The following is a 461,373-nucleotide window of genomic DNA, read 5'->3' as shown; positions in this document are numbered from 1 at the left end:
CTCTCGAGGACTCTTCGAAAGTGTGTCTCCAGATGGCGACATCCCTGGCGACACGATCTCCCATCTCAAAGCGGACCTCGAGGAGTATCGTCCGGATATTGCGATTCACGTCATGACGCCCGATCAGGTGCGCGCGGGGAAGGACGATTTCGCGACGGTCGAAACGCTGCGAAGGGAACTGCCGGGTGTCTTTCCACCTGTCGTATACTGTCTCAACAAGGTGGACACCTATCTGGCTCCTGGTGGTGACTGGCCGCCAGAATCGAACCCGTCGCTGGCCGGTGATATCAAGCACACGCTCGAGTTCGTGGCGAAGATCCTGAACGAGGAAGAAACGACGCCGTTCGACGAGAGCCAGCCGCTCCACGGCTACGAGTTCGAATCGGACGATCACGTCGGCGTCGTCCCAGTGTACCTGAAGGAAGAACCGTACTGGAACGTCGATACGCTCGCCTGGTTGGTGGGAGATTTTTTGCCGGTTGATGCTCGCCTGCAGTTCATCCAGGCCCAACAGCGAGAGGAACTGATGCAGGAGTTATCTCGAGACGTGACGAAACGGTTCTCGGGCATCGCGGGTGGTATCGGGAGTGCACCGACGCCAGGGGCAGACTTTCCGGTGTTAACCGGATTACAGCTGTTTCTGGTGGGCCTGATCGGGAGTTTTTCTTGTCGCGAACTCGAGCGCGGGACCGTCGAGGAGTATCTGACGGCGATGGGCGGAACCACGGTTGCCGGGCTGGCCGCTCGAGGGGTGGCTCGGTCACTGGCACAACTCGTCCCGGGTGTCGGACAGGTGGTCTCCGGGACGGTCGCGAGTGCAACGACCTACGCCGTCGGCCGATCAGCAGAGGAGTACTTCTTCAACGATGCTGTCGTCAAACCGTCGGCGTTCGTCAAAAAGGGAAAGGATCGATTACAGCGCTGAGGATCAGCCCGTAGTCCGGACTCGATGTCCATCACATCGTCGACAACCCAAAAACCACTACCCCCTCGAGTCCAATCTCTCGGCATGCACGTTTCTATCGTCGGCAGCGGCTACGTCGGCACGACGATTGCCGCCTGTCTCGCCGATCTGGGCCACGAGGTCACGAATATCGAGATCGATGAAACGATCGTCGAGAAGATCAACGCCGGTGAGGCTCCGATCCACGAAGCCGGTCTCGAGGAACGAATCGCCGAGCACGCCGGTACACGTCTTCGTGCGACGACAGACTACGATGCCGTGTGTGATACGGATCTCACCTTTCTCTGCCTGCCGACACCCCAACACGACGACGGCAGCCTCGATCTCTCCATCATGCAGGCAGCGAGCGAATCGCTGGGCGACGCGTTAGCTGGCAAGGCGGGGTCCCACCTTGTCGTCGTCAAAAGCACCGTTCTTCCAGGAACCACTGAGGACGTCATCGGCCCAGTCGTCGCCGAGCGCTCGGAGAAAGCAATCGGTGCTCCCGACGGCCTCGAGTTAGCGATGAACCCCGAGTTTCTCCGGATGGGGACGGCTGTCGAGGACTTCCTCGAGCCCGAAAAGATCGTGGTGGGCGCGACCAGCGAGGATGCTGCCACAACGATGGGCACGCTGTACGAGCCCATGGTCGAAACCGGCGCTTCCTTCGTCGAAACCGGGGTTCGCGAAGCGGAACTGATCAAGTACGCCAACAACGCGTTCCTGGCTTCGAAGGTGTCGCTCGTGAACGAACTGGGGAACATCGCGAAGGCCTACGGTGTCGACGCTTACGAGGTGCTCGAGGCAGTCGGCCTCGACGACCGAATCAGTGAGCGCTTCATGCGCTCGGGACTCGGCTGGGGTGGGTCGTGTTTCCCAAAAGACGTCAACGCGCTCCGGGCCGGAGCCCGACAGCAGGGATACGAACCGGCGCTCCTCGATGCCGTCGTGCAGGTCAACGACGGGCAACCGCGCCGATTGGTCCACTTGCTCGCCCATCACGTCGATCTCGAGGGGAGTCAGATTGCGGTCCTCGGGTTGTCGTTCAAGCCTGGCACCGACGACGTGCGTGAATCGCGTGCTCTCGTGGTGATCGACTCGTTGCTCGAGTGCGGCGCGAGCGTCGTCGCGTACGACCCGGTCGCCAGAGATGCGCTGGATCGACAGTATCCGCGTTACACCGACCTCGCGGGACTCACGTTTGTCGACGAGGTGGAGGACGCACTCGAGGGTGCCGATGGCGCTATCGTCGCGACGGACTGGCCGGAGTTCGACGATATGGACGCGTCGGTGTTCGAAAAGATGGCTACCAGGGTACTCGTCGACGGGCGTCGAATCGACATCGATCCCGAGAGAACGAATCTCGAGGTTTATGAGGGTCTGACCTGGTGAGCCAGCCAGAACGAACCACTCGTCGGAAACGTCAGCGTTAGTACCCTCGCGAGTCGAAATCGTCTATGGACGTGCCGTGTGTTCGGGTGCCCCCCGACGAGGGGGAAGCGACGAGGAGTCGGCTGGCAGACGCCGATCTGATCGACGACGAGTACGAGATCACCGTCGAGGATGGCTGTCTATACATTCCAGTCGTCGACGAAGAGGCAGCAGCGACAGCCCTCAAGTCCACCTCGGAGGCGAACCACGATCTCGTGCCGTTTGACCCACCCACACGACACACGCAGACGACTCCCGAGGACATTCTGGGCTGGGAACCCTCGTACGAACGCCTCGGTGAGGCGGCGTTACTCGAGGAAGAGGACGACGAGCGAGCGGCCGAGATTGCGCGTGCAATCGTCGAGTCGGATCTTCCACTCGAGACGGTTCTCAACAAGGCCTCGAAAATCAAAGGTGAGACGCGCGTTCGCGACTGGGACGTGCTTGAGGGCGACGGAACGACGGTCGTTCACCGGGAGTACGGCTGTACGTTCGAACTCGATCTCGCGGCCATGTACTTCTCGCCGCGACTCGCCACCGAGCGCCATCGCGTCGCCGAGCAGGTCGAACCCGGCGAGCATGCCTTCGACATGTTCGCGGGTGTCGGCCCGTTCGTTATTCCGTTCGCCAAACGTGGCGCGGAGTGCGTCGGCGTCGACATTAACGAGGCTGCAATCGAATATCTGGAACGCAACGCGACCACAAACGGTGTGGCTGATCGCGTTACCGCCCACTGTGCGGATGTCCGAGAAATCGCTCCTGAATACGAGGGCTGGGCCGACCGAATCGTGATGAACCTCCCACACAGCGCTGACGAGTTCCTCGAGTCGGCGGTTACGATTGCAGGTGACAGCTGTACGCTGCACTACTACGACATCCAGCACGAAGACGATCCGTTCGGCCCGGGCGAACGCGCCATTCGAGAGGCCGCAGCGCCAGAGTACGAGGTCGTAGTCGAGACCCGTCGAACCGTCCGGTCGTACGCTCCGCACGAACTCAACGTCTGTCTCGACGTCGTGCTCGAGCGCCGCAACTCGTGATCGGTCGAGAAACGGTGCTCCCTAAACCGACCACTGCGAGGGCCACACACGGACCGATTCGATTCGCAATCCTTATGCCGGCTATCGAACGTACGTAGAAGTGGACGCGAGATCCGCGCCGGTGTAGCTCAGACTGGCAGAGCGAATCCTTCGTAAGGATTAGGTCGAGGGTTCAAATCCCTCCACCGGCTCTTTCTGTTCGAACGCAAGTGAGAGTAAAGGAGCGACTGGAGGGATTTGAATCAGGGAGGAGCTTTGCTCCGACCGTGGTTCAAATCCCCGTCTGCTTTTCTTTTGCGACCAGCATCACGTATTGGAAGCACTCGTGGTCACAACCTCCAGCACGCTATGTGTGAATCACGACTGCCTCTCGAGAGGGGTGAAAGGCGAGCACATGCAGAACAAAGGTGCTCGAGAGCGACGCTATATCTTCGAAAGGTAGCCGGCCAGATCGGTCGTCGAGATGATACCGACGACGCTGCCGTCTTTATCCGTCACGGGCATGTGGTGGAAGCCGTGCTCGAGCATCGCGTCGGCAACCTCGAGAATCGGCTGTTGGGGCGAAGCGGTTTCGACTTCGGTAGACATGTAGCGTGAGACGGTCGTCTGTGCTTTCGGGAAGCTTTCGGCGACGATGGTGACGAAGTCGGTCGTCGTCAAGATTCCCTCGAGGTGGCCGTCATCGTCGACGACGATGAGCGAGCCGATACCGTTCTCGAGCATGGTCTGTCCGGCGTCTTCGACGAGCGTGTCGGCACTGATCGTCACTGGCTCCGAGGTCATCAGTCGGGCAACGAAAATGTCGTCCATACGTGGAGGTGACGGCGATTCCCTATAAACATTGGTGACGTCGAGTGGTTCTGTGTGTCCCGTTCGTTGCAGTACTCGAGGAACGACCCGAAAGGGAAGCGCCCCTCGAGCGACGTTGTGAGTGAAAATACGAGGACGATAACTTTAGTGCTGCTCGAGGGAGGTCACCCATGACCGATGGGGATTCGAGTGACGCGTCGGATCGGTCGGAGTCCGACGCTGGCTCCTCGGCAAACAGCGGTGTGGCCCCGCGTGTCGAGAACACGAGCGGATATGGCGTCGCGATGACCTTCGTCGCGGGCATCTTACTCGCGTTGGCTTACTACGGGTGGCTGAGCATTCGTGGGCCACGGATGCTCGGACAGGCCTTGCCGGAGCCGTTTTACCTGCTCGCCCTGGCTTTTCTGTTCGTCATCGAACTCTTGAACAGTCGTCGGGCCGGGTTGGCTATCGCCGTCGCTCGAGGGATCGCCGTCGCTGCAGTGTACGGCGCATTGTTTATTCTGGCAGTCGAAGGCGGTGCATACATCTGGGACCAGCCGGAGGTGTTCCTCGATAACTTCGTCGGCGTCACCGTCGTTGCACTGTCACTGGTGGTTGCAGCAGTCGTCTACGTAGCCTATCTCACGGTGCTCGAGGCGTCGTGAATCCTATCCGGGCTTTCTCCGGCATGGGGATTATCGACAGCGGTGTTTGGTCGAACGACCGCATCTCCTCATTATTGAATCGGTCACAGTAACGATACGTTCGCTGAATAACACGCTCGAGCGCTCAGAGACGGACCTCGATACAGAACCCTCAAACGGATATCGGTCCCTCACATGGAGTGAACGAAGCGACAGCTGTCGGTAGCACGTCCATGGTATACGAAGTGATGATGATTCTCGGGTAGGTACATCTTTAAATATCATCCTGCCACTATTCGGTGTCATACCCGATGTCCCCACCAGGTTCCTCCGCATCCACACTCGAGGGGACACTCATTGCCCTCGAGTATCCTCGTACCGACGTCCTCGAGTGTGTAGCCGAAGCATACACCCGGCTGGCGGCGGCCCACGGGGCGAAAAACGTGCTCGTGGTGAAACGCCATCCGGCCGGACTCGAGGAACTCGAGCGAACCCTCGCCAGCGCAAGTCGCGATGCGGGCTTGGTGCCAGCGCCGAACGTCGAATCGCTCCCCGAACACGCCTCCAAAGTCATCGAAGCGTTCGACCCGACCATCGACCGCCTCGAGTACGAAGAGCGAATCGAACTGATCTCGCTCGTCATCGCCGGTGCCAAACGCGATATCCCACCCTATCTCGAGCGGGCACGCGAGCACGAGAGCTTCGCTCGTGACGTCGGACAGTTGTTGCTCGAGGTCACCAGACAGCGACACACCCACTCGACAGCTGGGAACGGTGACGACATGCATCCCTGCCTCGAGTTCCTCTACGCGATGAACGATCGGTTCCACGCCGAACTTGACGCTCGAGGGTTCATCGAACGCGCAGACGTTATTCCACGCGCAGTCGACGTACTCGAGGACAATGCAGACGGTGTCCGTGACCGTATCACGGCGGGCGTCGATGCCGTCCTCACGGTCCAGTTCGAGGAGTTTCGCGAACTCGACCGCCGGTATCTCGCGGCGTTAACGGGTGACACTGAGCTGGTCTGTGTCGGCCAGCGCCACGCCAGCGTCGAGCGGACGCGGGTCGAACCTGGTTCGCTCGAGACGATAGCCGACTCACTCGAACACCGCCACCCAGCACGTTCTGCCCCGTCCGGAGTACGCCATCGGCCGATCATCAACTGGCTCGCGACCGGTTCCGTTGACGACGCGCACAGTGACTGCCACCGGTCGGTGCAAGCTGCTGACACAAGCTCGGGAAAATCCGGGACAGGGGTGCAGCCACACGCGTTCCGTATTCGCACCGAAACCGCTCGCGAACAGACGCGGCTGGTGGCCACGGAAATCGGCTCACTCCGTGATCGTCACGACTGGTCGTTCGACGAGTTCGTCGTCGGTGTGTCTCGGGCCGAACGCGTTCCCTGGGCTCGACGGCGACTCCGGGAAGCCGGCGTTCCAACTGCGACTATTGGCACACCGTCGTTAGCCACGGACCCTGCAGTGTCCGAGCTGTACGCCGTCATCCGAGCCCAACAGACCCTCGAGCACGAGGCTACCGAAATCGGTGCAGAGACACCGACCGACGCTATCGACTGGGACGAGGCTGTTCTCCGACGTCTGGAGGCACGCGTCGATTCGTTCAGTCCGGAGTTACTGGTCGAGTGTCGAGACCACGCCGTCCACACGACGCTCGATCGCTGGATCGAACGAACGGCTCTCAAGGGGCGAATCGCGGACGGAGAATCGTGGGTCGATGCTCGCGAGCAGTTCGACAGCGTCGAACGAATACGTGAGATCGCACGTTTCGTCGAACGGACGGATCTCGTTTCACCCGACTGGGACGGGCTCCAGCGCATGGTTGCGCGAACGATCGAGTACGACGCTCCCCACGTCCACACGATCGACTCGAGCACGGCCGAGGGTGGTGTCACCGTCTGTCCCGTCGACGAACTCGCCTACGCCACGGCCAACGCGGTGTTCGTCCTCGATTGCAACGACACCGTCTATCCCGGCTCACAGTTTTTGACGTCGCTGTTCCCGACCGCGTGGGTTCGATCGATGGATGCGTTTCCGGCAGTCACCGACCCCACCATTGGGGAACTCGAGGAGACGTTCGAGACGGTCACCGATCCCGAAAGCGTCAGTGACCGGTTCGAAACCTATCACGTCGAGCGAGGCCGACGACGGCTCGCACTGGCTTCGAGGGCCGCGACTGACCGGCTGTATTTTTGCTCCTACGAACGCGAGACGGATGGATTGCGTCGAACCCACGACGAATCACGATATGTGCGAGAACTCAAGGCTTCGAGTTCGATCAGGATCGCAGACGTCGAGTCAACCACACAGGACGGCCGGGTCTATGGCCCACAGCGTACCCTCGAGTCGTTGCTTGGTGAGCCGTGGGGCGAACTCGAGCGCGTTCGCCGACGGGCCTCGATGGGTGAACCGGTCGACCTGGCCGAAACCGAGTCACACTTCCAGGAGATGGCCCTGTTGCTCGAAGACGATGGGCTCGATCCGACGCTGCGGGAAGCGATCCGCACGCAGTTCGAGTTCGCCGCAGGCGAGGTGCGTCGATGACTGAATCGCCCCGATCCGACGCTTCGGGGGGTGAGCAGCCAGCGCACCCCCAGGACACCGGACAACCCACGCTGACCGTCGAGGGTCTGGGTGCGTATCTCGAGTGCCCACGCAAATTCCAGTTCGCACACGAGCGATCGCTCAGGTCACCACCCGACGACACTGCCGTCGACCGACTCGAGTTACTCCGAACCGCGATCTGTGATGGATTTCGCTGGGCGGCAACCACGGATGATGGAGCTACCGACGACCCAGAGCAGTTGATTCGTCACATCCAAAATCGATTCCGAACGCTGTGGGAAGGACACACCGAACGGTTTCACTCTGCTGTCCAGCGTCGTCACGAACATCGCGTGATGGAGGCGACACTCGAGGCCTACGTCGACCACTGTGGAGCCGAGCATCTCGAGGGGATCGCGTCCTTGTCTACCCAATCGACCGCCAGGGAACTCATCGGTCCGACGTTGCCAGTGGCCACGACGGTACAGATTGGGCACAACCTGCCAGAGGAGGCATCCGAGGAGGAATCGGCGCTAGACCAGCATTCGACGGCTCGACTCACGGCCGAGATCGATTACGCCACGGTCGAGGGATCAACGCTCGTCGGAGTCAAACTCGTGCCGACCCCGGCGCACCTCGGCTTGCTTCGGTATCGAAACCGATGGGACGGCGACGTCGAACAGGCTTTTCTCGATCATTTCGATTCGGAAACCGAAACGTTCGACCCCGGACTGGTCTCGAGTCTTTTCGAGATTTCGGTGGTGCTCGGCGGGCTACGAACCCTCCGCGACCAGGCCAATCTCGACTCGGTTCGAACCTGCCGATACGTGCAGGTTCCGCTGGTGGACCGCCAGAATCGAACGATCAACCGGTTTCGAGATCAGATTTCTGTCGAGCTCGAATCGATAGACCTCACCGACCGATATCTCGACCATCACACGTTTGGACTGACACACGAACACCGGAACCGAACGGTCGACGATCGACTGCAAACCGTCGCTCGTCGCGCTATCGACGACGAGTACGAACCCGTTCCCTGGGAGCTAATTCGACGGGAATCCTGTTCGGAGTGCCCGTACACCGTCTGCTGTAGCGACTACATCGAAGCGGAGGTGCGATTCGATGGCAGATAAGGAGGGCGAACCCAGCGTTCCCCGTGGCAATCAGCCGGCGGTCATCGACAGCGATGCCGCGTGTATCTCCGTCGATGCCGGTGCCGGTACGGGGAAAACGACGACGATGCTCATGCGACTCGAGCGAACGCTCGCTGACGAAGGTACTGATCCCAGCGATATTCTCGTGTTAACGTTCGCTAACGAAGCGGCCTCGAACATCCGGTCGTCGATAGCGAACCGACTCGACCCTGCGATCGCTGCCGAAATCGACGTCTACACCTATCATTCGTTCTGTCACCGACTGGTTCGTGAGTATGCCTACTATCTCGGGTTGTCTCCATCGTTCGATATCGTCACCGAGCGAGATCGGTATCGACTGGTCAGACGACTGCTCACCGAGCGTGATTACGCATTCGTCGACGAAACCGCGGGCTCGAGCGAAGGCGCCACCCCTGAGACGCTGGCCGACGCGGTCGACGAATTTATCGCCGTAATGAGCCGAGACGATATCGACCCAGACACGCTCGAGGGTCACCTCCCCGATGCACGGACGATCGATCTTCTCGACGAACTGCTGTTGTGGCTTCGCCAGGAAGCAGCCAGTGGGCTGTCGTTTGACAACGAGGCGTTTCGATTTTTCAATCGAGACGAACACCTCGAGGATGCCCGTGGCGCACTGGTCGAGTACGGGAAGTTGCTGACGTTCTGCCGGGAGAAAATCGCCGAAGCGCCGGCAGATTTTCGAGAGGATGGGGTCGTCCGAGACGTCGAACGGTATCTTCGCTCGCTCCAATCCTGTGTGACGAACGTCCACGAATCGCTCACGCTCGATGACCCGACGACGAAGCATCTCGCCCCAGTGTTGTTTCGAAATCAACTCTGGCGAGAACAGACGGCTACCATCGAGCAAACCCCGATCGGTCGACTCGAACACTACATTGGCGTCCTGCGCGAGGCGAGACAGTACACGGCTATCTATCGCGATTACCGGGAACTGCAGGCCGAGGAAGGAACGCTCGATTTCGACGAACTCGTCCGGACAGCGACCCGCCTGCTTTCTGACGAGACGGTCGCCGACGAAATCGCGGCCGAGTATACGCACGTATACTGTGACGAATTTCAGGATACCGACCGAACCCAGTACCAGTTGGTGTCGGAACTGACGACGGGTCCAGACCGACCCGAACTCCTCGCTATCGGTGATACTGACCAAGCGATATACGGATGGCGCGGCACCGATCCGCACGGACTCGAGCGGTTGGGTGATGCCTACACTGATCACGAGTCTGTCGAACTCGGCCTCAACTACCGTTCGAAACAGGAAATACTCGATCTGACGAACTACTGTGACTACGGCGGTCACTCGTCGAAAACGCTCCGCGAGTACGGACGGAAACCTGACGGATCGACGGCACCGGTCTCGAGCAAAGACACCGATTCCACCCGACACGTCGTCAAAGTCGATAGCGACGAACTGGGTTGGTCTACGCCGGAGCAAGTTGGGATGACGGTTGCTCGCCTGTTGACCGACGAGTTCGACGGCGTTGCAAAGCGCCGACTCGAGGATATCGCCGTCATCGTTCGGACGAACGCCCAGGCGAGTGCAGTCGCGGACGAACTCGAGGCGCGCCAGATCCCGTACGAACAGTCGGGTTCACCCGCCGGCACCGTCTCGCCGGGAGTCCAGACCCTCCTGTCGTATCTCCGGGTGATCGCCGAGCCGTCAGAGAACGATACCCACCTCCGTCGCGTCTTGTTGCTTCGGTATCGATTGTCCGAAACGGACCTCGAACGCCTTCACGAACTCGATACCGATGGGTTGTATAGCGCGTTGCTTGAGACCGATCCTGAACGGGTTGATGAACCGGAACGTATCGAGCGGGCCAGGATCCACTTACGGTCGCTCGTTGCAGACAGAGACGCCTACCCACTCTCGCCATTTCTCGAGCGGTTCGAAGAACGGACGCGTATGAAGTGGTTTCTGGGCCCGGACGATGACCGGGCACTCGATCGGTTACATCGTTTTGTCGACGCCTACGATGGCGGTGACGTTCTCGGCTCGCTTTCGCCGCGAGTCGTCGATGCACTCGAGAGCGTATTGCGTTCGGGGTCGAGTGACCGACAGCAGGGGACCACCTCGACTGATTCGGTCGACATTATGACCGTCCATCAGGCCAAAGGCCTGCAGTTCGATACGGTCCTGGTGCCGTTTCTCTCCGACGAGCACTGGTGTGTCCGTGGCGATTACGCCTACAGTTCCAGACATCGGCTGTTGAGCGCCGCGCTCGATCCCGCGATTGACACACCGCTGGCAAGCGATCTGGCGACCGAGCCACTCGCCGAAGCCTGGCGCGTGCTTCACGTCGCATTGACTCGAGCAGAAGATCATCTGTTCGTCTTCGGATCTGAGTACGATTACGAAGGAGATGAGAACGCACTCGGCCGCAGTGTCGTCGAGGCATGTCTGGCAGCGGATCTCGAGTGGTCGGTCGCTGGCGAGCGAATGGACCTCTGGCCAGCCCTCACCGCGAGTTTCGAACGTCTCGAGGCCGAATACCCAGAAAGCGTCGTCGACGCGACCGCCGAACTCGCAGAGGCCGATGCGTCGGTTGGTGGAATGGTCTCCTACGATGACGGGGAGACGATGGTATCGACCCCTGAAGCGCTGGAGACGATAACTACCCTTGGGGCCCACCTTCGGTCCCGTCGGTTGCTCCCAGCGGCGGACGCCGCGCCATACACCGAAGCCTTCGACGTGCCGAAAACGAGACGCCTCGGTGCCACTGTCGATGCCGCCACTCGCTTCTCGGTCACTGACGTCAGTTCACTTGGCGATTCGACGATCCCCGGCGCACTCAGACACAGTTACAGCGCACTCGAGACCCACGCGGAGTGTCCGCGAAAGCACTATCTCGACCACGTGGTGGGGGCCTTCGACGACTCGGTAGCAGGCGTACAGGCACAGGCGAATGGTGGTGAAGCTGACACGGCTCCCCCTCCATCACGGGCCGATGGAAATGCCCGTCTGGTCGGGACGGTCTTTCACGCGGTCGCCGAAGCGGCCTTTTATCGCAACGAGAATACTCCCGAAGCGTGGCACGAGGCAGCCACCAGGGAACTCACGGCTCGAGGTGAGCGAGGGCACGAAGAAGCCGTCCAACGCTGTATCGACCGTTACTTCGAGGCCACGACACCTGCGTTCGACGTCCCGTTTCACGAGTGGGACGAACTGGCCGCCGAGTTGGCGTTCGAAGTCGACGACGTTCCCGGTATCGACGGCGCTGTCATCGGCTACATCGACACCGTGCGGCGACTTCCCGACGGCCGACTCGGCGTCTTCGATTACAAGACGGTTGGCGAGCGAATCGAGCCCGCGATGGCAACCCAGTTATCGCTGTACGCTCGAGCCTGTGCGCGACAGTTCGACGAGCCGGTCGATGCCGTCGGATACGTCTACGTTGGAGATGTCGATTCGACACGGGTCGATCACGTTTCGCTCGAGGAGATCCCCTCGTGGGAATCGGTCCTGGACACGCTCGAGGCGGTCGACGATCCGAGATACGACGAGACCAATCCGGGGCATGCCTGTCGGTTTTGTACCCATCACTCACTTGGCTGTGCGGAACTCCCCGATGAACAGACGGGTGGGTAATCGTTGCTCGAGGGAAACAAGAACGGAGGCTGACGGGAGAGAAGACAGTATACCGTCTCAGTCGTCGCTGGCCGCGTAGCCGGTCGACTCGGGTTGGACTGGCGTTTCTGGCGTTTCTGGCAGCTCAGCGCGGACGTCGTCACGACCGTCTTCGGTGATCGCCTGGTGGTAGGCGTCGGGCATGACCTTCACGAACGCCTCGAGTGCGCCATCCCAGTCTTCGAGCAGGGCCTGGCCGCGTTCGGAGCCGGTGTAGGCGACGTGGTTCTCGATGAGTCGCTCGAGGATGGCCTCGTCGGATTCGTCCAGTTCGTCGTAGAGCGACACCATGCCGGTGTTGGCTTTGGCTGCGAGTTCCGATTCCGGATCGAACACGTAGGCCACACCGCCGGACATACCGGCGGCGAAGTTCTTGCCAGTTTCACCGAGTACGGCGACGACCCCGCCAGTCATGTACTCACAGCCGTGGTCACCGACGCCTTCGACGACGGCCTTCGCGGCGGAGTTACGGACGGCGAACCGTTCGCCGGCAACGCCGTTGATGTAGGCTTCACCACCAGTGGCGCCGTACAGAGCAACGTTGCCGATGGCGACGTTCTCCAGTGGGTCGTACGTCGCCGTTTCGGGAGTCCGAACGGTTACCTTGCCGCCGGAGAGTCCCTTGCCGACGTAGTCGTTGGCACTTCCCTCGAGGTGGAGGGAGACGCCGTTGGCGAGGAACGCGCCGAAACTCTGCCCGGCCGTGCCTTCGAGGTCGATCGTGAGCGTATCCTCGGGGAGCCCGGGTTCGCCATAGCGACTCGTAACCCGGTTCGAGAGCATGGCTCCGACGGCGCGGTCGACGTTCGAAATCGACGTCGAGAGCGTGGTGGGCTCCTGGGTATCGATCGCATCGCGTGCCTGATCGATGAGCGTCCGGTCGAGTTGGTCCTCGAGTTCGTGGTCCTGTTCGCTGATCTTGGTTCTGACGTCGCCTTCCGGGGTGGCGAGGACACCGGAGAGGTCGACGCGTCGTGCTTTCGGATGCGCAACATCCTCGCGCTGTGAGAGAACCTCGACGTGACCGATCATCTCCTCGACGGTTTGGAAGCCGAGTTCGGCCATGATCTCGCGCAGTTCCTGGGCGATGAACGTCATGTAGTTGATCACGTTGTCGGGTTCGCCCGGGAAGCGCTTCCGGAGGTCGCCACGCTGGGTCGCGATGCCGACCGGGCAGGTGTTTTTGTGGCACTGACGGGCCATCACACATCCCTCCGCGACGAGACTGGCGGTCCCGAAGATGTACTCCTCTGCGCCGAGCAGGGCGGCAACAGCGACGTCACGGCCCGTTTTCATCCCGCCGTCGGTGGAGACGCGGATTCGATCACGTAGCCCGGTTGCACAGAGCATCTGGTTGGCTTCGGCCAATCCGAGTTCCCACGGGAGGCCGGCGTGTTTGATCGAGGTGCGCGGCGACGCCCCGGTGCCGCCCGAGTGACCGGAGATGTGGACGACGTCTGCGTTCGCTTTGGCGACGCCCGCTGCGATGGTCCCAATGCCCGCTTCGGAAACCAGTTTGACGTTGATATCTGCGTCCTCGTTTGCGGTTTTGAGGTCGTGAATCAGCTGTTTGAGGTCCTCGATAGAGTAGATGTCGTGCAAGGGCGGCGGAGAAATGAGGCCAACGCCTGGAGTCGATTTCCTGACGTGAGCGATCATCTCGTTGACCTTCGAACCGGGGAGGTGGCCACCTTCGCCGGGTTTCGAGCCCTGTGCCATCTTGATCTGTAGCTCGTCGGCACTCGAGAGGTACGTACTCGTGACGCCGAATCGTCCTGAGGCGACCTGCTTGACGTTACACTCGCGTTCGGTGCCGAATCGTTCCGGCGGCTCGCCACCTTCGCCGGAGTTGGACTTACCGCCGATTCGGTTCATCGCGACCGAGTTGTTCTCGTGAGCCTCCGGTGAGAGGCTGCCAAGGCTCATTGCGGCCGTCGAGAATCGTTCGACGATATCAGTCACCGGTTCGACTTCCTCGATCGGAATCGGGTCTCGGTCGGAGTCGAATTCGAGCAGGCCCCGAAGCGTCTGTAACTCCGTCGACTGGTCGTTGATCAGTTCGGCGAACTCCTGGTAGCGCTCGTAATCGCCCGACCGGACGGCTTGCTGGAGCGTACCGACGGTCTGTGGGTTCCACTGATGTTTGATGCCGTCCGTTCGGTGTTCGAATTCGCCCTGGCGCTCGAGTTTGGTTTCGTCGACGTCGAACGCTGCGTCGTGACGCTCGAGGAGGTCAGCCTCGATTTCGGCTAGTCCGATACCTTCGGTCCGGTTCTCCGTGCCTTCGAAGTATTCGTCCACGAGACTCGAGTCGAGGCCGACGGCTTCGAAAATCTGGGCACCCTGGTAGCTCTCGATGGTCGAGATGCCCATCTTGGCCATCGTCTTGAGGATGCCGTCTTCGAGTGCGCCCACGTAGGCGTCGATGGCCACCTCGATGTCTGCGCCGTCAGGCCCTGCAGTGATGTCTTCGATTGTCTGGTAGGCGAGGTACGGGTTTATCGCGTCCGCCCCGTAGCCGACGAGCGTCGCGAACTGGTGGACCGTTCGTGGATCTGCGGATTCGACGACGATACCGGCGTGGTTTCGGAGGCCGTTCCGAACGAGGTGGTGGTGGACGGCTCCGGTCGCGAGCAAGCTCGGGACCGCGACCCGGTCCGCGTCGACGCCACGGTCTGAGAGAACGACGACGTCGTGTCCGGCTTCGATTGCTTCGACGGCGTCGGCTCTGGCGCGTTCTATTGCGGCCTCGAGCGCTTTGCCGGTCACACCGTCTTCGGTGTCGATGTCAGCTCGCTCGTACGTGATGTCGACCGTCGCAGCCGTGATGTCGTTTCGATCGCAGTCGCAGAGGGCTTCGAACTGGGTGTCCGTCAGCACCGGCGAATCGACGACCAGTTGGCGGGCGTGCTCGGACGATTCTGCGAGTAGGTTACGCTGGTGACCGATACGCGATTCCATCGAAGTGACGAGTTCCTCCCGGATGTAATCGAGCGGCGGATTCGTCACCTGGGCGAACAGCTGCTTGAAGTACGAGAACAGCGGTCGGTTGAACTCCGTCAGTACCGAAAGCGGCGTGTCATCGCCCATCGACCCGACTGGGTCTTTCCCTTTCTGGGTCATCGGCTCGATCATATTCTCGAGTTCGTCGTAGGTGTAGCCGAAGGCGGCCTGGTGTGGCCGAAGCGCTGGAACTGCTTTTTGGGGCGCTCGCTCACTCGAGCCGGTGATTTCGTCGATGTGTACCTGTTGATCGTGAACCCACTCGCCGTAGCGGTCGTCGACGAGGTCCTCGAACACTTCGTCGTCCGGAATCACGCGACCTTCCGCTGGATCGGCCAGGAAGAGCTGTCCCGGCTGGAGTCGACCACGCGACTCGATCTGTTCGGGTGGGGTCTCGAGTGCGCCCGCTTCACTGGCGACGATCAGTGTGTTGTCCGTCGTGATGTCGTACCGACAGGGGCGAAGTCCGTTGCGGTCGAGGACGGCACCGACGCGCTCGCCGTCCGTTGCGGCGACCAGTGCAGGGCCGTCCCAGGGCTCGATGAGCGAGGCGTGGAAGTCGTACCAGTCTTTGCGTGCCCGGTCCATCGAGTCGTCACCGCGCCACGCCTCCGGAACGAGCATCCGCAGGGCGTGTGCCAGGTCACGGCCGTCTTGCATGAGCAACTCGAGGGCGTTGTCAACGCTTGCCGTGTCCGACTGGTCCGGATCGTTGATTATGGGTTTGACGGCCTCGAGATCGTCGATAACCTCGCTCTCGAGATCGGTTTCTCGTGCGCGCATCCAGTTGACGTTCCCCTGAATGGTGTTGAACTCACCGTTGTGGACGACGTTCCGGTATGGGTGGGCCAGGTGCCAGGCTCCGAGCGTGTTCGTCGAGAATCGCTCGTGAACCATGGCAAACGTCGACGCGAATCGGTCATCGGAGAGGTCGGGATAGTACGTCGGGACCTGTTCGCCCTTGAGCAGGCCTTTGTAGACGAGCGTTTTCGAATCGAGCGAGCAGATGTAGAACCGTTCGCTGTTGTCGATTTCGCTCGCTTCGATGCGATTTTCCACTGCTCGACGGGCGACGTACAGGCGGCGGTCGAACGTTTCGCGGTCGATTGTATCATCGGGTACAACCACCACTTGCCAGACGTCAGGTTCCGACTCGAGAGCCGTCTTTCCCAGGCCGTCGTTGTTCGTCGGGACGTCACGCCAGGTTAGCACATCGAGACCGTACTCCTCGAACACTGTTTCCACGATCGGGACGATGGCTTCTCGAGCGGCATCATCAGACGGAAGAAACAGTGAACCGACAGCATACAGATCAGGGAGGTCGATATCGAGAACGTGCTGGAAAAACGCGTCCGGGGTCTGTACCATGATTCCGGCCCCGTCGCCGGTGTCTTTCTCCGCCCCCGTAGTGCCGCGATGTTCGAGATTGATGAGCAAGTCGAGTGCGTCTGAGACGGTTTCGTGACTCGACCCGCCATCGAGATCCATGATGACCCCGACGCCGCAGTTCGAGCGGTCGTCCTGGGGATCGGCGAGACCCTGGGACGTATCGTCGGATATGTGTGGCTGTGGCATACAAACTACTGGCCAATCCTGGGATAAGACGTTACTCCATAATGGCTAAGGGTATTAATAACACATATAAGCGTGTATAAGGTGTATGGGTATCGGACGAACGTACAGCAAAGATTCACTCGAGTGTGGATAAACAGCTCTCCCTGGGACGGGGGTGGTAGTTTCGTCACATTCGACATTCCGCATTATTTATGTCAACCATTGTGTGGAGATGGTTGAGAAATATTTATTGGCTGATAGGAAACGTGGCATAGTCGTCAAAACCCACACGAGATCATATCGTGTTGTTCTCACTACAGGCTCATCGCTCGAGTCTACTACACCCACGCAGAAAGTGTCAGAGGCACGTAGTGTCCACCCATTGGATGAACACCACGTTTGAAAGAGTGAGTTAGGACCTTATCCATTATGGGGCTAAAGAATTAGGGTCGGTGATTATTTCACGAGAATGGGTAGCAAACTTGCTCTCGATTCTGTCTGGTGAACTACTCCTGCCTACTCTGCCGCTTACACGGCTTCCTTGAGGCAGGAGCTTCCTGTTTCAACGACACGACTTGCAGACACAGAACGAGCGTCCACAGCGTCCACGAGAACTCCGTTCTCGTGCGGCCCATCAGAACCGACGGTTCTGAGGACGGTCGCAGTCTTCACAGGCGTACCTTTGGAGTGAACCACTCCTAGTTTCTCCAGACCACGCGATTTCACGTTCAATGCGGCGTTCCAATCTCTATCCAACTCGAACCCACACGATGGGCACGAGTGTTCGCGAACCCACAGCGGCTTCGCAGTCTCTACCCCACAACACGCACATTCTTTCGTCGTGCCGCGAGCAGTCACTTCCACGTAGTGTGTGCCGTGCTTGTCACAGTGGTGTTCAAGAATCGAACGGAAATCGCTCCATCCGACCTCGGATTTGTTCCGAGCGTTCCCCTCGGATTCGAGCATCGACTTCACGTCGAGGTTCTCAACGAACACAGCGTCGTACGCTGTCGCGTAAAAGTGCGCGAGCTTGTGCTTGTAATCGCGCTTCTTGTTCGACATTCGAGCGTGAACCTCGGCCACTCGACGGCGTTGTTTCTCCCAGTTGTTCGACTCATATTGCTTGCGAGAGAGCGAGCGTTGCTCGTGTTCGAGTCGCTCTCGCTCATCTGATAAGTCGAGTCGCCCAATGGAAAGCCCGTCAGAATCGTGAACGAAGTTGAGCACACCGAGGTCGAGACCAACCGTGTCCTCTGCATCGATGGCTTCTGGGTCTGGTTTCTCTGGTTCCTCAGTACTGATGCAGAACGAGACGTACCACGCGCCAGTCGGCTCTTTCTTCACCGTGACCTCTTTGATAGCGTCGTGCTTTGGGAGGTTTCGGTGGAGTCGGATTGGTATTTCGAGGGTTTCACCGCGAACCTTTTTGAGTCTCAGAATTGCTCGGTCTCTCGGGCCACTCTTGGTGTCGAGTTCGAAGCCCGATTGCCGATACGTGAAACTCCGGTACTCACGTGGTTTCTTCCAGTTCAACGAGCCAACGCTGTATCCTTTGGCTTTCAGTTTGCCGAGGTTGTTGATGTTGGTTCGGATGCGTTCGACGGCTTTCTGTAACACGGTGGAGTAGACTTGTTTCAGGTCGTTCCACTGTTGTTTGAGTCTGGGTAGGTCGTCTCGGACTTGCCAGACACGCTGTCGAAGCGTTCCGTCGTCTTCTGGTATCTTGTTGAATTCGTGGAGTGCGTGGTTGTAGAGTTGTCGCACGGTGTTACGAGTCCAGTCGAGTCTCTCCCGCTGTTCGCTCGTCGGGAAGAGTCGATATTTTGGACTGTACTTCATGCGACTTGCTTTCGTCTTTGGATTATAGTTAGTTAACTGCTCTGATTAGAGTGGTTGTGAGTCGGGCGGGCACTGTATCCCCTCCCTGCTCACTCGCCTTCGGCTCGTTCCCTGAGGAAGGGGGCTTAGCGCCCTCTACTTCAGCTAACCCATACCTTCGAATAGCCTAATCGAGCGCGTTAGTAGGTGCGCGCGAAATAGGCAACCTGATCTGCAGACTCCCCGCAGATCGTACAGCAGGCGTCGTCGTCCTCGGGTGCTACCGGCGTTCCGTCAGTTTCCGGGCTCTCTTCAGCCAGGGGCTGGAGGACGATTTCGGCGGCCACTTTCTCTTTGATCACTTCTTCACACGCCTGATCGCCACACCACGGGACTTTGACGTAGCCGCCGTGTCGTCCGATCGTTCCCATAATGTCTTCGGGGCTGTCTGCGGTCCGGACGTTTGCCTCGAGGGTTTCTTCGGCCGCCGTGTAGAGTTTGTCGTAGACCGTCTCGAGGTGGTCGTCGACGGTTTCGGCGACGCCCTTGCGACTCTCGACGACTTTCTCGTTATCCGGACGGTGAACGAGCGTTACCTCGCCGTCTGTAGCCTCGTTCGGGCCGATCTCAATCCGCAGCGGGACCCCCTCGAGTTCGTGTTCGTTGAACTTGAAGCCGGGATTGCGCTCGTCGCGGTCGTCGAGTTCGACGCGGATACCTGCTTCCTCGAGTTCTTCGGCAACCTCATTTGCGTACGCGAGCACTTCGTCTTCGTTGTCAGCTTGCCAGATTGGGACGATGACGACCTGCGTGGGTGCGATGGTTGGTGGCAACACGAGGCCCTGATCGTCCGAGTGGGTCATAATGAGTGCCCCGAGTGCCCGCCAGGACAGTCCCCAGGAGGTGGTGTAGGCGGTTTGTTCGGTTTCGTCTTCGTCGGCGAACGTGATGTCGAACGCGTCGGCAAAGCTCTGCCCGAGGTGATGACTCGTCCCGCCCTGGACCGATTTGCCGTCGGGCATCAGACACTCGACGGTCGTCGTCGTATCCGCGCCGGGGAACTTGTCGTGTTCGGGCTTTTTCCCTTTCAAGACAGGAATCGCGAGATGCTCTTCGTAGAGGTCGGCGTACTGCTCGAGTCGAGTCCAGACCTCGTCCCAGGCCTCCTGGTCGGTCTCGTGGGCGGTGTGGCCTTCCTGCCAGAGGAACTCCTTGGTGCGGAAGAAGGGTTTGGTGTCCGTCGCCTCCCACCGAACCACCGAGCACCACTGGTTGAGTCGCATCGGCAGGTCGCGGTGGCTCCGCGTCCACTGAGACATAAACGGTGCGATGATGGACTCGCTCGTCGGGCGCACAGCGAGTCGTTCCTCGAGTTCGTTGTGCCCACCCTGGGTGACCCAGGCAACCTCGGGGTCGAATCCTTCGACGATGTCTTTCTCCCGCTCGAGGTAGCTTTCGGGGATGAACAGGGGGAAGTACGCGTTCGTGACGCCGGTGTCTTTGAACCAGCCGTCGAGCGTGTCCTGAATCGATTCCCAGAGGGCGTAGCCACGAGGTTTCGTGACGATAAATCCGCCCATGGGCGCGTAGTCGGCCAGGTCTGCCTTTTGAACGACCTCGGCGTACCACTCACCGGGTCGATGATTCTTGGACTCGGTAATGCCGAGTTCCTGAGATTCGTTGCTCATACTTCGTCAGTCTGCCAGCGTGCTCTTAAACCATGCGAAGGTGTGTGGACGATTTGCGTCTCACGGCACCGGCCCCTGACCACGACCAGCATTCTACACCTGAGCCGATGCGTGCAACCGATTGCAAGTATTCGTTCCACGCATCGCTCGACGTTTGGAAAGGTAGCAGGGAAAATGTGTTTCAACGTCTGCTGTGCTCGAGCGTCGTGAAAACGAAAGTAAAGTCACCACAGTTCGATCATTCTGGTATTTCAACCGCTGGGTGAATCGCCAATCCAGTCGATACGACACTACCGCCATCACAATCGACCCCGACTGCGGGTACCGAACCGGTTTATCGGCAGCATCTGATGGAAAACGTTATGAAATAGTACCTCCCAATTGAATTACGTCGTATGTGTGCAAGGGAGCGTCGCGATATCACGAACTCGAGTGCGCCGACCCGTCGAGAATTTATCGGATACACTGCAGGTGGACTCGCCGGGTTCGGTGCGATCAGTGGGCTTCTCTCTGCGATGGGTGCCCCACACGGGTCCGACACGAGTGTCAGGGCCGACGAACGAGTGGGCTATCAGTATTTTCACACCCCGTGGAACGAGATAGAAGCCGATATCGAGCGGGTTGCTGACGCTGGGATCGACCTGCTCTGGGTACCACAGCCAGCACAATCGAAACTCCGCTGGGAAGATCAGGCGACCGCTGACCAGGAGGGGTTTTACGAGAGCGAACACCCACATTACGGGCATCTCGAGCCCCATCCCCCACTTGGCTATCAGCCGATTGACCTGCGGGATTTCGACTCCGAGTACGGCACCCGCGAGGAACTCGAGTCGATGATCGAAACGGCTCACGATCACGGTATCGAGGTCGTCCTCGACACCGTGTTGAATCATATGGCCAATTCGCCGGGTCCACTCGGACCGGTCGAATTTCCGCAGTTCGAAGACGAGCACTTCCACGACTACGGCACGCTGGGCGGTGACTGCCAACTGGACCAGCCAGCAGCCGAATACGAGTGTGACCTGCTTGGATTACCAACCCTAGATGTCGAACACCCCGAGGTCCAGGCCGCCCATCGCGACTACCTGAGAACCCTGGCGGCAACCGGTGCGGATGGACTCCGCTACGATGCGGCCAAGCACATCTGGCCGTGGTACTTCGATGAGGAGATCAACCCCTTAGCGGCCGATCTCGGACTCTGGCGGGTCGGTGAGGTCTGGTCTGACGACGTCGACGAACTGCTCGAGTTCGCCGATACCGGGATGACGGTCTTCGATTTCCCGTTACACAGCGCTATCGTCTCTGCATTCGATGGGGGTCGAATGGAACAGCTTTCGAAATCCAATGGACAAGGTGTCGTGCACCACCGGCCAGACGTTGCCGTCACGTTCGCTCAGAATCACGATATCAACGGCCCCGGTGTCGGCCCGGATTCGCCGGAGGGAATCGAAATCGAACTGGCTCATGCGTACCTCCTCTCCTATCCAGGGCTTCCGATGTTGTTCCGCGCTGACCTGGACGACGACGGCCTGCAGGACCTCATTTGGGTCAAACAGCAACTGGCGGAAGGGGAAGCGATAGACCGACATCTCGATGCCGATTCGTACGTCTTCGAGCGGGATGGTAACCTCTTGGCCGGAATCAATACCGGAACCGAACCGCTCGAGGTCACCGTCGAAACGAGCTGGCGTGACCAGCGCCTCACGGACTATACTAACCACGGGCCGGACCGCAATGTCGACTCGGACGGAACCGTCTCACTCGAGGTGGGGGCACAGGAATGGGTCATGTACGCGCCCCCTGGACAACGATAGGCGGCGGGACGACGTTGGTGGCGGGAAATTGGGAGGTCGACGACGATATCCTCGAAGACGATCGATTACGCGAACAACCCAACAGTACACCGGTTTTCTCCGGTTCTCTGTTCTTTATGAGCGTCGAAACCACACCGTATAGATAGGTTTCAGTATGTCTCCAATGGACGCAATCGAAGTCGGCTCCTACGGTGATAGCGACGTGCTCGAGGTCGTCGAACGCGATATTCCAGAGCCCGGACCTGGGGAAGTGCGTATCGAGGTCGAGGCGGCGGGAATCAACTTTGCAGACATAATGCAGCGTCGGGGACTGTACCCCGGTGGACCAGAACCAGCCTACGTGCCAGGCATGGAGGCCGCCGGAACCGTTCACGCGACGGGTGATGGTGTCGGATTGAGCGAAGGCGACCGAGTCGTCGGAATGCTCAACGGGGGCGGCTACGCCGAGTACGTGACGGCAAACGCACAGATGCTCTTGCCCATCCCCGACGGGATGAGTTTCGAGGAAGCCGCCGGCTTCCCCGTTCAGTTTCTGACGGCCCACTCCTGTCTGTTCGAGTGGGGCGGCCTCGAGGAAGGCGAATCCGTCCTCATCCAGGCCGCTGCCGGTGGCGTTGGCACGGCTGCGGTCCAGTTGGCCTCGAGAGCGGGCGCGACAGTGTTTGGGACGGCCAGCACGGAGCAGAAACTCGAGCTTGCGGCAGACCTCGGCTGCGATCACCCGATCCAGTACACGGAGACGGACTTCCGTGACGTCGTAGACGCCGAAACGGATGGCGTGGGTGTCGACCTGGTTCTCGAGAGCGTGGGCGACGACGTGTTCGATCACAGCCTCGATGCACTCGCCCACTTCGGTCGACTCGTCACCTACGGGGTTGCCAGCGGCGTCCCCGCGAGTGCACAGAACCAGCGATTGTTGTTCGAGAACAAATCCGTAATCGGATTCCATCTCGGTCAAGCCTCGCGCCACGATCCAAACCGGATCATGAAGGCGATTCCAGACCTGACACAGGGGCTCAGCGACGGCGAACTCGAGGTCATCGTCGGCGAAACCTTCGCCCTCGAGGAGGCGGCCGAGGCGCACCAGTTCATCGAGGACCGAAAGAGTACGGGGAAAGTCGTCCTCGTCCCGTAGAGGATTCGAGCCGGTGCGTTCCGGTTACACCTCGAAATCGACTCCAAACTCGAGGTCCTGTGCGACGAGATCTGCTTCGTCCAGCGGTGCACCCCCTTCGAATTCGAACGTGGCTTCGACGGTATCTCCCTCGAGAACCTCTGGGAGCCAGTATCTGTCATCGTCCCACATCTGGTCGTAGGGAACGTCTTCGAACGGGACCCACTCGGGGTACGCCTCGGGTGTCGTTTGCGGTGTTCCGGCGTACTCCCACGTGCGAAACACGTGGGTCTCGATGTGATCCTCGCCGTCGAGCGTGAACGTCAGGTGCCCCGCTTTTTCTACACTCTCGAGTGGGACCTCGAGTCCGACTTCCTCTTTAACTTCTCGCACGGCGCACTCGCGAGGCGTCTCGCCGTTCTCGAGTTTACCGCCGGGACCGTTGTACCACCCTTCACCCAGGCCACGACGCTTTTCGATCAACAGGACCTGTTCGTCCTCGAGGACGAAACAGAGCGTGGATTCGATCATACTCCTGCCTTCGGGTGAGTTGAGAAAACTGGTTTGGTCTCTGGTTGGGTCCCGTGGGCGCCTACTGTTCTTTCGCAAGTGCTTTGATTACGAACACCAACATGATCAAGCTACAGAGGATCATCGCCCCCTGGGCCGCGATTGCGACGGGTGCATCGACACTCCCACCCGTTGCGAGCTCGAGCATGTCCGGTACACCTCGAAGACTGCCCGCTATCGCGAGTGCGGAGAGGCCACCAAGGGCGTAGAGTGCTGGTTTCACGCCAACGGTTTTGTCACCCAGAGCACCGATGGCGACAAACACGGCGCCAAAGAAGGCGGGGATGAGCGCAGTTATACTGGCGAAATCAGTTATCACGTACGCGAGGATACCGAGCAGGACCAGAACACCGCCAATCGCCATCCCGACCGTCAGTGCTTGTTTCGTGGAATCGCTCATAACAGATACTGAGCGTGTGGGCCACAAAAAACGATTGGTGCACGACTCGAATCAATCGGTCCAGACTCGACTCTCGAGTCCGGGGTGTCGGTACAACTGCTGGTGAACGACTAGGGGTCGGGCTCGTGGAATTCTCGCTGATACATAGTGCGAGCGCATACCCGCGTCTTCAGGCGCGGGAGGATGTCAATGCTTTAGGCCTCGGCCTCGGCTTCGGCTGCCGGTTCCGTCTCGAAGCGGTCGAACATACGGTCGAGGCCGAGTGCCAGCGCGACCGACAACGCGCTACCGGCGAGGGCGAAACTCGAGATAACGACGAAGAAAGCGGTCACGCTCAACTCCCCGAGGACGAAGCCACCGATGGCGATGCTGGCGGCACCGAGTCCGAACTCGCCGAGGTAGGTGTAGCCGTAAGAGAGCCCGCGCGTATCAGGCGGGGTGTAGACGGCGACTGCGTTCTGATAGAACGGTTGAATCGCAAATAGGAAAAATCCCAGTACAGCACAGAGGATGAGCAGCGGACCCAGTCCGAGATTGGAGACGGGAACGAACGCTAACGCGAGTACGGCAAGGATGGCGAACATGCCAGCCAGTCCACGGGCAGCCGGGATCGTATCGGTCAGTTTCCCGCCAGCGTACTGTCCACCCATACCGACGACGAGCAAGCCGACGTAAATGTAGAACTCTGGCTCGATATCGTAGGCCTCGAGGGCGTCCGGAACGACCAGTCCCTCGATAGCAGGTAGCCCGTGCATGATCTCGGGAAGGTAGGTGAGCACACCACGGTAGAACAGGCCTTCGAAGGTGACGATGACGAACACGATGGCGAAGGCGCTGGCGAAGAGAGCCCGGGAATTCGTGACGAGATCCGAGAGCGAGAGCGCCTCGTCAGGACCGGCGTCGACATCGTCTGCGACCGCTGCGGTCGAATCGAACTGGGCCGCCAATCCGTATACGACGGCCAGTATGCCGGGAATCGCGAGCAAGGCGGCGACGACGGGCCACTCGAGGAAAATCAACAGCGTCGCGGCGACGAAGGGACCGAGCGCGATGCCGACGTTGCCGGCGATGCCGTGCCAGGCGAAGACAGTGCCCCGCTCTTCGACGCCCGTACTGATCAGGGCGAGACCGGCGGGATGGTAGATACTGGCGGCGATTCCCCACAGAAGCAACCCGACGGCGATGGCGTAAATCGACTCGAGCAGGGAAGCGGCGGCAAGCACCCCGAAAGCGAGGCTCATCCCGGCGAGACAGAGGACGATGAGTCGTTTCGGCCCGTATCGGTCGGCAAGGATGCCGCCCGGAAGGGCGCCGAGACCGAACGGGGCATAGCCGAGCGCAACGATGAGGCCGATCAGAACGACCGAGACGTCGAACTCGGCCAACCAGACGACCAGAAAGATGGGGATTGCGGTTTCGAACCAGTGAACCAGCGCGTGCCCGGCCATCGTGAAGCCGGCAATCGATCGATCGTTCGAATTGAGTGACATACGGGCGTGTATTCTATCCCAACGGCTGGCGCCAGACTACTTAGCGGTGTGGAAATCGGCATCGTCACTCGGGTTAGCTGAAAGAGAGGGCGCTAAGCCCCCTTCCTCAAGGAGCGAACGGTAGAGAGGGAGTAGGGAGGGGATACAGCGCCCGTACGGTTCACAGACACGCCAATCCGCATTATTAATACACCGCACTTCGTACGGATTGACACGTCGTATGATGTACAGTCCCCGCTACCGCTTGCTCCCCACCACGGAGCAACGCGAAGCGATGGACTGGCAACGAAACACCGTGCGACAACTGTACAACCACGCTCTCAACGAGTTTGCCCAGATACCCGAAGACGCGGGCACGCTCCGCCAGCGTGTCTGGATGGTCAGAGACACGCTCCCCGCGATGAAAGAATGGTGGACAGACCTGAAACAGGTCTACTCCACTGTTCTCCAGAAGGCTGTTGAGCGTATCCGCGACAACATCCAGAACCTCGGAAAGCTCAAAGCCAAAGGATACGACGTGGGGTCGTTGAACTGGAAGAAACCGCGAGAGTACAGGAGTTTCACGTACCGACAATCAGGCTTCGAACTCGACAAGAAGAGTGGCCCGACTGGTCGCGGACTCCTCACACTCAAGAAACTCAAGGGAGAAACCCGCGAGATTCCAATCCGTCTCCATCGTGACCTTCCAGACCACGAGCAAATCAAAGAAGTCACGCTCAAGAAAGAACCCACGGGGGCGTGGTACGTCTCATTCTGTATCAAGACCAAAGAACCCGAGAAACCGGATGCTGAAGGCATCGACGCCGAGAATACTGTGGGACTCGACCTCGGCGTACTTCACTTCATTCACGACTCTGACGGACGTTCGATAGGACGACTTGACCTCTCGGCTGACCGAGAACGGCTCGAACGCGAGCAACGCTCGCTCTCCCGCAAGGAGTACGAGTCCAACAACTGGGAGAGACAACGGCGTCGCGTTGCGGAGATCCACGCGCGAATGTCGAACATGAAACGCGATTACAAACACAAGCTCGCACACTTCTACACCACTGAGTACGATGCCGTGATCGTCGAGAACCTCAACGTCAAGGGGATGCTCGAATCTCAGGAGAATGCGCGGAACAAGGCCGAAGTTGGCTGGCGAGACTTTATCACCATCCTCGAACACCACGGCGACAAGAACGGATGTCACGTCGTGTCCGTTAATCCTCGTGGGACGACTAAGGAATGCGCGTCGTGCGGCATGGAGACGCGGAAACCGTTGTGGGTTCGTGAACATTCGTGCCCGACGTGTGGGTTCGAACTCGATAGGGATTGGAATGCGGCTCTGAACGTCCTCTCACGAGGACTCTCGAAACTAGGAGTGGTTCACTCCGAAGAAACGTCTGTGGAGACTGCGACCGCTGTGTCTACTGACGGTGGCGAGTATTCGTCCATCGTTGTAGATGCAAGTCGCGTCACAGAAGCAGGAAGCCCCGCCCTCAAGGAAGCAACGCGAAGCGTTGCTGAGTAGGGCGGGGTAGTTCACTCTGTTGAGATGATTGTGGCCGCCGCTCAGTACCTCCCAACCGTCGACCCATGCGTGAAACCGGACAACAGCAAACGGTTTCACGCACCCGTGCAGGTTTGGGAGGCCACTCAGTTCCACAGCAGAATAGCTGGGAATGCCGGTCATCAAATACAAAAACGGGGTTTACTCGTCCTCGAGGTCGCCCTCGTTGACGCCGACGGCTTTCGAGACGTCGACGTCTTCGGGTTCGTCCTGACCGCCAACGATCAACTCGCCGTCGGGACCTTCGACGTACGCGTCGTCGGCGAAGCCGCCTTCTGCGTGTGGGTGGACGGGATTCTCGAGTTTCTCGGGCGTCGAGGGTGCAAACGGCAGGCCGCCGTCCGGTTTGAACTCACCGAGGGGTTCGGCGATGGTGATTCCCCAGGTGTCGAAAAAGTCATGATAGCGATCGTAGTGCGCCTCGAGTTCGTCGGCTGGGAACTCCATCATTTCGGTCCAGCCGTGGTTGTAGAAGTCGAAGTTCGCCTGAATGTGGGTGATCTCACGCGCTTCGGCCTCTGAGTACCCCGCCCGGAGTGCCTCGAGGTAGGTGTCCATCGTCGCTTCGAACAGCCCATCGAGGTGGTCTTTTCGTTCTTCGGCGTGTTCCGGATCGGCCTTTTTCGAGAAAACCGACGTATGGAGGCGGACGAGTCCGGACACGGCAACTGATCGGATAACTGGCGTCTCGAGGGCTTTTCTCGAGGCGAAATGGCGTGCGTTTTGGCGGAGCTTCATATGCCCACTATGTATCGAACACTATTGAGCGATGTGGAGTGGGAAAGCCAGGAATTTGACTCGTTTGAGACGAAAGCCGGTCACGAGGAATCAGTATACATAAAGCGTAATTCACGTCGCCTTTGGTTAGGTAATCATAGTAAAATACACAAATAATGAAAGTAAGTGTGCGCCGCCCGGACCAGAGCAGACATTAGGAGGACAACCCGACCAGGCAGGTATCCGTCTCTCGATCCCTTTGTGCGGTATAAAGTGGCAATATGTACACGAAATCAGTACTCGAAACGATGAATCAGATAGCAACCCACTTTAACCCCCATTGCAAAGATTCCGGGTATGACCGAGTACGTCATCATCGGGGACGGTATCTCTGGCAGCTCGGCTGCAGAGACACTTCGGGAGGAGGACCCGGAGTCTTCGATAACCGTCATTACCGATGAGGGTGAGCCACTGTACAATCGCATTCTGATCAAAGAACACGCAAAGGGCAAACTGCCGGAGGCGCCGATCTCGATCCACGACGAGGAGTGGTACGAAGAGCGCGATATCGAGCTTTCATTGAACACTCACGTCGTGACCGTCGATACGGACGAACACATCGTTCGGACCCACGAAAAAGACGACATCCCCTACGACAAACTCCTGATCGCGACGGGTGGGACGCCGACGCAGTTGCCCGTCGAGAACAGTGACGCCGAGGGCATTCACCACTTCTGGACGTTCCAGGATGCCCGCAAAATCCGCGAGAGCGCCGAAGCAGCCGATGACGCCGTTATCGTCGGTGCCGGACTGCTCGGCATCGATTTCGCTGCCGTCTGTGGCTCCCAGGACGTCGACGGCAAATACATCATGCGCGGTGACCGCTGGTGGCGCTATGCACTCTCTGCCGACGGTGCCGAAATTATGCACGAAGGGATGCGTGACGTCGGCGTCGAACCGGTTTTCGACAGCGGCGTCAGCGAGTTCGAAGTCGACGACGAAGGCCACGTCGAGGCGGCTATCGACGCCAACGGAGAGCACTATCCGTGTGACTTTGCCGGCGTCGCTATCGGGTTGACGTTCAACACAGAGTTCCTTCGGGATACCGACATCGAACAGGACAACGGCATCGTCGTCGACGAGTTCATGCAAACGAACGTCGAGGACGTGTACGCAGCCGGCGATCTCACCCGGTTTTACGACGTTCTGGTTGGTGACCAGGCCCAGAACGGATCGTGGGGCTCGGCCAAAGAACAGGGTCGTGTCGCGGGCACCAACATGGCTGCAGACGACGAAGCGGAAGCCTTCGAATGGGTCTCCTCGTACTCGATCACACACTTTGACTTCCCATTCCTCTCGTTTGGTCACCCGACCATCGGTGACGACCACGCAGAACGGCGGTACTCCGATACCGAGTGGCGGCGTATCGCGTTCAAAGACGGCAAAGTGGTCGGCGGCGTCCTCATCGGTGACCTGTCTGCCCAGAGTAAACTCAAGCAACTGATGCGCGAGCAACGCGTCGTCGCCGATCAGGCGGACGTCCTCCTCGAGAAACAGGTCGATCTCGACAATCTCGCGCCGACCCAGGGACAGTAACGCTCTTTTCTCTTCGTTCGTGTCACCGGCCGAGAGGCGAACATTTATGCATCGCCAGAACCATTGCTAACAATGAACATGGCTACGAGTGACACGAATCACGATCAGGGATCAGTTCGTCTCCATCAGACGAATGCGGGAACTCCCACACCGCGCGTTCGTCACATCGACCAGCTCCCGGACGAGACGCTGACGACCGTTCTGGCCCTCCTCGAGGGGAAATCGATGATCGACCCGGGTGATCACGACCTTATCGAGGGAGAAACCATCGTGTACACCGAGTATTACACCGTCGCTGGTTTATAAGACACAATCACGCGTGCGAGTGGTGGCCACAAATACGCGTTCGAGTGGTGTATCGAAGCGGTTTTGCCGGGTGAGCGACACCGCTCGAGTATGAACGGCGGCAGCGATATGACACTCGCGTTCGAACTCGAGGCCCTGAAAGCACTCGCTTCCCCCGAAGCGGTGTTCGACGATGCACGTGGCTGGAGCAAATACGTCGGCGTCGTTTCCGAGGAACCGACGTACGTCGTCACGAACTTCACGCGAAAGAATCGGGTTCGACAGGATTTCTTCTCGGGACCGCGGGGCAAAGCCGAAAGCCTCGAGAGCGTCAAAGGCCAGTTCGACACCGAGCGCCACGTATTCGTGGGCGTCGACGAAGACGACGAAGCGCTGGCGGATGAAGTCGACTGGGAATTCTTGCACGTCGAAGATGCGGCCGAAGCCGCCGAGTGGACCCTCACGGAGGAGTCAAGCGCAGGGGAGAGAGCAGACGAAGACGTCCGAGACGACTGGCCATAGGGATGGCACCGCTATCGGTTCTCGAAGCGATTGACGACGGCTTTTCGCGACTCAGCACCCGCGAGGCCCTGGTCGGTCTCGGCGCACTGTTTGCAGTGCAGTTACTCATGCTCGTCGGACTCCAGAGCCAGCTTGCAGCCCAGCGAGAGCTCCTCGAGGAAACCGAACTGCCACTGGGTGAGGAAGTCGCTCCGGAGGTGTTACCGATGGCGCTCGACATTCCGCTCGGATTGTCGATGGTGCTCTGGCTGGTGATGCTCGTCGGTGGGGTTACCGTCTCGATGGTGTTCTTCCGTGTGCTGGCAGAGTCACCCTCCATGGACGGCCGTGAAGATGGCAGTACGGATGGTCGAAAACAAGGACCCAACGATGGTCACGAAGGCGGTGAACCCACCTCGAGTGAGGAGCCACGTCCAGCTGAGCAAGCACACCAGCCGGCTGATTCGACCGCATCCTCGTCGACATCCAGCGAAGTCCTTTCAGACTGGGATTCACCAGCACCGAACGACTGGGAAACCCAATCTAAGGCTGCCAACCCATTTGAGGAACGAGCGTCGAAGCCGTTGGCAGAGCAGGACGGTAGCCTGACGTGGAACGCGTCGATCGGTCGAACCACACTGGTAGGTGTCGGTGCTGCGATCGTCGGTGCCTTCATCGTGGGTGTTGGGCTCGCACTTTTCATCCTTCCCGGGCTCTTCCTGGCGACGGCGTTCGCGTTCACCCACCCCTATCTGGCGACCGAACGTATCGGAGTCCTCGAAGCGATGAAACGGAGCTTCGAGACGACGCGTGAATCCTGGCTCCGAACGTTCGCACTGGTGGCAGCCATCGTCCTGAGTTACGTCACCATCAGCTCCGTGGGCGCGATGTTCGTCCTCGCTCTCGAGGCCTATCCTGTTGTGGGTGAACTGATCAACGTCGCCTTCGGCGCACTCGCGTGGGGCTACGCGCTGGCATTGCTCTCGAGCGGCTTCGATCAGGTTCGTCGATACCGAGCGACGCAGGCGGAGAAGTGGGACGGTATCGACGACGAGTTGCTCCCGTGAATTGCCTCGGGCTCGAGTGGCTCGAGACGCGGAGCGTCTCGTTTCAAGCGAAACCATCGGTTTCGCGGACATCGTGAATCTTTGCTTCGCTCAGTCACGGAAGATCCTCCGAACGGTCCCGAGGCACTCGCCTTGTTCCCCTGTAGATCGGCTGTGTTGTCCACTCCGTTGTCGTGCAGTCGTCGGGCTTATGAGGAACGCGGCCAAAATCACCCTAATGGCCGAACCCCGCGTCCCAGGTGGCGATACCACCCGTCTCGAGTTGCCCTGTGGAGAGACGCTCGACCCACACGATATCGACCTGGGGATGCGCGAGTACAGTTGCACCTGTGGCGAACGACACGCCGTGGTGACAGACGTCCATCCACCGTCTCGATTCGTCCCGGAGTCCCTCGTTTCGATCTTGCGAGAGACCGTCGAGACAGCAGACGACTTCGACGAGTTCGGCACGCCACACATCATGGGCATCGTCATGGAAGAATTCCCCGACGACGTCGTCGTTCACGACGCTGCAGAAGATGGGGCAGTCGGCTACACCTTGTTGTGGGTCACCGACTTTCGAGCCCGACGAGTACACGTCATCATCGTCGAGTTGCTCGTCGAGTTGATGGAGCATGCGGTGAGCCACGCCGAAGACGACACCACGACTTCGGAGTTCGAACAACAGATGCGGGAGTTCGACGTCGAGGCATTCGTCGACCAGTATCGCGACATGCGTGATTTCTCAGACGAGTTCGACACCCCGGTCTAGAATCGGGGAGTTCGATAGGTCGTATCCGTCAACCGTCGATATCCTTCCTCAACAGCCGTGCTCTGAGGGGCCGTCTCTCGAGCCGACCTCCTCAAGTCGGGAATGATCGGTAACGATATACACCACAACGGGGGAGATCAGTCGTCACCGGCTCGTCGATCCGAGTGACGCCCTTCGACGTCGATATCGAACCGGGCACCGCCGGCGTCGCTGTTCGCAATCGAAATCGACCAGTCGTGTGCGTCGACGACTTCAGAAACGATGGCGAGCCCAAAGCCGGTTCCTTCTGGATGGGTCGTATAGCCGGACTCGAGGACCTTTTCGCGTTCGTTTTCGGGAATGCCGGGTCCATCGTCAGCCACGTAAAACCCATCGGAGGTGGGACCGACAGTAACCGTGACCGCCTCGCCGCCGTGTTCGATACTGTTTCGGAACAGGTTTTCGAACAGGACGAGCAGCCGGTTTCTATCGGCCTGTATCGTTGGTAACGAGTCATCGATCGACACGGCAAGGTCCGGATCGACCGTCCGCGCGGCTTCGGTTGTCACCGATTTCAGATCGACCGCTTCGGTCTCGGACAACTCCTTTCCGCTTCTGGCCAGCGCGAGCACGTCGTCGATCAGGTCGTTCATCCGACCGAGCGCCCAGTCGACTTCCTCGAGGTGTCCTTCGATGGGGTCGTCGGCCGCCTCGAGGGCTAGCTCGAGGTGTCCCGTGGCGAGCGTTATCGGGTTCCTGAGATCGTGTGAGACCGTTCCGGCGAACGATTCGAGGCGGTTGTTCTGTCGCTCAAGTTCGGCCCGACGAGCCTCGAGTTCGCCTTCGCGTTCGGCTCGCTCCATTGCGGCTTCGATGTTTGCGGCGAGAATATTTGCGAGGGCCAGTGATTCACGGTCGAAGTCGTTGCGTTCGGTGGACGCCACGACGAGGACACCATACTCTCCGAGTGGCAAGTGTGCCTCGCTCTTGACCGAGGTCTCCGGGTTGCGTACGCCGTCACGGAATCGAACGTCGCCGTGAGCCATCGGTTCACCTGCTTCGAAGGCGTCCCAGGCGAGCCCTTCGTTCCGATTGATGACCGGTGGCTCACCGAGCACGTCGCTTACGTGTTCTGAGACGGCAACCGGAACGAGCGCGTCACGTTCTTCGTCGTACCAGTGAACGCCGTTTATTTTGTAATCGAGTACTTCGGTCGCGATCGAACAGCCAACGTGGGCCACTTCTTCGGCGTCCGCTGCAGCCATCAATTGTCGCGTTCCATCGTGAAGGGCACGGATACGGCGTTCGCGTCGTTTTCTGTCGCCGATATCCCGAAACACGCCCACACTGCCAACCATCTCACCATCGTCGGTGATCGGGGCGACGTTCGCCTCGACGACCCGGGGTTCGCTGTCAGCGGTCATGAACTCGAGCTCGAAGGTTCCCCATTCTTGCTCGTCGTCTGTCAGAATCTCGGAGAGGGTTTTGATCGCTTCTTCGACAGACTCCTCCGGCAAGAACTGTGAGACGTGCTGTCCGACCACGTCTCGCCGACTGACGCCGAGTGCATCCACCATAGCATCGTTCACGACATCGATGGTCCCCTCGGGACCGAGAATATACATCGGGTCACCAACCGTTTCGACGAGCGTATGATACTGTTCGAGCTCACGCTCCCGTTGTTTTCGTTCGGTAATGTCAGTATATATGGCGTACTCGTGGATGGTGTCCTCGAGTTCGATTGCAAACCCGTGGCCGAGGAATTCTCGAGGCCCGTTTGCCGTGAGCCTCGTTACTTCTCGAGTGATGAGCGAATCGAGACCTGCAGTTTCGTAGATATCGACGGGGTCGTCGTCGTCCGGAACGATCATCGAATCGAGTGAGTTACCGAGTAAGGCCTCTCGGTCGAAGCCGAACATGGATTCGAACGCCGGGTTGACATCGACGATGGTATTATTGCCAACCTCTCCGGTAAATACCACGCCGTCGGGTACGTTCTCGAATAGTGCGGCGAAACGGTCTCGCTCACGGCGAACCGCTCGTTCGGATCGAATCCGCGAGATGGCGGCGGAGACGTGGGCGGCGAGCAGTTCGGCGAGCGTCATATCGCGCTCGCTAAACGCCCCCGGCGTAGAGGAGACTGCCTGTAAGACGCCGATGGTGCCAACTGGAATGCTGATGCCGGCCCGAATGGTGTCGTCTATCGGTTTCGCTTCCTCGCCGTGGTCGTGTTCGATGTTATTGGCGATGGAAGACTCGTGGTGTTGATACGTCCGACCGACCACGCCTTCGTCGAGTCCATAGGGTTCGGACTCCTCGGCAATGTCGCCGGAGACTGCAGACGGCCACAACAGCCCGTCTCGTTCGATGTACAGGGCACTTGCATCACTCTCGAGGACGTGCACCATGGCGTCGACTGCCAGTTGATACGCCCCCTCTTCGGTGTTGCAGGTTTCGAATTCGATGGCGACGTCGTGCATCGCGTCGACGTCTCGAAATCGGTCTTCTGCGTACTGATCGAGAACCGTCGAAACTTTTGCAGAGAGGGTCTCGAGTCGGCTTCCCGATTCCGTACCGTCGAGTGTAGTTGTTGACGGAACGTAGGCACTAACCCCCGCCTCGATTGCCTCACTCGCCAGTGTTTCACTTCCCTCGAGTGGGGCAAAAATGATCGGTAACTGTGGGAAGCGACGGCGGACGGCTCGAACGAGCGAGAGACCATCACCATCGGAGGATTTCTCTGTCGTTATCAGGCACTCGAATTCGTGTTCCTCGAGAATAGACAGCACCGTATTCACATCGGTCGCGGCTTCGACGACGACATCGAGGTCGGCTTCCAGCCGTTCACCCGTCTCAACGGCGCGGTTCGTCTCAGTGTCGACGTAGACGAGGCTGGTCGTTTCACGGGATACCCTGCATCGGTCATCGACACTGACCATTTAGCTGTCCATATCTTATTGGGAAGTGGTATAAGATATTCGGCCATCGACACTCTCTGTGAAGCGTCCCACGGATCGACCGTCTCTGTGAAGCGTCCTACGGTCATGCCCTATTGGACGCGTCACGCATGTCTCCGGTGTACTCGCGCCCGATATACGAATTTCGAAACTCCATTTCGAGATTCGCACTATTTCGTGGTGCTTATTACGATGTGCACACTTCGGAAGGACAACGACCAATGAGTACGGAGACCCAAACGGAGGCAGACGGGCGCACCATCCTGTTGATCGGCAGTGGACCGATCCAGATCGGACAGGCCGCAGAGTTCGATTACTCGGGAGCACAGGCGTGTCGTGCACTGCAAGAAGAAGGCGCACGCGTCGTGCTGGTCAACTCGAATCCGGCGACGATCATGACCGATCCCGAGATGGCCGACCGCGTCTACATCGAACCGATTACCACCGAGGCGATTGCCGAAATTATCCGGAAGGAACGTCCGGACGGGGTTATCGCCGGTCTCGGCGGCCAGACCGGGCTCAACGTGACCGCCGAACTCGCTGAGGAAGGGGTCCTCGAGGAGTACGACGTCGACATTATGGGCACGCCGTTGGACACCATTTACGCGACTGAGGACCGCGACCTGTTCAGACAGCGGATGGAGAAAATCGGCCAGCCGGTGCCGCGCTCGACGACGATTTCGCTCGAGGAAGGCGAATCCGTGATCGAGTTGAGCGAAGACGACCTCAAAGAGCGGGTTGAAGCCGCCGTCGACGAGGTCGGCGGCCTGCCGGTTATCGCCCGAACGACCTACACGCTGGGTGGCTCCGGTTCGGGCGTCGTCGAGGAGATGGACGAACTCCTCGTCCGCGTGCGCAAAGGACTCCGTCTCTCGCGAAACAACGAAGTGCTCATTACCGAATCCATCGCCGGCTGGGTCGAACTCGAGTACGAGGTCATGCGCGACGCCGACGACTCGTGTATCATCATCTGCAATATGGAGAACATCGACCCGATGGGCATCCACACCGGGGAGTCGACGGTCGTCACGCCCTCACAGGTTATCCCTGACGACGGTCACCAGGAGATGCGCACCGCTGCACTCGACGTCATCCGTGAACTCGGCATCCAGGGCGGCTGTAACATCCAGTTCGCCTGGCACGACGATGGCACGCCAGGGGGTGAATACCGCGTCGTCGAGGTCAACCCTCGGGTCTCCCGTTCGTCGGCGCTGGCCTCGAAAGCGACCGGCTACCCCATCGCCCGCGTGACCGCGAAGGTCGCGCTCGGCAAGCGACTCCACGAAATCGAAAACGAGATCACCGGTCAGACGACAGCCGCCTTCGAGCCGGCTATCGACTACGTCGTCACCAAGGTTCCACGCTGGCCCAAGGACAAGTTCGAAGACGTCGACTTCGAACTCGGTACTGCGATGAAATCGACCGGCGAGGCGATGGCCATCGGTCGAACCTTCGAAGAATCCATGCTGAAAGCGCTGCGCTCGAGCGAGTACGACCCGAGCGTCGACTGGGCCGATGTCCCCGACGACGAACTCGAGGCCGACTACCTCGAGACGCCCACTCCGGACCGCCCGTACGCCATCTTCGAGGCGTTCGAACGCGGCTACACCGTCGACGACATCTGTGCGCTTACCGGTATCTACGAGTGGTACGTGGAGCGTTTCGAAAAGATAGCCGATGCGGCAGTCGCCGCTGCCGACGGGAATTTCGAGGAAGCCGCGGAACTCGGCTACACCAACCAGCAGGTAGCCGCTCAGGCCGGCGCTGACGTGGGTGCGGTCGAATCGGTCGCTCCCGAGCGGACGTTCAAACAGGTCGACACCTGTGCCGGCGAGTTCGCCGCCTCGACACCGTATTATTACTCCGCTCGAGACGCCCTCGAGTCAGGTCCCTCGCCAATCGCCCACGATGAAGTGCAGGTCGACACCGACGTCGAAAGCGTCGTCGTCGTCGGTGGCGGCCCGATCCGTATCGGTCAGGGTGTCGAATTCGACTACTGTGCCGTCCACGCCGTCCGCGCGCTGCGCGAGATGGGCATCGACGCCCACGTTGTGAACAACAATCCCGAAACCGTCTCGACGGATTACGACACCTCCGACGGCCTCTTCTTCGAGCCGATCACTGCCGAAGAGGTTGCCGACGTGGTCGAAGCTACCGGGGCCGACGGTGTCATGGTCCAGTTCGGCGGCCAGACCTCCGTGGACATCGGGGAACCCCTCGAGGACGAACTCGAGCGCCGTGGCCTCGCGTGTACGGTCATGGGAACGAGCGTCGAGGCGATGGACCTCGCCGAGGACCGCGACCGCTTCAACCAGTTGATGGACGAACTCGGTATCGCCCAGCCCGAAGGCGGGGCTGCCTACAGCCGCGAGGAAGCGTTCGACCTCGCACACGACCTGGGATACCCCGTGCTCGTTCGCCCGTCGTACGTCCTCGGTGGTCGCGCCATGCGCGTGGTCTACGACGACGACGAACTCGAGACCTACATCGAGGAAGCCGTCCGCGTCAGCCCGGACAAACCAATCCTGGTCGACCAGTTCCTCGAAGGTGCAGTCGAACTGGACGTCGACGCCGTCTCCGACGGAGAGGACGTCCTCATCGGCGGTATTATGGAACACGTCGAGAGCGCCGGCGTCCACTCCGGCGACTCGGCCTGTATGATTCCGCCCCGTTCGCTCGATGCTGACGCACTGGCCCGCGTTCGCGAGGTTACCGAAGACATCGCGACGGCCCTCGAGACCGTCGGCTTGCTGAACGTCCAGCTGGCAGTGACAGGACTCGAGGACGGCGACGTCGAGGTGTACGTGCTCGAGGCCAATCCGCGCTCCTCGCGTACCGTCCCATTCGTCTCGAAGGCGACGGGCGTCCCGATCGCCAAACTGGCAGCGAAGGTCATGGCCGGTGAGTCGCTTGCCGACCTCGGTGTCGAAGAACAGATTCCAGAGCACACCTCGATCAAGGAGGTCGTCCTGCCGTTCGACCGCTTGCCGGGCAGTGACCCACGGCTTGGCCCAGAGATGAAATCGACCGGCGAAGTGATGGGGACGGCCAGCACGTTCGGCATCGCCTACTGGAAAGGACAGCAGGCGGCGTACAACGACGTCACCGGCGGCACGGCCGTCATCGACCTCGACGTCGACGGCTTCGAGGAGTTCTTCGATATCGCCGAGTTCGACGATGTCCCCGCCGCTATCAGGAAAGGCGAGGTCGATTTCGTCGTCAGCCACGACCGCGACACCCTCGAGATGGCCGTCGAAGAGGACATTCCGTACCTGTCGACGGAAGCTAGTGCCCGCGCGTACCTGGAGGGTCTGCAGGCGTACGTCGGGGACGGAACGAGCAGTGCCGATTTCGAGGTCGCCGCCGTGAGCGACCGCCCACACCGCGTGGCTGAGTGGGGTCAGTAAGGACGCTCGTCACCGTCCAACTGTCGACCCTTGCGTGAAACCGGACGCCCGGGATCGTTTTCACAACATCGGTGCAGATGTGGGAAGTCTCTACCGAGATAACAAAAAATACGCTTATTGTATCGAGTACCGTTACTGAATCTGTTAACTATGGTGTCGATAGTAATATGACACAGACACATGGACGTGTCGACTCAGGTTCGACACCCTAAAGCGGCCCGCCTCAGAGAATCCAGTATGGAGTACCACGAGGCGGCGGAGTTCCTCTTCTCACTTCGTCGATTTCGGCCCAGTCCCGGCACCGAATCGACCCGGGCGTTTCTCGAGTCCCTCGAGAATCCCCACGAGGACGTCTCGTTCGTGCAAGTCGCCGGCTCGAACGGAAAAGGGAGCACCGCCCGGATGCTCGAGTCGACGTTACGAGAACACGGACTGACCGTCGGCCTGTTCACCTCACCACATCTCGAGGACCTGCGGGAGCGAATTCGTGTCGACGGACGCAAGATTTCGAAAGCCGCCGTGCGGGAGTTCGTCGACACCACACACGAGTACGTGACCCGACAGGCCGCAGACGGCCAGTCACCAACCTTCTTCGAGGCGATTACCACGCTCGCGCTCTGGCAATTCGGCCGTGCCGACGTCGACGTGGCCGTTCTCGAGGTGGGTATCGGCGGTCGCTACGATGCGACCAGCGTCGTCGACCCAGTCGCCAGCGCCGTCACGAGCGTGAGCCTCGAGCACACGAGCGTCATCGGCGACACCGTCGAGGAAATCGCGGCGGACAAAGCGCAGGTCGCCTCGACCGAGAACCCGCTGGTTACCGGGACGACGGGGGCCGCCCTCGAGACGATTCGGGCGGAAGTCGGTGATATCGTCACCGTTGGGAAAGCGAATCGAGAGGGCGAGCGTCCCGACGTCGGCGTTACGTACCACGGGCCGACCAATCACGCAGAAGCCGCCGTTTCACTCGCCGGGCCTGAGTGGTCGGTCGAGACGCGCATTCCCGTGATCGGTGCCCACCAGGCCGAAAACGCTGGGATCGCGGCGACGCTCGCGGGACAGGTCACTGACGTCTCCCAGCGTGACCTCGAGCGCGGATTGCGAAACGCTCACTGGCCCGGCCGCTTCGAAGTGATGAACACCGCACCGTTGACCGTTCTCGACGGGGCGCACAACCCGGGGGCCTGTGAACGGCTCGCAGAAACCCTCGAGTCGTTCGAGTACGACGACCTCCATCTCGTGTTCGGTGCGATGCACGATAAGGACCACCGCGAGATGGTCGACGCGCTGCCGACGCCGAGTGGTGCAATCGTCTGTGAACCCGAACTCGACCGTGCGGCAGACGGCAACGTCCTCGCGACCGTGCTCGAGGATTCGGGCGTCGAAACCGTCCGCTCGATTCCGTCGGTGAGCGGTGCCGTTGCACACGCACTCGAGCGAGCAGGGCCGGACGATTGTGTGCTCGTAACCGGGTCGCTGTTCGCCGTGGCCGAAGCCCGACGTCACTGGACCAGAACGGCGACGCCCCACGATATCGAAACGCTGGAGGATGAACGAGCAATCCTCGAGCGAACCAACGTAGACGGGAGCAGAGCCACACGAGTAGCCGGGAGCGGCGTCCACCGAGTCATCACCATCGGGCTCCCCGCTCGGCAGGCAGCCATCGTCGAGCGCGAACTGGTTCGCCTTGGCGGTAACGGAATCACCTCGAGCGTTCGCGTCACCGACGAACCCGTCGAAACGGTGTTGATGGGCACGCTCGCGCAGTTCGATAGTCTCGTCGACCGCCTCACCGCCCGTGACGACGGGCTGGTCGAAGTCGGGACCCATCTTCGAGACACGCTCGACCTCGAGCGAGCCGACACCGAACCACGGTATCCCTGGCAAGCCGGCCCCTGTGTGATGGGGATTTTGAACGTCACGCCCGATAGCTTCCACGACGGTGGCGAGTACGAGCGCCTGGAGGATGCACTCGAGCGAGCCAGCGCGATGGTCGACGCCGGCGCAACGATCATCGACGTTGGCGGCGAGTCGACACGACCCGGCGCGGACCCCGTTTCCACCCAAGACGAAATCGACCGCGTCGTCCCGGTAATCGAGCGGTTGAGCGCTGGCGATCTCGAGGCACTGGTCTCGGTCGATACCCGGAAAGCCGCGGTCGCCGAGGCGGCACTCGAGGCCGGCGCCGACATCATCAACGACGTCACCGGACTGGGTGACCCGGAAATGCGGTTCGTGGCTGCCGATCACGACGTCCCCATCGTGCTCATGCACAGCATCGACGCGCCGGTCGTGCCCGACCGCGATATCGAGTACGACGACGTCGTCGACGACGTGATCGATCAGCTGACCGAACGCGTCCTGCTGGCGGAGAAGGCTGGGCTGGATCGCGAACAGATCGTTATCGATCCAGGTCTCGGGTTCGGCAAGACTGCACCAGAGAGTTTCGAACTACTCGGGCGACTCCAGGAACTGCAGGCGCTCGGCTGTCCACTGCTAGTCGGTCACTCACACAAATCGATGTTCGCCCACGTGGACCGCGAGCACGGCCATCGCCTCGAGCCCACGATTGCGGCGACGGCCCTGGCAGTCGACCGCGGAGCCGACATCGTTCGCGTCCACGACGTCGACGAAAACGTCGCCGCACTCGAGACCGCTCGAGCGCTCCGAAACGCGAAATAATCGAGAGAGGCCTTGTTGAAATCCTCAATCAGTGATAGGTTTCAGCAACTGTGCTGACTATACAGCGCGAATGTCGCACATCATCTGGCCCGATTTGCGAAAGGTAGTGGCCGGTCAGTACAGGGTATATAGATACCAGACGTCGATAGGTAAACTGACTTTTTGAGCTTAGCGAACGAATTTAAGTTGTGAGTGAAATAAATCGAGTCGTCGTGCTGCACCCATTCTCTGTATGCAGCAGGCTTCTCTTATCAGGTAGTGAGAGTGTAAATCACTTCTTGTGGCCTGAGAGCTACGGGACTCTCTTCGTTCCGAGGGTACGGTAGTCATTCCGAATTGTGGGTCAAAGCGTTCACTGCCAGCCGAGAACTACAGCAGTCCGTTCGATTCCTGTAGTTCCTCGTATAACTCGAGGTACCGGTCGATCACCTTCGACCGACCCAGATGAGCATACGAGTCGTCGATAGTCAGGTGGTCGAGGCCCCCCGCCTCCAAAATGGCGTCGGCGAGTTCCTGTTCGCTGGTCGTTCGAAAACCGCGTTCACGTCCTTCGACGAGTTCGTGGGCCGCAGAGTCGGTGTGGTACTCGACGATGCCGATACAGCCAGCACCGAGCGCCCAGGCCAGTTCCGTCGGGTACACGCATTCGGTTGCCGTCTGGACGAAGACGTGTGCGCTTCGGTAGGCCGCGATTCGCTCCTCGAGCGTGATGTCGCCGACGAACGTCACCCGGTCGTCGATACGCAGGTCTCGCGTCAACGATTCGTAATTTTCCCGGTGTGGACCATCACCCAGTATCGAGGCGTTCCAGTTTCGGTCTCTGAGTTCGGCCAGGCCGAGTAACAGGCTCTCGAGGTTCGCGCCCTCGTCCAGGCGTCGGGCGTAGACGACGTCGACGTTCGCTCCAGGCGGGGTGTCGCTGATTCGCTCGAGGTCGATGGGGTTCGGCAGGATCGCGACCTGTCCGTTCGTCGCGCCGCGTTCGCGCACCCAGGTGCCGACCATTCGTGACGGAGCGATCACACGGTCGGGTTTGGTAATCGCACCGTCGTACCATCGTCCGGTCGGAATTCCGACGGTCGTCGGTTCGTCTGGAGGGTCGATTTCGCCGTACCACTCAGTCAGCAACGGGGCTCGAGCGAGCGAAGCGCCCCAGCTTGCGGCGTGTACCTGGCCCGGTGGCTCACTGGCCGTGTGAACGATGTCGGGGCCAATCGACCAGAGGGTGAACGGTAATCGAAGCATGAAGGTGCGACCGGACTCGAGGCTGTCGGCGACACCGTGATAGACGATACCGTCTTTTTCGAACGTGTCGAGATTCGAATCCCAGAAGGCAACACAGCAGACGTGGACCTCGTGACCTCGCTCGTGAAGCAACTCCAGTACCGTCTGCAGGCGACGGTTCGTCTCGTTGTCGCGGTGAAAAACCGTTTCGTAAGAGACGAACGCCAGACGCATATGACCGAGGGGACGCACCCCCACGTTAAAAAATCACAGCTTTTTCACGTCGCCCTCGAGTGGTACGCCACCTCGAGCCGAAACGATTACCATTTCGAATCGATACAGTTGTCGTATGGCAACGTACGACATCGAACGCTATCTCAACATTCGGAGTGCGTATGGGGCATCTCTCGGTCCCGACGGTGACCGACTCTCGTTCTTGATGAATACGACGGGCACGCCGCAGGTCTGGACACTCGAAGGTGCACAGTCCTGGCCGGAACAGCGCACGTTCTACGACGAACGCGTGACGTTCGCGACCTGGTCGCCCGAGCGTCACGAACTGGCCTTTGGGATGGACGAAGGCGGGAACGAACGCGCCCAATTGTTCCGTCTCGATGCGGCTACGGGTGAAATAATGAACCTGACGGCACTGCCCGACGCGAAACACCGGTGGGGTGGCTGGAGTCACGATGGAGAGCGTTTCGCTTTCACCTCGAACCGACGCGATGAGTCCGTGTTCGACGTCTACGTCCAGGACCGTGACGCCGTCGGCGACGAGGCCGAACTCGTCCACGAGGGCGACGGCTGGCTCACGCTGAGTGGCTGGCATCCGGATGACACGCACCTGCTCGTCTCACAGGCGTACTCGAACTTCGACCAGGACCTCTACACGCTCGAGATCGAAACCGGTGATATTACCCATCTCACACCCCACGAGGGCGACGTTCGCTATCAGAGCGCCGCCTGGGCACCGGACGGTAACGGCGTCTATCTCGTCACCGACGACGGGGCCGACACCCTGTATCTGGCTTACCTCGACCTCGAGTCACGGGAGCTCACCGTCGTCGAGGATGGCGGCGAGTGGAACATCGACGGCATCGCCCTCGACGACGACACTGGCCGCTTCGTCTACTCACGGAACGTCGACGGGTACACGGAACTCTGCGTGGGTGAACTCACCGGAGACGATCCAACTGCGTTCGAGACGTTCCCAGCCCCATCACTCCCGGGAGGCATCTCCGGTGGCGTGTCCTTCGGTCCCGATGGGTCGACGTTTGCCTGCTCGACGACGGGCGATGCCGTCAACACCAACGTGTTCCTCGTGGACGTCGAAACCGGCGAGGCCCAACAGTGGACGCTCGCCCCGACGGCGGGTATCCCATCGGAAACCTTTCAGTCGTCCGAACTCGTCCACGTGGAGAGTTTCGACGGCCTCGAGGTCCCTGGCTTTCTGACCCTTCCCGACGATCAGCCATCCTCGACAGACGGCGGGCTTCCCGTCATCGTCGACATACACGGCGGTCCCGAAAGCCAGCGACGACCGTCGTTCTCCAGCATCAAACAGTACTTCCTGAATCGGGGCTACGCGTACTTCGAACCGAACGTGCGCGGTTCCTCCGGCTACGGGAGCGAGTACGCGAGCCTGGACGACGTGGAAAAGCGGATGGACTCCGTGCGAGACATCGCGGCCTGTGTCGCCTGGCTCGGCGATCACGACGCAATCGATCCCGACCGTATCGTCGCGATGGGCGGTTCTTACGGCGGCTTCATGGTCCTCGCCTCCCTGACCGAGTATCCCGACCTGTGGGCTGCCGGTATCGATATCGTCGGGATCGCCAACTTCGTGACGTTCCTCGAGAACACCGGCGACTGGCGACGCGAACTCAGAGAAGCCGAGTACGGCAACCTCGAGGACGACCGGGAGTTCCTCGAGTCAATCTCCCCGATCAACACCATCGAGGCGATCGAGGCGCCGTTGTTCGTCCTTCACGGGGAGAACGATCCGCGGGTTCCGGTCGGGGAAGCCGAACAAGTCGTCGAGGCGGCCCGTGAACAGGGTGTGCCGGTCCGCAAACTCATCTTCGAGGACGAAGGCCACGGGTTCTCGAAACTCGAGAACCGTATCGAAGCCTACAGCGAGATTGCGGCGTTCCTGGACGAATACGTCTAGTGGCTTCCCAAACCTGCAGCTGTGAGTGAAATCGAACCGCACTGCATGATCTCACTCACCGGTCGACGTTTGTGAAGGTACTGGAGCGGTTACTGGAACTTTGTAACGGTGATTGCCGTCACGATTTCCTCGAGCAGCGTTGAGACGCTTCGATATGCCGTATCAGACTCCCTCGAGCGCGTAATAGACTGTTCCCAGGAGCGCTCCGTAAACGGCGTGTCCGACCAGGCTCATCGGATTGATGTCTGGAACTGGTGGATTCATCGGCCCCATCGCACCCACCCATGCCGGCATCACGATCCACGCGAGCACGATCGTCAACACGATCCCGTAGGCGATTCCAGCACCGACCAGCTTTTGTGCGGAAGCTCCCTCGAGGCCACCGAAACCGACGATTGCGGCGAAGACGACGCCCAGAATCGCCGCGTGAGCCATGTGGATGACCCAGCCGAGGGCTCCGGCTGGGCCTTCGATCCCGTACATTACGGGGATTGCCATCTCCATGATATTGGTCATCATCATCGTCATCATCACCCCGAAGGCGATACCACCTACGATGCCGCCAACGAGGCCGGCTTTCCAGTTACCCGGGAGCGATTCGTCTTCGATTTCCGCCGATGTTGTCGTTTCTGTAGACATGCGGTTGGTATTCCATGCAAAGAGGATATTGTCCCTCGCCCGTTGTGTGTCACAGACTCACAACTGCCTGTGCCCTGAAACGAACACGCACCGTTTATCGCGCTCCCACCCTCTCTACCAGCTATGCGCCGACGACAGACGCTCGTGGGACTCGCGATTGCACTCGCGCTCGTCGGCTTGCTCGTGTACGGTGTCGGGTGGCAGGAGGTCCTGGCCCTCCTCAGTGAAGCAAAACCTCAGTACGTTGCGGGAGCCGTTCTCGCCGGTGGCGGAATCTTGCTCGTTCGTGGGCTCGTCCTCGAGCGGTTGCTCCGTCCCGTCGCAGGCGCTCCCCGAGGGGTGGCGTTCGCCGTGCCGTTCCTCGCTGGATACTTCGCCAGGAGCGTCCTCCCATGGGGTCGATCGACGGGAGCGCCCGTAATGGCCTTTCTCCTGGCGGCGAACAGCGACGCCGAACCAGAAGACACCCTGGCAGCGATTAGCCTCGCGGAGGTGTTTGCCTTTCTGGCCAGCATCATCATCGCTCTGGCTGGTGGCTTGCTCTACCTCGATATCGACCTTCTCCGAACCGAAGAAACGGCATCGACTGTCGTATACAGCCTGTCTGTCGGAATCCTGGCTGGATTGATCGTCGCCGGAACGGTCGTCGGATTGACTCGAGACGGATACGTCCGACGGCTGATGACTCGAGGGGCTCGTGGACTCGATTCCTTGCTCCACGGCCGACCCCGCGTTCGGACACCTGACCCGGTTTCTCGCCGCCTCGAGAATTTCCTTCGAACGCTCGGGACCGTGGGCGCGGCCAGACGAACACTCGTGGTTGCGTTCGCACTCGCGCTCTCGAGCTGGTTCATCAACGTGCTCCCGCTGTATTTCGCGTTTCTCGCACTCGGCATCGAGGGAGGATTCGTTCTCGCACTCCTCTGTGCACCGCTCGCATCGTTCGGTGGGATTCTCCCACTGCCCGGCGGAACAGGCGGAATCGAAACCGTCCTCGTCTCGTTGTTGGTTACCGTTGGTGGACTCTCCCTCGAGAGTGCAACGGCGAGTGCACTTCTCTTTCGCCTGAGCACCTACTGGTTGCACGTCACTGTCTGTGGTGCCGGCGCGTGGTATCTCTCGATTCGTGGCAAACGGACGATTACCGTGTGATCCCCACCGCTACGAGATGACACCGGTTTTTCGCGCGACTTCTCGAGCGGCGTGTTCGTCCATCCCATCACCCAGTATCGTGTACCGATCACGGATTTCGTGACAGGTCGTCAGCGCTTCGATGACCACCTCGTCGTCGATACCCAACTCGGCGGCCGTCGTCGGCGCGTCGATGCTCGAGAGTGCAGACCGAATCTCCGTCCAGAAGCCGCGCTCGCCGCCGTGGAGATAGGCGGTCATGATCGAGCCGACGCCGACCTGATGGCCGTGTAAGGCTGCGCCGGGGACCAATCGGTCCAGCTGGTGTGAAAACAGGTGCTCGGCACCGCTGGCCGGGCGCGAGGACCCTGCAATCGACATTGCCACGCCGGAGGAGACGAGCGCTTTCGTGACGATCCAGGCCGAATCCTCGAGCCCTGGGCGAATCATATCCGCGTTTCCGACCAGGATTTCGGCCGTCATCTCGGCCAGTGCAGCCGCGTACTCGGAGTACTGGACGTTTTTCAGCCGGTGAGCGAGTCGCCAGTCCATCACGGCCGTATAGTTCGAGATGATGTCGGCACACCCCGCAGTCGTCAACTCCCACGGGGCGTTCGCCAGAATCGTCGTATCGGCGACGACGGCAAGCGGCGGTTCGGCAGCCACGCTGTGGCGCGTGTTGCCGTCCGGAACCGAACCACGGTTGCTCACGATACCGTCGTGGCTCGCGGCCGTGGGGACGGAGAGAAAGCCAGCGTTGAGGTGGTCGGTTGCCATCTTCGCGATGTCGATCGCTTTCCCACCACCGACGCCGATGAGATAGGAGACGTCCTCGCGTTCGGCCGCCTCGAGTACGGCCTCGACCGCATCGAACGTCGCCTCTTCGATGGTAACTATAGCCGGGTCGATTCCGCGCTCCTCGAAGTCGGCCGCGATCGGTTCGGCAGCCAGCTTTCGCGGCGTTGGACTCGTCACCAGCAGCGGCCGGCCCTCGAGATGCAGATCGTCGACGACGTCGACGGTCTGTGAGAGGACTCCGTGGCCGACGACGACGTTTCGCGGCAGTCGGATCCACGTCGACTTTTCGAACATACTGGTCATCAGGTTACCGACATTATAAAAGGCGTTCCCTGTCCGACGGCTATCGACCCTCTGGCCGGGTGACGACAACAATCCCTATATCACTTCGAGCCAACCCCGGAGATATGACAGCTTCGCCGACTCCGTGGCGACTCGGGGTCGATGTTGGCGGCACGTTTACCGACGTGGTTACCGTTTCGGATGGTGCGATCGACGTCATCAAGACACCGTCATCGCCTCAGGACCCATCGCGTGCCGTTCTCCGCGGTACCGAAGAAGCGCAAGTGGAAACGACTGGTGACACCCCGTACGCAGCCCTCGAAACCGTTGCTCACGGGACGACTGTTGCCACGAACGCCGTTCTCGAGCGTGACTGGGCCGATACTGCCTTGATTACGACCGAGGGGTTCCGAGACGTCCTCGAGATCGGGCGACAGGCGCGACCCGCGATGTACGACCTGGCTACGAGCAAACCGGACCCGATCGTCGGCCGCGACCGGCGCTACGAAGTGTCCGAGCGACTGGACGAACGAGGCACCGTCGAGACACCGCTATCAATCGAAAGCGTCGAAGCCGTCGCGGAGGCGCTCGAAACCACCGACGTCGACAGCATCGCCATCGCACTCCTCTTTTCGTTCGAAAACGACGACCACGAACGACTGGTCAAAACCGTTCTCGAGCGATCAGGTATCGACGCCTCGTTTTCGCTTTCCTGTGACGTCCACCCCGAGATCAGAGAGTACGAACGCACGCTACTCACCGCACTAAACGCGGCCCTCAAGCCGCGGGTCGACTCCTATATCGGGAACCTCGAGAAGGGACTGGATTCGCTCGGTATCACTGCTCCATTGCAGATCATGCAATCGAACGGCGGCGTTCTCGAGGCCACGCAGGTACGCGAACAACCCGTTCGAACGCTGCTTTCGGGCCCAGCAGCGGGCGTGCAGGCGGCCGCGCACATTGCGGCGAGCCACGGCTTCGACACCGCTCTCACGATGGACATGGGTGGCACCTCCTGTGACGTCTCACTCGTTCGTGACGGGACGCCCGTTCGAGCGACCGATCTCGAGATCGGCGAGTATCCGATCGCGCTGCCGATGATCTCGATTCACACTATCGGCGCTGGCGGTGGCTCCGTCGGCTGGATCGACGACGGCGGCGCGCTTCGCGTCGGACCAGAGTCTGCAGGTGCGGTGCCCGGCCCCATCTGTTACGGACGTGGCGGGACCGACCCGACGGTCAGTGATGCCCACGCCATCCTCGGTCGCCTCGACCCCGACTCGTTCGAAACTGGCGAGCGGGACGTTACACAAGCGCACATCGAAGCTCAGGTTGCCGACAAACTGGCCGACCCCCTCGAGATGGAGGTCGAAGCCGCTGCGGCAGGCATACTCGAGGTCGCGAACGCATCGATGGAACGCGCGCTTCGCGTGATGAGCGTCGAACGGGGTTACGACCCGCGGTCGTTCGCCCTGGTCGCCTTCGGCGGTGCGGGTCCGCTCCATGCCACCGTGCTCGCCGAGTCACTCGAAATACCGACCGTCGTGGTCCCGCACAGTGCGGGCGTTCTCTCCGCACTCGGCCTACTCGTGACCGACAGAATCACCGAGCAAAGCGCTTCGATGGTCCGGCGACTTGAGGAAATCGAGCCGTCGGATCTCGACGCTCGCTTCGAGCGCTTCGAACGGGAAAGTCGCGAGAAACTGGGTACCGACGTCGATACGGAGCGCCTCACGTTCGAACGAGCGCTCGACCTTCGGTACGTCGGCCAGTCGTTCGATCTCACCATCGAGTTGCCCGACGACCCCCTCACGTCTGCGGTCCTCGAAACGGTTACCGATCGGTTTCACCGTACACACGAACGGCGCTACGGACACGCCGCTCCCGAGGAACCGCTCGAGATCGTCACGCTCCGAACCCGAACCCGTGAAGACGTCGACCCGCCGGCATTGACGGATCGAACGGGGGAATCGAGTGCGGCGGATGCAGTCACCGACGAGCGCTCCGTACTGTTCGAAGACACTAGCTACGAAACGCCCGTGTATGATCGAACCGCGCTCGCAGCGGACGTTACCGTGAGCGGTCCCGGTATCTTCGAGGGGGCGGGCAGTACGACCGTGTTACGGCCGGGGCAGAGGGCCCGTGTCGAGGACGACGGGACCCTCATCATCGAGGTGAACGAGTGATGGCTGACTCGAGTCAGAACGTCGACCCCGTGACGCTCGAGGTGGTTCGCAACGCGTCTCGAGCGCTCGCCGAGGAGATGAACGCGACGCTGGTTCGAACGAGTTACTCGCCGAACATCAAGGAACGACGTGATTGTTCCTGTGCCGTTTTCGATTCGAACGGCGAGATGTGCAGCCAGGCCGAGACCATGCCGGTGCACCTCGGCGCGATGCCGTTTTCGGTTCGTTCGGCGCTCGAGCGATTTCCACCGTCAACGCTCGAACCCGGTGACGCCATCCTCGTCAACGATCCGTTCCACGGCGGGGCTCACCTGCCGGACTTGACGCTCGTCACGCCGGTATTTCTCGACGCTGATGACGACGAAAAAGACCGTCCAATCGGGTTCACGGCGAATCGGGCCCACCACGCGGACGTCGGCGGGGCGAGAGCCGGGAGCGTCGCCGCCGATTCGACTGAAATCTACCAGGAGGGACTACGCCTCCCGCCTGTGAAACTGTACGAAGGCGGAACACTGGTCGAGGACGTTATGGAGATTATCCTCGCAAACGTCCGGACCCCCGACGAGCGCCGCGGCGATCTCCGCGCCCAGCAGGCCGCGAACGAAACCGGTCGAAACAGGATGCAAGCACTTGCGAAACGATACGGACTCGAGACGTTCGAAACCGCCGTGGCCGCAATACAGACGTATGCCGAACGGCGAATGCGTCACGAACTCGAGGCCCTGCCCGATGGGACCTACGAATTCGCCGACCGACTGGACGACGACGGGCAGGGGAACGAAAACGTAGCTATCGAGGCCACTGTCACTATCGACGGCGACACTGTTTCGGTCGATTTCTCGGGGTCTGCCCCACAGACACCCAGTGCGATCAACGCCGTCTTTGCCGTGACGGCTTCGGCCACGTACTACGCGATTCGGTGTCTAACAGACCCCGAAATTCCGCTTAACGCCGGTGCCTACCGCCCGATCGAAATTTCGGCGCCGGCAGGAACGGTCGTCAACGCCGAGCCTCCAGCAGCCGTCGTCGGCGGGAACCTCGAGGTCTCTCAACGTGTAACTGACGTCATCCTCGGCGCACTGGCACCGGTCGTCCCCGAACGAGCCGTCGCCGCTGGTCAGGGGACCATGAACAACGTCACCCTCGGCGGAACGGACCCCCGAGATGGGAGACCGTACACGTTCTACGAAACGCAGGCTGGCGGGTTCGGAGCCAGCGCAAGCGGCGACGGTATGGATGGCGTGCACGTCCACATGAGCAACACGCTCAACACGCCCGCAGAAGTCCTCCAGACCGTGTATCCACTCTCGGTCGAGCGATACGAATACCGGCCCGATACCGGTGGGGCGGGTACCCATCGCGGTGGCCTGGGACTCCGTCGCGACATCAAGGTTCGAGGCCACGAGGCGACCTGTAGCCTCATCGGCGAGCGACGGCGACACCATCCGTACGGCATCCAGGGTGGCCAACCTGGTTCTCGAGGAAGCGATCACCTGTTTCGGGATGGGGCTGAACGCGCTCTCGAGGCAAAGTCATCACTGACGCTGGAACCGGGCGACGTCCTCAGCATCCGCACGCCCGGAGGTGGTGGCTACGGAGATCCTGCTGAACGACCACGGTCGAAGATCGAACGCGATATCGAGCTCGAGAAGGTCAGCCTCGAGATGGCACGCGAGGCGTACGGCCACGAACTCGAGGACTCACGGCCTCAGAACGCTTCGAACCCCGAGTGAATAGCGAACTGGTGACCGGCCTCGAGCACTGCTACGATCTGTTGTCTTCTGTACCCGTGCGAGGTCAAACGAGAGACAGGGCTCACTGGCAATCGGTTACAACAATCCCTATGACGTGTTGGTCACACGACCGCTGCCCCGTCACAGGATCACTAGTCAGGACATGGCGGGCGCTTGCTTCGGTATCTGCTATCTTTCTGCGAGGAGAGAATCCCGCCGTTTACGGCGGGAGTGAATCCGGCCACTTCCACACAGTCCACCGCCGATGGCAGGCTGGATATTCAACGTCAATCCGAACCATTAAGTAGGTTTGTTTACATAGCCTATGTATGGCGATTCAGGTCACTCGTACCTACGTTGCTTCCATCAGGAATCAGCAACAGGTCAAGAGTGATTTGGATTCGCTCGGGTTCGCCGCCTCGAAACTCTGGAACATTGCACGCTGGACGTGCGACCGAATCTGGAGTGAAACAGGGACAATCCCCGAGGATGGACCGCTCAAAGCGTACCTAAAAAACCACGAACGCTACGCCGACCTCAATTCTCAGTCGAGTCAGCGAGTCATAGAAGAACTCGCTGAAGCGTTCAAAGGGTGGTACGCCAAGCGCCGAAACGGGGACGACCGCGCAAACCCACCGAAGTACCGAAAACACAACGGCGACCACCCACGCTCCACGGTCACGTTCAAAGAAGACGGTTTTAAACACGACTCGAAGAACAACCGGATTCGCCTCTCCAAAGGTCGAAATCTGAAAGAACACTGGTCGGACTTCATCCTCTGTGAAATCGAAACCCGACCAGACGTTGTTGTTGAGAATGTTCGCCAAGTTCGAGCCGTCTGGAATGGCGACGAATGGGAACTCCACCTCGTGTGCAAGCACGAAATTGAGGCCGACTCTCCCGGCAACGAAACCGCTGGTATCGACCTCGGCATCAAGAACTTCGCCGCCGTCTCGTACTCCACGGGCGACCACGAGTTGTATCCGGGGAACGCTCTCAAGACTGACGAACGGTACTTCGCCAAGGAGATAGCGAAGTGCAACTCATCTCGGTCGAACAAGGCACTCCGAATCCGCCGAAAGCGTTCCGAGCGTCGGTCGCACTACCTCCACGCCGTCACCAGACACATCGTCACAGAGTGCGTCGAACGAGGTGTCGGAACGATTGCTGTCGGCAACCTCGAAGGCGTCCGTGAAGACGACGAAACTGGCGAGGTTCGAAACTGGGGCGACCGTGGGAACGAAGGCTTGCACGGCTGGGCGTTCGACCGCTTCACGAACTTGCTCACGTACAAGGCGAAAGCCGAAGGCATTGCCGTAGTCATAGTGAGTGAACGAGATACGTCGAAGACGTGTTCGTGCTGTGGACAGAAGCGGAAGGCAAATCGTGTAGAACGCGGATTGTACGTTTGTCGTGGGTGTAACGCCGTGATGAATGCCGACTCGAATGGTGCAGAAAACATTCGGCGTCGGTTAGACCAAGCAGAAAAGGTAACTCTGAATCCCCGGTCTTCCGGGGATAGGAGTAGCGGGCGTGTGGCACGTCCTGCGGTCAACCTGTTCCGTCGTGGAGAACACGACCCGAGTAGTGGACAGGGGACGTTCGCTGAACAAGCGAGCATCTGCAAACCGTAAATATCCCAACGCGGTACGGGAAGCCCCGCCGTTCACCGCGGGGAGGATGTCACAAATATGCGGAAGGACTCGAGCGTCGAACTACAGCGTGTCGAGGATACCGAGCACCCGCTCTTCTCGCTCACGGCCGGGGTCGTGGTCGCTCCCGTCACGGTCACTCTCGCGATGTCCTTCGACGGTTCGGGCCATCGCCTCCTCGAGCGGCGTCGATTCCCAGCCGAGGGCGGCAAGTTTGGCGGTCGAAAGCACGTGTGGGTACTCCCGATAGAGGATGTAGTCCTCACTCGAGAGGCCACCGGCCTCGAGTTCTCGCGGGCCCGCGTGGACTACTTCGACTGCTGTGTCGGCAGCGTCTGCGATGAGGTTGATCATCTCCTCGAGGGTGACGAGTCGACGGTCACCCACGTTGTAGAACTCTCCAGGAGTACCACGCTCGGCGACGATTCGAAGGGCGCTGGCGACGTCTTCGACGTAGGCTCGGTGCCAGATGTTGGTGCCGTCACCGGGAACGACGAGGCGGTCGTGCTCGAGCACGCGGTCGATCCAGAAATCGAGTCGCTCGGTGTAATCGTAGGGGCCGTAGACGATACAGGGACGGACGGACATCGCGTTGACGCCCCGTTCGGCGGCTTCGACCACCGCACGGTCACCTTCCGCCTTTCGATTGCCGTACGTGTCGCCCGACTCGTCCGTTGCCTGTTCGCTCGTACACGGGCGCATCGGCGTTTCGTCTTCCCGCTTGGGGATTTCTTCGCGGCCGTAGGCGTCACCACTCGAGATGTAGACGTAGGCCTCGGCGTCTGCGAACACCTCGGTCGCGACGCGGACGTCACGCGGATAGTAAGCGACACAGTCGAAAACGGCGTCGGGGTCGACCGTCTCTGCGGCCGCCTCGAGTGCCGAATCGTTCGTCCGGTCGCCTTCGATAGCGTCGACCCGGTCTTCGTCGGCGAAGGGGTTGTCGTGGTTGCCACGGTTGAAAATCGTCACGTCGTACTCGTGCTCGAGGAGGTCCTCGACGAGATGGCGGCCGATGAAACGGGTTCCGCCGATAACGAATGCGCTTTGCATACCGGTTCCTTGGTGGTGGCCTGCAAAACGGTGACGAAATTCGGGGCGGTTGTTGGTTTAACTCCTAAAAATCTATCAAGACACTATTATATATGTATCAATAGCGGCCTGCTATAATGGATGAATGCACCTTCGGCCCGAGTCGGTAGCTTTTGGTCGATCCACTCGAGACCGAGCGTATGCAAATTGGAACCGCGACTGCAGAGCGTGGGGAACTCGAGCACGGGTATCTCGAGGTGACGGACTTGCCAACTGGCGGGAGCGAACGACTGCCAGTGACCATCGCGCGTGGCGAGCAATCGGGGCCGACGCTGTGGGTGACCGGTGGCGTCCACGGAAACGAATCGACGGGTATCGCCGCCGTGCAGGATGTACTCGGCTCGAGCGTCCCCGAGGGGCTTTCCGGAACGGTCGTCTGTATGCCAATGTGTAACCCGGCCGGGATTCGACGGACGAACCGACACTCGTACTATCACGACGACGACCCAAACCGGTTCTTTCCAGCGACCGATGCCGGCGACACCACCGGCCGTCGGGTGCAGGAACTGATCGACGAACGACTGTACGAGACGATCGTCGAGTCCGCCGACGCCTTGCTCGACCTGCACACCGCCCAGGTTGGGTCGGAACCGTTCGTCATTCGAGACCGCGTTCTCTACGGGGAGGCCCGCACGGAGTCTGAAGCAACGGCGCTCGCAGCGAGACTCGAGGCCCTGGCTCGAGCGACGGCCCTTCCGCTCGTGAACGAGTATCCCGCGACAGAGTACGCCGACCGCAACTTACACCGATCGAACGCCGGTGCGGTGTTGAACGAGGCAGGGATTCCCGCGCTGACGTTCGAACTCGGGAGCCACCACGCGATCGAAGACCCCTATCGAGCAGCGGGGGTAGCTGGCGTGTATCATGCGATGGTTCATCTCGAGATGCTCCCCGAGATGCCGGACATGAAAGGTGAGACACCGACACTCGAGTCGCCCGTGTCGTATCCAGTTCGTCGATTCGTGGGTCCACGGGCTTCCGTAGCTGGCTTCTGCCGGCCACGTGTGGAGACGGGGGTGCCGTTCGAGGCGGGTGACGTGCTCGCCGACGTCGTCTCCCCCCACGGGACGGTACGCGAGACGCTCGAGGCCCCGCACGACGGGTACGTCCTCGGCTGGCGTGCACCCACGACCTACGAAAACGATGCGGTGGCGAGCCTGGCAGTTCGAGACGAGGGCGACCTCGTCGCACCGCGATCCTAATCGAGAAACGACACGCTTAAACGACCGACCGGCCTCGATGCAAATGCGGGACCGTGGGGTAGTGGTATCCTCTGCGGATGGGGTCCGTAGGACTCGAGTTCGACTCTCGGCGGTCCCACTTCATTCACTCGTTACACTCGTTCATTCGTGAGACCGCCGTACATCGCAAACCCGTTGGGTTTGCTCAATCTCGGCGGTCCCATTTTCACTTCTCGCTCGCTACAGTCGCTTCGCTCCTTCGCTTGCTTCGTCGTGAAAATGGGAGCAGGGAGCAGCCTTGCTGCGACCGTGGTCCCACTTCATTCACTCGTTACATCCGAGTCAGCCCGCGAAATCACGAGTGTTTTGACTCGAGCGAACCGACGCCTAACCATGACTGTTGTCCTCGCAGGAATCGGTTCTGATACGACCAACGTTGGGGCGCTTGGGCCGATGTACGCGGATGGGACGTTCGAATACGTGCCCATCCCGGAAAAAACGCGAGCAACGATGGAGACGCAGACGCTTGGCACCTGGGCCTTTCGCTATCGCGACGACTGTGCGGCCTCGCTGACGAACCGGATTCACCCGCAACCCGTGCAAGACGGTGACGTCACCATATCGGGCGAGGAACTCGAGGATTGGCCACTGCACCACGACCCGAATTTCGACGCACTCACCTACGGCGAACATCGAACGAGCGGCTACGTATCACGACTTCGCACACTCGAGGCTGGGGACGTCGTCGGGTTCTATGCCGGGCTCCGTCGTGAGGACGACCCGGAGGCACGAGCCCATCGGTACCTGATCGGGTACATGACCGTGAACCGGGTCGACGTCGTGACGCCGGACCTGTCGGCCGACGACGTGACGGCGATTCTCGAGGCCCACCCCGAAAACGCACACACGAAACGGGCTGGGGACGGGGAACTCTATCTGTCCGACAAATCAGTCGTGCTGATCGACGGGCGGGAACCTGGCGGGCTCTTCGACGCCGACCCGATTCGTATGAGCGAGTACCGCGTGAAGCCGGGTAACGAACGAGCACAGTATTATTTGCGCGAGGAACTCCGCGACGACTGGGCTATCGAAGCCGGCGGGACGAATATGATGTACAAACCGGCGTACAGATGCGCGCTCGAGGGAGAATCGTTCGTCGAAAGCGTTGGTGTGCCCGGGCAGCGATAGTCGACGCCCCGACTGTCACAGAACACGGCAAAATTTACTGTTCCGACTCGAGCAAACACCCCGATTTGAGCGCGTGTGCCGCTGCACACCAGCGTGAAAATCGAGCCCTGAAAACTCCTCACAAGTTTTGCCTACATCTACGTTAAAACCCCATATTCGCCAGGTAGAGAGTCTGAAACCCGCAAACTTTTAGCTATCGAGTTCTCAGACTGAGACAGGAATGAAGCAAACAACTCGACGCTCGTTTCTAGCCGGCACAGCTGGGGCAACCCTGACTGCGGCCGCCGGCTGTCTCGGCAGCGACGATGCGGATGGCACAAGCTACGAAGTATGGGCACTCGATCAGGGGACCGACCAGATCTACATCTACGAACCGGACGGTGACGACGAATTCGAAGCAGTAGCCGAAATCGACGTCAACGAGGACGTCGACGAGTTCGGCCAGGTTCCACACATGGTCGACTTCAGCGCTGATTACGAGTACGCCGCCGTCGCCTGTACGGCCGGTGCCAAAACGCTGGTCTACCGAACCGAAGACCGAGAACTCGTGGCGAATCTCGATACCGGTGCCGGCTCACACTTCGCCGGGTTCACGCCCGACGACGAGTACATCCAGGTCGACGCCATCGGCGAGGGCGCAATCGTTCGTGTCGACGCCGACCTCGAGGACGAATCGTTCGACATCGTCGACGAAATCGTTATCGACGACGCACCCGCATTCGCCGACCGCGCCGAAGAGTTCCCAGCTGACGGCGACGGCGTCCGCGGTCGACCGATCTGTCACGATTACGCGAACGGACACTCCTATCACACGCTCGGTCCGTCCGTCGACTTCGCAGGTGTTGTGGTCGTCGACTACGATGCCTTCGAGATCGAACAGGTGTTCAGCCCGGGAGAGATTCGGTCGAACTGTGGCACGATGGCTAGCCCCGACGAGGAGACCTTCTACTTCACTGCAGGCGCGCCCAGCAACCACGAAGAGACGGGCGGCGTCGGTGAGTGGTACGCACTCGACACCGAGACGAACCTGCCGCTCGATCCCGAGACGAACGAGCCGGTCGATGACTTTTCAGCCGAAGACGTGGCTCGAGACACTGACGGCTACGACGCACACGGTTTCTGGTTCACTGCCGGTGGCGAGGAGCTCTGGATTCTCAACCGAGAGACCGACAACGGACTCGTCGTCGACCCGGAAACCAACGAGGTTATCGACGAGATCGAGGACTACGGTCCAGCACCGGACATCATGTGGGGATCGCCGGACGACGAGTACATGTTCGTCACCCTCCGCGGACCGGACCCGCTCTCCGGCGACCCACACGCTGCTGAGGGCGAAACGCCGGGGTTCTCCGTTCTGAGTGTCGAAGACCGCGAAATCGTCACAGTTATCGAACCCGACGAGGGCAACGAGGACAGCGACTTCCACGGGATCGGCGTTCGCGTCACGGAATAACGACCCTCTGTCCTTTTCGCGTCACAGAATAACGACTCACTGTTATTTTCACGTCGCTGCTTCCTCGAGTGCCAGCTTCGAATCTGCGAAAGTGTCGCGAAAACGCAGCGGTTTTGGAAAACACAGAGATTCGGGAAAAGAGAGTGGATCGAGAAAACGTCAATCTCGAGTCAGCCGCGGGTTCGTCACGGCACCGTTAGCTGCCGAATCGAAGTCCCGACAGTATTTGGCCAGTACGCCGCCGTCGTAGACTGGTTCGGGTTGTTCCCAGGCCTCACGTCGGGCCGTCAGTTCGTCGGCATCAACGTCCACCTCGAGCGTTCGCTCCGGAATGTCTACGGTGACGGTGTCGCCTTCCTCGAGCAATCCGATCGGACCGCCGACGAACGCTTCTGGAGCGACGTGACCGATCATCGGGCCGCGAGTGCCCCCGGAGAAGCGCCCGTCGGTGATCAGCGCGACGTCCTCTTCGTGGCCCGCTCCGACGACGGCGGCGGTGACGCCGAGCATTTCACGCATTCCGGGGCCGCCTTTTGGCCCCTCGTTGCGGATGACGATCACGTCGCCACTCTCGATGTGCCCTTCCTGGACGTAGGCCATGGCGTTCTCTTCGTCTTCGAAAATTCGGGCGGGTCCTTCGTGGTAGAAGGCATCGTCCCCGGTAACTTTGAGCACGGCTCCGTCGGGTGCCAGGTTCCCCTCGAGTATCTTGATGGCCCCTTCTTTCTCCTTGGGGTCGTCCACCGAATAGAGGAAGTCGGCCTCGAGGTCCTCGTCGTCGTGGAGTTCCCCACTGGCTTCGAGGTGGGCCAGTTCTTCGGCGATGGTTCGACCGGTGACGGTTTCGGCGTCGCCGTGGAACAGTCCTGCCTCGAGCAGACGGCGGATGACGACGGGAACGCCGCCCAGTTCGTGGAGATCGTTCATCACGCGGGTGCCACCGGGCTGCAGGTCAGCGATTTTCGGCGTTCGTTTCGAAATCTCGTCGAAGTCCTCGATCTCGAGGTCGACGTCGGCTTCGCGGGCGAGCGCGAGCAAGTGGAGGACGCCGTTGGTCGAACCGCCGATTGCCGTCTGGAGGGCGATCGCGTTCTCGAAGGATTTTCGGGAGAGGATATCGGATGGTCGGCGGTCTTCCTCGACGCACTCGAGGGCGAGTTCGCCAGCACGCCGGGCGACTTCGTAGCGACCTTCGTCTTCGGCTGGTGGTGAGGCGCTCCCCAGGGGGGCCATGCCGAGTGCCTCCGATATCGAGGCCATGGTGTTGGCCGTGAACATGCCGCCACAGGAACCGGCTCCGGGACAGGCGTGGCGCTCGAGGTCGTCGAGTTCGTCGGCGTCCATCTCGCCCGTGGCGTAGGAGCCAACGCCTTCGAACACCTGGACGATGGTAACGTCTCGGCCCTCGTGCTGGCCGGGCATGATCGAGCCACCGTAGAGAAATACGCTCGGGAGGTCGGTGCGGATGGCGGCCATCATCATCCCCGGGAGATTCTTGTCACAGCCAGCGACGGTAACCAGGCCGTCCATCCGTTCGCCAAAACTCACGAGTTCGACGCTGTCGGCGATCAGCTCTCGCGAGATCAACGACGCTTTCATTCCCTCGGTCCCCATCGAGATGGCGTCGGAGATGGTAATCGTCCCGAACTCGATCGGCATGCCGCCAGCGTCGTCGACACCCTCGAGGGCGGCATCAGCGACGTCATCCAGGTGCACGTTACAGGGAGTGATGTCGGCTGCGGGATTCGGTACGCCGATCATCGGCGAACCGAGGTCTTCGTCGTCAAAGCCCATGGCGCGGAACATCGCTCTGTGTGGCGCCCGTTCTGCACCCTCTGTCACGTCGCGACTCTGCAGTCGCTCGTCTTTCCCGTGGTCGAACACGTCGTCACTGCTCATGCTCGGACCTTGACTCGAGTATGCATAAGTCACCCCACTTTGTCAAGCGTTGCAGGTTCGTCAGTTGCTGATAGCCGTCGTTATCATCACGTGCCGGCCATCGCCCGCTTCGAAGTTAGATTACGACAGTATATCGTCACACCGTCCCCCATGAGTCGGCTTCGGTCAGCCCTGCGACAGACGCCCGTCAGACAGCTATCAATCCACTTTCACACTGATTTAATACACCGGTTGGTGGCATCGGTAGATATGAGCACGCAGGGGGACATCGTCTTTGAGATCGTCGACGAAATCGCTAAACGAGAAGGCAGTGATACGCGGACGCTCAGCCCACCACTTGCAAACGTTATCGATACTGATGCACTCGAAACACTCTGTGAGTCAACCACTGCAGAGACGGACGTTACAGTCTCGTTCACCTACCGATCATACAGAGTCGACGTTCAGTGTCCCGACACGGTCGAAATCAGTCCGCTCGAGTCGGGTCGTGAAGTAATATGCCAAGATAGATCGAACTGATCGCACAGACGATTCCGAGACCAAAGACCAGCGTAAATACGGAGTCGGTGGCAAACGCGGTCGTTTCGGTCGTCAGAAAGCCAAGAAACCCAACCGGTACCAGAACGAACGCCGCTGTTCGGAGAACCAGAGGCACTCGCTCGAGTAGCGTCGAACCCGTCTCATCGGGTGTGTCGCTGTCAGTTTCCGGATCCGAATTATCACGCATTCAGTGTCGAAGAAGGGAGCCAGAGCGGCCTAAACGTATCGACTGATAGTGTCCCCTGTAACTCTTTATCGGCGATTAGCGACCCGGTCACCAAGAGACGACAGTGGAACGCCATGTACGCTCGTGTGCCGATAGGTCAAAACACAGTGATTTTTGTGATCCACCGTCTCACGCTTTCGTATGGACGAACAACAACGTGTCGCCGACTTTCTCGAGCGACACGACCTGCACACTGACCCGGCATATCGAACCCTCGACCTCGTTTCGGAGGTTGGCGAAGTAACCAAGGAGATCAACGAGTCGACGGGGTATGGATCGGACCCCGGGGACGTTGCGGTCGCCCGTGACGAACTGGGAGACGTTTTCTTCGCTCTGCTCTCGCTCTGTGTGGAATTAAACGTCGACGCCTCGAGCGTCCTCGAAGAGTCACTCTCGAAGTACGAACGGCGCCTCGAGACGCAGGATACGCCGGGTTCTGCGGAGTCGAATCCGAAGCAGTGACCACCGAGTACCGACCAGTGAGGGTTCGATCGTATCGAAGGCTCGAGGTGTGACGGATCGGTATAAAGGACACCGCTAGCTGGGAATCAATGTTCGAGAACAGCAATCCGGCCATATTGGTCGATTTCTTCCATCTCAGCCCTTCTGAAGGACATTCACTTCGCCACCCATGCTACCCAAACCCATGGGTAATGGTTTCGAATCGAAACCGGTTGTGCCTGCCGCCTCGAGAAGTGCTTTTACCCGTGGTTGATTAGAAGCCGCCAGTTCTCGTGGACTCTCGCTTCCCGAACCCGTTTCGGCTCCTGATCCTCTGGATCGGCTACGCGCTGGCTCGAGCGGGGCTTATCGACCGGGAGCGCGCACGGCGGACGACCGATTTGGCGTGGCCTCGTATCGTCACCGGGATCGCACGCATGTCGAAAAGTGCGGTCGACGTCGCACTGGTCGGGATTGCACTTGGCTCGGCTGCTATCGCAGGGGTGGGATATGCAGGCCCGTTCTGGGGACTCGCCTTCTCGGTCGGCGGTGGCGTTGCAGGCGGCACGATTGCGCTGGTCTCACAACGGTACGGTGCCGAGGCCTACGAACAGCTCGGCCAGGCGGTTCGCTCGAGCGTTGTCCTCGTTATCGTCGCCTCAGCGCCGCTCGTGGCTACGTTCTGGTTCCATGCCGAATGGTTCATTTCACTGATTACGAACAACCCGGCCGTCATCGAGTTCGGTGCAGACTACTTACAAATCGTCGCCCTCGGCATTCCGTTTGCGGGGCTGAACCTGATCGGGAGCAGGGTCTTCGTCGGCATGGACGATGCCTGGACACCGATGGTCGTCCGTGCCGGCGGTGCCGTCATGAACATCGGGCTCAGCATCGTATTGATTTTCGGGCTCAACTACGGTGTCGTCGGGGCAGCTATGGGTACCGTCCTGTCGAACGTCGCGGTCACTGTCGTGTTCGCTATCGGCTTGGTTGCGGGTCGCCTGCCGGGGGCCAAAACCTTCCCCGTGACCGTCGATCCGTTCGGCACCTATTTCCACCGAGAGACGCTGACCGATCTCATTACCATCGGCCTGCCCGTCTTCGGGACCAACCTCGTCTGGACGGTTGCGGAACTACCGATGCTCTCCATCGTCGATATCTTCGGCGAGAACACGGCAGCAGCGTACGTGATCGCCCGTCGTATCTGGGGAATCATGAACACCCCTGGCTGGGGATTCAGCCTGGCCTCCTCGAGTCTCGTCGGTCAAGAACTCGGGACGGGTGACGAGCGGACGGCCGAACAGTACGGCCGGGAAATCATCCGATTCGCTGTCGCCGTCTATGCCGTCTCCGCGCTCCTCGTGTTCGTCTTCGCCGAACCCATCACGATGTTGTTCACAGACGATCCGAACGATCCGTCGGTACCGATCGCCGTCTCACTCGTGTATGCCGCCTGCCTGGCCGTCGTCCTTCGGGGCGTGTCCGGCGGCGCGGCTGGCCCGCTGAACGCCAGCGGCGACACCCGCTGGCCGTTTTACAGCCAGTTAGTTGGAATGTTCGGCTGCTCGATTCCGCTGGCCTATCTCGGTGCCCGTGGCCTCGAGGTCCCGACACTCGAGTGGACCGTTCCCCTGATCGACCTCACAATGACGGTGCCCGGGATCTCGATTCCGGCCCTTGGTCTCTGGGGGTTGTACCTGGCATTTATCGCCGAAACAGCCGTCCCAGCGGGCATCAACTACTATCGCTTTACCACTGGCAAGTGGAAGCAGATCAGCCGGTCGTATCGCCCGGATACGCCGACGGCGGACGATTGATAGCTGTTGGTTGTACACACTCGCTGTACCTTTGCGACCGAGATCGAGCAATCAACTGAGGACGGGTCACGGCGTTTCTCCGGCGGCAATACTTTCTTTCTGTTGAGTCGTGACCGCAAAGCAAATTTATCCGGGGGGAGTACCGTTGGGTAGATGACGTACGACTGCGTTCGGGAAACTGACTCTTTTGGACCCGATGGGTCGTTCGTCCCTCGAGTCAGGGGTGCACACCAAAAGAACTGTCGCATAACACAGCGGGTGAGGGGGCTGTGACGGACCATCACCCCACCGACAACGTCGATATCGACGTCCGCGTCGGAGACGCCGTCGACGCCTACCTGCAGCGAAAATCCGTCGGCAACCCCGACGGACCTGGTGCTGGCACGTACGCCGCTAACGCAGAATCGATTCTCCGACGATGGGTCGAGTGGCTCGAGCGCGAACACCAGACCGGATCACTGTTCGACCTACAGGAACCACACATGCGCGCTTACGCGGAGGAACTCGCCAGACGAACCGACAGTGGCGAGTATACGGCCTCGACTGCGGGGACGTACTTCGCCGTCGTTCGAGCGTTTCTCTCGTGGTGCGTTCGTGGCGGCATCCTCGAGTCCAATCCCGCGACCTCGTCCGACGTCGAATCGGCGTTACCGACGCCGGAACCCAAATCCGGGTCCGACAATTTCTGGACGCCGGCTCAGCGCGAGCGCCTCGAATCCTACGTCAGGGACCGGGCCGATGCCGCCGAGGACGCATCACGGGACGAGCGCCTCGCCAGACTCAGAGAGCACGCGATGGTTGTGGTGTTAGCTCACTCGGGCGTTCGCGGGTCGGAGCTGTTTCGAGTGCCCGAAGACGACCGTCGGACCGGTGCCACCTGGGAGGACGTCGACTTCTACTCGGGCACCATCCGCGTGCTGGGCAAATCCCAACGACTCGAGGACGTTCCCCTTCCGGCAGCGGCACGGAAACCGCTGCGTCGCTATCGGGTCGTCCAGGACCCGCCGACTAACGAGTGGCCGTTGTTTCCGACTCGACACGCCCCGTCGGTTGCCAAACGTGTCCGGACCGTCCTCGGCGAGCGCGGATTTAGCGAGGACGAGATCGAAGCGCTGTCCAATGCACATACCGCCGCGGAACTCTCTCGGCGGTATGCGATTGCCCCACCGGCAATCACGACCGAAGGCGCACGGTCGATTCTCAAACGATTGTGTGACGCTGCGGAGATCGACGTCGGTGGTGACTATTTGACGCCTCGTGGGGCGCGTCCCGGCCTGGGTGAACGGACCTACCCGACCGAGCAGGCAACAGCCGAAACCGCCCTTCGCGAGCAACCCCTCGAGCAATCAATCGCCGTGATCGAAGACCTTTCGTCGCTTGACGCATCGGACGCGAACAGTTCCGATACGGACACCTAGTTCCCTCCAAACGTCGATCCCTGGTCGAAACTGGATAACGGTTACCAGTGCAGACTGTGGAAGCCACTTCTATAGTAGCCAGTGAAACGATTGACACACCTACCGCGACGTCCGCTTGCGAGAGGGTGTGCACTGACTGTCACTGGCTACTATATTTGTACTCGAGTACACCCCTGAATCGGAGACGACGAACTCCCACGACGTCAGACGGAAATCATCACACGGCTGTGAAGTGCCTCGGGGGTCAAGCCCCGCGGCGTTCGCCTTGTAATTCTGTAAAGACGCAAAAATCGATGGAGTACCGGTCAGCGACCACCCCGGACCGAACGTCCACCGCCACGACGAAACCTATCAGTCGTCCATCGCTGTGATATCTATCAGTCGTCCATCGCCGTGATATCGGGCTGTGTCGGCTGTGTGGAGGGCGACGGTTCCCCTTCTGGCGGCGCTTTCGTTTGCGTTCGCTCGAGTGCCGAATACGTCCGGGCACCACCTTGGGCACAGAGGAGCTCCGTAACGTACGCGGTGACGTCGATTTTCTCCTCGAACAGGCGTTCACGACGGCTCCGCCAGCGTTCGGGTGTTCGGTCGTCGGCGACGATTTCGCGAACCAGTTCGATCCCCTCGGTTTCGTCGGCCGTCGACCGTAGCAGGTCGTAGGTCTCCTCGAGTTCGATGAAGTTGGTCATGTCTGTCCCTCGTGCGGCGAAGGACTGGATGCGAACGGTCGGCGTACCCAGCAAGGCCGCCTCAGTTGCCATCGTCGCCGAGTCACCAGCATAGCAGTCAGCGTAATACAAGAGGTCGTGGATGTGCGTCGGGGAAACCGGTAACGCGTATTGCTCGAGGTCCTCGGGCAGGGGGTCCGTGCTCGTTATGTAGACGGTACCGTGTTCGGCCAGTACCGACACCAGCGTTCGCTTGCCCTCGAGTGAGAGGCCTGCTTCACCGACGTCGTGTAAAGCGTCCCACTTCCGAAACCGGAGTACGAAATACCGTTCGTCGGGGTCGACGCCGGCTGCTCGTAACCGCTCGGGGTCGGGTTCGAAATACGCCGGATCGAGATAGGCCAGCTCGTGGAACCCATCGTATCTGACGTGATTGGAGCCGTACTCGACATCGTGATTTCGAGGGGTCGCGACCACGTGGGCAAACGGGGTCGTCACTCGATGTGAACTGGTGCCTTCGTTGTCGATGAACACCACGCTTCGGGCGCCGACCAGTGGTGCGACGTGGGAGACCGCCACGCCACCGATAGCGGTCATGACGTCCGGGTTGATTCGGCGAGTTCGCTCGAGTAAACGGAGTTCGTAGCACAGTTGCACCTGCACGAGTTCCGAAAGGGAGTTTTGTGGGCCAGCCAGCACCTCGTGTGGGATCCCGTAGGCGTTGAGTAAGGGGATTGCAAGGTCGTTCTCGCGGGCGAAGACGTACACGTCGTGCCCGCGGGCCTCGAGTTCGTCGATGACGTACTTGTAGAAGTGGACGTGTGCTGGGTGCTGGATAGTGACGACGACTTTCATCGGACCCTCACCACGCTGCCGTCGTTATACTCACGGTCGTACACCATCGCAACGGCGAGACAGATCGACGCTAGAAACCCATACAACACGCTATTGGATCGCCCGCTCTCGTCGTCGGTGCGTCGAGCAATGGCCCGGGTGACGCCTGCCGTGGCGAGCAGCCACCCGACGATACCGAGTCCGTACAGACAGACCATCGGATGGAACTCCCGGACCACGTAGCGACGGCGCAACCGTCGGAAGAACCCGAACAGTAACAGGGAGGACAACCGTGGGACGAACGTTCGATACTCGATGTGGCTGTGTTCGTCGCCGTACACTGCTGGCATCGAGACGTCGGCAATGTGGTAGCCTGCGGTGTTGAGTTCGACGAGCAAGTCGTTTGCAAACCCGTACTCCTCGTACAGCCCCTCGAGATCGACCGTCTCCAAAACCGAGGTCGACAGTGCCGTATAGCCGTTCTGTGGATCCATCATCTCCCAGTAGCCGCTGGCGATTTTCGTCAAGATTGTCAACAGGACGTTGCCAAAGAGCCGCCAGCTCGACATCGAGGCGTGTTCCTCACTTCGGCCGAGTCGATTGCCTTTGGCATATGCGGCTTCCCCGTCGACGATGGGGTCCAGGAGTCGGTGTAACTGTTCGGGGTCCATCTGCCCGTCCCCGGCCATCACTGCAACGATGTCGATCTCGTCCTCGAGTGCGTGTTCGTATCCCGTCTTGATTGCACCACCGACCCCGCGATTGACTTCGTGTCGTATCGGGATGATGCGTGGAACAGTCGTGGTTTCCACAGTGTCAGCTTCGGTCGACGCTTCGGGTGTCGGTTCAGCGGCGGACTCGGTCGAAGCCATCTCGGTGGCGGACTCACCAGTGTTCACAGCAGCTGACGATCCCTGGGCCGACGTCGAATCAGTGGCCACATCTTTCGTGCCCGAATCGTCCTCTGTCACCTCAGAGACCGTCTTACTCGATGGGGGCCGCTCACCTGCCCCGTCTCGCTCGTCCGAGGAAACCGTTGTCGCCGACCCACCATCGGTTACGGCACCCGTAACTGGTGATTCTGCCGGACGATTTGTCGTTGTCGCTCCGTCGATAGGGTCATCCATCTCCTGGTCGACAACCGACAAAATCTCTCGCCAGGTTCCATCCGTCGAGCGGTCGTCGACCACGTAGACGCGGTCGACGAAATCGGGCATCGTCTCGAGTACCTCCCCGACGAATCCGGCCTCGTTGTACGCTGGAACCACCACCCCCACAGTGTGTTCTCGGTACACGACGGTCACCCCCTCACGCTCGGGCGTGTCGACTGAACGCCGTCACCTGCCTCGAGCGGGCGAAACGTCGGTTGTTCACATTCGGTAGCCGTGTGTCTCATCTAGGACTTTCAAGCGCTCGTTCGGACATTGTTATGCGACCCATGCACTCGGTGTAGGTCACGATTAGCGTACTGTCTCCCGACACGATGAGAAAACAAGACACTCCTGGCAGTTCGGATTCGCTCACGGGAACCCTGGTGTCTCGAACGAACCGGGTTATTGGATCCATTGTCGCATCCTGATCACGAGGGTAGGGTCGCCGACCGCTATTCAGTTACAACAATCTCTTCATACGGTCTGCTGTAACTTTTTACCGGTGAATACCCATACGGGGTCGGTAAGAGACGACAGTAAACCGTATCAGAGCACGAGCAAGAGCATGCTCGTTAACACCACCGTGACCATCAAGACGGTCATCCCGATAGTGGCCCGCAAGGACAGTGTCGAGGGAGATTTCCCGTCACGGGCTTCGAACACATCGCTCTCGAGCACGCTATCGGGTACACGATTCACAACGGCCCCGACAGCGCGTACGGGATTGTTTCCGGCCCAGTAGCACGTCCGTACCAGTCCGACAGCGGCTCGGTCGACGGCAGCGAAGAGTTCGGTAACGCCGAGCATCGACCACCGTCCAAGTCTGTAGCCGACAGGGTTGACGTACGTCGCCGGATCACGGAAATCGAGCTTCGAGAGCGGTTTCCGGATGATCGGGAACGCGATTGCCGAGATACCGAGCAAGAGCGCAGCGTCCTGCAGGTGGCCCATACTGTAGGGGTTGAGCGTCTCGAGCCCCTCCGGGCCGGTGAACTGGGTACCGTCGATGACCGGGAGGAGGTCGGTGAAGATTGGCCAGCCGACGGCTGGCAGCCCGAGGACGACACAGGCGCCACCGACAGAGAGCATGGCGGTCGTCTGTCCGGTTTTGGCATCTCTGACCTCCCGGTCACTTTCCCCGTGGAAGAAGACGTAGAATCCCAGTTTGATGAACGAGAGGAACGTTCCGATGCCGCCGATGAACAACAGCACGAACAGCGGCCAGTGCTCGGTCCCACCGAAGTAACCGGTTGCTGCATCGAACACCATCCCCTTGCTGATAAAGCCGCTGAACCCAGGTACGGCGGTAATCGAGAGCGCGCCGATGAAGAAGGCGAGTGCCGTCAGTGGCATCTCTCGCCAGAGGCCGCCGAGTTTGTACAGGTCGTTCTCTCGCGTTCGATAGATGACGACCCCGACGGCCATGAACAGCAGGCTCTTGTAGAGTACGTTGTTGAAGAGGTGTCCCATCGCGCCGGCAATCCCAATGGCCGATCCGATGCCGATACCGGCGACCATGTACCCCAGCTGGGCCTGAATGTGATAGGAAAGCAGGGCGCGCATATCGTGCTGGAGGAGCGCGAAACCAGCGCCGTAAACGGCCATCAACCCGCCCATGTACGCGAGCCAGATGTGCCCGTCAGGGAACGCACGCAACAGGACGTATGCGCTCGTCTTTGTCGTGAACGCGGCGAGGAACACCGACGCGGCCAGGTGTGGTCGGGGGTAGGTATCCGGCAGCCAGGTGTGAAAGCCGATGAAGGCCACGTTGACGCCGATACCCAGGACGGCAAGCAGAGCGGGAATACCCGTCGCGATACCGCCAGTGATGAACGTCTGCTCGAGGCCCACGCCCTGTCCGTAGAGGAACGTCCCCGCCTGGGCGTAGTGAGCGATGACCCCGAACAGGACGAGGCTGCCACCGATCCCGTGAGCCAGCGCGTAGCGATAGCCCGCGCGGACAGCGTCGCCCCCGAAGTGCCAGACGAGCAGCGTGCTCGTCACGGCCATGATTTCCCACATGAACACGAGGACGAGCCAGTCGCCGGCGAAGACGGCCCCGAGCGCACTGGCGACGTACGCGAGTGCGAACGCAGCCATCCCTCGAGACGCCTCGCTCGAGTACGCGTAGACGACGGCGAAGGTACCGAGGAAGCCGAGTCCGATGGCGACGAATCGGGTGTACTCGTCGACGAGATACGGCTGGACGTCGAATCCGAGGAACGTCATCGCCATGTGCCCGCCTTCGGGGGCAACGTACGCGATGACGGTCACGGTAGCCAGACTCACCGCACCGAGGGCAAAACCGAGGATTCGGGGGATAACCAGTACCAACAGTGCCGTCGCGAAGACCAGTAGTGGCGGATAAATAGCCGTCACCGCATCGACTTCGGTCATAGTACCCCCTCCCCGGTAACCCCGGCAACGATAGTATCAGCCAGCTCGAGGAAGACCGCGTAATCGGGGAGAATCCCGAGGGTAACGGCCCCGGTGACGATGATGGTAATCGGCATCAACATGAGCCAGGTACTTTCGCTAAAGGTGAGTGCGGAGCGTCGTTCCCAACCACCTTGCGGTGCGCCGCCGTGGTGATGGTCGTCGTGGTGACCGTCGTCGTGAATTTCGTGGGGTTCGTTCATCGCACTATCGTGGTGGTCGTTCCCATTGTCTTCGTGCCCAGTTTCATCGTGATTGGCAGCGACAGGAGTTTCGCCGGCAGCCGTCGAACCGCCCGAACCTGGCCCGAACGGCACGTCTGCGTCACTCGGGTTTTCGTCGACTGCGTAGCGGTCTTTCCGGACATCGTCGTCCGGACCGCCGTCGGGGGCCACGTCGTGATCCCGTTCGCCCTCGAGGACGCCGTAGGATTTCCGTTCGCCGCCTGCGGGGAACTCGAACACTGGTTTGGCGTCGTGTCGATCCTCGCTCTCGAAGAACGCGGTGTAGACGACGGGCCAGAGGTACGCGATGTTGAGCACGCCGGAGACGATGAGCGAGGCCGCGAAAATCCACAGCCAGGTCGCCTCGAGGCCGTACACCGCGACCTCAGCACCGCTTGCAGCACCGATGAGCAGATAGAACTTGCTGACGAAGCCGGCGAGCAGCGGGATGCCCGCCATGCTCGCGGCGCCGAGCGTGAACGCCGACATCGTGAGTGGCATTCGTTTGCCGATACCCGCCATCTCGCTAACGTAGTCGGTGTGGGTTTCGACGTGGATCGCACCGGCACAGAAGAACAGCGTGAGTTTCCCGAACGCGTGTGCGGGAATGTGCAGTAAGGCACCGAGAACGCCGATGGGATGCAGCATCGAGAGCCCCAGCACGATGTACGAGAGCTGTGCGGTCGTCGAGTACGCTAACCGTCGTTTGAGGTGGTCCTTTCGCAACGCGATGATGCTCGCCGCCGTCAACGTGAAGGCAGCCAGTATCGCCACTGGAATGTTCAGTGGCACGTCGCCGACCACCGGGACCGAAAGTGGATACGCCGTCGGGAACTCGAGGCCGAACACGTCCAGATAGACGCGGGCAACCCCGAAGGCCCCGGACTTGACGACCGCCACGGCGTGGAGGAGTCCGGACACGGGGGTCGGCGCAACCATCGCGTCTGCGAGCCAGGAGTGTAGCGGCATGACCGCTGCTTTGACACCAAAGCCGGCAATCAGCAGGTAAAACGCGGCCTGAGCGATTGCCGGGTCAGCCGCTGCGGCCTCCGTGAGGAGTTCGATCCCACCAGCCTGGAACTCGAGGGTGGCCGTGTCCGTCCCACTGGCCGAGCTTGTCAGCCAGTAGACGAGGACGGTTCCGGCGAGTAAGAACACCCCGCCGCCGAAGAACGTGTAGGTGAGGTATTTCCGACCGGCAATCCGTGCCTCGCTATCTTCGTTGTGGGCAACGAGCGGGTAGGTCACCAGCGAGAGCAGTTCGTAGAAGATGAAGATGGTGACGAGATTCGAGGCGAAGGCGATGCCGACGGCCGTCGAGAGACTGGCGGCGAACGCGGCGAAAAACCGGGTCTGGGCGTGTTCGTCGAGTCCGCGCATGTAGCCTGCCGCATAAAACGAGGTGAAGATCCAGAGGAAACTCGCGAGCAAGGCAAAGAGCATTCCGAGCGGGTCCGCCCGGAGGGCGAAGTCGACGCCTGCGACGAAATCGAGGCCGGTTGCCTCGGCGAAACTCCATTTATACACGGTGCCGTTCATCACGCCGGGTAACATGCTGGCGACGATGGCGAATTTGGCCAGTGCAGCCAGAACCGACCACCCCTCACGAACGTTCGGGTAGCGATACGACGCGACGATGAAGACCACGGCGATTGCCGAGACGAGTACGGCAGCCAGCGGTCGCAGGTCAGTAACGACGGTTTCAGACATCAGGGAGACACCTCCAGGTCAGCAGATTCGACGAACGGTTCGAGCAACGCGAAGAACGCGTCCCCGGCAAAGCCGAGGAACACCGCGAGCGCCGCGACGAAAATAACGATGGCGAGCATCCCGATCGTGACTCGAGTACCCCTCACCGTTGCGGTTCCCCCATCGGTGACGGCGTGGCCAACTGTCGCGGTGTCTTCGTGGCCAGCCTCGAGCGCTGAGGCAGGAGTAAAGTACATCCGCTCGAGCAGACGGGCGACGTAGGCGAGCGTCAACATGGTGCTGAGGAAGATGACGCCTGCCACGAGCCAGGACTGGGCCTCGATGGCACCCACGGCGATGTACCACTTGCCGATGAAGCCGATCGATGGCGGGATTCCGACCAAGGCGATGAGGAGTACGGCCATCGAACCTGCCACGAACGGGCGCTCGCCGGCGAGACCGGCGTATGCATCGACCGTCCGAGCACCGTAGCCGATCGCGATGATTCCAACGGCGATGAACAGGCCGGCTTTCATCAGCCCGTGGCCGATGAGGTGGATGAGCGCGCCGACAAGTGCCGTCTCGGTGAGCAGACCGTAGGCAGCCACGATCAGACCAAACTGTGAGACCGAAGAGTACGCGAGCATCCGTTTCACGTCGGTCTGAATCACGGCGAGGGTGCTGCCGGCGACGACGCTGACGGCACCCACTGTGACGATTATTTCGCTCGCATAGGGGGTCGAAGCGATGAACTCAGCGCCGAACACGGTGAACAGCAGGCGTGCGAGCGCATACGCCGACACCGTCGAGACCAGGGCCGCAATCAGCGGCGTCACGCCATCAGGGGCGTGCTGATAGGCATCCGGTTGCCAGCTGTGTAGCGGCCACTGGGCCACTTTGATCGCGAAGCCGACGAAGATGAACGCGAACGCCGCTCGAGCGAGCTGGAGATTCTGTCCCTCGAGTGTGGGGACCGTAGCCGCCAGGTCGAGCATATTCAGCGACCCCGTCGCCATGAACAGGAAGCCAACACCGATCAGGTAGATCGACGCGCCGACGGTACCGATAATCAGGTACTTGAGGGCGGCAACGGCCGCTTCCGGACCTCTCCCGCTCGAGATCAGGGCGTAACTGCCGAGGCCGACGATCTCGAGGAAGACGAACATGTTGAACACGTCGCCGGTCATGGTCAGTCCGAGCAGGCCGCCGACGAGCAACAGATAGCCACTGTAAAACGTGTTTCCACGCGGGCCGCCAACGCGGGTGAACGCGAGGACACCGAGTGCCGTTCCGGTGACCAACAAGGCGATCATCGTCGACAGCGTGTCCGCAACGAGTTCGATGCCCATCGGTGCGGTGAAGCCACCGAGTTCATGGATGACGGCGACTTCCTGGTTCGTTCCCGACCCGCCGTAGACGACCGTCGCGAGGTAGACAGTCCCAGCGAACAGGCCAACCGTTGTCGCAAGCGTGACAGACCAGCCGGTCCGATCGTAACGCAGTCCGAGCGCGATAGGCACCGTCGCCAGGAGGATCGGAACCACGACTAGCAACGCCGGCAGCAGTTCGACGCTACTCATCGGCACGCACCTCCCGGAGGGTGTCTTCTCGAAGCGTTCCGTACTCCGAGTAGATACGGACGATCAACGCCAGTCCAACCGCCGTGAGCGCAATCCCGACGACAATCGCGGTCAGAACGATTACGTGTGGCAACGGACTGGCGAGGATCAGGTCGCTCGAGGCAGGGTTTTCGGTGGCTGGAACGACCGGTGATCCACCCGGTTCACCATCAACTTCGACGTAGGCGACGGCGACGAAGAACAGGAAAATCGCCGTCTGGAACAGGTTGACGCCGATCAGTTTCTTTACGAGGTTCTGGCTGGCGATGGTCATGTAGAGACCGACACCTAGCAGAACGAACATCAACAGATACGCATAGCGAGTGGCAAGCAACTCAATCATCGGAAATCACCTCGTCGTCCGAGTCGGTCGAATCCGGTCTGTAGCTCCGTCCCTCGGGAGTGAAGCCTGCGGCCGTCGCGAAAAACAGCGTGATGACCACGCCGGCGACGATGAGGGCGATACCGCCAACCTCGATGGCTTCCATCCCCCACTTGGTGCCGTCTGGAATCCCGAGTTCGGTGTCGAACAGTTCGTACTGGAGGAAGTTGCCACCGAGTGCCATCGTCGCGAGCCCAACGCCGACGAAGATGGCAACGCCGCCGGCAACCAGTGAGACGATGACGCTATTTTTGAGCCACTGGCGCGTCGGTTCGATGCCGAAGGCGAACGCCAACATGAGTATCGTGACGCCGATTATCGCACCACCCTGGAAGCTTCCGCCAGGGGTGTCGGCTCCGTGAAGCGTCATAAACATCCCGTAGGTCAGCGTGAAGGGAGCGATAATCTTCACCGCCGTCAGGATGACCTGGCTCTCGGTATAGGTGTCTTCGTACCCGGTCGTCCGTTTATCGGCCATCAGGCGAACACCTCCCGTTTCAATACGAGTAGGGTTGCGATACCAGCGGCGAAGACGACGACCGCCTCGCCGAAGGTGTCGAACCCTCGATACGCCGCGAGTACGGCGGTCACGGCGTTTTGTACACCCGTGTCACGATAGGTTTGCTCGAGGTAGGCCTGGGTGACCTCGGGGTTCGACCAGACCGGGGCGTTAGGGTCACCGACGGCATACATCTCTGGGAGCAACTGCGTGACCAGAACGATGACGAACGCGGTCACGACGAACAGTGCGGGCACGTTGATCGGCTCGAACAGCCGTTCCGTACTCGGCCTGGTCGTTCGTGCGATCGTCAATAGGAGCAGTATCGTCGTGACGCCGGCCCCGATTGCCGCCTCGGTCATGGCGACGTCAGGAGCGAGCAACAGCGTATACAGAATCGCCATCCCCAGGCTGTAGGCCCCGAAGACGACGATTGCCGAGAGTACGTCGCGGAACAGCGCGGTCGCCACGGCAGTGACGAGAATAAACGCGACGAGCGTATAGGCGACGAGGCTCATCGGGTATCACCCCCGTTGTGGCCGTCTGCTGAATCCTCGAGTGACGATCCGCCATCCGCTTCGAGGTTGGCTCCGGCCTCGTCATCCCCGCTGTCTGCGGTCCAGGGCTGGATGTCCATCTCGGCTGCAGAGCGGGCGATTGCGTGTGCTGCCGTGGGGTTCGTGATGAACACGAAGAACAACAACAGCACGGTGTAGACCGTCGCGTGTTGCCACCCGAGTGCGAGCGCGACGGCGGCGAGAGCGAGTCCCGCGCCGAGCGTGTCGGTCTGAGATGCGGTGTGAGCGCGGGCGTACACGTCCGGCAACCGGAGTACGCCGACTGCGGAGACGAACGTGAAGAAGACACCCAGTGCGAGCAAGACGATAATGGCCCAGAAGCGGACGGTTTCGATCACAGGACCCCACCTCGTTCGACGGTGAACTTCGAGATGGCAACCGCCATGAGGAAGTTAAGCAAGGCGTAAATCAGGGCGATATCGAGGAACCATGGCTGATCGAGCCCCGCGGCGAGGAGTGCCAGAATAACGACCGTGTTCGTCCCCAGTACGTTCACCGCGAGGAGTCGGTCCTGGGTCGTCGGTCCCGCCACCGCCCGATAGAACATCGCGATGGCGATGAGGACGAAAATCGCGGCAGCGAACACAAATATTTCGTTGATGTCGGTCGGGATCACTCTTCAGCACCCCCGTTGAGCACTTCCGTATCGCCGCGTTCTCGAGGCGTCGGGATCCTCGCCGACTCGCGGCCGTGGAACACGAACCTGATGGCACGTTCCAGACCGCCATCGAACAGGTCCTCTCGAGCGTCGTCGATCAACGTATGGACCAGCAGTCGCTGGTCGTTAGCCCGAACGGTGAGCGTGCCGGGCGTGAGGGTGATACTGTTCGCGAGCGCAAGGAGCGGGAGCCCGCTTCGAACGCGGGCGTTCACCTGGGTCATTCGGGGATTGATCGGCATCGATGGCCGCAAGATGACCAGCGAGATGAGGATGTTCGCTTTGATGATCTCGAAGATGAGATAGGGCACGTAGACGACTAATCTGAGGACCCGCATCGGCGATTGCGGAAACGTCGGAGCCGTCGAGAACGTCACGTGTGAAAGGGTGAGGGCGACGATCAAACCGACGGCCGTTCCCGTCACGAGGTCGAACCAGTACGTTGGATCGCCCAGAATAAGATAAAATGCAAACGAGATGCCGAACAGCGAGAGAAAACGGCTCCAGCTCGCCGTACCAGTCAGGCGCTCGTGCTGTGCCGGCCGTTCGACCGGCGCTTCGGTAAACGGCAACGGGCAGCGTGCCAACTCTCGCTCGAGTGGTTGTAAGATCGGTGCAGTTGCACCTGGCTGGTACTCCGGGTCGAGGACGAGTCGGTCGATATCGTGTTCGTCGGCGTACGCCTGGAACGTTCTGGCGTAGTCTTTCGGACCGAACAGGTACTCCCCACCCCCGAGGACAGCCGTTTCACACTCGACTGTCGTCTCGGACCCTTCGGCGTCCTCGTTGATCCAGTTGACCGCTCGCTCGAGTAAGGCGCGCGCTTCCTCGAGAGCTGCCTGTTCTTCTGGCACGTCAGCCTCGTAGGGCACGGCGACGACGAGGTGACACGACAGTGTTTCGGGCGACGACTCGAGCCCGGACTGGACGGCGTAGGCCACTGTTTGGCGGACAGTTGCCGAGCGAGAAAGCGGGATGAGCAGTCGCTCAACCCCCACAGAAGATCCCTCCACTCGGCGGAAATACGTTACTCATGGCTCTGTTGTCTGGTAGTCGACTCATGCGGGAGTCGTAGGAAAACTATTTCGTTATCTTCCGAACACAGGCGTCTGGACCGACGCTTGTTTCGGATTCCGAACGAACATTCATGTACCTATTCAGCACTCCGGTATCACTCGAGGAGATATCCACCGTCACAATATTGATTTAGCTGTCATGCACGCTGGTCTCGGTCCGATTCTTTTAGGTACGTCCACGAACCAGTTCAGCCAATGACTTGCTACTCTCGCCTTCGGCCCCTGGCGTTTCGACTCCCGCCAGAGTTGGCTCATACCCTTGGGAAGCGATTGCTTCGGTTGGGGCAGTCCACCTGGCCGACGCGCAAAGCCCTTCGCTCGGTCTATCAGTACGAAGACCCCGCGCTGGAACTCGAGCGATTTGGCACCCAGTTTCCGAATCCGGTCGGCGTCGCCGCTGGGTTCGACAAAAACGCTGAGTGTACCCACGCACTCGAGGCACTGGGATTCGGCTTCGTCGAAATCGGCACGGTCACGCCGTACTCCCAGACGGGTAACGAAAAGCCCCGATTGTTCCGTCTACAGGAAGACGAAGCGATGATCAATCGCATGGGATTCAACGGGGACGGCATGGAAGCGGTCAAAGAGCGCCTCCTCGCAGACTCTACGCCAGGTGTCCCACTCGGCGTCAACATCGGCAAAATGAACCCCTCGACCGAACGGGAAGCAATCGAGGATTACCGACGTGTCTTTTCTCGACTCAGCCCGTTCGCCGATTACGTCGTCGTGAACGTCTCCTGTCCGAACACGCCCGATACGTTCGACGAGAGTTCGCCCGAACACCTCGAGGCGATTTTCGAAACCATCGAGGCTGAAAACGACCTCGAGGTCCCGATCCTCGTCAAGATCGGCCCCGACTCACCCGACGACTCGATCCTCGAGTTACTCGACATCGTCGAATCACACGGTGTCGACGGACTGATCGCGACGAATACCTCGACCAGTCGAGAAGGACTGCAAGCCCCTGAACGCGACGAATGGGGTGGTATGAGTGGTGCACCCCTCCGCGAGCAGTCGACGCACGTCATCGAGTTGCTAGCTTCGAACACCGACTTGCCGATCATCGGCGTCGGCGGCATCGACTCGGCCGAAACCGCCTACGAGAAGATCAGGGCTGGTGCGTCGCTGGTCCAGTTGTACACCGGTTTCGTCTACAACGGCCCATCGACCGCCCGCGAGATCAACAAAGGGCTGGTCGAACTGCTCGAGCGAGACGGGTTTGCCTCGATTGAGACAGCGATTGGAGCGGATCTCGAGGAGTAAACCGACTTACGATCCGATCAGACGTCGACTCGAGTGCCGAATCCGGACTCGCCGACGACCGAACCGTCCTGATAAACGACCTCGCCTCGAACCACCGTCGTCGTCGCTTTTCCGGTGAAGGTCTCGCCTTCGAACGGTGTCACGCAATTTTTCGAGTGGAGTGTGTGCCGGTCCTCGAGTGTCCACTCGTGTTCGGGGTCGACGATGGTGAAGTCGGCGTCGGTACCGACCTGTAGCGAGCCTTTTTGAGGATACATTCCCCAGACCTGTGCAGGACGGGTGGCGTGGTGATAGACCCACTCCTCGAGCGTCAGTCTCCCCTGGTCGACGAAAGTCAACAGCGCCGGGACCTCGGTCTCGAGGCCGACGAATCCCGAGATTGCGTCCCAGGTGTTGCCGAATGGGTCGTCGACCAGTTTCTCTTCGTCAGTGTGTGGTGCGTGGTCAGTCGCGATACAATCGATCGCGCCCGACTGGAGGGCTGTCCAGAGACGGTCTCGCTGGTCGGCATCGCGAATCGGTGGTTGAATGCGAGCCACATTGCCTTTCTCTCGCAACACGTCCTCGGTAAACCAGAGGTAGTGCGGACAGGTTTCGGCCGTGACGTCGATTCCACGGTCTTTCCCGCGGGCGACGGCTTCCGCACCTGATCCGGAGGAGACGTGATACATATGTACCTTGGCGCCGGTTTCCTCGGCGAAGGTGAGCATCCGTTCGATAGCCTCCCGTTCGGCAATCACTGGCCGCGAGTGGGCAAAATCGATCGGTTCGTTTTTTCCAGCCGCCTTGAACTGGGTCGTGTAATGGTCGACAATTTCGCCGTTTTCTTCGTGGAAACCGAGGCGCTTGCCCGTCCCCTCGATCAGTTCCATCGCCTCGAGAATCTCGCCATCGGTCGGCGGTGGCACATCACCGACGGTCGAGCCGAGGAAGATTTTGTACCCCAGCGCGCCAGCCTCGTCGAGGTCGGGAATCAACGAGAGGTTGTCGCTGGTAACCACCACGTAACTCTGGAAATCGACGTGAGCCGACGCCTCACCACGATCGAATTTCAGTTGCAGGTGTTCGGGTCGGTCGATGATGGGATCCGTGTTTGGCATACCGACTACCGTGGTGACTCCACCTGCAGCGGCCGCTCGCGTTGCTGACTCCCAGTCTTCTTTGTACTCGAGACCGGGTTCGCGATTGTGAATGTGACAATCGACTATTCCCGGAACGATGACGTTCCCCTCGGCGTCGATTTCGCGGTCTGCTGTGGGTAGCTGGTCGCTTTGCCCGACAGCGACGATGGTCTCCCCGTCGATAGCGATGCCTGCGTCCGCGCTTCGGCCGGCCGGTGTGACGACCGTTCCATTGCGGACGACGAGATCAACTGTCATTGTGCACCCTTCCGAAGGACCGATCAAATAGCTTCTGTTGGCTTCTCACCGGCCACCAAAGTGGGAGATCTGACAGCAATGGTGCCATAAGTCTTGCAGTTCGAGGAGCTTCGGTCGGTACGTCCTTCATACTAAACCGCCGCCCCCCAGTTGCCAGCGTCAATGAAACCCGAGAGGAACGTTGGATCGGCCCACGAAGCCGACTCACTCCAGGGAAAACGAATTCTCGTCACCGGCGGCGGTGGTTTTATTGGCAGCCACCTGGTCGACACGCTCGTTTCGGACAACGACGTTCGTGTACTCGACCGGTTTTCGACCGGCACTCGAGACCACGTCCACGAGGACGCAACCCTCATCGAGGGTGATATTCGAGACGAAATTGCGCTCCAGCGAGCGGCTAGAGACGTCGACGTCATCTTTCACCACGCTGCCATCGTGAGCGTCGAACAGAGTATCGACGAGCCACGGGCGAGTCACGCCGTCAACATAGAGGCGACCCACTCGGTGCTCGAACAGGCCAGAATCGAAGACGCGCGAGTCGTGCTGGCCTCGAGTGCGGCCGTCTACGGCCATCCGACGAACGTACCGATTGCTGAAGGAGATTCGTTGCGACCGACGTCACCATACGGCGTCCAGAAACTGGCGCTCGATCAGTACGCTCGTGTCTATCGGGAGTGCTACGACCTCGAGGCCGTCGCACTCAGGTATTTTAACGTCTATGGACCCAGACAGCAAGGCCCCTACAGCGGGGTCATCTCGACTTTTCTCGAGCAGGCACGGTCTGGTGAACCGATTACGATAGAAGGCGACGGTGAGCAAACCCGCGATTTCGTTCACGTCGACGACGTCGTCACGGCAACCGTTCGTGCGGCGAGCATCGATGTCGACGCACCGTCGCTGAACGTTGGGTCGGGGACTGCTACCTCGATTCTCGAGCTGGCGTCGAAGATTTCGGCTGTAACCGGTTCCGACTCCCCGATCGTACACAAACCTCCCCGGCCGGGTGATATCCGCCACAGCGTTGCATCGACGACCCGCTGTAAACGCGAACTCGACTTCGAGGCTCGCATCGACCTCGAGACGGGATTAGAGCGGATGGAGTACAGGCGACGAACCGACGGTGAGTCCGAACAGTCTCCGCCGGCCGGCGATGAGTATACCTCGGCAGGAACTGGCCGGTCAGACGATTGAAACGGTCTGCTGTATCTTTTTCGCGGTGCGGTTGTCCGTGGTCGGGCAAGTTGTCGTAGCCAACAAAACGATTTAGACCGCTCCGGCGATGCCGTCTTGCGATAGCGTATTCAATGACTTTGACTGGCTACTATATGCTTCCTCGAGTAGGAGGTCATTAGTTACTGTCAACGATCACAGAACGCGGGGTATGCTGAACAGCATCATCGTCTTCGTCGTTAGCCTCTTGATCGGCGCACTCGGTATCTACGTCGGCGCTCGAGCCATCGTCGACACGACGGATTACACCTACGCTATCGTCACGGCGTTATTCGGTGCGCTCGTCTGGGGTGTCGTCGGCTTCTTTTTCGGCCGGATACCATTTCTGGGCCCGATACTCGTGTTCCTGGCGTATTTATCGGTGATCAATGCTCGATATCCTGGGGGATGGATTCGGGCGCTCCTCATCACGCTGGTCGCCTGGCTCAGCGTGCTGATCGTGTTGACGCTCCTGGCGGTTGTCGGTGTTACAACGTTCGACGCCGTCGGTGTTCCAACCTGAAACGAGAGCGGAGATGATCACCCTGCCATTCGTGAAGTACCTCGGGGGCAAGTGGTTGAAAAAACCTCGAGTCTTTCGTCATCGAGCCAAACCATCGGTTTCGCGGCCATCGCGAAGCTTTGCGTCGCTCAGTCACGGAAGATCAAGATCAGCCGAACGACCCCGAGGCACTCGCCTTCTGTAGATGCGTGTTTGCCATTGAATCGTTCCAAATGGCGGATATAGATGGGCTTAAAACGGTTTACACACCTAACGCGACGCCCGCTTGCGATAGGGTGTACACTGACTTTCACTGGCTACGATAGCTACTACGATGGCCATTCGAAAGGTGTTAACTCGAGTTGCCGCGACGACCTCTGATAACCAACTGTCGACCGTGAGTTTCCCGCTATTTCCACTTTCACTTTCCGAGTACAACCTGCCTCCCTTATAAAAATGATTTAGGTGCCACGTGTCGTTTGATGCTGACGAACTGTCACTCGAGCACCGTCCACTATTCAGTTTCCATGAATTCCATACAGATTGCCGGTGTATTCCTCCTCGAAACCGCGTGGGTCTGGACCGACGTTACCGGGGTCTTTGCCCTGCCCAGCGAGTTCATTTTACAGACCGATCGTCGATCCCATTTGGCAGCCCTGGTCGGGATTGTAGCCCTGGCCGTGCTGGGTGGTTCGTTGCACGTGAAAAAACGACTCTCACGAGCAAAAAGCGAGACCGGCAGCCACACGGATCAGCAACCCGTCAAGACGGACAGGGAACTGGTTTGTTCACTCATCCGGGATAACGGTGGGCGGATGAAACAGTCTGCTATCGTCGACTCTGTCGACTGGTCGAAAGCGAAAGTGAGCCGTCTCCTGAGCGAACTGGAGAAGGACGGCCAGGTCACGAAATTACGACTCGGGCGTGAGAACCTCGTCTGTATTCGTGGCCACGAACCGCAACTCTCTCGATCCAGTGATTCTTCGACCTCGAGTGAAATGAAGCGGACGGACTGATACGGTTTACCTGGAAAAGATACAACAGACCGTATGATTCGGACTGTCGGTACTGTTCATGACTCGCCGAGCGCTTGCAACCTGTCGGCCATCGACGCTACATTGTGAGTCGTCGTCCAGAGAAACACAGCAACAGCAACCGGACCCGTCGATGGCACTGAAAGCAACGCTCGAGTGACTCTCATCCCAATGAGGCTTTTCGATACTGTTCGGAGGGTGAACGAGCCACTGTACAGTCCAGTATTTCGTTACCGGCCGGAAGGGATTGCCCGCTTTATACTATATTTCGTCTATTCTCCGACGCCTTACAGGCACGAGATACATGAGCACACGGAAACAACTCGTCGTTGCATTCGTCGCGCTGATGGTACTGTGTAGCGGGGTCGCCATGGTGGCGGGGGCCGCAGTAGCATCACCGACGACTGTTTCGGCACAGGACGATTCGAACGACGACGATGAACCGGACGATACAGATACAGACGAGGATGACGATGCGGTCGCAGAGCCGGCCGCAAGTGTCACGTTTAGCGACCAAACCACTGATGGGACAACAGTTGTCGTCGACGAAGTCACCATGGACGAGGGTGGCTTCGTCACGATTCACGACAGTTCGTTGCTCGTTGGGAACGTGATCGAGAGCGTCATCGGCGTCTCCGAATATCTCGAGGCAGGCACCCACGAAAACGTCGAAATCGAACTCGACGAGCCACTCGAGGAGAGTGAGACGTTGATCGCGATGCCGCACCTGGATACCAACGATAACCAGGAATACGACTTCGTCGAAACCGAAGGTGAGGAAGACGGTCCATACGTGGACGAAGACGGCGAACCGGTGACTGACGACGCAGTCGTTACACTCGAGGAAGACGAAGCACCTGAAGAGGACGAGCCTGAAGAGGACGAGCCTGAGGTAGACGAGCCCGAGGAAGAAGAACCCGAAGATGATGAGACGGTCATCATGGAGCCGGATCATGACGCCGTCGAGGACGGTGTCGCAATCGTTCAACCGCAGGCAACCTTCGTCATCATCGAGAATCTAACGATCGAAGAACTGGTCATCGAAAACGCTGAGGTCTACGTACTCGTTATCGGTGACGATGCGGACCTCGACCGTCTCGAGGAAATCCTCGACGGGGAAGTCGATGTCGACGAACCCGAGGAAGACGAGCCTGAGGAAGACGAGCCTGAGGAAGACGAACCTGAGGAAGACGAACCTGAGGAAGACGAGCCTGAGGAAGACGAACCTGAGGAAGACGAACCTGAGGAAGACGAGCCTGAGGAAGACGAACCTGAGGAAGACGAGCCTGAGGAAGACGAACCTGAGGAAGACGAGCCTGAGGAAGACGAACCTGAGGAAGACGAGCCCGAGGAGGACGAACCTGAGGAGGACGAACCTGAAGAGGACGAACCTGAAGAGGACGAGCCTGAAGAGGACGAGCCCGAGGAAGACGAACCCGAGGAGGACGAGCCTGAAGAGGACGTCGAAGAAACGGAGTCGTTCACCGTAGATGACCTCGAGGCACCCGAAAATGCGACTGTTGGCGACGTCATTACGGTGACTGCAACCATCACCAACCCGACTGATGAGGAAGCGACCCAGGACGTTCAGTTCAGACTCGAAGGGAACCTCGTCGAATCACAATCACTCACACTCGGACCTGAGGAAAGTGAAACGGTGACCTTCGAAGTAGATACGGCTGATATCGAGCCAGGTGAGTACGTCCACATGGTTCTGACCGACGAGTTCGGTCAGGTGGCGTTCATCACACTCGAGGCAGCTGAAGACGAAGAAGCTGATGACGACATGGACGAAAACGACAACGGCGAAGCGGACCGACTCGTTCCGATCGGCGCACTGTCACCCCTGTGAACGTCAGCTGATCGGGTGACGTCCTTCGCTATTTCTTTGGCAGAAACGTGGTGGAGGCCACCTATAGTAGCCAGTGAAACGATTTACACACCTACCGCGACGCCCGCTTGCGATAGGGTGTGCACTGACGTTCACTGGCTACTATAGTGGCACGTCGAAAAGAAATTGCAGTCTGAATTGGTATATGGTGCGGGCGCATGCCCATGTCTTCAGACGCGTGTGAAGGTTAATACCATGCCACTCGACGGTGAGTACCCGTCTTCTCCCAAACGTTGCGTCCTGAGCGGCACCGGACGTGCACAGTCGAGTCTACTCGGAGGTGCAGGTTCGGGATCTCCTACAGTGGCCATTGAAAATGACGTCCACACACTCTCACAAGACGGCGCCGTGATAGGTATGTGAACCGTTCCAGTAGCTACGAGAGAACACACCGATTACGTTAACAGTCGATACAAACTACTCGCACCGACCAGCAAGAACAGTAGTACGCTCGAGAGCACCGGATCGATACTGAAGGGGAGAGAGAAGCCCGCGAGCACGATCACGACCAGGCCGAGAACACTGAGGGAGAGATGGGAGAGCATGAGCTGTTTGTCGTTTGTGTGCTCTCCGTCAACGTATTGATACACGGCGTCGAACTGTTCTCCCCGTCGAAGCGTTTTCGCCGACGAATCGTACGAGATGACGTCGTCTTCCTCGAGTTGCGGGAGATGGGTTTGTTGCAGCGAGACGTAGACGCTCTTGTACAGATTGTTCGGTACCGTCTCGCTCTCGTTACTCGAGACGTCTTCCCCAACTTCCTGGGACGCAATCGCCGTGGCCACTGCTGACACGTCAACCTGCCCGGGTTCAGACGCGAGTAGTTGGACGATCGCTCGACGTCGATCGTTCCCGAGAATATGGAAAATTTCGCTTTCGGCCAGCGTATCAGAACGGCGTTGCTGTAGTGACATATCTTAGCAACTCTCTGTCCCACAGCAGCTATCGAACAGTCCACCACCTACCATCGTAACACTCTGATACTCAACTACAGCCCATTTGAAGCTGATGTAAGATGTTCTATGTGCTTGTGGCTGACTTAATCCTGGATGGATAGAATGAAAAGCCAGAATAGCGGATTCGAATCTGGCGTAGCACTCACGAATACTGTGACCAGTGAAACGATTTACACACCTAACGTGACGCCCATTTGCGATAGGGTGTGCACTGACTGTCACTGGCGACTATAGGTTATCAAAATGTAAATCCTGGTACGATTTCAGGACGATGTCTCCGCGACGTCGTTAGCGTGTTGGCAAGTGGCCACCCGATTGCATTTCCCGATACGTCGTACACGATGGGCAACCGTGGACGACATCGCCGTTATCACCAAACACGCGAGCAAACTGCTGGGTGACGTGTGTGCCACAGTTGCGACAGCGTGTTCCCGTCGATTTCGATTCAGTTGGCGTCCAGGTGTGTTTTGGTGAGTTCATGTGTAGAGATATCCATTGGTCACGTGTACTCGAGTGCCGCCGGGTGGCTGGCCCCGAGCAGTATGAAATCGAGGCAGCCAGATCTGAATAAAGGCGAACGTTTGTTCACTCGAGTCTGTCCCGGAAGCGCGTAGTAACATCGCACTTGCAGGTGTTTGGATTCGATTACACCCGGACACTCCGGTGTCTCCGGACGGAAACTTGGAAATTCATCTCACTGAATTCACCTGCTTTTTCTCCAGTTCACGGTATAAGCACCCAATAGGGCGTGACGAAATCAGTAATTACTCGTTCGAAATCGGCGGTTTCTGGGAGTAATGATCAGCATTCCACTCTGTAAGGATGTCCGTTATAAAATACCCATACGGCCTACGAGGCAGGTGACTGGAACATACTGAGGCCAACTCACGGCCGCAGGCTCGTTCCACATACTGCGCCCAACCGTTTCAGAGGGTGATTCAATCCATGTCAACGCACGCAAACAACGTCACAGCAGAATCGACCGTCGATACCATGGCCAAACTCAACGTACTGGGGGACGAATGCGCACGTACCATTCTGATTGCAACCAGTGACGGCCCACAAACAGCCAAAGAGCTTACCGAGATTGCAGACTGTTCCTCAGCAACGGTCTATCGCCGAATCAACAATCTGCTCGAGAGTGAACTACTGGCGGAGTGTATACGGTTCGAGGAAAACGGAACGCATACGACCGCCTACGAGGCAACCGTCGATCACGTCCAGGTTACAATCGGCCAAAACGGTATCGACGTGTCGACCGTTGCTGGTGAATGAGTATCGATACGGTTGTCATTACGCCCAAGGGTGGCCGCCGAGTTGGGGGAGTACGGATCTTTTGCGCACAGCGACAACTGAACGATCGAAGACGCTGGAGAGGCCTCGGAGCGACTTCCGTGATTAATCCGGTCGATCGTTCCGTCAATGGTAGTCAGGTGTAGTGATGTGAAACTGCTCACATCGCTTTTCAAAATCGATCGGTACACGGCTGTATGATGCGGATAACAAATATCCATTCAACGGAACGGTCCATGTGATTGAGCAATGCACGATCTGACCGGATTCCAGCGTGACCTGTTGTACGTAATTGCCGGGGCGGACCGACCGTCTGGCCAGAATGTCAAAGAAGAGGTCGAAGGATACTACAGCTCCGAGATTAATCACGGGCGACTGTATCCGAATCTCGATACACTCGTCAACAAAGAACTCGTCGAGAAGGGGCAACTCGACCGTCGGACGAATTATTACGCTATTACCGATGAGGGCCTGGCACGAATCGACGAGCGTCGCGAGTGGGAAGAACAGTACGTCGACGTGTAGGGCCAGGTTTTCGATTGGAGCCGTAGCCCATCAAGTATTGGTTACGGTATGGCTCCCAAACAGGGACAGATATACCGGCTCGCCATCCCTTCGACGTCCGCAGAGCGCTAGTAGCCAGTGACAGTCAGTGCACACCCTATCGCAGGACGGCGTCGTGATCGGTGGGGGTTCGTTTCACTGGCTACTATCGGTCGTTCTGTTTCGTTTACTGATAATTCGGCCGAAATACCCATAGCACTCGAGTGAGCACTCACCGACAGAGTCGAATCGAGATATTGAAGTTATAAGGTATCCCACGAAAACGTCTACATAGACGACACCCGCTTGCCCCTGACCCCGATTTCCATGACCGATGATTTTGACTTCTACGACCTTCTCGACGTTGCCGATGACGCGTCCCAAGATGAGATCAAGACGGCGTTTCGAGAACAGGTTCGTGTCTACCATCCCGACCTCAACGACGATGATAGAGCGCAAGCGCAGTTTACCGCGGTAAAAAAGGCATACGATATCCTGGGAGACCCCGTCGAGCGACGGGCGTACGACCGACTCGGACACGAAGACTACGTTGCAAAACGGACCTCTGGATTGCCCTCCCCGGACCTCTGGAAACGTCCTGATGACACATCGAGTAGTACCTCCAGCGAGATCGGTGGAACGAGCGGGGGATCGCAATCACGGACGACTACCTCGAGCGCGTCCCGGAGTACATCACGGTCGAGAACGACGGGCACTGACTCCGGTTCACGAGACGGGCAAACGACGTCAGGCAGCAGTGGTCGCTCGAGTTCGAGTGCCACCAGCAGTGAATCCAGGGCATCGTCATCCACGAGTTCGACCACAGGGAGCAGTGCCACAGGTGCAAACACATCGACGGCAGCATCCTCGACGACCGGAACGAGTGCGAATCGAACGGGTTCGACGACAACGGGGCAAACCGAAACACCAAATGGTGATGCACAAACGAACGGTGGGTTTGCGCAGTCGGGTCGGTCCACAGCGGGTTCACGACCCGGCCGAGTGACTGACAACGCGATTGTCCGGTGGTGGCGAAACCAGAACTTCGCCTGGCCGCTCATTTATGCGGCAACGCTCATCTACCTCGCCGGTCTTGCCCATTTTGGACGCGCCCACGAAGCAACACTCACGGCACTCGTAACTGAGGTGCAAAGTCATGGAAGTGATATTGGGGCCATCTGGGCGGCGATATCGACCAGCCGCCACGGCGTTCCGACACCGTTACAGTTCGTCTCGAGTGTCGAACTCGTTTCCCCACCACTTGAAGCACTAGAATGGTATGGTCTCTTGGCTGGAATCGTCGTCCTTTCGCTACTACTGGTTGTCATCGGCCGGATTCGGTGGCGAAGTGAAACCTGGGGCCCCGTATCGATAGACGAAACCATAGTCGTGGCGATTGCACTGACGGCCGTGACGATGGTAATCGGTGGGCCCCTTCTTACGGGTACCGTCCTGATGCCGCTGTTGTTCGGCGTCATCGTCCATCGAACACACCAGCTTCCTGGCTGGTCACCATCGTATCTGTACGTGGGGTGTGTGTTGGCACCCGCAATCGGTTTCGGCGTGATCCTCGCCGGGTACAGCACGTTAGCACTCGAGATAGCGCTGTTCGGTGTTTTCCCGCTCCTCGGTGCTTTTGGGTTGCCCCTGCGGGCCAGTATCAGAAAACGGTTCGGTCGCTGACACGGATCGTTGGACCCCCGGCCGCCGAACGACCTATCCAATGCGAGTCGCCACGCCCTTCGTCTGGCGATAATCCGACTCGAGTATTGCCTCGAGTCTGGCTCGTAGTCGTTCCCGATCCGTGTCTTCCCATTCGCCCGGCTCGCGAACGGGGACGATCAAAAACCCGCGTCCACGAATCTCCGTGGCGTGGAGTCGTGGCATTGCCAGCTCGATTCGATGGCGCTGTGTCGTGTACTCCCGTAGAACGTGGTCCGTAGCGTGTTCCCCAACAGGCAAGAGGATGTGTGCATTTATCGCTCGCAGTTCAGCATCGAAGTAGCGTTCGAGTTCGTCGTATTCGGCCACCGTGGGATCTCGTCCGTTCGGCAGACTACACATGTGAACGTAATTGGCGAACAGATTCGAAAGCAGTGGCTGATTACGGTCGCCGCTGACGAATCCGAGTTCACGAAACACCTCTAGGAGGATGTCGCCCGTGCGGGTACCGGTAAACGGGATGCCAGTTCGCTCGCCGCCGTGGATACCGGGGTGATCACCGATGAGATGAAAGTCGGCGTTTGCGTCACCATATCCGAAAACGGCCACGTGACTACCAGGGTCCTGTCGTTCGAAAGGCGGTCGCATCCCGAATGGGTTACTCGTTCGCTCGGTAACGTTCTCCACGAACTACCAGATGTCGTCACGATAAATAACGGTGCTGAACCCGTATCGGAGGGCGAAGACGCGGAAAGGCTCACCGTAATCGGGATTTTGACGGGCCACTCGAGTGGGCGCCCATCTCCACGAGTTCCGAACGATGCAAAATCGCTCTCCGCTTGCTCGAGGTGGGTGCCTTCAGGAGGGGCCAACAATCGATCGGTCACAGCCCCCCAATCTCTTACTGTTGGGTGATAATGGACTACTGGCTCCGATTGCGAGGGGCCATATGTGAACGATATCAGGCAGATTCGCTCAGGCTGGTGTATCTATCTTCGAAGGTTGCCTGGCAGGTCGGACAGCAAAAGTGATACCGGGTATCGTCGATAACGGTCGAAACCCCGTCACTCGACACGGTGTTCGAACACTCATCACACGCAAGTGCCAGATCGGTCGACCCGACGGTCGGCGTCCACTGCCGATCGGTCAGGAGTTGGACGGTGTACGAACGAACGAGTTCCAGATCGACGGCTTCCGTGATGAGGTCACGAACACGGTCCTGAGACACGGTCGCCAAAACGAGTAATCGACAGTCTGCCGTCGTGAACACGTGCTCGACGTGTTCGATTGCGCCAAACCGGTCTGCAACGCGGTTATCGATCGTCGGATCGAGTTCGATATCAATGAGTAATTCGGTGCCACTCGAGACAGTTGTGCGATCGATATCGACACTGAACCCCTGAATAACTCCCAGCTCTTGCAGTCTATCGATTCGGTCCGAAACCGTCGGTGGCGAAACTCCGACCTGTTCAGCAATATCGCTGTACGGTCGTCGAGCATCTTCGACGAGCAGTCGCAGTATCTCGAGGTCCGTTTCATCCAGCGTTCGCATACGCACAAATTGGTCTGTACCCCTTTACAATTTTCGTCTCTAACGTGTGTCGAATTTTCCTCTCCGTTGGTCAGTTCATCGATATTGGTTCGACTCACACGACGACTCGAGGGAATATCAAGCAAATATTGTGTCGCTGCGCCGTTCGAGAATGCTCGGCCGGTTCTGCTCGGTGGACGTGAGGTCGTCGATAACGGATGTCAACGCAAAGATTCGGTAGACGGCATACTTCTCGCGGTCATCAGCGGTATCGAGGAACTGATGCAGTTCGTCGGTGTCGAACCTGGCTTCCAGTGTGTCGATACGGTCGACCTGGTCTCGAATGCACTCGAGCGTCGCCGGGTCGAGTGTCGCTTCGGTGTCGAGGTCGTTGACGGACTTGATTATCGGCTTGAGCGTCTCGAGGACGGACGGATACCGTGACAGGATATCGTCGGCCAGCGCCCCAGCTGCGTGTCGGTAGGAGTTGACTGGCGCACCATAGAGCGCATGCGTACAGTTCGCAGCAGTTGGTGAGAGTGACTGGAGGAAGGAACGATACAGTTTGTATCTCGTCTTCTGTTCTGGGGGACAGTTCATCGCATAGCGGAAAAACGGGAGCGAGTAAAACGGTGTTTCACTCCAGAAGAAGAGCCGATTTCGGTCCTCTCCCTCAAACAGGAAGTTTGCGGCCCGTTCGTACAGCAGGAAGTGTATGTAGGTCCCATCGACGGTCGTCTCGGGATAGGTACGGACGTGTTCGCGAACGCTCTGGCGAATCGCCGCCGTCGACACACCCGTTATTCGAGCCACCTGATCGATGTCGAGGATGCTGTTTTCGGCGATGATGTAGTCGGGGAGATCTCCCCTTTCGACCGACCGGGACGGTGTCAGGTCGGGGAGCGCTTTGTCGCCACCGTCACCCGTAATATAAGCCATCGAGTGGCCGTGGTCGGCCTCGAGTTGGCGTAAAAATGTCAGCACGAACGAAGTCATGAGACCGATTTGACCGTTTTTCGTTTTGATAAGCGTATCGAGGTCTGCGCCGGACGGATGGCCGACGTCGTACGATTGCCACTCGACATCGAACGCGTCAGCCAACTCTTCGGCGAGTTCGACGTCCGAAATGGGAACGTATTCCGCTGACTCCATAGTCGCCGCTTTGATCTGTCGGCCGGCGGCGTGATAGCCGGCGAGTACCGAGCGCGAATCGAGCCCACCACTCAGCGAGATGAGATCCGTCTCGAACGAACCAGCGCGACGGTCACAGGCGGATACGAATCGGGTCGCCAACTCCCTGGCGTTCTGTGATCGAGTCCGGGTTGTGTGTTTCGGGTCGTCGAACGAGAAGGTATGGACGTCGATGATCTCCAGGTCGAGCGGATCGGCCCTGATACGAACCAGCGTTCCCGGTCGCAGCCGCTCGACTCCATCGATCAGCGTACGCGTGCCCAACGAGTACCCAAAGAGCAAACACTGGGCGGCCCCGAGTCGGTCGAATTCGGGTGGAACCGACTCGAGCAGGTATCGAAGTTCTCGAGAGAACAGAACACGATCCGAATCGGCGTAGTAATACGTTGGCAACCGGCCCAATACGTCGTTGAACAACACGAGTTCACCGGTTTCCTTCTCGAGAATCGCACAGAGAAAGGTGCCATCGACGTCGAGTAGCCACTCCCGGAATTCCTCGAGTTGAGCGTCCGTCGTCGAATTTCCTTTGTCGTCAGTCCTCTGTCCGGTTTCGAACAGGAGCGAGGCGATAGACTGCAGTTCATCTGCGAGCGACGCATCCGGGACGTCGTACAGTATGCCCTCGAGACAGAACAGGTACTCCTCGGTTTCGAAACGTTCGATCGGATACGAAGGGTAGGCAGTGTATCCAACCTGGAAGCGGTGTGACTCTGCGTTTCCTCTGCCGTCATAGATGACGGAACTCGACAATCGATCGGTGTGTAGCAGCCCCTCGAGCGAGGCCTCAAACGACGCTGCCTCGCTTCGAGATGCCTCGACCGGTGATCCGATACGGCCAGTGAGTCCAACCATGAACGGGGAGACCGGAATCAGAAGTATCGTTATTCGTTCAGTGGCGATTGGTAGGAATTCGTTACTCTCTGGAGAACACGGGAGTCTTCGGCGTCAATATGATTGCTGAACTATAGATGTGGCGGCCGGTCAACGAACGCAGTGTGCAGGACGGTTGTGGGGAGAGAGTTTCGTTTGGATTCCTACATGATGTAACACGACGGGACGCTCCGGCTTCGCTCCCAACAGTCGGTATCCCTCGATCTGCTATCGAGGGGACTTAAGCGGACCCTACACAATACTCGAGGTATGCAGGTTGACAGTGCCGATGGCGTGCTCGAGATCACGTTCGACCGACCAGGTGTGATGAACGCGTTTACGCCGGAGACGGCCGAGGAACTGGCGGATGCGATCGAAGATGCCACGGTATCCGAGTACCACGCGGTCGTCCTTACCGGCCAGGGGCCGGCATTTAGCGCCGGGGGCGACATCGAGGCGATGGCGGAACGTCGGGAAGGACCGCAGGAGGCGTTCGACCGGATTTCGGAGACGTTCGGTCGCGTCGTCGAAGCGATGCTCGAGTGTCCCGTGCCGATCGTCGCAAAGATCAACGGTGACGCTGTCGGCGCTGGGTTGGCAATCGCCGCCCTTTCGGATTTCGCCTATGCGAGCGAGGACGCAACGTTCTCGTGTGCGTTCGTCCGCGTCGGACTCATCCCGGATACGGGTGGAACCTTCCTCTTGCCCAAACTGGTCGGCCTTCGCACGGCCAAACAACTCGCGTTCACCGGTGAGTTCTTCGACGCCGACCGGGCAGCAAATCTCGATTTGATCAACGAAGCCGTTCCGGCTGCGAACCTCGAGGAACGAGTGACCGAAACCGTCGAGCGATTGGGCCGGCGTCCGACGTCGACTATCGGGCTGATGAAACGAGGAATGCACGAAAACCTCGGTCGACACTGGGGAGAGGCACTCGAGTACGAAAACTTGCTGCAGGTGCAGGCATACACGTCGGACGCACACGAAGAAGGCGTGTCCGCGTTCCTCGAGGGGCGAAAACCGGATTTCGACTGAGTCCTCCGTCAAGTGTCCCGTGTGAACCAAACGCCTCACACGTTCAGGCGTGACAAACCACTGCACCCAACGTTTCCACGAAATCGTTTCACGGGATTCACAACCGTCTTCGAGAACCGAGACTCGTCTCTGCCTGCTGATGCAGGCACTACCATCATCCCCGTCCCTGGTGCGTGCTTGAATGCTATGGGCCACGAAGTAACTGAGAGCGACATCGGGAAAACGGTCGTGAACGCAAACGGCGAGCCAATCGGTATGGTTTCGGCGATCCAACACGGGACGGCACACGTCCAGCCGGACCCGGGGATGACAGACACCATCAAGGCGAAACTCGGCTGGGGCGATACCAGCGAAGACACCTATCCCCTACAGGTATCATCCATCGACCGGGTGACCGACGACGAGATACATCTCAAGACCAATCTGGACGATGACGATTCGGGGCAGGCACAACGTCTCTAGTGGCTTCCCAAACTTGAACTGGCGGAGTAAATCATTCGTCATCGGTTGATTTATTCCACCAGTCGGCGTTTGGGATGGTACGTGGGTAGCTACGCTCGAGCCATCCCTGTGACACTCTCTCGAGCGTTCTCGAGAGCAGATGACGAAGCAGTCCTCTTGCTGGCCAGTTCCTGCGTCACTCGATCGAAACCGTCTGTAAGTCCTCGGCAAACCGAACGTCACCATCGTAGTGGCGAGCGATCGAGTCGCGCATCTCGGTGTGGCGTCCCTCCGTGTGTGGATACAGGTGGGTCAGATAGACGCGACCGATGTCTTTGCCCGCGAGAACTTTTCCAAGGGCGTCCGGCGTCGGGTGATTCGAGACGTCCACATCGTCTGGGAACGAACAGTCGTGGACCAGAATCCCGGAGCCATCGGCGAAGTTCGCCAGGCCAGCGAACGCCTCGCTGTCACCGCTTACCGTCAGGTAATCGTCGAAACGATAGGCCAGACACGGCAACGAGTGTCTGGTTTCATACCCCCTAACGTCGAATCCGGCGACCGTAAAGTCGTCGGCGACCACTTCGCGAACCTGTAACTCGAGCCGATCTTGCATATACTCGTGGACCGAGAGTAACCCGTCGACGAGCGCCTTTGTACCCTGTGGACCGACAATTTCGAGAGACTCCTCACCCGCGAGCCAACGCGCCTTCATCAGCGGTAAAAGGTCGGCGACGTGATCGAGATGATGGTGGGTGAGGAGGACACTCGAGATGGCTTCGAATCCAACCCCTGATTGCTGGAGGCGCTGGAGGGAGCCACTGCCACAGTCGACGAGCAACGAGTGGCCATCCTCCTGAACGAGGATACTCGACTGGTATCGATCGCCGGTGGGAATCGCACTGCCGGTGCCGAGAAACGTGACGCGCATACCAGACTCTGTGCCGTGATCGCGTAAAAGGATTTGGAGCCAAACGCATTTGAGGGGGCGGCCCTGAGAATCCGCTAATGAACGTCGATACCCTGCCAGTGCCGGCAGGAGAGTTGCCGTTCGATCCCGAAACGGTCGCTATCGACGACGGTGACGTCTTCGAAGCTCTCGAGCCAGCCGTCAGGCAATGGTGGCTCGAGGAATTTGGCGAGTACGTCCCCGAAAACGGCGGATTTTTCACCCCGCCACAGAAGGGTGCGATCCCCAGAATTCAGTCGCGGACGAACACCCTCATCTGTGCACCGACGGGCTCCGGGAAGACCCTCGCCTCGTTTACGGCGATCATCAACGAACTGTATCGACGCAGTCGTGAGACGGCGGGGCTCGAGAATTCGGTCTACTGTCTGTATATTTCGCCGTTGAAATCGCTCGCCAACGACATTCACCGGAATCTCGAGGTGCCGCTCGAAGGTATTACTTCAATAGCAAATAGATCCAGCTCCAATAACAATACGGCAGATGACGAGGGAAACGCAGACAGCATCGACGAGATACGCCATGCGATCCGTCACGGCGACACCAGCTCGAGCGAGCGCCAGGCCATGCTTGAGACGACGCCACACATTCTCAATACGACCCCAGAGACCCTCGCTATCCTCCTCAACTCGCCGAAATTCCGGAACAAACTGCGAACCGTGGAGTACGTCATCGTCGATGAAATCCACTCGCTGGCGGCGAACAAACGCGGAACACACCTGTCGGTCAGCCTCGAGCGACTGACCTCGCTGGTCGACCACGACGAGGAAATAACGCGCATCGGCTGCTCGGCGACTATCGACCCACTGTCGACCGTCGCGGAGTTCCTGGTTGGTAGCGAACATCGTGACGGGAAGCATGAGGACGCGGATAGCCGGGGAAGCGATGCGGTTGCGGACGATCGGGAAGGCGACGGAAACGGAAACGTTTCACCGCTCTTACCCACTCTCGAGCCCCGAGACTACGAAATCGTCGACGCTCGATTCGCTCGCGAGTTCGACATCGAACTCGAGTGTCCCGTCGACGATTTGATTAACACCCGCCGTGACGTCGTCCAGGAAAAGTTCTACACGCTACTGCACGAGCACATCCAATCACACACGAACACCCTCGTGTTCACGAACACGCGCTCAGGAGCCGAGCGCGTGTTACACGGCCTCAGGGAGCGTTTCGACGCGTACGACGAGGAAAACTCCGGCTGTCACCACGGGAGTCTCTCTAAAGACGTTCGCCAGCGTATCGAGCGCTCGTTGAAAACCGGCGACCTCGACGTCGTCACCACTTCGACCAGCCTCGAGTTAGGCATCGACATGCCACACGTCGACCTCGTGGTCCAGATCGGGTCGCCGAAATCGGTCGCCTCGCTCTTACAGCGAGTGGGGCGGGCGGGCCATCGAGTCGGCCAGACCGTGACCGGCCGGGTCATCGCACTCGACCGAGACGAACTGCTCGAGTGCGCAGTCATGTGTAAACGCGCAGACGAGGGCTTCGTCGACTCCGTTTCCATACCCAGAAACGCGCAGGACGTCGCCGCCCAGCACGTGTACGGCATGGCGATCGCTGAAATCCGACCCGAGCGGGAAATCCGGGAGATCCTGACTCGAGCCTATCCGTATCGAACCTACGGGGACCACGAGTGGGAAGCGCTGATGCGGTACCTGACCGCCGAATACGCTGGGATGGAAGACCGAAACGTCTACGCGAAAGTCTGGCGCGACGAAAACGACCCACCTGACGGCACGCATCACTACGAGGAGTATGCTGTCGGCCAGCCGCTTATGGGCAAACGCGGTCGCCTCGCTCGCGTCATCTACATGACTAACATCGGGACGATACCGGACTCGTTTAGCTGTGATGTCCACACCCGGAGCGACAGTACCTGGGTCGGCCAACTCGACGAAAACTACCTCGACACGCTCGAGAAAGGCGACGTGTTCGTACTCGGTGGCGAGCACTTCGAGTATCGCTACAGACGCGGCTCGAAGGTGTACGTCGACCGCACGAGCGCCCGGCCGACGGTCCCCTCCTGGTTCGCCGAACGCCTCCCGCTCTCGACCGATATGGGGCGTGAAATTCTCGCGTTCCAGCGCGACCTCCTCGAGCACCATCGGGCGGGTGGCGCCTCGAGAGTTCGGGCCTGGCTTCGCGAATTCCCGTTAGACGACTCGAGCGTGCGAGCCATCGCGCGACTGTTCGAGTATCAGTTGCAATACGCGGGGCCAGAGAGCGTGAGCACCGACACTCGGCTGGCAATCGAAGTCGAACGCGACCGCCAGGAGTACGAGCGCCACTATTACGTCCACTCGTGTTACGGTCGACAGGTAAACGACGGGCTCTCCCGACTGGTCGCGTACCGATGTGCACAGCAAGCCACCGCCGACGTGAAAGTCGCCGTGGCCGACAACGGATTCGTGTTGACGATGCCATTGAATCGGAAAGTGGACCTCGAGGGGATTATCGAGGGCCTCACCGCCGAGGCCGTTCGTGGAGAGCTTCGGAATGCATTACAGGGAACCGACCTGTTACAGCGATATTTCCGCATCAATGCCACCCGGGCGCTGATGATTCTCAAACGCTACAAGGGCTACGAGAAATCGGCCAGCGAACAGCAGGTCTCGAGTGAGATGTTACTCGGTTTCGCCGAAGACCTCGAGGACTTTGCCGTCATGGACGAAACGTATCGCGAAATCCTCGAGGACAAACTCGCCGTCTCCGAAATCGAACGGATCGTCGAGCAACTCGAAACTGGCGAGATTTACCTCTCGAGACAGCTCGTCGAGTCACCGACACCTCGAGCGTTCGGATTGGCCACGCTGTCGGCGAGCGACGTCGTTCTGGCTGAAGACGAGAGCGCCGTTTTACAGGCATTTCACGAGCACGTCCTCGAGGAAATCGGCGAGAAATCCGGTCGTACCCGCTAGTAGTGTAGCAGCTATTGTTTGTCGAAGCATTCGACGGCGAACGTCACTTTCACGTCGTGGCCCGCCTCGAGCACATCGACCAGTTCACGATCGAATCCTTCGGCAGCGTGCTCGGCCTCGAGCATGACCGTTCTGTCGTCGACGTACTCGCTCGTTCGACCGACAGCACTCCGTTCGTTGGTAAACTCGAGTGCGGGGTCGCCCCGTCCGGCGACGCTGTCGCTGTGTCCACCAGCCTCGATCGTGACCCTGATCGTCGCCGTCTTCGATTGGCAGGCCTCGATAAATTCGGGAGCAAAATCCGCAGGGGTGCGGTCGGCCTCGATAGCGAGGATACAATCGCCGGCAGGCGTCAGAAAGTCGTCCGAGGTGATTTCGAACGTGCTCGAGTGTCGGGCCGAAACGTGTTCGTGTCCCCGGGCGTGTATCACTTCAGTCAGCGGTGACTCGAGGGCGTCCTCTTCCTGTGTACGCTGGTCCGTCGCGTCGTCCATACTCGAGCCAACGGTCACCGGGTGAAAACGGAATCGGATTCGCTCGAGAGCGACTTATATCAGACTAGACTCGCTCCGTCGAACGCCGACCGCTTGAAATCGACATCCATCAACCCGAGCAACGTTGGTGCGATGTCGTACAGGTCGGCGTCTTCGATCTCGGCGTCCGGGTCGTCGATGATCAGCGTGGTGTCGTCGAAACTGTGCATTCCGTTTCGTGGCCCAACGTCGAACACCTCGTTGTCGGCTTTGAAGCCGGATTTGAAGTCGAAGCCGTTGGTTGGAATTGCGACCAGATCGGGTGCGATGGCGTCGTGTTCGCCGCGGAAAGCCGTCTCCTTGTCGACGACACGTTCGACGACGGGGTTGCCGTCCGGCCCTTCGAGTGACTCGAGCATGGCTCTGAGTTCGTCTCGCACCTCGTCGTAGTCAGCTTCCGCGACGGAACCGCGTGGCTCTCGCCCCTCGAGATTGAGATAGAAGCGCCCAGGGATAAACGAGTAGGCACGTGTCTCGTCGGCGATATCCGCGAGTTCCTGCGGTGAATCGGTGTCGAACGAGAGCCACCCCTCCTGACGGAGCCACTCGTTGAAGTGCACTTCGTACTCGAGGCTGGTGAATCCGTGGTCTGAGGCGACGACGAGCGTGACGTCGTCTGGAAGCAGGTCCCGAATCTGGCCGATGCAGTCGTCCAGTTTCTCGTAAAACTCGAGGAATTCATCGTGGTACTCACCGTCCTGTTCATAATCTTTGAACAGGAAGTGATTCACGCGGTCGGTCGTCATGAAGACGCCGAAAAACAGGTCCCAGTCGTCTTCCTCGAGGTAGTGACGGAACGCTTCGAACCGGGCATCGAGGGTTTCGTGGGCGTCCTCGATGAAGGCAGTTTTATCCGCTTCGTGCCCCAGTTTGGGGTTCACGTCGATTCGGTAGTCGAGCGATTCTAGCTGCTGGCGGACGTCGTCGGGGAAGGCAGCCTTCTCGAGGCCCGGTGAGAGAAAACCAGAGACCATTCGCTGGATATCTCGCTGTGGCGGAAACGTGACGGGAACGTTGAACACGGTGGCGTTTCGATTGGCGTCTGTCACTCGGTTCCAGAGGCGAGTGGCCTGGACCTCTCGCCCCATGGGAACATAGGTCTCGTACGTACCGATCTCACGGTCCTGAAAGCCATAGACACCGGTCTCGCCAGGGTTGACGCCGGTCGTCAGCGCCGGCCAGCACGCACTCGATTCCGGCGGTACGATACTCGAGATCTCGGCGGCAGTGCCCTCCTTCGCGAGGGCGTCGAAGGTAGGAAAGCGGTCACGGTTATCTGCCAATAAACTGTACGGCACGCCATCGATGCCGATGAACGCGACGCGCGGATTTCCATCGCCGCGCAATCGGTCGAACAAACCCATGGAAGACCGTAGTCCGACTGGCTACAAGAAGGTTCGTCTCGAGACACTGTTTTCGAGAATGACGGACAGTGGGCACGTGTTGCCCCAGTACAGTGGTACGATCCCGTCGATTGTATAACAGAACGTTCTCAGCCTCCCTTCCGAGCGGTCACTCGAGGGAGACAACGGACAGGTCGTCAACGGCGTCGCCTTCGACCACGGTGACGTCGAAGCCGTCGATTTCGAGCCCACCGATAACCGGCGTGGTCTCGCTAGCGGGCCGAATCCGATACCGGTCACTGGAAAAGTTCGTGACCCACGTGTAGCCATCGCGAGCGCCCACGCGAACGCCGTCTGGGAGTCGGGAGCTGTAGTCGACGGCGGCCCGCTCGAGTATCGGTTCGACGAGAGCGTCTGCGAGGTCGGCTTCGGGCCAGACGCCACAGTAAGTGACGGTGCCGTCGCGTTCGTCGTTGACCACGGCAGCCGGTCGCCCGCACGCAACGCCACCGGTCGTTCCATCGTACTCGAGAAGTGGTGATGCGGTCGTCGGCTCGAGCCATTCGCCCCAGGTTCGGTATTCGTAGTTCGTGCCCGTCTCGAGGTGGGTAACGCAGCTCTCGAGGTGTGGTGGCAGCGACTCGTGTTGGTCGATACGTGCGCCAACCAGGTCCGTGAGCGGCCCGGGCTGGAGTCGTGGCTGCAGCTTGTTGTAGGCGTCTTTGACGCCCGATCGAGGACCGAACAGCACCTCGCCACCCGTTTCGACGAAGTCGGTCAGTCTGGCAGCCAACGCATCAGTTACCAGATGTAGTGCGGGCGCGGCCACGATGTCGTATCCTGAGAGGTCACTGGAGGGATGGACCACGTCGACTTGCACGCCGCGTGCACGGAACGCGCTGTAGAAGGCGTCTAGCAGGTTCCAGTATTCGAAATCCGGCGCGTGTGGCTGTTCGGACAGCGCCCAGAGGTTGTCGTAATCGTGCAAGACGGCGACGGGTGCGTCGACGTGGTCCAGGCCGTCCGCGAGGACGTTCTCGAACTCCGAGGCGGTCTGCGTCGCGTCCTCGTAGCCCCGGTCCGGCGAGCCGTCCTGTTTTCGGAGCCCCGCGTGATACTGTTCTTGACCTTCGACAGCTCGTCGCCAACGAAAATACAGGACGGCATCGGCCCCGTGGGCGACCGCGTGGTGGGCCCAGAGTCGCATCGCACCGTCACCCGGCTGTGGGCAGTGGGGTGGCCAGTTGACGTCACCAGGCTGTTGTTCCATGACCCAGAACGGACGGTCGAGTGCGCTTCGATAGATGTCGTGATCCATGCCGACCTGGTCTGGGTCGCCTGCCCGTAGCTGGTCCGGCGTGGGTTGGTGCCCATCCTCGAGGCGGTCCTGGACGAAGCCGGTCGGATACGAGTCCCAGGAGACGAGGTCGAGGTCCTCGCTGACCGAGTAGGCGTCGAGCGAGTCGAACCGACCCATGAAATTGTGGGTGATGAACCAGTCGTCGTTGCGTTCGCGAAGCAGGTCCGCCTGGAGCCGATTGTACTCGACCACCGAATCGTTCGCGAATCGATAGTACTCGAGCAATCTCGAGGGATGGTGTTCGGCTGCAGTGTGACGCGGCGGGTCGACGGCCTCGAAGTCGTTGTAGCGTTGGCTCCAGAAGGTGTTCCCCCAGGCAGTGTTGAGTTCCTCGACGTGTTCGTACCGTTCGGCGAGCCACTCGCTAAAGGCCCTCGAACAGTCATCACAGTAACACCGAACCGTGTCGTGACAGCCGAACTCGTTGTCGGTTTGCCAGCCAGCAACGTGGGGGTTATCGGCGTAGTGGTCGGCGAGTTTCTCGACGATTCGGCGCGTCTCTTCGCGGTAGGCGTCGGAGTTGAAACAGTAATGTCGCCGACTGCCGAACGCTCGAGGCGTTCCGTCGGGTTCCGCTTGCAAAATCTCCGGCCGTTCGTCGACGAGCCACTTCGGCGGGGTTGCAGTCGGCGTACACAAAACGGCCTCCATCCCGTGTTCGCCGATTAGTTCGACGGCTCTGTCGAGCCACTCGAAATCGAAGTCGCCGCGCTCTGGTTCGAGGACGGCCCAGGAGAATTCGGCCATGCGAACGTACTCGAGGCCCGCCTCAGCCATCGCCTCGACGTCGGTTTCCCACCGCTCTCGAGGCCACTGTTCCGGAAAGTAACAGACGCCAACTGACATACCCAAACCGTTCGCCGACGGCTACCTAAGCCTTGTCATAGCAGGGTATTTGTGACGGCAGTTCGATGCTCGTCCATGCACAACCGAACGGCAAACGGAACATCGGTCGGCTACGATGACGAACACTCGAGGATAGTCATCGGCCGGAGCGACGACGAAAGTTCTATGCTCGACGGCTCGCTCGAGGTTCGCCCACTGGGTCCGGAACCGTCCGACGCGTCCGCTACTACGCTCGAAAATGATGTCTCCCTCGAAACGGACGTTTCGCTCGAGACGACTGCTGGCGGCGTCGCCGTATCGGTGACGATTACCAACACCGGCGAACGGCCACGTTCGCTCGAGAGTCTCGTCTTCGATCTCGAGACATCTGACGATTCCTCACTCTTTGGCCCCAACAGTCGGATCTACCGCCACGGCTATCAGTCCTGGTCGCCCACGGCGACGCTCCCAGCCGGTGAGCGCTTCCCCGAAGAATCGTCCGACAATGCTCCGATGATGCTCGACCTCGAGGCACCGACGAACAGGCGGACGAGCAGTTACCTCACCGGGTTCGTGGACGAGTCGGGGCAGGCGGTGACGATGGGGTTTCTCGAGCACGACCGTTTTTGCACCCGTTTCGACGTCCGTGATGACGAGCGGGGTATCCACGAGGTTGCTGCCGTCTGCCCGTTCGATGGACTCACGCTCCAACCGGGTGACAGCCTCGAGAGTGCGACGCTCTGGATCGACACGGCTCGCTCGTTGGAAGACGGCCTCGTGACGATTGCCGATCTCGTCGCTGATGAGATGGATGCCAGAGTACCTGAAACCGTACCAACCGGCTGGTGTTCGTGGTATCATTACTTCACCGACGTCACCGAAGCCGACGTCAGGGAAAATCTCGACGAACTCCAGTCGTGGGGTATCCCCGTCGATATCGTCCAGCTCGACGACGGGTACATGAACGCCTTTGGCGACTGGCGAACGATCGACGACGACTTCGATTCGATGGCCGGATTGGCAGGAGCTATCGAGAACGAGGGGTTCACGCCGGGCCTCTGGCTGGCCCCGTTTTACGTGGAAGCCGGCTCACACCTCTTTCAGGACCATCCGGAGTGGTTCATCACCGACCCCGAAACCGACGAACCCGTAGATGGTGGCTTTCGCGCTGGTGATCATCTGCACGGACTCGATACGACCCATCCGGAGGTACAGTCGTGGCTCCGAGAAACCCTCGAGACGGCCGTCGAGGAGTGGGGCTTCCAGTACCTCAAGCTCGACTTCCTCTTCGCTGCCGCGCTTCCCGGGTCGCGCTACGACGACGTCACGCGTATCGAGGCCTATCGAACGGGGATGGAGATAATCGACGAAACCGTCGGTGACGACGTCACGGTGCTCGGCTGTGGTGCACCGCTTGCACCGAGCGTGGGTCTCGTCGATGCGATGCGAATCGGTCCGGACACCGACCCGGTCTGGGAAACGGTGGGTGAATCGGCCAGTCAGCCGGCGCTCAAAAACGCCGTCAGAAACACCCTCACACGGCAGTTCCTGCACCGGCGCTGGTGGCTCAACGATCCCGACTGCCAACTCGTCAGGGAAACGAGCGACCTCACGACGGCCGAACGGGAAGCGTTTGCCGCACTCGTCGCGACCACGGGTGGCGTGAACGTCTTCTCCGACCGTATTGCCGAAATCGACCCCACTGGACGCCGTCTCCTCGAGCGAAGCCTACCGCCGGTCGAAACTGGCGTCGTCGAAGGAGTTGCTGACCGGGAGTTCCCGTCCCGTGTTACCTGCGAACGAACGGGAGATGGGGCGAGAACGGTGGCATTGTTCAACTGGAGCGACGAACAAACGACCGTTTCGTTCGACCCGCAGCGCTATCTCGAGGGAACCGCCGTCACTGACGAGGCGCCGATCGTGTGGGATGGCTTCGCTGGCGAACCGCTCGAGAGCGATGGGAGGATCGAACGAGCGCTCGCGCCACATGGTGCGGCCGTTTTCACTATCGGCGACGAAACGATTCTGGAAGAAAGCTCACCTGACTCACTCACCGGTGGACAGTAGCCACTCGCTCAGACTCGAGTTCCTTCGGCCAGACATCGAGGACCATACGGCAGGAACCCGACGGCGTAACCGACGACTTTTGAAGATGGCACTCCAGGGTACTGTGTATGTCTACTGACCCGCCCTTGATTCTCGATATCGATGGGACGCTGACCCGTCCGGACCGCTGGGGTATCGACCCACGCGTGTTCGATCCGTTATGGAACTGGAACGGCCCCGTCGTATTCGCCACGGGGAAAGCGTTCCCATACCCTATCGCTCTCTGTCACTTTATTGGAATTCCACAGCTTGTCGTCGCGGAAAACGGTGGCGTCGTATACACCGACGATTCGGTGACGATTACCGCTGATCGGAGTGGGACACAGGCAGTTGTCGATGCGTACCTCGAGGCGGGCTACACCCTCGGTTGGGGTCCGGAAGACACCGTCAATCGGTGGCGAGAAACCGAGGTCGCCATCAGTCGCGAGCAACCAGCGGAGCCACTGCGCGAAATTGCAGCCGAACTCGGTCTCGAGGTACTCGACACCGGCTACGCCTACCACGTCATCGATCCAAACACGTCGAAAGGCAACGGCGTCCGCCTCGTCGCCGAAACCGAAGGATTCGACCTCACCAACGCGGTCGCCGTCGGCGATTCGATCAACGACGTCTCAACGTTCGAAGTCGTCGGCCGGAGCTTTGCCGTCGCTAACGCCGATACCCACGCGAAAGCAGCCGCCGACGAGGTCCTCGAGGCTGAACACGCCGATGGGACGTTGGACGTGCTCGAGCGCGTTCGCGGCACGGGGACGTAGCGGTTTCCACCCTCGCTAGCACGATATCGACACCACACGACTTTTACTCGCGGCCGTCCAACCGCTTTCCAACATGAGTGACGCCGAATCGGGGGCGCTCGAGGCTGCCGAGACCCAGGCCGTCGACGGTGGCGAGCCCAAGCGAGAGGAACGTAGTGGGACAGATGAAGAGTCAGGATCGTCAAACGGCGATGATGGACCGATGCAGGTCGATTCGCCGAATTATCACAACGAGAATCACACGGCAGCCCAGACCTGTGGCTGGACGGCAAACGCATTGCGCGGCGAGGGTAAATGCTACAAAAACATCTGGTACGGAATCGAGTCACACCGCTGTATTCAGATGACGCCCGTGGTTCGATGTAACGAGCGCTGTGTCTTTTGCTGGCGCGATCACAACGGCCACGCGTACGAACTCGACGGCGTCGAGTGGGACGATCCCGAAGCGGTCGTTGACGCCTCGATTCGCTTACAAAAGAAGTTACTCTCGGGCTTTGGCGGAAACGACAAAGTTCCCCGCTCGGCGTTCGACGAGGCCATGGAACCGCGCCACGTCGCGATCAGTCTCGACGGTGAGCCGTCACTGTACCCGTATCTCCCGGAACTCATCGAGGCGTTTCACGACCGCGATATCACGACGTTTCTGGTATCAAACGGAACTCGACCAGCAGTCCTCCGGGAGTGTGATCCGACCCAGTTGTACGTCAGCGTCGACGCGCCGGAGCGATGGACGTTCGATCAGGTCGTCAAAGCGATGGAAGACGACGCCTGGGAGAAACTCGTCGAAACCATGGACGTCCTCGCAGCAAAAGACGAGACACGAACCGTGCTTCGAACGACGCTCATCGACGGTGAGAACATGCGAGACCCCGACTGGTACGCCGCGTTCTATCAGCGGGCGGACCCCGATTTCGTCGAACTCAAAGCGTACATGCACGTGGGACACTCTCGAGGACGTCTCGACCGATCGTCGATGCCCGAACACGAGGATGTCATGGAGTTTGCGAACGCCGTCGCCACCCACATGCCCGAGTTCACTGAAGTAAAAGGTGTGCCACCTTCGAGAGTTGCGCTGCTCTCGAAGACGGAGGATACGTGGGTCCCGAAATTGAAAAAGGACAGCGAGTTCTGGGAACGCGATCCAGTCGCGAGCGATTGAGACGGCTCCCTGTCACACGTTGCCTTCCGACTGTCCACTCATGCACAGCAGAAATGGCAAGAATATTTATGGCGATATTCGCCCATTAACGAGGTGTGAGTACGGTGTCGCTGCGTTCATTTATCGATGAGACTGCCTCTAGCTCGCGCCAACTCGCTGTCTTCGACGGGAGCGTGGATGGTCCCCTCGAGTCGATGTTAGCGGAAACGTTCGAAGAACAGCCGCTCGATTTGACAATCGACGAAGCTGCTAATTCGACACCTTCCATCGAAGCCGATACGAAAGTCGTGTTGATCGAAGACGATCGAGTCGTCGCTGAATCTTCCTTGATGGAGCTGTACGATGCACTGTTGGCCATCAATTCCGATCTGTTCATCACTGGGGCGCGTGAACTCGGCGAAATCGAATTACCCGACGTCCTTGCAAACCTGGATAACCAGGAGTTCAGACTCCGAGGGTATCCGCTTGCACACAAAGAGAAGTTTTTACTGATCGTCATCTCACGGTATATCGAACAGTTAGCCTGGGAAACGGGGCGCGGGACGCTTCGGAGCTCGTTCCAGAACCTTTCCCGCGTGACCGACGAAGTGGGAACGCACAACGTCTACAAATCGATGGGGGAAACGGGTGTCGACGTGCACCTGTACGGGTACGAATCCGCGGAGTCGGATATCGATGATCTTCAATCGGGCCTCGAGGTTAGCGTCCACGCGGGCGATTCAGCCGAACACCACAACGCCTGGTTCGTCGTCTTCCGCCCTGACGAGTGGACCGAACAGAAAAAGGGGGCAGCACTCGTCTGTCTGGAGATGGAGCCGCGAATCTGGGATGGATTCTGGACGTACGACCGAGAGCGCGTCGTAGCGATCGATGAATACATTGCAGCGACGCTCTAACGAGTACATAATTGGACAGTCAATCGTAAACGGCCTCCAACAGCTTTCCAGTTTTGTTATGCATGCCACATTCGGTATGCTTATGTCGTGACGACCCAAACTGTCGATCATGCACGAGACTGTTCAATCTACCGTCGGGTACGACGAACTCGCCGTACTCAAGCTACTCGCGCTGGACGGTGGATTGGCGGGCGAGCGGAAAATCTCCTGTTCAGTCCTGGCAGAGCAGTTGGACGCGTCGAATCAGACCGCATCCAGACGCCTCCAGCGACTCGAGAGCGAGGGGTATCTCGAACGTGACACAGTCGCCGACGGACAGTGGATCACGATAACCGATGCTGGGACTAGCGCCCTTCGCTCGGAGTACGAGGCGTACAGGCGTATTTTCGAGAACAATGCGACGATCGAACTCGAGGGAACCGTCACGAGCGGGATGGGCGAAGGCCGTCACTACATTTCACTTTCGGGGTACAAACGACAGTTCGAAGACCGCCTGGGATACGAACCGTTTCTCGGGACACTCAACGTCGAACTCACCGACGACAGCATTCGACGACGAAGTGCGATGTCCTCACTCGAGTCGATCCCGATCGATGGCTGGGAAGACGAGGAACGCACCTACGGCCCAGCCGCCTGCCATCCTGCCACGGTCGAATTGAGCGATGGCACTCGCTACGAGACAGCCCACACGATCGCCCCCGAACGAACCCACCACGACGAAGATCAACTCGAATTGATCGCACCGGACAAACTGCGTGACGAATTCGATCTCACGGACGACAGCCACGTAACGATAATCGTCGGAGATCACTGATACATATGAACGGACCAGATACGAGCACGAACCATCGGAGTGAACAGTTATCAACCAGTACCACACCGGGGAGCACTGGTGCCCAGCGCACCGCCGGTTCGACGGTTGACGATGCAATCGAGGCCCTCGAGAACGGAGAACCGATTCTCGTTCACGATGCCGCCGACCGGGAGGGTGAGACCGACCTGATTTACCACGCCGATGCGGTCACGCCGGATGCCGTTTCTCGCCTCCGAAACGACGCTGGCGGGCTGATCTGTGTCGCACTCGGTGATTCAGTTGCTGAATCGTTTGGCCTCCCCTTTTACACCGACGTCGTCGATCATCCAGCGACCACCGATCACGACCTTGGCTACGACGAACGTTCTTCGTTTTCACTGACAGTCAACCACCGGGAGACGTACACCGGCATCACCGACGCGGACCGATCATTGACAATTCGATCACTCGGACGTGCGGCCAATAACCCCGACGAAACCGTGTTCGAGGAGACGTTCAGAGTACCCGGACACGTCCATCTCCTACGGGCCGCACCGGACCTGCTTGCACAACGGGAAGGGCATACGGAACTCGGCGTTGCCCTGGCTGTAGAAGGCGACCTTCCGCCAGCGGTTGTCGTCTGTGAGATGCTCGACGACACCTCCGGACAGGCGTTGACTCCCGAGGATGCACAGTCGTATGCCGAGCGTCACGACTTCGTGTACCTCGAGGGGCGTGACGTCCTCGAGAGTTTCTATAGTAGCCAGTGAACGTCAGTGCACACACCTATTCCAGGCGTGCGTCGCGGTCGGTTGAACATCGTTTTACTAGCTACTAAGGTACTCTATCAGGCATCGACGATTTCCACACAATCGGTCCCGCAGCTACACCCTCGAGTGTGGGATCGGTGATCGGTGACATCCTCCAGGTGGTGAGATAGCGGCGGTTAATCGCGAACGTTCATTACGGAGGGCTTCCTCTGCCCGGGTATGGGATTCGACGAGATGGACGTCGACACGATCTGGATGGATGGCGAGTTCGTCGACTGGGATGACGCGCAGGTCCACGTTCTCACACACGCAATGCACTATGGAACCGGCGTGTTTGAGGGTGCACGGTGTTACGATACTGAAAACGGACCAGCGATCTTTCGCTGGGAGGAGCACGTCGATCGACTCTTCGACTCCTGTCTTCCATACGAGATGGAAATCGACCACTCCCCTGCGGAATTGACCGAGGCCACGAAAGAACTCATCAACCGGCAGGATCTGGCCTCGTGTTACATTCGCCCGCTGGTCTACTACGGCTACAATAGCCTTGGCGTCAGTCCGAGTGACTGCCCCACCCGAACGATGATCGCCGTCTGGCCGTGGGGGGCCTATCTCGGTGAAGACGCCCTCGAGAACGGTATCGACGTGATGGTTTCGTCCTGGCGAAAGCACGCCTCGAGTCAGATTCCAACCAACGTGAAGACCACGGGGCTCTACGTCAACAGCCTTCTCGCAGGAGAAGAAGCGCGGCGAAACGGCTGTGCCGAAGCGATCGTTCTTAACAAGGAGGGCAACGTCGCCGAAGGCCCGGGCGAGAACATCTTCCTCGTGCGCGATGGCGAGATTTTCACACCCGGACTCTCCGAATCGATTCTGGATGGGATCACGCGAAACTCGGTCACTCGCATCGCTCGAGATCTCGGCTACACGGTCAACGATGCGGTTTCGATTTCCCGTGGCGAACTCTATACGGCCGACGAACTGTTCTTTACCGGTTCGGCTGCCGAAGTGACGCCGATCAAGCAAGTCGACAACGTTGCCATCGGTGACGGGTCTCGAGGCCCGATTACCGAGGAAATCCAGCAGAAATTCTTCGACGTCGTCGAACGACGAACCGACAAGTACGAAGAGTGGTTCGAATACGTCTAGGACGATTCAAATTCGCCAAGGAAGGCGTCGAAAAGGGGTTCCGTTCGATCGGGAACCGCTGTCTCCGAACCGTACGTGTAAAAATAGCCGTTCTGGTCTTCTGTGATTCGCGCTTCGAGATAGGACTGTGCCGCCCGCCGCGAGAGAACACCCATCTCGACGATATCTGCGAGTGCGGTCTTTGTTGCGCGAAACCACGTCTGTACCTGCAAATCCCGATCTCCTGGTTCGACGTCGATGAGGGCGCCACGGCCCTGTTCCCGACCGTCGTGCCACTCGAGCCAGCAGACGCGATAGGCCTGGATTTCGAAGTCTTGAGACACCAGATACAGGGCCTCGTACCCGCCGGGATCGAGATAATCCGTGAGAACACTATCCAGCGCAACAGCATCGGCGAGCAGTTCGGCGTCGATACGGCCGTGAGCCAGTGGTGAGTCCGGGCCCAGATACTCGAACAACTCGAGTTCGTCACCACCCCAGTGGCTGTACCGTAGATCGTACAACCGGTCTGGTCGGCGATAGGCGAGAAGCGCTCTATGTCCCATTACCGTCGTTGGCCGCGTGTTCGTATATGAACTCTCGGCGAAGCGGTGAACGCTCGAGAACGTTGGGTCTCGAGGGGTAATGAGGGTCGAGGGTGTCACTCGCCGGGCGATTCCGAAGACCGCGTGAAGGCCCATTTTCCCGGCGACAAAAGACCAATACGATGGCGTTGCGTACAGCCGTCTAATGGAGTACGACGCAGTCATCTTCGATAACGACGGCGTGTTGACGACCTTGACCGATCACGAAAAACTCAGACGGGCGTCGGCATACGCGTTCGAAACACACGGAGTCGAAGATCCAACGAGAGATGACCTCGAGACGTTGTTTTCGCCAACGGTCGAGGGAGTTCACGATATCGCAAACCGCTACGATATCGACGCTGATTCACTGTGGGCAGCACGCGAACGCGCGGCAATCGAGGAACAGCGGGAGGCGATTGTCTCCGGGGAGAAAACCCTCTATGGAGACGTGACGACGATAACCGACCTCGAGGTCCCTCGTGCAATCGTGAGCAACAATCAGCACGAAACGATCGAAACCATCGTCGACTATTTCGACCTCGAGGGATTCGATCCCTACTACGGTCGAGAACCGACTATCGCCGGTATCGAACGGAAAAAGCCAACCCCCTACTACCTGGAGAACGCCATCGACGACATGGGCTGTTCGAACCCGTTGTACGTCGGCGATAGCTGGGTCGACGTCGCCGTCTCCGAAACCATCGGAATCGACTCCGTCTTCCTTCGACGGTCACACCGTGAGGCCTACCAGTTTTCACAGTACGGGTTCGACGGCGAGCCAACCTACGAAATAGCGGGACTGGATGGGCTCCCTGCTATTCTTGACTGATAGCTGTCTTCTCACTCGAGCTCGGTTAAAAGATCGCTTCCACTGGTGCTTGCTGATCGAAAGCCCACCGTTGTGTCCACCATAACCCCCATTAACGCGCGGCCCCGAAAGACGTGTATGGAACGGTCCTCGCGTACACTCTCGCGCCGGGCATTCGTCCGCAGCGCAGTCGCTATCGGTGGTGCGAGTGCCCTCGCCGCATGTCTCGACCGAGAGTCGGAGACGGATATCTCACGAGGCCTCGAACCCGACGAACTCGAGACGCTGCCCCAGCGCCAACACGCCTGGGTCGACTACGAACGAACGGACGAGCACGGTAATTCGATACCACCAGAACACCACGTCGCGCTGCATCTCGAGTACGTGGGTGGCGGTCCCGAGACGATGAGCGAGGAGCGAGAAACTGTCGAATCGGCCTTCGAAACACTCGATCGAGCGTACGCTCGAGGGAGTGACGGACTCCTGTTCACCGTCGGCTACGGCCCGACGTACTTCGGTCGGTTCGATGAGTCGCTTCCGGACCCCGTCGACGTACCGGAACCGGAATCGCTTTCGCCGATCGAGGATCCCGAACTCGACAGCTACGACGTGATGATTCACCTCGCGAGCGACCACGGCAGCGCCGTTCTGAGCGCCGAGGAAGCACTGCGTGGCGACCTCGAGACGCTCAACGGTGTCGACGTCGGGAGCTCGCTCGAGGGAATTTTCGAGGTTGCTGAACGCCGAACGGGATTTATTGGGGAGGGACTCCCGGCGGACAACCAGTCGGGTATCGATGGCATTCCCGACAGCGAACCAGTCCCCGATGACGCCCCGCTTTTCATGGGATTTAAGTCAGGTTTCAAGAAGAGTCAGGCGACAGAAGACCGCGTCACGATTCAGGAGGGCCCCTTCGCCGATGGTACCACGACGCACCTCTCGCTCATCCGACTGCATCTCAACCAGTGGTACGAACAGGACAGCCGAGAGATCCGCGAACGGAAGATGTTCTGTCCTGCACACGCGGAAGAAAATCGCATCGAAGGCGCAGGACACAACCTCGGCGATTCGTCCCAGGTCGGTGGCTGTGCCGAGCGCACCCTCGAGGACGCCAAAGAGCACGGAATGGTTGGCCACGCCCAGAAATCTGCCCGTGCTCGAGAGGATGGGCGGCCGATTATTCTCCGTCGCGATTTCAACTCGACGGACAACGACGAAGCAGGCCTTCACTTTCTGTGCCATCAGCGATCGATCGACGATTTCGTCGCGACCAGGGCAGCCATGACGGGGTCAGATATCGCGGATGAGTCTGCGATTACGGCCCGCATGAACAACGGTATTCTGCAGTATATGACTGTCCGGCGACGGGCGAATTATCTCGTCCCGCCGCGTCGACATCGCTCGCTTCCACTGCCGAATCCTCGGTGATCACCGACCGTTCTCGGAACCGTCGTTTTCCCCTGCCGTCGTTTTTCCCTCGAGCGAGTCCGCTGCGGACACCTCGTCGCCCGATTCATCGCTTTCGATTGTGTCCGACTCGATGTCCTCGTACGCTTCGAGACCCGGCGCACGTCGCCTGATCGCGATCAGGAGGAGTATAATCAGTATCGCGGGGACCACGAACATCACCACGAAAATAAAGAGGATGACACCCAGTTCAGGACCGCCGGGAATACTGGCGGCGGAACCAGTCATCAGCAGAGATGAGTCGGTTCCAGAGAGCAACGCAGAAGCCGACCATGCCACAGACCAGTGCATACGGTACGTAGCTATTCAGATCAAATACAGGTTGCGGACCGTAACGAGGGAGTGTTCTGCGGAAGCGACGAACGATTCACCCTCACTCGAAAGCAGATAGATTGGATTGCAATCCGGCAGCCAGCGTCGATTTTCGCCGAAGCCGGCCGAGTGAAATTGGTAGGCGTTGGGTCACCGTCGACACCGCGTCGTGGAACGTTTCGGCCGTCCCGTACTCACCATCGAAGGCGTTTCTGACGCTCTCTCTAACCTGCCAGACGCCGACGGGTGCCCAGTAGTCGTCGCTGACCTCTCGTAAGACGAGACAGGTCGCTTGCCGGCCGATCGACTCGAGATGTTCGAGAACACCGAGTCGTGCAGCATAGTATGCCCCGGCAGTTTCCTCGACGTAACTCGAGCGACCCTCGTACCCTTCAGCAGCACTGGCCATCCAGACGTTGCCCTCCGGTGCAGGATTCCAAATACTGCCGGGAGATTTCATTTCGACGAGTTCGAACTCCCAGGTCCCGGGGGCGAGGATGACCCAGTAGCGGTTCCCCATGTATTCGTTAGCCCAGACCTGAACCTCGTCTATACTGGGGGCGTTCTTGATCCGGCCACGGAGATACTGTCCGATCGTATCGTCGACGGCCGTAATCGACCAGCGTGTCGGAACGAGGCGGCGCTGGGCCGCTTCGCCGAGTGCGCCCGCCGAGAGAATCGAGTTGATTTCGTAGACGTCGAAGCCGCGTCGGTAAAGGTACGTCATCGCGCCCTGGGCCTGCCAGTCGTCGTCTTCGAGGGTCTTTTTCACCGGACGGGGAACGTGTGGATTTTCGGTCAGGTCGGCCGACCGTGCGGTCGCCCGCGGGCCACGAGGGGTTGCCACGTCGGTTCCGGCGTCGAGGCCGAGGTCAGGGGTGCCGTCGAGCCCGATTTCGAGGTCAACTGGCCGATCCGCTATGGCGACCTCCCGCTGGACGCCCACGAACCCGTCCCAGACGTCTTGCACTGAGGGGGCGAGCCGACTCGCGATACCCGGCGAATCCACGTTCGTGCGTTTGCTCGAGTTCAACAACCCGGTTCGTCGTTGCAAGACGTCGTCGATAGCATACCCCTGCTGGTACCACTTTCCGTCCGTGACGTACTCTTCGGCCTGGGCCTCGTCGCCAACCGGGGAGAGGACGCCCACGGGTATGTCCGGATAATTCGACCGCCCGACGAATATAGAGGGGGCAGACGAGCCGACGAGGGTGTCACCCGACAGCGCTTGCTCGAAGTTTCGTTCGAACCGCTCGAGGTGGTCGGTGATGGCGTACGATTTTTCTTTTGCGAGTCGCCGACGCTCGGCTTCTTCGTCGGGTTCTAACTCCTCGATGTAGTCGCCGAGACGCATTCGATTACTCTTCGGCACGCCGACCAAATCAATGTTGTCTCCCGAACCTACCGCGAGAGTCCATGTCGTCCCCTTCGCGTCGAATCGGTGTGGGATGTTCTGAGACAGAAAAACCGGACCCCTTTTGATATCTGTCCGAGAACAACCCCTCAGTTGTGAGTGAGGACGCAGATATTTCGGAACTACTCGCCCTTCTCGATGACGAGTATGCCCGCGCGATCCTCACCGAAACGAGCGTCGAACCCATGTCCGCCAGCACCTTGAGCGACCGCTGTGAGGCGTCCCTTCCAACCGTCTACCGCCGCCTCGAGCGGCTACAGAAGTGTGACCTGATCAGTGAACAGACGACACTTGCACCGGACGGTAACCACTACAGCGTGTACGAAGCCCGACTCGAAGGTCTCGAGGTGACACTCGACGACGGCGAACTCACACTCGAGGTGCGCCGTCGGGACGAAGACGTTGCCGACAAATTCACCCGGCTGTGGGAGGGGATGCGATGACCGGTGACGTCGTCCGCCTAGATCAGGCACCACCGTTCGAACTCTTGACGGTCCTGAGTTTACTACTCGTCGCCATCGTCGGGACGCTCATCGCCATCCAGGCGTACCGAGGCTACCGGCGCAACGACAGCGAACCGATGTTGTATCTCGCTCTCGGATTGCTATTGTTGACACTCGGTCCCTTCGTGCTGAACGTAACGGTGACGACACTGACCGGAGCCGACCAGACCGTGACAGTATTTCTCGAGAATGTGAGCCGATTGGCTGGCCTGGTCGCGATCACGTATTCGCTGTACGGAACGCGCTGATAACACCCACGGGAATGCTCGAGGAGTGTTTTCTCCTTCTGAATACGCCCTGATCTTTTTATATTATCTCCCGTTTTTGTCGAAGATGCAGGTCGCCAGTGACGTGAACCGATGCGGAATGGTATCACCAGTCCGTATAAGGCCCTCCACAAATCCACTCACCCGTCGGTCGTGCCTCTGACATCTCGATCCGATGGCTGCCATCCGGCTCACGTCTCCAGGCGTACTCTTCCTGCACAACATAGGGGGCCCAGGGTGGCGCTCGATTCGTCCTGAAAACACTAACACTTAGTACAATCGAGCGAACAATCTCTCAAAATGGAACGCGGTCGTGTACTCACCCTCGCCGTTGCCCTCCTCGTAGTTGTCGTACTCGCTGGGTGTACGACATTCGTGTCTGGCGATACGGAGCCCGATCCAGAACTCCTTCTCGAGGATGCTCTTACCGGCTCAGAGGCACCTGATTTGGTCGGTGAACGAACGGTCGCCTTCGAAGACAGCGCCAGAAATTACACCACCACGGAGCGAGTCTGGATACGGCCGCCCGCAGAGCAGCGAACTGAGTTGCTCGAGAGCCAGGGGATCAACGGGGCCACACCAGGCGATGTGACGATACAAAATTCGACCACATTCTGGCGGATATTCGACGATGGCGAAGAGATTGAACGCTACGATCTCGAGCCATCCGATGAGTCGACGGCTGAGAACCAGACGGATGTTGCGACGGGACTCGAGGGGTATACGGTTAGTTACGAGGGTACGGACACGATAGCCAACCGCTCGGTCCACGTGGTCGAGTACGAGCCGAAAGACGAAACGGTCGAAACCGGTATTGGCTTCCTCGTCGGCGATACGCAGTACGTCTATCCCCTCGAAACGGCAGAGACACCGGAAACCGACTTCCAGGGTGGGACCCTCTGGATCGATACGGAAAAACGTTATCCGCTGAAAGCACAGGAGCGGTACACTGACCCAGATGGGACGACGCTCGAGGTAACCTCGACGTTCGAATCAGTTACGTTCGGCGTCGACATCGAGGACGAACTATTCGAGCCGCCAGCGACGGAAACCCAACCGGACGAACCCACACCGCCCGCTGAAGACGAACCAGCGATTACGGGGTACGTCGAGTTCGATGACCGAGCAGACGCAGAAGAACAACTTCCGTTTACGTTACCCGAGGCAACCTTCCCGGATTTCGAACGCGTCGACCTCGCCGCTGATGGATTCGATGGTGTCGTTACTGCACACAAAACCTACGAATCCGACGAACACCTGCTGTGGTTCAGTGTATCAGATGGAGATTTGCGCGGCGATGACGCCGACGAGGAGGAAGTCGGACCGATGAACGCGACCGTCGAAAGCGCCTACGACCTCACGCTCGTCACCTGGGACTGTGGCGAGCTTACCTATCAGCTGAGTAGTGAACTCGAGGAGGAGATCCTGCTCGAGTTTGCTGAAAACGTGGGCTGTCAGTAATCGATTGGTTGGACGTTTCGGACAGCCGACGTGTACGTGTCGGAGATGGCCATTGCTCGAGAACAATTGCAGTGAATACGTCCAGAATATGTCCACCGAAAGTGAGTCCTGTGACCGGACCGATCCCGGTCAAACGACTCCGCGAAAAACGGTGGTGGACCTTACCCGTGGATGCCCATCGCTTCGATTTGCTCTTGATACCGATTTCGAATCGTCACCTCAGTCACCTGGGCGACATCAGCGACCTCTCGCTGGGTCTTTTTCTCGTTACAGAGCAGTGACGCCGCATAGATCGCTGCTGCGGCGTATCCGGTCGGCGATTTCCCCGAGAGCAGTCCTTCCTCAGCCGTCTTTTCGATGATTTCGTTGGCCTTGCTCTGGACTTCTTCGGAGAGTTTGAGTTCGGAGCAAAAGCGAGGGACGTATTTTTTCGGGTCGACGGGTCGCATCTCGAGGCCGAGTTCTTGTGAGATGTACCGATACGTTCGACCGATCTCTTTACGTTCGACGCGGGATACCTCGGAAATCTCTTCGAGGCTGCGGGGAATCCCTTCCTTTCGACAGGCAGCGTACAGCGCGGACGTGGCGACGCCTTCGATCGAACGCCCTCTGATGAGGTCTTCTTTGAGCGCTCGTCGGTAGATCACGGAGGCCACTTCTCGGACTGACCGGGGGACACCGAGCGCCGAGGCCATCCGGTCGATTTCGGACAGGGCAAACTGCAGGTTGCGTTCGCCGGCGTCTTTGGTTCGGATGCGTTCTTGCCACTTGCGCAGCCGGTGCATCTGACTGCGCTTTTTCGAGGAAATCGATCGACCGTAGGCGTCTTTGTCCTTCCAGTCGATGGTCGTCGTCAGTCCCTTGTCGTGCATCGTTTGAGTCGTCGGTGCGCCGACGCGGGATTTGTTCTGGCGTTCCTGGTGGTTGAACGCCCGCCATTCAGGCCCAGGATCTATTTTTTCTTCCTCGACGACGAGCCCACAGTCTTCACAGATGAGCTCACCCCGATCAGAATCCTTAACGAGATTTTCCGATTCGCATTCGGGGCAGGCACGTACCCCTTCCTGGTCTTCGGTCTCGTCCGTCTCGCGCATTCGCTCCCGCTGGCGGGTGGACCGTGTCATCGCACTTTTATAGTAGCATCATAGGTGTATATAAACCTTTGGTCGATGTTTTTTACGTATGAGACTCGTTTGCCGAATTCACCGGTTTCACCCACATGTTTGTACAGATTTACGAAAAGAATCACAAAGACTTTACTCGGTCTCTCGCGACCCCCAGAGCGTATGCCGGTTATCGAATGCGATGTCGATGTAGCCAGAAAGCGCCTCGAGGACCAGGGGGTAACAGTCGAACCCGGAAACACCGAACACGAACGATGGCGGGCGTCTCAGGGGGATGCAACGGCCGTTGCATACGAGAACAAGGTCGTCATTCAGGGGGCAAATCCCCGCAGGCTCGAGGCGCTGTTACGAGAAGAAGGAGGCCGAGCACACGTGTACTTCGACGGTGGCGCGCGCGGCAACCCAGGTCCCGCCGGCATCGGCTGGGTTATCGTCACGAGCGACGGAATCGTCGCGGAAGGAAGCGAGACCATCGGACGTGCCACCAACAACCAGGCCGAGTATGAAGCACTGATTGCCGCCCTGGAGGCCGCTCGAGATTACGGATACGACGAATTGCACGTCAGGGGCGATTCAGAACTAATCGTCAAACAGGTCCGTGGCGAGTACAACACGAACGATCCCGAACTGCGTGAAAAACGGGTCACTGTCCACGAACTGCTTCGGCACTTCGACGAGTGGACCCTCGAGCACGTTCCGCGCGAAGTCAATAGCCGAGCAGACGAACTGGCAAACGAAGCGATGGACCAGGGGTAAGAAGCGCTGCCAGCGAAAACGGACGACACAAGTCCTTCGAGACCCAGCTATCGAGTGAATGTCTGAGCACGAGGAATCCCGCTCGACCGACGTCGATGAGGCGTTCCCGGAGCAGGAAACGGACGACTTGCCTTCTGACGTCGTCGACGAAGCCGAACGCTTGCGTCGACTCGAGCGCAATGCAGTCGACGATGGGGAGGCTGACGCATATGCAGACCGACGGGAAACGATTCTCGACAGGTATGACTACACGGACCACATCCGGACCGACGATGGTAACGAAGTGCTGGTTTTACACCCCGCGGAGTGGCAAGACGAAGAGGTGATCCGGACAGATCGTATCGACGACCTCTCACGGGCTGTCGAACTCCCACTGGATGGAGCCGGTGACCCTGACGAATGGGAAGCCGTCGACGAGCAAAACCGGGCACTGGCGGCTGCAGTCCGCGAGGACCACGGTGACGTGCACGGGGATACTGCTGCTGCACTGGCAGATTATATGAGTAATCACTACGCGAAACCCATTACCTCGGCCTCCAGAGACGAGTTACTCGAGTTTCGTAACGAATATTTCGTGCGGAACGCCTGGCCGTCTTCCGAACAAAGGGCAGTCGTCGATGACTCTCTCGAGTTGGTGTTCGAGACGGCTGAAAAGCCGTGTCCCGACGTTCGGTCGGAGCCGTCTCAGTAGTTCGATGCGCTCTTTTTCGAACCGTTAGTAGCTGTCTTCGACGATATCGTTGATCTCGTCCGCGCGGTCGTCGTTGGTGACGACGTTCGACAGGGTCCACTGAATGCCATCGAGGACGGCATCGTATCCGTCGTCAGTCAGGGCGTACTGGTTCGTGCGTTTGTCCAGTTCGCTCTTTTCGACCAGGCCCAGGTCGACGAGTTCGTCGAGGTTGGGGTAGAGTCGGCCGTGGTTGACTTCAGTGCCGTAGTACGACTCGAGTTCGCGTTTGATCGCCAATCCGTACATTGGCTCGTTTGCGAGGATGACGAGAATATTGTTCTGAAACGCGGTAAGTTCGCGCGCGATGCTCTGTTCGCCGGTGATTGATTGTGCCTCTGACATAGGTTTGTAAATGTCACCGAGATATTTAAGACTTACCAACCATTTGGTTCGCCTTACCGTTCGGTTAGTGACAGCTTTTGTATATTTGATCGAGGGATAGGTTCCCTGCCAACTGTCGTCGGCCAGCGACCGCGGTGACGTGCTTTTGAGCGAGTCGCTGTCAGACGACAGTGGACTGATAGCCGTCATTGACAGGTCAGTCACGATTACGAAAGTACTTTTTGGTCGACCACCGAGGTGAGCCTGTATGGTAAATCTCTGGGAAGACCTCGAAACTGGACCAAACGCACCGGAAACGATCTATGCCGTTATCGAGTGCCTCAAAGGCGAGCGCAACAAATACGAATACGACAAGGACGTCCCCGGCGTCGTGCTCGACCGAGTCCTTCACTCGAACGTCCACTACCCTTCTGATTACGGCTTTATTCCGCAAAGCTACTACGACGATGAGGACCCGTTCGACGTGCTCGTTCTCGTCGAGGACCAGACGTTCCCCGGCTGTGTAATCGAAGCCCGTCCGGTCGCACTTATGAAGATGGACGACGACGGCGAACAGGACGACAAAGTCATCGCCGTTCCCGAAGAGGACCCGCGATACGATCACATCCAGGACCTCGAGGACATCCCAGAACAACAGCGTGACGAAATTGACGAGTTCTTTGCGACCTACAAGAACCTCGAGGCTGGGAAAGAAGTTGAGACGCTCGGGTGGGAAGACAAACAGGCGGCCCACGATGCCATCGAACACGCTCAAGACCTGTACGAAGAACACTTCGGCTAGTGCTGTCACAGCCCCACACGGGTCATCGACCCACGACTAAATCGTGGGCTTCCTCCTTGCATTTCTGTGAACCGAACCGATAACGGTTGTCGGGCCGACTTCCACCTCGGCCCTTGGGGACCCGTATTTTACGACCGTCGACAGCAGATTTGCACTCGAGACTCGCTATCGAAACACAGGCGCGCTTTCGTGTGGTTTTCGAACGTCCGATACTCGAGAGTAATGTGTCTCTCACCTCGCATGCATTATGAGCATGGGTAATTTTATGCGTGCTGTTCGCGTACATCTGAACGAGATGGCAACCAACCAGTACACGACCCACGAGATTCCCGCGGACGAAGACGAGCCAAAGGCCGGGACGGGAATGGCTCATTTAACGGTCGTGCCAACGAATTTCGAACCAGAGAACGGTCGCGACCGGAAGTGACGGCTTCGAAATTCGTCCGTGTCGATTGTTCCGGCCGTTTGAGCAGGCCTCTCGCCAAATTTCCCCCAGTCTGTATAGTTACCGGCGCAGGCACCGCCAGTTTCTTTCCGCAAACTGACAGTGATTTCGAACGCTCGAGATACTCGAGCGAGCCCGTCGCAACTCGAGTGTCTCATGACTCCCGCGGATCGTCTTGACGCACCTCCTGATTTCTAACGTAACGTGCGTCTCCTAACACAACTCATTGTAAAGCCACACTGCCCCGATACAGGGTAATTCGTCCATAACAAAGCACCGAACACTCGAGTGAGCTACTGATTCGAGAATGTCCGTTTCAGTAGCAATCCCTCGGCTGTCGATGGCGGGGCAACGATGAGTCTGGCGGCGAAGACACAACACACTGTGGGGGCGGTTGCTCGCTACCCGTCGGATCTCGCCCTCGTCTCTTTGGTCGCGGCTGGTAGCTGGTGGTTGATTCCATCTCTGGCGGAGGGGAGCGCTATCCGCCTCGTGTTGACGCTGGCACTCGTCGCATTCGTTCCTGGATACGCACTGATATCAGTGCTGTTTCCTGCACGAGCGCGAGCGCGTTCGACAGACACCGAATCGCCACCAGGAAATCGTCGCCCGGGTGGAATTGACGCCGTCGAACGGCTTGCGCTGGGCCTCGGAACGTCACTCGCATTGACGCCGATGGTCGTCCTCGCACTCCCGTTCACACAGTGGGGCCTCGAGTTGAACGCCATCGTGGGTGCCCTCGCAGCCCTCGCAATCGTGTTTGCCCAGTTTGGTGTTATCCGTCGACTGCGACTGCCAGCTAACCAGCGATACACTGTTTCGTTCTCAGATGTACTCGAGCGAGCCTCACTCGCGGCTGGAACAGGAAAATCGAGGGCATCGGCTATCGTTCTCGCTATTGCCGTTGTTCTTGCCGTCGGTGTCCTGCTCTATGCATTCGCGACGCCGATGGCAGCAGGTGGGTTCACGCAACTCGGTATTTACACGGCAACCGACGATGGCGAACTCAGAGCGACGATGCCGGACGTCGCCGCTCCAGGCGAAGAGATCCCGATCACGTTCCAGATACACAACCACGAACGCCAGTCCATGGAGTACACCCTCGTTATTCAAGAGCAAGTCGTCGAAGACGGTGAGGTGCTCGAGCGAATCACCCATCGCGAAGTCCGGGCGATCAGCGAGTCCGACGACGGGGGACGTATCACCGCCGAGCGAACCGTGACGCCGGAAGCGGAGGACGGCGAGACGGTTCGAATCGCCGTAATGTTGTTCGAGGGCGATGCGCCAGCGACGCCGACGATGGATGATTCACTCGAGTATACGTATTTCTGGGTCACCATCGAGACGCCCCCAGCGGCACCGGGATCCGGTGGCGAAGACGATGGGGAGGAACCGGCAGAGTCCGATTCGGACGATGGTGATGGAACGGTTGATTCCAACGACACGGTTGGTGAAGACGAGGTCGATTCATCAGACGACGCAGATGATACTGACGATACGGACGACACAGACGACTCCGACGATGCGGACGACACAGACGATGCGGACGACACCGACGATGCGGACGACACCGACGACACAGACGACACCGACGATGCGGACGACACAGACGACACCGACGACTCCGACGACTCCGACGACACCGACGACTCCGACGACACCGACGACACCGACGACACCGACGACACCGACGATACAGACGACTCCGACGATTCCGACGATGCGGACGACACAGACGATTCCGACGATGCGGACGACACAGACGATTCCGACGATACGGACGACACAGACGATTCCGACGATACGGACGACACAGACGATTCCGACGATACGGACGACACAGACGATTCCGACGATACGGACGACACAGACGATTCCGACGATACGGACGACACAGACGATACAGACGACACAGACGATACAGACGACACAGACGATACAGACGACACAGATGACTAAGTTCGAGAGGGCGCCAGCCACTCTCTCGAGTGCGTGCTGCGTGGCTTCCCAATTCTAAAGGAAACAGCGAGAGTTCCACGGGTCACCTGACCCGTGGGTGAATCACGTACGCTCGCCTAATGTTCCGTCTCCTCTATTCTCGAGCGCCGAGCACATGCCCTTTCGTTGGGCAACAGGAAGTCGAAGGATCCACTGAGAACTGCTAGCTCCGATTGATGCACCCTCGGAACGAAACTGGAAGACAGGCCAACGGTACTTTCAACGCCCGAGACCGAACGGCAGCGTGTGTGCTGGCTGTCTGGAAACGTACTGCGTAAGGGCGATCGCCGCGATGACGAAACATACCCCAAGGGCGATCAAGGGTGCTATCGAGGGTGAAACGACGCCAATAGAAAGCAGTGCCAGCACGAAAAGGAGCCCACCCACGAGCGTCACTGACGCATAGAAAAGATGCCAGGAACGCTGTTCGTTCAGCTGCCTGTCAAGATACGGCTCGAAGGTGTCCTCGCTGGGAAGTAACTCGATACGGTGGGCGTCAGGATCCCAGTCGACGATGCCGTGCTCCTCGAGCATAGGAAGATGGGTCTGATACAGCGAAATGTACACTCGTCGTCGTTGCGTTCTGGTCACTGCCTCCGTTTCCGTATCGTTCTCCCAGGCTGCTACCTGCTCGACCAGCGGCGCCAGGTCACAGGTTCCCTGGTGGCGCTTGAGGTATCTGACCGTTTGCCGCCGTCTGGCGTTGCTAAAGACATCGAACAGCTCGGCCTGTGTCAGCTCCTCACTCATAGCGCCCCTCACGAGAGATCCTTCCAAACACCAGAGTGTACATCATCGGTTGACTCACAGCCCTGAGTGCCACCGATTGCCACTTTACTATCATCGGGCTACCGAACCGAAATCGGGTTGTACCGATCGATTCCGATGACTGACGTAAAACTCGATACGTTCACACGGTTGTACTCGCTCTCGCGTGGGTCACTACCAGTACCAACCGTAGACGGACGCCGCGGGATGCGTCGGCAGCGCACGTAACTGACCGGTTCTGGAGGCCTGAGACAGTTGTATTTGACAGGGTGGTATGTTCGTACGGGACCGATGTAATCTGGGGTAAACCGAGTGTGCATCTCCCGAAAAGTGGAGAGCACGATGGTGCCTCGAACACGGAGTCAGACCAGACACGCTATCGGCATGTTTCTCGGCTGTAACAGGACGTAAGACGCCACTACTCGAGCGTCAGGTTCGGGATAACAAAGCCCGGTTACCGGAAGGTCCTACGTGATTACCGTGACTGTGCCTGCAGTGTACACCTGTGGCGATGACTGTACAATTGATGAGGGGGTGACGATCGGGTACGGTGACTCGTTCGGTCCCACCTCGATCGGAGATGGGGCGACGATCCGGCAAGGGTCGATCATCTACGGTGACGTCGCCATCGGCGACGAGTTCACGACGGGTCATCGAGTCCTCGTCCGTGAGGAGACCACAATTGAGGACGACGTGCTCGTCGGGACGAACACCGTCATCGACGGCCGGACCGACATCGGTTCACACGTCAGCCTGCAGTCTGCCGTCTACATCCCAACGGGGACGACCATCGGCGACAACGTGTTCATCGGTCCCGGTGCCGTCCTGACGAACGACCCGTATCCGATTCGGACTGACGTCGAACTCGAGGGGCCGACCATCGAGGACGGCGCCTCAATCGGTGCCAACGCCACGTTGCTCCCGGGCGTCACCGTCGGCGAAAACGCCTTCGTCGCCGCGGGGGCGCTGATTACCCGTGACGTCCCGTCCAACACGCTTGCCGTCGGTGTCCCGGCAACCGAACGACCACTCCCTGCGGGTCTCGAGGGCCCGAATCAGCTCGCATGACGGGGATTTCGATCGCGAACCCCGACATCGGTCCGGACGCGTACGACCGAGTCCATGCGATTCTCGAGAGCGGGCAACTCGCCGACGGGCCAGAGGTCCGGCAGTTCGAATCGGCCTTCGCGCGCTACTGCGGTGCGGACCACGGCGTTGCGACGACGAACGGAACGACAGCGCTCGTAACGGCACTGAAGGCCCTGGATATCGGTGACGGTGACGCGGTCATCACGACGCCGTTTTCGTTCGTTGCGAGTGCGAACGCGATCCGGTTGGCCGGGGCAACGCCGGTGTTCGCCGACATCGACCCGGACACCTACACTCTCGACCCTGATTCGGTCGAACGCATCGTACGCCGACGGTCAGACGTCGTGGGTCTCCTTCCGGTCCACCTCTATGGCTTGCCTGCGGATATGGATCGCTTGCTCGAGATTTCGGCGGCACACGACCTGATCGTCGTCGAAGACGCCTGTCAGGCCCACGGAGCCGCTATCGACGGGCAACCGGTCGGGAGCCTCGGTGACGCCGGTTGCTTTTCTTTTTATCCGACAAAAAATATGACAACCGGCGAAGGTGGCATTATCACCACGACTCGAGAGGACATCGCCGACCGAGCGGCCAGCCACATCAACCACGGTCGCGACGTCTCGGGCGACCGTGGCTACGACCACGTACGACTCGGAAACAATCATCGATTGACGAGTCTCGCCGCCGCTATCGGCCGATCACAACTCGATCGATTACCCGAGTTTACCCACGCGAGACAGGCGAACGCTGAGAGGTACGACGAGGAGTTGTCCGGTCTCCCTCTCGAGACCCCCGCGGTTCCCGATGGCATGGAACACGTCTACCATCAGTACACGATTTCGACGGACGAACGGGACGCACTCGCATCCTGGCTGGCAGACCGTGATATCGGGACGGGGATCTATTATCCGACGCCAATCCATCAACAGCCGGCATACGAGTCGGTAAGCACGGCTGCCTCGAGCCACCCACATGCCGAGGCAGCAGCCAGACGAGTGCTGTCGCTGCCAGTGCATCCGAACCTGAGCGACGACGAGCTGGAGACAGTCATCGAAGCGATCACCGCATTTTACGATCACCAATGACAGGACACCGTAGCGAAGCAGTTGTAAACGACGGAGAAGAGCCATCGAAACTTCGAGCAGGCGTCATCGGCGTCGGGGCCATGGGTGCCAACCACGCCCGGGTTTACAGCGAGTGTCGAGACATCGACCTCGTCGGTGTCGTCGATCTCGACCACGAACTCGCCATGGATGTGGCCAAGCAGTATGGAACCACCGCCGTCCAGTTGGCGGACCTGCTCGAGGCCTGTGATCTCGTCAGCGTTGCCGTGCCAACGTTCGCTCACGCCGATACTGTTCGAACGTTCCTCGAGGCCGGGATACACGTGCTGGTCGAAAAGCCACTGACAGAATCACTCGAGGAAGGGCGAACCCTCTGTCGGCAGGCGAACGAATCTGAAGCGATGTTGCAAGTCGGCCACGTCGAACGGTTCAACCCTGCCGTCGAAACGGCAGCCGCGATCATCGATGATCTCGACGTGATAGCAATCGATGCCCAACGGCTCGGACCGCCAGTCGATCGACCGGATCTCGACGGCGTCGTCCTCGATTTGATGATCCACGATATCGACGTCATCGGCTCCCTGTTGGGATCGAAGCCCACGAAAATTGCAGCCCAGGGGACCGACGACGGCCAGTATGCAACGGCGACGATGCACTACGACGACGTGATCGCGTCCGTGACGGCCAGCAGACGGACCCAGAAGAAAGTCCGGACGCTCACCATCACGACCAGCGAGTGTCTGATCGAAGTCGACTACCTCGAGCAGTCCGTGCTGATCCACCGGGATTCCTACCCGGAGTACGTTACTAACGATGGAACCAACCGATATCGCCACGAGTCCGTCATCGAACGGCCACGCGTCCACAATGGTGAACCGCTCAAACGGGAGATCAGGTCGTTTATCGAGGCCATCAGAACGGGGAGCGAGCCAGCTGTCACCGCCACTGACGGGTTGGAAGCGCTCGAGATCGTCACCGAAATCGAACGGCTGATCGACGACGGGGAACAGGAGGTCATCGTCCGATGACGAACGCAGACTCGCGTTCGAAGCCGAGTCTGTACGGGGCCGTGGGTGCTGGTGTCGTCGAACCCGAGGAGGCACTCGGAGCCGATACAGCATGTCGAGATGCGCTCAGAAACGGTGAGGTGCCGGTAGCAGTCTATGGGCTCGGTAAAATGGGACTTCCGCTGGCGGCCGTCTTCGCCGAGGTAACCGGTGCCGTCACCGGCGTCGACGTCGATCGGGCCGTCGTCGAGACGGTCAACGATGGATCGAGTCACGTATGTGGAGAGCCCGGGCTCGAGGAACTGGTCGCCGAGCAGGTCGAACGGAATCGATTAGCGGCGACCACCGATGGATACGGAGCCGCGGCGGATGCGCGCATTCACGTCGTCATCGTCCCGTCAGAGATTTCCGAGGAGGAGACGGGGAGCGAGAGTCAATCCGACCGTTCGAGGACCGCTGCCCATTCGAGTACCACTGACCGCTCGAGTTTCAAACCGGACCTCTCGACCGTTCAGGCGGTCCTCGAGGTCATCGCGGCCGGCCTCGAGCCCGGCGACCTCGTGATCGTCGAATCGACCCTTCCTCCGGGAACCTGTCGAGACGTAATCCATCCGTATCTCCTCGAGGAAAGCGGCCTCGAGACGGGGTCGTTCGGCCTCGCGTTCTGTCCCGAACGAACGGCGTCGGGAACAGCGATCCGGGACATTCGAGGCGCCTACCCGAAAGTGGTCGGTGGCGTCGACGCCGAGAGCGGGCACGCAGCGGCGCTGTTGTACGACGAACTGTCGAGCAACGCCGTGCATCTGGTTTCGGACGCGACGACAGCTGAGGCCGTCAAGGTGTTCGAGGGTGTGTATCGTGACGTCAATATCGCACTGGCAAACCAGCTCGCTGGGACGGCTGCCGATCTCGATATCTCCGTTCGAGAGGCTATCGAAACGGCAAATCACATTCCGATGTGCCACCTTCACGATCCGGGACCGGGAGTCGGTGGCCACTGTATTCCGTACTATCCGCACTTCCTCCTCTCTCAGGTCGAAACGCCCCTCTCGCTGGTCGAACTCGCCCGGTCGGTCAACCGGGAAATGCCAGCAACCGTCGTCTCGATGATCGAGGCCGAACTGGAATCGATAGGGACCCGACTCGAGGATGCAACCGTCCTCGTTCTCGGTTTCACGTACAGGCCGGGCGTCGAGGAAACCAGGTCGTCGCCAGCGATTGACGTGGTCGAAACGTTGCTCGAGGGCGGGGCAACGGTCTGGGGCTGTGATCCCCTGGTCGATCCGAGCGAGTTCGGCGCCCGGGCCGTTACGGTCGACGAGTTGCCGGACCACGCCTTCGACGCGGCCGTGCTCGTTACCCCGCAAGACGCGTTCGACCGCATTCGGTGGGACGCCATGGATCCGATGACCGTCCTCGATGGCCGTGACGTGCTCTCCCTCGAGAATACCGACCACCGGGTCGTGACTCTCGGCGGTGCACGTGGACGGCAACCGGTCGTCATCGATAGCGGGACGAGCACCGAGACGGGAACCTCGACGATCGGGAGGCCAGCAGCGTTCGACGCAGAAAACTAAGTACTCCGTCACGCGTTGACGTGTAGGCCGAATCCGACAACCGATATTGGTTCGGCTTACATGTTCAGGCGTGACGAACCACTAAGTTGCACCAGCTCGAGCCCCGTGAAGCTCACATCACGTCCGGGAAACAGCAATCAACACCGGAAATACCCGATTAACGATACCGGTGAGCAGCGTCTCCGTACTCGATGCGATCATGGGCCGGTGACACAGCCAGTCGATTCTGCTCGACACCGGTGGCCACGTCGCGAATAGCACGGAGGGCCTGACAATGCAGACGCTTATGTTTGCGTTCGATGGCCTCGATCACGAGTGCCTCGAGCGATATTCGGACGTACTGCCCACGATCAGTCGACTGCGGCGAACGGGGACGATCGCTGCGCTCGATCCACCGGTTCCACAGTCGATCATTAGCGCCTGGACGACCGTCGCAACCGGCACCGAACCACACGAGCACGGGATTTTCGACAGTCACACGCGAGATGGCTATCCAGGGTCCGAACGGCCGGTCAGGCCAGCTGACCGAAACCGTCCATACGTATGGGAGTATCTGGCGAGCCAGGGTGCACGGGCGGTCGTGTGCGGGCTTCCAGTGTTGAACGAGGAGCAGTCGTTCGAAAGCTCACTCTCTCATCAGCAGATGCAAAATACGACACTGATACCCGGGCGAAACACACGTCCGACGACAACCACACCAGCCAGCCGTCCGTGGACGACTGCGGACGTACACTCGAGTCGCGACCTCGAGGTACTGCTCGAGCGCCGACGACGCGTCTGTCGAGACTGCCTGGAAAACGAGCCCTGGGAGCTAGCCATCATCCACGTACCGATTCTCACGCCAGGGTTACTCGCCCGAGTCACGAACGGAGATGGATCCAACCCGGAAACGGTTCGTCGACGAGCACTGCAGATCGCGGACGGGCTGGTCGAGGCGATAATCGAGTCGGTTCCCGACACCACGACAGTCATAGGCTGTTCACCGGCCGGGGTCCGGCACATCGACGGCTACGTGGTCCACCTCAACGAACTCCTCACTGGTGCCGGACTGCTCGAGCGAACTGACGCCGCGAAACAAACAGGGTTTACGAAAGCACTGAGGCGACTCACTGCTCCGTTCCGCGACATCGCACCCTCGGGTACCGTTTCGAATGGGGAAGACGGCCCCTACAGGGCACACGATGGGACAGCAACGTGGACCGTCTACGATTGGGAGCACTCGCGGGCGTTCTGTCCGAGTCCCACGGGCGGTGGAATCAGACTGAACGTAGCGGGGCGAGAACCCAACGGAACGGTCACCAACTCCATATATCGGGAGACACAGGAAGCCGTCATCGACGTGCTGGCAGACTGTCTCGATCCGGACGGAAATCCGGCGTTCGAGTTCGTCTGTCGACGCGACCACCTGTATCCGGGCCGTCCCCCGAGAGATGTCCCCGATGTGGTCGTATCGACTGCAGGGACGAACTGTACGATTTCGGGGGCGCCCAACCGGACACCTGTGAGCCGCTTTCGCGGTTTCGTTCGCTCGAGTCCCGGCCACTGTTTCCTTACCGGCCCCGCGGTTTGTGGAACCACGACACGTCGACTCACTGGAGCGGATATCGCTCCGATGGTGATGGCCTCGCTTGGTCGACCCGTTCCAGAGCGGATGACTGGTCTCGTTCCAGCAGCGCTGTTTCGGGATCGGGCGATTCGAGGATGCTATCGGCACGTCGGCGAAGGTCTCGGTTCCCTTCGGGAGCCCTCGATCACCGGGGACGAGGACTTTCGATTGTGATTGGCAGGTATCAGTGCGTGGCGTACAGAACCGGTCGGACGTCGCCTGAGAGGGGTAGTCGTCCTGGTCAGCGACCGTCCCGGTCCGTCACAAACCGCTAAACAGTCTCCCTATGAAACGCCTCGAGATCCGCTTCGCCCTCACGGGAGAGCAACGTCACGAGATCGTCGGATCTGATGGCCGTCCCGCCTCGAGGCGTCAAAACCGCATCGTCACGTTCGATGGCGACGACGAGGACGTCATTGGCGAGCAGACCGTTTCGGCCGGCCTCTTCGAGCGTGAGCCCTTCGATCGGTGCGCCCTTTGGAACCGTTACCTCGACGATTTCGGCACCGCCGGTCAGGCTAATATAATCTGAGAGGGGCTGGGGCTTCTCCTCGTCCGGACCGAAAGGCTGGTACGCCTGGTAGTGTTCGGCCTGGAGCAGGTCCTCGTCTTCGATGTCGATGCCGAGTGCGGCTATTTCCCGGGCGATTCGACGCAGGTCGCCAGTATCGGTGCCGACCGCGAGTACGTGGAGATTTCGGCGGCCAGTCATCAGTTCGCGGACGTTGATCACGCCGGGTACCAGTCGGACTTTGTGTGCAAGCCGTTCGCGGTCTTCGACCGGGGCGTTACAGAGATACAGATTTCGGAGTCGCCCGTCTCCACGTTCGAAGTCGACGTTCGCGTGGTAGCCCTCGATCACGCCCGCATCCTCGAGTTGTCCGATACGGTTTCGGATCGTTGCCGGAGAGACACCGACTTCATCGGCGATCATGGGTGCCGACGTCGACCTGGCGTCGTGCATCAGCGCGTGGATGATGCGCTTGTTGACCTCGTCGAGACGAATGTCCATACGATGCGTTTCGAGACCAGTAACAGGTTCTTTTCGTTTTACTCGATGGGGTAGTCGACGATATCGTCGTCCCCACAGTTGGGACAGGTCTTCGCCTCGGGAGTGACGGTAGTGCCACACTGGCGACACTCGTAGATGACAGCCCCGTTCTGGCTCGTTCCCTCCCCCGGTTGACTCGACGTGTCACTCGGCGACTCGTCGCCTTTCGACCCAGAAAAGAGAGTAGTAACGAATTCAGAAAGCGACATTGGTAGTTCCCCGTTCAGGACTTTCCGGAATAAGTATTTCGCCGTCAACGTTCGGTACACTTCTACAAGGTGCCGTTGAAACCGATTATAGACCCGCTTTCTTCATCAAGTTTCCATTCGGCGTCCGCTCGCTGACGACACCGCCAGACCAGTGATCGGTACTCGTTTGCCGATAGTAGCCATTGAAACGATTTACACCGTATCACGACGCAGTCTTACGAAAAGGTGTGCGATGATTTTCAATGGCTACTGCACCATCTCGAGTCGCGTTTGTATCGACGCTCGAGGAAGCGCAGACGCCGCGAGCGATGCTAACGGCACGTCGTAATCAAAATCGACGAACCGGGACCGAAAGGGCGCTCCTCGCCCCCTCACAAACGTCGACCGATGCGTGAACACGGGTTCCCGAAATCGGTTTCACGCATCCGTGCAGGTTGGGGAATCCACCAGAGGGTTCTCAGAAAGGCATCCGTAACAAAGCCCATCGCCAACCCAGGTGGACGGAGAGACGAATGGACGTTCTCACCCTCACCAACGCTCCCGAGGCCCCGTTTTTACAACAACAACTCGAGGCGCTCGAGGAACGGGGTGTGTCAGTGACGGTTCGAGCTGTCGGCGGCGACCCAACGACGCCCCAGTCTCGAGGCCCGGTGCCCTATCTTCGATTCTTCCGAACCGTCAGAGCGGAGCCCCTAGCCGAATACGATCTGATTCACGCCCACTACGGACTCACCGCACCGATGGCACTCGCCCAACGACAGCTCCCGGTGGTGCTCTCGCTGTGGGGATCCGACGTGCACGGCCCTGTCAAGCCAATCAGTCGTCTGTGTGCACCACGCTGTGACGAGGTGATCGTCATGTCACAGGCGATGGCCGATGCCATCGACAGGCCGTGTCGAGTGATTCCCGATGGTGTCGACATCGGAATGTTCGAACCCCAACCACGGGAGGCAGCACTCGAGGCGGTAGGCTGGTCAAAAAACGTGGCGAACGTCCTGTTTCCCTACGCGCCTGATCGGTCGGTGAAGAACTACCCGCGTGCCCGTCGTATTGTGAACGTCGTCAGGGAACGCCTCGAGAAACCGGTCCAACTACGAACCGTCTCGGGCGTCGACCACGAAGCGATGGTCACGTACATGAACGCAGCTGATTCCCTGCTGTTGACCTCACACAGCGAGGGCTCACCCAACTCGGTCAAAGAAGCGATGGCCTGTAACCTGCCGGTCGTCGCAGCCGACGTGGGCGACGTTCGTGAACGCCTCGAGGGAGTCGAGCCATCGACGGTGGCGACGAGCGACGAGGAACTGATCGACGGTCTCACGGAGACACTCGAGCGTGGGGTTCGATCGAACGGCCGAGACGCGGTCCGGGAGGTAAGCCTCGAGGCGACCACCGATTCGCTGTTGGAGGTGTACGAGGCAGTCGTCCGTGACGGGAACGACGATGACGCGGACGATCACCCGTCACAACACAGGGAAAATCCACCTCGAGCGTAGGACGCTCGCTGGCCGCCTCGGAATCCGAACGGGACACCGTGCTATCAGCCTCTGGGACAATTCATTTTTCGAAGGGTTACCGCATCGTTTCCGCTCCTCCATTATAACTACCAAAATCCTACTATCTTGGTGCGATAATACGATTAAAGGCAGATGGTCAGTCATCGGGCTATGACGGTGGCCGAGTCGCTCGAGTCACGAGACGGGTGACGTCAATGAGGGTCGCTTCCCGGCACACCGTTCGGCAACTTCGGCCATCGTCTCGACGCGAAGGTCGGTTTCCCGTCGTCGCTGCTCGAGGTACGCGAGAATAGCCTCCATCCGTTCGTCGTCCCGGGAGCCGGTCAGATTGTTCGGGTGTAACCAGAGATGACACACCTGGTCGTCGTCCCCATCGACGGCCTGGTCGATCCCGCGGCAGGCCGTTCGCACCATCGGGTCGCCCCAGATCGACTCGAAGAGACGGCGGTAACGGCCTTCGAAGCCGAACAGAAACAGCGACGCAGGGATGTCGACCAGCCCATATTCGTCGATACTCGGTCGCACCAGCAACGAGCGGTCGACGACCGCAGCCTCGAGGATTCGGTACACCCCTTCGGGGTGTGGATTGCGGCCGCGATAGGTCCGAAAGCCGTGTTCTGCGAGCGCCTCCCGGTGGCCAACGTCGTTTCGCGGGTAAACGAACGACGTCAGTTCGAGTCCCCAGTCGTCTGCCAGTTCGACCGCCCGCTCGAGTTCGGCGTCAGCGAGCGTTCGCGTGGTCCGTGGATCACCGAAGAGCACGTGCGAAAACGAGTGGCTAGCCAGTTCGTGGTCGACCCGCGACTCGAGCACGGCTTCGATCAATTCGGGGCCAAATCGAAGGTCGTGCCGGTCGGCCCATGTCGTCCGCTCGCGTTCGAACCACCCCGGTGGGGCAGGGTGTTCGGCGTGCTCGCCGTCGCAATCGGTAAGCATGAGGTGACCGACGACGGCCCACGTCGCCGGCACCGAATGTCGATCGAGTAGGTCCAAGAGCGTGGTCCAGCCACGGCGGGCGCTCTCGACGCGGTCAGTCGGCGGAGACTCGAGGTCGTGAAAGCCCCAGCCAAGTTCGGCGTCGATCGAGAGCACGACACTACCCACCGTGCTCACCGACGAATCGCGTGTCCATACACGGACCACATATCGTTAGTGAGGTTTGTTAATGAGCGCCTGATTGGTGCCTACTATCTCGATGCCCCATCGAACACCAGGACAGATCAGACGGCTGCGCCGACACGCTCGAGGAAGCCAGAGTGCATCGTTCGGAACCACGACAGGCGTGTCACGGTGACCGCAGAGAGCAGTGACTCCGAACAAACGGGCCCTGCAAACCGGCCGCCATCGGTCCGAACGAACTATCGAAAATCGTCGATTCGGCCAATCTCATACAGTCTGTTGTAATTTCACCAGCCAGGGACGAACCGGGGTGCTCGATGACCGGTAACCGGTAATAACACTCTCTCTCAGATATCGTCGAATCCGAGAGAGTGAATCGTTCGTGGTCGTTTCCACGCTGCAGTGACTGGATAACAAAGACTGCCGTGGGCTATCACCACGATAGCAGGCGTTTCACGCCTCGAGTGTTATCATGAGCGGATCTACACCGACGAAACCGTCGTCCGCTGCCGAGAGTGCGTTTGTCCTCGGGCTGGACGGCATACCCTGGGAGTTGATCGATCGCTGGACCGAAGACGGAGCGCTGCCAAATTTCGCCCGAATGCGAAACGAAGGGGCTTCCGGCCCCCTCGATAGTACGCGCCCCGCGACGACACCGCTAGCCTGGCCTGCCATTTCCACCGGTGTCTGGCCAGACAAACACGGTATTTACGGTTTTCAGAAGCTCTCGTCGTCGTACTCACAGCGGATGTACACGAGCCAGGACTGCACGCAGCCCCCTCTCTGGGAGCAACTCGATTCGGTGGCCGTCGGCAACGTACCGATGACGTATCCGGCGAACGAGGTCGATGGCGAACTCGTCACCGGCATGATTACGCCGTCGGTCGATCACGAGTTTACCCATCCGCCGGAGCTCGCCGACACGATCAAAGATCGAATTCCGGACTACAAGATCAGCCTCAACTATCCGGACTACGCGAATCGGCTGGATGACTTCGAAGACGCGGTGTCGGATATTTTATCAAATCGACGGGACCTCATGCGGCTCTTGCTCGAGCGAGCGAACGAACCCGAGCTCGTCTTTTTCGTTTACACCGCCCCCGACCGGTTCCAGCATCTCGTCTGGGACGAAGACCGCATCCTCGAGCACTACAAAGACCTCGATGACATCCTCGGCGAGGTCATCGAGTACACCGACGAACAGGGCGCGGACCTCTACGTCGTCTCCGACCACGGCTTCGGGCCTATCGAACGCCTGGCATATCCAAACCACATCCTCGAGCGAGAGGGATATCTCTTTCAGGAAGAGGACGACGGCACTCGTGGGGCACTTGCCAGCCTCGGCATCTCCCGCGACCGGGTTACGGGGGCCCTGAACCGAATCGGCATCTCGGAGAAGTTTCTTCTATCGGCGCTTCCTCGGCGTCTCGTCGACTCCGTAGCTGAACAGATACCCGGCCAACACGCCCTCTACGACGTCGATTACGAGCGCACCATGGCATTCGTTCACGATACGGGAACGCTCTACATAAATGACACCGACAGATTCGAAGACGGCGTGGTCGCTGCGGACCGACGTCCTGCACTGAGAACAGAGTTGCGAGAGCTTTTCGAGTCGATAACCGATGAAGACGGAGAGCGGGTGTTCGTCGTGTACGACGGTGCAGAACTGTTCCAGACCGACCCAAACGCACCGGACCTCGTGATCAACGGGACGGACAAATACGAGGCACGAAATGCTATCACGGAGACGGTCTTTGGCGATCCAAGTCCGACCGCTGCGAGCCACCGTGCCGAGGGAATCATGCTCTGTCGCGGCCCGTCTATCGAACCTGGCGGTACCATTCGCGGCGCTCGAGTCGTCGACGTGGCCCCGACACTGCTTCACGGCATCGGGAAACCCGTTCCATCGAACGCGGATGGCCGTGTGCTGTTCGACGCGTACCATCCCGAAGCCGAGCCAAGCGGGAGTAAAGTCAGACGCACGGAGATGGCCGAGAAGAGAGACGAACGAACTGTCGACGAGGATTTCTCCGGCGTCGAAGATCGGCTGAAAGGGCTCGGATACATGGAATAATCCTGGCATCGATATCCATTGTACGTAATCCCGGCGGCGAAATTCACTGTGGACACCAATCTCGAGTGAATTCCTGCCGGTGACATCGTCGTTACCCGGTGACACCGATGTTCGCAAACCGATATAATGGTTCGAATACGTACCTGGTAACGTAATGAAACCAGAGATTACAACAGCGGAAATTCGTCCGATAAACGCCACGAAATCGAATCATCCCACCACCCTCGAGGTAACAAACTAATGTTCGAAGCTGCCGGGGCTGACGTCGCGTTCTTGCTCGCTCGAGTGCTGTTCGGCGGGATTCTCGCGTTTATGGGGCTAAATCACTTTCTGAACCTCGAGTCGATGGCAGGCTACGCGGAATTCAAGGGTCTCCCCGCACCGAAACTCTCGGTCCTCGCAAGCGGTGGATTGCTAATTTTCGGTGGATTCTCCGTGATTGCAGGCGTTCTGCCAGCGATCGGAGCCGGAGCCCTCGCTCTGTTCTTGCTCGTCTCCGCCGTGAAGATGCACGACTTCTGGAACGCCGAGGGCGAAGACGCCCAGAACGAGATGACCAGTTTCCTCAAGAACGTTTACGGTGCGGGTGCCGCCCTCGCGTTTCTCGCAGTGAGTAACGCGAGTTGGCCGTACGCGTTGAATATCGGCCTCTAACCCGTTTTTGTTCAGCCGGTTCGGAGAGAGATCACACTCATTCGTCTCACTTCATCGACTCGAGGTGAGACGACGATACCCCGTTTTGGCGACGTTCCACGCCGGATACAACGTCGTGTAGACGGAGTGTGGGGCAGTTCTTGCGCCCGCGCGAAGCAGTCGATGATGGATTGGGGAGCCCGAGTTGTCCACGATTTCCGTGAGGTCGGCCCCCTCGAGCCATCGGAAGAATTCGCGTTCGGCCGGCGAGTTTGGCTCGGTTTCGCTGGCTCGGTTGCGGATGTCTTCCCACATATACCGTTCGTCTTCCCCGAGTATCCAGCGGCCCGTCTCGAGGCCATCGCGCATGGCGGCATACGACGACTCGTCGAACGGATAGCCGTGCTCGCTCGGCTCGAGGCCGGAGAGGCGAAGGCCCACGGCTGTTCGATAACACTTCTCGCAGTCGCCACAGTTCCCGTCCATGCGCACGTTACACGTTTGGAGTGCCAGCTCGGGGCACTCGGTTTCGACGTACTCGGCGATTACGTCCAGTCGTTCCTGGCGAGTCAGTTCGTAGCCGTCGTGATGACAACGGGTCCCAGCCCACCGAACGTGGTCGTCGATGTCGGGACGAGATCCCCATTCGAGGTCGATTCCCTCCCAGTGAGTGGCCGCCATGTAGATGTCCTCGAGACTACGGCTGAACGCAAGCGGGGCACACAGTCCGAGCAATCCGAGTCCGTGACCGACCGAACTGTACCACCCGCCATCGACGTAGCGTTTGAAATGCGCTAACAGCATGGGATGGTCGAGAAACGAGAGCATGTTGGCCGCTATGAACGCCGTCTCGAGGTCGCGTTCGGCGGCAAACCCACTCGTTCGCGTGCGGAGGTGTTCCCACTGGTGGTCGTCTGCGGAGTCTGGAGTAATCGTCCACCCTCGAACGCTGATCAACGTCGGCGCTTCGTCACGGTGTCGAACGTACGAGCACGTTGAGTCGACACCCCCGGTAAACAACAGACCGGCACTGGGTCGCGCTGGTTCATTGGACGAGTCGTTGGTCACTACAGACTGGTCTCCATCCGTCTCGTTCACTTGCCCCCTGTCGACTACCTCCTGTGCGTAGAGGTTTCCCCCCTCGAGAAACGGGTACATCTCGAGCATGTTCGCTTTGACGTCCTCGAGTCCTCGGACGAACGTCGCGTCGACCGATTCGACGTAGATGTCGGCCCCGGTGGCCCACGCAACGGGTGCAATTTGAGAGAGTGCCGGCAGACAGCGAATCGACTCCGGGACTGCCTCGAGCGAGGTACCTTCGTACGTGACCTCGAGTGGCGACCCGCTGAAAAACTGGGTCACCTCCCTCGAGGGACGAACTGTCGTTCGGAGGGTCGAACCGTCGACTGTTGACCTGTCGATATGTATCCGTGCCATCGTTCGTTGTGCCCGCCACCACAGGGGTTGCCATAAATACTGACAATGGTTGAACCGTCACGACATCTGGAAGGGGTGGCCTATAGTAGCTATTGAAAGTCATTGCACACCCTATCGCAAGCTTGCGTCGCCATAGGTGTGTACATCGTTTCAATTGCTACCATAGAAGCACGCAAGCCCGGCAAAACGAAGACTACGATGCACTGGTACTGAATATTTCTCGAGGAATATACGCTCCGAAGAGGAGTTTGAATAGCAAAAGTGCCCAAACTGTATAAAACACCGAAATCTGAACGACTCTCCCGGGAGTTTGCGGACTGAAACCGCTAAACGGAAGAACGATCGTTGCAAGAGCGGTGATTACGATTGCGCCCACTAACGCTAAACTGATTTTGGCTATTACGAGAAGCATCTCTTTTGGGTCTCGTGAGGTCATATCTATAGTTAGTAGATTGGTAGTAGATGGCCTGTATTAAATTTGAGTTCGATCGTGCGGATAGACGGACTGCTGGACACCACAATCAGACAGACGGAAACCACGGACCCTCTCCCGGGTTTCACGGGCAGGCCCAGTCTATACGACCAACCTTCCTCGGAGGTAGGACGGGTATAACAAACCCCGTCCGTTGCAACGCCAACTCCAATGGAGTATGCAGGTTCGCCAGTGATTCGAAAAGCCTCGAGCGGGAAGCAACGTCGACGACCGAGTGACTTTCGCCGTTCGCTACAGCTATGAACCGGACGATACTCAATACCGTCCTCGCGGTGGGTTTCCTCGCTCTGGCGCTCGCGATTGGCGTCGCTCGGCGGTCGCCGCCGTCGGGGTACGAGCCGTCGATTTATACTGCCACACCGACGCTCACCTGGCTGGGCGTCGGTCTCGCCCTGGCAATCGCGATTGGGCTGACGATCGGGACGCGAGGGCCATATCAGGTCGGGGCAATGGCACTCGGGGGGCTGACGGTAACGACCGTCGTGAGCATCCCAGTGATTCGTAACTATCACTTCCAGGGGATGGGCGACGCCCTCACGCACCTCGGCTGGGTTCGGGATTTCACGCAGGGTACGATGACACCCCACGAACTGTTCTATCCGGGGCTGCACTCGATCGCTACTACCGTCCACATAGCGGGTGGAATTTCGATGGAGCGAGCGGTGATTATGTCCGTTATTCTTCTGTTCGTTCCGTTCGTCGTCTTCGTTCCGCTCATTGCTCGAGCGATTACCGGAACCGCCGGTGCGGCCGGATTCGCGGCTATCGTCTCCTGGATGGTTCTACCGGTTAACAACGTCGCGACCCACATGGGACCGCATACGAACTCGAACGCGCTGTTCCTCGTTCCAGTGGCGCTGTTCGCGCTAGTTGCGTATCTGGGTCGGCGAGGTGGCCTCGAGCGGTTGCCCTTTGGCATCTCGCCGTTTACGTTTCTGCTCATCTTCGTGGGAGCGGGGATTCTGCTGGTACACCCACAGCAGATGGTCAACGTCGTCGTCGTGTTCGCAGCACTCGCCGGCGTCCAGATGCTCGCGAGCCTTCGTTCCGCGAACCATCCAATCTCGACGCATCCACGAATGCACACGCCCGCTGCGCTTCTGGGCGTGCTCTTCGTCCTGTGGGCTGCCGCGAACGAGCGTTTCCGAAGGGCGTTTTCCGGGCTGGTATATGGCCTTTTCGTGCAGGATATCGGTACCGGTTCCGAGGTCGGACAACGGGGTGGGTCGCTAACTGAAATCGGTGGCAGCCTCGTCGAGCTGTTCGTCCTTATGTTTCTCGTGGCAGCGATTATCGGTACCATAGCCGCCCTGTTCGTCCTTTCAAACTGGCTCGGACGAACGCAACTCGATAGCGATGCTCGGGCGTACATTACGTACCTGGCACTGGCAACCGTGCCGCTTTTCGCCATGTTCATCGTGTATTTCTTCGGGACGCCGACGATGGCGTTCAGACAGGTGGGCTTCATTTACGTCCTCCTGACGATACTCGGCGGCATCGCGCTGGCACACCTGTTCGGCTGGCTTTCCGGCTTCCTGACGACCCCGGGTTCGAACGCACTCGCCGCCATCTTCGTCTCGGCGTGTCTCGTCCTCACACTCATGACGCTGTTTGCGTCACCGACGATCTATCAGCCGACCCAGCACGTCACCGAACAACAGCAGTTCGGCTACGACACGGCTCTCGAGACCCGAGCAGACGAACGACTCTTCGCCGGGTTCGGCTACGGAATCAGCCGGTATGGAGACGCCTACCACGGAACTGAGGCAGGGACCGAGATCAACTATGACGGTGGTGCAGGTGGACAGGTCCTAGTCGAGGAGTTCGAAGCCGGCAATTACAGTGGTGCCTATCACGGGACAGACTACTACTTCACCGTGAGCGCCTACGACGAGACGCGTGAACTCGAGGTGTATCAGGAACTTCATCACTCCCGTGAAGCCCTCGAGTCCATCGAACAGGACCCCGGTGTCAATCGACTCGTCTCGAACAACGAATTCAGGATGTACGAAGTTGAAGGAGAGTAGACGACACCATATCCAGGGAGAATACGTCGGGCCGTCCTCGTCATCGTATAGCGATCGACATCCTCTTTGCTCCTCCTTTGCCAAGCAAAATGGGAGTTCGACGGAGTACTCAGCTACACGCTTGTATGAGGAAAAGCGACCCCGACCTCTCTACAACTATTTACAGGCGGAGCAAACCGGAGCGGTTCACGAGTCCGAATCGACGAGTTCGGCATTTGCAGCACACGCCTGGTCGATGGACGGAAACGCAGTCAACATCTCGATGGCGTGATTTTCGTCGAACCCACCGGTAATGAAAAGGTACTCCCCGACGATGACGTAGGCGAGTTTCTCCGCGTGGGACGAATCGGCGTAGAGTATATTTCGCGAGAGCTGATTTTGTTGAAACGGCGGTTCTTCTACGCGTCCAACGACTGTGTTCACGTCCGTCGAGCCACCCTCCCTGAACGTTCTGCTCACCCGTTCGACGCCGACATCCGTTCCACTTCCACTTCCAGCGTTCGAGAGGCCATCGACGTCCGCTTCGGTTGGCAGCAAAGCCTCGAGATCGTCCGTGTCGGGCGCACTACAATCTTCGAAGCCCTCGAGACGGTACCCTTCGTCGCCGTTTTCCGAGTCACCGGCATCCCCCGAATCCTCGTCATCACTGGTGGCGTCGTCAGAAGCATCATCGCCGAATAGCGCGCCATCGTCACCGGTTGACTCGTCGCTAGCGTCATCATCACTACTCAAACAACCACTGATAGTGACCGTCGAGAGACCGGTCGCAGCAAGAAGCGTTCGCCGTTTCATAGCAGATATTTGAAAGTTAGTATCATAAACCTATCCATACATCACTTCAAACGGCCACACCGCTCCGTAACCCATGCTTATTTCGCCGACACCCTGGGTTCGACGAAAGTAATGATTGCTGTACAATAATGCTATTATTTTGTGAATACAGCGTATGTTTCTAATGATTTTCTGTAAAATCATTGCCTTTGATACGGAAAGGTTTATGTGCGAAAGCCCAGGTTACGCAAATGCATGGCGCAGAATTCTCGCACTACCGATGTCGAACCACAGATTACTGCTCGTAACGAGCGATTATCCCGCCGTTCGTACCTTCGCGCTGCGGGTTCGCTCGCTGCGGCAACCGGCCTGGCCCTCGGTGCAGTTGGCACGGCTGCTGGTGACGACGGCGACTACGAGACCATCACCCTCGACAGCGGTGAGGATCGGTTAGTGTCCCTCGAGGACGGCGAAACCCTCGAGAACGTCTTATTCGACTGTACGGCAGCCGGTGCGCGCGTGACGATCGCGGCTCACGCTACCGACTGGACGATCCGAAACGTCGGTATCAAAGGTGAGTTCGATGTCGGTGCACCGGATGCAGCGTTCGGTATTTCTGATCTCGACGGCGGTGAAAGTACGATCGAAAACGTCTACATCGCCGACGGTGCCGTACACGGCTCACAGGCAACGGGTGAGACGGCGTTCTGGGTCAGCCCTGAGCACAACGGACACATCGATTTCCGCCACGTGAACGTGCAGAACTTCCCAGATAACGGAATCTACGCTTCTGCGCCCGGTGGAAACGGTGGCGGTACCGTACACATCGACGAGTGCTACGCCGCGAACAACTACGTCTCGAACTTCCGAATCGGTTCGGCCGGGAGCGCTGTCACGAACTCGAGCGTCCACGTCGACCGCGACGGATACGGTGGCCGCGGTATCTGGGTCTGGTCGCCCGGCACCTGCGAAATCGATAACTGCCAACTCGATATGAACGGGCATAACTACGCGATCGACGTGGGTGCGAACGGAAACGGGACCTCCCTGACGGTGACCGAGACGGATTACAGCTCGGACTTCCACGGCGGTCTCAACGAGAAATTTGGCTCGAGCATCGAAATCGATGACAGCGTCGGCACGAATCCGGAGCCGGAGATTCCTGACGGCGTCCCAGAGACTCCTGAAGCAGCTGCCAGTGGGGACGAAGGTACCTCAAGTGCGGACACTGGTCCATCGTTTACCTGGTTCGGGTTCTGAATCCACCACCCACTCGGCAACTCGCGAACGACGCAACACGGCCTCCGCTGACGACACCCTCCACTTGAACCCTCGGTGACCGGTCTCCGCTGACAACATCCCACTGGACGCACGGACCTCCACCAGCTCTCCGGACTCTCTGGGTCCGCGTATCATTTGCAATTTATTATCAAAACCTTCCTGATAGCGCTTGCTTTCCCCTCACATTGTGACCTCGTTGATGAGAAGGTGACCAGGCTCGAGCGGGCTTTTGCGGTAATACACTGTTACCGCCCCTATTTCCATGCCCTAATGGTCATATCTGTATGAATGTATAGAGATATTGTTATTGCCTGTCGTTCCGACTATATCGAGTGTCTGTAAATTTAATTCATTAGTTTAAAGAAAGATTTATGCCGGTATCCTCAAATTACCTGATTGCATGGCACGCGACGTTTCGGTATCGGATGATAGTGATACGAGCGGTAATCGACCTGAAACGACTGAAATCGACGGTAATAGCGGATTACTCAACCGACGGGGGTACCTCAAGCTCGCCTCCGCGAGCGCGCTGACCGGTGCGGTCACAACGGCCGCTGCCGGTCGCGCCAGTGCGTCCGGGTATGACGAGATTACCGTCGGCGCAGGTGAACGACGCGTGATTCGCGTCGGCTCGAACGAGACGCTCGAGAACCTGTTGATCGATTGTACCGCTGACGAGGCCAAGGTTGTGATCGCCGCACACGGGACCAACTGGACGATCCGAAATGTGGGTATCCAGGGTCGCGTCGGGCAACACGACGCCGTCTTTGGCCTCTCCGACCGCCGTGGAAATACATCGACGATGGAGAACGTCTATCTCGGTGACGGGGCAGTCCACGGCCACCGAATGGGTGTTGGCATCTGGGTTGCCCCACAGCATACCGGTCACATCAACATCGACCGCGTGAATATACAGGAGATGGGTGACAACTCGTTTTATTGTTCGGCGCCGATGCACAACGGCAGCGGTGGGACCGTCGATATTAGTAACTGCTACTCGCGAGACTCGTGGGTATCTCATTACCGTCTGGGCGAAGGCTCAATTACGAACTGTACGGCGGTCAATACGAGCAGATACAAAAACGGACGTGGCGTCTGGGCGTGGGCACCCGGAACCGTCCACGTCGACAACTGTCACCTTGCGATGGGTGGCCGTCACTACTCCGTCGTCGTCGGTGCAAACGGGAGGTCTTCCGCCGTTCGAATGACCAACACCCAGTACGACACCGGCTTCAATGGCGGATTCAGACGTCCGGGCGGGTCGATCAATATGGCCGGTGGCAACGGGACGTCACCACGTAACGTCGTTCCTGACGGTTGTCCGACGTCAGCTGTGGAGGCCGCCTCGGGAAATTCGAACGACGCGTCGGCGGAACCCGAAACCACGAGGCTATCAAACGTTATCGTGGTCGACGGGCGTGAATCAGACACCGACACCACTGAGTACGCGTTCACGACGACAGGCGATATCGAACCCAGCACAGACGAAAACGCGACTATCGACGCCGAAGCAACCGTCGACGGAAACTACGCGGAAGGCGTCGTCGCCAACTATCTCGACGCGTTCCGATTCGACGGCGAAATCGAGACGCTAACGGTCGATGGCGGCGCGGCCGTCCGCGTCAACGGCGTCGAAATCGACCCTGACGATATCGACGACGTCCTCGAGAACTTGCTCCTGGTCGAAGGCGCAGATGCAGATGTCAGCCGGTACGAGTTCGTCGTCGATGGACACGTCGAAAGCTCGAACGCCCAGGGTGCGACGATCGACGACGGCCTCGAAATCGAGGACGGACACGTCCAGGGCACCGTCGCGAACTGGCGCGATGCGTTCCGGTTTTCCGGTTCACTCGAGCAGGTAACGGTCGACGGACCGGCGACGATGTCGGTAAACGGCGACGTGATCGACCCAGCCGACTACGGAGCGGACCATCCACACGTCCTCGAGATCGAGGGAACGGGTGAACCCGCGAGTTTCGAGATCACGGTCGACGGCGACCTCGTCTACGACGGGGACGATCCGGCCGAGAACGTCACGATGGTCTCTGGCACCACAGCTCAGAGTTCCGTGACGGACAGCACCCAGCGATTCCGGTTTTCGGGCGCGCTAACTGACGTTTCCTTCACCGACGGTGAAGCGAACGTGACACTCGATGGCGAACCGCTCGAGATCGAAGACGCAGGCGACCACGAACTCCTCCCACACGCCATCGTCATCGACGGAACGAACGCGTCCGGACCGGCGGTATACTCGTTCCGGGCGAGCGGCGCAGTCGTCAAATCCGACTACCGGAACGCCTCGATCAACGAGGAAGACATCATCGATGGCAGAACCGTTCGCGGCGCGGTCGGCAACTGGCTCGACGCCTACTGGTTTGCCGGCGATCTCGAGGATTTCAAGCTGTTAGGCGACGCCGCAGTCGACGTGATCTACAACGCTCGAGAGCAGTAACGCGTCCTCACCGGCGGTAACGTGCGACGAACGAGTGTAAAAGCGAGAGGAGAAATACCACGAGGGCGAAAAATAGCAACGTTTTCACCGATCCGGCGAGCACTCGAGTGCATGAACTTCTTCGACCGGTTGCACGACCGGATCGTCACCGTCGATAGCGTCGTGAGCGTCGGCCTCGACCCAGATCTGTCTCGGATTCCCGATCACCTACTCGACTACGACCTCCCGCGCTGGGCGTTCAACCGCCGTATCATCGACGCCACCCACGAACACGCCGCCGTGTTCAAACCGAACGCCGCCTTCTACGAGGATCCCGACGGGTGGGCCGCCCTCGAAGAGACCATCGCCTACGCACACGGAAAAGGTGTCCCTGTCTTGCTCGACGCAAAGCGCGCCGATATCGGCAATACGACCCGAAAATACGCCGAAATCCTCGAGCGAGTCGACGCGATAACCGTCAACCCCTACATGGGCCGTGACTCACTCCAGCCGTTCCTGGCGAACGAAGAGGCCGGAGTGTTCGTCCTCTGTCGCACCTCCAACCCCGGCGGCGCTGATCTACAGGACCTCGAACTCGAAACCGGCGAACCACTTTACGAACGCGTTGCCGCGCTTGCCGACCTCTGGAACGAAAACGACAACGTCGGCCTCGTAGTGGGGGCAACGAAGCCCGAAGAACTCGAGGAACTCCGCGAACAGGTACCCGAGCTGCCGTTTCTCGTCCCCGGCGTTGGAGCCCAGGGCGGAGATGCAGAGGCGGCCGTCGAATACGGACTCGCGGGTGGCGTTGGGTTAATCAACTCCTCTCGCGGAATCATCTTCGCCGGCGAAAATGCCGGTGAAGACTTCGCAAAGGTGTCTGGACAGGCGGCCAAACGGCTGCAAGACCGGCTCAACGAGCATCGACATTAGTCCCCTCCCAAACGACGAACCGCCTTCAGGCTTCAGGCTCCTGGCAGTGATCCGAAGCGACACGGCCAACGACTGCACCGTCAACGACCGGTCCAACGACTTCCACTTCGATCGGTCCCGCCGGGGGAATCTCCTCGAGTGCATCGAGGTTTTCCGTCACGGCAATCGGCACTGGAGTCGCTGGATACGGATGGGCGGCGAGTAATCGTCTATTACCTCGTGCCTGTGCGTCCGCCGTTGGCTCGAGTTCAACCTCGAGACAGAACTGTTCACCCACACCGAGCGAGCCACTGACGAGATCACGTATCGAGGTCATAGCCGATGAATGTCCACGTCAGTGTTGCTATCGGGCTTCGCAGTTTTCACACAGGTCGTACACAGCCCGTGAGACTGGTCGAAGTGGGCCGTACAGGCCAGCGTCCCGCAGTTCGAGCACTGGTATTCGGCCGGTCGCGATTCACAGATCTGACAGAGGCCGGTGATGCTCATACCCGACGTACGGACTCTAGGTGTATCAATCAGGTGGGGAATCGACAGGAATGCCGAAACGTCCCCAGTGCTCTTCGGGAACTCCGATGTCGAAGCCGGCAATCGCACCCATCGCCGTACCCTTTAGGAGCCTCGAGCCACTATAATCCCTGTGCGTCAGTCTCCAGTCGTCTTGCTCATGGCCGCCTCGTTTGCAGCCATGACGGCACTGCTCGCCATTGGAGCCGTCGTCTCCGGTTCACCCGTCGCGTTTTTCGTGGCGGTTCCGCTCGGAGTGACCGCCTACTTCATGTACTATCACGGCAGCGGCAAACTACTCGAGCGACTGCACCGTCGAGAGGAGCGCCGGCAAGCGGCTGACCAGCGGCGCCGCCAACAGCGCGCGACCGGTCAACGTGGCGGGTTTGGGGCCGGTCCACGCCAGCGTCGTGGCCCGCGAACCCGTGGCGAACGTGAAGCGCGTTTTGGCTCACAGGGCCGAGTAGGATTCGGGGCACACGACCGCTACGACTCCCGTGATAGAGCGCCCTCGACGTCGGACGGCCCCACTCGAGCGGAAGCACGAACGGTGCTGGGTGTCGATCCGACAGCCGATCAATCGTCGATAAAACAGGCCTACCGCGAGCGCGTCAAAGACACCCATCCGGACCGTGGGGGCGACGAAGACGAGTTCAAGCGAGTGACGGCCGCCTACGAACGACTGCGAGCGAAGTAATGAGTGGTAGCTCCCCTCGCCGACTGTGCTATTTTGTGACATTCGACGCGAAAGCTTTTGCCGTGTGAGTCGCTACCAGCGTCTATGAGCCGTGACCGGGCTCTCCTCGAGCGAGCCCTGGAACGTGGCGAACAGGACGGTGGAAACGTCGAGTTCAAAGAACGTCTCCTGCAGTCGATTCACCTCGAGGGGGGTCGACGCGAGAGTCTCGCCGCACAGCTTCGACACCGCGTACTGTCGGGCGACGGCGAGGCGACCTACGTCGTTGGTGTGACCGACGATGGCGGCCTCGCTGGAATCGACCCCGATACCTTTTCGGAGTCCATGGACGTTCTCTCGTTGCTCGCCGAAGAAGCCGACTGCCACATCGAAGACGTACAGACCTGGGGTGTCAAAGACGGTCTCGTCGGTATCGCTCAGATACGCGAAGGCGCCGTCCTCGAGACGGACGACAAACACATCGTCATCGGGACAGCCGGCCACGTCGACCACGGCAAGAGCACGCTGGTTGGCTCGCTCGTAACCGGCAGACCGGACGACGGGGATGGGGCCACTCGAGCGTTCCTCGATGTCCAGCCACACGAAGTCGAACGTGGTCTCTCCGCGGATCTTTCGTATGCCGTCTACGGGTTCGACGACGACGGCCCCGTACACGTCAGAAATCCCAACCGAAAAGACGACCGGGCACAGATCGTCGAGGAGGCCGACCGACTGGTTTCCTTCGTCGACACGGTTGGCCACGAACCCTGGTTGCGGACGACTATTCGCGGTCTCGTCGGGCAGAAACTCGATTACGGCTTGCTCGTCGTCGCCGCCGACGACGGGCCGACCCGAACCACCCGCGAACACCTCGGTGTCTTGCTCGCGACCGACCTTCCAACGATGGTCGTTCTCACGAAAACGGATATCGCCAGCGAGGAACAGATCGAATCGGTCGTTCTCGAGATCGAGCGACTCCTTCGAGAGGTCGGAAAGTCGCCGTTGCGAATCGCCCGCCACGGCGTCGACGCCGCCGTCGATGAAATCGGCGATACCGTCGTTCCCATCGCTGAAACCAGCGCAATCACGATGGACGGGCTTGACGTACTCGACGAACTGTTCGAGCGCCTCCCCAAAACGACCCGTGACGAAGGCGAATTCCGCATGTACATCGACCGGAGTTACGCCGTTACTGGCGTCGGCGCCGTTGCCTCGGGAACGGTCATGCGCGGATCGGTCGAAGCCGGTGACAAACTCCTGTTGGGACCCATGCCTGACGGAACCTTCCGCGAGGTCGAAGTGCGATCCATCGAAATGCACTACCACCGCGTGGACCAGGCCCAGGCCGGTCGAATCGTCGGTATCGCCCTGAAAGGCGTCAAAGAACCCGAGATCGAACGCGGCATGGTATTACTCCCAGCCGACGCAGACCCCGTGCCGGTTCGGGAGTTCGACGCCGAAGTCATGGTCCTCAACCATCCAACCAGGATCGGTGACGGCTACGAACCCGTCGTCCACCTCGAGACGATCGGCGAAGCAGCCGCGTTTTCCCCTGAGAACGGCCGCCTCCTCCCCGGTGACAGCGGCATCGCACGCGTCCGCTTCAAATTCAGGCCGTATCTGGTCGAACCCGGCCAGAAGTTCGTCTTCAGAGAAGGGCGGAGTAAAGGTGTCGGAACGGTAACCGACGTCTATCCAGCCAATTGATCATCCCCTTCCCGAGTTACATCGAAAGCACCGGCACTGACTCGAGTGCTGCCAACGAGGACACCCTAAAGGTTGGTTCAGGCCCGGATACCCTCGTCGTCTCTCCGCCCCGACCATCAACGGGGACCCACACTGACGGGACACCTGCAGCTTTGGCTCCGGCCACGTCACTCGTGAGCGAATTGCCGACGTAGAGCGCCTTCTCCGGCGTGATATCGAGGGCCTCGAGTGCAACCTCGAACGGTTCCGGGTCCGGCTTCGGGGCAGTCTCGTATCCCGCACAGACCACCGGTTCGAAGGTCTCAGTCAATCCCAGCGCAGCCAACTTCTCTGCTTGCATCGCCGGGTCACCGTTCGTGATCAGACCAAGTCGATACGACGCCTCGAGGGTATCGAACACGTCCGGGACGCCAGCCAGTGGGTCGACCGCTCGCTGATCCCGTTCTTCGTTGAACGCCTCGGCGACGGCGATTCCAACTTCTCGATCTACACCCGCCTCCACAGCGAGATCGCCGAAACACTGCCGATGGAGATCACCGATACTCGAACTCGAGGCGAGATAGTCTCCGTACCGTTCGGGATACGCAGCGGGGTCGAAGACGGGATCGACGCCAACGCGTTCGAACGCACACTCGAGGACCGTCTCTGCGGACCGCCGATATCGGCAGATCGTATCGTCGAGATCGAAAAGAATCGCTTCAGGCGGATGTGACATACTCTCGAATGCGGGGAGATAGTGTAAAAGCCGTTCGAACGCAAGTGATACCAGTTCGCGTACGGCCTCGGCCCTCGGGCAGAACCTGACCCCACGCCGCCACTGCTACTGGTTCGGCCTCGAGTCAGCGACGGTGTATCCGGCAGACTCCACTACAGCCAGATCGAACAACACAGCCCAGTCGAGGATTCGTGCGACCCGTTCACCCCAGATCTCACGTAGTCGATTTCGATGTTTGTGCTGTTCGTACTGCGGTATCGATTCGCGAAATCGATCGAAAACCGCGTCAGCCGACAACGGTTCATTGGCCGCCTCGAGGAGTTCGAGAATCCGTTCGACGCCGTATACTCGGCTCACAAACGATTCGCGCAGACGCGAACGCTCCGCCGGATTGCTCGGTGCTGGTCGCCCACGGACGCGATGGAATCCCGTCGGCCCCTCCGTTGCCAACTCGAGCGCTCGCAGGAAGGTCAGCCACGTTCGAGCCTCATCACGCGGTGAAATCTCCGTCTGGCGCATGATCCGGGCACAGCAGTCGTCCTCCGTCCCCGGAACTAACGGGACGGCAGCCTGCACCGTCTCGAGGTAGTCGACCGATTCAGGTGCTTCGGGAACCAGTTTGAACTGCATAGGCTCAAGCAGGATTTTCATCGAGTCCGAACGATTCGACGAGGATATCCTCGCGTGTTTCACCGTACACGTAGGTGCCACCGCCGAGTACGTCAACGGTGACTTTTGCCGGCCCGAAGAGGTCGGCCGCAGTCTCCTCGAACGACCAGTCCCGGTCGTCGAAGATTTCGACGAACGGCCTCCCATATTCGTCTCCTGCCGTCGAAAGCAGTTGCTCGAAGCCGTCGAACGGCTCCCGGACGACCAGATGTGCCGTCCCGCCGTATGCAATCGCATCGTTCGTCCGGCCAATTGCCGTCTCCTCGTCGTCGGCAACCGGCGGAACCGGCGCTCGGCCCGTCACGGAAACGATATCGAGCGGATCGTAGCCCAGTTCGGAGAGGTTGAACGTCACCAGTTCACCGACTCGAGCCGCGTTTGTCACGCTGCCGACGACGCTCGCCGTCGGATACGCGAGTAAAAAGACACCGCTCGACTCGATTTCTGCCCGCGAGGCAACCGCCTCGGCTGCGGCCGCCGTCGGCATCTGGGTCGTCTCGAGTGTCAGTGCCGTCAGGTCGAACGCATCTGTGTACTGAAGCTGTCGGAACTCCTGTTCCTCGGCCACCAGCGCTCGAGCCGGGCCGCTTCCAAGTCCTTCGAAATCATCGGTCTGCAGTTCCCAGCCAGCCTTTTGTGAACCCAGATATGCCAGCCCTGGCTGGTCCGTCGACAGTTCGATATACGGTATGGGCGCACCACCCAGTTCTCCGAGATCACGCCCCGGTGTCGCCAATCCTGCGGTTTGAATCTCCGTACACAGTAGTCCCGCTTCGATTCCACCATCGAACTCGAGGCCGAAATCGAGTACCGTCGCCTCGTTCTCGAGTTCGTACGCCCCCACATTCAGCTCCTCGGCGAACTCGAGGGCCTCGTCGACCAGTTCGATCGCCATTCGGTTGAGACTCTCCATGCCACGGGTTACAGCCTCCCCCTTCAAACAGTTTATCTAATAGGGATCGATGACACCCTGGAAAAAGACAGTCATCACAGAATTGTTTCTGTCCTTATTCCTCAGCAGCTTTCGACTCTTTGATGTCCTGCAGTTGCCCCAGCAAATCGTCCGTCGACGCACCAGTTTCGACCGTCATCTCCCCCTCGTGGGCGTTTTCGTGAACGTTCACCGCTTTCTCCTCTCCGTCGTCCTCATCCCGATTCTGGTGTCGCTGTTCGGATTCATCGTAGCTTCCAAAACCCATACTCAGTATCGAGTACTTACCCACTTGAATCCGGCGATGGCCGCCGCTTCCTGGCATTTTGTTTGACAGTCCCGGTCCGAATACTGTTCTCGATACCGAACGGGACGGCACACTCACCTCGAGTCGAGCGCCTGATCGAAGTGTCCTACCATGTGATTCCATTGAACCAGCCAGTCTTCGGATCGGCTGTACCGACAGTAGCCAGTGAAAGGCAGTGTACACCCCATCCCAAGACTGGATCGCGGTCGGGTTGTACACCGTTTCACTGGCTAGTATTTTTCTCGTGATCGGTCACCAGGTATCGTGAGTATTGGTACGAGTCTCCATCGACCGTATCATTGCCTGAAAAGTGTGTCATCCGACCGTCACCACGCGTGTCGATTCGCGGTCAAGTGGGCGACTACGATTGCATGCCCTCTTCATCTGCCTCGAGTAAAATGCAAAAATCCCCACAGCTCTGTGAGGATAATCAGTATGAATAGTAGCGGCGAATCGGTGTTCCCAGCGGGTCTCCCACGCCAGTACTGGCCGATACGCAGGCGGGCTTATCTTCCGTGTTCGGGATGGGTACGGGAGGAACCCCGCCGCTCTGGCCGCTGTAATGCCGGCCGACGGAATCGAACCGCCGTCAGACCACTGCCGGTCACTCGAGGTCGGTACCTCGAATGGAAATGTGTTATGAGTGGTCGGCGGCGAATCAGATTTCCCAGAGGGTCTCCCACTCCAGTACTCACCAATACGCAGACGGGCTTATCTTCCGTGTTCGGGATGGGTACGGGAGGAACCCCGCCGCTCTGGCCGCCGTAATGCCGATAGACGGACTCGAACCGTCTCTCACACGACCCTGAAGCCGTGTGAGTCAACCTGTAATCGGTAAACCGCATGTCCGTGTAGTCCAGTTAACGCCTGGACCCGTTCGCGGGTCCAGTGCAGATCCATGTGAAATGAATGTGTGGCTCGGTCTGTTAGTGCTCGCGGGCTCAACACCTCGTTGCCTCGGTGCGTACACCCCGAGTCTATCGAACTCGTCTTCTACGAGTGACCTCGGTGGAATTTCTTTTTCAAGTGGGTTTCGAGCTTAGATGCGTTCAGCTCTTACCCCGTGGTGCGTAGCTGCCCGGCACGTGCTCTCTCGAACAACCGGTACACCAGTGGCACCCATTCGTAGTTCCTCTCGTACTATACGAACGTTCTCGTCAAATTCCATGACACCCCCAATAGATAGCAGCCGACCTGTCTCACGACGGTCTAAACCCAGCTCACGACCTCCTTTAATAGGCGAACAACCTCACCCTTGCCCGCTTCTGCACGGGCAGGATGGAGGGAACCGACATCGAGGTAGCAAGCCACCCGGTCGATATGTGCTCTTGCGGGTGACGACTCTGTTATCCCTAAGGTAGCTTTTCTGTCAGCAATTGCCCGCATTGGGCAGGCTAATTGGTTCGCTAGACCACGCTTTCGCGTCAGCGTCGATTGTTGTGCTCGACACTGTCAGGCTTCCGTATGCTCTTGCGCTCTTTCTCGGGTCTCCGACCCGAGTGAGGAAACCTTGGGGCGCGCTCGATATCTTTTCAAGCGCGTACCGCCCCAGTCAAACTGCCCGGCTACCGGTGTCCTCCTCCCGGAGTGAGAGTCGCAGTCATCATCGGGTAGTATTTCAATGCTGCCTCGGTGGCCCGCTAGCGCGGGTACCTGTGTAACGGCTCCTACCTATGCTGCACAATGACGACCACGTCTCAGCGACAGCCTGCAGTAAAGCTCTATAGGGTCTTCGCTTCCCCTTGGGGGTCTCCAGACTCCGCACTGGAATGTACAGTTCACCGGGCCCAACGTTGGGACAGTGGCGCTCTCGTTAATCCATTCATGCAAGCCGCTACTAAAGCGGCAAGGTACTACGCTACCTTAAGAGGGTCATAGTTACCCCCGCCGTTAACGGGTCCTTCGTCTCATTGTACTGAGTGTTCAGATACCCGCACTGGGCAGGATTCAGTGACTGTACGAGTCCTTGCGGATTTGCAGTCACCTATGTTGTTACTAGACAGTCGGAGCGCCCGAGTCACTGCGACCTGCCACTTTCCGTGGCAGGCATCCCTTATTGCGAACGTACGGGACGAACTTGCCGAATTCCCTAACGTCGGTTGCTCCCGACAGACCTTGGCTTTCGCCGCCATGAGTACCTGTGTCGGATCTCGGTACGGACAGTGTGCTCGTCTTTTCACGGGCTCCAGGTTGACCTCACTTTCGCTATCCTGACATTCATTCGCTTCCTGCCATTACGGCTTCCACGAACTTCGACAGTTCGACCGGGCGAAAGCCCGGCTGAGGTGGCCCCAAAGCGTCGACTTTTACTGCACACCGGCATAGGAATATTAACCTATTTCCCTTTTGTCAGCTTCGACTTACGGGCTGACTTAGGACCGGCTAACCCTCAGCTGATTAGCATTGCTGAGGAACCCTTACTCGTTCGGCCGTCGGGGGTCTAACCCGACTAACGCTGCTACTATGACCAGAATTTTCGTTCCTGCACGGTCCACACGAGATCTCTCCCGTGCTTCCACCCGAACAGGACGCCAACCTACAGGATCGCAATGTGAATTGCGCCGCTAGGTCTCGGTGATGAACTTGAGCCCCGATCATTTTCGGCGCCGCAAACCTCGGCCGGTAAGCTGTTACGCTTTTCTTAGAGGGTAGCTGCTTCTAAGCTCACCTCCCGGCTGTCTAGGGCTTGCGACCACCTTCAATCGCACTTAGTCCATACTTGGGGACCTTAACCCAGCTCTGGGTTGTCTCCCTCACGGTACACAGGCTTACCCCGCGCACCGGACTCCCCGCGTCGACGGCGTTCGTAGGTTCGGAGTTGGACAGGGGGGCGAACTCCTCTCGGAGTCCGGTCCCCCAATCCGTCGCTCTACCCCACGAACTACCTCAGCGGAGGTCATGCTTCGACATGTTTCGGTTGGAACCAGCTGTTTCCGAATTCGATGGGCCTTTCACCCCTAGACGTAAGTCACGAGAGGGTATTGTAGGACACCAACTCTAACGGGCCTCCACGTGCCTTTCGGCACGCTTCACCCTGCTCACGCCTAGATCATCCGGTTTCGGGTCGTCCCCGCCTGACTCCCCGCGCTTGAACACGGTGACCCTCACCCGAAGGCTGCGGTCATATCGGTTTCCCTATGCCTACCCGGATACTCCGGTTAGACTCGTCAGACAGGCACACTCTCTGGTTCGTTTTTCAAAACGTACGACGGAACATCGGCTTCCCACTCCGCTTACTACAGGTTTGCACCTGATTCATTGAGAGTGGGACCTTTCATGCCCCGTCGTTCTATCGCCAACTGATTTCACGCCCTATTGCACCTCCCTTTTTGGGGTGCTTTTCAGCGTTCGCTCACGCTACTAATTCGCTATCGGTCTCGAGGAGTGTTTAGTCTTCGCGGTCAATGCCCGCGATATTCACGAGGGATATCCAACCCCCGCTACTCTGGAGCTGACGCACGGAGTACTGATCGACGGTACGGGACTGTCACCCTGTTTCGTACTCTATTCCAAGAGATTTCTCGTCAAAGTTCGTCCGATGAGAGTCAGTCCGAACACCACATTGCCCTAAGGCTTCGGTTTGGACTGTGTCGGGTTCACTCGCGGTTACTAACGACATCGCGTTGCTTTCTTTTCCTGTCGATACTAAGATGTTTCAATTCTCGACGTTCCCTATTGCGCAAAGCAATTGCAAAGAGGATTCCTATTCGGAGATCCCAAGTTCTTCCCCTCCGTGCGGGTCCCTTGGGCTTATCGCAGCTTGGCACGTCCTTCTTCAGCTCTCGAGCCGAGCGATCCACCAGCTGGCACAGTAGCCACGTTCTTTCGGATCTTGGGTGCTGCTCGTAATGAGCAGCGATGTGACCCGGGAACGGGTCCAGTGGACGCCTGGACTACACGTACATACGGTGTCATCTGCACGCCAGTAGACGGCTGGCATGCATTCACCCTTCCCTACCTCGCTTACGCGGGGAGGTGCATCGGTTTTTCTTGTGGATTAGATCCTTTTCCGGTCACACACTTAAGGGCACGGATTCGAATCGCCCCCGGGACACACACGCATGACCCCCGTTATCATGAATTTTCAAAGAAGTGAAAATTAGAGGGAACGTGGCGCCACCAATCACGACACACTCGAGCGAGTTACAACGGTCTCTTCGCCCGCTTTCGGCGACTATCCGCCGGTTGCGGCGGTATAAAAGCACGCGAACCCATCTGGCATCATGGATAACGACGAGGTGATGAAAACGTATGAGAAACGACGTTACTCGGAACGACCATTCGAGATGTCGTCGTCGGCGTCGTCGTCAGCATCGTGTTGGCCACGGACAACTGTACCAGCCTCTTGAGCACCCATTCCATCGGTTTTCGGACCGCGGATCAGGGCCTCGAAATCATCGACATCGTCGTACTGGTCGGCGTAAATAAGGGCTGTGCGACCGAGCCGAGTAATTTCGTACAGTCCGGATCGTTCTGCCGGGCCGATCTTCTTCACGAGTCCGTAGTCTTCGAGTACGGGCAATCTGGTGTTGATATTCTTCCGGCTTTTTCCCGTATGCGGTGCCAGGTTAGTTGCTACGTTTCGTCCGGTATCCTCGAGGGCCTCGAGAATAAGGAAGTCAGTGGGTTGTCGCAGTTTCACAAATACTCACGCTCAGTTAGGCCGGACGGTGGCCGAAATATGCTGGAGGAAATTGTGTTCGTTGGTTTGGCCACCATCTCTTCTCTCGTGTACCAAGCCGGACCGTAAAATAGTGACGGAACAAAGGGGCTGCTCCGGGAGGATTGTCAACAATCCAACACAGTTCTAATGGATCTCTGTCGAACAGACTCATAATATACAGGAGGGTTCAGGAGTCACTGGTCGATGCTGTCTGGTATGTGCCACCTGTCAGATGAGTGGTTTTCCGGGCGGTGACCCGACTCGAGCGGATTCTGTGCGAGATATTCTAACTGCTCACCCATCCACGCCTCGAGGCGGTGGGCAGTCACCACCTGGCGCATCGCACGCATACGCGATTGAACTTCGGTATTCGATATAGTCAGTGCGTCACAGATCTGATCAGCAAACTGTGCGGTGTCGGTCGGATCAACCAACAGCGCGTGAGCGCCGAGCACCTCGGCGGCGCCGACATCGGTACCGAGTAATAACACGCCGTCGTTATCGACCGACGACGCAACGTATTCCTGGGCGACCAGGTTCATCCCGTCACAGAGTGAACTGACGATTGCCAGGTCGGCACGTCGGTACAGCGCAACGAGGTCCGCAACCGGCAGGATATCCTCGGTGTAAACGACCGGTTGCCAGGTGTCGGTGCCGAACCGGGCTTGCAGTCGCTCGACTCGCCGACGAACGCGGTCACCCAGTCGATCGTAGGCGGGAATGCCAGTTCTGCTCGGCGTTGCCTTCTGGACGAACGTAAACGAGCCGCGCCAGTCCGGATGATTCTCGAAGAACTGCTCGAGCGCCTCGAGTCGTTCGGGAATTCCTTTGGTATAATCGAGCCGATCGACACCGATGCCAATATCGCAGGTGGGGTCGATACCATATTGCTCACACAACGATTCCCAGCGCCCCCTGTCACCTGCTCGAGCGCGCCGCTCGTAGCTCGCGGTGTCGACACCCATCGGTGACGCAACGAGTTTCGTGGCAGTGCCGTCGTATCGAATCGCCCGCTCGCTCCGGTCGGTTTCGGCTGACCGAACGAATCGGTCGACACACTCGAGAAACCGGGTTGCATACGACTCGAGATGGAAACCGAGTACGTCGGCACCGAGCAACCCGACGAGCAGTTCGCGGCCGAACGGACAGGACTCGAACACGTCGGGTGTCGGCCACGGGATGTGCCAGAAGAAGCCGAGAGTGGTTCCCGGTGGGAGTTCGTCGACCAGATACGACGGAACCAGGCTAAGGTGGTAGTCGTGGATCCAGACACCGGCGTTCGGTGTTGCGTGGGTACGAATAGCCGCCGCGAACTTCCGGTTGACGCGACGATACCAGGCCAGGTCAGTCGGTCGAAACGACACGAGATCCGGCCGATCGTGACACAACGGCCAGAGGACGCGATTACTCAGGCCGGCGTAATATCCATCGACAGCTTCCTCGGACAGCCAGAGCCGACGAAGCGTGTACTGATCGTCGGCATCCGGTGGTACCGCGACACAGTCATCTTCGTCAGTGACGACTCGATCGGCATTTCCGTCACCCCAAGCAATCCAGGTGCCACCGACCGATCGCAACACTGGATCGAGGCCGGCAGTGAGTCCGCCAGTCGGTTCATCGACGCTGATTGACAGCGTGGACCCGTTACCGTCCTCCAGAGACGCAATTTTCGGCTGCGACGTCGTGTCATCCGCCAACCGGTGGCGGTATGGTTGTCGATTCGACGCGACGATCAGCGTGTCCGGTACGACGTCGGTTTCCCCACCGTCTGCCCGTAGCGTCGCGCTCGATTGTTCGAATATCCGAGTATTCACCGATCGCCATGCCCGCCCCAGCGCTGCGTGCCGCTCGTTCGATCCCATCAGTGGCTGTCCCCTCACCTCCCGCACGTGTTCGTGCGCGCCCTGCACATACAGGCCCCTGATAACGACGTCACCTGATTCCGAGTGCTTCGATCGTGGCTACGTTTTCGCATCTGACTGACGTACGTCCTCAGTCACCCGTTTGTCCTCCTTGCGGACGGTCGAGCCAACGACGAGGGCCGCCCCAATGATGACGAGGTTTTTGACGATGTACTGGCCTTCAACTGTTAGCCCGTACGGAAACGTGTGGAAGACTACCGATGGCAACAACACGATTGGGAGGAACGTTCCCGGCATCTGGAGAAACAACAGCAATATGCCGAGCCTGATCAACGGCCGGTAAAGCAGACAGATGCCGATGATGACCTCCCAGATACCCAGAACTGGCACGAACAGCTCCGGCGGGACGACGTATACCGTCGCAGCCACGAGGTCGGCTGCCGGACTCCCACCGATGACTTTCAGGCCACCGAACCAGATGAACACGACACCCAGCGCGATACGCAACACGGGAACAGCGAGCCGGTCCATGTACGTGATAATCGTCCGATCGGCCGACTCGAGCCACGTTCGAGCCGACTCGAGCCTGTCTGCAGGCGGTTTGTCACCGTCAGCGACGTCAGGAGGTGGTGTCATTTCGTCGTTTTTCACCGTCTGTAACTAAAAACCTCGAGTCGACCGCCCGATCGCCCCAGACAATTTGCAGGATCGAACGCAGGCAGGCACGTTGAAGGTGTGCCGTCCGAATGTCCGTTTATGGAGTACCCGTTTATCGACCGAATTGTGGCCTGCCAGCAACGACTCGAGGCGGCCGATGCTGCAGTCGTCATACTCACACCGGGTCCGAATCTGACGTACCTCGCTGGGATCGAGGAATCGCCATCCGAACGTCACTTCCTGTACGTCGTGCCAGCCGATGGGACACCGCAAATGGTCGCCCCGACGATGTACGAAGCCGAACTCGAGGAAGCCCCGATCGGTGACTTTCGCTGCTGGGGAGACGGCGACGACCCCGTTGACATCCTCGATGCGGTCCTCGCGGAGTTTGATATCACGGAAAGGGCCGATGACAGTACAATCTTGCTAGACGACCGTATGTGGACGGTCTTTGCCCAGGACGTTCGACGGATACGCCCCGACGCGACCTATGGGTTGGCGAGTTCTGTCGTCGGGCCCCTGCGAATCACGAAAGATTCGGTGGAACGAGACGCTCTCCGGAGGGCTGGCGAGTTGGCCGACCGGGTTTCGATGCGGTTGCGCGAGCGCGGTGACGAAATCGTCGGGATGAGCGAAGCCGAACTCGCGGCTGAAATCGACCGGCTACTGAGGGACGAAGGTGGCATCGAGCCGTCGTTCGATTCGATCGTCGCCGCAGGGGCAAACGGTGCCAGACCCCACCACCATCCTGGAGAGAAACAAATCGAGGCCGGCGAACCGGTCGTGTTGGACTTCGGCGCGTTCGTTCCGGCCGATCTCGAGGTCGGGAGTGCTCGGTATCCAGGCGATCAGACGCGCACAATTGTGTTCGATGGAGAGCCACCAGCCGAGTACGAGGTCGTTCATGAGACGGTCCGAGAAGCCCAACAGGCAGCCGTCGAACACGCGCAACCGGGGGTGACTGCTGAAGCCGTCGACCGGGTTGCCCGTGATATCATCGAGCAAGCAGGCTACGGCGACGCGTTCGTTCATCGGACCGGCCACGGCGTCGGCCTCGAGGTCCACGAACCACCGTACATCGTCGACGGAAACGAGACGACGCTCGAGACAGGAATGGTGTTCAGCGTCGAGCCGGGAATTTACCTCGAGGGCGAGTTTGGCGTTCGACTCGAGGATCTGGTGCTCGTCACCGACGATGGCGTCGAACGGCTGAACGAGTCGCCGATGGGCTGGCGTCCCTGATACGGTCCCCTGTGACTTTTTACCGGGATTTATCGTACGGCATTCACGGGTAAGAGACGACAGTAAACCGTGTGAACGATTCACGTGGGCCGTCGTAGTACGCCCCCACCCAGCCCCTCCCACTCGATGCGGTAACCGAGTTTCGAGAGGACGGCACTCGTCTCCTCGAGTCCGTGCACTTCGAGCCGCGATTCGACAGTCTCGAGCGTCAGCCCTTCTTCGAGGTCGGCTTCGAGAGCCTCGAGGACGGCAGGGCGAACGAGCGTTCGACCGAGACGTTCGTGTTCGGGGAAGGTCACGGCCTCGAGTGCCGCTTCACTCACGCCGTGTTCTGCGGCAATGGCTTCGAGGGTGCAGACGTTGGCTTCCGGACGCAGGCAATCCGGGAGTGTGGCAGCACTTTCATCGATCAATTCGCGTTCGTAGGATCGAAGGACATCGACGACGTCTTTCACACGGACGCGGTCGCGGTAGGGGATTGCCCGGTGGTCGCGCGCCTCGATATCGGCCTCGGCAGCGAGCGATTCGTCCACGGCGACGACCATCTCGACATCCTCGAGGTGCTCGAGCTGGTCGAGTTTCTTTTCGACGTACTCGGGCGTCCAGAACCCCATGATCTCGAAGTAGACCCGAAAGTCGGCGTGTCGGTAGTCGAAGGCAAAATCGGGGATCATCACCCGCGTACCGGTTGCCAGCGGCTCCGGCTCCCGTTGCAGGCCCCAGTCGAGATCCAGTGCCTCGAACCGGGCCGCGAAGTCCGCTTCGACGTCGCTATCGTACGTCACGTCGGTTACAGGTTCCGCGTCAGGGGCTCGAAGTGGATCCGCCTGCGAGAGTCGAAGGACTCGTTCAGTCCCGCGATCGTCAATTGCTGCCTCGAGTGACCACTCCGGAGCCCCCACGACGGTTCGAAGGAGTCGGGCAAAACGGGTTCCATACCGACGAGTAGCCTGAAAGAGCGCGGTTGGTCCCGTTACGACGACGACACGACCCTCGTCCGTCCGCTCGATTTCGTACAGGAGTCGGAGCCGTTTGGTCGCTGAGATAAGCGCTTTCGGGTTCGACGAGCGAATCCGGACGCTCGTGGCGTCGAACAGGGCCGTCTGTGCCAGCGACAGGTTGTACTGGGCGAGCAGTTCGTCGGGCGTCCAGGGCACGTCGATATCGGAAAGGACCTGTCGGTGTTCGAGGTCGGCGAACAGGCTCGAATCGACCACCTCGGATGCCATATCGAGGCTGTCTCCGGCTGATTCGAGCGCTTCGCGTCGCTCGCCTTCGGTGACGACGCCGATCGTTTCCGCCGCCTCGAACACGACGGTGCGAACCCGTTCAGGATCGACGGGAGCGTCGGTCTCGAACGACGCTTCGCGCTCGAGCAAGGCGGCGAACCCGCGAACGAGTTTGAAATCGGCTGCCTCCGCCTCGAGATCAGCCAGTGCGGCCTCGAGGTCGCCTCGGGTTTCACCCAGATGGCCCTGAAACGTCCCGATAACGCGAGCAGCGAGCGGTCGGTGTTCCCGACCGGCAAACTGTGGCTGGTAACCGCCACCGGCTCGTGAAACCCGAAGCAGGTCCTTGCGCAGCATTCATCGACAGTCTGTACGCAGTTGACAAAAGCAGTACGCTCGAGCATGCGAACAAAAGCAGCAGTTGATCGGCCCGAAGACACCGCTCATCGGGCGTTCCAAACCCCAAACGTTTCATCCGACGATGCCCTCTCTTCGATCAGTATGTATCGACGAGTGAGATGTGCCGTCAGCGAGCGGCGAACCGGTGGACAGTCGGGATCGGTCGTACTGGCTAAACGAACGACAGAGTCTCTCGAGTGTGGTGACCCTCGATGAGAGCCACACACGTCGATGCCATCGTGGATATCGCCTACGGTATCTTGATTTTTGCTGCTATCGCGCTCATCGCCGGTTTCGATGCCCAGATCGGTGTCGCGTTCGGGATTGGTGTGTTCTCCGCGTATCTGGTTCACGTGCTCTGGAAGATGGCCCGATTCGATCCCGAGTGGATGACTCGAGTGGTCGAAGAAACTGTCGGCGAATCGGTCGAAAAGACAGTCGATGAAAAGGTTGGTGAGAGCGTCGAGAAAACAGTCGGTGAAACCGTGGAGAAGACGGTCGATGAGAGGGTTGGAGAAACCGTCGAAAAGACCGTCGGTGAAGCCATGGAGAAGACGGTTGATGAGACCATGGAGAAGACGGTTGGTGAAACCGTAGAGAAAACGGTTGGCGAAACCGTGGAGGAGACGGTTGAGAAAACGGTCGGTGAAACCGTGGAAAAGACAGTCGGTGAGAAGGTCGAGGAAACGGTCGACGAAAAGGTTGGAGAGACGGTCGAAAAGACCGTCGGCGAAACCGTGGAGAAGACAGTCGGTGAGAAGGTCGAAGAAACCGTCGAAAAAGAGATTGGACCGCGTGTCGAGGAAACGGTTAGTGAAACCGTCGAGGAAACGGTCAGCGAAACCGTCGAAGAAACGGTTGGTGAGACAGTCGAGAAACAGGTGAGTGCGGTCCAGGAACAAGTCGAATCAGTCGAAGAACGGGTCGAACGACGCCCTCGAGAGGACCAAGTTGCCGAACTGATCGAAGAGTCGGTCGAGCAGACGGACGACGAAGACGATGGGGGCGAAGACACGGATAACGAAGGTTCTAAAGACGACAGAGATACTAAAGAAAAGTGACAATCACTCCTCTTACCGAACGACGATAACCGGCACGGGCGAGCGACGGAAAACCGTTTCTGCGACGTTTCCAACGATGAGTCGATCAGCTAACGTGCCACCGTGAGCGCCGATAACGACGGTATCGTAGTCTTCGGCTCGATTCACAATCACCCGTGCTGGGTGTCCGAGTTGGACGGTGGTCGAAATCTCCTGATCGTTTTCAGCGGCGATTTCCTCAGCACGTTCAAACGCTGACGCTGCGAGTTCGTTTGCTTTCTCTTGAATATCGTCTGCCAATGCGAGCCCCGCTGCTTCACCCCACATCGGTGACGGCCCACCAACGACGTGCAGGACAGTGATGTCGCCGTCCGGGAATACCTCGAGTGCGTACTCGAGGGCGTGTTCTCCCATCTCGGAACCGTCGACTGGGACCAGGACACGTGATACCATGACGGAACGTACGATGTGAGAACCAATAGTGTTGTTGTCGGAAATGGAATATCACATAACTGTTATGGGCGGCCGACACGATCAGCGCCATCATCGAGCACGTATTTCGTTGGGAACGACTCGCCACGGTACACTGCCATGTTAACCAGACCGGTTACTATTCGGCAGACGAACTCGATGTCCCGTCTTCGTCGCTATCACCATCTTCGAGTGACTCGTCACTGGAGTCGGCCTCGAGGTCGTCGGCTTCGTCGTCCGCGTCGGACTCCATCGACTCGTCGTTGACCACGATAGTCACTGGCTCGACATCGGCATCGATTGTCGGTTCGTCCTCACGGTCGAACAGCCGATCGAGCGTGAAAATCGTGTTCAGCTCGTGTTGGACCTGATCGACGACGCCGCCGACGAGTTCGCTGGGTTGAATCGCCCGATACTCGTACGGGTTGTTACCAGCGCCTTCACTCGCCCGCTTGCGTCGGGTAACTCGCTCTTCCTCGTGGAGTTCAGCCAGGGCTTCTCGAACCGTGCTCGGGTACAAACCGGTTCCGTGGGCGATCTCCTCTGACGTACTCCCCGGCTGGGCTAGCAGGTGCACGTATATTTTCGCTCGCGTTTCTGTATCGAGAATCCACGAGAGCAGATCGACGATTCGCTGATCAATATCCTCTGCACTGACGTTCACTCGTTTCCCGCCGGATTGGTCCAGAGAGCCGATACCTTCGACTCCGGACTCGCTCTCGAGTGTACCGTCATCGAAGGCCCCTTCACCGTCTCCGCCTTCGCTAGAATCGCTCTCTGCAGGATCTCCCGTTGCTCCGTCGTCGTGATGAGCGTCGGTATCGTCCGTCGGCACCCGGGGCTCATCGTTTTCATCAGCAGGCATGTGTCCTCTCGTATAGGACAAAGTTAGCCGCGGAGTTAAACCTTTGTGAGCACGACGATGTATCCTTCATCCCATAGCGACTCGAGACTACGACGAATCGAGCAACAGCGACGCACAGAGAGCATCAACGCCGCCGTTCGAAAGTACCCGCCGCTGTTGTGTGGCCCCGCTTTCACGCTCGTAGATATCTCGAATACCATCGATATCCAGCCGGTCACATTCCCGTTCGACGACCTCCCCAAGGGAGACGGTTCCCTCGAGATCACGGTCGATAAAGTGAGCCTCGTGACCGTGTCGGATAGCTCGCCACTTGTTTTCGTCGAGCAGTTCCCGTCGGTGCTCGTGTGGCGACTCACCGTCCTCGTAAGCGGCAGCGAGGTCCGTGACGAGTGCGTGGGTGTATTCGACGAACGCCATCACGATGTCGGGATCTGCCTGTCCGTCTGGTGTTCGAACCTCCACCGTCCCGTGGCCCGTGTGCGGGCGGACGTCGTACCAGAGTTCTCCGCGGTCTTCGATCGAACCGGTATCGATCATCCGTCGTTCGAACCGGTCGAACGCTTCGAAGTCCTCGAAGTACGTCGGCATCCCGGTGTTCGGCAGCCCTTCGAACAGTTTTGCGCGTGCGGACTGCAACCCGGTATCGAATCCGTTCCAGAACGGCGAGTTCACCGACAGCGCGAGCATAATCGGGACGAACCACCGAAGTTCGTTGGCGATCCAGACAGCCTTATCCGCGTCATCGACACCGACGTGGACGTGCACCCCTGCCGTCGTGTTTCTGTGCTGTGGATACTGAATGCGGTCGAGCTGTGATCGGTATCGCGATTTTTCGGCATGCTCGAGTTCACGCCAGCGAGCCAGCGGGTGCAAGCCCGCTGCGGCAATTCCGTATCCGTGACGCTGTGCGTGTTCGAGCAGCGCGTTTCGGACCTCGAGCAGAGCGGACTCGGCGTCGCTCGGCCGTTCGATCAAGGGCGTCTGGGTCTCGATAACGCATTTAAACAGCTCGTGATCGAGTCGTTCGTCGAGAATAGCAGGAGGTTCGTGGTCGTATACGAGTGCATCCGTACCGCTCGTCGGGCGCCCACGCTCGTCGACGACGAAACACTCCTCTTCGATTCCCAGCGTTCCCATTCGCGTAAACGATTCGCGCGAGCCCCGTTCCATCGCTCGGGGATTGTATCCCGGATACTAAATAGGGTTTGGAGTCGGCAGGCAGGTGTCGGCGTGTCGAGGTGGATTTATACGGTGAGCCCGAAGATAGTTCGACACAAATGCACGGCCGAAGATTGGCGACGACAGAGGAACTGATCGCCGTCGTCAGCCCAGGCAGCGAGGACGTGCTCGACCGACTGGAGACCATTGCATCCGCATACGATCTCTCGGTGTCAGCAGTCGACGTCGGTACGGATATTGGACACGTCTACGAGGAGGGGACGGCAACGCTCGGCCTGACAATCGGTGGTGACGGGACGTTTTTCGAGGGCATCAAGACGTTCGCTCCGCGCGGGGTTCCAGTTCTGGGCATCAATACGGGCACGCTCTCGTTTCTGGCTCGCGTCGAACCGGAAGACCTCGAGGCAGCACTCGAAGAAGCCCTTCGTGGCCGTGCAGCTGTCGACAATCGCCAGCAAGTTCGCGTCGAAACCGACGGGCTCGAGGCGACGGGGATCAACGAGATCATGCTCGAGCACGCGCCGCCGGAGAACCCGATCGACCGGAAGATAACCCGTCTCGACGTGTTCGCCAACGACGAGTACGTCGGGGAGTTCGAAGGGACCGGACTGGCCGTTTCGACGCCCACCGGGTCGACCGGAATTTCACTCTCGGCCAACGGGCCGATTCACTATCCGGTTAACAACCACTCGATTCAGCTGGTTCCACTGCACACCCATCAACTCGGTGTGCGGCCGGTCGTTATGGCACCGTCGACGGAACTCCGGATATACACGGAAGGTCCCGCCACGTTGCAAGTCGACGGCGGTCGCGTTCACACGGCCGTCAATGAAGACGAAGAAGTACTGATCACAGGAGCTGAAACGCCGGCTTACGTCGTCCGAACCAGTTACGACGACCATTTCTTCACGGCAATCACGAAGAAACTCGGCTGGGACGTTCGGTCGGACGAAGGGCGGCCCTTACGTGCTGACGTCCCCCGGATTCGACCGAGTCGTGCTCAGCCGAACGGAACGAGCCGTAGCGGTGTTCCCAACGTCGACGCTATGACGGCAGGGCTCGATCGAACATCGTTTCCGACCGATTTTGCCATCGACGATGCCCTCGAGATAGCCATCGAGGCGGCTCACAGCGCTGGCGAACCCTTACGCGAACTCCACGGACAGGTGGAATCGGTCGGCTTCAAAACGGACAAAGCGAACATCATCACGGAAGCCGACCGGCAGGCAGATAGGATCATCACGACGGCTATTAGGGCCGAGTTCCCCGACCACAGCCTCTTTTCGGAAGAAAGCGGCCATCGAGCGTCCGGAACTCCATACACCTGGGTCATCGACCCACTGGATGGGACCGGAAACTTTGCACACGGAAATCCGAATTACGCCATCTCGATCGGACTGGTCGTTTCAGGAACACCCACCCTCGGAGTGGTTTACGTCCCAGAAACAGACGAGTTATTCGCTGCCGTCGAAGGTGGAACCGCCTGGCAAAACGGCAGGCAGATTGCAACGACCGATCGGAACCGCCTCCCGGAGAGCATGCTTCTGTCCGGTTACGACCCGGACGGCTCGTTTCTGGCGAACTTCTATCAGGAAACTCGAGGCGTCCGCCGACTGGGTGCCGCGGCGTTGAATCTCTGTTATCTCGCCCGCGGTAGCGCCGATGCCGTCTGGGAGTTCGACACCTACCCGTGGGACGTCGCCGCCGGCCTCGTCATCGCTCGTGCGGCCGGCGCACGTATCACCGATGCTCGCGGCAACCCGTTCGAGTTCGACCTCGAGATGGACACGCGAAAAGAACTCCTCGGTTCGAACGGGGTGCTTCATCCGGCGTTACAGTCACACCTCGACGCGGCCGTCGTCGACTCTCGAGAGTGATTACTCGAGAGGGCGAGCAACGATGCCCAGGTGGTCAGTGTGGTGGGGCTCGAGTCGCCGCGAATCGAGGATTTCGTAGCCTGACTCGAGTGACTCACGAACCGCAGAGAAGACGTTTTCTGGGGACGCCGTTACGTCTTCACTTCTCGCTTTTATTGCGAGCAACAGCCGACCGTCCTCGGCCAGGAATTTGCGGTTCCGCAGGGCGACGTCGGCCTGTCCACGGGTCGCGACGTCCTGGACGATGACGTCGACGTCTGCCTCAACGATGTGAGCGTAGGTGTCGGGCTTTCTGGCGTCTTTGAGCAACGGGAACAGTCGCGAGCGACGTTCGGCAACTTCCAGCAAGTCCCGCGTCGGACGCGGAGAGAACTCGACCGCGTAGGTCGGACCGGCAAAGTCCGCCACGTGACTCACGGTCGTGCCGTTGGCCGCTCCGAGGTAGAGGACGGTTTCGCCTCCCTCGAGCCCGGTATCCATGCCGAGTTCGAACATGGCACCGAGTTTCGACCGGTCGGGGTTCCAGGCACGCCACCCGTCCGCAGTCGGTTCCCCATACACGGGTTCACCCCGCGTCGCGAGTCGTTCGACACCATCGAACGAGCGACGCTCGACGCCTGCTGGCAGCTCAGGCATGAGAATCACCATTTTCGGTTTTATCGTCGCCTTCGTCCGCTCGAGCGCGAATCGTCGCCATCCGTTCCTCGAATTCCGCCTCAAGTTCGGGACGGTACTCACCCGAGTAGTGGTCGATGCGCGCAGCGATAGCGAGTTTCCCGGCGAGGGCTCGAGCCGCCGATCCACGGTCTTCCAGACGCGTCCCACGAACCGCTTCGTGAGTGAAAATGATTCCGTGTTTGGGGGACGGGGCGTGGCCTCTGAGGTGGGCGAACAGCGCCTCTTCGGCGCCGAGAACCTGCACGGTCCCACTGGGTTTCTTCGCGAGGGACTCGAGACTGCCTGTAAGTGACAGGAGTCTCGCGGCGAGGACGGGTCCGGCGAGTGCAGAGAGGTTCGGTGCGACCACCGGTGCTTGCCGTTCGACGTACGCTTCAAGCTCCTCGGCCTGGTGGGCCAGGTCGACGACGCGCCCTGCAAGCGATAGCATCGGTTCCGGCCCATCGGCTGGTGGCTCTTCGACCAGTTGCTTCGCGTAGTCGATGCCAGCTCCAGCCTCCGGATCGACCGTTCCACCCCACTCAGACAGCCGTTCGGCCAGTTCGTTCGCCGTGCGACGGCAATCCTCGAGCGATCTGATTGCGTGAATCAGTTGGTTGTCGTCGGCTCGTTCGCGAGTCTGGACTGCCGCGCGGGTCGCGGAAACGGTTGCCTCGTGGAGCCGGTCGTAATACGTCGTCTCGTCTTCGATATCGCTTGCCGATTCGACAGCTAATGTCGGCCAATTAGCTGGCTTGGCGGCCGATCCATGGCGAATTCGCTCGAGGCGCTCGTCCTGTGTCCCGGCGAACCACCCATCACCACTCATAGGTGCTCTTGCTACCGACGCCGATTAACTCTTTCAATCCAGCTCGACGAGCAAGGGGAATCGGTGTTGACCCATTACCATCCCAAACAATTATCGCATACTTGAATCCAGCACTGTACTCACTTGCAGATAGATAGTTTACTTACAACGATAACTGTTGATGGCGGATGATTTTGCCGAGAGAAATCCCAAGGTAATTGATCACACCCACCGTGAGCTGGGATATGGACGCCGATTACGTCGACAAATTAACATCCCTTGGACTCTCGAGTTACGAGGCGCGGGCGTACGTGGCACTCGTTGAAAACGGCGTCATGACTGCCGACGATGTTGCGACCGAAGCCGATGTCCCGCTGGGTCGAATCTACGACGTACTCAACTCACTCGACGACCGGTCACTGATCAGGTCGGACGACGGTCGTCCGCGCACCTATACCCACGTCCAGCCATCGGTTGCAATCGACCGTCTCCTCGAGCGTCGAACGACCGAACTCGAGACCAAACGCAGTGCGTACGAACAGACTGCCTCGAGCGCTCGACAAACACTGACCGAGCTTGACGAACGGGGGGCCGTCGACCAGTTTGCCACCAGCGCGTTTCACGACGAGGCCGCCAGAGACCTCTTACTCGAGCGATTCGATTCCGCGAGTCACTCGATTCGAATTCTCGTCGACGACATCGAACTCGGGCCGGATATCCGAGATTCGGTCGTCAAACGACTGGACGAGCAGGCGCGTGCTGACTGTGACGTCCAACTGTTGGGGGCCGAACTCGCTGATGACACCGGGAAATTACAGCAACTCATCCAGGCTGGCGTCCGTGTCCGACAGGCAGATGTGGTTCCTGCGGAGCGATTCATCGTTATCGATGAAACCGAAGTCTGTCTCGAGATGCAAAACCCAATTCACGCCGACGAACTGCTCGCCGTTATCAATTTCCGAGACGAAACGATAGCCAAAGATCTCGCCTCGAGTTTCGATGAAATCTGGCGACGGTCGGGGCCAATGAACGCGATTTGAAGTGAGAAGAAACGGCATCTCGACTAGCGTTTGGACCGGTTCCAGGATATTACTCGAAGCGGTAACTGCATGCTCGAGAGGGCTGTTAGCGGTTCGTCCGCGTCCTGACCCCCTCGAGCGGAGTTGTCCCTACTCGAGTGTTTCGATAGGTCCACGAATCAGTCCGATATATACCGTCGGACAGAACGGTTGCTAGATTTACCGGAGGCCGGTCCCGGTGACAGTATATCAAAGTATCTGTCCGACGGTATAGTAGCAATTGAAACGATGTACACACCTATCCCGACGCCCGCTTACGATATGGTGTGCACTGACTTTCAATAGCTACTATAGTATAAAACGAGCGAGAGCTGGATCAGATCCCGAAGGTTGCACGAAGCATATCACGCGTTCCTGGCCCGAGGCCGACGGCGACCACGGTTATCAGCAACAGAATAGCGTACATCGGGCTTTCCTCGAAGATCGCCTTATCGAACACCCAGAGAATAAAGACGGCTGCCGCGACTTTGACGAACAGGAACGGCCAGGCGACCCCAGTAATCTCGGCGACCGACTGCGGGAGGACGGACCCCGTCGTGTTAACGATCCACTCGTTCACCGGGTGTTTTGGGCTGTAGCCCTCGAGTCCGAACGACGAGGCCCAGTCGAGGCCGATGACGTTCGCGATGCCGTCTACGCTGTGTGCCCAGATAACCACCGCACCCATATACTTCGTCCCCTCGTGTAGCGACGGCGCGAAGCGATCGATAGCGACGTAGGTCACTGCGGTAATGACTGTCGCACCGACGAGCGTGATGATCGAGATCGCAGGATAGAATCCTGCTGTCTCGTGTGTGGCAGCGAAGTAGCCCAGATAGACGAGCGTAACTGCCAGCGCGACGGTACCGATCCCCGCCAGGGGGTACTCGTATCCCGAGACGTAGTCGTTCCGATCTAACCAGATGGAAATCACGAGTGCGACGAGGGCGATCACGAACACCGTGCCGTAAATAAAGGGGCTGATCAAGAGCGCAACCCAGGGAAGTGCAATAGCGACCTCACCGGTTTCGACCAGCGAGCGGACGTTTGCGTCTTCGACCGTTCGGAGTGCCCCACCGAACAGCATGAACGGAAAGAGTCCGTAAAACGCGGCTCGAAAGCGGTCGATGGCTAGCCGCTGGAGCAAAATGATGATGCCAACCAGCATGATTATCAGCGTCGGGATGTAGCCAGCATACGACTGCCATGTGTATCCGGGGCTGGCTTCAGGACCAGTCGTATCCGGCCCACAAGGTACCTCTGTGCCATCGTTCCACGCGATACACGAGTAGTTCTGGGCGTCTGCAACGACCGGTCCCCAGTAATACTGCCAGATGATGTCACGGTATACCCGCTCTGGGAAGGCGATAGCGGCGAGTACGACCGCCGTCGCGAGGGCACCGACGACCGCGAGCCAGACCCGACCCGCACCGTAGCGTTCGATGTACGCTTCCATACCCTACATTCCTCTCGGGTTATCGCTTACCGCTTCCGGTTTCTTCGAGTCAGCACGCCGCGAGAAATTTCCGAAGGTACCAGACAAAAACACCCGAATCCGGAACGATCGAAAAAACGAACTCCCTGCTCGAGCGGATAATACCCCCGTCGTAGGGTCCGTATCAACCTTTTTGAACAGATCGTGAACCCTCAGGCTTCGAACGGTTCGTCGTCCGTTCCGACTGGCAACACCTCGTTCTCGTAGGTCGTCCCGAGAATAACCATCGTCTGAGAACGAGAGAATCCATCCATCTGGGCGATCTGATCGAACATGAGTTCCCGAAGTGCGTCGGCATCGTCGGCATAGACGCGCATCATGACGTCCCACTCGCCGGTCGTGAGATGGACCTCCTGCACGCCAGGAATGTCGGTTAGACGCTCGAGCGTATCCTGCTCTCGACCCTGTTCGACCCGTAATCCGACGATTGCAGAGATACCGAGACCGATTGCTTTCGGGTCGACCTGTGCATGATATCCCGTGATGACGCCGGCGGACTCCATTCGGTTGACCCGGTCGTGGACCGTCGCACTCGACATCTCAATCTGTCTGGCGATTTCGCTAAACGGGATCCGGGCGTTTTCCTGGAGCAACCGAAGAATTTCCCGGTCCGTGTCATCGAGTTCCATATCGATTTTGCGTGGAGATGCCTCAAAATACTTCTGTACTCATCGGCCGCAGCCCAGAAACGGTTCGTGTTGCAGCACTTGTGTCCGAAGAACCCACCTCGAGTGAGGGTGAAACGCCAACGAACGCTATCAGCCGTCGATTTCCTGGGCAGCAGCCAACACGTCTTCGTGTATTTCACCGTTGGAGACGACGAGTCCCGTCGAATCATATCGCCAGGGCTCCCCCTGGAGGTCGGTCACCGTCCCGCCCGCCGTTCGAACGAGATGGACGCCGGCGACGGAGTCCCACGGATTCGCTCGCACGTTCGTCAACACGCCATCGAGTGCCCCCTCGGCCACGTTCGACAATACTGCCTGTGCACACCCGAACCGGCGTAAGTCGCCAAAGCGTTCGACGATAGCCTGAGCAGCACGGGCGTACTGGTCGCGTTCGTCGAAATCCCACCAGATCGTCGGACAGACCGCACAGGTTTCCGGGTCCGTTCGCCGGCTCACCGAAACTGGTTCGCCGTTTCTCGTCACGCCAGCCGGGCCCGCACGATAGGTGTCTTCCAGCGCCGGCAACACGACTGCCGATCCGACGGGTTCGCCGTCAATGACGGCGGCGACAGCAGTTCCGAAGGTTCGCATTCCCCTGACGAAGTTGCTCGTCCCATCGATAGGGTCGATGATCCATGCCGGTCCCTCTGCTGGAACGGTTTTTCGCTCGTCGTCTTCCTCGCCGACGATCGGGTCCTCCGGATACCACTCACGGAGCACCTCGATGACTGCTCGCTGGGCGTCACGGTCAGCCTGCGTGACGACGTCTGTTTTCCCACCTTTCGTCTCGACCGGAATCTCCGTTCGAAACGCCTCGAGTGCAACCGAAGCACCAGCCTGGGCCGCTCGAGCAGCCGCCATCGAACGGTGTCTCGGCGTCCCCGATTCGGGAGTCGCGTCGTGAATTGTCATTGATGGTATTCGATGACCCACCGGGCAAAGAGATGGCGGTTTCGCTCGTCCCATCGGGGTCGACCGACGTAGCGGACACTGAGAACTTTAGACGTCGGTTGGGTAGACACTGGTAACTCGTGAGATTGGTTCACCGCAGAATCTTTGCGAGGGAAGATCGCTACTGCAGGACCTTCCGCATGTTCGCCCAGCGCGTGCATGCGCTGTGCTACGATGCGAGGGGAGGGAATCGAACCCACGAACTCCTACGAGAGCGGATCTTGAGTCCGCCGCCGTTGGCCGCTTGGCTACCCTCGCACGCACCCGTAGATATGCAGGTGTGGTTTGAATACCCTGCGATTTTCCTCACGGGCTCTCTCGAGCGACACCGAAACTGCGAGCCAGGTGCCACAAACGTCCACGCTCTAGTGAAATCCCCCTCAATGCTGTGAACGATCCTCGACAGGCCGCTCGCTATCACTCGCAAGCCTTCGATGCCCGCAGTTGTGACACTGCACGCCGCCATCGATATGGGCAAATAGACGTGTCCCACACTCGCGACAGGAACCGTCAGGATAGCGCATTTTGTGGGTCTCGAGACGACACCGTGATAAGTCTGTTCCTGTGTTGATGTCGCAGCGTCATGTTCGGGAGTGAACTCGGTGTGCTTATTCCTCGAGCGCTGGCGGTTCGTGTTTCCCGATGAGGATTTCGTGGGCTTCGATGTCCTCGATGGCGGCGACACGGCCACCAACGGTCACGGTCCCGCTGTCGGTCTCGAGCGTAATCGAGGCGACTTCCTCACTCATTTCGAAGGAGACATCCACGACGCGGCCCTGGACGACCCGTGAGCCGCCCTGTTCGACGTCACGTCCAGCGATAGTCGCGTAGGCATCACCGCCGCTCTCGATCAGATCTTTGACACAGCGGCGAATAGAAGCGTACTTGCGGGGGTATGGACGACCCACCCCATTTTCGCCGAGGGTCCGTTCCGCTGTGGTCCACAACACCGTTCCGAAGAAGCCCGAAACGAGGAATCCGAGCGCAGAGCGATTGAATATGACGCCGTATCGGTCCTGGTCGTCTCGAAGCGCGTTCTGTGTCGCGTACATCGAATAGTTTCCATCCGCAACGGCGATCACGGGCGTCGTGATACCTCGACGTGCGCGCGCAGTCGTCGCCACCGACAGGTAATCGAACTCCTCGGGGCTGGGGGCTTCCGATGCCGGCGTCACGATCAGATCCACGCTGACGTTGTTTTTCGTCGCCGCCTCGAGTTGCTCCCGAAAACGAACCAGGAGATCGGGTGTCAGTGAGAGCGCCAGTTCGTACTCGGCACCTTCGATGATCTCCTCGAGATAGCGAAGAATAGTCGAACGAGATTTCACCAGTGAGACCGCCTCGGTTTCTCTCGCGGGAGCGGTGTACCGTGCCTCGAGTTCGTCGATCATCTCCGTCAGGGCGTCCTGAACGTCGTCGAAGGCTTCCCCCGGATCGATAGCGACGATTTTCATGGGGCGGGATTCCCGGAGTTCCACCAGTCCGCGGTCGCTCAGACTGCGAACGGTGTCGTACACCCGTGGTTGTGGAATGTCGGTTCTATCAGCGATTTCGCTCGCGGTGAGTTGCCCGTGAGCGAGCACCGTCAGATACGCATCAATCTCGTACTCGCCGAGATTGAACCGGTCACCGACGCGCTCGACGGTCGAACGCAACTCGTCTGTTGCCATATGTGGCCGGTTAGGGAGCTATCGCTAAATCATTTATTATGTTTCGAGTAGTATCCCATTATGGAACACAGTTATCAGGTGTGGACTGGACAGCGATGGTCAGAACCCTTAACCACCACCACCCAGACAGTGATGGTATGACCGACAACGTGACGGCTGGTAACGAATCCGTTATCGGGCAAGAGGTCCGTTCGATTCTTCCCGGTTCGATTCCTGGCCCCGTTGTCGATATCGGGTTGGCTATTCTCATCGTGCTCATCGGCTGGTACGTTTCGAAACTCGTCGTTCGAATCACCGGTCGCACCGTCGCCCAACATATCGAGCGACCCAGTGTGACCAGAACGGTGCTTCGCGGCGTTCGGCTTTCGGTCATCGCAATGGCTGTCCTGTTGGCCGCTAGTATCCTTGGACTGGGCGGATACGAAATCTTACTCTCGGTGACCGTTATTTCGGCCGTCGTCGCCATCGTTCTGGCACCGCTGGTCGGCAGTTTTATCAACGGCATTTTCATCCTCGCTGACCGACCCTACGAGATCGGAGATATGATCGAAGTCGCCGACGAAGGCCACCGCGGTTTCGTCGAGGACATCACGATTCGGTATACGAAAATATTCACCCTCGAGAATACGTTTATCGTCATTCCGAACGCCGAGATCCACGAACGCGACGTTATTAACTACTCTGCGGAGGACGAACGAACCCGCGTCGACGTCCGAATGGAAATTACCTACGAAAGTGACCTCGAGCGGGCGATTCACGTCGCCGAACGGGCAACTCGCAAGGTCGAGAACGTCATCAGTGGCGGGCCGGACATTCGTATCGGCAGTGCACGGTATGCTGCCGGGCCGAAGTGTGACGTTCTCGAGTACGCGGATAGTGGTATTTTGCTACAGGTCCGGTTCTGGGTGAAACATCCATACAAGCTAACCGTCGTTCGTTCAGCCGTCCACCGTCGTATCCGCGAACGGTTTCTGGAGGAAGGAATCGAATTTGCGTATCCACATACCCATCACGTGTTCGACAACACGAGCGGAACGGCACAGATCAGCACCCAGGGCACGCCGTCGATGGCTGTCGAGGCAGACTCCAACCCAACCCATGAGCAGGTAGCAGATGCCGACGACGAATAACGGAGATGTTCGACGGCACTCGGCTCGAGAGGAAGTTTTCGGGGCCATAGCGAGTGAGCCACAGGCAGTGAGCGGAAAACCGAGTGAGTGAAAACACTATCGAAAAGATACCGAATAATACGCTTTAAGGAGTGAATTTGTATGAGATGTGGATCTGTGGTTCAGGACAAACAACAGCACTGTTAGACCGCTATTCTAATAGGAAACCCGTTGTCGAACGTGCTTTAGTCCTGTTTTACGCGAGTGCCTCTTCGACCGTCAACAACTCACAATCCAGATGCCGGCGGAGATACTGTTCGATATCGGGGTTGTCGGAGAGACGTTGAAACAGCCGTCGCCAGCGACTCGCCTGTCGCGTACCGATAACGACCACGTCGGCTCCCTCGGCAGCCACTTCGTCCAGGATACTCTCTTCGACCAGAAATCCCGGTCGGACGACGTATCTCGCGTTCTCGAGGCGACCAAACTGGCGTTCAACCGCCGCTTTGAGATCCGTTCGTGTCACTGTTTTCCCGTTCTGATACAGATTGATATGTAACACAGAAAGCGTCGCATTCCGATCTCGAGCGACCTCTATCGCCGCCTCGAGGGTACGTCTCGAGTGGTTCGTCAAAGGATATCGAACTGGGACCACAACCAACGTCATCATCGAGAGTAACGCGACCGGTACTGGTAAACGTTTCACTCTGCCGATTCGATGTCCTCGAGCCGTCGAACTCGCCCCTGCCTCTCGGTTTCGATGCCACAATGGCGAGCATACTCGAGGAGCACCTCGTACTGGGTCTCGACGGTTCGTTCGATTCGGTAGGTCGGTTCCAGCGCGGCAAATTCGTCGTCCGTATGGAACAGGTAATCGGACGTTGCGAGTTGGTAGCGCCCGTCAGGGTCGAGCGGTTCACCGTCAACCTCGAGTACCGAAACAGCGTGGTCTCGCGGATCCCACTCGAGGGTTGCTCCGCTCACCTGAGCGTGCCACCAGTCTGGTTCAGCAAAGCCGAGATCGATCCCGGCCCCACCGTCGAAGATCCGCTCGAGTTGTCGACCCGTTACCTCGGCGACGGCAACGGGTTCTTCGAATGGGACGAGGCTGATGACGTCCGCCGCGGTCACCGCACCCTCGAGCGTCTGGCCCGTTCGCAGGCCACCGCTGTTCTGGAGCGCGACGTCAGCACCGGTTTTCCACCGGTAGGCGTCGGTGACGAAATTCCCAAGTCTGCACTCGCCACCGAAGATAGTCGTTTCCGAGCGGTCGAGCGGTATCTCCGTATGGGAAACGACTTCGTCGAGCCCCGTTTTTTTGAACAACTTCTCGAACGCCGTCACCACCGTTGGGTCGGGTTCGACGCTCGAGGTTCGACGAATTGTCGCGCTGGGTGTTTCCTCCTCGAACGTCACTTCGACGATGGCCGATCCACCGTCACCCGGCCTCGTGAGGAGGGTTCCATCGATAATTTCGGCTCTGACGCTCGGCACGTGCCCGCCAACGATCACGTCGGCATCGACCGCCCGAGCGAGCTCGTCGTCGCCACGACCGAGATGTGAACAGACGACAGTATAGTCGACGCCTTCGTCCGTTAGTGCAGCCAGTGCATCGCGAACGGACTCGACTGGGTCATCGATCTCGAGTGGCGCTGCCACTGGATTGAGCGAGACCGTCCGGGGTGTCGTCACGCCCGTAAAGCCGAGACGAGTGCCGGCTACTTCGCGGACGGCCCAGGGTTGGACACCGCTTTCAGCGGCGAAACGATCTCCGTTCTGGTTCACGTTGGCCGTGAGCCAGGTCTGTGGTGATTCACTGACGATGTCCCGAGTGGCCTCGAGGCCGTGGTCGAAATCGTGGTTTCCGAAGGTTTCGAAGTCGGGGTCGATAGCCTGGTAAAATCGGAGTGCCTGTCTCCCTTCGGTGACCAGCGGGAGAACACCCGGCGAGGTGTTGTCACCCGTCCCCACGACGAGCGTGTGGTCATCTCGATGTCGGGCGATCGTCCGCGCGAGTCGACCGATCACTGACGGATTGTCACAGGCGTTTTCGACGTCCGAATAGTGGAGGAGCCGGGGCGGCATTCGGTGTGAATTTGGACACCACTGCCTTGGCTTCGTCGGTTCGCGAACCTAAAGTGTGTGCAAACGTAGTCTCTCGCATGGAAGCTGTCGGTGTTGATGATGGAAAGACAGTGTACGTCTCGAGGGCAGACGGTGACCGTGGATCGAAGGGACCGTTTTTGATCGCCTACGAAACACGTGATCGAGAGCGCCGTTATGGCTGGTTCTGCTCGAACTGTGAACGCATAGATAACGCGATGGACCCCATGGGCCGAATCCTGTGCAATCAGTGTGGCAACCTCCGGAAACCAACCGAGTGGGATGCGGCCCACGAATAGCTGCCCGCTGATACGGTCGGTTGTACCTATTCACCGGTAATCGCTATATTGGGTGGTCGGTTACCGAGAAGAGACAACAACCGACCGTACGAACGACCGATGGGGACAAACCTCGAGCACAGATGGGCGCTCGAGACCGATCGAAAAACTACGCTTGTCCGATATCATGGTCTATTTTTGCTGAACGTCCGCACTTCTATCGCTCACCAATGTATCGATCACCCATACTGTGCAAAGCTTTATCATGGTGTCCAGAGTATGATTAGGTGAATGGGTCCTGTTAACATGCGACTCGTCGAGCAGGCCAGGTCGATTTTCGCTGAACTCGGCTACACAGTCGAGGGCAACGGACCGGAATTCCGAGCCGAACGTGCGTGGAAAGTCGTCCACGTCAACACGGTATACGATATGAACGAGCTTCCCCGGGGTGACGGACAGTTCCACTGTTTCGTCGCCCAACCGGACGACGCCGACGAACTCGAGAACCGACTTACACGCCACAATCCCGCGTATGAGTGGGCGATCATCGTCGTCGACGGGGAGGAGTATCAGGTCGAGCGCGCTCCGCCAGGGCCATCGGTAACGGTGTAAACCCACCCTTTTCGGGACAATCACCCTGCTGAGAGTCACAGCTATCCTGCCGAAAGCGATAGCCATACTGGACGGGATGTGTTTTCCCCCTCATTGGCCAGCTGTTCACTTCTCGTTGCCCACGAATATGCGGCCATCGACGCACTGTCCGACGCCAGAGGCTACCGATATTAATCGGTGTGTATGTACAGCCGAACGTTCTGGGGCCCACACTCGAGACAGCGGGTGTGAAGCGACGAACGTTTCTCGGCACACTCGGGGCCGTGAGCTCGCTCGGAACCCTCCATTACACCACCCGAGAACCAGTCTCGAAACTCGAGGTTCGGTTCTTTCTGTCCGAGGGTGCCAGCGACTATCCGGGTATTGAGAGTCGCGTTAGCGCCTATCTCGAAGGTGCCCTCGAGTACCCGTTCTGGTCGGTCGACGTCTCGATGGGGGGCATCGTCTCGACCCCGACAGAGGACGGCGCAGACCCCGTTCGAACCGGTCGCTGGCCGTTCACCGTGGGTGCTGGCGTCACGGGGATGGGCGACGCGAACCCCGCTCGAGACGTCAATGTCCTCATCACGGATGGACAGATGTCGACGGCACCGACCGGCTATGCGATTCCCCACGTGGCCTCGGTTGGGGGTGCTCGCCACCTTGCCTCCCTCGACGTACCCACCGATTTCGACGGCTACGACGGCTACACCAGACCGGCACTCACTGCACAAATTTTGCTGCACGAGGTTGGGCACACGCTCGGGTTGCGACACGAACACGGTCACATCGAGCGTCACGATGGGAAAACTGCCGTCACCCCGATGGTCAGCGCCTACGCCTGGGACGACGAGTTCGACGCCACGAGTTGTCGCTGCGGAACGACTTATCCGACCGACCGAGACACCGGGCGATTGCTCTCACATCGATTTTCCGACTGTGCCCTCGAGCGGCTCACCGACTACGCGGGTGGCCTGCGTCCGTGAGGATACCGGCGAAAAGTGCCCAGCTACCCTCTTCGGACAACTCAACGTTTTTGGTTGTGCCTACTCGACACAGATTATGGCATCTTCAGAGGAGCAAACACTCGAGACCGCGCCGGACGTCGGCGAACTCACGCCACCGAATCGGACCCTCATGGGACCTGGTCCCAGCGACGTCAACCCGCGCGTGTTGCGGGCGATGAGCACCCCTCTCGTCGGTCACCTGGACCCCTCGTTCATCGAGATTATGAACGATGTGCAGGACCTGCTACGCTATACGTTCCGCACCGATAACCAGTGGACGATTCCGGTCTCAGGAACCGGATCAGCCTCGATGGAAGCCGCCATCGGTAACGTCGTCGAGCCCGGAGACACGATGCTCGTTCCGACGAACGGTTACTTCGGCGGCCGGATGGCCTCCATGGCCGAACGGGCCGGCGGCACCGTCGTCACGGTCGACGCCCCGTGGGGAGAACCGCTCGATCCGGACGACGTGGCCGATGCACTCGCCGAACACGACCCCGACGTGTTCGGGTTCATCCACGCCGAGACCAGCACCGGGGTCGTCCAGCCTGACGTACCCAAACTGACCGCCGCCGCCCACGATCACGATGCGCTCGTGATCGCCGACACCGTCACCTCACTCGGCGGTGTCGAGCTTCGTGTCGACGAATGGGGCATCGACGTGGCCTACTCCGGACCGCAGAAGTGCCTCTCCTGTCCGCCCGGCGCAAGCCCGCTCACCCTTTCTGACGAGGCGATGGAAAAAGTACTCAGCCGAGACACCGACCCTCGCTCGTGGTACCTCGATTTATCCCTCCTCGAGGGATACTGGGGTTCGGACCGATCGTACCACCACACAGCTCCGATTACGAACGTCTATGCAATTCGCGAAGCGCTCCGACTCGTCGCCGAAGAGGGCATCGAGGCGCGATGGGAACGCCACCGAGAACTTGCCGGGTCACTCAAAGCCGGGATGGAGGGAATGGGCCTCGAGATGAACGCCCCCGAAGCCTACTGGCTCCCGAGTCTCAACGCCGTCCGCGTTCCCGACGGCGTCGACGATGGTGACATCTGTGCCGACCTGCTCGAGCGCTACGACCTCGAGATCGCGAGCGGCCTGGGCGACCTCGCCGGCGAGATCTTCCGCATCGGCTGCATGGGCCACTCTGCTCGCCCCGAAAACGTATTGCTCGTCGTGACGGCACTCGGTGACTCACTCGAGGTCCACGGAGCCGACGTGGACCCTGACGCTGGCGTCGCTGCCTGTCGCCGGGCGCTGCGATCGCTGTAACGAGATTTCACTCGCTGCCCTGTGGTTTTGACCGGCTGGTCGTCGGCTTCAGGAGCCGTAAAAACACGCAGAACTGATTGGGATCAGTCAGGCAACACCAGGCAAGACGGTGAAGAAGCCGTATGCCAAAAGCGTGGACATCGAAGGCCCGATAACCCACATCGAGACGTACTTAATTATCGCACGAGGATTGAAGAGATCGCTCCCGTGAAGGACCGCTTCAGTTTCCGGTTCCCCGATAGCCGGTGCGTCTTCATCCTCTTCTTCCTCGGTGACGATTGCACCCAGTTCGATCCGTTTGTCGGTAATATCGCTATCGCGAGTAACTGCTTCGCGAACGGTTATCGGCCGAGTTGCTCGCCCCCACCCAATTCCCACGATCGTCATCACGGTCCCCATCACGAGACTGATCGGGATTCCCATCCAGGACAGAATCGTCGTGATCGTCGATGCGGTCACCATGACGAAAAGCGCTGCCAGGAGCGGGATGTCACTCAGTTCTCCACCCACAGAGTCCATCGTTCGGCGAGCGATGGTAAATCCGCCGAGTCCGATGGCGACGGTGGCGAGAATTACGGCATCGGTCACCTCGAGGCCGGCTTGGCCAACCAGTGGCGCAGCGGCGTTTGGAACGTTGCTCGCGCCGGCACTGAAAGCCATATAACAGCCGATAAGGAGGACAACCACTGTGGTGCCAAGTTCCTGTACAGTCGTGTTTGGGCCTAATTTCGGTGACGGAACCCCTCCATCTCGGTTTAGTGTCAGGAGTGGCCCATCGGACTTTTTGATGTCCACTCGACGATTGACCCACGGATAAATGTAGCGTCCGATAACCCCTCCGACCCAGAATCCGATAACCGGTGTAACGATCCACCAGATAACGATTTCCGCAATCGTTTCGTAATTTAGCGTTCCCGTGGCAAGTCCAAGCCCGGCGATGGCACCGACGGTCGTCATCGATGTGGGAACCGGAACGCCGAAAACGTTCGCGACAAGAATGCCGAGGCCGATAAAGAAGAGTACGGCCACACCCGCAGACAACGTGAGTTCGGTTGTAATAATTTCGCCGCTGAGGGTATCCATCACGTTTTGTCCAACCGTTATCCCACCCAGGAAAACGAAGACCGTCATTACCGCCGCTGCAGTCGTTTTCTTGACGATTCCAGCCCCAACCGAAGGGCCCCAGGTGATTCCGGTCGACGACCCACCGATATTGAATCCTACAAATATCGATGCGATTACGCCGATAATCAAAAGCGTCTCTACCATCGGCGGAACGTAGGATAAGGCGACTGAAATACATTCTGTAAGAGAGTGAGCGGAGAATTCGACACCTGCTGGAAGTCGGGTCCGAATCCACAGCCGTGATGACCAGACAGCGGCCGGCTCTCGCGGACGCAATCGACACTGTTTTTAGCTGGATTGCGGCTATAACTCGTTCAAATCCATCGAGGTTTTTCCGGGTCTGATCTATTGCCAGGCTCGAGAAAACGGTGAGGATGGGATTTGAACCACGGTCGGACGTGCTCGCTCACGGCTTCGGCGTTCGCAATCGCGGTCTCGAGGCGACCGCGCTCTCGCTGTGGGCGGCTTCCCTGATTCAGATCCCTGTTCACGCTTCGCTCCTCACATCTGTTCGTCGTAGAAGCGGTGAGGATGGGATTTGAACCCATGAGGCTTGCGCCACCTGCTTTCAAGGCAGGCGCGTTAGGCCGCTCTGCCACCTCACCTCGAGTGAATCTTTACGTCGGAATTTAAAAGCGTTGTCGGTCTCGGGCGATTATCAGCGGAGCGTCCCATCGGCTCCGGTCTCGAGACCCAACTCCTCGATAACGGCTGTTGTCGCCTGTGGAATCGCCCGCCCTGCCGACTCGAGGGCACGGACCTCTGCAATCGTCGTTCCCAGGCCCTGTGCATCGGAGGCGAGGGGAACACGCGGCGCGAACCCAACACCCAGATCGGCCCCAACGCCGCGACTCGAGAGAACCTCGATTGGCGATCTCGACGCATCGAAGACATCAGTGAAGTCGATTGGGTCGGTGAACGCCGCCAGATACACTTGCCCGGCCTGTGCGGGGCCGAGAACGATCTCGTTTCGTCGCAACGACATCGCCACACCGTCGATCTGTGGACGACCGACGAGGGCGGCCATCGGATCAAGTACCCCGACACTGTTTACCTCTTCGCGCTCGAGCAAGTGCGTGACCGTGTTGCCGATTCGGGCCGAACGCGTCGACCCGACCTGTGGTTCGATGCGGATATCGGCATCCGTCCCCAGCCGCTGTTCGGCAAGCGAGCGGACCGCTCCCCTGGGGTCGGCAATCGAATCACGGGCTTCCTCGGGGAGGGTCTGTTCGTCCCGAACGTTGAGTAACAGGTCGCCGCCGCTCGAGTCGACGGCTGCGATTACGTCCGAAATCGTTGCCCTGTACAGCGTCACAAACTCCGCCTTCGAGAGGCCGTTTGCCGGGTCGTCAGTGAGTGTCGGTGGAGCCAACGATTCGTGCGGGGGGTCGACGGGAACGACGACGAGCATACCTGGTCTCGGTTCCCTCGAGCCTTCAACGCGTCGGAGACAGTTCTGGTGTCTCTCGAGGACAAGACGTGGCTCGAGCATACGGCGTGGTAAACGTAAGTGAGATGCAAACGAGAGCAAGACGGAAATTGGAACGAGATGTAAACGAGAGCAAGACGGAAGCGGTAGCTACTGGGAACGTCCATGTGACCAGAATTGCGGTACAATCTTAATCCCAGACGCCATCGGATATCGTATGAACAGGGTCATAGCCGGATTGTGCACAACGCTGATTGTGGCGGCCCTCGTTGGGGCCGGCCTCTGGACAATAGTCGACACCTACGTCGTCGGCGCGAACGACGGTTTCCTCCTCGAGAGCGTCGCTACCGCTGTAATCGCGTTCGGCTTCGTGTTCGTGTTGTTCGTTCTCGGCGCACGGTCAGATCGCTGGCTCCGCAGTCCTTACTGGTAATCTGACAACTCGTCACCGCTCCTGTCGCCCCTTCGTCTGGCGATAATCCGACGCCATCAGTTCGACGAAGTGCTCGAGCCACTGCTGGGTCTGTTCCTCGCTCTGTCGGTCGACCTCGAGCATGGGGACCAGTTCGAAACCCCTGCCCCGTATCGTCGTCGCATGATGGCGCTCGATATCGAGGTCGCTGGCACGCTTCGTCGTGTACTCTGTCGCGATTTCTTTCAGGGCTCGTGCCCCGACCGGGACGATAATCTCCGGATTGATCATCCGGATCTCGGCGTTGAGGTACGGTTCACACGTTTCGATTTCGTCGTCGGTCGGTGGTCGCTCCGGGTCACGACAGCGAGTCAGGTTCGTCAGGTATACGTTCGTCAGTTCTGGCGAGTCGGGGTCGCTCTCTCGAGCGCACAAACCAAGTCGCTGGAGGATCCGAAAGAGGCCACTATCGTGATCGGAATCACCCGATGGGGTAGCGGTGAGAAATGGAACCCCCATGGTATCTGCCTGGGACGACGGGCGTTCGCCGACGAACAGAAAGTCAGCGGCGACGTCACCGTAACCGTGAACGATCTGTGTCCGTTGTTCACAGAGGTTCGGACAGTTCGTACACCCCTCGTCCATCCCGAACGGATTCGACGTCGACAGTTGATTTGCGTCCACGCTAATTTCTCGGTGTGCCATCGACAAAAGCGACGCGTCTCGGGCAACCGAAATGGACGCGTCTCGAGGAGCCGAGATGGTTGCTGACCTCGAACACTCAGCCCGAAACTGCAATGCCGTTCTGTGTCGGACTGACCCGTCGCTCGAGGGCCAGTATCCCAAGTGCGAGGAGACAACTGAGGGCGACCAGCGCTGGCCAGAGGAACCCATCGATACCGTAGTCGAAAAAGAGGCCGCCCACGATCGGCCCGATGCCAAACCCGAGTCGTTTGGCGACCTCGAGGACCGATAGCTGTGAGCCACGGTCTTCGACGGGGCCGACGTCGCTCGCGAGCGCGGTTATCAACGGGGCGTGCAGTATCTCTCCGAGGGTTCGCAACACGAGAAACGCACCGATGAGGCCAACTCCCAGTGCCCAGGGGGTACCATAGGAGAGCCAGACGGCGAGAAAGCTGACCGTCCAGAACCCCGCAGAGACCACCAGCCCCCGCGTACGGCGCCACCGGCTGATTCGAGCCACGATAGGCAACTGAAACAGGACGATAACCAGCGGGTTCAATACGAACAGTGTCCCGAGTTGTTCGCTCGTCAGGTCGAACGTCGTCTCCGCGTGAACCGGTATCGTCGAGTTCATCTGTGAGTACAATACCGCAAATCCGACGTTGAGAACGGCGAGCGTCAGAATAGTTGGGTGTGTAACGGCTCGCGACCAGTGATGGATAGTCTCGCGAACTGATTTCGCTGGCCCCTCGAGCGACTTCGTAGCAGGCGAGGAAGGCAACGCAATCAACAGGAGGCCGGCAACGACGACGCTCGTCACTCCGTTGGCAACGAACACCCCCGTCTGGGTAACACCGTAGATGACGCCACCGAGGACGAACCCCATCCCGAATCCGGCGTTACTCGCCACTTTCAGCAGGGCGTATGCTCGCTCCCGCGCATCGTCGGTGGTCAGGTCGGCGATCATGGCCTGGCTGGCGGGTGTGAACAACCCCATGACGAGGCCGGCAATCCCCGCCACGACGATGAACTCGAGAGCAGTCGTCACGAGTGCGTAGGTCGCCAATGCCGGGCCACCAAGGGCCATGCTCGAGATCATTACCGGCCGACGACCGTAGCGGTCCGCGAGGATGCCACCAGCCAGGGTACCGACCGCCAGACCAACGCTGTTGGCAAACAACCCCGTACCGACCAGGGTGAACGGAATGTCGACCTCGAGATAAAAATACAGCGTTGCAAATGGGTACACCAACCCGGAGCCGAGGACGTTGATAAACCGAGCGCTCGCGATAATCCAGACCGAGCGATCGAAGCCACGGATACTTTCGAAACGCAACACGATCACCGGTTGTTTCGGGGGGTTATAATGGCAATGATCGCGGTGGCTCCGTCACGAATCGCGGTGGCTCCGTCACGAATCGCGGCAGGTCCGAGACGACACAACTCCGTTATTACAGGCCACCTATCAACCCACCAGTGGCTCTGCTCGGATTACCGACCGAGGCCGTCGCGTTCGATAACCTCGAGGATGAATTTGACGTTTCGAACAATCTCCTCAGGCGAGGTGTCTTCGGTTTCGTCGTAGAGATCGCTCGTCCGGTACAGGATGTTTGCGAGTTGTTTACTTTCAACCGAATCGCCACGGACGTCGTCGGCGACCCTTCTGAGAAACTGTACACGTTCGGGATCTGCAGGGAAGTCAGTTTCAGTCATCGTGGATGTGGGAGGCTTCTCTCGAGTCTGGTCTGGTCGGGGCCGGATCCGTCGATTGTAATGACGGCACTCGAGTTCGTTTGTGCGCTGAGTGTACTCGAGTTATTGGCCGTAGTGACGGCACTCGAGTGGGGTTACTGGTGATCGGTCTCTGCAGGCGGCGTTCGGTCCTGGACTGATTCGGATACGGCACGTCGGTGGACGATGCCGGTGTTGTTCGCGACGGACGCCGTGAGTTCCCTGAACGCCTCGCCGGTTTCGCTGTCGTCGTCGAGAACCGTTGGCTTGCCCTCGTCGCCACCCTCTCTGACCTGTGGGTCGAGTGGAATCGAGGCGAGGAACGGCAGATCGTGGCTTTCGGCGAAAGCCGAGCCACCCCCGGCACCGAAGATGTCGTGTTCGCCGCCGCAATCCGGACAGACGAACGTTGCCATATTTTCGGCGATGCCGAGGACGACCGTGTCGTGTCTGGCGAACATCTGGAGGCCCTTTCGAGCATCGTCGAGCGCGACATCTTGTGGTGTGGTGACGATCACTGAACCGGTTACCGGCATCGTCTGGAGCATCGTCAACTGCGTATCACCCGTTCCGGGAGGGAGGTCAACGACGAGGTAATCGAGGTGTCCCCATTCGACGTCTTCGGTCAACTGGGTAATCACCTTGTGGACCATCGGTCCCCGCCAGATGACGGGGTCGTCTTCGCCGAGCAAAAACGCCATGCTCATCAGTTTCACGCCGTACTTTTCCGGCGGAATAAGCGTCTCGTCTTCGGTCGCCATCGGCGGTTCGTCAGCGTCGACCATTCGCGGAACGTTCGGCCCGTAGATGTCGGCATCGAACAGCCCGACTCGAGCTCCCCGGTCGGCCAGTCCGGCCGCAAGGTTGACGGACAACGTCGATTTACCGACGCCACCCTTCCCGGAGGCGACGGCGATGACGTTTTTGACGTTCGGCAAAACGATATCCCCATTGGTGTCATCCCGACCGGCGATGCTCGCAGACAGCTCCGGGTCGACGCCATCCTCGGCGAGGACCTCGCGAACCTTGCCGGCTATCTGCGTTTCCGTCGGCGAGTACGGCGCACCGAGGGCGAGATCGATGGTGACCGACCCGTCATCCGAGACGGTGACGTCGTTGACCAGTCCGAGCGAGACGATGTCATCGCCAAGCTCGGGGTCTTCGACGGTTCGAAGACGCTCACGGACTGTAGATTCGTCCATGCCAGACAGTGGTTTCTGCCGGTCGAAAAGCGTTGTGTTCGGTATACGGGCGCACGTGGCCGCTCAGGTCACCCTCATGGACGGAAATCGAATCGAGGACCGCCGTAGGTGGGTGGGTTCGGCTCGAGTTCGACACCCGCTTCGAACCGAACGAAGTTCAGATAAAACGGCCGACCACAGCCGTCGATTTCGTTGCCTTCCCAATCGGTGACGTGGCAATTCTCCCCGCAGACGAACGCGATGCCATCGGCAGCCTCGAGCGTTTCGGAATCCACGTTAGGGGTGACGTACTCCCAGCCCGGCTGTTGTATCGTCGTCACTGACCGGTCTGCGAGATCCGGCCGGCGGTCGACACTCACCACGGCATCACAGTTGGGACAGGTGTAACGAACGGTGACCATTGGAAACGAGTAGGGGCGTGACGGGCAAAACGTGTGTGGTCGTGGAGATACCCGGAACACCTTTTGCGCTCACCGATGTCTGCTCGAGTATGATCGACGAAACGGCCGAGGAGATTGCGGCCATGCAGACGCACAGTTCCTCGGTGGTAGCCGTGAAGGCGACGCGAGCACTGACCGAACTGCTCGAGCGAGAGTACGCCACGGTCGAAGAGTACCTCCGAACGCTCGAGCGAAACGGCACGGTTCTTCGCCGGGCAAACCCGTCTCACGCCTCGCTCCAGAACGCGGTCAGGGAGGTCGTCCATCAGGTCGAAGACGCCGAACCGGATACCGTCGAAGAAGCGCTCTCACTGACCGAAACCGCGATTCAAGACGTTGTGGCCCGAGTCGAATCCGGAAAGCGTCGAGCCGCGGAAAACGCTGTCGAGTACCTCTCCGACGGCGAAGCTATCTTGACCCACGATTTCTCTTCGACGGTCATCGAGGCGCTCGAACTGGCGACCGACCAGGGGATGACGTTCGACATCTACGTCACCGAAGCCCGCCCGCGTTACATCGGCCGCAAAACTGCCAGGCGACTGGCTCCTATCGAGGGTATTGACGTGACGTTGATCACCGACAGCGCACACGGCCACTACCTTCCGGAGTGTTCGCGCGTCCTCATCGGCATGGACTGTATCGTCGACGACTATCTGTACAATCGCGTTGGCACGTTCCCAATCGCATCCACTGCAGGCCAGCTCGAGGTACCCGTGACCGTGCTCGGATCTGCAGCAAAACTCGTCACCGAAGGGTTCGTGTTCGAAAACGAGTATCGAACGCCCGTCGAGGTGATGGCCGAACCGGCAGACGGCTTCAAGATCGAGAACCCGGCGTACGACGCGACACCAGTCGACCTCCTCGATAGCGTAATCACGGACGAAGGGAAGAAATCGCTGTAACGACTCGAGGGCGCTTTTTCACTGATTCGGTTGCCAGCGTGGAGTGGGCGATTTCACTCTTCGTTTGCCGGTGTCGTTCGATTGCCAAACGTTCGTGGGGCACCGTCACGCGGTTTCGCCCACTCGACGGCGTTTCGAAGAATCAGTTTGACATCCTCGTGTTCGTAGATCGGGAGCGTCTCGTGTCCCGGGCGGAAATAGAAGATACGGCCACTGCCACGCCGATAACAACAGCCGCTCCGGAACACTTCACCGCCTTCGAACCAACTCGAGAAGACGAGTCGGTCGGGTTCGGGGATGTCGAAGGGTTCGCCGTACATCTCGGTTTTCGGCAGTTCGATGTATTCGTCCAGGCCCGCAGCGATCGGATGGCCGGGATCGACGACCCACAGTCGCTCGAGGCCGTCGTCTTCGCGCCATTGCAAACTGCAACTGGTACCCATGAGGCGCTTGAAAATCTTCGAGTAGTGCCCCGAGTGCAACACGAGCAACCCCATCCCCTCGAGTACCCGGTCTTGCACCCGATCGACCACCTCGTCAGCCACTTCATCGTGGGCCTTGTGACCCCACCAGAGGAGAACATCTGTCGACTCGAGGACAGCCTCGGTGAGTCCGTGTTCGGGTTCGTCGAGCGTTGCCGTCCGAACGTCGTGGTTGGCCTGAAGAACGGACGCCAGTGCCTCGTGGATCCCGTCCGGGTAGACGGCTTCGACGGCCTCGTTTTCTCGCTCGTGTCGATATTCGTTCCATATCGTGACTGTGGCCATAACCGACGGTTACACCTCGAGCATGATAGGTCGGCCGATTATGCGACCGTAATTTCATATTATTATAATACAACAGAGATTACAACTGTATACGATAAACGATAGTCAAGGATTCTTGTGAAAATCGGACCGGGCTGGGTCACAACCCTTATTTTGATCGCCAACCGGTTTTCACCTATGTCTCCTTTCAGCACTGTATCGCCGTGGTCGCAATCGTTCATTTCCGATGACGTTCTCTCTACCCGAACGGAGAAATTGGAGGTTACTCGATGAATCTCGCCGACATCGGCGTCGGAATCGTTGGCCTCGGCGGCATGGGCCATCTCCACGCCTCGAATATGCGTGCGGCAGGTGCCACTATCGTTGCCGGTGCCGACCTCGTCGCCGAACAGCGCGAGGCGTTCGGTGCGGAGTTCGACGCGACCACCTACGAGTCCCACGAGGGACTGATCGCCGACGACGACGTCGATACTGTCGTGGTCACCACGCCGAACAAGTTCCACGAACCGATTTCGGTTGCCGCGCTCAATGCTGGCTGTAACGTACTGGTCGAAAAACCCCTGGCACACACGCTCGAGAGCGCTGAGCGAATCGCAGCGGCCGCGGCGGAATCCGACGGCATCTGCATGGTTGGCTTCCACAACCGGCACGCGGGTTCGACGGCGATGTTCGACGAGTACAAACGACGGGGTCGTTTCGGCGAGTTGACGCACGTCGAAGCCGAGTACGTCCGACGCCGCGGGGTCCCCGGCCCGGGTTCCTGGTTCACCGACTCGCAACTGGCCGGCGGCGGTGCGTTGCTCGATATCGGCGTCCACGCTATCGACCTCGCCCTCTATACGCTCGATTTCCCCGAAGTCGTCGAGGTCAGCGGCGTCGCTCGAACCACGTTCGGCACGAAAACGGAGTACGCTGACCCGGACGGCTTCGGTGCAAACTGGGATGCCGAGGCCGAAACGTACGAGGTCGACGACGCCGTAACCGCCTTTATTCGCTGTGCGAACGGACAAACCATCTCCCTCGAGGCAGGCTGGGCCACCAACCGCGATTCGAGTATGGACTTCCGCGTTCGCGGTACGGAAGCCGGGGCACACTTCGAAATCGGCGACACTGACCTGAAGATTCTGGAAGCCAGCACTGCAGGGACTGACCACTACGCTGACAGCGAACTGACCGGTGATTCTTCGGTCACCGGGCACGCCGAGCAAGACCAGCGGTTCCTCGAAACGATCGTCGCTGGCGAACAGCCAGCCACGAATACGGTCGAAGAGGCCCTGACCGTCCAGCGCGTGATCGACGCCATCTATCGCTCGAGTGAAACCGGTCGAGCAGTTCGTCTCAACCCCGAACCCGAAGCGGTCCATCACGCTGATTGAGGGAGACCGTACATCCCATACTGCGTACGCTTTCAACAGTTTTCCCTCGAGCCGTGTTGACACACCCGTTCTCCCGACGGGACCAAACGGTTTTGACTGCACACGGAGTACCCGCTGGGGATGGGTGCTCGAGACGGCGAATCCGGGAAGAAGGGCGATTCACGAAGGAACGGTGGCAACCAACCCGTGCCAGATTCGAACGCATCAAACTACGGCGAGTCAGCCGAGAATCGGTATCAGGGATTGCTCGAAGCCACGCTAGCCGGTGGGCTCGCCTGGATACTCGGCGTCTTCATCACATTTGTAACGGCCAGATCGACGATTCGCGATGACCTCCGGACCGAAATCATCGAGTCCGTGACTGGTGACAGCCTGACCACCGAACTCGTCATCTGGACGTACTTCAACGCCCACACCGTCCCGACTTCCTTTCCCCAGGAAGGGGTCTTCCGACTCGCCCAGGCCAATCAGAACGTCGTCCTCGATGGCACCGACTGGGAGCCGCTGTTACTGATCGTCCCGCCGCTGGTCATCGCTGTCGCCGGCTTCGTCGTTGCTCGACGCGAAGCCCGCCGCGTCGATGGCGCGTCCCTCGGTGACCACATCGCGACTGGCGGTGTCGTGACGGTCGGCTACCTCGTCGTGACGATAACGGCAATGACCGTTGGGACCGTAACCGTTGGCGATGCCATCGTTCGTCCCGACCCGACCGAAGCGATCGTTCGTGCCGGTCTGGTCTATCCCTTGCTCTTTGGCGGGATTGGTGGGGCCCTCGCCTGGTTACTCGAGTGACCGTGAAACCATCTCGCCCCAGTGATCGAATCCGTGGCGCTCGTAAAATGCCTGCGCCCGGTCGTTTTCCCGGTCCACGTCGAGGACCAGTCGCTCGAGCGGGAGGTCTTGCCCCTCTGCCACCTCGATAGCGGCGCTCATGAGTCCGTCGGAAACGCCGGTCCCTCGGTAGTTCGGGGTGACGTAAATTTCGTTCAACACGGCACTGTCCCAGATGTACGCCAGAGATTCTGGCAAGACGAACACGTAGCCGACTAACTGAGTCCCCTGCCCAGACGTCGGGAGGTCCTCGCCATCGACGGTGTTGCGTTCCGCGACCGTCACCGCCCCGGGTTCCTCGGTCAGACAGCGTTCGACCCACTCCAGGTACCCCTCACGGTACTCGTCGTTCAGCTTCGCGTCGTACAGTTTGGCTTTCTCGTGGCCACCCGTTCCAGTACCGAGTCCGCGCTCGAAGCCGGTTTTGAGTGCCCAGAGAGCATCACGATCAGTATCGGGATCGTACGGTCGAATCCTCGTGTCCATACCTCCAGATGGGGAACGGGTGGCCTCCATTGTATCGGTTCACTTGCCCGTTCGCCACTGCTCGAGCAACCGGTAACCGACCGAGAGATAGCCAGCGACAGTAATGATGAACAGTTCGCCGGAACTGGCTATCGGGAATATCCGTTCGACGTCCTCGGGTGGGTCGTCCCGTGACGGGTCGAACCCCGTCGAATAATGCGTGTCTTCGGTGGTACCTCGAGCGGTGGACTCTGCCACCCTGGTACCGTCGTCTCCCGACTCGAATTCGATGAACGTCTGGACGAAGCCGCGCTGGTCAGTGATGATCATCTTCCCCGAGAGGTCGAAAAATCGATCGTAGACGGGCCAAAATAGATTGACGCCGTTGTAAAAAGCGTCCAGCAGGATGTGACCGAACAGGACGGCAACGAGCGTGACCCAGCCGACTCGGTACCCGTACTCACCCCAGCGCTCGAGGACGGTCGACCGCTCGCGGAGTTTGACGTCCCAGACCAACAGCACAGCCGGCACCAGGACGATCCATATATTGTGAAAGGCAGCCCGGTGTGTGCCGGGGAAATAGATTCCAATGAGCGTATCGAGGTCGATCACGGCCGCCGCAACCATCACCACCAGAATCGCTTTCGCGTCGAACCGGTCGCCGAGGAGCGCGACGCCGATGAGGCCGGCCACCGCCACGTGTACCACAGTCGAGGGCATGACACACAGCCAGGACTGGAACCCACTTGACTGTTCGCCTCTCGAGATACTCGTTTAACCGAGGAAGTACGTTCGACGCTCCACGCCATGCCGGTAGCTACTTGCCCGGGCCGTACAAGCCACACCTATGGGCGGACGCGGACCCAAACGGGAGTTGGCCGAGAAAATCGCCGGCGAAATCACGCTGAGTAACGACCCTGGAGCCACATTGCGAAAGTGGCGAACGGATTTCGATATCTCACAGACCGATCTCGCCGCCGAACTCGAGGTCTCTTCGTCAGTAATTTCTGATTACGAAAGCGGTCGTCGTGAGAGCCCCGGTATCGGGGTCGTCCGGCGGCTGGTGGACGGATTGCTCGAAATCGACGAACACCGTGGCGGTGATCGCATCCGCCAGTACGGACGAGTCCTCTCCGCTGGATTCGAAAGCGACGTCGTCTACGATCTACGAGAGTACGCGACGACACACCCACTCACTGAACTGTACGACACGATCGACGCGACCCAGATCACCGACGGCTCGACTGACCGAATCAGCGGCCACACCGTCATCAACAGCATCCAGGCGATAACACGTCTCTCGAGCGAAGAGTTCTTCCGGCTGTACGGCCAGAGCACCAACCGTGTCCTCGTTTTTACGGGCGTGACGCGAGGCGAGTCACCACTCGTCGCACTCCGGGTTGTCAACCCGACGCCGAACGCCGTCGTCCTCCACGGCCTCGACGAGGCCGATCTCTGGGAGCACGCTGCCGACCTGGCGCGAATCGACGGCTATTCGCTAGCCGTGACAGATATGCCACTCGAGGAAATGCTCGATCTGCTGGTTTCACTCGAGTGATCGGTTTCTCCGCCGAGTGTGGACCCGAAAACCGGGTTCTTTCAGGGCCGCGGGGCGGCCTTTTGTAGCGCAGTTTCCGCAATGTTACCGCCGTAGTCCGCACTTCTGGATAGCGAATCGACAATCAATCCGAGCGACTGTGCCTCGACCGAATCCAGCCCCCGAAGTCGGTCGTCGATCACACGCGTGTGTTCGTCGATTCCAAGCACCAACTCGAGCGCGCCGTGCCCGAGTTCGGTGGCCGCTTCACTCTCCTCGGCGAACAGCGCGTCCATCGACTTCTCGAACACTTCGAACGCATCGTCGTGGAGTGCCCCGATTGCCTCGGCGACCTCGTCGGGTATTTCATCGAGTTTGAGCGCCAGTTTACTGATTTTGACGGCGTGATCGGCAACCCGCTCGAGTTGGCGGGCACTCGAGTGGTAGTCGAAACAGTCCTCGCGGGAAACCCCGAGTTCTTCGGATGCTCGAGGTGAGCGAAGCGTCGCCCGGAAGATGCGGGAGACGACGAGCCAGAGCCGGTCGACGTCATCGTCACGTTCGATGACGTCACGTGCAATGTCGTCCTCGTTGGTAATTACGGCCTGAACGGCGTCTTCGAGCATTGCACTCGCGATGAGACGCATTCGAGTGACAGCGTTGACGATGGAGAGTTCCGAGGAATCGAGCAGGTCCTGAATTACCACGCTATCGGTCGTTTCCTCGAGTACTTCGACACCGACGAGCCCCTGGGTCGCGCTTCGAATCGCCCGGCGCTGGTCGGTCGTAATGCGAGCGGCCTCGAGTCGAATAATGTCGAAGCCACTGACGTACATGGTCATGACTGCACGTGTGAGTCGCTCACCCTCGAGGTTCGAAATATCGAGTGTCCCCTCCTGGCGATGGCTCTCGCTTTGTGGTGTCAACAAGAGCGCATCGTCCTCCGGGTAAAACTCGACGGTGGTTCCAGCACTCACCTCGTTTTCGGTCGCCCAGGATTTTGGGAGCGAGACGGTGTACGTCGAACCGCCAGTCACCTGGACCTTGCGCGTCTCCATGACCGCAATTTATAGCGATCACTATATAAATCCACTAGAAGCAATAGAGCCTTCAAATATTGCTAAAAACTGGGTAACAGCAGCGGTGTAATTGCTATCGAGGGTAAGAGAAATATGGATGGAAATAGCCACGTCAATGGTTGCCCCACATAGCGCTATATAGATAACATAGTAGGGTATTTAGATACCATGTCCTCAATAGGACACTGATGGGAAACCAACCGGGTTCTGGGAGCCTCTCACGCCGACAATTGCTCGTCGGCGGTGCCGGAACAGCCCTAACCGGTCTCGCGGGTTGTTTCGTTCGGGGTGAATCGAGTGATCTTTCGGGAGAGATCCAGATCGACGGCAGCAACACCGTGTTGCCCCACAGCGCGATCGTTGCCGAAGAGTTCCAGTGGCGAAATAATCGCGTCATCATCTCCGTGCGCGGTTCCGGAACCGGTGCTGGTTTTCAACGCTTTTGTACCGGTGAAACCGACGCACAGAACGCCAGTCGGGTAATTCAAGATGACGACGATGAGGGCGAACTCTGTCGCACCAACGATATCGAGTACATCGAACTCGAGGTCGCCCTCGACGGAATCGCTGTGTTCACTCACCCAGAAAACACCTGGTGTGACCAACTCACACTCGAAGAACTCGAGCGTATCTGGGAACCAGGCTCGACGATCCAGACCTGGGCCGACGTCAGACCGGACGCAGACTGGCCCGATGAGGAAATAGACCTCTACGGACGTGACCCCGCTTCCGGTACGTTCGATTTCTTTACCAAAGCGATCAACGGCGAGGTCGGAGCCATTCGCTCCGATTACTCAGCGAGCGCCGACACGAACGTCATCGTCCGGGGTGTCCGTGGAACGCAGTACGGTCTCGGATTCGGCGGTGCGGGATACTACGAAGAAAACGAAGACGATCTCAAACTCATCGCCGTCGAAAGCGACGAGGAACAGGGAACCTTTTACCGGCCGAGTCCAGACAACATCGAAACGGGGGTGTACTCCCCCCTGACTCGTCCTTTGTACCTTTACTTCAACGTCGAAGCCTTCGAACGACTCGAGATGCAGCGCTTCGCGGAATTTTATTTCGATCCCATCGACGACGAAGCCACCGAAGCCGAATTCGTCGACGACGAGTCCATGACCTGGACGCAGTGGGCTGCCAGACAGAGCGGGTTTTACGCCCTCGATGAGGACCGCCTCTCGAGCGCTCGGGAAACCCTCTACGCCGCCCTCGAGGAGGGGACAGCATGAGCGTCGATACCGCGGATGAAATAACGAGTGCGGGAAGCACTATCGCCAATCGGAAAAATGCCGCCGTACGGTACGTCTTTTTCTCCTGTGCACTCGTCACGATCTTGACGACCCTCGGTATCATCCTCGTGCTAGTGCAGGGGTCGATCGATTTCTTTGCCGAGGTTTCGATTATCGACTACTTCACCGGCACGAACTGGTCACCAGTTATCCGCCCACGTAGCTACGGCGTGTTACCGTTGATCTGGGGAACACTGTTGATTACCGTCGGCTCCGCGCTCATCGCCATTCCGATCGGGACCGCCACGGCGATCTACCTGAGTGAGTACGCCAGCCCGAAGGTACGGCGCACTATCAAGCCCACACTCGAGATACTCGCGGGAGTTCCGACTATCGTCTACGGGTTTTTCGCCCTCTCGTTCATCACGCCGCTTTTGCAACGCTTGCCGTACATCCCCGACGTCGGAACCTTCAACGCGGCCGCCGGCGCAATCGTCGTGGGCATCATGATCATCCCGATGGTCTCCTCGCTCTCCGAAGACGCGATGAGTGCCGTCCCCGACGACCTTCGCAATGCTGCTTACGGCCTCGGCGCGACAAAATTCGAGGTGTCGACTAGCGTCGTCGTCCCGTCAGCGTTTTCGGGGATTATCGCGTCGTACATCCTTGCACTCTCGAGGGCAATCGGCGAAACCATGGCCGTCACGCTCGCAGCGGGGATGGCACCACAGATCACGATGAATCCCTTCGAACCGATTCAAACGATGACCGCTTACATGGTACAGATCGGTATCAGTGACGTGTCCGTCGGCTCGATCGGCTACCAGAGCCTCTTCGCCGTGGGCCTCACCCTGTTCGCCATGACACTCGCGATGAATCTGTTCAGCCTCTGGATCAAATCACGCTACCGCGAGGAGTACCAATGAGCACCGATACGACCAATCCGTTCACCGACGCAACCGACCAGATCGAACGCAAACGTCAGATCGGACGCGTATTCGTGGCGATCTGTTTCGCCTCGACGCTCGTGGGCATCGTCGCACTCGTCGCATTGATCGCCGACGTCCTGTACGAATCCTGGGGCTGGGTCACTTGGGAGTTTTTGACCTATCCACCGTCACAGGTGATCGATAACTACCTCCCAGACGGCCGAGGTGCGGGGATCTATCCGGCCATCGTCGGCTCGATATTCTTGATCGCTCTCACCGCCGTCTTCACCATCTTCCTCGGCGTTGGCGCGGCTGTCTACCTCGAGGAATACGCCCCAGAGAGCCGTCTCAAATCGTTTATCGAGGCCAACATCGCGAACCTGGCGGGCGTCCCCTCCATCGTCTACGGTTTGCTCGGTCTGGCGATTTTCGTCAGAGCGTTTCAACTCGGCTCGAGTCTCATCGCCGGTGCCCTCACGCTTACCCTGCTCATCCTGCCCATCGTCATCGTCTCGACACAGGAAGCACTGCGGGCTGTCCCCGATTCACAGCGCCAGGCGGCCTACGGCGTGGGCGCAACCCAGTGGCAGGTCACGCGCGACGTGGTCTTGCCCCGCGCACTGCCCGGCATAATGACCGGGACGATTCTCTCGCTGTCTCGAGCAATCGGGGAGACAGCACCCATCCTGATGGTCGGTGCAGCGACCTCGATGTTCATCGCACCGGACAGTCTAACGAGTCCGTTCAGTGCGATGCCGATGATGATATTCGAGTGGGCGACGCTCCCACAGCCCGGCTTCCAGCACGTCGCAGCTGCCGGTATCGTCGTCTTACTCACCATCCTGTTGTTGATGAACGCGATCGCCATCTTCATCCGGAACCGGTACGATCCTCGTTCCTGAAGTGCCAACGGTTCGAAGATGGCCATTGTTGACAGTTCGGGACAGCGGCGAGCCTGTGAGCAAATATCAACCCAGACAGATGACGAGCCTGGCGATTGCCTGTTCGACAGCGTCTGGCCACTCCAACACTACAGATCCACCCGTGCTCGAGATGGACGACGACTGGGTCATGCGCCGACGTTCGAGCCACCTTGCTTCCCTGCACCGAACCGACTCCAACGTTTACTTTTTGGAACCACGTTCCGACTGAGAGCGCCACACCTCTCGAGGAAGAGATAACAATCAGGAGCGACCGCTGGGTGCCCCAGCAAGCCTCGACGTCTGAATACCCTCCCAAACGCCGGCGTATGAGCCGAGCCAGACAACCGCAATCGGTTCGGTTCACGTGTGCAGGCGTGAGTAGCCACTAAGTGAACAGCCTCGGGGCTTGACCCCGAGGCACTTGGCCTGCTCCGCCTGTAGACCGATACCGAAACGCCATCAATCGCGGATACGGACGATACCGTCCTCGAAGACCACGCGGTTGGGAATAATGTACTCTCTCGAGTCGGATTCGATTTTCGTGACGAACAGGTCGACTTCCTGGACGATACCAGCTCGGTCTCCGACTTCGATTTCGTCACCGATGCCATAGGGCTGGTTCAACAGCAGATAGATGCCGACGGCACTCGAGACGAGAAAGTCCTTGAAGGCGAACGCGCCGACCAGTACCAATCCGGTGGCGTACACCGTCAGTAAAATGAGAAGCGCCAGCACGTGGACACCGATCTGTGCGAGTGCGATGAGGAAAGCGACGTAGAGAACGGAGTACTTGACGACTTTCGGGATGAGCGAAACTTCAGGAAGTTTGACGCCGCGAAGGTACTCACTGACGGCCAGTTCGGCCTTATCCGCGACGATAAAGCCGACGAGGACAACGAGAACCGCAACGAACAGTTGCGGGACGAACGTCATGATCGTTTGCCAGAACGCCTCGGTCGGCAGCAAGTCTGCAATATGAATCGCCGTCAACAGGGCGATACCGTAGATGAACCACGAACTGAGCCTGGCGATGATTTTGACCGTCGAGGTTCCAAGCGACTGTGCGGTTCGTTCGAACGGCGTTCCCTCGACAGCCCCCGGAACCCCCGCTGCACGGAGTAATTCGGCGTTGATTCGCCCGACGATGTAGCCGACGATAAGCCCGAGGAGGACTACCCCCAGGGCGATAAAGATTGGCTCCCCGGCCAGCACCTGTAGCTCCATTTCAGTACTCCTCCGGGTCGACCTCCAGAATAATCTCACCGGCTTTGAACGCCCGTACCATCCCATCGCTCTCGGAGAGGACTATCGAGATGGCGTTCGTATCTCTGGTTATTGCCCCACCGGCCATGTGTCTTGCACCGAGCCCTTTCGGGATGTCGACACCCTCTGCGGAGGGCTCGAGGTACCGATACGCTGATACAAGTTTTCCCGAATCGGAGATGACGAACGCGCCATCCAGTCGTGAGAACTCTTTGAGCATCACGTTCACGATGGGGTCGCCCACGTGGACGTGGGATTTTTCGAACGGGTTGTAGCTCAGTGGACGGGACTTGTTCATCACCTTGCCAGCATCACCGACGACGAACAACGCACCGACAGGCTTGCCTTTCTGTCCTTTTTTCCCGAGTTCGATCGCCAACTCGAGGACCGATTTGATCACGTCCGGATCCGCACGAGATTTCGCAAAGAGATTGTAGATACCCGTTTCGCTGTCCCCGTCGGCTCGAACCCGAGAAACCGTATCGATGCTATCACCAAAGACGCTGGTTGCACACGCGAGGTCGTCACCGTCGTCGATAACGCCCTGCTCGAGTGCACCCTCGAGACCGAACCGAATGCGTTCGGCGACGTTCTGAAATTCGATGGGAAGTTCGACGAACGTCTCTGCACCGACGGCGTTCTCCGTTCCCACGACGACGACATCGAGATCCTCGATTTCCTGTAACCGTTCGTAGTACGAGCCACTCGGCCCGAAGAGGACAACAGCCTCGATATCGGCGAAGATATCACCGAATACGTCGTCTAGTTCGACCATTGGTTCTTATAAGCTATTTCTGCTCGAATAAGCGTTTTGGACTGTCTGACGTGTGTATGCCGATCCGTCGGTGCGACGAACGCTCTCGTATCGGTCGCCTCGAGAGAGAAAATCCAAAATAGACGCCGTGAATGGCGGCCATTCACGCTTAGTTGGGATGAACAGACCCGGTTGATCACTGTCATGAGCGGTTCCCTCGTTGTCCAAGGTGATGGCCGCTGATACCAATCAGCCACAATAATATTGTTCCGCTGGCGCTTCGTGTTAGATATCGACCGAGACACACACGCAACCAGCCTCGTCGTCGGGATCGTGCTCCTCGTCGCGATCGCGATTATCCTGGCAGTATCGGTTTCGACGTTCGCACTGGGGATCGCCGATGAGACCCAGGAACCACCACCGCTCGTAGGCGATTCCACCGGAACGTACGAAACCGGTACCCAGACGTGCGATGACGATATCGTTCGACTGAGCCACGTTGCCGGTGATACCCTCGAACTCGAGGAGACGCGTGTTATCGTTCGGCTGCCAGATAGCGGTGACATCGAAGCCTCGACAACCGGATTTCCGGTCCCTAGTACAACGTTGAGCGAGTCGGAAATCGGAGCCGAGAATATCGACGACTCCTCGAACATTTTCTACAGCAGCGGCTGTGTTGGGGGCGTCGCAGCCAACGGCGATGGTACCTGGGAACCGGGTACCTCGATGTCGTTCAAACTCAATTCCGGAAACGGCAACATCGACTCTGGCGACACGATATCGGTCATCGTCGTCCACGAACCATCCGAATCCATCGTCGTCGAACACTCGATTACGGTCCAGTAGTTGCTGGTTTCAGGACCGAACAGGCCTATCGGTGAAACCACATACTGATATATAGTTCAACTTAAATAGCAATATACTATTATGTTGCTATCATAGTGGTTTGTGGAGGTTCGATTGGCCTCGAGCACGATCTCTTACCGTGACGAAACGGCCGATCGATCGTGATAGGGAGTCTGCCTTCGATGCTGATGTCTCTTCGCTCGAGCGGAAGGGGCAATGCGTTGGAGTGAGGTGTTCGACTCGAGGCGGATCGGGATTCGAACCACGGTCGGAGCAAGCTCCCCCCTGATTCGAAGCTCCCGTCCCGAAGATACGTCTCCCCCGAGTGCTCGCAAATACGTCTCTCACGGGTGCTCGAGAGAGAGAGAGGCGGGACAGGATTCGAACCACGGTCGGAGCAAGCTCCTCCCTGATTCGAATCCTTCGTCGCGCAGACACGTCTCTCACGAGTGTTCGAGACGGTATGCGCGGGACAGGATTCGAACCTGCGGACGCCTACGCGACAGCGTCCTAAGCGCTGCGCCGTTACCACTTGGCTACCCGCGCGCACTCTCGAGTAGACGCCGAATCGTGTAAGAAGGTATCGGTCTGGGGTGATAGGGACTGTTGGAACAATTTACCGCCAGGCACCACCCTCGTGAAGAGCGCTCGACGGTAAGTGACGACGCGAGTCTCTATAAGTTACTGAGTAACCGGCTCTTCAGGTGACCAGTCCGGTGGCACGATAAACGTAATGTGCTCTGCGTCCCGCAGCTGATGGAGTTCCGCGGCTTGCTCGGCCAGGGCTCGATCTCGGTACGGCATCTCGAGCCCGCAGCCGGTGCAGACGAGTTTACAGGTTGGTTCGTTCATATGGTTGCCACCGGTGGCATCACCCATCCTTTGAAACAGAGCCGCTTTAGTAAGTGCAACCTAGTGAAATCGCCAGCGAACGGCCGGATTACCAACGTGTTTACGACCGACTGTTGTCAGCCGTAGCCACGTATTGTCGTGACAGTCATCGGCTACACAACGGGCCAGCGTATTCACCCTCCGGAAGGCCCCTGACCGATAGTATTTCGTCACTGCCACCGATACAATGGGTATGTACAACGCCAGCGCCCGTCTCGAACACGCGCCATGGCTCGAGGAACTCGAGGCCATCGCCGACCGGCTCGAGTTGTCGTCCGACGCCCGCTCGACGGCTGCCGACCTCTTTCTCGCGAACGTCCCCGAATCCGACCGCTCGAAGCCGGCCGTCCTCGCCGCCAGCATCTACGCGGCCTCGCTCGTTGCCGGTGATGGTCGGACCCAGTGTGCAGTCGCCGACGCCGCCGACGTCTCCCGGCTGTCCGTACAACAGCGGTGGAAAACGATCCTCGAGGATGCCGGCCTCGAGCCACCGAGTTGGTAAAGCCTGTTCTCTCTCCTCGTCTCGAGACACAATAGACTGCCAGAAAACCACACTTCGTCAACGGTGACCGTCGATTTCGCCAGGTTGCCAGTCACTGTGTGCTGAAGCGTGCTCTCGAGATCATCCCTCGTCAACATCTCCGATCACAAGGGTCGAGGTATCCGCCTCCACCCCTAAGACTCTCGGCACTTTCAAAAATCGCTCTCTGTACTCAATAGAGGTTCACACTGATCGAACGATAACCGCTTCGTTGGGCAGTATCGAACAGTAAGATTACCTTATCGTGAATTTTTTGCGCTCTGCTTATTGTAGGTTTGGGACAGTTTTAATTCGATCACCCGATTTACGCTCGAGTAGCCCAGTTCTGTCGCGCGTCGACGGATGAGCCAAACCCCATCGGTTCGGCCCACCCGTGCAGTCGTGCCGAACAACTCTGACCGTCCATCAGTCCCTATTTCTCGTCTCCTTCGTCCCGCTCGCTGGCAAACCGTTTCGCTGCGAGGGCACCGCCACCGGCGAGCCCTGCCGCGCCGACGACAGCCCCAAATCCGGGCATACCGTCGTCGTCTGCATCCTCATCAGGTTCGGTTACGGTGTCGTCGCCCGCGTCATCCGCACCGTCACCTGGGTCGGTTTCCTCATCGGTATCCGCCTCCTCATCGTGGTCTTCCTCGTCCGCGTCTTCCTCATCTTCGTCCGAGACGTCGACGTCTCCCGCATCAGGTAAATCGACCTCCCCAAGGACGACGAACGGGATTTCGACCAACGAGTCCTCCCCGTATTCGGAAAGAACGTCGATTCGGTCGACGCCATCGGGCGTGATCATATCCATCACTGCCGGGTCGTTCGTGCCGGTCCCGCCACCGATAGTGTACTCTTCGGCTTCCGTACCGATGCCACGAACGTTACCTTCTCCAAACCCGTCGAATGGGGCGACGAGTGCAGCGATGCCGATACCGCCGTTGGCGTCACCATCCCATCCGATTGCGTCGGCCGGGACGCGAATCGAGACGGTTCGACCCTCGACGTTCGTCTCGACGTTCGAGGTGACGGTCTCGCCGTCGGCGCTTTCGACCGTTTCGTTCGATTCGCCGTTGACGACGATACGGTAGTTGTACGGCGAGGCCATGTTCGCGTTCAACCCAGCGCGCCCGGACACACTTTCCGGGCCATCCGTGGCTGGATCGTAAATGTATATCTGGTAAAACTGGTGGGAGAACGGCCGTGGGAGTCCCCATGGGTTCTGGACCTCGGTCGCCATGGTAAAGGAGAATTCGACGTTGTCGCGTGAGGCAGAGACTGTCAACTCATCGATATCCCACGCGCCCTCGTAGAAGTCGTCGCTGGTCGGATACTCGTAGGTCCCCGGCCCATAGGGCTCGCCCGTTGGTTCGTCGAACGTGGCAATTTCCTCGAGATCCGTCGCCAGCGGCACGTACGGAATCGTCGCCAGGGTTCCATCGCTGTAAGCCAGCGCCTGGAAGTTCGGCACGTCGCCGGGCGTCGTCAGGTCGATCACGTTCGGTGCGGAATCGTTCTGTGCGCCGCCAAACGTCGTCTCCGTGGCGTCTTCGGTCACCTGTCGGACGTTCCCCGGGGCTTCCGGATCGTAACCCAGCATGAGAATCGAGAGATCCATCGCTTCGATGCCGCCAGGAAGCGCTCCTTTGGGGAACTCGAGCAGGATGGAATCGTCTGCCGGATTGGCCGAGACGGTGCCCGTTTCGACGTGCGCTCCATCTGCGGTTTCGACGCGGACGCCGTGTTCGCCGTCGGCGATTACGCGATACTGGTAGGGTTCGGCGAACGTCGCGTTGACGCCTTCTCGAGCCAACTCGGTTCCGTCACCGCTCCCGTCGCTCAGGTACAACTGGATGTGCTGGTCGGTAAACCCGCCCTCGTAGCCTTCGTGGTTGACGAGGTCACCGCCGACCTCGACGCGAACCTGGTGGGTGTCGGCGCCGTCGTGCACGCTGACACCAACCATATCGAAGATGCCGTCGGTGAACTGCTCACCAGTAGGATATCGGTAGCGGCCGTTTCCGTCGTCGGTGCCCGGGGCCACAGTGAGATTGGCGATTCGGTCGCCCGGCGCGTAGAACGTCGGCGTCTCGAGAATGGCCACCTCGTCGACGTCGACGGTGATTCGCTCGTCGTCGCTCGAGACGGCGATATCGTCCCCGGAAATCACGTCAGTGGACAGGACCTCCGACCGAAGGTCGACCGTTGCCGGCCCATCGGTCTCGAAATTGACGATGACGACGGCGCGTTCCGGTCCGGAAACCTCTGAGAGGTGGCTTCCGTCACGACCGAAGACGAGAACGCGGTCGTCGGAGTCGTACCACTCGCCGACGAGCGCGGCGTCGTTTTTCAGGACATCGATTTCGTGGTAGGTATCGATGAGGTCTTTGTAAAACTCGAAGTGGTCTTCGTCGTACTCGTCCCAGTTCATGAACGCGCGCTGGCGACCGCCGGGTCGGACGTCGGCACCGATATCGACCGAGCCATCTGCAGCGATACCACGTGGATCGTCCTCGCCCAGGTGTCGACCCTCTCCGTAGCGACTGATCTGGCGTTCCTGGCCGTAATAGACGAACGGGACGCCAGGGAGAGTAACCCCGGCAGCCCAGCAGGCTCGCTGGAGCGTCGCTCCCGCCTCCCAGTCCTCCTCGGTCAACTCGTCGTGGTTCGGGTTGTAGATGTCGGCGACGGTCTGGTTGAGCAATCGGTGTTCGTCGTGGTTTTCGACAGCGTTCAGGAGAAGCGAGTACTCCGGGAAGCCGTCTTCCTGACGGGCGCGAACGTCGTCGTAGAGGTTGCCGGGCGAGGCGAGTCCGTTGGCCACATCGTGAGTGGTCGTCGTGAATCCGTCGGTGTCGAAGTGCATGTCGAACTCGTTCTCGGAGAACGTCCGGTCTTTCGGAATCGCTTCGTCGAGCATGAGGAACTCGCTGTCGTTGTCCCGGACGACTTCACGGATGTCCTTCCAGATGCTGTGGGGGGCACCCCAGGCAATGTCACAGCGGAATCCGTCGACGCCGACTTCGCCGGACCAGAACTCGGCGACCGCAAGGAAGTGTTCGCGTACGGCGACGTTGTCGAAGTTCCAGTTTGGCATGACCCGCAGTCCCCAGAACCCGGTGGTCTGTGGCGCTGGGTCGACGACCTCGCCATCGTGTGTAACCGGTGCCTCGAGTCGGTCCCACCAGTCGAAGTACTTCGAATCCTCGTTCCAGGCCTCGACAGGTGGGTACTCCCAATCAGGCGCTGGGGGCTCGGTGCCCTGTTCGGCGATGGTGTCCTGGAAGAACGGATGGCCGCGACCAGCGTGGTTGATCACCAGGTCGAAGACGACCTTGATATCTCGTTCGTGACAGGCATCGACGAACGCCGTGTATGCCTCGACCGGGTCCATACCGTCGAACGCTAGGTCCTCAGCGACCCCGAAGTAGTCGTTCGTGTCGTAGCCGTGTGGACCGCCGCCGGGTAGTTCGCCTTCCTGGAACCCGGATAAATTGTTGTTCCCGAACAGTTTGTCGACGCTTTCGGCGGGGACCACCGGCGTCATCCAGACGGCGTCGACTCCAAGCTCGTCGAGATAGTCGACGCCGTCGATGAGATCTTCGAACGTCGTCTCGCCGCGCTCGCCGGACCACGAACGGGGGAAGATCTGGTACATAACGCCGTCTTCCATCCACTCCGGGGCACGGTTTGGCAACGAAATCTCTCCGTCCGGTTCCAGTTCGATGGTGTCGAGGACGCTCTGGTGATTCCCATCAGTGACGACGGCGTGCACGCGGGCGGCTTCGCCCTCGAGTGCGTCGACGTCGACCTGGCCGGTGAGCGCATCTGCGTCGGTTTCGATGTCGTCGGTCGACAGCGCGTCGCGGTCGTCAGCCAGGAAGACGACCTCGAGTGCATCCCGTGACGCCTGGCTGTTTGGTGCGAGCGCGGCGTTCGTCCCGATGGTGAAGGTACCATCGTCGTACTCGCCTTCGAGTTCGATTCGAGGCGGACCACCGGCCGCTGAATCGGGTTCGGGGAACGCATAGATCGTGAGTTCGTGCGTTCCGTCCGGTCCCTCGAGTTCGAGGACGTAGGTACCGGGCACGTCGGCTTCGAACTCGGTGACGTTGTCTCGCCCTTCGTCGTACCGCGGCTGGTCGGGGTCGAGCGAAGACTGGTAGGTCAGTTCGGCCTCGCTGTCGTCGGGCTTCGAACTGATCGACCACTCGAAGTCCTCGGGTGCGTAGTTCTCGGCGTCGGCTTCGGCCGCCGGAACCGACGGCGCGAGATTGTCACGCCCGCCGATGAGTTCAGGGCCGACGAACGCCGAATTCCACAGTTTCTCCCCGACCTGGACGAAGCGCGGATGGCCCGGATGGAAGGTATCGATACCGCTCGCCTCGAGGGCATCCGGGCTCGCTGTTGCCGTTGAACTGGACAAACCGGTGGCCACGCCAAGTGCCCCGAGTCCTGCGAGACCACCCAGTACCGTTCGCCTGTGCACCGACGTCGGTGTGTCGTGTTGATCGCTCATGATTGAGAGTTGACCCGCCGACAGTGCGTCTGGAGGGCGTCCTCGAGACCGTGAACCGTGTGAACGTGTCGGTCGGATCGTCTTGCAGGTTGGGTGTAATTATTCATCACACTTAGCAGTGTCTATCCGGACAGTCATTTCGGCGCCACGAACTGATACTCGAGAGAAACCGCGAAGATATCTTGTGGTGAGGATGTGCAGTGACTTTGGATGGCTCCTATGAGTGGCATAGAAGGGAATCCTTCGGAGCTATAGTAGCCAGTGAAAGTCAGTGCACACCCTATCGCAACCGGGCGTCGCGGTAGGTGTGTAAACCGTTTCACTGGCTAGTATAAAACGGACGATACAGGAACGTTATATTTTAGGCGATGAAAATGCGCATTCAAATCCTATCGCTACTGATTAGTGTGAAAATGATGTTTTTCGGCTACAATCGTTCCGTTCTCACTAGTGGCTTCCCAAACCTGAACGAATGCGTGAAACCGATTGCTGTTGTCCGGTTTCACGCATTCGTCGACGTTTGGGAAGGTGCTAGCGCGACCGACCACGACCGTCCCGATCCGGCGTCAGATTGCCGTGTTCGTCGATTTCGCCGTTGACGATACGGGTACTCGAGATGATATCGCCGTCTTCGGCGTACACGTGGGGGACGATGATGATCTCGAGGGGGTCGTGACCCTGGTCGCGACGGAGTTCGTTGATTCGTTTGCCGCCGTCGACGGTTTCCGGGGAGACGATAAGGTAGTCGAACTGTGGTTCGGTCGCGATACCGGTCGGCTCAGAGAGGGTGCGGATGGTGAACGAACGGTCGTGTTTCTCGGCGAGAGGTTCGAGTTCGGCCTCGAGGTCGCGTTTCCGCTCGTCGTACGGCCGGACGTACCGGTCGACGTGTCGCGTTTTCGGTGCGAGTTCGTCACTGGTCAGTCCGACGGTCACATCCCCGAGTTCGAACGCCCGTTCGAACAGGTTGCGGTGCCCATCGTGAACGGGGTCGAACGTCCCACCAAGCGCGACGTCCATACCCGAGGTGACTCACGGGAACTGTATAAAAGGGTCGAATCGGGAGCAACCGGGAGACGTGGGTGAAAAGTTCGACGATTGTCTAATGCCACTTTCGCATCGTTTTTTGTACTGCCCGTTCGTCCCCTCTGTATGGGACTGGATGAAGACGCCCTGGAATACCATCGGGTTGATCCACCGGGCAAAGTCGAAATTTCGACGACAAAGCCGACGAACACACAGCGCGACCTCTCGCTCGCCTATTCGCCGGGGGTTGCGGCACCCTGTATGGAAATTCACGACGACGAAAACGATGCCTACACCTACACGGCCAAAGGCAATCTCGTCGGCGTGGTTTCGAACGGCTCTGCCGTGCTAGGCCTCGGAGACATTGGTGCACAGGCGTCAAAGCCCGTCATGGAGGGGAAAGGCGTATTGTTCAAACGATTCGCCGATATCGACGTGTTCGACATCGAACTCGATGAAGCCGACCCCGACAAACTGGTCGAAGCGATCAAGATGATGGGGCCGACCTTCGGTGGCATCAACCTGGAAGACATCAAGGCGCCGGAGTGTTTCACCGTCGAGGAACGGCTTCGCGAGGAGATGGACATCCCCGTCTTCCACGACGACCAGCACGGCACGGCGATTATTTCCGGTGCTGCACTCGTCAATGCCGCCGAAATAGCCGGCAAAGCACTCGAGGAACTCGATATTGTGTTCTCTGGAGCGGGTGCGAGCGCTCTCGCGACGGCCCGATTTTACGTCTCGCTCGGAGCAAAACGCGAGAACATTACGATGTGTGATTCCTCGGGAATCATCACCACCGACCGGGCGGAATCCGGCGACGTTAACGAGTACAAACGGGAGTTCGCGCGCGACGTCTCTGCCGGCGACCTCGCCGACGCAATGGAGGGAGCAGACGTGTTCGTCGGCCTCTCAATCGGCGGCCTCGTCTCTCAGGAGATGGTGCAGTCGATGGGCGACAACCCAATCATTTTCGCAATGGCCAATCCCGATCCCGAAATCGGCTACCACGAAGCCAAAGAAGCTCGTGACGACGACGTGATCATGGCAACGGGACGGTCAGATTACCCCAATCAGGTGAACAACGTCCTCGGATTCCCGTTCATTTTCCGCGGGGCCCTGGACGTGCGCGCGACGGAAATCAACGAGGAGATGAAAGTCGCAGCCGCTCGCGCACTCGCCGACCTCGCTCGCCAGGACGTCCCAGATGCGGTCGTCAAAGCCTACGGCGACCAGCCGATTCAGTTCGGCCCCGACTACATCATCCCCAAACCGGTCGACCCACGGGTGCTGTTCCGCGTGGCACCGGCCGTCGCCAAAGCGGCCGTCGATTCCGGTTCGGCCCGAGTCGACGTCGACGTCCAGGAGTACGAGGAGCAACTCGAGGCCCGCCTGGGCAAATCTCGAGAGATGATGCGCGTCGTTCTCAACAAGGCCAAGAGCGAGCCAAAGCGGGTCGCCCTGGCAGAGGGCGAAGACGAGAAGATGATTCGCGCAGCCTACCAGATACAAGAGCAAGGAATCGCCCATCCCGTTCTGATCGGCAACGAGGAGACGATTCTCGAGGCCGCTCGTGGACTCGGCCTCGATTTCGAACCGACCGTTGCAGACCCCGACGATGGAAACTACGGCGAGTACGCAGACCGCCTGTTCGAACTCAGACAGCGTAAGGGTATCACTCGTTCGGAGGCCACGGACCTGATCCGTCGGGACACCAACTACTTCGGGAGCGTGATGGTCGAACAGGGCGACGCAGATGCACTCTTGACCGGGCTGACCCACCACTATCCGTCCGCACTGCGACCGCCCCTGCAGGTCATCGGCACGGCCGAAGACGTCGAGTACGCCGCCGGTGTCTACCTCCTGACGTTCAAAAACCGAATCGTCTTCTGTGCGGATGCGACGGTCAATCAGGACCCCGACGAGGAAGTGCTGGCCGAGATAACGAAACAAACTGCCAAACTCGCCCGTCGGTTCAACGTCGAGCCACGCGCGGCGTTGCTCTCGTACTCGAACTTCGGCAGCGTCGACAACGAAGGCACGCGAAAACCACGCCGCGCAACGGAGATGTTGCAAGGCGATCCGGAGGTCGACTTCCCGGTCGACGGTGAGATGCAGGCCGACACGGCCGTCGTCGAGGACATCCTCACCGGCACCTACGAGTTCTCGGAACTCGATGAAGCCGCGAACGTGCTCGTCTTCCCGAACCTCGAGTCGGGCAACATTGGGTACAAACTGCTCCAGCGACTCGGTGGCGCAGAGGCCATCGGCCCGATGCTCGTCGGCATGGACAAACCGGTTCACGTCCTGCAACGAGGCGACGAAGTCAAAGACATCGTCAACCTCGCCGGCGTTGCCGTCGTCGACGCCCAGAAAGAATAACCTCACCGCACCCGAGACATCGTTCCCGTTTCCGTCTCGGTTTTCTCGGCCGGTTCAGGGCATATGTTCTCCTAACACCTCCCTCGAGCGACCCGAATCGTGAATATTCACGTCGGTCCAGCCTAAAGGGCTGTGTATGCAACTCTCGACGTTCGTCAATAGACTCGACGACGACCTACGGACCGCCGATTTCGCGGACCTCGACGCGAGCGCAAACGGGTTACAGGTCGGGCCCGACGGCGAGAAAACCACGGTCGGGCACGCCGCGTTCGCCGTCGACGCCGCCCTCGAAACGATAGCGGGTGCCGCAGACGCCGGTGCAGACGTGCTCGTTACCCACCACGGCATCTCCTGGGGTGGCATCGAGCACGTCACCGGTCGCACGTACGACCGCCTCGAGGCACTGATCGACAACGACCTCGCGTTGTACGTCTCACACTTACCGCTCGATTCGCATCCGGAGCTCGGAAACGCAGCAGGCGTGGCTGACGTTCTCGAGTTGGGTGACCGGGAGCCGTTCGGTTCGTACGGTCCGGAGCACATCGGACAGCGTGGTCGGGTCGACGAGCCATATACCGTCACGACCCTCCGTGAAACCCTCGAGCAGTCGCTTGAGACGGGTGGGAGGCCGGTACCGATACTCGAGTTCGGCCCCGAACGGATCGAGAAGATCGCCATCGTCACCGGCAGCGGCGTCGACTGGCTCGACGAAGCAGTCGATGCAGGCGCTGACGTCCTCGTCACTGGCGAAGGAAAACAACAGGTGTACCACGACGCCCGCGAAGCCGGCATTCACGTCGCGCTGGCCGGTCACTACGCGACTGAAACGTTCGGCGTGCGCTCGCTGCAAGCGAAAGCCGAGTCGTGGGGTCTCGAGACCACCTATCTCGAGGTTCCGACGGGACTGTAGTCGGGAATTACCCTGCTGTTCGGTGTGACTTCTCGCAGAAAGGACGTACTAGAGGCTACAATGGCGCTAACCGGCGGGTCGGGCGTTCGGATCCGGAGACGAGAGTGGGGCGTTTTGGTCACCCATCCGTGAGCCAAACCCAGTTTATCACTGCATACTCGGTCACCAGTATCGGTCACTCTTCGTGGAATTCAGCGCCTCGAGACCGTTTTCGTCGAATGAGGGTCGTGAAACGAGGTAGTTCATCGATTACAAACTATCCGTTTGGTGGATGGGTTGATACTCCGGGTTCCATCCGAGAGTCGACCATGACAGACAACCGTCCAATCACACGTCGAGACAGTTTGAAACGAATCGCAACGACCGGTGCCGTCCTCGGCGGCTCCGGCTTCGCACTGGGGTCCTCGAGCGCGAGCGCGGATGAACACGAAAAGCAGATTCGCCTCGTCGCAATCTGCTACGAAAAAGAGCGTTCGAAGTTCCGCGTCGACAACGAACACAAAAAGGAAGTCGAGGTAACCTGGAACGTCTACGGGACCGACCAGTCCGGGACGATAACGGTTCCGGCGAGAGACTCGAAGTACTTCTGGGTCGATGCCCACAAAGGCGATGCGACGGTGACACTTCATTACAAAGACGAACAGATCGACGTCAAGCACGCCAACGACCAGAAGAAGTGCAAACCTGACCCGAAAGAAGCGCTACGCCTCGAGCCAGTGTGTTACGTCGATGGAAAGCACAGCAAACACGAACACGGTGAAGCAAAATTCCGCATCACCAACCACCATTGGCACAAAATGGAGGTCGTCTGGAAGAACTACTACAGCAAGCAGTACGGCGTCCGAACGATTATGCCCGGTGAGTCGCGATACGTCTGGGTCAAACTGGACCGCAAAGGCAAGGCGAAGGTCGGCTTATACTACGACGGGAAGAAAGTCCACCAGGCGAAGGCAAACACCGAGACCAAGTGTGAGCCCGATCCTGATCAGATCCGCCTCGTCGGAATCTGCTACGAAAAACACCGATCGAAGTTCCGCGTCGACAACCACAATCGCCAGCCTGTCTCGGTGACCTGGAACGCCTACGGCACGGACCAGTCGGGCACGGTTGACGTCAAGGGGAACGACTCGACTTACTTCTGGGTCGACGCCTACAAAGGCGACGTCACCGTGACCTTGCACTACGAGGACGAACAGATCGACGTCAAACACGCGAACGACCAGAAAAAGTGCAAACCCGACCCGAAAGAGGTCATCGAACTCGAGCCGATCTGCTACGAGGGAGACAACGGTAAAGAAAAGAAACACGGTCGGGCGAAATATCGGGTAACGAACCACGGCCACAAGGATATGAAACTGGTCTGGAAGCATCGCTACCGCTACCAGAAAGGGACGATTACGGTGCCGAAGCACTCGAGTCAGTATCTGTGGGTCAAACTCGACAAGAAAGGCAAAGCCCGAATCGGTCTCTACTACGACGGGAAGCTCCTTACGGAAGCCGACGCCAACACCGACGTCGTCTGTGAGAAAAACGATCACGACAACGATAACGGAGACAACGACAACGATATGCCGGACGTTCCCGCCTAAGTCGTGACATCCCGCTTTTTTGCGATTCGCCGTGTATCGACAGTCAGCCTCGAGTATCTTTCCGCTGACCCGGCATCACGGCCAAATCGTGATGTTCCCACGATCAAACCGCGGTGTTAAACAGCGAGGAACGCGCACTCGAGAACAATGACCGACGAGCACGATGGAACCGCGGATCACCACGAAAATGAAAGCCAAGACGAAGATCGTCGCTGCGACGATTCTGCTGGCGGACAGCACGAAGACGAGGACCACAGCGAGTACCCGCCTCGAGAAACCTTCTCCCACGATCCGGTCGGTCACACGGACGTCTGGGCAGGGATGAGCGTCGGTGAACTGGCCGACCAGTACGGACACGCCGGTGTTGGGGCCGCAAATCTGCACGAAGCTGTCGGCGTGACGGCGGCGATGTTCGACGACGAAGTGACCGTCTTCTGTGGCCTGGCCGGAGCGATGGTCCCCACTGGTATGCGCAAAGTCGTCGCCGACCTCGTTCGTGACGGCTACATCGACGCACTGGTGACCACCGGCGCAAACCTCACCCATGACGCCATCGAAGCCATTGGCGGTAAACACCACCACGGCTGTGCCCACGCCGAGGGGAAAACCGAACGCGAACACGACGAAACCCTCCGCGACGAGGGCGTCGATCGGATTTACAACGTCTACCTGCCACAGGAGCACTTCGCCGAGTTCGAGAGCCACCTCCGAAGCGAGGTGTTCCCGCCACTCGAGGCAGCGTGCGAGGAATCCGGCTCCGTGTCGATTCAGGAACTGACCCGCGAACTCGGGCGTGCCAACCTCGAGATAAACGAGCGTGACAACGTCGAAGAGTCGGCCGGACTCGCCGCCGCGGCTTACGAAGCCGACGTCCCTGTTTACTGTCCGGCAGTACAGGACTCCGTCCTCGGACTGCAGGCCTGGATGTACTCCCAGACGACGGCGTTCACGTTGGACGCGCTGGGTGACATGACCGCACTCACCGACCTGGCGTTCGAGGCCGACGAAGCCGGCGCGTTCGTCATCGGCGGCGGCGTTCCGAAGAACTTCACGCTCCAGACGATGCTGGTCACCCCGCGAGCCTACGACTATGCGGTCCAGCTGACGATGGACCCACCACAGACCGGCGGCCTCTCCGGTGCCACCCTCGAGGAAGCCCGGTCGTGGGGGAAACTCGAGAAGGACGCTCGAAACGTCTCGGTGTACGGCGACGCGACGATTACGCTGCCGCTAGTCGTGGCTGCAGCTCGAGACCGAGTCGAAGGAACGAACCCGTAATCACGCCGGAAACAGCTCCTCTTCGCATTCGATGCCATCGATTCGAGCGACTTCGCCGGGCGTCAACTCGAGGCTCGCTGCCTGGAGGTTGGCCTCCAGATGGGACCGAGTGCTCGCTTTCGGAATCGCCACGACGGTGTCGTGCTGGAGCACCCAGGCGAGGGAGACGGCTTCGGGGGTCGTCCCGTGGCGATTCGCGATCTCGACCAACACCTCGATTTCGCGGGCCCTGCCACTGGCCAGTGGCGAGTAGGCGACGACCGGGTACTCGTGTCTTCGAGCGTGCTCGAGCAGTTCGGGCGTTGCAAACAACGGATGGTACTCGATCTGGTGAGCACCTATCGGGCTCTCGAGGATTCGGCGAGCGGTTTCGAGTTCGTCGAGCGTAAAGTTGCTAAGCCCGACGTGGTCGATATTGCCCGCATCTCGAAGGCTATCGAACACTGGCAACGTCACTTCGGATTCGTACGTCTCGATTGGTCGGTGGACGTACAACAGGTCTATCGTCTCGAGACCGAGTTTTCGGGCGCTTTCTTGGACGCTCTGTTGGACCGATTCGGGCTCGAGCTTGTCTGCCCAGACTTTTGTCGCCACCGTGATTGCTTCCCGGGGGACATCGCTTCGTTCGAGGCCCGCACCGACGACGACCTCGTTGTCGTAAATTTGTGCCGTATCCAGATGTCGATAGCCACACTCGAGTGCCGTCGCGATCACGTCCGGCTCTTCGATCCCCATCGTACCGAGTCCGACCGGCGGAAGATTCATACCGCATCCTTCGCGTCCTGGCTCAAGTAGGGTTCGCCTCGAGCACCTGGCAGCGTTTGATCTATCACGAATGTTTATGTTGTTTGGCCACGGAGGTGGAAGTACCCATGTCGGATCACCAGCAGTCAGCGGCTGTAGCAGTACCCGTAACCTCCTTCTAAGACTGTATACCGAGACAGCACGCTGACCACCATTTCAACCGACACCAATGCAAACAACCCCAACACACGCCAGCACCGAACCCGAGACCACCGAATCGAACACCAGTAGTACAATATCGAGTGCCCCCGCGTCGAGAAACACCGCCAGAACCGATGTTCGACCCAACGCTCTCGAAACAACTGCCATCGATTCTGACTCGAGTACCGCGAAGACGGAGTCATGGACTCCGGCCCGAACGGCTACTGACGGTGCACCAGCAACGTTCTGTTCACACTCGAGTACCCGGCTGGAGAATCTGATCGACGAGTACAACGCCGCGGTCGACACGCGTTCGGATCCAAGGGCCTAATCGGGGCCGGAAAATCGAACGCAAGATGAGGAACCCATTTTGCCCTCGAGGAAGTAGCCTCGAGTGGCCGATGACGATGTACTCCGCCCGAACCGGACTCGGCACCCGGTTGTGAGGAACCCTATGAGTACCGAGGCCATCGATTTACATGTACCACTTTCATTCATTGCGTTTAGCTCTCTCGAGCGTGTTTTACCAGTCATGGGTGCCGCTCGTGGAGTGGATCAGAATCCGCTCTGACCGAGGCGTACACCCGGTCGGCCCACTCGCATGCAATCGGCTCGTCCGTATCGACGAACACCTGCATGAGTCCAGTGGCCTCGTCGTAGCCCCCAATCCCGACGCGCTCGTCGAAGATAGCGAGACCGTACGGCAGATCATCACGGGTCCGGAGGGCGAGGTGTCCGCGATCGATCGCTTCCTGAGCGCGCTTGGGGTAGGTATCGAAGAGTTTCCCACCAATGTGGGGGAGATAGATGATTTCTGTGTCAGTCTCATCGAAGATCTGATTGTGGAACCCGCTGAGAACGAGCGGGGCCATGTGCGTCGTGTTGAACCCACGGAAGGTCTCCGACTCCGTGAGTAACGAAATGAAACGCTCGACCGGCTGGTAGGGAGCTTCTGGCTCCGCAAGCGTAACTTTTGCATCCACGAACGGTTCGAGGACGAATTCTTGGTGATCCGCACAGATTGTGTCCAGTAACGGTGCAAGTCGATGGACGGTGCGAACGTTCGCCTCGAACCGGAGCACCTCGTCGGCGACTGCCTCACCCCGCCCGGTCAACTGAAACCGGCCGTCGACCTTCTCGACGAAGCCCTGACCGTCGAGCCACTGCGTAAATCGGTGACTCGTCGCCCGTGAGACGTCGAGTCGGTCTTCGATCTCCCGACGATCGAGGGGTTCAGTGCGGAGCGCCTCCAGAACCGGTCTGTGTCGAACGATATCGCCGAGCAGATCCGTTTCCACACGATTGTCCGCGGCGTCGAGTCGCTGTCCGAGATACTGCTGGTTTCGTGCGTTCTCGAGCAGGGCTTCCAGAATCGGTGAGCCAGGCGGTAGGCCCTCGTTGTCTGTCGATCTTTCGTCTTCGTGGAACTCCATGTTACCCACCATCTTGTTAAATGTTAGCATAGGTTGTAACTCTATCGCGTTCGCGAACCGAGAGCAATCTCAGGGCCTGAAATGGCGCGTAACCCACCGAACCTGTTTCAGTAAATGAGGCTAACAACGCTGCAGCCGTTCATGTGTATATGGCCCAATCCACCATCGAGTACGATCACATCGAACAGTTTCAGACCACTGTATACGGGGACGTGGTTCGTCCCGACGACGCCGAGTACGACGATGCCCGTTCCGTCTGGAACGGGATGATCGATAAATATCCGGCACTGATCGCCCGCTGTCGGGGCGTGGCAGACGTTATCCGTGCCGTCGAATTCGCTCGAGAGAACGACCTTCGTGCGACCGTCCACGGTGGCGGCCACAACGTCGCTGGCACAGCCGTCTGTAACGATGGCCTCGTCATTGACCTCTCGGAGATGCGAGCCGTCTGGGTCGATCCCGAAGAACGCACGGCGTGGGTTCAGGGCGGTGCAACGTGGGCCGACGTCGACCACGAAACCCAGGCGTTCGGCCTGGCAACGCCCGGCGGGGTCGTTTCGAAGACCGGCGTCGCGGGGCTCACCCTCGGTGGCGGGATCGGCCACCTGCGGTGCAAGTACGGCCTGAGCTGTGACAACCTCCGCTCGGTGGACGTCGTCACCGCGGAAGGGCGGTACCTGACGGCCAGCGCCGACGAAAACGAGGAGCTGTTCTGGGGATTTCGTGGCGGCGGAGGCGGCCTCGGAGTCGTGACTGGGTTCGAGTTCGAGCTCCACCCGGCCGGACCGGAGGTGGCGACCTGTTTCGTACTCTATCCGGGGGAGCGAGCAGGCGAGTATCTGCGAGCGTACCGCGAGTACGTCTCGAGCGCGCCCGATGAGGTTACGACGCTCTCTTCTACCGGCGTGATGGCAGACGAGGAGGTGTTCCCCGCAGACGTGGTGGACGACCTCAAAATCGGCTTTCTGGGGTGTTACGCGGGACCACCCGAGGACGGCGAGAAGGCGCTTGCACCGTTACGGGAACTCGGCGAACCGATTGCCGACTTCAGCGCAACGATGCCCTACACCGAGTTTCAGCAGCTCCTCGACGAGGATTACCCGGATGGGATGCGATACTACTGGAAATCGCTCTATCTCGATGGACTCACAGAGTCCGCCATCGATCGGATTCGTTACTGGGCGGAGACCGCACCGTCGCCGCTCTCGACCGTGGACGTCTGGGAGCTTGGTGGCGCGATTACGGACGTCGACCTCGACGAGACTGCGTTCGTCGGACGCCATGCGCCGTTTCTCCTCGGAATCGAGGCGAACTGGAAGGATTCCGCGAATGACGATGTCAACGTCGAGTGGGTGCGGGATTGCATCGACGACATGCGGCAGTTCTCAGATGGCTCGTTTTACCTCAACTTCCCGGGCTTCTTCGAGGGTGGTGAGGCTGCGCTCGAGAGTACGTTCGGACCGGCCTACGAACGGTTGATCGGGTTAAAAGAGGAGTACGATCCGGAGGGTCTCTTCGACCTGAATCGGGGAGCCAAGTCCGCCGATTGAGTGGGGCCGGAACCGCTCGGTTCCTGCTTGTCGTCACCACTATGGATAGACTCCGAAATGTGAGTGCCGAGGCCACCGATTTACTGGTGTCACAGATCATATCGGGTCGGTAACTGTATTTTCCATTCCAGTTCCGATGAGATCCAGCGTAACATTACACCCGTTTGCGCTACAATACGCCGGATCTATGCTCCACCGTGGAGAAAGGACGGGACAGTCGTGCCGGATCGCCAACATCGAATACGAAGGCGATCAGTCACCGGGGTACACGGCGTCTATCCGTGCTAGACGTGTGGCGAACGACGACAACATAGTCCGGGCCGTAGAGTGTCCGAAAAGACGGACGGTACAGCCGTCGGGCGGTTAGGGGGCGTGGCTATATCCGCTCGAGAACTGCCTGCTAGATAAAGACTTCCAATAACTTCACTACAAGTCAGAAACTCATCGCGGAGTTTTTCGGCTCCGCGACCCTCGTTTTCGTCCTCGTGTCGTCGGGGCTGCTCGCGGACGGAATGTTAGGGGCGAGCCCGAGTATGGGCGTGTTGTTCATCGGGCTGGCGACGGCCGGCTGGCTGTTCGTCGTCGTGCAGATGCTCGGGCCGATCAGCGGGGCACACGTGAATCCAGCAGTTACCATCGCGCTGCTGATGACCGGTGACGTAGATGCAAGGACCGCACGGCAGTACATTCCAGTGCAGTTCATCGGCGGCCTCGTCGGCGTCGGTTTGGCGGGGCTCACCTTCGTCAGCACGATCGGATGGGAAGTGTTTGCCGTCTCCGCCGTCGAACGACCCGCATCTACCTGGCTGGCCGAGTTCCTCGGCACCGTGTTACTCGCGTCGGTCATCATCTCCCTGATCCGACAGGAAAGTGACTTGATCGGTCTCGCGGTGGGCTTTACCGTCGGCATGGGAATCATCGGAACGGCCTCGACGGCGTTTCTGAACCCCCAGGTCGCTCTCGCCCGCATTTTCACGTCGGGGATCGCGGGGATCCAACCGTTCGACGCCGTCATGTTCATGCTCGCTTCGACGCTCGGTGGAGTAGCCGCAGGACTCATGTGGCGATACCTCTGGCCCCGACCGACTCCCCTCTGGAGAGCGAAACCGAAATCCGACGACGAGACCGTCCTCGACGAGTTTGCAGTGGAATCGTAGCTGGCCCCTGCGAACCGAAGCCGCTACGGGGCGAGAATAATCCCTATTTTGAATGATTGTCATCTTGGGCAGTCGCCATAGCTGGTCCCGGTGTGAACCTCCTCGAGCTAAAATGCCATGAAATTCGTTTAAAATCGCCGGTAAAGCAGCATAGACCGTGTCGTGATACTGTTTCGTGGTTCCTGTTAGAGTGCCGAGGCCATCGATTTCCATGTCCTGTTTTGTCTCAATTCGGCCAGGAGACCATTTCGACGATTCAGCATATAGTGAGGCGAAACTACGCTTAAGGCGTTACACATGGCCTCGAAGCAGGCACCAGTCAAAATGAGTCATGCCGAGTGTCGCCCTCGAGTATAACCGTAATGTGTCGCCCACGTATCGTAGATCGACGCTCGAGTGAGGGAACCACAACCAGTGATGTCTCGTCTGCCACGAGTTGGCTGAACCCTCGTAGCCGTCTTCCTACAGGTCGATACTGGATGGATCCCCGAGCGATGTTACCTAGAGAACCGGTGAATACAGTGGCGGTGCCGGATCGTGTTATTGATCTCCAGTAGCGCGATAGGCGGCCTGGACCATATCTACCGGTTCCTGTGGTAACTCACCCGCCGGTATTTCTTGCCCGGAATCGGCACACTCTCTGACGACGTTCCAGTCGTACTCTTTTCCGGTTTCGATGTTGTTAGAACGCGTATAGAGGGTTCGTACCTCATCATCGTCGACGTACGTGAAGTGCCAACCGACGAGAAATATCTGTTGTTCGGTGCTCTGTTCGGGACTGCAACTGTACAGGACACCGTCGATGGTTTCGGCACTGTCCCCCGTTCGCTCCGTGATGACGAACGTATCATCGGTAAAATCACTCGCCGGAACGACCGCTTGACCTCCCCTTCCGGGTGCGTCGTTGAATCGACCATCCTCTTGCTGGGCAGTAGCCGAACTTGCGCCACCGACACCGAGGAGAGCGACGCTTGCACCCACACCTCGCAAGAGGCGGCGCCGAGAAACAGTCGTCCCTGTCGTTGTCTCGCTCTCAGCATCGATCGGTGACGTAATTACGTTTCGCATACCCCTATCGTTATGCTGGAAGTACATAATATAATTTGTTAAATAGTTGGAGTATCTGCATGGCATTCTAAAATCATATACTCGAGTCCAGAATGCCGATAACGACAACAGAGGTCTTTATGTGCTGATAGCGAACCGTATCTCGGGTTCACTGGATTGACTACCACATCATTGTGACCCGGATTCACTGGGCGTGATCTGTCGAAAGAACCACAACAAAAGGAGATGAGCCACGACTAACGCACCAACGGTTGGTCCGAACCGATACCAGAAGAGCCCGGTGGCGAACCCTTTGAGTCCCACCACCAGTATACGGGTATTCTTCCGACCGAGATAACCCGCCAGCGTTCGCTTTCCCAGTGCAGTGTCCCCCGGAATATCGTCGATATTTCGAGATTCGACACCGGCGAACGCGATGAGAAACCACAGACAAAACACGATGACGCTCGCTCGTGAGATCGGTTGGCCGGTCGCGACCAGGACTGAAAGGACGATCGACAACGACCAAGCTGTAGCGACGACGAGAGAGTCAAACGTCGCGTATCGCTTGGCCGTTGCGTATAGTGCCAGCACGATCAGCGGTACTTGACCGAGAAGGACGTACTCGAGTCCGATCGTACCTGCCTCGAGGACGAACGCCACCAGGATGAGTTCGTACCCGATCAGTGCGCCGATAGCAGTCAAACCGAGCAGCGAATCGTACGTCTCGACCAACTGCGTCCGTCGAGGAGCGTTGATCCTATCTGCATCACTGATGCGACGTCGATCCTCTACATATACCGCGTACACGAGCAACGAGGGAAGGACCAGGCCACCGCCAACCCCCTGAACCGGTTCAGACAGAGCCACGGCAGTGGCAACGACCATCACCACCGATGTAACGCACAGCCAGAGGTTTAGGCTGATAAACAGGTACACAAGATCTTTGTACCTATTCGCCGACGTGTTCTGCTTAGGATAGGTTCTGTCGAACATTCTCAGCTGTGTTTGACAGCAGACTCTCCCTTCGACAGTCGAATTTTTATTCGTGTCCCGGTATCAGAAGAGGTAGCGTGCAGGTCTCCGTTCGAACGATCCACGACCCACCTCACGAGCCAGAGGCCCACACCCGAACCGTGATAGAGTGACGTCTCCTCCTCGGCCTGGAGAACGTCGATTTCTGATTGATGAATCCCCGGTCCTTGATCCGCTATAATCAGGAAGACATCGCCACCATTCGTTTCAGAATAGATATCTATACGCTGTTCGTCACTGCCAGAATGATGTGTGATGGCGTTGTCGATGAGTTCCTTGACGGCGAGGTAAAATTCCGGATGGTGCTCGACTACCACATCATCGATTTGTGTCCGCACGATGGCCCGACCGTCCGTCTCTGATTCGGCGAGGGCGCGTTCGACGGGTGCTTTCAACGAACCAGTAACTAACGACTTGTCAGAAATTACCCGTTCCAACAACTGCGCCTTCTCTGCATGTTGCAAGAGCGCAGCCGACCGTTCGTGGACCGCATCTGCCATCGCGACCACCTCTCCGTCGGCCACTTCTTTCATCGCTCCTGCATACCCATTTATTATATTCAGGTCATTCCGCATATTATGGCGCAAGATGCGAATCAATATCGCTTTGAGCAATTGTAACTCGGTCTCCTGTTCTTTTAGTCCGGTGATGTCACTCAGGACGACTATTGATCCCGTCAGCCCCCTCCCGTATTCAATAGACGATGTACTGACCGAGTAGTAACGGTTGGCCCCCTCGAATTCGATTTCGATCGTTTGAGTGGGATCTTGTTCGTCGCTGCGGCGGTACTCAGGAAGAAAGTCTTGAAGGGAGTTACCGATGATATTCTCGCCGAACCGTGTTCGACCGGCCCGGTTGACATCGACGATAACGTCGTCAGAACCTATGACGAGTATTACATCCTCTACCTCTTCGAAGGTCTTTTCGCGGGCGGTTGAAACGTATCTCAAGAGCCCGTGGTGCTTGATCGAATATGCGAACAACAGACCCGAGAAAGCGAACACGGTAGACGTTGGATCATAGTACATCGGTACCAGCTCTGCCACTTTGATCATCGTAGAGACGACCAGTGCCAACGTAATTACGAGCAGATACACTGTTTGTCGCCGTTGTATCCCACTCGTTCGTAGTATCTCGCCAACGAACATTCCGGTCGCGAGAAACACCAAAAGGTATCCGTACGCTTGAACGACGAGAAATCGGAGTATCCCGCCAAACTGCGGGAAGTACAACACACCGTCTACCCCGACGTAATAGTCTGCGGAGTAGACAATATTTCCGGGATTGATCCAGGTCAATAGAAAGAACACACCGACTGGCGCAAACAGTCCAGTAACTAATCGGCGGGAGGCGACCGTTTTGTAGACAAATTCGTATGCGAGTAGAAACATCACGACCGCCGCAGCAGCAACGAGTGTCCAGAAAACGTTCGCAAGGGCGAGCGTGATTGTAGGAGAACGGACAAGTGTGAAGGTTGTGTAAAGAAATGCCCAAGAACCCCCGATTCCCATCGCAACGAGGAACCAGAGTACCCCGGGTTTCCGGCGGTCGTCGTACAGGAGGTAGATAATGTAGAGTGAAGGAAATATCCCGAACGCCATCAACAGAACGGCTATATCGAATGTGACCCAGATTACCATGCGTAGGGAATTATTGGTGAATTTTTCATTCGGTGCTACTGACCCGTCCCTCGAACCGAGCGTAACACTATCGTGGGTAGTGTAATATCAGTGACCTTATTTCGTAATCGCTGCGTGCGGATATTGGTGACTGGAACTGTCGCCGGGGAGTACATTCTGGAGGGCATATATACATATGTGTACGAAACAGGATTAATAAACCTACCCTATGCTGCAAACGCAACGGTGAAATTATTGTCACTTAACAATATACGGTCTGAAAACAACTCTCGAGTCAGATAAAGAGGGTATCTGGTGTGTTTGTGGGTTGGAGAGTACGTCTTCACGCTTGTACACGACAGTCGACACGGCATCGGTCGTGCGGTCGAATGGAATCAGTAGAAAATGCCTCACAGTTCCGTTTGCTCGCTTCGTCCGGATCGGGCAGCTATTTCGTATTGTTTGACCAGGAGCGCATTCACCAGCGGCTGCTGCGAGGTCCGAAAGACGCTGTTTCCGGTATCCGTATCGGCCGTGCGCCGATCGAGACACCTCGGCGGTACGTGAACCCAGCTCCTGACATCACGTTTCTGACGCTACCCTTACGGGAATTGACGGAACCCACTGGTTTGCTCGCGAAACACCTGCGTTCGGCGGGGCTCGAGAGAATTAACTCGATTACGAATCACAGTGGCTTTATTAGTGAGTGCATTGTTTAATCTGCTATGGCAGCGATCCAGCTCTCGGACTCGATCGAGCAAAAACTCAACGACCTGTCGAATGATGGTGACGTCGAAGACGTTCTGTGGAAAGCCGTGTACCTCTACGAACGAAGCGAACACCCCTCCGAGTAACGCCGCTGTTTGTATCGCTCTGTTAGTACGCAAGCTATATCTATAGCTGCTGGCACGACCCCAACAGGCCTCGAGCCTATCGGCATGGAATCTTGCTCGCTCTCCCCGTACTGGTTGGCCGTGGGTGGAGCGGTTCCAGTGTGTACGTGATGGGATCACGAAATGGTCATTGTCGTCTCGAGTATCTCATCGGTAACCAGTTGGTGTACCTCGAGTGGCTACACAGACCTATATAGAAAAAAGATCGGTATAGAGCCCTGTGACCGACCATAGAGAGTTCATAGCATCCTATTTATCCGTTTCTCGGGAACGCCCACTTGATGACGGAACAACCATCATCGGCATCGGGTACCAGTACGGCGACTAGACGCCACGTCCTGTTGGGTGCAGCGGGCGCCGGCGTTGTTGGCCTCGCAGGTTGTCTCGGTGGAGATGACGAAGGGAATGGTGGGGACGGAAATGGCGGAAACGGCGGGAACGGTGGCAATAGCGGAAACGGCGGAAACGGTTCCGCCGGACTGTCCGGAACCATCGATGCCTCGGGGAGCAATACTGTCGCACCGATCACGGCCTGGGCGGGAGAAAACTTCGAAGAGGCGTATCCGGACACGCTCGTCGACGTCGCACCGGAAGGAACGGGTGCTGGTTTTCAGGAGTTCTGCAGACAGAACTCGGACGTGCAAAGTGCGAGTCGGATGATCACCGATGACGAGGTGGACCTCTGTAGCGAAAACGACGTCAACTATGGCTTCCTCGAGGTCGGTCTGGACGGGCTTGCGGTCGTCAAGAATTCAGAGAACGACTGGGTCGAGGAAATCACGCTCGACGAACTCAAACGGGTTTGGGAGTTCGAATCCGACGTGCAGACGTGGAGTGACATTCGACCTGAGTGGCCCGACAGGGAGATCGCGCTCCACGCACGTGACAGTGCGTCAGGAACGTTCGACTACTTCACCGAGAACGTCATCGGTGAACGAGGACTGATCCGGGACGATTACTCGGCGACCAGCCAGACGAACGAGATTATGGGAGCCGTTGCCGACAACGTGGACGGATTCGGCTGGGGAGGCCTTGGCTATCTGCGCGAGATCGAAGACGACCAGCCGATCGAGGCCGTCCCGGTCGAGAGCGATGCCGACGGAGGGTTCTACCTCCCAACGGAGCAAAACATCGAGGACGGGCTTTACTCGCCGCTTGCCCGACCTCTGTTCGCGTTCTTCAACATTGCGAGCCTCGAGGAACGAACCGACCTGATCGGTTCGTTTGCCCAGTTCTACACCAACGGTGCACAGGACTACGCTCGCGACCAGGGCTTTTATGCGGCACCCGACGCGGCGACCGAGGAAAACAACGACAAGATCGACGAGTGGCTCGAGGAAGTGGGCGCTTCGATTGACGACCTGACCGTCGAGCGCGAATAACACCTCGAGGCAATAGGTAAATGGGTACTGAAACACCGACACAAACCGGTGCCGAGATAACCGGAGGCGGCGCTGCAGCCGGTGATAACGCGGCGAACAGGCGTGCTCGACGCATCCTGTTCGGCTGTGCCGCCATCACCGTCCTGACGACGCTCGCGATCTTTTTCGTCTTGCTCGACAACGCTGCGAGTTACTTCTTTGGGGCAAAGTTCACCGAAATGATACGGGGCGCGAGTTTCGAGCAAACGGTCACGTTCACGGAGTTTTTCACCGGACAGCGCTGGGCACCAGATCACGCACGCCCGGCACACGGCATCCTCCCTATCGTGTTCGGGACCCTGGCGATTACGGTTGGAGCAGCGTTCGTCGCAATTCCGATCGGAACCGCGACGGCCATCTATCTCTCCGAGTACGCATCCCCAGGTATCCGATCGAAGCTCAAACCCACGCTCGAGATTCTGGCCGGAATCCCGACCATCGTGTATGGGTATTTCGCCATCGCCTTCATCAACCCGGTGTTGCTCAGCGGGTTGGCGGCGTACGTCCTCGACCCCCTCGGCAACGGGCTCTTGCAAGTGGGATCGGCGCTGCCGGGGACGATGGGGGATTCGTTGACCTCGGTAGCTACTTCGATGATCGGTATCAACGTGGGTCGGTACAGCCTGCTTTCGGGAATCCTCGTCGTCGGCATCATGACGATTCCGATGGTTTCGTCGATTTCCGAAGATGCGATGAGTGCGGTCCCGGACGACCTGCGAAACGGTGCCTATGCGCTCGGCGCGACGAAGTTCAACGTGTCGACGCGAATCGTTCTACCGGCATCGATATCGGGAGTGTTTGCCTCGTACATTTTGGCCGTCTCTCGAGCGATCGGTGAGACGATGGCTGTTACCCTCGCGGCAGGGTTCAACGCGAACATCACGACGAATCCGTTCGATGAGATCATGACGATGACCGCGTACATGGTTTCGATGGCCCGAGGTACCAGTGCGGTCGGTACCGTCGAGTATCAGTCGCTGTTCGCAGTTGGCCTCGTGTTGTTCGTCATGACGCTGGTGATGAATCTACTCAATGACGCGTTCAAACGACGGTTCCAGGAGGAGTATCAATGAGCACGGAGACAGAAACTGGCGTCGAGGATAGCAACACCCTGTTCAGTGATATCGATCTCTCGTGGGAACACCGTAAGAACGAGCTCTTTCGCTGGCTACTCATCGCGGCGTCACTGTTCGGCGTCGTCATGCTGGCCCTGCTCCTGTTCGACGTGGTGACCGACTTTTACACGGGATTGACCGAGTTCAACATCAGTCTCTACGAGTTCTTTACGCAGGATGGATCACAGGAAGAGACTCGAGCCGGCTTCAAGGGTGCCGTAATCGCTTCGATAATGCTCATGGTCATGACGGCGATTCTGGCGTTCTTCGTCGGTGTGGGTTCGGCGATCTATCTCGAAGAGTATGCACCAGACACCCGAATAACACGGCTAATCGAAGCGAATCTGGCGAACCTCGCTGGCGTCCCATCGATCGTTTACGGCCTCCTCGCACTCGCAGCGGTCGTCAACGGAATCGGGATCGGTCCGATTCTGATCGCCGGAGCCGTTGCACTTGGATTGCTCGTGATGCCGATTATTATCGTCTCCACCCAGGAGGCACTGCGTGCCGTCCCCGACAGCGTTCGAAACGGCTCGTACGCCACTGGGGCGACGAAGTGGCAAACGATCCGGCGTGTCGTTCTCCCTGCCGCCATTCCTGGTATCATGACGGGAACGATTCTGGCGTTGGCTCGAGCGATCGGCGAAACGGCCCCCTTGATTATGGTCGGTGCACTGTTCGTCAACCGAACGCCGAGCGGACCGACCGACCGCTTCAGTGCGATGCCGACCCAGATTTACAACTGGGCGGCCCAACCGAGTGAGCACTTTATCCACCTTGCAGCGGTGGGTATCGTCGTCTTGCTCTCGTTCCTGTTCGTCATGAACGGAGTCGCGATCTACATTCGACACCGATACGAGACGGAGGTGTAACCCATGCCAACACAAGAGACCGAGACACAACAAGCGGACGACCAACTGATAACGACCGACATACAACACACCGAGTCGACGCGGCGAGAACAGCCAGACCAGACTGTCCTCGAGGCTCGAGACCTCGACGTCTTTTACGGCGAGGACCAGGCGCTCCGATCTGTGGACATCGAAATCCCGGAACACAAAGTTACGGCCATCATCGGCCCCTCAGGCTGTGGTAAATCGACGTTCTTGCGGTGTATCAACCGCATGAACGATATGATCGACGTCTGTCGAGTCAAGGGCGAACTCACGTTCCGGGGCAAGAACGTCTACGACGAGGACGTCGACCCCGTCGCGCTACGTCGCAAAATCGGCCAGGTGTTCCAGAAACCGAACCCCTTCCCAAAGAGCATTCGCGACAACGTTACCTACGGGCTCGAGGTACAGGGCAAGTCTGCGACCGACGACGACGTCGAACGGGCCCTCCGCGGGGCAGCCCTCTGGGACGAAGTGAAAGACCAACTCGACTCGAGCGGCCTCGACCTCTCCGGAGGGCAACAACAGCGACTCTGTATCGCCCGTGCCATCGCCCCCGATCCGGAAGTCATTCTGATGGACGAGCCGACATCAGCACTCGACCCCGTGGCGGCCTCGAAAATCGAGGATCTGATCGACGAACTGGTCGAAGAGTATACGGTCGTCATCGTCACACACAATATGCAACAGGCGGCACGAATCTCCGATAAGACGGCCGTGTTCCTCACCGGCGGAAACCTCGTCGAGTTCGACGACACCGCCTCGGTGTTCGAAGACCCCGAAGACGACCGCGTCGAAGACTACATCACCGGCAAGTTCGGCTGATGGCTCGCGAGCGCTATCAACAGCGCCTCGAGCGCCTCCGCGAGGCGGTCGTCGCCATGGGCGATTTCGTCAGCGAGCAACTCGAAGACGCCGTCGCAGCGTTCGTCGCCTGTAACCGCTCGCTCGCGAGCGCTGTCGTCGATGGAGACAACCGGGTGAACCGTCGGTATCTCGCTCTCGAGGCCGAGTGTCTGGAGATCATCACCCTCCATCAACCGATGATGGGCGACCTTCGACTCGTCGTTGCCGCGTTCAAAATCATCACGGACCTCGAACGAATCGGCGATTTAGCGACCAACCTTGCAGGCTACACCCTCGAATCCCACCGGTGTACGATTCCGGATGTCGATTTCGAACGCCTAACGGCGCTTGCACGGGAGCAAGTCGGCACGGCGATAGACGCCTTTGTGACCGATGACACCGATGGTTGTCTCGAGGTCATCGCCCGGGATGCGGAACTCGACCGACGCTGTGAAGCGGTAACCAATCGGGTGCTGACCCGGATTCTACAATCGAAATCCACCGAATCCGCCATCACCTGCCCTCCGCGCCACGTCGAAAGCGGGTCGGTCGAGACCGACGCGATACTCGAGGACGTGTTGTACACGTTACTCCTGGTTCGCGACCTCGAGCGAATCGGCGACCACGCGGTCAACGTGGCCGCCCGAACCTACTACGCGCTCGAGGGGGACGACCGACTGCTCGCCTGAGACGTTTTGTCATCACACGAGCTATACTGCCAAACTATCGGTTCCCTACCATATGCTCCAGTAATAGTATTGTACAATCTATATCCGAAATTATATTACTTCGCTAAGAGTACCAAATGCTTTACTCACACTACTGTTCACTCTACTTCCACTACCATTTACTCTATCACCACTACCGTTGGCACCAATTCACTACCGTTAAATCCACTTCCACTACTGGTCGCTCTACGTATACTACCGGTTGCCCGACTGTGTCTTCCATTTCACCACCAGTATAGTAGCCAGTGAAAGTCATTACACATCCTACCGCGGGACAGCGCCTCGATAGGTGTGTAAATCGTTTCACTGGCTACTGTAGCTATTACCATAGTTGCGTAGTGGCGTACTCGAGGGAACTATCGTACCAATGCATGGCGACGCCGCCTATCGTCCGGCTAGTGCCTGCAGGTGTCCGAACTCCTCACGGAGCGCGCGGCGCTTGACCAACACGAAACCGACGGCGATGAGGGCGAAGCCGAACACCGTCGTTCCATCGATGACTTCACCCAGATAGAGCCAGCCGAAAACCGCCGCGAAAATCGGTGCGACGTACGAAACCATGTTGATTTCGACGGGCCCCAGTCGCTCGAGCAAGACGAAATACAACAGAAAGCCGAGGGCACTCGAGACCAGCGCGAGGTACGCGAGCGCACCGAGGGCTTCGGCCTGGAGCCACGATCGCGGTTCGATCGGTTCTCTGAGGGCGAGACTCAACAGGTGCATGAGGGCTGCCCCGCCGAGCATCGACCAGGCTTCCATCGATTCGATCGGCATCTCGGCGTCGAGTCGCCGCGTGAGGACGCTCCCGAGGGCGAATGAGGCCGCGGCGAAAAAGACGAGCGCGATTGCAACCGCGTTCGTCGCCAGCAGGTCGTTCGGGTCGGGTTGGGCGATGACGGCAACGCCGACGAGGCCGATAGCGACGCCGACGAGTCCCACTGGAGAGAGGGCATCGGACGGGACGAGCAGGCGAGCGAACCCGGTCGTTAACACCGGTGAGAGGCTGACGACGATGGCGGCCGCCGCGGCCGTCGTGTGCTGTTGCCCGATGAACAAAAACGCGTGGTAGGCCGCGATGAGCAACACGGAGCCAATAGTTACGAGTAGCCACTGCTCTCGACCACGCGGGACGACGTCGTCGAGGACGTAAGCGGCGTACGCTAACATGAGTATCCCCGCGATGTCGTAGCGCAGGGCGGCGTACAGAACGGGTGGAAAGTACTCGAGGCCGGCGCTGATCGCAACGAATGCGGTTCCCCAGACGGCAGCCAGCACCAGAAACAGTACTAGATTTCGATACCTGCTCACAGCGACTAGTTCGCCAGGAGTGACCTATTGATTTCGATTCGAAAATGTGTGACGGAGTCGAAACGAGTGCAGTACCTCGAGGTCACCGCCCGGTCGGTGCGCACTCGGTGGAGCGTCAGTGCGTACTTGGTGGAATTACGATTCGCACTCGGTGAAGCGTCAGTGCGTACTTGGTGGAATTACGATTCGCATTCGGTGAAGCGTCAGTGCGTACTTGGTGGAATTACGGTTCGCACTCGGTCGAGTGTCGAGGCACACTCATTAAACGGGAGTCACTCGAGGCTGAGTCCAGCGTGCCAGCGGTCGACGCCCGCCTCGCGTTTGACGGCGTCCATCTTCGCCAGCAGGTGCGTCGCCAGAGACGCGGTTTCGGCCGCTCGAGACTCGCCTTCGGTGCGGAACTCGCCGGTGACGCGGTTGGCGTACACCGAACAGACGGCTCCCGCACGAAGCCCGTAGACGTTCGCGATGGTGAGGATGGCGCTGGCTTCCATCTCGATATTAGCGACCTTGGCTTCGGTCAGTTCCTCGACCAGCGTGTCGCTTCCGGCGGCCTCGAAGCCCTCGAAACCGGGTCGCCCCTGTCCCGAGTAAAACGAGTCGGCACTCATCGTGAGACCGGTATGGTAGTCATAACTCAGGCGTTCAGCGGCGGCAACGAGCGCGCTGACGACCTCGAAATCAGCAACCGCCGGGTACTCCTCCCGGACGTACTCCTTGCTCGTCCCCTCCTGACGAACGCCACCGGTCGTGATCACGAGGTCGCCCACGTCCATCTCCGGTTGAATCGCACCGCAGGATCCGACGCGAATGAAGGTGTCGACGCCAACTCGAGCCAGTTCTTCGACGGCGATGGCGGCCGATGGTCCGCCGATACCCGTGGACGTGACCGAAATCGGCGTTCCGTCGTAGGTGCCCGTAGCCGTTCGGTACTCGCGGTGGTGGGCGCGTTCTTCGTGGTCGTCCCAGTGGTCGACGATCTTCTCGACGCGTTCGGGATTACCCGGCAGTAAAACGGTGTCGGCGACGTCGTCGGCGCTCACCTCGAGGTGGTACTGTACGTCCGCGTTCGGGTCTTCGCTGTCGCCAGTCATCGAGACCTGAAACTTCGAGGGGGTTGCGTATATAAATACTGGCGTCCCCTGTCGGATGAGAAACGGCTGCCTGCGACAAGGAGTGGGCACCCGTCGAGAGGGTCACTCGAGCATTTCTTCGGTAATCGTATTCGGCAGGAGTGCACCGAGCGTGTACTCGCTGGGTGTCTCATTTTCGCCCTCGTCGCAGATGACGACCAGGTCGTCGTCGGCGAACTCCGCCAGCGTCTGTCGACACATCCCACAGGGCGTCACCCCGTCCCGGCGGTCCGAACTCACGGCGATGCGAGTAAACTCGCGATGGCCATTTTTTACTGCTTCGGCGATGGCAACCTCCTCGGCGTGCAAGCTATTGCTGTAATTAGCGTTCTCGAGGTTACAGCCGACGAACACGTTGCCGTCGGCCGTCTCGAGGGCGGCACCGACGCGATAGGACGAGTAGGGGACGTGTGCAGCTGCCTGAATTTCCCGTGCAGCTTCGAGTAACGAATCCATAGCGGGGATTGCGGGAGCGAGACCAAAACGTTTGGTACATACGTTCGCATTCGACTTTCAAAACAGCAGTGACCACACCGTCAGCGGACACATTCCCAGCGACTGGGAGCCTGTAACATACTCTATGAAGAAACACGAACAAGTATCCCACATGAGCAACACCCTACACCACCAACTGCCGTGTGACCCGGACACAGAACACAGTGACTGTGACCCCGAAGTAATGCTCACGTTGCTCGCCGAGGAGACGCCGCGGGCGTTTTACCTCTCCGTCGAGACGCCGACCACGGTCGCAGACCTCGCTGAAGAGTTCGACGTCCCCCTGACGACCGCCTATCGAACGGTCGACCGACTCGAGGACGCTGGCTTACTCCAGCCTTACGAAAACACCTCCCCACAGGAGTACGTTCGCCAGCGCAATCAAATTCAGGTCACCTACGACGATACGGCGACGGTTAGCTGGCTCGAGAGTGGACTGTTCCGTACCTGTGAAGTCACGGTCTGATCAGTTCGCGTGCTCGACGGCCTGCTCGATAACTACCCGCGCGTCGGCAACGAGTGCCTCGACGTCATCGCTCTCTGCGTACAGCCGAACGTACGGCTCGGTCCCACTGGGTCGAACGAGGAGCCACGACGCGTCCGGGAACTCGAGGCGGACTCCGTAGTTCGTATCGACGTCGCCACCCTCGAATGAGGCCGGTAGCGTCGTCTCGAGCGCCTCCATCACCGATTCCTTTCTGTCGTCCGGACAGTCGATAGAGACCTTTCGATACGGTCGTTCAGTGACGGGGTCGCGAAGGGCCTCGAGCGAACCGGCTTCGACAACCAGTGCACTGACGACGGCGCTGCTGCACACGCCGTCGATCCAGCCACCGAAGGCGGTGTGAATGTGCTTCCATGGTTCGGCAGCGAACACGACGGCCGTTTCTGAATCGGCGTTTTCGCGCACCCTGGCGATTCCCTCGTGAAGCGCTCCCAACCGAACGCGTTCGACCCGGCCGCCAGCCTCGCGAACCTGTTCGTCGATTCGTGCTGAGGCGTTCGGAGTGGTGACGACGACGGGGTCTTCCACGTCGCTCGTCTCGGTGTAGTGTCGGGCGACGAGTGCCAGAACCGTGTCTTCGTGAACGACGGTTCCATCGCCGTCGAGGACGACCAGTCGGTCTGCATCCCCGTCGTGTGCGAGTCCAAGGCCGAACCTCCCGTCCTCGAGGAACGCCGAAAAGTCGGTCAGCGTCTCTGCCGTTGGTTTACTCGCCCGGGCAGGGAAGTGACCGTCGACCGTCGCGTTGACGCCGACGACGTCCGCACCCAGTCGCTCGAGGACCTGGGGCGAGGCCAGCGAGCCGACGCCGTTGCCACAATCGATAGCAACTGAAAGTCCCTCGAGCGGTGGGCCACTGGTTTCACCGAATTGCGCACGAACGTAGTCGGCTACCGTGGCCCGGTACGCGTCGAGGACGTCTTCGGTCCGGTGGCGGCCCCACTCGTCCCACGACGCCTGGGTAGGTGCGTCTATCTGTGCCTCGATGGCACGTTCGGCTTCCCGATCGTACTCGACGCCGTCTGCGAGCAGTTTGATCCCGTTGTCAGCAGCCGGGTTGTGGCTGGCCGTAATCATCACGCCGTGGCGTCCACGCGAGGCGAACGCGAGGGTTGGGGTGGGCACCTGTCCGATTCGACTGACGTCCGCGCCGGCGCTCTCGAGGCCGGCTTCCATCGCCGCGGCGAGTGCCGGGCCCGTTTCGCGGCCGTCCCGACCGACGACGACCCGTCTTCCCGGCTCGCCAACGGCCTTCCCTACCGCCAGAGCGAGTTCCGGCGTCACCGTCTCCTCGACGGGACCACGGATGCCGGCCGTCCCAAAGTAAGTCATATCCGTCCTTGCTCGAGGAACTACTTATAGGGAATGTTGTACCACTCTTTCGGCGAGTGGTAACTTGGGCTGGCGTCCGGTTTCTCGGCCAGGCCTGCGGGCCACAATCCGATCGCACCCGGCTGCACTTCCCGAACGAGTCACCGGCGCGACCGAACTCGAAAACGTATTCCACCAGCCTCCAGTAACACAGCGCATGCTCACCTTTATCGGTCTCGGCCTGTACGACGAAACCTCGATAACCGTCGAAGGCCAGACCGCACTGCGAGAGGCCAACCGCGCCTACGCCGAGTTTTACACCAGCAAACTGATCGGAACGACAATCGAGGACCTCGAGGCCCACCACGACATCGACATCGACGTCCGTGACCGGGTCGGCGTCGAACAACATCCCGACGACATCCTCGAGGCCGCCGAAGACGAATCCGTCGCGTTTCTCACGGCCGGCGATACGATGATTTCGACGACCCACGTCGACCTTCGGTTGCGAGCACACGAACGCGGGATCGAAACCAGAGTCATCCACGGCGTCACCGCCCAGACCGCGACCAGTTCGCTCACCGGCCTCCAGAACTATCGGTTCGGAAAGGCGACGACGCTCCCGTTTCCCTACGCCCATGGGGCCGACGGCCTACCCGCCAGCGTCACCGAAACCATCGACGCGAACCGCGAGGCGAATCTCCACACGGTCGTCTACCTCGACATCAAAGCCGATCGCGAGGAGTACATGACGGCCGACGTGGGAGCATCACTACTCGCCGAAGAATACCCTGACCTCGTCGGCGTGGTCGTCGCCCGTGCGGGGAGTCCAGAACCGCTGGTCGAAGCCGGAACAATGAGCGAGCTCGCAGAGCGCGATTTCGGCGACCCGCTCCACCTACTCGTGATTCCCGGTCGCCTGCACCTGCTCGAGGCGGACGCCCTCTGTGCACTGGCTGGCGCCGATCGCGACGCCCTCGAGATAGATTGACACGTTCGTACTCCCCGTCCGTTCGCACGTACATTCACGGTTCTCGCCACCGATATCGAAACGATGTCGGCTGCAACCATCACCCGGTGGACTCGAGCGTTCGTTGGCGCTGGCGTTTGCTGGTTCGTCTGCTGGCAATTTGCCGTCGTCGCTGGCTTTGACCGGTCAGTCACGGTCGTTCTCGGGTTGTGGGGATTCGTGTTCCACGTCATCTTCGGAAAAGGGTACAGTTTGATTCCCTCCTATTTCGATTCCTCGCTGGCGTTCCCGCAGGCACCGGCCGTTCAACTCCCGTTGACTGCGACTGGAACGGCCGTGCTGGCACTCGAGGGTGCCGGAGGAATATCGGGACTCCCACTGCTGGCAATCGGTTCACTCCTGTGGTTCGCGGGGTGTCTCGTGTTCGTCGGGGCTATTGGCTGGACCGTCCGTGGCAATCTCCTCGGCAAACGAACGGGGACCGGCGGTGTCAACGCGGAGCGAGCGAGCGTCGACAGGTTCGCCAATCTATTCGTTCCCGTCGTCGTGGGCTACCTTCTGGTGGGTTCGTTACTCCCTCTCGCCCGTCGGTTCGACGGCTTGTTGCCTGTCCAGGCCCCTAGCGGACCAGCGACGACACACGTTCTCGCCCTCGGGGCGGCTACCCTCCTGTTCTTCGCCATTGGATTTCGTGTGATTCCGCGATTTCTCGTCGTCTCGCCACGTCGAACACTCGTCTGGCTCGTGCTTCCTGCCGGTGGCCTCGGGCCACTCCTCCTCGTCACCGATTTTCTCGGGTCGACGACGTTCCGCCTCGGTGCACTCATGCAGACGGCAGCCGTTACCGGGTTCGCACTCGCATATGCTGATATGTTCCATCGCAGCGACCGCCGACGAATCGGCCTCTATGGCGTGTACGCAGGGACTCTCTTCGGCGTTCTCGCCGTCGCCGTCGGCCTCACGTTCGCACTCGAGGGTCACACCCTTCCCGGAAACCCCTTCGACGCCCACTATCGCCTCGCCCTGACGGGTTTCCTCGGGTTGAGTATCATCGGCGTGACCTACCAGTTTTATCCGCCCGCAATCGCCTCGACTCCTGGGCTCGACGACCGAACGGCATCGCTCTCGATGGGGCTGATCGCCGTTGGGCTGCTCCTCGAAGCGAGCGGATTACTCGGACGGAGTATCAGCCTCGAGCACGCCGGTTCTGTGCTGGTGTTGGTCGGCGCACTCCTGTATGCACTCATCGTTTTCGCCGTCTTCTACGAGCACCGATAACCGGTTGCGAACACGTTCGGGAAACCGCGTTTTCCCCTCGAGTACGTATTGAAGCTGCCATGGCAACTCACTCGAGTGCGGACCACCGACAGGTTCAGACGACCGTGGGCGTGGTGTGTACTGGCCACGTTCGAACGGCGATCGGCGACCATCGCTTCGAGTATACGTTCGATGGAACAACACTCAGAGAGTTCCTCGAAGCGTTCTTCGAGGATTACGACGTCGAATCACTGTTGATCGCGAAATCGGAGGACGAGACAACGGCCCACGGGTGGGCACCGCAACCCGACGACTTGCCCGGTACCTGGCGAAAGAACCCGGAAGGCGACCAGACGCGAACGTACGCCCGTATCTGTATCAACGGTCGATTCAACGAACACGCCGACGGCTTCGACACGGTCCTCGAGGATGGTGATCGGGTCGCCCTAATGAAGCCGTTTTTCTTCTGTTGTTAACCGCTCCCATACCCGAAGATAATCGCACCAATATATACAACCGAGTCGCACAAATGAGTCGGTAATGAGGATAAAAGACGCTGATCGCGTACTCGACGCCCGTGAGGTCGACGGCGAGCCCTTCTCCCCGATTATGGACGAACTCGACGCGCTCGAGGCCGACGAAACGTTCCTCTTGATCAATAGCTTCGAGCCCGAACCGCTGTACAACATCCTCAAACAACGCGGGTTCAGCTACGAGCCGACCGAGGTCGAACCCGACGAGTGGCACGTCGTGATCGAGCACGCCTGATACGGATACAAATCCGCTTTCCGACGGTTTTGATGAATACGGGTTCCCGTGCACTATAGTAGCTATTGAAGGTCATTACACACCCTCACCTTCAGTTCTGTCTCGTCGAAGCGGACGACGATCCGCTTCCACAGTGTCCGTTCTACGGAACGTCACGATCCGATCCGACGGAGATTGTCAGTATCCGATACGACGCGGGATCAGGACAAATTGTGGAACAGTCGGTCGGGGCGATTCCCGACGACAGCTCGGATTCGAACTATCCGAACGGTCTCGCATTCGACGACGATAACGACGTGTGGTACTTTGCAGAGGACACCGGCGTCCTCAAAACGATGAACGAGGACGGGGCCTTCGGCATCGAGGAGTACGGGGTAATCACGCCAAACGGCGAATCAATCGCAGGTGCCGCCTTCCGGAACGATACCGCCGAGTATCTGTATATCCCGAACGGTGGAAGTACGCTGATGGCCGCGGATATCAGCGGCGGTACCGTGAGCACCACCACCGTTACCGAACTGGATTGGTCTGGTGTGGGTCTCGGGGATCTTGCTATCGACAGGGAGAACGATATCCTCTACGTGAGTACGACCAGGACGAACGAGTCCGGTTCGAACTTCTTCAGTGTCGACCTCACCGATCTGACCGACCAGCAACAAATCGTTGCCTCCACCGACCGAACGGCCTTTGCAGTCCGTTCACAGATCGCCTTCGACGACGACGGGACGTTGTGGGCGCACAATGCCAACGGCGGAGACTGGCGAACGGTTGACCTCGACGACGGAAGCCTGAGCGCAGTCATGGCGACGACCCGCGAGTACACCGATCTCTCACAGTGCGGATTCTACGCAGCATAGGAACCCTCGGTCACTTTTTATCGTTGTTCGATAGCTGAGATAATGGCGATAGTTGACGTGTAGAACTCGTTCGCTCGAAGTGCATCGTTCGATGTCCCAGCAGTCGCCATCTCACCGACTTAATCGGCGTTCGAGACCGCTTTGCCGCCTCGAATTTCTCGCTCCTCGAGATAACACTGCGGGTCCGGTGCAAACAGTTCGCCTTCGGTCGCCAGTGCCCGTAGCCGTGATCCACCCCGACAGATCGACAGGTACTGACAGTCCGCACATTTGCCGGTGAGATGTGATTCCCGGTTGCGAAGCGCCCTGAGTAGCGGATTCGTCTCGTCGTCCCATATTTCCCCGAAGGGTCGGTCCCGGACGTTACCGAGGCTGTAGCCCTGCCAGAACTGCGTAAGGTGCACGTTCCCTTCGTAATCGACGTCCGCAATTCGCTCACCCGTGGGGTCCCCGCCGTTTTTCTGTAGATGCCGGTAGACGGCATCGGCCTTCTCCGGGCCGAAACGGTCGCGGGCGTACTCAACGAGAAAACCGGCGTCGGCGTAATTACCCACGAGCAGGGTTTCGATCTCTTCGCCACGGTCGTGATATTCGAGGGTCAGATCACAGAGCCGTTCGACGGCGTCGCGTTTGGCCTGTGGCGACAGGTCAATGTCGGTGATGTCAGCTCCACGGCCGCCGTAATCGAGGTGATAGAAACAGAACCGGTCGACGCCGACGTCGGCGAGCAGGTCGATTACGCCCTCGAGATCTGGCGCGTTGGCTTCGGTGATGGTATAGCGAAGGCCCGTTTTCAGGCCGACGTCGAGACAGGCCTCGATGCCGCGGACGGCGGCGTCGAACGCGCCCTCCTTGCCCCGAAAGGCGTCGTTTCGCTCCGGCAGCCCGTCGACGGAGACGCCCGCATACTGCAGGCCTGCGTCTTTGAGTGCCAGTGCCCGTTCGCGAGTAAGGAGTGTGCCGTTCGTCGACAGCACCGGTCGAAGCCCCAGGTCGGCCGCGTACTCGACCAGTTCGATCACGTCGCCTCGAGCTAATGGCTCACCACCCGAAAAGAGGACGACCGGAACGTCGTAGTGGGCCAGTTGCTCGAGGAACCGACGTGCCTCAGTCGTCGTGAACTCCCCCGGGGCTGGCTCCGTTTCGGCGGCTGCATAACAGTGTGAACAGGCGAGATTACACCGCCGGGTAGCGTTCCACACGACGACTGGCCGTCGCTGTTTCTCGCTAGTGATCTGGGGCTTGCTCGAAGCCTCCGCAGCGTCGTATCGAAGGCCATCACCCTCCGCGTCGAGGTCACAGAGCAGTTTACTGATCGAGATCACGAATGGTTCCCCACTGTTGACCCGGTTGTCGGCTCGTCGCCTTCCGGTTCCTTCTTCGATGACGAATCGTTTTTCGAGGGTGAACACCCAGGTTTGGATGGCTTGCTCGAGTCCGTTTCGGTCGAGAGGGGACGCGAGGAGTATCGTTCGACGCTCTCTGCCGGGCAGACCCAGAGGTCTGCGGCGTGCCAGTCGAACAGCGCTGCAGCGTGCTCGACGGCTCCGTCGGCGCTACTTGCAGCCACGCTCCCGACGTGTCGTAACGGCTCCGTCCGCTCGTCTCGAAGGAACACCTCCCACTGGGGGAGCGGTGTTCCACGTCGATTCCCTGCCACTTTCGAACGATGTGCGTGTTCGACCATTGGTTTCATTGAACGCTGGGTAATCGAATGATAAAGCCGTCGTGGCGAATACTTCAGTGTAATTCCTGCCCAGTGGGAACGAGCAAAATTCCTATTGGATGGGGCTTTGGAGAGCCATACACAGCTATGCCAGCGCCACCAGGGTCGCGCCGACTCGATACCGCCGAACGGCCCCTCGTCCTTATCTGGGAACTCACGCAGGCCTGTGGTCTCGCCTGTAACCACTGTCGCGCAAATGCCCGGCCACAGTGCCATCCGCAGGAACTCACCACCGCCCAAGGGAAAGGACTGCTCGAGGACGCCCGCGAGTTCGGTGATGGACAGTTAGTCGTGCTCTCCGGTGGCGACCCGCTCGTCCGTGACGACGTAGTGACGTTGATCGAGTACGGCACGGAACTCGGCCATCGGATGACGATTACACCCAGTGGCACCGGATCGTTGACACGCGAACGAATCGACGCCCTCGCCGACGCCGGACTCAGGCGTATGGCGCTGAGTCTCGACGGCGCGAGCGCCGAGAGCCACGACGCGTTTCGTGGCGAAGCTGGTAGTTTCGAGGAGACCGTCCGAGCCATCGAGGTCGCGAACGCTGCCGGCCTTCCCGTCCAGATCAATACCACCGTCTGTGGTCAGACCGTCGATGAACTGCCGGCGATTCGGGAGTTGTTGTGCGAGCTAGGCGTCGTCATGTGGAGCGTGTTCTTCCTGGTTCCAATCGGGAGAGGACGGATCCTCGAGCCGCTCGCACCCGAAAAGGCCGACGCGGTGATGGACTGGTTGCGAACGGTGAGTGAAACCGAACCGTTCGGCGTCAAGACGACGGAAGCCCCCCAGTATCGACGGGTGTGTCTCCAGCACGAACGAAACGCGAGTGACGATGGTCCTGCCACCACAGGGGATGACCACGCGGCGGGTCTCCGACGCCGGCGTGGCATCGTCGCCGGCGACGGCTTTGCGTTCGTGAGCCATACTGGTGAGGTGTTTCCTTCCGGATTTCTCCCAAAATCGGCCGGCAACGTTCGCAAACAATCGGTCACCGAACTGTACCGCGATAGCGACCTCTTTCGCTCGCTTCGCGACCGTGACCAACTCACCGGCAAGTGCGGAGCCTGCGAATACCGACACGTCTGCGGCGGCAGTCGCTCTCGAGCGTTCGCCTACTTCGACGACCCGCTCGCCAGCGACCCCCTCTGTCCGTACGTGACGGAGGGTTACGATGGCCCGCTCCCCTGGAATGATACGACACAGCCACCGACACCGCCGAGCGGCCCGACGGCATTGACAGACGCGGACTAGTTGGTACAAGCGTACGCACGTCCCGCCAATCGCCGTGCTCAGGCACCCCCAATCGCCGTAGCAAAGCCACGCGCAAGCATAGAGCCCGCAGTTCAGACACGGATCCATATATCCTCGAGACGAACGTGTTCACGACCGATTCTATGGCATTCCCCATCGAGGCCCGCCTATGGACGGATCGATTCGGACGACTATCGAAATCGCCGACCCAGGTGACTGTCCGGTCGCTCGAGTCTCGGCAGAAAACGACCTTACCGTCCCCTCGGTAACCCGTTCGACCGAGCGAAACGAACGCGGGGACCTCACAGAGGAGTTCACAGTAGCAACTGACAGTATCGACCAGTCGACTCGAGTGGCGGCCGGTCTCGAAACCGGGTCGAAGATATTTACCGACGAAAACCGGGCAGTCTACCGGTTCTCGAGAGACCCCGATGTGACCTGTGTCTGTGCCTGTATCGAAGGCTTCGGCTGGCCGGTGTCCGACATTCACGCGTTCGACGGTGTGCTGGCCGTCACGTGTTACGTTCCCTCGGTCGACCAGTTGCGGTTGCTTATCTCGACCCTTCGGGACCGCTTTGACGGCGTTCACGTGAAACGGTTACAGCACGCAGGCAATGCGGGAACCATCGTCGACGATGTCCCCCTCGAGGCGCTCGGGCTGACCGACAGACAGCGAGAGGTCCTCGAGACGGCTATCGAAATGGGCTATTTCAACTACCCTCGAGACGCGAACGCCGGCGAGGTAGCTGAAGCCCTCGATATCGCGCGGTCGACCTTCAGCGAGCATCTCGCCGTCGGCCAGCGAAAGCTGGTCGGCGCGGTACTCGAATCCGAAACCGGCACGATGGAGGCCTGACGGTGCAACACCTCGTCCAAAACCGTCCCTGGATCGAATAGGGGAACATATTCGGCACCACTGCTACCGCCAAACTCGCCCACGCTAGAGATGAGAATGACTGCATGTTCGCTCTGTGAACTGCCCACCCCCTCTCGACCCGTTACGGAACCGGGAGACGCCTACAGCGCGTCGATAATCGCCGCCGTCATCTCGTCGGTCGAAGCCTCACCACCGAGATCTCCCGTTCGTGGACCGTCCTCGAGGACCGATTCGACAGCCGTCTGGATAGCATCGGCTTCCTCGTCGTAGCCGAGATACTCGAGCAACATAGCCGCCGAAAGGATCGCTGCGGACGGGTTCGCAACCCCTTTTCCGGCGATGTCGGGTGCGGTGCCGTGAACCGGTTCGAACAGGGCCCGGTCGGGGCCGATGTTTGCGCTTGGGAGCAATCCGAGGCCACCAACGAGGCCAGCAGCGAGATCAGACAACACGTCTCCGGCGAGGTTTGGACAAACGACGACCTCGAACTGGGTCGGGTCGAGACAGACGTGCGTGGCGAAGGCGTCCATCAGTACCTCATCGGTTTCGACACCGTGATCGTGGGCGACGTCGACGACAGCGTCGCGGAATCGACCGTCGGTTTCACGCATCACGTTAGCCTTGTGGGCGACGGTAAAGCCTTCGAGGTCGCGGTCGCTCACGTAGGCGCACGCGAAGGTTGCCAGCCGTTTCGACGCCGAATCGGTCACAACTCGCGTCAGCGTCGAGAGGTCGTCGCTCAGTCGGGTTTCGTGGCCGGAGTAGACACCTTCGGTGTTCTCGCGTAAAAAGACGAGATCGGTTTCGGGGCGCAACGCGTCGACGCCGGGGTACGCTCTCGCTGGGCGCACGTTGACGAACGAGTCGACGGCCTCCCGAAGCGGCAAAATCACGTCAGCCGCGCTCTCGCCGGCAGCACCAAAGAGGGTTGCATCGGTAGTGGCTGCCAGTTCGTACGTCTCCTCCGGTAGCGCCGTCCCTCCCTCCGCTTCGACGGCGTCACCGGCAGCTGCCTCGACGAACTCGAAGTCGATGTCGAACGACTCGAGGACCGAAACGGCTGCTGGGGTGACTTCCTGACCGATGCCGTCGCCGGGAATCACGGCGATTTCGTGTGACATTATCCTACCTCTCCCCGGAAGCGAAAAGAGCGTGTCGGTGGTGACAGTTCTGCGAACCACCGTGGCGCGAGGGAACGTGCGTACCTCGTTCCGTTCGAGTCGCTCGGTTCGGACAGACCGTGCCCCCGTACAGTCATCTGCTCGAGGTCCCGTACTCCGTTTCGGCCATCGACTCGAGATTCGCGTTCAAACGTGACGAACCGCTAGACTGCACTACCGGGCGTGTATTCGCCGAACTCCTCACGCATGACCCCGCTAATCTCGCCAACCGTCGCGTACGCTTTGACCGCGTCGATGATGTACGGCATCAGGTTCTCGTCTTCGTTGGTTGCCGTCCGGAGGGCCTCGAGTTTCGCGTCGACGGTCTCTTCGTCGCGTTCCTCCCGTGTGGACTCGAGGCGTCGGATCTGGCGACGCTCGTCCGCTTCGGTAACCTCCTGTACGTCCATCTCCGGATCCTCGTCGACTTCGAACTCGTTGACGCCGACGATGATTCGGTCCACGTCTTCGATTTCTCGCTGGCGGTCGAACGCCGTATCCTGGATCTGTCGCTGGACCCACTGACTCTCGATTGCCTCTCGCATCCCACCGCGTTCGTCGACTTCCTCGAGGAGATCGTACGCCTCGGCTTCGACCTGGTCGGTGAGGCTTTCGACGTAGTAGCTTCCGGCGAGTGGGTCGACCGTATCAGCCGCTCCGGACTCGTGAGCGAGGATTTGCTGGGTTCGGAGTGCTGTCCGAACGGACTCCTCGGTCGGCAACGCCAGCGCCTCGTCTTTGCCGTTAGTATGGAGTGACTGCGTGCCACCGAGAACGGCCGCTAGCGCCTGATAGGCCACGCGAACGACGTTGTTTTCGATCTGCTGGGCGGTGAGCATCGAGCCGGCCGTCTGTGTGTGGAACTTGAGCTGTTTTGATTTGGGATTTTGTGCGTCGAAGCGCTCGTCCATCATGTCGTGCCACATCCGGCGAGCCGCGCGGAACTTCGCCACTTCCTCGAAGATGTTGTTGTGCCCGTTGAAGAAAAACGATAGCTGAGGGGCGAAGTCATCGACGTCGAGTCCCGCGTCGATGGCTGCTTCGACGTACTCGAGGCCGTTCCCGAGCGTGAAGGCGAGTTCTTGAGCGGCGGTCGCCCCTGCCTCGCGGATGTGATAGCCAGAGATCGAGATGGTGTTGAACTTGGGGACTTCCGCTGCACAGAACTCGAAAATATCGGTGATGATCCGCATCGATGGCTCCGGTGGGTAGATGTAGGTGTTTCGGGCGATGTACTCTTTCAGCAGGTCGTTCTGGATCGTCCCGCGAAGCGTCTCGCGGTCGACACCTTGTCGGTCACCGACGGCGATGTACATCGCCAAAAGCACCGACGCAGGGGCGTTGATCGTCATGCTCGTGGACACTTCGTCGAGTGGGATGCCATCGAATACCGTCTCCATGTCATCGAGAGAGTCGATTGCCACACCCGCTTTTCCCACCTCACCTGCGGACATCGCGGCGTCCGAGTCGTACCCCATCTGGGTCGGCAAATCGAACGCCATCGACAGCCCCGTCTGGCCCTGATCGAGCAGGTAGTGAAATCGCTCGTTCGTATCCTCGGGCGTCGAAAAGCCGGCGTACTGACGCATCGTCCACAGTCGACCCCGGTAGCCCGTCGAGTATACCCCCCGCGTGTACGGCGGCTCCCCCGGGAATCCGATGTCGTCCCCGTAGTCGATATCGCCGACGTCATCCGGCGTGTAGAGACGATCGACCTCCTGCCCGCCAGTATCCGTGGTAAAAGTGTCTTTTCGTTCGCCAAACCGATCTATTACCGGCTCGACCTTGCTCTCGTGCCACCGCCCTTTGTCTTCTCGGATGGCCTCGAGGTCGTCGGAATCGAACATTATTGTTGGAAACGGTTTCCTGTGGCTTGAAGCTTGACAAACCGGTTCGGTGGCCGAGCCACGCGAGTTCGCGATCTCTCCTGACAAACGGCGTGGACAAAAACGACGGGAGTCAGTGCCGTCCAGTATCGTACTTGTATGTCGCCGTGTCCGGATCGATACCGAAGTCTTCCGGCGTATCCTCATCCGCACCATCGGTTTCACCGCCCTCGCTAGCCTGTTTGAAAGCGTCTCGTAACGCCTGGCGCATTCGGAACTCGTCGGTATCGATAGCGAGCGGTACGGCATCGGAATCCGTTCCGTTTCGTTTCGCTGCGAGACGGTCTTGCAACACCGACGGTAACTGCGATTCGTCGATGCGTTCGAACCCGAACTGTGCGAGGTAGGCACCTTCGCCAGTGAGCGTGTATACCGTCTCGAACCCTTCGTCACCGGCGTACTCGATCAGCCGTTCGATGACGTGTGCGCCGACTCCCTGTCCGCGCCACTCCTCGAGGACGCCGATACTCGTCAACTCACACACGTCGTCGCCATCTTCGGGTTTGTGGAGACGGATACGACCAAAGCCGGCTTTCGCTCCCGACGTTTCGTCGATGGCAACGACGTAATCCCGTGAACGGAACGCCGTATCGTCGAGTCCCATCGCCTCGATGTGGTCGAGAAGCCAGACCTCTTCACGGTTTTTCGCGTCCCGTACGTACATGATTCGAAATACGGTCCCCGCGGTCAAAAGCGTTTGTGGGCTGGCATCGGTTCGGACGTGTACAGTCGGCGACTGATTACGAGGTCAACAACCCCGACCTCAAGGGTCGGGGCTTGTCAGTGAACTCCAGCTCTAACTGCTGAGTGCAGCAGGTCTAAAACGACCATTCGCGTTCACGGTTCCTGACTTCAGGGCTAGTTGACTGGTAGCCCGTCCAGACCCAGACTTGAGCCAGTTCTGGACAAGACGCCACGCGACGTTCCGCGCAGCGTTGTAATCCGCGTGCAGTTCCTTCCCACACTTCAGACACTCGAACTCGTCACCATCACGGTTATCCTCGTGTGTGAACCCACATTCACCGTGGCTACACCGCTGTGACGTGTACTGCGGAGCCACGGTATCCACTTCGATACCGTGCGCTTCGGCCTTATACTCGACCTGTCGCTGAATCTCTCGGAACGCCCACTGCTGGAACTTAGACGCGTTCGAGATGCGAGTCCAAATCCACGTTAATCGCTCGAACGCGATATGCGTACACTCATTCTCAACCGCCTCTCGAACGATGCCGTTCGACACGTCGTGCAGACGATGGCGACTCCACTCGGCAAACCTGTCCCCGATTGACTGGATAGTAAGGTGCGCCGAGCGCGTCCCAGTCTGTTGCAAGTGTCCACGACGACGTTCGTACTCGCCACGCTTGTGGTTGAGTTCGTCCGCGTTTCCAAGGAATGCTCCCGTGCTGGTGACGGCCAGGTAGCCATCCACGTTGAGGTCTACGCCGAGAACCACTCCGTTCTCGGTCTGCTCGTCGCTAGAATCAGTGTTGGCTACTTGTTCAACGGCAACGTGGAGGTAGTATTCACCATCGCGCTTGTGGAGCGTGGCTTCTCGCTTCTCCCACTCTTCGTCGTCCCAGTACTCCTCGAACGGTGTTCCCTCGTCGTCGTGTGGGAAGACGTACTCTGCACGGATTCTCCCGTCCACTGTGGAGAGTGTGCAGTGGTCGTCGTTGTACGTTATCGTGTTTGAGTTGTACGTGACGACCGTGCCTTTGAACTCTGGTTTGCTCGTGTTCTTATTGTCTTCAAGCAAGTCCTTACAGTTCGAGAGGGCGTTGGCTGCGAGGTTCCGGGCCGATTGGACGTGTCCACCTGTGAGTGGGCTAGTTTCGCGGATGTCGTGGTAGGTGGCTTCGTTGAGTTGGTTTTTGTTGATGATGATGTCGTCAGGGTTGTCGCTCCAGCCGTAGTCGATGACGGGTTCGGTGACTCGTTGGAATTCCTCAAACGTGGCATCCACTACCGAGTGATGTTCCTCGGGGATGTCGAGTTTGACTTGGATGTTCCTGACGACAGTCATACCCTATAAATCGAGCAAATATTATTTAAACGTTCATATTAGGCGTGGAGTCGCGGCACGTGGATAGCGTCATCCCGTGACGGACTTCACCCCCGACCTCAAGGGTCGGGGTTCTCGTCCTGCACCGCCTATAGAACGCGTGGACGAATTGTGCGTCACAATCGAAGAAGATGGAATATAGTAGCCAGTGAAATATTGACACACCAACTGTGACATCCGCTTGCGAGCGGGTGTGCACTGACGTTCGCTGGCTACTATACAGATGCGGTTGCGACACCGGGAACCTGGCAGGATGGGTTGGCAGCCTGATGGTGGTGAAGGTGGTGGTTGCTGCTGCCGATCACCCCACGAAGCGACCGAATGGTCGCCGACGATCCGTCGGTGCGCAACGCGCGGTGCGTGACACGGTGTGGAGCCGGTTCGAACGGTCAGTTGCAGAGACCGGTCGTCACCGGCAGATTACGATGTTCGGTGTTCTCGAGTCGCCTCCGCGTTGATCTCGAGGTCGTCGGTAATGACGACGCCGTACTCGTTTTCGGCGGCCGCCCGCGAGACGTAGCCGTCTTTGACGTCCTCGAGGACGGCTTCGGGGTCGCGGTCGTATGGGTCGCCGTAGCCGCCACCGCCGCCGGTGCGGTTCGAGATGACTTCGCCGGGGGCGAAGTTTCCGCGGAAGAACCCCGCCCAGGTGTTGCCGTCGTTGTACAGGTCGGTATTGTCGACGAGTATCTGGACTCGCTCGTCGGCGTCGTCGGCGAGGTCGAGGACGATTCCGTTTTTCGCCCCGGGTTTCCCGCCGTCGATTCCCCAGCCGGGTTTCTTGGTTTTCTGGATGATCGAGAGCGCGCCGACCGGATGTTCGATGCGGAAGTCGCGACGCAACCCGAGGCCGCCGCGGTATTCTCCAGCGCCGCCCGAGTCGGTTCGCAACGAGAGTTCGTCGAACGAGATGGGCGCTTTGTTCTCGAAAACTTCGACGGGGATGTTCTGGACCATCGTCTCGCTGATGTGCATGACAGCGTTGGCCCCGTCGTGGTCGTTCGTCGCTCCCCAGCCGACGGCGTCGTTGTTCGCCTCGACGAACTGTCGGCCGGTTTCGGGGTCCTCGCCGTACAGCATGATGTCGTTGAGGTCGCCGCCCGAACTGGCCGGAATCGTTTCCGGGAGTGCCTTGGCGAGTGCCTTGTAGACCACGTCGATGCTGACGATTCCCGTCCAGATAGTAAACGTCGGTGCCGGATAGCTCGCGTTGAACAGGTTCCCCTCCGGGGCGTGAACCGACAGCGGCGCGTACTGACCCGCATTGGACACCTCTGTCGGTGTCGTGATCGATTTGAAACAGAGTTTACAGACCGTCTCGGTCATTCCCAGCGGAATATTGAGTGGCCCCTCGACCTGATCGGACGACCCGCTAAAGTCGACGCTGAACTCCTCGCCGTCGATGGTTACTTCGACTTCGATTCGAATCAGTTCGCCAGTCGATCCGTCCGCGTGATCGACCGCGGACCACGTTCCGTCAGGGAGGTCGCGAACGGCGTTTCGAGCCGTCTGCTCGCCGTGATCGTGGATACGGTCGATGCACGAATCGACCGTCTCCGAGCCGTACTTGTCGTGGAGTTCGCGAAGACGGCGCTTACCGGTTCGAATGGCCGCAATCTGTGCGTTGAGATCGCCGATGACCTTATCGGGGATACGAGAGTTGAACCGGATGAGGTCGAGGACCTCCTCGTCGGGTTCGCCGCCTTTGTACACCTTCGTCCCGGGGAAGATAACCCCTTCCTGGTGGACGTCAGTCGAATCGAGCACGTAGCCCGCGTCTTTGGCACCGAGGTCGAGCCAGTGAGCGCGGGTCGCCGCGTAGCCGATCAGTTCGTTGTCGTCGGCGTCAGCGTCGGCTCCTTCCCGGAAGATGGGAGCGAACACACCGACGTCGAGGGTGTGGGTCGAACTCCAGTAGGGATAGTTCATGATGAGGACGTCGCCGGGTTCCATGTTTTCCTCGCCGACGTGCTCGATCAGTTTCTCGAGGGCGAAGTCGTTCGCCCCGAGGAACAGTGCGAGTCCGGGTGAGTCCGCGATGAGGTTCCGGTCTCGATCGTACAGTGAGATGCCGAAATCGAGGATCTCGTAGATGATCGTGTTGTAGGCGGTCCTGATCAGGGTGCGTTGCATCTCCGTCGCCGCGGAGGTGAGGTAGTTCCTGACGACCTCCACGGTCGCCGCGTCCGGTCCGTTCGTCGTGGTGCTCATTGGTCTTCACCTCCAGTGATCAGCAACTGTCCATACTCGTCGACGGTCGCCGTCTGGTCCGAGTGGAAGACGATGGTCGTCGTCGGTTCGCGAACGATGGCTGGTCCTTGTATCTCAGTTCCCGAAACCAGGTCGCCACGGTCGTACACCGCGAAGTCGACGGCCTCGAGGGCTGCGAAACAGAACGCTTCACGCGTTCCGACGGGGTCAGGAGACGCATCTCCTTCTATTTCGCTCGTCTCGAGTGGCGGTTTATCGTTTTGGCCGGCTGCACGCACTCGCTGGTGAACGACTTCGGCCGGGTCGGCCATTTCGTGACCGTAGCGGTCTGCGTGTTTGCGCTCGAACCGGTCGTTGATTTCGTCGGTCGATTCGACGCCGTTTGCATCGACTTCGACGGTGTGTTCCTGGCCGAGATAGCGCATCTCGAGGGTGTGGTTGAGAGTGATATCGTCGTGGGTGAATCCTTCGCTCTCGAGGGTTTCGACTGCCTGCTCGTCGAGTTCGTCGAACACGGTCTCGATATCCTCGAGTGAGAGGTCGCCGAGCGCCTCGATGTTGGTTCGGGCGAAGTCGTAGACGACGTCTGCCATCAACATACCCCAGGCCGAGAACACCGACGGTGCGTTCGGGATGACGATTTCCCCGACGTTCATTTCACGGCCGAGCAACGGCACGAACATGCCACCTGCTCCGCCGAAGCCCATCATCGAGAACTCGCGGGGGTCCAGTCCCTTTTCGATGGTGATCTCTCGTATTGCGCCGACGGTGTTGGCGAGCGTGACGTCGAAAACACCTCGCGACACGTCCGTAACGGTCGACTCGAGCGGGTCGGCGAGCACGGATTCGATTGCCTCGCGTGCGCCCGCTGCGTCGAGTTCCATTTCCCCGCCGAGGAAGTCTGCGGGGTCGATGTAGCCGAGTGCAACGGCTGCGTCGGTAACGGTTGGCTCGGTGCCACCCTGACCGTAACAGACGGGGCCAGGCTCTGCGCCCGCGCTTTCCGGGCCAACTTTGAGCAGTTCGCCGTCGAGCCAGGCGATGGAACCGCCGCCGGCACCGATCGTTCGGATGTCGTACACCGGAATCATCAAGGGCTGGTGCTCGAGGCGGGAATCGTACTTGACGGCGGGCGTGCCGTCTTCGATCACACAGGCGTCGAGGCTGGTCCCACCCATGTCGACGGTGATGAGGTCCTCCCGGTCGGTTTCCCGGCCAACGTGGGCTGCGCCGATGAGCCCACCCGCCGGTCCAGAGAGAATCGTGTGTACCGGTGCATCCGTCGCGCTCTCGGCGGTCAACGTCCCTCCACCCGAGCGCGTGATGAAAAACGGACTGTCGAAGCCGTTCTGGGTGAGTTCGCTCTCGAGATCGTCCACGTAGCTGCCGAAAATCGGCTTGATGTAGGCGTCCATTACGGCGGTGCTCGTGCGCTCGTACTCGCGGTACTCACGGGTAATGTCACTCGAGATGGAGACGCTCGTCTCGGGGTAGGCTTCGCGGATTATCTCGGCAGCCTGACGCTCGTGTGCCGGGTTTCGATAGGAATGTAAGAAACAGATTGCGATGGTGTCGACGTCCTGTTCTTCGATCAGGCGCTCGGCTGCATCCCGAACCGCATCGGTGTCGAGGGGTTCGACTTCCTCGCCGTCGGCGTCGAGTCGACCCGGTACGCCAACCCGTCGGCGGCGTGGAACGAGAGATTCGGGTTTCTCGTAGCGAATATCGTACATCGCGTGGCGTTCGACGTTTGTCCGACCGATCTCGTACACGTCGCGGAACCCCTCGTTGGTGATGATGCCCGTCGTGGCACCCTCTCGCTCGAGGACGGCGTTCAATCCGAGTGTCGTCCCGTGGACGAACGCTTCAGTCGCCTCGAGGTCGGCACCGACCTTATCGATCGATGCCAGCACCCCCGATTCCGGTTCCTCCGGCGTAGTCGATGCTTTTTCGACGCGGATGTCCCGATCGTCTCGATCGAAACTGATCGCATCGACGAATGTTCCGCCAATGTCTACGGCAAGTCGTTCTGTCACGTGGTATCTCCTCCCAATACCCTAGCTCTGGACGAGACAGGATATATAATTTATGCACAAATCACGGATTTTGGCTACATAACGACACACGATATTTACGATGTGTTCGCCATTAGCGGTTTTGTTGGTCTGATAGTTCAGAGCAATACCCGAAGGGTTTACTCTACCCTGGTACCAAAGGTACGCATGGATGCAGTTACCATACACCATCTCGACTCGGTGTGGGATGACAGCGTCGATGAACCGCTAGCCCTGTACGACTCATCCGACCCATCCGTCCAGACAGGGAGTTACGTTATCGAACCCGGCGAGCGAGTTCCCGAAACCGGAACGACCAGCCACGAAGGCGACGAAATATCGGTGATCCTCGAGGGCGAAGTCGAACTCGTCGCTGACGGCGAACGCTACACAGCAGGGCCAGGAACCCTCTCGGTAATCGAAGCCGGAACGCCCCATTACAGTGTCAACACCGGCGAAGAACCCTGCAGACTCGTCTACACCGTACTGGGCGGTCTCTGAGAGGGAGTGCTTCGGCCTACCAGTCACTGGTTTTGACGGCCTTTCACTCGTATATTCGTGTAGTCGGGGTTCCTGTCTGGACGTTGTGTGCGTGCAATCAGCATCTGGATGTAGTCGTGCGTACAGTCGGTATCTGGATGTAGTCGTGCGTACAGTCGGTATCTGGATGTAGTCGTTGTGTGCGTACTCTCAGCATAGTCATTGTGTGCGTGCGTAGCCAGCAATTACCTCATTAGGTAATATGTGTTGTAAATTGTGGTAGAATAAAACCTCAAAAGGAAATTAGTGCACAGAAAGTTTAATAGATGTGCCGTATTGTGTGCTAGGTGTGAGAGAGAACAACACCCGTGTCGCGGTCGATATCGGGGGGACCTTCACCGACTTCGTCGCCGTTACCGACGGAGAACTGTCCCTCGAGAAGGCGTCTACGACACCGGATAACTTCGCTAACGGCGTCATTTCGACCCTCGAGAAGAGTTCGTTGTCCCAGTCTGCTATCGATCAGTTCGTGCATGGAACCACGGTCGTCATCAATGCGGTGACTGAACGAAACGGCGAACGGTGTGCGCTCATCACTACCAGTGGGTTCCGCGACGTTCTCGACATTACGCGGGCCAATCGACCGGATATGTTTAACTTCCGGTACGAAAAGCCCGAACCGTTCGTCCCCCGTCGTGACCGGTTCGAAGTCGACGAACGCGTCGACCAGGCAGGAACCGTCCTGGACTCACTATCGGAATCGGCCGTCGAAACGGCTGTCGCGAAAATTCGTGACCGGGGCATCGACACCATAGCCGTCGCGTATCTGCACGCCTACGCGAACCCGGAACACGAACTGCGGACCCGTGAGATCATCGCCGAACAATTCCCCGAAGCGTACGTCACGCTCTCACACGAACTGACCGGCGAGTATCGTGAGTACGAACGCACGAATACAGCCGTTCTCAACTCCTACGTCCGACCCATCGCAGACGAGTATCTCACCACGCTCGAGTCACACCTCGATGCGAACGGGGTCGAGGGAAACCGGTACGTCATGAAATCGAACGCGGGGACCAGTAGTTTCGAACAGGCCCGGCAGAGCCCCATCGAGATGGTCGAAAGCGGACCTGTTGGCGGTGTTTTCGGGGCGGCACGCGTCGGTACGAGCATCGGCGAACCCAACGTCATCAGTTTCGACATGGGCGGAACGACCGCAAAGACCTCTCTCATCGAGAATGGCGACGTCGACATCGGCACGGAATACTGGCTCGAGAGTTCGCGCCAGAACGAAGGCTACCCGCTCCAGATTCCCGTGGTCGATATCGTCGAAATCGGGGCCGGCGGCGGGTCTATCGCCTGGGTGGACCAGGGCGGTTCGATCAACGTTGGCCCGGAAAGCGCGGGTGCCGACCCGGGACCGGCCTGTTACGGCCAGGGTGGCACCGACCCGACGGTCACCGACGTCAATCTGTTGACCGGCCGTCTGAATCCCGCGTACTTCCTCGGCGGCGAGATGGAACTCGACGTCGACCAGGCCGAAGCCGCCCTCGAGCCAGTCGCTGACGAATTCGGTACCTCGGTTCGGGAGACCGCACACGGCATCCTCCGGGTCGTCAACTCCAACATGGCGAACGCGTTGAAGCAGGTCAGCCTGCAGCGGGGGTACGACCCGCGACAGTTCGCGATGGTCGCCAGCGGTGGGGCAGGCGGCCTGCACGCCGCCGCCCTGGGGCGTGACCTCGGCGTCAACGAAGTCATCATCCCACGAGCGCCCGGACAGTTCTCCGCCTGGGGGATGCTCCTGACGGACCTTCGCCGAGATTACGTGCGGACCTGGGTCCGCCCGTTCCACCGCGAGGCTGCACCCGCCGTGAACGAACGCTTTGTCGAACTGGCCGACCGCGCGGTCACCGAATTTGGCGAGGAAGACATTCCTCCCGAGAAGGTTTCACTCGAGTTGAGCGTCGACCTCCGGTACACCGGTCAGGAACATACCGTGCAGACGCCAATTCCGGTGGGGAGCGAGGATACAAAAAGAACGGTTTCGGCTGCCTCGAGCGAACCGCTGGTCACTGCAGACGCGATTGGAGCGACGATAGCCCGATTCCACGAGCGCCACGAACAGGCGTACACGTTCTCGCTCGACGACCCGGTCGAACTCGTCAACGTTCGCCTCACCGCGACGGCGGAAGCGGCCAAGCCGACGATCGAACCCGTTTCTCGAGACGGCACCCTCGAAGACGCGAGGAAAGGTTCTCGCACAGTTGATTTCGACCGAGAGGGGACCCAAGAGACCACGGTGTACGAACGAGCCTCGATACCGATCGACGAACCGGTCACTGGACCGGCCATCATCGAAGAACCGGCCTGTACCACGCTCGTTCACCCCGGACAACAGTTCCGACTCGACGAGTACGCGAACGTTCGAATCACGGAGGAAATCCGATGAGTCACCAGACAAACGAACCGAAAACCGACCTCGACCCGTTTACTCGAGAGGTCATTACGAACGCCTTGCAAAGCGCTGCTGAGGAGTCGTTTATCAACCTCGGCCGAACGGCTAAATCGAGCGTCATCTACGAGACGCTCGACTACGCGACCGGTATCGTCGACATCGACGGGAACGTCGTCGCGCAGGCCAACGGCGTTCCGGGGTTTCTCGGAACGCTGAAATTCTGCGTTTCGGACACCGTCGAGAAGTTCGGCCGCGATGGGTTCGAACCCGGCGACGTGATTATGCTCAACGACTATCACGGCGGCACCCACCTGAACGACGTCGCGATGGTTGCCCCGGTCTTCCTCGAAGACGACGGACGAGACGAACCAGTCATGTTCCTCGCTTCGAAGGCCCACTGGACGGACATCGGTGGCAAAGACCCCGGTTCGTGGACGACTGATGCAACGAGCGTCTTCCAGGAGGGGATACAGTATCCGATGGTCAAACTCTACGAGGGTGGCGTCGAGAACGAAGCCGTCGCCGATATCGTCGCCGCGAACACCCGCATGCCCGAGATGACGCTCGGAGACATGCAGGCCCAGAAGGCCTCCCTCGACGTCGGCGTCGAACGCGTCCAGGATATCGCTCGAGAGTACGGCTGGGACACCCTCGAGGTGGCCGTCGACGCGTGGCTCGAGTACGGCCACGATCTGGTACGGGACGCCGTCGAGGAACTGCCAAACGGCACCTATCACGCCCAGGATTACCTGGACGACGACGGCATTACCGACGAACCGATCCACGTCGAGTGTGCGGTAACGATTACCGACGAGACGGTCACCCTCGATTACACTGGCACCGACCCGGAAACGGAAGGACCGATCAACTCGCCGTACGCCGCGAGTATCAGCGACGTCCGGTCGTTCTTCCAGGCCATTACGCTCCCGGGTGCACCGACCAACGAGGGCTTTTTCGAACCGCTCGAGGTGATTATTCCGGAAGGGACAGTACTCAATGCTACCAAACCGGCACCAATCGGAACCGACTGGGAGTCTTCCGCGATGGCGGCCGAACTCCCCTGGAAGGCACTTGCCCCACAGTTGCCAGATAAACTCTCGGCGGGGCATTTCACGAGCGTCTGTGCGACCATCGTCGGGGGAACTGACGAACGCACTGGCGACGACTTCCTCGTTATCGAACCGCAACCCGGCGGGTGGGGAGCCTGCGCCGACAGGGACGGGGCTGACGTCCTCGTCTGTGCCGGGGACGGCGACACCCTCGAGATGCCCGTCGAAATCATGGAGACGCGGTTTCCACTGCTGTTCGACCAGTTCGCCCTCGACACGCCACAGGAGGCAGGTCACGGCCGCTTCCGTGGGGGCACCGGACTCGTGCAAGACTACACGATGTACAACGAAAGCGGCGGCTTCATCACCGCCTCCTTCGGCCGGTCGGAGTATCCACCCTGGGGTGTCGAAGGCGGGGAGAAAGGGGACGGCAACTACATCGAACTGTTGCGAAACGACGGCTCCGTCGAACGGGCGTCGAAGCTAACCAACGAACCCCTCGAAGACGGCGAAACCGCCAGACTCGTCACCAGTTCCGGCGGTGGCTGGGGCGACCCACTCGAGCGTGAGCCCGAACGGGTCCTCGAGGACTGCCGAGACGAATACATCACTCCGGAACTCGCTCGAGAGGTGTACGGTGTCGCCCTTACCGAGTCGGGGGAGATAGACGACGCGGCGACTGAACGGCTGCGTGCGGAGAAACGAACGGAAACCGAAGCGAACGAACACGAGAGGAGATAATATGCGTTCCACCGAAACGACAATCAGATGGATAGACCCAGTCGGCCACGACGACTTTAGCGGCGACATCGAAGACCTGCTGAACGACGTGAAACGCGATTCGACCACCGTCGAAACCGTCAGCCTTGACCGCGGCCCACACCACGTCGAGTACCACTACTACGAGTCGCTCGTCCTGACCGACGTGTTGCACCTGGTCAAGGAGGCCGAAAACGACGGCGTCGATGCCACCGTGATCGGCTGTTTCTACGACCTCGGTCTCGAGGAGGCCCGCGAAGTTTCCGATTCGATGCCCGTCATGGGGCCTGCCCAGGCAACGACGCATCTGGCATCGACGATGGGGGATACCTTCTCTGTCGTCGTCGGCCGTCGCAAGTGGATACCACAGATGCGGGCAACCATCGAACGATACGGCTTCGGCGACCGCCTGGCCTCGTTCCGGCCCGTCGATCTCGGCGTGCTGGATTTCCAGGCCGACCCGGAGTGTACCAGAGAGCGACTCACCGAAGCCGCTCGAGCAGCCATCGAGGAAGACCACGCCGAGGTCGTCATCCTGGGCTGTACCGCCGAGTACGGGTTCCACGAAACGCTACAGGACGAACTCGGCGTCCCGGTGCTGGATGCCGTCACGGCACCGTTCAAATTCGCGGAACTGCAGGCTGAACTCGCCGAGCTGGGCTGGACACACAGCAAGATAGGCGGTTACGAATCGCCACGACTCGAGGAGATGGAAGCCTGGGGTATTGACGAGGACTACCCGACTCGAGGCGTCTGGAACGACTGATTTGGGGTATAACCGTGCGTACGGACCAGCAAATCCGTGCTGTTTGCTGACGATTGAGGTGGCAACGAACCTTTTGTTGGGAGCATCGAAGCCAACCGGCGGTTTCGATGGCTGGCTTCGACAGTGTGTTTCGGCCCTTCCTCGGACCGAGCGCGATAGAACGTGACGACCGTATCGCTTGCCCGAAAAAGCGAACGATTCGTCATTGACATCCACCCACGACTGAAGTCGTGAGATTCCTCTCGTGGGAGCCTCAGTCGTCCTGAACTTCCCCGAGAGCGACATTCCCGCCTGCTGCGGTACTTTGGTTTGTGTACGCCTCGTTGGCCGTTGTCTCCACAAGGGAGGGCGGGCTATGATGTTCCCGCCAACTGTGTTTGTTCCACTTGAGGTACACGGGCCGTGCCATCGACCCTACTGTGTTGTTCTGCTGTCTCAGGAACGATTCCGATGCGACAAGGTCGGCGTGACCCTCGAACCCACACGGACACGCCAGCGAATCCTCGTGGCGAATAGTCCCTTCGCGCTCGCCACAGTCGGGACACTCCTGACTCGTCCACGCTTCAGATTCCTCTTCGACCCTGATACCGTACTCTTCGCACATGTCTTCGAGCCGATTGATGAACCGGCGGTACGCCCAAAAGTTGTGCGTCTTCGAGTTTATAACCGGCGACCAATGTGTTGAGAGAACGCCTTTGATGTCGCCTACGTACAGCGTCGACACGCCCTCGTCGTACAGACGTTCCACGAGGTCGCGGACGAGGGTGTTTTGGGCGTGTTTGCGCCGATTCGTGCGCTTACGGTACAAGCGGTCGATGCGCTTGCTGGATTTGCGCTGGTCTTCGAGGAGTGACTGGTAGTACGCGATTTGTTCGGTGGTTTCGCGGAACCGCTCGAACAACTCACGTCCTTCGTACAAGTATTGAGAACCGGTTGTCGTCGTGCAAGCGACGAGATTGTTCGCGCCCACGTCGAGAGCGGCTTCTTCCGAAGCCAGTGGTGAATCCAGTCGAGAACTGTCGACGGTGACTGGTTGATAAGCCCTGAACGTATCTGCGGTTTCGTCGTACACGAGTTCGAGTCGGCCTTGCTCGCCGCTCCACTTCGGCTCACCAGCAACTTCAACGCGAAGGCGTTGGTTCCGATTCAACCCAAGTTCGTTTTTGAGTTCGGAGCCGATCGGGACTTCAAGCCGGGAATATTTCCCGAATTGGATGGTGTACTGGTCGTTGCGAACGTACGTGCGGAGTACCCGTCCATCGTCTTCGTTACCCCAGTACCCGGGTGGCGACGGCTTCTCGTCGAGTTTGCCGGCGTGGTACTTCTCGTTGCTGGAGAAGAACGACCGCCACGCTTCGGAGTTCTTGCGGATGATCTGCTGGGCGACGGAACTGCTGAGAACACCCTTGTATTTGCCTTCGAGTTTGCCGGTGTCGGCGTCCCAGATGCTTTCGTCGTCTTCAAGCAAGGCTTGGCGGCGAGCGTAGTTGGTCTCGTTCCAGAGACTCGCAGAAGCGTCCAACCAGCGAATGAACACCTCACGCTCTTTCTCCGAGCGAGGGCGAACGTTGAAGCGGTTGGCTCGCTTCATCACCAGATCTTACGAAATATTGTTTTGTAAAGGTATGGATGAGCGTGGGAGACTCGGACTGGCTATCGCTCGTGGTTCGTGTCGTCTGTTGTGGGATTCATCCCACGACTCAAGTCGTGGGCTTTCTCCTTGACTTTCTGTAACAACGGAACCGAATTAAGTTGGATAGTCCGGATGTTCGTGGTATATCGTAGCCAGTGAAACGATGTACCCACCTACTGCGGCATTCTCTTGGGCGAGGGTGTGCAATGACTTTCACTGGCTACTAGAGAGAGTTGACGACAACCCTCGGCTGAAACTCGGGGACTTATCCTCAAATTCCTGTAATTGCTGCGTTATCGAAGCGTCCACCTGGATGTGGCGTCAGGTGTCCCACCCCACTTTGTCGAGTGTTTCGTGTGAGGTGGCCGTCGGTGTTCAGATAGTTGCTCGGTTCTCGGTGAACGGAAAGAGAGTGGGTCCCCCACCCCACTCTGTCGAGTGTTCCGGTACGCGAACGTGTACCCATATGTGAGCAGCCACCTGTTGTGTTATTGTCGCCCCTCGCGACAGGAAGATCGTCGTGTAAAACCTATAGTAGCCAGTGAAACGATTGACACACCGACCGCGACGCCATCTTGCGATAGGGTGTGCAATGACGTTCGCTGGCTACGATAATTGGAGCGGAACGTAGCTTTTCGAGCAACTCTCTGTTAGCGCGGACGGGTTGGCGATCCACGCAGCCGAAGGTTCAAGAAGGGTTAGTTGAAAAAGATCGCTGAGGATACCGTGCAAATTTGGTGGTTCAATACAAAGACCGCAAACCGGGGCGAACTCATTGCGCTCGTTGCCGCCGCTCTCTACGTGATTAGTGCTTTCCTTCCGCAGGCACGGCTGTGCACTGAAGAAATGATCCATCGGCAACTGTTGGGTTGTCGGGGCGATGAAATAACGGTGTGGCTCGCACCATCGGTCGTATTCAGTTCAGTACTTGCCGCGGCTATCGTCGTTCTGGGGGTCTATCTGTCTCAGCACCCACCCGAGGTTTTCCAACCGTGGAATCCGAGGACGTCCACTATTCTGATAGCATCAGCAGTGCTCTCCCTCGTGGTTGCTTCGATCGGCGTTCCGAGCGGCGACCTACTGGAACTCCTCGTCGGAACCTGGGTTCAGGTCGCCGCGTCCGCGATCCTGTTTTTGTACGGCATCTCGAGTCGCCTCGTGGACGTATTTGCTACTACCCGGTGAGAGTGGCCCGACGGGAACACGTATTTAATAGTTCGGGAGGTGAGCCAATAGCAGTCGCTTCTGCCCGAAGGGCCGTCTAACCCGGAGCGGACGTCACGTACTCAACCCACGACGTTTTGCAGTTTGTACCGCCTCGAGTGATAGGTCCACGTCCTCGAGTTCATCGACGACATCGAGAGCTAACTCGAGGGTCACGTCGAGGTCGTATTCGTAGTACTGTCCGCCAGATCGGCCATGGTTTCGCGCATACCGTTTCAAAATACCCTGCATCGCCAGGTCTGAGAGATGGTCGTGCATCCGCCGCCGAACCAGTGGTTTGGTGCCAAACCGTTCACCGATGGACGCATACTCCGGATAGATTTCACGGACTCGAGCTGGCGTTTCCTCCTCGATCGCGATACTCAACACGGCCGCAAGCGCGAGGTGGCCGTGTCGGGTAAGCTCCATCATCCCCTGTCTAATCTGCCCACGTTCGAGTGCCTGTTGGGCTTCACGAACGTGTGCTTCGGTGATCGTTTCAGCGTCATCCGCGCGCGTGATGTCTCCTGCCTTGTAGAGCAAATCGAGTGCCTGTCTGGCACTCCCCGTATCCTGTGCAGCCAGCGCGGCACATAGCGAGAGGACGTTTGGCTCGTAGGCCGCTTCGTACAGCGCGTTCTCCGCCCGCTGGGCGAGAATCGAGCGAAGTTCACCAGCAGTATACGGCGGAAAGTGCACTTCTTCTTCACACAGCGTGTCTTTGACTTTCGGGGAAAGACTGTCGTGGAAACTCAAATCGTTGCTGATGCCGATGATGCCGGGTTTGACCGATGAGAGGTAGCCATTCGCTCGTGCACGCGGAAGTTCGTATAGTATTCCGTCGTCGTCACCGATGTGATCGATCTCATCGAGAACGATCAACACCGTCCCGCCGATAGTCTCGAGTTCTGTGTAGAGCATGTCGAACACGGTCTGGCGAGGATACCCCGTGGTACTGATTTGCTTTCCGGGGGGCCGAAGCTCGTTCACAAGATTGGCAGCGACCTGATACGAAGACGAGAGATTGTTACAGTTGAGCCAGACGACTGTGAGTTCGACGTCGTCGTACGCTTCGACGTCCCGCTCGAGGTGCGAGAGGAGATATCGAGTGACGGCCGTTTTTCCGACGCCAGCTTTCCCGTATAAAAAGATGTTACGCGGTTGTGCTCCGTTGATCACCGGCTGGAGCGAAGCCATGTACGTCTCGATTTCCTCGTCACGCTCCTGGATGGACTCCGGCTGATAGTCTTCACGCAGCACGTCCTCATCAAAAAATATCGACGTGTCCCGGTCGAACAGCGGCATTAGTTTGAATCCTCGGCCGAACATATATAAAACCACCGTGTCGAGTGCGTCGAGTGTTTGTTATGGCGAGGGGATAACCCACCCCATATTGTCAAGTGTTCCAAACAGCCTGTTGTACCAAACCGACTGTGTTTGACCACCCGTTCTATCGACCGATTCTCTGTGTAATAGACGTAACCCAGTCTCTTGCGTATTCGACATCAGATTCAAACGGCCGTCGGCTGCTCGAGAACCTGATCAGAAGCCTCGAGTCAGCGGCTACAGATGTCGATTGCTGAGAGCAGAGCATTGAGACGGAGCGTGTCGATTACGAGAGAGGTGTCGGTTTACATTGAGATGTACATCCCCGAAATACTACTTTTTCGATTATCACCTGATAGGGATTATCGTAGCCAACCGGAGGGTTCGACGTCTGGTCTTTGGCGACGTATCTCGGTCCGTCAGTGGAAAACTATGAATTCCTACGATAATCCCTATGAGTACCCTCCTAAACGTCGACTCATGAGTGAAATCGAATCGAACCGCTTGATTTCACCCACCAGTTCAGGTTTGGGAAGCCACTGAACCGGCAATGAACCCTCGAGCTGGTAGCAGAGAGAACTCACGCTTACTCGAATCAATCCAGTGTTCACAACACTCGACATGGTGGGGTGTCTCACTCCGGCCACCGGTTTGCACTGGTCAGTCAATATGTTACAGAGGTTTGAGGGGAAAGCCCAGAAGCTCCAGTCATGGGGGGTGCCAATGATCACCATGTCTCATCCCCTCAGGCAGTTTGTGGATGTCTCATCCCTTCAGGCAGTTTGTAGTTTATAGACAACATTTTGGGCCGTAACACACTCACAACCGAAGCCACCACTCTCGAGCACAAACACTCGACAGAGTGGGGTGGGGGAGGTATTTCAACTACCACTATTCAGCATCCAATTCGACAGCGTCGGCCCTGTAACCTCTCGACCAGCACGAATAACTCGAACGAGACAACTGCTATCCAATTCGCATCTACCGTTCAATCGCGACGAATTACGCAGTTCACTCGAACGGATAAAACGTCCCATTGATGTCCCACTCGTGGATACAATGGGGATCACCTACCAACTTCGACCCATCCTCTCGCGCCAACTGCCAGGCGCCGTTAGTTTCATCCCACTGCTCGGTTCGTTCACACTGCTCACATACCCGCTTGGTCGGTTTCCGTAGCTGTACACTCATTGGTTAGTGTATGACAGTGGGTAGCCCACACATATAACGGTGTCAGTGTCCGGCAAGTCCTGCCCGGCAATATTTGCAAACCGACAGAGCAAAGGGCCGACCCGGAGACAGCACGGACGAACATGGTCACGTTCGTAAATTTACTGGTTCGGAACGACGATCTCGACCACGAGGCGTTCCTCGAGCGCTGGCAGGGCGATCACATCGAAATCGCAAAACGGCTCCCTGGCCTCGAGCGATACGCGACGTCAGTACCGACGAGTCCGGAATACGCCAGCTACGATGGCATCGTTCAGCTAGAGTTCCCCGACCACGAAACGCTCAGTGACGCCTTCGATTCGGAAATCGGACAGGAGGTGCAAGAAGACGCGGCGACGTTTATCGACATGGACGAGAGTGAGACGCTCATCGTCGACGAAACGGTCCACCTGAACGAAGCCGATACGGAGTCGGACGATGACCGATAGCGAACGCCCTGACGAGCAAACAACGCAAGCAGCGGAAAACGAAGCAGCTACATACACAGAAGCGACCGCAGAACGTGTCGTAGACACTCTCGAGGCACTCGACGTCGAGTTCGTATTCGGCTACCCCGGGGGCCGTATCATCGAAGTGTTCGAGACGATTGGGCATCGCGAGACTGATATTTCTGTGGTCAGGCCGAGAGACGAACGCGAGGCGAGCGTGATGGCCGAAGCTTACGGTCGCATGACTGGGTCCCCAGCCGTTCTCGCCGGACAGGGGCCCTGGATTGGTAGTCTCGGGACGATTGGGCAGATGGAAGCGAGACTCGGTTCCTCGCCGATGGTCGTCCTCACCGAGGCCTCAGAACGCGGCGATTACTCGACGCTCGCACCGTACCAACAGGCTCGGGGAGATTACGGTGGTCTCTCGCTCCCAAAAATACTGGACGGGGTGACAAAGGAGTGGTGGTTCCCCCGGACCCCAAACGAAACCGTCAGAAGCGTTCAACTGGCTTTCAAACACGCGACTGCTGGACGAAATGGGCCCTGTGCGGTCATCTTCGACGGGTCGGCGATCACTGACGATCTCGAGACCGGTCAGACACCTGGACTGTGGGACGACAAAGAACAGGTCCAAAACTGGCGCTCGAGACCGATTGACTCGGACCTCGAGACGGCGGTGAAGGCCCTCGAGCAGGCCGATCGGCCAGTAATTCTGGCCGGGAACGGCGTCCACTCGAGTGCAGGGACCCAGGATGGGACGGCCGGGGACGGCGTCGGCAGTGACAACGACTCGGCAGGTGAGGAAACGCATACAGGTTCGACTGCAGGAAATGCGTACAACCTCCTCGTCGATGTCGCTGAGACGTTCGATGCTGCCGTCGCCACGTCGTATCTCGGCAAATCGACGATACCGGAGACACACGAACGAGCAGCTGGCGTCATTGGGTCGTTCGGGCACGAAGGCGCTAATCGGGTCGTCAGCGAGGCAGACGTGCTGTTGGTGGTCGGTTGTCGACTGAACCCGATGGATACCAACTGGCAAGCGGCATCGTTCATTCGACCCGACGAGCAGACGATCATCCACGCAGATATCGATTCGAGAAACGCCGGTTGGGTCTATCCGGCCGATGTTGGCCTGATCGGTGATGCGGGCCAAACCCTCGCTGGACTACTCGAGAACGCAGCGGACCGCGGGATTGTGACCCCTACGACTGATGCTGCGTCAACTGCCACGGCTGCTGATGCGCCGACAGCGACGAACGAAAACGGCGAAAGCTGGGCGCTCGAGCGAGCGGCAACCGCACGAAAGGACTTCGAGGTGACGTCCGAGAAAACCGAACCAGCTGACGAAGGTCCGATCAAACCACAGCAGGTGTGTAAGGCCATCGAGGCCGTTATGGACGAGGAGACCGTCGTCACCGCTGACTCGGGGAACAACAGATTCTGGTTGCTGAACTACCTCCAGGTACCGACCACCGGGAGCTACTACGGAAGCGGTGGCGTCGGGGCGATGGGCTGGGCAGCCCCCGCTGCCGTCACCGCTGCACTGCTCGGTAAGGACGCTATCTGCGTTGCTGGGGACGGCGGGTTCACGATGACGATGACCGCACTCGAGACGGCGGTCGACTGTGGCGTCGCCCCGACCTTCGTCATCCTCAATGATCGCTCGCTGGGGATGGTGCGACAGATGGACGATGCGATCCCAGGCACCACGTTCCACGATACGGATTTCGTCGCCATCGCTCGAGCGATGGGTGGTGACGGCGTCAGAATCACCGAATCTGATGGCCTCGAGCGCACGATTTCCGAAGCGACCAGGGCTGACGTCCCAACGGTCGTGGACGTCAGAATCGACCCCGACGAGGAGATGGCTGATCAGCTTTCGTCCTCGTTTTACGACGAGGTCGGTGGCTTACACGAGTAGGCCCCACCTTGACCGGTCCGTAGTTCGCGGAGCTCTTTTGCTTTTCCGACGCTATCTCGAGGCAATATAATCCGACGCTATCTCGAGGCAAGCACAACTGGGTGAAATCAGGTCTCAAATCGATTGCAACGACCGCGACGATTCGCACTCTGGAATCGGACACTATCCCTTTTCCAACAGCCTCGAACGGACACCGCTATCACCTCCGAGTCCAATGTGACAAGTAATGGCCCACCTCGAGCGAATCTTCGTCCACCCGATCAAATCACTCGATCCGACACCGGTCGAACACGCGACGCTCGTCGAAAACGGTGCTCTGGAGTGGGACCGTCGGTACGCAATCCTCGATTCGTCGGGCGAGTATGTCAACGGGAAACGGGAGCGTTCGATTCATCGATTACGAGCGAGTTACGACCTGGACCGGATGACGGTCACCATCGGAACCACCCCGATAACTGAGGGACGAGCCAACACCCAAGGCCGAACCGACGCTGAAGGAACTACACAAACGTTCCACCTCGAGGAGGATCGTGAGACACTCGAGTCCTGGCTCACCGACTTCTTCGGCTACGAAGTTTCCCTCGTCCGTGACGACGAAGGTGGCTATCCGGACGACACTGACGCATCCGGACCCACGCTCATCTCGACGGAAACGCTCGAGGCCGTTTCCGCCTGGTTCGACGACATCGACGTCACCGAGATGCGACGGCGTTTGCGGGCGAATCTCGAGGTGAGCACACCGATGGCGTTCTGGGAGGACCAACTCTACGAAAAACCGGGGCGTGCAATACCGTTCAGCATCGGCACAACTCGATTGTACGGAATCAATCCCTGCCAACGGTGTGTGGTGCCGACTCGCCATCCCGATACCGGTGAACGGACGCCGGGTTTTCAGGAGACGTTCGTCTCTCAACGAGAAGCCACGCTACCCGAATGGGCGAATACGGCGTGGTTCGACCACTACTTCCGCCTGATGGTCAACACGAAGGTTCCGGAATCAGACTGGGGTGAGACACTCGCTGTGGGTGACGAACTCGAAGTCGGTGACTCGAGTGTCCTCATACCCGACCAGTAGCGTGACGAGGGCAGGTGTGATCGAACTGTGACTCTACAGAAAAATCATTCACACGGACTTCGCCCTCAAGGGGCCATTCTTGTACAGATCTGAGCGCAGATGAGTGGCAATGGTGGCTCGAGACGGCCACATGTCAGAACGCTTTTGCCGTCCTGTATGGACGTTCGTGATAATGGCAGGCAACACTGTACTCGTCACTGGTGGCACGGGCTTCATCGGTTCGTACGTGGTCGAAGACCTGGTCGCAGAGGGGCACGACGTGATCGCGTTCGACCTCTCGACGGATCCACGCATTCTCGAGAAACTGGACGTTGCCGAAGACGTAGAAATCCGACGCGGTGACGTCTCCGAGGTAACGGACGTTCTTCGGGCCGTCCGGGAAACCGGCGCGACCCACATCGTCCACCTCGCTGCACTCCTGACGACGACCGCTCGAGACCATCCTCGAACGGCTCTGCAGGTCAACATCGAGGGGACGAACAATGTGTTCGAAACCGCACGACTCCTCGACGACCAGGTCGAACGGGTTGCCTGGGCATCGTCCGCAGCAGTGTATGCTCCACCGACGAACTACACGGACAACGACGGCTGGGTCACCGAAAGCGACCTCGTCTATCCAGACACCCTCTATGGAGCGACCAAGGAGTACAACGAGCACCAGGCACGCGTCTATTACGAGGATCACGACGTTTCACACGTTGGGCTTCGGCCGACAGTTGCGTATGGGCCATACCGCGAAACTGGTGGCTCGGCGTTTCTCGCCAACATCATCGAAAAGCCAGCACTTGGAGAGTCCTTCGCAGTTGAGTACGGCGATCAGGTCATCGACTGGCAGTACGTCCGCGATATCGCTCAGGCGTTCCGCAAGGCAACGTTCGCCCCGGATGACCGACTCTCGAGGCGGATCTACAACGTTCGCGGCACCGTTGCAACCATTCGAGAGGCTGCTGAAACCGTCGAATCGATCGTACCAGATGCCGATATTGACGTCGCAGACGAAGGGGAACTCCCCTGGACCCAACGACTCGATATGAGCGCAGCAAAAACGGACCTCGAGTACGAACCCGAGTACGACCTCGAGACCGGATTCAGCGAGTACATCGACGTGCTGCGGGCCGAGAACGGTCTCGAACCGCTGTAAACCGCCTTTTCACCACATACCCGCCTGATTTTGCGAACGGACGAGTATCAACAGCTAATTTCGCGAACGGACGACGTCCACGCGAGACCCTACCTTTCGGTTTGCTACGGGCCTGATTTTCACATCTGGTATTCAGAGCCAAAAGGCAAAGTAACCGCCCTCACATCCGATGACATGGAATTCGGTCTCGATATCGGAACGGGGACACTACGATCGGCCGTTGGGGAGCGGTCAACGACGAGGATAGCCGATGAACCGGCGATTGTACTCGCCCTCGAGGGGGAATCGGGTAGCGAAGAACACAACGGGGATGAGGCAGTACCAACGGATATCCGTACGATCGAGTACGAGGGGACGACCTACGCTCTTGGATCAGACGCCGCAGATCTGGCCACTGCCAACGATATCGACGCCACGCCACTCTTTGTCAACGGAGTTCTGGACGTTCGAGGCTATGCTGAACCCGCTCTCGAGTCACTCATCGAATTCGTCGTCGACGGGTCACACGCCTCGAGAGAGGGAGCAGGTACCTCGAGCAACGGAGCGGACGCTTCGAACGACGGAGCAAAGACGTCGGCAAACCCGGACACGTCGACAGACGCTAGCGACGATGGAGTCTGGTATACCACGCCCGGGACCCTCGTGGATGTGACGGAACCGACGGACGCCCACCGAGAGTCTGTCGCCGCCGTCCTCGAGCGACTGGGATACGATGGGACGCCGATTAGCAAAGGATTTGCCGTGATCTACGACCAACTCGAGGACGAAAATGTGACCGGACTCGGCGTCTGTATCGAATCCCAGACGACGAGTGTCGCCCTCTCGTACTACGGCGTCCCCGTTCTCGCATTTTCACTGGCGAAGGGGACTGACTGGATCGTCGAGCAAGCGGCCGGCAAAACCGGCCACTCGAGAGACCAGGTCGCATCGGTTCTCGAGGGGTTTCAGCTCGATCCGAGTGCGGCAACGGGTGGTGTCGAAAGCGCGCTCGCCCAGGCTCACGACGCGCTCGCGGGCGAGTTGGCCGACGCCATCACGACACAGGCGGAGGCAGCCGACCTGCAACAGGGGATTTCGGTACCCGTTGCAGTCGGGGGTGACGAAGCGATCGAGGGGATCGAATTTCTTCTCGGTGGTCGGTTCGATGCCGCAAACCTTCCGTTTTCGATACGTGGGGTTCGTCTCGCGAACGACCCAGCCGAGAGTCCGGTTCGCGGGGCGCTCGCAGCCGCGGCTGATGGCGTCGACGCGTTCGATGCGGTTACGTGGGGTGATACAACAGGCTCGAACTCGGGTGGGACCGATGCAACCACAGCAGGCGACTCGACTGCCTCCACCGAGGACAGGACGGACCAAACCATTGTACAGCAGTCAGCCAGAGGGGGCGGCCTCGAAAGTACCTCGAGCGTGTCGTTCGACGAAATGGACAGCGACATCGACCATCAGCGGAACGATGACGCCATCACACAGTTGTTCGACCGACTCGGGTCGCGCGACGAAGAAATCGAGTCCATCAGGTCGGGACTCGAAGACGTTTCAGGCGATGTCGAAACAATCACAACAGAACTCTCCGCCCTCGAGACCAGGGCCGATACACTCGAAACGAAGGCAGAAACCCATGCGGAAAAGGAGGCACTCGAAGCGCTCCGCGGCGATCTCGAAGCTGCCGAAACTGGGTTACAGGACGCTCTCGAGACACTGAAAACCGACTCTATGGCGGAGATCGAAGCGCTCGACCAAACACTCGAAAGGCTGGACTCCGACGTTGATTCGCTTGCAACATCTCTCGGTGAGGAGATCGACGACCTGACGGCTGGCCTCGAGTCTCACCTCGACGACTACAAAGCGACGAAGACTGATCTCGACGGGCAACTCGAAACGCTCCAGTCCGATCTCGAGACGGTGGAAACGACGCTCGAAGCGGTCGAAGAAGCCCTCGAAACCCGCGAGAAAGAACACGAGGCCCTTCGGAACGACCACGAAGCCCTTCGTGACGATGCGCACGGACTCGAGACGAGCGTCGATACCCTCGAAAGCGACCTTTCAACGTTCGAGGCAGGTATCACTGCCCTCGAGTCAACAGTCGACTCGGTCGGGTCAAAAGTAGCTGCGCTCGAAACGCAGGTCGATGAGATACGTGGGGAGGTAACGGCTCTTCACCAGGCGTTAGATCGTCTCGAGACGAAAACGGATACCCTCGAAACACGAACTGACCATGTCGAGACGACGACGGATACCCTCGGAACGAAGGCTGAAAACCTCGAGGAGAGAACCGAGACCATCGAGACGAAGGCTGAAAACCTCGAGGTGAAGACGGACGACATCGAGGCGAGAACTGCTGCTGTCGAGACGAAAGCATCAGACACCGAAGCACAGACCGACCGCCTCGCCGAGAGAGCCGACGAATTAACCGATAGAACCGGCCATCTCGAGGAATCGATCACAGATGTCGAGGCAACAGGTGAACAAGAACGTGCTGACCTCGAAGCGTTGATCTCGGGCCTCGATGAGACACTCCAGACGACGAACGAGCGGACTGAGGGAATCGAATCACAGGTTGAGAGCGTCACCGACGACGTCGATACTGTCACATCGAAGCTCGACACGTTACAGACAGATGTCGAGCAACTCCGGTCGGATCTCGACACAGTCGAAGCCGAATACGCAACCGAAGCAGATCTCCAGACGGCGACAGCAGCTATCGATGGCATCGAGAGTACACTCCAGGTTCTACAAACCGACCTCGAATCCGTCGAGGAATCAATCGCCGATATCGAAACGGCCCGCGAAACGGATATCAAATCACTCCAATCCGACATCGAAGGGGTACGGGATGCACTCGAGTCGACCCGCACTGATCTGGAGGAAACCATCGATTCAAAGCTTGCCACCCAGCACTCGGCAGTCGACGAGGTAACTGCGACCGTCGAACAACTCACAACGGAATGTGAGACACGCGAAGACAACGTATCGGACATCCGGGACACGGTCGAAGCCGTCGAAAACAGGAGTGGGAGCCTCGCGGAGCGATTGAACGACCTCGAGACACAGGTCGAGTCAATCGAAGACGGAGTTCCCGAACCCGACAGGCTGGTAACACACGAGTCGGTCGACCCCCGACTCGATACGCTCGAGGACACAGTGAATACACTCGAAGTCGAGCAAGAAACGACGGCAGAATCTGTCGACCGGCTCGATGACGCCGATTCCGAGGTAGCAAGCAGACTCGACGATGTCGAAGATGAGTTAAAAACCAGACTCGACGAGGTATCCTCGCGTATCGAAGACATTCAGACGGCGACAGCAGATATCGAAGGCATCGAGGGTCGTGTGTCGTCACTCGAGTCGTTGCAAAGCGATGTGCGAGCGCTCGAAGAGGGGGTTGCTGAACAGCCAGCGGAGACGCGCGAAACTGAAAATACGACGCCAGTGACTTCGGGGGCCGTCGGCGGGGGTGCAGCCGGATTCGTCGCTGGTCTGAGCCTGCTTCTCGCCGGGCAGACGGTTGTTGGTAGCGTTTCGATAGTAGTTGGCGTCCTCTTACTCGGCGTCTGGGTCGTTTACAGTCGGTCCTGAAGGCACGTCACAGACGTTCGTGACTGCATAGGGCTCATCAACCACCTCGAGCCAATCACCCGTGTATTGTCTTAGTGGCTTTCCAGACCTGCAGTCCTGAGTGAAATCACGCAGTGCGGCGCGGTTTCGCTCACAAGTCGACGCTTGGGAGGATACGTAGCCTCGAGCCATACACGCTCTTGACACCTAGATCTCGAACCATCGTGCTCGATCACGTCGATTCGCTCGAGGGCCGGAACGACGAACCCTCGGTTACCAATAGGGTTGCACAGAGCAAGGTGGCGATGGTGATCGAAGCGGCGAGGATCCAGAAGGCGGGTCTGAAGCCGACAGTCTCGGAGAGGTAGCCGATAATTGCTGGCGCGATAGCTCCGGCTCCCATCAACAGCGTTCGCACCACACCGAGACTCCCCCCGGAGATGGATGGCGGGACCGCGGCCATCAGATAGGCGCCCCGAACGGGCCGAAACCCGTGCGATCCGAACCCGACGGCGACGAGTGCACCGCCGAGGATGAGCGCAGAGCCGACGCCCGTAAGTCCGACGAACGCGATGAGCGCCAGCGAAGCAACGGTGAGCGACGTGACGATTACCGGTAACGACCCCACTCTATCGGCCATTTCGCCGGTCACAAGCTGGATCAGACTGACCGCAAACAGCGCACTGTATATTAGGTTTGCCGTCGACAACTCGAGCCCAGCCTCCTCAGTCATGTATAACGGTGCGAAGGCAACGAGGCCGTTGTAGGTGAACGAAAAACAGATGGTCGCCAGGACGAACGCCGAAAACCGCGGGTCTCGAAACAGCGTTGCGTACCGACGAAGGCCGGGAGTCGACGGTTCTGTACTCGAGGGCGCGGCGTTGTTGTTCTCGGTTTCGGTCATCGCTTCGCTCGAGTCACCGTTGGCTTCGTCAGGTTGGGCACTGTTCCGGCTGTCGCCATCGCGCTCGTGGCGTGGCGTGTTCGCCAGTCGTCTGGGCGCGCGGGTAACGAACAATCCAGCCAACACGAGGCCGAGGAGGCCGGCCGCCACGAAAACGAGTCGCCAACTCGAGACGGTCGCAACTGAGAGGGAAGCGACGAAAACCACAGCTATCGGGGCGGCGACACCACCAAAGGTGCCGACCGTGTCGAAGAATCCAAGCGCACGCCCCGTGCGAGCGGGATAGGCTCGAGCCAGGAGTCGAACGGCGACGGTTTTGTGTGCACCCGTTCCGGCTCCCATGACGAGCATGGCGGCGACGAGGACGAGAAATGGGCTGTCGAAAACGAGCAGGAGCGCCGCGCTCGAGGCGAGAACGACGCCGCCCGTAATGACTGTAATCGAGCCGATTCGATCGGCAAGGACGCCGGAGGGGAACTGCATCGCGGCGTACACTATCATGAAGCCGGTAAAAGCCAGGCCGAGGACTGTGTTCGAGACGCCGTAACTTGCCTGCAGTGGTTCGAAAAGCGGGGGAAACGCGTATCGGAGGAATTTCGCGAGAAACCAGATGAGGGCCGTCAGGACGAGGGCATCGTAACGCCCGAAGTCGCTGAGTGACGCCAGTCTCGAGCCAGTCTGCGAACGCGACGATGGACTCGAGTCGGACATCTTCGATGCTCGTCCGAGAGACGACGGTCGATACACCTGTACTCTGCGGTTGCGGCAGACAAACCGAGGCGTTTGAGGGTCTGTCGCACAACGCTATATCGAGGATGTCATAGAATAATTCACCCATTTCTGTAGTGCTACAAGAAAATGCTCAATACAGCAACCTCTTTTACCGGGGTCTTCCTTCGTTCGCTTCGCTCACTCGGTCGAACCCCGGTAAAACCCGTTGGTGTCGTCAGAACGCACCGCGCTCGGGCGGTGAACCGCTCACTTCGTTCGCGGATGCTCAACAATTCGTAGTGTTCTATTCGCAGACCTATGTATCGGCTTATTCCCTGCGAACGCAGTTGGAATGAGTCCTGTGAGAAGTGTTCTATGACGCCCTCATATCCGCATCCTCGAGGCCAGACCTGTTCAATCCGTCTACTCGAGGCTACCACTCGACTCGAGATGCGCTCGAGGGTTCGAGCGAGTCAGCGAATACAGCGACTGTCTGGCGTCACGAAAACTGATCTCACGGTCGATGCTGTCGACGGACTCGAGTCGGTCGAGGGCGTGTCGAACGGTTCGGTCCGGCAACATCGTTTCAGCCGCTAGCTCCTGTTGCGTCATCCGGTCGTGGTGCTCGAGCACGAAATACACGAGTTTCGCACTCGGTGGGAGATCGCGAATCGAAGAACGTGGCTCTGACATGCCTTCCCTTCACGGAAAGCGATACTGTCCATTGCGCGGTCTGGCATGAACGGACCACAGCCGGTGTTGGCAAACGCCCCTATCGAGGTCTGGCGAGCGCAATCGAGATATGGGGGCTCTCGGGATGAGGCGAACCGTGATTCACCGGCCACACTGTCGACTGTCAGTCACCCTGTCGTCTGTGAGTACTGGTCGACCCACTCTTTCAACGTAATCCCCATCGTAGCCTGGGTAATCGCGTTCGAACTCGCGGAGTTGGCACTCTTGACCAGTTCGGCCTCGAGCGTTCGCGTCGGCACCTCGCCCAGAAAGTGCGGTATCGCGCGCTGAACCGCGAGTGGACAACCTACCTCGTGAGCCAGCGCATATCCCGAGATCGAGTGTGGAATCTCCTCGCTACAGTAGGTCGGGTCCGGATCAACGAGCGACTCGTCTACGAAGTCGACGTACTCGTAGCACTTGCCGACGTCGTGGAGCAAACACGCCCCAATCAGGACGTCTTCGTCCGGGTCTGCGCTGTGAAAATCGCGCTGGATGGCCGCCGACTCGAGGGCGATTTTCGTCGTCCCGCGGACGTGCTCGACGTTGTCGACCTCGTGAATGTTCCAGGCGTAGGGGATGTCCTGAATCGTTCGCCACCCGCCTCGCTCAAGGCCGAGGACCCACGCCTCGACGACCTGGTCGCGGAGTTGCCCGTCATCGATTGCCTCGAGTTCGGGAAACGCCGCTCGAACCTGCTTTGCATACTCCATGGTTGCCATCAGTCCTCGCTCGTCCGGTCGACCTGTAGCGTCTCCTGTCCGATAAAACGTGGCCGATCTTCGATCGCGAGGAAGTTATCGACGTCCTCGCGAGCCTCCTTTGCCTTCCCACGGTCCGGGTCGTAATCTCGAGAGCCTTCACTGCCCAGTGCGTCGTACAGCGCATCGAGGTCTTCGAAGTAGAGTTCGGCAACGCCGTCGAACTCGGCGTTCTCGGGATCCGCTGGCAGGACCGTCGCATACCGGACGACACCTTCGATTTCGCGGGCAATCGGCGTGTGGTTCTCTTGCCAGTAGTCGACGAACTCCTCGTGGCTCATCCCTTCCTGTCGGACCAGGAATGCGGAGTGTTTGTACAGCCCCGTCGTGTCGCCATCTGTTTCGTCTTTCTGAACGATTTCCTCGCCGATGAACCGTGGTCGGCCCTCGAGGTCGAGGAAGTTGTCGACGTCAGCACGTGCCTCGGCGGCGACCTCCCTGGTTGGGTCGTAATCCCGGGACCCCGAACTGCCGAGGGCGTCGTGGAGATCCTCGAGCGTCTCGAAGTAGAGCTCTGCGAGGCCATCGAACTCGGCGTGGTCGGGTTCGGTCGGGACAACCGTCTGGTAGCGAACCACACCTTCGATATCACGAGCGATAGGCGTGTGATTGTGTTGCCAGTAGTCGACGAACTCCTCGTGGCTCATCCCGTCCTTTCGCACCAGCAAGGCGACGTGCTTGTACATACATCCCGAGCCTCGGCATGTGAGATCAAAAAAGGTGAGGGATTCGTGTCGCTCGAGTGTGAGCACTGGTGTTCAGGTGTGGCTGATAGTGCGCCGTAGACGGTGTCGGTCCGAACTATCTCACGAACAGGGATCGGGTCCCACAGCCGCAATAATATGCATGTCATAACAATTTAATATATTTATCATAGCATTGGCTACCGTCGTTGTATCAATGTCCTCATCCACGACAGGCAAAGCACAACGTTCAATCCGGACTCGAGTCGAGACTACGCATGAGGCTGTACGATCTGTCACATCCTCTCGAAACGGGGATGACTGTCTATCCTGGCTCACCACCGGTCGAAATCGGCCGGACAGCCACCATCGAATCGGACGGGTACGCTACCTCGAGGCTCGAACTGTCCTCACACACCGGGACGCACATGGACGCCCCCGCGCACATGCGACCGGATGGAGATACGATCGAAGCTATCGACCTCGAGCGATTTCGGTTTCGAGCCGTCGTCGCCGACTGTCGACCACTCGAGCCGAGAACACCGATCGACGAGAATCGATTGACTGAGGCGGTGACGGTATCCGAAACGGCACTCGAGACAGCGTCCTTGCTTCTCTGTTACACTGGTTGGGCGGAGTACTGGGGCACCGATCGGTACTTCGAACACCCGTATCTGACCGCAGACGCCGGAGACTGGCTCGTCGCCAACGACCTCGACCTCGGTATCGACGCGTTGAACGTCGACCCTACGCCGGGAGCGGACGATGACGACTCCGGTCCGAACGATGAGGGCCCTGGTACGAACGATGAGAGTTCTGGGACGAATGATGAGGAACCTGGTACGTATCCCTTCCACCAGACCATGTTCGAAGCTGACCGGCTCCTCCTCGAGAACCTTCGTGGACTCGAGGCGCTCCCGACTGACGCAGTGTTCGAAGTGCAGGCGTTCCCGCTTGCAGTAGCTGATGGTGACGGGTCCCCGGTTCGAGCCGTTGCTGTCGTCGATTAGTGGCTTCCCAAAGCTGAACGGTTACGGGAAACCGATTTCGAATGTCCGGTTTCACGCAGGAGTCGACGTTTTAGAGGGTACTAGTAGCGATTCCGGGATAGGTGCTGGAGACGGTTTCCATTGGTATCGCAGTCTGACTCGAGCACGAGTCCCAATCGAGGGACTCGCAGGTTCCCAGTCGTTGCCTCACCGTTTCTCAGAACGCTTTTGCGCAGGTCGACTCAATTAATCCACAAATGGTTCTCGCCACGTCGCCACTCGTCGCTGTCGGTGGCCTCATTGTAATTATGGTGCTGACTGGCCTCGTCTACTGGGACGCACAGCGAGTCGGGTTCGACCGCCCTCGGCTCTGGGCCGGAATCGTCGCCGTCTCGATGGGAATCGGACTCGCGTTACACGTGTTCGTCGGGACTGTTCCGATTCCGGGGCTGCTCGTGATCGTTCTCGCGGGAATCGTGTTTTACCTGTTCGAACGAGACGACGTGGTCCGCGGCGAGGATCCGCCAGACCCCCACGAACTCCCGGGTGGGCCACCGGTCGATGAACGACGTGGTGACAACGGGGCTGAAGAAGATTCCAGATAATCAAAGTCCGTAAAAGGGCTTCGAGAGGGAGATGCTGGTTCGAGGTCGTCGTCCGTCACCTCTTTGCCCGTCAGTCACGTATACCGTGTATGGAACGAGCGACGCTCGGTGGCGGTTGTTTCTGGTGTATCGAGGCTGCGTTCAAGGAACTCGAGGGAATAGAGGCGGTCACATCGGGGTACGCTGGCGGCCACGTCGAGAATCCGACCTACGAGGCGGTCTGTCGCGGTAAAACTGGTCACGCTGAAGTCGTCCAGCTCGAGTACGACCCGGACGTGATCGGCTACGGTGATATCCTCGAGGTGTTCTTTACGGTTCACGACCCGACGCAGGTCAACCGCCAGGGCCCGGACGTCGGCACCCAGTATCGTTCGGCGATTTACACCCACAGTGACGAGCAACGTGAGCTCGCGACGGCGTTCATCGAGGAACTCGAGGCGGCGGGAAGCTACGACGACATTGCCACGGAAGTCGAACCCCTCGAGACGTTTTACGAAGCCGAAGCCTACCACCAGGATTACTTCGAGAAGAATCCGACTGATGCCTACTGTCGTATGCACGCGGCCCCGAAAATCGACAAAGTTCGCGAACAGTTCGACGAGCGCGTCTCGAGTCCTTCGAGGTAGGTTGATTCATAGGCAACCGACTCCCATACCCGGGCATGGAAGACCGCACGAACGTCGACGACACCAACGAATCCCCCTCTGATGGGAGCGCTGGTGGGGACGAATCGGGCTATCAGTCTCGAGACGCGACCCTCGAGCGGACGCCGGGGAAGGGCGAGACACCCGAGGCACAGCCAATCACGCCCGCGGCTCCCGAGGAGTTCGGCCTCGTGCAGGTCTGGTGGGGAGACGGCAAGGGGAAGACGACTGCCGCGATGGGAATGGGCCTCCGCGCTGCCGGAAACGGCTATCGCGTGCACATGCTCCAGTTCATGAAAGGCGGGGCCTCGAGCGTGGAAGCCGTTCGCGGAGAGTACAACACTATCGCCGCCTTGCCTGGATTCAGTTACGAAAACCTGGGCCACTACGGCTGGCACGGCATGGCCGACGGAAGCGACGAAGCCGATCACGAACGGCAAGCCCAGGTTGGCCTCGACCGAGCCAGGGAACTGCTTTCGGCAGCCGCGGACGCCGACCTTACCGAACCGCTCGCCCTCGAGAGAGACGCCGACGATGGCGTCCACATGCTGATTCTCGACGAGATTCTGTACGCTGCAGATATGGGGCTGCTCGAGCCGGCGGACGTGCTGTCTGTGATCGATGAGAAGCCCGACGATATGGAGCTCGTGTTGACCGGCAGCCACGCCGAACCGACGTATCTGCTCGAGGTTGCAGACCTCGTCACGAAGGTGACCAAACAACGCCATCCGATCGATGCCGGACAGCGAGCCAGACGCGGAACCGAATACTGATAGCGACTCGTGAAAGTCCTGCGACACTCGAGCGGTACCCCCCTCCACTCGAGTCTCTCGAGAGTTTTACGAATCACTGTCACTCGAGGAGTCCGGACGATTCAAGAGACACTTCCCTTCGAGATTGCCACGACCGTCGGCGTACCCCCTTTGGACCTGTCTTTTCGAGACAATATGGACAGTACAGTTATGTCACATTCACTGCAAAGTGCATCCAATCAATGTCCGCCCTTCGTGTCTCTGGACTCGAGAAATCGTTTGGCTCGGTCCAGGCGCTCTCGGGAATGACGTTCGAGGTCGATGCAGGGGAGCTATTCGGCTTTCTGGGCCCCAACGGGGCCGGTAAAACGACGACCATCGCACTGGTGACCGGACAGCTGGTTCCCGATAGTGGTGAAATCTCGGTTCTCGGTGTCGATCCGACGGAGGAGCCACTCGAGGCGCGTCGTCGCGTGGGTATCCTTCCGGAAAAGCAGTCCCCGCCGAGCTTTCTCACCCCTCGAGAGTACTTCGAGTTCGTGGGGCAGATTCGGGGCCTCGAGCCAGAAACGCTGGCAGGCCGGATTGAGGAGTGGGTCGACCGACTTGGCTTTCGAGGGAAGTTAGACACCCTCCATACTGACCTCTCGCGCGGCCAGCAACAGAAGGTGATGATTACACAGGCGTTTCTCCACGAGCCGAAACTGGTCTGTATCGACGAACCGCTGGCTAATCTCGATCCCATCGTCCAGGAGCAGGTAAAGTCGTTTTTACGGGCCTACTGTGCCGACGGAAACACGATTTTCGTCTCGACACACAACATCGAGGTGGCCGAGTCGATCTGCACGCGAGTCGGCATCGTCGCCGACGGGACCTGCCTCGCTGTCGAACAGCTCCCACTCCCTGAGAATGGTTCACTCCGACAGCGATTCATCGATGCCGTCTCGAGCCAGGAACCGCGCGATATGCCAGAGGGAGTCGAAACCCTCGCGCCAACTCCGGAGTGATTGCGATGGGGGCCAGCCTCGACCGAACGCTGTTCGTCACGCTCTTTCGTGAGGAGTGGCGACTGCACACGCGCCTGTTCGGCGGCAGACGATTTCTCCTCTTCCCACTGGTGATCGCGACACTGGTTGCCGTCGGGTCGTATGCCATGGTCGAAACCGGCTACTCGACGAAAGCGATTCGAACCGGCTTACACCTCGCCGTGCTCGCGTTCGGCCTCTACAGCGGTTCGGCGGCGTTCGTCGGTTCGGACATGCTCGAGAATATCTTCGGCGAGATTACCCCCGTCCTCGGTACCTCGTCGACGTTGCCGATTGCTCAGCGGCGGTTGCTCGGTCACTTTCTGCTCAAAGACGCGATTTTCTATGCCGTCGTCTTCGTGTTGCCGCTCTCGACTGCCGCCATCGCGCTCGAGGGACTCGACCCGCTGATCGCGTGGCGGGTCGTCACCACGTGGCTATCGCTGAGTCTGGTTTTTCTGGTCGGCGGGACCCTCACGCTCACGTTGATTGCACTTCGGACTCGAGGCGTATCGACCCGCTGGTTCGCCCTCGGCGGACTGCTGGCAGGAATCGGGTTGTTACAATTCGGCGTGGACGGCAGTTACCTCTCTTGGCTGGTGTTCGTCGACGGCCCGGTCTGGATTGGCGGTGGTGTCGCAGGGGTAACAGCGGTCATCGCCCTCGGTGCACTTCGACTGTACGACCCGATGGCTACCGGAGATACACACTCGACCTCGACGCGTGCTACCTGGGTGGAGCGCGTCCCTGGCTCGAGTGATCCGCTCGTGAGAAAGACGTTGCTTGACCTGGCTCGCTCGAGTGGCGGTCTCTGGAAACCGGTCGTCTCTGCCGCGATTCTGTTTGGGACGACCGTTGCACTCGAGACCATCGTACGTACCATCGTCGGCGTCGAGCCAGCATCTGGTATTTTCTTCGGCGGCATTCTCGGGCTGACGGCGTTTACGACGTATAACTGGTTAACCCAGTTCGATTCCGTCGAGGCGTATCTCGCCTACCCGGTCTCTGTCACGGCCGTGTTTCGAGCCAAACGGCTGGCGTTTTATCTCGTCGGCGGGCCGACGATGTTCGTCCCGTACGTCGTCGCACTCTTCTGGTACGGTGTGGCCCCACTCGAGGCCATCGTTGGGGGCGTCTTGCTCGGCGGCTTCTCGCTTTATTACTACGGCGTGACGGTCGCCATCGCCGGATTCGACCCCAACGAATTCCTGTTCGATGCGGTTCGTTTCGTGGCGTTTACCCTCGCCGTCGCCGCCGTTCTGGTTCCGGCACTCCTCATTGGTTTCGTGTTCGACGGCTCGAGTGTCGTTCACGTTGGCGGTCTCCTGTCTGTCGGTGTGCTAGCGGGAGGTATCGGGCTGGCGCTCGCCCGCGCTGCCGGTCCGCGATGGGAACGGCGATACCGAACCGGGTGACCGGCCAGCCCGGTCACCCTTGCTGGATAGTTCCCCAATGCGACTCCGATTGCGTGAAATCGTCCATCGAACTGAACTCGAACACCACTGAACACCGTCGGGAATCGACCGATTCGTCGGGGCATCGAGTACCGTTACAGCGAAACCCCTCGAATCCCTTCGTCGAATCAATCAGATGGCAAGGACCATCCTCGTCGCCGGGACGGCAAGCCACGTTGGAAAGTCGACGGTTGCCGCCGGATTGTGCCGGCTACTTGCCGACCGCGGGGTGTCCGTCACCCCATACAAGGCACAGAACATGAGCAACAACGCTCGCGTCGTCCCCTGTGCTGAGACTCGCGCCGACTCCTGTGCTGAGACTCGCGCCGACTCCTGTGCTGAGACTCGCGCCGACTCCTGTGCTTGGAGTGCCAGTGCAAGTACAGACCCGACCACTCGAGAAAATGGGGATGACTGGACGGATACGGATGGTCGAGTGACTGTCTCTTCGTCCCAAAAGAGCGACTCGCCGTGGGGTGAAATCGGCGTCTCACAGTACGTACAGGCTCGAGCAGCCAGAACGACCCCCACGACGGACGTCAATCCGGTGTTGTTGAAACCACGCGGCAACGGCGAGAGTCAACTCGTTATCCAGGGCAAGGCTGTCGAACATCTGCGTGCCGGATCGTACTACGAAAGCCATTGGCACGATGCTCGAGACGCAGCCGAAACGTCATATCAGCGACTGGCAGCCGAAAACGAGTTCGTTATCGCAGAGGGGGCAGGGAGTATCGCCGAGATCAACCTCCATGATCGTGACCTGGCGAATATCGAAACCGCGCGTTTTGGCGATGCTGACATCCTGCTGCTCGTCGATATCGAGCGCGGGGGTGCTTTCGCGAGCCTGTATGGGACGCTCGAGCTGGTCCCCGATGACATCCGTGCGCGGGTCGTTGGGATGGTCATCACCAAATTCCGGGGCGAAAAAGCCCTTCTCGAGTCCGGTATCGAGGCACTCCAGGAGAAAACCGGGATTCCCGTCCTGGGCGTGATACCGTACGACGACCCCGGACTTCCCGAGGAAGATAGCCTCAGTTTACCGGCCACGGACGAGCGGGCGGTCTGGGGTATCGACGACGCGCCAGCCGACTCCACGGTGACCATCGCGGTTCCGCGACTCCCCCACCTATCGAACGCGACTGACATCGAGGCGCTCGTGGGCGAACCGGGCGTTCGTGTCGCGTTCATTCCGGTCGAGGGGGCAACGACTGAACCGACGCCAGAATCCCCTCTCGGAAACGCCGATGCGGTCGTGCTCCCGGGCACGAAAAACACGGTCGATGATCTGGAGGCGCTGCATCGATCGGGTATCGGTGAGGCCATCGCACGGTTCGATGGCCCAATCGTCGGCCTCTGTGGCGGGTTCCAGATGCTTGGGACACGGTTACATAACACCGGGCTCGAGGCAGCAACCTCGAGACAGACCTCCCTCGATGGACTCGGTGTGCTTCCAATCGAAACGACGTTCGATGAGGCGAAACAAGTGCGCAGAACGACCGTCCAGGTCGATGAATCTGCATCGCCATTGATGGCCGGTGCGACCGGACCGGTGACGGGATACGAGATTCATGCCGGTCGAACGCGGCCGCTCGAGACCGCCCCCGAGACACTCACGTCGCCCCTCGAACCCTCGAGTGTCGCGTCCGGACTCGTGCTGGGCACCTATCTGCACGGACTGTTCGAAACCGATGCCGTGCGTCGTGCGTTCGTTCGCTGTGTCCGTCGACAGGCGGAATGCCCACCGAGTGCTACCGGAGGACGTGATGAAGGAGACGTGATCGATGCTGACGACGAATCGGTGACTCCCTACGACCGAGCGGCCGAGTTAGTAGCGGCGCACGTGGATCTCGAGCCGCTGGGACTCCCCGGGAGACAGGAATGGACCGGAGTCGACTGGTGAACCGCCTCGGCCTGCTTTTTTGTAGACCGTGTACGTATCAGTGCCAGAACCCTCGTGACAACCTACTCAGGTAACGCCGTCGCGATACGTCCCCAGTAGCTCCTCGAGGATGATGCACTCCTGATCGGTTGGTTCGTAATGCGTGTCGATGAAGCGCTCTGCATCCTCGTAGTTACCTCTCAGGCCGTGTTTCCGGACGGTTATGATGGCGTCGAGAAAGAACGTGCCGCCATCCGTACCCAGTGCCTCGACGTGGTTGACCTCCTCGATATGGAGCTCCGATTTGATCTCGTCGAAATTGAACGTCTCAACTTCGTGATCAGGATTGATGAGCGTCAGGACGTACTCGGCAGAGAATCGGTAAAATTCGGACTTACTCTCGAACATACCGTCGTCGACGAGGGCGTCTATCGCTTCCACGACGTCGTCGGGATACCTGACGGTATCTTTAGCCATACATACCACCAGGCTGCTACGATAGCATTATTGTTGCGGAATCTATCTAATTATTGGTAAATAAGCGGTTTTCGGCCAAAACCACCAGCACGAAACACCTCGAGAAAGTCCAGACACACGTGGCCGGCGGCCATTGGCGCCAATCTGTACACGAAACTCGAGGCTCGTATCGAGTCTCGAAACGGAACGAACGTTTTAGGGTTGGTCCTGCTTCTGTTCGGATACGAACCCTCTCAACGTATCGCCCTCGAGTAAGCCAACCGTCGTCTCCGTCGACGACAATCTACAAAGGAACCGACGTGTATCCGGGACTCATCTTCGAATCGCTGCCGTGGTGGATCGCCGCACCGCTGTTACAGATTGGGCTCCTCGTTTTTGGCATGGCTCTCGATGAGACCTACGTCAATCGAGCCACCGTTCTTACCGGCGCGCTTGCCCTGTACACGCACAGTCTCATCGCGGGAGGGGTCTGGATGCCCGTCGGATTGTATCTTGATATCGGCCTCGTAATCGGTGCCTACGGCGTGTATGCCTACGTCGTCGATGCCTACGTCGGCAACTGGTTTCGGATCGCAGCGTACTTCGTCTACTCACCAGTAGCGATCATGCTCGTCATCTTGTTACCCGACATCATCTTCCCGGTCGCGCTGGTTGTGGCCGGCTTTGTCAACCTGCAGTTGATGGACTACTTCGATCCCGTCGAACCGTACTACTTCGGGCCGGAATCAGTGGAGGCGTACGAAGAAGCAGTTGCGGAGGCAGACCTGGCCGAATCCAGGGGCGAGAGCAGGCAAGAACCTATCGACTCGAGCGGGGAAGGGGTCGATCACTCGACTGCGGGCCCCACGAATGAAACGGGAGACGCCTTCGTAGAACCCGGCGAGACCGACTCGAACGCTGACCGACCGGGTGTCGAACCGACGCCTGCTGGCGGTGGGCGGGACGAACGAGGTATCCTCCCCGAGTTCATGCGACGACTCTAACAGCCACTGGGACCGGACCTGAGGGAGTTAGACCTCGTTCAAAGGGAGCTATCGCCTGGTTCCCTGTTCCCAGCAGGTTGTTCCTCACCGCGTGTTCGTGCTACTGGGCAAACAAATGTAGTAAACAGGTTTATTATTTATCCGCGTGAACATGGGGAGTGCTATGGCAGACGAAGCTGAACTCCGCGAGCAATTCACCGAGGCGTTCGAAGGCGCAGACTACCCGATCTCGAGTCCAATGGACCTCGTTCCCGCGTTGCCAAACGGCCCCGGAACGAAATTCGAGTCGGGCGACTTCTCGATGACCGCAATGGAACTCAACACCAAACTCTCCGGTGGCGAGTTCCCGTACGAGAGCGTCGACGCGTTCGTCGACGACGTCGTCGACGAACTGAAAGACCAGGGTCACATCTAGCGTACGAACGGCGGTTTCGCTATTTTATCGGCGGTCGAGGAGAATATCCCTATCAACAGCAGTCTGTGCAGATGCATCTCACTGTGACTGCTTCGAGTCGAACACGGCTCACACGAGGACTGACTCGAGTGTGTGAGCGCCCACGCGAGGAAATGTGGCCAGTCTCGAGTAAACGTGTTGGCTTCTTATTCAGTGTGGTAGCTGACGATATCCCCGACGTCGCAGGACGGACAGGAACACGTCGGCGCCTCAACTGTCGTTCCACACCGTCTACATTCGTGAACGATCCCCGTTCCATCTCCCTGAAAGAGGAGTGTCTTGACTGTCTTAATCATCCCATCCCTGCATGTCAGTCTCTTTCGAGGGATATAATTCCCAGTGATAGTTCTGGCTCGGTGAAAGAACATACTGGTTGTACCGATTGGTTTATCCATAGCCCTGATAGATAACCATTGGAAACAGAACGGTACAGTGGAGTCAGGCGGTAAGGGTCGCCTATCGAAATACTCCATTATACCAGATTCGAAGAGGATACCCGGGGCCGGAAGAATAATACACACTCCGTCCATCCGTACCAAGGAGTCGACAGACATCAGTCGTGCTCTACAGCACGAACGCCATCGGGCCCCTATCGAAACGAACAGTTGACGACCACCGCCCAACAGGCCGCGTCATAGTACAATGTCGACAGGTAGTCCACGTTCCACGCTCGTCGTTGCATCCGATGAATCACATCTGCCGTCCCTCGAGTCACTCGAGAGCCGGTGGGAACACACCGTTCGGCACCTCACTACGTTGGAATCGCTCGATGACACGCTCGAGGAAACCCAGCCCGATGCCACCCTCGTTCTCTCGAGCGATCCAGACTGGGTCAGGTCCGCCCTCCAGAGAATCGAAACGACCGACTGGACGGGAACGACGGTCGTAGCACCAAGCCGAGAAGGGAGTGAAAGCCTCGCAACGGTCGCACTCAGACACGGCGCGAGCGAGTACGTCCCATCGAGTGAGATCGACGATCTGAACGAGCAGCTTGCGGAGATGCTGACTGAAGACACAGAAAGCGAAGATCTCAGTGCCAATGTATCCTCCGTCGACCTCACCGAGTTACTGACGACGACGTTGCCCGATGAGGTGTTCGTCCTGGACACCGACGGACGGTATCTGGACACCGAAATCCGGCCAAATGCTGCCGATCTGTACACCGTTTCATCGGAAGAGTTCGTTGGTCGAACGCTGTGGGAGGCGTTTCCCCAGTCGACTGCTGACCGGTTGTATAGCGCTATCGAAGCTGCACACGACACTGGGACGATTCAGTCAATCGAGTACGACGCCGAGACAACCGATGGCCGTCGGCAGTTCGACGGACGGGTGGTCCCAATCGAAAACAGTCCGTACGGTCGGCCGGTCGTCATCTGGCTCGCCAGAGACATCACCGAACGACACGAGCGAGAGCAGGCACTTCGACAGCGACGTGATCACCTCGAGTCGCTCAACCAGATCAATAGCGTCGTTCGTCGGATCATTCGCACGCTGGTGGAAGCGCCGACGCAATCGGCCGTCGAAGCGGCCGTCTGTGAACAACTGGTCCAATCACCGCTGTACTGTGGGGCCTGGATTTCACGCCCGACCGGAGCCGGTGAAATCACCTACCAGCTCGGCCGAGGTGAGGTGGACAGCTACCTCGACGAGGTCCGATCACTCGAGCACGCTGGTGATCGCCCCATCACGAAGGCCTTCGAACAGAACGAGATCTACTCGAGTAACGAACTGCAGACAGAGTCGGATATACCCGAGCGACTCCAGCGTATCGCTCGGCAAGAAAACATCCACTCAGCAATCGCGGTACCGCTCGCACACGACGATACCGTATACGGCGTATTGACGGTGCTCGCTCGTCGTGGCGATGCGTTCGGGTCGAGAGAAACGGAAACGTTCAAACTCCTCGGCGAAACGATCGGGTTTGCGATTAACGGAATCAAAAACCGCCGATTGCTGTTCGCCGACGCCGTGACGGTTCTCGAGTTTCGGATCGAGGGCGGTAATTCCTTTTCGTTCGACCTGTCGAAAGAGCACAACTGTACCGTTACCCTCGAGTGGACGGGCACGACGGCAAACGGGGAACGATACCAGTACGTCACGGTCGATGGCCTGAGTGGCGACTGCGTTTACGAAGCCGCTCAGAATCATCACTCGGTCGAAACGTGTCGGTTGATCAAAGATGGAGACACTAAGGCGACGATAGGCATTCAGCTGTCGGAGTCCGCGGTCGGAACGTTAACCGGATACGGGGCGACGATTCGGGATATCGTCGTCGAAGACGGCGTCGGACACGTAACGGTTGAGGTCTCTCGAGACACCAACGTCCGAGAAATCGTTGAAGCTGTGACTCGGGTGTACGAACGGACGGAATTGATCTCGAAACACGATGAAGATCGGTCGGTCTCGACGGCACAGGATCGACGAAACCACGTCCGGGATCGGTTGACTGATCGACAGCTCACCGCGTTACGACTGGCGTACTACGGGGGCTATTTCAACTGGCCACGAGGCTCCACTGGTGAAGAGATTGCCGAGTCGATGGGAATTGCACCACCCACGATGCATCAGCATTTGCGGAAAGGGCTCCAGGAAGTATTGCGTGATTTCTTTGACGACGAAGACGGCTCGGATTGAAACCAGTTCGATCTTTTCGCGAACCTACTCGAATACCGGTTTACCCGTCTCCGGAAAACCACTCGGACACTGAGAGAGATTATCGTATGAGTTCATCGGTACCGACGAAGAATCGAGGCACAGCGTCGACAGCCGTCCTTCGAAAACGCCGGCTGGCTACGATACTCCCTATGAGCCAACCTCACCTCGACACCTTACTCGAGCACTGATTCGAGCGCGTCTTCGATTGCACCGACCCGAATTAACTCGGCGACTTCCTCGAGTTCGGGTGTCAGCACGCGGTCGTCCTCGAGCGGCGGCACGACCGCTCTGATCTGCTCGTAAAGCACAGCGGTGCCCGCGCCGAGCCCGTGTGGCCGCGAGGAGTCGTCGAACGCAGTGTCGTCGACGAATCCTGCTTCGATGGCCGCGTCCACATATTCGGCGGCCTGCGCGCCACAGATGGCTTCGGTGGCGACGATCCGTCGGGCGTTCTCGAGCGTTCGACGGGTGTTTAGCGCAGATTGGGCGCTCATACTGACGTGGTCTTCTTGCCCACCGCTCACCGGAGTGTTGTCACTCGAGGCCGCGCCGAGAGACCGACACTCGTTGAGCAACGCGGCCGCGGTGTACTGGGCGATCATGTACCCGGACTGGACGCCACTGTCAGGTGCGAGAAATGGGGGCAAATGTGGCTCCTGGAGGTTCGGGTTGAGCAATCGGTCGATTCGACGTTCGGCGATGGCCGCCAGGTCGATAAGTGCGAGTCTGGCGTACTCGAGGCGGAGTGCCAGCGGTTGGCCGTGGAAGTTCCCACCCGAGATGACCGCACCGACGTCGGTGCCGGAGGCACGGTCATCGACGCTTTCAGCAGGGAACACCAGCGGATTGTCGGTCGCACTGTTCAACTCGATTTCGACACCCGTTCGAAGATGGGCGATGGCGTCACGAACGGCGCCGTGGACCTGCGGGAGACACCGTAACGAGTACGCATCCTGAACACGGTCACAGTTTCGGTGTGATTCGACAATCTGGCTATCTGCTGTCAACGCCCGAACGGTAGCAGCGCTCGTCGCCTGGCCTGCGTGTGGTCTGACGTCCTGAATTGCCAGATCGGAACTCGCAGTCGTCCCAAGTGTGACTTCGGTCGTCAGCGCGCCGGTCGCATCCGCCGCCTGCACGAGACGTTCGGCGTCGACGACGACCAGCGAGGCGAGGCCAACCGTCAGCTGGGTCCCGTTGATCAGCGCCAGCCCTTCCTTGGGGGCCAGCGACAGTGGTTCGAGGTCGACAGCCTCGAGGGCGACGTCGCCAGTGACGCGCATGGCGCTGCCATCGGGAGGTGATCCGCCGTCCCTCGAGTCGTCGGTTTCGGCTTGCCCGGCTCCATCGGTCAACATAGCCTCACCTTCGCCGAGGAGGACCAGCGCCATGTGGGAAAGTGGGGCGAGGTCACCACTCGCCCCAAGACTGCCTCGAGAGCGAACGACGGGATGGACACCACAGTTGAGTAACGTGGCGAGGTGATCGACGACTATGGGCCTGACGCCCGAGTAGCCTTTGACCAGTGCGTTGACCCGACAGACCATCATGGCACGAACTTCCTCGACGCGCAGTTCACGCCCGCTTCCAGCCGCGTGGCTGCGAATGAGGTTCGTCTGCAACTGTTCGATACGGTCGGCAGGAATTCGTTCGTCCACGAGTTCACCAAACCCGGTATTGAGACCATACACCGGCTCGCCGCTTTCGATGACGTCTTCGACGCGGGCTCTCGAGGCGCGGACACGGTCCCGGGCCTCGTCTGTTATCCGGACTTTGGCGTGATCACGAGCGACGGCCGCGACGGCCTCAGGGGTAAGCGACTCTCCATCGAGTTCGATCACGTCAGTCATCGTGTCCCCTCCGCCTCGAATCGGTCGCTGTCGGTGTCGACACGTCGTCCACCCTCGGCTACGACTCGACCGTCTTTACAGACCGTCCTGACAGGGTTTCCGTCCAACTGGTACGCGAGGTGCGCGTACCGGGGCCCGTCGACGACGAGGAAATCAGCCGGTGCCCCAGGCTCGAGTCGGCCCGTCTCACCCGGTAGATCGAGTGCCATCGCCGCGTTAGTCGTCGACCCGAGCAGTGCCTCCGCCGGGGTCATTCCCATCCCGACACACGCCAGTGTCTGGGTGAAGGTCATACTTCGCCCAAAACAGTTCGGGTTGAAATCGGTGGCGAGAGCGACCGGTGCTCCTGCTTCGAGCATCCCGCGTGCATCGGCATACGACTCCCCGAGTCCGAAGGCCGTCCCTGGCAATAACACGGGGACGGTGTTGGCCGCGACGAGGGCGTCGATGTCGTCTTCGCTCGAGTACAACAAGTGGTCCGCGCTGGCTGCCTCGAGATCGGCTGCCAGCTTCGTCCCGCCGAGATGGGAGAGTTCTTCGGCGTGAACCTTCGGCGTCAACCCGAACTCGAGTCCGGCTTCGAGGACCCGGCGAGATTGTTCAACCGAGAACACGCCGTCTTCACAGAACACGTCACAGAACCTGGCGATGCCCTGATTGGCGACGGCCAGCAACTGTTCGTCGATAACCTGCTCGACGTAAGCATCCGCGTCCGTTTCGGGGGGCACCGCGTGGGCACCGAGGAACGTCGCCACGAGGTCGACCGGGTGACTGTCGTCGACTATCGAGATGGCCTCGAGCAACCGACACTCCGTATCGGTGTCGAGTCCGTAGCCCGATTTCACCTCGGCAGTTGTCGTTCCGTGGGCCAGCATCACGTCGAGATGCGTACGCAGGTTCGCCACGAGTTCCTCGAGGGATGCCTCGCGGGTCGCTCGAACCGTTCGCAAAATGCCCCCGCCGTCTGCGAGCAGTTCCTGGTAGGTGGTTCCCTCGAGTTTGGCCTCGAACTCGTCGGAGCGATCGCCGGCGAACACCGCATGTGTATGCGGGTCGACGAACCCCGGGACGACCGCATCACCATCGGCGTCGATAACGGTATCCGCGTTTTCAGGCGGATACGATCGGGTAATCTCCTCGCTCGAGCCGACCGAGACGACGGTGCCGTCGACCGCAACGAGCGCGCCGTCGGTGAGCACGCGGAGATCGTCGTTACCCGCCGACCCCTCCGGCCCGACGGCGAGTTCGCCCGCGTTGTAGACGATAGTTTTGTGGCCCGCGGTTCCGGCGCCGTTCTCAGCACTCATCGTGACCACCCCGAAAGCAGGTGGGCGATCGCTCGAGCAGCCGCGTCGCTCGTCATCGATCCGTCCTCGAGCGGCGGTGCACACTCGACAACCTCGAAGCCGACGAGTCTGTCTTCGGCCCCGAGTCGGCCGAGCAGCGCGTACAGTTCTCGCGTCGTGAGTCCGCCAGGTGTCGGTGCGCTCACGCCCGGAGCGGCCGTCGCATCGAGGACGTCCATATCCAGGCTGCAAAAGACGTGGTCGACGTCGGAGACCGCATCGAGCGCTTTTGTGACGGCCGCGTCGAAATCGCGTCCAACGGCGTCGGCAGTGACGATAGTTCCACCCTGTTCATCGACGAAACCCGCGTACGCGCTCGAGGTCTCGAAGTGCCTCGCACCGACGACGGTGAAGGCGTCCAGTCCGCGTTCGTGAAGCTGATAATACGGTGTCCCGCTCGAGGGGCCGTCGGTGGGTTCGCGACAATCGAGGTGAGCATCGAGGCTGATTACCCCAACGCTGCCGGGGAGGGCCTCGATGGCAGCGCCCACGTTGGGGACCGTGAGCGAATTATCCCCGCCCAAAAAGACCGGTCGAACGCCGTGTTCGTACAGGGGCGTAATCGCCCGCTCGAGTGCAGATTGTACCGTCGCAACGCCCCCTTCCTGTATTTCGATGTCGCCGATATCGGCGATTGACCAACTGTTCTCGACCGGCCCACGGTCGAAGTGATGGGTTTTCACGCCCGCCAGGGCCGCGCGTATCGCTTGCGGCCCTTCGCTGGCACCCTGTCTGCCGATAACGGCTCCATCGTAAGGCTCGCCGACGAGGACGGCATCGTACGCAGCTATAGCCTCGCCGACGGGGCAATCCGCGTCCTCGGTCGTGGCCTCGAGGGACGTCGCTTCGATCACATCGCCGAAGGTGGTGTCGTTCGGATCGCTCGAGAGGGACTCCCACGCCGGAGGCCGTCCGAACGCAGTCACCGGGAGTCACCTCCCATCGGAATCGTGACGTCGGAGTTTCGTGCTTCCTCGAGGGCCTCGTCGTAGCCGGCGTCGGCGTGGCGAATCACGCCCATGCCGGGATCGGTCGTAAAGACGCGCCGGGCCTTCTCGGCGGCGAGGTCCGTCCCGTCGAGCACGACGTGGTTGTTCGTGTGCAGCGAGTTGCCGATGCCGACGCCACCGCCGTTGTGGACGCTGACGATGTCGGCTCCTGCGGCCGTGTTGAGCAGGGCGTTGAGAATCGGCCAGTCGGCGACCGCATCCGACCCGTCGCGCATAGCTTCCGTTTCCCGGTTCGGACTCGCGACAGACCCGGCGTCGAGGTGGTCGCGCGTGACGACGATGGGGGCTGAAATCTCGCCGTCGGCAACCAGGTCGTTGATTCGGAGGGCAAAACGCGCTCGTTCGGTCAGTCCGTCCTCGTCGCGACTGAAGCCGAGCCAACAGACGCGAGAAGGAAGCCCCTGGAAGGCGACTTGCTCCTGTGCGAGGTCGATCCAGCGGCGAAGGTGGTCTTTTTCGGGAAACAGTTCACGAACCGCGTCGTCGGTTCGATGAATGTCGGCGGGGTCGCCAGAGAGGGCAACCCAGCGGAACGGCCCCTTGCCCGCACAGAACAACGGCCTGATGTAGGCCGGAACGAACCCCGGGAAATCGAAGGCTCGCTCGTGGTCGCGATGGTCGGCCACCTGGCCACGAATGTTGTTTCCGTATTCGAACGCGATGGCTCCCGCCTTCTGCATCGCTAGAATACCGTCGACGTGTCGTTCCATCGTCTCGAGGCTCGCTTCGACGTACGCCTCGGGGTCGCGTTCTCGAAGCGCTTCGGCTTCCTCGACGGTGTACCCCGACGGGTAGTACCCCTCGAGCTCGTCGTGTGCGCTGGTCTGATCGGTGATAACGTCCGGGACGAACCCTCGTTCGTCCATCGCCTCGAGCATATCGGCGGCGTTCATGTGGACGGCGACGCTGTATGCCTCGCCAGACTCGGCGGCCGCCCTTGCCCGCTCGATTGCCGTCTCGAGGTCCGGGGCGCGCTCCTGACAGTACTCGGTCTCGAGGCGACGCTCGATCCGTCGCTCGTCGACGTCGGCAGCGATACAGACGCCGTGATTCATCGTGACGGCCAGTGGTTGTGCCCCGCCCATCCCACCCAGTCCGGCGGTGACGACAATCTTTCCCTCGAGGCCGCGATTGTCGGGGAAGTGCTGGCGCGAGAGTTCGGCCAGCGTCTCGTAGGTTCCCTGGATGATGCCCTGGGTTCCGATGTACGCCCAGGAACCGGCGGTCATCTGCCCGTACATAATTAGCCCCCTCGACTCGAGTTCGTGGAAGTGCTCCCAGTCGTCCCAGCGCCCAACCAGGTTCGAGTTGGCGATGAGCACACGCGGTGCGCGCTCGTGTGTCTCGAATCGGCCAACCGGTTTCCCGCTCTGGACCAGCAGGGTTTCTTCGTCGCCGAGATCTCGTAGTTGCGAACAAATACCATCGTAGGCGTCCCACGAGCGCGCCGCGCGACCGGTCCCCCCGTAGACGACGAGCGATTCCGGGTCCTCGGCAACCTCGGGGTCGAGGTTGTTGTTTAACATTCGGAGTGCCGCCTCCTGTCGCCAGCCCCGACACTCGAGATTCGATCCCGTGTTCGCACCTTGGTACTCGATCCACTGCTCGCTCGGTTCGCCGATTGTGTCGGTCGCTCGAGCGGATTGATCGGACATAGTCACGCATTCATCACGAATCGACATGGGTTTCGAGTAGCCGTACGCCTGGTGTTTTATATAATGGCGCTGTGTGTACGGTATGCACGAAGCCACGTTTCGCCTCGTCGGCGACAGTCCGTTCGACGAGATTACGGCCGAGTATAGTGCCTCGGTGTCGCTGTGGTGTAACGACCACAGCGACCTGCTCGTCATCGAGTGTCCGCGGGGAACCGTCGAAGACGTTCTCGAGCGAGTCGATAGGTTCGTCGGCGTGTCGGATTCGATCGTCGAGGGGACGAAACTCGTCGTGGCGACAGAAACCTGTGTCAAAACGCACGGCATGTCCGTCGCTGACACCGACCTCGAGGGCTACGATTGCCTGTTGTTACCCCCGATTCGGTATCGGGACGGAGCACGATTGATTCGCGTCATCGCCCTCGACCCATCGAAGCTTACCGAGTACTACCGCGCGTTGCTCGAATCGTTTTCCGTGACTGTGGAGTCGAAACGTGAACTCGCCGTCACCGACATCGACCGGTCGCTGTCGGGGGTGGGTCAATCGACTCCGTCGCTGTCACCACGTCAGCGAGAGGTGGTTCGGTGTGCCGTCGAGGGCGGTTACTACGAGGTCCCCCGCGGGGTTTCGATGGAAACCGTCGCAGACCGAGTCGGTATCGACCGGCGGACCGCGGACGAGCATCGACGGCAAGCCGAACGGAAACTGCTGGGGTCGTTCACACTGTAATAGGGTTCGTTGTACTCGCTCACCAGCCAGCGACGAACCGGGATGGTCGCGGCCTAGCACACAGTTACGGCAAATCCAATGACGGAACACAAACCGACCGGTTTTTTCTTCGACTCGAGCCTCGAGACAGCTATGAGCGCACCAAAGCACATTCGGACGGAATGGGACGATGATGTGGCACGGGTCGTCATGGAGCGGACTGACCGACACAACGCGATGGACGAACGGATGGCAAACGCCCTCGCAGAGCGAGTCAGCGACCTCGCAGCCGACGAATCTGTGCGCTGTCTCGTTCTGACCGGGACCGGTAGCGTGTTCAACACGGGCGCTGACCTGTCCACGTTCGAGGGCGACGAGACCGACGCGGACCGTCTCGAGGCGATTGCCGAACCCCTCCACGATACCGTGTCCACGATCGTCGATGCGCCCGTTCCGGTGGTGGCCGGCGTCAACGGCGTCGTCGCAGGGGGAGGGATGGGGCTGGCACTGGCCAGCGATATCGTTCTCGCCTCGAGCGATGCGCGATTCGAGTACGCGTATCCAAAAATCGGTCTCTCGGGCGACGGCGGGGCGACCTGGCTGTTGCCCAGGCTGGTTGGTCGTCGGACGGCACAGCGAATCGCGTTCCTCGACGAGCCGATCGGTGCCGACGAGGCGGTCGATATCGGAATCGCTACCGAAGTCGTGGACGACGAAGCCTTCGATAATCGGCTCGAGGGGATCGCGACCTCTCTGGCGAGCGGGCCGACGAAAGCCTACGGCGAAATCAAACGACTCTTCCGTGCTTCTTCGACCAACAGCCTGAACGAACACCTGGACCTCGAACAGGAACGAATCACGTCACTGGCCGATACGGGCGATTATGCGGCAGGATTAGCGGCCTTTCTCGAGAAGGAGCCACCAACCTTCGAAGGCGAGTGATCGCGCCACTCGGACGGCCTGAATAGCGATATAAGAAGTCCTGAAACACTCGGGTAGAGCGGGGATCGGTCAAGCCCCTCGATAGTTCCACGACTTACTATCGCAGTTTCGAAATGACGACAAACCGCAGATTCAAGTCAGGTCGTCGTGAGTACCCTGATATGACAGGAAACCGTGCGGGCGCGTCGGGAGAATCGAGTTCGAACCCGGACGTACTCGTGTTGCGTCGCGGCACCCACGGGATGCCGGTTGGAGCGTACGCGGAGAAACTTCGTAGCCACTTACCGGAAACGACAGTGAACGTGGCAGACACGCCGACAGCAGAGCGAGAACTCATTCGCGAGACGCCAATCGTGACTGGCATGACGTTCGACGAATCGCTCCTCGAGCACGCCGCGAACCTCCGACTCTTTGCCTGTGCGTACGCCGGGACGGGCCACCTGCCCCTCGAGACGCTGGCCGACCGGTCGGTAGCAGTCACCAACGCATCGGGCGTCCACGGTCCAAACATCGCCGAGCACGTCATCGGCTCGATGCTCGCGTTTACCCGTCGGTTTCACGTCGGGGAACGCCGACAGCGACGGCGGGAGTGGCGTCACTACCAGACCCACGAGTTACAGGGGTCGACGGTCACAGTGGTCGGACTCGGGGCCATCGGTCAGGCCGTCTGTGAACGCCTCGAGCCGTTCGGCGTCGAACGCCTGGGCATCCGCCACTCTCCCGAAAAAGGCGGTCCCGTTGACGAAGTGTTCGGGTACGACGACGCGGACGTCTACGAGGCACTTTCGCGGACCGAGTATCTCGTCCTCGCCTGTCCGCTCACCGAACAAACGCGCGGACTCATCGACCGGGATGCGTTCGACACCCTCCCACCGTCGACCGTCCTGGTCAACGTCGCTCGAGGCCCCGTCGTCGACACGGACGCCCTCGTGGGAGCGATTCGTCGCAACGGCATCCGTGGGGCTGCCCTCGACGTAACCGATCCGGAGCCGTTGCCCGAATCGCATCCTCTCTGGACGTTCGAAAACGTTCGTATCACGCCACACAACTCGGGGTACACGCCGCGCTATTACGACCGACTGGCCGATATCGTCGCCAGGAACGTGACCACGATTCGAGAGACCGGCTCCTACCGGGACCTCGAGAATCAGGTCCTTCCCTGAACCTGAGACCACACTGTTCTCACTCACCCACCACCCTCGCTCGCCCACTCGAGATGACACACCGGCCTCACTCGCCCACTCGAGAGCCCAACGCTTTTCGACTCACTTCCCGAACGCCCAATCATGACCGTCCGCTTCGATTCGGTGTTGATCGACTGGCTTGGCTACGCGACCGTTCGCCTCGAGGGAGAAACCGGCGCTGTCGTCTACATGGACCCGGGACGGTACGGCGTCCTCGACGACTACGACGAACGAGACGGCGACCTCGTGCTCGTCACTCATGGCGACCACTACGACCCCGACGGTATCAGGCGGGTCGCTCACGAAGACGCAATCGTCGTCGTGCACGAGGCCGTCGATGCCGACGAAATCGACCGCGTCGACGAACAACCCGAGGAACTCCCATACGAGGTCGAACGCGTCCGGGAAGACCAGTCGTTCGTCCTCGGGCCACTCGACCTGTTCACCACGCCGGCGTACAACGAACCGGACGGTCCCTACACTGACGACGACGGCGTCCCGTACCACCCGAAAGGCGAGGGCTGTGGCTTCGGCGTGACCATCGACGGCGTCTGTGCGTTCTGGCCAGGAGATAGCGACGTCCTCCCCGCCCACGAGGAACTGGCTATCGACTGTCTGCTCCCGCCGATCGGTGGCGCTTTCACGATGGACCGCCACGATGCCGCCGACCTCGCCGACACGATTCGGCCAGGACTGGTGCTCCCGATTCATTACAACACGTTCGCCGCCCTCGAGACGGACGAAGACGCGTTCGTCGTCGACGTCGCCCATCGAGGCGTCCCTGTGGTACTCGAGACACCGACACAGTGACACGGGAAATTCATCCGCAGCCACCGGCACTGTACCACTCGAGCGGAAGAAAAGTGCCCTAGAAAATCCCCATCTGCTCGAGACGCTCGGGCAGGTAGGTGTCGGTCACGAAGTCGAGACCGCGAGCCGCGAGTGCCTGCTGTTCTGCCTTCTTCCCGATATCGAGCTGGAGTTCGATCTGTTCTTCCCAGTAATCGGTCTGGAACCGTGGGTCGGTCAACTCGTTTTCGAGGGCGTTGATGTCGGAGTCGGTCAGCGGGTCCGTCGGCAGGTCGTACTCGACGATATCCGAGGGCTGGATGCCGATGAACTGTGCCTGGGGCGTCGCGAGATACTCCGAAAGGTGTGCGGATTTGATCGATCCGTAGGCAACCGAGCCGAAAATCCGGTACGACCACGGGTCAGCGTCAGTGAACACCGTCACCGGCAATCCGAGTTCGTCGTGGAGCCGTTTCGTGATTCGACGGGTCGCTCGAGCGGGTTGTCCCTTGAGGTGGACGACCAGCGCGCCGTAATCATCGTCGAAGCCGTTCTCGACGAGTCGGTCACGCATCCCACCGGTCTCGACACAGAGGATGAATTCGGCATCCGAGTCGAGAAATTCGATAGTGTCGGGGTTGTTGGGAATCTGGTAGCCACCTTCGCCGACGTCTTCCTGGCAGTGGATTTCGCGGTCGCCACGACGGGTCTGTTCGCGCAAGAACAGCGGCCCCATAATCGTCGCTCCGGACTCTTCCGGGCGCATGTGGAAGTCCTCACGGGTAACCTCGCTCACGATCTCGAGGTCTTCGATCAACTGGTTAGATTCGTCCTGATCGTTGAACTGGGCTTCCTTGTTGTCCCAGCTTTCGGAGAGGTAATACAACTCACGCAGAGTCGACGAACGATCCTGCTCGAGCTGGTCGGCGAGGAACTCGATGGTGTAGACCGCTTTCAGCAGTTTCCGTGCGCCGCGAACGGAGTTCGCACTACGGGTCGACGTCCGGTCGCCGTACACCCAGACGTTGGCTTCCTCGTCGAGTTCGATGTTACTTTTCGACCGGGTTGGTACCTCCATGTGTGGAATCTCGCCCAGTTCGAACTGATCGTAAAACTGGGCAGCCAGGTCGATGAGCTGTGCTCGGGCCGTCGCGTCTGAATCCGTACTCATGCTGTGATCGTCAGTTTCTCCTCGTCGATGCCTTTGACGTCGAGGTCGAACGTGGCGTCGCCGGGAACTTCGTACTCGAGTGTCGCTTCCTCACCGCCAGGAACGTCAACGTCCCAGGAGACGAACCACTCACCGTCCATCTCGATGGCCGACGCACCATCCGAAAGGTTGGCCGGCTCGGCGCTAACGATGTCCGTGATCTCGAGTGATTCGGCCGTGCTCGAGTGGTTTTCGACGACCAGTTTGACGCTCGAGTCGTCGTCTTCGCGGTGGCGTTCGACCAGCACGTTGTTCATGATCCGGGCAACCGCATCGTCGATATTGGGCTGGTCTCGGTCGGTCACCTCGGCGACCTTTTCGGCCATCTCAGGCAGGATTTTGCCGAGGACGTTCTGTTTCTGCCGGCGTTTTTGCATCGAGCGTCGCTTGTTCAGATAGCGTTTCAGTTCGCGGGCGGCTTCCCGTATCGCGAGTTCGATCTCGTCTTCGATCTCGGGAACGTTCGCCACGGCGTCTTTGGACTCGCTGGTAAAGGGAACGTTCGTCGAGGCGACGTGCACCATGATGACGGCCGGGCCGTTTGGGAGGCCGGAGCCGCCAGGCTGGTCGAGGCCGTAGTTTCGCCAGCCGATATCTTTGACGACGTCAGTCGTCGCACAGGCACCTCGCTGGTAGACGAGGGGCACCCGGTTGGCGAATCGGAGAACGTCGACGCTGCCCTCGGCTGCCAGGTCGCCACCGTAGGCGATACCCGCCTCCACGATGAAGGGGTCACCTCCCGAAACGCCCGCATCACGGGTTGCCGCCGCATAGAAGTCGGCGTCGAACTCCTTTCTGAGGCCGGCTTCGACCAGTTCGTCAGTAATCGGCGACAGACACCGCGTCGGCGGTGCCATGATGTTCGTCGCACGCATTCCCTCGACGAGGTCGCTACAGGCATCACGGTCACCTGCGAGTTCACGCACGAGCGGCGGGTCGTCCGGGACGGTGGCCATCACGTTCCAGATCGCTTCCGTGACGTTCTCTCGAGCGGTGTCGCCGAAGGCGACGTCGTCGTACTCTTCCGTGAGATCGGCCGCGCGGTCGATGGCTTTCCGTAGCTCTCTGTGGGTGAGGCGATGTCGGGTATCCTCGAGGTCTTCGAACGTGCCAGCCAGTCGAACCGAAAAGGCGTGGACGACCTCGTCGTCCTTGCGGGTACTCGTCGCCGCGTCGCTGATCCCGTAGAGATCCGTGACGAGTCGGGAGACGTTGGGTTTCTCGCCTTCGCCGATATCGTCCAGGGCCTGCTGGCCGTCAACGTCTTTTGCACCCTCGTTGGTCGCTTCTTCGTGGCCGCAGATCGTCTCCCACGCCGCTTCGATCGCGTTCTCTCGTACCGTCGACCCGAACGTCGTCCCGTACTCCTCGCCAACGGCGTCGCCGACGTTCTCGACGACCGTCGAGAGTTCGTGGTGGGCAATTCGGTCCCGGCTCGAGACGGCGTCTGCAATCTCCGTCGCAAAGGCTGTCGTCGCCTCTGCACCCTTGTTTGCCGTCGCTGCTTCGACAGCAGACTCGATGTCGCCGGCTTCGTGTGCGCCAGGTGGCTTCCATCGCATGGCGCGGCCGTAGTGACGGTCACGGAACTCGTCGATGATGGATTCGGCCGTCTTCTTGCCGACGCGCGTGAACTCTTCCTGAAGGAATCCGGAGACCGAGTGTGAGTCCGTCGCGTTCAACATTTTGATGACCGTCCCCAGTTCGACGCCGTGGGGGTGTGGACGGATCTCTTCGGTTTCTTCGGGAAGCTGATCGGTTGCCCGCTCGAATTTGAAGTGGGCGTTCGGTTCGACCAGCTCGAGGCGGGCGTGCGGGTTCACGACCGCCGTATGTTTCATGTAGTTGTGTAGCTGGTTCCGGGCGCGCATGTTCGCCTCCATCTCGAGTTCGATCCGCGTGCCGTGTGGTCGATCCCAGGTCGTCTTTTCCTCGACCGAAATCTCGGGTTCGTTTTCGTCGGTGTCGACGATGAGTTCGAAGTATTCAGCCTCTGCTGCACCTTGCGTTCGACTGGTGATCTTGGCCGGTTTCCCGCTCGTGAGCTGTGCGTACAACACGGCAGCGGAGATACCGATTCCCTGCTGGCCTCTACTCTGCTCGCGAGCGTGGAATCGAGAGCCATAGAGCAGTTTTCCGAACACCTTGGGCAGCGATTCTTTCGTCAACCCGGGACCGTTGTCTTCGACGATCAGCCGGTAGTAGTCGTCCGTTTCTTGAATTTCGACATAAATATCTGGGAGAATACTGGCTTCCTCAGCGGCGTCGAGGGCGTTGTCGACGGCCTCTTTGACGGCCGTGACGAGTCCACGGGCCCCGCTGTCGAAGCCAAGCATATGCTTGTTCTTCTCGAAGAACTCGGCGATGGAGATCGCTCGCTGGTTGTCAGCGAGTTCTTCGGCGATCCCCTCCTCGCCGAGTGTCGACTGTAGCGACGTCATCGTCCCGTCTTTAACCCGCGGGGGCTAAAAGGTGTGCGCTACCGCGGTGAAAGTGATTCCGCAGTGCTCGAGTACAATAAATCGTTTGGCTGTATCACGGCATTTCCGACGTATCTGTCCGTGTATCTCCGCTTTTGCTTCCTCGAACGACGGTTTCCCACGAAGGTAGGGCGATTCGTGCCACTTGTGGTCGCATCTGCGTGTTGGCCACTCGCGCGAGCGCGCGTACGTGACTTTTATTACCCCCCATACTCTACCCGAAAGCAGGTTTTGTATGTCTCAGGATAGTGAGTACGGCGCCGGACAAATTCAGGTGTTAGAAGGCCTGGAAGCGGTACAAAAGCGGCCGGCGATGTACATCGGTTCGACAGATACGCGGGGACTTCACCATCTCGTCTACGAGGTCGTGGATAACTCCATTGACGAAGCGTTGGCCGGCCACTGTGATGACATCACAGTGACCATCCACGAGGATGGAGCAGTGACCGTCGCAGACGACGGCCGTGGGATTCCGGTCGACACCCACGAGGAGTACGACCGACCGGCACTCGAGGTTATTCTCACCGTGCTCCACGCCGGTGGGAAGTTCGACAGTAAATCCTACCAGGTTTCAGGTGGGCTCCACGGGGTCGGCGTCTCTGTGGTGAACGCACTCTCCTCGCGGTTCGAGGTCACGGTCAGACGCGACGGCGGAGTCTTCGAACACGCCTTCGAATTCGGCGAACCGCAGGGCGATATGACTCGTGTTCGCGACCTCGAGCCAGACGAGGAGACGGGAACCGAAATCACGTTCTGGCCCGACACAGATATCTTCGAGACGACCGAGTTTGCGTTCTCGACGCTCTCGAACCGGCTCCGGGAACTCGCGTTTCTCAACTCCGGCGTTCGAATCACGCTCCGTGATGAGCGGGAAACGGACGACGACGGAGTGTTCCTCGAGGAGACCTACGTCTACGACGGCGGGATCCGCGAGTTCGTCGAATATCTCAACGAGACACGCTCCGCGCTCCACGACGACGTCATCTACTTTGAAGATGCTGACCAGGATATCCAGGTCGAGGTCGCTATGCAGGCGACCGAAGAACTGCAGGGCTCGATCCACGCCTTCGCCAATAACATCAACACGCGGGAAGGTGGAACGCACCTGACAGGATTCAAAACGGCGCTCACTCGCGTGGTCAACGATTACGCGAGCGAAAACGGCTTGCTCTCCGATCTCGAGGAGAACCTCCGTGGTGACGACATCCGCGAAGGGCTAACCGCAGTGATTTCGATCAAACACCCGGACCCGCAGTTCGAAGGCCAGACGAAGACCAAACTCGGCAACAGCGAAGTCCGTGGCATCGTCGAAAGCGCGATGCACGACGGGTTACAGACGTTCTTCGAGGAGAATCCGGACACGGCCCAGGCCATCGTGATGAAAGCCGTCGAGGCCGCCAAGGCACGCAAAGCCGCCAAGAAGGCAGAAGAACTCACCCGACGAAAGTCCGCACTCGACTCGACCTCGCTTCCCGGCAAACTCGCCGATTGTCAGACGAAAGACCCTGACGAAGCCGAACTGTTCATCGCGGAGGGCGACTCCGCAGGCGGCAGTGCAAAGCAGGCCAGGAACCCCGAATTCCAGGCTGTGTTGCCGATCAAAGGCAAGATCCTCAACGTCGAGAAACACCGTCTCGACCGGATCCTCGAGAACGACGAGATTCGGAATATGATTACCGCCATCGGGGCCGGAATCGGTGACGAGTTCGACATCGACAACATCCGATACAAGAAGATCATCATGGCGACGGACGCCGACGTCGACGGCGCACACATCCGGACGCTCCTGTTGACGTTCTTCTACCGACACATGCGCCCGTTGCTCGAGGGTGGCTACGTGTACGCGACTCAACCACCGCTGTACCGGATTCGCTACCGCGGTGAGACCTACGACGCGATGACCGACGCAGAACGTGACGAGATCGTCGCCGAGAAGTGTAACGGCAATCCCACGCAGGTCCAGCGGTTCAAGGGCCTGGGTGAAATGAACCCCGAACAGCTCTGGAGCACGACGATGAACCCGGAGAATCGTATCCTCAAACAGATTGCCGTCGAGGATGCCGCTGCGGCCGATAAAATGTTTTCCGTCCTGATGGGGGACGCTGTTGGCCCGCGAAAGCAGTTCATCAAAGACCACGCACCGGAAGCAGAATGGATCGATATCTAATATGAGTTCTGAGGTACCAGACCCCCACGACGTAGACGCCCAAAGCGTAGAGACCGTCCGAATCGAGGACGAAATGGAACAGAGCTACATCGACTATGCGATGAGCGTCATCGCCGGTCGTGCCCTCCCGGACGTCCGTGACGGCCTGAAACCCGTCCACAGGCGAATCCTGTATGCGATGCACGAACTCGGCGTGACGAGTCGCTCGAGCCATCGAAAATCCTCCTCCATCGTCGGAGAGACGATGGGTGATTACCATCCACACGGTGACAGCGCGATTTACGACACCCTGGTACGGATGGCCCAGGACTTCTCGATGCGCTATCCGCTGGTCGACGGTCAGGGGAACTTCGGTTCGATGGACGGCGATCCGGCTGCAGCACCCCGGTATACGGAGGCTCGCATGGCCGCGATTGCCGAAGAACTGCTCGAGGACATCGAGAAAGACACCGTTGACTTCGCCTCGAACTACGACGACCGATTGCAAGAGCCGACGGTCCTTCCATCATCGTTCCCCAACTTGCTGGTCAATGGTTCCTCAGGGATTGCCGTCGGGATGTCGACGAACATCCCGCCACACAACCTGGGCGAGGTAATCGACGCGACCGTCGAACTCATCGACAACCCCGAGGCGACCGTCGAGGACCTGATGGAACACGTCAAAGGCCCCGATTTCCCAACCGGCGCGAACATCGTCGGTCGTGACGCCATCTACTCCGCGTACGCGACCGGTCGCGGTCGTATTCGTGTCCGCGCTGAGTTCGAGGTCGAAGAGTGGAAAGCGAACCGGGAACGGATCGTCATCACCGAACTGCCCTATCAGGCGAACAAGGCACGGATGGTCGAACGAATCGCCGAGGATGTCAACGAGGGCGTTATCGAGGGTATCTCCGACCTTCGTGACGAATCCGACCGTGAGGGCGTCCGCGTCGTCATCGAGTGCAAGCGAGGTGCAAACGTCGACGTCGTGAAAAACAAACTGCTCGAGAATCACCTCGAGCGAACCTTCGGCGTGATCAACCTCGCACTGGTTGACGGTCAGCCACGCGTGCTGACGCTCAAAGAAACCCTCGAGGAGTACATCGCCCACCGCAAGGAGGTCGTTCGACGACGCAGCGAGTACGACCTGAACGAGGCCGAAGAACGCGCACACATCCTCGAGGGGCGACTCAAGGCGCTCGATAACATCGACGACGTCGTCGACCTGATCCAAGATTCCGAAGACCGTGATGCAGCCAGAGCAGGTCTGCAAGAGCACTTCGACTTCTCGGAGGCACAGGCCGAACATATCGTTCGGATGCAACTCGGGAGCCTCACCTCCATGGAGTCGACGGAGATCAAAGACGAGTACGAGGAAGTGACTGCCGAGATCGAACGCCTCGGGGCCATCCTCGCGAGCGAATCCGCCCTGTTCGACGTCATCAAAGACGAACTGCTCGAGATCAAAGACGAGTACGACGACGACCGACGAACCTCTATTCTCGAGGACCAGGGAACGGTCACGCACGAGGACCTCATTCCGCAAGAGGACGTGTTCGTCGTCATGACCGAAGACGACTACGTCAAGCGGATGCCTATCGCCAACTTCGACGCGCAAGGTCGCGGTGGGAAAGGGATTATCGGTGCAGACGTCAAAGACGGTGACCGGGTGACGACCGTCTTCCGGGCGAACACCCACGATTATCTGCTCTGCTTTACCAACCACGGCCAGGTCTATCAGCTGAAAACCTACGAAATCCCGGAGATGGGCCGGACGGCCCGCGGGAAATCCGCGGTCAACATCCTCGATCTCGACCCTGGCGAGAACATCACTGCAATCGTCGACACCGACGCCTTCGGCGAAGACGAGTACGTGACGATGGTAACGCAGAACGGGTACGTCAAGCGAACGGCGGGATCAGCGTTCGACAACATCCTCTCGACAGGCATCATCGCAGCAAGCCTCGAGGAGGGTGACGAACTCGTCGACGTCGACGTGACTGACGGCTCGAAAGACCTCGTTATCGCCACCGAACAGGGGATGACGATTCGATTCGACGAAGAGGAGGTCCGAGCGATGGGGCGAAATGCCCGCGGAGTAAACGGCATCAAACTCCAGGAGGGTGACGCTGTCGCCGGGCTGGCCTCGACCGACGAGGACGACGACCGTGCGCTGTTGACGGTCACTAAAAACGGGTACGGAAAACGAACACTGCTCTCGGCGTATCGGACCCAGTCTCGCTACGGCAAGGGTTTGATCGACATCAAGACGAACGAGCGCAATGGCCCGGTAACGGCAGTCAAAGCGGTGACCGAAGCAGACGAACTCGTCATGATGAGCGAGCGTGGCCAGATCATGCGGACCCGCGCGAGCGAGATTTCGACGGTCGGCCGAAACACCATGGGCGTCACACTGATGGATGTCGAAAGCGGAGACGCCGTGGCAAGCGTCGACGTGATCCCCGAAGACGTTTCCGACCTCGAAGAGCCCGAATCAGACGAGGAGTAATAACGACCCGGGCGCTCGTTCGATATCGTCTCCACTCGAGCGCCTGGATAGTTCTGGAATCACTATACGGTCCAGTCGAACGGGATCGGTTTACAGCCTGAGTTAGCGGTACGCTTCGAGCAAACGCGTAATCGACTACTATCGTAGCCAGTGAAAGTCATTGCACACACTATCGCAAGCGGGTGTCGCGGTAGGTGTGTAAACCGTTTCACTGGCTACGATTAATACAACTCGAGAGACAACGAACGCGACGAGGCGTCTGATTACCCCGCTCAGTACTCCGTCAAGCGTTGCCGTGTAAACCGAACCCATCGGTTCGGCTTACATACGCAGGCGTGACGAACCACTCAGTGTGCCGGCTCTTCGGCCGGAGCGACCATGTCGTTGATCCGCAAGATCAGGATGTTGTTCGTGTCGTCTTTCCCGTCGAGTTCGCCTTCGATAACGAGTTTCGAGAGCGGCGTCGGACCGACGATAACAGTGTCACCCTCGTGGATGTCGCTGGTCGAGCCCTGGACGTGAATCTCAGCCCGGCATAGTTCGGGATGGTGGACGCTCGAGAGGTCGATTTCTTCGACGAGAACGCCTTCGACTTCGGTACCTTCGTGGGTGATTGGAACAGCCGCAGGTTCGTCCATCTGCTGAATCTCGAGTGCTTCGAACGCGGCGGCGGTCGGTTTGTAACCACCTTTCGGCCCGGGTACACCTTCGACGAGCTGGAGGGCTTTCAGGCTCTGCATCTGATTGCGAATCGTTCCGGGATTTCGGTCGACCTGCTCGGCGATATCTTCACCTTTTATGGCGTCTTCGTCTTCAGTATGCAGGTTGGTCAGTGCGCGGAGAATCTTTTTTTGGCTTGGCGTAAGTTCGATTGATGACATAGGGAATCCTTCGTAATTGATTTGCTTAAATCCGATGGTCAGTGCAGGTCGGTGTTCGGTATAGAATGTTTTTGATGACTGTAGTAAGGCGTTGCGCTTCTATCCTGGTGTGAAACTCGCCATACGGAATCAGGTCAGGCGAACGCTATCGGTACTGTCACTCGGGAAGACACACTCGAGTCAGACGATTACAATCGTCGCTCGAGAAAGTCACCTAGCAACTCGAACTTGCGGATCTTCTGGTCGATGTCCGTCGATCCGTGACCCTCTGCACCCAACTCGGTGTACTCGAAGGCCTCCCCCTCGGTCCAGCCTCGCTCGAGCAGTGCATCCCGAAACAGCCGCGCCTGCTCGATCGGACACCGGGGGTCGTTAACGCCGTGGACGATACAGATGGGTCGTTCGAGATTCTCGACGTGTTCGATCGGACTTCGATCGCGCCACAGTTCGTAGTTCTCCTCGGGATCGCCCATCTGCTGGCGGAGAATATACTGGAAGTGAGCCATGTCCTCCTCGTAGAGGCGGTGAAGGTCCGTGATGCCGACGGAGGCGATACCGGTGGCCCAGAGCTCCGGGTACTGGGTCAACTGGGAGTACACCGAGTAGCCGCCGTAACTTCCGCCGTAGACGGCCACGCGCTCCTCGTCGATCCAGGGGTTGTCCATCAGCCACCGACCGCCGGCGGCGACGTCGGCCTGTTCCAATCCGCCCCAGTCGCCCAGTATCGCCTGCTTAAACGATCGACCACTGCCGGTCGACCCCCGGTAATTGGGCTGTAAGACGGCGTAGCCGCGTGTGGCCAGGAACTGAGCAAACAGGTTGAACATCTTGGACGATCGAGAGTGTGGTCCCCCGTGTACGTGGACGACACCCGGAACGTCGTCGGCATCGTCAGGAATCGGTCCGCCTCGCGGATCGTAGAGAAGTGCACCGATCTCGAGGCCGTCTTCGCTCTCGTAGGTGACGTACTCCGCGTCGACGAACGCGTCGGGGTCGACGTCATCGTAGGCGGCCTCGAGTAACACCGTGTACTCGTCGGTCTCGAGGTCGTACTCATAGAGTTCCTTTCGCTCGTCTGGTCGCGAGTGTGCGAAGACAACGGTCGACTCGTCGACGAAGGCACTCCCGCGTCCCTTCGGAAACGAGGTAACGCCTTCGGCGAGGTCGAGTTCCCGCGCCTCGTTGGACTCGAGGTCGTACACGACGGGCATCGTCGCCCCACGCCGTGTTCGGGTTGCGAGGACGTACCGGCCGTCCGGGGAGATGGCCGCAGGCGACTCTTCGGCCTCGTGGGGACCGAGCCACTCGATGTCGTTGGTCTGGAGGTCGTAGAGACCGACGCGACGCAGATCGTCTGCGTTATCGGAGATCAGTAGGCGGTTGCCCTCGGGATGCCAGCCGGCGACGGCCGATTCAGAACCGTCGGTCCCGATAGCGAGGCGGCGTTTGTCGCTTCCGTCTGCGTTCATGACGTAGACGTCACGGTTTTCGAGTGTGTCGCTCTCGTTGGTCATAAAGGCAATCCGTTCGTCCTCGGGATCGAACACCGCGAACATGACGGGTCGGTCGTAGTCGGTGAGTTGGATCCGATCGTCAGATTCCACATCGTATCGATAGCAGTTCATCTGCTCACCTTCGTCGCTCGTATAGAGGACGTGACGGCCATCCTGGGTGGTGTCCATGAGGATTCCCTGTCCGTCGATATCGACGACGGTCCGGGTGTGATCGTCACGGGACCAGGCCGCGATGTCGTTCTGTTCGTCGCCCGCGTCGTCCTGGTGGAAGTAGACGGCCTCTCCATCCTGGCCCCACAGGATGTGCCAGCGGGCACTCCGCGGGACCGAACCGTCGGTCACGCGTTCGTACGCTCCTGTCTCCCGGTCGAGCAGGTAGAGATCGTTGCGGCCGTGTTCGTCATAATAGAACGCGACCGTGGAACCGTCAGGGGAGACGACGGGATGGTAAAATTCAGCCAATCGGGCAAGGGCCTCTGGGTTGACCGCGGCTGTGTTCGGCGTCGACATGCCTCACGTTTCTTGAGTGCGTGACAAATAGGTTACTAATCCGGAACTTCGGAGCCGCGGTCGACGGACCACTACGGGTCAGCAGGCCCGTGGAACCCTTGGTGTGACCAAAGCCAGTCTTAAACTGGGACAAGCCATCCCTCGAGGAGCAGCTCCGTCAACACGTCCTCGAGGAGGAACATGAGAACGAGGCCGCCGACGAACGCCGAGACGTTCAATTTGGTGAGGACTTTCGAATCGAATCGAATCAGATCCGCGACCTCGAGCAGGACCTGGATGACGGCGCCGACTGCGATGGCATAGAACAATACGGCAAGGAGGTCAGAGTTTGCGAGGCTTCCAATCCAGCCACCGAGGATAACGGGGCCGCCAGCAATGACGCCCATGGCAGCGAAATGTCGGAGCGGAGGTCTCGAGTGGTCTTTCGCAACAGCGGCAACGACGGTCGGCCCCTCCATGACGTTGTGCATGATGAACGCGAGTACGAGGAGCGTCACCAGCGTGGCATCACCCTGAACGAACGCGACACCGACACCGAGTCCTTCTCCGATGCTGTGCAGGCCGAGTGCAAGCGCAACCAGGTAGGCGATCTGGAGGCCACTCTTTTCGTCAGCTGCCATCTTTCGCTGTCGCCACTGGCTTGCTCCGTACATGACGGCGAAGGTACCGCCGATTCCGACGACTGCAGCGCCCGTCGCCAGTGTGACATTGTCGACCATCGCTCCGTGTTCGATGATCTCTTCGGTCATCTCGAGCGCGATGAACGCGAGCACACCGCCAGCGAGGGCGATGAACCCGTGTAGGTATCGAAGCTGTAGACTCTGGATGAATGGGAACCAGAGCATACCGATTGCAACAGGCACGATACCGGCGATCAGGCCGATGAGAGACAGCATCAGTAGGATGTCCCCGGTCCCGGCGTCTGCCATGTCCTCGAAGTTACCGAACGGCGAAGTGAGATACAGGAGGCCGAAGACGAATCCGAGAATAACGACGGGGCCGACAGCGAGCACCCATCGCGGCAATCCGTACATATCGTCGTCTTTCATGGTACTATCGCCCTGTACAGATCAAATAGCCACATCTACAATATAAAATTGGGCCGTCTAATAAAAGATGTTTCCTTTGGGCATGGGTGACGATCGAGAGCATTTTCAGGACGAGAACAACTTTTCAAAACTACTCTGCTTCGGCAGGTAGCGCCACTCGAATGTGTCGTGCGACGTCTTCAGGGAGTGATACCTGCGTGTCACGTCCCCGGGCCCTGGCGGTCACCATCCCGAACGGTGCTACCTCGAGCACCTCGAGTTCGACCCCGGGTTCGAGGCCATGATCTGCCAGATACGAGAGGATCTCCGGGTCGTGGTCAGCGACTTCTTTGACGATAACGGTGTCTCCCTCCCCACACTCAGAAATCGGATTGCCGACCCCCGTATTGGGTGGCTCGAGGTCGGGGCTGGGGATTGGGGCACCGTGTGGGTCGACCTCCGGTTCATCGAGCGCAGCGGCGACACGCGCCTCGAAGTTTTCGCTGATGTGGTGTTCGAGTCGGTCGGCCTCTTCGTGTACTTCCGACCAGTCGTAATCGAGGTGTTCGGTTAGATACGCCTCGAGCAGTCGATGGTGGCGGATCACTTCCAGTGCAACGGTTTCGCCTTCTTCGGTGAGCGTCACACCTCGGTATTTTTCGCGGTCGATGAGGCTCCGATCTTCGAGTTTCTCGAGCATGCTGGTGACTGTCGGTGACGTGACGTCGAGTTCCTCGGCTATTTCGGAGGTCTTGACGCGCTCGTCGTCACCGCGTTGAAGCTGATAGATTGCCTTGAGATAATCCTCCATAACGTCACTCAGCATCATTGTACAGATTTAGCCCCCTCAAACCCTAAATCTTCCGACCCGCTTATTTCTCGTTCAATTTCCACAGTGTACTCAATCGAGTGTACTAAACCATCGGATGGTAATACAGCAGTATGAGGCGAGATATTCATCTCATCGGTGCTCCGATGGATTACGGTGCTGACCGTCGTGGTGTCGATATGGGCACGTCGGCGATCAGATACGCCGGGCTGGCCGGAGTACTCGAAGACGCGGGCAACAGCTGTACCGATCTGGGGGACTTGACGATCCCGCGTGCTGAAGAACGCGATCCAGATGCGAAGCAACCTGCGGCGGGAAATGCGAAGTTCCTTCGAGAGGTCGAAGACGTCAGTACACAGGTTGCAGATTCAGTTGCTGCGACCCTCGAGGACGGCTCCTTCCCACTGGTGCTCGGAGGTGATCACTCGATTGCGATCGGTTCGATGGCAGGATCGTCCAGGAACGCCGACCTTGGCGTCATTTGGTTCGATGCACATGCCGACCTGAACACGCCTGAAACCTCGCCGAGCGGGAACGTTCACGGAATGCCACTGGCAGCGGTGCTGGGACGTGGGGAGTTCAGCGAGTACGAGTGGGCCTATGCGCCACGCGTCCGCGAAGAATCGATTGTTTACGTCGGCCTCAGAAGTATCGACGACCGGGAACGAGAACTCGTTCACGAGAGTGAGATGACCGCGTTCACGATGTCCGACATCGACGAACGCGGTATTACCGCCGTCGTCGAAGACGCACTCGAGGTCGCGACGACTGGAACGGATGGGATTCACGTCAGCCTCGACCTGGATTGGCTCGATCCGAAGGAAGCGCCCGGGGTCGGGACCCCGGTACGCGGTGGTGTCACCTACCGAGAAGCTCATACGGCGCTCGAACTGGTCTCAAAACGAGATGCCCAGAACGATGTCCTCCGCTCCATGGACGTCGTCGAGGTGAACCCGATTCTTGATGAGCAAAACGAAACAGCCAAACTCGCCGTCGAGCTGACCGCAAGTGCGTTCGGGAAGCGTATTCTGTAGTTTGTTAACGGACCCAAATAGTTGGGTACGAACACAGAAGTGGCTGGCAACCGGCCGATTGCCGGACCGATGGCTCGCATTTTTCGGGAGAGAGGGACTGTTCGATACACTTACTCGTTCACCAATCGACCTCGTTTGAACAGTCAATTTATTAACCGTTTTCGACAGGATATGCCGGGTGCGAACGGTGCACACGGTGATTCGTGTTTCAACACCTTTGTATCGGAGTATTCCTCAGAGACCAGTATGACCGAAAACGTCGTCGTACTCGGCTCGGGGTATGCCGGGGCTGGTGCGATCAAGTCGTTACAGGCACATCTCGGGAGTAACACCCGGATAACGTGGATTTCTGACACTGATTATCATCTCGTCTTGCACGAATCCCACCGCGTCGTCCGCGACCCATCCGTTCGGTCGGATATCACGATTCCCGTCGCCGATATCGCAGACCCGAGTACGCGTTTCATCAAAGACACTGTCACCGCGCTCGACACCGACGAACAGGTCGTCGAACTCGAGGAAAGCGACGACGTGGAGTACGATTACGTTCTCGTCGCACTGGGCAGCCAGACGGCATACTACGGCATCCCAGGTCTGGCAGAAAATTCTCTGACGCTAAAGTGCCTCGAGGACGCACTCGACATCCACGACGCGATCAAAACCGCCAGTCAGGACGCAACCCGTGGCGAGCCAGCACAGGTCGTCATCGGCGGGGCCGGTCTGTCCGGTATCCAGACCGCTGGCGAAATCGCCGAGTTCCGCGACGCCAACCGAGCGCCGCTCGAGATTCACCTCGTCGAAGCACTCGACGAGATTTTCCCCGGTAACGACCCGGAGATTCAGCAGGCCCTGCGCGACCTCCTCGAGGAAGCCGGCGTCCGTATCCATACGGACGACCCGATCACCGAGGCCGAAGACGGCGTGATCCACTTCGACGAGGGCGACCCACTCGAGTACGACGTGTTCGTCTGGACCGGCGGTATCACCGGCCGCGAAGCGCTCGATGGAACCAGCCTCGACAATCAGCACAACCGCGTCACTGCGAAAGCAAACTTCCAGACTACCGACGAGCGCGTGTTCGCCATCGGCGACTCCGCTGTCATAGACCAGGGCGACCAGCCCGCGCCGCCAACCGCACAGGCTGCCTGGCAGGCGGCCGAGGTCGTCGGCGAAAACATCGCTCGAGCCATCGACAACCGCCCCCTCAAAACCTGGGAGTACGACGACAAAGGAACGGTCGTCTCCGTCGGTGACAAAGCAGTCGCCCACGACGTCAAACTGCTGCCGTTCGACACGTTCGGGGGCTTCCCCGCGAAGAACCTCAAAAAGCTCATCGCGGCCCGCTGGATTGCCGACCTGACGTCCTGGAACCGTGCCAGAACGGCCTGGCCGTCCCTGTAGACGACGACAGTGTCCCTCCCCGAGTTGTCCGTGCTTGTCGTTGGTCTGTCTCTCGAGACGCTCGCGTTCTCTTTTGCCGACACCGAATCCTGGGTCAGATCACTGCTCGCCAATGCAGGTGGTATCTGGCAGTACGGTCTCGTCTTCGTGCTCGCCGCGATTCCGCTACTCGAGATTCTGGTCGTTATCCCTATCGGAATTGCCATCGGCCTCGACCCGGTGGCAGTCGCCATCGCCGCGTTTGCCGGCAACGTCCTTCCGATATACGGCATCTGTCTCGCGTACGACCGTCTGCAGTCGTGGCTCGAGGGTGACTCGACCGCCGACACCGAGCCCGCTGGTCGGCGGAAACGTGCAACACAACTCTGGAATCGCTATGGCCTTCCAGGATTGGCGCTGCTCTCACCGGTCGTCACGGGCGTCCACCTCGCGGCCGTCTTCGCGTTGGGACTCGGGGCTCGAACGCGTAACACCCTCCTCTGGATGACTGCCTCGATCGGGCTGTGGACCGTCATCATCACCGCAGGTTCCGTCCTCGGATTGGCGGCACTCGAAGGCGCCTGGTAGCGACGCGTTTCCATTGAGAGACCTCGAGACAGCAGTGACCACCTTTCAACCGTCCCACAGGATTCGGTGTCGTGGTGGGCGAGGAACCGGGGTAGTCGCTGATCTGTACACGAGTACACCAATTCGATTCACTCCTCATCGACCGGTTCGCCCGATTTGACGCCGGCAGATCCCATGGGTTCTGCGGGCACTCCGGCAACGGTGGCTCCCGGCGGCACGTCTCGAGTCACCAGTGAGTTTGCGGCCACGCTCGCGCCCGCGCCGATCTCGACGCCAGGGAGGACGATTGCGCCCGCACCGATCATCGCCTTTTCGCCGATGACGACCTCGCCGGTTCGGTACTCCTCTTGCAAGAACTCGTGACAGAGAATCGTTGCATCGTAGCCCACGATAGCGTCGGCTTCGACCGTGATCAGGTCAGGCCAGAACACGTCCGGTGTCGCCTCGAGGCCCCACGACACGCCCCGTTCGACAGTCATGCCGAGTCGGCGCATGAGCCAGCGTTTCAGTTTGAGGCTGGGCGAGATGCGAATCAGCCAGACGACGATGTAGTTGAAGGCCACACGAAGCGGGTGGCGCGCGCTCGTCCAGTGGCCCAACGAGTTCGCTCCACCCGGTGTGGGATGGTGGCGAATTCGGTCGTGTCTCGAGGAGGGGTCGTCGCTCACTGGACGGTCGTTGGAGGTGGCAGTACAAGAAGGTGACCGCTTGATTTGACGATATGCTTACTGTAGTATGTTGCTACAAATCGTGTACCAATTCTTGCTGAACAAACGGTTGGTAGCGGTGGCGCCTCGGGAGAAAGGAATATATAACTGCTGGTTGATATGATGCCATGGCAACCCAAAACCGTTCGCTGGTCATTCCCAGCCTGGTCTATCTCGGTGCCGCCATGCTTGTCGGCATTCCCGTCACGGTGTTACTCCACACCGGTGTGCTCGCGGTCGCCGATGCACTCGGCTACGAGTCGGTTTTCGAGCAGGCCGCCGTGAGTCTCCTCGTGCTTGGGCTTTCGTTGCTCATCGGCTTGCAACTCGCCGTCGAAGCGGCTGCTATCCAACTTGGCGGCCTCGAGGCACTGAACCGCGGCTCACCTCGAGTTGCGCTGTTTCGCTACGTCTTGCTCACCGTCGGCGTCTTCCTCGCGTTGGCGGCGGCGACCTGGGTTGGACTCTCGACCGCATTCGCCGGGTTCGGCCCGGTCGCTATCGTCCTCGGTCTCCTCGTGGGGCTCGCGGGGTTGGTAGTCCTCTATCGAGCGACGAGCGCGTTCGTCGACGGCCTGCAAGGGACGAACGCCTGATGGTGGTGTAAAGACTGGCCGAGGAAACCACACTCGAGACGCGAAAAAACCGGAGCTCGTCAGTCGCTGCGTAGTTCGTTCATGTGGTCGATCCGTCGCTGGACGAGATCGGCTTTACCGATATCGTGGCGCATGTGCAGCCCTTCTTCGCCCGCCATGGTGAGCGCCTCCTCTGCAATTGCCTCCGCGTCGGCGATGGTATCAGCGATACCAACCACGGCAAACGATCGCGAGGTCGTCGTGTACACTCCGTCATCTCGAGCGTCGACGCTCGCATAGTACAGGAGGGCGTCGCCTCGCTCACCCGAGCCGTCGCCATTCGACGAGTCCGCGACCACCGAAGCCACGCTCTCCTCGTCGACCTGCACTTTGGCACCGCTTTTTGGATCAGTCGGGTAGCCTTCCGGCACCGCGTACTTACAGACGGTCGCCTGTCCGGCGAACTCGAGGTCCGGTAACGGGTCACGGTCTCGTGCAGCAGTCAACACGTCGAGGAACGGCGTCTCGAGGACCGGAAGCGTGTTCATCGCCTCGGGGTCGCCAAAGCGGGCGTTAAATTCGATGACTTTCGGCCCCTCGGCCGTGAGCATGAACTGGCCGTAGAGGATGCCCTTGTAGCCCTCCAGTGCATCGACGGTTTCTTCGATGATGGCGACGGCGTCGTCGTAATCGGCTTCGGTCATGAACGGCAGTTCCCGACTCGCGTCGGAGTAACTGCCCATCCCGCCCGTGTTCGGCCCTTCGTCTCCCTCGTAGGCCCGTTTGTGGTCCTGTACCGCTGGTGCCGTTCGGACGTCCCCGTTGGCGACGAACGCCTGTACGGTGAACTCCTCGCCGATCAGCCGTTCCTCGAGGACGATGGTGTCGTAGTCGGATTCGTGGATGTAGGCTTTCCCCTCTTCGGGGGTGACCTGATCACCGATGACTTTCACGCCCTTCCCGCCCGTGAGTCCGGCGGGTTTGATCACGAGGTCGCCGTCGTACTCGTCGATATACTCGCAGGCGGTCTCGCCGTCTTCGAACGTCTCGAAGTCCGGACAGCCCGTGATATCGTGCTCACGCATGAACTGCCGCTGGAACGCTTTGTCCGTCTCGATTCGGGCTTCGGCCTGGTGGGGACCGAACGCATAGATGCCAGCTTCTTCGAGGGCGTCGGCCACGCCAGCCTCGAGTGGAGCTTCGGGGCCGACGACGGCGATGGTCGCGTCGACCGACTGGGCGTACTCGACGACGGCCTCGGGGTCGGTCGTCTCGAGCGACTGAAACCCGCTCGAAAGACTCGCGATGCCTGGATTAGTGTTCCCCGCACAGGCGTACAGTTCCGCCTCGCTGTCGGCCAGTGAACGGGCGATAGCGTGCTCGCGGCCGCCGCCTCCGATCAGCAGTACGTGTTCGCGCATGGTCGAAAACGGTACGCAGGAACCTGTAAAGGTTGCTCTTTCACGAGAGCGAGGTATGCACTGATGTGCCTATCTCTGGTCGCCGATCATCCCGCACCTCGAGACGTTTGAGCGAATCCCGTTCCGTTTCGAGTGTCCGGAGGTCACGGAAATCGAAATGACGGCAACGTCGTTGGAGATACGGAGGTATTTTGTCATCCCCGCTAAATTCGAGGTATGAACGGGCCGCCGGCAACCAGACGAGAGAAGCTGCGATACGAGCGCCACGGCGTCGTCATCGACGATCCGTACCGATGGCTCGAGGACGGCGAGGGCAATGCCGAGGAAATTTCGGACTGGGTCGACACACAAAACGAGTACGCAGACGAGTATCTCGAATCGGCGAGCGTCCGCGAATCGCTCCGTCCAGAGTTCGAGGCGCTTGCCGAGATAACCGAGTACGGAACCATCAGTGCCCGCAAAACCGGCTACTTTCAAGAAGTCGAACGCCCCGACGATGACCAGGCCGTCCTCACCCATCGTCCTTCCCTCGAGGCGGACCGCTCGGTATTACTCGATCCAAACGAGTGGAGCGATGACGGGACCGTGTCGATGGGGTGGTGGTCGCCCTCACCAGCAGGCGACCGCCTCGCCTACGGCGTCGACGAGGCTGGCAACGAAAACTACGACGTAACTGTCATCGAAATTGCATCCGGCGACGTGATAGACGAACTCCCCGAACTGGGGCGCTGTCACAGCGTGGCGTGGACGGCGTCTGGGCTGTACTACTATCGAACGGGAAGTGCCGATCAGGGCGGTCAGCTCGAGAAATCTGTTCACTACCACGAGTTCGGGGCCGACCCCGAGGACGACGAGTTGCTGTGCGAAATCACGGACCCGTCGACGTGGCCGCAGTTACAGACGGACCGATCGGGCAGACACCTTCTGCTCACGCTGGTCAGTGCGTGGGAAAAGAGCGAACTCCTGTATGCACCAGTGACCACAGGGAGTCACGATCTCACACCCGTCCTCGAGGACACCGAGAACCTGTTCATGCCGCTTGTTTACGGCGATACCGCCTACCTGCGAACGAATCTCGAGGCACCGACCTATCGACTGCTCTCGCTCGACCTGGCAGAGATAGACGGCCCCGTCGACCCCACGACACTACCGGAGGTACTCGCACCTCGCGAGGGGATTTTACAGAACTCCACGATTGCCGGTGAGCGACTCCTCTGTCGGTACGAGACGGCTGCAGTCTCAGAACTCGAGGTCTTCGACCTCGAGGGGGCCTCCCAGGGACGTATCCCCTTGCCGGGGCTCGGTACAGTCACGGGCCTCTCTGGCAACCGTGATGCCCCCGAGGCGTTCTTCGGCTACGAGTCGTTCGATCAGCCGCCTGCGGTGTTTCGTGCGGCCCTGCCGGCGGACGAAGATGACAACACCACGATGACGGCCGCCGACGAGAGCGGTGCAACCCTCGAGGAACTGGACCGACCCGACCTCCAGGCTGCGGTCGACCTCGAGGTGAAACAGGTCAGGTACGACTCGACGGACGGAGCCGAAGTCCCCATGTTCGTCATCCATCGCGAGGGCCTCGAGTTAGACGGCGACAATCCCGCGTTGCTGTACGGGTACGGTGGCTTCGAGATCAGCGTGACACCGTCGTACACCCGTTTCGGACAGGCGTTCTTGCGCTCGGGTGGGGTCTACGCTGTCGGCAACTTCCGCGGTGGCGGAGAGTTTGGGAAGGAGTGGCATCGGGCCGCACGCCACGAGCGGAAACAACACACGTTCGACGACATGATCGCCGCTGCAGCGTCACTGATCGAGCGCGGGTACACCTCGAGTGATCGGCTCGCGATCCAGGGTGGGTCGAACGGCGGCCTGACCGTTGGTGCGGTGATGACACAGCGACCAGACCTGGTGCGTGCGGTGTTGTGTCACGTCCCACTGCTCGATATGCTCCAGTTTCACACCTTCTTGCTCGGCGAATCGTGGACCACCGAGTACGGGTCACCCGAGGACGAGGCGGCGTTCGAGTGGATCTACGAGTACTCACCCTATCACAACCTCGAGGAGCGAGGCTATCCAGCCGTCCTGTTCAAAACCGCCGAGAGCGACACACGCGTCCATCCCGTCCACGCCTGGAAGATGGCTGCCCGGATGCAAGCATACAACACAGGTGAGCACCCGATCCTCTGCAAGACGGCTCGAGACACCGGCCACGGAACGGGCAAACCGACCTGGATGGTCGTCGAGGAGGCCCTCGACACCTGGTCGTTCGTCTTCGAAGAACTGGGGCTCGAGTACGTGGAGCCCTGAATTCGGCGATTTCACCGACTCGAACCGACAGCACCGTCGACTTACTGCGACAGTCAGGGGACAAACGCCCCTCGGTACGGGGGTATTAGACGTGCGGTTCGGCAAGCATTTTCCGGATCGCAACGGACATATCCTCGAACGAACCGATGTCGATCCCGTCGCTCGTAATGATGACCCCGCTGTCGCCGACGATGACGCGGCTGATGAATCCCTCTGAGAAGACGCGAACGGTGAACTCGTACTCTCCCACGGTTGGTTCGGCAGTCGTCCCGTTTCGGGATTGTTTGTTATACCGCTCTGTCTCCTGGAAACCGACGCGTTCACTCTCGACCATCGTCGATTTTGCCTCGCGCATCAGGTCCTCGTCACCGCCGTAAAGATCGGAGCGAACGTACAGCACTTCGAAATCCTCGGGGGTGAAGTAAATAACCGATCTGAGCGTGTCACCGACGGTGACTCTGCTGGTGCTCACGAGCGATTCGGCAAATTCACTCGAGACAAGTTCTGCCATACTGCATAAAACGCCATCAACCAACATGAACTCACGGCCTCCATGGCGTGGTTCTCGACATCGGTACCTATGTGTGGGTTCACTCGGAACGGACACAGTATGCAACAGTATCTCGACCTCGTCGACGCGGTCCTCTCGGAGGGTGCCTACAAACCCAATCGAACCGGCGTCGACACCATCTCGTCGTTCAGCCAGCACTACGAAATCGACCTCGAGTCGGGCTATCCTCTGTTGACGACGAAAAAGATGGACGGCTACCGCTGGAACTCGATGATCCACGAGATGTGCTGGTATCTCTCGGGCGACGAGCACATCCGCGATTTGCGCGAGGAGACGAAAATCTGGAACGCCTGGGCCGACGACGAGGGACAGCTCGATACCGCCTACGGGCGCTTCTGGCGGCGCTTTCCGATTCCAGAGGCCGACGGTCGCCTCGAGGGAGAGTCCTGGCCCGAGGAGGCCCATCGCTGGGTGAATACTGAGGCAGACGGTCGCCGGACGTTCGACCAGCTTCAGTACGTCATCGACACGCTCTCGGATCGCCCCAACTCGAGACGGCTGGTGGTCAACGCCTGGCATCCGGCGAACGCCGCCGTCTCGACGCTCCCGCCGTGTCACTACAGCTTCGTGTTCAACGTTCAGGGCGACCGACTCAACTGCCACCTCACTCAGCGGTCGGGCGACGTGGCGCTCGGGATTCCGTTCAACATCGCTGCCTACGCCTTGCTGACGAAACTCGTGGCCGGACAGGTTGGCCTCGAACCGGGCACCTTCGGGCACACAATCGTCGACGCCCACGTCTACTGCGGCACCGGCGAGCGAGGCTCCTGGTACGGAGACAACCTCGAGCGACTCCAGAAGCGCCTCGACGGCGTCGAAGGCCGGGAGGACTACGCCGAGGTTTGCGAGTGGCTTGTCGAAGAAGCACCGGCCGAGGCCGACGGGGAGGAACGGTTCGACCACGTACCGAACCTGCTGACTCAGTGTACGCGCGACCCACTCGAGCGACCGACGCTCGAGGTTGCTGACGTTTCCATCGACGAATTCAGCCACGACGACGTCGAACTTCGGGAGTACGAGTCGTACGACGGACTGCGGTTTTCGGTAGCCGAATGACGGGGGACGAACCGAATACCGGGGCCCAGGATGCGAACGGGGCTATAGACCTGGATGGGACCCAGGTTGCACACGAAACTCGTGATGTGCCTGTGGCTGTCTCTGGGACGGATCTCGAACTCGTCGGCATCGTCGCAGTCGCCGAAAACGGGATCATCGGACGGGATGGCGAGATGCCCTGGCACGTCCCCGAAGATCTGGCTCACTTCAAGCGCAAAACGACGGGCCATCCCGTCATTATGGGGCGAGTTACCTACGAGGGCATCGTCGAGGCACTCGGGGAGCCACTCCCAGAGCGAACCTCGATCGTGATCACCAGCCGTGACCTCGAGACACCCGAAAACGCCGTCGTCGCCTCGAGTCTCGTGGAAGCGGTGGCGGCAGCCGAACACGCCGCTGGGGATCGACACGGCGGGACCGAACGCGCATTTGTCGCTGGCGGTGCAACGGTCTACGAGCAGTTTCTTCCCGCCCTGGATCGGTTAGTCATCACGGAGATTCACGACCGACCCGAGGGTGACACCTCGTTTCCGGACTGGGTCCGCGACGAGTGGGAGGAAGTCGAACGCGAGGAACACGAGGGATTTTCGTTCCTCGAGTACGTCCGACGATGATGGCTTTGCGGGGTGAGAAATTATCGTGACCGGGACTGCACTCGAGGAAACCCTGATCGACGTCCTCGGAACGACACCGGAACGCATCGTCGAACTCGAGGGCGGTCAGATCGGTTCGGTGTTTCGTGTCTCTCTCGCGAACGGACGCACCGTGGTGGCCAAAACCGGGAACACGCCACTGGAGACGGAAGCGTTCATGCTCGAGTACCTCGCCGAAGAGAGTCACCTGCCCGTTCCAGCCGTGTTCCACGCGAACGACGATCTGCTGGTGATCGAACACGTCGATGGTTCCACGACCCACGACGAGTCAGTGGCTCGAGACGCCGCGAAGCACGTGGCTTCCCTTCACGAAATCGAGGGGCCGGACTACGGGTTTCCCCGGGACACCCTCACTGGTCCCGTTCGCCAGCCGAACCCGTGGACGGAGTCCTGGGTCGAGTTCTATCGAACACAACGGCTGCAACACGCAGGAGCCATCGCCGCAAATCCCGACTCCGGCACTGGAACGCTTCCAACGTATCTGGCCGACCGCCTCGAAAAATGCATTGCTGGCCTCGAGTCGGTGCTCGAGGAACCGACACGGCCATCACTGATTCACGGTGACGTCTGGCGAACGAACGTCCTGGCTCGAGACGAACGCGTGACCGCTTTCCTCGACCCCGCAACGTACTACGCCGACCCGGAGATCGAACTGGCATACATCGACTGGACGGACACGTTCGGACCGGCGTTTTTCGACGCCTACGAGCGAGAACGGTCGATTCGAGATGGGTTCTGGGAGCGACGCCGGTTCGTCTATCGAGTGTACCCGTTGCTCGTCCACGTCCACCTGTTCGGCGGTGGCTACGTCGAAGAACTCGAGTCGACCCTCGAGCGGTTGGGGTATTAAGTGGCTTCTCAGGCCACGATATCGGGCAAACCCGGCAGGTATTGCGAGGGATATCGATAGGTTCACACCGCCCCTTCGCGTCAGTTTATACAATATCGATGACGAACAATTCAACCACTGCCGATCCGTTCGGGGCGATTAGCGAACTCGAGCGAGACGGCGAAACGTATACGTACGCTGATCTCACCGTCCTCGAAGAACAAGGACTCTGCGAACTGGAGAAACTGCCAGTGAGTATCCGCGTGCTGCTCGAGTCCGTCCTCCGAAACGTCGACGGCGAGATGGTAACCGAAGACGACGTGAAAAACGCGGCCTCCTGGGAACCCGACGTCCCTGACGTCGAAGTACCCTTCAGCCCCTCCCGCGTGGTCCTGCAGGACCTCACCGGCGTCCCGGCCGTCGTCGACCTCGCGGCACTTCGCTCAGCGGCCGACCGCGCAGGCGAGGACCCAACCATCGTCGAGCCCGAGGTTCCCTGTGACCTCGTGATCGACCACAGCGTCCAGGTCGACTACTTCGGAAGCGAGGACGCATACGAGAAGAACGTCGAAATCGAGTACGAGCGCAACGAGGAACGCTACCGCGCGATCAAGTGGGCCGAACAGGCCTTCGAGGACTTCAACGTCGTCCCACCGGGGACCGGTATCGTCCACCAGGTCAACCTCGAGTACCTCGGCCAGGTCGTGCACGACCGCGAGGTCGACGGCGAACAGTGGCTCCTGCCAGACACCCTCGTCGGCACTGACAGCCACACGCCGATGATCAACGGCATCGGTGTCGTCGGCTGGGGTGTCGGCGGTATCGAAGCCGAAGCCGCGCTGCTCGGCCAGCCGATCACGATGACCCTGCCCGAAGTGGTCGGGGTCGAACTCACGGGCGAACTCCCAGAGGGAGCGACTGCGACCGACCTCGTGTTACACATCACCGAGAAGCTCCGCCAGGTTGGCGTCGTCGACAAGTTCGTCGAGTTCTACGGTGAAGGAGTCTCCCAGCTTTCGGTCGCCGACCGCGCAACGATTTCGAACATGTCGCCCGAGCACGGCTGTACCATCAGCATGTTCCCCGTCGACGACAAGACGCTCGACTACCTCGAGTTGACTGGTCGCGACGAGGACCACATCGAACTGGTGAAAGAGTACCTCGAGGCCCAGGGGCTCTTCGGCAAGCACGACCCCGAGTTCACCGAGACGGTCGAGTTCGACCTCGGCGACGTCGAGCCGAGCCTCGCCGGTCACAAGAAACCCCACGCCCGCATCCCGATGGGCGACCTCGACGAGCACTTCCCGACACTGCTCGAGGAGCAAGGGGTAATCGACTCCGGAGCGGCGGAGAGCGACGGCGGCCTCGTCGCCGAACGTCAACCCGGCCTTGGCGAGAAGGTGCCCGTCACACTCGAGGACGGCACCGAGGTCGAGATCGGCCACGGCTCCGTGCTCGTGAGCGCGATCACCTCCTGTACGAACACCTCGAACCCGTCGGTGATGGTTGCCGCCGGTCTGCTCGCGCGCAACGCCGCCGAGTACGGCCTCGAGGTGCCCGAATACGTCAAGACCAGCCTCGCCCCCGGCAGTAAAGTCGTCACGGAGTACCTGAAACAGGCCGACCTGCTCGACGACCTCGAGGAACTGGGCTACCACGTCGTCGGCTACGGCTGTACGACCTGTATCGGCAACGCTGGCCCGCTGGCCGAGCCAATCGAAGCCGCCATCGACGAGTACGACCTCTGGACGACCAGCGTCCTCTCGGGCAACCGCAACTTCGAGGCCCGAATTCACCCGAAAATCCGCGCGAACTACCTCGCTAGCCCGCCGCTCGTCGTCGCCTACGGCCTCGCTGGCAAGATGGACATCGACCTCGAGAACGAGCCCATCGGTACGACCGACGATGGCGAAGAAGTCTACCTCGAGGACATCTGGCCCGACCCGGAAGAGATTCGCCAGACCATCCACGACAACGTCTCGCCCGAGATGTTCGAGGAGAAGTACGCCAGTATCTTCGAAGGGGACGAACGCTGGGAGGCCCTCGAAGCGCCCACGGGAGACGTCTACGAGTGGGATTCGGAATCGACGTACATCCGCGAGCCACCGTTTTTCCAGGACTTCCCGCTCGAGGAACCGGGCGTCGAGGACATCGCGAACGCTCGCTGTCTGCTCACGCTGGGTGACACCGTGACGACCGACCACATCAGCCCCGCCGGCCCCTTCAGTGAGGACCTGCCTGCTGGGCAGTGGCTCATGGAGCAGGGTGTCGAACCCTACGAGTTCAACACCTACGGCTCACGCCGTGGCAACCACGAGGTCATGATGCGCGGGACCTTCGCGAACGTCCGTATCCAGAACGAGATGCTCGATGGAAAGGAAGGCGGCTACACCATCCACCATCCGACCGGTGAGGAGACGACCGTCTACGACGCCAGCATGCGGTATCAGGACGAGGACACCCCGCTCATCGTCATGGCCGGTATCGAACTCGGGACCGGCTCGAGTCGTGACTGGGCCGCGAAAGGGACCGACCTGCTCGGCATCCGCGCAACCATCGGCGAGAGCTACGAGCGCATTTACCGCGACAACCTCGTCGGCATGGGTGTTCTGCCGCTGCAGTTCGAAGACGGCGAGGGCTGGGAAGAGCTCGGCCTCGACGGCTCCGAATACTTCGAAATCCGCGGCCTCGAGGACGGCCTCGAGACAAACCAGGAACTCACCGTGGTTGCCGAAGACGAGGACGGCGAAACGACCGAGTTCGACGTGACTGCCCAGGTCGGCACGCCGGCCGCAGTGAAGTACGTCGAGAACGGTGGCGTCCTTCACCTCGTGTTGCGCCGCCTCCTCACGGAATAGGATTCTCCGGAGGTGGTCGTTTATTCCATCACCGTTCGATGGAGAACTTTTTACTGCGTGGTAGCATATCTTCAGTCAATGGAGCAACAGGAGTTGTCACCCGACAACTCGAGAGACGCGATTCTTCGAGCCACAGGCCTCTCGAAAACCTACGGGAGCGGGGACGGGAAAGTTACAGCAGTCGACGACCTCTCGCTGGAGATCGAGCGAGGCACCGTCGTCGGTGTCCTCGGACCGAACGGGGCGGGAAAGACCACGACGATCAAAATACTGCTCGGATTAATCGAACCGGATACGGGTGAGGTTCGAATCGATGGCGTCGATCCGATCGCTGCCCCGAGCGAGGGATATCGATCCGTCAGTGCGATGCTCGAGGGGGCACGCAACATCTACTGGCGATTGACCGTTCGGGAAAACCTGCGTTTTTTCGCCAGACTCGCCGACAAACCTGCCGACAATGATCGGATCGACGCTCTCATCGAGCAGGTTGGCCTGACGGCAAAGGCCGATACGACGGTGAACGAGCTCTCGAGAGGGATGAAACAGAAAGCGTCGCTTGCATGCACGCTGATTCGGGACACGCCGCTGTCGTTTCTCGACGAACCGACGCTCGGTCTCGACGTGGAGAGCTCACTCGAGTTACGCCGACAACTGCGTGACCTGGTCGAACGCGAATCGCGTACGGTCGTGCTCTCGAGTCACGATATGGACGTCATCGAGGCCGTCTGTGACCGGGTGATCATCATGAACGAGGGTCGAGTGGTTGCAGACGACGCCCTCGAGGACCTGATCGATGTGTTTCGAACGCAAGCGTACCGGATTACGCTCGAGGGACGCCTCGAAGCAGCACGAAAACGCCGCCTCGAGGAGGAATTCGCCGCTACCGAGTGGATCGAACGCGGACCGAAACTGTTGTTCGACGTTCCACACGTACAGGATAGCGACTTTTACGAACTGATGGACGTCCTTCGCGGCAGTGACTGTCGGTTACTGGCCGTCGAGACGACTGAAATCGACCTCGAGGACGTGTTCCTCGAGGTGACCGATGCGGGAGATACACATTCGATGAGAGTGGAAGGGAAGGCACATTCGACGAGCGCAGCAAGCGACCGTTCGACGACTGAACGGACAGAAGGGAGTGATACCGACGCAGATGTCCCACCAAACACATCGGAGGCGGACCGATGAGTCGAACCGGTCATCTCGGGTTACTCGCGGCTGTCTTCGAGAAGCAACTGATACTGCTCAAACGCTACTGGATCAACACCGCGATGTTGCTCGTCGGCTTCTACCTCTTTTTCGCCCTGATGTTCTTCGGCGGTCAGGCCGCCGCTGGCGACAGCCTCGATGGAACGCTCGATGGCCTCGTCGTCGGCTTTTTCCTGTTTATCGGCGTCACTGCCGCGTATTTCGACGTGGCCGGGAACGTGATGCGGGAAGCCCAGTGGGGGACCCTCGAGCAGCTTTTCATGTCACCGTTCGGAATCGGACGCGTGCTGTTAGCGAAGACGGTGTTCAATATCGTTTTCAGCGTACTCATCGCTTTCGCATTGCTAGCCGTAATGTTGATCACGACGGACCGAACGCTGACGATCGATCCGGTGACCATCGTTCCGATCCTCTTGATCACGATTTTACCGGCGATTGGCCTCGGCTTTCTCTTCGCTGGCCTCTCGTTGTTGTACAAGCGGATCGAAAACGTGCAACAACTGCTGCAGTTCGGGTTCATCGGGCTGATTGCCGCACCCGGGGCAATCGATTCGACGGTCTTGCTCGTCGTACCGTTCAGTCTCGGGAGCGGACTGCTCTCACAGGCGATGATCGAGGGCGTGCACCTGTGGCAACTCGATGGGTGGCTACTGGTTGCCCTGGTGGGTAACGGAACCGCGTACCTCCTTGGTGGGTACGCCGTCTTCCACCTCCTCGTTCGGCGGGCACGAAAACTCGGTGTGATGGGACACTATTAACTCGGTCGCCACTCCCAGTCCGTCGTCAGACGACTCGAGGGGCCGTCCCGGAATGCTTAACCGGCAGTCCGGCAAAAATTACGATCATGTACGATGACGACGAACTCGAGTCGATACAGTCCGCCGGGGAGGACTGGGAATCGGAGACCCTCGAGCCGGTACTCGATCGGTTTGGCGAGCGCAAAGACCGCTTTGCGACGATCTCGAACCTCGAGGTCGACCGGCTGTACACGCCCAACGACGTCGATGAGCTCGATTTCCTCGAGGATCTGGGCTTTCCCGGCGAGGAGCCCTACACTCGCGGCCCCTATCCAACGATGTACCGGGGGCGGACGTGGACGATGCGCCAGTTCGCCGGCTTCGGCACTGCAGAGGAGACTAACGAGCGGTTTCACTACCTGATCGAGCAGGGACAGACCGGACTGTCGACGGCGTTCGACATGCCGACGCTGATGGGCCTGGATTCTGACGATCCGATGAGTGACGGCGAAGTCGGCAAGGAGGGTGTTGCCGTCGACACCTTACGAGATATGGAGATTCTGTTCGACGGGATCGACGTCGGCGACGTCTCGACGAGTTTCACCATCAATCCCTCCGCCCCGGTCATTTACGCGATGTACGTCGCACTGGCCGATCAACAGGGAGTTCCTCGAGAGCAGGTTCGTGGAACGCTGCAAAACGACATGTTCAAAGAGTTTATCGCCCAGAAAGAGTGGGTGATTCCCCCCGAACCGGCGCTCAAACTCGTGACCGACGTCGTCGAATTCTCGACCGAGCAGACGCCGAAGTTTCACCCCATCTCTGTTTCCGGCTACCACATCCGCGAAGCCGGGTCGACCGCGATTCAGGAACTCGCGTTCACGCTCGCCGACGGCTTCGGCTACGTCGAGGATGCAATGGACCGCGGCCTCGAGGTAGACGAGTTCGCCCCGCGACTCTCCTTTTTCTTCAACTGTCACAACTCGTTTTTCGAGGAGATTGCGAAGTTCCGCGCGGCCAGACGTATTTACGCCCGCGTGATGGACGAGTGGTACGACGCCGAACGAGCCGAATCCAAACGGCTGAAGTTCCACACCCAGACCGCTGGCCAATCGCTGACCGCCCAGCAGCCGATCAACAACGTCGCTCGAGTGACGATGCAGGCGTTGGCGGGTGTGCTCGGAGGCACCCAGTCGCTGCACACGAACAGTTTCGACGAGGCGCTGGCACTGCCAAGCGAGAAGGCCGTTCGCGTCGCGTTGCGAACGCAGCAGATCATCGCCGAAGAGTCAGGAGCAGCCGACATCGTCGACCCGCTCGGTGGCTCCTTCGCGGTCGAGGCTCTGACGAACGAAGTCGAGCAGGAGGCGATGGCCTACATCGAGGAAATTCGCGAGATGGGCGACGGGTCGGTCCGTGACGGGATCCTCAACGGGATCGACGACGGCTACTTCCTGCGGGAAATCCAGGAAGCATCCTACGAGTACCAGGAACGCGTCGAACGCGAGGAAGAAATCGTCGTCGGCGTCAACAAGTTCACCATCGACGAGGACACCTCCCCGGACATTCTGCACGTCGATGAAACCGCCCAGGAGACCCAACTCGAGCGCCTCGAGCGGACGAAAGCTGAACGTGACGAGGAGACAGTCACCGCGGCGCTCGAGGCGGTCGAGTCGGCGATCGAAAACGACGAAAACACCATTCCAGCCATCGTCGAGGCGGTGAAGGCCTACGCGACGATGGGCGAAATCATGCAGGTGTTCGAAGACCACTACGGCGCGTACACCGAACAGATCGGGCTGGCCTGATCGGTTTGTACGTTTTCGGTCTCGAATCCCGTCCAAAGCTATTCACATGTCGACCTAGCAGCATTTGTCATGTCCGACGATGCGATTTTGTATCGACTAAATCTGATAATCGGCCTCCTCATTGCCATTATCGCCATCTTGTTGTGGCCGATCGTGTCGCCAGCCATCGTGGTCGCTATCCTGCTTTTCGTCCTCACACTGGGTGGCGCGCTGTTCTGGGGGATGGTACGCGGTGTGAACTGATTAGGATTATCGTCGGCGTTCATCGGTACCGAGGAAGAACCGAGGCACAGCGTCGACAGCCGTCCTTCGAAACCGCCGGCTGGCTACGAATTCCTATGAAACGGTGTGCTGACGCCTCTGTGCAGTGACATCGAACGATGACGGTCACTCAGAAGCAGACTCGAGGCGCTCACCCACGAGTACGACCCGCCGTTCCCCACGAACCGGACGTTCGTCGTAGAACCGAATTCGAAGGGAAGAACAGGCCTCGAGCAACTCGTTCGGTGCGAACCGGTACTGGTCGCTAGGCCCACCCTTCCGGTCAACATTGCTCGAGTCGTCCTCACACACAGCATCGATCGAGTGCAGATAGTGTTCGTACACGAGTACCCCACCCGGAGCAAGTGCCTCGAGAATCGCGGACAATCGCGTCCGTGCATCGAAAAAACTGATCGTAATCAGGTCGTACCGCGATGCTCGAAAGCAGTAGGTGTCCACGTCGGCGAGTATCCAGTTGATCGACGACGAATCGGAACGTTGCTCCCTGGCAGAACGGGACCGCCCCCGCTCGAGGGCCGTCCGTGAAATGTCGATGGCATCGACCGTCCACCCGCGATCTGCCAGCAATCGGGCGTTTCGGCCGAGGCCCGTTGCAATATCGAGCGCCCGCCCCGGTTCTACCGACTCGAGGGTCGCCTCGAGAATCGGCGACGGGTCTTCCGGCGAGCGAAACGCGGTCCGCTCGTAGCGCGACTCCCAGCGTTGGCGTTCGTCCGCTGTCACGGCTGGACAAACACCGTCGATGGATATACCAGTGGTCGTTCGGCTATCGATCGCTATGCGCTGGGCCACCCTCGACATCGCTACCGTGTTCGCGCCCGTCAGCGGTTCCACCACGGTTGCCAACCTCACCCTCGAGGGTTTCGAGAAACGATTCGATGAATGCACACCGCTCTTCTGCGAGCGTCCGGCCAGCCTCGGTGTACATCCGGTCTGGCAAAGCGAGTAGTTTCTTATGGACGTGATTGACACTCGTTTTACCGGCACTCGAGCCGTCGGCTTCGGGCGGCAACGAGGAGTCATAGATCGTCGTACCACGCTCGCCGCCGTACGAAAACGTCCGTGCCAGGCCAATTGCGCCCAGCGCATCCAGATTGTCGGCATCGGAGAGAATCCGGGCCTCGAGCGTTCGCGGCTCGACGTCGTTCGAAAATCGGTGGGCGCGAATGCAGTGGGCGACGGCATCGATTCGCTCCGATTCGACGTCGGCCTCCAGTTCCTCGAGGATCGTTCTGGCTTCACGGGCACCCCACTCGGCGTGGTCGTCGACGGTCCCGGCATCTTCAGCAGGGCGACCGATGTCGTGGAGCAAGACCGCCAGAAACACCGTCTGTTCGTCCGCCTCCGAGTGCGACTGAACGAGGCGCTTCGCGTTCGTCTCGACGCGTTTCACGTGGTGCCAGTCGTGGGCGGGAGCCACGCGCTCGTCGAAATACGACCGTGCAATCGGGCGAACTCGCTCGAGGACCATACCCTCGAGTGTTCGAGGCAGGGTAGATAACGTATCGGTTTCCGGGCGTCTCACTGCCGTCGAACCCGACTCTCCTGGGGCGAATCTCGATCAGGGGCGTACTTGTCAGCGAACATCGATCAGGACCGAACCTGCCACCGAAGGACGACCCCATCATCGAGACGTTCGACGGCCTCGAGTGTAAGTGCGGGAAAATCCTCGACGAAGCCGTCGCCGTCGGCCAGCGTCGGGGCGTCTCGACCGCCGATGATCTGCGGGCCGACGAATACGCACAGTTCGTCGACCAGACCGGCTTCGAACAGTGAAAAGATGAGTTCGCCGCCGCCTTCGACCATCAACCGCTCGAGACCCGCCTGCTCGAGCCCTTCGAAGGCGTCGACGAGCGAGACGCGGCCGCTCCCGGCAGTGATAACCGTGGCTCGCTCGCCGAGTCGCTCACGGGCGCTCGTGGGCGCGTCCTCGCTGACACAGACGAACGTCTCGGCGGTGCCGTCGAGAATCGCGGCCTCAGTGGGTGTCCGTCCCCGTGAATCGATGACGACTCGAGCGGGACAGGGGGCCTCACCAGCGTCGACCCGTTCGCTCGAGCGCGCTTCGTCTTTGACCGTCAGGTGCGGGTCGTCCGCCAGCACGGTCCCGACGCCGACGACGACCGCGTCGCTGGCCGCTCGAAGGGCGTCCATACGGTCGAAATCTTCGTCGCCACTGATACGGACCTGTTCGCGGCGTCGACTCGACAGTTTGCCATCCGCACTCATGGCCGCGTTGACGACGACGTGCATATCTGCCCGTGTGCGAGCGCGGCCAAAGAATCCTCCGTTGCGCGAACGTTTTTTACCCATCCGGACGAAGGGCCAGTGATGGATATCGATACCCATGCCGAGGATCTTGCCTCCGATCTCGGTGTTGACAAAGAGGAGGTCAAAGCAGACCTGGAGAATTTACTCGAGTACTCCGTCCCACTCGATGAAGCGACACAGAGTCTTCGGCGTAAGTACGGCGACGGCTCGAGCGGCGGTGGTGGCGGCGCCCCCAAAGCGAGGGACATCGCCGACATTACGCCCGATGACGGCTCGGTGACGGTGACCGCTCGCGTCCTGACGGCTGGCAAGCGTTCGATTCGTTACCAGGGATCAGACCAGGAAATCGTCGAGGGCGAACTCGCCGACGACACCGGCGTTATCGACTTTACCGCCTGGGAAGACTTTGGACTGGTCCCCGGCGATACGATCACGGCGGGCAACGCCGGCGTCCGCGAGTGGGACGGGCAACCCGAACTCAACCTCGGGGAGAGCACCTCGTTGTCGAAACTCGAGGAAACACTCGATATTCCCTACGAAGTCGGCGGGGAAGCCGATCTTGCGAGTCTCCGGACGGGTGACCGGGCGAAAGCCGTCGAGGTCCAAGTTCTCGAGTGTGAGGAACGAACGATCGACGGCCGTGATGGCGAGACGACGATTCTCAGCGGCGTGTTCGGCGACGAGAGTGGCCGTCTGCCGTTTACGAACTGGGATCCGGCCCCCGAAATCGAGGCGGGTACTTCGGTTCGTATCGAGAACGCCTACGTGCGAGAATTCCGTGGCGTCCCCGAAGTGAACGTCTCCGAATTCTCGACGGTGACGACTCTCGAACGGAGTATCGACGTCGGCACTGACGCACCGAGGCTCGGCATCGGCGACGCCATCGCGAGCGGCGGGATGTACGACGTCGAACTCGTCGGAAATCTGCTTGCGGTCAGAGACGGCTCCGGTTTGATTCAGCGCTGTCCGGAGTGTAACCGCGTGATCCAGAAAGGCCAGTGTCGAACGCACGGTTCTGTCGACGGCATCGACGACCTCCGAGTGAAAGCCATCCTCGACGACGGAACCGGAGCCGTGACCGCGATTCTCGACGACGAACTCACCGAGGCGGTGTACGGCGGCGACGTCGAAGACGCCAAAGAGGAGGCTCGAGACGCCATGGATCAGGAAGCGGTGGCCGATACGATTCGTTCGCGAATCGTCGGCACCGAGTATCGCGTCCGTGGCCACCTCTCGATCGACGAGTACGGCGCGAACCTCGATGCGAGTCACTTCGAGGAGAGTGATGACTCGCCTGCAGACCGCGCGAGGGAACTGCTTGGGACATTCGAGGGCCAGGAGGTAGAAGCATGAGCGCAGAGGAGGAAATCCCGGGACGAGAGGTCGCCTATCGGCTGTTTGCAGCCGAATTTGACGACGCAACCCTCTCGTACTCCGAAAGCGACGAAGAACGGGCACCGAACTACGTGATTACGCCGACTGGGGCCAGACTCAACCGTGTGTTCGTCGTCGGTGCGCTGACCGAAGTGACGTCGGTCAACGAGGAGATGCTTCGAGCCCGCATCGTCGACCCGACGGGCGCATTTGTCGTGTACGCTGGCCAGTATCAGCCGGAGGCGCTTGCGTTCCTCGAGCGAACCGACCCGCCCGCGTTCGTCGCCGTGACGGGGAAAGCCCGAACCTACCAGCCCGAGGATTCTGAGGTCGTCTACACCTCGATACGACCCGAAAGCCTCGCCCTGGTCGATGCAGACACGCGAGAGCGCTGGGTCGTCTCGGCGGCCGAACAGACCCTCGAGCGTGCCGGGACGATGGCGGCGGCAGCCGATATCGCCCCAACACTCGATGACGACGCACTCGAGGAAGCCTTACTCGAGGCCGGTGTCGAACGCGGGTTGGCCACAGGTATTCCACTGGCCCTCGAGCATTACGGAACCACCGCCGCGTATCTGGAGAGCATCCGCGATCTCGCGCTAGATAGCGCGCGAGTCGTTGCTGGCGAGCGTGATGAAGTTCGAGGACTCGGCCGGCGACCGAACGGCTCGAGCGAAACCGCTCCGTCGCTTGCATCGCTCGCTGCCGAACTGGTCGACCTGGACCTCGAGGTGGATGGGTCGCTCGAGGCTCCGGCCGATGCGGTATCGACAGGGGACACGATGGGGGTGGCAGAGACGTCGACCGAGGCCCCATCGACAGCCTCCCAGGCGACGGCTGAAGCCGAAGCGGAACTCGAGGAACCGGTCGCTACGACGACGGATGACAGCGAACCGTCGGCTGAGGACACCGAACCGCTGGCCGAGGATACCGAGGACAGACCCTCGAGTTCGGCGGAGACGGCGACAACGGAAACGCCTGAATCGACCGACGATCTCGGCGATTTCGATGCCCCAGGCGACGACCCGGTGGACGACGTGACGGACACCGACAGCGACGATACCCTCGGTGACTTCGACGCCGGTGGGGCCGATACCGAGGGTGCAGCGGACGCACCAGCGACGGAGGATTCCGAAGACGTTGCCGCCGGAATGTACGAGATGGACGACGAAGAGCGGGCCGAACTCGAGGCCGAGTTTGGCACCGACTTCGCCACCGGTGACGAAGTCGAAGAGCCGGGCGAAGCCGATATCGACGTGCCCGAGACGGAGACGGCCATCGAGGACGAAGCGAGCGACACGACTGAAGAGGCGGCCGAAGAAGAGGCAACCGGAGCGGCCGACGACGAGCCAACGGATATCGACGACGAAGCGGCCGAAGCTGAGGAGGCCGAGGAAACGACCGCAGACGTCGACCTCGAGTCACTGGCCGTCGAAACCATGCGTGACCTGGACGACGGCGACGGTGCGGATCGCCAGGCAGTTATCGACGCTGTCGTCGAGGAAGCGGGTGCCGACGCCGATGCCGTCGAGGAGGCGATTCAGGATGCGCTCATGGGCGGCCAGTGTTACGAACCAGGAGACGAGACGCTGAAAGCCATCTAACCGCGATGGCCACCCTCGAGCCGATTCCCGACGAACCGGCAGCCGTGGTAACACTCGAGGCAGAGCGAGCGCTCGTTATCGCTGATTACCACGCAGGATACGAGGTTGGCTTGCGTCAGGAGCGTGGTGTCGAGGTGCCGAGCCGGGCCATAAACCGACGAGAGCGATTGTGTTCGTTGCTCGAACGAACCGGGGTCGACCGCCTCATTGTCCTTGGAGACCTCATGCACTCGATCGGCGACCCGGGCGGGGCCGAGCGGGGTGAACTCGAGGTGCTGTTCGAATCGCTCCCCCGTGGCGTCGAGGTGACGTTGGTACGAGGCAACCACGACGGTGCCATCGAGCGATGGCTCGAGGGTGATGTCGAGGCTGAGAAGAGCGAAAACGGCGAACTCGAGCGACGGATCGGTGGCACCCACATCCAGATCACCGACGGAACGGGGATCCGGCTCGACGGACTCGGCTGCTGTCACGGCCATACCTGGCCCGACCGATCAGTTCTCGGGGCGGCCACCGTCTGTCTCGGACACGAGCACCCGTGCGTTCGTCTCGAAGACGAGGTCGGTGGCGCGCGTATCGAACGGGTATGGCTCCGCGGGAAACTCGACCCGGGTCCCTTTCGAAAACGCAAAGAATACCAGGGGATGGGGTGGCTCGACGGTGAAACCGACCCGCCCGAGGTCGTCGTCGTCCCGGCGTTCAACGACCTCGTCGGCGGCACCTGGACGAATCTCGAGGGGCAGTCGTTTCTCGCCCCGTTCTTTCCCGAGGGGTTCGCGAACACGGAGGCCTATTTGCTCGACGGGACGCGCCTGGGCCCGTATCGACAGCTCTGACTGGCGATTTCGTTCCCTACCACCTTGTCACGAACTCGCTCTCGAGCGCTCGAGCCACGCGCTCGAGGACGACCGGATTATCGCTCGGTCGACCGACGCTGACGGCGTCGGCTCCGTACTCGAGGTAGGTGCGAACGCTCGCCCCGTCTCGCACGCCGTTGTTCGCGATGACGAACAGCTCGCAGCTGTCGACGATTTCTTCGATAACGGCTTCGGAGTCCATCGCGTCGACGTGGACGAACGATGCGCCCGCGGCCTCGAGTCTGGGACAGAGCGAAGACAGGGAGACGTCCGGGACTTCGGCCCGGACTTTTACGCCGACGGTCACGCCAGTGGTGTCGGCTGCCTCGACGTATCTGCAGAGGCGCTCGCTGTCGGCAAGCAACGTTTCGCCACAGCCAGCCGCACACAGTTCGGGCTGACGACAGTGAGCGTTGATCTCCAGCAGTGCGTTCCGGTCACGGCAAATTCGAGCGACCCGTCTGATAGGGTCGACGCTGGCGCTCCTGACGTTGAACGCCGCCTGGATCGGTACCCCCTCGAGGCGGGCTAACTGGTCGTCGACGAAGGCAAAGGGGTCATCCGGGAGGAACTCCGTCCGGTCGCGGGCGACCAGTGCGCGGGCGGCTTCTCTGGACGGCTGGTCGAGGGCGATTCCGCCGAGAACGGCACAACCGGCCCAGTCGGCACCCGCTCGAGCCCAGTCGGCGTCCGACTGACCGCTGAGGCTCGCGAGCGCGAGTGGTGGTGAAAACATTGGGGTCAGGCGACGAGTGCCCGCGCCTCGTCGATGGCTTTGATCACGCGAGCGGCGTCCTCTCTCGAATCGAGGGAGATGTCGGTCTGAATCGTCGGTCGGTCGAAGGTGGTGTCGTCTTGTCTGTCGATGACGAACGCGTCGGCGAAGGGATAGGCCGTCGCCAGCCCCGCCGTACTCGGTTGGGCCCCCACGGCGGCCATGAGGTCGCCTGCAGGTCCCGAAAACGCCTTCGAGCCGACGAACGGCGAGACGGCAATCACCGTCGTCTCCATCAATGCCTTCGCAACACCGGGAAGCGAGAGCAGTGGTCCGATGCTCGTAACCGGGTTGGACGGACCGATGATAACCGTCTCCGACAGCGCCTCGAGCACGCCCGGAGCCGGCTTGGCGGCGGACGAACCGCGGAATTCGACGTTCGTCACCGTTGGATCGCCACGATTGGCGATCCAGTACTCCTGAAAATGCATCAGGCCGTCTTCGGTATGGATGAGGCTGGCTACCGGGTCATTGCTCATCGGAAGGAGTTCGATACTGACACCGAATGCGTCAGCGAGCGTCTCGGTTACCTCAGTCAGTGTGTGCCCCTGATCGAGCAGGCTGGTCCTGGTGAGATGTACCGCCCGGTCACGGTCACCGATCGTCATGAACTCGCCAACGCCCGAAAAGCGTCGCCAGCGAGCTAATCGTCGCCCGTCCGTTTGTTTCTCTTCCGGGAGGTACTGTGGCCCGGTCTCGAGGCCCGCTGCCTTGGCGATATCGTGCAACGCCGTGTTCGTTCGATGGGTGTCGCCTCTGATTCCCCACCACTTCTCGCGGTCGAGGACGCCACCGCCCTGAAAGAGCAGCGTGTCGACGTCAGGAGAGACGAAAAGACCACCGAGTTCGATGTCGTCCCCGGTGTTTGCAACGACCGTTATTTCCTCCGGCGAAAACACCGCCCCCGCACCGTCGAGGAGCTTCGGTGTGCCGGTCCCTCCGGAGCAAAACGTGACCATATGTGCACCTATCGTCGGGGGTACTTAATCTGTTGCGGCCGGTACCTGTGTGTTCACTCGCCCTTCCACTCCGAAAAGCTCCCCCCGAACAGGGTCTCTCGCTGGCGCTCGATGTACGCCCGTTGCATCGACTCGAGGGCTGAATCGAACGGTTGGCCGTTCTCGATTTCCTCCGCGACGCGGTCGTGTTTCCAGGCCGCTGGCGTCTGGCGCTGACGAACACGTCGGCGCAGCGGATACAGGTAGGCTGCGATTTCGTCCTCGGAAAGCCCCTGACTCGAGAGACCTTCCTCGGCATGGGCGAACAGGTCCTCGTAGAGTGCGTCGATATCGGTCGTCTCCTGCCCGTCGTTCGTGATCCAGTGAATTTCTGCCTCGAGTCCGTCGCGCATGGCGGCATAGAAGTTCTCCCGGGCGACGGCCCAGTCGAGTTCACGGACCGGATGTTCGAGTCGAGTCAAACTCTCGAGGAGCCCCGCAAAGGTGGCCAGGAAGGCAACCGAGTCTCGGACGGTGGGCTGAGCAGGAATCGGACGGAACTCGATACGGGCGTTGGCCGCCGAGCGCGAAGCCCCGTCGAACACCGGTCTGACCCATCGCCAGTAGGTACCGTGTTTGCGTCTGAAGTGAGCGAAGTCGTCGTCGAATCGGTGTCCAGTTTCGACCGGCATCGGAACGATGGTATCGTCGCTGGCGATTCGGGCGACTGCATCGCCAACGCTGTCGATATCACGCGGGAACCGAACTTTGCCAGCCCCCGCGGAAGGGTCGTTGAGAACCGTCTCGAAGATGCTGATTCGGTGTTCCATCCAGGCGTCCTCGAGGATCGTTTCCGGAGTTACCTCGTCGTCGTAGAGGTCGGCCGGCAGGAACGGCGCGTTCACCCCGAGGGCGAGCAATGGACCGGCAATTCGAAGCGCGTAGGTGAAATACGCCGGCAGATCGGGGGCGTGAGGCACCTGGTAATGTGGCTGAATCGAGGTGATAAGGCTTTCCGGCATCACCGTCTGGGCCTCGAGTGACACGTTCGGGCAATCGAGTACCATTCCCGCCGCGTCGGCCCGGTCGGTGTTCGCCATGGCATGGTACCGGGCGGCGTCACTCATGTTTGCGGCGAGCGTTACCGTCCGTTCTTGCGGTGTTTCGTCACTCCCTTCCCCGCCTTCGCCAATTGTCCGCTCGACGCTATCGGTCAGATACGCACGAGCGCTCTCGCCGGCCGGCGGGAGGGTCCAGAGGGCGTCACTGACCAGTTGCATCCCTTCAGCGTTCGCGACGCTCTGGGCGGCCCGGAGTCTGGCACAAATCTCTGCTTCCTGCGCCCGAAGCCCATCCGCATTGAGCGGTTGTGGACTGGTCGTCATCTCCGCGTTGTGTAATCCTAGTTCCTTCTCGAAGCCCATCAACTCGAGCAAACGCCGAGGAACCCGTCGTAGCGCACCCGTATCACGGTCGACGGCGTAAAACTCGTACTCGAAACCGACGATTGCCTGGTGGTTATCGAACGCACCGGATTCGATTGCGTCGACGATGTCGTCGGCTTCCGCCATCGCCCGACGCTGAAAGGCATCGGCGTCGACGGCGAGGACGTCCTCGAGACGTAACGTGAGTTCCTCGGCTCCCATGGCGACGACTCGCGCGGCCAGGCGGTTAAAACCCGTCACTCGAGGCGTTTGCGTGAGGCGCTATCATGGACCTGAACCCAAACCGCCTACCGATTCCACGTCTACGAGGACGATTCCCGGTGTCCCCGAGTTCAGTTCTCGGTTCAGTGTTCTCGAGTCGACGTCTCGAGTCAGCACCCACTCGAATGAACGCTGCCTATTGGTCGTCGAAACGTTCCCCAGATTCCACACTGTCGACGCCGGTGATTTCGAATCGGGCGCCGCCATCGTCTCCCGCGGCGAGCCGTATCTCCCAGCCGTGAGCATCGACGATCTGTTGGACGATACGCAATCCCAGCCCGGTTCCGTCCTCAATTGTCGTATGGCCGGGTTCGAACACCGCCGACTGTTTTTCAGCCGGAATTCCCTGCCCCGTATCTTCGACGAAAAAGCCGTCCTCGAGGTCGCCGACCGACACGATGAGTTCGTCGAAAGATTCCAGGACCGCCCCGGACTCGTCAGTCGGGGGGCCGTGTTCGACGGCGTTTCGAAACAGGTTCTCCAGCAGCTGTCGAAGCCGGCTCCTGTCGGCGAGGATCACACTCTCACTTTCGACGACCAGGGACGCGTCCGAGGACTCGATGTTTCGCCAGCAGTTATCGCTCAACTCGCCCAGATCAACCGGCTCTTTATCACTGACCGCGTCCCCTTTACGGGCCAGCGTCAGGAGGTCCTCGATAAGCGTTTCCATGCGGTCGTGGGCATACTCGATTTCCTCGAGGTAGTCGCTTTCACACTCCGTTCGTGCCTGATCGACGTTGCCTTTGGCGATGTTCAACGGGTTTCGGAGGTCGTGTGAAACGATACTCGCGAACTCTTCGAGTCTGTCGTTCTGTCGTTTGAGCTCTTGTTCCTGGCGTTTTCGATCAGTAATATCACGGATTGAGATGGCCAACCCGTCGATCGGTTCGGTGCCGATGTAGTTCTGTCCGCGGTCTTCGAACCACCGCCAGTTCCCATCGGCGTCTTTGGCCCGGTACTCCGAACTCGAGACGGTGTCTGGGTTCTCGAGGAGGCGCTGGATGTTTTCCAGCACCCGTTCGCGGTCGTCCGGATGGATGTGCTCGAGTGGATTGTCTCCGACGACGTGCAACGGTGTGAAGTCCAACATCGGCGAGGCAGGACTCTGGTAGCGAACGCTGAGGTCCTCGTCCATGATGACCATGAAGTCCGGCGTGTGTTCGATGAAGAATTTGAACCGCTGGAGTTCTCGTTCTCGTTCTTTCTGTTCGGTGATATCCGAAAAGATGGTGATGACCTGCCGAGGTCGTGGAGAGAACGCCGAAATTTTGTAATATCGATCCAGCGGCGCGGAGTACTGCTCGAACTGGGCAGTCGTCCCCTCGAGAGCCACTTCGCCGAAGATTTCGATGAACGGTGTCTCCTCGATGCCGTCTATCGCCTCGGTTGCTCGTCGACCCTCGACCTGGTCGGCGTCGAGACCAGTGAGTTCCTCGAACTTCTCGTTCAGTTGCAGATACCGGTAATCGACCGGGTTCCCGTCGTCGTCCGTAATGACTTCCTTGATCCCGATTCCATCCAGGGATTCTTCGAACAGGCCGGTGAGCAGTCTCTGTTGTTCGCGGTCCTCGGTAACGTCGTCGTACACCCAGAGGTTTGCCTCCCCATCTGCCAGCTGGTACGGGATATAGTCGCGTTCGATAATCCGCCCATCTTCGAGGACGAATTCCTCTCCTTCGTTGGGTGTTCGGGACTCGAGGCAGTCCTCGATGGAGTCGATGAACTCCTCCGGGTCGTGAAAGACGTCTTTCAACTCGTGTAAAAGTCGACCACAGTCCTTCCCAATCATCGAATCCGGCTCGAGGTCTTCGGAAAACATGTTCGTCAGCGTGGAGTTGGCGGCGAGGACTTGCCGCGATTCGTCTTCGACGAGGACGCCCACCGGCAGGTTTTCGATCAACGTCTCGAAGATGGTCTGTTGTTGAACGAGCTCGCGTTCGGTTCGGGACTGATCGACCACGTTCCCGATTCGATTTGCCAGCACTTCGTACTGTTCGGTGCCGGATTCTTTTTGCAAATAATCGGTAACGCCGGCCGAAATCGCCTGACTCGCGACTTCTTCGCTCCCCTTCCCGGTGAACAGAATAAAGGGGATGTCATCGTATCGTTCCCGAACGGTCTCCAGGAACTCGATACCGTTCGATCCCGGCATATCGTAATCGGAGATAACGCAATCGTAAGAGTGCTCCTCGAGTGCTTCGAGGCCCGCATCGACGCTGGTCGCCGTCTGGACCGAAAACCGGCTATCGTGGCGCTCGAGAAAGGTGGCGGCCAGATCGGCCAACGAGGGCTCATCATCCACGTGCAAAACGTGGATTGTGGTATCCATAGGTACAGACTCGGGGTTACGCACATAATAATTGTGCCCGCTCCCGAGGTTGCATAATGAGCGAGCATAGAGGATGATAGTGACGGCCCGCCAACGTTCTCTCGAGTTCTGACCCGGGGAAACACTTTACCACCAGTTGCCCCCACTGTAGCATATGGAACAGTTCGACAAATTCGTCTCGTCGGCCACGCTTCGTGAAGAGAACCCGTCGATCAAACTGTACCAGAACACGGTAGGACTCACCTGCCCCGCCTGTGACGAACCGTTCGACGATATGGTCGTCTGCAAAGACGAGTACACGAGTCTCAATCAGACGATACCTCTCGATATCTGTACGGCCGTCGAAGACGGGAAACCGGTCCTGTTTACGCATAAGCCGTAACCGCTGACGGACCGAGCCGGTCGTTGACCGGTACACAGTACCCACAGTCCCAGAACGCTCCCCATCTCGAACCGTTTAAGCCACGTCCGTCACCTACAGCCAGCCAATGCAGTTCGCCGCGTTCGCCGACCAGGCCGCCACCATCGAAGCCGAGACAGCCGACCTCGAGATCATCACTCACGTCGCGACCCTCTTCGAGGAAACAGCGAGCGACGCCGACCTCGAGCGAGTTGCCCGGTTCGTCCAGGGACGCGTTTTCCCCGCGTGGGACAGCACCAAACTCGATATCGGCCCGCGAACGTGTTACGAAGCCATCGCTCGAGCGGCGGGTCAGAACGTGAGTGCTGACGACGTCGAAACGTCGGTCGCCGAACACGGAGATATCGGCGCCGTCGCGGCGAGTTACGAGTTTGGGACCCAGCGAGGACTCGGGGCCTTCGGCGGCGGAGCGGCCTCGAGTATCGACGACCTCACCGTTACAGATGTGTACGAAACCCTCGAGGCCGTGGCGAGTGCGGACGGGTCCGGAAGCCACGACACGAAAGTCGACTTGCTGTTCTCGCTGTTCAACCGATGTGCGCCGGAAGAGGCACGGTATCTCGCCCGACTCGTCCTCTCGGAGATGCGCATTGGCGTCGGTGAAGGGACGGTCCGAGACGCCATCGCGAGCGCGTTCGAGGTACCGGCCGACGACGTCGAACGGGCGTTGCAGGTCTCGAACGATTACGGAGACGTCGCCGTCGTCGCTCGTACCGACGGCGTGGTCGGACTCGAATCGCTCTCCCTCGCCGTTGGCCGTCCGGTACAGGCGATGCTCGCTCAGGCCGGAACTGCACGCGAGGCGCTCGAGGCATGGGACAAGGCGGCCGTCGAGTGGAAGTACGATGGCGCACGGATCCAACTGCATCACGACCCGGACGGCGAAACACGGATCTTCTCGCGGAATATGGAACCCGTGACGGACGCCCTCCCCGAGGTAGTCGAGTTTGCCGCGACGATCCCCGAACCGGTTATTCTCGACGGCGAGGTCGTTGCGGTCGACGACGACGGCGATCCACTCCCGTTTCAGGCAGTCTTGCGCCGGTTTCGCCGGAAACACGACGTCGCAAAAACCAGGGAGGCCATCGAGGTTCGGCCGAAGTTCTTCGACTGTCTCCACGCCGACGGCGAAGACTTGCTCGAGACACCGCTGACCGAACGACACGCTCGCCTCGAGCAGGTGCTCTCGTGTGTGGGCGGTGGGGGCGAAGCGACCTCCGGACAGTGGCTCACGGACGACCCCGAGAAAATCGAAGCGATCGACGCCGACGCACTCGCTGCCGGGCACGAAGGGATCATGCTCAAAGCCCCGAAGTCGACGTATTCGCCCGGCAGGCGCGGAAAGCACTGGCTCAAACGCAAGCCGGACGTCGAAACGTTGGACTGTGTCGTCACCGGCGCGGAGTGGGGTGAAGGTCGTCGAGCGAACTACTTTGGGACGTTCTTGCTGTCGGTGCGAGACGGTGAGGACGACGAGACCATCGGCAAAGTGGCGACGGGGATCACCGACGAGCAACTGGTCGAACTGACCGAGTTGCTCGAGCCACACGTTCGGTCCGAATCCGGGAAAACCATCGACCTCGAGCCAGCGGTCGTCTTCGAGGTCGGCTACGAGGAAATCCAGACCTCGCCCACGTATAGTTCAGGCTATGCATTGCGATTCCCACGGTTTATCGAGGTCCGCTCAGATAGCGACGACCCGGATACCCTCGAGCGAGTCGAACGACTGTCCGGGCAGTGAACACCGGTAGGCCTCCGGAGGATTGCAGACGCCACCGAAGGTTTTGGTACCGGAAACGAAGTTAATACTATTGATACCATATCCATTTGCTATTTAGACACTATTAAACGCCTGATAAAAACGCAACTTGGAAACTGGCCGTGATAACGAGAGACAAACCGGAAATACCCTTTTTACGCTCGCTCGAGCACTCGAGGTATGGTCGAACTGTTTCCCCGAACGATCGAAACCGAGCGGTTACGACTCGAGGCGATCCACCGTGACAGTCTCGAGACCGCCACCCTCTTCGAGTTTTACGACATCTGTTCGAGTGACCCCGACATCGACGAAGTGACCCAGTACGTCACCTGGGACCCACACGCATCGCCGAAAGAGACGCTCGAGTTCGTCGAAGCCGTGAGCGACAAGCGAGACGAGAACGAGGGCACGTCGTACCTCATCTATCCGCGCGAGGGCGAAGCCGGAGCCGGTGAAATCGCCGGCGGTGCCGGGTTTGGCGTCGACTGGGAGGCCAGGACGATGACGCTTGGCTGCTGGTTACGAAAACGCTACTGGGGCCGGGGCTACTCCGGCGAGCGAGCGGCCGCGTTCATGCAACTCGCGTTCGAGGTACTCGACCTCGAGTTAGTCGCAGCCACCGCCGACGTCGCAAACGAGAAATCGAACGTGGCAATCGAACGCTACACCGAACGTCACGGCGGTGGTCGTGACGGCCTCGTTCGAAATGGAGCCGGTATCGGCGATGAGCCTGCGGATGTCTACCGCTACACCGTCTCTCGCGATGCGTATCTCGAGAGTGACCCACAGACGGCGTCGGTTCGCTTTCCGGGGTTCGAGTCCTGACCTCGAGAAATCCTCGTCGGGCGACCGACGATCTTTCGAGCATCGAAAGCCGGATATCGCTTCCGGCAAACCCAATCAGGCGGCTTCCGGGACGTGTGGAAGCCACAGCGTGACCGTGGTTCCCTCTTCCTCGTTTGGTTCGAACGACACCGAGCCACCGGCTTGGGTCACGACCCAGTGAACGAGCCACAGGCCCAACCCGCTCCCGTGAATCAGTTGGCTCTCACCGCTCTCGAGGACGGCCTGCTCCTCGAGGGGAATCCCCGAACCGTTGTCACTGACACAAATCTCGACGCCGGAGTCAGTTACTGTCGCGTCAATCGCCACCGCCGACACGCCGTTACCACCGTGTTCGATGGCGTTCTCGACCAGTTCCCTGAGGGCGATATAGAGATGTGGTGTGGTTCGGATTACCTCCTTCCCGGCAACACTGGTAGAAATCTCGATAGATGCCGTCGGTGTCGCCGCTTCGATCGGGTCACAAACACCCTCGATGAGGTCGACGATATCCTGGCTCTTCGGGTCTCGGGGCGCGATGAGCAACCGGGACAGTTTGCGCTGTTTGTTCGCCAGGTCGAGCAACTCCTCGGCAACCGCAATGATCGTTTGGCCGTGTGCAGCACTCGCCGATTCCCCGTTTCGGATGATTTCTTCGGCGTTACCGATGATGACGTTCATGTCATTTCGCAAGTTGTGGCGAAGCACTCGATCCAACACTGTCAGTTGCTGTTCACGTTCTTTTCGGTCGGTAACATCTTCAGAGAGGCCGACAATCCGATACACGGACCCGTCACCGCTTTCGACGGGAACGCCACGATCGTGGATCCAGCGCAGTTCGCCACTCGGGAGGACGATTCGGTACTCCAGGTCGTAGGTGCCCCGTGACTGCTCTTCGAACACAGCGCGTTCGACGCGCTCTCGGTCGTCCGGGTGGACGCTCTCGAGAAACGAGGTTGGATCATCGTACAGTGATTCGAGAGACCGTTTCCAAACGTCTTCGTAAGCCGGGTTGACGTAGATCATTTCCGACTGGTCGGGATCGGTTATCCAGACGACCTCGGAGATATTCTCGGTGATCTGGTTGAATCGGTTCTCAGTCTCCTCGAGCCGTTCGACATAGGTCCGCCGCTCTATGTCCCCGGACAACAGCGTTACGATCGTCTCGAGAAACTCGTGTTCTTCGGGAAAAATAATTGGCTCGGTATCGTCGGGGCTCGATTCGACGGAAACGGTGAGAACAATGTTCCTGTTAGTTGTCGTCGTCCGTACTGTGGCAGCTGTCTCACCATGAGTGAATCCGTCAGTTTCGGCAATTGCGTCATCGACGGCGAGTCGCGCATGTGTTCGATCAGGGTGTTGAAACCCCTCCGGAATAACCTGGACGATAGAGTAGAGCATCGCCCGGAGTGACCATTCTCCGGACTCCAGTATCGTCGTAATCTCTTGAATCGTCCGTAACTCCTTTTGCCGCTCGGTGAGTGACTCCCTCGTCCGATCGGTGTTGATCGCCGCCTGTATCGCCCCACAGAGATCGGTGATGTGTGCTCTCCCCGTCCCCTGTTGGAGATAGCCCGTCACACCCGCATCGAAGGCAACCTCGAACTGTACCTCGTCGTTTGGTTTCGGATATAAAATAAATGGAAGTGTCGGATACGCCCCTCGGACCGCCTCGAGCAACTCGCGCCAGTCACCGTCTGAAAACCTGGTGTCGCTGAGAACACAAACTGGCGTCGGCTCCGTTTCTAGTTGCTCGAGCGCCCCAGAGACGGCCCGAGCAGGACAAACTTCGAAGTCACCGCGAGCACCCAGCGCGTCGCTGATAGAAGCGACGTGCTCCTCGTCAACGCTGACGTAGACCAGCGGTTTTGGTGACGAGGAATCGGCCATAACCAGGCCTTTCGTTGGTGTGTCAATAGCTGTTGTGATTGAATAACATTATCATTGACAGTATCTCGAGCGAAGAGCCCTGCCGACTCAGTGATCCGTCACGCCTGAACGTGTGGGCCAACCGGTAGCAGTTGCAGGTACGGTTCACACGTCGACGCTTGAGAGTACTCAGTAAAAGAGAACCGTCCCGATAGCAATCGTGTTGATCACGACGGCCGCGAGCCAGGGAATAGCCAGTGCAGCAGGGATAATCGGTCGATACGGTCGCTCGAGGACACCCCGACACACCAATGCAACCGTAACCGCGAATCCTTTCAGGGCAAGCATGCCAAGCAGTCCCCAGCCCTCGATTGCGTTCCGTGCAATCGGGTTCGATTCGGTGAGTCCGAGGTGCAATCCGACGAACGTCGTGACGATATCGCCGACGAGGGAAAAACCGACGACGACCCAGAACCAGCGCTCGAGGTCGGTCATTTCCTCGACGCTGGCCGTGAACGGGAAGTGCCAGCGCACCTGGTCGGTACCCATACGCCCTCCCCCGGAGTCGAACCGAGGACTGCCACCGAGAGCGTTCGAGGGTTCGATAAAATCTCGTATTGTTATGCCAGCAATAGCGAGTCTGTACCGGTGGTAAGGGACGGATACAAAAGGGGTATGCACCGTCCAATGACCCCTACGGGGTACTCGAGGGCACTACTGCATCCTCCCTCGAGACGGACATCTCGAACTATAGTAGCCACTGAAACGATTTACACACCTATCCCGACGTCGTCTTGCGAGAGTGCTAGCCAGACTCGCCAACGCGAGGGAGTCTTCGGCGTTCATCACAGAATCGTTCCGTGTTTTTTGCTCGGCAGTGACTTTTCGATCCCTTCGTAGAACGCAAACCGCGCAGCGAGTTCCTCACGAAGCGAACTCGGTGGCACGATTTCGTCGATGACGACCTCACTTGCCATTCGATGAATATCGATGTCTTCGCGGTACTCTGCACGCAGTTCGGCTTCCATCTCGGCACGTTCGTCGGGGTCGTCGACCTCGGAGAGTTTGCGGGCGTAGACGGCGTTGATCGCCGCTTCCGGACCCATGATGGCGATTTCACCGGAGGGGAGGCCGATTACGCTCTCGGGGTCGTAGGCAGGCCCACCCATGGCGTAAATTCCCGCGCCGTAGGCTTTCCGGACGACGACGGTCTGTTTCGGCACCGTGGCCGACGACGTCGCGTAGATCATCTTCTTGCCTTTCTCGAGGATGGCGTCCTTTTCCACCTGGGAGCCGGCCATGAATCCCGGCGTGTCACACAGATAGAGTAATGGAATGTTGAACGCGTCCGACTTCCAGATGAATTCCGCGGCCTTCTCTGCGGCGTCGGGGAAGATAGCACCCGCCCGGTGGGCTGGCTGGTTGGCGACGATGCCGACCGGCCGACCGTCGATTCGAGCGTAGGCCGTGATGATTTCCTGGCCGTACTCCGGGCGTAATTCGAAGTACGAGCTCGCGTCGACGATCCGGTCGATCAGGTCGACCATATCGTAGCCGCGGTTTGGCTCCTGTGGGATGATCGAGTCGATACCCTTTGGCGGGAGTGCTGGCGGCTTGGTCTCGGTCATCGGTGGCGTTTCGTCCGCGTTGTCGGGCAAGTACGTGATGAGTTGTGCGACGAGTTCTCGAGCGTGTTCCTCGTCTTTCGCGACGAGGTCGGCGGAACCGGATTCTCGAGCGTGAACCGTTGCCCCGCCGAGTTCTTGCATGCTGATGTCTTCGCCGGTTACCATCTGGACCATCCGCGGAGAGGCAATCGCCATCGCAGACATCCCTTCGACCATGATGGTGAAATCCGCGAATACGGGCGTGTAAGCTGCGCCGGCGATGCAGGGGCCATAGAGGACACAGATCTGTGGGACGCGGCCCGAGAGCATCGAGTGGTTGTAGTAGTACTTGCCGATTCCCTCGCGGTTGGCGAAAAAGCCCGTTTGCTGGTCGATTCGTCCCCCAGAGGAATCCATCAGGTACAACACCGGCTGGCCGGTCTTGAGTGCACGCTGTTGCATCCGGAGGAACTTCTCGACGCCTTTCGCGGCCATCGACCCGCGCTTGACGGTGTAGTCGTTGGCCATGAAGTGCAGGTCCCGGCCATCAAAAGTTGCCGCGCCCGTGATCAGGGCGTCGGCGGGCAACCGGTCGTCGGCGTCGAACTCAGCGAAGCGGCCGTCCTCAAACAGGAACGAACTGTCGTCGCCGTCGAACCAGAGGTCGATTCGATCGCGTACGAACAGTTTCCCTTCGTCGGGTAACTGCGCTTTGTACTTCTCGTGTCCACCCTCGTAGATTTCCTCGATCTCCTCGAGCAACCGTTCCTCGCGGTCGGTTGGGCCCAGTTCTTCGGCGGCTCCGGACCGTTCCAGGCCTCCTTTTTCGACGGGTGTATCGTCCTCGTCGGTCGTCTCCGGCGGCGATACGGTTGCCGTCGGCTCGTCGGCCTCGCCGACGTACACCTGTACTTCGTTACCGACGTATTCTGCCAGCGCAGTCGCGATGGCTGACGCTTCTTCTTCGGACGCACCCGGTCCGATACGAACGTTCATGGCAAATTCTGCGAGGAGGGGGACAAAACCGTTTTCCCTTTGTGATGGCACACATCGGTTTCGACTAATCGGGTTAGTAGCCGGCTGCACACGCCTGATCGTCCTCCTCGTGTCACCGTCTCGAGTACACAATCACGCATTATCGAACCGTTCGACCGAAACGGTCGGTGTATGGGAGAATTAGCTAACCGCATCCAGCACCCACTCGAGACACCCGCCGATTCTCATGTCGTCTTCACCCGATAGGCCGACCGACCAGCGACTGGCGTCCGTCCGCGAGCGCCTCGAATACGGGATGGACCGCCGCGAAGTCCTGCGAACGCTCGTCGGCGCGGGATACACGCTCGGTCTCGCTCGGTGGCTGGGCGTAGACGACGTGTTCGATGCTGACAATGGTGAGGTCCCGGTCGTCACCGCCGTCGTCCGATCGGACCCGGAGGACCCGTGGTCGCTCGAGCCGCGGACGAGGAACGTCCCGGCACCCTGGTATGCGAGGGTAAGAAAGGCGTTCGAACTCAACGAGATGCTCGCCAGGTCGACGATTACTGGCTATCTCGGAAGTGCCGTCGTTCCAGGTTCCTACGATTCCGGGGGTGCTCGAATCACCGTCGAGGTATCGGTCGATCCAACCGAACTTCGAGAGACGCTCGAGCGACTCGCCGATGGGATACTGATCGACATCGAGTCGGTCAATCCGGACGACTTTTCTGAAGAACGGCCTGTCGGCGAGCCACGCTACGTACGGAACCCAGGACAGCCAGCGGTTCCGGCCGGCGTCGTCTGTGAATCCGAACACAGTATTGCAACCCTTGGCGCACCGTTGTACGACGCCGAAAGCCGCACGCGTTACTTTTCGACGGCCCAACACGCTTTCCACGCGGCCGACGAAACCCTCGGAAGTCCTGTGTCGTTACCCTTCGAAAACGGCGAGCGAAGCGAACTGGGGCGTGTCGCTGGCAGTTACGAGGTAGCCGACGTCGCCACTATCGAACCGACTGGCTTCCACCAGCCGAGTAGCGTCATTGCAGGCAAGTCTACGTACGAGGTTCGTGGGCAGTACACCCGGTTTGGGCTGGCCGACCTCGTGGCTCGCAGTGAACCGCTACAAAAGGTCGGTGCGATGACCGGTCAAACGAGCGGCATGATTCAGGGAATCGATGCCGTCTCCTGTCTCACCAGCCGAACCTGCCGGCGCGGACAGCTCCGCTGGGGGACCGAAACCGACATGACCGATGGTGACAGCGGCTCGGTAAGCTTTCACCGAGACGAGCAGGCAGACGACGGGAGCGTCCTTATCGCCGGCTTCAACAACGCGCGTACCTGGTGGCCAGGACAGAGTTACGTCTGGGGTATCAGCGCGTACGCCCTCACCGATCGCCACGGCCTGCACTTCTGACTCGAGCCAGAACCAGGAAGACCGAACACAGACGCCGAAACCCATATCGAGATCGATGACACGCTCACAAAACGCAGAATCGGAAAACGCCAACGGTACAACCACACGGAGCGACCCGGCTCGTGGAAAGAAACGATTCCGAGCGCCCATCACCGTCGTCGGGCGATTGCTTGGCGACGCGCTCGCCCTCGGACTGTGGACGCTGTTCGTCACGCTGTTGGTCCTCGCCAGGGGATGGCCTGGCTGGTTGTACTATTTACTGTTGCTTGGCGGTGTCCTCGTGTACGTCTCCATTACCGTGCCATGGACGGGTGCTCGAGAAAAACCCTCGAACTGATGTTACTCGAGGGTGGCCTCGAGTCGGTCCACATACTCTGTCGACCCGATGTACACGGGCGTTCGCTGGTGTAGCTCGGTCGCTTCAACGTCGAGCAACGACTGGGTGCCATCAGAAGAACGACCGCCGGCTTGCTCGAGGACGTACCCGATCGGGTTTCCTTCGAACTGGAGTCGTAGTTTGCCGTTTTCGTGGGTCTCGAGGGTTGGATAGGCAAAAATCCCGCCGTAGCTGAGGACCTGATTGACGTCCCCAATCATCGCCCCGCCGTAGCGGAGTTTGAGTTCGGTTCTAATCGTCTCGACGTACGATTCGATTGCGGGTGGCCAGTGCTGGGCGCGGCCGCCGAACCCGAAGACGACGGGGTCCCCGGGGAGCGTGAGGTCGTCAGTGATGAGCGTCCGCTCCCCGCCGGAGAGTTCGTACTCGCTGACGCCCTCCTCGGTGGCGACCGCCATGGTGATGATTGGACCGTAGAGGACGAATCCTGCGGTGACCAGCGACCGACCGGGAGCTGGCAGTGGCTGGTCGTAGACGCCGAAGATGGTTCCCATGGTGTTGTTCGATTGCAGGTTCGACGAACCATCGAGCGGGTCGACCGCGACGGCGAATCCCTCCTCGATATCGCCGCACTCGAACACGTCTGGTTCTTCCTCGCTCGCGTACTGGGCGACGCCATCGATCGCCGATAGTCGCCGCCGGAGGATGCCGTCGGCCCACACGTCCGCTTCCATCTGTACCTCACCGCTTGGATTTTCGGCTTCAACGGCACCGCGACGACCGACCAGGCCTTGCCTGATTTCAGCGGCAGATCGGGCGATGACGTTTACGATGGACTCGATGGCGTCCGATCGCCGGGCAGCCGATGCCCCCATACTCACTCACCGAGGGCGGCATCCGCCGTTTCCCCCTCGTAAATGACTTTTTCGAGGGCGTCGAGGATTCGAGACGGGTCCTGACGTTGCCAGACGTTTCGACCGACTGCAAGCCCGTTTGCACCCGCGTCGATGACTGCTTCGACACTCGAGAGGAACTCGAGGTCGTCTTTCTTCGAACCGCCACTCATCACGACCTTCATGTCGCCGGCGGATTTGACCGCGTGTGCCATCGCATCGCGGCTGCCGGGGTATTTGACCTTCGCGATGTCAGCCCCGAGTTCGAGTGCCAGACGGGACGCGTACGAGATCGTACTCGGTTTGGTGTCGTTTTTGACACCCTGTCCACGCGGGTACGACCACATGACGACCGGGAGGTCGTACTCGCGAGCGGCTTCGTGAATCTCGCGGAATTCTTCGGCCATTTCGACTTCGTGGTTCGAACCGCCATAGAGCGTAAATCCGACCGCATCAGCGCCGATTTCGGCTGCGTACTCGACTGAACAGTTGACCGACGAGTCGGGTTCACCCATCCAGAGGTTGGAGGTGCCGTTGAGTTTGACGAGGAGGTTTACGTCGTCCTCGTAACTCGGGTAGTATCCTTCGGCGATCCCTTTCTGGACGGCGATACAGGTAACGGCATCGTGAGTTGCCGTCTCGAACACCGTAGCCGGGTCGAGCTTTTCCGGCACGTCTTCGAAATCGACCGGACCGTGCTCGAGACCGTGGTCCATCGCGAGAATCAAGGCGTTTCCGTCGCGAACGATTGGCGTGTCGTCGATGGGGAGCATCTGATATGGTGTCCAACAGCGCCACATATAGCACTGGCGATCTTGTAAGCTAAAAAGTACTTTCTCGAGTAGTAAATTCGGCCGGTAAACGCGTACAAACGTGTGTTATGCTGACGTAGCTGTCACTCGGTCTCGAGTACGTATCACCTACTTGGCGTCTGTTTGGAGGGGAGTTGCCGGGCTACTTGAGCAGTTCCCGCGCGTTGTGTCGCCACGTCCTGACGTGCAACACGTTGAGGTCAAGCGCCGCGGCAACGTCTCGAGCCGGAATCGTCGCCAACCGTTCGGCGGACGTGATACCCGCTTTGGCCAGCGTCTGTGCCTTCTCCGGACTGATGCCGGCAACCTTCGTAATCGGCGTGGGTTTCGGCCAGGGCCGTTCGGTATCCAGTTCGGACTCCGTTTCGGCTGCCCTCGAGGACGCAGACTCGAAGGCCTGCCAGGTCGAATCCGCGCTTGCAGCCACCCACTCTCGCTCTGCCGCACCGAGTCCACGGACTTCACTGGAGCGACGGTCGAGATCGCCATCGGATTCGAACGACCACGGGAGCGAAAACTGACGGCGAAGCGTGTCTGCGACAGATTCCTCGACACCGGCATCGAGCAACATCCGATACGAGCAATCTTTTTTCGAGACGACTGACGGTTCGATACCGGCTTCCTCGAGCGCACCTCGGGCCGGCTCCTCGAGTCCCGGCGCCGTACTGTCGGTCGATTCGATCACGTTTTCGTTGCTCACAGGCCTCACCGATGCTATCCGTATCTCGGAGTGGCTCCCCTTGAACGTTCCCCCTCTCCGGGAATAGTGTCGCCTCAGTGATTGCTCCTCCCTGGGCCTGGCCACCATCTTACACGGTCTTTCGGCAGGTTTACCACCGCCTGCAACAAACCGCGAGATATGGTACGTCAGGATATCGAGCGAATCGGCGTCGTCGGTGCAGGCACGATGGGAAGCGGCATCGCCCAGGTCGCCGCAACCCGTGGCTACGACGTCGTCATGCGCGACATCGAACCGGAGTACGTCGAAAACGGATTCGATACCATCGAGGACAGCCTCGCTCGTCTCGAGCGGAAGGATGCGCTCGAGGAATCGGCCGAAACGATTCGCGGCCGTATCACCGGAACGACAGCTCTCGAGGACCTCGGCGATGCCGACCTCGTCGTCGAAGCCGCTGTCGAAGACATGGCCGTCAAGCAGGACATCTTCCAGGGCCTCGAGGCCCACTGCGGGACCGATGTGGTGCTCGCCACGAACACCAGCACGCTCTCGATAACGTCGATTGCCGCTCCGCTCGAGCACCCTGAGCGGGTCGTTGGCTTACACTTCATGAATCCAGTCCCGATTATGGAAGGCGTCGAAATCGTCGTGGGCGAGAAAACGACCGACGACGTGACCGACCTAGCGCACGATATCGCCGAGGGCCTCGGGAAAACCACCTGGGAGTCCGACGACAAACCGGGATTCGTCACTAACCGGATTCTGATGCCGTGGCTCAACGAGGGCATTCGGGCGTACGACGAAGGTGTTGCGAGCAAGGAGGACATAGATGCCGGCATGGAACTCGGCACGAACGTTCCGATGGGTCCACTCACCCTCGCCGACCACATCGGCCTCGACGTCTGTCTGCACGCCTCCCAGACCATGTACGAGGAACTCGGTGATCGGTACAAACCGGCGTATCTCCTCAAACGAAAGGTCGAAGCCGGCGACCTCGGAAAGAAGACCGGTCGCGGGTTCTACGACTACGAGTAATATATTGCTACTCCCTTCTCAAGCGTCGACTACTGACTGAAATCGAACGGTAGTACACGATTTTACCACGGGTTCACGGTGGGAAGGCACTGATCTCGAGGAACCATTGTTGTAAATCCAACAATTATATATTTCGTGGTGATGAAACCAGGATTATGCCCTCCACGAAGCGACTGCGTCGACGAACAGTGCTCGCTGGCGGCCTCGGTGGCGTCGGGGCGTTTCTGACCGGAACCTACGCCTGGAATCGGTACTCGAGACGCCACGAGCTACGGATTCGCTCGCTTCGCTGTCGAAACGAAACGACCGAAACGGTTCGACTCGCACTGACCGTCGGGACTGATCTCGAGCGCACAGCCGAGACGACACAGTGGCTCGCTCCGAAGGGAGAGGAGCGGTCAGAACAACACGTCAACGGCCCGTGGCTCAAATACCCGAAACCATACAGTGTGTCCGCAAAGACAGCGGACGATACGCTGGTACGCTCTAACGAAGCCCTTATCGGCGAACTCGACAGCCGTTTCGGCCCCCAACAGGCGGTAATCGAAATCCTCGTGACTCCTGAGCACGAACTCGAAATTGCTGTTGAAGCGTACTCCTGAGAACCGGTGTCCTTTCCGCACCGCCCTCGAGCCCTCCCCGACTCGAGGCAGTCCACTACTCAGCCGCTGATCACGACGCTCGTTCGTCGGTTTGTGGCGGCGTGATTACTTGTGCAACGGTTTTTCGGACATCTCGAGGCGGAGTTCCTCGAGCGCCGATCGTGAGACATCTTGCTCGAAGTGCTGGATGACGGCGAACACTTCCGCTCGTGAGATCTTGACGTTACCTTCTTCGACGACGTCCTCCGGCCGCTCTCGAAGTTCTCGGAGCGTTCCTACGGCGAGCAGATACGGGATCGCCCATGCCGAAAGGGTGTTGCCGTGGCGTTCGGGCACGACCTCGAGATACTGTTGTGCGCCATCGAGGTACCCCTCTGCTCGGCCCGTCACCCGGCGAATAACGTTGGTCACACCCCGCTGGTTCGATTCGTCGGTTACGGCGTCCATCGCCACGTCTTCTTCCTCGAGCCACTCGGCCGGTAGATAGACGTTGTTCTCCTCGTGATAGTCCGTCTCGACGTCTTTGGCGATGTTTACCAGTTGCAACAATAGCGCGAACGCGCGGGCGTTCTCCCGAAGCACTTCGGCTTTGTCCGGCGACGTTCCACGGGCGACCAGTCCCGTGATGAGCGTGCCAACCGTCCCGGCGGCGTACCAGCAATACTCCTCGAGTTCTTCCAGCGTCTGCAATCGCAGTCCACCCTCCTCGGCGTAGCGGTCGGTGAACATGGCCATGCCGTCGACCAGTTCACGCACCGGCTCCCGCATAATCTCGCGCGGTTCGTCTTCGAGCGCTTCGAATGTGCGGACGACACGTGGTGTCTGAGCGACGACTTTCCAGTCGGCGGACCGCTCGGCCGGCAGCCAGGGCTCGACCTGTTCCAGAAAGTCCTCGGCTGTCACGTCCGATTCAGGGTCGAGAACGTCGTCGTACGTTTCGAGCAAGGATGTTTGCTCGTCCGGAGGGATATGACCCGCATCTTCAACTGTATCAGCAACCCGACACAAGAGGTAGCCGAGACAGATGTGTTTGGCCATCGGTTCCTCGAGGCGATCGATGGTAATGGAGAAAGTCCGCGAAACGCCGTGAACGGCCTCGTAACACCACTCGAGGTCGCTTTCGGTAGTAGGGGAGGTGTGACCGGGAGTCATCTAATGAGACCCTTTCGTATTCATTCCGGAAAAACACCCCGGTCCCGGTCGATGTGACCAACCAGTTTTTGATTGCCTACGGACGGATACTGTGTACGAGTGTCTGATTCGGAACAGGTTGAGGGGGACGGAGACCCGCGATAACAATAATAAAGAACCGTCCACCGTATATCCCGGTATGGACTTTAGCCACTCGCCCGAACAGGCCCAGATCCGTGATATGGTCGCTGAATTCGTCGACGAAGAGATCGTCCCCGTCGCGAGCGAGATCGACCACGAAGACGAGTTCCCCCAGGATATCGTCGACGAAATGGCCGAGCTCGGGCTGATGGGGATGCCTTTCCCCGAAGAGTACGGTGGCGCAGGCCTCGATTACCACTCGTATGCGATCGGTATCGAAGAGATCGCTCGAGGCTCCGGCGGACTCGGGACGGTCGTCGCCGCTCACATTTCGCTTGCGGGCAACATGATCTACGAATTCGGGAACGAGGCACAAAAAACGGAGTACCTGACGCCGTTGGCCGAAGGGACCGACATCGGTGCGTTTGCCCTCTCTGAAGCCGGTGCCGGAAGCGACGTGCCGTCGATGACGACCACCGCGGAACGCGACTCCGACGAGTACGTGATCAACGGCAGTAAACTCTGGATTTCGAACGGATCCGTCGCCGATACCGTCACCGTCTTCGCCAAAACCGACGAAGAGGCGGGCAACCGCGGCATCTCTTCGTTCATCGTGCGTCCCGAGGAAGACGACGGGTTCTACGTCGAGGGCACGGAGGAAAAGCTGGGTGACAAAGGCTGTCCGACCGCCGAACTTCGGTTCGACGACCTTCGAATTCCGGCCGACCGACGGCTCGGCGACGAGGGCAATGGGTTCGTTCAGGCACTCAAAACGCTCAACGGCGGCCGCATCACCATCGCCGCCCGTGGCGTCGGTATCGCTCGAGCAGCGTTCGAGGAGGCTCGAGACTACGCCACCGAACGCGAGCAGTTCGGCCAGCCAATCGGCGAATTCCAGTCGATCAAACACAAACTCGCGGACATGGACACCAAAATCCAGGCTGCAAAACTTCTCATGCACAAAGCAGCCGACAACAAAATACGCGGCGAAGATTACATCACCGAAGCCGCGCAGGCCAAACTCTACGCCAGCGAAGTCTCCCGCGAGGTCGCCAACGAGGGCATTCAAATCCACGGCGGCTACGGCTACACCAAAGACTTCCCCGCCGAGCGCTTCTACCGGGACGCCAAACTCAACGAGATTTACGAGGGGACGAGCGAAATCCTGCGAAACACCATCGGCGACCGGCTGATGCAGTAAGATTCACTGCTCTTTGGAGTGGCGATCATTCTCCGACCGATATTGAACGGTTACAGAATACAAGGAGAAAGCCCACGACTTCAGTCGTGTGGAGGATGTCAAGAGTCGTCCATCTCTCCTGCTCCCTCGAGACACGACTGCATCCACTCGCCGTGTCGCCGAACACGATTTTCACCAGCGTCGGTCAGCGCATACACGTCGTGAAGTCCTTCGACGCGTTTCTCGACGAAACCGGCATCGACCAGCGCAGATAACGAGCCGTAAAACGCGCGTGGCTCGAGACGCTCGTCGTAATGGTCCTCGAGCGCGGACTTCAGCTGTTGTCCACGTACTGGCCCTTCGGCGGCGAGTAACACACAGATATCTCGACGTCGTCCGCTTTGTAGCCACTTTCCCATACGCACCTGTTCGGCCGCCAGGGTAACAATTGAACGGATTCGTACGCGAACCGTTCGGTATCAACTCTCTACACAGGGTTAGGAAACCACTCCAGAGAGGGCTTCGATGACCGATGGTGATTCCGCGGAACCCTCACTCGTTGCCCACTCCTTCGAGGAACGCCCACGCGAGTCCACCGAGTAACGAGAGGACCGAAATAGCGACGGAACCGACCTCGAGTACCGCTCCCTGTCCCGATGGATGGCGTTCGTGGCGAAGCAGGAACCACCAGCTATCGCTGTCGCCAAGGTGGACCGTTCCGGAGTCGAAGGCGAGCGAGACGAAGACGAGGGCGATCAGCGAAGTGACGACGACAGTGAACGTACCGACTGCACCGGTTACGATGGCGGTGAGCGTTCGGTCTGGCAGCACCTCTTCCCGCCCGTAAATGCCGAACGCCTCGCCCCCATCGGTTTGCGTTGGGCCAACGCGGACGCTCGAGGGGTAAGCGAAAAGCCGACAGGCTGTCCAGAGGTCACCAGTCGACCCAGCCCCGTTCGCCGCGGCGAGGACCAGCGGCCAGTACGAGCGTGTGACCAGAGCGGTTGCCAAGCCAGCGAGGGAGATGACGACGAACGGCGTCAGGAGGACGACGAGCATCTGGTTACGGGTGTAACTACCGCGAGTTTCGACGTACGCATACGGGAAGACGCCGTAGGCGAGCGTCACTCCGTAGCCCGGTTTTCCGTCGAAGGCGGTCAGGACGAGTCCGTGAAGCAGTTCGTGAGGAATCGCGATGAGCACGATGGCAAGTATGACGAGGGCGACCATCTCGAGCGGACCAGGAATCGTGGCAGGTGAGATGATGATCGGGTCGAATGATGCTCCCAGAAGCCAGGCATACACGCCAGCAAACGCGTAGGTGAACCCCAGGAACGAGGTTGCAGCCAGCACGGACCAGCGTCCGGCAACCGACCGGGTTGAGCGGATACTCGCCAGTTGCTTGTAGGACGTCACAGTCGGTTCCGACTCGCACACAGCTATTCACATCGAATCGCCTCGAGTGGTTAGGAATGTCGATTCCTTTGGGGGAGACGCTGGCCGAAACCGACAGCTACCAGACCCCCCAGCCGTAACCACGGCACATGACCGACGACGAGCGGGTTGTGACGGACGGCGATATCACTGCAACCTATCACGAGACGGAGGCCGAACGAGTGCTCGCGTTCGAGGGGAACGGCAAGACGGCTGCCGTCGCCCAGAACCTCGAGGGGTATGCCATGCTCAAAGTTAGACCGACTATCGAGGGCGACGAACTCGAGCGCTACTACGGGTTCGATATGGCACTCGACCACGTCGGTGAGTTGCTTGGTGTGGCTCCACACGAGGTGCCGGTTCCCGACGCCGCTGCTGATATGGGTATGTGACGACGCGGCCGAGACAAGAAGCTGTGACGACGCACACGGTGGGAAAAACGCTCAGGTTTCGGTTTCTTTCAGACGGTCGATAACGGACTCGAGCCACGCGAACGCTTCCTCACTAACCGCATGTCCCACACCGGGTATGATTTCGAGGTCGACAGCGCCACCCGCCTCACCGAGTGTATCGGCGGTGGCTTCGACGTGTTCGAGTGAAAGGTTTGGGTCGGCATCCCCACATCCAACGTACACCGGCGTGTTCTCGAGTGAACCGACCGCTTCCCGAGAGCGGGTTTTCTCGTGTTCGGCGTCGGCACGCCCCTCCACAGCACCGGGTACCACGCCGGAGAGGACCCCAATTGCGCCGTAGCGTCGAGGGTGTCGAACCGCCCAGGTCGCCGCGACACAGGCTCCCTGGGAGAAACCGACGACGACCGTTCTCTCAGGCGGAACGCCTATTTGTTGCACCCGCTCGAGACAGGTTTCGACCCGTTCGACGCTCGCGGTAAGCCAGGGTTCGTTAGCCTCGAGTGGCGCTGTCGGACTCCGTGGGAACCAGCGTCCGCGGTACGCTTCGGGCGCGAGAACCGTGAGGCCGTGTCGGTACAGGGGCTCGAACAGATTGATGACGCCTTGCGCGGTCGCACCGCGCCCGTGGAGTAACACGAGTGCAATTTCGGCCCCTCGAGCAGGTGCTCCTGCTGTCAGAATCGACTGTGTCTCGTGGCCAATGGGGTCTCGATTGGCGTCTACCTGTGTAGACTGCTCACCGTCGGTCGTCGGTGACTGATCCCCCTCGCTCATCGGCTCGAACCGGGCACCTCTAGCGGCGGGAACTGGCTCTCGATCAACGACCGGTCGTCCTCGAAGTGGTCCGGAAGATAGAGTTCGTGGCCATCGGCTGCCTCCGTGGGTAGTCCGGGGGATTCGGTCGCGAGTTCGAATAGGATACCACCCGGTTCGCGAACGTACAGCGAGTGAAAGACGTGTCTGTCTTTGACGCGGGAGGTTTCGTAGCCCCGCTCTCGAAACAGGTCGTGCCACGCATACAGCGCGTCGACGCCGTCGACACGCACCGCGACGTGGTGAATCGTTCCCGGCCCTTCTCGGCCGAACGGCACGTCGCGGTCGTGAAGGTCGACGATCGTCGCTCGGTCGCCGTCTGCCCGGTACCGAATTCGGTCATCCTCCTGTCCAACTCGGTCGAATCCGAGCGTCTCGAGGACGCTCGCGGTTGCAAACGGGTTCACCGACGTCAGCGTTACGCCGTGAAGCCCACGAATTCCGACATTCGCGGGAACCGGCCCGCCATCCCACGGGTCGACTGACGAGGACCCGGTGACGAGTTCGACCGGCGTCCCATCGGGGTCGGTACATTCGAGAACGCGCTCGTCGAACCGGGTTTTCGGCTCCGAAACCTCGACCGATTGGGCCTCGAGGCGGTCTCGCCAATACGAGAGCGACCCGGGAGGAACGACGAACGCGGTCGCCGTGGGTTGTGGTGTCCCCACGCGGCCAGGGTCAGTTTCACCGTAGGGAAAGCTCGTCAGAACTGTCCCGGGTGTCCCGGACTCGTCGCCGTAATACAGGTGTGGTGTCAGAATATCCTCGAAGTTGACCGTTCGACACACCAGGCGCATGCCCAGAGTGTACGCATAAAAGTCCACGTTTTCCTGGGCGGTGGCCGCGATGGTCGTGACGTGGTGAATACCGGGTGTATTAGAGAGCATTACAGCCGAAGTTCAGGAATCCGCTCGAGGGAGTTCGGCTTCGACGTACTCGAGGAACGTCTCGGGATGCTCGCCGTGTGGCAACTGCGTCGCGTAATCGATGACTACCAGTTCGAGGTTGGCCGCCTCTGCCAGTTCCCGTCCGTCCCGGAGCGGAACGAGTTCGGCGTCACGGCCCCAGACGAGGGTGACGGGTATCTCGAGGCTCGCCAGTTCGGTCGCCAGGTCGAAATCGGGGTCGAGCATGCCGGAGGCGAACGACGCCGGGGCGTACTTCGCGCCAGGCTGGTGTGCACTTCGCCAGGCGTATTCGATCTCTTCCTGATCGATACGACTGGCGTTGTAGTAGCCGTCTCGCTCGTAGAAGTACCGGATCGCCGGCGAACTCGCGAGGAGGTTAAATAGCGCCGTGCCGACGACCGGCGTCCGGAGCAGGGTGCGAACCCAGGGGCGTTGCTCGCCGGTATCGGCTAGGGGACAGATCAGTACCAGTTGCTCGAACTCGGCGTTATCTGACGCTTCGACAGCAAAAGAACCGGAGAGTGAAGAGGCGATAACGATTGGTTCGTCAGTTACATCCCGGCTGAAATCGCGCAGGAACTCGGCGTACAGCCCACTCGAGTACACGAGCGGTGGTCTGTCGGAGCGACCGAACCCTGGAAGGTCGACCGCCACGACCCGATACGACTCGGCCAGTTCCTCCATAACGGACGCGAACTCCTGGCTGCTCGCACCAGCATGGACGCTGTGGACTAACAGCAAGTCCGGCGCGTCAGGCTCGCCAGCGACGGTGTACTGGACGTTCATCCCGCGCCAGCGATAGCTATGTTCGACACCGGGGAGGGGATTCTCCAGCGGCCCTGCTCGAGCGGTCAACAATCGGTTCCCGATAGCTGCGCCAGCGACAGCGCCGACGGTCGCGCCGAGGAGTGTTCGGACCTTCATGTCACCACGTTAGACGGCGAGACTCTTAGCCGTGCGGATTGGCGACACGAATATACGCATTGGAATCACCGCACATCGCAGGCAAAATCCAGACTCGTGAATGAGAGACGAATACGAAAGTTGCGAAGGGAACATCGAACGGTTTACTTCGAAGCGATCTCGAGTCCGTCTAACTCGAGTTCATCGAGACAGGTTTCGACCGAGTCGAGTGCAGTATCGGCGATGGTGTAAGGATCAGTTGCACCAGTTCGGACGGCTTCAGCTAGCGCATCGATACCCCCAGCAGCCGCGAGTTCTCGCTCGAGCAGCGTGTGCACGTCCTCGCGAAGCAGCGTTCTGATTTCTTCCGCGTAACGCATCTGCTGGCGGTCGGCGAGTTTACCGGACGACTCGAGATACGTCCTGTGTGCATCGAATTCGTCGATGGCATCTCCGACACCGGTTCCCTCGGTCGCGACGGTTTCGACGACCGGCGGCGTCCAGGTCCGTGCCCCTTCCCTCGACGACGAGTCGGTCACTTCGGCCATCTCGTCAGGGCCATGATGACCCGTGCTGGCCGGTTGCCCACCTTCGCCGAGTTCGATCATCTCGAGAAGTTCCTGAACCGTTCGATTCGCGCCCGGTCGGTCTGCCTTGTTCACGATGAAAACGTCTGCAATCTCGAGAATGCCTGCTTTCAGCGTCTGAATCGAATCGCCAGAGCCGGGCGGGACGAGTACCGCGACCGTGTCGGCCGTCCGAACGATGTCGATCTCGTTCTGTCCGGCACCGACGGTCTCGATGATAATCGTGTCCTTTCCGAAGGCGTCCATCGCTTTCACTGCATCAGCCGTCGCCGTCGAGAGCCCTCCGAGCGTGCCTCGAGCACTCATCGAACGGACGAAAACGTCCATGTCGCCGATAGTCGAGGCCATCCGAATACGGTCGCCGAGGACCGCACCGCCGGTAAACGGCGAGGACGGGTCGATAGCGATAACACCGACGGTCTGTCCCTGCTCGCGGTACGATTCAGCCAGTTTGTCCACCAGCGTCGATTTCCCGGCGCCGGGACTCCCCGTGATGCCGATGACGTTCGCATCGCCGGTGTGTTCGTACAGCGACGACACCAGCTCCCGATAGCCCGGTGCTCGATTTTCGATCTTCGAGATGACTCGCGCCAGTGCCCGGTGTTTGCCCTCGAGAAGGTCCTCGAGTAACTGCTCGTGTCCCTCGCTCATCTGTCAGGGGCGTTCGAGCGGACGAATTCGATGGTCTCTTCCATGGAGGTCCCCGGCCCGAAGACGGCAGCAACGCCCTCCTCTTTCAGACCCGGTTTGTCCTCTTCCGGAATCACGCCACCCACGAGAACCAGCGTATCGTCTTTCGCACCGTACTCCTCGAGACCGGCCATGATTTTGGGGACGAGGGTGTTGTGTGCGCCGGAGAGAATCGAAATTCCGAGCACGTCGACGTCCTCCTGGACAGCTGCCTGGACGATGTCCTCCGGTGCTTTGTGTAGCCCCGAATAGATGACTTCGAAGCCGGCATCACGGAACGCCCGAGCAATCACGTGAGCGCCACGGTCGTGTCCGTCGAGTCCGACTTTAGCTACGAGACATCTGATCGACCGTCCCTGTTGTTCGCTCATACCTCCCCATTTCCCGGCAGAGTGTTTGACTTTAACGGATGATTGTGGGGGATAGACGGCGGTAATCTGACGACTTTTCGCAACATTTGTCTCCATCCCCAGTTCCGATCCAACGTCGAAAACGGACGTCACTCTGTGAGGACGGTTAAAACAGGTTATCCAGTCTATCGTCTGCAAAGTGGTCTGCAGGATCCGTCTTTTCGGACTCGTCCTCTGCCTTTTGAGCCGCTCGTGCCCGCTCGAGGAACGACTCGATGCGGTCCGAGCGTTCGACGCCGCCGAGCAACACCAGCGCGGCAATCTGGTCGCTCTCGAGCGGGAAGTCGCCACCACGGACCTGCATGCTCTGGGTTTCGTCCTCGAGCCAGCGGCGCGCTTTTTCCACGCCTTTTCTCGGAATGGACTCCGGACGGCCGGCGATGACGAGTAAGGCACCCTCACCAACGCGGGCCTCCGGAAGGCTCGTTCCCGTGAGCAACGCCTGTCTGGTGACGCTCATGACGCTTCGAATGTTTTGCGTGCTGTCCTCGCTCGCTGCGGCCTTGGCATAGCCGAGTGCGGCGATGCCGCCGTTTCGGAGTGTGTTGATCACTTCGCTCGAGTCGACGACGCTCTCGCCGACGCCCTCGACGGCCTCTCCCGAGGCAAAGAGCAGGCCGAATCGCTGTGCAATTTGCTGGTTGATGGAGGCGAAGCCGGCTTCGACGCTCTCGCCCTGTTGGTGCCAGGCGTCGTTGTCGACGAGGATCGTCGAATCAGCTTCTCTGACGATTGTTTTTAACGATCGGCCCGCATTGGCCTGGTACAGCGAGCCTTCGTTCCGACCAGGGAGGACACCGAGCGCGTACACGGGAACGTCGTACACCTGCTTCAGGTTGTGGACTAATACCGGAGCACCGCCGCTCCCGGTTCCACCTCCCAGTCCGGCAACGACGACGATTGCTTCTGCCCGGGAAGTGACGTGCCCATCGAGAGCACCCAGTACTTCCTGAATATCCGATTGCATTATCTCTGCGCCCAGTTCGTTGTCGCCGCCGACACCGTGTCCGTTCACCCGGTCGGCACCGATGAGCTGGGTTTCCGCCCACTCGAGCGACTGGAGGTCGGGGGTCGCGGAGTTGATCGCCAGCGCTCCCTGCACGGCGTTGAAACCCATCTCCGCGTCGAATTCGGTGAGCCGTTCGACCACTTTCCCGCCGGCCTGGCCCACCCCAATCAGGGCTACTTTCATATCACTCGAATACCGCGGCACCTAATTGAACGTTCCGGATGATGGTTTATATAGGAAGCCGCGGCCAGCGGCGACCATGACTGGACACGCCCGTGGACAGACCGAGCCGCTAGCTGCACTCGGTGCAGTAGCAGTCGTTTGCCTCGCGGTGGGCCTCTACGCGGGGAGCCTAACCGGCGTTTCGACGAATTCTGATCGAACACTCGCCGAACCGGCGCTCGACACGGTCTGGCAAACCGTTGCCAGTGACGGCACGTACAACCCACACGACGACTCGGACCCGCTCGAGACGATCAGGCCCGAACAACTACCGGACGGAAAGACCGTCGCGATTACGGTAACGACCGGCGACGAACGAGCAGTGACTGTCGGCTCAGCCGTATACGTCCGCGGCCAGTACGTCGGCCCGACAGTTGCCGGCAATCCGGACCTCGAGCGACCCTCGACGGTCGACAGCCACAGCCGGCCAGTCCCAGTCGTCGACTGGGAACGGTCCGTTTCGACCGGCGTCCTCACGGTGGAGGTCTGGGACTAATGATCGATACGCGTGCCATTAGTACCGTCCTCGACGTCGCCTTCTGTCTCCTCTTCGTGACTGCTGCCGTAGGCGTCGTTGGGATGTATGTCGCTTCTGATGGGAAGACACACGATACGCGTACGGCCGATCACGCCGTCGAGATTATCGGTTCGACGACCGTCAGTGTCGAATACTCCCTCGAGGACGGAGTCGATGCTGCAGCAGGACACGTTTTCGACGACCCGAGTGAGTATGACGGACTCGAGCGGACGATTCACGGTCCTGTTGCCGGCGTGCTGGCCGACGGAGCCGTCACCAATCTCTCGGTCAACGAGCATCGAATCACGCACGAGACAGTTGGATACGACGACGCCATCGAAGGCCCGCTCGCAAACGAACTGCATGCGGTACCGGGCCAAACCGCCGTCGCGGCGGTATGGATGCCGTATCCCGATGCCCCGCTCGAGGGAACACTGTCGGTCGGTGAAACACCGCCTACCGACGCCGACGTGAGCACCGTCAGGCTGACCGTCCCGAGTTCGTTCGCTTCGACCCCCGTACCAGACCGTGTCAATCTCAGTGCGGCCCCATCACAGCGGGCCGGCTTCGAATGGGTCGCCTCGAACACCTCGGACGCCATCGTCGAAGGCTACTTCCCAGCGGAAGAGACTGCCCTTGCCATCGAACGGGGTGGGGTTGACGCCGACCGAACCGTGTATCGGTACGAGCGTTTTGCCAACGCCCTCGACGGGATCGAACCCCGACATCTCGAGGATCATCTCGAACAATCGACGACGAACACGACCGAAGCCAACGCACTGCTTGCCGATGCCCTCACCGAGCAACTCGTCATCGATCTTGAAGCACAGTACGACACGCCCGAAGCGGCACTGGAGGAAATTTCCATCGGCGATGTAACGCTCGTCGTCCAGGTCTGGTGACAATGACGCAACCACACACCATCTCCCTGGCAAGCGACGACCGGGCCCGGATTCCGTTTGCACTGATTGGTATATTGTTGCTCGTAAGCAGCATCACCCTCGTGGGGGCCCTCGAGGCAAGGCCGACACCACAACCCGATGTCGATCCATCTATCGCGATGGATCGCACGAACGCCGCAATCCAGACCGCCCTTCGCGACGCAACGCGGCGAGCAACTGACGACGCTGCCCGCAACCCGGTGTATAAACCCGCAAACAACTCCTACGGAGCACTCCTCAACGCGAGTACCCACGACCAACAGTTCGAGAACTATCTCCGGTTGCTCATCTATCTCGAGGTGCAAGACGCTCTCGAGAACGTAGGTCAGGACATTCGCGGGACCCAAACTGTCGTCTCCGTTCCCCAGGCGACGAACGCATCGACCCTCGAGGACGGCATGAATCAAACGACCCTCGTCCGGCCGAGTTCGGGATTACTCGAGGTCACCATCGAAAACGTGACCACGACGGTGTACCGAGACGAGTCGGAAATCGCGTCCCAGACGAACGCTTATTCCGTGACGATACCGACACCGATCTTCGAACTACAGTCGCGGACGGACGAGTACGAAGCGGCCCTCAATACCAACGTCCTCGATGGCAGCGGTTTCGGTCGACAGTTCAGTGGACGATTGTATCCGATCGCCTGGGTACGCGGCTACGCCCAGTACGGCGGGATGCCGGTGTCTGAAGTCATTAGTAATCGACACGTCGAGGTTACCGCAAACAGTGCCTCGTTTGCGACACAGGAAGCCGTGTTCGGATCGAAGGACCCAGATGGCAGCGATGCAATGCGCCAGGCCTGGCTCTGTTTGGCGGCGACCGACGCCGACGAACTGTACGGCGGCTACAACGACGGGGACTCACCCAGAATCGATAGCGACGACGTCTGTGACAATCTCCAGTACGTCTACGGTGATCAGGTCGGCGGCGACCCACCCGATGCCCCGTCACTGCAAGACATCGCCGGTCACGCACCGGGGATGGACGAAGACTTGACCGTTGCCGTGAGCGAGAGTGCGTACGTTCCGATGCGACACCTCTTCGACGACCAGCATACCCACGGACTCCCCAACGCGTTCGAGCGGGTGTATACGGTCGACGTCGCCTCGAGCGTCGACGTTACCGAAGCGACGACCAGGAACCGACCCACACCACCGGATGAGGGCGACTACTGGGAACGCTACTGGATATCCGAGCCGGAATATCTCGAGACGACGGTCGAATACGCCAACGTCACAGCCCACGGCGAGGAATCGGCGTACTACACCTACGACGCAACGGTCGTCAACGAGTTCGAACGGAAAGCCAGCTGGAACGACACGCGAACGGATTCCCGTGAGCGAATCGTAACGAACGCGTCTACCTGGCACGAGTTCGATGTCCACATCCGGCTGTACGAGGACAGCCACAGCCCGCACTCGCTGGTGCGGAACACCGAGCAGTATGGCATCAAGACCAAGTACAACAGTACCGATATCGGCGTGTACTCGAGCGACTTTAGCGACGTTCCCGACAAAGCCGCAGCCGAATTCGTGGGTGGTCGGACGACCCAGTACTTTGGCGACATGCTGGGTGAAACTGCCTGGGGGATAACGAGTGCAGCCGAGTTCGAGGCGGCCCTCGATATCCCGGACACCGAACGCATCGATGCCGACTACGAGTATGGAAAACTCGAGGCAGACGTGGTCGAGGATCTGGTGGACCTACAGCCAGAACTGGCGGCTATCGAAGTGACGTTCGAGCGCCACGAAATGATCAAAGGGCCGGACGAAAGCGGACCGGTCGAAGAGCTACTGGAAATCGTCGAAGCCGAACGTGACGCAATGCTCGAGCGTTCGAGTCCGTACGAAGATCCCGCGGAGAAAGCACACTACGAGGCGCGACTGGGGTATTACGAGCTGTTGATCGAGGACCTCGAGCGAGTAGCCGACGCCCACAACGAGGTCATGACTGGGCTGGATGACGAGCTCGCGGACGCCAATTCTGCCCTCAGCGACGCGACACAGTATATGCAGGAGGCGATGAGTGCGTCGGATCCACAGCCGGGACAGATGGACGATGTGCCGCTGTTGGACGACCTCGAGTACGAAATTTCGGGTTCGCCTTCGTATCTCGTCACGGAGAACGTGACGGCGACAGATGTGCCTGCCGTCGACGGTACCGAGACGTTCGTCCCGATGTCGACCAAGAACTCGAACTTTTTCTCGATACCGTACGATACGGTGATGACGGGAATTCTCTCGAGGATTCCGAAGTTGAATATGGGTGATGAAGAAGAACGGATACCGATGCATACGGCCGGTGAGACGTTGCGAGCGGCGATGTTGGCTGAAGAGTTGGGGGCCGACGTTGGAAATGAAATAGATGATCTAGAGAGTTCAATAAATACATCAATGTATATCCTTAGCATAGATATAAAGGAGGATGTTCAACGTGAATTAAATATAAACCATCATACAGGGTTGCAGGAGAATATTTTTGATGAATTAAAAAAGGGAGATTCAGTAGATCAGCGGGCAATCGCTCTGGGAAATGGTGAAGCCACTGAACCAATTACTGATTTGATTGTATCAACACTGGCTGATGAAAATCCCCGTAATTACGATAACCGACAGACTGCGTGGGATGCTAAAGTTAGAGCGATAGCAAGGCCAGCAGTGAATAATCAAATAAGTGATAGGACTGTATCAGTTGAAAATTCTATTGAAGATTTGGATATGGATATTCGGTCAGAAATAGGTAACGTCACTGACGATGTGCTTCGAGAGCGACTGGAACAAGCAGAAATGATTGACGACGATGGTGATCTCATTATTACCGACGAGATGGATTGGCTCGAGGGTGACTCACCAAATCAAATTCCTGCAGGTATTCCACTTCTTCCAATGCCGGGCTACTGGATTGCTACAGGAAATGTGTGGGACGTACGGATTAACTCACAATACACTCGATTCGAAGTAACTGCAAATGTAGAGAGCCCCACTTCTACCACAGGTACAACATTCGTTCGGGAGGAAAAGAACATCACCATAGAGTTGGATGGTGATGTCCATACTTTGGGTTCTAATGAGCCGATTGCTTTCAATAGTCGAACTGTTGTGGTTATAGTAGTTCCCCCCGGTGGAAGGGGAGTGGGTGATAGAACTGGAGAAAGGGTTCGATGTTCAGAGGGATGGCCAGAATCAGGATATGTTAGCCAAAATGGAAGTCACACATGTTAGAGGGTGATTCACTCTAATGCATATACATTCCCGTTTTTGGCTCCAAATATGAGTGTCTCATTAACAATTGTGGGTGGTGAGTCAACAGCGTTGTCCGTTTCATAAAACCACATCTCCTCACTTGAATCTCGATCATACGCCCCCATTCCTTCCGTTGTTCCTGTGAACACATGTTTGTCTGTCAGCGAAGGGTTACTTCGCCTCCCTGCTCTGTCTATCGTCCACTCAATTTCACCTGCTAAATTACCCTTGGTAATATTTGTCTTTGTACAGACAAAGAACGACTGGCTGGATACGGAAACCGATGAATACACAGGAGTCTCGACCTCACATTCCCAGCGTATCTCACCGTTCGCCTTACTCACGGCATGGACTGCCTTCGGTTTCTGACTCCCCGTAAGCACCAATTCATCAGTTATTGCCAACCCCTTCATTACTCGACCAGTGTCTGCAGTCCACTTTTTCTCTCCAGAAACCACATCAACAGCGGTAATCGTGTATGGTCTGCCGATGGTGTAAAGAAGTTTTTCAGAAAAAGCGGTTGTTTCCGCACCAGTTGGGGCGAGAGATATTTCGTTTGAAACTTTTCCGGAATCTAAGGTTATTGTTGTCAGGTAGCCGTCTTCAGTATGTGTATAAATCTTATTTTCGATTATAGTTGGACTCCCGACTGCATGGAACGCGATTCTCTTGGTATCCCAGACCTTTTCACCGGTATGGCGATTTAATGCATACAGGGAACTGGCTCCATCATTTACAACAACGAGATCATCAACAATTGTTGCAGTCCCTGCAAAGAACCCATACGTCAAATCTGTAGACCAGACTTCCTCACCCGTTTCTATATCTATCGCGTAGAAATGGCCATCAAAAGAGCCAATATACGCCACACCATCTGAAACTGCTGCACCGGCTACTACCCGATCGCCAGTCTCAAAAACCCACTTCTCACTCACTGGACCAGTGGGACCAGTCGCGGTTGGATGATAGCCCGTATTCTCGAGGTCGACGCCTGCCATTGGCCATTCCGAACTCGAGAGTTGGCTTCCGGTATCAAACACGTTCTCTGAACCACCTCCTGACCCGTCATCGTCGTTGAACGGCGACTCGGATTCGCCTGTCCTCGAATTGTTCGTACTCGAGTCATCGCTACTGCTGCAGCCGGCAACACAGCCAATTCCAGCACCGGCGAACGTTGCAAGCCACTGTCGTCGTGTCCGTTCGACCATTAAACGCTCAGTCGAGTTATTATGATAAGTAACTATTGAATTAAATTAAGATGGTTTGAATGGTCGTCAGCCCCACTCGAGGCACAATAGCAATCACTTTGAGTTGGGCGAATCGAAAGTTCGGTATGTTCTACGCCCAGCGGATGGATGTCCCTGAAACACCAGCCGCGCTTCGAGAGGAATACGATACCCAACTCGAGGACATACTCGAGACGGCAACGTTCGACGCCCAGGACACGGTTTCAGTCGCCGAGACGACAGTGGTGATTGGTGACGTCGTCTCCCGTTTCGAGGAGAAGTCATCAGACCTCTCACTCGAGGATGCAGCAGTAATCCAGTCTCTCGAGGACGGTGAACCCGACCCGGATACGATAGTCGAAATTGCTTGCGAACACCTGCTGTTGGGAATGACGACTGCCGTGCTCGACGTCGATACGTTGGCTAGCGAACTCGAGACCGATCTCGATGCGAAGGAAGTCCAACAGAAAATCGAACGCAGAGCACCGATGACGTTCGATGAGTACGTGCACGTTCAACACGCGATCGTCAGTCGATCCAGATAGCGAATCTCTCTACCGCCCGCGGATTGGTTCCCTGCTTCCCTGAAAGCTCACCGCAGAACACAGACCCTCCTCGCCCAGAGCAGAGCCATTATACTCGTTGGCTCCCGACTTCGAATATGGACGTTGCTATTCTCGGTTGTGGCTACGTCGGTCTCGAGCTAGGCCGGCAGTTGACTGAGCGAGGTCATACCACATACGGCGTTCGACGATCAGATGACGGTATCGCGGCAATCGAAAAGACAGGGTTCGAGGCGGTACAAGCGGATATCACCGATTGCGATGCCCTCGAGCGTGTGCCAGACGTGGATGTCGTCGTCTTTGCGGCCAGCAGTGGTGGCCGTGGTGCCGATGCAGCACGCGAGATTTACGTCGACGGGCTCGAGACCGCTATCCACGCGTTCGGAACCCGTGAAGAGACGCCCGACCGACTGGTCTACACGTCGTCGACTGGCGTCCATGGGGATCACGACGGCCAGTGGGTCGACGAAACGACACCGATCGAGCCAACGACCGAAAAGACCGCCGTCCTCGCCGAAGCCGAGCGACTCGCACTCGAAAAACCGGCAGAATACGGTTTCGACGGAACGGTTGCGCGGTATGCTGGGCTGTACGGTCCCGATCGTTATCGACTCGAGCGCTATCTCGAGGGCCCGGTGACCGAAGGCTACCTCAACATGGTTCATCGAGACGACGCTGCAGGGGCCGTTCGGTACGTGCTCGAAGAGAATGCGGCTCGAAACGCAGTGGTACAGGTTGTTGACGACGAGCCCGTTTCGAAGTGGGCGTTTGCCGATTGGCTGGCGGCCGAATGCGGGGTCGAGACCCCGCCGAAACGAACGAAATCGGAGCGTCTCGAGGCGGGAGACCTCTCTGAAGCGGCACGGCGACGAATTCTGACGAGTAAACGGTGTTCGAACGAGCGGTTACGTGAACTGGGCTATCGGTTCGAGTATCCGACGTTCAGAGAGGGATATCGAGAAGCCATAGATGACTTTCGGTCGAATCAGGGGCTCTAGTTCCTGAAATCATCATTTGCAAAGGCAGTGAAGGTGAGGGCAACCTTCTTGGTTATTCACTTTGAGTGTGGCGTATGGGAACCCGGGGAGGTTTAGTGATCGATTCCCTGACCGGGACTGAACGTGCGCTATCGAGGGACGTACGTCTGTCGACACCCCTCGAGTTGCACGTACAGACCGAAGCCACACGGTTATCTATCGTCGATTCTGCACTCGTTCCGACAATCACTGACACGATACAGGGAATGGACCCGCTGGTCCTCTCGCTCGCAGTTATTGGTCTGGTCGGACTGATTCTCGGAAGCTGGTGGGTGATTCGATGGTTTACCAGGGCACCGGGGAATCGACTCCAACGGATACTGGGGAACCAGGACGAAGTGACGATACTGATGCACCCGAATCCAGATCCCGATGCGATGGCAACGGCAATGGGGGTCGGGGCAATTGCTGAATCCGTCGGCACGGACGTAACTCTCCAATTCCCCGGGGAGATTCGCCACCAGGAAAATCGGGCCTTCAGGACGGTACTCGAACTCGAACTCGATCGCGTCGAATCCGCGTCCGATCTCGAGTCGGATGCCGTCGTCCTCGTCGATCACAATACGCCTCGAGGCTTCACCGGGTCACAGATGGTCGAACCGATTGCGGTTATCGACCACCACCCGGGCAACGGAGCCGGAACGGTGTTTACTGACGTCCGAACCGATTACGGGGCCGCCTCGACGATCATCGTCGAGTACCTCGAGGACATGGGTGCAAGCCGAGAAGACGAAGAGACGGACGGAAACGGGCTCCTGCTCACAGCCGAAATTGCGACGGGGCTGTTGTATGGCATTTTATCCGACACGAATCATCTGACGAAGGGGTGTTCGGCGGCTGATTTCGAGGCAGCTTCGTATCTATTCCCTTCGATAGACGAGGACCAACTGGACCGCATCGCGAATCCACAGGTGAGCGATGACGTCCTCCAGATCAAAGCCGAAGCGATTCAGAAAAAGCGCATCCAGGGAGCCTTCGGAATCTGTGACGTCGGCGACATTGGCAACGTTGATGCGATTCCACAGGCCGCAGACGAGTTGATGCACCTCGAAGGGGTGACGGCGGTCGTCGTCTACGGCGAACACGACGGAACGATTCACCTCTCGGGACGTTCGCGGGACGACAGGGTACACATGGGTGAAGCCCTTCGCCACGCCGTAAGCGATATTCCGATGGCGAACGCTGGTGGCCACGCACGAATGGGTGGTGGACAGGTCTCAGTCGACCACATGAACGGGATCGGTCCGTCCGATGGTGTCAGTAAAACGGAGTTCGAAGAGCGGTTGTTCGCGGCGATGGCCGGTGAACGGTCCTGACACGCTGGGAACGTCACGTCCGAAAAACTCGAGAGCTGTACTTATACGCTGCAGGGCCAAAACCCAGCCATGGTCACTGAATCGGCGACCTGGGACTATCGCGATCGATTCTACGAGGACTTCGGTCGGACGTACTTCCGACGGTACGGCGATGGACTGGTTTCGAGCATCGGTCTTGGAACGTATCTCGGTGCGCCCACTGACGAGGTCGACGAGCGATATGTACACGCTATCGAGCACGCACTCGAGTTGGGATGCAACGTCATCGACACGGCTATCAACTATCGACACCAGCGCAGCGAGCGCGCTGTGGGTCGCGCTGTCGAGCAGACCGATGTCGACCGTGACGCCATTTTCGTGTCGACGAAAGGCGGATTCGTTCCCTTCGACCGTGATCGTCCGAACAATCCTGGAGCGTACGTCAAAGAAACGTACGTCGATACGGGTGCCATCGAGCGTGATGACCTGGTTGCCGGCAGTCACTGTATTGCCCCCAACTACATCGAGGGGCAACTCGATCGATCACTCGAAAATCTCGGCCTCGACAGTATCGACTGCTACTACGTTCACAATCCCGAAACCCAACTCCGAGAGCGCTCACCAGAAGCGGTGTACGACCAACTCGAGGATACCTTCACCAGACTCGAGAAACGGGCAGCTGTGGGCGACATCGACCACTATGGGCTGGCGACGTGGGACGCCTTTCGCGTTCCGGCAGACCATCCATCGCACCTGTCTATTGCGCAAATCGTCGACCGTGCACGTGCGGCCGCAAGAGAAGCAGGAACCGGCGGCACACACTTCAGGGCAATTCAACTGCCGTTCAACGTCGCGATGGCCGATGCCTTCACCGTCGAATCCCAGGCCGGGGCTGACGGAACCCAGAGCGTCCTCTGGTTTGCCGCCAATGCGGGGTTAGACGTCTTCACCAGCGCGAGTATCGCCCAGGGAGAACTGCTCGAGGAGTTACCGGAGGGAGTTGCCGCCGTCCTCGAGGGGGAGACCACTGTCCAGCGCGCGATTAACTTCGCGCGCTCGGCCCCCGGAGTTACGTCGTCACTGGTCGGTATGAGTCGGCCGGCACACGTCGAAGAAAACGTTGGCGCGGGGCGTTACGACCCACTCGGAGCCCAGACTTTCGATGACGTGTTCGAATAGCGTTACCGGATCTCTTCCCACTCCGCATCGCAATCCGGACAGCGCCGAATCGTGCTGATGGTGTCCGGGTCGTTTTCGGTCTTCAGTGGCTTCTCACACTCGGCACAGACTACTCGTTCGTAGGTGTCTTTAGTGAGTTCGCCCTCTCGAAGTGCCTTCCGGACTGATTTCATATTCGCCCAGTACGTACCTGGGGGAGAAAAAGACCGGTGTCTCGAGCACCTTTTCGTTTCGAAAGTCTTGATGTGCCCCATCGCTTCGGTAGAGCCATGTCACCTGCCAGTCTCCGACGGCCATCAGGTCGGACACAAGTCTTCGGATCGTTACTGGCGATGGTGTTTCTGGTGAATCTGGGGCGCGTGATCTATGCGCCCTTGCTCGAACCGTTCCGCACGACTTTTGGGGCAAGTGAGGCCGCCGTGGGACTACTTGCGACGCTTGCCTGGATCGGGAGCGCCTCCTTGCGCCTTCCCACCGGGTATCTCTTAACGAAAATTCCCCGCCATCGGATCGTTCTCGTGACGGGGCTTATCCTCACTGCTTCGGCCATCTTCGCGGCAACGGCACAGACGCTCGAGATCCTGTATCTGGGTGCACTGGCGATGGGGATGGCCAGTGGCATGTACTTCGTCGCAGCCAATCCGCTCGTTAGTGAACTGTTTCCGACCCGTGTCGGGCGAATGATCGGTATTCACGGGACCTCGAGTCAACTTGCATCGGTTGCTGCTCCACTGCTGGTAGCGGGCTATTTCCTCATCGTCTGGCCAATCGCCGCCTGGCGGGTGGTTTTCTTGACGATCGCAGCAGTTGCACTGTGTTCGACGTTTGCGCTGTACGTGACGGCCCGTCGGACCGAACTGCCCGACGCAGGGATGGCTGACAGACGGCTGCGTACGGCTTTGCGCACCCAGTGGCAGATAGTCATCACCGCGGTCGCGGTCATGAGCTTCGTCGGCCTGGTCTGGAACGGCGTATTCAACTTTTACGTCTCGTTTCTGGTCGAAACGCGCGGATTCTCGCAGGGTCGCGCGCAGGTGTTTTTGACGCTCCTTTTCGCAACTGGCGTGCCGGCGTTCTTTTTTACCGGCCGCATCGCTGACCGCGTTCGGTTTCTTCCCCTACTCTTCGCGATCATGGGGGCGTTTTCGCTGGCGCTCCTCGGGTTGACAGTCGTAGACAGCCTCGTGGGAATCATCGCGATGACTGCCATCACAGGGTACGTCATCCACAGCATGTTCCCCGCAATCGACACCTATCTCCTCGCCTCGTTACCAGATGACAGTCGGGGAAGTTCCTACGCCCTCTACAGTAGCGCGACGATGCCGATTCAGGCCTTTGGGAGCGTGATCCTTGGGACCTTGCTGGGAACCGGCCTTGGATATCACAGCGTGTTCCGCGGGTTCGCAGTCGGTGTCGCTCTCGTGTTGTTCGTCCTGATCGCCTGCTACAGCGCTGGCTGGCTTCCGCAGGGAGATAATTCTTGATTGGCGAAATGGAGGACGGACGAACCGAACGGTAGCTCACTACTCGAGTGAGTTCCGTACCGATTGGAGATGGCCTATTGTCCCCCAGAGCCCGCATATCGGTGGACATCACAGAGCCACCTGCACCGATCACCGGAGTCGTGGCTATTTTGCCTTTCCAGCCGAAGTTCGTAGCGATGGAGTACACCCAGGAGCGAATCGCCACGCTCCACCAGTTGACGTCAGGGCCGGTTGGGTTCGACGGCCTCGAGGGAATTCTCGAGCAAACGGCAATTGTGGTCCCCATGACGGACCGCGAACAGGAGAGTCCGGCGGCGGCTGGTGTCCTCTCGGCGCTCGAAACCCTCGAACCGGAACCGGCTGCTGTCATCGTTCCCGTCCGTGCAGATTCGGACACAATCGAGCCGTTTCGCGAGTGGCTCGAGTCGTTTTCCCTGCCAATTCACGTTCGCTGGTGTACCGCGCCAGCTGTCGATACACTGCTCGGAAAACACGACCTCGAGGGTGCGTACGGAAAGGGCAGGGACGTGTGGCTCGCCCTGGGTGAAGCCGCTGACGAGGCCGAGTACGTGGTGGTCCACGATGCCGACGCCACGAGCTTTCGCGCAGATCACATCGCTCGCTTGCTCGCGCCGCTGTCGATGGGATATTGCTTTTCTAAGGGGTATTACGCTCGCGTCGAAGACGGAAACCTGTACGGACGTCTGTGCCGGCTCTTTTATGAACCCATGGTTCGCACACTGCAAGACAGCCACGATGACCCATTGTTGTCGTATCTCGCCGCCTTTCGGTACGCCCTCGCAGGCGAGTTTGCGATGACGGCCGAACTCGCGAGAACGCTCCGCCCGCCTCGCACCTGGGGGCTCGAGGTCGCAACACTCGGTGATGCGTACTCGTTTGCTGGTTTCGACGGAACTGCCCAGGTCGACCTCGGGGTACACCAACACGACCATCGGCCGGTGAGTGGTAGCGGCGGGCTCGAGAGCATGAGTCAGGAAGTGGCTCGGACGCTGTTTGCTGTGATTGAATCGTCGGGAGTGGACATCGAATACGAGACGCTCACGTCCAGGTATCTCTCGCGAGCGGAGTCCCTCGTCGAGCAGTACGAGGCCGATGCGATATTTAATGGTCTCGCATACGATCCGGGCGACGAGCAGACGCAGATCCAACGGTATGCAGCGGCAATAACTGAACTCTTCCCGTCTGGAACGGAATCGAGGGGAGAACGGGCCCGCCTCGAAGCCGCGAGTCACGAACGACTCCCTGCCTGGCGAGAGACTCCGTTCGGTTCCGATGCCGTCCGGGCGGCGTCGACACCCTGGCAAGCCCCACTTTCGGAGCCCACCACACAAGACTAATCTGTACCCCGCCCGTTCCCCCGATTATGGATGGGACCGCCGACGAACTGGCCGGGGTCGTCGACCTGTTCGGTGGCCTCACTCGAGCGGAACTCGAGCAGGCGCTCACTGAAATCGCGTACCGTTCCGACGGCCAGGACCTCGACGAGACAGCCGCAGAAGCCGCCGTCGATAGCGCTCTCGAATCGTTTGCACTCGTTCGGTACGAGGACCAGAGGGCAATCCCCGAAGAGGACGGTTCGACGGAGGATCCGCTGTTGATCGCTGGACCGACGGCGTTCCCGCGTACCCCTGAGCATGCCGAAGACGTCCCCCACATCCTCGACGTTACGGAACGACAGATCGACCGAGAGGCCGCCGGGAAAGCGGCCCAGGAGCGCTTTATCGACGTCGTCGACAGTTCGCTTTCTGGGAACGAGACTGAGTCGGCCCACCTCGAGCACCTGGTCGACGTGAGTTACGACCTCGAGGCATGGGCCCCACTCGATTTGAGCGACGAACGGGCCCGACTCACCGATGCACTGGACGAAGAATAAGGGAAATTACGAGAACGAGTCAGTACCGACCTCGACGAGTAACCAACAATCAGAACATGACGACCCGACGATTCGATCTCGAGCCGGTCGCCACCCACACACCCACACGGGTAACTGATCAGTCGTACGAAGCGGCCGTGCTCGCTCCGATTATCGATCGCGACGGCGAAGATCACGTACTCTTTACCCGTCGGGCCGACCATCTTGGCGAACACCCCGGACAGATGAGTTTCCCCGGTGGCGGACGAGAGTCCGAAGACGAGACCATCCTTGAGACGGCCCTTCGCGAGGCAGACGAGGAAATTGGCCTCGAGCCCCACACCGTCGAACTCGTTGGACAGTTGGACGATATTCGAACGGTGACCGAGTACGGGGTCACGCCGTTCGTCGGGCAGATCCCGGATCGCGTCTACGAACCGGACGAAAACGAGGTCGCGGAAATCGTCGTGTTACCACTTTCAGGATTCTTAGATCCGGACAATTTTGAGTACGAACGGAGGGATCATCCCTACTACGGAGACATTATTATTCACTATTTCCACGTCGATGACTACACCGTCTGGGGCGCAACGGGGCGTATGCTCGTCCAGTTACTCGAGCTTGCAACCTCGTTCGAAGCGCCCGAACGAATAGAGCGCTCGAAGTATTGATACTGGTAGCTATTCAGGGAGAAGGTACCGAGTGACTTTCCAAGCCTGTACTGACGAGTCGAACCAGTTGGCGAGTGTCGGTTCGACGCCTCAGTCGACGGTGGGAAGGTACTGAGAAAGTGCGTTTTGGGTGGAGAATCAGCCAGAACCGAACTATCGAACGATCGTTACCGGGACGGGCGACCGACGGGCAACCGATTCGGCGACGCTGCCGAGCAGGATTCGACTCGCACCGGTTCGGCCGTGGCTGCCGATAACGATCTGATCGACCGTGTCATCCTCTGTATACTCGAGGATCGACCGGGAAACGCTTCCAATCGCCAGCTCGGTTTCACAGTCGACACCAGCATCGTCTGCCTGTGTGGCCAGTTTCTCGAGCAACGCCTCACCTCTATCTTCGTGTCGCTCCCGTATCTCGTCGTAGTTGACCATCGCGCCGCCTTCGAAGCCCGTTGCAGCGTAGAAATCGGCCGGGTCGATAACGTGGAACGCGATAATCGTCGCCTCGGGGAATTCCTCGAGGGTGAACTCGAACGCGTCAGTGGCACGATCCGATTCGTCGACCGGGACGAGGATTCGTTTGCTCATACGCAACCGTACGGGCCGGGGGTACCTAAATACCAACTGATTTTCCCACTGATTGGAAGTGACTAATCGGCGTAGGAGTCAAAAAATCGATATCGAACGAGGGTCCGAAAACGCGAACCGCGTTAGTCGGAGCTTCGTTTACCGCTGTTCAGCGAGGGACGAACCTTTTCAGTGCCTTTGCCGCGGTTTTGCAGACCGCGGTTGGATTTCCCGGCATTGGTCAGACCGCGGAACGCACGGTTGGTGTGGGCGTCGTCACAGATCCAGTTGAGGTCGTCGTCGTTCTGGATGGCAGGGTGGTTCGGATCGACGAGGATCACTTCGAACCACTTCTGGCTGCCGTCTTCACCGACCCAGTAGCTGGCAAGCACGCGAAGGTTGGGGTACTTTCGCGAGACGCGCTCTTCACCGATGCGCTGGATGTTCTTGCGGCGGCCAATGCGGTTGACGCCCTGACGCTTCGTTCGGCGACCGGCTTTGTGTCGCTGTTTACGTGCGTTCCCTTTGCGAACGGAAACGCGGGTGAGGACGATTCCCTGTTTGGCCTTGTAGCCGAGTTCTCGAGCCTTGTCGAGACGGGTTGGACGCTCGATGCGCTCGATTGCGCCCTCTTTGCGCCACTCCTGTTTTCGTTGCCACTGCAGTTCACCGAGCTTGCCGTCGCCCGGGTTCTTCCATGCCTCCTTGATGTGGGAGTAGAAGCTTCGTGCCATAGTTGTCTGCGGGCGTTTCCTGGTTCAGAACCGACCTCGAGTCTCGAGGCGCGTTCCACATTCCATACCTGTGGTGGTAACCGGACAGGTGCCCGCCGTCGCCCGCTGATCGACGAGTCGGTACAGTGTATTCAGGTGGCGGCTATAAGGCCTTCGAAGCGCCCGAAGCGGGTGACAAAGCGGGACATGGTTGATCGACGGGTGGCAAAGCGGGACGCCGTTGGTCAATCGGTGGTTCATCCTGCTCGAGCGAGCGCAAACCGATTTGCATCTGGCTCACGGTGGCGGTGGTCGTAAATCGCCGAACTGACTGGTCGATCCGACACGTTTGAACAACCACAGAACGAACAGGAGCACACCGATAAGCAACCCAACTGAAGCGCCAACGCCAATAACGCCGTCGAACACGAGCGCCGTGCCGAGGGACGCCGCTACCAGCCCGAGAATGGTCACGAGACGGTTCCGCTCAATCCAGCCGAAAGCGTGTCCGAACCACGATCGCCCGTCGACGGTCTCGAGGACGATCGCGCTCACGAGAGCGAAGAACGCGACGAGCGCAATCGCCACTGGCGCTAGCGCTTCCCAGCGATTCGATGGTGGTGACACGGCACCGAGACCGTACATTGCCCCTGTGGCAATGCCGACGCCGAGGAGACCAACAGGAATCGTGGCCGCTGCCCGAACGAAGATTGGTTCGCGAGTGTGCATGTCGTTCCCGGCGAAAACGGAGAGCTCTCGAGTCGTCGTACCGACGTCCCAGATGAATAGTGTAGTCCCGATACCGAGGAACACTCCAATCGGAGAGAGCCCCGCCTGAGACGCGACCACGGTCGCACCAAACAGAGCCAGACAGCCAGTAACGAGTTGTAGGTGTCGGAGTCGGTTCGTGGTAAGTGCCACCAGCGCCACGCCGAATCTACCAACAGACTCGAGGATAGCGACGCCGAGAAGGGTTAAACACACGAGTCCGGTCGCGATAACCGGGTCGAAGCCGAGAAGAGCGGCACTCGGAAGGGCAACGAGTAGCGCAACCAGACCACCTCCAGCCAGTGCGAGCGACTGCAGGGGATAGGGCTCGAGCAGTCCGCGCACGATTGGATATCCGATCCACCCCGTGCAGATGAGGACAGCACCGCCTGCGACCACCCCGACCAGGAGGTGTCCCACGCCAAGCGTGAGGAACGTCCCCAGTAGCGTTCCAACGGGACCGAGTACCTCGAGGGTCGCTCCAAAGATGCCCGCGTTACCGGACGAAAGCAGGATGAAGCCCAGCACAATCGCTACATAAAACGCCCACTCAGATGCTGACCGAACGTGGTCGTACAGCGTACCAAACGAGACGAATGGCAGGTCTTCGAGGCCAGCAGATTCCGCGATAGAAACGACGAACGAGACGAGGACGATGGTCACCAGAGAGAGAACGAGTAGCGACACAACACTGTTATCGGGAGTCGCCGTGATACCGCCGAAAACGGTCACACTGACCGTCACCAGCGTAGCGAGGTACCCGGTGAAGACGGCCACCAGCCCAACGCCACTTATTACGCCAGTCAGTGCCGACCCGCGGACTGCTCTGGTGTGTCTCGCGGGCCGTGAAATCGAACCCGAAAGGCCGAACCCGACACCACCGATTGCAAGGACGAACACACTGGCAACGATTTGCTCGAGGCCAGACGTGCTCGAGATTCCACTCACTGCAGCCACTGCACCGAGACTCGTCAGCACACTCCCGAGGAGCTGTCGCTCGAGTCCTTCGTCCATGATAAACCGATGGCCAGCGACGATTGCGTACCCACCGGCGAGAGCGAGTATCCCACCATGGACGGGACCAAGGACCCATAGAACGCTGAGGCACAGCAGGCCTAAAAGCCCGAGCGTGAGCAGCCGGCCATCACGTGTGGCTGCCGTCATCCGGACCACCGCCGTTTTCCGCGAGAAACGGCTGCATGTAACGATTCGTCGGGCGACCATTCTACGACGCGAACGCCATGGGAGCGAAGCGTCGACAGACGTCGCTCGACCGCGAGTCGGTCGACGAGCCCGGCCTCGTCGGCTCGAGCGCCGACCATCGGACACACGAGTGTGACAGCGTGTCCATGAGCCAGAAACCGCTGTGCTGAGTCGACCGGTTCGTCGTCGAGTAACGGTGTCACGAACACGATCTGTTTCTCGTCTGCGAGGTGTCGACAGAATCGGTCGACCGAGCGGTCGCCCTGAGACAACCAGGCTGGTCGACCGAACGAGCCACACCACTCGCCGTCGAGTAAGCGCTTCACGCGAGCCAGTTGGTCCCGCCCGCTTCGGGGCAACAGGTAATCCCCGCGCCCACCGTACAGCGTGACCCCAACTCGGTTGTTCTCCCCGAGCATGGCAGATGCAAGCCACTCACCGGCATGTGTTGTGAGTTCCCTCCCGGTCGGTTCGTCGGGAACCCGAGCGACGACCGTTTCGTGACGCTGGTCGACGACGACGACCACTGCTGCTGCGCGCTCTTCGCGGAATTCGACCGTTGTTAACTCACCAGTTCTGGCGAGCCGGTTCCAGTCGACGCGGTTCATCGGATCCGTCGGCTGGAACTCCCGAATCGAGAAGAACTCGATGCCTTCGCCGCCGATATCCGTTTCGACTCGGCCCGTGTGTTGAATGGTCTGTCCGGCGAGTGGGACGCGTTCGAGGGCGTCATCAGCGGTTACCGTCGTCTCCGGCTCGAACGTGAGCGTGCGACGTTCGCTTCCGCTGACGTTACGAGTAGTGACGGTTACAGGGTCGAAAGTGTACGTGCCGCGTCGTGCGACGACGGTATACGACCATCGCAGCGATTCACCCGGCTCCAGACTGCCGACCGCGCGTTGCCTGCCGTCCACTCGCAGTTCGGCGTGTACGCCGTCGGTGACGCGCACGTCTGGAAGCGCCTTTCGTCCCGCGTTCACGACCGAAACCGTGACCGTCACCGCATCACCCGGAACCGGATTTGCCGGCTCGAGTGTCCGCGACACGGTCAGTGTCGGCGTCGGAGGAGCCGTTGCGTAGCCGTAGGCGGCGTACGTGAGTGCCACGACACCCGCAAGCACTAACGCTGCATCGGCCACGAGCACGCCGATTCCGACACACCCGAGCGCGACAGCGAGGGCAAACGTCCAGCGGTCACTCGAGGTGGCGGACGTTTCGGCGGGCTGGCTCGCTTCCGAACGCTCGAGTGTTGGGTCCGTCCGCCCCCTGGACGCCGATCCCGATTCGAGCACCGTATCATCGTCTGCTTCGGTTGTTTCAGCCTCCTCGGAGGCATCCCCGTGGTCCGACTCCATCGCTCCGGACTCCTCGCAGTCCTCGACAGCATTCAGCGGTTCGGATTCGTTCATCGCCGCTCACCCCTGGATTGGATCCGATTTTCGACCGCTCCCGGCGATTGCGGACGCTGAGAGTCCGACACCAGCGCCCGCCGAGCGAACTCGTCCGTCGCTGCAAGTTCATCAAGTGCAGCGAGCGTTGCCTCGAGTTGCCGTTGCTCGGTTCGGCCGGAAAGCCAGTCGACGAGTTGGATTCTAAACGGTGGACTGACCGACGCTGAAAGATAAGCCTGCGCCCGCGAGTTATCAGTCCATGTGCCGGTTTCGAGCGCCCGTTCGGCATCGTCGTGACTGACGCCCTCGACGGATTGCAGCGTCTCGAGGACCGCGTGCCGAACCCGTTGATGCGCTTTGGTCCGGGCGTACGCTCGACGGGACCGGTCGCTTCGAGAATCCGCAAGTGATGGTCGCTCGAGCGCATTCTCGATGCGCTTGCCGATAAACCGCTCGTCGTACGTTGGCGACTCGGACTGCGGGGTGGCCAATGGCGCAGAGTCGTCGGGTATAGATGCTGCCCGAGTCGCCATCACAATACCAAGAAGGGAAATCCCAGCACCGATTGCGAGGATAATGGCGTCCCGCCCGATAACGGCGAGAAACGATGGTCTGAAGCCCACGCTGAGGACGAGCGTCGCGATAGCGCCGAGCAGCGCCAACGCTTCGAGCAACCGCCGTATCACGACGTCTCACCCGGCGGCGTGTCGTTAGCGGCGATTTCATCGTACGACTCGAGGGCGCGACGGAGACGATCCGAAGAGGCCGAATAACCGCCATACCGAACCTGACAGAACGTCTCCGTCAACGTGTTGACGGCGTGCTCGGGAAGCCCCTGTTCGATGGCACGGTGGGCGTACTCTCGAGGCGTTTTTGTCTCGGGATCGTCAGCCTGTGCTACCACGCGGTCGGTCATCGCTTCCCAGGCCGCCTCGACCGTCTGTGGTTGCGGCCTTTTTGCGGTGGCAATCGGTGGTTGTCCACTCGAGGAACTGGGGCCGTCGTCCGTGGCCCCCCAGGAAGCCGTGTCGGTGCTTCGAGTCCGACCGATACCGCCCAGCAGCGATTCGAGACCGTCGACCAGCGAGGGGAGACGCACGCCAGCCAGCGTTGCACCGAGGGCGCTCACTCCGGCGGGAACACCGCGAGCCAGCCCTCCGAGCGCGTTCGAGACATTCGAGCCAGTGTATCGGAGTCCACCGAAAACCACGCTCCCAGTTTTGCCAACCATATCGAGGACGCCGGTTGTTCCCCTCGCGACGCCGATAGTCGCCGTCATACTCGCCTGTGGGATTCGACGGAGTCGAAGCTGTAGCCGCGGAATAAAACCGTCTGGGAGATCTTCCGGGCCGATCGCCGGGTCTCGTGTCGGGTCCGTTGCGCGCCAGAGGAATCCGGTGAGTGCGAGCACGACGACAGCGAAAACGAGCGCGCTACCGGCGGTGAGAAACGCGCTCGACGTTTCGCCAGAGCCATCGGTGTCGCCAGCGCCATCGTCGTCCGAACCATCGTCCGGCCCGTTCGATTCGTCCGAACCGCCGTCACCACTACTCGAGTCGTCCGTGCCGTTGTCCCCATCAGTCGCATCGTCGTCTGCATCGCCCGCACCACTTCCGTCGTCAGCACTCGAGTCGTCCGCATCGGCGTCTGCATCCGAGCTAGCGTCGTCAGTCTCGGCCCCAGTGTCGTCACCGTCGAAGCCGCTTCCAGGGACGTCCCGGTCGGCCTCGTAGTAGCCGTCGTCGACAGCCTCGGTGTTCGGGAAGTCGTCGAAGCCGGCGGCGGGGAAAAACGCCGTCCCGACGATGAGAGCGAGTAAACAGCACCCGATCAGGGCTGCTTTCCGGAGGTCGTAACCCACTGTCCCAGGGTGCTCGGTCCCGCCATAAATATATTACTGTTCCGTCAGGTTCGAAGGGGATGCATAGCTGTCGGGACGAATAGTCACTGAAACGAAACTATTTTCGGGAAACCGACTGTACCTCGAGCCAGTATGAGCGCGGTCACGACTGGTCGGCAGATTGGCGGGACCCTCGCTGCCATCCTCGCGATTAACGTGGTTTTTTCACTGGCCGTCGTGGCCCTGCTGGATCCGTGGACGGCGGCACTCTGGACGCACCTTGGCGTGAGATCGACCCTGGGACGCTACGCGCTTTCAGGGTTCCTGGTCGTTCTTGTCCTGTGTTGGGTACAGATCGTTTACACCCGACAGGAACTGTTGGCGGAAGCCGCCGCCGAGACGGTCGACGAAAGTATGTATCCTGACCTCCACGCTCGAGTTACTCGGTTGTCGGCAGGCTTTGATATGGCTCCTCCGGCTGTGGCTATCGCCTCGAGCGAGGTGCCGAACAGTCTGGCCATCGGTGACCTCCGGTCGGGAACGATCGTTGTCAGTGACGGGTTGCTCGAGTCGCTCGAGCCGGCGGAGCTGGATGCGGTGTTGGCACACGAACTCGCCCACCTGAAAAATCGCGATGCACTGGTGTTGACGCTCGCCTCGTTTCTCCCGGCACTGGTCGCTGACGAACGCGTGGTCTTCGGGAAGCGATTGCCCGCCTGGACACGGCCGTACGTGTACACGCTGGTAATCATGGGGAGCTACGTTCTCGCGTCGACGTTCATCGATGCACCACTGCTCAGCGTCAGCGGGTTCGGACAATTCATCGTCGCTGGCGCCATTACGATCGTGCTCGGCGGGGTCGTCCTCGGTGTGCTCGCCGCTCCCGTCGTCTTTCTCAGTCGCCGCCTCTCGAGAGCGCGAGAGTTCGTCGCCGACCGGGCGAGCGCCCACGTCACCGGCGACCCGGCCGCACTCGCGAGTGCGCTCGAGCGACTCGACGGGATGGCGACGGTACCGAGCGAAGACGCCCGCCTCGCCGGCGACACGGTACCCTCGAGGCTGCCCAGGTATCGCGGCCTCGATGGGATGTGTTTTCTCCCGCACGGGTTCGAGTGGAGGAGCCAGGTATCGGCCGAAGACGACGATGCGTTTCACGTCGAAACGCGTTCTCATCCCCCAACTGACGAGCGAATCGTTCAGTTACAGAAACTGGCCGCAGAACTGGAAACGACTGTCAGCTAAGTGTCGGTAGCGCTCATTGTGGCCGTCTGGATCGTTTCGGATCTCCACTCGAGATCAGCCTACGGATTCCCCCGGAAAACCGACCGGACGGAGACGGGTCATGGTATCGGTGATGACGATAGCTTCGCGCTCCTCTCGTGGAACCAGTTTGTGGATCATCGTCGACAACGTGGTGAACCACTGGTTCGATACAGGTGAGAGTCGACGTGGAGATTCCAGCAAGACCGAGCAGAACGCCGTCGTGTGTTCTTCCTGCTCAGTGCTGAGGAATCGCTTCTCGAGGACATGATGCGTCGAGTTCGAGAGGCGCGAGTACAGAAATTGGCGCCGGTCGAATCGAGTCTACCGAGACGGACAATTGGATGGGTTTGTCAGAACACCTTCTTACAACCCTCCTGATTATTCAGCCGTGATATGACGTCACACGAAACAGAACGTACTGATACCGATGATGTGGGGCTATCGCGTCGAGCGTTCGTCAAAACTGGAGCACTCGCCGGGGCGGGTTTACTCGCGACACCAGCTGTTTCGGGGAAGACGGTCACGGCCAATGAGACGACTGTCTCCGCGGACTTTCTGAATATCCGTGTTCGTGAGGCAATCCACGCCTGGGAGCGTGGTTATCGCGGTCGTCCGGACCGGACGCTCGGATTGACCGATTCGGGAACTGACTCGCGTCATCCGGATCTCGGCCCCTGGAGCGGAGTAACTGTCACTACCGAAGACGGGTTCGAACTCGACGGGAACCCGTTCAATAACACTGGCGGTGCGATCAAACCTCATTCGACGAAGCTCGTCGGCTGGCACAACGACAACACGCGCTTCGGTGGGTACGAGAAGCCGCGTGACTCTAACGGTCACGGCACCCACGTTGCCTCGATCATGGCCGGGAGCGGCCGGGCGAGCGCGATCGATCCCGACAGCTACCAGGAGGAAGAGCCACAGACGCTCCTCTTGCTCGGGAACACGCTCAGCTACGAGGTAGAAGCCGTCGCTGGGTCCGGTGTCTTTGGGAGCGCGTATGGTGACGGCATCGAACTCGTGATCGAAGGGCCGGACGGACAGCAACTGGCTCGCTCCGGTGGTACTTCAGGAACCGCGGAAATAACACTCGAGAACAACCTCGTCGAAACGCCGACCGTCCACGAGTCTGGGACGGCGACGTACACGATCTACGTCCGGACAGTCGAAGGAGAGCTGGTTACGTCGGGTCGCGTCGAGCGCGTGGCCGTCGGTGCGTTCAAACACCCCGGAGACACTGTCGGCGATCGAACGAACAACGGCGATCTCTCCTTGCACGCCGGCATTGCGCCGAACGCGAGCATCTTGAGTGTCACGGATCTGGGTACCGGTACCCGTGACGTCGGCGCCCACGCGGAAGAGTTCGCGGACGCGTTCAACCTCCGGGCAGTGAACATGTCCTGGGGGTACGTCGGCGGGCTTCCGCTTGGCGCTGCCGCCGAGGTTCTGGACGACATCCCGGGAGTCATCCGAACGATGGCCGAGGCCGGGATTCTCTCGGTTGCCGCCGCCGGAAACGATGCGACGCCGGCGAGCGGAAACGGTGCACCAGCGGTCGCAAACGAGGCAATCTCCGTCGTCTCGACCGATCCACTCGACGGGATTGCGTCCTACTCCTCCGGCGGGATCGCTGGCATCGACGAGTCCGGCGAACCCTACACCAAACCCGACGTGTCGGCTCCCGGCGGCGAACTGACCGTTCTCGACATCGCTGCCGACATCGGCGAGCCTGAAGACGAAGTGACGACGGAAGAACCCGACTCGGCAGCCGCCGATGCCGAACTCGAGCCAGTCGAAGAACTCGACGACCTCGAGGACGACGCCCTCTCTCCGAAGACGACGTTCGACCAGTCGATTACGGGCGACGCGGACTACGAGTACGAACTCGCGGACGACGTACTCGACGCGCTCACGCTGGACGACGCCGACCTCGAACTTCTCAACCGCGGCGCCAAGCGTGAAGGGATGGGGAGCGACGGCGTCAGAGGCTACACCGGCAAGGCCGGGACATCGATGGCCGCACCGAGCGTGTGTGGTATCGCCGGCCTCGTCGCCGACGCGATGGAAGGAGATGCGCCAGACTCGATCGCGTTGCCCGCACCCGGCGAGGCGGGCTACGACGACGTGCTTCGCCTGAAGAACGTGATTCTCGCGACCGCGAGCGAGACGGCGCTTACGGCCGCCCCGTACCACGCCGCGAAGGCACCCGTCTACACCCACGGGGGTCGTGATCCCTACGAAGGGTTCGGACGAGCGAACGTCGGGCCAGCAATCGACGCTGTCACCCGCGACCTCACCGATCAGGCCGTCTCCGGTGTGGCCGGTCTCGCCGTCCCCGACGACGAACGAGCCGTCTCTGGACACGTTCGGGTCGATGCACCTGGAGAGGTGTCCGCTGACGTGGCGTTCAGCCACTACAGCGGCGGCAACGCAGGCGCGACGAAGGGCGACCCCCACATCGACCTGTTCCTCTACGACGCCCAGAACCCCGACTCGCTCAACGGCGATCCGACCATCGTCGACAGCGACGCCGGCATTCAGGGAGAAGCGACGGTCTCGACCAGCGTCAGCGTCGATGACCTCGAGGCACACGACGGCGAGCGCGTCTTCTACGTCGTCGCGAAGCTGGTGAACGTCCCTGGACTCGTGAACGGCTTCGACTGCCGCGCCCACCTCGATCTCGAAACGACGTTCGACGAGACCGGACTGGTCGTCGAGGGCGACGCCGAGATGGACGCCAGCGTCTTCACCGGCGGCCAGACCAACCGAACCGAGCTCGACGTCGAGGTTCGCCACCCCGAGGGCGAGGACGTTCTCGTCCGCGACACCGTCCCGCAGGGCTGGGACGTCGACGAGGAGTTCGGCGACGTCGAGGCGACGACGCCGGCCTTCGGCGGCGGCACGCACGTCTACTTCGGGCTCGAGAACGCCGACGCCGTATACGAGGATCTCACGCACTTCGCAGAGGCGCCCGACAGCGTCGAGGAGTCCGACCGCTACACCTTCGGACCCATCGCCGTCTCGACCGACACCGATAGCGACGGCACGCTCACCAGTCGCGAGTGGACGACGATTGCTGGAACCGAGCGGACGGTGACCGTCGTCGCCGAGTCGACCTGATTCCAGGGCAGTCTGCGATCGGGTTCGACCCGTTTTCGACACGGCTCGAGTACCGTTTCCACGACCCCGCTAGGTCTGTGCGAACTGCGATGATTCGGCAGCCGAGTCACCACGCCAAACTACCCATAGATGACACAATACACTGACAACGACACCAGTAGATCGAACAGAAGAAAATTCCTCAAACTCGTCGGAACCACCGGCGTCGGCGCACTCGCCGGATCGGGAACGGTCGCGGCCACACTGGATCTGGAGACTGATACCCTCCAGGAAGCACTGGTCGTCTTCGAAACGACCGACGACGTCGACCTGCTCGCCGACCTCGACCTCGCGGAGGGGTTCCTCGGCTTCAGTCAACTCCCCATCGGATACGCCCTGTTCACCGGCGCACAACTCGAGACAGTCGCTGGCTGGGACGAGGTGCGACGCATCTCGCCCAACGCCGAACTCGAGTGGGAACACGACGACGCTCGCCCCGACACGCGGGCCAAAGACGTACAGGAAGGGACTGGACTCGATCTTCCCTACACCGGCGAGAACGCCCACGTCGCTGTCATCGACACCGGCATCGACGGCGCGCATCCCGACCTCGAGGACAACCTCGTGGCGAACTGGCACTGGGCGGGCGATCCACTCGCTGACGAGGGCGACCTCTGGATCGACGCGGGCCTCGTGAACACCGACGACGTCGGCCACGGTACCCACTGTGCCGGCAGCGTCGGCGCCGACGGCTCTGCCAGCGACGGCGAGTATACGGGAATGGCGCCCGACGTCACATTGACGTCGTACTCGGCGAACGCCTCGCTAACGGTGCTGAAAGCCGTCTCGGCCTACGACCACCTCCTCGAACTCCAGCACTCGGGCGAACACCGGATTCACGTCGCTTCGAACTCCTACGGTGCCGGGCCGGGCGATTACGACCCGTACGACCCCCTCAACGTCGCTACGTGGTACGCGACCGAGGCCGGCGTACTCGTCACGTACTCGGCCGGCAACGACGGCCCAGGTGACGACACGCTCGGTCAGCGAAAGGGGGCGCCGTACACGCTGAGCGTGGCGGCCACCCACGCCGACCAGTCGGTCACGGACTTCTCCTCTCGCGGCGCAGCGGATGGCAATCACGACAGGCAGACCGCGTACGAAAACGTGGTCGACCTGTTCAGCGGCGTCCCCGAGGACGAACTTGGGACACTCGAACTGAACCGTCCCGCCGTCGCCGCAAAAGGGGCCGACGTGATGAGTACGCTCAATCCCGTGCAGCCACTGTGGGCGCTAGGTTCGGACGACGAACTCTGGTACGGCCTCCTCTCGGGAACGAGCATGTCGAACCCGGTCGCAGCAGGCTGTGCCGCCCTGGTCATCGATGCCTACATCGAGAACCACGGCTCCGCACCCGATCCGATGGACGTGATTACGACGCTCGAGGCGACGGCCGACCCCGATGCAACGAGTGATCTAGAGGGTCCCACAGGAACGGCCGAGTACACGGCCACGAACGTCGGTGCAGGGTACATCGACGCACTCGAGGCAGTGAAGTACGCCGAGTCCGGACAGCTAATCGATTTCGACTGACGGGGTTCCCATCCGACTGATATAACTCCAGAAATTACTCATATCTCTCGCTGCTACGGAGTGGCAGTTTCTGAAACTGTGGATTGGAAACTCAGGAGGGCAATCGAACCGTAGTTAGTGAATGGATTTTCGGATGCATCTGGTGGCTTTCGCCCCAGTATGCTCCCTGGTTGTGCAGAACGGTAGCGATTGATCGAAAATGGGAAGAGACTTAAAACCGTATGCCATAGTCCAATTTGCCGGTCGCGTGGTTGGTCTAGCGGCTATGACCTCAGCCTTCCAAGCTGATGACCCGGGTTCAAATCCCGGACCGCGCATTCTCTGGCGAACAGACCCGTGAGCCAGAGATGTACTCACGGGATTTGAAGCACGCGAGTCGCAGCACCGAACGAAGTGAGGTGACCGTCTCGCAGTCGGGTTCAAATCCCGGACCGCGCACTTTTACCGTGAGCAAACTCGCGAACAGCAGCTATCACAAGAGGGATCTGAACGACGGGGGTGACGGTACCGAACGGCGTGAGAGGACCGTCTCGCACTCGGGTTACCATCCCGGACCGCGTACGAACCAGAGAGGAACGTCGTACTTCCCCCTCGAGTCAGGCCTCGACCTGTCACTGACCTCGTTATTTGTACCTGGGAACCCACATCTCGAGCATGAACGTCCTCGTGACCGGTGCGAACGGGACGGTTGGAACGGCGTTGCGAGACCACCTCGAGACGGACCGGGACGACTTCACCTGGCTCGATATCGAACCGCATTCGGACCCCGACTGTGAGACGACCATCGGAGACGTGACCGACTACGCGACGGTTCGGGCGGCAATGGTGGGCCAGGATGCGGTGGTTCACCTCGGGATGCCGGATTTCGTCGGCGGGCCCGACGACCGCTCGCTGGCGTGGTCGGCCGGGTTCGGCCAGAGTTGCCAGGCGATTGCGAACGTTTTCGAGGCAGCCGCGAACGAGGGCGTCGACACCGTCGTCTACGCCTCGTCGAATCACGCGGTGGGGATGTACGAAGCGCAAAACGCGCCCGAAATATACGGCGAGGACAGTGACCTCGAGATCGATCACACGGTGCGGCCGCGGCCGGATTCTCGCTACGGCGTGGTCAAAGTCTTCGGCGAGGCGATGGCGCAGTTGGCAGCCGACGCACACGGATGCAACTGCTACGCGCTGCGGATTTGCTCGGTCCGGGGCCCGGAATACGACCATCCCTACGGTGACGCCGAACGGGGCGTCGAAACCGGCGCGTTCGAACGGGAGAGTGAGGGGTACGAACGACAGGTTGCCCGCCAGGCGTGTATGTGGCAGTCCCGTCGGGACGTCGCCCAGCAGGTCCGTCGCTGTCTCGAGCGTGGCCACGAGCGAGCCAACGCGGCCGACGAAGCGGACAGGCAACCTCCTGGCGAGTTCGAGGTGTTCTACGGTCGCAGCGCGAGCGACCGAAGCTGGTTCGACCTCGAGCACGCTCGAGCGGTGATCGGCTACGAACCGGCCGACGATGCAACGGCATGGGATGGTCCGCCGGCAGAGTGAGAGCAGTATCCCGGAAACACGTCACTACCGGGTTAATAGCAAGTTAATGCAGAGATTGTACTGGGATCGCTGTGAAAGGTCGCTATACTATCCCAGGCATAGTATATGATACGAAAAGAATAGTGTGGGGTGAGGATTGAAATCACGATCCAGTGGCCTCACCTTACTGTTACTCGTCGTCTTCCACCGGTTCCAGATCAGTTATCGCCCCCAGTGACGTCCACTCAGTTTCGTCGGGTTCCTGTTTACCGACCAGCACCGATTCGTTGTCCGCACTCGAGACGAACCGATAGGTTGCGTCGTCATCGTCGCGAACGCCTTCGGCTTTGAACTCCTGTTGAAAGAACTCGACCCAGTCCATTCGGAAGACGCCCTCGGTGCCGTCCTCGAGACGGAGAAACACCGGTTTCGGTGAAATATTGTGAATTCGCTTCGCAATCGTGTTGAGGTCGCCCATAGCCGAACAGAGTTGCTGATAGTCCAAACCGCTATCGATCGCCGCCGGATCGGTGCTACCCTGTTGGGACAAAATCAGCGACTCGAGTTCGGTCTGACGACCGCATAGCAGTTCCCGCTCGAGAGTTCGAAACTGACCGTCTCGAGAGAACTGGCCTCGAGGTCCGCGGTAAACTCCTGGGAGTCGTAAATGTGATAGAAGCGGTCGACGGTTTCGCCGCCGGGCAGGGTCCACTCGACAGTGGTATCGAATCCTGTCGTTTCCTCGAAGGCATCGTGGGCCGTGCTCCAGGCGCTGACGAGGGCAACGCCGTCCGAGACCAGGACATCTGCCAGCGCGTCGAGACTCGCCAGACGAAGCTCGCGTGTTGGCAGATGATGCAGCGTCGCGACGTACACGGCGATATCCACGGCCCCCGATCGAACCGGGAGCGTGCTGGCATCCGCTTGCACCAACTCGACAGTAAACCCTCGCTCTCGAGACCGGTCGGCAGCGGTCTCGAGTAAACCCCGACTCACGTCGACCCCGAGGACTCGAGTGGCGTGTTCGGCCAGCACTTCGGCGTGGCGGGCGTTTCCACAGCCGAGGTCGAGCGCGACATCGATGTCGCGGTCGCCGTAGCTGTCGACGAACGACTCGACTTCCGGCCAGGCGTACTCTCTGGTCGATGCGAAGTGGGCCGCAATGCGGTCGTAGGTGTCCCGAACGTTTGCCCGTCGGTCCATCGCCCCCATCTGCGCCCGCTCGAGGTAAATGTCGACCGATATTGACTCGAGTCGAGGCCTGTTTCACCGGTCAGATGAACAGCGCAAACAGCAGGAACGACAGCGCAACCATCGCAACGGCGTGTTTTGCCCCGGCTTTCACGTCTCCAGCGCTCAACTGGCCGGCGATCAGCCCCGAGAGCGCGCCCTGTATCAGGGTCGCGTGATAGAACAGGGTGAGATACGCATCAGGGTCGATATCTCCAAGCCCTGCCAGCCCTTCGACCTGTGTCGGGTCGACAGCATCCCCGCCGCTTTCCAGCGCTTCAATCTGGAGGTTCGGCAGCATGTACCCGGCCAACACGGCGATAATGAACAGGAACACCAGGAACGAGATGTAGACGACGACCATGTACTCGAGCATGGCCTGTCGACGTTCACGCTTGAGCCGTCTATCGGCTGCCGCCTGGCGTGAGGTAATCCGAAGCACCGTCGAGAGGTCGCCACTGGCGTTCATCGCCTCGGTGAGCAGCGTCACGACTCGGGAGGTCGCTCGCGTACGAACGCGGGCACCGAACCGACGGAGTGCGGTCTCGAGGTCGGCACCCCACTGGACGTCACCCCAGATTCGGTCGAGTTCGGTGTCGAGTCCGCCGAGATCGGACCGTCGAAGCCGGCCGATAGCACTCAAAAGCGGCATGCCGGCTTCGTTGAGGCTTGCGAGCCTGTCGAGCAGATCGGGAATTGCGGCCTCGATGGCGTTCAGTCGCCGACGATGGATTTCATAAAAGAGCGCAAATACGACCCCGGCAAAGAGAAACGCAAGAACGAGGACGTCGTCGATCGCAGTGACCGTCAGGTCACCAATAGCTTGCGCGCTCTGCGCACTCGAGAGGATGACGATGGCCGCGAGTGGGACGGTCACGAGAAACGTTAATTCGGGTCGTTCTGTCAGCGTCTCGAGTGGAGCGCCAAGCCGCTTTCGAATCGACCGAAAGCGACGGTAGAGCTGTACCCGCTCGGCATTGGCCGACGCGATATCGTCGGCGTGTCCGCCATCAGTTCGAACGGCCTGCAGTGCGATCGAGTTCGTGTTTCGGGGATCGATGGCCTCGTCAGTCGGTCGGCCGGGGTTGATCGAGTCGGTGACCATACTGAGATAGACCATGAATGCGAGGTTGCCAAACGGCAAGATCACGTAGATCAACACCTGCAGCGGCTCGAGCGTGTCACCGACGGAGATACCGATGACGAACAGAATGGTGATGAGAAAGAGCGGCCCGGCAACGAGAACGGTGACGTACGCCTCCGCAAGCGTCCCCAGCAAATCGAGCATTCGCTCCTGTTGTGATTCGCTCTCTTCTTGATACTCGTGGTACTGGCGCTCGAGAAACGGCGAGAGCCCCTGTCCGCTCTGTAAGACGCTCACCAGGTTCTCCGTGAATTCGCGAAACTGCGGGCTGGGAGACCGTCGGCCCATCTCCTGGAGGGCTGAGATGACGTCCATCCCAAAAGTGTCCATGTTTCGCACTGCGACGTCGAACTCACCGGCGGCGTCACCGTAAGTGTCCTCGTTTGCCGCGACGATACGGATGATTTTCGGAAAGGCCATTCCGCTTCTCGAGAGTGCGTAAATGAACGAGACTGTCGAGGGGAGCGCGGCTTCGATGCGGCGTGCCCGGTTGTCGGCCACGTACGTCGGGTACCACCAGCGGAGCCAGTATGTGCCACCACCGGCGAGCGCTCCGAGGGTCAGACAGGAGAGCAACAACAGCCCGAACAGTTCGAGCGGTGACAGCGATGGCACCCCGCCGAGGTTAGCCAGGAACCCGAGTGCACTCGGCAGTTGCTCGCGCATAACGTTTGGTTCGATAGAGAGTACGAGCAAGAGCCCCCAGATGACGTAGATTCCGAGTATGCTTCCGACGATGGCGAACAGGGCCGCATACAGGAACGATTTCGAGCCGTATTCGCGATAGGTCGTCCCGAAGTGTGCCGAACGAAGAGCTTTCTGGCGACCGGGGTGTTCGCTCCGGAACTCATCGACGTACGAACCAAATATCATTACGGCTCCTCGAGCCAGAACCGTATCTATCCCCGGAACCACCCGTGCGAGAGCAACGGGCGCACAGAGAACGACGATGACGATCAGCGGGAGGAAGTTGGCGAGCGTCATAGCCCCTCCACGTTACCCCTGGGTCTCGTCTGCCACCCGATTCTCGCGGCCTCGCAATTCATTGGTCGGTCCCAACCGGTAACTCTCCGCTTTCATCGTCATCTATACGTTCAGCCCCGTCCCTCGAGTCAGCAGGCTCCGTGGCCGAGTCTTCTTCCGTATCCGGTCGGTCCTCAGGTTGCGATTGGTCGGTCTGGACCTCGCTTCGAGAGTCCTCGGTCCGGTTTTCGGTTTGGTATCTCTCGTCCGGTTTGGATTCGGTTGGACGAGTTGCCTCGGTTCCGGCATCGTCGATGTCTCTCCCTCTCGAGTCCTCATCTGACGCTTTTTCGACGATTGCCATCACCCGTTCTTTGTTGGCGTAGTATTCGTTGACCAGTGCGGTAAATCGCCGATAATCGGAGACGCCGTTTTCGAGGGCGTACTCGAGGAACGCTTCCCGGTTTCGACGCTCGATCAGGAGGTCACGTTGACTCCAGCCCTGATTAGTTCGTATTTCTTCGAGGACGCGACTGTTCTCGTGACGGTACGTATCTGACTCCCCGTGCCAGCGGTAGGCCGTCGAATAATCGAGTTCGCCCGTTCGCTGGTCGACCCCTTCGATTTCGGCCAGCACTTTGTTCCGCCTGACGCGTTCGCCATCGATTCTGGTCAGCATCTGGACCGAGAGGATGTCCAGGCTCTGGACCATCGCTCGAGGGACGTTGATCGGTTCGTTCTCGAGTCGGTTGATAACGGTCTGGACGGAATCGGCGTGCATGGTGGAGTAGGTCGTGTGACCGGTATTCATCGCCTGGAAGAGCGTGATCGCTTCGTTGCCACGGACCTCTCCGACGACGATGTACTCGGGACGGTGACGCAGAGCCGACCGCAACAGGTCGTACATCGAGACGTTTTTGCCTTCGTGGAGTCGTTCTCGCGTCACCGAAGAGAGCCAGTTGTCGTGGTACAACTGGAGTTCGCGTGTGTCCTCGATTGTCAGCACCTTCGACCGGGGTGGGACGAACATGGATATCGCGTTCATACTCGTCGTTTTTCCGGACGCAGTCCCGCCGGCGAAAATGAGGCTCTTGTTGTGTTCGATAGCGAGCCACAGGTACGCCATCTGTTCGATACTAAAGGTGCCGTACTCGATCAGGTCGACGGGCGTCAACGGCTCGTCGGCATATTTCCGAATCGTAAACGCGGACCCTCGAGGCGTGACCTCCTCACCGAGCGCTAACTCAGCACGGGAGCCATCCGGTAGCGTCGTTTCGACCATCGGGTCGCCGACGGAGATGTGCCGACCGGAGTGTTGTGCCAGTCGAATGACGAACCGATCGAGGTCGTCGGCTTCGAACGAGACGTCCGTCTTCACGTCGGTAAACTGGTCGTGGTAGACGAAGATGGGGAGGTCGTAGCCATCACAGGAGATGTCCTCGACGTGTGGGTCGTGCATAATCGGGTCGAGTCGCCCATAACCACGAAAATCCCGAAAAATGTAGTAGAAGATCCGATAAAAAGATCGCATATCGATCTCTGCGCCGTAGCGTTCGAGATACTCGTGAATCGTTTCCAGGAGCACCGTTTCGACGTCTTCAGTCTCACTGTCTCGATACAGCAGCGGGTCCCTGACGTCCTCGAGCAACGTCTCGAGAAGGAGGCGTTCGTCCTCGTCGAGTTGGGGTTCGACGGTTCGGTATCGGTGTTGGCTCCGTCGTGAATCGTACTGGATGATTACGTATGAAAACGGGGCGTTGACCCAGTAGCGTTCGATTTCCTCGATATGGGATTCCGCGTCAGTTCCGGGGCCCGTGTCTCCCGTGCCGTCATCGTCAGTGATAGGAGGTGCCGCATCGACGAGCGGGCCGTGTGCCTCCGGATCGTAGGCACTGACGTCGATCCGCGACCCTTGCAACATCTCGACGGCACGCAGGAGCGTTCGCCGTATTCGGTCGAACGTCGACTCGAGGGGCGGATTTTCAGCGTCCGACCCTTCCTCGAGCGGTGCGGTAGTCCCTGCCGCCGAGTCGTCAGTCGCTGTTGCAGCCGAATCCGCTCCTGGCGTGGGCGTGTCACTTCCTGCCGTCGGTGAATCAGTACCAGGTGTGTCAGAATCCTCACGACGTGACGTTTTACGTTCGTCTGTGGTCTCGTCAGTGTCACCACCCTGGCTTCCCTCCCGATGGTCGTCACGATGAGAATCCATACACTCGTATTCCCTGAAACGTGGGTACCGAAGGCTCTTAAATTGGATGGCCCACCCAACCGGCGACGGTTTCGTGGAATCGTATTGCGTGGGCGTTACGTTCATACCGCGTGAGTGCTAACCGACAAGTGCGTAATGAGGCGCGAGTACTTCACGCTAGACGTCAGCAACATCGACTGGATCGAAACCGACGACGAACCACACCGTCCGTCGGTAGCGATCGATTTCACCGGACCCGAGTCGCTCCTTCGAGAGCGCCTCACAGGTCCCGATGGAGACACCCTCGAGGCAGCAGAAACCGACGTTGCCCTCCGATTGCAAGGCCCGATCGGTGACGATGAGACGACCGGCGTCATCAGCGTCACGAACCGAATGACGGGTGATTTTATTCTCGAGTTGAACGAAACTGCAACTGACGTCCTTCGGTTTATTCGCGCCGCTCGAGGCTACGGGAAGGGGAATACGGACACTGATGGCGAATATCACGTCTCAATTGCGGTCGACGGCGAAACGTTCGTCGAGTTCGACAAACGGACGTTCCTCGTCTACGACGAAGACGGCGACCTGCTTCGCCACCACAGCCTGATTCCAAGCGGCGTCGAGTTGTAACGGCAGTTTCACCCTCCGGCCGGGTTCAGATCGAATCCGTTTCGTGAAGAAACGCCTGTACTTCGATGGTTCGACCTTCGGGATCGGTGCCGAAGAACTGGTAGATTTGGTACTTTTCGTTCAGGACTGGCTTCTCGCGGGCGACGTCCTCGAGTTCGACGTAGGCTTCGTCGACGGCCGCTCGAGAATCGAGCACGAACGTAATCGTTCCCTCGAGGTCCGGATCTTCACGATCGCAGAACCCGAATAGAAGGTTGTCGTATCGTAAGATCGTGCAGTCGGGTTGTTCGAGCCAGCGTTCGGCACCGAGGCGTTCGGTGTAAAAATCGACGACTGTAGCGGGCGATTCGGTACCGAAAAAGACGATTCCGGTCATACTCACAATCCCAGCGCCTGCGGCAAAACCGTTTGCCTGTCGGTGTATTTATCTCGGTGCCATTACAGGTCAAATACATGAACGGGTCGGTGCGGGTGGTGGCTGTCGCGCTCGTCGTGGTGCTGGCGGGTTGTGCAGCCCCCGTCGCAGATTTACAGGACACGGGGAACGATGACGGTGGTGGTGAGTACGAGGACCCGACGCTTACCGTCGAGGGTGAGCTACCGGTGGACGCAAACCGAACGCTCGAGCGCGTCGAAACCTTGCTCGAGGTAGAAATCTACCCGCCGACCGTCTACGTCGAGGAGCCGTTCCGGACCAACGGGCCGATAGGCCAGGAATCCTCGAGTTTCTATACCGTCATGGGAGTCGGCGCTTTCGATCCCGACGACGTCGACGGTCAGTTGCGGGTGGGTGGCGTCGCGAGCGCGATGCAGGCCGTCTACATACTGCCGGGTGAAAACGCTACTGCCCCGGAAATCGAGCAAGTGCTCGTCCACGAGTTCGTCCACACGGCACAGTATCAACAGCACGCGCCACAGCGTATTCTCGAGTCGATGCCACCCGGCCACGCCGGGACCACCGATGGCACGCTAGCGCTCACGAGTCTCCTCGAGGGCGGTGCCGTCTACGTCTCGAGTGCCTACACAGAGCGCTACGACCAGCCGGTCGCTTCGGAGCGGGAAGTTCTCTCGGAGTTGTATCCCAACGCCAGCCCTGGGACGAAACTCGCCTGGGGACCGTACTATCACGGCGATCGGTACGTCGATGCAGCCGTTGATTCCCCTGCCACCCACTGGTCCGTGTACGACGAGCCACCGGTGACGATGGCAAGGGTGCTCAGCGGAGGGACTGGGAACGCGAGCCACTCGGGTGATCCACTCCCCACCTTCGACCTCGATATCGAGACGACGAATACGACCTGGCAGGCCGACCATGGCGTGACCGACGTGATGGGCGAGTTCGTCCTTCGGACTGTCCTCGAGACCGAGCTCTCGACGGCCACGAGCGCTGACGCTGCCGCCGGTTGGCAGTACGACCAGCTGGTTCCCGTGGCGACACCTGGGGCTTCCGGGACGGACGGGTACACCTGGGCGATCACGTTCGCTGACGAAGCCAACGCAACGACGTTCGAATCGGCCACGGTCAAGTACCTCGAGAACCGATCGGAAACGGCTGTCATCGACGGTGAGCCGGTCGGCGCGTTCGAAAACAGTACGGTGAGTGACCGTCGGAACGCAACCTGGCTCACCGACGAATATGCGTTCGCCATTGACCGTCCCGATGATCGAACGGTCGTGTTGTTCGCTGGAAACGAATCGTTCGTTGACCTCGAGGCAAGCACAGTGACCGACGAGGCAGGGGTTTCGGTCACGCTCGAGGGTGCCGACACCGACTCCGAGACGGTAGAATCGATGGCCGAGTCAACAATGCCCGAGTCAACAATATCTGGCCCCTCCCAGTTCGGTGGGTCCGAACAAGAGGTGGTCGCTCCGTGAGGTCACTCAACCACGACATCGATCCCGAACGACTCGCTATCCGCGCTGGGCTGGTGGGTCCGTCAATTGCTGTCGGAGCGATGCTGCTCGCGACTGTTCTGGCAGCCCCGGAGACCTTTACCTGGCAAACTAGAGCACTGTCGGACATGGGGCGGACCACAGCAACCACCTTCTGGCTGTTCAACGGCGGGCTGATCGTCGGCGGTCTCTGTGGACTGCCGTTCCTCTGGTACCTGTGGACCACCGCTCGTAACGGCCTCGAGCGCGTCGGCATCGCCATCGCTACCCTCGCTGTGGGTGGGCTAATCGGCGTCGGCCTCTTTTTCCTGGGACACACGGACTACTACCTGGCGACCGACATGCACGGCCCCTCGGCACTGACGTTTTTCGTCCTGGCACCGATTGCCCAGTGGGTGATCGGAACCGGCCAGGCCCTCGAGGGTGAAACGCGGCTGTCACTGGCATCGTTCTGGTTCGGTATCTGCCAAACAGTGGGCTGGCTCGGTTGGCTTCTGTGGCGGGCAGGGGCGACCGATCCCTGGCACTGGTTTGCGATTCCAGAAACGATTGCGGCTATCGCCTTCGGTGGCTGGATTGTGCTCCTCGCATTGGATGCTCGGAAAGCCTCTTTCGGGAACGACGAAACCGACAGTCACTGATACTGGAGAATTTGGCACAGTGAGCCACACAAACCTTAAATTGAGACCGTTCATACCTCGGTGTATGCACAAAGATGAACTGCTCGAGCTCCACGACGAACTCGTCGTCATTATGGAGTACTTTTCCGAGCGAGAAAACGTCGATGCCAGCCTTTTCGACGCGTATCACCAGCTCGATATCGATCCGGACGACGTCCATAAATCGAAAAGTGAACACAAACACGCGGTGTTCGTCCTCGGAAATGCCCTCGCGAGCGCGATGAGCGAAGACGAGTTCTCGAGTGCCGGCCGAATCGGCAAACGGATGCAAGAGCTCGCTGACGACGCCGAGTCGAAAATCTAACCCGCTCTCGGTCGGATTTGCATCCCTCTCGATGGTTTCGAGCGCATACAGGCCATTGAAAGCTATTGCAGACGCGACAACAAGACAGCGTCCAGATAGGGGGAGCCAATCGTTTCTCTGGCTATACTATCAAGCCGATGAAAACTTGTTGCGGTCGGTCGCTTGATCGACTAACAGGTGATTTTTCGTCTTGATGCGTCGTTTCTATCGGAGCCAGGCGAAACGTATTTACAGCGGTTCCCGCTTGTTGCATTATGGATCCGCGCACGCACGAACGCGTCGAGCGATGGGAGTCTCGGCCGTTTTCTGGCGGTTACGACGGCCTCAGTGACCTCGCCGACGCAGAGTTTTCCGGTGCCGTAACGGCCGGTGGCGCGTGGGCGTTTATGCTCAACGGCCGTATTGTCGGCGTCTTCGACGGCTCCCTCGAGACGTTCGAATCGAATCAGGGCACCATATACGATTCCCCCCACCCCTCACTGCCGTTGCTGTGTACGATGCACGAAGGCGACAGCGAGACGCGAGCCAAGTATTACACGAACGACACACCGATACACGAGGTCGATCGCACGCTCCAGAACAAATCGTTCACGGGCTACGTCGAACTGAGCGAACAGGTGCTGAGCGGCGATTACTACCTCGTTTATTATGGTGGCCGGAGAATGGCGGCCGCGTACATCGGCAACGCCGAACGGTTACTCACCGGCGAGGAAGCGTTCGAGCGGGCCGACGACGAAGTCGGGATTTATCGTGTCGTCGATACCTCAATCGAAATTGCCGACATTCCATCCGACGAACCGGAGCCGGAACCGGCAGCGAGCATCGATGAAGGAAGTGCTGAGGAGCCAGGTGTCGATGAAAGAGGTGCTGATACCGACCTCGAGTCTACGGACACGGCACCAGTCGCCGACGCCACGTCACAGGTCGATCCGAGGGAAGAGAGGACGGACGCTTCCGAAAACGGGATTACGACGACCGCGTCACCGGTCGAGGATGTCACCCCGTCAAACGGCATCACTGATGCGAAGAGCATCACGGACGAGCAGGAAGGGGACACTGACAGCGCAGTGAGAGATGGCACTGACGAGGCGACAGCAGTCGATAGCAGTGACGAGGCGACAACGGCCGCTGACGACGATCAGAGCCCACAGCCGATGCCACCTGCTTCGGACGAGGACACCGGGTCCGTGATCACGGAAGCGGAAGCAGACGCGACGACGCCCGAACCAGAAGACGCGACGACGCCCGAACCAGAAGACGCGACGACGCCCGAACCAGAAGACGCGACGACGTCCGAAACCGAGGTCCAAGGAGAGCAGGAACCACCGGCCGGGGATACTGGTCGGGCTGCCCAACCGATGCCACCCGCCTCGAGTGACGGCCTCGAGCCGGACGAAGTGGAGCAAGCAGCCAACGAGCTCGATGACGATGCATTGCCCTGGAATCAGGACCCAGAACCCGATTCCCAAAGTGCTGAGATTGACGAGACTGCGCCCCAAGGAACGAAACCGGAAACGTCCCAATCGACCTCTGCAGACCCGCTCGAGGAACGCTTCAAACGTGAAGAACAGTGGCGTGAAACGCGACAGATACCGTCGATCGACCCCGATAATTCGAAGGACGCTCCTTCGTCGAAACGAACACGAACGGGTCGGTCATCCGCACGGTCAGACAAGCGACCACGACGGCGTTCCAACTCGGAGAAGACTACTGACAGCAACTCCAGTGATACCCAGTCCTCGGAGACGGCCCGCACGTCGAGTTCGACATCGACGCCAAAGTCCTCGCGGTCACGCCGGCAACAGTCGTCGACACAATCGAGCCGAACGCCACCTGGCCGGAGCGCAGAAGATGCACTCGAGCCCGACATGCTCGAGCGAGAGGACCGCATCGACCAACTCACGCAAAAAGTCGACGAACTCGAGGCCGAGAAATCAGCCCTCGAGAACCGAAGCGAGGAACTAGAAAGCGAACGCGACACGCTGGCAGCGGAGCGTGCGGAACTCCAGGGTGAACTGGAATCGCTCCGCGAGGAACGGTCCGAGATGTCGACGACGATCGACAGTCTCCGGAGCCGGATCGACGAACTCGAGAACGAACTCGAGCGCGTGCGTGAACAGCGTGCGGCTGGGATTCCGGTCGATGCAACCGAACTCACACCGAACGACGCATTGAGAGGGACGAACCTGTTCGTCAGATACGACTCGAAGAGTCAGCCGACCCTGAAATCAGCACACGACGATGGTGCTGATCGTGACGCGGTCGTCGAAAACCTTCGTCTGGAACACCATACGCAGTTCGACTCCGAGAACGTCGTCGTCAATGGCCAGCCCTACGACGAGTTCTTGCACTCGAGTATGGAGTTTCAACTCGTCAGGTGGCTCATCGAAACGCTCCCGTTCGAGGTTCGAGATACCGGTCATGGGGACGCACTCGGCGACCTGTACGATGCGATCCCGTTCGTCGACCGCGCAGAACTCTACGCCACCATCTCCCTCGAGGACGACGAAACCGAAGGCGTCCCGGATACCGTCGAATTCGACGTCGTCGTCTTCGACAAGATGGGGAATCCCCTGATCGCTATCAACCTCAACGACGCCCGCGAGCCCGCGACACGCGGAATGCTCGAGACTATGGAGGCCTCCGCATCGGCGGTGAAAGCGAACCACCCTGAGTTGAGTGCTGCGTTCGTCGTCACCTCGAGTTTCTTCGAACCGGGTGCCCTCGAGGTCGTCGAACAGGCGACCGGTGGCGGCGGATTCCTCAGTCGGGATTCCCGGATGAGCTACGTGTCCCTCTCCCGGAAACAGGGTGGGTATCATCTGTGCTTGGCCGAATCACGCTCGGGTGGGTTCCACATGAACGTCCCCGAACTGTAGCATTTCCTCACGCTTGACGAAAAGCGGTGAATCGAGAGCGGTGTCGGATTCGGCTGCGATTACTCGAGTGCCGTCCTTTCATACGTCCTGCTGTACCTGCACCGGCTTTCATACGTCCTGCTGTACCTGCACCGGCTTTCATACGTCCTGCTGTACCTGCACCGGCTTTCATACGTCCTGCTGTACCTGCACCGGCTTTCATACGTCCTGCTGTACCTGCTCACCGGTGATCCTCATCCGTCACAGTGCAATTTCGGGAAGAGACGACAGTAAACCTATCAGGCCACGGAAGCAAACTCCGTGGTGTTCACTCGAGTCAGCGTTACAGTCGACACTATCGAGGACCTTTACCGCAACAGAGTCAGGAAGAGGTCCGAGACGCGAGTCGCAGTTAGCCTTCGATTTCGGCGACGTCCTCGATTTTCATGGCATCGAGTTTGTCGACGATTTCGTCGAGTTTGCCGTCGAGTTCGTCGACGAATTCGATGGTGCGCTCAGTTTTGATCGCACCCTGGCTGGAGGGCTCGATGAGGTTTTCTTCCTCGAGGACGCGGAGGGAGTACCGAACCTTGTGGTGGGGGTAACCAGTCTCGTTCGACATTTTGACGATCCCGATCGGCTCGTTCTCGATAACCATCTTCAGGACCTGCAGATGTCGTTCCAGCATATCAACTTCTTTCTCAAGTCGGTCTATCATGGCATTTGTTAACTTGTCTTTGCACCTTTTAAAGATTGCCCTCCTGAGGCGAAGAATCGGGGAATAGATTGGAAAATTTGTCATGGCAGTAGTTAACGCTTCGGGTTCGTGCCAGTAACCCTCACGAACAATCCTTTGAGTGACGGTCGAACAGATGCACTGAGTGGTTGGTCAAGTCATCGGGATTATCGTAGCCAGTCGGCGGTTTCGAAGGACGGCTGTCGACGCTGTGACTCGGTTCTTCGTCGGTACCGATGAACGCCGACGATACTCCCTATCAGGACCTGTGAACCGGACGATAGCGGTTTGCAGGCTCGGTTCACGCGACAACGCTTGACGGGGTGCTGAGCGAGTGGATTACGGTTGAGTTCGCGATACCTTCACTCGGGCCATACCGTTCGGTATCCACACCCAACCAGTATTTTCGGAGATTTTGGAGTGGATAATGCATGGTTGTGCATACATTTTCGTTCAGAAGGACACACAGACCGTAACCGGTTTATCGGCCGGGAAAGAATCCGGCGTCTGTATGACTGTCACAATCGTCGGGTCGCAACTCGGCGACGAAGGCAAAGGTGGCGTCGTCGACCTCTATGGCGACGCGACCGATGTCGTCGCACGGTATCAGGGTGGCGACAACGCCGGACACACGGTTGTCCACGACGGCGAGAAGTACAAACTCTCTCTGGTTCCCTCTGGAGCCGTTCGAGGCAAAATCGGCGTTCTTGGGAACGGCTGTGTGGTCAACCCAGAGACCCTGTTTGCCGAGATCGACCAACTTCGTGAACGCGGCCTCGAGCCCGACGTTCGCGTCGCCCAACGCGCGCACGTTATCTTACCCTACCACCGCGTACTGGATGGAATCGAAGAAGACGAAAAAGCCGACCTCGCGGCGGGGACGACCGGTCGCGGTATCGGACCCACCTACGAGGACAAGATGGGCCGACGCGGTGTCCGAATCGGTGACCTGCTCGATCCGGACGTGCTCCGGGAGCGACTCGAGTACGTCGTCCCACAGAAGCGAGCACTCGCCGAGGAGGTCTTTGGCGTCACACTCGAGGGCGAGGCCGCCGAGGCGTTCGATATCGAACACCTCTTCGAAACGTACCGCGAGTACGGTGAGCGACTGGCCGAAGAGAACATGACCGTCGATTCCGGCACGTTCCTCCAGAACAGAATCGACGCCGGCGCAAACGTCCTGCTCGAGGGGGCACAGGGGACCTCCATCGACATCGACCACGGCGTCTATCCGTACGTTACCTCCTCGAACCCGACCGCAGGCGGTGCGGCCGTCGGAACCGGTCTTGCACCGACCGTCGTCGGCCAGGGTGACGTCGTCGGTATCGTCAAGGCCTATCTCTCGCGAGTCGGCACGGGCCCACTCCCGACCGAACTCGGTGGCGTCGAAGGACAGACGCCCGACTACGACGCTGACGACGGGACGAACGAAGCCGACGAAGAACTCGCCACCTACATCCGTGACGAAGGTGGGGAGTACGGCACGGTCACCGGTCGCCCACGGCGCGTCGGCTGGCTGGACATGCCGATGTTGCGCCACGCCGCGCGGGCGAACGGCTTCACCGGCCTCGCGATCAACCACATCGACGTGCTCGCCGGCCTGGAAGACGTCAAGGTCGGCCACAGCTACGACTTCGACGGGGAGGAAGTGTTTACCGTCCCACCGACGACCGAACAGTGGGCGCGCTGTGAAGCGAACTATCGTACCTTCGACGGATGGCCGGAAGTCGACTGGCAAGCCGTCGCCGACAACGGCTACGAAGCCATTCCAGAGAACGCCCGAACGTACCTCGAGTACATCGCCGCCGAACTCGACGCCGACCTGTATGCGATCGGTGTCGGGCCGGGTCGCGAAGAAACCGTTGTTCTCGAATCGCCGTACGACGACGCGTAAGCGTGTTTTGAACGGTTTTTACGACCCCACTTGGGCCGTTCGATCCGCGTCTCGACCGTTGGTTCCCGATCTCGAGTGAGAACGTTCCCGAAGCCTTTTGCTGGATGCGGTCCCCTGTCGACGTATGAAGGAGTCGTTGCTGGAGATCCTGTGCTGTCCGCTGGACAAAAACGACCTCGAACTCGAGGACGCCGAGTACGACGACTCGAGCGAGGACCCCGAGATCATCTCTGGAACGCTGGTCTGTACAGCGTGTGGGGAACGGTACCCGATCGAAGACGGGATTCCCAACCTGCTGCCGCCAGACATGCGTGAGGAGTCACCCGCCTAGAGGCGATTTTCGTGGCTCCCGAGGAGGTTACCGTCCGCGTCGACCGCACCGGAACCGAGTCGCTCGTCCCCAGTCGAGACGCCGTCACACTCGATGGCCCACTCACTATCGTGCTCGAGGCCGAATCGAGTCCCGCACACGTCCACTGTCGACTCCGCGGTCCGCTCGAATCCGTTGGCTCGATTCGGCCATTGACGGATGACGACCGTGGCGACGCGAACTACTACGTGGCACCCGGTTCACCGACGAAACTCCGTCTCGACATCGAACCGATGGACCTCGGATCGCCCCTCGAAGGTACTCTCGAGTTAGTCTCGAGTTATGGTGCTGCGACCTGTGCTGTCGATATCACTCTGGTTCCGGGACGACGACCGGTGGATGTCGACCGAAATCTCGGACAACCACAACGGCCAGAGACCGAGCGCACGGAGGACAAAGGTAGCAACGAACGACTCGAGATAGTTACCGGGCTGGATTCGGGAACACTGGGCATCGTCGTGCTCGCGGCAATCGCTCTCGGGATCGGTATCGCAACTGCGTTCGTTATCGGTGGCGTCGCTGCCTACCTCGCGCTAATGATTATCGGAGCCGGAATTGTCGGTGCGCTGGCTGTATTGCTCGGCGTGATCGATCCACCCGGCCAGTGACCGGCTTTCGGTTCTCCGTCGCGGTCCTGGACAGGCCTCCAGGTCGATTTTTCCAACAGCTTCGGCCGGTGCCGTCACTCGAGTGCCTTTCACCTCGCCAACACGATTTTCTGGTTCATTCGCCGAACAAGCGAATCGCACAAGACCCCTGAGCCACAAAAACGAATATGTATACGGAGCCGTCCCGGCAAGTCGGTCGACTCCATGGGACGTTCGACAGTTCGATAGGAGGGTTATCCGTACCCAAAGCGGCACCCAGACTCGAGACAGCCGTTCTCGAATCTGGCCGCGTAGACTGGCTGGACTGGCACCTTGTGCTGTTACTTGCGCTATCAGCGATTGGCTCGTTGATCGTCTTCTGTCTGGCCGCCGCCGCATTACATCGACGGCGGTCGATGCCGTACCTCCTCATCACTGGGGCGCTTGGCGCGCTGGTTATGCGCCCCATTGTCGGCACTGGCACCGTACTGGGCCTGATTCCAATGCGAACTCATCATACGATCGAACATCTACTGGACCTCATCATCGCCGGACTGTTGCTCGCGGCCATCGTCATGGTCGGCCGCCTCGAGACGAGTCCGAATTCGAAACACGACTCGGAGATGTCGGATGGAGGTGATCGCCAGTGAGCGAGACGAGAGGGGAGATTCGAGCAGCGATCGCCGGCGACCCCGGGGTACACTTCAATGCCCTCGTTCGGGAGACGCCGTTCGCCCCGGGACAGGTACAGTATCACGTCCGCCGGTTGATCGCTTCCGGCGACGTGGTTCGCCACGAGCGATTCGGCCGGACCCATTACTTCGCCCCGGAGTACAGCGAGTGGGAGCGCGATGCGCTCGCCGTCCTCCGTCGGGAAACGGCGGCGGCAATTGCAACCGCGCTCTATAGCCACGGTACGAGTCGACCGAACGAACTCGTCGAAACACTGGGTATCCCACGCAGCACGCTCGAGCACCATCTCGATCACTTACTCGAGTGTGCGGTTGTCGACCGAGAGTACGCACGCGGCAATCACGTCGTCCTCTCGCTGTCTCGTCCTGCGGAGACGGCAGCATTGCTCGAAACCGTCGATCCACACCCCGGGTCGAGGCTGGTCGACCGGTTCGAGCGACTGGTGGACTCGTTCCTCGAGGGGTAGGAAGCGTTCGAGCGCCTTCGACAGCTACAAGCCGACCCTGGCCGACGAACGGCATATGCCCGGAAAAGTCCACCCCGACGATCTTCTGGACCACGTCTTCGCTCGGACGGGTGAAACCGATGACAGCGTGCACCTTGGCCCGGCAACCGGCGAAGACGCCGCCGCAATCGACTGGCCAGGTGGCAAGCTCGTCGTCAGTTCCGATCCGATCTCGTTAGCGGCCTCAAAAGTCGGCACCCTCGGCGTCCACGTTGGCTGTAACGATGTCGCCGCATCCGGTGCCGATCCGCGATGGCTCACGACGGTCCTGTTACTTCCAGAATCGGCCCGTTCCAACGACGACTCGGACGACGAAGGCCCCAGTGTACTCGAGCAAATCACACACGACCTGGACGTGGCCGCTCGGTCCGTGGGAGCGACCATCGTCGGCGGGCACTCGGAGTACGTCGATACCCTGGAGCGGCCAGTGGTGTCATTGACGGCTATGGGCGCGGCGGAGACCGTTATCCCGACTGGGGGAGCGAGCCCGGGAGAGCAAGTGATCCTCACCAAAGCAGCCGGTATCGAGGGGACGGCGATTCTGGCCGCCGATTTTGGGGACGAACTCGACATCGAGAAGGCCGTCTGCGAACGGGCCGAAACGTTCCTCGAGGAGATAAGCGTCGTTCCGGATGCCCGAATCGTCCGCGAGTACGCAACGGCCATGCACGACCCGACTGAAGGTGGCGTAATCTCAGCCTCGCTCGAACTTGCCCAGGCAGCGGGCGTGGACGTCGAACTCTCGCGCGGGTCGATTCCGGTTCGTTCCGAAACGGCCCAGTTGTGCGAGGCAGCAGGCGTGGACCCGTTACGCATCTTTGGGTCGGGTGCACTGCTGGCAACCGTTCCCGTCGATAGCGTCGACGCCTGTCTCGAGGCCCTCGCCGACGCCGGAATCGAAGCCGCAGCGATCGGTACCGTGAGCGCGTGTGATGGAGATGTACCGGCACTCGAGGTGGACGGAGAACGATTCACGGAGCCTGTCGAAGACGACCTGTATCCGCTGTGGGCCGCCGCGGATGCCGGAAAGAGCGAAGGAAACGGTTGATACACTCCCGGGACGTCGTCTACGGGTGTGCACTGGCCCTCACTGGCTACTACACCGCTCGAGGCTCGCGACGCGGTAGTAGAACGGGAGTGGGTCACGCCCTGGTTCGTCACTCGAGCGTGGAATCGCGATCACCGTTCCAGCCCCATCCTTTCGCAAACCGTTTTGTGAGCGTGCTCAGGACAAGCAGACTGACGAGCAAGGCTCCGAGAGCCAGGGGTTGATATCCAACGACGAGTTGGTAGAGTGCGTAGACAATCATGCTAATACCCATGAGCAGTGCCGTCGTACCTGCACGCCTGGAGACGTACGCCGGGTCGACGCTATCGTCGTAGTGAACGTGCAGGTCCGGCCGGCCACCGAAGGCAATCATGTAGGCGGGAATCAGGACAATAATGCCGCAGACGAGCCAGAATATCCCCATGATGGTGTCGAAGGCGACCATTACAGTTCCTCGAGCGAGCGGGCGAATAAGCCCAACGATTACCTGGTTCCTGTCCGTCCAGTAACATCACGGTCGATGACGAGTCTGTGTTTACCGATTCAAAAGATATTTTTCTATCCGAGGAAAAGTAAGGGTATGAGTACCCGCCCCACCGAAGACCGTATCCTCGAGGTGCTCGAGGACGATGCCCAGGCGTCGTACGCCGAAATCGCTGCACGGGCAGACGTCTCGAAGCCCACGGTTCGGAAATACATCAATCAACTCGAAGAGGACGGCGTCATCGTTGGCTACTCCGCCGACGTTGACCCGAAAAAGCTCTCCAGTCAGACCATCGCCCTGGTCGGCATCGACGTCGCCAGCGAACGCTACGTCGAGGCAACACGGGCCCTGAAAGCGCTCGAGGAAGTGGAGGCACTCTATAGCTCGAGCGGAGACCACATGCTGATGGCCGAAGTACGAGCAGCGGACGGCGACGAACTCGGCGATATTATTGCGACCCATATCCTCGAAATAGACGGCGTCACCGCGGCCCACCCCTCGTTCTTGCAGGAGCGACTCAAGTAGTTCTAGTACTCCGTCGTGGAGTCGTCCCACCACTCGTAGGTTTCATCGTTTTTACCCTCGAGCCCGTATCCTGCGTATGGCCACCTACGAGCGTGAGACACGAATCGACGCACCCCTCGACGACGTCTGGCAGTTTCACTCGACATCGGCCGGACTCGAACGACTGACTCCTGATTGGATGGGATTGCGGGTCGAGTCCGTCATGGGGCCGGACGGCGACTCGGACCCGGAGATACTCGAGGCCGGGTCGGAGCTCTCGCTCTCAATCCGTCCGTTCGGCGTTGGCCCGCGCCAGTACTGGACGTCGGTGATCACCGAGCGAGTCGAGAAACCTGGCCGGGCATACTTCGTCGACGAGATGGTGCACGGCCCGTTCAAAACGTGGGTCCACACCCACTCGTTTTTCGCCGACGGCTCGGAGACGGTCCTCAGAGATCACGTCGAATACGAACTCCCAGTAGGTGGGTTCACCGATCCCCTCAGCCCGTTTTCGGAACTCGGTTTCGAGGGCATGTTTCGCGACCGCCACGCCCGGACGCGTGAGGCACTCGAGTCGACCTCCACACTCGAACCACCGGCCGCTCCAGAGTGAGTGATTCTCGGCGAGTTCACTTCCCCTCTCTCGTTTCGCTCGAGTCATACGGTTTACTGTAACTTTTTACCGGTGATTGCCCGCACGACGCCGGCAATCATCTGTAAGAGACTACAGTAAACCGTCTCAGTCAGTGAACTCGCCGAACATCGCAACCCTTCGGGTTACTCAATCTCGGCGGATTCGATACTGCTTTCACCCCGGTCACGTATGTGAGCGACGTGTTCCGTCAGGCCGACCTCGAGGTTACCCCGACCGTCGCGCTCGCGTTTGCCGTCTTTGCGGCGAGCACCAGCGCGATTTTGGTCCGCTGGAGCGCTGCCCCGAGTTCGATCGCGGCGCTGTATCGCGTGCTGTTTACCACGTTGCTTGTCGCGCCGGTCGCGTTCGTCCGCTACCGCCACGAGTTTGCCAGGCTCTCGGCCCGTGATCTCGGGCTGGCGGCTATCGCCGGTATCGCCCTCGCGATTCACTTCGCGGCGTGGTTCGAAAGTCTGAATTACACGAGCGTCGCCGCGAGCGTAACGCTCGTTCAAACCCAACCGCTGTTCGTCGCTATCGGCGCGTGGCTCGTGCTCGACGAGCGAATCGGCCGAACGACGGTTGCCGGCCTGCTCGTCGCATTTGCCGGCGCAACCGCGATGTCGTTCGGCGGCGCGGGAGACGCACCCGTTGCTGACGCAACGTGGTACGGAAACGCACTCGCCGTCCTCGGGGCGGTTACGGTCGCAGGATACGTGCTCGCGGGCCGGTCGATCCGCCAGCGCGTCTCACTGTTCCCGTACGTTACCGTCGTCTACACGGCCTGTACCATCACGCTGCTCGCACTCGTCGGCGTTCAGGGCCACGAGTATCTGGCCTACCCGCCACGTGAGTGGCTGCTCTTTCTGGCGATGGCGGTCGGCCCCGGGGTGTTCGGTCACACCGTCGTCAACTGGACGCTCAAGTACCTCGAGTCAGTCGTCGTGAGTGTCGCCTGGCTGGGCGAACCCGTCGGCTCGACCATCCTCGCGTTCGTCCTGTTAACCGAGGTTCCGGACCTGATAACGGTCGCTGGCGGCATCGTCGTCCTCGCCGGAATCTACTGGACGACGATCAAACGGGCGAGCAACCCAGACGGCCTCGAGTGACACCGAAGCGTAGTGGAACCGTCGTGGCACTCGAGCAAACCGCCTTTCACCGGAAAATAGTTATCGAGAGAGAAGGTCCGAAAAAGACAGATTTAACAGTGGACTCTCGTTAGTGTTTCCAAGAATGGGAACGGGGGAAGATCCTATCGGTTCGGCTTTTCACACAGACCCCAGTCTCGTGATCGTCGAGCATATTGCACAGAAAGAGGGCGTCGACGTTGCTGATCTCTGTCCACCGGAGTACCCGCCGTTGCATACGGCGGTCGATCCACAGGCACTGGATACACTGCTCGCAGGCGACAGCGACAAACTGCTGCACGAGCAACCGATTACCGTTCGATTTCAGTACTGTGGCTACGAGATTACGGTCTCGAATGATGGAGAACTCATCATCGAACCGCAGTAACACGGAAAGACTCATTTTTGCGTGGACGGTTATCTGCAGTAGATGGAGAGCCACTACGAAACGCTCGGTCTCTCGCCTGATGCCTCCCGGAGTGAGATCAGGCGTGCCTATCGGGTGCTGTTAAAACGACACCACCCAGACCAGGGTGGCTCTCGAGAGCGGTTTTTGCGCATTAAACGGGCCTACGAAGCACTGACTGGAGAACAGGCACCGGAAGCCGACGGCGGGGCCGTTCCACAGAGCGCAACTGCACAGACGTACGACCCATCGGCTCGCATCGACGGTGTTGGTCCGGAACTCACCGTTCGTGGCGACCTTCTGTCACTCTCCCTGGTCGGTCTCGTCCAGGACGTTCCCCTTGCGGACCTGCTCGATGGACGGGCACGAATCGGGACACGCAGGCCGGTCGCATTCTTCAGCGTACACAATACCGCGCCCCGGGCGGTCGAGTGGCGTGGCCGGGCAGCGACGAGTTTCGTTGGGACGGACGGCTTCCTCTATCAGGGCTCGAACATGCTACGACCACACGCCCAGAAACTGCCACCGACCTGGTCCGGGACCGACCTCGAGTTACAACCCGACCGGGCAGTTAATACGCTCGTGGTGGCCCAGGAACTTCCCGACGACGTCGAGGTTGCGAAGGTGATTTACGCGCAATCGAGCACTGACGACGACGGGAACACCCAGACTGAACGATACCTCTTCGATGTTCGTCCCCGCGCTCGTGAGACGCTCGACGAGTTGCCGGCCGATTTTGACTAACTTGCCCCAAGAGCGGTTGGTAACGCCCCGAGCGTGCCGCCGGACGGCAGCGAAAGTCGCGTCTCGCGTCAGTCCTTCCGGAACGATGGCGCGCTCGCGCACAGCTGCTCGAGTACCTCCGAACGGCCGCGACACTCGAGAACGACGGTCGAATCGCGATAGACAACGTCCTCGACTGACGTCCGATCGTACGCCTGGGAAATAATCGACATTGCGTCGTCACTCAGTGGCATCTCGAGGGCGAGGGAGTCAGTGGGTAATCGGCTCGTGACGGCGCGTCGAAGGGCCTTCATATTCCTGCCCGTCCGGACGCTGAGCGGAATCGGTTCTTCGAACAACCGACGGACGAGCGCGATGCGTTCCCGATGCTCGCTACCATTGATGGTATCGATCTTGTTCAGGGCTGGCACGATCCGGTCCCGTTCGACGCCCTGTTCGTCGAGTACCTCGAGAGAGACCGCGACTTTCCGTTCGATCGTCTCGAGCGGATCACTGCCATCGATCAACAGGATAACGGCGTCTGCACCCGCCGCTTCCGACAGCGTCGAACTGAACGAAGCGATGACATCGTGGGGAAGTTCGTCGACGTAGCCGACCGTATCCGTGACCAAGAGCGGTCGTCCATCGATAGTCGCCCGTCGGGTCGTCGTCTCGAGGGTTTCGAACAACCCGTCGGCAACGCTCGCCGTCCGGTCTTTGTTCGAGCCGTCGTTCCGTGTCGAGTCATTCTCGACCTCGAGCGCCAGGTCGTCCGCCAGTCGATGCAACAGCGTCGACTTGCCGGCGTTGGTATAGCCGGCAATCGTCACGAGGTTGAAGCCCTGCTCGCGACGGCGCTCGCGAAACTGGTCGCCAGGGTCCGGCAACTCGTTTAGTTGGCGCTCGAGGTAGTCGATTCGGTCCCGGACGTCGTAGACCCGCGTCCCGCTCTCGGTGAACCGATTGAGCTGTCCCGCATCCGTCGCGGCAACGAGTCTGGGCAACTCGTAGTTGAGACGGGCGAGTTCGACTTGGAGGCTCGCCCGACGCGTGTTCGTTCCCGTTTCGAAAATCTCGAGGACGAGCCGATACCGATCGAGCAGGCGAACATCTTCGGGCAGGACATCGCAGATACCGTGGTGTTGCCCAGGCGTGAGGCGGTCGTCGACGATGACCGCCGAGACATCCAGTTCGGCTACCGTCTCACTGAGGGTCTCGAGCGCCCCGCGCCCGAGATACGTCCCCGAGTCCGGATGACCGCGCTGGGTCTTCGTCGTGACGATTCGGTAGCCCGTGGCCGCCGCCAATTGCTCGCACTCCTCGGTAGTCACTGGCGGGTCGGAGTCCCGAGCGACGACGAGAGCGTCGGCTCGAGCCGCTTTGGGCCGGCCCTCTCCGGTTCGAGAACGCTGTGTTCGATGCTGCTGGAAATCGTTCGTTTGACTTCCCGATGCTGATCGGGATGTATCTTCATCCGATGGTGACATTGAGATGTGCTGGTTGGCTGCAGGGCACTGTTCGACGACATCAACGTCGGGGCTGTGACGGGGAAACCGCCGTGATCGCGTCACCCCTGATGTCATCGCTCGAGACATCCGTCAGTCGTGTTCACCGGGGCGACCCCGAACACCCTCGAGGCGTCATCGCCCGGCTCGTGTGACAACACGTGCTGGTTGACAACAGCCGGTGAACCCGCGTCAACAGGAAGAACTGGTCTCCATCGGTCTCGAGCAAGGTTTCAACCCCTGTCACAAAAGCGTTTGTGAGGGTGCGTGAGAAGTTGCCACTCGTGAAAAGAAATCGACGTCACACTCGAGGGGGCCACACGACCGCCATTGATAGAGAGCACTACAGGTCGGAAACGATAACCGAAAAAGGGCGCCGCGAAGGTTACTCGTCGAACAGTTCGTCGACTGCCGAGCGAGCAGCGAGTGCAGCTTCGTCGGCAACCTGATCGGCCGACCGACCGTCTCCAGCGCCGTCAGGCGCGTTGAGGTAGACGTCGACCTCGAGGACGCCGTCTTCGAAGACCACGGTCACGTCGTAATCGCGTATCGCTGACTGTTTGTACGCCGAGAAGATCTCGTCCTCGGCCGCATCGGAGGCCGTCTGGACGACCGTCTCATCCGACGGTTCCGACGCGTTCGAATCCGCGTGGGACATCGGCACTTATGCGCCGCCTGCGCCCGGGCCGCCTGGGCCGGCCGGACCGCCGCCCATGCCGCCACCGAGGAGGTTCTGGAGTTCCTCCTGGAGGCTCTCGAACTGGGTCTGGACGCGCTCTTCCTGTTTCTCGAGCGTCTCGAGGCGAATCTCGAGCGTGCTGACTTTGTCCTCGAGCTGGTCCTGAGCGTCGTCGTACTCGGTCTGGACGAACAGTTCGCCGACCTGACGGTACATCGTCGTGTCGTCGTCGACGTCCTCGAGTTCCTCGAGGGCGGCCTGGGCGTCGTCGAGTGACGATTCGGCTTCCTGTTTCTGGATGGCAACCGTCTGTGCGGTCTCTTGGAGGTCCTGGAGCTGTTCGATTTTTTCCTGTGCCTCTGGCGGCAGGTTTCCTTGCATATCTCGACGGTCGCTTTCCGCACTGATAAAGCCAAGCTTTGTCCCGCGCCGTGTGAACCGTTCAGATTAGGGGAGAGTTTTGGGAGTTACACTCCCCGAGTCGCTATCGTGCATGCTCCGTTGGTGAAAAAACGTACCGCAGCACTCTCGAGTTACCCATTTTCTGGGCCCCCCGCCCGCGAACCGATCCTGGCAGCTTGCTCTGCCACCTCAACCAGCGTCATCCAGGTGTTGAGCGCCGCCCGCAATGCTGTCAGGTCCTTTGCTACGACCATGATAGTAACAGTCCGCTCCGACCGCTCGAGCGTCGTCTGCGAACGCTCGTCGTCGATTTCGCCGATTTCTTGGGCAACAGCGTTCTCGACAGCCCGTGCTCGAGTAGCCGTCTCGTAGGTGTACTCGAGGGTTGCATCGTGGGGAAACACGGGTAGAAATGAATCCGTGCAGCCGACAGCGGATGAGCCGTCCCGGCTGCGTTACTCGACGGGGACGGTTTTCACGTCCCGGCTGCGTTCTTTCAGGAGTACACGGTGTCCACAGTAGGGACAGCGGACGCCGCCGTACTCATCGAGCTGTACGTCACGTTTGCAGCGGGAACATTTGTAGCTCATCTGTAGTGGGTATCGCTGTGAACGCGTTATTCTGGCTGGTCCTCGCCAAGCGCGGCACGGATCGAACGGCGGACGGTCTGGCCAGCAGGCGTCTCCGGTCGGTAGGCACCGCCGGTGAAGACTTCGCCAGTTTCCTCGTTCTGCCAGATGCCCGTACCGATTCGGGTGACATCGTCGCCGTCGACTTTCGACGACCGCATGTCGTGTTCGATCTCCGTTACTCGGCGACGGGCGACACGCCCGTATCGCGCTCCGAAACGGCCGGCACTGCCGACCCGTCCTCGCTGTTTCTCGGCCATAGTATCGATCACTATTAGCGGCGCTTTGATAAAGGTGTTGAGTTGGGGCCGCGTCGTCTGGCCCTGTTGGCGGCGTTTCTTCGTTTCCTCTGCTTTGCCCAGAAAGTCTAACACCACAATCCAAGTCGGTTGACCAACCAACTTCGCTCGCCCATCTACGTTGAATCGGCAACTACTGTTCAGGACGGCGAGGATGTCAAGACTGAAGCCCTGCTTCCTCGAGCGCCTCGTTGAGGTCGGCTCGAACGACTTCGCCCAACTCCCGTTCGCGCGCGGTCGTCACGACGTGATTTTCCTGCACGCTCGAGCCATCGCGCAGAAGCATTCGGACGTTGCCCCCGTCGTCCGCTCGAGTTACTTTTGCGCGGAGCCCAGACTGCGAACCGATGCCCCCGGCGTCGATCGGACCGGGAATAACTTTCTTGACGTGGGGATGACCCGCAACGGTCTGAATCGCCTGCATACCCGTCCGGCCGCCGATAAGCGTGGTATGGCTCCCACCGATCTTTTCGGCCGGAGGAACGTCGACGACGTCGAGTGCACGGTCGCCACGACGCTCGAGAACGGCTTCGACCGGCGACTCGTCTTCGATTCGATAGAACGTGTAGTGGGTATCCTCGCGAACCGCTTGAATAACGGCCCGGTTTCCGGTAGCGTACACCTCCTCGGGTCGTTTTCGACGTAACTCGTCGCCCAGCAGCCCGGCAAAATTCCTGAGTTCGACGACCTCGAGGTCGCCCTCTTCGGGGGCGGTCGTCACCGTCGTCTTCCCGATGACGGTGTCGTCGGTAATCATCGTCAGCGTCGCGCGGTCGCGGGCCGCCTCGAGGACGACCGTCTCGGTGTTCCCCTCCCGACAGATAAGACAGAAGTCCCCGGGTTTCTTCAGGGGCGAGCCACACTGACGACACTCCATAGCCCTCGTTGACACCGAACGGGTAAAACGCCGGTGTTTCCGCCCGCGTGAGCCCGGCGAGTCACTTACCCCAGGGCGACAGGGTCAGACTGCAGGTACTCGCGCATCACGACGGTCGCGTACGAACCTTTCGGCAGGGCAAACCCCATCGTCATCGGGTCGGTCTCGAGCTCGAGATTTGTGCGGAGCAAAATAGCCCGGCGCGTCCCGGTCGAATCGAACTCGCCAGGCAGGTCGAAGTCGCCTTTCTCGAGTCCCAGATCGGCGAGGACTTCGCGCTCGATGTCACCCGGTTTCTCATCTGCCAACGTCGTTTCGGTACCGACGAGCGGTGCGGTCACGAACGCTCGCCCACGCTCGCAGTGTCTGGTCACCGAACGGACCCGCCGCTCGTCCACGCGCTGGAGACGGTCCGTGTCGGGGACGTCGAGGCCGCCCAGATCGGTCTCGACCGCGCTCGAGGCCGCCTGGTCGGCGAAACAAACGACGTCACCGGCGACGGGTTTGTCGAAAGGAAGTCCAGCCTCGAGTCGTCGGCTCAAGATGCGATTGAACACGTACGACTGGGCGGCGTGGACGAACAACCGTTGAAGGTTCGAGGGGGTTCGCTCGAGGGCGGCTCGGTACTCGTCGGCGCTCGGTTCCCCGTCGCAGTCAGCCAGTTCGTGCAGCATCGACCGTTCGTACTGAAGCCTGTTGGGAAATCGTTCGAGGGCCGCTTTCCAGTCACGGGTCTCCTCGACGAACGCTCGCGCTTCCTGTGTATCCTCGGGTTCGGATTCGTTCGGCCGGCCGACGTAGGCCATCACGGCTTCGTCCCAGTTGCCGCGCACGATCTCGAGGCCGACTTCGTGCGTGATCGGGCGTTTGCTCCCGAATCGTTGCTGGCCGAAGTAGTTCGGAACGCCGATCGTTCTCGCTTCTCCCTCCTGCTCGGTGGCGACCTCACTCCCGGCAAATGAGGCGAGATCGTCGGTGATTCGCTCGGCACGCTCGGGCGCACCTTCGTCGTACTCGCTCACGATTAGTTCGAACTCGTTGCCGAGCAAGTCACCGAACTGGAGGCTGCGACCCGCTCGCCCGACGAGTTCGATGTCGGCTCGGTTGAGTTCCGGGAGGTCGTTCGATCCCGTGTTGTAAACCGAAAACAGCTGGGTCGTAATCGCCCGCTTGTCTTTCGTCCCCGCCCAGGCGATCCGTTCCCGGGAGATGCCGAGTCGGTTCGACAGTTCGCGGGCAAAGTCGTTCGTGTCCCAGCCCCGCAAGGTGGCTCGAAAGACGAGGTGTGGGTAGGCGTCGGTCGAGGCATCGACCGGTTGGGTGTCGAATCGCTCGAGTTCCCGGACGCGAAAGTGGTCGTTTTGCCCGCGAAGACGGCCACCGATGCCGTCGGTGTCCGTGACGTAATACTCGATGCCGACGGCCTGCTCTGTTGGATGGGCGGGGCGCATTCGTTACTGCTCGAGTCGTGGCCACGCCCAAAAGGTACCACGGTTTCGTCCGCGGTTTACTCGCCTTCGCTCGTTGTCACGCCCGAAGCCATTTCTCGAACGACCGCAATCTCGTCCGGGATGACGGTGTGGCCCATCCCCTCGTAAATGCGTTCGGTAACGTCGGCGTCGAGCCCTTCGTAGGTCTCGACCGATTCTTTCACGCGCTCGAGGGGAATGTGCGGGTCCCGGTCGCTGCAGCCGAAAAACGCCGGCGTTCCCTCGAGCGAGCCGTCGTAGTCTCTAGGCGTTCCCTCGGGGCCGATGAGGCCACCCGAGAGAGCGACGACGACGCCGTAGCGCCGAGCGTTGCGGGCCGCGTATTCGGATGCGAGACAGCCACCCTGTGAAAAGCCAAGCAGTATCGTTCGCTCGAGCGGGACGTGCTCGGATATCTGCGTCAGTATTTCATCGAGAAGGGCGAGTGCAGAGTCCAGATACGGCTGGTTGGCTTCGATGGGTGAGAGGAACGATTGCGGGTACCAGGTCGCCCGCGCCGCCTGTGGTGCGAGATAGGCGACGCCATCGCACTCGAGTTGGCTCGCGAGATCGAGCATCCCCGCTGCCCGTGCACCCCGGCCGTGGATGAGTACCATCGCCGCGCTGGCGTCCTCGAGGTCGGCCCCGGCGCGTTCGATCGGTTGTCCACTGTGTGGGTCGGCGTTCATACTCGTGTCTGGATTCGCAGGCTAAAAGGGGTTCTCGAGGCGGCGAGTCGCGTGGGGAAATCAGGTAAACGGTCGAAAGAACAGCGACACGGTTCGGCTATCAGAACAGCGAAAGCTCGCCGGTCACGCGGTCTACGCGCTCGTCGCTTGCCGGGCCGATGGCCAGCGTGGTCACGGTTCCGGGCTCGAGTTGCGTGTGACCGGCGTCTCGTACGATCGCGTTCGGAATTCCTTCCTGGTCGGCAATCGCCGCGAGTTCGTGGAGTGTTCGCTCGCTATCGCCTTTCAGCACGACCTTTTTCTGACCACCGCGTTTCCACTGGTCTCGCAGTTGCGTGTCGGCCTTTTCGTAGGCCGAAAGCGAGGCGTGAGCCACCTGTGCGGCGAGTTTTCCGGTTCCCATCGAGATGTCCGTTCGAGCGACGATGGCCTGTTTCATACCCTCTTCCACGAGCACGGGTAATAAAACGCCCTCGAAAGCTCGAGAGAGCCGGTCAGCCTCACTCATCCGACCGACGTCTATCGTGTTCAGAACCGACTGCGACACCTATTTGTCCGGCGATACACTACCAGCAATTATGGCGAATTCACGGCGACAGTTCATTGGGGCAGCGGGGATCGCCGCCACCGGACTGCTCGCAGGATGTTTAGGAAACGAACCGGCGGAAGTCGACGAAGACGCACTGCTCGAGGTTCCGGTTACCGGTGATCCAGACGCCGAAGTGACCGTTACGGTTTTCGAGGATTTCGGCTGTGGCGCCTGTGGATATTTCAAAACACAGATTTTTCCAGCGGTGCACGAGCGATACATCGAATCCGAGCGGATCCGATTCGAACACCGTGATTTCCCGATCCCAGCGAGCGGTGACTGGTCGTACCCGGTAGCAAGCGCCGCCCGTTCCGTGCAGGCTCAGGAAGGAAACGAGGCCTTCTTCGAGTTTACCAGTGGCGTGTACCAGCATCAGTCGAATTACAGTTACGATATCCTCGAGCAGCTCGGGGACGAGGTCGGTGCTGACGGAAGTGAGGTTCGGACGGATGCAGAAGAGGTGGCCTTCGAAGACGGACTCGACGCAGACCGTGCTCACGGCGAGAACGAAGGTGTCGAGAGTACACCGTGGATCGTCGTCGATGGCGAACAGGTCGACAACAGCGAACTGCCCGTGTTGAGCGCGATTGACGACGCGCTCGCCGAACACGAGTAACGGCGAGTAAGAGGGTGCCCCCTCTCGAACCGACGTGAATCGACCCTCTCGCACCAGCGGCACCAAACCCCGATGCACCGACGTGGAACGAAACCATTTATTCATCGCCCACTCGAGTCATCGGCATGATCCTTTCAGACGCGGATATTCTCGAGCGCCTCGAGGCCGGCGACCTCGTCGTCGAACCCATCGACGATTACGACCTCCAAATTCAACCGGCGAGTATCGATCTGCGCCTCGGTGATCGGTTTCTCGAGTTTCAGCGGACCAACATTCCCTGTATTCACCCCAACGCCGAACACGAGGTAGACGAGTACGTCACTGAGACTATCGTCGACGAAGGTTCCGATTTCATCTTACACCCCGGAGATTTCGTCCTCGGAACGACGCACGAGCGCGTCGAGATTCCAGCGGACCTGATCGCCCACGTCGAAGGTCGTTCGTCGCTCGGACGACTCGCCGTCGTCGTCCACGCGACGGCAGGCCTCTGTGATCCGGGCTATCGTGGCCAGATCACCCTCGAGCTATCGAATCTCGGGACCGCGCCCGTCGCGCTCACGCCGGGTATGCGCATCTCCCAGTTGACCTTCACCGAGTTGAAAACCCCGGCAGAGCGGCCCTATGGAAGCGAGCGGGGCTCGAAGTATCAGGACCAGGACGGGCCACAGGCGTCTCGAATCGGCAGCGACGACGAGTTCGGTGGCGACCAGCTCGATCGCAACGACGACTGATTTTCTGGAAAGGGCTCTCCCTCGAGAACACGCTCGAACAGAAGCCGTCGACAACTCCCTCGAACAGAAGCCGTCGACTACACTCTCGAACAGAGACCGGCGAGACCGTCCCAACTGGACCACCACGAACCCTAGGGTTATTTCGCGAGGCTGCCTACCACCCGGTAATGAAATTTGCCGAAGAGATTGTCGTCGAGGAGTTCTTGCCGACGATTCGATCGCTACTGGCCGGCGAGCTCCGCGCCGAGGGGTTGACACAGAGCGAAGTCGCCGACGTGCTCGGTATCAGCCAGAGTGCCGTCTCGAAGTACGCCCACGGCGACGTCACGACGAACGACAGAATCGCCCAGGACGACCGTGTCCAGGACCTGGTCGACCGACTGAGCGAGGGGCTCTCGAGCGGCGACATGAGTCGCGTCCAGGCACTCATCGAAATCGAGGTATGTATCCGCGACCTCGAGAGCCCCGGCTCCGTCCTTGCAGCACTCCACGAGGAGGCCGTCCCGGAGTTGGCCGAGTACGGCGCGAGCTTTCGCGTCCACGACCCCGATAGCACGCTTCGCTCGAGCGAGCGCGTCCTATCGTCGCTCCGACGCGGTCTCCGCATCCTCGAGAACGCGAGCGGATTCGCGAGCCTGATTCCGGCCGTCGGTTCGAACCTGGTCGCCTGTTTGCCAGAAGCGGAGGACATCGACGACGTTGCCGGCGTTCCGGGCCGAATTTTCGACGTCAAAGGCCGGACCACGGTCCCCAGCGAACCGGAGTTCGGCGTATCCGAACACGTCGCGACCGTCCTGCTCGCCGCCCGTCGCCACGGTGCTACGGCGACGGCTGCCGCAAACATTCGCTACGATAGGGACTTACTGGCCGAACTCGAGGAACGTGGACACGACCTCGCGGAGTTCGACGAAGCCGGCGACGTCGCCTCGAGCGTCGGTGCCGCTATCGAAACGACGCCTGGGGCAACCGTCCTCTACCAGACGGGTGGTGAGGGTATCGAACCGCTCATCTACGTGCTGGGCTCGGATCCGGAGTCGGTCGCCCACACCGTCTGCGAGCTGGTTTGAATGACGCCGGCGGCTGACCCGGACGGGAACGATAGCCCAAGGGGAGTCACCAACGAAGAATCCAGCGAGGACGCCCAGGCGTTTTACGGTCGCTGGGCCCTCCTGTACGACCTCCTTGCCAGGCGGACACCGGGCATCGCAGCCCTTCGAAAACAGGCTGCACTGGCCTGTCGACTCGAGCCGGGCGACACCGTCGTCGAGATGGGCTGTGGGACCGGAGCGAACCTCCCCTATCTGGCCGAGCAGGTTGGCCCCGACGGAACCGTCATCGGCATCGACTTTACTCGGCCCGTCCTCGAGCGGGCGAGACGCGCGACGGCGAACCACGGGAACGTCCACGTGATTCGCGGCGATGCAACGGCCCCACCGCTTTCGGGCCCGGTCGACGCAGTATTGGCAACCTTCGTGGTGGGAATGCTCGAGGATCCCGCGGGAGCCGTCGACGACTGGAGTGAGTTGCTCTCACGGGACGGACATCTCGTGCTGGTCAACGCCGCTCGAAGCGACGGGCGACTGGCGCCGGTCGTCAACGCGGTGTTCAAAAGCGTCGTCATCCTGTCGACGCCCCCAACGACTAAAATTCGCTACGAGAAGGATATGACGGCCACGCTCGACGAGCGAATTACGACCGCTCACGAGCGGCTGCGGACGCGCTCGAGTGCGATCGCCGAGGCGAGCCACGCGGGCGGTATCGTGCGGCTGACCGGCGGACGGATTCCGTAGATACTACTCCTCGAGGCCTTCGTACGCAACAATCGCCGCTCGGACTTCCGCGGGAATTTCCGTCGGACGTTTGGTCTCGGGATCGACGAACACGAGCGTCGTTTCGCCGGTAGCTGCAACCTCGTCGTTTGCCCGGATTTCGTAGGCCATCGTCCAACTCGAGGTGCCGAGTTCGGTGACGGCTACCGAGGCGACGACATCGTCGCCCATCGTTACCGGTCGCTCGAAATCTATCGAGAGCGAAGCGACGACGAACGCGAAGGAATCGACGGGGATGTCGAGGATGGCATCCAGATACGACGTGCGCGCCATTTCGAAGTAGGTGACGTAGACGGCGTTGTTGACGTGCTGAAGGGTGTCGAGGTCCTGATATCGGACCTGAACATCGACGCTAAAATTACTGTCGTCCATTATGCACTGTCTCGAGGCGGACCCATTTGTATCCCGCTATCGCGGATTACTCCTCGTGTGACTCGGCTCGCAACGAGCCCTCATCCATCCGTTTGGCACGGAGATACCGCGCACGATAGCGATTCGCGCCATCGTAGACGTCCGCTTCGCGGATCTGGTCCGTCCGGTCGTCGGCGACGGCGTCGACGATTTCGGCCAGTTGATTCAGTTCGCTGGTCGTCAACTCGAGGTGCCAGGTCTTTTCCTCCTCTGACTCGAGAATCGCCCACTTGCGGGCGGCCGCGATGACCAGCGAGCAGGGTTCCCGGCAGGGGAAGGTGCCGTCGCCGCCGTCGACCTCGAGGTGGTCGTCTTCGGTGTAGTGCCACTCACGCCGTTTCAGACACTGTGAGTCGACACAGCAGGCTTCGGTCACCCACTCGAGGGCCTCGCGCGGGAGTTCGTCGACGACGTCGTAAATACCCGTCTGGCGTTCGGCGGCCTCGAGCCAGTGGTCGACGTCGAGTTCGTCGTGTTGCTCGCGGTGCCAGTTTTCGACCGTCGCGGGGTAGACAGTCCGCACCGTTTCGACGAAGTCCGCACTCGAAAGGCCCTCGAAGACCCAGCCGCCCACGAGTGTAGGCGCGGTTTTCAGCGGGCGATATCGTCCATCGGCGTCTTCGGTCACGATCTCGCGTGCGTCGTACGGGTCCCTATGGGTCTCGAGCGCCTCGAGGTCGACAGCCGCGTCGTCGACGTGGCGGATTTCGTATTGTCGCGCTCCTCTCCCTTGTCCGTCGGCGTCGAGACGGGTCGTCAACTGTAGCTGCCCCCACTGGCGGACGATACCGTCCTCGAGGTTGGCATACCGTGCGGGTACTGCCTCATCGTCTGCGCTCGAGGTACCCTCACACCAACGAAGGAAGGCCCGGCGTGCGGTCCCCTCGCCGCCCACGATGTGCGACCAGAAGTACCAGTTCGAGACGTACGGCGCGACGGTCTCGAGGCTCCGTTCGAGATCCTCGAGTGCGAGTCCACGGTGGACTCCCTCGGGCGTTTCGAGGACGTACGCACCATCGTCGACCTCGACGAGCAGACCATCGAAGTCGATACGCGGCGACTCGGCATCCGAATCGGTCGTCTCCACGGTCTCGAGGAAGGCGTCTCGAGTCGCCTGAGCGAGCGGAGACGATTCGTGTTCGGCCACGGCTCAGTCACCCGCCGCCGGCGTGCCACCGGTCCACTCCTGTACGCGTTCGAGGGCGTCGCCAATATCGGCACCGGCGTCGGCCGCTCGCTCGAGAATCACGTCGGCCATCAGCCCCTCCGTGCCGACGGCACCCGCGTACCAGATTCGCTGGCCGTCGACGTCACCGGGGACGTCCCAGCCGGTGCGGTAGTCGTCGGTCAGCCCCATGTCTTCCGGGATGTCTTCTTGAGTGTGAAAGCCATCGGCGATGAACAGCGGGACGACGACGATGTCTTCGGCGTCCATGTGGTCGGTCACGTCGTCGACTTCCGGCTCTTCGTCCATGTAGAGCGCCTGTACCTCGTCGAAACGATCCATCGAACGGATGCGTTCGGTATGGTACTCGATGGCTTTCGCGGAGTTTTCGTTTCGCTCGGTGCCGTGTCCGACGACGGCGAGTCCGAACCCCTCGCCGACGTTCGAGTCGCCCGTTACCGACTCCGCACGCTGGACGATGACGTCGGCCATCGCATCGTGGGTGCCGACGGGGCCACAGTAGTGGACGGTCTTGTCCACGTCAGCAGCCTCGAGCGTCACGTTCGACGCGTCGGTCCCCTCGGAGTCCCACAGGTCCGGGTCCCAGTTCTCGAGCCGGAGTTCTCTGGGGATGACCTGTTCGGTGAAGTAACCCTCGCTGATGAACAGCGGGACGACGAACACCTCGTCGGATTCGACCGTTCGTATCACTTCACGGAAGTGTGGCTCTTCCTTCCAGAACCCTTCGCGAACCTCGTCGAAGGCCCCCGTTTCGCGGATGGTGTCCGCATGGTCGTACGTCGGCTGTGCTGACCCCGCATTGAGGTGTGAGCCGTGTGCTACGATGACCAGCGCTTGCATGCAACGGAGTAGGGACGGCGACGGTTTAGGGACTTCGCTGTCGGCCCGCCTAACCGGTTTTTCGATTCCGTGGTCCAGGGGGACTCGAGTGTGATCCGTGGCCAGGGCGCTCGAGACGAATCACGGATAGTCAGCCAGAATCGCAGATGGTCAGCCACCCACTCACTCGAACCGGAGGAATCGCCGGTCGTCGGTTCGTTCGGTATCCGCGAGATACAGGACGATGAAGTTGCAGTCGATTCGGCCAGACAGCGTCCGTGGCAACCGCTGTAACTGAGGTTCCCAGCCCATCGTCCCGCGACGAACGCTAACCGAAACGACGAGCGTGTCCGTGCCGGTCTCGTCCTCGAGGTGCGTCTCGAGTCCGGCCCAGCCTCCGACCGTAGTGACGGTTGGCGCTCCGTCCTCGAGACCGCCGGTGTGCTCGGATACGGCCGTTTCGTCCCCTCCAACGACCAATACGTTGAGTGGGGCCGAAAGGCCCGACGCGATTCTGGCCGCTGTCAACAATCCCTCGTCGAACCCATCGTTGTAGACGACTTCGGGTGGCACGATTACGACCACCTCGCTCGTGGTGTGCAATGGCTGCTGGAGGTGTGAGACGAGAACGAGCGGCGTGGTCCGAGCCAGGACACGATCTATCGTCTCGCCGAAGGCCCGCTGTGGTCGCGAGACACGGCCATCCCACTCCATGAGGAGCGTGGAAATCCGATTTTCACGAACGGCTCGCGTAATTCCCCCACTGGTCGACTGGGCAATCCGTGCTTCGGGGTCGACTGGCACGTCGGCACCAGCCGCATAGGACTGGACCGACGAGAGCCGATCCTCGATAGCTGCGACTGCACCTCCCACATCGTCCTCCCCGTACCCGACGGAGACGGCATACAGTGGCTCACTCGAGTCCGACTCCCGAATCGTGGTCGCGAGGTCGATCAGCTGTCGGCCGTACTGCGGGTCCGGAGCGACCGCTACCATCACTCGCCGAGGTTCGTCCCACCCCTCGGTTGGGATGCTTTCACGGTCTCGAGCGAGTCGCCGACCCGCACGGTCGACGACAGCCGAGCTACAGATGCTGGCGACCAGTATCAACAGGACGACGGCGTTGAGCATGGTTTCATCGAAACCAGGAATCCCTTCGCGAATGCCGATCAAGACGATAGCCAGGGCGGCCGCGGCCTGTCCAAGCGAGAGACCGAACATCGAGAGCAGTTGCGGCCGCGAGTACTCGAAGAGCCGTGCCGTGACCCAGGCGGCGGCGAATTTGGTGACGACGACGAGCACGACAAACGAGGCAGCGAGCGTGACCACCGCAGGCCCCGCGACGACGGCGCGAACGTCGGCCAACATGCCGACCGAAAGCAAGAAAAACGGAATAAAGAGGGCGTTACCGACGAACTGTATCCGGTTCATCAACGGTCCGGAGTGGGGAATCAGCGGATTCAACACCAATCCAGCGAGGAAAGCCCCGATGATCGGTTCGACGTGGACGAGGGATGCGAGAAACGAACAGCAAAATAGTACCGAAAGGACGAACAGGAACTCGTAGTCACCCCGCTGATCGACAGTCCGAAAGAACCAGCGAGCGAGTCGGGGGACCAGCAGCCAGACGCCGACGAAAAACGCTGCCAATCCGAGGACCAGTTCGAGCCAGAAGGCTGTCGACAGGTCACCGCCAGCGCCCGCAACGACAACCGCGAGCACTACGAGCGCGAGGGTATCGGTGATGATCGTCCCGCCGATGGTCGCGGTGATGCTCTCGTCGTTCACGATGCCGAGTCGGCTCACCACCGGATAGGCCAGCAAGGTGTGTGACGCGAAAATCGACGCATAGAGCAACGCCGCCGCCAGACTCAACTCGAGGGCTACGTACCCGACGAGCGTACCGACGCCCTGTGGAATGGCAAACGAAAGGAGGCCGAAGGTCAGACTCCGGGACCGTTGCTCGAGGAACCGAACCAGATTGATCTCGAGGCCGGCGATGAACATGAGATACACCAGCCCCACTTCCCCGAGGATAACGATCGTCTCCCCGCGAGCGAGGATGCCGAGTCCGTTGTCGCCGATAGCCGACCCAACGAGGATAATACCGACGATTCCCGGTACCCGGTACCGCTGAAATATCAGGGGAGCAAGGAGGAACGAGAGGGTCGCCAGCCCGAAAATGAGGGTCGGGTCTTCGATAGGTAGCCCGGAAACGGGTTCCACCACGACTACCACCACCTCGAGGACGTCTCTTTACGAACTCCTCGACAGCACCACCAATCACCATCGAGACAGCACCACCAATCACCGTCTCTCAGGAAGTCCCCGATGAGTCTGGTGGGAAGAACTCGAGGCGTTACTCTGCGTGGCGAACGATGTAGACGTCGTACTTCGACTGGCCGTCGGTCGCCACCGGCCCGCCAACGCTCGATAGCGGCGTCGTCACGCCCCCGGCGTTCTCGGTGCCCACGAAAATGACCGACACCCCCTCCTCGGCCGCAGTGCGACGAATTTCGCTGACGACCATCGTCGTGGTCGTCGCCGTCGGTTCGTCGGAGTTGACGACGGTCGACCGAAACGATGCCGCCGGCGCAATCGAGGCGACGTGTTCCTCGAGGCGGTCGGCTATCGTGTCCGTGTCGAAGGCCTCGTGGTCGTACAACCACCCTCGCTCGAGGGCGTAATCGACGTCGTCTGGAATCACGGTGAGTGCCAGTACGGATTCGTCGCGGTAGTCTCCAAAGGCGGTCGCTTTTTCCAGGGCGGCACGCGAGAGCGGCGTATCGTCGAACGGAACGAGCAGCGTCATACTCGAGTCTGTGGCGGGCGGATGGGTAAATGTTCGCCTCGTTCTCACACTGACCTGGTGTGCTGATTTCCGGAGAGTGCCGGCCAGAACGATCCATGGAAGCGACGAGGCGAGGACAGCCCGTTTTATGACTCCGACCTAACGGACTCATCGCCAACGACGACGACAGGGCGTGGCGACTGACGAACCAGCGCGTCGACGGTACTGCCGAGCAAGGCCCCGCGAAAGGCGGAGCGCCCACGGGCACCCACCACCAGCGTCTCGATGTCGCGTTCTTCGGCGTACGTCAAGATTTCCTCGTGTGGTATCCCCTCCCGCCGGACTGTGACGACAGAGATTCCCTGCTCCGAGGCAGCCGTTTCGACCGTCTCGAGTGCAACCTGCGCTTGCCGTTCCTGTTGGGCTCGAACGACTTCGGGATCGACGATAGCCGAATCGTACTCGGTTCGGCTCTCGAGGACAGCAATCGCGTGAAGCGGCACCTCGAGTCGGCTCGCCAGGTTTACCGCGTGATCGATTGCCCGTTGGGAAGGCTCACTGCCGTCGGTCGCGACGAGAAGGGAGTTGAACATACCTCGGTGTTTGCTCGCCGGGCAAAAAACCGTGTGTATCCGTTGCACGTTCTGGAGGGCAGGACACTGGTCGACACAGCGTGGTAGAACACGACGTTTTTGTGCCGGTTGTCCGTCTGCCGCAGTATGAACGTTCGTCAGGTCATCCCTCGAGATGCGATACCGAGCATCGATACGCCGTCGTTCGACCGCTCGTACGACGGGCCAACCGAGGACGAAGTCATCGTCGTCGATCTCGACGGTGAACCCGCCCGAGCGTATCCGATACGAATTCTCGACTATCACGAAGTCGTCAACGATTCCATCGGCGAGGTACCGATTGCGGTTACGTGGTGCCCGCTCTGTGCGAGCGCCGTCGTCTACGAGTCGACTATCGATAACCGGAGGCTCACTTTCGGCGTGAGTGGCAAACTCGCCGACGACGACCTGGTACTGTACGACCGCGAGACGGGGTCAGAGTGGAAACAGTCGGCCGGAACCTGTATCGATGGCTCACTCAGTGACCGTCAGCTCGAGGTCCTGCCAAGCGCCCGCACGACCGTATCAGGCTTTCTCGAGCGACACGACGACGGCAAGATTCTCCAACCGATCCCGGGCGCCGAAAGCGAAGCCGCGAGCGATGACGACCAGCCTGCCCCCGTCGATTACAGCGAGCGTCCGTACGCCGAGTACTTCTCGAGCGACGCCGTAGGATTGGCGGGATTGCGCGGGGAAACGGGTGATCGCTCGTGGGAGCGAACCGACCTCGAGCCAAAATCGATCCTGCTGGGTATCGAACACGGTGGTGACGCTCGCGGATTTCCCCTCCCCTGGGTCGACGAGGCTGGTGGTATCCTCGAGGGAACCGTCGGCGGTCGCCAGGTGATCGTCGTGACGACGGCGGAGGGTATCCACGCTTTCGACGACCCTGGATTCAGCCTCGAACGCCAGTCGGCTGGTGACGGTGACGAACTCGTCGGTGACGGAACGGTCTGGGACCCCGTTACCGGTACCAGCGCCGACGGCCGTTCACTCGAGGCGGTTCCTGCCAAGCGATTGTTCGCCTTCGCCTGGATCGACGATCATGGTGCGGATACGTTCGTCGACCGAAGGGAATAGCCAGCGAAGGTCGGTACCAGACCGAATTACCGTGTTTTGTGCCTCGAGAGACGACGTTGCACAACAGTGATACACAGTGTTTGCAATTCAGTACCCTCGTAGGCCACTCAGCGTTCGTCGTCGGTATCGAGTTTCCCGCCAAGAACTTTCGCCGCCGTCAAAATGGGGTCCCAGACTGGGCTGAACGGCGGTGCGTACGCGAGGTCGAGATTCTCGAGTTCAGCGACCGTCAGGCCGGAGTGGACGGCCGTGGCAACCGTATCGATTCGTTTTGCCCCATCGCGACCGACGAGACTCGCGCCCAGGACGCGTCCGCTCGAGCGGTCGGCGACGAGTGTCACCGTCAACTCGACAGCGCCAGGATAGTAGTGCGGGCGTGTCGGGGCTTCTATGGTGACCGAGACGGGTTCGAACCCGGCCTCCCGTGCCCGTTCGTCGTCGATAATGCCCGTCCGGGCGGCACCGAGTTCGAAAGCCTTCACGATGGCCGTGCCGGCCGTCCCGCCGGTTTCGGTGGGCGATCCGGCGACAGTCGTCCCGATAGCCCGGCCAGCACGGTTCGCCGTCAGTGCGAGGGGGACGTGATCCGGTTCGCCGGTGACCACGTTGGTCGCTTCGGCACAGTCGCCCGCTGCGTAGACGCTTTCGACACTGGTCCGTCCGTATTCGTCAGTAGCGATGGCACCGGTCGGCCCGAGTTCGATGCCTGCTTCCTCGGCGATTTCGACGTTCGGTGTGACACCCACACCGACGATAACGAGGTCCGTCTCGACCGCATCGTCCTCGAGGGCGACGCGTTCGACGGACGCCTCGCCGTCGAATCCCTCCACTGCCGTCTCGAGGTACAGGTCCACACCCTGCTCGCGGAGATGGTCTTCGACGACCGTTGCAGTCGCCTCGCCGAAGGGTTGGAGCGTCCGAGGGAGCATTTCGAACATCGACACCTCGATTCCACGTTCGGCGAGCGCTTCGGCCATTTCGACGCCGACGTAGCCACCGCCGACGATGGCCGCCGCTTTCGGTTCCTGCTCGTCGATGTAGCTGTCGACTGCCGCCGCCCCGTCCATGCTGTGTAAGGTGAACACCCCCTCGAGGTCGAAGCCGTCGAACGGCGGCTCGATAGCTCGAGCGCCGGTCCCGATCAACAGTGCGCCGTAGGGTTGGTCGAAACGTTCGCCGTCGGGTCCTTCGACCGTGACTGTCTCGGCCTCGACATCTATTGCGACGACCTCGTGATTGGTTCGGAGGTCGACGTCTCGCTTGTCTCGGAACTGGTCGGGCGTGACTGCGACCAGGTCCTCGAGTTCCTCGACGGTTCCCTTGATGTAGTACGGCATCCCACAGGCGGCATACGATACCCAATCCCCTTTCTCGAAGACGACTACCTCGAGTTCCGGATCCTCACGTTTGGCCTTGCTCGCAGCGCTCATTCCTGCAGCGTCTCCGCCGACGATGACGAACGGGTCCTCCATACGAACCGGTACACTCCCCATCGTGTAAAGTATTTCGAACAATCTACAATATTGGCCACGATGTGTTGCACATACCCGACAGGTCCGGTCGGTTGAAAGCGGTGTTACGTGTGAACTGGGATCAGATCGGCTTGATGTGGCAATCAATTTAATATTAATTTTGTATCAATTTACTACTATATAAAGAGTGAGGCTTATGCAACGCTGAACAGCTATCCTCAACGAAAACTCGACAGCGCCGTTCTTTTGTTGGTCAGACCTTCGAGACGGCAGTTGAGGGTCGGTTGGTCACTCGAGGCTCTCATGCAGAATTTATCACGTCGAATTGGTCAGTTCATGCGAACTGTTGTAACTGTGTGCCGGTTAGTGACGGAGCCGGCTGGTCGCTGTTCGCTACTATCACAACGAAACCTATCACTGGTTTCTGCGATCCACGGTCCGCTTTTCATCAGTGATGTACGTGCGGGCACTCCGTCCGGATAGGTGACGGAACGAGTCGTCCATTATAAACCCAAAATCATTATAAACAGCTACCGCTTAGTCAGTATTGAACAGATGAGTGCAATACGCACACAACTAGATGCAGTTACGGTGATCTTCGAATGAGGGAAAGGCAAACGACGATATCAAACCCGGCACCCGACCGAACCGGATCTGAGGCGAAGTCTCACGTCTCGACGTCATGTCGACAAGCGCTCGGGCGAGTAAGCGGTTTACCTGTCCCCCGGGGTGAGTGCTGAAATGGCGCCGGAACTTCAACGAGATCTCGGGCTGTTCGCCACGACGGCGATTGCCATCGGGGCGATGGTGGGAAGTGGTATCTTTATCCTCCCGGGGATCGCGTACGCCTCGGCAGGTTCTGCCGTCGTGTTGGCGTACCTTATCGCGGGACTACTGGTGATACCGGCAGCGCTCTCAGCCTCTGAAATGGCGACAGCAATGCCAGAAGACGGCGGTTCCTACGTGTACGTCGAACGTGGCATGGGCCCACTCATGGGAACCATTGCAGGGATTGGTAACTGGTTTATGCTGTCGTTCAAGGGCGCGCTAGCGCTGATCGGTGGCGTCCCCTATCTGGTGTACGTTGCCCCCGAGCTCGCCAGCTACATTCTTCCGATCGCACTCGGATTGGCGTTATTTTTCACGCTGTTAAACGTCGTGAGCACCAAATCCACGGGAAGCCTGCAGTTTGCCATCGTCGGGGTCATGATCCTGGCGATGGGGTATTTCATCGTCAGTGGCTTTCCCGACGTGAGCGGGAGCCAGACCACTGGATCGTTCGATCTCGCATCTGAGGGAATCCTCGCGGCAACGGGACTCGTGTTCGTCTCCTATGCAGGGGTGATCAAGGTTTCCGCCGTCGCCGAGGAGGTCAAAGACCCGGGGAAAACGATTCCTCGAGCGATGATCGGTTCACTACTGTTTACGACGGCGCTGTACGTGCTGGTCGTCTACGTGGCCATCGGCGTCGCACCGGATCTGTCAACCGGTGGTGGGTTCGTCCCCGCAGCGGGAGAAGAAGTCGCATCGATCGCGTACGCTGCAGACGCCGTTCTCGGTAGCGTCGGTTCGTTCATTATCGTGCTGGCGGCCTTACTCGCACTAGCTTCGACGGCCAATGCCGGTTTGCTCTCTGCCTCGCGATTCCCGTTCGCGATGGCTCGAGACGACCTTGTTCCGGGTGCGTTCGAGAAACTTCACGACCGATTCAAGACGCCTGCCCTTGCCGTCGCGATTACCGGCGGCGTAATGATGTTCATGATCGTCACCCTTCCGATCGAACAGGTGGCGAAGTTCGGCAGTGCGTTCCAGATACTCGTGTTTATTCTGGTCAACCTCGCGCTGGTCGGCTTTCGAGAAGGAGCTATCGACGACTACGAACCCGAGTTCGTTGCCCCGTTTTACCCCTGGGTGCAACTCGTCGGTATGGGGGGCGGACTCCTCGTGCTCACCCAGATGGGGACGGTTCCGTTCGCCGGTGCGGTCGCAATCACGATCATCTCCATCGCCTGGTACGTTGGCTACGCTCGCCCTCGAACCGACCGAGAAGGAGCGGCCAGAAGCGGTGCCCGACAGAACGTCAGTCAGCGAGCAGTCGACCGAACACATGAACTGTTCGAGGCCGACCGCGAGTACGACGTTCTGGTAGCCATCACCGAATCGACGTCGCCAAACGCGAGACGGGACATGCTCCGGATGGCGACCGACATGGGGCGACTCCGATCGACGACAGTCTCTGTCGTCGAATTCGTCGATGTCCCACACCAACTGTTCGCTGGCGATCACGCCCGCATCAGCACCGACGAGATTCCCGATTGGATGCCCACCTCGAGCGACGATGCTCCCCCCTGGTTCCCGGACGAGTACGATATCAACCGGCCCGTCCGCCCGTCCGGTGGTGTGAGGACCGACACTGGACACCCAGCGCCAGCGACTCGCATCGAGTATCGGGAAGTGGACAGCGAAGATCACAAACACGCTATCGTCGACCTGGCAACCTACGGTGACTACGACCTGATCATCGCCGAACGCAATCAGGCTGATTTCCACCACCGACTGTTCGGTAGCGATACGGATTGGCTCATCGAAAACGCGCCCTGTGACGTTATGCTGGTCGAAGACAACGATTTCGACGGTGCCGATGAAATCGCCGTCGTTGCCAACCGCGGTCCATTCGACCCACTGAAACTGCTGTTTGCCGACGCCGTTGCCGAGGAAACCGGTGCCCAAATAAACCTCCTGCAGGCGATACCAGCTGATGCACCCGACAGTCAACGGGAAACGGTCGACCGTTACCACGAACAGCTTATTTCGATTCTGACCGTGCCTACACGTTCGACGGTTATCGAAACCGACGACGAAACGGCCGGTCTCGCTCGCTTCGTCGGCGACGCCGACTTGCTCGTGACCGGTATCGACCGAACGGGGCTGACCGCTCGAGTGTTCGGTCGGCCAGGAAATCGGCTGGTCGATTCCGTCGACACAACTGCAGTGATGGTCCAGACCCACGACGGACGGCGACAGAGTTTACTGCAGCGGTTGCTGATGGATCACCTGTTTGGCTAACCGGTTCAGTTTTTCAGCACGGATACTCAGTATTCAGTTATACGTTGACGTGCGAGTCGAATCCATCGGGTCGGATCACTCGAGCAGGCGTGACGAAGCACTCAGTTTCCACATTCACCGTTGGATGTAACTACCTCGCCGTATCCTCGAGGTACCGTGCTGGAACGTACGGATACACGCTCGAGGGAAGGAAGCCGACGACCACGGGTGCCAGGTCAGCGAGAACACGTCGAAGTGCCGTGTAAATTCCGGCGACGACGACTGCCCCAATGACGACCCACTGGAGTCCCCCCTCGAGGACGTATACCAGGGGAACAGCGAGGACGACCGAGAGGAGGAGATCGGCAGGTGAGCCATCATAGCTGAGCACCTTTCGCGGGGCAATCCAGGTGCCGTGATAATGGCTGTACACTGCCTTATTCGAGTTTCCTTCCCACGGTCGTAACTCGAGGCCGCTGCCGAAGATGTCAGTAACGCTGTGGAGGGCAGCAGCCAGCAGGAACACGGAAATGGCGACAGTACCCGCCGTCGGGATGAGGAGAGCAACACCGGTTGCGACGACCGCAAAAACACTGTAGTAGACGGGATAGTGAAGCGTTTTCCGGTGCCCGGCGTACATATCTAGGTCGGGGAAAATGCCACCGAGTAACCCTGCGACGAACGCTATCGGAGCGTATTCCGGTGCCACCGCTAGTAACGGCAAAGCGAGTGCCATCCCGGCGAGGGCATGAGTCGGAAGCATCATCGTGTCCCTTCTAAGGGGACAAATAGTCTTTAACGTGTCGGCCTGCTAGCGTCTGTCTACCAATACCCGACCGCGCCTGCCACGTCGACGCTCAAATGGCGAAGAAATCCATCGATAGCAACGCGAGTGTTTCGAAACCGGACGAAAATTCTGTCCTCTCCAGGTCAGTTGAAGGGTGAGTTTCGACCGATTTGACTCCGAGTGAGTTCACAGCCACCTCATACGATCTGCTGTAGTGTTTACTGGTAGTCGCCCTCTCGGCGTCGAAAATCACCTGTGCGACCACAGGAAACCGTATCACTCGAGGATCACTGGTCCCGTTCTGCAGTCCCAAACCGGTTCTCGAGTTGTGCCGCGAGACTAGCAGCGACCTCCGTGAGATACACCGTCCCCCACGTGGCGACGACAACCGCCCCCAGCGTATTAAATAGCATGTCCAGCATCGTATCGTCGATACCATGTTGGGCCAGGACGGGCTCTATCCCGAGCATGAGCGCCCCCTGATCGACGATAAACTCGAGAATCTCCCAGATGACGCCCATAGCGAGGACGAACACAACGGTGAACGCAAACAGCGCCCAACGCGGGAGATGTATCGCCGGATCGTGAATGTGTATCGCTCTCAGCGTGGCATACCCACCAGCACCAACAACAGTCGCCGAGAGCGTGTGGGTAAGGTGATCCCATGGGCCGAAGGCGTCGTATAGCCCCGCGGTTCCGATGGCGTGTAAGAAGACAGCACTCGTGACCCAAAGGGCGAGTCCAGGGTCGACTGCTAGCTTCAAATCTCCCTTCATAACTGCGGGAATAACCGTAATCGAAAGTGCGATCAGAGCGTTCGTAACGACCGGGAGCTCCAGCGTCCACAACCCGTATGCGAGAACGACGACGAGCCCACCCTGCATGAGACGAACCAGTTGCACTTGCCGAACTGACGAAACTCCGAGACGGTTACTAAGGGAGACTGCTTTGATGTCAGGTGGGTCTTCCTGTGGTGTCATGGGGACCGACATCTGGGGATGTGGATGCCTGGTGACGTACCTGAAATACGCGTAGAAAATCGCACCACCAAATAGCCCAGCGATAGTTGCATACACAAATTCTATCATCACCGCTGCATTGATTGCGTCTTGACTTCGTCCGTCGAGAAGGAACCTCGTTTCGAACAGCACATCTGCCGACCATCGAAACACGTTCAACACCCCTGCCATAGCAAGCGTAAATAACACTGTGAGCAAGACCGCGAACCACGGAATCAGGCGCAGTGACGTAAACCGGTGGAGTTCCACTGCAATCAGTAATCCGAGCGTCGCGAGGACGAGATTTGGGACGATTGCCGTCACAAGTGGCTGTGGAGCGAACGTCTCCCACAGTACTGGAAGACAGATTAGTCCGATAAAATACCACGGTGGGACGATCGTTGGATCTCGAAACACCGCTGCAGGCGCAAGAATAATCACTATCGCAACGGCACTGAACAGAGTTGATTCGTACCGCCCAAGGTAGATTCCGCCGAGAAGATTTACTCCCAACACCCCGACGAGAAGCCACGAAACCACCGTATTTCTCGTACCCGTCAGAAACAGTCCGGCCAATTGATCACGCTCACTCATGGCCGATCCAGTTGTGAATCATCTCGAGTGCACACACGTGTTATTCTCTTCGCCTATACAAATACGATGTTCTCGGAGTCTTTCAATCCCCCGCCACGCGTTGACGTCCAAGCCGAACCCAACGAACGCTATTGGTTCGATTCACACGTTCAAGCGTAACGAACCACTCAGCACCACTGATAATTTGTAGTTGGTGACCGAACATAGCGTATGGATAGGGGACTGTGCGTCATCTGGAGGCGTAGTCGTCAATGAAGGGCTATTTACGTAGATATCTACAGGTTCTCGTCCGATTTTTCCCACTCCTCCTGGCATTTGTGCGAGACCGTCGACGCTTCTTGCTGTTTGGGCCGTCACGGCAGGTGTCAAAGGCAGTCCATCGCGACCGGGCCGATAGATTGACACAGACGATGCTCAACCTCGGTCCAGCGTTTATCAAAGTCGGACAGGTGCTTTCGACACGCCCAGATCTCATCCCCCCGACGTACATCGAGGCGTTCGCCACCTTACAAAACGAGATTCCAGAAGAGGCCGGTGGCGACCCCCTTACCGTCCTGGAAGCGGAGGTAGGCGACCGTATCGACCAGCAGACAGTCGAAACGGTCGCTGGTGGCTCCCTCGCGTTCGTCTACACGGCCGAATACGAGGGTGAGAAAATCGCATTGAAGGTCAGACGGCCGGGCCTCGTCCCGATAATCAAACGCGATTTACGGGTAATACGGGGGCTCGTCCCACTGATCGCACCGTTCGCTAACGAACGGCAGCGATACTCCCTCGAGAACGTCACGGACGACTTCGAGCAGATAATTCTGGACGAACTTGACTTCCAGCGTGAGGCCGAAATTATGGCCGAAATCGGAGCCAACTTCGCCGATGATGACCGTGTGTGCATCCCAGCGACACACCCTGATCTGTGTTCTCAACGTATCGTTGCGATGGAGTACGTCGAGGGCGAGAAGATCACGACTGCCGACGCACTCGATGCCACCGACCTCGAACCGACCGAACTGGCGACCCTGGTCTCGCGAACCTTCCTAAAAATGGGGCTCGTCGACGGCGTGTTTCACGCCGATCCCCACCCCGGTAACCTGGCAATCGGGGCAGATGGAACCCTTATTCTGTACGATTTCGGTATGAGCCAACGGCTCAGCGAACAGGAACAGGCCGATATAACGAGACTCTACCGCTCACTCGTCCGTCGCGATATCGATGGGCTGTTGAACACCCTCATCGCCCTCGAGATCCTCGAGCCAACGGTCGACCGCATCGCCGTCCGCCAGGTGCTCGAGTTAGTCATCGAAAATCTCGAGGGGCAATCGACGGTCACATGGCGAGCGATCATCACCGAACTGTTCTCGATGTTGCATGACTTCCCGTTTCGTATCCCACCGAACGTCATGTTGCTCGTCCGGGTTGGGACCGTCGGTGAGGGCGTTTGCCGATCACTCGATCCGGAGTTCGATTTCCTCACAGTCACCCAATCATTTCTCGTCGATCACGGGTTCATCGAAAGCGAACTCGAGGCGCTCTTCACCGACGTACAGAACGACGTCCGCGCGTCAGTGCCTGTCCTCGCGCGTGCACCAGCACGGTTCGATACCGTCTTCGGACAGCTCGAACGCGGTGAACTCGTTGTTCGAACGACCCCCACCGAGTCACCCAGTGGCGGTGATCCTGCAGTCGGCTACGCTATCGTCGCCAGTGGGCTGCTCACCGCTGGCGCAATCTTCGCGTTTCACGAGTATCCCCTCGAAATCCCATCCATCGTGCTCGCTTTCGTGTTTCTCGGTCAATATCTACGCCACCGACGGATCGGGTGACCTCGAGTTAGTCGTCGAGGCTGTCGAGACAACATAATCCAGCCGTGATCAGCCTCTCCCGCCGTCGGAGTGCTATTGATGGAGCTCACCGGCCCCGCTTTCACAAACTTGTGCGGGCTCCGGTGGGATGCACAGCTATTTGCTAAATGAGTGCGTCAACTCGACCAGAAATCAATGGCGACAGAGGGTGCAACCCGTTGCGGGTTGGGCTCTTAGCGGGGTATATCCGGGATATTCAAATACAATCCGCGCCCGTCCTCCAAATCCTAATCAACTGAAAATCGGATGGGCGCTGCAGGATTTGAACCCGCGACAACTTGGTCCGAAGCCAAGCACTCTGTCCAGACTGAGCTAAGCGCCCTGTACCCACTTCTTTCCGATGACCCTGTATAAGTCACTCGATTTTGGCCGCTCGAGTCACCCCCTCGCACACGACACCCCTCTGTCGGGACTCAGTCTCCGACCCTTGGACGCCAAAACAGCGACTCCCTCGTCAGGCCTGTGCATGGTGGTCGAGACACTCGTTCCCATTCCTTGAAAATAATCGGAGGGGGTAGTACCGTCGCGATCCAAGAGTTACCTAGAGCCATGACCGTCTATGAATACCCGGCCGACACTGCTGCAGAGCGCGATGACGACCAGGCCCCACTCGAGTTACTCACAGACGACGGGCACACATGGACGGTTGTTCCAGAGGACGCTGCAGACATCGATCGAATGACACAGTGGATTTCGGTCGACAGATCGACCCTGTGTGAACTCGAGGCAATGCGCTAACGTATTTTCGAACGCAGTACTCGTGGTACTGATCGAACGCACTACGCTCGGGGAAGTCAACCACGAGGATGACTCCTGCTGATAGGGAGTATCGTAGCCAGCCGACGGGTTCAAAGGACGGCTGTCGACGCTGTGCCTCGATTCTTCGTCGGTACCGATGAACGCCTCCGATACTCCCTATGAGTACCGCCCCAAACGTCGACGTGTATGTCGAACTGACACCCGTACTCGACTCACACGTTCAGGCTCGAGGAATCACTGAGTGGCAACCGAAACGGTTTGGCCCTCCTTCGAATCAATTTGGTATACCTGGGTGCCAGGCTGACGATGGCACGGTGTTTCGTACGGTTTATATCGGCGCACTGAGCAGACTTCTGCATGGCGCTGTGGGCGACGATTCGTGGTTTGCTCGAGTTGATGCGGCCGATAAACGTGATTGCAGCGTCGATGCTGACATTTCTTGGCGCGTACGTGGCTGGTGGAGTGCTAGAGTCGCCAGTACATGTAGCCAGTGCAATCGCGGCGACGGCGCTAGCTGTCGGAGCGGGAAACGCGATTAACGATTACTTCGATCGAGAGATCGATCGGATCAACCAGCCCCAGCGAGCGATCCCTCGAGGTGCTGTCAGCCCGCGCGGGGCACTCGTCTTCAGCGGGGTTTTGTTCGCCCTGGCTGTTGGGTTTGCGGTTATGCTTCCGCCGCTAGCGATTGCCATTGCAGCGATCAATCTCCTCGCGCTCATTAGTTACACGGAGTGGTTCAAGGGCCTGCCAGGGGTTGGGAACGCGCTGGTGGCCTACCTGGTCGGGAGTACGTTCTTGTTCGGCGGGGCAGCGGTCGGGGATGTCTGGGCAACGGCTGTATTGTTCGTTCTGGCTGCAGTCGCGACGCTGACACGAGAAATAATTAAGGACGTCGAAGATATCGATGGTGACCGCGAGGAAGGATTGCGAACGCTTCCGATCGCCATCGGCGAACGACAGTCGTTACAAGTGGGGGCCGTGTTATTGGTCATCGCCGTCATCGCCAGTCCACTCCCGTATTTCACACACGGGTTTGGTGTCGCATACCTGGCACTGGTTATTCCGGCAGACATCGTCATGCTGTATGCTGCCTACGAGAGTTTTGACGATCCAACGGCTGGTCAGTCACATCTGAAATATGGGATGTTTCTCGCCGTCCTTGCGTTCATCGTCGGCCGGGCAACGGGATCGTTTTGAGTGCGGCCGTTTGCTGTGCACCCGCGGTGATCTCGATAGTAGCTCCTGTAAGTCACTGCAAACCGACTGTCAGCGGGTGAGCGGTCGATGCATCGATTGGTTCAGTATGTGCCATAGCGACCAGAACAGACGGATGGTAAACGGGGACGTCACGGCTCGAGGCGAAAATGCCGACGGCCCATTATGGGCTCCCACCTCCCCAAAACCTGTCGTTTCAGCGAATAGTAAGCATCACTCGAGCGAATTCAGCCAGTATTTAATCAAAAGTACTATAACCCGGTTGCTTCATCTATTGACCATGTACTGGGGCAGTCACCAGCAGCCGTCCGATACCCGTGACTGCAGGTGGGTGTGAGCAGCTGACATGTATGATCTCGCAGATGTCCTTCCGGAGGAGTCAGTCACTCCAGGGACGAACGTGTTAATTGCCGGGCCACCACTGACTGGAAAGCGTGATCTCGCGTTCGATATTCTCGCAAGTGGTGTCAACAAAGGGGAGGGCACGATCGTGGTCACCACGAAAGACAGTGCCGATAAAGTACTGACGAGGATCACAGATCGAACGACACGAACGAAACCTGATATCGGCATCGTCGATTGTGTGACCAAGCAGCGCGGAATGGGAACCCTCGACGACGATCCACGAATTAAATACGCCTCCTCACCCGTCGACATGACCGGTATCGGGATCAAACTTTCCGAGTTCTTACAGGACTTTTATCAGGTCCGAGACCTCCAGCAAAACCGGATTCTGCTGCATTCGGTGTCGACCCTGTTGATGTACTCGAACCTACAGACCGTGTTCCGGTTCTTACACGTCTTTACCGGACGGATTCAGAGCGCTGACGCTCTTGGCGTGTACGTGATCGATTCGACGGCTCACGACGATCAGACGATGAACACGCTGAAACAGCTGTTCGACGGTGTCATCGAAATCGACAACGATGACGAAAACGAACAGACGATCAGAACAGCAGGTCTATCCTGAGTGGGCTGATCAGCGGTTCTCACCACGATACCGTTTCCAATTCGTTACCGTATTGCGAAAAATCCTCGATCCAATCAGTTACGGTATTGCGAACGATACTCGAGATATGCCCATCAGTACGCCCGACGATTCGACGCTTCGAGAGGTTCTTTCATTGGAAACGGTTGCTGTTGTCGGTTGTTCGAGCACGCCCGGAAAAGCGGCACACGACGTCCCAAAGTATCTCCTCGAGCAGGGCTACGATGTTCGACCGGTCAATCCCTTCGCTGAGGAGATATTCGGACGGTCTGCCGTCGATTCCCTCGATGAACTCGAGGGGAAAGAAGTCGATATCGTCTGTATCTTCCGGCCGAGCGACGAGGTCAGTGACATCGTCGAAGCAACCCTCGACCGAGATGACGTCTCAGTCATCTGGACCCAGCTCGGCATTCGTGACGACGAAGCCGCGACTCGAGCAATCAATGCCGGGCTGACCGTCGTGCAGAACCGATGTATCAAAATCGAGCACAGACGCCTGTGTAGGTGAGTGGTTCGTCACGCCTGAACGCGTGGGCCGAACTGGACAACCGCTATCGGTTCGGCCACACGTCGACGATTGACGGAGTACTGAGTGTCTTCCCAGCCCTGAACGGATACGAAAGTTCGCTTTCGGAGTCCCGTTTCACGAGGCGGTCGACGTTCTGGGTGCTACTGAGTAGGTTGCTGAGAGCCAACTGTTGGGCAAAACCGAATGCAGTCCCATTTCGCGTACGTGTCGACGGCCAGGACCGCTACTCGATCTTCGAGCGTTCTTAATCGTCCCACTCTTCGAACGAGCGATAGATTCCTTTCGAGAGATAGCGCTCACTCGAGTCCGGGAAGACCGTAACGACCGATTCATACGGTGTGTCGATCTCGCCTGCAGCAATCGCTCGAGCGACGTGTTTCGCCGCGACACAGGCAGCGCTGGCACTTGAAGCGACCAGGTGTCCCTCTTCGGCGGCGAGTCGGTGGAGTTCTTCGTGGGCGCGCTCGTCAGCAACGGCGTACACGTCGTCGACGAGGTCGGGTTCGAAGAGTTCGTTCGTGTCGGTATTGTGGGTACCGATCCCCTCGATTTTGTACGCACCCTCCTCACGGTGTTCGCCGAGGAACTCACCGTACAGCGAGCCTTCAGGTTCGACGGCAGCCACGTACGTCTCCGACTCCTGTTCACGACCGTAGCGTGCGATTCCCATGAGCGTCCCAGCAGTGCCACAGCCGGCGACGATCGCTCCCACTTCGTCGTCGAGTGCGTCGTAGATTTCCGGAGCGGTCGTCGCGTAGTGGGCTTCGGTGTTCAACGGGTTGGCAAACTGCTGCGGAACGACCGCGTTGTCGAGTTCGTCGGCCAACTCGTGGGCACGGTCGATTGCACCGCCCATTCCATCGGCGGTGGGAGTGTTGATGATTTCGGCACCGAGCGCTGCCATGAGCTGTTGTTTTTCGACGCTGAAACGCTCAGGGACGACGAAAATAGCATCGAGACCGAGCTGTCCGGCTGCAATAGCCAGTCCAATACCGGTGTTCCCAGCGGTCGGTTCGATAACGGTCCCACCGGCGCCGAGTTCTTCGCGCTCGAGCATCCGTTCGAGCATATATCGACCGATGCGGTCTTTCACGCTTGCGCCGGGATTGAACGATTCCAGTTTGGCATATATCGGCACCTCGGCCGGCCCGTCGTGGATCCGTACGAGTGGGGTCTCACCGATCGTCTCGAGCACCGAATCCAACGGCCGCTCGTGAGTCGTCATTGCCTGGGCAAATGTTGCCCCCGTTGTTAGGTCTTCCTATCACCCGTGGTACGGGGTGAACGAAGGTGCCGAGCGTCGGACAAATCCTTCCTCATTAGGACCCACCGGTAACTTCACTCCGATAGCCCAAAAGGGATCGGTCGTCGTTTCGTCGACTATACGGAATGCTCCGCATCAGCCGTTTCGTCCTCAGCCGCCTCAGGGTCATCACTCGCCTCGTCGTCAGCCTCTGCTTCATCGATTGCAGCCTCCGCGAGGATCTGTTCGCCGTCGAGACCGTGTTCGTCCGCGATGGCGAGCAACAACGCCCGTTGCTCGGTGATGTTGTGGTCGAGTTTACTGACCGTCTCGTGCGTGTCGTCGACTTCTTCCTCGAGATTGATGATTCGTTCTTGCAGCTCCTGTACCTGGCGGTACATGGCTTCGGCGCGGTCGGATAGGCTCTGGATCTTTTTTGCCGTACTACCAAGTCCCATACTACCCGTTCAGAGAGCCACCGAGTTGAGTGTTTATGTCTTGTTGTCGAATCGCTCGAGCAGCGCGGCACGGTTGTACGTGGGACTGGTAGACAAACATAAGGGTACCGCCACCTGAGGCAAATACTCGAGCAAGTTTCGCCACAAGATTCGGGAGATGAGAGACACCGGCAACATCGCCGCAATTAAGCAATCCACGCGAGGAGAATCATATATGCGACCTGTTGCGCGCCCACCGACGCTGGGCATCATCGCCGCGTTGGCGTACGGTATCATCGCAATCGCTCCGTACGTATTCCTCGAGGTTGACTCGACCGTTATCGACGTTTACTACGACGCGAGTCTGGCTGGGCCACAGTTCCTCTCCTTGCTCGCCGTCGTGGCACTCGTCCTGTTTGCAGCCGGCCGACAGGGTCGAACCGAGCCCGACACCATCGCCGGTTTGACGCTCGTTATCGGTGTCGTTCTCACTGTCCTCACTCTGACGTGGGCACTGGCTGTGCCAACCGAGATCGTCCTCGAGGCGGGCGATGTAACCTGGTTTGAGTATCACCGATGGGGGGCCGTCGCCGCTGCGGCGACGATTCCGGCTGCGGCAGCCTGGTATACGCGAGTCCTTGGGTTGCTCTGAACGCAACAACTGGATATACACATTCGTCACTGATACACTCACAGCTTCTTACCAATAATTGGACAAGAAAGCTTATGCCAGGCTACTCGGGTTATCGGGTATGGCACGCGACAAACCGGTACAGAATAGTTCAAGTAGTACCCATCAACCAACGAAGTTCCCCAATCTCGTGACACTCGTCGGGAGAGGAATTCCGTCCCGATTCGAAATCGCCGTTGACGGCCAAATCGAGATGGTCGATGCGGATCCACTCGAGACAGCAACCATCGTGTCCGGTGGTGTCGCAGAGGGGACGATCGACGTCGGCATTCAGCAATTTCGCTTCTCCGGTGAAATGGCAAACGTACACGTAGCAGACTGGAACGGAAACACTGCGCCAACGTCGAAAAGCGTCCCCGCGGTCCACGTCGATTACGGCGTCGAGCGATAACCCCGGTCGTCGAATACAGCACTTCTGAGAGGTACTGCAAGGTGAATGTACGAGCCTGAAGAGGGATCACGGGAAGCGAACGGAAGCGGAGTCTGTACGTGCCCGTACAGGGGTGTTGGGAAGGCCGGTTTGACTCGAGAGCACCGTCAAAAACTCGCATAGGGCAACCGAATCACAACCCTTATCAGTCGAACCGGGTTACAATGAGTCAGCGGGATGGGATAGCCAGGAGATTCCGGCGGGCTCATAACCCGCAGATCGGTAGTTCAAATCTACCTCCCGCTACTTTTCAGGGACACAATCCGACGAGCATAGCGAGGAGACTGTGTCCCTGAAAAGCTGACGAGGAGATTTGAAGCAGGGAGCAGCTTGCTGCGACCGTGGTTCAAAGCTACCTCCCGCTTGTCGCGAGCAAGTCCGCGAGCGATGGAGATAGCACGAGTTGTTTGAACGAGAGGAGACCGTGAGCGGAGCGAGCGGTCTCCGCGTAGTTCAAATCTACCTCCTGGTATAGTGATGTAACCAACACCGAATTGAGGGTGCCTGTGGAGTGTGGAGTAGACGGCACACGACCTCTCACGAGACGCTGTCTCGGCGGATGTATAAATCTGTTTACTGCTACTACGACATGTTATCAAGTAAGTAAGGTTTCGGTTCCGGATTGGCGAAGACACCACACAAGGAATGTCTGTAAAATAACTACTTGTCTAAATTTACGAAGAACCTGATATCAATTGTGATGGAGTGTATCGTTCTATCAAAGTTGTGACCTCGAATTTGAGTACCGGCAATAACTACGATATACCGCCTGTTAAAGCGAGAATGGCTGGAAGCGATAACTGCTAATGACAAACTACCTGACTAGATGGAAGCATACCTAAGTAGTAATATAAGCACACAATACATGTTGTCCAAACAATCATTCTTGAAGGTTGTATTCCCTATGAACAAACATCAAAGATACAGGCAAACAGCAAAATAAGAGATTATCCAAAGATATAGCCGACTATTGAACACAAAAGGATAGAATTTTGCGTTTTTAGGTTAAAGACGGTGAATTATGCTCGAGCCAGAGGATGTTCATAAAGTATATATGGGTTTGGTGAAATGACCATTTTATGCCGCAAAGAAGAGGCAATCATCCGCGACGACGACACATTATCAAAGCCGGCGGTGCAGCCGGACTTGCTGGACTTGCTGGGTGTTTTAGCAGCGACGACAGCGACGACGGAAACGGTGGCAACGGCGGGAACGGTGGCAACGGCGGGAACGGTGGCAACGGCGGGAACGGCGAAGCCGAAGACCGTGGTGACTTCCTCGGTCCAGATGGCCAGGTCGAACTGAACCTCGTGTACGCCACGGGTACCGACACCACAGAAACCGCCGCAGAGGTCATGGCTAACGAGCTCGAGGACCTCGGGTTTTCGGTGAGCATCAACGGTGTCACCTTCGACACGCTCCTCGGACAGTACGTCTCCAACGAATACATCGGTGACGGCGAACCCGAGTGGTCGGCCGGTGGCTTCAACGCAGGCCCACGCGATGAGACCCAGAGTCCCGAACAGTGGGACCTGATGTACGGGATCAACTTCAACACGTACCCGCGTACGCCCGCGGCGACCGACGCCTTCTGGACCGAACAGTCGGGAACGAACTACTACGGCTACGCCCCGGACGTGGACATGGCCGCCAAGTACAGCGACTTCCGCCAGGAGCCAGATCCGGACGCGCGCCAGCAGATTATGGCGGAAATTTTCGGCATCCTGAGCGAGGACGTGCCGGTGAACTTCGTCTCGATGTCCGACGATATCGTCGGCTATCAAGATTACATCGAAGGGCCAGTCGAAGTGTTCGGTGGCAACTGGGATTCCACGACGTGGTCGGCAACCGACGATACCGACGAATACATCGCGGCATCCGGTACGGACGCCGAGACGCTTTACTTCCCCGAAGTGAACGACGTGCCGTCGGCGAACCGAATCGGTCTCTGTCTCGACGGTGCGTACGCCGTCGACTCCGAGAACACCATCCAACCGCTGTGGCTCGACATGGAAGACACCGGCGACGGCCAGGTGTTCGTCTGTACGCTTCGAGACAACCTCGAGTGGGGCAACGGCTACGGTCAGATGACGGCCGAAGACTGGGTATTCCAGATCGAAGAAGTCCACCAGAGCGGAGATATCTGGGATGCAGAAAACGGTCCCTCGACCCAGGGCGGTGACTGGGAGGGAATCAACGTCGAAGAAACCGGTACCCTCGAGTTCCAGCTCGAACTGCCGTCGGTCAACCCCGACTTCCCGCTCGAGCCAGTCATGTGGGGCGCGTTCTGTGCGCCGAAAGAGCTCTACGAGAGCTACGCACCCGACGCGGATGCGCTTCGACAGAGCGAAGAGATGCAGGAGATCCAGTACAGCGGCAACCTCGGACCGTACACGTTCGAGCGCTGGGACCGCTCCTCGGAGTTCGTCGCCGTGCGCAACGACGATTACTACATGCACGCCTACGCCGACGAGATGGGCAGCGAGTGGGCGGATGCACCGTACTTCGACCAGTACACCTACCGCGTGATCGAGGAGCAATCGACCCGACTGCAAGCGTTCGAGGGCGGCGAGTTGACGACGGCCGGCATTCCGACCGACCGGTATCAGGACTTCGTCGACAACGATTCGATCGACGTCTACGAAATCCCACAGCCGTATCTGGGAATTCTTGCGTTCAACCAGCGTGCAAACGGTTGGGAAGAACTCCAGACTCGCGAGGTCCGTCAGGCGCTGTCGATGTCCATCGACAAGGCAAACATAACCGAGAACATCCTCCGTGGCCTCGCAGAGTACACCCACACCTTCCAGCCAGAGTGGTCCGAATGGTACGACGACTCCCAGGTGACGGAGTTTGGTGTCGGTGACTCCTACAACAAACCGCAGGCACAGGACTACCTCGAAGAGTACACCAGCGACGACTACGGCTACGACGCCTAACTGGTGCCGTACCGAACCGTCCGCTACAGCTGGTAAGCTGTCGAATTTAATACATACTTCCCTACAGACATGGAATACAGCGTATGAAATGGTATATATTTAAACGACTAGTCTGGGCTGGTGTCGCGACGATGGTAGTCCTCACAATCACGTTCGTGCTGATGTACCTGACGCCCGACACCAGGATTATGGAACTCGAGTTCCAGGCCGCTCAGTCGGGGAGCGACCCGGAACAGGCCAGACAGGCAGCGGAAGCCGCTCGAGGAATGGATCAGGCGTTTCACATCCAGTACATCGATTTCATGCAGAACATGCTCAGTTTCAACTGGGGATGGTCTGACTCCCGATCGGAGCCGGTGATCGACGCGCTGGCCAGTGCGATCCCATACTCGATGATGTACGGCGTCCCCGCCGTCATTATATCGACGATCATCGGCATTGTCATCGGTCTGTACTCGGCAGTGAACCAATACACGCGCGGAGATTACGTTGCGACGTTCGTCGCCTTCTTCGGCATCTCCATTCCGAACTTCTGGTTCGCTATCATCTTGCTGGTTATTTTCGGGACGTGGTTAGGATGGGTCGACCTCCTATTTGATACCCAGGCGTCAAAGATAGATGGCGAGTGGGCGCTCCGAGCGATCGTCAGCTGGGAGAACGTCAAACAGCTGATTCTCCCGATGTTCGTCTTGATGACTGCCTCAGTCGCCAGTATGATGCGATACACTCGCGCGGAGGCGCTCGAGTACGTCGAATCAGATTTCATCAAAACTGCCAAAGCGAAAGGTGTGTCCGAGCGTACAATCGTCGCAAAACACATTTTCCGCCCCGCCTCGATCCCAATTGCAACGATTCTCGTGGGAGACATCCTCGGAATCGTCTTCGTGGGGTCCTATCTCATCGAAGTCGTGTTCGGCATACCGGGGCTTGGTTATCTCTCCTTCGACGCGATTATGTCCCAGGATACGGCGCTGGTGTTCGGTACCGTGTTCGTTCCGGTGTTCGTGGCGATCATCGGGAATCTCGCCCAGGACATCGCGTACGTCATCCTCGATCCGCGAATCAAATACGGTGATCGCTAATGTCCGTCGATACAGATCCAACAACACAATCCGCAAACGTCAGAAAGGAGGCAGACAACGTTACCTTCGAAGACGTCAACTGGGACGAAATCGACGGGACGGCTCGAGGCGTTACGAAGACGCGCATCGCCTGGTATGCGATCATGGGGACGTACCTGCTGGCACTTCTCAACGATCTGTTTAATCGATTCGGTGAAGGAGCCTACCAGCGGATGGTCGCGTTCGTAACCGATACGTCTAGGTATCAGGTCGAAACACCGGGATTCATTCCAGGTGCAGGACCCGCAGAGTATCCGCTGATCGGAGAGATCGGGGGAGTCACCTGGCTCTGGTCACTGACCTTGCTGGTTGGGGTGTTCTACGTGGCGATTCCGCTCTATCAGAATCAGCGGATGACCGCCTACTACTGGCGAGAGTTCAAGAAGAACAAAGCAGCTGTAATTAGCCTGATCTACCTGGCGATCATCTTCGCCATCGGTCTGACGGTTCCGCGGTTCATGGACCCGCCAGAGGTAGAACCCGTGCTGGCCTATCAGCCACCCGTCTGGGGGTCCGTCCGAGAAACAGTTCCTATTCAATGTGTGGGCCCGGTCAGCGGTGGCGAGTGTCACGGCAGCTGGGCGCATCCGTTTGGAACGACACACCAAGGGAAAGACATCCTCATCTCCATCGTCTACGGGATGGAGATTAGTATGCAAGTCGGCCTGATCGGGATGTTCCTGACGATCCTGATCGCCACGACAGTTGGGCTTACGGCAGCATATTTCGGTGGCTACGTCGACGAAATCCTGTTCCGATACGTCGACATCCAGATTACGTTCCCCACCTTCTTCCTGTACCTGCTGGTCGTGTACCTGGTCGGTGGAAGTCTGTTCGTGATGATCATCATCTTCGGCGTACTTGGATGGGGTGGGATTGCTCGTATCGTCCGCTCAGAAGCCTTACAGCGTCGGGAAGAAGCGTACATCATGGCAGCGAAAAACGCAGGGGCCGGAGGCCTCTGGACCATCCGTCGACACTTGCTACCAAACGTCTCGAACAGCGTCATCACGGCAGCGACGCTCGTTATTCCGGGACTAATTCTCGCCGAAGCAGCGCTGGCGTTCCTCGGACTCGGTGATCCACGCCTCCCATCCTGGGGCGAAACGATCGCCGACGGTCGGAGCGACCTGGATCGTGCCTGGTGGATATCGACGATTCCGGGCGTGTTCTTATTTATGACAATTCTGGCCTTCAATTTCCTTGGTGACGCACTCCGCGACGCCCTGGATCCACGACAAGGTGGTGGAGAATGAGCAAACAGCCTTCACAGACGATCGGTACTGATGAATCGACTCGCTCGAGCAACTCGCTCCTTTCGGTTACGGATCTCTGTACGTACTTCGAAACCGATGAGGGCGTTGTCAAAGCAGTCGATAGTGTTTCGTTCGACGTCCAGTCTGGAGAGACCGTCGCCATCGTGGGTGAGAGTGGCTCCGGCAAAACAGTGACGAGTGAATCGATAACCCGGCTGTTCAAGAGCCCACCGGGGTTCATTCCTGAGGGTTCGATCGAGTTCGATGGTGCGGAGGTCACTGAGATGAGCGAGGAAGAACTCAGATCACTTCGTGGTGGCCGCGTAAGTCACATCTTCCAGAACCCACAGGGAGCACTGAATCCGGTCTACACGATCGGCTGGCAACTTCGCGAGGCGATTGAACTTCACCAGGAAGTAACCAAAAAGGAAGCCAATGAAAAGGCCATCGAGCTGTTGACCCAGGTAGGGATTCCCGAAGCGAGTGCCCGACTGGGAGATTACCCACATCAGCTATCCGGTGGAATGAAACAGCGCGTGATGATCGCAATCGCCCTGGCCTGCGAGCCGGACCTGTTGATCGCCGACGAACCGACGACCGCGCTCGACGTGACGATTCAGGCCCAGATTCTCAAATTACTCAAATCTCTACAGGAAGAACGGGATATGGCGATTCTGTTCATCACCCACGACCTCGGCGTCGTTGCCGAGGTTGCAGATAGAGTCGTCGTCATGTATGCTGGAAAAGTGATGGAGCGGGGACCAGTGATGGATATCTTCGAAACACCGTCACATCCGTACACCAGAGCTTTGCTCGAGTGTCTCCCAAGCAAAGGGAATCTCGGCGGTATTCCGGGAAGTCTGCCGAGTCCGATCGACCCACCGGATGGCTGTCGGTTTGCAAGCCGTTGTGTCTTCGCACGCGAGGACTGTCTGGAAGGCCCACAGCCGCCGACCTACGAGGCCGGCACAGCGGACCACGTCGTTTCCTGTATCCACTTCGAACCGGGTGGCAATCCGGATATCGTCTTGAAAAGCGATGCAACGGTTTCAGCACTGGATATCGACCAGATGGGCGTCGGAGGTGAGGATCGATGAGCTGGTCACGAAGTGATCCGATCATGCAAATCGAAAACCTCGAGAAACATTACCCACTTTCCGGTGGATTGCTCTCCGGTGAGGTCGGTCGCGTCAAAGCAGTTGACGGGATTAGCTTCGACATACACGAGGGCGAAACGTTCGGTATCGTCGGCGAATCCGGGTGTGGAAAATCGACCGCTGCAACGTCGATGATCCGGCTCGAAGAGCCCACTGGCGGACAGGTCAGGTACAAGGGTGAGGACATCACCGAATACGATAGCACCGAACTCAAACGGTTCCGGCGGAACGTCCAGATGATCTTCCAGGATCCGGATTCGAGTTTCGACCCGCGGATGAGTATCGGTGATGCGGTGGCCGAACCGTTGATCGTGCAAGGAATGAGCGATCGGAAGAAGCGAGAGGCAATCGTAGCCGATCTACTCGAACGCGTCGGCCTCTCGGCCTCGGATATGGCCCGTTACCCACACGAATTCTCCGGTGGCCAGAAACAGCGTATCGGCCTCGCACGGGCGCTCGCGGTCAACCCGGACGTAATCGTGGCTGACGAACCGGTGTCCGCACTCGACGTGTCGATCCAATCCGAGATCCTACAGCTCATGAAAGAGCTGCAAGAGGCGTTTAACCTGACGATCATCGTCATCAGTCACAATCTCGGTGTTATTCGAGAGATCTGTGATCGGGTAGCCGTGATGTATCTCGGTGAGTTCGTCGAAGTCGCAGACAGCGAGGAGCTGTTCAACGATCCACAGCACCCGTACACGAGAGCACTGCTCTCTGCAATACCGACACCTGACCCACGTGAGCGGGGCCTTGGCGTCGAACTCAAGGGTGACGTTCCTGACCCCAGCGCCCCGCCAAGTGGCTGTCGGTTCCACACGCGCTGTCCGGAGGTGATCCCACCCGAGGAGCTCGAGCTTTCCCAATCGGTCTGGCGTGACGTGTTACACTTCCGTCAGCGTGTGCGAGATGGCACGCTGAATCTCGACTCAGTTGCCGAAACCGCTGCTGTCGAGGAAGGAATCGACACGGACGAAATCGATGGAGACATTTCAGTCGATGACATGCCAGCAGAGACCGTCATTAGCCAGCTCCGGCGAGAGAACGACCTCCCGGCGGAGTTGACCGATACGACGGCCAACGAGACGCTCGATAAAGCGTTCGATCAGCTCGCCCAGGGGAATCTCGAGGGCGCAAACGAGATCCTCGAGGAGTCGTTCATGACCGTCTGTGAACGCGACGCGCCAGCTCTCACTGAACGGGCGGGTAGGCAGGTTTCCTGTCATCTCCACGACGACGTAAAAACCGATGGATCGTTGCTCGAAGCCGATCAACCGGTTTCAGATTGAACAACGACCGGTACTATTTTTGGGTTACTGATGGCAGGATCAAACGACGTGAACGAACCGCTGACGATGCCACAGTGGCGACCGGCTGCACTCGCCGATGTGGTGCTCGTGATCGGTCTCGTGTTGCTGGGAAGCGTGGCCGTCGGATCGCTCTGGAGTTACGCCCGTACCGGTCAGTTCAGCTGGCTGTTCGTCCGTGAAGCACAGTTTATCGGTGCGGTCATTGGCTTTATCCTGTGGGCGGTACGAAACCGTTCGGGCGGCCAGATTGACGAGGTGGCAGATGAGAGGTCCCTGCTCATCCCACCCGTTTCGATACGTCTTCGACTGAACCCGCTTTCGGGAAGCGACGACGATGTCTACGGTGACGATGCTCACCTGTTTCTCACGTCGCTTGCCCTGGCGGTCGCTTCAATCGGAGTCGAAGTTGCACTCGTCTGGTCAGGCTTGTAACGCCTGTACGACTCACGGGAGAGACCACACCGTTTTTTACGATTGCGGCCAGGGAATACAGTATGACAGATGGGGCCACGTCGTCTGAAAAATCCTTTCAGCCATCCGAAGATGGCCCGGGGACCGGTGACGACGAAGAACTTCCGCGGGTAGTCGAGCTCGCAGGCGATACGGGACTCAAGCTCGCGTACGTGTCGCTTGCCGCTACGGCAATCGGTATTGTAGCAATGTATCTCTCGATTTACCCGTTCGGACGACTCTTCATTACCGTTGCTTTTGTCGGAATTAGTCTCGCGATGATTTTGGCGATGGTCTTTCAGGCCTATGCGGGCAACACGACAATAAATCGCGGTCCGTTTTAAGCCGTCTCCCGAAACTGTGCACCTGATTTGTTGGTTGAACTCACCGATGACTGGTTTCGGCGATTACCGGCTGGATATCGTTACGACAGCCCCTATATAGGGATCGTTGTCGCCTCTTCACGACCAGCGAAGTGCCTGGTGGCGGTGACCCGTAAACAGTAAAAAACCTCTATTAGTCGTCGCCGTCTTCGTCGACAATCACGACTTCGCCGTCGATGACATCGACGTTGATCAGCGTTTTGACGTGGTAGCCGGCGTCGGCGACTTTGTTCTCGCCGCCGGCCTTTTTGATGACGGCAACGGTGTCGACGACCTCCGCACCGATCCCGTCGAGTGCGCTAAGGACCGCAGTCAGCGTGCCGCCGGTCGAGAGGACGTCATCGAGTACCAGGACTTTCTCGCCCTCGCGGACGTCGTTGATGTACATCTCGTTTTGGGAGTAGCCGGTTTCCTGTGAGATGGCGACCTCGCCCTCGAGACCGTACTCTCGCTTGCGGATCACGGTCAGCGGGATATCGGTCATCAGGGAGACCGCTGTCGATATGTGGATTCCCATCGCCGCCGGCGTGACGATACGGTCGACGTCCTCGAGGTCGGCTTTGCGCATAATCCGGATGACGATTTCCCGGAGCAAGGATGGATCGAGTTTCGGAACGCCGTCGCTAATTGGGTGTACGAAGTAATGATAACCCTCTTTTTCGATAATCGGTGCCTCGAGGAGCGACCGTTTGAGTTGATCCATGTTGAAGGTGGGCGGGAGACGGTGTAAAAGGTGACGATACGCGATGCCGGGTGTGGTCTGTCAGCGAGACGCCTGTCAGAGAGAGGATACCAATCTGGCCAACAGGTATCGTCGTGGCCAGGTACCATCGATAGCCGACCTCGTTGCAGGCGAGTTGCAGTCCATTGACCCAACAGTCCGCATCAGTCGTCGGTTCCGTAGCTCAGCTCGGGCGGTTGCTCGCCGTGGCCCAGGCGCATATTCCGTTCGTAGTAGATGTGTGCAATAGCCGTCCCGGTGACCGTGAGCGAGATGAGAGCGGCCCAGGCGAGTTCCGAGACGAGCGTCAGTGGATAGATCTCTAGCCAGAGCGCGGCGACCAGTGCACAGGCGATTGCGCCGAGTGAGAGATACAGTTCACGCCAGGCGATCTCCCGACCGGGAACGATCTCGAGGTAAATGTTGAGATCCTCCGTTCGGTCGGTCGGTTCGATAACCCCCTCGTCAGCGTCGAACCGAAGAATACCTGCGGCGTCCATTTTGGGCAGATGGGTTTGCTGTAACGTCGTATACACGCGTTTTCGCTGTTCGGGCGTGACGCCCTCGAGCGTGGTTTCGTACTCCCAGGCGGCGATCTGCTGGGCGAGGTCGCCGAGTTCAACGGGTCGACCGTCCTGTTTGAGATACTGGAGAACGTAGCGCCGTCGCTGATTGCGAAGCACTTCGAATATTTCGCCTTTCGACAGTGGTTTGCTCTGTGTACGTGCCCCTAACACACGAGATCACCGCAGATAATCGTTCGATATGATTTCCGTTATCATCAGGTTACGACAGGGAGGCCACCTATATAATTCTCCTGACGGCCGCGTGAGATGAGGGGCAAAAAGAGCATGGGAGATGGTCGCGTCAGGCGGTTTCTTCGCCCAGCATAACGGCTATCGAACGGCCGATTTCGGCGGCGAGATTCTGTTTGGTTCCGTCGAACTCGGCAGCGGTTTCGGCGTGAACCAGGAGCGCTCTCGTCCGATCGGCTCCCATCACACGTGCATCGTTTGCGACGACGAACCCGGCGTCGACTCGCTCGAGAAGCGATCGCGCTGCTTCGATCATCTTCGAGTCTTCCCCGCTCGTTTCGGTCTTGAATCCAACGATCGGCAACGATGGCTGTTCGGCACGAACGGTATCGAGCAGCTTCGGCGTTGGCTCGAGTTCGAGGGTCCGTGTCTCGCCTGACCGGAGTTTCTCCTCGTGTGTCTCGACCGTGTAGTCACCGATTGCGGCTGCTGAAACGAGCACGTCAGCGCCGGTGGCGGCCTCGAGGGTTGCCTCGAGCATCTCCGTGGAACTTTCGACCTGCCGACTGGTAGCGTAGGGCACTTCGGGGCCGTCGTGGACCAGGGTGACCGTTGCCCCGAGGACGTAACACGCTCGAGCGACGGCTCGCCCCATTTTGCCGGACGACCGGTTAGATAGCACTCGAACGGGGTCGATCGATTCCGTCGTCGCTCCGCTGGTGACGACGACGTGACGTTCCGCCAGTGGGCGCTCGCCTGCCGCACGCGCTACTTCACAAACGATAGCTTCCTCCGTGGCGATTTTCGCTTTTCCCTCTTCGACGCGCGGGTCGACGAACGAAACGCCCCAGTCTTCGACCCGTTCGATGGCCTCGAGGACCCCCGGATGGTCGTACATGGGTTCGTGCATCGCGGGCGCGATGACGATAGGGACGCCAGAGCCGAGGGCCGTCGTTGCGGCGGTCGTGACCGGAGTGTCGTCGACGGCGTTTGCGATTTTGCCGACGGTGTTCGCCGTCGCCGGTGCGAGCAGGTAGACGTCTGCCCACCCGTCGTAGCCACAGAGTTCGACGTGCTCGACGCGGCCAGTGATGTCGGTGACAACGTCGTTTTCGGTCGCGAACTCCAGCGACCACGGGTGGATAATGTGCTGGGCACTGGGGCTCATCACGGCCCGAACGGTTGCACCCTGGCGCCGCAACTCGTGGGCGAGTTCGACGGTTTTGACGGCCGCGATCGATCCCGACACCCCGAGTGCGACGTTGACTCCCTCGAGCATTCTCGATGAACCTTCGCACGCAGGGATAAAATGGGTATGGGTATCGTCCCCTGGTGGGGATTGTTGTCACTGATTTCCAGTCAGTGACCTACCCAGTCCGTCACTGACCACGACAACACAGTCGATGCATCGATCACTCGTCGGCCACGCTCGGGTGCATCGTTGGCTCTTCTTCGAACGGTTCAGCGAACGCCTCGAGCATCGTCTTTCTGGCCCGCTCGTCGCGCTTTCGCCGTTCAGCATCGTCGATTTCTTCGCAGGCTGGCGGGACCGCACGATCACGACCAGTAAAGTACCCTTCAGGGGCCACCCAGTCGTGGTAGAACGCAACCTCCGAGTCGTGGATGACCGCAAGGGAGACCGTTGCGCCGTGTCCTGCAGCGACGATGCTCTGGTGTGGTTGGCCGGCGAGTCGACCGGCGGCATAGACCCCGTCGACGCTCGTTCTCCCGCCCTCGTCGACTGAGACCACGTGCTTGCTGCCGCGCTGTTCCCGGTCGACCTCGAGCGACAGGAGGTACTCACTGTCGGGCCAGGAGGCCGCAATTACCCGGCGTGCCTCGAGTGGTGTCCCGCCGTCGTTTTCAGTCCGTACGTTGAAGCCGCGCGCACCATCGTCGGACACCTTGTCGGTTATCTCGGTGACGCGGCCCAACTCGAAGGTTGCGCCCGCGTTTCGGGCCTGGTCACTCGCGAGTGCCAGATACCGGCGTGCGTCGACCCCGTCGGGGAAGCCGGGATAGTTCTCGAGGCTAGCGTTTCTGGCCAGAATCGACTCGCCGCCGTCGACGACGAGGGTATCGAGACCTGCACGTGCAGTAAAAATCGAGGCGGCGAGACCGGCGACGCCGCCACCTACAATGAGTACATCGCGCATACAGTATGGATCCGTGTAGCCGGTACAAATATCTGCGGACACGCCGGAACGCCCGTGTTCAAGCGAACAGAGCGCGCTGCTCGAGTGTTGCCCAACCATCCCGCTCACGAGGATAACGTTTAGGTCCCCGATGTTCCTATCAGAGGTGTGGACCGAATCCTGGTGAGTACGGTCGTCTATCGTGACCCGGAGACGGTGTTTCCGTACTTGCAATCGTTTTCGAACTATCCGCGCTACGCCAAACATCTCGAGGCAGTCACTGTCGACGGCGATGGCGGCCCTGGAACTAGATACGGATTACACCTGTCGTGGTGGAAACTGTCCTACACAGCGCGTTCGGAAGTGACTGCGGTGAACCCACCAACCTCCCTCGAGTGGGAACTCACCAAGGATATCGATGCCGCGGGCGAATGGCGCGTCCTCCCAGAACCGGCGAGTGCACCGTCGACGGAAGAGACCGCCAGTCGAATCTACTTCGAGGCCGTCTACGACCCACATTCGGCCGATTCTGACGTGGTGTCGCTGCCGCGGTTCGTCTCGATGGGGTGGGTGATCGACAAACTCCGCCCACGGCTCATGGAGGAAGCTCGTCGTGTCGTCGAACGACTGGTCGCCGACATCGAAGGAAGACAGCGGTCGGTGGAATTGACGGTGCACGAGATGCCGTGAGGACCCGACGTTTGGGAGGGGACTGATAGGGGTTATCGTAGCCAGCCCGCGGTTTCGAAGGACGGCTGTCGACGCTGCACCTCGGTTTTTCGTCGGTACCGATGAACGCCTCCGATAATCCCTATAAGGAGGAGCATCTCCGGTCGGGTGGGACTCCACCCTGTCGAGTGTTCATCGACTCGAGACGGCACACTCATCGTGACTCCCTCGAGTGGCTTCGCACCGTAAAGCCGTCAATGTAATTTACTCGGCTGGTTCGCCGCCGTAGCGCATAAAGAAGTAGACGAGCGAGAGCGTCGACACCATGCCCGCGACCGTCGCGACGATGAGTGTCCACGCCGCGTCGGGAACGAGGTCCGCTGGCCCCTCCGGGGCAGCACTTGCGCCCTCGGCTACTTCGATCGTGCCGACCATCCCGACGCCGACGTGGGGGTCACAGACGTAGTCGTACGTCCCCTCTTCGGTGAACGTGTACTCGTAGTCGCCGTCGGCCTTGAGATCCGGGTGGCCCTCCCAGTCGGCTCCCTCGGGCTGGTCGCCAGGGTTGACGTTGTGGTCGGCGACGCCGACCCACTCCCAGACGACGGTCGTGCCCGGTTCGATAGCGAGGTTTTCCGGTTCGAAGAAGTTGTCGTCAACTTCGACGACTTCGGTTCCCCCGCCGGCGGGAGCATCGTCACCGTTTTCGGCTTCATCTTCTTCGTCTTCCTGAGCCATCCCCGTCGCTGTTGCACCGGCCGCGACCGCCGTTCCCGCAGCGCCAGCGAGAAAGAGCCGACGTGAAAGCGGTTCGTCCTCCTCGAATTGCTTCATGCACGGGGCTTAGCAATGGGCGGTACTGAAATCTTCGGTTCGTCCGCTCGAGATGCGTCACCGTTGGGAGGCGTACCGATATCCATGCTGGATCCGACAGGGATAGGGGACTATCGGGGAGAAAGGACTCTGAATAATGGGTTGTATAATCAAATTAACTTGGTATCTTTATCATACCAAACGGTATTTTGAAGGTACCGAATCACTCCAGTAGTTGAAGTCAGAAATGCTGGAGCCTCACCCATGTACCCGCCAGCGACAGGACGACGCTCGAGCACGAGCGGGTCGAAAACTCCAGATTCCGCGAGCCCTGGTAGAGGAGCCAGTGAACGTCAGTGCACACCCGCTCACAAGCGGGCATCGCTGTAGGTGTGTAAACAGTTTCACTGGCTACTATAGTTGACTCAGAGGATTATCGTAGCCAGCCGGCGGCTTCGAAGGACGGCTGTCGACGATGTACCTCGGTTCTTCGTCGGTACCGATGAACGCCGACGAAATCCCTATCAGTACGTGTAATCGTGCTCGCCGGATTCGCTCTCGAGGAATGCAGTCAGTAGATCGATCGTCGCTGTGACGTCGTCAACGTGGGCGGTTTCGGTCACGGTGTGAAGATACCGCGTCGGAATCGAGAGTGCGCCGACGGGTTTTGCTCCGGCGGTATTCTGGAAGCCGGCGGTGTCGGTTCCGCCGGCCGGAAGTATCTCGATCTGGTGGTCGATATCGGCCTCCTCGGCAACGGCACGGAGCCGTCGATGTACTTTCGGGCTGGTGATCACGCTCGAGTCTTTGAGTTTGATCGCCGCGCCGTCGCCGAGGGTTGTGACGTGCTTGCTCGCATCGAATCCGGGGACGTCGTTGGCGACGGTGACGTCCAAGGCAATCGCCAGATCGGGGTCGACGTCGACGCCGAGTGCCCGGGCACCACGGAGGCCGACTTCTTCCTGGACGGTTGCACAGAAGTGAATCGTTACGTCGGGGTTCTCGATATTGCGAGCGGCCTCGAGCATCGCGAACAGACAGATTCGGTCGTCGAGGGCCTTGCCCGTGACCGTCTCCCCGACGCGCTCGGTCCGTTGGTCCATCGTGACGAGGTCGCCGAGAGACACTCGCTCCTCGAGTTCCTCGGTTGGCAGCCCGGTGTCGACGTAGACGTCCTCGACTTCGGGCGTTTTCGAGCGCTCTTCCTCGCTGAGTGTGTGGGGTGGCGGGGAGCCGATGACGCCCGGCAGGTCGCCATCGTCGGTGTGAATCGTCACCCGCTGGGCTTTCAGGACGCGGGCGTCCCAGCCGCCGAGCGCATCGAGCTGGAGAAAGCCCGTGCCGTCTTCTTCGCCGGTGACGTGTTTGACCATGAACCCGATCTCGTCCATGTGGGCGGCGACGGCGACCGAATAGTCGCTGTCACCCTCGAGCGTGCCGACGACGTTTCCCATCGCGTCCGTCCGCACGCGGTCGACACTGTCTTCGAACTCGCGCTGGACGAGCGCTCGGATACGGTCTTCGTAGCCCGGAACGCCGCTGGTTTCGGTGAGTTCAGTCAGCAACTCGAGGTCGAACGATAGCTCCCCATCTGCACCAGTTTCCGAATCTGCCATGGTTAAAAGTGTGAAAGGCGCCAGTATAAGTCCGTGGGAAACGGGTACCTGTGCCGGGTATTTGAATCGATCGGCGGTACTTGAATGGTCTCTCGAGCCCGAGAGGGAAAGAAACCCGTTTGTATCCTGAGCACGACCTTCGAGTAATGAACGAGTGGGGCGCAACGGTTGGGTTGGCACTCGTGTTTTCGCTCTCGCTGTGGGTGGTGTACCAACTGGAATCCGTCTGGGTATGGCTGGTCTGGGGCGCCCTCATGGTCGGATTGTCGGGGGCGGCGCTCATACAGTTCAATCGGTAACGCAGATTCACGCTCGTGACGAGTGCACGTGTTCCGGAGATGGGTCGGAAGCGCCGGCGACAGAAGTACCGTGCGGGTGATTCACCCACTCGAGCGCTCACCACTGTGGCCCGAGGGCCTCGATCACCCTGCAGGCGTTTTTCGAAAAGGCGCGATGGAGTTTGTCGGCCGAGACGTCGAGTGTGAGAATTTCCATGATGGCGACGTTCGGGTGGCAGTCGGGAACGCCGCTGCCGAAAAAGACCCTATCTGGATGTTCGAGCAATGCACGCTCGAGGACGTCGCGATACCTGACGGCGCTGGTCTCGAGATAGCAGTCCTCGGTTCCCTCGAGGTGGTCGATGGTTTCGTGCATCAGTTCTCGATTGAGTGGATGTCCGCCAAAGTGTGAGACGATGACGGGAAACGATCGGTCGAACAGCCTGTCTGCAAGTACGGCCGGCGGTGCCCCCTCGCCACCACTGATGAGCAACGGAAGCGAAACGTCATCGAGGACCTCGAGCACGTCGTCGGTGGGTAACCCATCGAGGGCAGGGTCGAGTACGAACCCGTGAAAGCGGTCGTCGTAGGCGTACTGTTCGACGTCCTCGGGCGTCGTGTGGTGTGCCTGCTGGCGGCTGAAGGCGTTACGAAACCGGCTGCCAGCGTTGGTGGCCGGTTCGTCGACCCCGTTGATTCGGGCGAAGGCGATAAACGGCCGTTCGACACTGTGGCGGGCCACCCCGTTGTTCGCCGCCACGTAGCTCGTTTCCGGCGACACAGGCGGGAAAACGACAGATCGAACGATACCGGCCTGGTGCATCTCGCGCTCGAGACGGTCCGGCTGGAGCGGGGTCGTGCCTGCGGGAACAGCCGCACCCGTCTGCAGGCGAGCGTGGACGTCGACGACCCGGAACTCGTGTTCTAGCTCGAGCATTCGTTCAGGCGTTCGTTCCTCGGAGGTCATTGGTCTATCGGCTTCGCGTGCGTGATCTGACATACGCGTACCGGTGAACGACGGTGGTACCGGCGAGTGGGTTATTTCCAGAGAGCGTCCCACCCGTTCAGTGGCGACTCGTCCGTGTGCCTACCGTTCACATACGAATCGCCAGAGGGGAGCGAGGTGGCACCGAAACAGTTTTATAGAAGTGCTGACGATACAAGTAATGAGGAATCATATATGGCACAACAGCGACGCATGGGCGGACAGCCTATGTTCATTCTGAGCGAGGATAGCAAGCGAACCCAGGGGCGGGATGCCCAGTCGTCCAACATCATGGCCGGCAAAGCGGTCTCCGAAGCCGTACGGACGACACTTGGGCCGCGAGGGATGGACAAAATGCTCGTCGACTCGAGCGGGAACGTCGTCATCACGAACGACGGCGCGACCATCCTCAACGAGATGGACATCGAGCACCCGGCTGCCCAGATGATCGTCGAAGTCGCCGAGTCCCAGGAGGACGAGGTCGGTGACGGGACGACGACGGCCTCGGTTCTCTCCGGAACGTTGCTCGCCGAAGCCGAGGATCTCATCGAACAGGACGTCCACGCGACGACGATCGTCGAAGGCTACCACGAGGCTGCTCGCATCGCCCTCGAAGCCATCGACGAACAGGTACTCAACGTCGAAGTCGACGACGAACTGCTCGTCCAGGTCGCCGAATCCAGTATGACTGGCAAGGGCACCGGTGGACTCACACCCGAAGCCCTGGCAGAGACTGTCGTCGAAGCCGTCCGCCACGTCGACAGCGACGAGGGCGTCGCCCGAGACAACATCGAGGTCCACACCCAGGTCGGCGCTTCCTCGAGTGCGACCGAACTGGTCTCCGGGATCATCATCGACGAAGAGCCGGCCCACGACGAGATGCCAACCGTCATCGAAGACGCCTCAATCGGTATTCTCGACGTCGAACTCGGCGTCCGCACCGGCGAGGTCGACGCGGAGTACTCCATCGACTCCATGGACCAGCTCACCGCCGCCCTCGACCACGAAGAGGCCGAACTCCGCCAGTACGCCCAGGACGTCATCGACAGCGGCGTCGACGTGCTCTTTACCACCGACAGCGTCGACGACCGCGTCGCCTCGCTGCTCGCCAGCGAAGGAATCCTGACCTTCGACGACATCAGCAACAAGAAAGCCCGCAAAGTCGCCAATGCCACCGGTGCCCGACGTGTCGGTGCGCTCGAAGACCTCACGGAAGAAGCGTTCGGTCACGCCGACCGCGTCCGCAGTGAAGCCTACGGCGACGACGAACTCGCGTTCGTCGAAGGCGGTGCTGCCGCCGAAGCCGTCACCGTCTTCGTTCGTGGCGGAACCGACCACGTCGCCGACGAACTCGAGCGCGCCATCGGTGACGCTCTCGACGTCGCCTCGACCGCCCTCGAGAGCGGTGAGGTCGTGCCCGGTGCTGGCGCAACCGAAATCGCTATCGCCGACCACGTCCGCTCGGCTGCTGCCGGTATCGAAGGCCGCAAACAGCTCGCCGTGACGGCGTTCGCCGACGCCATGGACATCATCCCACGGACGCTCGCCGGCAACACCGGCCAGGACCCAATCGACTCGCTGGTCGACCTGCGCGCAGCCCACGAAGCCGAGGGGCGCGCCGGCCTTATTACCGACGGTGAAACCGTTACCATCGACGACCCGGTCGAATACGGCGTCGTCGACCCCGCCGACGTGAAACGCGAAGCCGTCGAAAGTGCCACCGAAGCCGCCACCATGATCGTCCGTATCGACGACGTTATCGCTGCCGAATAAGCGGATCACCTTCCTTTCTATTTCAGGGCTCGAGACGGTCTCTGTGGGCCAACAATGTTAAGTGTTAACAAGTCGTAACTTCCGTTTGTAATGTCCCACAATCCACCAATTGACCGACTGACACAGATCGGGGGACCTGATGAGCGGCCGGTCTACTACGACGATTGTGGGGGGACGTATCACACCTGGTGTGACATGGGGGAGTACGAACCGGTAAGCACCGCCTTGCTGATGGCGGTTTCTTCCGTCCTCGGAAAAGAGCCGGAAGATCTCGAGGCGCTCCACGAGTGTGTCAATCCCGACGCACTCAACGAACTGTTCGTCCACTGGCGCGGTGACGAACCACGCGTCGGCGACGGGGCGATATCGTTCAGTTTCGCACAGTGTGACGTTACGGTCCGTGCCGACGGCGAGATCGTCATCGACCCGAAACGCACACCAACACCGGCATAACGTGGACTGTCAGTGAGAACACTGGCTATCAGGGAGACAGTGAGAAACTTGGCTATCAGGGGCTCTCGAGACGCTCGAGAGTGACGTGTTCATCGACAAACAGGCCGAACGCCTCCGAGCCACGCCCATCGTTCACGTCGAGTTCGACGTAGCCGTGACTCCCCACGAGCGCGACCGGTTCGCCGCGCTCGACGGAGGCAAACGTCTCCCCAACTGGGACGCGCTCGTCATCTACCAGCACCCTGTCGACCCCCTCGAGGAAGCGACCTGGAACGTTCGTAATCACGTTGCCGAAATCGTCGACAGCGAGCACCGTCGCGTCGGCGGTGTCGCCGTCGGTTGCAGCCGTTGGGAGCCTACAGTCGATCGGCTCCGAAAGCGGACTGAGCCAGGGGAGCGTCTCGAGCGACTGACTCGTCTCCTCGAGGGCAGCCGCAATCGGGGCAAATACGTCCCGACCGTGGAAGGTAGTGCTTCCGGCGGCTTCCGCTTTGCCGCCCGTGGGAACAGGAGTCTCGAGTGCTGATTCGTCGACGACGTACGCCTCGACGTCTGCTGCTGGGTCGTCAGCCGACTCGATATCCGAATGCTGTTCGGCATTGCCCACCAGACGTCGCGCAACCGGCAGTAAGACGCCGTTGTCGGGGCCCACCAGCCGGTGATCGCCCGCATTGACGACAATCGCTCGTCGATCCGTGCCGACACCGGGATCGACGACGACGAGATGAATCGCTGGCGGAACGTACGGGAGGATCTCGCGAAGCCAGAACGCACTCGAGCGAACGTCTCCCCGCGGCAGTTCGTGGGTGAGGTCGACCAGCCGCGTAGCAGAATCGGTTCGCTCGAGCAGGACGCCTTTCATCGCCGCGGGGTACGGAGAGCCAAAGTCAGAGGCGAGTGTAATCATACGCACCAAGAGACGGCAGTTCCCAAAAAAGTTCACGACGGAAATCGTAATCGATCGCTCGAGGGCTGCTATCGACCGTTGGAGTCGTCGTCGGCAACCATCTGTATCCGCTCGATGCCACCGATTTCGTCGATGACGTCGACGACGGCGTCCGGGACGCGGGATTGCCAGTTTTCGTCTTCGATCATCCGTTTGCGGACGGCAGTCCCCTCGAGGATTTCTCGTTTGAACATCGGGGACTCTCTGACCTCGACGCTTGCTTCACGAAAGAGCTGGATAACCAGGGGGTTGTTCGAGTAGGCGACGTCGAAATCCGGGCTCATACTCTGGACGTGGCTTACCCAGACGGAGTTTCGGTCGAGGTCTTCGATGGGGACGGCATACGTCGTAATATCGAACTCCTGGACGGCTTTGGTAATCATCATAATACGCTCGCCGGCAGTGAACGGGTTTCGCGTCGAGTGTGAATCGCCAGCGCTGCCGATGCCGAGAACGAGTTCGTCGACGTCGTCGGCAATCCGTTCGACCATCGTGTGATGCCCGTTATGATAGGGCTGAAAGCGACCAATGTAAAACCCCCGCGTCATACCTGTCACGTCGTGGGTGGGACTCTTAAGGGTGGCGAGGTCGTTTTGACGAGAGAAAGCGGCGAATTCAGCCGTTTGAAGGCCCCTGTGTCGGTCCCGCGGTTCAGTAGAAGGGAGAAAGTATATCAGTCGCAATCCCTTCCGTTGCAATACTGAAAAGCATTCTATGAGTAACGATACGAACGTCGACGACCCTCCAGCGGACGGCGCCCCCGAGGAGGAATCCGTCCCATCCGCACAGGA

The 461,373-nt window shown here is 59.5% G+C and carries 408 protein-coding genes, 8 tRNA genes, 3 rRNA genes and 2 pseudogenes (2 of these 421 running past the window's edge); 225 read left to right on the top strand and 196 right to left on the bottom strand.

The features are described from left to right. The 4 genes from NLK60_RS03200 to NLK60_RS03185 all read left to right on the top strand — a co-directional run. Positions 1-925 carry the 3' portion of a GTPase family protein gene (locus tag NLK60_RS03200; protein ID WP_254809454.1) on the top strand. 326 nt of this gene lie to the left of the window's left edge, so only the last 925 of its 1,251 coding nucleotides appear in the window; the start codon falls outside the window, past its left edge; its stop codon occupies positions 923-925. An 84-nt stretch (positions 926-1,009) separates the two neighbouring features. Beyond that, complete coding sequence (gene aglM / locus NLK60_RS03195) at positions 1,010-2,335, top strand: UDP-glucose 6-dehydrogenase AglM (RefSeq protein ID WP_254809453.1); 1,326 nt, start codon at positions 1,010-1,012, stop codon at positions 2,333-2,335. A gap of 65 nt (positions 2,336-2,400) precedes the next feature. Further along, a complete protein-coding gene (locus NLK60_RS03190; protein WP_254809452.1) occupies positions 2,401-3,414 on the top strand; it encodes a class I SAM-dependent methyltransferase in 1,014 nt (337 codons plus the stop codon). A 117-nt stretch (positions 3,415-3,531) separates the two neighbouring features. Continuing rightward, positions 3,532-3,605 (top strand) — tRNA-Thr (locus NLK60_RS03185). A gap of 232 nt (positions 3,606-3,837) precedes the next feature. On the opposite strand, the gene NLK60_RS03180 is transcribed toward NLK60_RS03185, so the two are convergent. Continuing rightward, a complete protein-coding gene (locus NLK60_RS03180; protein WP_254809451.1) occupies positions 3,838-4,224 on the bottom strand; it encodes a CBS domain-containing protein in 387 nt (128 codons plus the stop codon). Positions 4,225-4,394: 170 nt separating this feature from the next. Between NLK60_RS03180 and NLK60_RS03175 the strand changes: the two genes are divergently transcribed. The 4 genes from NLK60_RS03175 to NLK60_RS03160 all read left to right on the top strand — a co-directional run bounded on the left by NLK60_RS03175 (position 4,395) and on the right by NLK60_RS03160 (position 12,181). Beyond that, on the top strand, positions 4,395-4,871 hold the full coding sequence (locus tag NLK60_RS03175) for a hypothetical protein (protein ID WP_254809450.1): 477 nt from the start codon (positions 4,395-4,397) through the stop codon (positions 4,869-4,871). A gap of 290 nt (positions 4,872-5,161) precedes the next feature. Next, positions 5,162-7,414 (top strand): hypothetical protein, encoded by a 2,253-nt coding sequence (locus NLK60_RS03170; protein ID WP_254809449.1) that lies wholly within the window; start codon positions 5,162-5,164, stop codon positions 7,412-7,414. Further along, positions 7,411-8,547: a hypothetical protein gene (locus tag NLK60_RS03165; RefSeq protein ID WP_254809448.1), complete on the top strand. Its 1,137-nt coding sequence runs from the start codon at positions 7,411-7,413 to the stop codon at positions 8,545-8,547. Before NLK60_RS03170 ends, NLK60_RS03165 begins: the two co-directional genes overlap by 4 nt. Next, the gene (locus NLK60_RS03160) at positions 8,537-12,181 is read left to right on the top strand and encodes a UvrD-helicase domain-containing protein (protein ID WP_254809447.1); all 3,645 of its coding nucleotides are present in this window, start codon (positions 8,537-8,539) and stop codon (positions 12,179-12,181) included. The genes NLK60_RS03165 and NLK60_RS03160 overlap by 11 nt, the downstream gene beginning before the upstream one ends. Before the next feature lie 57 nt (positions 12,182-12,238). Here NLK60_RS03160 and gltB read toward each other — a convergent pair whose 3' ends face one another. The 3 genes from gltB to proS form a co-directional block, all read right to left on the bottom strand. Further along, on the bottom strand, positions 12,239-16,798 hold the full coding sequence (gltB, locus tag NLK60_RS03155) for a glutamate synthase large subunit (protein ID WP_254809446.1): 4,560 nt from the start codon (positions 16,796-16,798) through the stop codon (positions 12,239-12,241). Between the two features lie 507 nt (positions 16,799-17,305). Beyond that, positions 17,306-18,616, bottom strand: a complete 1,311-nt coding sequence (locus NLK60_RS03150; RefSeq protein ID WP_254809445.1) for an RNA-guided endonuclease InsQ/TnpB family protein — start codon at positions 18,614-18,616, stop codon at positions 17,306-17,308. Positions 18,617-18,795: 179 nt separating this feature from the next. Next, the gene (gene proS / locus NLK60_RS03145) at positions 18,796-20,283 is read right to left on the bottom strand and encodes a proline--tRNA ligase (RefSeq protein WP_254809444.1); all 1,488 of its coding nucleotides are present in this window, start codon (positions 20,281-20,283) and stop codon (positions 18,796-18,798) included. Positions 20,284-20,678: 395 nt separating this feature from the next. Between proS and NLK60_RS03140 the strand changes: the two genes are divergently transcribed. Next, the gene (locus NLK60_RS03140) at positions 20,679-22,097 is read left to right on the top strand and encodes an alpha-amylase family glycosyl hydrolase (protein ID WP_254809443.1); all 1,419 of its coding nucleotides are present in this window, start codon (positions 20,679-20,681) and stop codon (positions 22,095-22,097) included. Between the two features lie 163 nt (positions 22,098-22,260). Beyond that, positions 22,261-23,232, top strand: coding sequence for a quinone oxidoreductase family protein (locus NLK60_RS03135; RefSeq protein ID WP_254810415.1), 972 nt, complete (start codon positions 22,261-22,263; stop codon positions 23,230-23,232). Positions 23,233-23,256: 24 nt separating this feature from the next. Here the strand turns inward: NLK60_RS03135 and NLK60_RS03130 are convergent, their stop codons facing one another. The 3 genes from NLK60_RS03130 to NLK60_RS03120 form a co-directional block, all read right to left on the bottom strand. Continuing rightward, positions 23,257-23,742 (bottom strand): 8-oxo-dGTP diphosphatase, encoded by a 486-nt coding sequence (locus tag NLK60_RS03130; protein WP_254809442.1) that lies wholly within the window; start codon positions 23,740-23,742, stop codon positions 23,257-23,259. Positions 23,743-23,803: 61 nt separating this feature from the next. Beyond that, the gene (locus NLK60_RS03125; RefSeq protein WP_254809441.1) at positions 23,804-24,181 is read right to left on the bottom strand and encodes a hypothetical protein; all 378 of its coding nucleotides are present in this window, start codon (positions 24,179-24,181) and stop codon (positions 23,804-23,806) included. 194 nt (positions 24,182-24,375) lie between these two features. Next, positions 24,376-25,671: an MFS transporter gene (locus tag NLK60_RS03120; RefSeq protein WP_254809440.1), complete on the bottom strand. Its 1,296-nt coding sequence runs from the start codon at positions 25,669-25,671 to the stop codon at positions 24,376-24,378. A 220-nt stretch (positions 25,672-25,891) separates the two neighbouring features. Here NLK60_RS03120 and NLK60_RS03115 point away from each other — a divergent pair, with 220 nt between their 5' ends. Beyond that, positions 25,892-27,184, top strand: coding sequence for an RNA-guided endonuclease InsQ/TnpB family protein (locus NLK60_RS03115; RefSeq protein WP_254809439.1), 1,293 nt, complete (start codon positions 25,892-25,894; stop codon positions 27,182-27,184). Positions 27,185-27,364: 180 nt separating this feature from the next. Here NLK60_RS03115 and NLK60_RS03110 read toward each other — a convergent pair whose 3' ends face one another. After that, the gene (locus tag NLK60_RS03110; protein ID WP_254809438.1) at positions 27,365-27,961 is read right to left on the bottom strand and encodes a DUF6149 family protein; all 597 of its coding nucleotides are present in this window, start codon (positions 27,959-27,961) and stop codon (positions 27,365-27,367) included. Positions 27,962-28,297: 336 nt separating this feature from the next. Between NLK60_RS03110 and NLK60_RS03105 the strand changes: the two genes are divergently transcribed. The 5 genes from NLK60_RS03105 (at position 28,298) to NLK60_RS03085 (ending at position 32,140) form a co-directional block, all read left to right on the top strand. After that, on the top strand, positions 28,298-29,536 hold the full coding sequence (locus tag NLK60_RS03105; protein WP_254809437.1) for an NAD(P)/FAD-dependent oxidoreductase: 1,239 nt from the start codon (positions 28,298-28,300) through the stop codon (positions 29,534-29,536). A gap of 78 nt (positions 29,537-29,614) precedes the next feature. Further along, on the top strand, positions 29,615-29,842 hold the full coding sequence (locus NLK60_RS03100; RefSeq protein WP_254809436.1) for a hypothetical protein: 228 nt from the start codon (positions 29,615-29,617) through the stop codon (positions 29,840-29,842). 90 nt (positions 29,843-29,932) lie between these two features. Continuing rightward, positions 29,933-30,343 (top strand): DUF7124 domain-containing protein, encoded by a 411-nt coding sequence (locus tag NLK60_RS03095; RefSeq protein ID WP_254809435.1) that lies wholly within the window; start codon positions 29,933-29,935, stop codon positions 30,341-30,343. 2 nt (positions 30,344-30,345) lie between these two features. Continuing rightward, entirely contained in the window at positions 30,346-31,389 is a 1,044-nt protein-coding gene (locus NLK60_RS03090; protein WP_254809434.1) for a DUF7847 domain-containing protein, read from the top strand. Positions 31,390-31,606: 217 nt separating this feature from the next. Then, positions 31,607-32,140: a DUF5815 family protein gene (locus tag NLK60_RS03085; RefSeq protein WP_254809433.1), complete on the top strand. Its 534-nt coding sequence runs from the start codon at positions 31,607-31,609 to the stop codon at positions 32,138-32,140. Positions 32,141-32,277: 137 nt separating this feature from the next. Here the strand turns inward: NLK60_RS03085 and NLK60_RS03080 are convergent, their stop codons facing one another. Further along, positions 32,278-35,058, bottom strand: coding sequence for a PAS domain S-box protein (locus NLK60_RS03080; RefSeq protein WP_254809432.1), 2,781 nt, complete (start codon positions 35,056-35,058; stop codon positions 32,278-32,280). A 239-nt stretch (positions 35,059-35,297) separates the two neighbouring features. On the opposite strand from NLK60_RS03080, the gene carB reads away from it, so the two are divergent. Then, a complete protein-coding gene (carB, locus tag NLK60_RS03075; protein ID WP_254809431.1) occupies positions 35,298-38,483 on the top strand; it encodes a carbamoyl-phosphate synthase large subunit in 3,186 nt (1,061 codons plus the stop codon). 237 nt (positions 38,484-38,720) lie between these two features. Continuing rightward, positions 38,721-41,165 carry a dihydropteroate synthase gene (folP, locus tag NLK60_RS03070; RefSeq protein ID WP_254809430.1) on the top strand — a complete coding sequence of 815 codons (2,445 nt, stop codon included), beginning with the start codon at positions 38,721-38,723 and terminating at the stop codon, positions 41,163-41,165. Between the two features lie 369 nt (positions 41,166-41,534). On the opposite strand, the gene NLK60_RS03065 is transcribed toward folP, so the two are convergent. Beyond that, complete coding sequence (locus NLK60_RS03065; protein ID WP_254809429.1) at positions 41,535-42,623, bottom strand: glycosyltransferase family 4 protein; 1,089 nt, start codon at positions 42,621-42,623, stop codon at positions 41,535-41,537. 115 nt (positions 42,624-42,738) lie between these two features. Between NLK60_RS03065 and NLK60_RS03060 the strand changes: the two genes are divergently transcribed. Beyond that, a complete protein-coding gene (locus NLK60_RS03060; protein WP_254809428.1) occupies positions 42,739-44,559 on the top strand; it encodes a S9 family peptidase in 1,821 nt (606 codons plus the stop codon). A 162-nt stretch (positions 44,560-44,721) separates the two neighbouring features. Here NLK60_RS03060 and NLK60_RS03055 read toward each other — a convergent pair whose 3' ends face one another. Next, positions 44,722-45,198, bottom strand: a complete 477-nt coding sequence (locus NLK60_RS03055; protein WP_254809427.1) for a histidine kinase — start codon at positions 45,196-45,198, stop codon at positions 44,722-44,724. 123 nt (positions 45,199-45,321) lie between these two features. Here NLK60_RS03055 and NLK60_RS03050 point away from each other — a divergent pair, with 123 nt between their 5' ends. Beyond that, positions 45,322-46,350 (top strand): lysylphosphatidylglycerol synthase transmembrane domain-containing protein, encoded by a 1,029-nt coding sequence (locus NLK60_RS03050; RefSeq protein WP_254809426.1) that lies wholly within the window; start codon positions 45,322-45,324, stop codon positions 46,348-46,350. 9 nt (positions 46,351-46,359) lie between these two features. On the opposite strand, the gene NLK60_RS03045 is transcribed toward NLK60_RS03050, so the two are convergent. Next, the gene (locus NLK60_RS03045) at positions 46,360-47,421 is read right to left on the bottom strand and encodes an NAD(P)-dependent glycerol-1-phosphate dehydrogenase (protein WP_254809425.1); all 1,062 of its coding nucleotides are present in this window, start codon (positions 47,419-47,421) and stop codon (positions 46,360-46,362) included. A 113-nt stretch (positions 47,422-47,534) separates the two neighbouring features. On the opposite strand from NLK60_RS03045, the gene NLK60_RS03040 reads away from it, so the two are divergent. The 3 genes from NLK60_RS03040 to NLK60_RS03030 all read left to right on the top strand — a co-directional run bounded on the left by NLK60_RS03040 (position 47,535) and on the right by NLK60_RS03030 (position 52,962). Next, on the top strand, positions 47,535-49,595 hold the full coding sequence (locus NLK60_RS03040) for a hydantoinase/oxoprolinase family protein (RefSeq protein ID WP_254809424.1): 2,061 nt from the start codon (positions 47,535-47,537) through the stop codon (positions 49,593-49,595). Beyond that, positions 49,595-51,328, top strand: coding sequence for a hydantoinase B/oxoprolinase family protein (locus tag NLK60_RS03035; protein WP_254809423.1), 1,734 nt, complete (start codon positions 49,595-49,597; stop codon positions 51,326-51,328). Before NLK60_RS03040 ends, NLK60_RS03035 begins: the two co-directional genes overlap by 1 nt. 329 nt (positions 51,329-51,657) lie before the next feature. Next, positions 51,658-52,962, top strand: a complete 1,305-nt coding sequence (locus NLK60_RS03030; protein WP_254808329.1) for an RNA-guided endonuclease InsQ/TnpB family protein — start codon at positions 51,658-51,660, stop codon at positions 52,960-52,962. An 81-nt stretch (positions 52,963-53,043) separates the two neighbouring features. On the opposite strand, the gene NLK60_RS03025 is transcribed toward NLK60_RS03030, so the two are convergent. Further along, on the bottom strand, positions 53,044-54,033 hold the full coding sequence (locus NLK60_RS03025; RefSeq protein WP_254809422.1) for an NAD-dependent epimerase/dehydratase family protein: 990 nt from the start codon (positions 54,031-54,033) through the stop codon (positions 53,044-53,046). 179 nt (positions 54,034-54,212) lie between these two features. Here NLK60_RS03025 and NLK60_RS03020 point away from each other — a divergent pair, with 179 nt between their 5' ends. The 4 genes from NLK60_RS03020 to NLK60_RS03005 all read left to right on the top strand — a co-directional run bounded on the left by NLK60_RS03020 (position 54,213) and on the right by NLK60_RS03005 (position 57,894). Next, complete coding sequence (locus NLK60_RS03020) at positions 54,213-55,274, top strand: succinylglutamate desuccinylase/aspartoacylase family protein (RefSeq protein ID WP_254809421.1); 1,062 nt, start codon at positions 54,213-54,215, stop codon at positions 55,272-55,274. Positions 55,275-55,321: 47 nt separating this feature from the next. After that, positions 55,322-55,392 (top strand) — tRNA-Pro (locus NLK60_RS03015). A 254-nt stretch (positions 55,393-55,646) separates the two neighbouring features. Next, entirely contained in the window at positions 55,647-56,441 is a 795-nt protein-coding gene (locus tag NLK60_RS03010; protein ID WP_254809420.1) for an Nmad3 family putative nucleotide modification protein, read from the top strand. Positions 56,442-56,661: 220 nt separating this feature from the next. Continuing rightward, positions 56,662-57,894 carry a YncE family protein gene (locus NLK60_RS03005; RefSeq protein ID WP_254809419.1) on the top strand — a complete coding sequence of 411 codons (1,233 nt, stop codon included), beginning with the start codon at positions 56,662-56,664 and terminating at the stop codon, positions 57,892-57,894. A gap of 159 nt (positions 57,895-58,053) precedes the next feature. Here NLK60_RS03005 and ilvD read toward each other — a convergent pair whose 3' ends face one another. Beyond that, positions 58,054-59,793: a dihydroxy-acid dehydratase gene (gene ilvD, locus NLK60_RS03000; protein ID WP_254809418.1), complete on the bottom strand. Its 1,740-nt coding sequence runs from the start codon at positions 59,791-59,793 to the stop codon at positions 58,054-58,056. A gap of 150 nt (positions 59,794-59,943) precedes the next feature. Between ilvD and NLK60_RS02995 the strand changes: the two genes are divergently transcribed. After that, on the top strand, positions 59,944-60,312 hold the full coding sequence (locus tag NLK60_RS02995) for a HalOD1 output domain-containing protein (protein ID WP_311136940.1): 369 nt from the start codon (positions 59,944-59,946) through the stop codon (positions 60,310-60,312). Here NLK60_RS02995 and NLK60_RS02990 read toward each other — a convergent pair. Then, positions 60,260-60,520, bottom strand: a complete 261-nt coding sequence (locus NLK60_RS02990; RefSeq protein ID WP_254809416.1) for a hypothetical protein — start codon at positions 60,518-60,520, stop codon at positions 60,260-60,262. The two genes, NLK60_RS02995 and NLK60_RS02990, sit on opposite strands and share 53 nt — an antisense overlap. A gap of 180 nt (positions 60,521-60,700) precedes the next feature. Here NLK60_RS02990 and NLK60_RS02985 point away from each other — a divergent pair, with 180 nt between their 5' ends. The 3 genes from NLK60_RS02985 (at position 60,701) to NLK60_RS02975 (ending at position 64,235) form a co-directional block, all read left to right on the top strand. Further along, entirely contained in the window at positions 60,701-61,021 is a 321-nt protein-coding gene (locus NLK60_RS02985; RefSeq protein WP_254809415.1) for a MazG-like family protein, read from the top strand. Positions 61,022-61,293: 272 nt separating this feature from the next. Next, positions 61,294-62,817: an MATE family efflux transporter gene (locus tag NLK60_RS02980; RefSeq protein ID WP_254809414.1), complete on the top strand. Its 1,524-nt coding sequence runs from the start codon at positions 61,294-61,296 to the stop codon at positions 62,815-62,817. Between the two features lie 269 nt (positions 62,818-63,086). Next, positions 63,087-64,235 (top strand): tyrosine-type recombinase/integrase, encoded by a 1,149-nt coding sequence (locus NLK60_RS02975; RefSeq protein ID WP_254809413.1) that lies wholly within the window; start codon positions 63,087-63,089, stop codon positions 64,233-64,235. A gap of 377 nt (positions 64,236-64,612) precedes the next feature. On the opposite strand, the gene NLK60_RS02970 is transcribed toward NLK60_RS02975, so the two are convergent. From NLK60_RS02970 to NLK60_RS02920, 11 genes are all read right to left on the bottom strand, one after another. Then, positions 64,613-65,758, bottom strand: coding sequence for a DUF354 domain-containing protein (locus NLK60_RS02970; RefSeq protein ID WP_254809412.1), 1,146 nt, complete (start codon positions 65,756-65,758; stop codon positions 64,613-64,615). Next, positions 65,755-67,014 (bottom strand): glycosyltransferase family 2 protein, encoded by a 1,260-nt coding sequence (locus NLK60_RS02965; protein WP_425499062.1) that lies wholly within the window; start codon positions 67,012-67,014, stop codon positions 65,755-65,757. The genes NLK60_RS02970 and NLK60_RS02965 overlap by 4 nt, the downstream gene beginning before the upstream one ends. A gap of 420 nt (positions 67,015-67,434) precedes the next feature. Beyond that, positions 67,435-69,285, bottom strand: coding sequence for a Na(+)/H(+) antiporter subunit D (locus tag NLK60_RS02960; protein ID WP_254809410.1), 1,851 nt, complete (start codon positions 69,283-69,285; stop codon positions 67,435-67,437). Then, entirely contained in the window at positions 69,282-71,258 is a 1,977-nt protein-coding gene (locus NLK60_RS02955; protein ID WP_254809409.1) for a proton-conducting transporter transmembrane domain-containing protein, read from the bottom strand. Before NLK60_RS02955 ends, NLK60_RS02960 begins: the two co-directional genes overlap by 4 nt. After that, positions 71,258-72,817 (bottom strand): proton-conducting transporter transmembrane domain-containing protein, encoded by a 1,560-nt coding sequence (locus NLK60_RS02950; protein ID WP_254809408.1) that lies wholly within the window; start codon positions 72,815-72,817, stop codon positions 71,258-71,260. The genes NLK60_RS02955 and NLK60_RS02950 overlap by 1 nt, the downstream gene beginning before the upstream one ends. Next, on the bottom strand, positions 72,810-73,199 hold the full coding sequence (locus NLK60_RS02945; RefSeq protein WP_254809407.1) for a cation:proton antiporter subunit C: 390 nt from the start codon (positions 73,197-73,199) through the stop codon (positions 72,810-72,812). The genes NLK60_RS02950 and NLK60_RS02945 overlap by 8 nt, the downstream gene beginning before the upstream one ends. Beyond that, entirely contained in the window at positions 73,192-73,716 is a 525-nt protein-coding gene (locus NLK60_RS02940) for an MnhB domain-containing protein (RefSeq protein WP_254809406.1), read from the bottom strand. Before NLK60_RS02940 ends, NLK60_RS02945 begins: the two co-directional genes overlap by 8 nt. Continuing rightward, entirely contained in the window at positions 73,716-74,255 is a 540-nt protein-coding gene (locus NLK60_RS02935) for a DUF4040 domain-containing protein (RefSeq protein ID WP_254809405.1), read from the bottom strand. Before NLK60_RS02935 ends, NLK60_RS02940 begins: the two co-directional genes overlap by 1 nt. Further along, complete coding sequence (gene mnhG, locus NLK60_RS02930) at positions 74,252-74,653, bottom strand: monovalent cation/H(+) antiporter subunit G (RefSeq protein WP_254809404.1); 402 nt, start codon at positions 74,651-74,653, stop codon at positions 74,252-74,254. The genes NLK60_RS02935 and mnhG overlap by 4 nt, the downstream gene beginning before the upstream one ends. Beyond that, a complete protein-coding gene (locus NLK60_RS02925; RefSeq protein ID WP_254809403.1) occupies positions 74,650-74,931 on the bottom strand; it encodes a cation:proton antiporter in 282 nt (93 codons plus the stop codon). Before NLK60_RS02925 ends, mnhG begins: the two co-directional genes overlap by 4 nt. Next, a complete protein-coding gene (locus tag NLK60_RS02920) occupies positions 74,928-75,971 on the bottom strand; it encodes a monovalent cation/H+ antiporter subunit E (RefSeq protein ID WP_254809402.1) in 1,044 nt (347 codons plus the stop codon). The genes NLK60_RS02925 and NLK60_RS02920 overlap by 4 nt, the downstream gene beginning before the upstream one ends. 273 nt (positions 75,972-76,244) lie before the next feature. Here NLK60_RS02920 and NLK60_RS02915 point away from each other — a divergent pair, with 273 nt between their 5' ends. Beyond that, the gene (locus NLK60_RS02915; protein WP_254809401.1) at positions 76,245-77,312 is read left to right on the top strand and encodes a quinone-dependent dihydroorotate dehydrogenase; all 1,068 of its coding nucleotides are present in this window, start codon (positions 76,245-76,247) and stop codon (positions 77,310-77,312) included. 17 nt (positions 77,313-77,329) lie between these two features. Here NLK60_RS02915 and allB read toward each other — a convergent pair whose 3' ends face one another. Then, positions 77,330-78,691, bottom strand: coding sequence for an allantoinase AllB (allB, locus tag NLK60_RS02910; RefSeq protein WP_254809400.1), 1,362 nt, complete (start codon positions 78,689-78,691; stop codon positions 77,330-77,332). A 162-nt stretch (positions 78,692-78,853) separates the two neighbouring features. Here allB and NLK60_RS02905 point away from each other — a divergent pair, with 162 nt between their 5' ends. The 6 genes and pseudogenes from NLK60_RS02905 to NLK60_RS19640 form a co-directional block, all read left to right on the top strand. Then, a complete protein-coding gene (locus NLK60_RS02905) occupies positions 78,854-79,882 on the top strand; it encodes an NAD-dependent epimerase/dehydratase family protein (protein ID WP_254809399.1) in 1,029 nt (342 codons plus the stop codon). Positions 79,883-80,072: 190 nt separating this feature from the next. Continuing rightward, positions 80,073-80,423, top strand: a complete 351-nt coding sequence (locus NLK60_RS02900) for a hypothetical protein (protein ID WP_254809398.1) — start codon at positions 80,073-80,075, stop codon at positions 80,421-80,423. Positions 80,424-80,929: 506 nt separating this feature from the next. After that, positions 80,930-81,418, top strand: a complete 489-nt coding sequence (locus NLK60_RS02895; RefSeq protein WP_254809397.1) for a helix-turn-helix transcriptional regulator — start codon at positions 80,930-80,932, stop codon at positions 81,416-81,418. Positions 81,419-81,740: 322 nt separating this feature from the next. Further along, positions 81,741-82,262, top strand: a pseudogene (locus tag NLK60_RS19650) (DUF7282 domain-containing protein); the annotation flags it as partial. A 253-nt stretch (positions 82,263-82,515) separates the two neighbouring features. Next, positions 82,516-82,926 (top strand): pentapeptide repeat-containing protein, encoded by a 411-nt coding sequence (locus NLK60_RS19645; protein WP_425499072.1) that lies wholly within the window; start codon positions 82,516-82,518, stop codon positions 82,924-82,926. A gap of 2 nt (positions 82,927-82,928) precedes the next feature. Further along, positions 82,929-83,288: pseudogene (locus NLK60_RS19640) on the top strand (CARDB domain-containing protein); the annotation flags it as partial. Positions 83,289-83,722: 434 nt separating this feature from the next. Here NLK60_RS19640 and NLK60_RS02885 read toward each other — a convergent pair. Next, the gene (locus NLK60_RS02885) at positions 83,723-84,241 is read right to left on the bottom strand and encodes a DUF7344 domain-containing protein (RefSeq protein ID WP_254809395.1); all 519 of its coding nucleotides are present in this window, start codon (positions 84,239-84,241) and stop codon (positions 83,723-83,725) included. Positions 84,242-84,571: 330 nt separating this feature from the next. Continuing rightward, entirely contained in the window at positions 84,572-84,763 is a 192-nt protein-coding gene (locus NLK60_RS02880; protein ID WP_254809394.1) for a DUF7563 family protein, read from the bottom strand. Positions 84,764-85,228: 465 nt separating this feature from the next. On the opposite strand from NLK60_RS02880, the gene NLK60_RS02875 reads away from it, so the two are divergent. The 3 genes from NLK60_RS02875 to NLK60_RS02865 all read left to right on the top strand — a co-directional run bounded on the left by NLK60_RS02875 (position 85,229) and on the right by NLK60_RS02865 (position 87,802). Continuing rightward, positions 85,229-85,558 carry a winged helix-turn-helix domain-containing protein gene (locus NLK60_RS02875; RefSeq protein WP_254809393.1) on the top strand — a complete coding sequence of 110 codons (330 nt, stop codon included), beginning with the start codon at positions 85,229-85,231 and terminating at the stop codon, positions 85,556-85,558. Positions 85,559-85,825: 267 nt separating this feature from the next. Then, complete coding sequence (locus NLK60_RS02870) at positions 85,826-86,101, top strand: PadR family transcriptional regulator (RefSeq protein WP_254809392.1); 276 nt, start codon at positions 85,826-85,828, stop codon at positions 86,099-86,101. A gap of 345 nt (positions 86,102-86,446) precedes the next feature. Continuing rightward, positions 86,447-87,802, top strand: a complete 1,356-nt coding sequence (locus tag NLK60_RS02865) for a J domain-containing protein (RefSeq protein WP_254809391.1) — start codon at positions 86,447-86,449, stop codon at positions 87,800-87,802. A 33-nt stretch (positions 87,803-87,835) separates the two neighbouring features. On the opposite strand, the gene NLK60_RS02860 is transcribed toward NLK60_RS02865, so the two are convergent. From NLK60_RS02860 to NLK60_RS02850, 3 genes are all read right to left on the bottom strand, one after another. Continuing rightward, positions 87,836-88,468 (bottom strand): uracil-DNA glycosylase family protein, encoded by a 633-nt coding sequence (locus NLK60_RS02860; RefSeq protein WP_254809390.1) that lies wholly within the window; start codon positions 88,466-88,468, stop codon positions 87,836-87,838. A 274-nt stretch (positions 88,469-88,742) separates the two neighbouring features. After that, positions 88,743-89,333: an AsnC family transcriptional regulator gene (locus NLK60_RS02855; protein ID WP_254809389.1), complete on the bottom strand. Its 591-nt coding sequence runs from the start codon at positions 89,331-89,333 to the stop codon at positions 88,743-88,745. Positions 89,334-89,450: 117 nt separating this feature from the next. Further along, complete coding sequence (locus NLK60_RS02850; protein ID WP_254809388.1) at positions 89,451-91,355, bottom strand: asparagine synthase-related protein; 1,905 nt, start codon at positions 91,353-91,355, stop codon at positions 89,451-89,453. Between the two features lie 288 nt (positions 91,356-91,643). On the opposite strand from NLK60_RS02850, the gene NLK60_RS02845 reads away from it, so the two are divergent. Next, positions 91,644-92,408 (top strand): enoyl-CoA hydratase/isomerase family protein, encoded by a 765-nt coding sequence (locus NLK60_RS02845; RefSeq protein WP_254809387.1) that lies wholly within the window; start codon positions 91,644-91,646, stop codon positions 92,406-92,408. A 186-nt stretch (positions 92,409-92,594) separates the two neighbouring features. Beyond that, positions 92,595-92,870, top strand: a complete 276-nt coding sequence (locus tag NLK60_RS02840) for a hypothetical protein (protein WP_311136939.1) — start codon at positions 92,595-92,597, stop codon at positions 92,868-92,870. A 175-nt stretch (positions 92,871-93,045) separates the two neighbouring features. Here the strand turns inward: NLK60_RS02840 and NLK60_RS02835 are convergent, their stop codons facing one another. Beyond that, the gene (locus tag NLK60_RS02835; RefSeq protein WP_254809386.1) at positions 93,046-93,780 is read right to left on the bottom strand and encodes an MBL fold metallo-hydrolase; all 735 of its coding nucleotides are present in this window, start codon (positions 93,778-93,780) and stop codon (positions 93,046-93,048) included. 77 nt (positions 93,781-93,857) lie between these two features. Between NLK60_RS02835 and NLK60_RS02830 the strand changes: the two genes are divergently transcribed. Further along, complete coding sequence (locus NLK60_RS02830; protein WP_254809385.1) at positions 93,858-96,737, top strand: ATP-dependent helicase; 2,880 nt, start codon at positions 93,858-93,860, stop codon at positions 96,735-96,737. Positions 96,738-96,748: 11 nt separating this feature from the next. Here NLK60_RS02830 and NLK60_RS02825 read toward each other — a convergent pair whose 3' ends face one another. The 3 genes from NLK60_RS02825 to NLK60_RS02815 form a co-directional block, all read right to left on the bottom strand. Next, positions 96,749-97,177, bottom strand: a complete 429-nt coding sequence (locus tag NLK60_RS02825) for a DUF371 domain-containing protein (RefSeq protein ID WP_254810414.1) — start codon at positions 97,175-97,177, stop codon at positions 96,749-96,751. 113 nt (positions 97,178-97,290) lie between these two features. Beyond that, positions 97,291-98,634, bottom strand: coding sequence for an alkaline phosphatase family protein (locus NLK60_RS02820; protein ID WP_254809384.1), 1,344 nt, complete (start codon positions 98,632-98,634; stop codon positions 97,291-97,293). A 148-nt stretch (positions 98,635-98,782) separates the two neighbouring features. After that, complete coding sequence (locus tag NLK60_RS02815; RefSeq protein ID WP_254809383.1) at positions 98,783-100,819, bottom strand: beta-galactosidase; 2,037 nt, start codon at positions 100,817-100,819, stop codon at positions 98,783-98,785. Positions 100,820-100,894: 75 nt separating this feature from the next. On the opposite strand from NLK60_RS02815, the gene NLK60_RS02810 reads away from it, so the two are divergent. From NLK60_RS02810 to NLK60_RS02780, 7 genes are all read left to right on the top strand, one after another. After that, positions 100,895-102,865 (top strand): glycoside hydrolase family 36 protein, encoded by a 1,971-nt coding sequence (locus NLK60_RS02810; RefSeq protein WP_254809382.1) that lies wholly within the window; start codon positions 100,895-100,897, stop codon positions 102,863-102,865. Between the two features lie 107 nt (positions 102,866-102,972). Further along, complete coding sequence (locus NLK60_RS02805) at positions 102,973-103,659, top strand: HAD-IIB family hydrolase (protein ID WP_254809381.1); 687 nt, start codon at positions 102,973-102,975, stop codon at positions 103,657-103,659. Between the two features lie 202 nt (positions 103,660-103,861). Then, positions 103,862-104,818 carry a 4-demethylwyosine synthase TYW1 gene (twy1, locus tag NLK60_RS02800; protein WP_254810413.1) on the top strand — a complete coding sequence of 319 codons (957 nt, stop codon included), beginning with the start codon at positions 103,862-103,864 and terminating at the stop codon, positions 104,816-104,818. A gap of 104 nt (positions 104,819-104,922) precedes the next feature. Further along, positions 104,923-105,714 carry a DICT sensory domain-containing protein gene (locus NLK60_RS02795; RefSeq protein WP_254810412.1) on the top strand — a complete coding sequence of 264 codons (792 nt, stop codon included), beginning with the start codon at positions 104,923-104,925 and terminating at the stop codon, positions 105,712-105,714. Between the two features lie 109 nt (positions 105,715-105,823). Next, on the top strand, positions 105,824-106,528 hold the full coding sequence (locus tag NLK60_RS02790; protein ID WP_254809380.1) for a DUF120 domain-containing protein: 705 nt from the start codon (positions 105,824-105,826) through the stop codon (positions 106,526-106,528). Between the two features lie 5 nt (positions 106,529-106,533). After that, positions 106,534-107,277, top strand: coding sequence for a 3,4-dihydroxy-2-butanone-4-phosphate synthase (gene ribB, locus NLK60_RS02785; protein WP_254809379.1), 744 nt, complete (start codon positions 106,534-106,536; stop codon positions 107,275-107,277). 219 nt (positions 107,278-107,496) lie between these two features. Further along, on the top strand, positions 107,497-108,426 hold the full coding sequence (locus NLK60_RS02780; protein WP_254809378.1) for a branched-chain amino acid transaminase: 930 nt from the start codon (positions 107,497-107,499) through the stop codon (positions 108,424-108,426). Here the strand turns inward: NLK60_RS02780 and NLK60_RS02775 are convergent. Beyond that, positions 108,423-108,971, bottom strand: coding sequence for a DUF6735 family protein (locus NLK60_RS02775; RefSeq protein WP_254809377.1), 549 nt, complete (start codon positions 108,969-108,971; stop codon positions 108,423-108,425). The genes NLK60_RS02780 and NLK60_RS02775 overlap by 4 nt on opposite strands. A gap of 184 nt (positions 108,972-109,155) precedes the next feature. Here NLK60_RS02775 and NLK60_RS02770 point away from each other — a divergent pair, with 184 nt between their 5' ends. Both NLK60_RS02770 and NLK60_RS02765 read left to right on the top strand, forming a co-directional pair. Beyond that, positions 109,156-109,821, top strand: a complete 666-nt coding sequence (locus tag NLK60_RS02770; RefSeq protein WP_254809376.1) for an HAD family hydrolase — start codon at positions 109,156-109,158, stop codon at positions 109,819-109,821. Between the two features lie 117 nt (positions 109,822-109,938). After that, positions 109,939-111,228 (top strand): DUF7405 family protein, encoded by a 1,290-nt coding sequence (locus tag NLK60_RS02765; RefSeq protein WP_254809375.1) that lies wholly within the window; start codon positions 109,939-109,941, stop codon positions 111,226-111,228. Here the strand turns inward: NLK60_RS02765 and NLK60_RS02760 are convergent, their stop codons facing one another. After that, positions 111,229-111,558, bottom strand: coding sequence for a hypothetical protein (locus tag NLK60_RS02760; RefSeq protein WP_254809374.1), 330 nt, complete (start codon positions 111,556-111,558; stop codon positions 111,229-111,231). Between the two features lie 82 nt (positions 111,559-111,640). Beyond that, positions 111,641-112,933, bottom strand: coding sequence for a DNA repair protein NreA (gene nreA / locus NLK60_RS02755; RefSeq protein ID WP_254809373.1), 1,293 nt, complete (start codon positions 112,931-112,933; stop codon positions 111,641-111,643). A gap of 155 nt (positions 112,934-113,088) precedes the next feature. On the opposite strand from nreA, the gene NLK60_RS02750 reads away from it, so the two are divergent. From NLK60_RS02750 to NLK60_RS02740, 3 genes are all read left to right on the top strand, one after another. Next, entirely contained in the window at positions 113,089-113,436 is a 348-nt protein-coding gene (locus NLK60_RS02750) for a winged helix-turn-helix domain-containing protein (RefSeq protein ID WP_254809372.1), read from the top strand. Next, positions 113,433-113,744 (top strand): DUF7521 family protein, encoded by a 312-nt coding sequence (locus NLK60_RS02745; RefSeq protein ID WP_254809371.1) that lies wholly within the window; start codon positions 113,433-113,435, stop codon positions 113,742-113,744. Before NLK60_RS02750 ends, NLK60_RS02745 begins: the two co-directional genes overlap by 4 nt. Positions 113,745-114,137: 393 nt before the next feature. Next, the gene (locus NLK60_RS02740; RefSeq protein WP_254809370.1) at positions 114,138-115,223 is read left to right on the top strand and encodes a LolA family protein; all 1,086 of its coding nucleotides are present in this window, start codon (positions 114,138-114,140) and stop codon (positions 115,221-115,223) included. A 161-nt stretch (positions 115,224-115,384) separates the two neighbouring features. On the opposite strand, the gene NLK60_RS02735 is transcribed toward NLK60_RS02740, so the two are convergent. Then, positions 115,385-116,347 (bottom strand): transcription initiation factor IIB, encoded by a 963-nt coding sequence (locus tag NLK60_RS02735; RefSeq protein WP_254809369.1) that lies wholly within the window; start codon positions 116,345-116,347, stop codon positions 115,385-115,387. A gap of 162 nt (positions 116,348-116,509) precedes the next feature. On the opposite strand from NLK60_RS02735, the gene rnhA reads away from it, so the two are divergent. Both rnhA and NLK60_RS02725 read left to right on the top strand, forming a co-directional pair. Then, the gene (gene rnhA, locus NLK60_RS02730) at positions 116,510-117,103 is read left to right on the top strand and encodes a ribonuclease HI (RefSeq protein WP_254809368.1); all 594 of its coding nucleotides are present in this window, start codon (positions 116,510-116,512) and stop codon (positions 117,101-117,103) included. 58 nt (positions 117,104-117,161) lie between these two features. Beyond that, positions 117,162-117,794, top strand: coding sequence for a DUF7108 family protein (locus NLK60_RS02725; protein ID WP_254809367.1), 633 nt, complete (start codon positions 117,162-117,164; stop codon positions 117,792-117,794). 24 nt (positions 117,795-117,818) lie between these two features. Here NLK60_RS02725 and NLK60_RS02720 read toward each other — a convergent pair whose 3' ends face one another. After that, entirely contained in the window at positions 117,819-118,178 is a 360-nt protein-coding gene (locus tag NLK60_RS02720; RefSeq protein WP_254809366.1) for a PadR family transcriptional regulator, read from the bottom strand. Positions 118,179-118,425: 247 nt separating this feature from the next. Here NLK60_RS02720 and NLK60_RS02715 point away from each other — a divergent pair, with 247 nt between their 5' ends. The 3 genes from NLK60_RS02715 (at position 118,426) to NLK60_RS02710 (ending at position 121,363) form a co-directional block, all read left to right on the top strand. After that, on the top strand, positions 118,426-118,959 hold the full coding sequence (locus NLK60_RS02715; protein WP_254809365.1) for an inorganic diphosphatase: 534 nt from the start codon (positions 118,426-118,428) through the stop codon (positions 118,957-118,959). Positions 118,960-119,254: 295 nt separating this feature from the next. Beyond that, complete coding sequence (locus NLK60_RS19475) at positions 119,255-119,386, top strand: hypothetical protein (protein WP_256530388.1); 132 nt, start codon at positions 119,255-119,257, stop codon at positions 119,384-119,386. Positions 119,387-119,758: 372 nt separating this feature from the next. Next, positions 119,759-121,363: a DUF1616 domain-containing protein gene (locus tag NLK60_RS02710; RefSeq protein WP_254809364.1), complete on the top strand. Its 1,605-nt coding sequence runs from the start codon at positions 119,759-119,761 to the stop codon at positions 121,361-121,363. A gap of 258 nt (positions 121,364-121,621) precedes the next feature. Here the strand turns inward: NLK60_RS02710 and NLK60_RS02705 are convergent, their stop codons facing one another. Next, positions 121,622-122,152: a DUF7344 domain-containing protein gene (locus NLK60_RS02705; RefSeq protein ID WP_254809363.1), complete on the bottom strand. Its 531-nt coding sequence runs from the start codon at positions 122,150-122,152 to the stop codon at positions 121,622-121,624. A 498-nt stretch (positions 122,153-122,650) separates the two neighbouring features. Here NLK60_RS02705 and NLK60_RS02700 point away from each other — a divergent pair, with 498 nt between their 5' ends. The 5 genes from NLK60_RS02700 to NLK60_RS02680 all read left to right on the top strand — a co-directional run bounded on the left by NLK60_RS02700 (position 122,651) and on the right by NLK60_RS02680 (position 128,687). Next, positions 122,651-123,238 (top strand): N-acetyltransferase, encoded by a 588-nt coding sequence (locus tag NLK60_RS02700; RefSeq protein WP_254809362.1) that lies wholly within the window; start codon positions 122,651-122,653, stop codon positions 123,236-123,238. Next, positions 123,235-124,344 (top strand): DegT/DnrJ/EryC1/StrS family aminotransferase, encoded by a 1,110-nt coding sequence (locus NLK60_RS02695; protein WP_254809361.1) that lies wholly within the window; start codon positions 123,235-123,237, stop codon positions 124,342-124,344. Before NLK60_RS02700 ends, NLK60_RS02695 begins: the two co-directional genes overlap by 4 nt. Next, entirely contained in the window at positions 124,341-125,351 is a 1,011-nt protein-coding gene (locus tag NLK60_RS02690; RefSeq protein ID WP_254809360.1) for a Gfo/Idh/MocA family protein, read from the top strand. The genes NLK60_RS02695 and NLK60_RS02690 overlap by 4 nt, the downstream gene beginning before the upstream one ends. Next, positions 125,348-126,907 (top strand): nucleotide sugar dehydrogenase, encoded by a 1,560-nt coding sequence (locus tag NLK60_RS02685; protein ID WP_254809359.1) that lies wholly within the window; start codon positions 125,348-125,350, stop codon positions 126,905-126,907. The genes NLK60_RS02690 and NLK60_RS02685 overlap by 4 nt, the downstream gene beginning before the upstream one ends. A 274-nt stretch (positions 126,908-127,181) precedes the next feature. Continuing rightward, on the top strand, positions 127,182-128,687 hold the full coding sequence (locus tag NLK60_RS02680; protein WP_254809358.1) for an alkaline phosphatase family protein: 1,506 nt from the start codon (positions 127,182-127,184) through the stop codon (positions 128,685-128,687). Between the two features lie 97 nt (positions 128,688-128,784). On the opposite strand, the gene NLK60_RS02675 is transcribed toward NLK60_RS02680, so the two are convergent. Together NLK60_RS02675 and NLK60_RS02670 are read right to left on the bottom strand one after the other, a co-directional pair. Continuing rightward, positions 128,785-129,525: an Lrp/AsnC family transcriptional regulator gene (locus NLK60_RS02675; protein ID WP_254809357.1), complete on the bottom strand. Its 741-nt coding sequence runs from the start codon at positions 129,523-129,525 to the stop codon at positions 128,785-128,787. A 38-nt stretch (positions 129,526-129,563) separates the two neighbouring features. Next, positions 129,564-129,773: a zinc-ribbon domain-containing protein gene (locus NLK60_RS02670; protein ID WP_254809356.1), complete on the bottom strand. Its 210-nt coding sequence runs from the start codon at positions 129,771-129,773 to the stop codon at positions 129,564-129,566. Between the two features lie 242 nt (positions 129,774-130,015). On the opposite strand from NLK60_RS02670, the gene NLK60_RS02665 reads away from it, so the two are divergent. Together NLK60_RS02665 and NLK60_RS02660 are read left to right on the top strand one after the other, a co-directional pair. Further along, positions 130,016-130,168 (top strand): hypothetical protein, encoded by a 153-nt coding sequence (locus NLK60_RS02665; protein WP_254809355.1) that lies wholly within the window; start codon positions 130,016-130,018, stop codon positions 130,166-130,168. 117 nt (positions 130,169-130,285) lie between these two features. Beyond that, positions 130,286-131,269, top strand: coding sequence for a glycosyltransferase (locus tag NLK60_RS02660; RefSeq protein WP_254809354.1), 984 nt, complete (start codon positions 130,286-130,288; stop codon positions 131,267-131,269). Positions 131,270-131,464: 195 nt separating this feature from the next. Here the strand turns inward: NLK60_RS02660 and NLK60_RS02655 are convergent, their stop codons facing one another. Next, complete coding sequence (locus NLK60_RS02655) at positions 131,465-132,403, bottom strand: polysaccharide deacetylase family protein (protein WP_254809353.1); 939 nt, start codon at positions 132,401-132,403, stop codon at positions 131,465-131,467. Positions 132,404-132,881: 478 nt separating this feature from the next. On the opposite strand from NLK60_RS02655, the gene NLK60_RS02650 reads away from it, so the two are divergent. Both NLK60_RS02650 and NLK60_RS02645 read left to right on the top strand, forming a co-directional pair. Continuing rightward, positions 132,882-134,486 carry an alkaline phosphatase family protein gene (locus NLK60_RS02650; RefSeq protein WP_254809352.1) on the top strand — a complete coding sequence of 535 codons (1,605 nt, stop codon included), beginning with the start codon at positions 132,882-132,884 and terminating at the stop codon, positions 134,484-134,486. A gap of 240 nt (positions 134,487-134,726) precedes the next feature. Further along, the gene (locus tag NLK60_RS02645) at positions 134,727-135,140 is read left to right on the top strand and encodes a DoxX family protein (protein WP_254809351.1); all 414 of its coding nucleotides are present in this window, start codon (positions 134,727-134,729) and stop codon (positions 135,138-135,140) included. A gap of 51 nt (positions 135,141-135,191) precedes the next feature. Here the strand turns inward: NLK60_RS02645 and NLK60_RS02640 are convergent, their stop codons facing one another. Continuing rightward, positions 135,192-136,556: a hypothetical protein gene (locus NLK60_RS02640; protein WP_254809350.1), complete on the bottom strand. Its 1,365-nt coding sequence runs from the start codon at positions 136,554-136,556 to the stop codon at positions 135,192-135,194. Positions 136,557-137,288: 732 nt separating this feature from the next. On the opposite strand from NLK60_RS02640, the gene NLK60_RS02635 reads away from it, so the two are divergent. Further along, entirely contained in the window at positions 137,289-139,076 is a 1,788-nt protein-coding gene (locus NLK60_RS02635) for a DUF6541 family protein (protein ID WP_254809349.1), read from the top strand. 186 nt (positions 139,077-139,262) lie between these two features. Here the strand turns inward: NLK60_RS02635 and NLK60_RS02630 are convergent, their stop codons facing one another. After that, the gene (locus NLK60_RS02630) at positions 139,263-139,868 is read right to left on the bottom strand and encodes a hypothetical protein (RefSeq protein WP_254809348.1); all 606 of its coding nucleotides are present in this window, start codon (positions 139,866-139,868) and stop codon (positions 139,263-139,265) included. 234 nt (positions 139,869-140,102) lie between these two features. On the opposite strand from NLK60_RS02630, the gene NLK60_RS02625 reads away from it, so the two are divergent. The 3 genes from NLK60_RS02625 (at position 140,103) to pyrF (ending at position 144,492) form a co-directional block, all read left to right on the top strand. After that, entirely contained in the window at positions 140,103-141,107 is a 1,005-nt protein-coding gene (locus NLK60_RS02625; RefSeq protein ID WP_254809347.1) for a hypothetical protein, read from the top strand. Between the two features lie 421 nt (positions 141,108-141,528). Continuing rightward, complete coding sequence (locus NLK60_RS02620) at positions 141,529-143,580, top strand: right-handed parallel beta-helix repeat-containing protein (RefSeq protein WP_254809346.1); 2,052 nt, start codon at positions 141,529-141,531, stop codon at positions 143,578-143,580. Positions 143,581-143,691: 111 nt separating this feature from the next. Further along, complete coding sequence (gene pyrF, locus NLK60_RS02615) at positions 143,692-144,492, top strand: orotidine-5'-phosphate decarboxylase (RefSeq protein WP_254809345.1); 801 nt, start codon at positions 143,692-143,694, stop codon at positions 144,490-144,492. A gap of 25 nt (positions 144,493-144,517) precedes the next feature. On the opposite strand, the gene NLK60_RS02610 is transcribed toward pyrF, so the two are convergent. Together NLK60_RS02610 and NLK60_RS02605 are read right to left on the bottom strand one after the other, a co-directional pair. After that, positions 144,518-144,808 carry a hypothetical protein gene (locus NLK60_RS02610; RefSeq protein WP_254809344.1) on the bottom strand — a complete coding sequence of 97 codons (291 nt, stop codon included), beginning with the start codon at positions 144,806-144,808 and terminating at the stop codon, positions 144,518-144,520. After that, a complete protein-coding gene (locus tag NLK60_RS02605; protein WP_254809343.1) occupies positions 144,805-144,981 on the bottom strand; it encodes a zinc finger HIT domain-containing protein in 177 nt (58 codons plus the stop codon). Before NLK60_RS02605 ends, NLK60_RS02610 begins: the two co-directional genes overlap by 4 nt. 151 nt (positions 144,982-145,132) lie before the next feature. Here NLK60_RS02605 and NLK60_RS02600 point away from each other — a divergent pair, with 151 nt between their 5' ends. Next, complete coding sequence (locus NLK60_RS02600; RefSeq protein WP_254809342.1) at positions 145,133-145,696, top strand: J domain-containing protein; 564 nt, start codon at positions 145,133-145,135, stop codon at positions 145,694-145,696. An 84-nt stretch (positions 145,697-145,780) separates the two neighbouring features. Continuing rightward, on the top strand, positions 145,781-147,382 hold the full coding sequence (locus NLK60_RS02595; RefSeq protein WP_254809341.1) for a GTPBP1 family GTP-binding protein: 1,602 nt from the start codon (positions 145,781-145,783) through the stop codon (positions 147,380-147,382). A 16-nt stretch (positions 147,383-147,398) separates the two neighbouring features. Here the strand turns inward: NLK60_RS02595 and NLK60_RS02590 are convergent, their stop codons facing one another. The 10 genes from NLK60_RS02590 to NLK60_RS02545 form a co-directional block, all read right to left on the bottom strand. After that, a complete protein-coding gene (locus tag NLK60_RS02590; protein ID WP_254809340.1) occupies positions 147,399-148,097 on the bottom strand; it encodes an HAD family hydrolase in 699 nt (232 codons plus the stop codon). Between the two features lie 105 nt (positions 148,098-148,202). Then, positions 148,203-148,727: a double winged helix-containing putative transcriptional regulator gene (locus NLK60_RS02585; RefSeq protein ID WP_254809339.1), complete on the bottom strand. Its 525-nt coding sequence runs from the start codon at positions 148,725-148,727 to the stop codon at positions 148,203-148,205. A gap of 4 nt (positions 148,728-148,731) precedes the next feature. Beyond that, positions 148,732-149,679, bottom strand: coding sequence for a methenyltetrahydromethanopterin cyclohydrolase (gene mch / locus NLK60_RS02580; RefSeq protein WP_254809338.1), 948 nt, complete (start codon positions 149,677-149,679; stop codon positions 148,732-148,734). Positions 149,680-149,773: 94 nt separating this feature from the next. Continuing rightward, positions 149,774-149,965 (bottom strand): DUF5786 family protein, encoded by a 192-nt coding sequence (locus NLK60_RS02575; protein ID WP_254809337.1) that lies wholly within the window; start codon positions 149,963-149,965, stop codon positions 149,774-149,776. Between the two features lie 479 nt (positions 149,966-150,444). After that, positions 150,445-150,566, bottom strand: a 5S ribosomal RNA gene (rrf, locus tag NLK60_RS02570). Between the two features lie 83 nt (positions 150,567-150,649). Beyond that, positions 150,650-150,771 (bottom strand): 5S ribosomal RNA (gene rrf / locus NLK60_RS02565). 141 nt (positions 150,772-150,912) lie between these two features. Next, a 23S ribosomal RNA gene (locus NLK60_RS02560) occupies positions 150,913-153,828 on the bottom strand. A 440-nt stretch (positions 153,829-154,268) separates the two neighbouring features. After that, entirely contained in the window at positions 154,269-154,646 is a 378-nt protein-coding gene (locus tag NLK60_RS02555; protein ID WP_254809336.1) for a winged helix-turn-helix transcriptional regulator, read from the bottom strand. 215 nt (positions 154,647-154,861) lie between these two features. Continuing rightward, positions 154,862-156,529 carry an alpha,alpha-trehalose-phosphate synthase (UDP-forming) gene (locus NLK60_RS02550; RefSeq protein ID WP_254809335.1) on the bottom strand — a complete coding sequence of 556 codons (1,668 nt, stop codon included), beginning with the start codon at positions 156,527-156,529 and terminating at the stop codon, positions 154,862-154,864. Positions 156,530-156,628: 99 nt separating this feature from the next. After that, positions 156,629-157,165 (bottom strand): DoxX family protein, encoded by a 537-nt coding sequence (locus NLK60_RS02545; RefSeq protein WP_311136938.1) that lies wholly within the window; start codon positions 157,163-157,165, stop codon positions 156,629-156,631. Positions 157,166-157,285: 120 nt separating this feature from the next. On the opposite strand from NLK60_RS02545, the gene NLK60_RS02540 reads away from it, so the two are divergent. Continuing rightward, positions 157,286-158,428, top strand: a complete 1,143-nt coding sequence (locus tag NLK60_RS02540; protein ID WP_254809334.1) for an aminopeptidase P family protein — start codon at positions 157,286-157,288, stop codon at positions 158,426-158,428. A gap of 80 nt (positions 158,429-158,508) precedes the next feature. Here the strand turns inward: NLK60_RS02540 and NLK60_RS02535 are convergent, their stop codons facing one another. Next, entirely contained in the window at positions 158,509-160,014 is a 1,506-nt protein-coding gene (locus tag NLK60_RS02535) for a DUF790 family protein (protein ID WP_254809333.1), read from the bottom strand. A 254-nt stretch (positions 160,015-160,268) separates the two neighbouring features. Here NLK60_RS02535 and NLK60_RS02530 point away from each other — a divergent pair, with 254 nt between their 5' ends. Then, positions 160,269-161,117, top strand: coding sequence for a hypothetical protein (locus NLK60_RS02530; RefSeq protein WP_254809332.1), 849 nt, complete (start codon positions 160,269-160,271; stop codon positions 161,115-161,117). A gap of 12 nt (positions 161,118-161,129) precedes the next feature. On the opposite strand, the gene NLK60_RS02525 is transcribed toward NLK60_RS02530, so the two are convergent. The 3 genes from NLK60_RS02525 to NLK60_RS02515 form a co-directional block, all read right to left on the bottom strand. After that, positions 161,130-161,549, bottom strand: coding sequence for a universal stress protein (locus tag NLK60_RS02525; RefSeq protein ID WP_254809331.1), 420 nt, complete (start codon positions 161,547-161,549; stop codon positions 161,130-161,132). A gap of 157 nt (positions 161,550-161,706) precedes the next feature. Next, positions 161,707-162,432: a helix-turn-helix domain-containing protein gene (locus NLK60_RS02520; RefSeq protein WP_254809330.1), complete on the bottom strand. Its 726-nt coding sequence runs from the start codon at positions 162,430-162,432 to the stop codon at positions 161,707-161,709. Between the two features lie 87 nt (positions 162,433-162,519). Next, entirely contained in the window at positions 162,520-163,602 is a 1,083-nt protein-coding gene (locus tag NLK60_RS02515; RefSeq protein WP_254809329.1) for a glutamate--cysteine ligase, read from the bottom strand. Positions 163,603-163,709: 107 nt separating this feature from the next. Between NLK60_RS02515 and NLK60_RS02510 the strand changes: the two genes are divergently transcribed. Then, positions 163,710-165,488 carry an NAD(+)/NADH kinase gene (locus NLK60_RS02510; protein ID WP_254809328.1) on the top strand — a complete coding sequence of 593 codons (1,779 nt, stop codon included), beginning with the start codon at positions 163,710-163,712 and terminating at the stop codon, positions 165,486-165,488. On the opposite strand, the gene NLK60_RS02505 is transcribed toward NLK60_RS02510, so the two are convergent. Continuing rightward, positions 165,489-166,124 carry a fibrillarin-like rRNA/tRNA 2'-O-methyltransferase gene (locus tag NLK60_RS02505; RefSeq protein ID WP_254809327.1) on the bottom strand — a complete coding sequence of 212 codons (636 nt, stop codon included), beginning with the start codon at positions 166,122-166,124 and terminating at the stop codon, positions 165,489-165,491. Continuing rightward, a complete protein-coding gene (locus tag NLK60_RS02500) occupies positions 166,117-166,974 on the bottom strand; it encodes an NOP5/NOP56 family protein (protein WP_254809326.1) in 858 nt (285 codons plus the stop codon). The genes NLK60_RS02505 and NLK60_RS02500 overlap by 8 nt, the downstream gene beginning before the upstream one ends. Before the next feature lie 224 nt (positions 166,975-167,198). On the opposite strand from NLK60_RS02500, the gene NLK60_RS02495 reads away from it, so the two are divergent. Next, positions 167,199-167,993 (top strand): TrmB family transcriptional regulator, encoded by a 795-nt coding sequence (locus NLK60_RS02495; RefSeq protein WP_254809325.1) that lies wholly within the window; start codon positions 167,199-167,201, stop codon positions 167,991-167,993. A 355-nt stretch (positions 167,994-168,348) separates the two neighbouring features. On the opposite strand, the gene NLK60_RS02490 is transcribed toward NLK60_RS02495, so the two are convergent. The 5 genes from NLK60_RS02490 to trmB all read right to left on the bottom strand — a co-directional run bounded on the left by NLK60_RS02490 (position 168,349) and on the right by trmB (position 172,795). Continuing rightward, entirely contained in the window at positions 168,349-169,467 is a 1,119-nt protein-coding gene (locus tag NLK60_RS02490) for a DUF63 family protein (protein ID WP_254809324.1), read from the bottom strand. 191 nt (positions 169,468-169,658) lie between these two features. Continuing rightward, entirely contained in the window at positions 169,659-170,135 is a 477-nt protein-coding gene (locus NLK60_RS02485; protein WP_254809323.1) for an Lrp/AsnC family transcriptional regulator, read from the bottom strand. A 129-nt stretch (positions 170,136-170,264) separates the two neighbouring features. Then, positions 170,265-171,086, bottom strand: a complete 822-nt coding sequence (locus NLK60_RS02480; protein ID WP_254809322.1) for an inositol monophosphatase family protein — start codon at positions 171,084-171,086, stop codon at positions 170,265-170,267. A gap of 214 nt (positions 171,087-171,300) precedes the next feature. After that, a tRNA-Leu gene (locus tag NLK60_RS02475) sits at positions 171,301-171,383 on the bottom strand. Between the two features lie 350 nt (positions 171,384-171,733). Then, positions 171,734-172,795: an HTH-type sugar sensing transcriptional regulator TrmB gene (trmB, locus tag NLK60_RS02470; RefSeq protein WP_254809321.1), complete on the bottom strand. Its 1,062-nt coding sequence runs from the start codon at positions 172,793-172,795 to the stop codon at positions 171,734-171,736. Between the two features lie 137 nt (positions 172,796-172,932). On the opposite strand from trmB, the gene NLK60_RS02465 reads away from it, so the two are divergent. Beyond that, positions 172,933-173,925, top strand: coding sequence for a mechanosensitive ion channel family protein (locus tag NLK60_RS02465; protein WP_254809320.1), 993 nt, complete (start codon positions 172,933-172,935; stop codon positions 173,923-173,925). Between the two features lie 235 nt (positions 173,926-174,160). Here the strand turns inward: NLK60_RS02465 and NLK60_RS02460 are convergent, their stop codons facing one another. After that, positions 174,161-174,571, bottom strand: a complete 411-nt coding sequence (locus NLK60_RS02460) for a universal stress protein (RefSeq protein ID WP_254810527.1) — start codon at positions 174,569-174,571, stop codon at positions 174,161-174,163. 35 nt (positions 174,572-174,606) lie between these two features. Further along, positions 174,607-175,989, bottom strand: coding sequence for a bifunctional metallophosphatase/5'-nucleotidase (locus NLK60_RS02455; protein ID WP_254809319.1), 1,383 nt, complete (start codon positions 175,987-175,989; stop codon positions 174,607-174,609). Positions 175,990-176,066: 77 nt separating this feature from the next. Between NLK60_RS02455 and NLK60_RS02450 the strand changes: the two genes are divergently transcribed. The 4 genes from NLK60_RS02450 to NLK60_RS02435 all read left to right on the top strand — a co-directional run bounded on the left by NLK60_RS02450 (position 176,067) and on the right by NLK60_RS02435 (position 179,153). Continuing rightward, the gene (locus NLK60_RS02450; RefSeq protein WP_254809318.1) at positions 176,067-176,306 is read left to right on the top strand and encodes a DUF5816 domain-containing protein; all 240 of its coding nucleotides are present in this window, start codon (positions 176,067-176,069) and stop codon (positions 176,304-176,306) included. A gap of 285 nt (positions 176,307-176,591) precedes the next feature. After that, positions 176,592-176,897: a DUF7116 family protein gene (locus NLK60_RS02445; RefSeq protein ID WP_254810526.1), complete on the top strand. Its 306-nt coding sequence runs from the start codon at positions 176,592-176,594 to the stop codon at positions 176,895-176,897. A 227-nt stretch (positions 176,898-177,124) separates the two neighbouring features. Continuing rightward, the gene (locus NLK60_RS02440; RefSeq protein WP_254809317.1) at positions 177,125-177,862 is read left to right on the top strand and encodes a zinc metalloprotease; all 738 of its coding nucleotides are present in this window, start codon (positions 177,125-177,127) and stop codon (positions 177,860-177,862) included. A gap of 76 nt (positions 177,863-177,938) precedes the next feature. Next, positions 177,939-179,153 carry a pyridoxal-phosphate-dependent aminotransferase family protein gene (locus tag NLK60_RS02435; protein WP_254809316.1) on the top strand — a complete coding sequence of 405 codons (1,215 nt, stop codon included), beginning with the start codon at positions 177,939-177,941 and terminating at the stop codon, positions 179,151-179,153. An 87-nt stretch (positions 179,154-179,240) separates the two neighbouring features. Here the strand turns inward: NLK60_RS02435 and NLK60_RS02430 are convergent, their stop codons facing one another. Beyond that, the gene (locus NLK60_RS02430) at positions 179,241-180,422 is read right to left on the bottom strand and encodes an inorganic phosphate transporter (RefSeq protein WP_254809315.1); all 1,182 of its coding nucleotides are present in this window, start codon (positions 180,420-180,422) and stop codon (positions 179,241-179,243) included. A 230-nt stretch (positions 180,423-180,652) separates the two neighbouring features. Here NLK60_RS02430 and NLK60_RS02425 point away from each other — a divergent pair, with 230 nt between their 5' ends. Beyond that, positions 180,653-180,820 (top strand): hypothetical protein, encoded by a 168-nt coding sequence (locus tag NLK60_RS02425; RefSeq protein WP_254809314.1) that lies wholly within the window; start codon positions 180,653-180,655, stop codon positions 180,818-180,820. Here NLK60_RS02425 and NLK60_RS02420 read toward each other — a convergent pair. Together NLK60_RS02420 and NLK60_RS02415 are read right to left on the bottom strand one after the other, a co-directional pair. After that, positions 180,802-180,883: transfer RNA gene (locus NLK60_RS02420), tRNA-Ser, on the bottom strand. The two genes, NLK60_RS02425 and NLK60_RS02420, sit on opposite strands and share 19 nt — an antisense overlap. Before the next feature lie 53 nt (positions 180,884-180,936). Further along, on the bottom strand, positions 180,937-181,689 hold the full coding sequence (locus NLK60_RS02415) for a hypothetical protein (protein ID WP_254809313.1): 753 nt from the start codon (positions 181,687-181,689) through the stop codon (positions 180,937-180,939). A 235-nt stretch (positions 181,690-181,924) separates the two neighbouring features. Between NLK60_RS02415 and NLK60_RS02410 the strand changes: the two genes are divergently transcribed. After that, entirely contained in the window at positions 181,925-182,140 is a 216-nt protein-coding gene (locus tag NLK60_RS02410) for a hypothetical protein (protein ID WP_254809312.1), read from the top strand. A gap of 12 nt (positions 182,141-182,152) precedes the next feature. Here the strand turns inward: NLK60_RS02410 and NLK60_RS02405 are convergent, their stop codons facing one another. The 5 genes from NLK60_RS02405 to NLK60_RS02385 form a co-directional block, all read right to left on the bottom strand. After that, positions 182,153-182,803, bottom strand: coding sequence for a uracil-DNA glycosylase (locus tag NLK60_RS02405; protein WP_254809311.1), 651 nt, complete (start codon positions 182,801-182,803; stop codon positions 182,153-182,155). 97 nt (positions 182,804-182,900) lie between these two features. After that, positions 182,901-184,142 (bottom strand): MDR family MFS transporter, encoded by a 1,242-nt coding sequence (locus tag NLK60_RS02400; protein WP_254809310.1) that lies wholly within the window; start codon positions 184,140-184,142, stop codon positions 182,901-182,903. Positions 184,143-184,294: 152 nt separating this feature from the next. Continuing rightward, positions 184,295-184,516 (bottom strand): DUF7976 family protein, encoded by a 222-nt coding sequence (locus NLK60_RS02395; protein ID WP_254809309.1) that lies wholly within the window; start codon positions 184,514-184,516, stop codon positions 184,295-184,297. A 134-nt stretch (positions 184,517-184,650) separates the two neighbouring features. Beyond that, the gene (locus NLK60_RS02390) at positions 184,651-185,736 is read right to left on the bottom strand and encodes an Mrp/NBP35 family ATP-binding protein (protein ID WP_254809308.1); all 1,086 of its coding nucleotides are present in this window, start codon (positions 185,734-185,736) and stop codon (positions 184,651-184,653) included. Between the two features lie 74 nt (positions 185,737-185,810). Continuing rightward, on the bottom strand, positions 185,811-186,137 hold the full coding sequence (locus NLK60_RS02385) for a DUF7969 family protein (protein ID WP_254809307.1): 327 nt from the start codon (positions 186,135-186,137) through the stop codon (positions 185,811-185,813). Positions 186,138-186,226: 89 nt separating this feature from the next. Here NLK60_RS02385 and NLK60_RS02380 point away from each other — a divergent pair, with 89 nt between their 5' ends. Beyond that, a complete protein-coding gene (locus tag NLK60_RS02380) occupies positions 186,227-187,078 on the top strand; it encodes an eIF2B alpha/beta/delta subunit family protein (RefSeq protein ID WP_254809306.1) in 852 nt (283 codons plus the stop codon). 53 nt (positions 187,079-187,131) lie between these two features. Here the strand turns inward: NLK60_RS02380 and NLK60_RS02375 are convergent, their stop codons facing one another. Beyond that, positions 187,132-187,845 carry a ThuA domain-containing protein gene (locus NLK60_RS02375; RefSeq protein WP_254809305.1) on the bottom strand — a complete coding sequence of 238 codons (714 nt, stop codon included), beginning with the start codon at positions 187,843-187,845 and terminating at the stop codon, positions 187,132-187,134. Positions 187,846-188,114: 269 nt separating this feature from the next. Between NLK60_RS02375 and NLK60_RS02370 the strand changes: the two genes are divergently transcribed. Together NLK60_RS02370 and NLK60_RS02365 are read left to right on the top strand one after the other, a co-directional pair. Next, the gene (locus NLK60_RS02370; RefSeq protein ID WP_254809304.1) at positions 188,115-189,221 is read left to right on the top strand and encodes a Gfo/Idh/MocA family protein; all 1,107 of its coding nucleotides are present in this window, start codon (positions 188,115-188,117) and stop codon (positions 189,219-189,221) included. Between the two features lie 120 nt (positions 189,222-189,341). Continuing rightward, on the top strand, positions 189,342-190,013 hold the full coding sequence (locus tag NLK60_RS02365) for a DUF7978 family protein (RefSeq protein ID WP_254809303.1): 672 nt from the start codon (positions 189,342-189,344) through the stop codon (positions 190,011-190,013). Here the strand turns inward: NLK60_RS02365 and NLK60_RS02360 are convergent. Both NLK60_RS02360 and NLK60_RS02355 read right to left on the bottom strand, forming a co-directional pair. Then, positions 190,002-190,538 (bottom strand): GNAT family N-acetyltransferase, encoded by a 537-nt coding sequence (locus NLK60_RS02360; RefSeq protein ID WP_254809302.1) that lies wholly within the window; start codon positions 190,536-190,538, stop codon positions 190,002-190,004. The two genes, NLK60_RS02365 and NLK60_RS02360, sit on opposite strands and share 12 nt — an antisense overlap. Positions 190,539-190,577: 39 nt before the next feature. Further along, positions 190,578-191,237 (bottom strand): metal-dependent hydrolase, encoded by a 660-nt coding sequence (locus NLK60_RS02355; RefSeq protein ID WP_254809301.1) that lies wholly within the window; start codon positions 191,235-191,237, stop codon positions 190,578-190,580. Positions 191,238-191,364: 127 nt separating this feature from the next. On the opposite strand from NLK60_RS02355, the gene NLK60_RS02350 reads away from it, so the two are divergent. Then, positions 191,365-192,075 carry a helix-turn-helix domain-containing protein gene (locus NLK60_RS02350; protein WP_254809300.1) on the top strand — a complete coding sequence of 237 codons (711 nt, stop codon included), beginning with the start codon at positions 191,365-191,367 and terminating at the stop codon, positions 192,073-192,075. A gap of 41 nt (positions 192,076-192,116) precedes the next feature. On the opposite strand, the gene NLK60_RS02345 is transcribed toward NLK60_RS02350, so the two are convergent. Continuing rightward, positions 192,117-193,112: a phosphate uptake regulator PhoU gene (locus NLK60_RS02345; RefSeq protein ID WP_254809299.1), complete on the bottom strand. Its 996-nt coding sequence runs from the start codon at positions 193,110-193,112 to the stop codon at positions 192,117-192,119. Between the two features lie 209 nt (positions 193,113-193,321). Here NLK60_RS02345 and NLK60_RS02340 point away from each other — a divergent pair, with 209 nt between their 5' ends. The 3 genes from NLK60_RS02340 to pstA (NLK60_RS02330) are packed head-to-tail and all read left to right on the top strand — an operon-like array spanning position 193,322 to position 196,196. Further along, the gene (locus NLK60_RS02340) at positions 193,322-194,365 is read left to right on the top strand and encodes a PstS family phosphate ABC transporter substrate-binding protein (RefSeq protein ID WP_254809298.1); all 1,044 of its coding nucleotides are present in this window, start codon (positions 193,322-193,324) and stop codon (positions 194,363-194,365) included. After that, on the top strand, positions 194,362-195,291 hold the full coding sequence (pstC, locus tag NLK60_RS02335) for a phosphate ABC transporter permease subunit PstC (RefSeq protein WP_254809297.1): 930 nt from the start codon (positions 194,362-194,364) through the stop codon (positions 195,289-195,291). Before NLK60_RS02340 ends, pstC (NLK60_RS02335) begins: the two co-directional genes overlap by 4 nt. Then, positions 195,288-196,196, top strand: coding sequence for a phosphate ABC transporter permease PstA (pstA, locus tag NLK60_RS02330; RefSeq protein ID WP_254809296.1), 909 nt, complete (start codon positions 195,288-195,290; stop codon positions 196,194-196,196). Before pstC (NLK60_RS02335) ends, pstA (NLK60_RS02330) begins: the two co-directional genes overlap by 4 nt. Positions 196,197-196,676: 480 nt before the next feature. Here the strand turns inward: pstA (NLK60_RS02330) and NLK60_RS02325 are convergent, their stop codons facing one another. Both NLK60_RS02325 and dacZ read right to left on the bottom strand, forming a co-directional pair. Next, positions 196,677-197,441 carry a mechanosensitive ion channel domain-containing protein gene (locus tag NLK60_RS02325; protein WP_254809295.1) on the bottom strand — a complete coding sequence of 255 codons (765 nt, stop codon included), beginning with the start codon at positions 197,439-197,441 and terminating at the stop codon, positions 196,677-196,679. A 1-nt stretch (position 197,442) separates the two neighbouring features. After that, the gene (gene dacZ / locus NLK60_RS02320) at positions 197,443-198,255 is read right to left on the bottom strand and encodes a diadenylate cyclase DacZ (protein ID WP_254809294.1); all 813 of its coding nucleotides are present in this window, start codon (positions 198,253-198,255) and stop codon (positions 197,443-197,445) included. Positions 198,256-198,516: 261 nt separating this feature from the next. Between dacZ and NLK60_RS02315 the strand changes: the two genes are divergently transcribed. Beyond that, the gene (locus tag NLK60_RS02315; RefSeq protein ID WP_254809293.1) at positions 198,517-199,080 is read left to right on the top strand and encodes a type IV pilin domain-containing protein; all 564 of its coding nucleotides are present in this window, start codon (positions 198,517-198,519) and stop codon (positions 199,078-199,080) included. A 464-nt stretch (positions 199,081-199,544) separates the two neighbouring features. Here NLK60_RS02315 and NLK60_RS02310 read toward each other — a convergent pair. Both NLK60_RS02310 and NLK60_RS02305 read right to left on the bottom strand, forming a co-directional pair. Beyond that, positions 199,545-199,626: transfer RNA gene (locus NLK60_RS02310), tRNA-Leu, on the bottom strand. Between the two features lie 135 nt (positions 199,627-199,761). Next, on the bottom strand, positions 199,762-199,932 hold the full coding sequence (locus NLK60_RS02305) for a hypothetical protein (RefSeq protein ID WP_252698990.1): 171 nt from the start codon (positions 199,930-199,932) through the stop codon (positions 199,762-199,764). Positions 199,933-200,164: 232 nt separating this feature from the next. Between NLK60_RS02305 and NLK60_RS02300 the strand changes: the two genes are divergently transcribed. After that, positions 200,165-200,473 carry a transcription initiation factor IIB family protein gene (locus NLK60_RS02300; protein ID WP_254809292.1) on the top strand — a complete coding sequence of 103 codons (309 nt, stop codon included), beginning with the start codon at positions 200,165-200,167 and terminating at the stop codon, positions 200,471-200,473. A gap of 451 nt (positions 200,474-200,924) precedes the next feature. Here the strand turns inward: NLK60_RS02300 and NLK60_RS02295 are convergent, their stop codons facing one another. Both NLK60_RS02295 and NLK60_RS02290 read right to left on the bottom strand, forming a co-directional pair. After that, complete coding sequence (locus tag NLK60_RS02295) at positions 200,925-205,013, bottom strand: glucodextranase DOMON-like domain-containing protein (RefSeq protein ID WP_254809291.1); 4,089 nt, start codon at positions 205,011-205,013, stop codon at positions 200,925-200,927. Between the two features lie 531 nt (positions 205,014-205,544). Beyond that, a complete protein-coding gene (locus NLK60_RS02290; RefSeq protein ID WP_254809290.1) occupies positions 205,545-206,033 on the bottom strand; it encodes a phosphopantetheine adenylyltransferase in 489 nt (162 codons plus the stop codon). Between the two features lie 132 nt (positions 206,034-206,165). On the opposite strand from NLK60_RS02290, the gene NLK60_RS02285 reads away from it, so the two are divergent. From NLK60_RS02285 to NLK60_RS02270, 4 genes are all read left to right on the top strand, one after another. Next, a complete protein-coding gene (locus tag NLK60_RS02285; RefSeq protein ID WP_254809289.1) occupies positions 206,166-208,421 on the top strand; it encodes an NADP-dependent malic enzyme in 2,256 nt (751 codons plus the stop codon). Between the two features lie 136 nt (positions 208,422-208,557). Then, positions 208,558-209,331, top strand: coding sequence for a Nif3-like dinuclear metal center hexameric protein (locus NLK60_RS02280; protein WP_254809288.1), 774 nt, complete (start codon positions 208,558-208,560; stop codon positions 209,329-209,331). A 308-nt stretch (positions 209,332-209,639) separates the two neighbouring features. Further along, positions 209,640-210,920: a hypothetical protein gene (locus NLK60_RS02275; protein ID WP_254809287.1), complete on the top strand. Its 1,281-nt coding sequence runs from the start codon at positions 209,640-209,642 to the stop codon at positions 210,918-210,920. A 147-nt stretch (positions 210,921-211,067) separates the two neighbouring features. Continuing rightward, a complete protein-coding gene (locus tag NLK60_RS02270; RefSeq protein ID WP_254809286.1) occupies positions 211,068-212,198 on the top strand; it encodes a deoxyhypusine synthase in 1,131 nt (376 codons plus the stop codon). Here NLK60_RS02270 and NLK60_RS02265 read toward each other — a convergent pair whose 3' ends face one another. Both NLK60_RS02265 and NLK60_RS02260 read right to left on the bottom strand, forming a co-directional pair. Beyond that, a complete protein-coding gene (locus NLK60_RS02265) occupies positions 212,199-212,963 on the bottom strand; it encodes an aldo/keto reductase (protein ID WP_254809285.1) in 765 nt (254 codons plus the stop codon). A gap of 710 nt (positions 212,964-213,673) precedes the next feature. Continuing rightward, the gene (locus NLK60_RS02260; RefSeq protein ID WP_254809284.1) at positions 213,674-214,576 is read right to left on the bottom strand and encodes a helix-turn-helix transcriptional regulator; all 903 of its coding nucleotides are present in this window, start codon (positions 214,574-214,576) and stop codon (positions 213,674-213,676) included. A gap of 149 nt (positions 214,577-214,725) precedes the next feature. Between NLK60_RS02260 and NLK60_RS02255 the strand changes: the two genes are divergently transcribed. Together NLK60_RS02255 and NLK60_RS02250 are read left to right on the top strand one after the other, a co-directional pair. Continuing rightward, entirely contained in the window at positions 214,726-216,126 is a 1,401-nt protein-coding gene (locus NLK60_RS02255; RefSeq protein ID WP_254809283.1) for an FAD-binding oxidoreductase, read from the top strand. Positions 216,127-216,530: 404 nt separating this feature from the next. Next, positions 216,531-217,283: an aquaporin gene (locus NLK60_RS02250; RefSeq protein ID WP_254810525.1), complete on the top strand. Its 753-nt coding sequence runs from the start codon at positions 216,531-216,533 to the stop codon at positions 217,281-217,283. A gap of 540 nt (positions 217,284-217,823) precedes the next feature. On the opposite strand, the gene NLK60_RS02245 is transcribed toward NLK60_RS02250, so the two are convergent. From NLK60_RS02245 to NLK60_RS02235, 3 genes are all read right to left on the bottom strand, one after another. Beyond that, entirely contained in the window at positions 217,824-218,351 is a 528-nt protein-coding gene (locus NLK60_RS02245; RefSeq protein WP_254809282.1) for a hypothetical protein, read from the bottom strand. Positions 218,352-218,519: 168 nt separating this feature from the next. Next, positions 218,520-219,200: a UbiA family prenyltransferase gene (locus NLK60_RS02240; RefSeq protein ID WP_254809281.1), complete on the bottom strand. Its 681-nt coding sequence runs from the start codon at positions 219,198-219,200 to the stop codon at positions 218,520-218,522. A 128-nt stretch (positions 219,201-219,328) separates the two neighbouring features. After that, on the bottom strand, positions 219,329-221,005 hold the full coding sequence (locus NLK60_RS02235) for a histidine kinase N-terminal 7TM domain-containing protein (protein ID WP_254809280.1): 1,677 nt from the start codon (positions 221,003-221,005) through the stop codon (positions 219,329-219,331). A gap of 704 nt (positions 221,006-221,709) precedes the next feature. Here NLK60_RS02235 and NLK60_RS19470 point away from each other — a divergent pair. The 6 genes from NLK60_RS19470 (at position 221,710) to NLK60_RS02210 (ending at position 226,841) form a co-directional block, all read left to right on the top strand. Continuing rightward, positions 221,710-221,838 (top strand): hypothetical protein, encoded by a 129-nt coding sequence (locus tag NLK60_RS19470; RefSeq protein WP_256530387.1) that lies wholly within the window; start codon positions 221,710-221,712, stop codon positions 221,836-221,838. A gap of 320 nt (positions 221,839-222,158) precedes the next feature. Beyond that, entirely contained in the window at positions 222,159-223,259 is a 1,101-nt protein-coding gene (locus NLK60_RS02230) for a PstS family phosphate ABC transporter substrate-binding protein (protein WP_254809279.1), read from the top strand. 20 nt (positions 223,260-223,279) lie between these two features. Continuing rightward, positions 223,280-224,371 (top strand): phosphate ABC transporter permease subunit PstC, encoded by a 1,092-nt coding sequence (pstC, locus tag NLK60_RS02225; RefSeq protein ID WP_254809278.1) that lies wholly within the window; start codon positions 223,280-223,282, stop codon positions 224,369-224,371. Then, positions 224,368-225,285, top strand: a complete 918-nt coding sequence (pstA, locus tag NLK60_RS02220) for a phosphate ABC transporter permease PstA (RefSeq protein WP_254809277.1) — start codon at positions 224,368-224,370, stop codon at positions 225,283-225,285. The genes pstC (NLK60_RS02225) and pstA (NLK60_RS02220) overlap by 4 nt, the downstream gene beginning before the upstream one ends. A gap of 3 nt (positions 225,286-225,288) precedes the next feature. Further along, positions 225,289-226,131 carry a phosphate ABC transporter ATP-binding protein PstB gene (gene pstB / locus NLK60_RS02215; RefSeq protein WP_254809276.1) on the top strand — a complete coding sequence of 281 codons (843 nt, stop codon included), beginning with the start codon at positions 225,289-225,291 and terminating at the stop codon, positions 226,129-226,131. Continuing rightward, the gene (locus NLK60_RS02210) at positions 226,131-226,841 is read left to right on the top strand and encodes a phosphate signaling complex PhoU family protein (RefSeq protein WP_254809275.1); all 711 of its coding nucleotides are present in this window, start codon (positions 226,131-226,133) and stop codon (positions 226,839-226,841) included. The genes pstB and NLK60_RS02210 overlap by 1 nt, the downstream gene beginning before the upstream one ends. A 423-nt stretch (positions 226,842-227,264) precedes the next feature. Here NLK60_RS02210 and NLK60_RS02205 read toward each other — a convergent pair whose 3' ends face one another. The 3 genes from NLK60_RS02205 to cdd all read right to left on the bottom strand — a co-directional run bounded on the left by NLK60_RS02205 (position 227,265) and on the right by cdd (position 229,777). Further along, a complete protein-coding gene (locus NLK60_RS02205; RefSeq protein WP_254809274.1) occupies positions 227,265-228,188 on the bottom strand; it encodes a DMT family transporter in 924 nt (307 codons plus the stop codon). Between the two features lie 272 nt (positions 228,189-228,460). After that, positions 228,461-229,282, bottom strand: coding sequence for a nucleoside phosphorylase (locus NLK60_RS02200; protein ID WP_254809273.1), 822 nt, complete (start codon positions 229,280-229,282; stop codon positions 228,461-228,463). A 102-nt stretch (positions 229,283-229,384) separates the two neighbouring features. Next, on the bottom strand, positions 229,385-229,777 hold the full coding sequence (gene cdd / locus NLK60_RS02195; RefSeq protein ID WP_254809272.1) for a cytidine deaminase: 393 nt from the start codon (positions 229,775-229,777) through the stop codon (positions 229,385-229,387). Positions 229,778-229,928: 151 nt separating this feature from the next. On the opposite strand from cdd, the gene NLK60_RS02190 reads away from it, so the two are divergent. Further along, on the top strand, positions 229,929-230,282 hold the full coding sequence (locus NLK60_RS02190; RefSeq protein WP_254809271.1) for a winged helix-turn-helix domain-containing protein: 354 nt from the start codon (positions 229,929-229,931) through the stop codon (positions 230,280-230,282). Here the strand turns inward: NLK60_RS02190 and NLK60_RS02185 are convergent, their stop codons facing one another. Further along, on the bottom strand, positions 230,283-231,653 hold the full coding sequence (locus tag NLK60_RS02185; RefSeq protein ID WP_254809270.1) for a phosphopentomutase/phosphoglucosamine mutase: 1,371 nt from the start codon (positions 231,651-231,653) through the stop codon (positions 230,283-230,285). 196 nt (positions 231,654-231,849) lie between these two features. On the opposite strand from NLK60_RS02185, the gene dph5 reads away from it, so the two are divergent. The 5 genes from dph5 (at position 231,850) to NLK60_RS02160 (ending at position 235,484) form a co-directional block, all read left to right on the top strand. Then, entirely contained in the window at positions 231,850-232,623 is a 774-nt protein-coding gene (gene dph5, locus NLK60_RS02180; RefSeq protein ID WP_254809269.1) for a diphthine synthase, read from the top strand. A 63-nt stretch (positions 232,624-232,686) separates the two neighbouring features. Continuing rightward, on the top strand, positions 232,687-233,880 hold the full coding sequence (locus NLK60_RS02175) for a hypothetical protein (RefSeq protein ID WP_254809268.1): 1,194 nt from the start codon (positions 232,687-232,689) through the stop codon (positions 233,878-233,880). A gap of 59 nt (positions 233,881-233,939) precedes the next feature. Next, on the top strand, positions 233,940-234,335 hold the full coding sequence (locus NLK60_RS02170) for a pterin cluster protein (RefSeq protein ID WP_254809267.1): 396 nt from the start codon (positions 233,940-233,942) through the stop codon (positions 234,333-234,335). A gap of 64 nt (positions 234,336-234,399) precedes the next feature. After that, positions 234,400-234,627, top strand: a complete 228-nt coding sequence (locus NLK60_RS02165; RefSeq protein ID WP_254809266.1) for a DUF2249 domain-containing protein — start codon at positions 234,400-234,402, stop codon at positions 234,625-234,627. Positions 234,628-234,692: 65 nt separating this feature from the next. Continuing rightward, a complete protein-coding gene (locus NLK60_RS02160; RefSeq protein ID WP_254809265.1) occupies positions 234,693-235,484 on the top strand; it encodes a hypothetical protein in 792 nt (263 codons plus the stop codon). Between the two features lie 119 nt (positions 235,485-235,603). Here the strand turns inward: NLK60_RS02160 and NLK60_RS02155 are convergent, their stop codons facing one another. Beyond that, the gene (locus NLK60_RS02155; RefSeq protein WP_254809264.1) at positions 235,604-236,809 is read right to left on the bottom strand and encodes a TIGR04347 family pseudo-SAM/SPASM protein; all 1,206 of its coding nucleotides are present in this window, start codon (positions 236,807-236,809) and stop codon (positions 235,604-235,606) included. Beyond that, positions 236,806-237,171, bottom strand: a complete 366-nt coding sequence (locus tag NLK60_RS02150; RefSeq protein ID WP_254809263.1) for an Htur_1727 family rSAM-partnered candidate RiPP — start codon at positions 237,169-237,171, stop codon at positions 236,806-236,808. The genes NLK60_RS02155 and NLK60_RS02150 overlap by 4 nt, the downstream gene beginning before the upstream one ends. A 126-nt stretch (positions 237,172-237,297) precedes the next feature. Here NLK60_RS02150 and NLK60_RS02145 point away from each other — a divergent pair, with 126 nt between their 5' ends. Both NLK60_RS02145 and NLK60_RS02140 read left to right on the top strand, forming a co-directional pair. Further along, on the top strand, positions 237,298-238,467 hold the full coding sequence (locus NLK60_RS02145; RefSeq protein ID WP_254809262.1) for a TIGR04053 family radical SAM/SPASM domain-containing protein: 1,170 nt from the start codon (positions 237,298-237,300) through the stop codon (positions 238,465-238,467). A 169-nt stretch (positions 238,468-238,636) separates the two neighbouring features. Then, complete coding sequence (locus tag NLK60_RS02140) at positions 238,637-239,323, top strand: helix-turn-helix domain-containing protein (RefSeq protein ID WP_254809261.1); 687 nt, start codon at positions 238,637-238,639, stop codon at positions 239,321-239,323. 161 nt (positions 239,324-239,484) lie between these two features. Here the strand turns inward: NLK60_RS02140 and NLK60_RS02135 are convergent, their stop codons facing one another. The 6 genes from NLK60_RS02135 to NLK60_RS02110 form a co-directional block, all read right to left on the bottom strand. Then, positions 239,485-240,465 carry an isocitrate/isopropylmalate dehydrogenase family protein gene (locus NLK60_RS02135; protein WP_254809260.1) on the bottom strand — a complete coding sequence of 327 codons (981 nt, stop codon included), beginning with the start codon at positions 240,463-240,465 and terminating at the stop codon, positions 239,485-239,487. A 203-nt stretch (positions 240,466-240,668) separates the two neighbouring features. Then, positions 240,669-242,351: an acyl-CoA mutase large subunit family protein gene (locus NLK60_RS02130; protein ID WP_254809259.1), complete on the bottom strand. Its 1,683-nt coding sequence runs from the start codon at positions 242,349-242,351 to the stop codon at positions 240,669-240,671. A 112-nt stretch (positions 242,352-242,463) separates the two neighbouring features. Beyond that, positions 242,464-243,054 (bottom strand): GNAT family N-acetyltransferase, encoded by a 591-nt coding sequence (locus tag NLK60_RS02125; RefSeq protein ID WP_254809258.1) that lies wholly within the window; start codon positions 243,052-243,054, stop codon positions 242,464-242,466. Between the two features lie 132 nt (positions 243,055-243,186). Then, positions 243,187-244,413, bottom strand: coding sequence for an RNA-guided endonuclease InsQ/TnpB family protein (locus tag NLK60_RS02120; RefSeq protein ID WP_254809257.1), 1,227 nt, complete (start codon positions 244,411-244,413; stop codon positions 243,187-243,189). 459 nt (positions 244,414-244,872) lie between these two features. Further along, entirely contained in the window at positions 244,873-246,663 is a 1,791-nt protein-coding gene (locus NLK60_RS02115; protein ID WP_254809256.1) for a hydantoinase B/oxoprolinase family protein, read from the bottom strand. Beyond that, entirely contained in the window at positions 246,660-248,699 is a 2,040-nt protein-coding gene (locus NLK60_RS02110; RefSeq protein WP_254809255.1) for a hydantoinase/oxoprolinase family protein, read from the bottom strand. Before NLK60_RS02110 ends, NLK60_RS02115 begins: the two co-directional genes overlap by 4 nt. A 186-nt stretch (positions 248,700-248,885) precedes the next feature. Here NLK60_RS02110 and NLK60_RS02105 point away from each other — a divergent pair, with 186 nt between their 5' ends. The 4 genes from NLK60_RS02105 to NLK60_RS02090 all read left to right on the top strand — a co-directional run bounded on the left by NLK60_RS02105 (position 248,886) and on the right by NLK60_RS02090 (position 254,229). Further along, on the top strand, positions 248,886-249,218 hold the full coding sequence (locus NLK60_RS02105) for a cupin domain-containing protein (RefSeq protein WP_254809254.1): 333 nt from the start codon (positions 248,886-248,888) through the stop codon (positions 249,216-249,218). A 328-nt stretch (positions 249,219-249,546) separates the two neighbouring features. Further along, positions 249,547-251,649, top strand: a complete 2,103-nt coding sequence (locus NLK60_RS02100; RefSeq protein ID WP_254809253.1) for a hydantoinase/oxoprolinase family protein — start codon at positions 249,547-249,549, stop codon at positions 251,647-251,649. After that, positions 251,646-253,445 (top strand): hydantoinase B/oxoprolinase family protein, encoded by a 1,800-nt coding sequence (locus NLK60_RS02095; protein WP_254809252.1) that lies wholly within the window; start codon positions 251,646-251,648, stop codon positions 253,443-253,445. Before NLK60_RS02100 ends, NLK60_RS02095 begins: the two co-directional genes overlap by 4 nt. 1 nt (position 253,446) lies before the next feature. Beyond that, positions 253,447-254,229: an aspartate/glutamate racemase family protein gene (locus tag NLK60_RS02090; protein WP_254809251.1), complete on the top strand. Its 783-nt coding sequence runs from the start codon at positions 253,447-253,449 to the stop codon at positions 254,227-254,229. A gap of 253 nt (positions 254,230-254,482) precedes the next feature. Here the strand turns inward: NLK60_RS02090 and NLK60_RS02085 are convergent, their stop codons facing one another. After that, positions 254,483-255,820, bottom strand: coding sequence for an RNA-guided endonuclease InsQ/TnpB family protein (locus NLK60_RS02085; RefSeq protein ID WP_254809250.1), 1,338 nt, complete (start codon positions 255,818-255,820; stop codon positions 254,483-254,485). A gap of 1,086 nt (positions 255,821-256,906) precedes the next feature. On the opposite strand from NLK60_RS02085, the gene NLK60_RS02080 reads away from it, so the two are divergent. Then, the gene (locus NLK60_RS02080) at positions 256,907-257,047 is read left to right on the top strand and encodes a hypothetical protein (RefSeq protein WP_254809249.1); all 141 of its coding nucleotides are present in this window, start codon (positions 256,907-256,909) and stop codon (positions 257,045-257,047) included. A gap of 93 nt (positions 257,048-257,140) precedes the next feature. Here the strand turns inward: NLK60_RS02080 and NLK60_RS02075 are convergent, their stop codons facing one another. After that, a complete protein-coding gene (locus tag NLK60_RS02075) occupies positions 257,141-258,370 on the bottom strand; it encodes an orc1/cdc6 family replication initiation protein (RefSeq protein ID WP_254809248.1) in 1,230 nt (409 codons plus the stop codon). A 1,032-nt stretch (positions 258,371-259,402) separates the two neighbouring features. Then, positions 259,403-259,582: an HEWD family protein gene (locus tag NLK60_RS02070; protein WP_254809247.1), complete on the bottom strand. Its 180-nt coding sequence runs from the start codon at positions 259,580-259,582 to the stop codon at positions 259,403-259,405. A 122-nt stretch (positions 259,583-259,704) separates the two neighbouring features. Between NLK60_RS02070 and NLK60_RS02065 the strand changes: the two genes are divergently transcribed. From NLK60_RS02065 to NLK60_RS02045, 5 genes are all read left to right on the top strand, one after another. Next, a complete protein-coding gene (locus tag NLK60_RS02065) occupies positions 259,705-260,049 on the top strand; it encodes an EthD family reductase (protein ID WP_254809246.1) in 345 nt (114 codons plus the stop codon). Continuing rightward, positions 260,039-261,973: a thiamine pyrophosphate-binding protein gene (locus NLK60_RS02060; protein ID WP_254809245.1), complete on the top strand. Its 1,935-nt coding sequence runs from the start codon at positions 260,039-260,041 to the stop codon at positions 261,971-261,973. Before NLK60_RS02065 ends, NLK60_RS02060 begins: the two co-directional genes overlap by 11 nt. A gap of 226 nt (positions 261,974-262,199) precedes the next feature. Continuing rightward, positions 262,200-263,048, top strand: a complete 849-nt coding sequence (locus NLK60_RS02055; RefSeq protein ID WP_254809244.1) for an MOSC domain-containing protein — start codon at positions 262,200-262,202, stop codon at positions 263,046-263,048. 172 nt (positions 263,049-263,220) lie between these two features. Then, positions 263,221-264,189, top strand: a complete 969-nt coding sequence (locus NLK60_RS02050; RefSeq protein ID WP_254809243.1) for an NAD-dependent epimerase/dehydratase family protein — start codon at positions 263,221-263,223, stop codon at positions 264,187-264,189. Between the two features lie 174 nt (positions 264,190-264,363). Continuing rightward, complete coding sequence (locus NLK60_RS02045; protein ID WP_254809242.1) at positions 264,364-267,765, top strand: disk-shape morphogenesis protein volactin; 3,402 nt, start codon at positions 264,364-264,366, stop codon at positions 267,763-267,765. Positions 267,766-267,976: 211 nt separating this feature from the next. On the opposite strand, the gene NLK60_RS02040 is transcribed toward NLK60_RS02045, so the two are convergent. The 4 genes from NLK60_RS02040 to NLK60_RS02025 all read right to left on the bottom strand — a co-directional run bounded on the left by NLK60_RS02040 (position 267,977) and on the right by NLK60_RS02025 (position 271,538). Next, entirely contained in the window at positions 267,977-269,359 is a 1,383-nt protein-coding gene (locus tag NLK60_RS02040) for an MFS transporter (protein ID WP_254809241.1), read from the bottom strand. A gap of 423 nt (positions 269,360-269,782) precedes the next feature. Further along, a complete protein-coding gene (locus tag NLK60_RS02035) occupies positions 269,783-270,052 on the bottom strand; it encodes a MarR family transcriptional regulator (RefSeq protein ID WP_254809240.1) in 270 nt (89 codons plus the stop codon). A 167-nt stretch (positions 270,053-270,219) separates the two neighbouring features. After that, a complete protein-coding gene (locus tag NLK60_RS02030) occupies positions 270,220-270,813 on the bottom strand; it encodes an HD domain-containing protein (RefSeq protein ID WP_254809239.1) in 594 nt (197 codons plus the stop codon). Further along, positions 270,813-271,538, bottom strand: coding sequence for an EthD domain-containing protein (locus NLK60_RS02025; RefSeq protein WP_254809238.1), 726 nt, complete (start codon positions 271,536-271,538; stop codon positions 270,813-270,815). Before NLK60_RS02025 ends, NLK60_RS02030 begins: the two co-directional genes overlap by 1 nt. Positions 271,539-271,813: 275 nt before the next feature. Here NLK60_RS02025 and NLK60_RS02020 point away from each other — a divergent pair, with 275 nt between their 5' ends. The 7 genes from NLK60_RS02020 (at position 271,814) to NLK60_RS01990 (ending at position 278,904) form a co-directional block, all read left to right on the top strand. Then, positions 271,814-272,545, top strand: coding sequence for a cyclase family protein (locus NLK60_RS02020; protein ID WP_254809237.1), 732 nt, complete (start codon positions 271,814-271,816; stop codon positions 272,543-272,545). Positions 272,546-272,781: 236 nt separating this feature from the next. Beyond that, a complete protein-coding gene (locus tag NLK60_RS02015; RefSeq protein WP_254809236.1) occupies positions 272,782-273,129 on the top strand; it encodes a hypothetical protein in 348 nt (115 codons plus the stop codon). 89 nt (positions 273,130-273,218) lie between these two features. Beyond that, positions 273,219-273,755 (top strand): peptide-methionine (S)-S-oxide reductase MsrA, encoded by a 537-nt coding sequence (msrA, locus tag NLK60_RS02010; RefSeq protein WP_254809235.1) that lies wholly within the window; start codon positions 273,219-273,221, stop codon positions 273,753-273,755. A 35-nt stretch (positions 273,756-273,790) separates the two neighbouring features. Further along, on the top strand, positions 273,791-274,546 hold the full coding sequence (locus NLK60_RS02005; RefSeq protein WP_254809234.1) for a cob(I)yrinic acid a,c-diamide adenosyltransferase: 756 nt from the start codon (positions 273,791-273,793) through the stop codon (positions 274,544-274,546). Between the two features lie 221 nt (positions 274,547-274,767). Continuing rightward, positions 274,768-275,532 (top strand): ABC transporter ATP-binding protein, encoded by a 765-nt coding sequence (locus NLK60_RS02000; protein ID WP_254809233.1) that lies wholly within the window; start codon positions 274,768-274,770, stop codon positions 275,530-275,532. Positions 275,533-275,537: 5 nt separating this feature from the next. Next, complete coding sequence (locus NLK60_RS01995) at positions 275,538-276,965, top strand: hypothetical protein (RefSeq protein ID WP_254809232.1); 1,428 nt, start codon at positions 275,538-275,540, stop codon at positions 276,963-276,965. Between the two features lie 175 nt (positions 276,966-277,140). Continuing rightward, on the top strand, positions 277,141-278,904 hold the full coding sequence (locus NLK60_RS01990; RefSeq protein WP_254809231.1) for a cobyric acid synthase: 1,764 nt from the start codon (positions 277,141-277,143) through the stop codon (positions 278,902-278,904). A gap of 66 nt (positions 278,905-278,970) precedes the next feature. On the opposite strand, the gene NLK60_RS01985 is transcribed toward NLK60_RS01990, so the two are convergent. Further along, a complete protein-coding gene (locus NLK60_RS01985; protein WP_254809230.1) occupies positions 278,971-279,360 on the bottom strand; it encodes a ribbon-helix-helix domain-containing protein in 390 nt (129 codons plus the stop codon). A gap of 299 nt (positions 279,361-279,659) precedes the next feature. Between NLK60_RS01985 and NLK60_RS01980 the strand changes: the two genes are divergently transcribed. The 3 genes from NLK60_RS01980 (at position 279,660) to NLK60_RS01970 (ending at position 283,431) form a co-directional block, all read left to right on the top strand. After that, entirely contained in the window at positions 279,660-280,343 is a 684-nt protein-coding gene (locus NLK60_RS01980) for a hypothetical protein (protein ID WP_254809229.1), read from the top strand. Positions 280,344-280,506: 163 nt separating this feature from the next. Then, positions 280,507-280,758: an MTH865 family protein gene (locus NLK60_RS01975; RefSeq protein ID WP_254809228.1), complete on the top strand. Its 252-nt coding sequence runs from the start codon at positions 280,507-280,509 to the stop codon at positions 280,756-280,758. Positions 280,759-281,439: 681 nt separating this feature from the next. Then, complete coding sequence (locus NLK60_RS01970; RefSeq protein WP_254809227.1) at positions 281,440-283,431, top strand: bacterio-opsin activator domain-containing protein; 1,992 nt, start codon at positions 281,440-281,442, stop codon at positions 283,429-283,431. A 194-nt stretch (positions 283,432-283,625) separates the two neighbouring features. On the opposite strand, the gene hutH is transcribed toward NLK60_RS01970, so the two are convergent. From hutH to hutU, 4 genes are read right to left on the bottom strand one after another with little or no spacing between them, the layout of a single operon-like run. Next, entirely contained in the window at positions 283,626-285,302 is a 1,677-nt protein-coding gene (gene hutH / locus NLK60_RS01965; RefSeq protein ID WP_254809226.1) for a histidine ammonia-lyase, read from the bottom strand. Then, a complete protein-coding gene (gene hutI, locus NLK60_RS01960; protein WP_254809225.1) occupies positions 285,299-286,609 on the bottom strand; it encodes an imidazolonepropionase in 1,311 nt (436 codons plus the stop codon). The genes hutH and hutI overlap by 4 nt, the downstream gene beginning before the upstream one ends. After that, positions 286,606-287,574 (bottom strand): formimidoylglutamase, encoded by a 969-nt coding sequence (hutG, locus tag NLK60_RS01955; protein WP_254809224.1) that lies wholly within the window; start codon positions 287,572-287,574, stop codon positions 286,606-286,608. Before hutG ends, hutI begins: the two co-directional genes overlap by 4 nt. Further along, a complete protein-coding gene (hutU, locus tag NLK60_RS01950) occupies positions 287,571-289,313 on the bottom strand; it encodes a urocanate hydratase (RefSeq protein ID WP_254809223.1) in 1,743 nt (580 codons plus the stop codon). Before hutU ends, hutG begins: the two co-directional genes overlap by 4 nt. Positions 289,314-289,395: 82 nt before the next feature. Here hutU and NLK60_RS01945 point away from each other — a divergent pair, with 82 nt between their 5' ends. The 4 genes from NLK60_RS01945 to NLK60_RS01930 all read left to right on the top strand — a co-directional run bounded on the left by NLK60_RS01945 (position 289,396) and on the right by NLK60_RS01930 (position 292,955). Further along, on the top strand, positions 289,396-290,040 hold the full coding sequence (locus NLK60_RS01945; RefSeq protein WP_254809222.1) for a helix-turn-helix domain-containing protein: 645 nt from the start codon (positions 289,396-289,398) through the stop codon (positions 290,038-290,040). Positions 290,041-290,172: 132 nt separating this feature from the next. Continuing rightward, a complete protein-coding gene (locus tag NLK60_RS01940) occupies positions 290,173-290,961 on the top strand; it encodes an enoyl-CoA hydratase/isomerase family protein (RefSeq protein ID WP_254809221.1) in 789 nt (262 codons plus the stop codon). A 161-nt stretch (positions 290,962-291,122) separates the two neighbouring features. Further along, positions 291,123-292,124 (top strand): D-2-hydroxyacid dehydrogenase, encoded by a 1,002-nt coding sequence (locus tag NLK60_RS01935; RefSeq protein WP_254809220.1) that lies wholly within the window; start codon positions 291,123-291,125, stop codon positions 292,122-292,124. Positions 292,125-292,247: 123 nt separating this feature from the next. Further along, positions 292,248-292,955, top strand: a complete 708-nt coding sequence (locus tag NLK60_RS01930; protein WP_254809219.1) for an MBL fold metallo-hydrolase — start codon at positions 292,248-292,250, stop codon at positions 292,953-292,955. Positions 292,956-293,013: 58 nt separating this feature from the next. On the opposite strand, the gene NLK60_RS01925 is transcribed toward NLK60_RS01930, so the two are convergent. After that, complete coding sequence (locus tag NLK60_RS01925; protein ID WP_254809218.1) at positions 293,014-294,105, bottom strand: DNA topoisomerase IV subunit A; 1,092 nt, start codon at positions 294,103-294,105, stop codon at positions 293,014-293,016. After that, positions 294,102-296,585 carry a DNA topoisomerase VI subunit B gene (locus tag NLK60_RS01920; RefSeq protein WP_254809217.1) on the bottom strand — a complete coding sequence of 828 codons (2,484 nt, stop codon included), beginning with the start codon at positions 296,583-296,585 and terminating at the stop codon, positions 294,102-294,104. The genes NLK60_RS01925 and NLK60_RS01920 overlap by 4 nt, the downstream gene beginning before the upstream one ends. 274 nt (positions 296,586-296,859) lie before the next feature. On the opposite strand from NLK60_RS01920, the gene gyrB reads away from it, so the two are divergent. Beyond that, entirely contained in the window at positions 296,860-298,791 is a 1,932-nt protein-coding gene (gyrB, locus tag NLK60_RS01915) for a DNA topoisomerase (ATP-hydrolyzing) subunit B (protein WP_254809216.1), read from the top strand. Between the two features lies 1 nt (position 298,792). Continuing rightward, positions 298,793-301,279, top strand: coding sequence for a DNA gyrase subunit A (gene gyrA / locus NLK60_RS01910; protein WP_254809215.1), 2,487 nt, complete (start codon positions 298,793-298,795; stop codon positions 301,277-301,279). Positions 301,280-301,626: 347 nt separating this feature from the next. On the opposite strand, the gene NLK60_RS01905 is transcribed toward gyrA, so the two are convergent. The 4 genes from NLK60_RS01905 to NLK60_RS01890 all read right to left on the bottom strand — a co-directional run bounded on the left by NLK60_RS01905 (position 301,627) and on the right by NLK60_RS01890 (position 306,041). Next, complete coding sequence (locus NLK60_RS01905; RefSeq protein ID WP_254809214.1) at positions 301,627-302,160, bottom strand: Rrf2 family transcriptional regulator; 534 nt, start codon at positions 302,158-302,160, stop codon at positions 301,627-301,629. A 188-nt stretch (positions 302,161-302,348) separates the two neighbouring features. After that, positions 302,349-304,184 (bottom strand): S9 family peptidase, encoded by a 1,836-nt coding sequence (locus NLK60_RS01900; protein ID WP_254809213.1) that lies wholly within the window; start codon positions 304,182-304,184, stop codon positions 302,349-302,351. 119 nt (positions 304,185-304,303) lie between these two features. Further along, a complete protein-coding gene (locus NLK60_RS01895; RefSeq protein WP_254809212.1) occupies positions 304,304-305,233 on the bottom strand; it encodes a ZIP family metal transporter in 930 nt (309 codons plus the stop codon). Positions 305,234-305,363: 130 nt separating this feature from the next. Next, positions 305,364-306,041, bottom strand: coding sequence for a metal-dependent transcriptional regulator (locus NLK60_RS01890; RefSeq protein ID WP_254809211.1), 678 nt, complete (start codon positions 306,039-306,041; stop codon positions 305,364-305,366). 113 nt (positions 306,042-306,154) lie between these two features. Between NLK60_RS01890 and rocF the strand changes: the two genes are divergently transcribed. The 3 genes from rocF (at position 306,155) to NLK60_RS01875 (ending at position 309,043) form a co-directional block, all read left to right on the top strand. Continuing rightward, positions 306,155-307,075, top strand: coding sequence for an arginase (gene rocF, locus NLK60_RS01885; RefSeq protein WP_254809210.1), 921 nt, complete (start codon positions 306,155-306,157; stop codon positions 307,073-307,075). Between the two features lie 246 nt (positions 307,076-307,321). After that, positions 307,322-308,476, top strand: coding sequence for an NAD(P)/FAD-dependent oxidoreductase (locus NLK60_RS01880; RefSeq protein ID WP_254809209.1), 1,155 nt, complete (start codon positions 307,322-307,324; stop codon positions 308,474-308,476). A 30-nt stretch (positions 308,477-308,506) separates the two neighbouring features. Further along, complete coding sequence (locus tag NLK60_RS01875) at positions 308,507-309,043, top strand: small multi-drug export protein (RefSeq protein WP_254809208.1); 537 nt, start codon at positions 308,507-308,509, stop codon at positions 309,041-309,043. Positions 309,044-309,171: 128 nt separating this feature from the next. Here the strand turns inward: NLK60_RS01875 and NLK60_RS01870 are convergent, their stop codons facing one another. Next, on the bottom strand, positions 309,172-309,711 hold the full coding sequence (locus NLK60_RS01870; protein WP_254809207.1) for an acyltransferase: 540 nt from the start codon (positions 309,709-309,711) through the stop codon (positions 309,172-309,174). 167 nt (positions 309,712-309,878) lie between these two features. On the opposite strand from NLK60_RS01870, the gene NLK60_RS01865 reads away from it, so the two are divergent. Next, positions 309,879-310,346, top strand: a complete 468-nt coding sequence (locus NLK60_RS01865) for a hypothetical protein (RefSeq protein WP_254809206.1) — start codon at positions 309,879-309,881, stop codon at positions 310,344-310,346. A 59-nt stretch (positions 310,347-310,405) separates the two neighbouring features. Here the strand turns inward: NLK60_RS01865 and purD are convergent, their stop codons facing one another. Next, positions 310,406-311,746, bottom strand: a complete 1,341-nt coding sequence (purD, locus tag NLK60_RS01860; RefSeq protein ID WP_254809205.1) for a phosphoribosylamine--glycine ligase — start codon at positions 311,744-311,746, stop codon at positions 310,406-310,408. A 216-nt stretch (positions 311,747-311,962) separates the two neighbouring features. Between purD and NLK60_RS01855 the strand changes: the two genes are divergently transcribed. After that, a complete protein-coding gene (locus tag NLK60_RS01855; protein ID WP_254809204.1) occupies positions 311,963-314,050 on the top strand; it encodes a prolyl oligopeptidase family serine peptidase in 2,088 nt (695 codons plus the stop codon). Between the two features lie 85 nt (positions 314,051-314,135). On the opposite strand, the gene NLK60_RS01850 is transcribed toward NLK60_RS01855, so the two are convergent. After that, a complete protein-coding gene (locus tag NLK60_RS01850; protein ID WP_254809203.1) occupies positions 314,136-314,561 on the bottom strand; it encodes a DUF7522 family protein in 426 nt (141 codons plus the stop codon). 99 nt (positions 314,562-314,660) lie between these two features. Here NLK60_RS01850 and thyA point away from each other — a divergent pair, with 99 nt between their 5' ends. From thyA to NLK60_RS01810, 8 genes are all read left to right on the top strand, one after another. Continuing rightward, positions 314,661-315,677 carry a thymidylate synthase gene (gene thyA, locus NLK60_RS01845; protein ID WP_254809202.1) on the top strand — a complete coding sequence of 339 codons (1,017 nt, stop codon included), beginning with the start codon at positions 314,661-314,663 and terminating at the stop codon, positions 315,675-315,677. Then, positions 315,674-316,291 (top strand): dihydrofolate reductase, encoded by a 618-nt coding sequence (locus NLK60_RS01840; RefSeq protein ID WP_254809201.1) that lies wholly within the window; start codon positions 315,674-315,676, stop codon positions 316,289-316,291. The genes thyA and NLK60_RS01840 overlap by 4 nt, the downstream gene beginning before the upstream one ends. Before the next feature lie 25 nt (positions 316,292-316,316). Further along, the gene (locus tag NLK60_RS01835) at positions 316,317-317,180 is read left to right on the top strand and encodes a fructosamine kinase family protein (protein ID WP_254809200.1); all 864 of its coding nucleotides are present in this window, start codon (positions 316,317-316,319) and stop codon (positions 317,178-317,180) included. A gap of 98 nt (positions 317,181-317,278) precedes the next feature. After that, positions 317,279-320,017 (top strand): aconitate hydratase AcnA, encoded by a 2,739-nt coding sequence (gene acnA / locus NLK60_RS01830; RefSeq protein WP_254809199.1) that lies wholly within the window; start codon positions 317,279-317,281, stop codon positions 320,015-320,017. Positions 320,018-320,095: 78 nt separating this feature from the next. Beyond that, a complete protein-coding gene (locus NLK60_RS01825) occupies positions 320,096-321,205 on the top strand; it encodes an ABC transporter ATP-binding protein (protein ID WP_254809198.1) in 1,110 nt (369 codons plus the stop codon). Further along, positions 321,202-321,984, top strand: coding sequence for an ABC transporter permease (locus tag NLK60_RS01820; RefSeq protein ID WP_254809197.1), 783 nt, complete (start codon positions 321,202-321,204; stop codon positions 321,982-321,984). Before NLK60_RS01825 ends, NLK60_RS01820 begins: the two co-directional genes overlap by 4 nt. Positions 321,985-322,070: 86 nt before the next feature. Continuing rightward, complete coding sequence (locus NLK60_RS01815) at positions 322,071-323,771, top strand: methylmalonyl-CoA mutase family protein (RefSeq protein ID WP_254809196.1); 1,701 nt, start codon at positions 322,071-322,073, stop codon at positions 323,769-323,771. Positions 323,772-323,840: 69 nt separating this feature from the next. After that, positions 323,841-324,014: a hypothetical protein gene (locus NLK60_RS01810; protein WP_254809195.1), complete on the top strand. Its 174-nt coding sequence runs from the start codon at positions 323,841-323,843 to the stop codon at positions 324,012-324,014. A 144-nt stretch (positions 324,015-324,158) separates the two neighbouring features. Here NLK60_RS01810 and NLK60_RS01805 read toward each other — a convergent pair whose 3' ends face one another. The 3 genes from NLK60_RS01805 to NLK60_RS01795 form a co-directional block, all read right to left on the bottom strand. Next, positions 324,159-324,776, bottom strand: a complete 618-nt coding sequence (locus NLK60_RS01805) for a class I SAM-dependent methyltransferase (protein WP_254809194.1) — start codon at positions 324,774-324,776, stop codon at positions 324,159-324,161. Positions 324,777-324,819: 43 nt separating this feature from the next. Next, positions 324,820-325,524, bottom strand: a complete 705-nt coding sequence (locus NLK60_RS01800) for an HD domain-containing protein (protein WP_254809193.1) — start codon at positions 325,522-325,524, stop codon at positions 324,820-324,822. A 119-nt stretch (positions 325,525-325,643) separates the two neighbouring features. After that, entirely contained in the window at positions 325,644-326,306 is a 663-nt protein-coding gene (locus tag NLK60_RS01795; protein ID WP_254809192.1) for a 2,5-diamino-6-(ribosylamino)-4(3H)-pyrimidinone 5'-phosphate reductase, read from the bottom strand. A gap of 78 nt (positions 326,307-326,384) precedes the next feature. Here NLK60_RS01795 and NLK60_RS01790 point away from each other — a divergent pair, with 78 nt between their 5' ends. From NLK60_RS01790 to NLK60_RS01780, 3 genes are read left to right on the top strand one after another with little or no spacing between them, the layout of a single operon-like run. Then, positions 326,385-327,677, top strand: coding sequence for a Single-stranded DNA binding protein (locus tag NLK60_RS01790; protein ID WP_254809191.1), 1,293 nt, complete (start codon positions 326,385-326,387; stop codon positions 327,675-327,677). Further along, positions 327,674-329,302 carry an RPA family protein gene (locus tag NLK60_RS01785; protein ID WP_254809190.1) on the top strand — a complete coding sequence of 543 codons (1,629 nt, stop codon included), beginning with the start codon at positions 327,674-327,676 and terminating at the stop codon, positions 329,300-329,302. The genes NLK60_RS01790 and NLK60_RS01785 overlap by 4 nt, the downstream gene beginning before the upstream one ends. A 5-nt stretch (positions 329,303-329,307) precedes the next feature. After that, a complete protein-coding gene (locus NLK60_RS01780) occupies positions 329,308-330,138 on the top strand; it encodes a metallophosphoesterase (RefSeq protein WP_254809189.1) in 831 nt (276 codons plus the stop codon). A 16-nt stretch (positions 330,139-330,154) separates the two neighbouring features. On the opposite strand, the gene NLK60_RS01775 is transcribed toward NLK60_RS01780, so the two are convergent. From NLK60_RS01775 to NLK60_RS01760, 4 genes are all read right to left on the bottom strand, one after another. After that, positions 330,155-330,895: a tRNA-dihydrouridine synthase gene (locus tag NLK60_RS01775; protein ID WP_254809188.1), complete on the bottom strand. Its 741-nt coding sequence runs from the start codon at positions 330,893-330,895 to the stop codon at positions 330,155-330,157. A 5-nt stretch (positions 330,896-330,900) separates the two neighbouring features. Beyond that, complete coding sequence (cofD, locus tag NLK60_RS01770; protein WP_254809187.1) at positions 330,901-331,893, bottom strand: 2-phospho-L-lactate transferase; 993 nt, start codon at positions 331,891-331,893, stop codon at positions 330,901-330,903. Between the two features lie 53 nt (positions 331,894-331,946). Beyond that, positions 331,947-333,518 carry a glutamate-cysteine ligase family protein gene (locus NLK60_RS01765; RefSeq protein ID WP_254809186.1) on the bottom strand — a complete coding sequence of 524 codons (1,572 nt, stop codon included), beginning with the start codon at positions 333,516-333,518 and terminating at the stop codon, positions 331,947-331,949. Positions 333,519-333,714: 196 nt separating this feature from the next. Further along, positions 333,715-335,907, bottom strand: coding sequence for a PAS domain S-box protein (locus NLK60_RS01760; protein WP_254809185.1), 2,193 nt, complete (start codon positions 335,905-335,907; stop codon positions 333,715-333,717). Between the two features lie 154 nt (positions 335,908-336,061). Between NLK60_RS01760 and NLK60_RS01755 the strand changes: the two genes are divergently transcribed. The 3 genes from NLK60_RS01755 to NLK60_RS01745 all read left to right on the top strand — a co-directional run bounded on the left by NLK60_RS01755 (position 336,062) and on the right by NLK60_RS01745 (position 338,912). Next, the gene (locus NLK60_RS01755; RefSeq protein ID WP_254809184.1) at positions 336,062-336,289 is read left to right on the top strand and encodes a DUF7385 family protein; all 228 of its coding nucleotides are present in this window, start codon (positions 336,062-336,064) and stop codon (positions 336,287-336,289) included. A gap of 106 nt (positions 336,290-336,395) precedes the next feature. Continuing rightward, positions 336,396-338,069: an ATP-dependent DNA ligase LigA gene (ligA, locus tag NLK60_RS01750; protein ID WP_254809183.1), complete on the top strand. Its 1,674-nt coding sequence runs from the start codon at positions 336,396-336,398 to the stop codon at positions 338,067-338,069. A gap of 198 nt (positions 338,070-338,267) precedes the next feature. Continuing rightward, positions 338,268-338,912, top strand: coding sequence for a GNAT family N-acetyltransferase (locus NLK60_RS01745; RefSeq protein WP_254809182.1), 645 nt, complete (start codon positions 338,268-338,270; stop codon positions 338,910-338,912). 75 nt (positions 338,913-338,987) lie between these two features. Here the strand turns inward: NLK60_RS01745 and NLK60_RS01740 are convergent, their stop codons facing one another. The 3 genes from NLK60_RS01740 to NLK60_RS01730 form a co-directional block, all read right to left on the bottom strand. Beyond that, the gene (locus NLK60_RS01740) at positions 338,988-340,799 is read right to left on the bottom strand and encodes an ATP-binding protein (protein ID WP_254809181.1); all 1,812 of its coding nucleotides are present in this window, start codon (positions 340,797-340,799) and stop codon (positions 338,988-338,990) included. 168 nt (positions 340,800-340,967) lie between these two features. Further along, the gene (locus tag NLK60_RS01735; protein WP_254809180.1) at positions 340,968-341,327 is read right to left on the bottom strand and encodes a DUF5658 family protein; all 360 of its coding nucleotides are present in this window, start codon (positions 341,325-341,327) and stop codon (positions 340,968-340,970) included. 296 nt (positions 341,328-341,623) lie between these two features. Further along, positions 341,624-343,381, bottom strand: coding sequence for an acyl-CoA carboxylase subunit beta (locus tag NLK60_RS01730; protein ID WP_254809179.1), 1,758 nt, complete (start codon positions 343,379-343,381; stop codon positions 341,624-341,626). A gap of 226 nt (positions 343,382-343,607) precedes the next feature. On the opposite strand from NLK60_RS01730, the gene NLK60_RS01725 reads away from it, so the two are divergent. After that, positions 343,608-344,777 (top strand): hypothetical protein, encoded by a 1,170-nt coding sequence (locus NLK60_RS01725; RefSeq protein ID WP_254809178.1) that lies wholly within the window; start codon positions 343,608-343,610, stop codon positions 344,775-344,777. Positions 344,778-344,832: 55 nt separating this feature from the next. After that, positions 344,833-345,114, top strand: coding sequence for a DUF8119 family protein (locus NLK60_RS01720; RefSeq protein WP_254809177.1), 282 nt, complete (start codon positions 344,833-344,835; stop codon positions 345,112-345,114). Between the two features lie 2 nt (positions 345,115-345,116). On the opposite strand, the gene NLK60_RS01715 is transcribed toward NLK60_RS01720, so the two are convergent. The 3 genes from NLK60_RS01715 to NLK60_RS01705 all read right to left on the bottom strand — a co-directional run bounded on the left by NLK60_RS01715 (position 345,117) and on the right by NLK60_RS01705 (position 347,519). After that, a complete protein-coding gene (locus tag NLK60_RS01715; protein WP_254809176.1) occupies positions 345,117-345,989 on the bottom strand; it encodes a class 1 fructose-bisphosphatase in 873 nt (290 codons plus the stop codon). A gap of 2 nt (positions 345,990-345,991) precedes the next feature. Continuing rightward, the gene (locus tag NLK60_RS01710; RefSeq protein WP_254809175.1) at positions 345,992-346,780 is read right to left on the bottom strand and encodes a class I fructose-bisphosphate aldolase; all 789 of its coding nucleotides are present in this window, start codon (positions 346,778-346,780) and stop codon (positions 345,992-345,994) included. 181 nt (positions 346,781-346,961) lie between these two features. Further along, entirely contained in the window at positions 346,962-347,519 is a 558-nt protein-coding gene (locus tag NLK60_RS01705; RefSeq protein WP_425499061.1) for a DUF7409 domain-containing protein, read from the bottom strand. A 159-nt stretch (positions 347,520-347,678) separates the two neighbouring features. Here NLK60_RS01705 and NLK60_RS01700 point away from each other — a divergent pair, with 159 nt between their 5' ends. Together NLK60_RS01700 and NLK60_RS01695 are read left to right on the top strand one after the other, a co-directional pair. Beyond that, a complete protein-coding gene (locus NLK60_RS01700) occupies positions 347,679-348,533 on the top strand; it encodes a 3-hydroxyacyl-CoA dehydrogenase family protein (protein ID WP_254809174.1) in 855 nt (284 codons plus the stop codon). 155 nt (positions 348,534-348,688) lie between these two features. Continuing rightward, positions 348,689-349,135, top strand: a complete 447-nt coding sequence (locus tag NLK60_RS01695; protein WP_254809173.1) for a hypothetical protein — start codon at positions 348,689-348,691, stop codon at positions 349,133-349,135. Between the two features lie 105 nt (positions 349,136-349,240). On the opposite strand, the gene NLK60_RS01690 is transcribed toward NLK60_RS01695, so the two are convergent. Next, a complete protein-coding gene (locus NLK60_RS01690; RefSeq protein ID WP_254809172.1) occupies positions 349,241-350,287 on the bottom strand; it encodes a phytoene/squalene synthase family protein in 1,047 nt (348 codons plus the stop codon). A gap of 178 nt (positions 350,288-350,465) precedes the next feature. Between NLK60_RS01690 and NLK60_RS01685 the strand changes: the two genes are divergently transcribed. Then, on the top strand, positions 350,466-351,608 hold the full coding sequence (locus NLK60_RS01685) for an acyl-CoA dehydrogenase (protein ID WP_254809171.1): 1,143 nt from the start codon (positions 350,466-350,468) through the stop codon (positions 351,606-351,608). Between the two features lie 98 nt (positions 351,609-351,706). Here NLK60_RS01685 and NLK60_RS01680 read toward each other — a convergent pair whose 3' ends face one another. Beyond that, positions 351,707-352,006, bottom strand: a complete 300-nt coding sequence (locus NLK60_RS01680; RefSeq protein WP_254809170.1) for a PadR family transcriptional regulator — start codon at positions 352,004-352,006, stop codon at positions 351,707-351,709. A 133-nt stretch (positions 352,007-352,139) separates the two neighbouring features. After that, positions 352,140-353,003, bottom strand: coding sequence for a DUF3267 domain-containing protein (locus NLK60_RS01675; protein ID WP_254809169.1), 864 nt, complete (start codon positions 353,001-353,003; stop codon positions 352,140-352,142). 128 nt (positions 353,004-353,131) lie between these two features. Here NLK60_RS01675 and NLK60_RS01670 point away from each other — a divergent pair, with 128 nt between their 5' ends. Further along, positions 353,132-353,413, top strand: coding sequence for a DUF7111 family protein (locus NLK60_RS01670; protein WP_254809168.1), 282 nt, complete (start codon positions 353,132-353,134; stop codon positions 353,411-353,413). Between the two features lie 51 nt (positions 353,414-353,464). Here NLK60_RS01670 and NLK60_RS01665 read toward each other — a convergent pair whose 3' ends face one another. The 6 genes from NLK60_RS01665 to NLK60_RS01640 all read right to left on the bottom strand — a co-directional run bounded on the left by NLK60_RS01665 (position 353,465) and on the right by NLK60_RS01640 (position 358,937). Further along, a complete protein-coding gene (locus NLK60_RS01665; protein ID WP_254809167.1) occupies positions 353,465-354,208 on the bottom strand; it encodes an alpha/beta hydrolase in 744 nt (247 codons plus the stop codon). Next, positions 354,205-355,134 (bottom strand): VOC family protein, encoded by a 930-nt coding sequence (locus tag NLK60_RS01660; RefSeq protein ID WP_254809166.1) that lies wholly within the window; start codon positions 355,132-355,134, stop codon positions 354,205-354,207. Before NLK60_RS01660 ends, NLK60_RS01665 begins: the two co-directional genes overlap by 4 nt. Positions 355,135-355,146: 12 nt before the next feature. Then, positions 355,147-356,079 carry an alpha/beta fold hydrolase gene (locus tag NLK60_RS01655; RefSeq protein ID WP_254809165.1) on the bottom strand — a complete coding sequence of 311 codons (933 nt, stop codon included), beginning with the start codon at positions 356,077-356,079 and terminating at the stop codon, positions 355,147-355,149. A gap of 143 nt (positions 356,080-356,222) precedes the next feature. After that, positions 356,223-357,296, bottom strand: coding sequence for a methylmalonyl Co-A mutase-associated GTPase MeaB (gene meaB / locus NLK60_RS01650; RefSeq protein ID WP_254809164.1), 1,074 nt, complete (start codon positions 357,294-357,296; stop codon positions 356,223-356,225). Next, positions 357,293-357,706, bottom strand: coding sequence for a cobalamin B12-binding domain-containing protein (locus tag NLK60_RS01645; RefSeq protein WP_254809163.1), 414 nt, complete (start codon positions 357,704-357,706; stop codon positions 357,293-357,295). The genes meaB and NLK60_RS01645 overlap by 4 nt, the downstream gene beginning before the upstream one ends. A gap of 145 nt (positions 357,707-357,851) precedes the next feature. Then, on the bottom strand, positions 357,852-358,937 hold the full coding sequence (locus NLK60_RS01640; RefSeq protein WP_254809162.1) for a tubulin/FtsZ family protein: 1,086 nt from the start codon (positions 358,935-358,937) through the stop codon (positions 357,852-357,854). A gap of 76 nt (positions 358,938-359,013) precedes the next feature. Here NLK60_RS01640 and NLK60_RS01635 point away from each other — a divergent pair, with 76 nt between their 5' ends. Genes NLK60_RS01635 through NLK60_RS01625 form a run of 3 tightly spaced genes read left to right on the top strand, consistent with a single transcriptional unit; the run spans position 359,014 to position 363,658 of the window. After that, positions 359,014-359,472, top strand: a complete 459-nt coding sequence (locus NLK60_RS01635; RefSeq protein WP_254809161.1) for a DUF7285 family protein — start codon at positions 359,014-359,016, stop codon at positions 359,470-359,472. Next, the gene (locus tag NLK60_RS01630) at positions 359,472-360,395 is read left to right on the top strand and encodes a DUF7284 family protein (protein WP_254809160.1); all 924 of its coding nucleotides are present in this window, start codon (positions 359,472-359,474) and stop codon (positions 360,393-360,395) included. Before NLK60_RS01635 ends, NLK60_RS01630 begins: the two co-directional genes overlap by 1 nt. Positions 360,396-360,397: 2 nt before the next feature. Then, positions 360,398-363,658, top strand: a complete 3,261-nt coding sequence (locus NLK60_RS01625; RefSeq protein WP_254809159.1) for a DUF7286 family protein — start codon at positions 360,398-360,400, stop codon at positions 363,656-363,658. Between the two features lie 8 nt (positions 363,659-363,666). Here NLK60_RS01625 and NLK60_RS01620 read toward each other — a convergent pair whose 3' ends face one another. Continuing rightward, complete coding sequence (locus NLK60_RS01620; protein ID WP_254809158.1) at positions 363,667-364,677, bottom strand: PQQ-binding-like beta-propeller repeat protein; 1,011 nt, start codon at positions 364,675-364,677, stop codon at positions 363,667-363,669. Positions 364,678-365,012: 335 nt separating this feature from the next. Here NLK60_RS01620 and NLK60_RS01615 point away from each other — a divergent pair, with 335 nt between their 5' ends. From NLK60_RS01615 to NLK60_RS01600, 4 genes are all read left to right on the top strand, one after another. Next, entirely contained in the window at positions 365,013-365,450 is a 438-nt protein-coding gene (locus tag NLK60_RS01615; protein WP_254809157.1) for a DUF5791 family protein, read from the top strand. Positions 365,451-365,566: 116 nt separating this feature from the next. After that, positions 365,567-366,466, top strand: a complete 900-nt coding sequence (locus tag NLK60_RS01610; RefSeq protein ID WP_254809156.1) for an SDR family oxidoreductase — start codon at positions 365,567-365,569, stop codon at positions 366,464-366,466. A 74-nt stretch (positions 366,467-366,540) separates the two neighbouring features. Beyond that, positions 366,541-367,821 carry a DHH family phosphoesterase gene (locus NLK60_RS01605; RefSeq protein ID WP_254809155.1) on the top strand — a complete coding sequence of 427 codons (1,281 nt, stop codon included), beginning with the start codon at positions 366,541-366,543 and terminating at the stop codon, positions 367,819-367,821. Positions 367,822-367,890: 69 nt separating this feature from the next. Next, positions 367,891-368,979, top strand: a complete 1,089-nt coding sequence (locus NLK60_RS01600; protein WP_254809154.1) for an aldo/keto reductase — start codon at positions 367,891-367,893, stop codon at positions 368,977-368,979. Between the two features lie 2 nt (positions 368,980-368,981). Here NLK60_RS01600 and NLK60_RS01595 read toward each other — a convergent pair whose 3' ends face one another. Then, positions 368,982-369,152, bottom strand: a complete 171-nt coding sequence (locus tag NLK60_RS01595) for an HVO_0758 family zinc finger protein (protein WP_254809153.1) — start codon at positions 369,150-369,152, stop codon at positions 368,982-368,984. Between the two features lie 96 nt (positions 369,153-369,248). Here NLK60_RS01595 and NLK60_RS01590 point away from each other — a divergent pair, with 96 nt between their 5' ends. From NLK60_RS01590 to NLK60_RS01575, 4 genes are all read left to right on the top strand, one after another. Further along, positions 369,249-370,463, top strand: coding sequence for an MFS transporter (locus NLK60_RS01590; protein WP_254809152.1), 1,215 nt, complete (start codon positions 369,249-369,251; stop codon positions 370,461-370,463). A 176-nt stretch (positions 370,464-370,639) separates the two neighbouring features. Beyond that, entirely contained in the window at positions 370,640-371,821 is a 1,182-nt protein-coding gene (locus NLK60_RS01585; RefSeq protein WP_254809151.1) for a glycosyltransferase family protein, read from the top strand. Between the two features lie 26 nt (positions 371,822-371,847). Then, positions 371,848-372,357 (top strand): DUF7109 family protein, encoded by a 510-nt coding sequence (locus NLK60_RS01580; RefSeq protein WP_254809150.1) that lies wholly within the window; start codon positions 371,848-371,850, stop codon positions 372,355-372,357. Between the two features lie 56 nt (positions 372,358-372,413). Continuing rightward, positions 372,414-373,007: an NUDIX hydrolase gene (locus NLK60_RS01575; RefSeq protein ID WP_254809149.1), complete on the top strand. Its 594-nt coding sequence runs from the start codon at positions 372,414-372,416 to the stop codon at positions 373,005-373,007. Positions 373,008-373,160: 153 nt separating this feature from the next. Here the strand turns inward: NLK60_RS01575 and NLK60_RS01570 are convergent, their stop codons facing one another. From NLK60_RS01570 to NLK60_RS01545, 6 genes are all read right to left on the bottom strand, one after another. Then, positions 373,161-373,595, bottom strand: coding sequence for a universal stress protein (locus tag NLK60_RS01570; protein WP_254809148.1), 435 nt, complete (start codon positions 373,593-373,595; stop codon positions 373,161-373,163). A 122-nt stretch (positions 373,596-373,717) separates the two neighbouring features. After that, a complete protein-coding gene (locus NLK60_RS01565) occupies positions 373,718-374,308 on the bottom strand; it encodes a 50S ribosomal protein L15e (RefSeq protein ID WP_254809147.1) in 591 nt (196 codons plus the stop codon). Positions 374,309-374,584: 276 nt separating this feature from the next. Next, positions 374,585-376,219: a DUF7519 family protein gene (locus NLK60_RS01560; protein ID WP_254809146.1), complete on the bottom strand. Its 1,635-nt coding sequence runs from the start codon at positions 376,217-376,219 to the stop codon at positions 374,585-374,587. Continuing rightward, positions 376,216-377,667: a DUF58 domain-containing protein gene (locus NLK60_RS01555; RefSeq protein WP_254809145.1), complete on the bottom strand. Its 1,452-nt coding sequence runs from the start codon at positions 377,665-377,667 to the stop codon at positions 376,216-376,218. The genes NLK60_RS01560 and NLK60_RS01555 overlap by 4 nt, the downstream gene beginning before the upstream one ends. Then, positions 377,664-378,335 (bottom strand): DUF7269 family protein, encoded by a 672-nt coding sequence (locus NLK60_RS01550; protein WP_254809144.1) that lies wholly within the window; start codon positions 378,333-378,335, stop codon positions 377,664-377,666. The genes NLK60_RS01555 and NLK60_RS01550 overlap by 4 nt, the downstream gene beginning before the upstream one ends. Further along, a complete protein-coding gene (locus NLK60_RS01545; protein WP_254809143.1) occupies positions 378,332-379,510 on the bottom strand; it encodes a DUF4129 domain-containing protein in 1,179 nt (392 codons plus the stop codon). The genes NLK60_RS01550 and NLK60_RS01545 overlap by 4 nt, the downstream gene beginning before the upstream one ends. A 132-nt stretch (positions 379,511-379,642) precedes the next feature. Between NLK60_RS01545 and NLK60_RS01540 the strand changes: the two genes are divergently transcribed. The 5 genes from NLK60_RS01540 (at position 379,643) to NLK60_RS01520 (ending at position 386,980) form a co-directional block, all read left to right on the top strand. Further along, positions 379,643-380,731 carry a M48 family metalloprotease gene (locus NLK60_RS01540; protein WP_254809142.1) on the top strand — a complete coding sequence of 363 codons (1,089 nt, stop codon included), beginning with the start codon at positions 379,643-379,645 and terminating at the stop codon, positions 380,729-380,731. Positions 380,732-381,145: 414 nt separating this feature from the next. Then, a complete protein-coding gene (locus tag NLK60_RS01535; protein ID WP_254809141.1) occupies positions 381,146-383,872 on the top strand; it encodes a S8 family serine peptidase in 2,727 nt (908 codons plus the stop codon). Between the two features lie 129 nt (positions 383,873-384,001). Then, positions 384,002-385,444 (top strand): S8 family peptidase, encoded by a 1,443-nt coding sequence (locus tag NLK60_RS01530; protein ID WP_254809140.1) that lies wholly within the window; start codon positions 384,002-384,004, stop codon positions 385,442-385,444. Positions 385,445-385,689: 245 nt separating this feature from the next. Continuing rightward, positions 385,690-385,761: transfer RNA gene (locus NLK60_RS01525), tRNA-Gly, on the top strand. A gap of 337 nt (positions 385,762-386,098) precedes the next feature. After that, complete coding sequence (locus NLK60_RS01520) at positions 386,099-386,980, top strand: NAD-dependent epimerase/dehydratase family protein (protein WP_254809139.1); 882 nt, start codon at positions 386,099-386,101, stop codon at positions 386,978-386,980. A gap of 169 nt (positions 386,981-387,149) precedes the next feature. On the opposite strand, the gene NLK60_RS01515 is transcribed toward NLK60_RS01520, so the two are convergent. From NLK60_RS01515 to NLK60_RS01500, 4 genes are all read right to left on the bottom strand, one after another. Further along, on the bottom strand, positions 387,150-387,437 hold the full coding sequence (locus NLK60_RS01515; protein WP_254809138.1) for a DUF8072 family protein: 288 nt from the start codon (positions 387,435-387,437) through the stop codon (positions 387,150-387,152). A 74-nt stretch (positions 387,438-387,511) separates the two neighbouring features. Further along, positions 387,512-388,162 (bottom strand): class I SAM-dependent methyltransferase, encoded by a 651-nt coding sequence (locus NLK60_RS01510; RefSeq protein ID WP_254809137.1) that lies wholly within the window; start codon positions 388,160-388,162, stop codon positions 387,512-387,514. A gap of 70 nt (positions 388,163-388,232) precedes the next feature. Next, positions 388,233-390,317: a type II secretion system F family protein gene (locus NLK60_RS01505; RefSeq protein ID WP_254809136.1), complete on the bottom strand. Its 2,085-nt coding sequence runs from the start codon at positions 390,315-390,317 to the stop codon at positions 388,233-388,235. 58 nt (positions 390,318-390,375) lie between these two features. Continuing rightward, on the bottom strand, positions 390,376-392,505 hold the full coding sequence (locus tag NLK60_RS01500) for a type II/IV secretion system ATPase subunit (RefSeq protein WP_254809135.1): 2,130 nt from the start codon (positions 392,503-392,505) through the stop codon (positions 390,376-390,378). 135 nt (positions 392,506-392,640) lie between these two features. Between NLK60_RS01500 and NLK60_RS01495 the strand changes: the two genes are divergently transcribed. Continuing rightward, the gene (locus tag NLK60_RS01495; RefSeq protein ID WP_254809134.1) at positions 392,641-393,114 is read left to right on the top strand and encodes a DUF5793 family protein; all 474 of its coding nucleotides are present in this window, start codon (positions 392,641-392,643) and stop codon (positions 393,112-393,114) included. Between the two features lie 25 nt (positions 393,115-393,139). Here the strand turns inward: NLK60_RS01495 and NLK60_RS01490 are convergent, their stop codons facing one another. Continuing rightward, positions 393,140-393,490 (bottom strand): VOC family protein, encoded by a 351-nt coding sequence (locus tag NLK60_RS01490; protein ID WP_254809133.1) that lies wholly within the window; start codon positions 393,488-393,490, stop codon positions 393,140-393,142. A gap of 77 nt (positions 393,491-393,567) precedes the next feature. On the opposite strand from NLK60_RS01490, the gene NLK60_RS01485 reads away from it, so the two are divergent. The 4 genes from NLK60_RS01485 to NLK60_RS01470 all read left to right on the top strand — a co-directional run bounded on the left by NLK60_RS01485 (position 393,568) and on the right by NLK60_RS01470 (position 398,870). Further along, positions 393,568-394,989, top strand: coding sequence for a hypothetical protein (locus tag NLK60_RS01485; RefSeq protein ID WP_254809132.1), 1,422 nt, complete (start codon positions 393,568-393,570; stop codon positions 394,987-394,989). Continuing rightward, positions 394,986-395,648 (top strand): DUF998 domain-containing protein, encoded by a 663-nt coding sequence (locus NLK60_RS01480; RefSeq protein ID WP_256530385.1) that lies wholly within the window; start codon positions 394,986-394,988, stop codon positions 395,646-395,648. Before NLK60_RS01485 ends, NLK60_RS01480 begins: the two co-directional genes overlap by 4 nt. Before the next feature lie 64 nt (positions 395,649-395,712). Further along, on the top strand, positions 395,713-395,991 hold the full coding sequence (locus NLK60_RS01475) for a UPF0058 family protein (protein ID WP_254809131.1): 279 nt from the start codon (positions 395,713-395,715) through the stop codon (positions 395,989-395,991). Between the two features lie 254 nt (positions 395,992-396,245). Then, the gene (locus NLK60_RS01470; RefSeq protein ID WP_254809130.1) at positions 396,246-398,870 is read left to right on the top strand and encodes a DUF7527 domain-containing protein; all 2,625 of its coding nucleotides are present in this window, start codon (positions 396,246-396,248) and stop codon (positions 398,868-398,870) included. 391 nt (positions 398,871-399,261) lie between these two features. Here the strand turns inward: NLK60_RS01470 and NLK60_RS01465 are convergent, their stop codons facing one another. Continuing rightward, on the bottom strand, positions 399,262-399,567 hold the full coding sequence (locus NLK60_RS01465) for a hypothetical protein (RefSeq protein ID WP_254809129.1): 306 nt from the start codon (positions 399,565-399,567) through the stop codon (positions 399,262-399,264). 529 nt (positions 399,568-400,096) lie between these two features. Here NLK60_RS01465 and NLK60_RS01460 point away from each other — a divergent pair. The 6 genes from NLK60_RS01460 to NLK60_RS01435 all read left to right on the top strand — a co-directional run bounded on the left by NLK60_RS01460 (position 400,097) and on the right by NLK60_RS01435 (position 404,682). Further along, positions 400,097-401,479 (top strand): adenylosuccinate synthase, encoded by a 1,383-nt coding sequence (locus NLK60_RS01460; RefSeq protein ID WP_254809128.1) that lies wholly within the window; start codon positions 400,097-400,099, stop codon positions 401,477-401,479. A gap of 124 nt (positions 401,480-401,603) precedes the next feature. Then, the gene (locus tag NLK60_RS01455; protein WP_254809127.1) at positions 401,604-401,810 is read left to right on the top strand and encodes a methytransferase partner Trm112; all 207 of its coding nucleotides are present in this window, start codon (positions 401,604-401,606) and stop codon (positions 401,808-401,810) included. Between the two features lie 11 nt (positions 401,811-401,821). Next, positions 401,822-402,457: a DUF7524 family protein gene (locus NLK60_RS01450; protein WP_254809126.1), complete on the top strand. Its 636-nt coding sequence runs from the start codon at positions 401,822-401,824 to the stop codon at positions 402,455-402,457. A 167-nt stretch (positions 402,458-402,624) separates the two neighbouring features. After that, positions 402,625-403,086, top strand: coding sequence for a DUF7471 family protein (locus NLK60_RS01445; protein WP_254809125.1), 462 nt, complete (start codon positions 402,625-402,627; stop codon positions 403,084-403,086). Next, positions 403,083-403,595, top strand: a complete 513-nt coding sequence (locus NLK60_RS01440) for a winged helix-turn-helix transcriptional regulator (RefSeq protein ID WP_254809124.1) — start codon at positions 403,083-403,085, stop codon at positions 403,593-403,595. Before NLK60_RS01445 ends, NLK60_RS01440 begins: the two co-directional genes overlap by 4 nt. A gap of 55 nt (positions 403,596-403,650) precedes the next feature. After that, positions 403,651-404,682: an AIR synthase family protein gene (locus NLK60_RS01435; protein ID WP_254809123.1), complete on the top strand. Its 1,032-nt coding sequence runs from the start codon at positions 403,651-403,653 to the stop codon at positions 404,680-404,682. A 109-nt stretch (positions 404,683-404,791) separates the two neighbouring features. Here the strand turns inward: NLK60_RS01435 and NLK60_RS01430 are convergent, their stop codons facing one another. Beyond that, positions 404,792-405,127, bottom strand: a complete 336-nt coding sequence (locus NLK60_RS01430; protein WP_254809122.1) for a hypothetical protein — start codon at positions 405,125-405,127, stop codon at positions 404,792-404,794. 135 nt (positions 405,128-405,262) lie between these two features. On the opposite strand from NLK60_RS01430, the gene lrpA1 reads away from it, so the two are divergent. The 5 genes from lrpA1 (at position 405,263) to NLK60_RS01405 (ending at position 408,581) form a co-directional block, all read left to right on the top strand. Next, complete coding sequence (lrpA1, locus tag NLK60_RS01425) at positions 405,263-405,691, top strand: HTH-type transcriptional regulator LrpA1 (protein WP_254809121.1); 429 nt, start codon at positions 405,263-405,265, stop codon at positions 405,689-405,691. 76 nt (positions 405,692-405,767) lie between these two features. After that, the gene (locus tag NLK60_RS01420) at positions 405,768-406,283 is read left to right on the top strand and encodes an SRPBCC family protein (protein ID WP_254809120.1); all 516 of its coding nucleotides are present in this window, start codon (positions 405,768-405,770) and stop codon (positions 406,281-406,283) included. Positions 406,284-406,495: 212 nt separating this feature from the next. Then, complete coding sequence (locus tag NLK60_RS01415) at positions 406,496-407,413, top strand: DMT family transporter (RefSeq protein WP_254809119.1); 918 nt, start codon at positions 406,496-406,498, stop codon at positions 407,411-407,413. 124 nt (positions 407,414-407,537) lie between these two features. Then, entirely contained in the window at positions 407,538-407,819 is a 282-nt protein-coding gene (locus NLK60_RS01410; RefSeq protein WP_254809118.1) for a HalOD1 output domain-containing protein, read from the top strand. A gap of 42 nt (positions 407,820-407,861) precedes the next feature. Next, the gene (locus NLK60_RS01405) at positions 407,862-408,581 is read left to right on the top strand and encodes a DnaJ domain-containing protein (RefSeq protein ID WP_254809117.1); all 720 of its coding nucleotides are present in this window, start codon (positions 407,862-407,864) and stop codon (positions 408,579-408,581) included. Positions 408,582-408,649: 68 nt separating this feature from the next. Here NLK60_RS01405 and hflX read toward each other — a convergent pair whose 3' ends face one another. From hflX to pth2, 10 genes are all read right to left on the bottom strand, one after another. Beyond that, entirely contained in the window at positions 408,650-410,143 is a 1,494-nt protein-coding gene (gene hflX, locus NLK60_RS01400) for a GTPase HflX (protein WP_254809116.1), read from the bottom strand. Positions 410,144-410,450: 307 nt separating this feature from the next. Then, positions 410,451-410,723 carry a DUF3194 domain-containing protein gene (locus NLK60_RS01395; RefSeq protein ID WP_254810522.1) on the bottom strand — a complete coding sequence of 91 codons (273 nt, stop codon included), beginning with the start codon at positions 410,721-410,723 and terminating at the stop codon, positions 410,451-410,453. 6 nt (positions 410,724-410,729) lie between these two features. Further along, complete coding sequence (locus tag NLK60_RS01390) at positions 410,730-411,125, bottom strand: prefoldin subunit beta (protein ID WP_254809115.1); 396 nt, start codon at positions 411,123-411,125, stop codon at positions 410,730-410,732. Between the two features lie 152 nt (positions 411,126-411,277). Then, positions 411,278-411,550 carry a KEOPS complex subunit Pcc1 gene (locus NLK60_RS01385; protein ID WP_254809114.1) on the bottom strand — a complete coding sequence of 91 codons (273 nt, stop codon included), beginning with the start codon at positions 411,548-411,550 and terminating at the stop codon, positions 411,278-411,280. 51 nt (positions 411,551-411,601) lie between these two features. Further along, positions 411,602-411,736 (bottom strand): DNA-directed RNA polymerase subunit P, encoded by a 135-nt coding sequence (locus NLK60_RS01380; protein ID WP_254809113.1) that lies wholly within the window; start codon positions 411,734-411,736, stop codon positions 411,602-411,604. A 26-nt stretch (positions 411,737-411,762) separates the two neighbouring features. Then, on the bottom strand, positions 411,763-412,035 hold the full coding sequence (locus tag NLK60_RS01375) for an eL43 family ribosomal protein (protein WP_254809112.1): 273 nt from the start codon (positions 412,033-412,035) through the stop codon (positions 411,763-411,765). Between the two features lie 196 nt (positions 412,036-412,231). Then, positions 412,232-412,951: a DUF2103 domain-containing protein gene (locus NLK60_RS01370; protein ID WP_254809111.1), complete on the bottom strand. Its 720-nt coding sequence runs from the start codon at positions 412,949-412,951 to the stop codon at positions 412,232-412,234. Positions 412,952-413,016: 65 nt separating this feature from the next. Further along, positions 413,017-414,402, bottom strand: coding sequence for a tRNA pseudouridine(13) synthase TruD (truD, locus tag NLK60_RS01365; protein WP_254809110.1), 1,386 nt, complete (start codon positions 414,400-414,402; stop codon positions 413,017-413,019). A 56-nt stretch (positions 414,403-414,458) separates the two neighbouring features. After that, positions 414,459-415,109: an alpha/beta hydrolase gene (locus tag NLK60_RS01360; RefSeq protein ID WP_254809109.1), complete on the bottom strand. Its 651-nt coding sequence runs from the start codon at positions 415,107-415,109 to the stop codon at positions 414,459-414,461. 100 nt (positions 415,110-415,209) lie between these two features. Then, on the bottom strand, positions 415,210-415,548 hold the full coding sequence (gene pth2, locus NLK60_RS01355; protein WP_254809108.1) for a peptidyl-tRNA hydrolase Pth2: 339 nt from the start codon (positions 415,546-415,548) through the stop codon (positions 415,210-415,212). Between the two features lie 139 nt (positions 415,549-415,687). Between pth2 and NLK60_RS01350 the strand changes: the two genes are divergently transcribed. The 4 genes from NLK60_RS01350 to NLK60_RS01335 all read left to right on the top strand — a co-directional run bounded on the left by NLK60_RS01350 (position 415,688) and on the right by NLK60_RS01335 (position 418,835). Next, on the top strand, positions 415,688-416,314 hold the full coding sequence (locus NLK60_RS01350; protein WP_254809107.1) for a DsbA family protein: 627 nt from the start codon (positions 415,688-415,690) through the stop codon (positions 416,312-416,314). A 125-nt stretch (positions 416,315-416,439) separates the two neighbouring features. Then, a complete protein-coding gene (gene dcd, locus NLK60_RS01345) occupies positions 416,440-417,045 on the top strand; it encodes a dCTP deaminase (protein ID WP_254809106.1) in 606 nt (201 codons plus the stop codon). Between the two features lie 167 nt (positions 417,046-417,212). Next, a complete protein-coding gene (locus NLK60_RS01340; RefSeq protein WP_254809105.1) occupies positions 417,213-418,112 on the top strand; it encodes a thiamine-phosphate synthase family protein in 900 nt (299 codons plus the stop codon). Further along, positions 418,113-418,835, top strand: coding sequence for a class I SAM-dependent methyltransferase (locus NLK60_RS01335; protein ID WP_254809104.1), 723 nt, complete (start codon positions 418,113-418,115; stop codon positions 418,833-418,835). Between the two features lie 3 nt (positions 418,836-418,838). On the opposite strand, the gene NLK60_RS01330 is transcribed toward NLK60_RS01335, so the two are convergent. The 6 genes from NLK60_RS01330 to NLK60_RS01305 form a co-directional block, all read right to left on the bottom strand. Next, positions 418,839-419,246 (bottom strand): acyl-CoA thioesterase, encoded by a 408-nt coding sequence (locus tag NLK60_RS01330; RefSeq protein WP_254809103.1) that lies wholly within the window; start codon positions 419,244-419,246, stop codon positions 418,839-418,841. Between the two features lie 46 nt (positions 419,247-419,292). Beyond that, positions 419,293-420,432 carry a DR2241 family protein gene (locus NLK60_RS01325; RefSeq protein ID WP_425499060.1) on the bottom strand — a complete coding sequence of 380 codons (1,140 nt, stop codon included), beginning with the start codon at positions 420,430-420,432 and terminating at the stop codon, positions 419,293-419,295. 3 nt (positions 420,433-420,435) lie between these two features. After that, positions 420,436-421,311, bottom strand: coding sequence for a CbiX/SirB N-terminal domain-containing protein (locus NLK60_RS01320; protein WP_254809102.1), 876 nt, complete (start codon positions 421,309-421,311; stop codon positions 420,436-420,438). A 162-nt stretch (positions 421,312-421,473) separates the two neighbouring features. Continuing rightward, positions 421,474-423,516 carry a cation:proton antiporter gene (locus NLK60_RS01315; RefSeq protein ID WP_254809101.1) on the bottom strand — a complete coding sequence of 681 codons (2,043 nt, stop codon included), beginning with the start codon at positions 423,514-423,516 and terminating at the stop codon, positions 421,474-421,476. Positions 423,517-423,649: 133 nt separating this feature from the next. Beyond that, entirely contained in the window at positions 423,650-424,102 is a 453-nt protein-coding gene (locus tag NLK60_RS01310) for a universal stress protein (protein ID WP_254809100.1), read from the bottom strand. A gap of 125 nt (positions 424,103-424,227) precedes the next feature. Beyond that, a complete protein-coding gene (locus NLK60_RS01305) occupies positions 424,228-424,674 on the bottom strand; it encodes a universal stress protein (protein WP_254809099.1) in 447 nt (148 codons plus the stop codon). Positions 424,675-424,800: 126 nt separating this feature from the next. Between NLK60_RS01305 and NLK60_RS01300 the strand changes: the two genes are divergently transcribed. Beyond that, entirely contained in the window at positions 424,801-425,772 is a 972-nt protein-coding gene (locus tag NLK60_RS01300) for a DUF3179 domain-containing protein (RefSeq protein WP_254809098.1), read from the top strand. Positions 425,773-425,879: 107 nt separating this feature from the next. Here NLK60_RS01300 and NLK60_RS01295 read toward each other — a convergent pair whose 3' ends face one another. Next, positions 425,880-427,244: an FAD-dependent oxidoreductase gene (locus tag NLK60_RS01295; RefSeq protein WP_254809097.1), complete on the bottom strand. Its 1,365-nt coding sequence runs from the start codon at positions 427,242-427,244 to the stop codon at positions 425,880-425,882. Positions 427,245-427,985: 741 nt separating this feature from the next. Between NLK60_RS01295 and NLK60_RS01290 the strand changes: the two genes are divergently transcribed. Further along, positions 427,986-430,310: an APC family permease gene (locus tag NLK60_RS01290; protein WP_254809096.1), complete on the top strand. Its 2,325-nt coding sequence runs from the start codon at positions 427,986-427,988 to the stop codon at positions 430,308-430,310. A gap of 130 nt (positions 430,311-430,440) precedes the next feature. Here the strand turns inward: NLK60_RS01290 and NLK60_RS01285 are convergent, their stop codons facing one another. Together NLK60_RS01285 and NLK60_RS01280 are read right to left on the bottom strand one after the other, a co-directional pair. Continuing rightward, entirely contained in the window at positions 430,441-431,055 is a 615-nt protein-coding gene (locus tag NLK60_RS01285; RefSeq protein WP_425499059.1) for a metal-dependent hydrolase, read from the bottom strand. 308 nt (positions 431,056-431,363) lie between these two features. Beyond that, on the bottom strand, positions 431,364-432,668 hold the full coding sequence (locus NLK60_RS01280; protein ID WP_254809095.1) for a DUF2238 domain-containing protein: 1,305 nt from the start codon (positions 432,666-432,668) through the stop codon (positions 431,364-431,366). Positions 432,669-432,919: 251 nt separating this feature from the next. Here NLK60_RS01280 and NLK60_RS01275 point away from each other — a divergent pair, with 251 nt between their 5' ends. After that, entirely contained in the window at positions 432,920-434,488 is a 1,569-nt protein-coding gene (locus tag NLK60_RS01275) for an ABC1 kinase family protein (RefSeq protein WP_254809094.1), read from the top strand. 286 nt (positions 434,489-434,774) lie between these two features. On the opposite strand, the gene NLK60_RS01270 is transcribed toward NLK60_RS01275, so the two are convergent. Continuing rightward, positions 434,775-434,849: transfer RNA gene (locus NLK60_RS01270), tRNA-Arg, on the bottom strand. Between the two features lie 227 nt (positions 434,850-435,076). On the opposite strand from NLK60_RS01270, the gene NLK60_RS01265 reads away from it, so the two are divergent. The 4 genes from NLK60_RS01265 (at position 435,077) to NLK60_RS01250 (ending at position 438,000) form a co-directional block, all read left to right on the top strand. After that, positions 435,077-435,265: a DUF7511 domain-containing protein gene (locus NLK60_RS01265; RefSeq protein ID WP_254809093.1), complete on the top strand. Its 189-nt coding sequence runs from the start codon at positions 435,077-435,079 to the stop codon at positions 435,263-435,265. Positions 435,266-435,643: 378 nt separating this feature from the next. Continuing rightward, positions 435,644-436,486: a geranylgeranylglycerol-phosphate geranylgeranyltransferase gene (locus NLK60_RS01260; protein ID WP_254809092.1), complete on the top strand. Its 843-nt coding sequence runs from the start codon at positions 435,644-435,646 to the stop codon at positions 436,484-436,486. Positions 436,487-436,850: 364 nt separating this feature from the next. Beyond that, positions 436,851-437,474 carry an RAD55 family ATPase gene (locus NLK60_RS01255; protein ID WP_254809091.1) on the top strand — a complete coding sequence of 208 codons (624 nt, stop codon included), beginning with the start codon at positions 436,851-436,853 and terminating at the stop codon, positions 437,472-437,474. A 106-nt stretch (positions 437,475-437,580) separates the two neighbouring features. Beyond that, positions 437,581-438,000 (top strand): CoA-binding protein, encoded by a 420-nt coding sequence (locus NLK60_RS01250; RefSeq protein WP_254809090.1) that lies wholly within the window; start codon positions 437,581-437,583, stop codon positions 437,998-438,000. 265 nt (positions 438,001-438,265) lie between these two features. Here the strand turns inward: NLK60_RS01250 and NLK60_RS01245 are convergent, their stop codons facing one another. Together NLK60_RS01245 and NLK60_RS01240 are read right to left on the bottom strand one after the other, a co-directional pair. Continuing rightward, positions 438,266-439,246, bottom strand: coding sequence for a PLP-dependent cysteine synthase family protein (locus NLK60_RS01245; protein ID WP_254809089.1), 981 nt, complete (start codon positions 439,244-439,246; stop codon positions 438,266-438,268). 155 nt (positions 439,247-439,401) lie between these two features. Continuing rightward, entirely contained in the window at positions 439,402-439,722 is a 321-nt protein-coding gene (locus tag NLK60_RS01240) for a DUF5798 family protein (protein WP_254809088.1), read from the bottom strand. Positions 439,723-439,936: 214 nt separating this feature from the next. Between NLK60_RS01240 and NLK60_RS01235 the strand changes: the two genes are divergently transcribed. The 10 genes from NLK60_RS01235 to NLK60_RS01190 all read left to right on the top strand — a co-directional run bounded on the left by NLK60_RS01235 (position 439,937) and on the right by NLK60_RS01190 (position 449,399). Further along, positions 439,937-440,353: a DUF7548 family protein gene (locus NLK60_RS01235; protein ID WP_254809087.1), complete on the top strand. Its 417-nt coding sequence runs from the start codon at positions 439,937-439,939 to the stop codon at positions 440,351-440,353. Between the two features lie 100 nt (positions 440,354-440,453). After that, entirely contained in the window at positions 440,454-440,783 is a 330-nt protein-coding gene (locus NLK60_RS01230; protein ID WP_254809086.1) for a hypothetical protein, read from the top strand. Positions 440,784-440,993: 210 nt separating this feature from the next. Beyond that, positions 440,994-441,068, top strand: a tRNA-Met gene (locus NLK60_RS01225). Between the two features lie 833 nt (positions 441,069-441,901). Further along, entirely contained in the window at positions 441,902-443,761 is a 1,860-nt protein-coding gene (locus NLK60_RS01220) for an ABC transporter substrate-binding protein (protein ID WP_254809085.1), read from the top strand. A gap of 83 nt (positions 443,762-443,844) precedes the next feature. After that, a complete protein-coding gene (locus tag NLK60_RS01215; RefSeq protein WP_256530384.1) occupies positions 443,845-444,843 on the top strand; it encodes an ABC transporter permease in 999 nt (332 codons plus the stop codon). Next, positions 444,843-446,138 (top strand): ABC transporter permease, encoded by a 1,296-nt coding sequence (locus tag NLK60_RS01210; protein WP_254809083.1) that lies wholly within the window; start codon positions 444,843-444,845, stop codon positions 446,136-446,138. The genes NLK60_RS01215 and NLK60_RS01210 overlap by 1 nt, the downstream gene beginning before the upstream one ends. Then, complete coding sequence (locus NLK60_RS01205) at positions 446,135-447,235, top strand: ABC transporter ATP-binding protein (RefSeq protein ID WP_254809082.1); 1,101 nt, start codon at positions 446,135-446,137, stop codon at positions 447,233-447,235. The genes NLK60_RS01210 and NLK60_RS01205 overlap by 4 nt, the downstream gene beginning before the upstream one ends. Next, positions 447,232-448,584: an ABC transporter ATP-binding protein gene (locus tag NLK60_RS01200; protein ID WP_254809081.1), complete on the top strand. Its 1,353-nt coding sequence runs from the start codon at positions 447,232-447,234 to the stop codon at positions 448,582-448,584. Before NLK60_RS01205 ends, NLK60_RS01200 begins: the two co-directional genes overlap by 4 nt. 30 nt (positions 448,585-448,614) lie before the next feature. After that, positions 448,615-449,037, top strand: coding sequence for a hypothetical protein (locus NLK60_RS01195; protein WP_254809080.1), 423 nt, complete (start codon positions 448,615-448,617; stop codon positions 449,035-449,037). Between the two features lie 62 nt (positions 449,038-449,099). Beyond that, complete coding sequence (locus NLK60_RS01190; RefSeq protein ID WP_254809079.1) at positions 449,100-449,399, top strand: hypothetical protein; 300 nt, start codon at positions 449,100-449,102, stop codon at positions 449,397-449,399. A 172-nt stretch (positions 449,400-449,571) separates the two neighbouring features. Here NLK60_RS01190 and hpt read toward each other — a convergent pair whose 3' ends face one another. From hpt to NLK60_RS01170, 4 genes are all read right to left on the bottom strand, one after another. Next, positions 449,572-450,141 (bottom strand): hypoxanthine/guanine phosphoribosyltransferase, encoded by a 570-nt coding sequence (gene hpt / locus NLK60_RS01185; RefSeq protein WP_254809078.1) that lies wholly within the window; start codon positions 450,139-450,141, stop codon positions 449,572-449,574. Between the two features lie 182 nt (positions 450,142-450,323). Continuing rightward, complete coding sequence (locus tag NLK60_RS01180) at positions 450,324-450,896, bottom strand: DUF7344 domain-containing protein (protein WP_254809077.1); 573 nt, start codon at positions 450,894-450,896, stop codon at positions 450,324-450,326. A gap of 130 nt (positions 450,897-451,026) precedes the next feature. Beyond that, complete coding sequence (coaBC, locus tag NLK60_RS01175; protein ID WP_254809076.1) at positions 451,027-452,193, bottom strand: bifunctional phosphopantothenoylcysteine decarboxylase/phosphopantothenate--cysteine ligase CoaBC; 1,167 nt, start codon at positions 452,191-452,193, stop codon at positions 451,027-451,029. 133 nt (positions 452,194-452,326) lie between these two features. Continuing rightward, positions 452,327-453,070, bottom strand: coding sequence for an NAD(P)/FAD-dependent oxidoreductase (locus tag NLK60_RS01170; protein WP_254809075.1), 744 nt, complete (start codon positions 453,068-453,070; stop codon positions 452,327-452,329). Between the two features lie 147 nt (positions 453,071-453,217). Here NLK60_RS01170 and NLK60_RS01165 point away from each other — a divergent pair, with 147 nt between their 5' ends. Further along, positions 453,218-453,739 (top strand): SRPBCC family protein, encoded by a 522-nt coding sequence (locus NLK60_RS01165; RefSeq protein WP_254809074.1) that lies wholly within the window; start codon positions 453,218-453,220, stop codon positions 453,737-453,739. 243 nt (positions 453,740-453,982) lie between these two features. Here NLK60_RS01165 and NLK60_RS01160 read toward each other — a convergent pair whose 3' ends face one another. Together NLK60_RS01160 and NLK60_RS01155 are read right to left on the bottom strand one after the other, a co-directional pair. Then, positions 453,983-454,552 (bottom strand): cupredoxin domain-containing protein, encoded by a 570-nt coding sequence (locus NLK60_RS01160; protein ID WP_254809073.1) that lies wholly within the window; start codon positions 454,550-454,552, stop codon positions 453,983-453,985. A 503-nt stretch (positions 454,553-455,055) separates the two neighbouring features. Beyond that, a complete protein-coding gene (locus NLK60_RS01155; protein ID WP_254809072.1) occupies positions 455,056-456,147 on the bottom strand; it encodes a M42 family metallopeptidase in 1,092 nt (363 codons plus the stop codon). A gap of 146 nt (positions 456,148-456,293) precedes the next feature. On the opposite strand from NLK60_RS01155, the gene NLK60_RS01150 reads away from it, so the two are divergent. Beyond that, complete coding sequence (locus NLK60_RS01150; RefSeq protein WP_254809071.1) at positions 456,294-456,446, top strand: hypothetical protein; 153 nt, start codon at positions 456,294-456,296, stop codon at positions 456,444-456,446. Positions 456,447-456,543: 97 nt separating this feature from the next. Here the strand turns inward: NLK60_RS01150 and NLK60_RS01145 are convergent, their stop codons facing one another. Then, a complete protein-coding gene (locus tag NLK60_RS01145; RefSeq protein WP_254810519.1) occupies positions 456,544-457,362 on the bottom strand; it encodes an amidohydrolase family protein in 819 nt (272 codons plus the stop codon). A 276-nt stretch (positions 457,363-457,638) separates the two neighbouring features. Between NLK60_RS01145 and thsA the strand changes: the two genes are divergently transcribed. Beyond that, positions 457,639-459,183 carry a thermosome subunit alpha gene (gene thsA, locus NLK60_RS01140; RefSeq protein WP_254810518.1) on the top strand — a complete coding sequence of 515 codons (1,545 nt, stop codon included), beginning with the start codon at positions 457,639-457,641 and terminating at the stop codon, positions 459,181-459,183. Positions 459,184-459,273: 90 nt separating this feature from the next. After that, a complete protein-coding gene (locus NLK60_RS01135; protein WP_254809070.1) occupies positions 459,274-459,636 on the top strand; it encodes a HalOD1 output domain-containing protein in 363 nt (120 codons plus the stop codon). 55 nt (positions 459,637-459,691) lie between these two features. Here the strand turns inward: NLK60_RS01135 and NLK60_RS01130 are convergent, their stop codons facing one another. Together NLK60_RS01130 and NLK60_RS01125 are read right to left on the bottom strand one after the other, a co-directional pair. Continuing rightward, positions 459,692-460,543, bottom strand: coding sequence for an SAM hydrolase/SAM-dependent halogenase family protein (locus tag NLK60_RS01130; RefSeq protein ID WP_254809069.1), 852 nt, complete (start codon positions 460,541-460,543; stop codon positions 459,692-459,694). Between the two features lie 68 nt (positions 460,544-460,611). Beyond that, positions 460,612-461,130, bottom strand: a complete 519-nt coding sequence (locus tag NLK60_RS01125) for a nicotinamide-nucleotide adenylyltransferase (RefSeq protein WP_254809068.1) — start codon at positions 461,128-461,130, stop codon at positions 460,612-460,614. 166 nt (positions 461,131-461,296) lie between these two features. Here NLK60_RS01125 and lonB point away from each other — a divergent pair, with 166 nt between their 5' ends. Then, on the top strand, positions 461,297-461,373 hold the start of the coding sequence (lonB, locus tag NLK60_RS01120) for an ATP-dependent protease LonB (RefSeq protein WP_254809067.1). Its footprint extends 2,221 nt past the window's final position; only the first 77 of its 2,298 coding nucleotides appear in the window; its start codon is at positions 461,297-461,299; its stop codon lies beyond the right edge, outside the window.

Source organism: Natronosalvus amylolyticus (genome assembly GCF_024298845.1).
GTDB classification, from domain to species: Archaea; Halobacteriota; Halobacteria; order Halobacteriales; family Natrialbaceae; genus Natronosalvus; species Natronosalvus amylolyticus.
Note: the sequence above shows the minus strand (reverse complement) of the source record. Positions and strands in the feature narration are given on the sequence as shown.

Coding starts and splice junctions, on each gene's coding strand:
- aglM (WP_254809453.1), top strand. CDS start 1,010: ATGCACGTTTCTATCGTCGGCAGCGGCTACGTCGGCACGACGATTGCC.
- NLK60_RS03190 (WP_254809452.1), top strand. CDS start 2,401: ATGGACGTGCCGTGTGTTCGGGTGCCCCCCGACGAGGGGGAAGCGACG.
- NLK60_RS03180 (WP_254809451.1), bottom strand. CDS start 4,224: ATGGACGACATTTTCGTTGCCCGACTGATGACCTCGGAGCCAGTGACG.
- NLK60_RS03175 (WP_254809450.1), top strand. CDS start 4,395: ATGACCGATGGGGATTCGAGTGACGCGTCGGATCGGTCGGAGTCCGAC.
- NLK60_RS03170 (WP_254809449.1), top strand. CDS start 5,162: ATGTCCCCACCAGGTTCCTCCGCATCCACACTCGAGGGGACACTCATT.
- NLK60_RS03165 (WP_254809448.1), top strand. CDS start 7,411: ATGACTGAATCGCCCCGATCCGACGCTTCGGGGGGTGAGCAGCCAGCG.
- NLK60_RS03160 (WP_254809447.1), top strand. CDS start 8,537: ATGGCAGATAAGGAGGGCGAACCCAGCGTTCCCCGTGGCAATCAGCCG.
- gltB (WP_254809446.1), bottom strand. CDS start 16,798: ATGCCACAGCCACACATATCCGACGATACGTCCCAGGGTCTCGCCGAT.
- NLK60_RS03150 (WP_254809445.1), bottom strand. CDS start 18,616: ATGAAGTACAGTCCAAAATATCGACTCTTCCCGACGAGCGAACAGCGG.
- proS (WP_254809444.1), bottom strand. CDS start 20,283: ATGAGCAACGAATCTCAGGAACTCGGCATTACCGAGTCCAAGAATCAT.
- NLK60_RS03140 (WP_254809443.1), top strand. CDS start 20,679: ATGTGTGCAAGGGAGCGTCGCGATATCACGAACTCGAGTGCGCCGACC.
- NLK60_RS03135 (WP_254810415.1), top strand. CDS start 22,261: ATGGACGCAATCGAAGTCGGCTCCTACGGTGATAGCGACGTGCTCGAG.
- NLK60_RS03130 (WP_254809442.1), bottom strand. CDS start 23,742: ATGATCGAATCCACGCTCTGTTTCGTCCTCGAGGACGAACAGGTCCTG.
- NLK60_RS03125 (WP_254809441.1), bottom strand. CDS start 24,181: ATGAGCGATTCCACGAAACAAGCACTGACGGTCGGGATGGCGATTGGC.
- NLK60_RS03120 (WP_254809440.1), bottom strand. CDS start 25,671: ATGTCACTCAATTCGAACGATCGATCGATTGCCGGCTTCACGATGGCC.
- NLK60_RS03115 (WP_254809439.1), top strand. CDS start 25,892: ATGATGTACAGTCCCCGCTACCGCTTGCTCCCCACCACGGAGCAACGC.
- NLK60_RS03110 (WP_254809438.1), bottom strand. CDS start 27,961: ATGAAGCTCCGCCAAAACGCACGCCATTTCGCCTCGAGAAAAGCCCTC.
- NLK60_RS03105 (WP_254809437.1), top strand. CDS start 28,298: ATGACCGAGTACGTCATCATCGGGGACGGTATCTCTGGCAGCTCGGCT.
- NLK60_RS03100 (WP_254809436.1), top strand. CDS start 29,615: ATGGCTACGAGTGACACGAATCACGATCAGGGATCAGTTCGTCTCCAT.
- NLK60_RS03095 (WP_254809435.1), top strand. CDS start 29,933: ATGAACGGCGGCAGCGATATGACACTCGCGTTCGAACTCGAGGCCCTG.
- NLK60_RS03090 (WP_254809434.1), top strand. CDS start 30,346: ATGGCACCGCTATCGGTTCTCGAAGCGATTGACGACGGCTTTTCGCGA.
- NLK60_RS03085 (WP_254809433.1), top strand. CDS start 31,607: ATGGCCGAACCCCGCGTCCCAGGTGGCGATACCACCCGTCTCGAGTTG.
- NLK60_RS03080 (WP_254809432.1), bottom strand. CDS start 35,058: ATGGTCAGTGTCGATGACCGATGCAGGGTATCCCGTGAAACGACCAGC.
- carB (WP_254809431.1), top strand. CDS start 35,298: ATGAGTACGGAGACCCAAACGGAGGCAGACGGGCGCACCATCCTGTTG.
- folP (WP_254809430.1), top strand. CDS start 38,721: ATGGAGTACCACGAGGCGGCGGAGTTCCTCTTCTCACTTCGTCGATTT.
- NLK60_RS03065 (WP_254809429.1), bottom strand. CDS start 42,623: ATGCGTCTGGCGTTCGTCTCTTACGAAACGGTTTTTCACCGCGACAAC.
- NLK60_RS03060 (WP_254809428.1), top strand. CDS start 42,739: ATGGCAACGTACGACATCGAACGCTATCTCAACATTCGGAGTGCGTAT.
- NLK60_RS03055 (WP_254809427.1), bottom strand. CDS start 45,198: ATGTCTACAGAAACGACAACATCGGCGGAAATCGAAGACGAATCGCTC.
- NLK60_RS03050 (WP_254809426.1), top strand. CDS start 45,322: ATGCGCCGACGACAGACGCTCGTGGGACTCGCGATTGCACTCGCGCTC.
- NLK60_RS03045 (WP_254809425.1), bottom strand. CDS start 47,421: ATGTTCGAAAAGTCGACGTGGATCCGACTGCCGCGAAACGTCGTCGTC.
- NLK60_RS03040 (WP_254809424.1), top strand. CDS start 47,535: ATGACAGCTTCGCCGACTCCGTGGCGACTCGGGGTCGATGTTGGCGGC.
- NLK60_RS03035 (WP_254809423.1), top strand. CDS start 49,595: ATGGCTGACTCGAGTCAGAACGTCGACCCCGTGACGCTCGAGGTGGTT.
- NLK60_RS03030 (WP_254808329.1), top strand. CDS start 51,658: ATGGCGATTCAGGTCACTCGTACCTACGTTGCTTCCATCAGGAATCAG.
- NLK60_RS03025 (WP_254809422.1), bottom strand. CDS start 54,033: ATGCAAAGCGCATTCGTTATCGGCGGAACCCGTTTCATCGGCCGCCAT.
- NLK60_RS03020 (WP_254809421.1), top strand. CDS start 54,213: ATGCAAATTGGAACCGCGACTGCAGAGCGTGGGGAACTCGAGCACGGG.
- NLK60_RS03010 (WP_254809420.1), top strand. CDS start 55,647: ATGACTGTTGTCCTCGCAGGAATCGGTTCTGATACGACCAACGTTGGG.
- NLK60_RS03005 (WP_254809419.1), top strand. CDS start 56,662: ATGAAGCAAACAACTCGACGCTCGTTTCTAGCCGGCACAGCTGGGGCA.
- ilvD (WP_254809418.1), bottom strand. CDS start 59,793: ATGAGCAGTGACGACGTGTTCGACCACGGGAAAGACGAGCGACTGCAG.
- NLK60_RS02995 (WP_311136940.1), top strand. CDS start 59,944: ATGAGTCGGCTTCGGTCAGCCCTGCGACAGACGCCCGTCAGACAGCTA.
- NLK60_RS02990 (WP_254809416.1), bottom strand. CDS start 60,520: ATGCGTGATAATTCGGATCCGGAAACTGACAGCGACACACCCGATGAG.
- NLK60_RS02985 (WP_254809415.1), top strand. CDS start 60,701: ATGGACGAACAACAACGTGTCGCCGACTTTCTCGAGCGACACGACCTG.
- NLK60_RS02970 (WP_254809412.1), bottom strand. CDS start 65,758: ATGAAAGTCGTCGTCACTATCCAGCACCCAGCACACGTCCACTTCTAC.
- NLK60_RS02960 (WP_254809410.1), bottom strand. CDS start 69,285: ATGACCGAAGTCGATGCGGTGACGGCTATTTATCCGCCACTACTGGTC.
- NLK60_RS02955 (WP_254809409.1), bottom strand. CDS start 71,258: ATGTCTGAAACCGTCGTTACTGACCTGCGACCGCTGGCTGCCGTACTC.
- NLK60_RS02950 (WP_254809408.1), bottom strand. CDS start 72,817: ATGAGTAGCGTCGAACTGCTGCCGGCGTTGCTAGTCGTGGTTCCGATC.
- NLK60_RS02945 (WP_254809407.1), bottom strand. CDS start 73,199: ATGATTGAGTTGCTTGCCACTCGCTATGCGTATCTGTTGATGTTCGTT.
- NLK60_RS02940 (WP_254809406.1), bottom strand. CDS start 73,716: ATGGCCGATAAACGGACGACCGGGTACGAAGACACCTATACCGAGAGC.
- NLK60_RS02935 (WP_254809405.1), bottom strand. CDS start 74,255: ATGAGCCTCGTCGCCTATACGCTCGTCGCGTTTATTCTCGTCACTGCC.
- NLK60_RS02915 (WP_254809401.1), top strand. CDS start 76,245: ATGACTTGCTACTCTCGCCTTCGGCCCCTGGCGTTTCGACTCCCGCCA.
- allB (WP_254809400.1), bottom strand. CDS start 78,691: ATGACAGTTGATCTCGTCGTCCGCAATGGAACGGTCGTCACACCGGCC.
- NLK60_RS02905 (WP_254809399.1), top strand. CDS start 78,854: ATGAAACCCGAGAGGAACGTTGGATCGGCCCACGAAGCCGACTCACTC.
- NLK60_RS02900 (WP_254809398.1), top strand. CDS start 80,073: ATGCTGAACAGCATCATCGTCTTCGTCGTTAGCCTCTTGATCGGCGCA.
- NLK60_RS02895 (WP_254809397.1), top strand. CDS start 80,930: ATGAATTCCATACAGATTGCCGGTGTATTCCTCCTCGAAACCGCGTGG.
- NLK60_RS19645 (WP_425499072.1), top strand. CDS start 82,516: ATGCGGACCTCGACCGTCTCGAGGAAATCCTCGACGGGGAAGTCGATG.
- NLK60_RS02885 (WP_254809395.1), bottom strand. CDS start 84,241: ATGTCACTACAGCAACGCCGTTCTGATACGCTGGCCGAAAGCGAAATT.
- NLK60_RS02880 (WP_254809394.1), bottom strand. CDS start 84,763: ATGAACTCACCAAAACACACCTGGACGCCAACTGAATCGAAATCGACG.
- NLK60_RS02875 (WP_254809393.1), top strand. CDS start 85,229: ATGTCAACGCACGCAAACAACGTCACAGCAGAATCGACCGTCGATACC.
- NLK60_RS02870 (WP_254809392.1), top strand. CDS start 85,826: ATGCACGATCTGACCGGATTCCAGCGTGACCTGTTGTACGTAATTGCC.
- NLK60_RS02865 (WP_254809391.1), top strand. CDS start 86,447: ATGACCGATGATTTTGACTTCTACGACCTTCTCGACGTTGCCGATGAC.
- NLK60_RS02855 (WP_254809389.1), bottom strand. CDS start 89,333: ATGCGAACGCTGGATGAAACGGACCTCGAGATACTGCGACTGCTCGTC.
- NLK60_RS02850 (WP_254809388.1), bottom strand. CDS start 91,355: ATGGTTGGACTCACTGGCCGTATCGGATCACCGGTCGAGGCATCTCGA.
- NLK60_RS02845 (WP_254809387.1), top strand. CDS start 91,644: ATGCAGGTTGACAGTGCCGATGGCGTGCTCGAGATCACGTTCGACCGA.
- NLK60_RS02840 (WP_311136939.1), top strand. CDS start 92,595: ATGGGCCACGAAGTAACTGAGAGCGACATCGGGAAAACGGTCGTGAAC.
- NLK60_RS02835 (WP_254809386.1), bottom strand. CDS start 93,780: ATGCGCGTCACGTTTCTCGGCACCGGCAGTGCGATTCCCACCGGCGAT.
- NLK60_RS02830 (WP_254809385.1), top strand. CDS start 93,858: ATGAACGTCGATACCCTGCCAGTGCCGGCAGGAGAGTTGCCGTTCGAT.
- NLK60_RS02820 (WP_254809384.1), bottom strand. CDS start 98,634: ATGGGTTTGTTCGACCGATTGCGCGGCGATGGAAATCCGCGCGTCGCG.
- NLK60_RS02815 (WP_254809383.1), bottom strand. CDS start 100,819: ATGTCAGTTGGCGTCTGTTACTTTCCGGAACAGTGGCCTCGAGAGCGG.
- NLK60_RS02810 (WP_254809382.1), top strand. CDS start 100,895: ATGCACAACCGAACGGCAAACGGAACATCGGTCGGCTACGATGACGAA.
- NLK60_RS02805 (WP_254809381.1), top strand. CDS start 102,973: ATGTCTACTGACCCGCCCTTGATTCTCGATATCGATGGGACGCTGACC.
- twy1 (WP_254810413.1), top strand. CDS start 103,862: ATGCAGGTCGATTCGCCGAATTATCACAACGAGAATCACACGGCAGCC.
- NLK60_RS02790 (WP_254809380.1), top strand. CDS start 105,824: ATGCACGAGACTGTTCAATCTACCGTCGGGTACGACGAACTCGCCGTA.
- ribB (WP_254809379.1), top strand. CDS start 106,534: ATGAACGGACCAGATACGAGCACGAACCATCGGAGTGAACAGTTATCA.
- NLK60_RS02780 (WP_254809378.1), top strand. CDS start 107,497: ATGGGATTCGACGAGATGGACGTCGACACGATCTGGATGGATGGCGAG.
- NLK60_RS02775 (WP_254809377.1), bottom strand. CDS start 108,971: ATGGGACATAGAGCGCTTCTCGCCTATCGCCGACCAGACCGGTTGTAC.
- NLK60_RS02770 (WP_254809376.1), top strand. CDS start 109,156: ATGGAGTACGACGCAGTCATCTTCGATAACGACGGCGTGTTGACGACC.
- NLK60_RS02765 (WP_254809375.1), top strand. CDS start 109,939: ATGGAACGGTCCTCGCGTACACTCTCGCGCCGGGCATTCGTCCGCAGC.
- NLK60_RS02760 (WP_254809374.1), bottom strand. CDS start 111,558: ATGCACTGGTCTGTGGCATGGTCGGCTTCTGCGTTGCTCTCTGGAACC.
- nreA (WP_254809373.1), bottom strand. CDS start 112,933: ATGCGTCTCGGCGACTACATCGAGGAGTTAGAACCCGACGAAGAAGCC.
- NLK60_RS02745 (WP_254809371.1), top strand. CDS start 113,433: ATGACCGGTGACGTCGTCCGCCTAGATCAGGCACCACCGTTCGAACTC.
- NLK60_RS02735 (WP_254809369.1), bottom strand. CDS start 116,347: ATGACACGGTCCACCCGCCAGCGGGAGCGAATGCGCGAGACGGACGAG.
- rnhA (WP_254809368.1), top strand. CDS start 116,510: ATGCCGGTTATCGAATGCGATGTCGATGTAGCCAGAAAGCGCCTCGAG.
- NLK60_RS02725 (WP_254809367.1), top strand. CDS start 117,162: ATGTCTGAGCACGAGGAATCCCGCTCGACCGACGTCGATGAGGCGTTC.
- NLK60_RS02720 (WP_254809366.1), bottom strand. CDS start 118,178: ATGTCAGAGGCACAATCAATCACCGGCGAACAGAGCATCGCGCGCGAA.
- NLK60_RS02715 (WP_254809365.1), top strand. CDS start 118,426: ATGGTAAATCTCTGGGAAGACCTCGAAACTGGACCAAACGCACCGGAA.
- NLK60_RS19475 (WP_256530388.1), top strand. CDS start 119,255: ATGGCAACCAACCAGTACACGACCCACGAGATTCCCGCGGACGAAGAC.
- NLK60_RS02710 (WP_254809364.1), top strand. CDS start 119,759: ATGAGTCTGGCGGCGAAGACACAACACACTGTGGGGGCGGTTGCTCGC.
- NLK60_RS02705 (WP_254809363.1), bottom strand. CDS start 122,152: ATGAGTGAGGAGCTGACACAGGCCGAGCTGTTCGATGTCTTTAGCAAC.
- NLK60_RS02695 (WP_254809361.1), top strand. CDS start 123,235: ATGACGGGGATTTCGATCGCGAACCCCGACATCGGTCCGGACGCGTAC.
- NLK60_RS02690 (WP_254809360.1), top strand. CDS start 124,341: ATGACAGGACACCGTAGCGAAGCAGTTGTAAACGACGGAGAAGAGCCA.
- NLK60_RS02685 (WP_254809359.1), top strand. CDS start 125,348: ATGACGAACGCAGACTCGCGTTCGAAGCCGAGTCTGTACGGGGCCGTG.
- NLK60_RS02680 (WP_254809358.1), top strand. CDS start 127,182: ATGCAGACGCTTATGTTTGCGTTCGATGGCCTCGATCACGAGTGCCTC.
- NLK60_RS02675 (WP_254809357.1), bottom strand. CDS start 129,525: ATGGACATTCGTCTCGACGAGGTCAACAAGCGCATCATCCACGCGCTG.
- NLK60_RS02670 (WP_254809356.1), bottom strand. CDS start 129,773: ATGTCGCTTTCTGAATTCGTTACTACTCTCTTTTCTGGGTCGAAAGGC.
- NLK60_RS02665 (WP_254809355.1), top strand. CDS start 130,016: ATGGCTACTGCACCATCTCGAGTCGCGTTTGTATCGACGCTCGAGGAA.
- NLK60_RS02660 (WP_254809354.1), top strand. CDS start 130,286: ATGGACGTTCTCACCCTCACCAACGCTCCCGAGGCCCCGTTTTTACAA.
- NLK60_RS02650 (WP_254809352.1), top strand. CDS start 132,882: ATGAGCGGATCTACACCGACGAAACCGTCGTCCGCTGCCGAGAGTGCG.
- NLK60_RS02645 (WP_254809351.1), top strand. CDS start 134,727: ATGTTCGAAGCTGCCGGGGCTGACGTCGCGTTCTTGCTCGCTCGAGTG.
- NLK60_RS02640 (WP_254809350.1), bottom strand. CDS start 136,556: ATGGCACGGATACATATCGACAGGTCAACAGTCGACGGTTCGACCCTC.
- NLK60_RS02635 (WP_254809349.1), top strand. CDS start 137,289: ATGAACCGGACGATACTCAATACCGTCCTCGCGGTGGGTTTCCTCGCT.
- NLK60_RS02630 (WP_254809348.1), bottom strand. CDS start 139,868: ATGAAACGGCGAACGCTTCTTGCTGCGACCGGTCTCTCGACGGTCACT.
- NLK60_RS02625 (WP_254809347.1), top strand. CDS start 140,103: ATGGCGCAGAATTCTCGCACTACCGATGTCGAACCACAGATTACTGCT.
- NLK60_RS02620 (WP_254809346.1), top strand. CDS start 141,529: ATGGCACGCGACGTTTCGGTATCGGATGATAGTGATACGAGCGGTAAT.
- pyrF (WP_254809345.1), top strand. CDS start 143,692: ATGAACTTCTTCGACCGGTTGCACGACCGGATCGTCACCGTCGATAGC.
- NLK60_RS02610 (WP_254809344.1), bottom strand. CDS start 144,808: ATGACCTCGATACGTGATCTCGTCAGTGGCTCGCTCGGTGTGGGTGAA.
- NLK60_RS02605 (WP_254809343.1), bottom strand. CDS start 144,981: ATGAGCATCACCGGCCTCTGTCAGATCTGTGAATCGCGACCGGCCGAA.
- NLK60_RS02595 (WP_254809341.1), top strand. CDS start 145,781: ATGAGCCGTGACCGGGCTCTCCTCGAGCGAGCCCTGGAACGTGGCGAA.
- NLK60_RS02590 (WP_254809340.1), bottom strand. CDS start 148,097: ATGTCACATCCGCCTGAAGCGATTCTTTTCGATCTCGACGATACGATC.
- NLK60_RS02585 (WP_254809339.1), bottom strand. CDS start 148,727: ATGCAGTTCAAACTGGTTCCCGAAGCACCTGAATCGGTCGACTACCTC.
- mch (WP_254809338.1), bottom strand. CDS start 149,679: ATGGAGAGTCTCAACCGAATGGCGATCGAACTGGTCGACGAGGCCCTC.
- NLK60_RS02575 (WP_254809337.1), bottom strand. CDS start 149,965: ATGGGTTTTGGAAGCTACGATGAATCCGAACAGCGACACCAGAATCGG.
- NLK60_RS02550 (WP_254809335.1), bottom strand. CDS start 156,529: ATGGGATCGAACGAGCGGCACGCAGCGCTGGGGCGGGCATGGCGATCG.
- NLK60_RS02545 (WP_311136938.1), bottom strand. CDS start 157,165: ATGACACCACCTCCTGACGTCGCTGACGGTGACAAACCGCCTGCAGAC.
- NLK60_RS02540 (WP_254809334.1), top strand. CDS start 157,286: ATGGAGTACCCGTTTATCGACCGAATTGTGGCCTGCCAGCAACGACTC.
- NLK60_RS02535 (WP_254809333.1), bottom strand. CDS start 160,014: ATGCTGCGCAAGGACCTGCTTCGGGTTTCACGAGCCGGTGGCGGTTAC.
- NLK60_RS02530 (WP_254809332.1), top strand. CDS start 160,269: ATGAGAGCCACACACGTCGATGCCATCGTGGATATCGCCTACGGTATC.
- NLK60_RS02525 (WP_254809331.1), bottom strand. CDS start 161,549: ATGGTATCACGTGTCCTGGTCCCAGTCGACGGTTCCGAGATGGGAGAA.
- NLK60_RS02520 (WP_254809330.1), bottom strand. CDS start 162,432: ATGCCTGCTGATGAAAACGATGAGCCCCGGGTGCCGACGGACGATACC.
- NLK60_RS02515 (WP_254809329.1), bottom strand. CDS start 163,602: ATGGAACGGGGCTCGCGCGAATCGTTTACGCGAATGGGAACGCTGGGA.
- NLK60_RS02510 (WP_254809328.1), top strand. CDS start 163,710: ATGCACGGCCGAAGATTGGCGACGACAGAGGAACTGATCGCCGTCGTC.
- NLK60_RS02505 (WP_254809327.1), bottom strand. CDS start 166,124: ATGCCTGAGCTGCCAGCAGGCGTCGAGCGTCGCTCGTTCGATGGTGTC.
- NLK60_RS02500 (WP_254809326.1), bottom strand. CDS start 166,974: ATGAGTGGTGATGGGTGGTTCGCCGGGACACAGGACGAGCGCCTCGAG.
- NLK60_RS02495 (WP_254809325.1), top strand. CDS start 167,199: ATGGACGCCGATTACGTCGACAAATTAACATCCCTTGGACTCTCGAGT.
- NLK60_RS02490 (WP_254809324.1), bottom strand. CDS start 169,467: ATGGAAGCGTACATCGAACGCTACGGTGCGGGTCGGGTCTGGCTCGCG.
- NLK60_RS02485 (WP_254809323.1), bottom strand. CDS start 170,135: ATGGAACTCGATGACACGGACCGGGAAATTCTTCGGTTGCTCCAGGAA.
- NLK60_RS02480 (WP_254809322.1), bottom strand. CDS start 171,086: ATGACAATTCACGACGCGACTCCCGAATCGGGGACGCCGAGACACCGT.
- trmB (WP_254809321.1), bottom strand. CDS start 172,795: ATGGCAACAGACGAGTTGCGTTCGACCGTCGAGCGCGTCGGTGACCGG.
- NLK60_RS02465 (WP_254809320.1), top strand. CDS start 172,933: ATGACCGACAACGTGACGGCTGGTAACGAATCCGTTATCGGGCAAGAG.
- NLK60_RS02460 (WP_254810527.1), bottom strand. CDS start 174,571: ATGACGTTGGTTGTGGTCCCAGTTCGATATCCTTTGACGAACCACTCG.
- NLK60_RS02455 (WP_254809319.1), bottom strand. CDS start 175,989: ATGCCGCCCCGGCTCCTCCACTATTCGGACGTCGAAAACGCCTGTGAC.
- NLK60_RS02450 (WP_254809318.1), top strand. CDS start 176,067: ATGGAAGCTGTCGGTGTTGATGATGGAAAGACAGTGTACGTCTCGAGG.
- NLK60_RS02445 (WP_254810526.1), top strand. CDS start 176,592: ATGCGACTCGTCGAGCAGGCCAGGTCGATTTTCGCTGAACTCGGCTAC.
- NLK60_RS02435 (WP_254809316.1), top strand. CDS start 177,939: ATGGCATCTTCAGAGGAGCAAACACTCGAGACCGCGCCGGACGTCGGC.
- NLK60_RS02430 (WP_254809315.1), bottom strand. CDS start 180,422: ATGGTAGAGACGCTTTTGATTATCGGCGTAATCGCATCGATATTTGTA.
- NLK60_RS02425 (WP_254809314.1), top strand. CDS start 180,653: ATGGGATTTGAACCACGGTCGGACGTGCTCGCTCACGGCTTCGGCGTT.
- NLK60_RS02415 (WP_254809313.1), bottom strand. CDS start 181,689: ATGCTCGTCGTCGTTCCCGTCGACCCCCCGCACGAATCGTTGGCTCCA.
- NLK60_RS02410 (WP_254809312.1), top strand. CDS start 181,925: ATGAACAGGGTCATAGCCGGATTGTGCACAACGCTGATTGTGGCGGCC.
- NLK60_RS02395 (WP_254809309.1), bottom strand. CDS start 184,516: ATGACTGAAACTGACTTCCCTGCAGATCCCGAACGTGTACAGTTTCTC.
- NLK60_RS02390 (WP_254809308.1), bottom strand. CDS start 185,736: ATGGACGAATCTACAGTCCGTGAGCGTCTTCGAACCGTCGAAGACCCC.
- NLK60_RS02385 (WP_254809307.1), bottom strand. CDS start 186,137: ATGGTCACCGTTCGTTACACCTGTCCCAACTGTGATGCCGTGGTGAGT.
- NLK60_RS02380 (WP_254809306.1), top strand. CDS start 186,227: ATGATCGACGAAACGGCCGAGGAGATTGCGGCCATGCAGACGCACAGT.
- NLK60_RS02375 (WP_254809305.1), bottom strand. CDS start 187,845: ATGGCCACAGTCACGATATGGAACGAATATCGACACGAGCGAGAAAAC.
- NLK60_RS02370 (WP_254809304.1), top strand. CDS start 188,115: ATGAATCTCGCCGACATCGGCGTCGGAATCGTTGGCCTCGGCGGCATG.
- NLK60_RS02365 (WP_254809303.1), top strand. CDS start 189,342: ATGGGTGCTCGAGACGGCGAATCCGGGAAGAAGGGCGATTCACGAAGG.
- NLK60_RS02360 (WP_254809302.1), bottom strand. CDS start 190,538: ATGGACACGAGGATTCGACCGTACGATCCCGATACTGATCGTGATGCT.
- NLK60_RS02355 (WP_254809301.1), bottom strand. CDS start 191,237: ATGCCCTCGACTGTGGTACACGTGGCGGTGGCCGGCCTCATCGGCGTC.
- NLK60_RS02350 (WP_254809300.1), top strand. CDS start 191,365: ATGGGCGGACGCGGACCCAAACGGGAGTTGGCCGAGAAAATCGCCGGC.
- NLK60_RS02345 (WP_254809299.1), bottom strand. CDS start 193,112: ATGGAGACGCGCAAGGTCCAGGTGACTGGCGGTTCGACGTACACCGTC.
- NLK60_RS02340 (WP_254809298.1), top strand. CDS start 193,322: ATGGGAAACCAACCGGGTTCTGGGAGCCTCTCACGCCGACAATTGCTC.
- pstC (WP_254809297.1), top strand. CDS start 194,362: ATGAGCGTCGATACCGCGGATGAAATAACGAGTGCGGGAAGCACTATC.
- pstA (WP_254809296.1), top strand. CDS start 195,288: ATGAGCACCGATACGACCAATCCGTTCACCGACGCAACCGACCAGATC.
- NLK60_RS02325 (WP_254809295.1), bottom strand. CDS start 197,441: ATGGAGCTACAGGTGCTGGCCGGGGAGCCAATCTTTATCGCCCTGGGG.
- dacZ (WP_254809294.1), bottom strand. CDS start 198,255: ATGGTCGAACTAGACGACGTATTCGGTGATATCTTCGCCGATATCGAG.
- NLK60_RS02305 (WP_252698990.1), bottom strand. CDS start 199,932: ATGAACGAACCAACCTGTAAACTCGTCTGCACCGGCTGCGGGCTCGAG.
- NLK60_RS02300 (WP_254809292.1), top strand. CDS start 200,165: ATGTACAACGCCAGCGCCCGTCTCGAACACGCGCCATGGCTCGAGGAA.
- NLK60_RS02295 (WP_254809291.1), bottom strand. CDS start 205,013: ATGAGCGATCAACACGACACACCGACGTCGGTGCACAGGCGAACGGTA.
- NLK60_RS02290 (WP_254809290.1), bottom strand. CDS start 206,033: ATGGACGTCGCGCTTGGTGGGACGTTCGACCCCGTTCACGATGGGCAC.
- NLK60_RS02285 (WP_254809289.1), top strand. CDS start 206,166: ATGGGACTGGATGAAGACGCCCTGGAATACCATCGGGTTGATCCACCG.
- NLK60_RS02280 (WP_254809288.1), top strand. CDS start 208,558: ATGCAACTCTCGACGTTCGTCAATAGACTCGACGACGACCTACGGACC.
- NLK60_RS02275 (WP_254809287.1), top strand. CDS start 209,640: ATGACAGACAACCGTCCAATCACACGTCGAGACAGTTTGAAACGAATC.
- NLK60_RS02270 (WP_254809286.1), top strand. CDS start 211,068: ATGACCGACGAGCACGATGGAACCGCGGATCACCACGAAAATGAAAGC.
- NLK60_RS02265 (WP_254809285.1), bottom strand. CDS start 212,963: ATGAATCTTCCGCCGGTCGGACTCGGTACGATGGGGATCGAAGAGCCG.
- NLK60_RS02260 (WP_254809284.1), bottom strand. CDS start 214,576: ATGGAGTTCCACGAAGACGAAAGATCGACAGACAACGAGGGCCTACCG.
- NLK60_RS02255 (WP_254809283.1), top strand. CDS start 214,726: ATGGCCCAATCCACCATCGAGTACGATCACATCGAACAGTTTCAGACC.
- NLK60_RS02245 (WP_254809282.1), bottom strand. CDS start 218,351: ATGCGAAACGTAATTACGTCACCGATCGATGCTGAGAGCGAGACAACG.
- NLK60_RS02235 (WP_254809280.1), bottom strand. CDS start 221,005: ATGGTAATCTGGGTCACATTCGATATAGCCGTTCTGTTGATGGCGTTC.
- NLK60_RS19470 (WP_256530387.1), top strand. CDS start 221,710: ATGGCAGCGATCCAGCTCTCGGACTCGATCGAGCAAAAACTCAACGAC.
- NLK60_RS02230 (WP_254809279.1), top strand. CDS start 222,159: ATGACGGAACAACCATCATCGGCATCGGGTACCAGTACGGCGACTAGA.
- pstC (WP_254809278.1), top strand. CDS start 223,280: ATGGGTACTGAAACACCGACACAAACCGGTGCCGAGATAACCGGAGGC.
- pstA (WP_254809277.1), top strand. CDS start 224,368: ATGAGCACGGAGACAGAAACTGGCGTCGAGGATAGCAACACCCTGTTC.
- pstB (WP_254809276.1), top strand. CDS start 225,289: ATGCCAACACAAGAGACCGAGACACAACAAGCGGACGACCAACTGATA.
- NLK60_RS02210 (WP_254809275.1), top strand. CDS start 226,131: ATGGCTCGCGAGCGCTATCAACAGCGCCTCGAGCGCCTCCGCGAGGCG.
- NLK60_RS02200 (WP_254809273.1), bottom strand. CDS start 229,282: ATGACTGGCGACAGCGAAGACCCGAACGCGGACGTACAGTACCACCTC.
- cdd (WP_254809272.1), bottom strand. CDS start 229,777: ATGGATTCGTTACTCGAAGCTGCACGGGAAATTCAGGCAGCTGCACAC.
- NLK60_RS02190 (WP_254809271.1), top strand. CDS start 229,929: ATGAGCAACACCCTACACCACCAACTGCCGTGTGACCCGGACACAGAA.
- NLK60_RS02185 (WP_254809270.1), bottom strand. CDS start 231,653: ATGACTTACTTTGGGACGGCCGGCATCCGTGGTCCCGTCGAGGAGACG.
- dph5 (WP_254809269.1), top strand. CDS start 231,850: ATGCTCACCTTTATCGGTCTCGGCCTGTACGACGAAACCTCGATAACC.
- NLK60_RS02175 (WP_254809268.1), top strand. CDS start 232,687: ATGTCGGCTGCAACCATCACCCGGTGGACTCGAGCGTTCGTTGGCGCT.
- NLK60_RS02170 (WP_254809267.1), top strand. CDS start 233,940: ATGGCAACTCACTCGAGTGCGGACCACCGACAGGTTCAGACGACCGTG.
- NLK60_RS02165 (WP_254809266.1), top strand. CDS start 234,400: ATGAGGATAAAAGACGCTGATCGCGTACTCGACGCCCGTGAGGTCGAC.
- NLK60_RS02150 (WP_254809263.1), bottom strand. CDS start 237,171: ATGGTCGAACACGCACATCGTTCGAAAGTGGCAGGGAATCGACGTGGA.
- NLK60_RS02145 (WP_254809262.1), top strand. CDS start 237,298: ATGCCAGCGCCACCAGGGTCGCGCCGACTCGATACCGCCGAACGGCCC.
- NLK60_RS02140 (WP_254809261.1), top strand. CDS start 238,637: ATGGACGGATCGATTCGGACGACTATCGAAATCGCCGACCCAGGTGAC.
- NLK60_RS02135 (WP_254809260.1), bottom strand. CDS start 240,465: ATGTCACACGAAATCGCCGTGATTCCCGGCGACGGCATCGGTCAGGAA.
- NLK60_RS02130 (WP_254809259.1), bottom strand. CDS start 242,351: ATGTTCGATTCCGACGACCTCGAGGCCATCCGAGAAGACAAAGGGCGG.
- NLK60_RS02125 (WP_254809258.1), bottom strand. CDS start 243,054: ATGTACGTACGGGACGCGAAAAACCGTGAAGAGGTCTGGCTTCTCGAC.
- NLK60_RS02120 (WP_254809257.1), bottom strand. CDS start 244,413: ATGACTGTCGTCAGGAACATCCAAGTCAAACTCGACATCCCCGAGGAA.
- NLK60_RS02115 (WP_254809256.1), bottom strand. CDS start 246,663: ATGAGCACCACGACGAACGGACCGGACGCGGCGACCGTGGAGGTCGTC.
- NLK60_RS02105 (WP_254809254.1), top strand. CDS start 248,886: ATGGATGCAGTTACCATACACCATCTCGACTCGGTGTGGGATGACAGC.
- NLK60_RS02095 (WP_254809252.1), top strand. CDS start 251,646: ATGAGTCACCAGACAAACGAACCGAAAACCGACCTCGACCCGTTTACT.
- NLK60_RS02090 (WP_254809251.1), top strand. CDS start 253,447: ATGCGTTCCACCGAAACGACAATCAGATGGATAGACCCAGTCGGCCAC.
- NLK60_RS02085 (WP_254809250.1), bottom strand. CDS start 255,820: ATGAAGCGAGCCAACCGCTTCAACGTTCGCCCTCGCTCGGAGAAAGAG.
- NLK60_RS02075 (WP_254809248.1), bottom strand. CDS start 258,370: ATGCCGCTGTTCGACCGGGACACGTCGATATTTTTTGATGAGGACGTG.
- NLK60_RS02070 (WP_254809247.1), bottom strand. CDS start 259,582: ATGAGTGTACAGCTACGGAAACCGACCAAGCGGGTATGTGAGCAGTGT.
- NLK60_RS02065 (WP_254809246.1), top strand. CDS start 259,705: ATGGTCACGTTCGTAAATTTACTGGTTCGGAACGACGATCTCGACCAC.
- NLK60_RS02060 (WP_254809245.1), top strand. CDS start 260,039: ATGACCGATAGCGAACGCCCTGACGAGCAAACAACGCAAGCAGCGGAA.
- NLK60_RS02055 (WP_254809244.1), top strand. CDS start 262,200: ATGGCCCACCTCGAGCGAATCTTCGTCCACCCGATCAAATCACTCGAT.
- NLK60_RS02050 (WP_254809243.1), top strand. CDS start 263,221: ATGGCAGGCAACACTGTACTCGTCACTGGTGGCACGGGCTTCATCGGT.
- NLK60_RS02045 (WP_254809242.1), top strand. CDS start 264,364: ATGGAATTCGGTCTCGATATCGGAACGGGGACACTACGATCGGCCGTT.
- NLK60_RS02040 (WP_254809241.1), bottom strand. CDS start 269,359: ATGTCCGACTCGAGTCCATCGTCGCGTTCGCAGACTGGCTCGAGACTG.
- NLK60_RS02035 (WP_254809240.1), bottom strand. CDS start 270,052: ATGTCAGAGCCACGTTCTTCGATTCGCGATCTCCCACCGAGTGCGAAA.
- NLK60_RS02030 (WP_254809239.1), bottom strand. CDS start 270,813: ATGGCAACCATGGAGTATGCAAAGCAGGTTCGAGCGGCGTTTCCCGAA.
- NLK60_RS02025 (WP_254809238.1), bottom strand. CDS start 271,538: ATGTACAAGCACGTCGCCTTGCTGGTGCGAAAGGACGGGATGAGCCAC.
- NLK60_RS02020 (WP_254809237.1), top strand. CDS start 271,814: ATGAGGCTGTACGATCTGTCACATCCTCTCGAAACGGGGATGACTGTC.
- NLK60_RS02015 (WP_254809236.1), top strand. CDS start 272,782: ATGGTTCTCGCCACGTCGCCACTCGTCGCTGTCGGTGGCCTCATTGTA.
- msrA (WP_254809235.1), top strand. CDS start 273,219: ATGGAACGAGCGACGCTCGGTGGCGGTTGTTTCTGGTGTATCGAGGCT.
- NLK60_RS02005 (WP_254809234.1), top strand. CDS start 273,791: ATGGAAGACCGCACGAACGTCGACGACACCAACGAATCCCCCTCTGAT.
- NLK60_RS02000 (WP_254809233.1), top strand. CDS start 274,768: ATGTCCGCCCTTCGTGTCTCTGGACTCGAGAAATCGTTTGGCTCGGTC.
- NLK60_RS01995 (WP_254809232.1), top strand. CDS start 275,538: ATGGGGGCCAGCCTCGACCGAACGCTGTTCGTCACGCTCTTTCGTGAG.
- NLK60_RS01990 (WP_254809231.1), top strand. CDS start 277,141: ATGGCAAGGACCATCCTCGTCGCCGGGACGGCAAGCCACGTTGGAAAG.
- NLK60_RS01985 (WP_254809230.1), bottom strand. CDS start 279,360: ATGGCTAAAGATACCGTCAGGTATCCCGACGACGTCGTGGAAGCGATA.
- NLK60_RS01975 (WP_254809228.1), top strand. CDS start 280,507: ATGGCAGACGAAGCTGAACTCCGCGAGCAATTCACCGAGGCGTTCGAA.
- NLK60_RS01970 (WP_254809227.1), top strand. CDS start 281,440: ATGTCGACAGGTAGTCCACGTTCCACGCTCGTCGTTGCATCCGATGAA.
- hutH (WP_254809226.1), bottom strand. CDS start 285,302: ATGACTGACGTGATCGAACTCGATGGAGAGTCGCTTACCCCTGAGGCC.
- hutI (WP_254809225.1), bottom strand. CDS start 286,609: ATGAGTGCTGAGAACGGCGCCGGAACCGCGGGCCACAAAACTATCGTC.
- hutU (WP_254809223.1), bottom strand. CDS start 289,313: ATGTCCGATCAATCCGCTCGAGCGACCGACACAATCGGCGAACCGAGC.
- NLK60_RS01945 (WP_254809222.1), top strand. CDS start 289,396: ATGCACGAAGCCACGTTTCGCCTCGTCGGCGACAGTCCGTTCGACGAG.
- NLK60_RS01940 (WP_254809221.1), top strand. CDS start 290,173: ATGAGCGCACCAAAGCACATTCGGACGGAATGGGACGATGATGTGGCA.
- NLK60_RS01935 (WP_254809220.1), top strand. CDS start 291,123: ATGACAGGAAACCGTGCGGGCGCGTCGGGAGAATCGAGTTCGAACCCG.
- NLK60_RS01930 (WP_254809219.1), top strand. CDS start 292,248: ATGACCGTCCGCTTCGATTCGGTGTTGATCGACTGGCTTGGCTACGCG.
- NLK60_RS01925 (WP_254809218.1), bottom strand. CDS start 294,105: ATGAGTACGGATTCAGACGCGACGGCCCGAGCACAGCTCATCGACCTG.
- NLK60_RS01920 (WP_254809217.1), bottom strand. CDS start 296,585: ATGACGTCGCTACAGTCGACACTCGGCGAGGAGGGGATCGCCGAAGAA.
- gyrB (WP_254809216.1), top strand. CDS start 296,860: ATGTCTCAGGATAGTGAGTACGGCGCCGGACAAATTCAGGTGTTAGAA.
- gyrA (WP_254809215.1), top strand. CDS start 298,793: ATGAGTTCTGAGGTACCAGACCCCCACGACGTAGACGCCCAAAGCGTA.
- NLK60_RS01905 (WP_254809214.1), bottom strand. CDS start 302,160: ATGTCATCAATCGAACTTACGCCAAGCCAAAAAAAGATTCTCCGCGCA.
- NLK60_RS01900 (WP_254809213.1), bottom strand. CDS start 304,184: ATGTCGACGCCGAACACAGCCGCGGTCAACCCAGAGGCCCTTGCCCGA.
- NLK60_RS01895 (WP_254809212.1), bottom strand. CDS start 305,233: ATGAAAGACGACGATATGTACGGATTGCCGCGATGGGTGCTCGCTGTC.
- NLK60_RS01890 (WP_254809211.1), bottom strand. CDS start 306,041: ATGATGCTGAGTGACGTTATGGAGGATTATCTCAAGGCAATCTATCAG.
- rocF (WP_254809210.1), top strand. CDS start 306,155: ATGAGGCGAGATATTCATCTCATCGGTGCTCCGATGGATTACGGTGCT.
- NLK60_RS01880 (WP_254809209.1), top strand. CDS start 307,322: ATGACCGAAAACGTCGTCGTACTCGGCTCGGGGTATGCCGGGGCTGGT.
- NLK60_RS01865 (WP_254809206.1), top strand. CDS start 309,879: ATGGCAACCCAAAACCGTTCGCTGGTCATTCCCAGCCTGGTCTATCTC.
- purD (WP_254809205.1), bottom strand. CDS start 311,746: ATGCGCGAACACGTACTGCTGATCGGAGGCGGCGGCCGCGAGCACGCT.
- NLK60_RS01855 (WP_254809204.1), top strand. CDS start 311,963: ATGAACGGGCCGCCGGCAACCAGACGAGAGAAGCTGCGATACGAGCGC.
- NLK60_RS01850 (WP_254809203.1), bottom strand. CDS start 314,561: ATGGCAGAACTTGTCTCGAGTGAATTTGCCGAATCGCTCGTGAGCACC.
- thyA (WP_254809202.1), top strand. CDS start 314,661: ATGCAACAGTATCTCGACCTCGTCGACGCGGTCCTCTCGGAGGGTGCC.
- NLK60_RS01840 (WP_254809201.1), top strand. CDS start 315,674: ATGACGGGGGACGAACCGAATACCGGGGCCCAGGATGCGAACGGGGCT.
- acnA (WP_254809199.1), top strand. CDS start 317,279: ATGACGAACAATTCAACCACTGCCGATCCGTTCGGGGCGATTAGCGAA.
- NLK60_RS01825 (WP_254809198.1), top strand. CDS start 320,096: ATGGAGCAACAGGAGTTGTCACCCGACAACTCGAGAGACGCGATTCTT.
- NLK60_RS01820 (WP_254809197.1), top strand. CDS start 321,202: ATGAGTCGAACCGGTCATCTCGGGTTACTCGCGGCTGTCTTCGAGAAG.
- NLK60_RS01815 (WP_254809196.1), top strand. CDS start 322,071: ATGTACGATGACGACGAACTCGAGTCGATACAGTCCGCCGGGGAGGAC.
- NLK60_RS01810 (WP_254809195.1), top strand. CDS start 323,841: ATGTCCGACGATGCGATTTTGTATCGACTAAATCTGATAATCGGCCTC.
- NLK60_RS01800 (WP_254809193.1), bottom strand. CDS start 325,524: ATGGTCCTCGAGCGAGTTCGCCCGATTGCACGGTCGTATTTCGACGAG.
- NLK60_RS01795 (WP_254809192.1), bottom strand. CDS start 326,306: ATGCACGTCGTCGTCAACGCGGCCATGAGTGCGGATGGCAAACTGTCG.
- NLK60_RS01790 (WP_254809191.1), top strand. CDS start 326,385: ATGGATATCGATACCCATGCCGAGGATCTTGCCTCCGATCTCGGTGTT.
- NLK60_RS01785 (WP_254809190.1), top strand. CDS start 327,674: ATGAGCGCAGAGGAGGAAATCCCGGGACGAGAGGTCGCCTATCGGCTG.
- NLK60_RS01780 (WP_254809189.1), top strand. CDS start 329,308: ATGGCCACCCTCGAGCCGATTCCCGACGAACCGGCAGCCGTGGTAACA.
- NLK60_RS01775 (WP_254809188.1), bottom strand. CDS start 330,895: ATGTTTTCACCACCACTCGCGCTCGCGAGCCTCAGCGGTCAGTCGGAC.
- cofD (WP_254809187.1), bottom strand. CDS start 331,893: ATGGTCACGTTTTGCTCCGGAGGGACCGGCACACCGAAGCTCCTCGAC.
- NLK60_RS01765 (WP_254809186.1), bottom strand. CDS start 333,518: ATGGGAGCCGAGGAACTCACGTTACGTCTCGAGGACGTCCTCGCCGTC.
- NLK60_RS01760 (WP_254809185.1), bottom strand. CDS start 335,907: ATGGATACCACAATCCACGTTTTGCACGTGGATGATGAGCCCTCGTTG.
- NLK60_RS01755 (WP_254809184.1), top strand. CDS start 336,062: ATGGAACAGTTCGACAAATTCGTCTCGTCGGCCACGCTTCGTGAAGAG.
- ligA (WP_254809183.1), top strand. CDS start 336,396: ATGCAGTTCGCCGCGTTCGCCGACCAGGCCGCCACCATCGAAGCCGAG.
- NLK60_RS01745 (WP_254809182.1), top strand. CDS start 338,268: ATGGTCGAACTGTTTCCCCGAACGATCGAAACCGAGCGGTTACGACTC.
- NLK60_RS01740 (WP_254809181.1), bottom strand. CDS start 340,799: ATGGCCGATTCCTCGTCACCAAAACCGCTGGTCTACGTCAGCGTTGAC.
- NLK60_RS01735 (WP_254809180.1), bottom strand. CDS start 341,327: ATGGGTACCGACCAGGTGCGCTGGCACTTCCCGTTCACGGCCAGCGTC.
- NLK60_RS01730 (WP_254809179.1), bottom strand. CDS start 343,381: ATGAACGTTCGTATCGGACCGGGTGCGTCCGAAGAAGAAGCGTCAGCC.
- NLK60_RS01725 (WP_254809178.1), top strand. CDS start 343,608: ATGTCGTCTTCACCCGATAGGCCGACCGACCAGCGACTGGCGTCCGTC.
- NLK60_RS01720 (WP_254809177.1), top strand. CDS start 344,833: ATGACACGCTCACAAAACGCAGAATCGGAAAACGCCAACGGTACAACC.
- NLK60_RS01715 (WP_254809176.1), bottom strand. CDS start 345,989: ATGGGGGCATCGGCTGCCCGGCGATCGGACGCCATCGAGTCCATCGTA.
- NLK60_RS01710 (WP_254809175.1), bottom strand. CDS start 346,780: ATGCTCCCCATCGACGACACGCCAATCGTTCGCGACGGAAACGCCTTG.
- NLK60_RS01700 (WP_254809174.1), top strand. CDS start 347,679: ATGGTACGTCAGGATATCGAGCGAATCGGCGTCGTCGGTGCAGGCACG.
- NLK60_RS01695 (WP_254809173.1), top strand. CDS start 348,689: ATGCCCTCCACGAAGCGACTGCGTCGACGAACAGTGCTCGCTGGCGGC.
- NLK60_RS01690 (WP_254809172.1), bottom strand. CDS start 350,287: ATGACTCCCGGTCACACCTCCCCTACTACCGAAAGCGACCTCGAGTGG.
- NLK60_RS01685 (WP_254809171.1), top strand. CDS start 350,466: ATGGACTTTAGCCACTCGCCCGAACAGGCCCAGATCCGTGATATGGTC.
- NLK60_RS01680 (WP_254809170.1), bottom strand. CDS start 352,006: ATGGGAAAGTGGCTACAAAGCGGACGACGTCGAGATATCTGTGTGTTA.
- NLK60_RS01670 (WP_254809168.1), top strand. CDS start 353,132: ATGACCGACGACGAGCGGGTTGTGACGGACGGCGATATCACTGCAACC.
- NLK60_RS01665 (WP_254809167.1), bottom strand. CDS start 354,208: ATGAGCGAGGGGGATCAGTCACCGACGACCGACGGTGAGCAGTCTACA.
- NLK60_RS01660 (WP_254809166.1), bottom strand. CDS start 355,134: ATGCTCTCTAATACACCCGGTATTCACCACGTCACGACCATCGCGGCC.
- NLK60_RS01655 (WP_254809165.1), bottom strand. CDS start 356,079: ATGAAGGTCCGAACACTCCTCGGCGCGACCGTCGGCGCTGTCGCTGGC.
- meaB (WP_254809164.1), bottom strand. CDS start 357,296: ATGAGCGAGGGACACGAGCAGTTACTCGAGGACCTTCTCGAGGGCAAA.
- NLK60_RS01645 (WP_254809163.1), bottom strand. CDS start 357,706: ATGAGCGAACAACAGGGACGGTCGATCAGATGTCTCGTAGCTAAAGTC.
- NLK60_RS01640 (WP_254809162.1), bottom strand. CDS start 358,937: ATGAAAGTAGCCCTGATTGGGGTGGGCCAGGCCGGCGGGAAAGTGGTC.
- NLK60_RS01635 (WP_254809161.1), top strand. CDS start 359,014: ATGACTGGACACGCCCGTGGACAGACCGAGCCGCTAGCTGCACTCGGT.
- NLK60_RS01630 (WP_254809160.1), top strand. CDS start 359,472: ATGATCGATACGCGTGCCATTAGTACCGTCCTCGACGTCGCCTTCTGT.
- NLK60_RS01625 (WP_254809159.1), top strand. CDS start 360,398: ATGACGCAACCACACACCATCTCCCTGGCAAGCGACGACCGGGCCCGG.
- NLK60_RS01620 (WP_254809158.1), bottom strand. CDS start 364,677: ATGGCAGGCGTCGACCTCGAGAATACGGGCTATCATCCAACCGCGACT.
- NLK60_RS01615 (WP_254809157.1), top strand. CDS start 365,013: ATGTTCTACGCCCAGCGGATGGATGTCCCTGAAACACCAGCCGCGCTT.
- NLK60_RS01610 (WP_254809156.1), top strand. CDS start 365,567: ATGGACGTTGCTATTCTCGGTTGTGGCTACGTCGGTCTCGAGCTAGGC.
- NLK60_RS01605 (WP_254809155.1), top strand. CDS start 366,541: ATGGGAACCCGGGGAGGTTTAGTGATCGATTCCCTGACCGGGACTGAA.
- NLK60_RS01600 (WP_254809154.1), top strand. CDS start 367,891: ATGGTCACTGAATCGGCGACCTGGGACTATCGCGATCGATTCTACGAG.
- NLK60_RS01595 (WP_254809153.1), bottom strand. CDS start 369,152: ATGAAATCAGTCCGGAAGGCACTTCGAGAGGGCGAACTCACTAAAGAC.
- NLK60_RS01590 (WP_254809152.1), top strand. CDS start 369,249: ATGTCACCTGCCAGTCTCCGACGGCCATCAGGTCGGACACAAGTCTTC.
- NLK60_RS01585 (WP_254809151.1), top strand. CDS start 370,640: ATGGAGTACACCCAGGAGCGAATCGCCACGCTCCACCAGTTGACGTCA.
- NLK60_RS01580 (WP_254809150.1), top strand. CDS start 371,848: ATGGATGGGACCGCCGACGAACTGGCCGGGGTCGTCGACCTGTTCGGT.
- NLK60_RS01575 (WP_254809149.1), top strand. CDS start 372,414: ATGACGACCCGACGATTCGATCTCGAGCCGGTCGCCACCCACACACCC.
- NLK60_RS01570 (WP_254809148.1), bottom strand. CDS start 373,595: ATGAGCAAACGAATCCTCGTCCCGGTCGACGAATCGGATCGTGCCACT.
- NLK60_RS01565 (WP_254809147.1), bottom strand. CDS start 374,308: ATGGCACGAAGCTTCTACTCCCACATCAAGGAGGCATGGAAGAACCCG.
- NLK60_RS01560 (WP_254809146.1), bottom strand. CDS start 376,219: ATGACGGCAGCCACACGTGATGGCCGGCTGCTCACGCTCGGGCTTTTA.
- NLK60_RS01555 (WP_254809145.1), bottom strand. CDS start 377,667: ATGAACGAATCCGAACCGCTGAATGCTGTCGAGGACTGCGAGGAGTCC.
- NLK60_RS01540 (WP_254809142.1), top strand. CDS start 379,643: ATGAGCGCGGTCACGACTGGTCGGCAGATTGGCGGGACCCTCGCTGCC.
- NLK60_RS01535 (WP_254809141.1), top strand. CDS start 381,146: ATGACGTCACACGAAACAGAACGTACTGATACCGATGATGTGGGGCTA.
- NLK60_RS01530 (WP_254809140.1), top strand. CDS start 384,002: ATGACACAATACACTGACAACGACACCAGTAGATCGAACAGAAGAAAA.
- NLK60_RS01520 (WP_254809139.1), top strand. CDS start 386,099: ATGAACGTCCTCGTGACCGGTGCGAACGGGACGGTTGGAACGGCGTTG.
- NLK60_RS01515 (WP_254809138.1), bottom strand. CDS start 387,437: ATGGGCGACCTCAACACGATTGCGAAGCGAATTCACAATATTTCACCG.
- NLK60_RS01510 (WP_254809137.1), bottom strand. CDS start 388,162: ATGGACCGACGGGCAAACGTTCGGGACACCTACGACCGCATTGCGGCC.
- NLK60_RS01505 (WP_254809136.1), bottom strand. CDS start 390,317: ATGACGCTCGCCAACTTCCTCCCGCTGATCGTCATCGTCGTTCTCTGT.
- NLK60_RS01500 (WP_254809135.1), bottom strand. CDS start 392,505: ATGGATTCTCATCGTGACGACCATCGGGAGGGAAGCCAGGGTGGTGAC.
- NLK60_RS01495 (WP_254809134.1), top strand. CDS start 392,641: ATGAGGCGCGAGTACTTCACGCTAGACGTCAGCAACATCGACTGGATC.
- NLK60_RS01490 (WP_254809133.1), bottom strand. CDS start 393,490: ATGACCGGAATCGTCTTTTTCGGTACCGAATCGCCCGCTACAGTCGTC.
- NLK60_RS01485 (WP_254809132.1), top strand. CDS start 393,568: ATGAACGGGTCGGTGCGGGTGGTGGCTGTCGCGCTCGTCGTGGTGCTG.
- NLK60_RS01475 (WP_254809131.1), top strand. CDS start 395,713: ATGCACAAAGATGAACTGCTCGAGCTCCACGACGAACTCGTCGTCATT.
- NLK60_RS01470 (WP_254809130.1), top strand. CDS start 396,246: ATGGATCCGCGCACGCACGAACGCGTCGAGCGATGGGAGTCTCGGCCG.
- NLK60_RS01465 (WP_254809129.1), bottom strand. CDS start 399,567: ATGATAGACCGACTTGAGAAAGAAGTTGATATGCTGGAACGACATCTG.
- NLK60_RS01460 (WP_254809128.1), top strand. CDS start 400,097: ATGACTGTCACAATCGTCGGGTCGCAACTCGGCGACGAAGGCAAAGGT.
- NLK60_RS01455 (WP_254809127.1), top strand. CDS start 401,604: ATGAAGGAGTCGTTGCTGGAGATCCTGTGCTGTCCGCTGGACAAAAAC.
- NLK60_RS01445 (WP_254809125.1), top strand. CDS start 402,625: ATGTATACGGAGCCGTCCCGGCAAGTCGGTCGACTCCATGGGACGTTC.
- NLK60_RS01435 (WP_254809123.1), top strand. CDS start 403,651: ATGCCCGGAAAAGTCCACCCCGACGATCTTCTGGACCACGTCTTCGCT.
- NLK60_RS01430 (WP_254809122.1), bottom strand. CDS start 405,127: ATGGTCGCCTTCGACACCATCATGGGGATATTCTGGCTCGTCTGCGGC.
- lrpA1 (WP_254809121.1), top strand. CDS start 405,263: ATGAGTACCCGCCCCACCGAAGACCGTATCCTCGAGGTGCTCGAGGAC.
- NLK60_RS01420 (WP_254809120.1), top strand. CDS start 405,768: ATGGCCACCTACGAGCGTGAGACACGAATCGACGCACCCCTCGACGAC.
- NLK60_RS01410 (WP_254809118.1), top strand. CDS start 407,538: ATGGGAACGGGGGAAGATCCTATCGGTTCGGCTTTTCACACAGACCCC.
- NLK60_RS01405 (WP_254809117.1), top strand. CDS start 407,862: ATGGAGAGCCACTACGAAACGCTCGGTCTCTCGCCTGATGCCTCCCGG.
- hflX (WP_254809116.1), bottom strand. CDS start 410,143: ATGACATCAGGGGTGACGCGATCACGGCGGTTTCCCCGTCACAGCCCC.
- NLK60_RS01395 (WP_254810522.1), bottom strand. CDS start 410,723: ATGTCCCACGCGGATTCGAACGCGTCGGAACCGTCGGATGAGACGGTC.
- NLK60_RS01390 (WP_254809115.1), bottom strand. CDS start 411,125: ATGCAAGGAAACCTGCCGCCAGAGGCACAGGAAAAAATCGAACAGCTC.
- NLK60_RS01380 (WP_254809113.1), bottom strand. CDS start 411,736: ATGAGCTACAAATGTTCCCGCTGCAAACGTGACGTACAGCTCGATGAG.
- NLK60_RS01375 (WP_254809112.1), bottom strand. CDS start 412,035: ATGGCCGAGAAACAGCGAGGACGGGTCGGCAGTGCCGGCCGTTTCGGA.
- NLK60_RS01370 (WP_254809111.1), bottom strand. CDS start 412,951: ATGGAGTGTCGTCAGTGTGGCTCGCCCCTGAAGAAACCCGGGGACTTC.
- truD (WP_254809110.1), bottom strand. CDS start 414,402: ATGCGCCCCGCCCATCCAACAGAGCAGGCCGTCGGCATCGAGTATTAC.
- NLK60_RS01360 (WP_254809109.1), bottom strand. CDS start 415,109: ATGAACGCCGACCCACACAGTGGACAACCGATCGAACGCGCCGGGGCC.
- pth2 (WP_254809108.1), bottom strand. CDS start 415,548: ATGAAACAGGCCATCGTCGCTCGAACGGACATCTCGATGGGAACCGGA.
- NLK60_RS01350 (WP_254809107.1), top strand. CDS start 415,688: ATGGCGAATTCACGGCGACAGTTCATTGGGGCAGCGGGGATCGCCGCC.
- dcd (WP_254809106.1), top strand. CDS start 416,440: ATGATCCTTTCAGACGCGGATATTCTCGAGCGCCTCGAGGCCGGCGAC.
- NLK60_RS01340 (WP_254809105.1), top strand. CDS start 417,213: ATGAAATTTGCCGAAGAGATTGTCGTCGAGGAGTTCTTGCCGACGATT.
- NLK60_RS01335 (WP_254809104.1), top strand. CDS start 418,113: ATGACGCCGGCGGCTGACCCGGACGGGAACGATAGCCCAAGGGGAGTC.
- NLK60_RS01330 (WP_254809103.1), bottom strand. CDS start 419,246: ATGGACGACAGTAATTTTAGCGTCGATGTTCAGGTCCGATATCAGGAC.
- NLK60_RS01320 (WP_254809102.1), bottom strand. CDS start 421,311: ATGCAAGCGCTGGTCATCGTAGCACACGGCTCACACCTCAATGCGGGG.
- NLK60_RS01310 (WP_254809100.1), bottom strand. CDS start 424,102: ATGACGCTGCTCGTTCCGTTCGACGATACGCCGCTCTCGCGTGCCGCC.
- NLK60_RS01305 (WP_254809099.1), bottom strand. CDS start 424,674: ATGTTCAACTCCCTTCTCGTCGCGACCGACGGCAGTGAGCCTTCCCAA.
- NLK60_RS01300 (WP_254809098.1), top strand. CDS start 424,801: ATGAACGTTCGTCAGGTCATCCCTCGAGATGCGATACCGAGCATCGAT.
- NLK60_RS01295 (WP_254809097.1), bottom strand. CDS start 427,244: ATGGAGGACCCGTTCGTCATCGTCGGCGGAGACGCTGCAGGAATGAGC.
- NLK60_RS01290 (WP_254809096.1), top strand. CDS start 427,986: ATGGCGCCGGAACTTCAACGAGATCTCGGGCTGTTCGCCACGACGGCG.
- NLK60_RS01285 (WP_425499059.1), bottom strand. CDS start 431,055: ATGATGCTTCCGACTCATGCCCTCGCCGGGATGGCACTCGCTTTGCCG.
- NLK60_RS01280 (WP_254809095.1), bottom strand. CDS start 432,668: ATGAGTGAGCGTGATCAATTGGCCGGACTGTTTCTGACGGGTACGAGA.
- NLK60_RS01275 (WP_254809094.1), top strand. CDS start 432,920: ATGAAGGGCTATTTACGTAGATATCTACAGGTTCTCGTCCGATTTTTC.
- NLK60_RS01265 (WP_254809093.1), top strand. CDS start 435,077: ATGACCGTCTATGAATACCCGGCCGACACTGCTGCAGAGCGCGATGAC.
- NLK60_RS01260 (WP_254809092.1), top strand. CDS start 435,644: ATGGCGCTGTGGGCGACGATTCGTGGTTTGCTCGAGTTGATGCGGCCG.
- NLK60_RS01255 (WP_254809091.1), top strand. CDS start 436,851: ATGTATGATCTCGCAGATGTCCTTCCGGAGGAGTCAGTCACTCCAGGG.
- NLK60_RS01250 (WP_254809090.1), top strand. CDS start 437,581: ATGCCCATCAGTACGCCCGACGATTCGACGCTTCGAGAGGTTCTTTCA.
- NLK60_RS01245 (WP_254809089.1), bottom strand. CDS start 439,246: ATGACGACTCACGAGCGGCCGTTGGATTCGGTGCTCGAGACGATCGGT.
- NLK60_RS01240 (WP_254809088.1), bottom strand. CDS start 439,722: ATGGGACTTGGTAGTACGGCAAAAAAGATCCAGAGCCTATCCGACCGC.
- NLK60_RS01235 (WP_254809087.1), top strand. CDS start 439,937: ATGCGACCTGTTGCGCGCCCACCGACGCTGGGCATCATCGCCGCGTTG.
- NLK60_RS01230 (WP_254809086.1), top strand. CDS start 440,454: ATGGCACGCGACAAACCGGTACAGAATAGTTCAAGTAGTACCCATCAA.
- NLK60_RS01220 (WP_254809085.1), top strand. CDS start 441,902: ATGCCGCAAAGAAGAGGCAATCATCCGCGACGACGACACATTATCAAA.
- NLK60_RS01215 (WP_256530384.1), top strand. CDS start 443,845: ATGAAATGGTATATATTTAAACGACTAGTCTGGGCTGGTGTCGCGACG.
- NLK60_RS01210 (WP_254809083.1), top strand. CDS start 444,843: ATGTCCGTCGATACAGATCCAACAACACAATCCGCAAACGTCAGAAAG.
- NLK60_RS01205 (WP_254809082.1), top strand. CDS start 446,135: ATGAGCAAACAGCCTTCACAGACGATCGGTACTGATGAATCGACTCGC.
- NLK60_RS01200 (WP_254809081.1), top strand. CDS start 447,232: ATGAGCTGGTCACGAAGTGATCCGATCATGCAAATCGAAAACCTCGAG.
- NLK60_RS01195 (WP_254809080.1), top strand. CDS start 448,615: ATGGCAGGATCAAACGACGTGAACGAACCGCTGACGATGCCACAGTGG.
- NLK60_RS01190 (WP_254809079.1), top strand. CDS start 449,100: ATGACAGATGGGGCCACGTCGTCTGAAAAATCCTTTCAGCCATCCGAA.
- hpt (WP_254809078.1), bottom strand. CDS start 450,141: ATGGATCAACTCAAACGGTCGCTCCTCGAGGCACCGATTATCGAAAAA.
- coaBC (WP_254809076.1), bottom strand. CDS start 452,193: ATGCTCGAGGGAGTCAACGTCGCACTCGGGGTGTCGGGATCGATCGCG.
- NLK60_RS01170 (WP_254809075.1), bottom strand. CDS start 453,070: ATGCGCGATGTACTCATTGTAGGTGGCGGCGTCGCCGGTCTCGCCGCC.
- NLK60_RS01160 (WP_254809073.1), bottom strand. CDS start 454,552: ATGAAGCAATTCGAGGAGGACGAACCGCTTTCACGTCGGCTCTTTCTC.
- NLK60_RS01155 (WP_254809072.1), bottom strand. CDS start 456,147: ATGGCAGATTCGGAAACTGGTGCAGATGGGGAGCTATCGTTCGACCTC.
- NLK60_RS01150 (WP_254809071.1), top strand. CDS start 456,294: ATGAACGAGTGGGGCGCAACGGTTGGGTTGGCACTCGTGTTTTCGCTC.
- NLK60_RS01145 (WP_254810519.1), bottom strand. CDS start 457,362: ATGCTCGAGCTAGAACACGAGTTCCGGGTCGTCGACGTCCACGCTCGC.
- thsA (WP_254810518.1), top strand. CDS start 457,639: ATGTTCATTCTGAGCGAGGATAGCAAGCGAACCCAGGGGCGGGATGCC.
- NLK60_RS01135 (WP_254809070.1), top strand. CDS start 459,274: ATGTCCCACAATCCACCAATTGACCGACTGACACAGATCGGGGGACCT.
- NLK60_RS01130 (WP_254809069.1), bottom strand. CDS start 460,543: ATGATTACACTCGCCTCTGACTTTGGCTCTCCGTACCCCGCGGCGATG.
- NLK60_RS01125 (WP_254809068.1), bottom strand. CDS start 461,130: ATGACGCGGGGGTTTTACATTGGTCGCTTTCAGCCCTATCATAACGGG.